Origin of the sequence: Kocuria cellulosilytica (assembly GCF_040981245.1) — a bacterium.
Taxonomy (GTDB): Bacteria; Actinomycetota; Actinomycetes; order Actinomycetales; family Micrococcaceae; genus Kocuria; species Kocuria cellulosilytica.
Genome location: NZ_JAVFWZ010000003.1, coordinates 115,344 through 523,513 on the forward strand (window position 1 = coordinate 115,344; position 408,170 = coordinate 523,513).

The 408,170-nt window shown below is 73.1% G+C and carries 388 protein-coding genes, 1 tRNA gene and 4 pseudogenes (1 of these 393 only partly in view); 206 read left to right on the top strand and 187 right to left on the bottom strand.

Going from position 1 to position 408,170, the window contains the following annotated elements; all coding sequences use genetic code 11:
* Positions 1-223, bottom strand: the start of a protein-coding gene (locus RCG67_RS05615) for an FAD-dependent monooxygenase (protein ID WP_368825201.1). Its footprint begins 983 nt before the window's first position; only the first 223 of its 1,206 coding nucleotides appear in the window; its start codon is at positions 221-223; its stop codon lies off the left edge, out of view.
* A 255-nt stretch (positions 224-478) separates the two neighbouring features.
* Here RCG67_RS05615 and RCG67_RS05620 point away from each other — a divergent pair, with 255 nt between their 5' ends.
* From RCG67_RS05620 to RCG67_RS05630, 3 genes are all read left to right on the top strand, one after another.
* Positions 479-1,654, top strand: a complete 1,176-nt coding sequence (locus RCG67_RS05620; protein WP_368825202.1) for a PucR family transcriptional regulator — start codon at positions 479-481, stop codon at positions 1,652-1,654.
* Between the two features lie 61 nt (positions 1,655-1,715).
* On the top strand, positions 1,716-2,327 hold the full coding sequence (locus tag RCG67_RS05625; protein WP_368825203.1) for a class I SAM-dependent methyltransferase: 612 nt from the start codon (positions 1,716-1,718) through the stop codon (positions 2,325-2,327).
* 123 nt (positions 2,328-2,450) lie between these two features.
* Positions 2,451-3,914 carry a protein adenylyltransferase SelO gene (locus tag RCG67_RS05630; protein WP_368825204.1) on the top strand — a complete coding sequence of 488 codons (1,464 nt, stop codon included), beginning with the start codon at positions 2,451-2,453 and terminating at the stop codon, positions 3,912-3,914.
* Between the two features lie 179 nt (positions 3,915-4,093).
* Here the strand turns inward: RCG67_RS05630 and RCG67_RS05635 are convergent, their stop codons facing one another.
* Positions 4,094-4,819 (bottom strand): hypothetical protein, encoded by a 726-nt coding sequence (locus RCG67_RS05635; protein ID WP_368825205.1) that lies wholly within the window; start codon positions 4,817-4,819, stop codon positions 4,094-4,096.
* Positions 4,820-4,995: 176 nt separating this feature from the next.
* Here RCG67_RS05635 and RCG67_RS05640 point away from each other — a divergent pair, with 176 nt between their 5' ends.
* On the top strand, positions 4,996-5,208 hold the full coding sequence (locus RCG67_RS05640) for a hypothetical protein (RefSeq protein ID WP_368825206.1): 213 nt from the start codon (positions 4,996-4,998) through the stop codon (positions 5,206-5,208).
* A gap of 142 nt (positions 5,209-5,350) precedes the next feature.
* Here the strand turns inward: RCG67_RS05640 and RCG67_RS05645 are convergent, their stop codons facing one another.
* Positions 5,351-6,457 (bottom strand): excalibur calcium-binding domain-containing protein, encoded by a 1,107-nt coding sequence (locus RCG67_RS05645; RefSeq protein WP_368825207.1) that lies wholly within the window; start codon positions 6,455-6,457, stop codon positions 5,351-5,353.
* Positions 6,458-6,755: 298 nt separating this feature from the next.
* Between RCG67_RS05645 and RCG67_RS05650 the strand changes: the two genes are divergently transcribed.
* On the top strand, positions 6,756-7,349 hold the full coding sequence (locus RCG67_RS05650; protein WP_368825208.1) for a hypothetical protein: 594 nt from the start codon (positions 6,756-6,758) through the stop codon (positions 7,347-7,349).
* Here the strand turns inward: RCG67_RS05650 and RCG67_RS05655 are convergent.
* The gene (locus RCG67_RS05655; protein WP_368825209.1) at positions 7,282-8,520 is read right to left on the bottom strand and encodes an FG-GAP repeat domain-containing protein; all 1,239 of its coding nucleotides are present in this window, start codon (positions 8,518-8,520) and stop codon (positions 7,282-7,284) included. The genes RCG67_RS05650 and RCG67_RS05655 overlap by 68 nt on opposite strands.
* Positions 8,521-8,988: 468 nt before the next feature.
* Here RCG67_RS05655 and RCG67_RS05660 point away from each other — a divergent pair, with 468 nt between their 5' ends.
* The 10 genes from RCG67_RS05660 (at position 8,989) to RCG67_RS05705 (ending at position 16,842) form a co-directional block, all read left to right on the top strand.
* Positions 8,989-10,113: a serine hydrolase domain-containing protein gene (locus tag RCG67_RS05660; RefSeq protein ID WP_368825210.1), complete on the top strand. Its 1,125-nt coding sequence runs from the start codon at positions 8,989-8,991 to the stop codon at positions 10,111-10,113.
* A gap of 149 nt (positions 10,114-10,262) precedes the next feature.
* A complete protein-coding gene (locus RCG67_RS05665; protein WP_368825211.1) occupies positions 10,263-10,640 on the top strand; it encodes a hypothetical protein in 378 nt (125 codons plus the stop codon).
* Positions 10,641-10,881: 241 nt separating this feature from the next.
* Positions 10,882-11,115 carry a hypothetical protein gene (locus RCG67_RS05670; RefSeq protein WP_058872715.1) on the top strand — a complete coding sequence of 78 codons (234 nt, stop codon included), beginning with the start codon at positions 10,882-10,884 and terminating at the stop codon, positions 11,113-11,115.
* Between the two features lie 67 nt (positions 11,116-11,182).
* Positions 11,183-12,466, top strand: coding sequence for a SufS family cysteine desulfurase (locus tag RCG67_RS05675; RefSeq protein WP_368825212.1), 1,284 nt, complete (start codon positions 11,183-11,185; stop codon positions 12,464-12,466).
* Positions 12,467-12,505: 39 nt separating this feature from the next.
* Positions 12,506-12,970 (top strand): Fe-S cluster assembly sulfur transfer protein SufU, encoded by a 465-nt coding sequence (gene sufU / locus RCG67_RS05680; protein WP_058872713.1) that lies wholly within the window; start codon positions 12,506-12,508, stop codon positions 12,968-12,970.
* Between the two features lie 66 nt (positions 12,971-13,036).
* The gene (locus RCG67_RS05685; RefSeq protein WP_368825213.1) at positions 13,037-14,044 is read left to right on the top strand and encodes an MsnO8 family LLM class oxidoreductase; all 1,008 of its coding nucleotides are present in this window, start codon (positions 13,037-13,039) and stop codon (positions 14,042-14,044) included.
* 118 nt (positions 14,045-14,162) lie between these two features.
* A complete protein-coding gene (locus RCG67_RS05690; protein ID WP_368825214.1) occupies positions 14,163-14,732 on the top strand; it encodes a nucleosidase in 570 nt (189 codons plus the stop codon).
* A 44-nt stretch (positions 14,733-14,776) separates the two neighbouring features.
* Entirely contained in the window at positions 14,777-15,493 is a 717-nt protein-coding gene (locus RCG67_RS05695; protein WP_368825215.1) for a lipoate--protein ligase family protein, read from the top strand.
* A 38-nt stretch (positions 15,494-15,531) separates the two neighbouring features.
* The gene (locus RCG67_RS05700; RefSeq protein ID WP_368825216.1) at positions 15,532-16,362 is read left to right on the top strand and encodes an SOS response-associated peptidase; all 831 of its coding nucleotides are present in this window, start codon (positions 15,532-15,534) and stop codon (positions 16,360-16,362) included.
* Positions 16,363-16,410: 48 nt separating this feature from the next.
* Positions 16,411-16,842, top strand: coding sequence for a pyridoxamine 5'-phosphate oxidase family protein (locus tag RCG67_RS05705; RefSeq protein WP_368825217.1), 432 nt, complete (start codon positions 16,411-16,413; stop codon positions 16,840-16,842).
* 232 nt (positions 16,843-17,074) lie between these two features.
* On the opposite strand, the gene RCG67_RS05710 is transcribed toward RCG67_RS05705, so the two are convergent.
* The gene (locus tag RCG67_RS05710) at positions 17,075-17,578 is read right to left on the bottom strand and encodes a GNAT family N-acetyltransferase (protein WP_368825218.1); all 504 of its coding nucleotides are present in this window, start codon (positions 17,576-17,578) and stop codon (positions 17,075-17,077) included.
* Positions 17,579-17,879: 301 nt separating this feature from the next.
* Here RCG67_RS05710 and RCG67_RS05715 point away from each other — a divergent pair, with 301 nt between their 5' ends.
* The 3 genes from RCG67_RS05715 to RCG67_RS05725 all read left to right on the top strand — a co-directional run bounded on the left by RCG67_RS05715 (position 17,880) and on the right by RCG67_RS05725 (position 20,293).
* The gene (locus RCG67_RS05715; RefSeq protein WP_368825219.1) at positions 17,880-18,203 is read left to right on the top strand and encodes a DUF6504 family protein; all 324 of its coding nucleotides are present in this window, start codon (positions 17,880-17,882) and stop codon (positions 18,201-18,203) included.
* Between the two features lie 60 nt (positions 18,204-18,263).
* Positions 18,264-19,103 (top strand): fumarylacetoacetate hydrolase family protein, encoded by an 840-nt coding sequence (locus RCG67_RS05720; RefSeq protein ID WP_368825220.1) that lies wholly within the window; start codon positions 18,264-18,266, stop codon positions 19,101-19,103.
* 221 nt (positions 19,104-19,324) lie between these two features.
* Positions 19,325-20,293 carry a TIGR03885 family FMN-dependent LLM class oxidoreductase gene (locus tag RCG67_RS05725; RefSeq protein ID WP_368825221.1) on the top strand — a complete coding sequence of 323 codons (969 nt, stop codon included), beginning with the start codon at positions 19,325-19,327 and terminating at the stop codon, positions 20,291-20,293.
* Positions 20,294-20,357: 64 nt separating this feature from the next.
* Here RCG67_RS05725 and RCG67_RS05730 read toward each other — a convergent pair whose 3' ends face one another.
* Entirely contained in the window at positions 20,358-20,930 is a 573-nt protein-coding gene (locus RCG67_RS05730; RefSeq protein WP_368825222.1) for an MOSC domain-containing protein, read from the bottom strand.
* 234 nt (positions 20,931-21,164) lie between these two features.
* On the opposite strand from RCG67_RS05730, the gene RCG67_RS05735 reads away from it, so the two are divergent.
* The 4 genes from RCG67_RS05735 to RCG67_RS05750 all read left to right on the top strand — a co-directional run bounded on the left by RCG67_RS05735 (position 21,165) and on the right by RCG67_RS05750 (position 28,697).
* Positions 21,165-24,635, top strand: coding sequence for a DNA polymerase III subunit alpha (locus RCG67_RS05735; protein WP_368825223.1), 3,471 nt, complete (start codon positions 21,165-21,167; stop codon positions 24,633-24,635).
* Between the two features lie 103 nt (positions 24,636-24,738).
* Complete coding sequence (locus RCG67_RS05740) at positions 24,739-25,716, top strand: DUF2382 domain-containing protein (RefSeq protein WP_368825224.1); 978 nt, start codon at positions 24,739-24,741, stop codon at positions 25,714-25,716.
* A gap of 288 nt (positions 25,717-26,004) precedes the next feature.
* On the top strand, positions 26,005-28,122 hold the full coding sequence (gene thrS, locus RCG67_RS05745) for a threonine--tRNA ligase (RefSeq protein WP_368825225.1): 2,118 nt from the start codon (positions 26,005-26,007) through the stop codon (positions 28,120-28,122).
* Positions 28,119-28,697: an HIT family protein gene (locus RCG67_RS05750; protein ID WP_368825226.1), complete on the top strand. Its 579-nt coding sequence runs from the start codon at positions 28,119-28,121 to the stop codon at positions 28,695-28,697. Before thrS ends, RCG67_RS05750 begins: the two co-directional genes overlap by 4 nt.
* A gap of 185 nt (positions 28,698-28,882) precedes the next feature.
* On the opposite strand, the gene RCG67_RS05755 is transcribed toward RCG67_RS05750, so the two are convergent.
* The 4 genes from RCG67_RS05755 to RCG67_RS05770 all read right to left on the bottom strand — a co-directional run bounded on the left by RCG67_RS05755 (position 28,883) and on the right by RCG67_RS05770 (position 35,662).
* On the bottom strand, positions 28,883-30,970 hold the full coding sequence (locus RCG67_RS05755; RefSeq protein WP_368825227.1) for a M3 family metallopeptidase: 2,088 nt from the start codon (positions 30,968-30,970) through the stop codon (positions 28,883-28,885).
* Positions 30,971-31,139: 169 nt separating this feature from the next.
* Entirely contained in the window at positions 31,140-32,237 is a 1,098-nt protein-coding gene (locus tag RCG67_RS05760) for a hypothetical protein (RefSeq protein ID WP_368825228.1), read from the bottom strand.
* Positions 32,238-32,241: 4 nt separating this feature from the next.
* Entirely contained in the window at positions 32,242-34,779 is a 2,538-nt protein-coding gene (locus tag RCG67_RS05765; RefSeq protein WP_368825229.1) for a PEP/pyruvate-binding domain-containing protein, read from the bottom strand.
* 160 nt (positions 34,780-34,939) lie between these two features.
* Complete coding sequence (locus tag RCG67_RS05770) at positions 34,940-35,662, bottom strand: LysE family translocator (RefSeq protein ID WP_368825230.1); 723 nt, start codon at positions 35,660-35,662, stop codon at positions 34,940-34,942.
* A 111-nt stretch (positions 35,663-35,773) separates the two neighbouring features.
* On the opposite strand from RCG67_RS05770, the gene RCG67_RS05775 reads away from it, so the two are divergent.
* Complete coding sequence (locus tag RCG67_RS05775) at positions 35,774-36,694, top strand: LysR family transcriptional regulator (protein ID WP_368825231.1); 921 nt, start codon at positions 35,774-35,776, stop codon at positions 36,692-36,694.
* Between the two features lie 81 nt (positions 36,695-36,775).
* Here RCG67_RS05775 and RCG67_RS05780 read toward each other — a convergent pair whose 3' ends face one another.
* The 4 genes from RCG67_RS05780 to RCG67_RS05795 form a co-directional block, all read right to left on the bottom strand.
* On the bottom strand, positions 36,776-37,267 hold the full coding sequence (locus tag RCG67_RS05780; protein WP_368825232.1) for an MmcQ/YjbR family DNA-binding protein: 492 nt from the start codon (positions 37,265-37,267) through the stop codon (positions 36,776-36,778).
* Positions 37,264-38,442: an MFS transporter gene (locus RCG67_RS05785; RefSeq protein ID WP_368825233.1), complete on the bottom strand. Its 1,179-nt coding sequence runs from the start codon at positions 38,440-38,442 to the stop codon at positions 37,264-37,266. The genes RCG67_RS05780 and RCG67_RS05785 overlap by 4 nt, the downstream gene beginning before the upstream one ends.
* A gap of 148 nt (positions 38,443-38,590) precedes the next feature.
* Positions 38,591-39,361 (bottom strand): VldE C-terminal domain-containing protein, encoded by a 771-nt coding sequence (locus RCG67_RS05790; RefSeq protein ID WP_368825234.1) that lies wholly within the window; start codon positions 39,359-39,361, stop codon positions 38,591-38,593.
* Between the two features lie 398 nt (positions 39,362-39,759).
* Entirely contained in the window at positions 39,760-40,407 is a 648-nt protein-coding gene (locus RCG67_RS05795) for a hypothetical protein (RefSeq protein WP_368825235.1), read from the bottom strand.
* A gap of 333 nt (positions 40,408-40,740) precedes the next feature.
* On the opposite strand from RCG67_RS05795, the gene RCG67_RS05800 reads away from it, so the two are divergent.
* Positions 40,741-41,529, top strand: coding sequence for a hypothetical protein (locus RCG67_RS05800; RefSeq protein ID WP_368825236.1), 789 nt, complete (start codon positions 40,741-40,743; stop codon positions 41,527-41,529).
* Between the two features lie 209 nt (positions 41,530-41,738).
* On the opposite strand, the gene RCG67_RS05805 is transcribed toward RCG67_RS05800, so the two are convergent.
* Positions 41,739-42,065 carry a hypothetical protein gene (locus tag RCG67_RS05805; protein ID WP_368825237.1) on the bottom strand — a complete coding sequence of 109 codons (327 nt, stop codon included), beginning with the start codon at positions 42,063-42,065 and terminating at the stop codon, positions 41,739-41,741.
* A gap of 164 nt (positions 42,066-42,229) precedes the next feature.
* On the opposite strand from RCG67_RS05805, the gene RCG67_RS05810 reads away from it, so the two are divergent.
* The 10 genes from RCG67_RS05810 to RCG67_RS05855 all read left to right on the top strand — a co-directional run bounded on the left by RCG67_RS05810 (position 42,230) and on the right by RCG67_RS05855 (position 53,806).
* Entirely contained in the window at positions 42,230-43,537 is a 1,308-nt protein-coding gene (locus RCG67_RS05810; RefSeq protein ID WP_368825238.1) for a Mur ligase family protein, read from the top strand.
* Between the two features lie 11 nt (positions 43,538-43,548).
* Positions 43,549-44,271: a type 1 glutamine amidotransferase gene (locus tag RCG67_RS05815; protein WP_197412616.1), complete on the top strand. Its 723-nt coding sequence runs from the start codon at positions 43,549-43,551 to the stop codon at positions 44,269-44,271.
* Positions 44,272-44,438: 167 nt separating this feature from the next.
* Positions 44,439-45,200 (top strand): YebC/PmpR family DNA-binding transcriptional regulator, encoded by a 762-nt coding sequence (locus tag RCG67_RS05820; RefSeq protein WP_058872693.1) that lies wholly within the window; start codon positions 44,439-44,441, stop codon positions 45,198-45,200.
* 26 nt (positions 45,201-45,226) lie between these two features.
* Positions 45,227-45,823 carry a crossover junction endodeoxyribonuclease RuvC gene (gene ruvC / locus RCG67_RS05825; protein ID WP_368825239.1) on the top strand — a complete coding sequence of 199 codons (597 nt, stop codon included), beginning with the start codon at positions 45,227-45,229 and terminating at the stop codon, positions 45,821-45,823.
* A gap of 90 nt (positions 45,824-45,913) precedes the next feature.
* On the top strand, positions 45,914-46,555 hold the full coding sequence (ruvA, locus tag RCG67_RS05830) for a Holliday junction branch migration protein RuvA (RefSeq protein ID WP_368825240.1): 642 nt from the start codon (positions 45,914-45,916) through the stop codon (positions 46,553-46,555).
* Between the two features lie 26 nt (positions 46,556-46,581).
* Positions 46,582-47,679: a Holliday junction branch migration DNA helicase RuvB gene (gene ruvB, locus RCG67_RS05835; protein WP_231738247.1), complete on the top strand. Its 1,098-nt coding sequence runs from the start codon at positions 46,582-46,584 to the stop codon at positions 47,677-47,679.
* A gap of 179 nt (positions 47,680-47,858) precedes the next feature.
* Positions 47,859-48,317, top strand: a complete 459-nt coding sequence (gene yajC / locus RCG67_RS05840; protein ID WP_368825241.1) for a preprotein translocase subunit YajC — start codon at positions 47,859-47,861, stop codon at positions 48,315-48,317.
* Between the two features lie 90 nt (positions 48,318-48,407).
* Complete coding sequence (gene secD, locus RCG67_RS05845; RefSeq protein WP_368825242.1) at positions 48,408-50,249, top strand: protein translocase subunit SecD; 1,842 nt, start codon at positions 48,408-48,410, stop codon at positions 50,247-50,249.
* Positions 50,249-51,268 carry a protein translocase subunit SecF gene (gene secF / locus RCG67_RS05850; protein ID WP_368825243.1) on the top strand — a complete coding sequence of 340 codons (1,020 nt, stop codon included), beginning with the start codon at positions 50,249-50,251 and terminating at the stop codon, positions 51,266-51,268. The genes secD and secF overlap by 1 nt, the downstream gene beginning before the upstream one ends.
* Before the next feature lie 213 nt (positions 51,269-51,481).
* Positions 51,482-53,806, top strand: coding sequence for a RelA/SpoT family protein (locus tag RCG67_RS05855; RefSeq protein WP_368825559.1), 2,325 nt, complete (start codon positions 51,482-51,484; stop codon positions 53,804-53,806).
* A 166-nt stretch (positions 53,807-53,972) separates the two neighbouring features.
* Here RCG67_RS05855 and RCG67_RS05860 read toward each other — a convergent pair whose 3' ends face one another.
* Together RCG67_RS05860 and RCG67_RS05865 are read right to left on the bottom strand one after the other, a co-directional pair.
* Positions 53,973-54,569, bottom strand: coding sequence for a type IV toxin-antitoxin system AbiEi family antitoxin (locus RCG67_RS05860; protein ID WP_058872687.1), 597 nt, complete (start codon positions 54,567-54,569; stop codon positions 53,973-53,975).
* Between the two features lie 91 nt (positions 54,570-54,660).
* Positions 54,661-56,097: a DUF349 domain-containing protein gene (locus RCG67_RS05865; protein ID WP_368825244.1), complete on the bottom strand. Its 1,437-nt coding sequence runs from the start codon at positions 56,095-56,097 to the stop codon at positions 54,661-54,663.
* A gap of 266 nt (positions 56,098-56,363) precedes the next feature.
* On the opposite strand from RCG67_RS05865, the gene hisS reads away from it, so the two are divergent.
* A complete protein-coding gene (gene hisS / locus RCG67_RS05870; RefSeq protein WP_368825245.1) occupies positions 56,364-57,719 on the top strand; it encodes a histidine--tRNA ligase in 1,356 nt (451 codons plus the stop codon).
* A gap of 335 nt (positions 57,720-58,054) precedes the next feature.
* Here the strand turns inward: hisS and RCG67_RS05875 are convergent, their stop codons facing one another.
* Entirely contained in the window at positions 58,055-59,359 is a 1,305-nt protein-coding gene (locus RCG67_RS05875; protein WP_368825246.1) for an APC family permease, read from the bottom strand.
* Positions 59,360-59,502: 143 nt separating this feature from the next.
* On the opposite strand from RCG67_RS05875, the gene aspS reads away from it, so the two are divergent.
* Complete coding sequence (aspS, locus tag RCG67_RS05880; protein WP_368825247.1) at positions 59,503-61,317, top strand: aspartate--tRNA ligase; 1,815 nt, start codon at positions 59,503-59,505, stop codon at positions 61,315-61,317.
* 213 nt (positions 61,318-61,530) lie between these two features.
* Here the strand turns inward: aspS and RCG67_RS05885 are convergent, their stop codons facing one another.
* The 3 genes from RCG67_RS05885 to RCG67_RS05895 are packed head-to-tail and all read right to left on the bottom strand — an operon-like array spanning position 61,531 to position 64,489.
* Complete coding sequence (locus RCG67_RS05885; protein ID WP_368825248.1) at positions 61,531-62,826, bottom strand: APC family permease; 1,296 nt, start codon at positions 62,824-62,826, stop codon at positions 61,531-61,533.
* Positions 62,823-64,061: a glutathionylspermidine synthase family protein gene (locus RCG67_RS05890; RefSeq protein ID WP_368825249.1), complete on the bottom strand. Its 1,239-nt coding sequence runs from the start codon at positions 64,059-64,061 to the stop codon at positions 62,823-62,825. The genes RCG67_RS05885 and RCG67_RS05890 overlap by 4 nt, the downstream gene beginning before the upstream one ends.
* Positions 64,061-64,489, bottom strand: coding sequence for a hypothetical protein (locus RCG67_RS05895; protein WP_368825250.1), 429 nt, complete (start codon positions 64,487-64,489; stop codon positions 64,061-64,063). The genes RCG67_RS05890 and RCG67_RS05895 overlap by 1 nt, the downstream gene beginning before the upstream one ends.
* 285 nt (positions 64,490-64,774) lie before the next feature.
* On the opposite strand from RCG67_RS05895, the gene RCG67_RS05900 reads away from it, so the two are divergent.
* Positions 64,775-65,401, top strand: coding sequence for a maleylpyruvate isomerase N-terminal domain-containing protein (locus RCG67_RS05900; RefSeq protein WP_368825251.1), 627 nt, complete (start codon positions 64,775-64,777; stop codon positions 65,399-65,401).
* A gap of 51 nt (positions 65,402-65,452) precedes the next feature.
* On the opposite strand, the gene RCG67_RS05905 is transcribed toward RCG67_RS05900, so the two are convergent.
* The gene (locus RCG67_RS05905; protein ID WP_368825252.1) at positions 65,453-66,064 is read right to left on the bottom strand and encodes a hypothetical protein; all 612 of its coding nucleotides are present in this window, start codon (positions 66,062-66,064) and stop codon (positions 65,453-65,455) included.
* A gap of 55 nt (positions 66,065-66,119) precedes the next feature.
* On the opposite strand from RCG67_RS05905, the gene dtd reads away from it, so the two are divergent.
* The gene (gene dtd / locus RCG67_RS05910; RefSeq protein WP_368825253.1) at positions 66,120-66,572 is read left to right on the top strand and encodes a D-aminoacyl-tRNA deacylase; all 453 of its coding nucleotides are present in this window, start codon (positions 66,120-66,122) and stop codon (positions 66,570-66,572) included.
* A gap of 56 nt (positions 66,573-66,628) precedes the next feature.
* On the opposite strand, the gene RCG67_RS05915 is transcribed toward dtd, so the two are convergent.
* A complete protein-coding gene (locus RCG67_RS05915) occupies positions 66,629-67,933 on the bottom strand; it encodes a cation:proton antiporter (RefSeq protein ID WP_368825254.1) in 1,305 nt (434 codons plus the stop codon).
* Positions 67,934-68,106: 173 nt separating this feature from the next.
* Between RCG67_RS05915 and RCG67_RS05920 the strand changes: the two genes are divergently transcribed.
* Positions 68,107-69,582, top strand: a complete 1,476-nt coding sequence (locus RCG67_RS05920; RefSeq protein ID WP_368825255.1) for a replication-associated recombination protein A — start codon at positions 68,107-68,109, stop codon at positions 69,580-69,582.
* A gap of 48 nt (positions 69,583-69,630) precedes the next feature.
* Here RCG67_RS05920 and RCG67_RS05925 read toward each other — a convergent pair whose 3' ends face one another.
* On the bottom strand, positions 69,631-70,608 hold the full coding sequence (locus RCG67_RS05925; RefSeq protein WP_368825256.1) for a sugar-binding transcriptional regulator: 978 nt from the start codon (positions 70,606-70,608) through the stop codon (positions 69,631-69,633).
* A gap of 98 nt (positions 70,609-70,706) precedes the next feature.
* Here RCG67_RS05925 and RCG67_RS05930 point away from each other — a divergent pair, with 98 nt between their 5' ends.
* The 32 genes and pseudogenes from RCG67_RS05930 to RCG67_RS06085 form a co-directional block, all read left to right on the top strand.
* Positions 70,707-72,455: a glycerol-3-phosphate dehydrogenase/oxidase gene (locus RCG67_RS05930; RefSeq protein WP_368825257.1), complete on the top strand. Its 1,749-nt coding sequence runs from the start codon at positions 70,707-70,709 to the stop codon at positions 72,453-72,455.
* A 120-nt stretch (positions 72,456-72,575) separates the two neighbouring features.
* A complete protein-coding gene (locus RCG67_RS05935) occupies positions 72,576-73,370 on the top strand; it encodes an MIP/aquaporin family protein (RefSeq protein ID WP_197412620.1) in 795 nt (264 codons plus the stop codon).
* A 59-nt stretch (positions 73,371-73,429) separates the two neighbouring features.
* Positions 73,430-74,953: a glycerol kinase GlpK gene (glpK, locus tag RCG67_RS05940; protein WP_368825258.1), complete on the top strand. Its 1,524-nt coding sequence runs from the start codon at positions 73,430-73,432 to the stop codon at positions 74,951-74,953.
* Between the two features lie 397 nt (positions 74,954-75,350).
* Positions 75,351-75,983: a 30S ribosomal protein S4 gene (gene rpsD, locus RCG67_RS05945; RefSeq protein WP_017832285.1), complete on the top strand. Its 633-nt coding sequence runs from the start codon at positions 75,351-75,353 to the stop codon at positions 75,981-75,983.
* Positions 75,984-76,178: 195 nt separating this feature from the next.
* Positions 76,179-76,607: a DUF948 domain-containing protein gene (locus RCG67_RS05950; RefSeq protein WP_058872674.1), complete on the top strand. Its 429-nt coding sequence runs from the start codon at positions 76,179-76,181 to the stop codon at positions 76,605-76,607.
* A complete protein-coding gene (locus RCG67_RS05955; RefSeq protein ID WP_368825259.1) occupies positions 76,604-76,987 on the top strand; it encodes a hypothetical protein in 384 nt (127 codons plus the stop codon). Before RCG67_RS05950 ends, RCG67_RS05955 begins: the two co-directional genes overlap by 4 nt.
* On the top strand, positions 76,987-79,683 hold the full coding sequence (gene alaS / locus RCG67_RS05960; RefSeq protein WP_368825260.1) for an alanine--tRNA ligase: 2,697 nt from the start codon (positions 76,987-76,989) through the stop codon (positions 79,681-79,683). The genes RCG67_RS05955 and alaS overlap by 1 nt, the downstream gene beginning before the upstream one ends.
* Positions 79,680-80,354: a Holliday junction resolvase RuvX gene (ruvX, locus tag RCG67_RS05965; protein WP_368825261.1), complete on the top strand. Its 675-nt coding sequence runs from the start codon at positions 79,680-79,682 to the stop codon at positions 80,352-80,354. Before alaS ends, ruvX begins: the two co-directional genes overlap by 4 nt.
* The gene (locus RCG67_RS05970) at positions 80,351-81,580 is read left to right on the top strand and encodes an endolytic transglycosylase MltG (protein ID WP_368825263.1); all 1,230 of its coding nucleotides are present in this window, start codon (positions 80,351-80,353) and stop codon (positions 81,578-81,580) included. The genes ruvX and RCG67_RS05970 overlap by 4 nt, the downstream gene beginning before the upstream one ends.
* Positions 81,550-82,464, top strand: a complete 915-nt coding sequence (locus RCG67_RS05975; protein ID WP_368825264.1) for a shikimate dehydrogenase — start codon at positions 81,550-81,552, stop codon at positions 82,462-82,464. The genes RCG67_RS05970 and RCG67_RS05975 overlap by 31 nt, the downstream gene beginning before the upstream one ends.
* A gap of 63 nt (positions 82,465-82,527) precedes the next feature.
* Positions 82,528-83,820, top strand: a complete 1,293-nt coding sequence (gene aroC / locus RCG67_RS05980; RefSeq protein WP_368825265.1) for a chorismate synthase — start codon at positions 82,528-82,530, stop codon at positions 83,818-83,820.
* The gene (locus tag RCG67_RS05985) at positions 83,817-84,428 is read left to right on the top strand and encodes a shikimate kinase (protein ID WP_368825266.1); all 612 of its coding nucleotides are present in this window, start codon (positions 83,817-83,819) and stop codon (positions 84,426-84,428) included. Before aroC ends, RCG67_RS05985 begins: the two co-directional genes overlap by 4 nt.
* Positions 84,425-85,540 carry a 3-dehydroquinate synthase gene (gene aroB / locus RCG67_RS05990; protein ID WP_058872666.1) on the top strand — a complete coding sequence of 372 codons (1,116 nt, stop codon included), beginning with the start codon at positions 84,425-84,427 and terminating at the stop codon, positions 85,538-85,540. Before RCG67_RS05985 ends, aroB begins: the two co-directional genes overlap by 4 nt.
* A gap of 76 nt (positions 85,541-85,616) precedes the next feature.
* Complete coding sequence (gene efp / locus RCG67_RS05995) at positions 85,617-86,180, top strand: elongation factor P (protein WP_058872665.1); 564 nt, start codon at positions 85,617-85,619, stop codon at positions 86,178-86,180.
* Positions 86,177-86,587, top strand: coding sequence for a transcription antitermination factor NusB (gene nusB / locus RCG67_RS06000; protein WP_368825268.1), 411 nt, complete (start codon positions 86,177-86,179; stop codon positions 86,585-86,587). The genes efp and nusB overlap by 4 nt, the downstream gene beginning before the upstream one ends.
* Before the next feature lie 113 nt (positions 86,588-86,700).
* Complete coding sequence (locus RCG67_RS06005; protein ID WP_368825269.1) at positions 86,701-87,579, top strand: ABC transporter ATP-binding protein; 879 nt, start codon at positions 86,701-86,703, stop codon at positions 87,577-87,579.
* Entirely contained in the window at positions 87,569-88,237 is a 669-nt protein-coding gene (locus tag RCG67_RS06010; RefSeq protein WP_368825270.1) for an ABC transporter permease, read from the top strand. The genes RCG67_RS06005 and RCG67_RS06010 overlap by 11 nt, the downstream gene beginning before the upstream one ends.
* Positions 88,238-88,272: 35 nt before the next feature.
* A complete protein-coding gene (pyrR, locus tag RCG67_RS06015) occupies positions 88,273-88,896 on the top strand; it encodes a bifunctional pyr operon transcriptional regulator/uracil phosphoribosyltransferase PyrR (protein WP_368825271.1) in 624 nt (207 codons plus the stop codon).
* Positions 88,893-89,900 carry an aspartate carbamoyltransferase catalytic subunit gene (locus RCG67_RS06020; protein WP_058872661.1) on the top strand — a complete coding sequence of 336 codons (1,008 nt, stop codon included), beginning with the start codon at positions 88,893-88,895 and terminating at the stop codon, positions 89,898-89,900. Before pyrR ends, RCG67_RS06020 begins: the two co-directional genes overlap by 4 nt.
* Positions 89,897-91,213 carry a dihydroorotase gene (locus RCG67_RS06025; protein WP_368825272.1) on the top strand — a complete coding sequence of 439 codons (1,317 nt, stop codon included), beginning with the start codon at positions 89,897-89,899 and terminating at the stop codon, positions 91,211-91,213. The genes RCG67_RS06020 and RCG67_RS06025 overlap by 4 nt, the downstream gene beginning before the upstream one ends.
* Before the next feature lie 40 nt (positions 91,214-91,253).
* Positions 91,254-91,757 carry a PH-like domain-containing protein gene (locus RCG67_RS06030; protein WP_368825273.1) on the top strand — a complete coding sequence of 168 codons (504 nt, stop codon included), beginning with the start codon at positions 91,254-91,256 and terminating at the stop codon, positions 91,755-91,757.
* Between the two features lie 78 nt (positions 91,758-91,835).
* Complete coding sequence (carA, locus tag RCG67_RS06035; RefSeq protein ID WP_368825274.1) at positions 91,836-93,083, top strand: glutamine-hydrolyzing carbamoyl-phosphate synthase small subunit; 1,248 nt, start codon at positions 91,836-91,838, stop codon at positions 93,081-93,083.
* A gap of 1 nt (position 93,084) precedes the next feature.
* The gene (gene carB, locus RCG67_RS06040; protein ID WP_368825275.1) at positions 93,085-96,411 is read left to right on the top strand and encodes a carbamoyl-phosphate synthase large subunit; all 3,327 of its coding nucleotides are present in this window, start codon (positions 93,085-93,087) and stop codon (positions 96,409-96,411) included.
* On the top strand, positions 96,404-97,318 hold the full coding sequence (gene pyrF / locus RCG67_RS06045; protein WP_368825276.1) for an orotidine-5'-phosphate decarboxylase: 915 nt from the start codon (positions 96,404-96,406) through the stop codon (positions 97,316-97,318). The genes carB and pyrF overlap by 8 nt, the downstream gene beginning before the upstream one ends.
* A 176-nt stretch (positions 97,319-97,494) precedes the next feature.
* Positions 97,495-97,809, top strand: coding sequence for an integration host factor, actinobacterial type (gene mihF / locus RCG67_RS06050; RefSeq protein ID WP_058872655.1), 315 nt, complete (start codon positions 97,495-97,497; stop codon positions 97,807-97,809).
* A gap of 67 nt (positions 97,810-97,876) precedes the next feature.
* Complete coding sequence (gmk, locus tag RCG67_RS06055; protein WP_368825277.1) at positions 97,877-98,476, top strand: guanylate kinase; 600 nt, start codon at positions 97,877-97,879, stop codon at positions 98,474-98,476.
* A gap of 29 nt (positions 98,477-98,505) precedes the next feature.
* A pseudogene (gene rpoZ / locus RCG67_RS06060) lies at positions 98,506-98,760 on the top strand (DNA-directed RNA polymerase subunit omega); the annotation flags it as partial.
* A 337-nt stretch (positions 98,761-99,097) separates the two neighbouring features.
* A complete protein-coding gene (gene coaBC / locus RCG67_RS06065; protein WP_368825278.1) occupies positions 99,098-100,324 on the top strand; it encodes a bifunctional phosphopantothenoylcysteine decarboxylase/phosphopantothenate--cysteine ligase CoaBC in 1,227 nt (408 codons plus the stop codon).
* A 74-nt stretch (positions 100,325-100,398) separates the two neighbouring features.
* On the top strand, positions 100,399-101,604 hold the full coding sequence (gene metK / locus RCG67_RS06070) for a methionine adenosyltransferase (protein ID WP_368825279.1): 1,206 nt from the start codon (positions 100,399-100,401) through the stop codon (positions 101,602-101,604).
* Between the two features lie 2 nt (positions 101,605-101,606).
* The gene (locus tag RCG67_RS06075; protein WP_368825280.1) at positions 101,607-103,721 is read left to right on the top strand and encodes a primosomal protein N' family DNA-binding protein; all 2,115 of its coding nucleotides are present in this window, start codon (positions 101,607-101,609) and stop codon (positions 103,719-103,721) included.
* 124 nt (positions 103,722-103,845) lie between these two features.
* A complete protein-coding gene (locus tag RCG67_RS06080; protein ID WP_368825281.1) occupies positions 103,846-105,327 on the top strand; it encodes a glutamate-cysteine ligase family protein in 1,482 nt (493 codons plus the stop codon).
* Positions 105,328-105,534: 207 nt separating this feature from the next.
* A pseudogene (locus RCG67_RS06085) lies at positions 105,535-105,898 on the top strand (helix-turn-helix domain-containing protein); the annotation flags it as partial.
* Positions 105,899-106,249: 351 nt separating this feature from the next.
* Here the strand turns inward: RCG67_RS06085 and RCG67_RS06090 are convergent.
* The 3 genes from RCG67_RS06090 to RCG67_RS06100 form a co-directional block, all read right to left on the bottom strand.
* Entirely contained in the window at positions 106,250-106,996 is a 747-nt protein-coding gene (locus RCG67_RS06090; RefSeq protein ID WP_368825282.1) for an SAM-dependent methyltransferase, read from the bottom strand.
* A 145-nt stretch (positions 106,997-107,141) separates the two neighbouring features.
* Positions 107,142-108,242 (bottom strand): alpha/beta fold hydrolase, encoded by a 1,101-nt coding sequence (locus RCG67_RS06095; protein WP_368825283.1) that lies wholly within the window; start codon positions 108,240-108,242, stop codon positions 107,142-107,144.
* Between the two features lie 412 nt (positions 108,243-108,654).
* A complete protein-coding gene (locus tag RCG67_RS06100; RefSeq protein WP_368825284.1) occupies positions 108,655-108,876 on the bottom strand; it encodes a hypothetical protein in 222 nt (73 codons plus the stop codon).
* A gap of 463 nt (positions 108,877-109,339) precedes the next feature.
* Between RCG67_RS06100 and RCG67_RS06105 the strand changes: the two genes are divergently transcribed.
* Both RCG67_RS06105 and RCG67_RS06110 read left to right on the top strand, forming a co-directional pair.
* Positions 109,340-109,876, top strand: a complete 537-nt coding sequence (locus RCG67_RS06105; protein ID WP_368825285.1) for a flavodoxin domain-containing protein — start codon at positions 109,340-109,342, stop codon at positions 109,874-109,876.
* Positions 109,876-110,853 (top strand): hypothetical protein, encoded by a 978-nt coding sequence (locus RCG67_RS06110; RefSeq protein WP_368825286.1) that lies wholly within the window; start codon positions 109,876-109,878, stop codon positions 110,851-110,853. Before RCG67_RS06105 ends, RCG67_RS06110 begins: the two co-directional genes overlap by 1 nt.
* Positions 110,854-111,301: 448 nt before the next feature.
* Here RCG67_RS06110 and RCG67_RS06115 read toward each other — a convergent pair whose 3' ends face one another.
* From RCG67_RS06115 to RCG67_RS06150, 8 genes are all read right to left on the bottom strand, one after another.
* On the bottom strand, positions 111,302-112,141 hold the full coding sequence (locus RCG67_RS06115) for a CPBP family intramembrane glutamic endopeptidase (RefSeq protein WP_368825287.1): 840 nt from the start codon (positions 112,139-112,141) through the stop codon (positions 111,302-111,304).
* A gap of 351 nt (positions 112,142-112,492) precedes the next feature.
* Positions 112,493-112,852 (bottom strand): hypothetical protein, encoded by a 360-nt coding sequence (locus RCG67_RS06120; RefSeq protein ID WP_368825288.1) that lies wholly within the window; start codon positions 112,850-112,852, stop codon positions 112,493-112,495.
* A gap of 416 nt (positions 112,853-113,268) precedes the next feature.
* Complete coding sequence (locus RCG67_RS06125; protein ID WP_368825289.1) at positions 113,269-115,116, bottom strand: MBL fold metallo-hydrolase; 1,848 nt, start codon at positions 115,114-115,116, stop codon at positions 113,269-113,271.
* Positions 115,113-115,661, bottom strand: coding sequence for a flavodoxin domain-containing protein (locus RCG67_RS06130; RefSeq protein ID WP_368825290.1), 549 nt, complete (start codon positions 115,659-115,661; stop codon positions 115,113-115,115). The genes RCG67_RS06125 and RCG67_RS06130 overlap by 4 nt, the downstream gene beginning before the upstream one ends.
* A complete protein-coding gene (locus RCG67_RS06135) occupies positions 115,661-116,410 on the bottom strand; it encodes a hypothetical protein (RefSeq protein WP_368825291.1) in 750 nt (249 codons plus the stop codon). Before RCG67_RS06135 ends, RCG67_RS06130 begins: the two co-directional genes overlap by 1 nt.
* A gap of 424 nt (positions 116,411-116,834) precedes the next feature.
* Positions 116,835-118,064, bottom strand: coding sequence for an FG-GAP repeat domain-containing protein (locus RCG67_RS06140; protein ID WP_368825292.1), 1,230 nt, complete (start codon positions 118,062-118,064; stop codon positions 116,835-116,837).
* Positions 118,065-118,495: 431 nt separating this feature from the next.
* The gene (locus RCG67_RS06145; RefSeq protein WP_368825293.1) at positions 118,496-119,614 is read right to left on the bottom strand and encodes a glycosyltransferase; all 1,119 of its coding nucleotides are present in this window, start codon (positions 119,612-119,614) and stop codon (positions 118,496-118,498) included.
* Positions 119,611-120,750 (bottom strand): alpha/beta fold hydrolase, encoded by a 1,140-nt coding sequence (locus RCG67_RS06150; protein ID WP_368825294.1) that lies wholly within the window; start codon positions 120,748-120,750, stop codon positions 119,611-119,613. Before RCG67_RS06150 ends, RCG67_RS06145 begins: the two co-directional genes overlap by 4 nt.
* A 221-nt stretch (positions 120,751-120,971) precedes the next feature.
* On the opposite strand from RCG67_RS06150, the gene leuS reads away from it, so the two are divergent.
* The 3 genes from leuS to RCG67_RS06165 all read left to right on the top strand — a co-directional run bounded on the left by leuS (position 120,972) and on the right by RCG67_RS06165 (position 127,465).
* Positions 120,972-123,464 (top strand): leucine--tRNA ligase, encoded by a 2,493-nt coding sequence (gene leuS / locus RCG67_RS06155; protein WP_368825295.1) that lies wholly within the window; start codon positions 120,972-120,974, stop codon positions 123,462-123,464.
* A gap of 438 nt (positions 123,465-123,902) precedes the next feature.
* Positions 123,903-124,895, top strand: a complete 993-nt coding sequence (locus tag RCG67_RS06160) for a ComEA family DNA-binding protein (RefSeq protein WP_368825296.1) — start codon at positions 123,903-123,905, stop codon at positions 124,893-124,895.
* Complete coding sequence (locus tag RCG67_RS06165; RefSeq protein ID WP_368825297.1) at positions 124,892-127,465, top strand: ComEC/Rec2 family competence protein; 2,574 nt, start codon at positions 124,892-124,894, stop codon at positions 127,463-127,465. The genes RCG67_RS06160 and RCG67_RS06165 overlap by 4 nt, the downstream gene beginning before the upstream one ends.
* A gap of 29 nt (positions 127,466-127,494) precedes the next feature.
* On the opposite strand, the gene RCG67_RS06170 is transcribed toward RCG67_RS06165, so the two are convergent.
* Together RCG67_RS06170 and RCG67_RS06175 are read right to left on the bottom strand one after the other, a co-directional pair.
* On the bottom strand, positions 127,495-130,209 hold the full coding sequence (locus RCG67_RS06170) for a cation-translocating P-type ATPase (RefSeq protein WP_368825298.1): 2,715 nt from the start codon (positions 130,207-130,209) through the stop codon (positions 127,495-127,497).
* A gap of 106 nt (positions 130,210-130,315) precedes the next feature.
* Positions 130,316-130,639 carry a hypothetical protein gene (locus tag RCG67_RS06175; RefSeq protein ID WP_368825299.1) on the bottom strand — a complete coding sequence of 108 codons (324 nt, stop codon included), beginning with the start codon at positions 130,637-130,639 and terminating at the stop codon, positions 130,316-130,318.
* Between the two features lie 213 nt (positions 130,640-130,852).
* Here RCG67_RS06175 and holA point away from each other — a divergent pair, with 213 nt between their 5' ends.
* Positions 130,853-131,854, top strand: a complete 1,002-nt coding sequence (holA, locus tag RCG67_RS06180) for a DNA polymerase III subunit delta (protein ID WP_368825300.1) — start codon at positions 130,853-130,855, stop codon at positions 131,852-131,854.
* Positions 131,855-131,951: 97 nt separating this feature from the next.
* Here the strand turns inward: holA and rpsT are convergent, their stop codons facing one another.
* The 3 genes from rpsT to RCG67_RS06195 form a co-directional block, all read right to left on the bottom strand.
* Entirely contained in the window at positions 131,952-132,212 is a 261-nt protein-coding gene (rpsT, locus tag RCG67_RS06185) for a 30S ribosomal protein S20 (protein ID WP_058873591.1), read from the bottom strand.
* A 203-nt stretch (positions 132,213-132,415) separates the two neighbouring features.
* Positions 132,416-132,973 carry a type II toxin-antitoxin system PemK/MazF family toxin gene (locus tag RCG67_RS06190; RefSeq protein WP_368825301.1) on the bottom strand — a complete coding sequence of 186 codons (558 nt, stop codon included), beginning with the start codon at positions 132,971-132,973 and terminating at the stop codon, positions 132,416-132,418.
* 9 nt (positions 132,974-132,982) lie between these two features.
* The gene (locus RCG67_RS06195) at positions 132,983-133,852 is read right to left on the bottom strand and encodes a methyltransferase domain-containing protein (protein WP_368825302.1); all 870 of its coding nucleotides are present in this window, start codon (positions 133,850-133,852) and stop codon (positions 132,983-132,985) included.
* A gap of 258 nt (positions 133,853-134,110) precedes the next feature.
* Here RCG67_RS06195 and lepA point away from each other — a divergent pair, with 258 nt between their 5' ends.
* Both lepA and hemW read left to right on the top strand, forming a co-directional pair.
* Positions 134,111-135,967, top strand: coding sequence for a translation elongation factor 4 (gene lepA, locus RCG67_RS06200; RefSeq protein WP_058873593.1), 1,857 nt, complete (start codon positions 134,111-134,113; stop codon positions 135,965-135,967).
* On the top strand, positions 135,967-137,211 hold the full coding sequence (gene hemW / locus RCG67_RS06205; protein ID WP_368825303.1) for a radical SAM family heme chaperone HemW: 1,245 nt from the start codon (positions 135,967-135,969) through the stop codon (positions 137,209-137,211). The genes lepA and hemW overlap by 1 nt, the downstream gene beginning before the upstream one ends.
* Before the next feature lie 73 nt (positions 137,212-137,284).
* On the opposite strand, the gene RCG67_RS06210 is transcribed toward hemW, so the two are convergent.
* Both RCG67_RS06210 and RCG67_RS06215 read right to left on the bottom strand, forming a co-directional pair.
* The gene (locus RCG67_RS06210; protein WP_368825304.1) at positions 137,285-137,749 is read right to left on the bottom strand and encodes a DUF4870 domain-containing protein; all 465 of its coding nucleotides are present in this window, start codon (positions 137,747-137,749) and stop codon (positions 137,285-137,287) included.
* Positions 137,750-137,915: 166 nt separating this feature from the next.
* Complete coding sequence (locus RCG67_RS06215) at positions 137,916-138,779, bottom strand: DUF3097 domain-containing protein (protein WP_368825305.1); 864 nt, start codon at positions 138,777-138,779, stop codon at positions 137,916-137,918.
* 175 nt (positions 138,780-138,954) lie between these two features.
* On the opposite strand from RCG67_RS06215, the gene hrcA reads away from it, so the two are divergent.
* The 3 genes from hrcA (at position 138,955) to RCG67_RS06230 (ending at position 141,961) form a co-directional block, all read left to right on the top strand.
* A complete protein-coding gene (gene hrcA / locus RCG67_RS06220) occupies positions 138,955-139,962 on the top strand; it encodes a heat-inducible transcriptional repressor HrcA (RefSeq protein ID WP_368825306.1) in 1,008 nt (335 codons plus the stop codon).
* A gap of 71 nt (positions 139,963-140,033) precedes the next feature.
* A complete protein-coding gene (gene dnaJ, locus RCG67_RS06225) occupies positions 140,034-141,185 on the top strand; it encodes a molecular chaperone DnaJ (RefSeq protein ID WP_368825307.1) in 1,152 nt (383 codons plus the stop codon).
* On the top strand, positions 141,182-141,961 hold the full coding sequence (locus RCG67_RS06230; RefSeq protein WP_368825308.1) for a 16S rRNA (uracil(1498)-N(3))-methyltransferase: 780 nt from the start codon (positions 141,182-141,184) through the stop codon (positions 141,959-141,961). The genes dnaJ and RCG67_RS06230 overlap by 4 nt, the downstream gene beginning before the upstream one ends.
* A 16-nt stretch (positions 141,962-141,977) precedes the next feature.
* Here the strand turns inward: RCG67_RS06230 and RCG67_RS06235 are convergent, their stop codons facing one another.
* On the bottom strand, positions 141,978-142,904 hold the full coding sequence (locus RCG67_RS06235) for a GerMN domain-containing protein (protein ID WP_368825309.1): 927 nt from the start codon (positions 142,902-142,904) through the stop codon (positions 141,978-141,980).
* A gap of 292 nt (positions 142,905-143,196) precedes the next feature.
* On the opposite strand from RCG67_RS06235, the gene RCG67_RS06240 reads away from it, so the two are divergent.
* The 8 genes from RCG67_RS06240 (at position 143,197) to RCG67_RS06275 (ending at position 152,357) form a co-directional block, all read left to right on the top strand.
* Positions 143,197-144,273 (top strand): PhoH family protein, encoded by a 1,077-nt coding sequence (locus tag RCG67_RS06240; protein WP_368825310.1) that lies wholly within the window; start codon positions 143,197-143,199, stop codon positions 144,271-144,273.
* Positions 144,273-144,779, top strand: a complete 507-nt coding sequence (gene ybeY, locus RCG67_RS06245; protein ID WP_368825311.1) for an rRNA maturation RNase YbeY — start codon at positions 144,273-144,275, stop codon at positions 144,777-144,779. Before RCG67_RS06240 ends, ybeY begins: the two co-directional genes overlap by 1 nt.
* 9 nt (positions 144,780-144,788) lie before the next feature.
* Positions 144,789-146,117, top strand: a complete 1,329-nt coding sequence (locus tag RCG67_RS06250; protein WP_408669412.1) for a hemolysin family protein — start codon at positions 144,789-144,791, stop codon at positions 146,115-146,117.
* Positions 146,110-147,180: a GTPase Era gene (locus tag RCG67_RS06255; protein ID WP_368825312.1), complete on the top strand. Its 1,071-nt coding sequence runs from the start codon at positions 146,110-146,112 to the stop codon at positions 147,178-147,180. The genes RCG67_RS06250 and RCG67_RS06255 overlap by 8 nt, the downstream gene beginning before the upstream one ends.
* Before the next feature lie 138 nt (positions 147,181-147,318).
* Positions 147,319-148,788, top strand: a complete 1,470-nt coding sequence (locus RCG67_RS06260) for an LCP family protein (protein ID WP_368825313.1) — start codon at positions 147,319-147,321, stop codon at positions 148,786-148,788.
* 178 nt (positions 148,789-148,966) lie between these two features.
* Positions 148,967-150,712, top strand: a complete 1,746-nt coding sequence (leuA, locus tag RCG67_RS06265) for a 2-isopropylmalate synthase (RefSeq protein ID WP_368825314.1) — start codon at positions 148,967-148,969, stop codon at positions 150,710-150,712.
* A 95-nt stretch (positions 150,713-150,807) separates the two neighbouring features.
* Positions 150,808-151,560 (top strand): DNA repair protein RecO, encoded by a 753-nt coding sequence (gene recO, locus RCG67_RS06270; protein WP_368825315.1) that lies wholly within the window; start codon positions 150,808-150,810, stop codon positions 151,558-151,560.
* A 2-nt stretch (positions 151,561-151,562) separates the two neighbouring features.
* Entirely contained in the window at positions 151,563-152,357 is a 795-nt protein-coding gene (locus RCG67_RS06275) for an isoprenyl transferase (RefSeq protein WP_368825316.1), read from the top strand.
* Here RCG67_RS06275 and RCG67_RS06280 read toward each other — a convergent pair.
* Positions 152,309-153,367, bottom strand: a complete 1,059-nt coding sequence (locus RCG67_RS06280; protein WP_368825317.1) for an alpha/beta hydrolase — start codon at positions 153,365-153,367, stop codon at positions 152,309-152,311. The two genes, RCG67_RS06275 and RCG67_RS06280, sit on opposite strands and share 49 nt — an antisense overlap.
* A gap of 94 nt (positions 153,368-153,461) precedes the next feature.
* On the opposite strand from RCG67_RS06280, the gene RCG67_RS06285 reads away from it, so the two are divergent.
* Positions 153,462-154,547, top strand: a complete 1,086-nt coding sequence (locus RCG67_RS06285; protein ID WP_368825318.1) for a quinone-dependent dihydroorotate dehydrogenase — start codon at positions 153,462-153,464, stop codon at positions 154,545-154,547.
* A gap of 97 nt (positions 154,548-154,644) precedes the next feature.
* Here RCG67_RS06285 and RCG67_RS06290 read toward each other — a convergent pair whose 3' ends face one another.
* The gene (locus RCG67_RS06290; protein ID WP_368825319.1) at positions 154,645-155,250 is read right to left on the bottom strand and encodes a DUF3043 domain-containing protein; all 606 of its coding nucleotides are present in this window, start codon (positions 155,248-155,250) and stop codon (positions 154,645-154,647) included.
* A gap of 62 nt (positions 155,251-155,312) precedes the next feature.
* Here RCG67_RS06290 and RCG67_RS06295 point away from each other — a divergent pair, with 62 nt between their 5' ends.
* The 5 genes from RCG67_RS06295 to RCG67_RS06315 all read left to right on the top strand — a co-directional run bounded on the left by RCG67_RS06295 (position 155,313) and on the right by RCG67_RS06315 (position 160,447).
* On the top strand, positions 155,313-156,728 hold the full coding sequence (locus RCG67_RS06295) for a dipeptidase (RefSeq protein WP_368825320.1): 1,416 nt from the start codon (positions 155,313-155,315) through the stop codon (positions 156,726-156,728).
* An 84-nt stretch (positions 156,729-156,812) separates the two neighbouring features.
* Complete coding sequence (locus RCG67_RS06300) at positions 156,813-157,184, top strand: HesB/IscA family protein (RefSeq protein ID WP_368825321.1); 372 nt, start codon at positions 156,813-156,815, stop codon at positions 157,182-157,184.
* A gap of 249 nt (positions 157,185-157,433) precedes the next feature.
* On the top strand, positions 157,434-158,318 hold the full coding sequence (gene ctaC / locus RCG67_RS06305; RefSeq protein WP_368825322.1) for an aa3-type cytochrome oxidase subunit II: 885 nt from the start codon (positions 157,434-157,436) through the stop codon (positions 158,316-158,318).
* 9 nt (positions 158,319-158,327) lie between these two features.
* Complete coding sequence (gene ctaD, locus RCG67_RS06310; protein ID WP_368825323.1) at positions 158,328-160,040, top strand: aa3-type cytochrome oxidase subunit I; 1,713 nt, start codon at positions 158,328-158,330, stop codon at positions 160,038-160,040.
* 2 nt (positions 160,041-160,042) lie between these two features.
* Positions 160,043-160,447: a cytochrome c oxidase subunit 4 gene (locus tag RCG67_RS06315; RefSeq protein ID WP_368825324.1), complete on the top strand. Its 405-nt coding sequence runs from the start codon at positions 160,043-160,045 to the stop codon at positions 160,445-160,447.
* 287 nt (positions 160,448-160,734) lie between these two features.
* Here the strand turns inward: RCG67_RS06315 and RCG67_RS06320 are convergent, their stop codons facing one another.
* From RCG67_RS06320 to ctaE, 7 genes are all read right to left on the bottom strand, one after another.
* Complete coding sequence (locus RCG67_RS06320) at positions 160,735-160,932, bottom strand: hypothetical protein (RefSeq protein ID WP_368825325.1); 198 nt, start codon at positions 160,930-160,932, stop codon at positions 160,735-160,737.
* 527 nt (positions 160,933-161,459) lie between these two features.
* On the bottom strand, positions 161,460-162,263 hold the full coding sequence (locus RCG67_RS06325; RefSeq protein WP_368825326.1) for an ATP-binding protein: 804 nt from the start codon (positions 162,261-162,263) through the stop codon (positions 161,460-161,462).
* Positions 162,260-163,867 (bottom strand): IS21 family transposase, encoded by a 1,608-nt coding sequence (gene istA / locus RCG67_RS06330; protein ID WP_368825327.1) that lies wholly within the window; start codon positions 163,865-163,867, stop codon positions 162,260-162,262. Before istA ends, RCG67_RS06325 begins: the two co-directional genes overlap by 4 nt.
* A gap of 787 nt (positions 163,868-164,654) precedes the next feature.
* Positions 164,655-166,313: a cytochrome bc1 complex cytochrome b subunit gene (qcrB, locus tag RCG67_RS06335; RefSeq protein WP_368825328.1), complete on the bottom strand. Its 1,659-nt coding sequence runs from the start codon at positions 166,311-166,313 to the stop codon at positions 164,655-164,657.
* Positions 166,313-167,407 (bottom strand): cytochrome bc1 complex Rieske iron-sulfur subunit, encoded by a 1,095-nt coding sequence (gene qcrA, locus RCG67_RS06340; protein ID WP_368825329.1) that lies wholly within the window; start codon positions 167,405-167,407, stop codon positions 166,313-166,315. The genes qcrB and qcrA overlap by 1 nt, the downstream gene beginning before the upstream one ends.
* A 73-nt stretch (positions 167,408-167,480) precedes the next feature.
* Positions 167,481-168,272, bottom strand: a complete 792-nt coding sequence (gene qcrC / locus RCG67_RS06345; protein ID WP_368825330.1) for a cytochrome bc1 complex diheme cytochrome c subunit — start codon at positions 168,270-168,272, stop codon at positions 167,481-167,483.
* Between the two features lie 59 nt (positions 168,273-168,331).
* Entirely contained in the window at positions 168,332-168,970 is a 639-nt protein-coding gene (gene ctaE / locus RCG67_RS06350; protein WP_368825331.1) for an aa3-type cytochrome oxidase subunit III, read from the bottom strand.
* Positions 168,971-169,220: 250 nt separating this feature from the next.
* Here ctaE and trpD point away from each other — a divergent pair, with 250 nt between their 5' ends.
* The gene (gene trpD, locus RCG67_RS06355; protein ID WP_368825332.1) at positions 169,221-170,279 is read left to right on the top strand and encodes an anthranilate phosphoribosyltransferase; all 1,059 of its coding nucleotides are present in this window, start codon (positions 169,221-169,223) and stop codon (positions 170,277-170,279) included.
* 102 nt (positions 170,280-170,381) lie between these two features.
* Here the strand turns inward: trpD and RCG67_RS06360 are convergent, their stop codons facing one another.
* Positions 170,382-170,660 (bottom strand): Lrp/AsnC family transcriptional regulator, encoded by a 279-nt coding sequence (locus tag RCG67_RS06360; RefSeq protein WP_017833527.1) that lies wholly within the window; start codon positions 170,658-170,660, stop codon positions 170,382-170,384.
* A gap of 51 nt (positions 170,661-170,711) precedes the next feature.
* Complete coding sequence (locus tag RCG67_RS06365) at positions 170,712-171,128, bottom strand: DUF3054 domain-containing protein (RefSeq protein WP_368825333.1); 417 nt, start codon at positions 171,126-171,128, stop codon at positions 170,712-170,714.
* 852 nt (positions 171,129-171,980) lie between these two features.
* Between RCG67_RS06365 and RCG67_RS06370 the strand changes: the two genes are divergently transcribed.
* Complete coding sequence (locus RCG67_RS06370) at positions 171,981-173,375, top strand: alanine racemase (RefSeq protein WP_368825334.1); 1,395 nt, start codon at positions 171,981-171,983, stop codon at positions 173,373-173,375.
* A 10-nt stretch (positions 173,376-173,385) separates the two neighbouring features.
* Here RCG67_RS06370 and RCG67_RS06375 read toward each other — a convergent pair whose 3' ends face one another.
* Complete coding sequence (locus RCG67_RS06375; RefSeq protein WP_368825335.1) at positions 173,386-173,760, bottom strand: hypothetical protein; 375 nt, start codon at positions 173,758-173,760, stop codon at positions 173,386-173,388.
* 258 nt (positions 173,761-174,018) lie between these two features.
* On the opposite strand from RCG67_RS06375, the gene RCG67_RS06380 reads away from it, so the two are divergent.
* The 3 genes from RCG67_RS06380 (at position 174,019) to RCG67_RS06390 (ending at position 176,270) form a co-directional block, all read left to right on the top strand.
* Complete coding sequence (locus RCG67_RS06380; protein ID WP_368825336.1) at positions 174,019-174,510, top strand: NfeD family protein; 492 nt, start codon at positions 174,019-174,021, stop codon at positions 174,508-174,510.
* A 64-nt stretch (positions 174,511-174,574) separates the two neighbouring features.
* Complete coding sequence (locus tag RCG67_RS06385; protein ID WP_368825337.1) at positions 174,575-175,699, top strand: SPFH domain-containing protein; 1,125 nt, start codon at positions 174,575-174,577, stop codon at positions 175,697-175,699.
* 235 nt (positions 175,700-175,934) lie between these two features.
* Complete coding sequence (locus RCG67_RS06390) at positions 175,935-176,270, top strand: RNA polymerase-binding protein RbpA (protein ID WP_058874915.1); 336 nt, start codon at positions 175,935-175,937, stop codon at positions 176,268-176,270.
* An 84-nt stretch (positions 176,271-176,354) separates the two neighbouring features.
* Here the strand turns inward: RCG67_RS06390 and RCG67_RS06395 are convergent, their stop codons facing one another.
* From RCG67_RS06395 to RCG67_RS06470, 16 genes are all read right to left on the bottom strand, one after another.
* Complete coding sequence (locus RCG67_RS06395) at positions 176,355-177,092, bottom strand: polyprenol monophosphomannose synthase (RefSeq protein WP_368825338.1); 738 nt, start codon at positions 177,090-177,092, stop codon at positions 176,355-176,357.
* A gap of 197 nt (positions 177,093-177,289) precedes the next feature.
* The gene (locus RCG67_RS06400) at positions 177,290-178,978 is read right to left on the bottom strand and encodes an amidohydrolase (protein WP_368825339.1); all 1,689 of its coding nucleotides are present in this window, start codon (positions 178,976-178,978) and stop codon (positions 177,290-177,292) included.
* 58 nt (positions 178,979-179,036) lie between these two features.
* Positions 179,037-181,874, bottom strand: a complete 2,838-nt coding sequence (locus tag RCG67_RS06405; protein WP_368825340.1) for a DEAD/DEAH box helicase — start codon at positions 181,872-181,874, stop codon at positions 179,037-179,039.
* A gap of 71 nt (positions 181,875-181,945) precedes the next feature.
* On the bottom strand, positions 181,946-182,839 hold the full coding sequence (gene tatC / locus RCG67_RS06410; protein WP_368825341.1) for a twin-arginine translocase subunit TatC: 894 nt from the start codon (positions 182,837-182,839) through the stop codon (positions 181,946-181,948).
* Between the two features lie 135 nt (positions 182,840-182,974).
* Complete coding sequence (gene tatA, locus RCG67_RS06415; RefSeq protein WP_368825342.1) at positions 182,975-183,271, bottom strand: Sec-independent protein translocase subunit TatA; 297 nt, start codon at positions 183,269-183,271, stop codon at positions 182,975-182,977.
* Positions 183,264-183,632 (bottom strand): hypothetical protein, encoded by a 369-nt coding sequence (locus RCG67_RS06420; protein ID WP_368825343.1) that lies wholly within the window; start codon positions 183,630-183,632, stop codon positions 183,264-183,266. The genes tatA and RCG67_RS06420 overlap by 8 nt, the downstream gene beginning before the upstream one ends.
* Positions 183,633-183,655: 23 nt before the next feature.
* Positions 183,656-185,731 carry a WYL domain-containing transcriptional regulator gene (locus RCG67_RS06425; protein ID WP_368825344.1) on the bottom strand — a complete coding sequence of 692 codons (2,076 nt, stop codon included), beginning with the start codon at positions 185,729-185,731 and terminating at the stop codon, positions 183,656-183,658.
* An 11-nt stretch (positions 185,732-185,742) separates the two neighbouring features.
* A complete protein-coding gene (locus RCG67_RS06430; protein ID WP_058874923.1) occupies positions 185,743-186,138 on the bottom strand; it encodes an FKBP-type peptidyl-prolyl cis-trans isomerase in 396 nt (131 codons plus the stop codon).
* A gap of 108 nt (positions 186,139-186,246) precedes the next feature.
* Positions 186,247-187,206 carry an FKBP-type peptidyl-prolyl cis-trans isomerase gene (locus RCG67_RS06435; protein ID WP_368825345.1) on the bottom strand — a complete coding sequence of 320 codons (960 nt, stop codon included), beginning with the start codon at positions 187,204-187,206 and terminating at the stop codon, positions 186,247-186,249.
* Between the two features lie 129 nt (positions 187,207-187,335).
* Entirely contained in the window at positions 187,336-188,781 is a 1,446-nt protein-coding gene (gene pafA / locus RCG67_RS06440) for a Pup--protein ligase (protein WP_368825346.1), read from the bottom strand.
* A 5-nt stretch (positions 188,782-188,786) separates the two neighbouring features.
* On the bottom strand, positions 188,787-188,996 hold the full coding sequence (locus RCG67_RS06445; RefSeq protein WP_058874926.1) for a ubiquitin-like protein Pup: 210 nt from the start codon (positions 188,994-188,996) through the stop codon (positions 188,787-188,789).
* A 35-nt stretch (positions 188,997-189,031) separates the two neighbouring features.
* Positions 189,032-190,669, bottom strand: coding sequence for a depupylase/deamidase Dop (gene dop / locus RCG67_RS06450; RefSeq protein ID WP_368825347.1), 1,638 nt, complete (start codon positions 190,667-190,669; stop codon positions 189,032-189,034).
* The gene (gene arc / locus RCG67_RS06455) at positions 190,666-192,456 is read right to left on the bottom strand and encodes a proteasome ATPase (protein WP_438612641.1); all 1,791 of its coding nucleotides are present in this window, start codon (positions 192,454-192,456) and stop codon (positions 190,666-190,668) included. The genes dop and arc overlap by 4 nt, the downstream gene beginning before the upstream one ends.
* Positions 192,453-193,622: a tRNA (adenine-N1)-methyltransferase gene (locus RCG67_RS06460; RefSeq protein WP_368825348.1), complete on the bottom strand. Its 1,170-nt coding sequence runs from the start codon at positions 193,620-193,622 to the stop codon at positions 192,453-192,455. The genes arc and RCG67_RS06460 overlap by 4 nt, the downstream gene beginning before the upstream one ends.
* Before the next feature lie 120 nt (positions 193,623-193,742).
* Positions 193,743-194,876 carry a site-2 protease family protein gene (locus RCG67_RS06465; protein ID WP_368825349.1) on the bottom strand — a complete coding sequence of 378 codons (1,134 nt, stop codon included), beginning with the start codon at positions 194,874-194,876 and terminating at the stop codon, positions 193,743-193,745.
* Positions 194,873-195,583, bottom strand: a complete 711-nt coding sequence (locus RCG67_RS06470) for an HAD family hydrolase (protein WP_368825350.1) — start codon at positions 195,581-195,583, stop codon at positions 194,873-194,875. The genes RCG67_RS06465 and RCG67_RS06470 overlap by 4 nt, the downstream gene beginning before the upstream one ends.
* A 75-nt stretch (positions 195,584-195,658) precedes the next feature.
* Here RCG67_RS06470 and RCG67_RS06475 point away from each other — a divergent pair, with 75 nt between their 5' ends.
* Positions 195,659-196,567: a PAC2 family protein gene (locus RCG67_RS06475; protein WP_368825351.1), complete on the top strand. Its 909-nt coding sequence runs from the start codon at positions 195,659-195,661 to the stop codon at positions 196,565-196,567.
* A gap of 94 nt (positions 196,568-196,661) precedes the next feature.
* On the opposite strand, the gene mshC is transcribed toward RCG67_RS06475, so the two are convergent.
* From mshC to RCG67_RS06490, 3 genes are all read right to left on the bottom strand, one after another.
* The gene (gene mshC, locus RCG67_RS06480; protein WP_368825352.1) at positions 196,662-197,945 is read right to left on the bottom strand and encodes a cysteine--1-D-myo-inosityl 2-amino-2-deoxy-alpha-D-glucopyranoside ligase; all 1,284 of its coding nucleotides are present in this window, start codon (positions 197,943-197,945) and stop codon (positions 196,662-196,664) included.
* A 100-nt stretch (positions 197,946-198,045) separates the two neighbouring features.
* Positions 198,046-198,876, bottom strand: a complete 831-nt coding sequence (locus RCG67_RS06485) for an undecaprenyl-diphosphate phosphatase (protein WP_058874933.1) — start codon at positions 198,874-198,876, stop codon at positions 198,046-198,048.
* Positions 198,877-198,971: 95 nt separating this feature from the next.
* Positions 198,972-199,322, bottom strand: a complete 351-nt coding sequence (locus RCG67_RS06490) for a primosomal protein (protein ID WP_368825353.1) — start codon at positions 199,320-199,322, stop codon at positions 198,972-198,974.
* Between the two features lie 40 nt (positions 199,323-199,362).
* Between RCG67_RS06490 and RCG67_RS06495 the strand changes: the two genes are divergently transcribed.
* The gene (locus RCG67_RS06495) at positions 199,363-199,596 is read left to right on the top strand and encodes a DUF5703 family protein (protein ID WP_368825354.1); all 234 of its coding nucleotides are present in this window, start codon (positions 199,363-199,365) and stop codon (positions 199,594-199,596) included.
* 28 nt (positions 199,597-199,624) lie between these two features.
* On the opposite strand, the gene RCG67_RS06500 is transcribed toward RCG67_RS06495, so the two are convergent.
* From RCG67_RS06500 to RCG67_RS06510, 3 genes are all read right to left on the bottom strand, one after another.
* Positions 199,625-200,851 carry an acyl-CoA dehydrogenase family protein gene (locus RCG67_RS06500; RefSeq protein WP_368825355.1) on the bottom strand — a complete coding sequence of 409 codons (1,227 nt, stop codon included), beginning with the start codon at positions 200,849-200,851 and terminating at the stop codon, positions 199,625-199,627.
* 78 nt (positions 200,852-200,929) lie between these two features.
* Positions 200,930-202,264 carry a M20/M25/M40 family metallo-hydrolase gene (locus tag RCG67_RS06505; protein WP_058874936.1) on the bottom strand — a complete coding sequence of 445 codons (1,335 nt, stop codon included), beginning with the start codon at positions 202,262-202,264 and terminating at the stop codon, positions 200,930-200,932.
* A gap of 50 nt (positions 202,265-202,314) precedes the next feature.
* On the bottom strand, positions 202,315-202,743 hold the full coding sequence (locus RCG67_RS06510; RefSeq protein ID WP_368825356.1) for a hypothetical protein: 429 nt from the start codon (positions 202,741-202,743) through the stop codon (positions 202,315-202,317).
* Between the two features lie 418 nt (positions 202,744-203,161).
* Between RCG67_RS06510 and RCG67_RS06515 the strand changes: the two genes are divergently transcribed.
* Entirely contained in the window at positions 203,162-204,337 is a 1,176-nt protein-coding gene (locus RCG67_RS06515; protein ID WP_368825357.1) for a CAP domain-containing protein, read from the top strand.
* Positions 204,338-204,386: 49 nt separating this feature from the next.
* On the opposite strand, the gene RCG67_RS06520 is transcribed toward RCG67_RS06515, so the two are convergent.
* Both RCG67_RS06520 and RCG67_RS06525 read right to left on the bottom strand, forming a co-directional pair.
* Positions 204,387-205,394: a zinc-dependent alcohol dehydrogenase family protein gene (locus tag RCG67_RS06520; RefSeq protein ID WP_368825358.1), complete on the bottom strand. Its 1,008-nt coding sequence runs from the start codon at positions 205,392-205,394 to the stop codon at positions 204,387-204,389.
* 113 nt (positions 205,395-205,507) lie between these two features.
* On the bottom strand, positions 205,508-206,251 hold the full coding sequence (locus RCG67_RS06525) for an MBL fold metallo-hydrolase (protein WP_368825359.1): 744 nt from the start codon (positions 206,249-206,251) through the stop codon (positions 205,508-205,510).
* Between the two features lie 234 nt (positions 206,252-206,485).
* On the opposite strand from RCG67_RS06525, the gene RCG67_RS06530 reads away from it, so the two are divergent.
* Complete coding sequence (locus RCG67_RS06530) at positions 206,486-206,689, top strand: hypothetical protein (RefSeq protein WP_368825360.1); 204 nt, start codon at positions 206,486-206,488, stop codon at positions 206,687-206,689.
* An 85-nt stretch (positions 206,690-206,774) separates the two neighbouring features.
* Here RCG67_RS06530 and RCG67_RS06535 read toward each other — a convergent pair whose 3' ends face one another.
* Positions 206,775-207,473 (bottom strand): type 1 glutamine amidotransferase domain-containing protein, encoded by a 699-nt coding sequence (locus RCG67_RS06535; protein WP_058874942.1) that lies wholly within the window; start codon positions 207,471-207,473, stop codon positions 206,775-206,777.
* Between the two features lie 72 nt (positions 207,474-207,545).
* Complete coding sequence (locus RCG67_RS06540) at positions 207,546-208,418, bottom strand: aldo/keto reductase (RefSeq protein WP_058874943.1); 873 nt, start codon at positions 208,416-208,418, stop codon at positions 207,546-207,548.
* A 96-nt stretch (positions 208,419-208,514) separates the two neighbouring features.
* Between RCG67_RS06540 and RCG67_RS06545 the strand changes: the two genes are divergently transcribed.
* Positions 208,515-209,405: an SDR family NAD(P)-dependent oxidoreductase gene (locus tag RCG67_RS06545; protein WP_368825361.1), complete on the top strand. Its 891-nt coding sequence runs from the start codon at positions 208,515-208,517 to the stop codon at positions 209,403-209,405.
* Here the strand turns inward: RCG67_RS06545 and RCG67_RS06550 are convergent.
* Positions 209,380-209,991 (bottom strand): deoxynucleotide monophosphate kinase family protein, encoded by a 612-nt coding sequence (locus RCG67_RS06550; protein WP_368825362.1) that lies wholly within the window; start codon positions 209,989-209,991, stop codon positions 209,380-209,382. The two genes, RCG67_RS06545 and RCG67_RS06550, sit on opposite strands and share 26 nt — an antisense overlap.
* 567 nt (positions 209,992-210,558) lie before the next feature.
* Between RCG67_RS06550 and RCG67_RS06555 the strand changes: the two genes are divergently transcribed.
* Positions 210,559-211,056, top strand: a complete 498-nt coding sequence (locus tag RCG67_RS06555) for a hypothetical protein (protein ID WP_368825363.1) — start codon at positions 210,559-210,561, stop codon at positions 211,054-211,056.
* A 27-nt stretch (positions 211,057-211,083) separates the two neighbouring features.
* Here the strand turns inward: RCG67_RS06555 and RCG67_RS06560 are convergent, their stop codons facing one another.
* A complete protein-coding gene (locus tag RCG67_RS06560; RefSeq protein WP_368825364.1) occupies positions 211,084-211,674 on the bottom strand; it encodes a thymidine kinase in 591 nt (196 codons plus the stop codon).
* 165 nt (positions 211,675-211,839) lie between these two features.
* On the opposite strand from RCG67_RS06560, the gene RCG67_RS06565 reads away from it, so the two are divergent.
* Complete coding sequence (locus RCG67_RS06565) at positions 211,840-212,571, top strand: DUF72 domain-containing protein (RefSeq protein ID WP_368825365.1); 732 nt, start codon at positions 211,840-211,842, stop codon at positions 212,569-212,571.
* A 37-nt stretch (positions 212,572-212,608) separates the two neighbouring features.
* Here RCG67_RS06565 and RCG67_RS06570 read toward each other — a convergent pair whose 3' ends face one another.
* Entirely contained in the window at positions 212,609-212,905 is a 297-nt protein-coding gene (locus RCG67_RS06570) for a hypothetical protein (RefSeq protein ID WP_368825366.1), read from the bottom strand.
* Positions 212,906-213,180: 275 nt separating this feature from the next.
* Here RCG67_RS06570 and RCG67_RS06575 point away from each other — a divergent pair, with 275 nt between their 5' ends.
* Positions 213,181-213,384 (top strand): hypothetical protein, encoded by a 204-nt coding sequence (locus tag RCG67_RS06575; protein ID WP_368825367.1) that lies wholly within the window; start codon positions 213,181-213,183, stop codon positions 213,382-213,384.
* A 187-nt stretch (positions 213,385-213,571) separates the two neighbouring features.
* On the opposite strand, the gene RCG67_RS06580 is transcribed toward RCG67_RS06575, so the two are convergent.
* The 5 genes from RCG67_RS06580 to RCG67_RS06600 all read right to left on the bottom strand — a co-directional run bounded on the left by RCG67_RS06580 (position 213,572) and on the right by RCG67_RS06600 (position 216,669).
* Entirely contained in the window at positions 213,572-213,871 is a 300-nt protein-coding gene (locus RCG67_RS06580; RefSeq protein WP_368825368.1) for a hypothetical protein, read from the bottom strand.
* A gap of 241 nt (positions 213,872-214,112) precedes the next feature.
* Positions 214,113-214,496 (bottom strand): winged helix-turn-helix domain-containing protein, encoded by a 384-nt coding sequence (locus RCG67_RS06585; protein ID WP_438612642.1) that lies wholly within the window; start codon positions 214,494-214,496, stop codon positions 214,113-214,115.
* A 67-nt stretch (positions 214,497-214,563) separates the two neighbouring features.
* Positions 214,564-215,052 (bottom strand): hypothetical protein, encoded by a 489-nt coding sequence (locus RCG67_RS06590; RefSeq protein ID WP_368825369.1) that lies wholly within the window; start codon positions 215,050-215,052, stop codon positions 214,564-214,566.
* Entirely contained in the window at positions 215,049-216,125 is a 1,077-nt protein-coding gene (locus RCG67_RS06595) for a TerC family protein (protein ID WP_368825370.1), read from the bottom strand. Before RCG67_RS06595 ends, RCG67_RS06590 begins: the two co-directional genes overlap by 4 nt.
* A 331-nt stretch (positions 216,126-216,456) precedes the next feature.
* Entirely contained in the window at positions 216,457-216,669 is a 213-nt protein-coding gene (locus tag RCG67_RS06600; protein ID WP_368825371.1) for a hypothetical protein, read from the bottom strand.
* Positions 216,670-217,113: 444 nt separating this feature from the next.
* Between RCG67_RS06600 and RCG67_RS06605 the strand changes: the two genes are divergently transcribed.
* The 3 genes from RCG67_RS06605 (at position 217,114) to RCG67_RS06615 (ending at position 219,007) form a co-directional block, all read left to right on the top strand.
* On the top strand, positions 217,114-217,887 hold the full coding sequence (locus RCG67_RS06605) for a hypothetical protein (protein WP_368825372.1): 774 nt from the start codon (positions 217,114-217,116) through the stop codon (positions 217,885-217,887).
* 143 nt (positions 217,888-218,030) lie between these two features.
* Positions 218,031-218,435, top strand: a complete 405-nt coding sequence (locus RCG67_RS06610) for a hypothetical protein (protein WP_368825373.1) — start codon at positions 218,031-218,033, stop codon at positions 218,433-218,435.
* A gap of 221 nt (positions 218,436-218,656) precedes the next feature.
* Positions 218,657-219,007, top strand: coding sequence for a hypothetical protein (locus RCG67_RS06615; protein ID WP_368825374.1), 351 nt, complete (start codon positions 218,657-218,659; stop codon positions 219,005-219,007).
* 151 nt (positions 219,008-219,158) lie between these two features.
* Here RCG67_RS06615 and RCG67_RS06620 read toward each other — a convergent pair whose 3' ends face one another.
* On the bottom strand, positions 219,159-219,353 hold the full coding sequence (locus RCG67_RS06620) for a hypothetical protein (RefSeq protein WP_368825375.1): 195 nt from the start codon (positions 219,351-219,353) through the stop codon (positions 219,159-219,161).
* 200 nt (positions 219,354-219,553) lie between these two features.
* Here RCG67_RS06620 and RCG67_RS06625 point away from each other — a divergent pair, with 200 nt between their 5' ends.
* From RCG67_RS06625 to RCG67_RS06650, 6 genes are all read left to right on the top strand, one after another.
* Complete coding sequence (locus tag RCG67_RS06625; RefSeq protein ID WP_368825376.1) at positions 219,554-220,111, top strand: GNAT family N-acetyltransferase; 558 nt, start codon at positions 219,554-219,556, stop codon at positions 220,109-220,111.
* Between the two features lie 277 nt (positions 220,112-220,388).
* The gene (locus RCG67_RS06630) at positions 220,389-220,673 is read left to right on the top strand and encodes a hypothetical protein (protein WP_368825377.1); all 285 of its coding nucleotides are present in this window, start codon (positions 220,389-220,391) and stop codon (positions 220,671-220,673) included.
* A gap of 26 nt (positions 220,674-220,699) precedes the next feature.
* Positions 220,700-220,960 carry a hypothetical protein gene (locus RCG67_RS06635; protein WP_368825378.1) on the top strand — a complete coding sequence of 87 codons (261 nt, stop codon included), beginning with the start codon at positions 220,700-220,702 and terminating at the stop codon, positions 220,958-220,960.
* 60 nt (positions 220,961-221,020) lie between these two features.
* A complete protein-coding gene (locus RCG67_RS06640; protein ID WP_368825379.1) occupies positions 221,021-221,170 on the top strand; it encodes a hypothetical protein in 150 nt (49 codons plus the stop codon).
* Between the two features lie 103 nt (positions 221,171-221,273).
* Entirely contained in the window at positions 221,274-221,669 is a 396-nt protein-coding gene (locus RCG67_RS06645) for a hypothetical protein (protein ID WP_368825380.1), read from the top strand.
* 415 nt (positions 221,670-222,084) lie between these two features.
* On the top strand, positions 222,085-222,939 hold the full coding sequence (locus RCG67_RS06650) for a hypothetical protein (protein ID WP_368825381.1): 855 nt from the start codon (positions 222,085-222,087) through the stop codon (positions 222,937-222,939).
* Positions 222,940-223,874: 935 nt separating this feature from the next.
* On the opposite strand, the gene RCG67_RS06655 is transcribed toward RCG67_RS06650, so the two are convergent.
* Positions 223,875-224,087 carry a ferredoxin gene (locus RCG67_RS06655; RefSeq protein WP_368825382.1) on the bottom strand — a complete coding sequence of 71 codons (213 nt, stop codon included), beginning with the start codon at positions 224,085-224,087 and terminating at the stop codon, positions 223,875-223,877.
* A 205-nt stretch (positions 224,088-224,292) separates the two neighbouring features.
* Here RCG67_RS06655 and RCG67_RS06660 point away from each other — a divergent pair, with 205 nt between their 5' ends.
* Together RCG67_RS06660 and RCG67_RS06665 are read left to right on the top strand one after the other, a co-directional pair.
* Positions 224,293-225,483: a cytochrome P450 gene (locus RCG67_RS06660; protein ID WP_368825383.1), complete on the top strand. Its 1,191-nt coding sequence runs from the start codon at positions 224,293-224,295 to the stop codon at positions 225,481-225,483.
* Between the two features lie 207 nt (positions 225,484-225,690).
* Complete coding sequence (locus tag RCG67_RS06665) at positions 225,691-225,993, top strand: hypothetical protein (RefSeq protein ID WP_368825384.1); 303 nt, start codon at positions 225,691-225,693, stop codon at positions 225,991-225,993.
* Between the two features lie 202 nt (positions 225,994-226,195).
* On the opposite strand, the gene RCG67_RS06670 is transcribed toward RCG67_RS06665, so the two are convergent.
* The 4 genes from RCG67_RS06670 to RCG67_RS06685 form a co-directional block, all read right to left on the bottom strand.
* Positions 226,196-226,885, bottom strand: coding sequence for a hypothetical protein (locus RCG67_RS06670; protein ID WP_368825385.1), 690 nt, complete (start codon positions 226,883-226,885; stop codon positions 226,196-226,198).
* Positions 226,886-227,152: 267 nt separating this feature from the next.
* Positions 227,153-227,617, bottom strand: a complete 465-nt coding sequence (locus RCG67_RS06675; protein WP_368825386.1) for an ester cyclase — start codon at positions 227,615-227,617, stop codon at positions 227,153-227,155.
* A gap of 538 nt (positions 227,618-228,155) precedes the next feature.
* Positions 228,156-228,401: a hypothetical protein gene (locus RCG67_RS06680; protein WP_368825387.1), complete on the bottom strand. Its 246-nt coding sequence runs from the start codon at positions 228,399-228,401 to the stop codon at positions 228,156-228,158.
* Positions 228,398-228,589: a hypothetical protein gene (locus RCG67_RS06685; RefSeq protein WP_368825388.1), complete on the bottom strand. Its 192-nt coding sequence runs from the start codon at positions 228,587-228,589 to the stop codon at positions 228,398-228,400. The genes RCG67_RS06680 and RCG67_RS06685 overlap by 4 nt, the downstream gene beginning before the upstream one ends.
* A 178-nt stretch (positions 228,590-228,767) precedes the next feature.
* Here RCG67_RS06685 and RCG67_RS06690 point away from each other — a divergent pair, with 178 nt between their 5' ends.
* The 4 genes from RCG67_RS06690 (at position 228,768) to RCG67_RS06705 (ending at position 231,377) form a co-directional block, all read left to right on the top strand.
* Positions 228,768-229,250 (top strand): hypothetical protein, encoded by a 483-nt coding sequence (locus RCG67_RS06690; protein WP_368825389.1) that lies wholly within the window; start codon positions 228,768-228,770, stop codon positions 229,248-229,250.
* 484 nt (positions 229,251-229,734) lie between these two features.
* Positions 229,735-229,956: a hypothetical protein gene (locus tag RCG67_RS06695; RefSeq protein ID WP_368825390.1), complete on the top strand. Its 222-nt coding sequence runs from the start codon at positions 229,735-229,737 to the stop codon at positions 229,954-229,956.
* A gap of 396 nt (positions 229,957-230,352) precedes the next feature.
* A complete protein-coding gene (locus RCG67_RS06700; RefSeq protein WP_368825391.1) occupies positions 230,353-230,922 on the top strand; it encodes a hypothetical protein in 570 nt (189 codons plus the stop codon).
* Complete coding sequence (locus tag RCG67_RS06705; protein WP_368825392.1) at positions 230,919-231,377, top strand: helix-turn-helix domain-containing protein; 459 nt, start codon at positions 230,919-230,921, stop codon at positions 231,375-231,377. Before RCG67_RS06700 ends, RCG67_RS06705 begins: the two co-directional genes overlap by 4 nt.
* Before the next feature lie 281 nt (positions 231,378-231,658).
* Here the strand turns inward: RCG67_RS06705 and RCG67_RS06710 are convergent, their stop codons facing one another.
* The gene (locus RCG67_RS06710; protein WP_368825393.1) at positions 231,659-232,135 is read right to left on the bottom strand and encodes a hypothetical protein; all 477 of its coding nucleotides are present in this window, start codon (positions 232,133-232,135) and stop codon (positions 231,659-231,661) included.
* A 171-nt stretch (positions 232,136-232,306) separates the two neighbouring features.
* Positions 232,307-232,945 carry an Ltp family lipoprotein gene (locus tag RCG67_RS06715; protein ID WP_368825394.1) on the bottom strand — a complete coding sequence of 213 codons (639 nt, stop codon included), beginning with the start codon at positions 232,943-232,945 and terminating at the stop codon, positions 232,307-232,309.
* 163 nt (positions 232,946-233,108) lie between these two features.
* Here RCG67_RS06715 and RCG67_RS06720 point away from each other — a divergent pair.
* The 7 genes and pseudogenes from RCG67_RS06720 to RCG67_RS06750 form a co-directional block, all read left to right on the top strand.
* Positions 233,109-233,225, top strand: a pseudogene (locus tag RCG67_RS06720) (hypothetical protein); the annotation flags it as partial.
* A 374-nt stretch (positions 233,226-233,599) separates the two neighbouring features.
* Positions 233,600-233,938 carry a hypothetical protein gene (locus RCG67_RS06725; RefSeq protein ID WP_368825395.1) on the top strand — a complete coding sequence of 113 codons (339 nt, stop codon included), beginning with the start codon at positions 233,600-233,602 and terminating at the stop codon, positions 233,936-233,938.
* A 10-nt stretch (positions 233,939-233,948) separates the two neighbouring features.
* A complete protein-coding gene (locus RCG67_RS06730) occupies positions 233,949-234,257 on the top strand; it encodes a hypothetical protein (RefSeq protein ID WP_368825396.1) in 309 nt (102 codons plus the stop codon).
* A gap of 15 nt (positions 234,258-234,272) precedes the next feature.
* On the top strand, positions 234,273-234,599 hold the full coding sequence (locus RCG67_RS06735; protein ID WP_368825397.1) for a hypothetical protein: 327 nt from the start codon (positions 234,273-234,275) through the stop codon (positions 234,597-234,599).
* Between the two features lie 121 nt (positions 234,600-234,720).
* The gene (locus RCG67_RS06740; RefSeq protein WP_368825398.1) at positions 234,721-234,873 is read left to right on the top strand and encodes a hypothetical protein; all 153 of its coding nucleotides are present in this window, start codon (positions 234,721-234,723) and stop codon (positions 234,871-234,873) included.
* Positions 234,860-235,273: a hypothetical protein gene (locus tag RCG67_RS06745; RefSeq protein WP_368825399.1), complete on the top strand. Its 414-nt coding sequence runs from the start codon at positions 234,860-234,862 to the stop codon at positions 235,271-235,273. The genes RCG67_RS06740 and RCG67_RS06745 overlap by 14 nt, the downstream gene beginning before the upstream one ends.
* On the top strand, positions 235,270-236,067 hold the full coding sequence (locus RCG67_RS06750; protein WP_368825400.1) for a hypothetical protein: 798 nt from the start codon (positions 235,270-235,272) through the stop codon (positions 236,065-236,067). The genes RCG67_RS06745 and RCG67_RS06750 overlap by 4 nt, the downstream gene beginning before the upstream one ends.
* Here RCG67_RS06750 and RCG67_RS06755 read toward each other — a convergent pair.
* The 3 genes from RCG67_RS06755 to glgA all read right to left on the bottom strand — a co-directional run bounded on the left by RCG67_RS06755 (position 236,054) and on the right by glgA (position 238,638).
* A complete protein-coding gene (locus tag RCG67_RS06755) occupies positions 236,054-236,815 on the bottom strand; it encodes a site-specific integrase (RefSeq protein WP_368825401.1) in 762 nt (253 codons plus the stop codon). The two genes, RCG67_RS06750 and RCG67_RS06755, sit on opposite strands and share 14 nt — an antisense overlap.
* Positions 236,816-236,917: 102 nt before the next feature.
* Positions 236,918-237,003, bottom strand: a tRNA-Leu gene (locus tag RCG67_RS06760).
* Positions 237,004-237,444: 441 nt separating this feature from the next.
* The gene (gene glgA, locus RCG67_RS06765; RefSeq protein ID WP_058874990.1) at positions 237,445-238,638 is read right to left on the bottom strand and encodes a glycogen synthase; all 1,194 of its coding nucleotides are present in this window, start codon (positions 238,636-238,638) and stop codon (positions 237,445-237,447) included.
* Between the two features lie 212 nt (positions 238,639-238,850).
* On the opposite strand from glgA, the gene glgC reads away from it, so the two are divergent.
* From glgC to RCG67_RS06780, 3 genes are all read left to right on the top strand, one after another.
* On the top strand, positions 238,851-240,095 hold the full coding sequence (gene glgC, locus RCG67_RS06770) for a glucose-1-phosphate adenylyltransferase (protein ID WP_368825402.1): 1,245 nt from the start codon (positions 238,851-238,853) through the stop codon (positions 240,093-240,095).
* Between the two features lie 357 nt (positions 240,096-240,452).
* Entirely contained in the window at positions 240,453-241,805 is a 1,353-nt protein-coding gene (locus RCG67_RS06775; RefSeq protein WP_368825403.1) for a hypothetical protein, read from the top strand.
* Positions 241,806-241,922: 117 nt separating this feature from the next.
* Positions 241,923-242,624: a class E sortase gene (locus RCG67_RS06780; protein ID WP_368825562.1), complete on the top strand. Its 702-nt coding sequence runs from the start codon at positions 241,923-241,925 to the stop codon at positions 242,622-242,624.
* Here RCG67_RS06780 and RCG67_RS06785 read toward each other — a convergent pair.
* The 3 genes from RCG67_RS06785 to RCG67_RS06795 are packed head-to-tail and all read right to left on the bottom strand — an operon-like array spanning position 242,608 to position 246,043.
* On the bottom strand, positions 242,608-243,462 hold the full coding sequence (locus tag RCG67_RS06785; RefSeq protein WP_368825404.1) for a transglutaminase family protein: 855 nt from the start codon (positions 243,460-243,462) through the stop codon (positions 242,608-242,610). The genes RCG67_RS06780 and RCG67_RS06785 overlap by 17 nt on opposite strands.
* On the bottom strand, positions 243,459-244,385 hold the full coding sequence (locus RCG67_RS06790) for an alpha-E domain-containing protein (RefSeq protein WP_058874995.1): 927 nt from the start codon (positions 244,383-244,385) through the stop codon (positions 243,459-243,461). The genes RCG67_RS06785 and RCG67_RS06790 overlap by 4 nt, the downstream gene beginning before the upstream one ends.
* Positions 244,379-246,043 (bottom strand): circularly permuted type 2 ATP-grasp protein, encoded by a 1,665-nt coding sequence (locus tag RCG67_RS06795; RefSeq protein WP_368825405.1) that lies wholly within the window; start codon positions 246,041-246,043, stop codon positions 244,379-244,381. Before RCG67_RS06795 ends, RCG67_RS06790 begins: the two co-directional genes overlap by 7 nt.
* Positions 246,044-246,289: 246 nt before the next feature.
* Here RCG67_RS06795 and RCG67_RS06800 point away from each other — a divergent pair, with 246 nt between their 5' ends.
* Both RCG67_RS06800 and RCG67_RS06805 read left to right on the top strand, forming a co-directional pair.
* Positions 246,290-247,174 (top strand): glycosyltransferase family 2 protein, encoded by an 885-nt coding sequence (locus RCG67_RS06800; RefSeq protein WP_368825406.1) that lies wholly within the window; start codon positions 246,290-246,292, stop codon positions 247,172-247,174.
* The gene (locus tag RCG67_RS06805) at positions 247,171-248,097 is read left to right on the top strand and encodes a glycosyltransferase family 2 protein (RefSeq protein WP_368825407.1); all 927 of its coding nucleotides are present in this window, start codon (positions 247,171-247,173) and stop codon (positions 248,095-248,097) included. Before RCG67_RS06800 ends, RCG67_RS06805 begins: the two co-directional genes overlap by 4 nt.
* Before the next feature lie 29 nt (positions 248,098-248,126).
* Here RCG67_RS06805 and RCG67_RS06810 read toward each other — a convergent pair whose 3' ends face one another.
* The 10 genes and pseudogenes from RCG67_RS06810 to RCG67_RS06850 form a co-directional block, all read right to left on the bottom strand.
* Entirely contained in the window at positions 248,127-249,143 is a 1,017-nt protein-coding gene (locus RCG67_RS06810) for a UDP-glucuronic acid decarboxylase family protein (RefSeq protein ID WP_058874998.1), read from the bottom strand.
* 82 nt (positions 249,144-249,225) lie between these two features.
* Positions 249,226-250,248 (bottom strand): glycosyltransferase family 9 protein, encoded by a 1,023-nt coding sequence (locus RCG67_RS06815; RefSeq protein ID WP_368825408.1) that lies wholly within the window; start codon positions 250,246-250,248, stop codon positions 249,226-249,228.
* Complete coding sequence (locus tag RCG67_RS06820; protein WP_368825409.1) at positions 250,238-251,644, bottom strand: PfkB family carbohydrate kinase; 1,407 nt, start codon at positions 251,642-251,644, stop codon at positions 250,238-250,240. The genes RCG67_RS06815 and RCG67_RS06820 overlap by 11 nt, the downstream gene beginning before the upstream one ends.
* Positions 251,641-252,201 (bottom strand): D-sedoheptulose-7-phosphate isomerase, encoded by a 561-nt coding sequence (locus tag RCG67_RS17615; RefSeq protein WP_438612647.1) that lies wholly within the window; start codon positions 252,199-252,201, stop codon positions 251,641-251,643. Before RCG67_RS17615 ends, RCG67_RS06820 begins: the two co-directional genes overlap by 4 nt.
* A 111-nt stretch (positions 252,202-252,312) precedes the next feature.
* Positions 252,313-253,491 (bottom strand): annotated as a pseudogene (locus RCG67_RS17620) (glycosyltransferase); the annotation flags it as partial.
* Positions 253,488-254,447, bottom strand: coding sequence for a glycosyltransferase (locus RCG67_RS06830; protein WP_368825411.1), 960 nt, complete (start codon positions 254,445-254,447; stop codon positions 253,488-253,490). The pseudogene RCG67_RS17620 and the gene RCG67_RS06830, both read right to left, overlap by 4 nt.
* The gene (locus RCG67_RS06835; RefSeq protein WP_368825412.1) at positions 254,435-255,538 is read right to left on the bottom strand and encodes a glycosyltransferase family 9 protein; all 1,104 of its coding nucleotides are present in this window, start codon (positions 255,536-255,538) and stop codon (positions 254,435-254,437) included. The genes RCG67_RS06830 and RCG67_RS06835 overlap by 13 nt, the downstream gene beginning before the upstream one ends.
* A gap of 2 nt (positions 255,539-255,540) precedes the next feature.
* Positions 255,541-257,193 carry an HAD-IIIA family hydrolase gene (locus RCG67_RS06840; protein WP_368825413.1) on the bottom strand — a complete coding sequence of 551 codons (1,653 nt, stop codon included), beginning with the start codon at positions 257,191-257,193 and terminating at the stop codon, positions 255,541-255,543.
* On the bottom strand, positions 257,190-258,827 hold the full coding sequence (locus RCG67_RS06845; RefSeq protein WP_368825414.1) for a carbamoyltransferase family protein: 1,638 nt from the start codon (positions 258,825-258,827) through the stop codon (positions 257,190-257,192). Before RCG67_RS06845 ends, RCG67_RS06840 begins: the two co-directional genes overlap by 4 nt.
* Positions 258,828-258,876: 49 nt before the next feature.
* On the bottom strand, positions 258,877-259,860 hold the full coding sequence (locus RCG67_RS06850; protein WP_368825415.1) for a polysaccharide pyruvyl transferase family protein: 984 nt from the start codon (positions 259,858-259,860) through the stop codon (positions 258,877-258,879).
* Positions 259,861-260,036: 176 nt separating this feature from the next.
* Here RCG67_RS06850 and RCG67_RS06855 point away from each other — a divergent pair, with 176 nt between their 5' ends.
* Together RCG67_RS06855 and RCG67_RS06860 are read left to right on the top strand one after the other, a co-directional pair.
* Positions 260,037-260,408 carry a hypothetical protein gene (locus RCG67_RS06855; protein ID WP_368825416.1) on the top strand — a complete coding sequence of 124 codons (372 nt, stop codon included), beginning with the start codon at positions 260,037-260,039 and terminating at the stop codon, positions 260,406-260,408.
* Positions 260,405-260,677, top strand: a complete 273-nt coding sequence (locus tag RCG67_RS06860; protein ID WP_058875005.1) for a hypothetical protein — start codon at positions 260,405-260,407, stop codon at positions 260,675-260,677. Before RCG67_RS06855 ends, RCG67_RS06860 begins: the two co-directional genes overlap by 4 nt.
* A 12-nt stretch (positions 260,678-260,689) precedes the next feature.
* Here the strand turns inward: RCG67_RS06860 and RCG67_RS06865 are convergent, their stop codons facing one another.
* Together RCG67_RS06865 and RCG67_RS06870 are read right to left on the bottom strand one after the other, a co-directional pair.
* Positions 260,690-261,475 (bottom strand): cytochrome c oxidase assembly protein, encoded by a 786-nt coding sequence (locus tag RCG67_RS06865; protein ID WP_368825417.1) that lies wholly within the window; start codon positions 261,473-261,475, stop codon positions 260,690-260,692.
* Positions 261,472-261,930, bottom strand: a complete 459-nt coding sequence (locus tag RCG67_RS06870; protein ID WP_368825418.1) for a DUF2243 domain-containing protein — start codon at positions 261,928-261,930, stop codon at positions 261,472-261,474. Before RCG67_RS06870 ends, RCG67_RS06865 begins: the two co-directional genes overlap by 4 nt.
* 102 nt (positions 261,931-262,032) lie before the next feature.
* On the opposite strand from RCG67_RS06870, the gene pepN reads away from it, so the two are divergent.
* Entirely contained in the window at positions 262,033-264,657 is a 2,625-nt protein-coding gene (gene pepN / locus RCG67_RS06875) for an aminopeptidase N (RefSeq protein ID WP_368825419.1), read from the top strand.
* A gap of 112 nt (positions 264,658-264,769) precedes the next feature.
* On the opposite strand, the gene RCG67_RS06880 is transcribed toward pepN, so the two are convergent.
* Both RCG67_RS06880 and RCG67_RS06885 read right to left on the bottom strand, forming a co-directional pair.
* Positions 264,770-264,973 (bottom strand): hypothetical protein, encoded by a 204-nt coding sequence (locus tag RCG67_RS06880; RefSeq protein ID WP_058875007.1) that lies wholly within the window; start codon positions 264,971-264,973, stop codon positions 264,770-264,772.
* Between the two features lie 66 nt (positions 264,974-265,039).
* Positions 265,040-266,464, bottom strand: coding sequence for a hypothetical protein (locus RCG67_RS06885; protein WP_368825420.1), 1,425 nt, complete (start codon positions 266,462-266,464; stop codon positions 265,040-265,042).
* A gap of 192 nt (positions 266,465-266,656) precedes the next feature.
* On the opposite strand from RCG67_RS06885, the gene RCG67_RS06890 reads away from it, so the two are divergent.
* The 4 genes from RCG67_RS06890 (at position 266,657) to RCG67_RS06905 (ending at position 271,623) form a co-directional block, all read left to right on the top strand.
* Complete coding sequence (locus RCG67_RS06890) at positions 266,657-267,811, top strand: hypothetical protein (RefSeq protein WP_368825421.1); 1,155 nt, start codon at positions 266,657-266,659, stop codon at positions 267,809-267,811.
* The gene (locus RCG67_RS06895) at positions 267,808-269,490 is read left to right on the top strand and encodes an ABC1 kinase family protein (protein WP_368825422.1); all 1,683 of its coding nucleotides are present in this window, start codon (positions 267,808-267,810) and stop codon (positions 269,488-269,490) included. The genes RCG67_RS06890 and RCG67_RS06895 overlap by 4 nt, the downstream gene beginning before the upstream one ends.
* A gap of 305 nt (positions 269,491-269,795) precedes the next feature.
* Positions 269,796-270,746 (top strand): PLL family lectin, encoded by a 951-nt coding sequence (locus RCG67_RS06900; protein WP_368825423.1) that lies wholly within the window; start codon positions 269,796-269,798, stop codon positions 270,744-270,746.
* Positions 270,747-270,915: 169 nt separating this feature from the next.
* Positions 270,916-271,623: an AfsR/SARP family transcriptional regulator gene (locus RCG67_RS06905; RefSeq protein WP_368825424.1), complete on the top strand. Its 708-nt coding sequence runs from the start codon at positions 270,916-270,918 to the stop codon at positions 271,621-271,623.
* 36 nt (positions 271,624-271,659) lie between these two features.
* On the opposite strand, the gene RCG67_RS06910 is transcribed toward RCG67_RS06905, so the two are convergent.
* Positions 271,660-273,054: an aldehyde dehydrogenase family protein gene (locus RCG67_RS06910; RefSeq protein ID WP_368825426.1), complete on the bottom strand. Its 1,395-nt coding sequence runs from the start codon at positions 273,052-273,054 to the stop codon at positions 271,660-271,662.
* Positions 273,055-273,262: 208 nt separating this feature from the next.
* Here RCG67_RS06910 and RCG67_RS06915 point away from each other — a divergent pair, with 208 nt between their 5' ends.
* Positions 273,263-273,964 carry an SDR family oxidoreductase gene (locus RCG67_RS06915; RefSeq protein ID WP_368825427.1) on the top strand — a complete coding sequence of 234 codons (702 nt, stop codon included), beginning with the start codon at positions 273,263-273,265 and terminating at the stop codon, positions 273,962-273,964.
* 173 nt (positions 273,965-274,137) lie between these two features.
* Positions 274,138-274,812, top strand: coding sequence for a hypothetical protein (locus RCG67_RS06920; protein ID WP_368825428.1), 675 nt, complete (start codon positions 274,138-274,140; stop codon positions 274,810-274,812).
* 111 nt (positions 274,813-274,923) lie between these two features.
* Here RCG67_RS06920 and RCG67_RS06925 read toward each other — a convergent pair whose 3' ends face one another.
* From RCG67_RS06925 to RCG67_RS06960, 8 genes are all read right to left on the bottom strand, one after another.
* A complete protein-coding gene (locus RCG67_RS06925) occupies positions 274,924-276,693 on the bottom strand; it encodes a glycosyltransferase (RefSeq protein WP_368825429.1) in 1,770 nt (589 codons plus the stop codon).
* Between the two features lie 100 nt (positions 276,694-276,793).
* Positions 276,794-277,888 (bottom strand): LCP family protein, encoded by a 1,095-nt coding sequence (locus RCG67_RS06930; RefSeq protein ID WP_368825430.1) that lies wholly within the window; start codon positions 277,886-277,888, stop codon positions 276,794-276,796.
* A gap of 73 nt (positions 277,889-277,961) precedes the next feature.
* Entirely contained in the window at positions 277,962-279,026 is a 1,065-nt protein-coding gene (gene lplAB / locus RCG67_RS06935) for a lipoate-protein ligase LplAB (RefSeq protein ID WP_368825431.1), read from the bottom strand.
* A gap of 144 nt (positions 279,027-279,170) precedes the next feature.
* Positions 279,171-279,431: a type B 50S ribosomal protein L31 gene (locus RCG67_RS06940; RefSeq protein ID WP_058875018.1), complete on the bottom strand. Its 261-nt coding sequence runs from the start codon at positions 279,429-279,431 to the stop codon at positions 279,171-279,173.
* A 227-nt stretch (positions 279,432-279,658) separates the two neighbouring features.
* Positions 279,659-280,204, bottom strand: a complete 546-nt coding sequence (locus RCG67_RS06945) for an AMIN-like domain-containing (lipo)protein (RefSeq protein WP_368825432.1) — start codon at positions 280,202-280,204, stop codon at positions 279,659-279,661.
* 199 nt (positions 280,205-280,403) lie between these two features.
* On the bottom strand, positions 280,404-281,225 hold the full coding sequence (locus RCG67_RS06950) for a TrmH family RNA methyltransferase (protein WP_368825433.1): 822 nt from the start codon (positions 281,223-281,225) through the stop codon (positions 280,404-280,406).
* Positions 281,226-281,390: 165 nt separating this feature from the next.
* Entirely contained in the window at positions 281,391-282,227 is an 837-nt protein-coding gene (locus tag RCG67_RS06955; RefSeq protein ID WP_368825563.1) for a sulfite exporter TauE/SafE family protein, read from the bottom strand.
* 116 nt (positions 282,228-282,343) lie between these two features.
* A complete protein-coding gene (locus RCG67_RS06960; RefSeq protein ID WP_058875021.1) occupies positions 282,344-283,129 on the bottom strand; it encodes an ABC transporter ATP-binding protein in 786 nt (261 codons plus the stop codon).
* Between the two features lie 91 nt (positions 283,130-283,220).
* Between RCG67_RS06960 and serB the strand changes: the two genes are divergently transcribed.
* The 5 genes from serB to RCG67_RS06985 all read left to right on the top strand — a co-directional run bounded on the left by serB (position 283,221) and on the right by RCG67_RS06985 (position 287,933).
* Entirely contained in the window at positions 283,221-284,150 is a 930-nt protein-coding gene (gene serB, locus RCG67_RS06965) for a phosphoserine phosphatase SerB (protein WP_368825434.1), read from the top strand.
* 151 nt (positions 284,151-284,301) lie between these two features.
* The gene (locus tag RCG67_RS06970; protein WP_368825435.1) at positions 284,302-286,095 is read left to right on the top strand and encodes a sensor histidine kinase; all 1,794 of its coding nucleotides are present in this window, start codon (positions 284,302-284,304) and stop codon (positions 286,093-286,095) included.
* Positions 286,092-286,757 carry a response regulator gene (locus tag RCG67_RS06975; protein WP_058875023.1) on the top strand — a complete coding sequence of 222 codons (666 nt, stop codon included), beginning with the start codon at positions 286,092-286,094 and terminating at the stop codon, positions 286,755-286,757. Before RCG67_RS06970 ends, RCG67_RS06975 begins: the two co-directional genes overlap by 4 nt.
* A 42-nt stretch (positions 286,758-286,799) precedes the next feature.
* Entirely contained in the window at positions 286,800-287,075 is a 276-nt protein-coding gene (locus RCG67_RS06980) for a helix-turn-helix domain-containing protein (RefSeq protein ID WP_157571450.1), read from the top strand.
* Between the two features lie 39 nt (positions 287,076-287,114).
* A complete protein-coding gene (locus tag RCG67_RS06985; RefSeq protein WP_368825436.1) occupies positions 287,115-287,933 on the top strand; it encodes an amidohydrolase family protein in 819 nt (272 codons plus the stop codon).
* 36 nt (positions 287,934-287,969) lie between these two features.
* Here the strand turns inward: RCG67_RS06985 and RCG67_RS06990 are convergent, their stop codons facing one another.
* Together RCG67_RS06990 and RCG67_RS06995 are read right to left on the bottom strand one after the other, a co-directional pair.
* Positions 287,970-289,394, bottom strand: a complete 1,425-nt coding sequence (locus tag RCG67_RS06990) for an FAD-binding oxidoreductase (protein WP_368825437.1) — start codon at positions 289,392-289,394, stop codon at positions 287,970-287,972.
* A gap of 111 nt (positions 289,395-289,505) precedes the next feature.
* Positions 289,506-290,060 carry a dihydrofolate reductase family protein gene (locus RCG67_RS06995; protein WP_368825438.1) on the bottom strand — a complete coding sequence of 185 codons (555 nt, stop codon included), beginning with the start codon at positions 290,058-290,060 and terminating at the stop codon, positions 289,506-289,508.
* Between the two features lie 106 nt (positions 290,061-290,166).
* On the opposite strand from RCG67_RS06995, the gene RCG67_RS07000 reads away from it, so the two are divergent.
* Together RCG67_RS07000 and RCG67_RS07005 are read left to right on the top strand one after the other, a co-directional pair.
* Complete coding sequence (locus RCG67_RS07000; protein ID WP_368825439.1) at positions 290,167-290,583, top strand: VOC family protein; 417 nt, start codon at positions 290,167-290,169, stop codon at positions 290,581-290,583.
* 32 nt (positions 290,584-290,615) lie between these two features.
* Positions 290,616-291,008: a VOC family protein gene (locus RCG67_RS07005; RefSeq protein WP_368825440.1), complete on the top strand. Its 393-nt coding sequence runs from the start codon at positions 290,616-290,618 to the stop codon at positions 291,006-291,008.
* 57 nt (positions 291,009-291,065) lie between these two features.
* Here the strand turns inward: RCG67_RS07005 and RCG67_RS07010 are convergent, their stop codons facing one another.
* From RCG67_RS07010 to RCG67_RS07020, 3 genes are all read right to left on the bottom strand, one after another.
* Positions 291,066-291,575, bottom strand: a complete 510-nt coding sequence (locus tag RCG67_RS07010) for an SRPBCC domain-containing protein (RefSeq protein ID WP_368825441.1) — start codon at positions 291,573-291,575, stop codon at positions 291,066-291,068.
* Positions 291,576-291,908: 333 nt separating this feature from the next.
* On the bottom strand, positions 291,909-292,667 hold the full coding sequence (locus RCG67_RS07015; RefSeq protein WP_368825442.1) for an SDR family oxidoreductase: 759 nt from the start codon (positions 292,665-292,667) through the stop codon (positions 291,909-291,911).
* A 44-nt stretch (positions 292,668-292,711) separates the two neighbouring features.
* Positions 292,712-293,440 carry a beta-ketoacyl-ACP reductase gene (locus RCG67_RS07020; RefSeq protein ID WP_368825443.1) on the bottom strand — a complete coding sequence of 243 codons (729 nt, stop codon included), beginning with the start codon at positions 293,438-293,440 and terminating at the stop codon, positions 292,712-292,714.
* Positions 293,441-293,604: 164 nt separating this feature from the next.
* Here RCG67_RS07020 and RCG67_RS07025 point away from each other — a divergent pair, with 164 nt between their 5' ends.
* From RCG67_RS07025 to RCG67_RS07035, 3 genes are read left to right on the top strand one after another with little or no spacing between them, the layout of a single operon-like run.
* Positions 293,605-294,099 carry a DUF3099 domain-containing protein gene (locus tag RCG67_RS07025; protein WP_368825444.1) on the top strand — a complete coding sequence of 165 codons (495 nt, stop codon included), beginning with the start codon at positions 293,605-293,607 and terminating at the stop codon, positions 294,097-294,099.
* A 56-nt stretch (positions 294,100-294,155) separates the two neighbouring features.
* Positions 294,156-294,434, top strand: coding sequence for a hypothetical protein (locus RCG67_RS07030; RefSeq protein WP_368825445.1), 279 nt, complete (start codon positions 294,156-294,158; stop codon positions 294,432-294,434).
* Positions 294,431-295,417 (top strand): SURF1 family cytochrome oxidase biogenesis protein, encoded by a 987-nt coding sequence (locus RCG67_RS07035; protein ID WP_368825446.1) that lies wholly within the window; start codon positions 294,431-294,433, stop codon positions 295,415-295,417. Before RCG67_RS07030 ends, RCG67_RS07035 begins: the two co-directional genes overlap by 4 nt.
* Positions 295,418-295,438: 21 nt before the next feature.
* Here the strand turns inward: RCG67_RS07035 and abc-f are convergent, their stop codons facing one another.
* Together abc-f and RCG67_RS07045 are read right to left on the bottom strand one after the other, a co-directional pair.
* Complete coding sequence (gene abc-f / locus RCG67_RS07040; protein WP_368825447.1) at positions 295,439-297,037, bottom strand: ribosomal protection-like ABC-F family protein; 1,599 nt, start codon at positions 297,035-297,037, stop codon at positions 295,439-295,441.
* 99 nt (positions 297,038-297,136) lie between these two features.
* Complete coding sequence (locus tag RCG67_RS07045; RefSeq protein WP_368825448.1) at positions 297,137-297,847, bottom strand: histidine phosphatase family protein; 711 nt, start codon at positions 297,845-297,847, stop codon at positions 297,137-297,139.
* Positions 297,848-298,004: 157 nt separating this feature from the next.
* Here RCG67_RS07045 and RCG67_RS07050 point away from each other — a divergent pair, with 157 nt between their 5' ends.
* From RCG67_RS07050 to RCG67_RS07095, 10 genes are all read left to right on the top strand, one after another.
* Positions 298,005-298,970, top strand: coding sequence for a glucosyl-3-phosphoglycerate synthase (locus tag RCG67_RS07050; RefSeq protein ID WP_368825449.1), 966 nt, complete (start codon positions 298,005-298,007; stop codon positions 298,968-298,970).
* Positions 298,967-300,106, top strand: a complete 1,140-nt coding sequence (locus RCG67_RS07055; protein WP_368825450.1) for a glycosyltransferase — start codon at positions 298,967-298,969, stop codon at positions 300,104-300,106. The genes RCG67_RS07050 and RCG67_RS07055 overlap by 4 nt, the downstream gene beginning before the upstream one ends.
* A complete protein-coding gene (locus RCG67_RS07060; RefSeq protein ID WP_368825451.1) occupies positions 300,103-301,080 on the top strand; it encodes a Gfo/Idh/MocA family protein in 978 nt (325 codons plus the stop codon). The genes RCG67_RS07055 and RCG67_RS07060 overlap by 4 nt, the downstream gene beginning before the upstream one ends.
* Positions 301,077-302,171 (top strand): zinc-dependent alcohol dehydrogenase, encoded by a 1,095-nt coding sequence (locus RCG67_RS07065; RefSeq protein ID WP_368825452.1) that lies wholly within the window; start codon positions 301,077-301,079, stop codon positions 302,169-302,171. Before RCG67_RS07060 ends, RCG67_RS07065 begins: the two co-directional genes overlap by 4 nt.
* Before the next feature lie 130 nt (positions 302,172-302,301).
* Positions 302,302-303,747, top strand: a complete 1,446-nt coding sequence (locus RCG67_RS07070; RefSeq protein ID WP_368825453.1) for an AI-2E family transporter — start codon at positions 302,302-302,304, stop codon at positions 303,745-303,747.
* Between the two features lie 10 nt (positions 303,748-303,757).
* The gene (locus tag RCG67_RS07075; protein ID WP_368825454.1) at positions 303,758-304,381 is read left to right on the top strand and encodes a biotin transporter BioY; all 624 of its coding nucleotides are present in this window, start codon (positions 303,758-303,760) and stop codon (positions 304,379-304,381) included.
* Positions 304,382-304,384: 3 nt separating this feature from the next.
* Positions 304,385-305,122 (top strand): energy-coupling factor ABC transporter ATP-binding protein, encoded by a 738-nt coding sequence (locus RCG67_RS07080; protein ID WP_368825455.1) that lies wholly within the window; start codon positions 304,385-304,387, stop codon positions 305,120-305,122.
* A complete protein-coding gene (locus tag RCG67_RS07085) occupies positions 305,119-305,730 on the top strand; it encodes an energy-coupling factor transporter transmembrane component T family protein (protein ID WP_368825456.1) in 612 nt (203 codons plus the stop codon). The genes RCG67_RS07080 and RCG67_RS07085 overlap by 4 nt, the downstream gene beginning before the upstream one ends.
* A gap of 42 nt (positions 305,731-305,772) precedes the next feature.
* A complete protein-coding gene (ypfJ, locus tag RCG67_RS07090; RefSeq protein WP_368825457.1) occupies positions 305,773-306,687 on the top strand; it encodes a KPN_02809 family neutral zinc metallopeptidase in 915 nt (304 codons plus the stop codon).
* 225 nt (positions 306,688-306,912) lie between these two features.
* On the top strand, positions 306,913-308,319 hold the full coding sequence (locus tag RCG67_RS07095) for a recombinase family protein (RefSeq protein ID WP_368825458.1): 1,407 nt from the start codon (positions 306,913-306,915) through the stop codon (positions 308,317-308,319).
* A 190-nt stretch (positions 308,320-308,509) separates the two neighbouring features.
* Here the strand turns inward: RCG67_RS07095 and RCG67_RS07100 are convergent, their stop codons facing one another.
* The 10 genes from RCG67_RS07100 to RCG67_RS07140 all read right to left on the bottom strand — a co-directional run bounded on the left by RCG67_RS07100 (position 308,510) and on the right by RCG67_RS07140 (position 317,849).
* Positions 308,510-308,824, bottom strand: coding sequence for a hypothetical protein (locus RCG67_RS07100; RefSeq protein ID WP_368825459.1), 315 nt, complete (start codon positions 308,822-308,824; stop codon positions 308,510-308,512).
* Positions 308,772-309,332: a rolling circle replication-associated protein gene (locus RCG67_RS17625; RefSeq protein WP_438612648.1), complete on the bottom strand. Its 561-nt coding sequence runs from the start codon at positions 309,330-309,332 to the stop codon at positions 308,772-308,774. Before RCG67_RS17625 ends, RCG67_RS07100 begins: the two co-directional genes overlap by 53 nt.
* A gap of 231 nt (positions 309,333-309,563) precedes the next feature.
* Positions 309,564-310,484, bottom strand: coding sequence for a hypothetical protein (locus RCG67_RS07105; RefSeq protein ID WP_368825461.1), 921 nt, complete (start codon positions 310,482-310,484; stop codon positions 309,564-309,566).
* A gap of 731 nt (positions 310,485-311,215) precedes the next feature.
* The gene (locus RCG67_RS07110; protein ID WP_368825462.1) at positions 311,216-311,938 is read right to left on the bottom strand and encodes an NYN domain-containing protein; all 723 of its coding nucleotides are present in this window, start codon (positions 311,936-311,938) and stop codon (positions 311,216-311,218) included.
* Positions 311,939-312,078: 140 nt separating this feature from the next.
* Positions 312,079-312,870 (bottom strand): ZIP family metal transporter, encoded by a 792-nt coding sequence (locus tag RCG67_RS07115; RefSeq protein WP_368825463.1) that lies wholly within the window; start codon positions 312,868-312,870, stop codon positions 312,079-312,081.
* 163 nt (positions 312,871-313,033) lie between these two features.
* A complete protein-coding gene (locus RCG67_RS07120) occupies positions 313,034-313,390 on the bottom strand; it encodes a metal-sulfur cluster assembly factor (protein ID WP_058874544.1) in 357 nt (118 codons plus the stop codon).
* A gap of 38 nt (positions 313,391-313,428) precedes the next feature.
* Positions 313,429-314,190: a Fe-S cluster assembly ATPase SufC gene (sufC, locus tag RCG67_RS07125; RefSeq protein WP_368825464.1), complete on the bottom strand. Its 762-nt coding sequence runs from the start codon at positions 314,188-314,190 to the stop codon at positions 313,429-313,431.
* Positions 314,191-314,250: 60 nt separating this feature from the next.
* A complete protein-coding gene (sufD, locus tag RCG67_RS07130) occupies positions 314,251-315,450 on the bottom strand; it encodes a Fe-S cluster assembly protein SufD (protein WP_368825564.1) in 1,200 nt (399 codons plus the stop codon).
* 166 nt (positions 315,451-315,616) lie between these two features.
* Positions 315,617-317,071 (bottom strand): Fe-S cluster assembly protein SufB, encoded by a 1,455-nt coding sequence (sufB, locus tag RCG67_RS07135; protein ID WP_368825465.1) that lies wholly within the window; start codon positions 317,069-317,071, stop codon positions 315,617-315,619.
* A complete protein-coding gene (locus RCG67_RS07140; protein ID WP_368825466.1) occupies positions 317,064-317,849 on the bottom strand; it encodes a helix-turn-helix transcriptional regulator in 786 nt (261 codons plus the stop codon). Before RCG67_RS07140 ends, sufB begins: the two co-directional genes overlap by 8 nt.
* Positions 317,850-318,108: 259 nt before the next feature.
* On the opposite strand from RCG67_RS07140, the gene RCG67_RS07145 reads away from it, so the two are divergent.
* From RCG67_RS07145 to RCG67_RS07155, 3 genes are all read left to right on the top strand, one after another.
* On the top strand, positions 318,109-319,116 hold the full coding sequence (locus RCG67_RS07145) for an ABC transporter ATP-binding protein (RefSeq protein WP_368825467.1): 1,008 nt from the start codon (positions 318,109-318,111) through the stop codon (positions 319,114-319,116).
* Positions 319,113-319,895, top strand: a complete 783-nt coding sequence (locus RCG67_RS07150) for an ABC transporter permease (protein ID WP_368825468.1) — start codon at positions 319,113-319,115, stop codon at positions 319,893-319,895. The genes RCG67_RS07145 and RCG67_RS07150 overlap by 4 nt, the downstream gene beginning before the upstream one ends.
* A 113-nt stretch (positions 319,896-320,008) precedes the next feature.
* Complete coding sequence (locus RCG67_RS07155) at positions 320,009-321,034, top strand: COX15/CtaA family protein (protein WP_368825469.1); 1,026 nt, start codon at positions 320,009-320,011, stop codon at positions 321,032-321,034.
* Between the two features lie 6 nt (positions 321,035-321,040).
* Here RCG67_RS07155 and RCG67_RS07160 read toward each other — a convergent pair whose 3' ends face one another.
* Both RCG67_RS07160 and RCG67_RS07165 read right to left on the bottom strand, forming a co-directional pair.
* Positions 321,041-321,958: a dihydrodipicolinate synthase family protein gene (locus tag RCG67_RS07160; protein WP_368825470.1), complete on the bottom strand. Its 918-nt coding sequence runs from the start codon at positions 321,956-321,958 to the stop codon at positions 321,041-321,043.
* A gap of 71 nt (positions 321,959-322,029) precedes the next feature.
* On the bottom strand, positions 322,030-322,926 hold the full coding sequence (locus tag RCG67_RS07165) for a heme o synthase (protein WP_368825565.1): 897 nt from the start codon (positions 322,924-322,926) through the stop codon (positions 322,030-322,032).
* Positions 322,927-323,336: 410 nt separating this feature from the next.
* Between RCG67_RS07165 and tkt the strand changes: the two genes are divergently transcribed.
* The 6 genes from tkt (at position 323,337) to pgl (ending at position 331,843) form a co-directional block, all read left to right on the top strand.
* On the top strand, positions 323,337-325,472 hold the full coding sequence (gene tkt / locus RCG67_RS07170) for a transketolase (RefSeq protein WP_368825471.1): 2,136 nt from the start codon (positions 323,337-323,339) through the stop codon (positions 325,470-325,472).
* 55 nt (positions 325,473-325,527) lie between these two features.
* Entirely contained in the window at positions 325,528-326,634 is a 1,107-nt protein-coding gene (gene tal, locus RCG67_RS07175) for a transaldolase (protein ID WP_368825472.1), read from the top strand.
* Positions 326,635-326,690: 56 nt separating this feature from the next.
* A complete protein-coding gene (locus RCG67_RS07180; RefSeq protein ID WP_368825473.1) occupies positions 326,691-328,307 on the top strand; it encodes a phosphoglucose isomerase-related protein in 1,617 nt (538 codons plus the stop codon).
* A gap of 160 nt (positions 328,308-328,467) precedes the next feature.
* A complete protein-coding gene (gene zwf, locus RCG67_RS07185; RefSeq protein ID WP_058874553.1) occupies positions 328,468-329,979 on the top strand; it encodes a glucose-6-phosphate dehydrogenase in 1,512 nt (503 codons plus the stop codon).
* Positions 329,976-331,097: a glucose-6-phosphate dehydrogenase assembly protein OpcA gene (locus RCG67_RS07190; RefSeq protein WP_368825474.1), complete on the top strand. Its 1,122-nt coding sequence runs from the start codon at positions 329,976-329,978 to the stop codon at positions 331,095-331,097. Before zwf ends, RCG67_RS07190 begins: the two co-directional genes overlap by 4 nt.
* Positions 331,094-331,843: a 6-phosphogluconolactonase gene (pgl, locus tag RCG67_RS07195; protein ID WP_368825475.1), complete on the top strand. Its 750-nt coding sequence runs from the start codon at positions 331,094-331,096 to the stop codon at positions 331,841-331,843. Before RCG67_RS07190 ends, pgl begins: the two co-directional genes overlap by 4 nt.
* Before the next feature lie 118 nt (positions 331,844-331,961).
* On the opposite strand, the gene secG is transcribed toward pgl, so the two are convergent.
* The 12 genes from secG to RCG67_RS07255 form a co-directional block, all read right to left on the bottom strand.
* Positions 331,962-332,216, bottom strand: coding sequence for a preprotein translocase subunit SecG (gene secG / locus RCG67_RS07200; protein ID WP_058874531.1), 255 nt, complete (start codon positions 332,214-332,216; stop codon positions 331,962-331,964).
* 69 nt (positions 332,217-332,285) lie between these two features.
* Positions 332,286-333,101, bottom strand: coding sequence for a triose-phosphate isomerase (gene tpiA, locus RCG67_RS07205; RefSeq protein WP_368825476.1), 816 nt, complete (start codon positions 333,099-333,101; stop codon positions 332,286-332,288).
* Positions 333,102-333,227: 126 nt separating this feature from the next.
* Positions 333,228-334,451, bottom strand: coding sequence for a phosphoglycerate kinase (locus RCG67_RS07210; RefSeq protein WP_368825477.1), 1,224 nt, complete (start codon positions 334,449-334,451; stop codon positions 333,228-333,230).
* A 40-nt stretch (positions 334,452-334,491) separates the two neighbouring features.
* Positions 334,492-335,496: a type I glyceraldehyde-3-phosphate dehydrogenase gene (gap, locus tag RCG67_RS07215; RefSeq protein ID WP_368825479.1), complete on the bottom strand. Its 1,005-nt coding sequence runs from the start codon at positions 335,494-335,496 to the stop codon at positions 334,492-334,494.
* Positions 335,497-335,717: 221 nt separating this feature from the next.
* A complete protein-coding gene (whiA, locus tag RCG67_RS07220) occupies positions 335,718-336,698 on the bottom strand; it encodes a DNA-binding protein WhiA (RefSeq protein ID WP_368825480.1) in 981 nt (326 codons plus the stop codon).
* A gap of 49 nt (positions 336,699-336,747) precedes the next feature.
* Positions 336,748-337,815 (bottom strand): gluconeogenesis factor YvcK family protein, encoded by a 1,068-nt coding sequence (locus RCG67_RS07225; RefSeq protein WP_368825481.1) that lies wholly within the window; start codon positions 337,813-337,815, stop codon positions 336,748-336,750.
* A gap of 31 nt (positions 337,816-337,846) precedes the next feature.
* On the bottom strand, positions 337,847-338,773 hold the full coding sequence (rapZ, locus tag RCG67_RS07230) for an RNase adapter RapZ (RefSeq protein ID WP_368825482.1): 927 nt from the start codon (positions 338,771-338,773) through the stop codon (positions 337,847-337,849).
* 166 nt (positions 338,774-338,939) lie between these two features.
* Entirely contained in the window at positions 338,940-340,988 is a 2,049-nt protein-coding gene (gene uvrC, locus RCG67_RS07235; protein ID WP_368825483.1) for an excinuclease ABC subunit UvrC, read from the bottom strand.
* A gap of 8 nt (positions 340,989-340,996) precedes the next feature.
* Complete coding sequence (locus RCG67_RS07240) at positions 340,997-341,692, bottom strand: HAD hydrolase-like protein (RefSeq protein ID WP_368825484.1); 696 nt, start codon at positions 341,690-341,692, stop codon at positions 340,997-340,999.
* Positions 341,689-344,652, bottom strand: a complete 2,964-nt coding sequence (uvrA, locus tag RCG67_RS07245; RefSeq protein ID WP_231738401.1) for an excinuclease ABC subunit UvrA — start codon at positions 344,650-344,652, stop codon at positions 341,689-341,691. The genes RCG67_RS07240 and uvrA overlap by 4 nt, the downstream gene beginning before the upstream one ends.
* An 86-nt stretch (positions 344,653-344,738) precedes the next feature.
* Positions 344,739-346,490: an MDR family MFS transporter gene (locus tag RCG67_RS07250; protein WP_368825485.1), complete on the bottom strand. Its 1,752-nt coding sequence runs from the start codon at positions 346,488-346,490 to the stop codon at positions 344,739-344,741.
* Positions 346,487-347,050: a MarR family winged helix-turn-helix transcriptional regulator gene (locus RCG67_RS07255; RefSeq protein WP_368825486.1), complete on the bottom strand. Its 564-nt coding sequence runs from the start codon at positions 347,048-347,050 to the stop codon at positions 346,487-346,489. Before RCG67_RS07255 ends, RCG67_RS07250 begins: the two co-directional genes overlap by 4 nt.
* A gap of 331 nt (positions 347,051-347,381) precedes the next feature.
* On the opposite strand from RCG67_RS07255, the gene RCG67_RS07260 reads away from it, so the two are divergent.
* From RCG67_RS07260 to RCG67_RS07270, 3 genes are read left to right on the top strand one after another with little or no spacing between them, the layout of a single operon-like run.
* The gene (locus RCG67_RS07260; RefSeq protein ID WP_368825487.1) at positions 347,382-348,041 is read left to right on the top strand and encodes an MBL fold metallo-hydrolase; all 660 of its coding nucleotides are present in this window, start codon (positions 347,382-347,384) and stop codon (positions 348,039-348,041) included.
* Entirely contained in the window at positions 348,035-349,003 is a 969-nt protein-coding gene (locus RCG67_RS07265) for a bile acid:sodium symporter family protein (RefSeq protein WP_368825488.1), read from the top strand. The genes RCG67_RS07260 and RCG67_RS07265 overlap by 7 nt, the downstream gene beginning before the upstream one ends.
* Before the next feature lie 59 nt (positions 349,004-349,062).
* Positions 349,063-352,563, top strand: a complete 3,501-nt coding sequence (locus RCG67_RS07270; RefSeq protein ID WP_368825489.1) for a DUF3376 domain-containing protein — start codon at positions 349,063-349,065, stop codon at positions 352,561-352,563.
* Positions 352,564-352,708: 145 nt separating this feature from the next.
* Here the strand turns inward: RCG67_RS07270 and RCG67_RS07275 are convergent, their stop codons facing one another.
* Positions 352,709-354,445, bottom strand: coding sequence for a formate--tetrahydrofolate ligase (locus RCG67_RS07275; RefSeq protein WP_368825490.1), 1,737 nt, complete (start codon positions 354,443-354,445; stop codon positions 352,709-352,711).
* Between the two features lie 173 nt (positions 354,446-354,618).
* Here RCG67_RS07275 and RCG67_RS07280 point away from each other — a divergent pair, with 173 nt between their 5' ends.
* A complete protein-coding gene (locus tag RCG67_RS07280; RefSeq protein WP_368825491.1) occupies positions 354,619-357,231 on the top strand; it encodes a DEAD/DEAH box helicase in 2,613 nt (870 codons plus the stop codon).
* Positions 357,232-357,353: 122 nt separating this feature from the next.
* Here the strand turns inward: RCG67_RS07280 and RCG67_RS07285 are convergent, their stop codons facing one another.
* Positions 357,354-358,682: a TerC family protein gene (locus RCG67_RS07285; protein ID WP_368825492.1), complete on the bottom strand. Its 1,329-nt coding sequence runs from the start codon at positions 358,680-358,682 to the stop codon at positions 357,354-357,356.
* A 225-nt stretch (positions 358,683-358,907) separates the two neighbouring features.
* Complete coding sequence (gene uvrB / locus RCG67_RS07290) at positions 358,908-361,028, bottom strand: excinuclease ABC subunit UvrB (protein ID WP_368825493.1); 2,121 nt, start codon at positions 361,026-361,028, stop codon at positions 358,908-358,910.
* A 158-nt stretch (positions 361,029-361,186) separates the two neighbouring features.
* On the opposite strand from uvrB, the gene RCG67_RS07295 reads away from it, so the two are divergent.
* Both RCG67_RS07295 and RCG67_RS07300 read left to right on the top strand, forming a co-directional pair.
* A complete protein-coding gene (locus RCG67_RS07295; RefSeq protein ID WP_368825494.1) occupies positions 361,187-361,996 on the top strand; it encodes a phosphatase PAP2 family protein in 810 nt (269 codons plus the stop codon).
* A gap of 201 nt (positions 361,997-362,197) precedes the next feature.
* A complete protein-coding gene (locus RCG67_RS07300) occupies positions 362,198-363,052 on the top strand; it encodes an SDR family oxidoreductase (RefSeq protein WP_368825495.1) in 855 nt (284 codons plus the stop codon).
* Between the two features lie 33 nt (positions 363,053-363,085).
* Here the strand turns inward: RCG67_RS07300 and RCG67_RS07305 are convergent, their stop codons facing one another.
* Both RCG67_RS07305 and RCG67_RS07310 read right to left on the bottom strand, forming a co-directional pair.
* The gene (locus RCG67_RS07305) at positions 363,086-363,358 is read right to left on the bottom strand and encodes a hypothetical protein (RefSeq protein ID WP_368825496.1); all 273 of its coding nucleotides are present in this window, start codon (positions 363,356-363,358) and stop codon (positions 363,086-363,088) included.
* 113 nt (positions 363,359-363,471) lie between these two features.
* Positions 363,472-364,299, bottom strand: coding sequence for a DUF1206 domain-containing protein (locus RCG67_RS07310; RefSeq protein ID WP_368825497.1), 828 nt, complete (start codon positions 364,297-364,299; stop codon positions 363,472-363,474).
* A 165-nt stretch (positions 364,300-364,464) separates the two neighbouring features.
* Here RCG67_RS07310 and RCG67_RS07315 point away from each other — a divergent pair, with 165 nt between their 5' ends.
* Positions 364,465-365,241 (top strand): GAF and ANTAR domain-containing protein, encoded by a 777-nt coding sequence (locus RCG67_RS07315; RefSeq protein WP_368825499.1) that lies wholly within the window; start codon positions 364,465-364,467, stop codon positions 365,239-365,241.
* A 21-nt stretch (positions 365,242-365,262) separates the two neighbouring features.
* On the opposite strand, the gene RCG67_RS07320 is transcribed toward RCG67_RS07315, so the two are convergent.
* From RCG67_RS07320 to RCG67_RS07335, 4 genes are all read right to left on the bottom strand, one after another.
* Entirely contained in the window at positions 365,263-366,408 is a 1,146-nt protein-coding gene (locus RCG67_RS07320) for an RNA polymerase sigma factor (protein WP_368825500.1), read from the bottom strand.
* 6 nt (positions 366,409-366,414) lie between these two features.
* A complete protein-coding gene (locus RCG67_RS07325) occupies positions 366,415-366,822 on the bottom strand; it encodes a YciI family protein (RefSeq protein ID WP_368825502.1) in 408 nt (135 codons plus the stop codon).
* Positions 366,823-366,987: 165 nt separating this feature from the next.
* Positions 366,988-367,842, bottom strand: a complete 855-nt coding sequence (locus tag RCG67_RS07330) for a PhzF family phenazine biosynthesis protein (protein ID WP_368825503.1) — start codon at positions 367,840-367,842, stop codon at positions 366,988-366,990.
* A gap of 54 nt (positions 367,843-367,896) precedes the next feature.
* On the bottom strand, positions 367,897-368,433 hold the full coding sequence (locus tag RCG67_RS07335; RefSeq protein WP_368825504.1) for an Lrp/AsnC family transcriptional regulator: 537 nt from the start codon (positions 368,431-368,433) through the stop codon (positions 367,897-367,899).
* Positions 368,434-368,586: 153 nt separating this feature from the next.
* Here RCG67_RS07335 and RCG67_RS07340 point away from each other — a divergent pair, with 153 nt between their 5' ends.
* From RCG67_RS07340 to RCG67_RS07355, 4 genes are all read left to right on the top strand, one after another.
* Positions 368,587-368,970, top strand: a complete 384-nt coding sequence (locus tag RCG67_RS07340) for a Rid family detoxifying hydrolase (protein WP_368825505.1) — start codon at positions 368,587-368,589, stop codon at positions 368,968-368,970.
* 186 nt (positions 368,971-369,156) lie between these two features.
* Entirely contained in the window at positions 369,157-369,804 is a 648-nt protein-coding gene (locus RCG67_RS07345) for a dihydrofolate reductase family protein (RefSeq protein ID WP_368825506.1), read from the top strand.
* 237 nt (positions 369,805-370,041) lie between these two features.
* Entirely contained in the window at positions 370,042-370,380 is a 339-nt protein-coding gene (locus tag RCG67_RS07350; RefSeq protein ID WP_368825566.1) for a VOC family protein, read from the top strand.
* A complete protein-coding gene (locus RCG67_RS07355; RefSeq protein ID WP_368825507.1) occupies positions 370,310-370,468 on the top strand; it encodes a VOC family protein in 159 nt (52 codons plus the stop codon). Before RCG67_RS07350 ends, RCG67_RS07355 begins: the two co-directional genes overlap by 71 nt.
* Positions 370,469-370,893: 425 nt before the next feature.
* Here the strand turns inward: RCG67_RS07355 and RCG67_RS07360 are convergent, their stop codons facing one another.
* A complete protein-coding gene (locus RCG67_RS07360) occupies positions 370,894-372,048 on the bottom strand; it encodes an AI-2E family transporter (protein ID WP_368825508.1) in 1,155 nt (384 codons plus the stop codon).
* Positions 372,049-372,106: 58 nt separating this feature from the next.
* Between RCG67_RS07360 and RCG67_RS07365 the strand changes: the two genes are divergently transcribed.
* The 4 genes from RCG67_RS07365 to RCG67_RS07380 all read left to right on the top strand — a co-directional run bounded on the left by RCG67_RS07365 (position 372,107) and on the right by RCG67_RS07380 (position 376,466).
* Positions 372,107-372,604, top strand: a complete 498-nt coding sequence (locus tag RCG67_RS07365; RefSeq protein ID WP_368825509.1) for a hypothetical protein — start codon at positions 372,107-372,109, stop codon at positions 372,602-372,604.
* 610 nt (positions 372,605-373,214) lie between these two features.
* Entirely contained in the window at positions 373,215-374,246 is a 1,032-nt protein-coding gene (locus RCG67_RS07370; protein ID WP_368825510.1) for an NAD(P)-dependent alcohol dehydrogenase, read from the top strand.
* Positions 374,247-374,581: 335 nt separating this feature from the next.
* Positions 374,582-375,904: a serine hydrolase domain-containing protein gene (locus RCG67_RS07375; RefSeq protein ID WP_368825511.1), complete on the top strand. Its 1,323-nt coding sequence runs from the start codon at positions 374,582-374,584 to the stop codon at positions 375,902-375,904.
* Positions 375,905-376,274: 370 nt separating this feature from the next.
* On the top strand, positions 376,275-376,466 hold the full coding sequence (locus tag RCG67_RS07380; RefSeq protein WP_368825512.1) for a CsbD family protein: 192 nt from the start codon (positions 376,275-376,277) through the stop codon (positions 376,464-376,466).
* Positions 376,467-376,670: 204 nt separating this feature from the next.
* Here the strand turns inward: RCG67_RS07380 and RCG67_RS07385 are convergent, their stop codons facing one another.
* Complete coding sequence (locus RCG67_RS07385; protein ID WP_368825513.1) at positions 376,671-376,931, bottom strand: phospholipase D-like domain-containing protein; 261 nt, start codon at positions 376,929-376,931, stop codon at positions 376,671-376,673.
* Positions 376,932-377,247: 316 nt separating this feature from the next.
* On the opposite strand from RCG67_RS07385, the gene RCG67_RS07390 reads away from it, so the two are divergent.
* Together RCG67_RS07390 and RCG67_RS07395 are read left to right on the top strand one after the other, a co-directional pair.
* Positions 377,248-379,713: a molybdopterin oxidoreductase family protein gene (locus RCG67_RS07390; RefSeq protein WP_368825514.1), complete on the top strand. Its 2,466-nt coding sequence runs from the start codon at positions 377,248-377,250 to the stop codon at positions 379,711-379,713.
* Positions 379,710-380,192, top strand: a complete 483-nt coding sequence (locus RCG67_RS07395) for a hypothetical protein (protein ID WP_368825515.1) — start codon at positions 379,710-379,712, stop codon at positions 380,190-380,192. The genes RCG67_RS07390 and RCG67_RS07395 overlap by 4 nt, the downstream gene beginning before the upstream one ends.
* Positions 380,193-380,403: 211 nt before the next feature.
* Here the strand turns inward: RCG67_RS07395 and RCG67_RS07400 are convergent, their stop codons facing one another.
* The 3 genes from RCG67_RS07400 to RCG67_RS07410 all read right to left on the bottom strand — a co-directional run bounded on the left by RCG67_RS07400 (position 380,404) and on the right by RCG67_RS07410 (position 382,718).
* Entirely contained in the window at positions 380,404-381,585 is a 1,182-nt protein-coding gene (locus RCG67_RS07400; RefSeq protein WP_368825516.1) for an alpha/beta hydrolase, read from the bottom strand.
* A 292-nt stretch (positions 381,586-381,877) separates the two neighbouring features.
* Positions 381,878-382,276 carry a DinB family protein gene (locus RCG67_RS07405; RefSeq protein ID WP_368825517.1) on the bottom strand — a complete coding sequence of 133 codons (399 nt, stop codon included), beginning with the start codon at positions 382,274-382,276 and terminating at the stop codon, positions 381,878-381,880.
* Positions 382,277-382,346: 70 nt separating this feature from the next.
* A complete protein-coding gene (locus RCG67_RS07410) occupies positions 382,347-382,718 on the bottom strand; it encodes an ArsR/SmtB family transcription factor (RefSeq protein ID WP_368825519.1) in 372 nt (123 codons plus the stop codon).
* A gap of 84 nt (positions 382,719-382,802) precedes the next feature.
* Here RCG67_RS07410 and arsB point away from each other — a divergent pair, with 84 nt between their 5' ends.
* The 6 genes from arsB to RCG67_RS07440 all read left to right on the top strand — a co-directional run bounded on the left by arsB (position 382,803) and on the right by RCG67_RS07440 (position 388,237).
* Positions 382,803-383,897 (top strand): ACR3 family arsenite efflux transporter, encoded by a 1,095-nt coding sequence (arsB, locus tag RCG67_RS07415; RefSeq protein ID WP_368825520.1) that lies wholly within the window; start codon positions 382,803-382,805, stop codon positions 383,895-383,897.
* A 52-nt stretch (positions 383,898-383,949) separates the two neighbouring features.
* Complete coding sequence (locus RCG67_RS07420) at positions 383,950-384,381, top strand: arsenate-mycothiol transferase ArsC (protein WP_368825521.1); 432 nt, start codon at positions 383,950-383,952, stop codon at positions 384,379-384,381.
* 57 nt (positions 384,382-384,438) lie between these two features.
* Positions 384,439-384,921 (top strand): arsenate reductase ArsC, encoded by a 483-nt coding sequence (locus tag RCG67_RS07425; protein WP_368825523.1) that lies wholly within the window; start codon positions 384,439-384,441, stop codon positions 384,919-384,921.
* Between the two features lie 36 nt (positions 384,922-384,957).
* Positions 384,958-386,397, top strand: coding sequence for an NAD(P)-binding domain-containing protein (locus RCG67_RS07430; protein WP_368825524.1), 1,440 nt, complete (start codon positions 384,958-384,960; stop codon positions 386,395-386,397).
* Positions 386,398-386,427: 30 nt separating this feature from the next.
* Complete coding sequence (locus RCG67_RS07435) at positions 386,428-387,063, top strand: arsenate reductase ArsC (protein ID WP_368825525.1); 636 nt, start codon at positions 386,428-386,430, stop codon at positions 387,061-387,063.
* Between the two features lie 88 nt (positions 387,064-387,151).
* Positions 387,152-388,237 carry an ArsO family NAD(P)H-dependent flavin-containing monooxygenase gene (locus tag RCG67_RS07440; protein WP_368825527.1) on the top strand — a complete coding sequence of 362 codons (1,086 nt, stop codon included), beginning with the start codon at positions 387,152-387,154 and terminating at the stop codon, positions 388,235-388,237.
* Positions 388,238-388,324: 87 nt separating this feature from the next.
* Here the strand turns inward: RCG67_RS07440 and RCG67_RS07445 are convergent, their stop codons facing one another.
* Entirely contained in the window at positions 388,325-388,693 is a 369-nt protein-coding gene (locus RCG67_RS07445) for a metalloregulator ArsR/SmtB family transcription factor (protein ID WP_368825528.1), read from the bottom strand.
* Positions 388,694-388,792: 99 nt separating this feature from the next.
* Between RCG67_RS07445 and RCG67_RS07450 the strand changes: the two genes are divergently transcribed.
* Positions 388,793-389,293 (top strand): ArsI/CadI family heavy metal resistance metalloenzyme, encoded by a 501-nt coding sequence (locus RCG67_RS07450; RefSeq protein ID WP_368825529.1) that lies wholly within the window; start codon positions 388,793-388,795, stop codon positions 389,291-389,293.
* A gap of 47 nt (positions 389,294-389,340) precedes the next feature.
* Here RCG67_RS07450 and RCG67_RS07455 read toward each other — a convergent pair whose 3' ends face one another.
* The 4 genes from RCG67_RS07455 to RCG67_RS07470 all read right to left on the bottom strand — a co-directional run bounded on the left by RCG67_RS07455 (position 389,341) and on the right by RCG67_RS07470 (position 393,036).
* Complete coding sequence (locus RCG67_RS07455) at positions 389,341-390,819, bottom strand: glutamine synthetase beta-grasp domain-containing protein (RefSeq protein WP_368825530.1); 1,479 nt, start codon at positions 390,817-390,819, stop codon at positions 389,341-389,343.
* A gap of 270 nt (positions 390,820-391,089) precedes the next feature.
* Positions 391,090-392,055 carry an NAD(P)-dependent alcohol dehydrogenase gene (locus RCG67_RS07460; RefSeq protein ID WP_368825531.1) on the bottom strand — a complete coding sequence of 322 codons (966 nt, stop codon included), beginning with the start codon at positions 392,053-392,055 and terminating at the stop codon, positions 391,090-391,092.
* A complete protein-coding gene (locus tag RCG67_RS07465) occupies positions 392,052-392,246 on the bottom strand; it encodes a hypothetical protein (protein WP_368825532.1) in 195 nt (64 codons plus the stop codon). Before RCG67_RS07465 ends, RCG67_RS07460 begins: the two co-directional genes overlap by 4 nt.
* Before the next feature lie 70 nt (positions 392,247-392,316).
* Positions 392,317-393,036, bottom strand: coding sequence for a TetR/AcrR family transcriptional regulator C-terminal domain-containing protein (locus tag RCG67_RS07470; protein WP_368825533.1), 720 nt, complete (start codon positions 393,034-393,036; stop codon positions 392,317-392,319).
* 123 nt (positions 393,037-393,159) lie between these two features.
* Between RCG67_RS07470 and RCG67_RS07475 the strand changes: the two genes are divergently transcribed.
* The 3 genes from RCG67_RS07475 (at position 393,160) to RCG67_RS07485 (ending at position 394,917) form a co-directional block, all read left to right on the top strand.
* A complete protein-coding gene (locus tag RCG67_RS07475; RefSeq protein ID WP_368825534.1) occupies positions 393,160-393,654 on the top strand; it encodes a DUF6326 family protein in 495 nt (164 codons plus the stop codon).
* Positions 393,655-393,940: 286 nt separating this feature from the next.
* The gene (locus RCG67_RS07480) at positions 393,941-394,261 is read left to right on the top strand and encodes a hypothetical protein (RefSeq protein ID WP_368825535.1); all 321 of its coding nucleotides are present in this window, start codon (positions 393,941-393,943) and stop codon (positions 394,259-394,261) included.
* Between the two features lie 23 nt (positions 394,262-394,284).
* Positions 394,285-394,917, top strand: coding sequence for a zinc-binding dehydrogenase (locus RCG67_RS07485; protein WP_368825536.1), 633 nt, complete (start codon positions 394,285-394,287; stop codon positions 394,915-394,917).
* 156 nt (positions 394,918-395,073) lie between these two features.
* Here RCG67_RS07485 and RCG67_RS07490 read toward each other — a convergent pair whose 3' ends face one another.
* Entirely contained in the window at positions 395,074-395,259 is a 186-nt protein-coding gene (locus tag RCG67_RS07490; RefSeq protein WP_058874486.1) for a hypothetical protein, read from the bottom strand.
* Between the two features lie 375 nt (positions 395,260-395,634).
* On the opposite strand from RCG67_RS07490, the gene RCG67_RS07495 reads away from it, so the two are divergent.
* Together RCG67_RS07495 and RCG67_RS07500 are read left to right on the top strand one after the other, a co-directional pair.
* Positions 395,635-395,802, top strand: coding sequence for a hypothetical protein (locus RCG67_RS07495; RefSeq protein ID WP_368825537.1), 168 nt, complete (start codon positions 395,635-395,637; stop codon positions 395,800-395,802).
* 66 nt (positions 395,803-395,868) lie between these two features.
* Positions 395,869-396,378, top strand: a complete 510-nt coding sequence (locus RCG67_RS07500) for a hypothetical protein (RefSeq protein WP_368825538.1) — start codon at positions 395,869-395,871, stop codon at positions 396,376-396,378.
* 424 nt (positions 396,379-396,802) lie between these two features.
* Here the strand turns inward: RCG67_RS07500 and RCG67_RS07505 are convergent, their stop codons facing one another.
* The 8 genes from RCG67_RS07505 to RCG67_RS07540 form a co-directional block, all read right to left on the bottom strand.
* Positions 396,803-398,308: an L-lactate permease gene (locus tag RCG67_RS07505; RefSeq protein ID WP_368825539.1), complete on the bottom strand. Its 1,506-nt coding sequence runs from the start codon at positions 398,306-398,308 to the stop codon at positions 396,803-396,805.
* Positions 398,309-398,981: 673 nt separating this feature from the next.
* Positions 398,982-399,611 carry a DUF305 domain-containing protein gene (locus RCG67_RS07510; RefSeq protein ID WP_368825540.1) on the bottom strand — a complete coding sequence of 210 codons (630 nt, stop codon included), beginning with the start codon at positions 399,609-399,611 and terminating at the stop codon, positions 398,982-398,984.
* A 278-nt stretch (positions 399,612-399,889) separates the two neighbouring features.
* On the bottom strand, positions 399,890-400,216 hold the full coding sequence (locus RCG67_RS07515) for a hypothetical protein (RefSeq protein WP_368825541.1): 327 nt from the start codon (positions 400,214-400,216) through the stop codon (positions 399,890-399,892).
* A gap of 52 nt (positions 400,217-400,268) precedes the next feature.
* Positions 400,269-400,511, bottom strand: coding sequence for a hypothetical protein (locus tag RCG67_RS07520; protein ID WP_368825542.1), 243 nt, complete (start codon positions 400,509-400,511; stop codon positions 400,269-400,271).
* A gap of 297 nt (positions 400,512-400,808) precedes the next feature.
* Positions 400,809-402,107, bottom strand: a complete 1,299-nt coding sequence (locus tag RCG67_RS07525) for an AI-2E family transporter (RefSeq protein WP_368825544.1) — start codon at positions 402,105-402,107, stop codon at positions 400,809-400,811.
* A gap of 144 nt (positions 402,108-402,251) precedes the next feature.
* Entirely contained in the window at positions 402,252-402,785 is a 534-nt protein-coding gene (locus RCG67_RS07530) for a hypothetical protein (protein WP_368825545.1), read from the bottom strand.
* A 617-nt stretch (positions 402,786-403,402) separates the two neighbouring features.
* On the bottom strand, positions 403,403-403,735 hold the full coding sequence (locus tag RCG67_RS07535) for a hypothetical protein (RefSeq protein ID WP_368825546.1): 333 nt from the start codon (positions 403,733-403,735) through the stop codon (positions 403,403-403,405).
* Between the two features lie 218 nt (positions 403,736-403,953).
* Entirely contained in the window at positions 403,954-404,376 is a 423-nt protein-coding gene (locus RCG67_RS07540) for a PepSY domain-containing protein (protein ID WP_368825547.1), read from the bottom strand.
* A gap of 483 nt (positions 404,377-404,859) precedes the next feature.
* Here RCG67_RS07540 and RCG67_RS07545 point away from each other — a divergent pair, with 483 nt between their 5' ends.
* Both RCG67_RS07545 and RCG67_RS07550 read left to right on the top strand, forming a co-directional pair.
* Positions 404,860-405,267 (top strand): four-helix bundle copper-binding protein, encoded by a 408-nt coding sequence (locus tag RCG67_RS07545; protein ID WP_368825549.1) that lies wholly within the window; start codon positions 404,860-404,862, stop codon positions 405,265-405,267.
* Positions 405,268-405,407: 140 nt separating this feature from the next.
* Positions 405,408-405,917 (top strand): hypothetical protein, encoded by a 510-nt coding sequence (locus RCG67_RS07550; protein WP_368825550.1) that lies wholly within the window; start codon positions 405,408-405,410, stop codon positions 405,915-405,917.
* Positions 405,918-405,944: 27 nt separating this feature from the next.
* Here the strand turns inward: RCG67_RS07550 and RCG67_RS07555 are convergent, their stop codons facing one another.
* Entirely contained in the window at positions 405,945-406,889 is a 945-nt protein-coding gene (locus RCG67_RS07555; RefSeq protein WP_368825551.1) for a metallophosphoesterase, read from the bottom strand.
* Positions 406,890-407,191: 302 nt separating this feature from the next.
* On the opposite strand from RCG67_RS07555, the gene RCG67_RS07560 reads away from it, so the two are divergent.
* The gene (locus RCG67_RS07560) at positions 407,192-407,617 is read left to right on the top strand and encodes a hypothetical protein (RefSeq protein WP_368825552.1); all 426 of its coding nucleotides are present in this window, start codon (positions 407,192-407,194) and stop codon (positions 407,615-407,617) included.
* A 127-nt stretch (positions 407,618-407,744) separates the two neighbouring features.
* On the opposite strand, the gene RCG67_RS07565 is transcribed toward RCG67_RS07560, so the two are convergent.
* On the bottom strand, positions 407,745-408,170 hold a 426-nt coding region (locus RCG67_RS07565), incomplete at its 5' end, for a hypothetical protein (RefSeq protein ID WP_368825553.1).

Sequence of the window (408,170 nt, forward strand, 5' to 3'; positions counted from 1 at the left end):
CGACCTCCGCCCACCGGGCGCTCAGCCGCTCCTCCAGGCCGAACCGCTCCAGGAAGAAGCGGGTCGCGTTGGCGGACAGCGCCACGGCGGCCCCCACCTCGCGCAGCTCGCCGGCCGCCTCGTACACCTCGACCTCGAGGCCGCGGCGGCGCAGCTCGATGGCCAGCGTCAGCCCGCCGATGCCCGCGCCGACGACGGCGATGCGCCTCCCGGTGGTCGTCATGCGTGATCCTCTCCTCGTGCTCAGCCGTTCCTGCCGCGGAGCTCATGCCGCGGAGCTCGTGCTCCACCTCTCTCGCTCCGCTTCTCGGGGTGTCCTGCTCCGACCGTAGCCAGTGCGCGCCGTCACCCTCTTCGGACAACTGTGGGAAGATCGTGGCGATTCGTCGGACACCGTGTCCGACGGGCGGTCGGGCCCTCCCGCGGCGCGCGACCGTCCGCCCACCGCCCACCGCACCCGAGGAGCCACCGACCACCCGTGGACCGGACCCCCGACCTGGACGACCTGCTCCAGGACCTCTCCGAACGAGCCGGCCGCCGGCTGATCGTCCTCGACTCCGCGATGCGCGTGGTCGCCTGGTCGATCCACGAGTCCGACGAGGATCGGCGCCGGCTCTCCGCCGCGCTCGCCCACAGCGACTCGTGGGACGTTCCCGCCACCGGTCCCGAGGGCTTCGCCGTCGAGGACGTCCCGGAGCTGGGCCGGTGCCTGGTCATCGCGCTGCACGACCACCGCCACCGGGTCGGGCTCCTGCTCACCGTCCTGGAGGGTCCGCGGTCGCCGTCCGCCCACGCGGTCCGGGTGCTGGTCGGCGAGGCGCCCGTCCTCGGCGTGCTGCTGTCCCTGCGGACGCTCTACGCGGCGCGGGACCGGGACCGGGCACGGACCCTGCTCACCGCCCTCGTCGCCGGCGATCCGGCGCGCCGGCCGGGAGCCGCCGAGGCCCTCGTGGGGGAGGGCCTCCTGGGCGCGTCGCGGCAGTACTGCGCCGTGGTCCTCGGCACGGACCCGCTCGCGGCCGCACCGGACGAGACGGGCCGGACCGTGCTGGCCGTGCACCGGACCCTCGACTTCGTGACCAGGAGCTCGACCGCGTCGGTGGTGGGCACGACCTTCGACGACGGCACCGGCGTCCTCGTCTTCCCCCGGCCCGTGGTCGTCCCCCGCCTGGCGCGCATCCTCGCCCGGCCGGACGTGGCCACGGTGCGCGCCGGCATCGGCCCCGTGGTCGACAGCCTGCTGGACGTGCACCGCTCGTACCGTCTCGCGCGCCGCACGTGGCGCACGCTGTGGCTGGATCCCCTCGCCCACGGGCCGGTCAGCACCTGGGACGACGCCGGGCTGGACGGGCTGCTGGCGATGCTGCCGCTCGAGCAGCTGACGGCCGACGACCTGCCGCGGCAGGTGCGCCGGGTCCTCGCCGCCGGTCTGCGCCCCGAGCTGCTGCGGACGCTGGAGACCTACCTCGACTGCGGGGCCGACGCGCAGCGGACCGCCGCCGCGCTGCACATCCACCGGTCGACGTTCTACTACCGGCTGGACCGGCTCAAGGAGCGCCTCGACCTGGACCTCGACGACGGGCGGACCCGCAGCGAGCTCCACGTCGGGCTCCGCGTGGCCCGGCTCGCACGCCTGCGGCCGTCCGAACCGTGATGCGCATCCACCCGTCCGGCGACGCGGCCGGGCACCACCCGGCGGGCGGTACCCTGGCGGGGTGGTGGAACAGAGCATGTGGATGCAGAAGGTGCGCGCGGATCCTGGGCACTCCTCGTGGTACGTCGAGCGATTCCGGGCCATGGCCGCCGCCGGCGCCGACATCGTGGGGGAGGCCCGGCTGGTCGAGGCCATGGTCCCGCCCGGCTCGCGGATCCTCGACGCCGGATGCGGGCCCGGCCGGCTGGGCGGCCACCTGCACCGCAGCGGGCACACCGTCGTGGGGATCGACGTCGACCCCGCCCTGGTCGCCGCCGCGCAGGAGGACCACCCCGGTCCCCGGTGGTTCGTCGGGGACCTCGCGGAGCTGGACCTGCCGGCCCGCGGCGTGCCCGAGCCCTTCGACGCCGTGGTGTGCGCCGGCAACGTGATGGCCTTCCTGGCCCCCAGCACGCGCACCGAGGTGCTGCGACGCTTCCGCCGCCACCTGACCGCCGACGGACGGGCCGCCGTGGGCTTCGGGGCGGGGCGCGGCTACCCGTTCGCGGAGTTCCTGCGGGACGCCGAGCGGGCCGGGCTCGAGCCCGACCTGCTGCTCTCGACCTGGGACCTGCGCCCGTTCCGGGAGGACAGCGACTTCCTGGTGGCCGTGCTGCGGCCCGCGCGGTCCTGATCCGAGGGCGGCACCGGCCCCGCGGTGCGGCCCGCATCCCGCGGTGCGTTCTCGGCCCCGCGGTGCGGCCCGGACTGCGCCGGCCCCTCGGCAGCGCCCGGTCCGCCGGGTAGCGTGGACGGTGTGAGCACCCAACCCCTGTCCGCCGTCGTCCTCGAGAGCCGCTTCGCCCAGGAGCTGGGGGAGCTGTCCGTGCCGTGGCGGGCCGACGACGTCGCCGACCCCCGGCTGCTGGTCCTCAACGAGCCCCTGGCCGCCGAACTGGGCCTGGACCCGGAGTGGCTGCAGAGCGCGGAGGGCGTCCGCCTGCTGATCGGCAACCTGGTGCCGCAGGGGGCCGTGCCGGTCGCGCAGGCCTATTCCGGGCACCAGTTCGGCTGGTACGCCCCGAGCCTCGGCGACGGGCGCGCCCTCCTGCTGGGCGAGCTGGTGGACGCCGGTGGCCGGCGCCGCGACCTGCACCTCAAAGGCATCGGGCGGACTCCCTTCGCCCGCGGGGCCGACGGTCTCGCGGCGGTCGGTCCGATGCTGCGCGAGTACGTGCTGAGCGAGGCGATGCACGCCCTCGGCGTGCCCACGACCCGGTCCCTCGCCGTGGTGGCCACGGGACGGCAGGTGCGCCGCGAGAGCCTGCTGCCGGGAGCCGTGCTCGCCCGGGTGGCGAGCAGCCACCTGCGTGTGGGCACCTTCCAGTACGCCCGGGCCACGGGCGACATCGACCTCCTGCGCCGGCTCGCCGACCACGCCGTCGCCCGCCACCACCCCGGCGCCGCCGGTGCCGAGCACCCGCACCTGGCGCTGTTCGAGGCGGTGGTGGCCGCCCAGGCGTCGCTGGTGGCCCGCTGGATGCTCCTCGGGTTCGTGCACGGGGTGATGAACACCGACAACACGACCGTCTCGGGGGAGACCATCGACTACGGGCCGTGCGCGTTCCTGGACGCCTTCGACCCGGCCGCGGTCTACAGTTCGGTCGACCGCGGCGGGCGCTACGCCTTCCGCAACCAGCCGGTGGCCGCGCAGTGGAACCTCGCCCGGCTCGCCGAGGCCATGCTGCCGCTGCTCCACGAGGACCAGGACCGGGCGGTGTCCCTGGCGGAGGAAGCGCTCGAGGCGTTCCCGCGGCAGTACAGCGCGGCGTGGTCGGCGGGAATGCGGGCGAAGCTCGGGCTGCCCCAGGACCTCGACGACGACGTCGCCTCGTCCCTGGTCGACGACCTGCTCGTGCTGCTCCAGCAGGACCGCGTCGACTGGACCGCGTTCTTCCGCGCCCTGGGCGGGACAGCCCGCACCGGCGCGCACGCCGCGCGGGACCTGCTCCTCGACCGGCGGGGGTTCGACACGTGGGCCGAGCGCTGGCGGGCCGTGGGCCCCGACCCCGAGGCGATGGACCGGGTGAACCCCGTCTACATCCCCCGCAACCACCTGGTGGAGGAGGCCCTCTCCGCGGCCGTCGAGGGCGACCTCGACCCCTTGGGGCGGCTCCTGGAGGCGGTGACCGCTCCCTACGACGAACGTCCCGGCCTGGAGCGCTGTGCCGCCGGGCCCCCGGAGGACTTCGGCCCCTACACGACCTACTGCGGGACCTGAGGCGCCCGGGCCACCTCCTGCCGGGCCTGCGCGCCTCGCTCCCGGACGGCTTCGGCCCCTGCACGACCTGCTGCGGGACCTGAACCGCCCGGGCCACCTCCTGCCGGGCCTGCGCGCCTCGCCCCCGGCGCCCGCCCCCTGCGGAGCTGCCGGGTCCGGGCGCACGGGCCGGCGGGCGGTCAGCCGCCGATGTACTCCCCGGTCACGCTGTCCACGGTGCCGTTCTCGATGCCCGTGCACTGCGCGACGCCGGCCTCCGTCACCGGGTCGTAGTTGACGCAGAAGGCGTCGTAGTAGGGCACGCCGCTCCGCCACGCGGCCAGGGCCTCGTCGTAGCTGAACTTCTCCGGGAACGGCACCGCTCCCACGTCGGTGTTCACCTGCACCTGGCAGCTCCCGGGGCCGCCCGGGGCGAAGGCCAGGAGCTGGCCGACCGTGTCGACGACGTCGATCCGGTCCTGGCCGGTGCCCATCGCGGACTGGTAGGCACCGCAGATCTCGACGGCGACGGCGCGGTCGTTCGTGTCCGCGGTGAGACGGTGCGCGAGTCCGCCGCCCTGGACCGCCTGCTGCTCGACCCTGGTCACGGTCCCGGTGTACGGCTGTCCCTCGGGGGTCGCGGCGAACGCGGCCCACGGATCGGCGGGACCGGGTTCCCCGGCCGCCGGGGGAGCGTCCTCGGGCTGCGGCCCGGAGTCCTCGTCCGGCTCCGAGGCCGGGTCGGGGTCCGGCTCAGTGGCCGACTCGGGGGTCGGCTCCGGCGTTGTCCCCCGAACGGTGTCCGAGGGAGAGGGCGAGGTCCGGGCGGCAGGAGTGCTCTCCTCGGCCGGGGGATCGCCGGCGCAGCCGGCCAGGGCGAGACCGGTGGCGATGAACAGACTGGTGACGACGGCCTTCGTGCTCATGAGGTGCCTCTGCTTCGCTGGGGGGCGGGATCTCCACTGTAGGCGGCCCGCCCGGCGAACTCCGGTTGCCACCCGGTGGCCCGCCCGGATCTGCCCACCCAAGAGGGGTCAGACGGGGCGGGGAGCGCCGTGCCACGATGCGGAGGGCATGCCGTAGGACACTGAAGGGGGCCGCTGTGCCGCACCAGATGACGCTGATGTTCGCCAACATCGTGCTGACCCTCGTCCTCGTCACGGCGTGCTATCTGCACCTGGACGGCGGGCGGTGGTGGTTCCCCTGCCTGTGGTTCGTGGGCATGGCCGCAGGGTCCCTGTGGGACGCGCTGCCGCACCGCCGCGCGGCGGAGTTCGCCCGCGCCAGCGGTGGGCGGGCCGCCTGGCAGTCCTGAGCGCGGGGGGACGCCCTCAGGGCCGGCCGGCACCGACCGGGCCCAGCCGGCGGCCCCGGACGACGACGCCGGCGCGGGCCGGGACGCCGAACGGTCCCGGAGCGGGGGTCACCGGCACCGCCGTCCTCCTTCCCCTGTCGCACTACTCGCACGCGACGCCGTCGCCGTCACGGTCCATGGCGCTGCGGTAGCCGGGCTCCCCCCGCAGCAGCGGGGCGGCGCCGGCCTCCCGGGCGGCCGTGCAGTTGGCGTAGTGGACGTCCGCCGGGGCGGCCGGAGCCTCCTCGACCACGACGGGGTCCGGCTCCGGAGCGGTCCCGGCGCCGGTGGGGATGTCGCCGAACGGAGCGCCGGCGGGCAGCTGCTGGTCGGGGCACTCGGCGAGCACCTCGGCCATGGCGTCCTTCTCGGGGGCCGTGACCCACAGGCCGTAGCGGGACTTCACCGCGATCTGGATCGCCACCATGTCGCAGGCGAAGGCCCGGTTCGGGGGCAGCCACCCGGCGGCGTCCTGGTCGGACTTCGACCCGTTGGCCGGGCCGTCGACCGCCAGCAGGTTCAGCGGGTCGTTGGCGAGGGCCACGCGGTCGGCCGGGGAGAGCCGGCGCGCCCCGGTGACCCAGGCGTTGCCGAGCGAGACGACGTGGTCCACCTGGACGTCACCGGAGGTCGCGACCCCCCGCACGAAGTCGATGCTCGCCCCGGTGTAGGGGTCGGCGAGGGTGCCGGTGTCGACCCTGCACCCGTCGGCGGAGGCGATGCCCGTCAGGTCGCGGGCCAGCACCTCGTTGCGGGAGTCCTCGCAGTCGCCGTCGGCGTCGACCCATCCGCCGAACAGGGCCTCGCGGTCGTAGTCGGACATCGTCCCGGCGGCGGCGACCGCCAGGTCCTCCAGGGCCAGGAACGCCCCCGAGGGCGGGGCGACGGCGCGGACGGGGGTCTCCGCCGGCTCCGGGGACGGGGCGACCGTGGTGACCGAGCCCGGTGTCCTCGAGGCGGTGGGCGAGGGAGCCCCGCTCGGCACGGCGCTCGGGGACGGAGCGGCGGGCACCGTCGTCACGGTTCCCGGAACGGGGCCGGGCTCGGCGGCCGGGTCGGTGGACGCGGTGCTGGACGCGCAGCCGGCGATCAGCCCGATCGCCAGGGTGAGGTGCAGCGGCACCGCCACGATCCACCGGCCCGCGGCGGGACCGCGGCGGGACGTCAGGACCGTTCCCGGGGCAGGGGAGGGGGAGGGGGCGTTGCTCATGGTGCTCCTGGGGGGAAGAGGCGAAGCGTGCCTGGTGGGGGGTGCGCGTGGGGGAGCGCGCGCGGCACCCTCCAGTTCTACGTCCGCTGCCCGGCCGTCACCGCGCGGCGCGCCGCAGATGACGGCCACCGGCGCGAGTGTGACGCCGGCGCGTGCTCGGCCGGCCGGGGAGGCCTGCTCCGCGGCTCGTGCCGGAGGTCCCGCCGCCCCCGCCATCCCCGGATGAGGGGTCAGACGCGCGGGCGCACCGGGTGCGAGGATGCGGTCACGGGGATCGTCGGACGGAGGGGAGGGGCTCGTGCTGGCCGTGCGCGACAAGCTGCTCCTGGGGCTCTGGCTCCTGCCGGTGGCACTCGGTCTCGTGGTGGGACTGCGCGTCGGGGACGACGACGGCTCCGTCATGCTGTTCGTCACCGGCATCGTGGCGGCGCTCTACGTCGTCGTGCTGGTCAGCACGGTGCACTCGGCGCGACGCCGCCGGGCCGAGCCGCCCGCCGCCGCGCCGGGCCCCGTCGAGCCCGAGCCCGGCCCGGGCGCCGAGCCCGGTGCCGCGGGACCGCCCGGTGAGGACGGCCGTGCGCTCGCGGTCTCACGCGCCCTGCAGCTGGTCCTGATCGTCTCCGCCGCCGTCTACGTGGTCGTCGCGGAGGGCGGCTGGACCTTCGTGGTCGTCGTCGCGCAGCTCGTCACCGTGATCACCATGGCCGCCTACGTCCACGAGCGGGGAGCGGCGCCGGTTCCGGTGACCTGGCACGGCGCCGCCCCCGTCCGCGCGGACGGGGGCGGGGCCGTGACCGGACCGCGACGGAGCACGGCCGGCGGGCTCACGACAGCTGCACGTACGTGGCCGAGTGCCCGAAGCCCACGACGTCGTCGCGACCGTCGCCGTTGACGTCACCGAGCAGACGCGGATACCGCTCCTCGGTCCACCCGTCCGCCCAGCCGAAGGCGGCGGTCTTCAGGTACACCGGGCCGAAGGTGCTGTCCGCCCGGCCGTGCGCCACGTAGACCCCGGCGTTGCCGAAGCCCACGATGTCCTGGATGCCGTCGACGTTGATGTCCGCGTGGGTCCGCGGATGACGGTCGCCCCGCCACCCCTGGGCCTGGCCGAAGTCGTTCACCCGCACGGCCACACCGGTGTAGTTCCCCCCGTTGAGGGAGTGGGCGACGGAGACCCCGGAGTAGCCGAAGCCGATGATGTCCGCCGCGGCGCTGCCGGCGGGGTTGATGTTGACGTCGGCCAGCATCCGCGGGTGCTGGTCCACGCGCCATCCCTGGGCGTAGCCGAAGTTGCGGATCTCCAGCGCGGGCTGGGTGAACGTGTCCCCCAGCGCCGAGAAGTAGGAGACGTACGTGCCGGCGTCGCCGAAGCCCACGATGTCGGCGGTGCTGTTGCCGTCGACGTCCGCGAGCATCCGCGGGTTCTTGTCGACCCGCCAGCCCCGGTTCCAGCCGAAGCTGTCGATGCGCTTGCCGGTGCCCGTGAAGGTCCGGTCGGACAGGGCGTGGGAGATGGTGACGCCGGAGTACCCGAAGCCCACGATGTCGGCGGTCAGGTTGCCGTTGAGGTCGGCGAGCTCGCGCGGGTGCCTGTCGACGCGCCAGCCCTGGTTCCAGCCGAAGTCGCGGACCTTGAGCTGCGGCGCGGTGAAGCTGCCGTCGCCCTGCGAGTAGGCCACGTAGACCCCGGCGTCGCCGAAGCCCACGATGTCGTCGCGGCGGTCGCCGTCGACGTCCGCGAGCGTGCGCACGTGCCGTGCGTTGGACCAGCCCTGGGCGGTGCCGAAGTCCCGCACGCTGAACCTCGGGGTGCCGAAGGTGCCGTCGGCCCGGCCGAAGGAGACCTGGACGCCGGCGTTGCCGAAGCCGACGACGTCGGCGCGGCCGTCACCGTTGACGTCCGCGAGCTCGCGCACGTGCTGGTCCACGCGCCAGCCCTGGGCGTAGGAGTACACGGGCTGCGCGGTCGCGGCGTGGGCCGGTGCGGCCACGGCGAGCCCTGCGGTCGCCAGGGCGGTGGCGGACGCGCCGGTGAGCACGCGCGAGAGGAGTGGGTGTTTCATGGTGGGTCCCCGAGGTGGTGAGGTGGATCGTTCGGCACGGGCGCGGGTGGCACGTGCCGGAGACGTCGGTCGACCCCCGGTCGACCGGGAGATGTCCCCCGGGGCGCGGCGCGCCTTCCGGGGAACCGGTGGCTCCGGGAACGTCGTCCCGGTGCCGAGGCGCAACAGCTGAGGGCCCCAGTTTACTCCTGCAATGATCTCCGTCACCAGAGGTGTTCCCGATCGTGACCTCCTGCCGCGAGCGGGCCGGGCTCCGGCGCGGCGCCGGGGGTGCAGCACGAGCCGTCGCCGCCCACCGCGGAGAGCTCCCGGCCGGTCCGTCCCTCGAGGTCGGGCCGGGCGTCGGCGGTCCATATGTCTCTTGGCCGGCCCGCAGGTCCGGGCGCGTCCTTGACGGACCGGGAGTCCGGCCGCACCGTGGTCCTGTCGGGCGGCGGTGACCTCCGCGGCCCGCCCCCGGAGGTTCCCATGCACAGCTCCCCGCCCGGTGACCGCGCCTCCGCGCCTGCCCCGGGGCCCCTGCCGGCCGAGCTGCAGGACGCGGTGGCGGCGATGCTGCGCGCCGGGCACGTCCCGGGGCTCTCCCTCGCGGTGGCCGACCGGGACGGACTGCTCTGCGCGGCAGGCTTCGGACTGGCCGACCTGGCCGGTCGTGTCCCCGCGACGCCGGGCACGGCCTACCCGTGGTTCTCCATGACCAAGCCCATCACCGCCACCGCCGTCATGGCCCTCGCCGAGGCCGGCCGGCTGGACCTCCAGGCGCCCGTCGACGAGCACCTGGACTTCCCGCCGGCCCCCGGAGGCGCCCGGCCGACGGTGGAGCAGCTGCTCACCCACACCGCGGGCCTGTCCAATCCGCTGCCGATCCGGTGGGTCCACCCGGCCGGGGCGCCGCCGCCGCCGGCGGGCGACCTGCTGCGCCGGCTGATGCGCCGCCGGCGGGCGTACCGGTATCCGGTGGGGGAGCGGGCCCGGTACTCCAACGTGGGCTATCTCGCCCTGGGCGAGGTCGTCGAGGCGGTGACCGGGACGTCCTTCGAGTCCTCCCTGCGCGAGACGGTGCTGGGCCCGGCGGGCATGACCCGCACCGGGTTCGCCCGTCCGCAGGGCGCCGTGGCGGCGACCGGCTATCTGCGTGCCCCGCGGCTCGCCGATCCGCTGCTGCGCCTCCTGCTGCCCCGTGGGGTGGCCGGTTCCCGGACGGGGGCGCACCTGGGCCTGCGCCCCTTCCACGTCGACGGTCCCGCGTTCGGGGGCCTGATGGGCGACGTGCTCGACGCCGCCCGGTTCCTGCGCCTGCACCTGGGGGAGGGGCAGATCGACGGCCGCCGGGTGCTGTCCGCGGACGCCGCCCGGTCCATGCGGACGATCGCCCACCCGGGACGGCCGTTCGACCACGGCATCGGCTGGTTCCGCCGCCCTGCCCCGGGGGCCCACGAGTGGGTCGAGCACTACGGGACGGGCGCCGGCTTCTGGAACGTCATGCGCCTCTGTCCGGACCGCGGCCTGGGCATCGTCATGATGACCAACAGCACCACCGCCTACGACTTCGGGCCGGTCTTCACCCGCCTGGTGGCGGCGCCCTGGGCCTGACGCCCACCGGTCCGGAACATGCGGCGCCGGGGCAGGAGGCGGGGCGGGAGCCGGAGCGGAGCACGAAGCAGGGCGACGGGACCGGGACGGCCGTGCCCCGCCGTCCGGGACGGACCGTCCCCGGCGGACGGGGCGATAGGCTCGCCTCCGTGACCGAGCTCAGCGAGATGGCCCGCACCGGGGTGGTGAGCGCCGCGTGCCTCACGGCGGGGTGGGCCCTGCTGGTGGCCGCGCTGCTCGTCCGGTGCCTGTACGCCTGGTGGGTCAGGACCTCGGCCGTGCACCTGGTCGAGGACGGCCGGCACCGGCTGCGCTGGCACACCACCCGGTACGAGATCCACGAGGAGCCCTGGCCGCACCCTCCGTCCCCCGCGCCCGAGGCCGGGGCGGAGGTCACGGTCTACTACCACGCCCGCCACCCCTGGCGCTGGGCCCTCGTCGCGCCGTACCGCTGGCTGTGGCTCCTCACCGCGTCCGGCGCGGTGCTGGTCGGAGCCGGACTGCTGATCCGCCTCGTGCGCGGGTGACCCCCTGGTGAGCTCCCCGGCACCGGTCCGGGCCGGTCCGCGCCCCGGACCCCGCCGACGGCGTCCCCTCGCGGTCCGCGCCGGTTTCTCCTCCCGCCGCCGGGCGGGAGATCATGGGAGCAGGACCCCCGTGGGCGTCGTCCGTCCCACAGGCGTCGCGGCACGCCCGCACCGGACCCCCGGTGCGGAGCAGCGCGCGGACCGGCACCGACGGCCCCGACCCAGCACCCGGAAGGACAGCATGCGCAAGCACCAGCACTCCGACGACGAGCCCGCCCGGCCCAGGCGCAGCCTGTTCCGGCGCTTCGACGACTTCACCATGCGGTTCTACGGGCCCGCCGTGCGCAGCCCCCGGGACCTCAGGGGCGCCGAGGCCAGTGCGCAGACGCAGCAGTGGTACCAGGACCTGCAGGAGGAGTTCGTGGTCGAGAAGGACGCGAACGGCAACACCTACCTGCGGCCCCGCCATCGCTGACCGGCCCGTGACGCCGCGAGGCGCCCGGCCGTCCGGTGCCCCGGCCCGGGACGTACAGTGTCGGAGCATGGAAGGAAACCACGTGCTGCCCCTGACCGATCCCGAGGTGCGTGCGCTCCGGGAGGACTTCCCCCTGCTGGCCGGCACACCGACGGTCTACCTGGACTCGGGGGCCACCTCCCAGAAGCCCCTGGCCGTCCTGGACGCCGAGCGGGACTTCTACGTGCACCGCAACGCCGCGGTCCACCGCGGGGCCCACGCGCTGGCCGTGGAGGCCACCGACGCCTACGAGGAGGCCCGCCGGGTCGTGGCCGGCTTCGTGGGCGGCACCGAGCGGGAGCTGGTGTGGACCTCCAACGCCACCGAGGCGATCAACCTGCTCGCCTACTCGTTCTCCAACGCCACGGCCGGGCGCGGGGGCCAGGAGGCCGAGCGCTTCCGGCTCGGCCCGGGCGACGAGATCGTGACCACCGAGCTCGAGCACCACGCCAACCTCATCCCGTGGCAGGAGCTGGCGGCCCGCACCGGGGCCGTGCTGCGCTGGGTCCCGGTCGGCGACGACGGCGCCCTCGACCTCGGGGCCGCCGCCGGGATCATCGGCGAGCGCACCCGGGTGGTGGCGTTCAGCCACGTCTCCAACGTCACCGGTGCGGTCACCGACGTCGAGGCCCTGGCGGGCCTGGCCCGGGCGGCCGGGGCGCTGAGCGTGCTGGACGCGTGCCAGTCGGTGCCGCACCTGCCGGTGGACCTGCCCGCCCTGGGCGTGGACTTCGCGGTGTTCTCCGGGCACAAGATGCTCGGGCCCACCGGCATCGGGGCGCTGTGGGGGCGGGCCGAGCTGCTGGACGCGATGCCTCCCTTCCTCACGGGCGGGTCCATGATCACGAAGGTCACGATGGAGGGCGCCCGGTACCTGCCCGCCCCGACCCGCTTCGAGGCCGGCACCCAGCGCGTGGCCCAGGCCGTGGCGCTGGCCGAGGCCGTGCGCTACCTGCAGGGCATCGGGATGGAGCGGATCGCCGCCCACGAGCACGAGCTGGGACAGCGGCTCGCGAGCGGGCTCACGGAGCTCGAGGGGATCCGGCTGATCGGCCCGGCCCCGGGTGCGGACCGCGTGGGACTGGCGGCGGTGGTCGTGGCGGGCGTGCACGCCCACGACGTCGGCCAGGTCCTCGACGTGGCCGGGGTGGCCGTGCGGGTGGGCCACCACTGCGCCCAGCCGCTGCACCGCCGGCTGGGGCTGACCGCGTCCACCCGGGCGAGCGCCTACCTCTACAACACCACCGAGGACGTCGACCGGTTCCTGGCCGAACTGGCCGGGGTCCGCGCCTACTTCCGCGTGGCCGGCTGAGCCCGTGCGCACCGATCCGGACCGACCGAGGAGACGACGATGAGCGCGCTGGACGGCATGTACCAGGAGGTCATCCTCGACCACGCCAAGCGGCGGTCCGGGGAGGGGCTGGCCACCCCGGACCCCGGGCACGGGAGCGGGGAGTCCCACCAGTACAACCCGACGTGCGGGGACGAGATCACCGTCCGCGTCGAGCTCGTGCCTGCCGCCGAGGGCGCGGAGCCGGTGGTCGAGCGGCTCAGCTGGGAGGGCGAGGGCTGCTCGATCTCCATGGCCGCGGCCTCCGTGCTGGCCGAGACCGCCCCCGGGATGACACGGGCCGAGCTGGCGGAGCTGATCGGGGCGTTCCGGGACCTGCTGCGCTCCCGGGGCACCGTGGTCCCGGACGAGGAGGTCCTCGGCGACGCCGCCGCCTTCGCCGGGGTGTCCCGGTTCGTGGCCCGCGTCAAGTGCGCCATGCTCGGCTGGGTCGCCGCCGAGGAGGCCCTCGGCCGCGCCGGCTGAGCAGCTCCCGGACCCGCAGGGCCTGCGGCCCGGAATGCTTCCGGCGCCGTCCCGGTTGTGCGCACCATGCCCCTCTCCGACGTTCCGCTCTCCCTCCTCGACCGCGCCGGCACCCGGGACGGCTCCACGGAGGCCGAGGACCTCGTCCGCGTCCTGGAGCGGGCCGAGCGCGCGGAGGAGCTGGGCTACCACCGGTTCTGGGTGGCCGAGCACCACGGGGTTCCCGGGATCGCCGGGTCCGCGCCGGCGGTGCTGATGGCCGCCCTGGCCGCCCGGACCCGCCGCCTCAGGATCGGCTCCGGCGGGATCATGCTTCCCAACCACCAGCCCCTCGTGGTCGCCGAGCAGGCCGCCACCCTCGAGGTCCTGCACCCCGGCCGGATCGACCTCGGCGTGGGCCGCTCCCTCGGGTTCACCGCCGCCGTCCGGGACGCGCTGCGCACCGGGAAGGAGGCCGCGGACCGTTTCGAGGCCGACCTCACGGAGCTGCTCGCCCACCTCTCCGGCGCGGCCCCCGTGACCGCCCGGCCCCGGAACCACGCCGCGACACCGGTCTTCGTCCTGGCGACCGGCGCCGGGGTGGAGACCGCCGCCCGGGCGGGACTCGCCGTGGTGCTCGGCGGCCCGGCGCTCTTCCGCGAGGGCCCCGGCGGCGGCGCCGCGGTGCTCGAGCGGTACCGCGCGCAGTTCCGCCCGTCGTCGTGGTGGCCGGCCCCGCACGTGGTCGTCTCGGCGAACGTCGCGGTGGCGCGCACCCGCGCGGCCGCCCGTGAGCTGCTGCTGCCCGAGGCCCGCGCACTGGCCGCCTCCCGCACCCGGGGGGAGTTCTCGCCCCTGGCGCCCGCACGGTCGCCGGATGCCGACGGGCTCCCGGACCGGGAGCGGGCCCTCGTGGAGGAGGCCCTCACGGGCTCGGTCCACGGCACGGCCCCGGAGGTCCGGGCGCAGCTGGAGCGGCTGCTCGCGCGGACCGGGGCGGACGAGCTGCTCGTGACGGGCGGCGCGTACGACCTCGACGCCCAGGCGGAGTCCGACCGGCGGCTCGCCGCGCTGTTCGCCGCCCGCCCGGCCTGACGTCCCATCCCCGGGCGCCGTCCCGCCGCGTCCCCAGGTGGGGGACGCCGCGGCGGGGGCGGCCGGGCACGGGGGCTCGGCGGCAGAGGCAGCAGGAGAGGGCGGATAGAGTGACGGGGTGCCACAGCTGCTCGTTCTCGCCGCCCACCCCCTGGAGACCAAGTACTTCCCGGAGGGCATCGACCTGGTCCTGACGGGCGTCGGGATGTCGGCCGCGGCCATGCGCACCACAGAGGCAGTGCTGACCCGCTGCCCGGATCCCGCGCGACGGGCGGAGCTGACGGTGCTCAACATCGGCAGCGCCGGCGCCCTGAGGCACGGGCTGACCGGGGTGCTCGAGCCCTCCCGGATCATCAACCGGGACGTGGACGAGGAGCTGCTGCGCGCGGCCGGGATCCCCGTGGACAACGTCATCGAGCTCGGCGGCGACGGGCCCGTGCTCGCCACCGGCGACTCCTTCGTGGCCGGCGGGCCCGCCCGGGACGCCCTCGCCGCGCGGGCGGACCTCGTGGACATGGAGGGCTGGGCGGTCGCGGTGGCCTGCCGGCACCTGGGCGTGCCGCTGCGGATGGTCAAGCACGTCTCCGACGCCGCCGACGAGGAGGCGGTCGCGTGGGCCGAGAAGGTGGAGATCAGCGCCCTGGCCCTGGGGCAGTGGTTCCGCGGCAGCGGGATCGCCCGGCCGTGACCCGCCGCAGGACCGTCCGGATCCGCCACTAGACTGGGACCAGCATGAAAATTCTCCGCCAGCGCGAGTCCCTGGGCGCCCAGCAGGACTACGAGAGCGCCATGACCCTCCTCGCCGACGTGCGCCGCAGCGGGCCCGTCCTGCGCCTCTACGAACCGGCCCCCACGGTCGCCTTCGGCCGCCGGGACGAGCTGCGCCCGGGCTTCGCCGACGCCGCCCGGGCCGCCCGCGGGAGCGGGTTCGAGCCCCTGGTCCGCAAGGTCGGGGGGCGGGCCGCCGCCTACCACGGCGGGTGCCTGATCATCGACCACCTCGAGTCCGCCGTGGACCCCACCTCGGGCATCCAGGACCGCTACCGCCTCTTCGGCGACATGATCGTGGCCGCCCTGGAGGAGCTCGAGGTCGAGGCCGACGTCGGCGAGATCCCGGGCGAGTACTGCGCCGGCGAGCACAGTGTGCACGGGACGCACCCGGCGGCGTCGTCGACCCCGGGCCGGAAGGTGAAGCTGGCCGGGACCGCCCAGCGGGTGGTCGCCGGCGCCTGGTACTTCTCCACGGTGCTGGTCGTCGAGCAGTCCGAGCCCATCCGCTCGGTGCTCACCGACGTCTACGCCGCCCTCGACCTGGACTGGGACCCCACCACCGCGGGGGCCGTGGACGACCTGCGGCCGGGCACCACCGTGGCCGACGTCGAGCGCGGGATCCGCAAGGTGTACGGCATGTACTCCGAGTACCTGGGGTACGGGCAGCTCACCGACTGAGCCCCGGCCGCGGGCCGGGCAGACCGAGGAGGCAGCAGATGTGCGGACGCTACGTCATCGCCCGGGCCGTGGGCGACCTCGTGGCCGAGACCGGGGCCGTCCCGGACGAGAGCCTCGGCGGCGACGCCGACCAGGAGCGGCTGCGGGCCAACTGGAACACCGCGCCCACCACCGACGTGCCGATCGTCCTCGAACGCCTGACGGGCGGGGAGGGCGGCGGTGAGCTGGTCCGCGAGCTCCACGTGGCCCGCTGGGGACTGGTCCCGGGCTGGGCCAAGGACCCGGCGGTCGGGTCGAAGATGTTCAACGCCCGGTCGGAGACCGTCCTCGAGAAGCCGTCCTTCCGCAAGGCGGTCCGTGCCCGCCGCTGCGCCGTCCCGGCCAACGGCTACTACGAGTGGAAGAAGGAGCCCGGGGCCGGGCGGGGCGGGCGCAAGCAGCCCTACTACGTCCACCCGGCCGACCCGGAGGAGACCATCTGGTTCGCCGGGATCTACGAGTGGTGGCGGGTGCCCGAGGGCACGGAGCTGCGCTCCGCGGCCCTGCAGCCCGGCCGGGACGGCGCGGGAAGCACGTGGCTGCTGTCCTGCTCCGTCCTCACCACCGACTCCCCGGAGCCCTCCGCCGAGTACCCGGTGCTCACGGAGCTGCACGGCCTGCACGACCGGATGCCGATCCCGCTGGCGCCCGAGCACGTGGGGGACTGGCTGCGCCCGGGGGAGGAGGACGCCCCGCAGCTCGTGGACCTGGTGCGGGCCGAGGCGCACCGGACGGCGGCCCGCTGGGTGCTCGACCCGGTGGACCCCGCGGTCGGGAACGTGCGCAACAACTCCCCGGAGCTCGTGGTGCCGCAGCCCGCCCTGTTCTGAGCGCGTACCGTGGGGCCTGACCTGTCCCCGTCCCCAAGGAGCACCTCCATGACCTCTGCCTCACCGGACGCCGTCGGCCGCATCGTGGACTTCGTCCGCGCCCACGGCGGTGGCGTCGTGGCGACCAACAGCGACGAGGGACACCCCGAGTCCGCCTGGGTCAACCTCGTGGCGGACGACGACGGTCGCCTGGTCTTCGGCACGAACATCGCGAGCCGCAAGTTCTCCAACATCGGCGCCGACCCGAGGGTCTCCCTGGTGCTGGTCTCCGGAACGGGCCAGGAGTTCCAGCTCGAGGGCGACGCCGCGGTGCTCGAGGGCGACGCGGCGCAGGAGGCCGGGCAGCGGCTGGAGGCCCGCCACCCGGGCTCCGGCGGCCACGAGCCCGAGTCCACCCGGCTCGTCGAGGTGGGCCTGCGCTGGGCGCGGTTCGTCGACGTCGCCGTCGAGCCCCCGGTCCGGGAGGAGTTCGCGCTCTGACCCGGCCACGGAAAAGGCCCGGGGTCCGCTGCTGCGGACCCCGGGCCTTCCCCGTGGCATCTCTGCCGGTGTCTCCGTCCGGCGTCTCTCCGGTGATTCCTGGGGTGCTGATTCCTGAGGCGGTGGCTCCTGGGTGCTTCCTGAGGCGGTGATTCCTGATGCGGTGACTCCCGGGGGCGGTGACTCCCGGGGCGCCGTCCGCGCGCCCCCGGCTCCGGAGCGCCGGCCGGGCTCAGACGTAGTCCGTCTCGGGGACCCAGCGGTTGAAGTCGAGCGTGAGATAGAGCGCGAGCGCCGCCGCGTTGTCCTCGGCGATCCGCAGGCAGACCTGGTCGTGGCCGTTGTCGTAGAGGGTGCTCATGGCGCAGCGCACGAGCTGCTCGGCGAGGCCCTGCCGCCGGCGGGAGGCCGCCGTGAACAGCTCGAAGATGTAGGGGACCTCGGGGAGGTCCTCCCCGACCCGCCGGGCCAGCACGAGCGCTGCGGCCACCACGGTCCCGTCGTCGTCGACCACCACCGGCGAGGCCTCGGGGAGGAAGGGCCCGTACTCCCCGTCGAAGACCCCCCGGATCACCTCGCGGGCCTCCTCCAGGCTGGAGACCCCGCCCTGCTCGTAGGAGGAGTAGTAGAGCTGGGCGAGGCTCTCGGCGTCCTCCGGGGCGGCCGGACGCAGGGTCACCGCAGGGGTCCTGGTGTTCTGCGCGGTGTGGGCGATCAGCGTGATGGTTCCGGTCATGGGAGGCCTCCGTGAGGTCGACGCCGGCGGATGCCGGCGGGGCGGACGAGGGACAAGGGACGTCCGGGCGGGTCGCGCAGGGCACGCCCTCCGTGCTCTCAGCGTATCCATTTCGCTGGGCTTGTCCATGCTCCCCGCCCTTGAATTGCGAATGCGAACGACTGCCACGAACAGTGCACCGCAGGGAACATCTGTTCCCTTGCTGTGCTCTCCGGGGTTAGCGTGTCGTACAGGTGTTCTAGCTTCCAGGGAACAGGGCGCACCGCGGGACGGGCGCCGGCCGAGGAAGAGAGGAGCCGTCGTGGGTTTCCTGACGGAGAGCGTGGACGTGGACTGCGACACGGACGGGGTGCCGGTGGGCGTGCGGTGGCGCGGGCGGAGCTACCTGGTGGCGCAGGACCCCGTCCGCTGGTACGAGCGCCGCGCCTGGTGGTCCGAGGACGCGCGGCTGCCCCAGGACCGCGGGATCGGGGCGGTGGACCAGCAGATGTGGCGGGTCCAGGTCCAGCTGAACGCCCGCTCCGAGCTGCTGACCCTCGAGCTCGTCCACACCCTCGACACCGGCCGCTGGCGGCTGCTCGCGGCCACGAGCGCCTCGGGGGCGCAGGTGGTGCGCTGTGCATAGGCGCACCGGGGGTGCATAGGATCGGACGGAGACCGCACCGCAGAACGTGAGGGAGCATCCGTGAGACTCGGCACCGTGCGACGCGACGGCACCACCCAGGCCTTCCGGCAGGAGGACGGGCGGACCGTCTACCTCCCCGTTCCCGACGTCGGGGCCCTCCTGGCCGGGGGCGACCTGCACCTGCCGGGGGAGCCGGGTCCCGCGCCGGCCCCGGCGGACCTGGCGACCCCCGTCCTGCGCCCGGGCAAGATCCTGTGCGCCGGCCTGAACTTCTACGACCACGCGGAGGAGGTCGGCCAGGAGATCCCGAAGCACCCCACGATCTTCGCGAAGTACGCCACCGCGCTCATCGGCCCCACCGACCCCATCGCCATGCCGGAGGAGTCCGAGAAGATCGACTGGGAGGCCGAGCTCACCGTGGTGATCGGCTCGTCCCTGCGCCACGCCACGCTCGACCGGGCGCGGGCCGCGATCGCCGGGTACACCGTCATGAACGACATCTCGGTGCGGGACTGGCAGGGCCGGACCTCCGAGTGGTTCCAGGGCAAGAACTTCGACCGCACCACCCCGGTGGGTCCCGTGGTCGTCACCCCCGACGAGGTCGACCCCGAGGCGGGACTGGCGATCCGCTGCACCGTGGACGGCGTGCTGCACCAGGACTCCGGCACCGACCGGATGATCTTCTCCGCCGTGGAGCTGGTCGAGTACCTCAGCCGGTTCCTGACCCTCGAGCCCGGGGACCTCGTGGCCTGCGGCACTCCCGCCGGCGTGGGCCTGGCCAAGAAGCCCCGCCGGATCTGGCTGCGCGACGGCCAGGAGGTCGTCACCGAGATCGAGGGGATCGGCGAGCTGCGCAACGTCTGCACCCCCGCCGAGGACCTCCGGGCCGCGGCCGGCTGATCCGGTACCCGGCCCTCCCGGTTCTGCCCTGTTCCTGCCCTCGTCTGTCCCGAGCTCACTCGTCCTAGGCTCGTCCGTTCCGAGCTCACCTGTCCTGAGCCCATCCGTCTTGAGCTCACCTGTCCCGGGCTCATCCGTCCCGAGCTCACTCGTCCCGGGCTCATCCGTCCCGAGCTCACCCGTTCCCACTTCTCTGTTCCCGCCTTCGACCGGAGGACCCCATGGCGACGATCGGCTTCCACGCCTCCCACGAGCAGATCCCTCCCGAGCAGCTGCTGCTCGACGTCGGGCACGCCCAGCAGGCCGGCTTCGGCGCGGCCATGTGCTCCGACCACCTCGAGCCGTGGTCACCGCGCCAGGGCCACTCCGGGTTCGCGCTGTCCTGGTTGGGCGCGGCCCTGGCCACCACGGACCTGACGTTCGGGTTCGTGCACGCCCCGGGCCGGCGCTACCACCCGGTGGTCACCGCCCAGGCCACGGCCACCCTCGCCCGCATGTTCCCCGGCCGGGTCTGGACCGCCCTGGGCAGCGGGCAGAAGCTCAACGAGCGGGCCGTCACCCCGGACTGGCCGGCCAAGGAGCAGCGGCAGCGGTTCCTCGAGGGCAGCTTCGACGTCGTCCGCCGGCTGCACGCCGGCGAGGAGGTGTCCTGCCACGAACCCTTCCACGCCGACCGCGCCCGAGTCTGGGACCCGCCGGAGGTCCCGCCCGCCCTGCTCGTCGCCGCGCTCACTCCGACGACGGTCCGCCGCTTCGCCCCCGTGGCCGACGGGTTCATCACGGTCCAGCAGCCCCTGGAGGACCTGCGCCGGATGCTCGACGCCTGGCGCGAGGCCGGCGGCACCGGCCGTGCCGCGCTCCAGGTGCACCTGAGCTGGGCGGCCACTCAGGAGCAGGCCCGGGCGATCGCCCTCGACCAGTGGCGCACCAACGTCTTCGACCCCGTGACCATGGCCGAGCTCGCCTCGCCCCAGGACTACCTGCGCAAGGCGGTCCAGGAGGACGTCGGGGACGAACAGGTCGCCGGGGCGGTCAACGTCTCCGCCGACCTCGGCCGGCACGCCCAGTGGCTGTACGAGTACGCCGAGCTGGGCTTCGACGAGATCTACCTGCACCACGTGGGGCAGGAGCAGGGCCCCTTCCTCGACGCCTTCGGGGAGGCGGTGCTGCCCCAGCTCGCGCAGGCCTGAGCCTCCCCGGGGCCGTCCCGGCCGCCGGGCACGGAGGGGGACGGGGCCGGGCGTCCCGTGGGCGCTACGGCAACCGGGACGGCCGCCGCAGGACCGCCGCCCCGGCCTCCTCCGGATCGAGCGGGACCGGGCTGTGCAGCACGGCCGGTCCGCGGTGCAGGGCACCGCTGGACAGCGGCCGGCAGCGCAGGCCTCCTCGTCCCCGCATGGCGGCGTGCGCGCCCGGGGCGAGCACCCGGTCCATCCAGGCGCACGGGTGGGCCGGCCGGCCGCCGCGGAGCCGCAGGATGTCGCCCCGGGACTCCAGTGCGAACTCCTCGCCCAGCAGCGGGGCCAGCTGGGCGCCCCGGAGGACCACGTTGCGCCGGGTCAGGAGCGGGTCGAACGGGGGTGCGCCCAGGTCCTCGGCCATGGCCTCGAGCGCCTCGACGGCCAGCAGGGTGACGGCGGCGTCCAGGTGCGCGGCCTTGCCGAAGAACCGGTCGCCGACGACGCCCTTGCCGGCCACCAGCTCGGCCCGGTCGGCGTCGGTGCTGGGGACGTCCGCGGCGCCGTCCCGGGCGCGGCCGAAGTAGGCGTGGGCCGGGGACACGAGCAGGTGCAGGACCTCCACGTCGTACCGGTAGCTCTCCGCCATGCCGTGCACCCCTCCGTCGTGACGAGGGCCGCTGCCGCTCTGCCGTGCGGCCGTCCGATCGCAGCAGCCGTCCGAGCCCAGCATAGGGCCGGGGAGCGCGGCGGGCCCGGCGAGAGCTGTTCCGCCCGTCGTCCTCGGGACGCTCGTGCGGCGATTCCTCCTCCCGGGGGCCCGGCGGTCCTCCCGGCGGTTTGCAATTGACTTAATATTCGAACACGTATTCGAATGGGGGGCGTGAGCTTTCCGCACCTGCACGTCGCCACCGCCTTCAGCGCCCACTTCGGGGTCAGCCGGCCCGCCGCCCTGGCGGCGGCCGCCGCGGCGGACGGCGCGGACGTGCTCGCCTGCACCGACCGGGACGGGCTCTACGGGGCGATCAAGCACCTGGGCGCGTGCCGGGAGCACGGCCTCGACCCGGTCCTGGGGGTCGACCTCGCCCTGCTGGCCCCCGGCCGCGAGCGCGTCCTCGGCCGCGTGGTGGTCCTCGCGGCCGGCCACACCGCCGGCGCGGGCTACGCCGCCCTGTGCCGGCTCGTCTCCACCGCCCACGCCGCGGAGGGCCCGCCCGGGGCGACCGCCGCCGAGATCGCGGCCGCCGCCGTCCCGCCCCGGCACGAGGAGCCGGTCCTGACCGTGCTGCTCGGACCCGTCTCCGACGTCGGGCAGGAGCTCGCGGCCCGCCGCTACCGCACCGGGCGCGCTGCCCTGGCCAGGTGGCGGTCCCTGCTCCCCGCGCCGGCGCTCGCCGTGGAGGTGGTCTCGCACCTGGCCGCCCCCGGCACCGCGTGCAGCACCTCCCACGCGGCCCGGATGCTGCGGGCCGCCCTCGAGGCAGGACTGACCCCCGTGCTGACCAACGCGGTGCGCTACGCCACCCCCGCCGAGGCCGCCACCGCCGACGTCCTCGACGCCGCCCGCGCCCTCACCCCGCTCGAGACCCTCGGGGCTCGGGCCGGCCTCGTCCCCGGCGGCAGGGGAGGAGGCACCGGGCGGGCCGGTGGGTCCCGGCGGACCGCGGCGCCGGAGCCGCTGCAGCCCAACGGCCAGGGCTGGCTCAAGTCCGCCCGGCGGATGCGCGCGCTCGCCGCGGAGATCGCCCGGGCCGCGGACCTCGGCGCCGCCGGGGCCGCGGCCCTGCTGGCCGGCACCCAGCGGGTCGCCGACCGGTGCCGGCTGGACCCGGTCGCCGACTGCGGCTGGGGGCGCCCGGTGGTGCCGGAGGCCTCCGTGCTGGACCTGGAACGGCCGGCGCCCGCGGAGCTGCGGGCCCGGTGCGAGGCCGGCCTGGGGCGCCGCTACCCGGGCCGCCGCGCCACACGGACCGTGCGGGACCGGCTGGAGCGGGAGCTGAGGGTGATCGAGGACCTCGGCTTCGCCTCCTACTTCCTCACCGTGGCCGAGGTCTCCGCGATGATCGAGGAGATGGGCGTCCGCCACGCCGCCCGCGGCTCGGGGGTGTCCTCGCTCGTCAACCACCTGCTCGACGTCTCCCCGGTGGATCCGCTCGAGCACGAGCTGCTCTTCGAGCGCTTCCTCTCCACCGACCGCTCGACGCTCCCGGACATCGACATCGACGTCGAGTCGGCCCAGCGCCACCGCGTCTACCGGCGGATCTTCGAGCGCTTCGGCCCCGAGCGGGTGAGCCTCATGAGCATGCAGAACGCCTACCGCGCCCGCGGCGCCGTCCGGGACGCCGGGCTGGCCCTCGGGATCGACCCCGAGACCGTGGACAGCGCCGCCAAGCAGCTGTGGAACCTGCCGGCCTCGGCGCTGCGGGAGACCATCGCCCGCCGGCCGGAGCTGCGGGACTTCGCCGAGCAGGTGGCCCAGGAGAAGCAGCTCGACCTCCTCGTGGACCTCACCGAGCGCCTGGACCGGCTGCCCCGGCACATCTCCATGCACCCGTGCGGGGTGATCCTGGGGGACCTGAGCCTCCTGGACCGCACCCCGGTGCAGCCGAGCGGGACCGGGATGCCCATGAGCCAGTTCGACAAGCACGACATGGACCCCATGGGCATGCTCAAGCTCGACATCCTCGGCGTGCGGATGCAGTCGGCGCTCGCCCACGCCGTCGACGAGGTGGCCCGCGTTCATCCGGACCGGCCCCGCCTGGACCTCGAGGCGATCCCCGTGGACGACGGGAGGACGTTCGAGCTCATCCGCTCGACCCACACCCTGGGCTGCTTCCAGATCGAGTCCCCGGGCCAGCGCGAGCTCATCGGCAAGATGGCGCCCACGAGCTTCCGGGACCTCATCGTGGACATCTCCCTGTTCCGCCCCGGGCCCATGCACTCGGACATGGTCCGTCCCTATCTGGAGCACCGCCACGGCTGGTCCGCGCCCGTCTCGATCCACCCGGCCCTCGACCCGATCCTCGCCGAGACCCACGGCGTGACCGTCTTCCACGAGCAGGTCCTGCGCATCCTGGACACCTTCACCGGGTGCGGTCTCGCCCGGGCCGACGAGCTGCGCCGGCTGCTGGGCTCGGAGCGCCGGCTCGAGGTGGAGGAGTTCTTCCGGGAGCGGGCCCGCGCACGGGACTACCCCCTCGACGTCGTGGACCGGGTCTGGGAGATCCTGGTGGCGTTCGGCTCGTTCGGCTTCTGCAAGGCCCACGGCGCGGCGTTCGCCGTGCCCACCTACCAGTCCGCGTGGCTGAAGGCCCACCACCCGGAGGCCTTCCTCGCGGGGCTGTGGGAGCACGACCCCGGGATGTACCCCAAGCGCCTGCTCGTGGGGGAGGCGCGGCGGATGGGCATCCCCGTCCTGCCCGTGGACGTCAACCGCTCCGACGAGCACTACCGCGTGGAGCGCCTCGAGGAGGACTCCGCCCGCCTGGGCGTGCGCCTGGCCCTCACCGGGATCCACGGGGTCTCCCGGGCCGAGGTCCGCCGGATCGTGGCCGGGCAGCCCTACGCCTCGCTCGCCGACCTGCGGCAGCGGGCCCGTCCCGCCCGGCGCACCCTCGAGCGTCTCGCGGCCGTCGGGGCCTTCGACGGCCTGCTGCGCCGGTCCGGCGGCGCCGCCTCCCGCGCCGACCTCGTGCACGCCCTGCGGGCCCGGGCGGACAGCGGCCGGCCGCCCCGGCCCGCCGGGGAGGTCGAGGGGCAGCTGGCCCTTCCGCTCGAGGACCTCGAGCTGCGCGCCCTGCCCGCGGAGCGCCCCGAGCCCACCCTGGCGGAGAAGGTCCGCACCGAGCTGGACCTGCTCGCGGTGGACGTCTCGGCGCACCTGCTGGAGAGCTGGGCGCCCGTGCTGCGCGAGCTCGGGGTCACGCCCGCGGAGCGGCTGCTGGAGCTGCGCAACCGCTCCGAGGTGCTCGTGGCAGGGGTGCGGGTCTCCACCATGACCCCTCCTGTGCGCAGCGGCCGCCGGGTGGTCTTCGTCAGCCTCGACGACGGCACGGGCACGGTGGACTGCGCCTTCTTCGCCGACGCCCAGGACCGGTCGGGGCAGCACCTGTTCGGCACGCGGATGCTGCTGGTGCGGGGGCGGACGCGGCGCACCGGGCCCCGGGGGATCAGCCTCAGCGCGGAGCAGGCCTGGGACCTCGCCGACCCGGGAACACCGGCGGCCGTGCGCGCCGCCGCCCCGCCGGGCCTCCCGGGAAGGAGCCCAGGATGGGCCGGGGAACCGCGCGGTTCCAGGAGTTTCACTCTTGGTGAAGCCATTGGCCAGGGCATTGATTGCCAGTATGGTTACTAATGACAGCGGACGAGCTGCACCCCGCCCCCCGGGCGGAGATCGTCCGTGGCGAGCCCCCCGTCCAGGGGAGCCCGTTGCCTCGCAGAATAGAGAAGGAGTTCTCATGGCTACGTACGACGTCAACGCACTGCTCTCGGCCACCGCCTACGGCTCGGACGGCGACAAGATCGGCAAGGTCGAGCAGGTCTTCCTGGACGACAACACCGAAGAGGTCACCTTCGTGACCGTCAACACCGGTCTTTTCGGCGCCAAGGAGAGCTTCGTCCCGGTCGACGGCGCCCAGCAGGACGGCGACCGCCTCGTCCTCCCCTACACCAAGGACGTGGTCAAGGACGCCCCGAACGTGGACGCGGACCAGCACCTCTCCCCGGCCGAGGAGGAGGAGATCTACCGCTACTACAAGATGAACTACTCCGGCGCCGACGGCGGTGACCGCGATCGTGACCTCACCGACCGCGACCGCACCGCCGGTGTGGCCGGTGCCGCAGGCACCGCGGATGTCGCCGACCGCGACGACCGCTACGCCGCGGACACCGACCGCAACGCCGTCCCGGCGACCGGCACGGGCGACACCGCCGGCTACGCCGAGGTCGACCGCGACACCACGGACCGCAACAGCACCGCCGGGATCGCCGACGTCGACCGGGGCCTCGCCGACCGCGACCGCGACCTCACCGACCGTGCCGACAACGGCGTGGTCCGGCACGAGGAGCAGCTGCATGTCGGCAAGGAGCAGCGCGAGACCGGCCGTGCCCGTCTGCGCAAGTACGTGGTCACCGACCACGAGACCGTGGACGTGCCCCTCGAGCGCGAGGAGGTCCGTGTCGAGCGCACCCCGTTGAACGGCGACGAGGCCACCACCGGCACCATCGGCGAGGAGGACGTGGAGGTGAGCCTCCACGAGGAGCGCCCCGTCGTCGCCAAGGAGACCGTGGGCGTCGAGAAGGTCGGCCTCGAGAAGGAGACCGTCCGCGACACCGAGCGCGTCGACGCCGACGTCCGCAAGGAGCAGGTCGACGTCGAGAACGACGCCGAGCGCGGCGCCGGCCTCACCGACGACGATCGCCGCGACCGCATCTGATCGCGCCCGATCCCCCAGGGGCCCCCGTCACCGATCGCGTGGCGGGGGCCCCGTCGTCGTGCCGGGTGGACGGGCCCCGTCCTCGTGCCGGGTATGAGCACGCGCTCTTCCGCCGGCCCCGCGCGGCGGGCACGGCCGCGCGGCGGACCGGGCCCGGCGCCACCGGCCCCGCCGCTGGCCGCCCCGGCCGACAGGTACCATCGATGCAGTGCGCGCCGCCCGCGGTGCCGCTGCCACGCGCCCCCCGTACCGGTGCGTGCCGATGCCGACCCGAGGAGCACCTTTCCCATGACCACCGTGCCCGAGCACCAGCCCGAGTCCGCCCCCCTCACGATCACCGTCGACGGCGAGCAGCGGACGGTGGGGACCGGGACCTCCGCCGCGGACCTCTACCGCGAGGACCGCTCCGTGGTGGTGGCCCGGGTCAACGGGGTGCTCAAGGACCTGGCCACCGAGCTGGCCGACGGGGACGACGTGCAGCGGGTGCTGGTCTCCGAGCCGGAGGGCCTCGAGGTGCTCCGCCACTCCGCCGCCCACGTCATGGCCCAGGCCGTGCAGCAGCTGCACGAGGACGCGAAGCTCGGCATCGGCCCCTACATCACCGACGGCTTCTACTTCGACTTCGACGTCGAGCAGGCGTTCACGCCCGAGGACCTCAAGGCCATCGAGAAGCGCATGCAGCGGATCGTGAACTCCACCCAGTCCTTCCGCCGCCGCGCGGTGAGCGAGGAGGAGGCGCGGGCCGAGATGGCGGACGAGCCGTACAAGCTCGAGCTGATCGGCCTGTCCCAGGGCCCCGGCTCCGGCGGGGACGTGGACGCCGCCGCGGAGGGCGCCTCCGTGGAGGTCGGCGCCGGCGAGCTGACGATCTACGACAACGTGGACCGCAAGACCGGGGAGACGGTCTGGAAGGACCTGTGCCGGGGCCCCCACCTGCCGGACACCAAGCTGATCGGCAACGGCTACGCCCTCACGCGCTCGGCCGCCGCCTACTGGCGCGGCTCCGAGAAGAACAAGCAGCTGCAGCGCATCTACGGCACGGCGTGGCCGACCAAGGAGGACCTCAAGGCCTACAAGGACCGCCTCGCCGAGGCGGAGCGGCGCGACCACCGCCGGCTCGGCTCGGAGATGGACCTGTTCTCCTTCCCCGACGAGCTCGGCTCCGGCCTGCCGGTGTTCCACCCCAAGGGCGGGATCATCCGCAGGACCATGGAGGACTACTCCCGGGAGCGGCACACGGAGGCCGGCTACGAGTTCGTCTACACCCCGCACATCACCAAGGGGCACCTCTACGAGGTCTCCGGCCACCTCGACTGGTACCGCGAGGGCATGTTCCCCGCGATGCACGTGGACGAGGAACGGGACCCGCGGACCGGGGAGCTCACCAAGCAGGGCCAGGACTACTACCTGAAGCCCATGAACTGCCCGATGCACAACCTCATCTTTCGGTCCCGCGGCCGCTCCTACCGCGAGCTGCCGCTGCGCCTGTTCGAGTTCGGGCAGGTCTACCGGTACGAGAAGTCCGGCGTGGTCCACGGCCTGACCCGGGTCCGGGGCATGACCCAGGACGACGCCCACATCTACTGCACCCGGGACCAGATGAAGGCGGAGCTGACCACCACGCTCACCTTCGTGCTCGACCTCCTGAAGGACTACGGGCTGGACGACTTCTACCTCGAGCTCTCCACCAAGGACCCCGAGAAGTTCGTGGGCTCGGACGAGCTCTGGGAGGAGGCCACGAACACCCTCGCCGAGGTCGCGGCCGAGTCCGGGCTGGACCTGGTCCCGGACGCCGGGGGCGCCGCGTTCTACGGCCCGAAGATCTCGGTGCAGGCCAAGGACGCGATCGGGCGGACCTGGCAGATGTCCACCATCCAGCTCGACTTCAACCTGCCGGAGCGCTTCGACCTCGAGTACCAGGCCGCCGACGGCACCCGGCAGCGGCCCGTGATGATCCACCGCGCCCTGTTCGGGTCCGTGGAACGGTTCATGGGGGTGCTCGTGGAGCACTACGCCGGGGCGTTCCCCGCGTGGCTGGCCCCCGTGCAGGTCGTGGCGATCCCGGTGGCCGAGGCCTTCAACGACTACCTGCAGGGCGTGGTGGACACCCTCCGGGCCCGCGGCGTGCGCGTGGAGCTGGACGCGGGCTCGGACCGGTTCCCGAAGAAGATCCGCACCGCCTCCAAGGAGAAGGTGCCGTTCGTGCTCATCGCGGGCGGGGAGGACGCCGAGGCGAACGCCGTGTCCTTCCGCTTCCGCGACGGCTCGCAGGACAACGGCGTCCCGGTCGGCGAGGCCGTCGAGCGGATCGTGGCGCACGTCCAGCGCCGCGTGAACCAGGAGCCGACGGCCGCCCTGCCCCAGGACCCCCTGGCCGCCGCGGAGACGGCGGGGGTGGGGCAGTGACCGGGACGGCGCAGGACGCAGGCCCCCCGCACCACTGGATCCGCCAGGACGAGTTTGAGATCCCGGGGGTGCCCGACAGCTTCCAGCGGCTGTGGACCCCGCACCGGCTCGCCTACGTGCGCGGGGAGGACCCGTCCGTGCGGGAGGACCCCGGGTGCCCGTTCTGCAACGGCCCGCACCGTGCGGACGAGGAGTCGCTGATCGTCCACCGCGGCGAGCACTGCTTCGTGATCCTCAACCTGTTCCCCTACAACCCCGGGCACCTCATGGTCTGCCCGTACCGGCACGTGGCGGACCTGACGGAGCTCGAGACGGAGGAGCTGCGGGAGCTGACGGACCTGACCCGCACCGCGGTCGCCACGATCCGCGGCGTCGCGTCCCCGCACGCCTTCAACGTGGGCATCAACCTGGGGGCCGCGGCCGGCGGCTCCCTCTCGGGGCACCTGCACCAGCACGTGGTGCCGCGCTGGAACGGGGACGCCAACTTCATGCCCGTCCTCGCGGGCACCAAGGCGATCATGCAGACCCTCGGGGACACCCGCCAGGACATCGCCGACGCCTGGCCCGTGGACTGAGCTCGACGGCCCGGGCTTCCCGGCCCGCGCTCTCCGGCGTGCTCTACCCGCCCGGCCGGGCCCCGGGCCGGTCCTCCGGCTCGATCGTGCGCTCCGGCCGCCCGGCCGGGTCCCGGTCGTCCGGCCCGGTCATGGGGCCCGACGCCGGGGCCGGGCCCCTGCACCCGGTCCGGGAGCCGTGCCGCTCAGCCGCGGGCGTCCGGGGCGGGCGCCCCGCGCTGCCGGTGGACGAACTCCTCGCGCTGCTGGAGCCCGCGCCGCTCCAGCAGCGCGCCGAGGTGCGGGCGGCGGCCCAGCAGGGCCTCGAAGGACTCCATCGGAGCGGTCTCGTTGCCCCGGGAGAGCACCTCGGCGGCGAAGCGCCGGCCGTTCTCCCGGGTCGGCCCGCCGCGGTCCGTGAACCACTGCGCCGTGTCGGCGTCGAGGATCTCGGACCAGATGTAGGACCAGTAGCCCGCGGAGTAGCCGCCCGCGAAGACGTGCTTGAAGTACCCCGTCCGGTAGCGCGGGTCGATGCCGGGCACGTCCACCCCGGCGCGGACGAGCGCCTCCCGCTCCACGGTCCGCGGGTCCGCCGGCTCGGCCGGGTCCTCGATCCCGTGCCAGGCGAGGTCGAGCCAGGTCGAGGCGAGGTACGCCACGGTCCGGAAGCCCTGCCCGTGGGCGGAGGCCTCCCGCAGCCCGCTCAGGGTCTGCTCGGGGATCGGCTCGCCCGTGCGGTGGTGGCGGGCGTAGTGCCGGAGCACGTCCGGGTGCAGCACCCACATCTCGTGCACCTGGGAGGGGTACTCCACGAAGTCCCGCGGCACCTTCGTCCCGGAGAACGAGGGCAGGTGCACGTCGGACAGCAGCCCGTGCAGGGCGTGGCCGAACTCGTGGAAGACCGTCACGACCTCGTCCAGGGTCAGCAGCTTGGGCCTGCCCGCGGGCGGTCGCGTGAAGTTCGCGTTGTTGACGACGACGGGGCGCTGGCCGGTCAGCCGGTTCTGGTGCACGAGCGAGCCCATCCAGGCCCCGCCCTGCTTGGTGGGGCGCGTGAACCAGTCGCCCAGGAACAGGCCCACGCCGCGGCCCTGCTCGTCGGTGACCTCCCACACCCGGACCTGGGGCAGGTAGCCGTACAGGTCGGGGCGCTCGGTGAAGACCAGCCCGTAGAGCTCCCGGGCGGTGCGGAAGATGCCGTGCTCCAGCACGGACTCCAGCTCGAAGTGCTCCCGCAGCGCCGCGGCGTCCACGTGGTAGCGCTCCCGGCGCAGCCGCTCCGCCCAGAACGGCCAGTCCCACGCCTCGATCGGGTGGCCGGCCAGCTCCTCGAGCTCGGCCCGCTCCTCGAGCGCGTTGCGCACGGCCGGGCCGGTGACACGCTCCAGCATCTCCAGCACCGCCTCCAGGGACGGCGCCGTGCTCCCGGCCAGGACGTGGTCGGCGTGGCTGCGGTAGCCCAGCAGCCGGGCCTGCTCCGAGCGCAGCCGGGCGATCCGCGCGGCCACGGGCAGCAGGTCCGTGCGGCTCTGCGAGCCCGCACCGCCGTGCTCGCCGGTGCCGCGGTTCACGGCGGCGAGGTGGATCCGCCGGCGCAGCGCGCGGTCCGTGAGCACCGAGAGCACCGGCTGGACGGTGAACAGCGAGGGCGTGAGGAGGTAGCGTCCCGGCAGGCCGTTCTCGGCGGCCGCGGAGGCGGCCGCCTCGATGTCGGCGGCGGACAGCCCGTCCAGCTCCGCGGGGTCGTCGACGACCACGGCCGAGGCGTTGACCTCCCGGATGAGGTCGTTGCCGTAGCGGATGCTCAGCTCCGAGAGCTCGTCGTTGATCGCCCGGAGCCGCTGCTGGTCGTCCAGGCTGAGCTCGGCGCCCGAGTTCGCGAACCAGGAGACGTACTCGTCCAGCACGCGCAGCTGCCACGGCTCCAGATCCTCGCGGTCGACCCGGCGGACCCGGGCGTAGAGCGCCTTGTTGAGGGTGAAGTCCGCCTTGTGCTCCGAGAGCCGCGGCGCGAGCTCCTGGTAGATCCGCTGGATGCCCTCGGTGTTGTGGGCGGCCGTCAGGGTGAAGAAGACCGACTCGACGCGGTCCAGGGGCAGCCCGCCGCGTTCGAGGGCCTCGACGGTGTTCGCGAAGGTGGGCGGGTCCGGGTCCGCCAGGATCGCCTGCACGCACTCGAGGTCCTGGGCCATCGCGGCCTCGAAGGCCGGCAGGAAGTGCTCCTCCTTGATCCGCCCGAAGTCGGGCAGCTCGTAGGGGAGGTCGCTGGGGCGCAGGAGTGGGTTGTCCAAGGGCCGGCTTCTGTCGTGGTGGGCGGACGGGTGCGCTCAAGACTAGCCGCCCCGTGTGACGGTGGTGATTCCACGCCGCGCCGGTCGGCCACGCGACGCGGACGTCGACGACGTCTCGGCAGAACGGCCGGGGAGTCCGTGCCGTCCACCGCGGTGCCCACCCTCGATGTCACTCGGGGCGATTGAGCAGGTCGCCGTCCCGGGTGAGGTCGGCGTCGGTGTGAATGGACAGCACCTCGAGCCCCGGGGTCTCCATGAGCTCGCGCACGAGCGCCCTGGTCCCGGCTACGAGCGTCGAGTCGAAGTCGATCTCCGTGGCGAGCACCCAGGCGTGGTCGTCCGGCCACAGGATGCTGGGCGAGTGTGCCCACACGACGTCGTCGACCCAGGGCGCGCGGGCAGGCCACGCGGCATCCGCGAAGTCGGCGGCACCCGCCTCGAACAGGACGTAGCGCCGCCCGGTGTCCCCGTGCAGCTCGAACCGCGGCCCGGTGGCGATCCTCCGGGAGAGCAGTCCGGAGCCCGGTTCCGGGTCGTTGCGGGCAGCCCTGGGACGAGCCGTCAGCACCGCCTGCGCTCCGGCGAGCCCCGCCCGCCCGGCCGCAGCGAGCCGGTCCCGGAGCGACGGGGCGGCGCCGCGCCCGGTGTCCTCGTCGGTGTCCTCGTCGGTGTCCTCGTCGGTGTCCTCGTCGGCGTTCTCGTCGGCGTGCCGCGCGTGCCGGGTGGGCCGCCTCCCGCTCGGCTCGGGCACGAAGTGCGCAACCCCTGCCGAACTCAGCAGACCGCCCCAGCCCTCCCAGACCGCGGCGACGCCGGCGTCCGGGGTCGTGGTGTGTCGGGCCAGCACCGCGGAGGCCGCGGCCAGCGACGCGGCGTCGAGGCAGCCCTCGGACGTGTCGCCGTACCGCCAGCCGTCGGCGGCGATCGCCCCGTCGACTTCGCCGTCGTCACGCCGCACGAGCCGTGCGTACTGTGCCTGGGCGTGCATGGTCGTGCCGAACGACGCCGCGGCCTGCGCCCACGTGGTGCGCTCGATCTCGAGCGACGCCTCGATGTCGTCGACACCCTCGAAGTACGTCGTCTCGTCGAGGCCCTGCCAGGTCCTCGTCCTCCGCGGACGGTCGCGCTCGACCGGATGGAGCACGCGCGCGTACGCCTCGAAGCCGCGCGGCACCACCGACAGGATGCTCTCCGGAGGCTCAGCTTCCATCGGGCGCAGCCACTCGCCCCGCTCGAGGTCGGGCACCCATGCGAATCGTTCTGACATGCGCCTATTCTCCTGGTGCGGCCCGGCCCGGCTCACCGGCCCGATGTTCGCGGGCGCCCGGGGCCCCCAGGCGCTGCGTCTCGCCGTCCGTCTCGTGCAGGTGGATCAGCCCCGTGGCGCCGTCGATGGTGACCGCCTGGCCCTCGGTCAGCCGGGTGGTGGCGTCGGGCACGCAGATGACGGCCGGGATGCCGTACTCGCGGGCCACCGTCGGGCCGTGGGCGATCGTGGAGCCGGTCTCCGTGACGAGTCCGCCGAGGGTCAGGAACAGCGGGGTCCAGCCCGGATCGGTGGTGGGCGCGACGAGGATGTCACCGGGCTGCAGCCTCGCCTCGGACGGATGGTGGACGATGCGCACCGGCCCGGTCGCGACCCCGGTGGCCGCCGCCTGGCCGACCAGCACGTCCGGCCCGTGCTCGGCCGCGGTGTCGTCCTGCAGGGCCTGGGGATTCGTGCCGTCGGACAGCAGCAGGCCCGGGACCTGCCGCCGTCGGGCCTCGCGGTGGTGCTCCGCACGCCGGCCGGTCACCACCGCGCGCAGGTCCGTGCCGTGCGAGGCGTCGAGAGCCTCGTCCAGGGTCAGGAACATGATGTCCTCCGGCTGCTCCAGCAGGCCGCGCCCGGTGAGCTCGGCCCCCGCGGCGAGCAGCTGCCGGCGCACCTCGGCCAGCGGGGTCAGCCACAGGAACTTGGGCAGCTCGCGCAGACCGGCCAGCTCCCGGCTGCGGCGCAGCATGGCACCGGCGAGGCGGGCCCGCAGCGGCCGGGTGCGCCGCGCGCGGTCGACGAGCTCTGCCAGGGCGGCCTCGGCCTCGACGGCGGCGCGGGCGAACCGGGCGGGCGGGGCCTGGTCCGGGTCGGCCACCTGCAGGTACCCGGCCAGGGCCGCGAACACGGGGGTGGAGTCGTCGGCCCACCGGGGGGAGCCGACGTCGATCTCGGCGCTGCCGCGGATCCCGTACTCCTCCAGGAAGGCCGTCAGGCCGAACTCGGGGAGCTCGCCGCGCGAGAAGCGTGCGGCGAGCTCGTCCGGGGCGGTGCCGACCAGGAGATCGCGGTGCGGACGCGCGGCAACGGCCACGGACCAGAGCTCCAGGTCCATCTGGGTGGTGACGTTGTGGGGCATGCCGCGCAGGGTCGCGTTCAGCTCACCGGGCCGCAGGACGCCCCGCAGGAGCCCGCCGGCCACCCCCTGGGCGATGAGCGCTGCCCACAGCGGTGGCAGGGAGCGCATCATCGGTCCGGTCATCGTCGCGTCCTGCAGGCCGGCGGCGCAGCGGATCCGGCTCGCCGTGTCCGCCGGCTCGGTCCGGGGCTGCCGGCGGACCTGTTCGAGTTCCTGGAACGCGCGCTCGCGGGCGGCCGCGGGCCGTGCCAGGGCCCGCAGCGCGCCGAGCAACGAGGCCGGCACGACGGTCAGGAGCAGCCGCGCGATCGCACCGGCGGAGAGCGCGCGCCGACCGGGTGGAGCGGGACGGGCCGCGTAGCGGGGGTCGTCCACGACGCGCCGCATCCCCCGCGCCACGGCCGGACCGTAGACCTGCAGCAGCTCGGGGACCCGGGAGTGCAGGCGCGGGCTGCGGACGAAGCCGGTGAGGTCGGTGAACAGCCTGCCACCGATGTCGACGAGGTACTGATCGGCCACGGTGTCGTCGACGCCGATGATCTGCAGCCAGCGGCGGGTCGTCTCCCGCAGCACGGACACGCCCATGGGGGTGACCGGGCGCCGCAGGCCCTGCATGTGGCCGATCTCCAGGTAGACGCGCGGGTCGCCCTGCACCGGGTCGGTCCCGGGCGGGAGCGGGAAGAGCGTGGTGATGGCCCGGGACTGCAGCAGCCAGAGCGTGCCCTCCGCGTCGTAGGCGAACTCGACGTCCTGCGGGCTGCCGAGGGCGCGCTGCACCCGCTGCCCGGCCTGCTGGAGCTCGCGGAGCTGACCGGGCGAGAGGCAGCCGTGGTCCTGCTGCCCGGGGAGCGGGCCGTGCCCGGGCAGGACGTAGTGGTCGGTGTCCACGGTGCCGTCCACGACGCCGGTGCCGAGCCCCGGGACCGCGTCGACGACGGTCTCCGTGCGGGTACCGGTCAGCGGGTTGGCCGTGAACATCACCCCGGCGGCCGTCGGGTCGATCATGCGCTGCACGACGACAGCCATCGCCGGGTCGTCGGCCTCCAGTCCCTGCTCGGCCCGGTAGGCGACGGCGCGCTCGCTGTCCACGGAGTCCCAGCACTGCCGGATCGCCTCGAGCAGCGCGGTCCCGCCCTCGACGTCGAGGACGGTGTCGTGCTGGCCGGCGAAGCTGGCGCCCGGCAGGTCCTCGGCCGCAGCGCTGGAGCGGACGGCGACGGGCCCACCACCGAGACGTTCGTAGGCCGTCAGGACCGCCTGCTCGGGAACGGCGCCCGAGCGGTGGGCCTCGGTGGTCAAACAGAACCCGTCCGGCACCCGCTCGCCCGCGGACAGGAGGGCCCCGAGGCCGAGGGCCTTGCCGCCGACGAGCCCGATCGTCCCCGGGGTGATGCGGGCCAGATCGATCACGTCCATGGGATGCCTCTCGGTTGCCCCCGGACCGACGGGGGATGAGAACCGGGCCGTGCCACGGGGTGTCCGGCACCCCGTTCGTAGCCGATGATCCAGTCCGGCCGGTGGCAGGTCAACCTCCCCGTGCCCCGGGGCACCCGCGTCCCTGCGGGGCCGGGGCCGTTCAGATCCAAGAGGTGAGCACGGGCACCGTGGTCGTCAGTCCCAGCGCCACGAAGACCGCTCCGGAGGTGAGCTCGATCCTGCGGTGCACGGCGGGGCGGTTGAGCCAGGTGCCGGCGGTGTGGGCGACCAGGGCCACGAGGAACAGGTAGATCCCGATGGCTGCCGCCACCGTCCCGCCCATCACCACCACGACGAACAGCGCCCCGGCCCCGGGCGGGGTGAACTGGGGCAGCAGGGCCAGGAAGAACAGCCCGGTCTTCGGATTGGTCAGACAGCACACCAGCCCTGCCGCGAAAGCCGATCGCGCCCTCCGCCGGGACGGCTCCGGGCGGACCGGGGCGGCGGTGACGGCCGTCCCCGCGGTCCGTGCGACGCCGACGGCCGACCCCGCGGTCCGTCCGACGCCGACGGCCGTCGGCACCGCGGTGGCCGGGGCAGGAGCGCGGTGGGTGAGCGCTCGGTAGCCCAGGAAGAACAGGTAGACGCCCCCGAGAACCCGCAGCGCCTGGAAGGCGGCCGGGGAGTCGTCCAGGAAGGCGGCCACGCCCACCGCCACCAGCCCGGCCCAGGCGAAGACCCCCAGCGCGGAACCGGCCGCGGCCAGCATCCCGGCCCGCCGCTCGCGCAGGGCATGGCCCAGGGTCAGGACGGTGTCGGGTCCCGGAGTGAGGGCCAGGACCACAGCCACTCCCAGCAGGGCCAGATAGCTCGAGGTGTCCACGGCAGCTCCTTGTCGGTCAGTGCTCAGCAGTCTCCACCGTGCCACCGCACCAGCCTTCGGAACCAGCAATGATTTCTGTGCCATTGGCAGGTGGAAACGTACGATCGGGGCATGCTCGATCCGCACCGGCTCGCCATCCTGCGCGCGGTCATCGCCGCCGGCTCGATCCACGCCGCCGCCCGGAACCTCCATCTGGCCCCGGCCACGGTCAGCCAGCACCTCCGCGCCCTGGCCCGGCAGACCGGGCTGGTGCTGTTCGAGAAGAACGGCCGGGGCATCGAGGCCACCCCGGCCGCCCGGCACCTGTGCGAGGCCAGCGCGGACACCCTCAACAGCCTGGAACGCCTCGAGCGCACCGTGGAGGATCTGCGGCAGGGCCGGGCCGAGCAGATCGCCGTCGCCTGCTTCGCGTCCGTGGCCCAGGCCTGGATGCCCGAGGTCGTGCTCGCCCTGCGCGCCCGGTCCCCGGACGTGGTGGTGGAGATCAGCATCAACGAACTGCATCCCACCGGAGGCCGCCGGGCCCCTGACATCGACGTGCGCAACGAATCCCTCGACGGGCCCCCCGTCCACCTGGAGGGATACCAGCGCCATGCCCTGCACGAGGAGGACTTCTGCGTGGTGCTGCCGGTCGGCCATTCCCTGGCCGCACATCCCGCGGTGACCATGGCCCAGCTGCGTGACGAGCCCTGGATCGACCACGACATCCACGACGGCCCCACCGGGCGCATCATCACCCGCGCCTGTCACGCCGCCGGCTACACCCCGCACTACGTCGCTCGTCTCGACGACCACCACGCGGCCACCGCTCTCGCCGCGGCCGGGCTGGGCGTCACGGTGCTGCCCCGGATCGCGCTCAACGGGCTGCCGGCGAACCTCACGGCGAGGCCGCTGGTGGACCCGGCCGTCCACCGGCGCATCGTCGCGCACACCCGCACCCACCCCACCCGGGCGCGGCTGATCCACACGACCCTGACGGCGCTGCGCCAGGCCGCTCATCGAAGCCGGCCGTCGACACCGGACGAGCACTGAGTCCGCGACGACGGGCCGCCCCGGTGAGGACGCCCACCACGACGGCGGATGTCCTCCGGACACGGGCAGCAGGACGTCCGCTCAGGGGTGCCCACCGGTGCGGTGGTGGCGCAGCACGGGGCGCTCGCTGCGGGGAAGTCCTTCGACGACGAGCTCGTAGGCGTTCAGCACCAGCTCACCGACGAGCTCCGGGGTGATGCCGGGGCCGGCGGCGAGGGAGATCCAGTGCTGCTTGTTCATGTGGTGGCCGGGCGTGATCGTGGGGAACTCCTGGCGCAGTGCCGCCGCGTGCGGGGGCTCGCACTTGAGCGTCACGATCGGCTCCCCGGGTGCTTCCGTGGTCAGCAGGAAGATCTTGCCCCCGACCTTGAACACGTCGTGCTCGGGGCCGAAGGGACAGGTGCAGGACACGGCCGGCAACCCGGCGGCGACCTGCACGGCGATCTGCTGGAGCCTCGTTCCGTCCACGACGCGTCTTCTCAGCTCGACCGTGGGGTCACCGGCCGCCTCGGACTCCGCGTGCGCGGCGGCCTCGGCGGGTGGACCGTCGTCGCGATCGCGGGGGGAGGTCACGGTGCTCCCCGCGGGGGTCTGCCGGCACGAGTACGACGCCCGGCCCGGGCCAGCGCGAGCGGCAGGGTCAGCAGGGAGATCGCTCCGGCCACCAGCAGCGCGGTGCTGAAGGAGGTCCCTGCGGCGACCATCCCCACCACGACCGCTCCGATGCCGGTCCCGGCGTCGAAGCCGATGTTCCACACCGCGCTGGCAGGACCGTAGTGCTGCCGGCTGACGGCCTGGAAGGTCACGACCAGGGTGAGGTTCTGCAGGCCGCCGTAGCTGATGCCCACCATCGCCGCGCCGACGAGCAGCGCCGGGGCCACGGTCGCGCGGGGGTCGTGGACCGCCCAGGCGAGCACCGCCATGCCCGCCGTGGTCAGCAGCACCAGCGGCGGGATGAACCGTCGCGGCCCGTGCCGGTCGGACCACGAGCCGATCCGCCAGCGCGCGAGCGCGGCGGCGACGTTCATCAGCAGCAGCGCCAGGGTGGTCAGCACGGCACTGCTGCTCATCTGGGCCATGAAGGTGATCAGCGCCCCGCCGGCCAGGGTGACGCCGAGCAGCAGTCCCATGGGAGGGAGGAGACTCAGATAGGGGGCCCGGGCGTCCACCGCCTCGGGGACGTGGTCCAGCATCCGGGCCAGGCCGACGGCGGGGACGACGGCCGCCGCGGGCAGGGACGCCAGGGCGAACACGACCCAGAAGCCGAGCTGCTCGGCGATCCAGGGTCCCGCCGACAGGAACAGCACCTGCGGTCCCGCGATCGCCAGGCCGTAGGCACCGATGGCCTTCCCGCGCCGCTGCGGCTCCACCAGCTCGGCCACGAGGGCGCTGCCGGTCACGGTCAGGACCCCGAAGCCGAGCCCGCGCACCGCGGACAGCGCCAGGGTCGGGCCGAGCGCCGCGCTGGCGCCGTGCGCCAGGGCGGGCAGGCCCAGCAGGAGCATGCCCGTCACGAGGACCGGTCCCCAGCCGAAGCGGCGCAGCGCCCGGGGGACGAACAGCTGCGTGAGCACGGTGAAGAGCATGAGCACGCCGTTCACCAGCCCGGCGCCGACGGCGTCGGCGCCGCCGCGCACCGCCCACAGCGGTGCGACCGCCAGCAGCGCGGCGTAGCCCGAGAAGCCCAGGGCGGTCATGGTCAGCAGCAGCGGCATCCCCGGCGCCCGCCAGACCGAGCCGTTCAGCACCGGCCGAGGTCCGTGACGAGGGCCCCGCCGCCGGGGCACGCGGAATCGGCGAGGGTGCTCGCGCCGCGGCCTCGCGGCACCGCGGGCGGCTGCTTCTTCCGGACATCGACGATCGGCATGATGACGCCAGCCTATGCCCGGCACCAGCTCAGCCGGCGCCTCCGCGCAGGACGTCCACGTGCACGTGGTCCAGGTGGCGGAGGATCTCGTTGCCGGGCTCGGGTGCGTCGTAGTCCCGCCACTGCCCCCGGGAGCTGTGGGCGCTCCAGAACCGGTCGTCGAAGATGACGTACTGGACGTCCAGGTCCTCGGCGTGCGCGACCAGCCAGTGGGCCAGCAGCCAGCCCGCCCGCCGGTTCTCCTCGGTCACCGGGCGGAAGAAGACGTCGACGGCCCGGCCGTCGTAGTGCGTCGACTCCGCCCCGTGGCCGTGGTCGACTCCGCCGGGTGCGAACCCGCCCAGGCTCTGCGCACCGAACACCTCGGTCATCGCCTCGCGCAGCCGCTCGGCGCGCGGGGTCAGGCCGGAGCCGGTCAGCTCCTGCTCCGGCAGACCACCGGCCGCCGAGCCCCGGCAGGAGAGGCTCGCGCCGGCGTCCCCGGGCGGCCCGTCGGCCAGCCGCTGCAGCACCGCCTCGTCGATGCCTGAGGTGTCGGGGGCCTCCGCGCCGCGGGCCGCGAGCGCCACCGCCGTGGTGGCCCGCTTCGCCTGCGCTCGGTCGAGCCCGATCTCTCCCTCGGCGGTCTCGACCGTGCACTCCGGGCCCCACGGCAGCCAGCTGTCCCCCGTGCGCAGTCCGCCGAGCAGAGCGGGCCCCAGGAGCCCCAGTGCGCCCGCGAGCACCCCCAGCACGAGGAGCAGACCCACGAGCGTGCGCACGGAGCCGGACCGGCGCCGATGCGTGTCCTCGCCCGCCATCACGACGGCGGACCGGCTGCGAGCACGGAGGCCTGCTGGACGCCGGCCGGCCGACGGGCCGGGGCGGGTCCGAGGCTCCCGGCGCCGCGCACAGCGGTTCTGCCCACGATCACGCACCTGCTCCCGCTCGTCGCCCGGGGATTCCGGCTACAGCAGAGCAGACGCACCTGACGGAAACCTCCACGCCGCGGCCGTGCGCTCCGGCCGGTCCCCGGCCGGAGCGCACGGCCGAGCCGAGCCGGCGCCGGGACGCTGCCACCGGCGCCGGGACGCTGTCACGGGCGCTCGCGACCGAGGGGTCCGAGCAGGCCGGCCGGGCCGGACCCACCGGGTCGGACTCACCGTCCGGGCCCACGCCCGGGTCCCCGCCCGGGCCCACGCCCGGGCCCACGCCCGGGTTACCGCTCGTCGTGCGGGGGAGGACGGTCCCGGCCCGCGAGCACGGACCCGGTGCTGGGCTCCGCCGGAGCATCGGAGGCGGTGCCGTGCAGAGGCGGGTCCGGATCGCGGTCCCGGTCGTCCTGGCGCTCGCGCTCGGCGCGGCCGGCGGCGATCTGGGCCGCCCAGCGCACCCGGAACGGCCGCGGGTCCTGCGCCGCGGTCCCCGGCGGATCCACGGCCGCGTCCGTCGCGCCGAGGTCCGTCCCGGGGCCCTCCTGCCGTGGCCGGCGGTCGGCGTGCCGTCGGGCGGCGGCGAGGGCCTCGGCCCGCCGCTGCTCGGCCTCGGCGGCGGCACGCTGGTCGGCGGAGCGCATCGGGGTGCCGTCCTGGTGGGTCCAGGTGCGCAGCCGGGCGGCGAACCAGGCCCCGGGGTTCTCGATCCCGGTCACCGAGTCGTGGGCGTAGCGCGCCCCCTGCGGAGTCCAGTCCAGGGCGTGCAGGACGTCGGCGACGGTCCACCCGGCGTCGAAGCAGGGCTCGGCAACGGCCACGACGGAGGCCGTGGTGATCCGGCGCAGCACCAGTGCGTGGTGCTGGATCTCCAGCCCGGCCAGCCGGCGGACCTGCCGCCGGTCCTGAGGGGTCGCTCCCGGTGCCGGCCGCACCGGTGCATGAGCCGGCCACAGCGGAGCCGTGCGCCGGCCCAGGGCGGCCCGGACCTCCTGCCGCTGGGCGTCGGCCCGGGCGGCGGGCCGCGTCCCCGCCGGAGCCGTCGGAGACGTCCCGTTCTGCGCGCGCGGGGCAGGGCACGGTCCCTCCGGGGGCACCGGACCGACCTGGACGTCCACCGGCATCGGCTCCTCTGCTGGTCCTGGGGCTTGCTGGTTCCTGGGGCATCTACCGCGGTCTCCGGCTGCGCCGGGCGCGTCCCGGCCCGCGCCGACAGTGTCGTGCCCGGCCGTGGTCCGACGATAGCGGGATGTGCTCTACTCGGTCGCATGACCGGCACCTCCCTGCCCGACACGCCCACGGCGGAGGACTTCCGCGCGCTGGCGCGCAGCTCGCCGTGGCGGTTCAGCACCTTGCACTTCACCCATCGGCAACAGGTGGACCGCGGGAGCACCGCGAGCGGCGAACCGGCCGAGGCCTGGCTCGACCGGCGCCTCGGTCGGCTCGTCGTCCGCTCCGCCGGTGAGGTCGAGGTCGCCGAGGGCCCGCCCTACGGCGAGGCCGTGAGCGCGGTGGCCTGCCGCGACGACGGCGTGGCGTGCGCCGGCCCGCCGTCATCGCCGACTCCGGCTCGAGAGCCGGAGCTGGTGCTGCGCCCCGACGGGCTGGTCGCCCGGCGCCCGGAGGACTGGCACTACGACCACGGTGATCCCCTGTGGCAGGACTACCGGTGGACGGCCATGCTCGACCCGGCCGAGCTCAGCCGCGGCGTGGACGTCAGCGACGTCCTGGCCACGACGCTGCGGGGACGTCCGACCTGGTCCGCCACCTGCCGGCCGCTGCTCGGTGACGGGGAGGAGTGGGAGAACGGCTACACGCCGCGGTGCGGATGCTGCCCGCTGCTGGAGAGCCGCGCCAGCCGGATCCTCGAGTACGGCCCCGAGGACCCGACCCTCACCAACGGTGACCTCGCCACGGTCTACCGCGTGCACCTCGACGTGCGGACGGGCGTCGTGGTGGACATCACCCCGCTGGACGGCGTCGAGGGCACGGCTCTCTCCAACGAGCTCCACGCCGTCGACGCACCGCTCGATCCACCCGTCGATCCACCGCTGTGAAGGGCCCGGCCGACCGGCCCGGCAACCCTCCGCCGACCGAGCACGCCAGGAGCGCCGTCACGTCCCGCCCTTCCGTCCGCGCACCCGCTCCAGGGCAGGACCGCCCGGGTCACCGGGGTCTCCCGCCGCCGCGGCACCGGGTGCGCGGTGGCCGTCGAGCTCGCCGCCCCGGGCGCGACCGTGTTCCTCCACCGCTGCGGCTGTGCTCCTCAGCGCCTCTGCGGCCGAGCAGGCCCGTCCGGGCGACGTCGCCGGCCCAGCAGCCAGCCGGCGCAGAAGGCCCACAGGACGAGACCCGCGGCCACGCCGGACCACCCCGCCGTGGCCTCCGGGGTCACCACGGTCATGGCCGGGAGCGTCTCACCGCTCGCAGGAAGGTCCCCGAACCACCCGAACGCCGCGTCGGCCGGATGCAGCAGCACCAGCAGCGCCCCGCCCAGCACCAGCACCGCGCCCAGCAGCGCCAGGACCACCCACCACAGGGGCGGCCTTCGCGGCGGGACGGACGGAGCAGTGGCGGGGCCGGCGGAGTCCATGGTCCGACCCTACGGGGGCGGCGCCCCACCTCGCACGGCACGCGGCGGCGGCATCGTGTCCTCCGTCGTCGTCCTCCGCGCCCCGCGCGGCCCCGGACGGACCAGGGGCCACGCTCCCCGGGAGGCACCCGGGTGCCCGCCGTCGCCGGGGCGCAGACCATAGGATGGAGCGCATGTCCAGACCCCACGTGCGCCTGCTCGGCCAAGGCATCCGGTACCTGACCACACTGCGCGGCGGAGGCTCCGCCTTCCCCGGCCTCGTGATGGAGCGGCTGCACCCCGGGTTCGTGGCCGAGGAGCTCGCGAAGCTCCCGCACGGCGTGGTGCTCGTCAGCGGCACCAACGGCAAGACGACCACCACCAAGATGGCCGTCCAGCTGCTGCGCTCGCAGGGGTTCAAGGTCTTCACCAACCGCACGGGGTCCAACTTCGTGCGCGGCGTGGCCGCGGCCCTGCTCGGGGAGATGAGCCTCACCGGCCGCCTCGACGCGGACGTCGCCGTGCTCGAGCTCGACGAGGCCCACGCCGTGCACTTCGTCAAGCAGGTCAAGCCCCGTCACGCGCTGCTGCTCAACGTCATGCGCGACCAGCTCGACCGCTTCGGCGAGATCGACACCACCCGGCGGATGCTGGCCCAGATCGCCGCGGCCACCACGGGCACCGTGGTGCTCAACCGCGAGGACCCCAGGATCGTCTCCCTGGCGGAGCACGTCCCGGAGGGCACGCAGACCCGATGGTTCGGCCTGTCCGCGCCGCTGCGGCCGATGTTCCCCTCCGACGACGACATGCGCTCGGCCGGCGGGCCCGACGCCGAGGACGACCACGAGAGCGACCTGGCGCCCCGGCCCGCCGCCGACGTGGAGCTGACGTCCTTCGAGGCGAACCGGGTCCGGCTCACGGTGGGCGGAGAGCCCGTCGAGACCACCGTGGAGCTCTACGGCGTCTACAACATGTACAACGCGGCGGCCGCCCTCGCCCTGGCCCTCGCGGTGGCCGGGCCCGACGCCGACCGCGCCGCGCTGGTGGACGAGCTCTCCCGGGTCACCCCCGCCTTCGGCCGCGGGGAGACCATCACCGTGGCCGGCCGGCCGCTGCAGCTGCTGCTCGTGAAGAACCCCGCCGGGTTCCGGCTCTCGCTGGCCTCGGCCCGGCCGGGCGACTACGCCACGATGATCGCCATCAACGACGAGTACGCCGACGGCCGCGACGTCTCCTGGCTGTGGGACGTCGACTTCCACTCCCTGCGCACCGGCGGCGTGGACGTGGTGGCCGGCACCCGCGCGTGGGACATGGCCCTGCGCCTGGACTACGACGAGGTCCCGGTGCGCGAGGTGGTCCCGGGGCTCGGCGACGCCCTGCGGAGCTTCGTCGCCGGGGCCGGCGAGCGGCCCATGCGCGTCTTCTGCACCTACACGTCCATGCTCGAGCTGCGCCGGGAGCTCTCCCGCGTGGCCGAGGTCGCCGAGATCTGAGCGGAGCCCCCGTGACCGACCGCACCGTCCACCTCGTCCAGCTCTACCCCCGGGACATGAACATCTACGGGGACTGGGGCAACACCCTCACCCTCAAGCGCCGGCTGGAGAAGTACGGCTACGCCGTGCGGCTGAGCGACCACAACCCCGGGGATCCGTTCCCGCCCGACGCGGACCTCCTGGTGGGGGGCGGCGGCCAGGACTCCGGGCAGTTCCGGGTCCAGGAGGACCTGCAGCGGATCGCCCCCGAGCTGCGGGCCATGGCCGCCGACGGCGTGCCGATGCTCGCGATCTGCGGTCTCTACCAGCTCTTCGGCCACGAGTTCCGCACCGGCGCCGGCGAGACGCTGCCCGGCATCGGCATCCTCGACCTGACCACCGTGGGCGGGCCGACGCGCCTGATCGGCAACATCGTGCTGGAGTCCCCGGAGTTCGGGACCGTCGTCGGCTACGAGAACCACTCCGGGGTCACCCGCCTCGGCCCCGGCCAGGCGCCGCTCGGGACGGTGCTCAAGGGCGCCGGCAACAACGGCGAGGACGGCACCGAGGGCGCGCGCGTGCACCACGTGGTCGGCTCCTACCTGCACGGGTCGATGCTGCCCAAGAACCCCGCCGTGGCCGACCACCTCATCCGCGCCGCCGTGGAGCGCCGGCTCGGGGCCTTCGACGCCGCGCCGCTGGACGACACCCTGGCCGAGCGGGCCCGCGAGGTCGCGCAGGCCCGGCCCCGCTAGACCCCCCGGTCCGGGGCGGGCGCACCCGGTAGAATGGGTCGGGACTTCTCCGGCCCGCCCCGGCGGTGGCCGGCACGGCCCGCCCCGGCCACCGCCGGGGCGGGCCGTGCCGGGACGACGACCGGCGCGTCCCGGCCGAGCACGAACGACTTCCCGAGGAGGGACGCATGTCAGGACACTCCAAGTGGGCCACGACCAAGCACAAGAAGGCCGCGATCGACGCCAAGCGCGCCAAGGCCTTCGCCAAGTACATCAAGGGCATCGAGGTGGCCGCGCGCATGGGCGGGCCCGACACCGCCGGCAACCCGGCGCTGGACCTCGCCGTGTCCAAGGCGAAGAAGAACTCGGTGCCGGTGGCGAACATCGACCGGGCGATCAAGCGCGGCGCGGGCCTGACCGGTGAGGTCGTCGACTACACCGAGATCCTCTACGAGGCCCGCGGCCCCCAGGGCACGGCGCTGTACATCGAGTGCCTCACCGACAACAAGAACCGCGCCGCCTCCGAGGTGCGCGTGGCCGTGACCCGCAACGGCGGCACCATGGCCGACTCCGGCTCCGTGGCGTTCCTCTTCGAGCGCAAGGGCGTCGTGGAGGTCACCCGCACCGACGGGCTGACCGAGGACGACGTGCTGATGGCCGTGCTGGACGCGGGCGCCGACGAGGTCGTGGAGCAGGAGGACGTCTTCGAGGTCGTCTCCGAGGCCACCGACCTGCCGGCGATCCGCACCGCCCTCGACGAGGCCGGGCTCGAGTACAACAACGACGACCCGCAGTTCCGCCCGAGCATGCTCGTGGAGCTGGACGCGGAGGGCGCCCGGAAGTTCCTGCGCCTGGTCGACGCCGTCGAGGAGCTCGACGACGTGCAGAACGTCTACTCGAACGCGGACATCCCCGCCGACGTCCTGGCCCAGCTCGACTCCGAGGACTGACCACGGCCACGCAGCGGATCCTCGGGGTGGACCCCGGACTGACGCGGTGCGGGTTCGGCCTGATCGACATGGCCGGCAACCGCACCGCGTCCTTCGTGGACGTCGGCGTGGCCGGCACGGACGCCGCCGACCCGCTCGACGTGCGCGTGCTGCGGATCTGGGAGGCCACCGAACGGTGGATCGAGCGGTACCGCCCGGACGCTCTCGCCCTGGAGCGCGTGTTCGCCCAGACCAACGTGAACACCGTCATCGGCACGGCCCACGCCTCGGGCGCCGTCATCGCCTCCGCGGCCCGCCACGGCGTGCCGGTCGCGTGGCACACCCCCTCCGAGGTCAAGGCCGCGGTGACGGGGGAGGGGCGGGCGGACAAGGCGTCCGTGGCCCGCATGGTGGTGCGCATCCTCCGGCTCGACGCGGCGCCCCGCCCCGCCGACGCCGCCGACGCCCTCGCCATCGCCATCTGCCACGGCTGGCGCGGCGGCGGCACGGGCGTGGACGCGACGGCAGGGACCGAGACGCACCAGGGCGCCCGCCCCCTGGCCGCCGCCCGCACCGGCATGACCCCCGCCCAGCGGGCCTGGGCCGAGGCCGAGCACCGCGCCCGACGGGGCCGGCGCGGCTGAGTCGGTGCCCACTGCTAGAGTGGTCGTCATTCGTAGATCTGTTCGATCGACCGTGCTCGGCCCCTGGCGGGCACGGGAAGGAGTTGCCCGGTGATCGCGTCCATCACGGGACAGGTCGAGCACGTCGGCCTCACCACCGCCGTCGTGGCCGTGGCCGGCTTCGGCGTCCAGGTCCAGGCGACGCCGGAGACCCTGGCCGGGCTGCGGATCGGCCGCGAGGTCCGCCTCGACACCGCCTACGTGGCGCGCAAGGACGAGTCCCCGCTGCTCTTCGGCTTCCGCAGCCCCGCCGAGCGCGAGGTCTTCGAGATCATGCTCGGGGTCAGCGGCGTGGGCCCCCGCACCGCCCTGGCCGTGCTCTCCGTGCTGGGCCCGGACGACGTGCACCGGGCGATCGCGCAGGGCGACGCCAAGGCGTTCACGACCGTCCCCGGCATCGGCCCCAAGGGCGCCCGCCGGATCGTGCTGGAGCTCGCCGACAAGCTCATCGTCCCGGACCGACCCGCCCAGCCCGCCGCCGCCCCGATGGAGCCGTGGCGGGCGCAGGTGCTCGAGGCGCTCGTGGGCCTGGGCTGGAGCGAGAAGGACGCCGCCCGCGGCATCGCCGACGCCCTCGCCGACCGGGAGGAGCTCGCCGCCTCCGGGGACGTCCCGACGATCCTGCGCACCGTGCTCGGGTGGCTCGGCGCCGCCAAGGCCGGCTCGCGGGCCGGCGCCGAGCGGGGGAGCTGAGCGTGGCCCGCGAGGACGGTGCCGCCGTGAACGCCCGGGACCGGCTGGTCTCGGCCGACGACGAGCCCGACGAGAAGCAGCTCGAGTCGGCCCTGCGGCCCGCGAACCTCGACGAGTTCGTGGGGCAGAAGCGGGTGCGCCAGCAGCTCTCCCTGGTGCTCGAGGCCTCCCGGCTGCGGGGCCGCTCCGCCGACCACGTCCTGCTCTCCGGCCCGCCCGGGCTCGGCAAGACGACCCTGGCCATGATCATCGCCGAGGAGATGGGCGCTCCTCTGCGGATCTCCTCCGGGCCGGCCATCCAGCACGCCGGCGACCTCGCCGCGATCCTCTCCTCCCTGACCGAGGGGGAGGTGCTGTTCCTCGACGAGATCCACCGCATGTCCCGGCCCGCCGAGGAGATGCTCTACATGGCCATGGAGGACTTCCGGGTGGACATCGTGGTGGGCAAGGGCGCCGGCGCCACGTCCATCCCGCTGGACCTGCCGCCCTTCACCCTGGTGGGCGCCACCACCCGCGCGGGCCTGCTGCCCGGCCCGCTGCGCGACCGCTTCGGCTTCACCGGCCACCTCGAGTTCTACTCCGTGGAGGAGCTCGAGCTCGTGCTGCGCCGCTCCGCCGGGCTCATGGACCTCGCGATGACCGCCGAGGGCTTCGCCGAGGTCGCCTCCCGGTCCCGGGGCACCCCGCGCATCGCCAACCGGCTGCTGCGCCGGGTGCGGGACTGGGCGCTCGTGCACGGCATCGAGCGGATCGACGCCCGCACCTCGTCCGCCGCCCTCGACATGTACGAGGTGGACACCCGCGGCCTCGACCGCCTGGACCGCTCGGTGCTCGAGGCGCTCGTGACGAAGTTCGGCGGCGGGCCGGTGGGCCTGTCCACCCTGGCGATCGCCGTGGGGGAGGAGACCGAGACGGTCGAGACCGTGGCCGAGCCCTACCTGGTCCGCGAGGGCCTGCTCGGCCGGACGCCCCGGGGCCGGATCGCGATGGCCGCGGCCTGGGACCACCTGGGCCTGCGCCCGCCCGAGCACGCCGCGTTCAAGGACCCCGGGCTGCGGGCCGCCTTCGGCGGGACCGCGCCGGCGCCGGCCGCCGAGGACGTCCCGCCCCTGTTCGAGGACTGAGGCCCGGGCTCCGAGGACCGAGCACCGGGGACCGAGCGCCGAGGACCGGGACCGAGCGCCGCGGGCCGCCCCGGGCCCGTCCGCGGAGCGGCGGCCGTCCACCGGGCGCCGTCCAGGACGCGGACAGGCTGGATCGCCTACCATGGTGAGGACACCCACCACCGATCGAACGGAAGTCCGTGAGCCCGCTCCTCACCACCCAGTCCCTCGCCGCCCAGGCCCCCCAGTCCACGGGAGGCGGCACCGCCTGGCTGCTGCCGCTGATGCTGGTGGCCATGGTGCTCCTGCTCTGGCTGCCCATGCGGCGGCAGAAGAAGGCCATGGCCCAGGTCAAGGAGAAGCAGGCGGCCATGGGCCCCGGCACGGAGGTCATGACGAACTACGGCCTCTACGGCACGGTGCGCTCGATCGACCGGGACACCAACAAGGTCGTCCTCGAGATCGCCCCCGGCACCGCCGTGACCGTGCACCTGCAGACCGTCACCACGGTCGTCGAGGACGAGACGGCACCCGCTCCGGCCCCCGTGACCGAGGCGGAACCGTCGGTGATCGAGCCCGACGCCCCCGGCACCGGGTCGACCCCCGTCGACCCCCTCGACGACGACACCCGGCGCGATCCCGGGCAGCGCAACGACTGACCCCCCACACGGGACGACGGGCCGACCACTGGTCGGCCCGTTCCCATGCACAGGCCCGGCAGCACCGGGCCGTCGTTCGTAAGGAAGACCATGGCACTGACCACACGCAAGACCCCCGGTGACCCCGGGGCCGCCGCACCGGACGGCACGCCCGGGCGGGGCGGCTCGACCGCGCCGGCACGCTCGGGGGTGCGGGCCGCCCTCTCGACCGCCCGGCGGTCCCTGATCGGGCTGCTGGTGCTGCTCGCCCTGCTGGGCGGGCTGCTGGCCTGGGGCGCGGGCACCGACCGCACCGGCTGGGGGCCCAAGCTGGCCCTCGACCTCGAGGGCGGCACCCAGATGATCCTCTCCCCGTCCCTGCAGGGGGAGGACGCCGGGGAGGAGGTCTCCCCGGAGCAGCTGGACCAGGCCGTGGAGATCATCCGCCAGCGCGTCGACGGCTCCGGCGTGGCCGAGGCGGAGATCGCCACCCAGTCCGGCGACAACATCGTGGTCTCCATGCCGGGCGTGCCCTCCGCCGAGACCCGCGAGCTCATCCAGACCTCGGCGCAGATGAACTTCCGGCCCGTGCTCACCACCGCCGCGGCGGAGCCGGTCCCCGAGGACCAGCGCGCCACCGACGAGGAGCTGCCCGAGCCCACCGCCGAGCCGACCGACGCCTCCGACCCGAACTGGATCACCCCGGAGCTGTTCCGGGAGTTCGAGGCGACCGACTGCACCGCGCCGCAGTCCCCCGAGGAGCGGGAGACCCAGGAGCCCGGCGAGCCGATCGTCGCGTGCGAGCCCGAGACCGGCACCAAGTACCTCCTGGGACCCGTGGAGATCCAGGGCACCGGGATCGAGGACGCCTCCTACGGCACCGCCCAGAACTCCCAGGGCGTGTCCCTCAACCAGTTCGCCGTGAACCTCCAGTTCGGCCCGGAGGCCACGGACACCTTCCGGCAGCTCTCCGAGCGGCTCTACGGGATCGGCACCGCCACGTCCGGCGACCCCCGCAGCCAGTTCGCGATCCTGCTGGACGGCCAGGTGGTCTCCGCCCCGTCGATGAACGCCGTGATCTCCGACGGCCAGGCCCAGATCACGGGCCAGTTCACCGAGGAAGAGGCGAAGTTCCTGGCCGAGCAGCTCAAGTACGGCGCGCTGCCGATGAGCTTCGACATCCAGTCCGAGCAGCAGATCTCCGCGACCCTGGGCGCCGACCAGCTGCGGATGGGCATCATCGCCGGGATCATCGGCCTGGTGCTCGTGTGCGTGTACTCGCTCTTCCAGTACCGGCTGCTGGGCCTCGTGACCATCAGCTCGCTCGTGGTCGCGGGCGTGCTCACCTGGCTCGCGATCACCCTGCTGGGCTGGTCCGCGAACTACCGCCTGTCCCTGGCCGGCGTGGCGGGCCTGATCGTGGCGATCGGCCAGACCGCGGACTCGTTCATCGTCTACTTCGAGCGCATCCGCGACGAGATCCGCAGCGGCCGCTCCATCCCGGCGGCCGTCGACCACGGCTGGCAGCGCGCCCGCCAGACCGTGCTCGCGTCCAAGGCCGTGAACCTGCTGGCCGCGGCCGTGCTGTACTTCGTGGCCGTGGGCAACGTGCGCGGCTTCGCCTTCACCCTCGGCCTGACCGCGATCGCCGACCTGCTCGTCGTCTTCCTCTTCACGCACCCGGTGATGGTCACGCTCGCCCGCACCCGCTACTTCGGCGGCGGCGGGAAGCACTCGGGGCTCAGCCCCGAGGCCCTCGACGCGGTGCCCCTGTACCGGGGCGCCGGCCGGCTGCGCGAGCCGCAGGCGGAGCACGACGGCCTGACCATCGCCGAACGGCGCCGCCGCGCGGCACGGACCGCGCCGGAGGACCCCCCGTCCGCGGCGGCTCCGGACGGCGCGCCGGTCGGCGCGTCGTCGTCCGCCGCCCGCACCCCCGAGGAGAACGCCTGATGTCCAAGTTCGCAGATTTCGGCAACGCCCTGCACAGCGGACGGACCTCCTACCCCTTCGTGGGCCGGGCCAAGCAGTGGCTCGCCGTCGTGGGCGTCCTCGTGCTGCTGTCCCTGCTCGTGCCCGTGGCCAAGGGCGGCTTCAACCTCGGCATCGACTTCACCGGCGGGTCCGAGTTCACCGTGTCCTCCGTGGCCGACCCCGACATCGAGACCGGCCGGGAGGCCGTCACCGAGTCCTCGGACGCCGCCGGCGTGGAGGTCACCAACATCGCCCCGGAGACCGTCCGGGTGCGCACGGAGCAGCTCGACGACGACCAGACCCTGGCCGTCAAGGACGCCCTGGTCGACGCCTACGGCGTGAGCGAGCAGGAGGTCACCTCCAACTTCGTGGGTCCCACCTGGGGCGCCGGCGTCACCACCCAGGCCCTGCAGGGCCTCGTGGTCTTCGTGGTCCTGGCCACCGCCCTGATGGCCCTGTACTTCCGCACCTGGAAGATGTCCGTCTCGGCGGTCGCCGGCATGCTCGCCTCGGTGGCGATCACCGCCGGGATCTACTCGCTCGTGGGCTTCGAGGTCACCCCGTCGGCGGTGATCGGCTTCCTCACGGTGCTCAGCTACTCGCTCTACGACTCCGTGGTGGTCTTCGACAAGGTCCGGGAGAACACGGAGGGGCTGCTCGACGGCACGGCCCCGCCGGAGCGGGCCGGCCGGAGGTTCTCCGACCAGGTGAACCTCGCGGTCAACCAGACGCTGGTGCGCTCCATCAACACCTCCGTGGTGGGCATCCTGCCGGTCGGCTCGATCCTGTTCATCGGCTGGCTCGTCCTGGGGGCGGGCACCCTCAAGGACCTCTCGCTGTCCCTGTTCGTCGGCATCATCGTGGGCACCGCGGCCACCCTGTTCGTGGCCGCGCCCCTCTACGCGCTGCTGCGCCGCGGCGAGCCCGCGGTCCAGGAGCAGGAGGCCCGCGCGGGGGCGCCCGTCGAGCGTGCCGCCGAGGAGGCCGCGGCGCACTAGACTGTAGCCACCGTAGGGCGGGCCGTGCAGGAGCGGCCCCCCGCACAGCAGCACACGTCGAACCCGAACCGGAGGCGACGACCGGGGCGGCGGCCGCACGGCCGCCGCCCCGCGTGCATCGATGGGAAGGAAGTCTCGGTCATGAGCTCGTCCGACGACGGGGCCGTCCCCGCGGACCAGGCCGCCGCACCGACCCCGCCGCGCCGGTCGGACATGGCCGGCACCCACTACGTGGTGCCCGCGTCCCGGCCGCTCCTGGGCCGCGCCGTGTTCCCGGGGCGCAGCGACCGCACCCGGTCGAGCCTGTCCTACCTGTCCGGGCGGCCCATGGACCACTCGCCGATCCTCGAGCCGCTGCTGCACACCGTGCGCGCCACCCACCCGGAGGAGGACCTCGAGGTCCTGCAGCGCGCCTTCAAGGTCGCCGAGAAGTGCCACGAGGGCCAGAAGCGCAAGAGCGGCGACCCGTACATCACCCACCCCGTGGCCGTGACCACGATCCTCGCCGAGCTCGGCATGACGGGCGCCACCCTCGTGGCCGCCCTGCTCCACGACACCGTGGAGGACACGGACTACACCCTCGACCAGCTGCGCGCCGAGTTCGGCGAGGAGGTCGCCGCCCTCGTGGACGGCGTGACGAAGCTGGACAAGGTCCAGTACGGGGACGCCGCGCAGGCCGAGACCGTGCGCAAGATGATCGTGGCGATGGCCAAGGACATCCGCGTGCTCGTCATCAAGCTCGCCGACCGGCTGCACAACGCCCGCACCTGGCGCTTCGTCTCGCAGACCTCGTCCTCGAAGAAGGCCCGCGAGACCCTCGAGATCTTCGCCCCGCTGGCCCACCGCCTCGGCATGAACACCATCAAGTGGGAGCTCGAGGACCTGGCCTTCGCGGCGCTCTACCCCAAGGTCTACGAGGAGATCGTGCGGATGGTGGGGGAGCGCCAGCCCCAGCGCGAGCGGTCCCTGGCCAAGATCCGGGAGCGGATCGCCCTGGACCTCTCCGAGGCGGGCATCGAGGCGACCATCACCGGCCGGCCCAAGCACTACTACTCGATCTACCAGAAGATGATCGTGCGGGGGAAGGACTTCGACGAGATCCAGGACCTGCAGGCGGTGCGGGTCCTGGTGAACACGGTGCGCGAGTGCTACGCGGCGCTGGGCGCCCTGCACGCGCGGTGGCGGCCGCTGCCGGGGCGGTTCAAGGACTACATCGCCATGCCGAAGTTCAACATGTACCAGTCCCTGCACACCACGGTCATCGGCCCGGACGGGCGGCCCGTGGAGATCCAGATCCGCACCCACGAGATGCACCGCCGGGCCGAGTACGGCGTGGCCGCGCACTGGAAGTACAAGGACCAGGCCAACCAGGCCAACTCGGCGACCCCGAAGGCCCAGGAGGGGGACCTCGCCTGGCTGAGCTCGCTCGTGTCCTGGCAGGAGGAGACCCAGGACTCCTCCGAGTTCCTCGACTCCCTGCGCTACCAGATCAACACGTCCGAGGTGTACGTGTTCACCCCCAAGGGCGAGGTCATGGCCCTGCCCGCCGGCTCCACGCCCGTGGACTTCGCCTACGCCGTGCACACCGAGGTGGGGCACAAGACCATCGGGGCCCGCGTCAACGGCAAGCTCGTGCCCCTGTCCTCGGAGCTCCAGCACGGGGACTGGGTGGAGGTGCTGACCTCCAAGTCGGAGCACGCCGGGCCCTCGCAGGACTGGCTGAAGTTCGTGCAGTCCCCGCGGGCCCGCAACAAGATCCGGCAGTGGTTCTCCAAGGAGCGCCGCGAGGAGGCGATCGAGAAGGGCAAGGACGCGCTCACCCGCGCGCTGCGCAAGCACCACCTCCCCCTGCAGCGCACGCTCACCCAGGAGTCCCTGCTCGCGGTGGCCCAGGACTTCCACCGCACCGACATCAGCTCCCTCTACGAGGCGATCGGCTCCGACGTGGTCAGCGCCCAGAGCGTGGTCGAGAAGATCGTGGGCGACCTCGGCGGGGCGGACGGGGCGGAGGAGGACTTCGCGGAGACCACCATCGCCACCCAGCCGGTGCGCCCGCGCGTGTCCGACTCCGGGGTGACGGTCCAGGGCGCCTCCGACGTCTACGTCAAGCTCGCCCGCTGCTGCACGCCGGTGCCGCCGGACGAGATCATGGGCTTCGTGACCCGCGGCGCCGGCATCTCCGTGCACCGCAAGGACTGCGCCAACATGCTCGCCCTGACGTCCACGGAGCGGGTGGTCGAGGTCGAGTGGGCGCCCACCCAGTCCAGCGTGTTCCTGGTCGAGATCCAGGTGGAGGCCCTCGACCGCAAGTCCCTGCTCTCGGACGTCACCCGGGTGCTCTCGGAGAACCACGTCAACATCCTCGCCGCCTCGGTGCACACCTCGAAGGCGCGGCTGGCGATCTCCCGCTTCGCCTTCGAGATGGGCGATCCGCGCTACCTGGACCACGTGCTCAACCAGGTCCGCCGCATCGACGGGGTCTACGACGTCTACCGCACCTCGGGCAACCGGCCCATCTCGGAGCCGTCCTCGCGCTGACGCGGTCGCTCCTGGAGCCGTCCTCGCGCTGACGCGGTCGCTCCTGGAGCCGTTCTCGCGCTGACGCGGTCGCTCCCGGGATCCGTCCTCGCACCGGCCTGGTCACTCGCGGAAGCCGTCCTCGCGCCGCCCCGGCCGCTCCCGGAGCCGTCCGCGCCCGCCGCCGTCAGCGCAGCGGGCGCCCGACGGCGCGGGCGGCACGGCGGACCCGCAGCAGCGCCGCCTGCCGGCCGGGCATCCGCTCGAAGCTCTCGAGCGCGGCCTGGACCAGCGGGGGCGGGCAGTGCAGGTGCGGGGCGTGCATGAGCTTCTCCAGGGCCGCGAGCCCCTCCCGCCCCGGCACGTGCAGGGCCAGGTCCACGGCGGTGCGCAGCGGCGTGGTGACGTGCACCGGCCCGGCGTCGTGGACGTCGTAGCCGCCCAGGGTGACCTGGTGCAGCGCCAAGCCCTCCGGCACCGGGGACATCGTGGTGCGGCGCAGCTTGTCCAGCAGCACCGGCAGGATGCTGGGGCGTCCGGCGCAGTCGTAGAACCACGCGGCGGAGAGCCGTCCGAGCACCCCGCGCCGCAGCAGGTGCGGGGGCAGCTGGGCCTCCAGGGCCGCGACCTTCACCGCCCGGGTCACGGGACGGCCGCGCAGCACGTGGGCCTCCAGCACCACGGGGACGAGCACCCCGTCCGTGACGAGGGCCGAGAGCTCGGTGCGCGAGAAGGGGCGCGCCGGCAGGAACAGGGTGTCGGGATGCCAGGGCGGGACGTCCATGGGGCCACTCTCGCCCACGGCCCCGGCACGGGAAAGGCCCCGCGGGGCGCTGTGGACAGCGCGGCCGCGGGGCCTTCCGGTGCGCCTGCGCTCAGCGCAGGTCCGCCGCGGAGCGGCGCAGGGTCTCCAGCCACTGGCGGCTGGTGGCGAGCTCGCCCTCCAGCTTGGCCGCGCGCTTGGTGTCCCCGGTGGACTGCGCCCGGGCCAGTGCCGCCTCCTGGTCCTCGATCTTCGACTCGAGCTGCGTGAGCATCGAGTTGGACCGGGCCTTGGTCTCGGGGTTGGAGCGCTGCCACTTCTCGTCCTCGGCCTGGCGCACGGCGTCCTCCACGGTGCGCAGCTCGGCCTCCACCCGGCGCATGTGGGCGCGCGGGACCTTCCCCGCCTGCTCCCACCGGTCCAGGATGTCGCCGAGCGCCCGCTTGGCGGCCTTGAGGTCCGTGATCGGCAGCAGGGCCTTCGCCTCGGCGAGCAACTGCTCCTTCACGGCGAGGTTGCCCTCGAACTCCTGGTCGATCCGGTCGTTGTCGGCCTTGCGCGCCGCGAAGAAGGTGTCCTGGGCGGCGCGGAACCGCGCCCACAGGGCGTCGTCGTCCTTCTTGGACGCGCGCTTGGACTCCTTCCACCGGTCCATCAGCCGGCGGTACTCGGCGGCCGTGGCGCCCCAGTCGGTGGAGCCGGACAGGGCCTCCGCCTCGGCGATGAGGGCCTCCTTGGCCTTCTTGGCCTCGGCGTTGTCGGCGTCCAGCTGCGAGAAGAACGCGCGGCGGTGCCGGTCGAACGTGGTGCGCGCGGTGCGGAACCGCTTCCACAGGGCGTCCTCGGCGGCCCGGCCCAGCCGGATGCCGGACTTCTGGTGGGTCTTCCACTGGTCGAACAGCTCGGCCATCCGGGCCGAGGACTGCTTCCACTGCGTGCGCTGGGGGTCCTGGGCGGCGATCTGCTCCGCCTCCGCGACGATCGCCTCCCGCGCCGCGACGTTCTGGGCGCGCTGGGCCTCGTGGGCGGCCCGCTCGGCGGCCTCGAGCTCCCGGATCGCCGGGCGCAGGGCCTCCAGGCGGGACTCGAGGCCCTTGACGTCCCCGAGCATCGTGCGCTGGCCGACCTGCTCGGTGAGGTGGTCCACCGTGCTGAGCATGTCCGCCGACGGCGCACCGGCGGCCACCCGCTGCTCCAGCAGGGCCACCTGCGCCTCGACGTCGTCGAACTTCCGGGCGAAGTAGCCCAGCGCCTCGTCCTCGGTGGCGTCCGGGAACTGCCCGCAGAGGACCTCCTCGCCGTCGACGACCACGTAGACGTGGCCGTCCTCGGTGACCCGGCCGAAGGCCCGGGCGCGCGCCACGGACTCCGGGGAGGCCAGCGCCGGGGCGGCCGGGGCCGCGGGCGTGGGCGCCGCCGCCGGGCCGGGGGAGGCCTGGGCGGGGGCCGCCGGGGCGCCCGGTCTCGGGGCCCCCGGCTTCGGCACGGGCCCCGGGGTGGGGGCGGGGCGGGGCGTGGGCTGGTCGTCGGATTCGAGACGTTCTGTCACCGCTGAAACTCTTTCGCTCTCGCCGGGGCTGCGGCACCGGGAACGTGCCCGGCGTCGTCGCCCGGCTCCGGACAATCGTCAGCCCCATACTACCGAGGACGCCTCATCCGGCCGCCGCGGGCCCGCGGTGCGTCCGGCGGCCGGGCGCACCGCGGTGCTTTGGGCGGTGCGCCCGGGGATCCCTAGGATGAGTGCGGAACCGTCGGGCCCGCCCGGGCCGACCGTCCACCCGCCCCGCCGTCGACCCACCCGAGGAGCACGTCCCCATGGCCCGCAAGACCTCCCTGTCCGGTTTCCCCGAATGGCTTCCGGAGGAGCGTCTGGTCGAGCTGCACGTCCTCGACGTCCTGCGGGAGACCTTCGAGCTGCACGGCTTCTCCTCGATCGAGACCCGCGCCGTCGAGACGGTCGGGCAGCTGCTGCGCAAGGGCGAGATCGACAAGGAGGTCTACGTCGTCTCCCGGCTGCAGGAGGACGAGGACGCCCCGGCCGAGCGCGGTGACGACCAGCTGGCCCTGCACTTCGACCTCACCGTGCCCTTCGCCCGGTACGTGGTGGAGAACGGCGGGCACCTCGCCTTCCCGTTCCGCCGCTACCAGATCCAGAAGGTGTGGCGCGGCGAGCGCCCCCAGGAGGGCCGCGCCCGTGAGTTCACCCAGGCCGACATCGACGTGGTGGGCGACGGCACGCTGCCGTTCCGCTACGACGTGGAGCTCGCGCTCGTGATGATCGACGCCCTGTCGAAGCTGCCCATCCCGCCGTTCGTGCTGCGCGTCAACAACCGCAAGCTCGCGGAGGGCTTCTACCAGGGCATCGGGCTGCAGGACACCGCCGGCGTGCTCCGCAACATCGACAAGCTCGAGAAGATCGGCCCCGAGCGGGTGGCCCAGGCACTGTGCGAGGAGGTCGGCGCGACCCCCGAGCAGGCGCAGGCCGCCCTGCAGCTCGCGGCGATCCGCACCGAGGACACCTCCTTCGTGGACCGGGTCCGCGCGCTCGGGGTGAACACCCAGCTGCTCGAGGAGGGCCTGCGCGAGCTGGCCGAGGTGGTCGGGGAGGCCTCGCGCCGCGCCCCCGGCACGGTGGTCGCCGACCTCTCGATCGCCCGCGGCCTCGACTACTACACCGGCACCGTCTACGAGACGGTGCTCGTGGGCCACGAGCAGCTGGGCTCCGTGTGCTCCGGCGGGCGCTACGAGTCCCTCGCCTCCACCGGCAAGAAGACCTACCCGGGCGTGGGACTGTCCGTGGGCGTGACCCGGCTCGTGTCCCGCATCCTCTCCCAGGGGATGGCCGCGCCCTCCCGCAAGGTCCCCACCGCGGTGCTGGTCTCCCTGGTGGACGAGGAGTCCTGGTCCTCGGCCCAGGACGTGGCGCAGCAGCTGCGCGAGCGCGGCGTCGCGTGCGAGGTCTCCGCGAGCGCGGCGAAGTTCGGCAAGCAGATCAAGTACGCCGAGCGCCGCGGCATCCCCTTCGTGTGGTTCACCGTGCGCGGTGAGGACGGCTCGCTCGCGCACGAGGTCAAGGACATCCGCTCCGGCGAGCAGGTCCGCGCCGACCCGGCCTCGTGGACGCCGCCGGCCGAGGACCTGCGCCCGGTCGTGCGGGCCGTCGGGTCCTGATCGCGCGGGCCCCCGCCGGCCCCGGCCGGCCCGAGCCGGCCCTCACCGCCGCCGAGCCCCCACTCTCCGGACGCCCGTTCCGCCGAGTCCCCAGTCGGGCCGCGATTCCCCAGTCCTTTTCCTGGGGAACTGCGACCCGAGTGGGGACTCGGCGCTGGAAGGGAGCGTGTCTTGGGGGGTCGGCGCGGGACGGTGGCTCGTGACCGGGGGCTCGGCGCTGGTGGGGAATGAACCGTGGGGATTCGGCGCGGGACGGTGGCGGGTGACCGGGGGCCCGGCGCGCGGTCGCGGCGAGAGGCCGGGGAACCGGTGCGGCGGGGCCCGGTGCTGCGGGATCAGCGTCGCCGGGCCAGGACCAGGGCGCGCCCGGCCAGGCCCACGGCGAAGACGCCGAGCATGGTGACCACGGACTGCCACGGCAGCGTGAACGCCAGGACCAGGCAGCCGGCCAGACCGAGCGCGTTGACCGCCCGCGGCGCCCACCGGGGGCGCTGCGTCAGCGTGAGCGCCGAGAGGTTGGCCAGCGCGTAGTAGACGAGCACCCCGAAGCTCGAGAACCCGATGACCGTGCGCACGTCGCCGACCAGCACGAGCACCACCACGACCCCGGCCACGGCCAGCTCGGCAGCCCACGGCACCCGGTGCCGCCGCGACACCGCGCTCAGCGGCCCGGGCAGGTCCCGCTCGCGGGCCATGGCCAGGGCCGTGCGGGAGATCCCGGCGACCAGCGCCAGCAGCGCTCCCAGCGTGGCCAGGGCGGCGGCCGCGGTGACCACGACGGCGCCCGCGGTCGCCGGTCCCGCCGCCCAGCCGGCGTCCCGGACCACGGCCAGCAGCGGGGCGGTCGACGCGGCCAGCCGGTCGACCCCGAGGAAGCGCAGCAGTCCGAGACCGAGCAGCCCGTAGAGCAGCAGGGTGAACGCCAGCGCCCCCAGCACGGCCCGCGGTATGGTCCGCGCCGGGTCCCGGACCTCCTCGCCCATCGTGGCCACGCGGGCGTACCCGGCGAAGGCGAAGAACAGGGTCCCCGCCGCCGGCAGCACGCCCCACGCGGTGCCGTCCCACCCCGCGCCGTCCCGGCCGTCGGACCCCGCCCCGCCCGCGGCCGGACCGGTGCCCGCGAACAGCAGGACGACCACCGCCAGCAGGACCACCAGCACCGGGAGGACCAGCAGCTGTGTCAGCCGGGCCGTGCGGGTGACCCCGCCCAGGTTCACCGCCGTGAGGCCGAGGACCGCGGCCACGGCGAGCAGCCGCGCCCCGGCGTCGTCGGCCCCCGTGAGCTCCGCCGTGTAGAGGCCGAACGTCAGGGCCATCGCGGCCGCGGACGCGGTCTTGCCGGTCACGAACCCCCAGCCGGCCACGAAGCCCGGCCACGGGCCCAGCTGGCGGTTCGCGTACAGGTAGGCGCCGCCGGAGGCGGGGTGGACGGCGGCCAGCTGGGCGGTGGAGCTCGCGTTGCACCACGCGACCACGGCAGCCAGCAGCAGGGCCAGCGGCAGCTGGGGACCGGCGAGCGCCGCGGCCGGGGCGAAGGCCACGAACACCCCGGCCCCGACCATCGAGCCCACGCCGATCACGGCCGCGTCGACGGTGCCGAGGCGGCGGGCGAGGGCGGGGTGGCCGGGGGAGGTGCTCATGGTCGTCCTGTCGTCGTCCTGGGGTCCGAGGGGCGGCCTGTAAACTCGTCCCGGAACGAGAGTAGGGGCACCGGGGAAACACCGGACCAACGCGCGATGAGCGCGGCCCCGTCCGCACCTCCCGAACAACGAAGGGTTTTTCAGTGCTGCGCACCCACAACCTCGGCGCCCTGCGCGCCGAGCACATCGGAGAGACCGTCACGCTGGCCGGCTGGGTCGGCCGGCGCCGCGACCACGGAGGAGTGGCCTTCCTGGACCTGCGCGACGCCTCCGGGGTCGCCCAGATCGTGGTGCGCGACGAGGCGGACTTCCACCACCTGCGCAACGAGTTCGTGCTGCAGGTCACCGGCACGGTGGAGCGCCGCCCCGAGGGCAACGAGAACCCGGCGCTGGCCACCGGCGAGGTCGAGGTCATGGCCGAGACCGTGACCGTGCTCAACACCGCCGCCGCCCTGCCCTTCCAGATCGACGAGCACGTGGAGGTCGGCGAGGACGCGCGGCTGCGGCACCGCTACCTGGACCTGCGCCGGCCCGAGCCGGCCCGGATCATGCGTCTGCGCTCCGACGCCAACCGGGTGGCCCGCGAGATGCTGCACGAGGACGGGTTCACCGAGGTCGAGACGCCCACGCTGACCCGCTCCACGCCCGAGGGCGCCCGCGACTTCCTGGTCCCGGCCCGTCTGGCCCCGGGCTCCTGGTACGCCCTGCCGCAGTCCCCGCAGCTGTTCAAGCAGCTGCTGCAGGTCGGCGGGATCGAGAAGTACTACCAGATCGCCCGCTGCTACCGGGACGAGGACTTCCGCGCCGACCGCCAGCCGGAGTTCACCCAGCTCGACATCGAGGCCTCCTTCGTGGAGCAGGACGACGTCATCGCCCTCGGCGAGCGCATCGTGGCCGCCCTGTGGAAGCTCATCGACGTGGAGATCCCCACCCCGATCCGCCGGATGACCTACGCCGAGGCGATGGCCAGGTACGGCTCCGACAAGCCGGACCTGCGCTTCGGCCTCGAGCTCACCGAGCTGACCGAGTACTTCCAGGACACCACCTTCCGCGTGTTCAAGGCCCCCTACGTGGGCGCCGTGGTCATGCCGGGCGGGGCCTCCCAGCCGCGCCGCACCCTGGACGCCTGGCAGGAGTGGGCCAAGCAGCGCGGGGCCAAGGGCCTGGCCTACGTGCTCGTCGGGGAGGACGGCACCCTGAGCGGGCCGGTGGCCAAGAACATCACCGAGGCCGAGCGCGAGGGCCTCGCCGCCGCGACCGGGGCGCAGCCCGGGGACTGCATCTTCTTCGCCGCCGGCGAGCGGAAGTCCTCCCGCGCCCTGCTGGGCGCGGCCCGCGTGGAGATCGGCCACCGCACCGGGCTGATCGACGAGGACGCCTGGGCGTTCGTGTGGATCGTGGACGCGCCCCTGTTCGAGTCCGCGGCCGAGGCCGTCGAGTCCGGCGACGTGGCCGTGGGCGCCGGCCAGTGGACCGCCGTGCACCACGCGTTCACCTCGCCCAAGCCCGAGTTCCTGGACACCTTCGACCAGGACCCCGAGCACGCGCTGGCCTACGCCTACGACATCGTCTGCAACGGCAACGAGATCGGCGGCGGATCCATCCGCATCCACCAGCAGGACGTGCAGCGGCGGGTCTTCGAGGTCATGGGCATCGGCCGCGAGGAGGCGGACGAGAAGTTCGGTTTCCTGCTCGAGGGCTTCCGGTACGGCGCGCCCCCGCACGGCGGCATCGCCTTCGGCTGGGACCGCGTGGTCGCCCTGCTGGCCGGCACGGACTCCATCCGCGAGGTCATCGCGTTCCCGAAGACCGGCAACGGCTACGACCCGCTGACCGCCGCACCGGCGCCGATCACCCCGCAGCAGCGCAAGGAGGCCGGGGTGGACGCCGAGCCCGAGGCCAAGTCCGGTGCCGGGGCGCAGCCCGGAGCCCGGGAGAAGAAGCCGGTCGACGCCTGAGCCGTCCACGGTGCCCATGGGGGCCGGGTCCGGTCGTGCACGACGACGACGGGCCCGGCCCCCGCGCATGCTGGCCCGGCAGCGCAGGTCGGGCCGTGCCGTCCCGGCCCGGCGGGCCCGGCTGCGCAGACCCGGCAGCGCAGACCCGGCAGCGCAGGCCCGGCCGAACCGGTGCGCGTGAGCTGCTGCGCCCGAGCCGGTCGGTGCGCGCAGTCAGTCGAGCAGGCTCTCCAGGTGCGGGGTGCGCTCGTGGGCGCCCGGCAGGGGGTCGCGGCCCCGGCCCAGGAGGTACCACAGCGGGACCACCAGCAGCCCGAGCAGCAGGCCCACCCACACCCACGAGGCGGTCAGCGCGTACTCCGCGGCCGTCAGCACGAGGGCGACGGCCATGAGCACCGTGCCCACCGCGCCGAGCGCCCTCGCCCCGGCGCTCCGGCCGAGCTTCACGACCGCCGCGCACGCCAGGCCGTAGTAGAGGGCCACGAGCACCGAGATGATCCCGATCGAGTCGTCGAACAGGGGCCCGGAGAAGGCCATCCACGCGGCCGCGAGGGCTGCGGTGGTCCACGTGGCGAAGGACAGGGACAGGAAGCGGCGCGGGAGGTGCCCGCCGCGGGCCATGGACATCAGGCCGCGGGAGGTGGGGATCATCGTGGTGCCGATGGAGGCGCCCGCGGAGACCGCCACGAGCGCGGCCAGCAGCGGGGAGGCCACCGAGGAGCCCGGGGCGTAGGCCCAGCCGATGGCGGCGTAGGCGGCGGCCACCACGCCCAGGGCGATCCACGCCGAGACCCGCGGCGCGCGCTGGGTGGTGGACTCCTCGGTCAGCGAGAACGTGGAGTCCCACCCCCAGTACAGGAACAGGGCCAGCAGCAGGGCCGCCGCCACGTCCCCGGCCGACACGCCGGCGCCGGTCGCGAGCTCCGCGGCCCCGTAGAACCCGGTCCACTCCCCGTCCTCGGCGCTCGTGCCGGGCGGGAGGGCCGGCGCGGTGCGCACGGCCCACACCAGCACGCCCACCCCGATCAGCTGCAGCACGGCCAGGACCCACTGCACGGCGGCCGAGACCCGGATCCCGGTCGAGGAGACCGCCGCGAAGGCCGCCATGAGCACGACGGCCACGGCGGTCGTGGTCCAGGGCCCGGCGCCGATCCCGAGGGCGAACAGGGCGGAGTCGGCCGTGACCCAGGCCAGGGAGGCGAGCACGAGGGTCGCCGAGAGCCACAGCCCCCAGCCGCCCAGGAACCCCGTGAACGCCCCGTAGGCCTCCCGGGCCCACCGGTAGACGGTGCCCTGGTCCTCGTAGAGCGCGTCCAGGCGGGCGAAGCACAGTGAGACGACCGCCATGGGGAGCACGGCGCCGACCAGGACCACGGGGGTCCAGGCGCCCACCAGGGCGTGGATCAGCCCCACCGTGACCACGGCCGAGTACAGCGGGGCGATCGAGGTGGACCCGATGACCGCCGAGGTCGTGGTGGAGATCGACCGGGGGAGCAGGTGGGTGGTCACAGCAGGCCCTTCTTGTCGATGATGTTCGGGACGAAGCGGCAGTAGTAGTCGGTGAGCGGGCCGTCGGACTCCCGGATCCCGATGCCGGCCGCGCCGGCCTCGCCCACCACCCAGGAGCCGATGACCGGGTGGTTCGGGGCGCCGTCGGAGCCCGGGAAGCTCCGGACGGGGGTGTAGGCCTGCCACACGTCCAGCGGCGAGTCGTGGGGGTGCTCCGCGCGGATCCGCACGTCGCGGGCGTGCACCTCGATGCCGTCGCCCTCGCGGCCGAACACGGGCTTGCGCACCCACTCCCGCAGCTCACCGGGCCCGTCCGGGTGGGCGGCCAGCAGGTTCTCGTGGCCGGGGAAGCACCGCCACAGGGCCACGAGCAGGAGCTTGTTGGACTGGAACATCTTCCACGGCGGCTCGTACCAGTGGTGCATCAGGGTGGGGTCCTCGAGCACGAACGCCCCGGGCACGTCGTCGACCATCTGCTCCCACGGGTGCAGGGCGAAGATCTCCTCGATGGGCCCCACCACCACGGGGTGGTCCACGTCCCCGGTGGCGTGCACCCAGCCGCGGGACCGGGTGTCGTAGCGGACGTCCTCGACGGGCAGCAGGACGGTCCGGTAGCCGGCCTCGGCGGCGGTGTTCGCCAGGACCGCGGCGTTGGCGGCGTCCTCCCCGGACTCCTCCGCACGGGTGTAGGCCACGTGCAGGGTCTTCGTGGCCGAGAACGGCAGCCGCTGCCGCCACCGCTCCACGAGCATGGGCCACAGCCCGTTGAGCTGGTCGAACTCCGGGTGCTCCTCGCCCAGGCCCGGGAACAGCGCCTCGACGCGGCTCCACTGGCAGATCGCCCCCTCCACCAGACCGGTGGGGGTGTCGCCGTTGAGCTCGAGCATCTTCGGCGGGCCCGTCCCGTCCCAGGCCAGGTCGAAGCGGCCGTAGATCGAGGGCTCCCGCAGCCGCAGGGAGTGCTGGGCGAGCTCGAAGGCCGCCTCGGACAGGCCCAGCGTGCCCAGGGCGCCGGTGGCCAGGTACCGGGCGGCCTCGGCGCACATCCGGTGCAGCTCGTCCGTGACGGACTCCAGCTCGTCCACCTCGTCGGGGGAGAAGACGTAGGCGGCCGTCTCGTTCCAGTAGGAGAAGCGCCGGCCGTCGGGGCGCTCGGTGAGGGCGTAGGTGAGTCCCTCGTCGCGCACGGTCCGCTCCCAGCCGGGGCGCGGGGCGAGGCCGTCGATGCGCCGCATCAGGAGCCCCAGCCGGTCTTCGAGCCGCCGAAGCCGCGCGAGACGCCGCTCTTGCCCACGGCGGTCCCGTCCCGGGGCAGCCCGCGGGCCACGGTGGCCGAGGCCGGCGGGCGGCCGGTGGTCCAGCCCGCCGAGGACGGCACGGGCGAGCCGACGGCGGGCACGGGCGCCGCGCGGGAGGAGCTCATGAGCACCCACATCGGGAAGAAGCCGCCGACCCGAGGGCCGCGGTCGTCCTCGCACTCGTCGTCGTCGACCCGGACGGGCTCCGCCCCGCCCTCCCCGTCCGGGTCCTCGACGCAGATGCGGGCGTAGTCGGAGTCCACCTCCTGGACGTCCTGGGTCTCCTGGCCGCAGCCGGTCAGGGCGATCGTCAGGGCGCCGATCGAGGCGGCGGCCATGGTCCGTGAGGAGGGGCGGGGCGGCATGCTGGACCTTCCGGGACGAGGACGGGACGAGGACGGGGCAGGAGCGGGCCGCCGGCGCGTGCGCCCGTGCGGACTCCCCCGAGCGTACGACGTCCCGGCCGCCGCCGGGCGTCCCGCGACCGTGCCGTGCCCGGACGGCGGGCACCACCGCGCGCCCGCGCCCGGGCCGAAGGGTGTGCGGGCGCAACCGGACGCAACATGGGTCCCGCCGCCGGTGCCCCGCAGTAGGCTTCCGTCACGTCCGGGGCCGTGTCCCGTCCCCGCCGCAGCACCCCAGGGGAGCCCATGAGCCGTGATCCCGCCGCCGCCCGCACCGCCCTGCTCGACGCCGGGGCCTGGTTCGCCGAGCTCGTCGAGGAGCTCCGCCCGCACCACTGGACGCGTCCGGGCCCGGGCGTCTGGGACGTCCGGGCGCTGGTGGGCCACACCCACCGCGCGCTCGTGACGCTCGGCAGCTACCTCACGGTCCCCGCCGAGGACGAGACCTGCACCGGGGTGGCCCAGTACTACGCGCTCGCCGCGGCGGCCGCGGACCCGGCCGACGTCGCGGCCCGGGGCGTCGCCGCCGGCCACGAGCTCGGCCGGCACCCGGCCGACACCGTCCGGGCGTCGCTGGACCGCGCCCGGGACGCCCTCGCGCAGGTGCCGCTCGACGAGGACCCCCTGATCCGCACCGTGGTGGGCGGCACCCGGCTGCGCGCCTACGTGCCCACCCGCACGTTCGAGCTGGCCGTGCACGGACTCGACGTGGCCCAGGCCTGCGGGCTGGACCGGACGCCCCCGGAGCACGTCCTGGCCGACGCCGGGCAGACCCTGCTGGAGATCGCCGCCGACGGCGGGCACCTGCCCGGGATCCTGCTGGCGCTCACGGGCCGGCGGCCGCTGCCGCCGGGGTTCTCGGTCCTGCCCTGAACAAGGCCCGTCCCGTCCCAGGGAGCCGCGCTGCACGGGCCCGGGCCTCCGTCAGAGCACCCTGCCGGCGGTGGCCGCGTAGCCCACCCCGATGAGCACCCCGATCAGCGCGCCGACGACCGTCTGCGCCGAGGTGTGGTCCCCGGTGCGCACCCGCGAGACGGCCACCGCGAACGGCACCGGCGCGGCGGCGAGCGCCGCCCACGGGGCGGCGAGGACACCGAGGGCCACGGCCCAGCACGCCGCCATCGCCACGTGGGCCGAGACCTTCCACCGCAGCGTCACGAGCAGCAGCACCAGGATGCCCAGCAGCACGAAGCCCGCGGTCACCGGCACGATGACGGGGGCGCCCAGCGCGAGCTCGGCCACCACCACGAGGGCCGTCAGCAGCCCCGTGGCGGCGTAGACCGGCAGCCGCTGCGCCCGGGAGCGCACGAAGTGCCCGTCCACCCGCCCCCGGCGGGCCAGCACCCGCAGCACGAGCATCGGCAGCGACGCCACGACCACCGCCGTGCCCAGGCCCCACACGGCCCCGGGCCACCCGGCTCCCGACCAGCCGGCGAGCACCAGCAGGGACAGCACCAGCGGGGCCGGCGCGAACACCTCCGCCACCACTTCCGCCGGCACGGTGCTCGGCCGGGACGTCGTGCGCGCTGCTGTCATGGGACGAGGCTAGCGGTGCTCCCGGTCCGCCCGCGCCTGTGGTGGACTGGGGCGCATGCGCATCGTTCTGCAGCGGGCGGCCCGGGCCGCCGTGACCGTCGGAGGAGACGTCGTGGGGGCCATCGAGGAGCCGGGCCTCGTCGCCCTCGTGGGGGTGACGCACGACGACGACGCCGCGACCGCCGCGAAGCTCGCCGAGAAGACCTGGACGCTGCGGCTGCTCGCGGGGGAGCGGTCCTGCGCCGACCTCGGCGCCCCGGTGCTGGCGATCAGCCAGTTCACCCTCTACGGCGACGCCCGCCGGGGCCGGCGCCCCTCGTGGTCGGCGGCCGCTCCCGGACCCGTCTCGGAGCCGGTGTTCGAGGCCTACGTACGGGCCCTGCGGGAGCTCGGCGCGCGCGTGCAGACCGGGCGCTTCGGGGCGGCGATGCAGGTCGAGCTCGTCAACGACGGCCCGTTCACCCTGGTCCTGGACAGCGCCGAGCTGGAACGGCCCCGGCGGGCCTGAGCCCGGGACCGCCGTGCCCGGCCTCGGCGCCGCTCGCCCCTGACTCGCGGGGGGCGTCAGATCGGGGTGCGGGAGGCGGCCTCCTCGGTCCCCGTCCCCTTCCGCGCCCTGTGCCTCCGGGCACGGTCGAGCCTCGTGATGACGGGACCCGCGGTCACTCCGTGCAGCACGATGGAGGAGACGACCACCAGCCCCACGATGCGCCACAGGGCCTGGTCCTCCGCCGCGAACTCGCCCTCGGACAGGGCGTAGCCGAGGTAGTAGACGGAGCCGATGCCGCGCACGCCGAAGAAGGCGATCACGCCGCGCTCCCACGGGCCCGTCCGGCCGCCGAGCAGACCGATCCACCCGGCGAGGGGACGGACCAGCAGGAGGAAGGCCGCCGTGACGAGGACCTCGCGCCAGGTGAGACCGCTGAGCAGGCCGCGGGCCACGGCACCGCCCAGGAGCACGAGCACCACGACGGTCAGCAGCCGCTCGAGCTGCTCGATGTAGCTGTGCAGCACGCCGTGCACACCGTGGACCCGCTCGACCGCGCGGATGGTCACCGCGCACACGAACACGGCGACGAAGCCGTAGCCCTCGACCATCTCGGCCAGGCCGTAGGTGAGGAAGGTCGCGGCCAGGGCCACGAATCCCTCGGAGTGCACGGTCGTGCGGACGCTCTCGAGCGCGGAGCGCAGGAAGATCCGGCCCAGGAGCCGGCCCACCAGGAAGCCGACGAGGCAGCCGAGGGCGATCCGCCAGGCCACGTCCACGGCGAGGAAGTGCGGCAACCACGCCGCGGGGTCGGTGCCCACGAGGCTGAGGGCGATGGCGAGGTAGACGAAGGGGAAGGCCAGGCCGTCGTTGAGCCCGGCCTCGGAGGTGAGCCCGAACCGGACCTCGTCCTCGCCCTCGAGGTCGTCCTGGGTCTCCGAGGGCTCCCCGACCTGGACCTCGGAGGCCAGCACCGGGTCCGTGGGGGCGAGCGCCGCGGCCACGAGCACGGCGCCGGCCGCGCTCAGGCCCAGCACCGACCACCCGAGCAGCGCCGCCCCGAGCAGGCTCAGCGGCATGGCGATCCCCAGCAGCCGCCAGGTCGTGGCCCACCGCCTGAGCCCCGGCGGGCGGTCCAGCGCCAGCCCGGCACCCATCAGCGAGACGATCACGCAGACCTCGCTGAGGTGCACGGTGACGTCGCTGTAGGCCACCGGGTCCGGATCGGGCAGCCTGTCGGCCAGCGAGAAGACCACCGCGCCCGCGGCCAGGAACACCATGGGCATCGACACGGGTGCCCGCACGAGCAGACGGGGCAGCAGGGCGGCCGCGAACACGGCCAGACCGGCGGCGGCGAAGACCAGACTGGGGGGTTCGAACACCGGTACCTCGTCCCTCGGACGGCCGGGCGGGCTCCCGGGTGGAGCCCGCTCCTGGTCGACCGTCGTCCTGCGCCGTCCGCCCACCGGGGGAACCGACGTGATCAGCGTGCTGATCGTACGCCGATCGTCTCTCGTCCGACAGGCACGACGGGGACAGCCGCTAGCCTGAGGGGGTGACCGGCTCCCTCTTCGACGACCTCGACGCCTCCGACGGCGACCGGCGCGACGCAGCCGCGCCGGCCCGCCCCGCCGGGCGGGGACGGCGCACCCGCTCCCGGGCACCGCTCGCGGTGCGGATGCGCCCGCGCCGCCTCGACGAGATCGTGGGCCAGCAGCACCTGCTGAAGCCCGGCTCGCCGCTGCAGGTGCTGGCGGGGGAGGACCGGGGGCCGGCGGGACCGTCGTCGATCATCCTGTGGGGCCCGCCCGGCACGGGCAAGACCACCCTGGCCCACGTGATCGCCCGCGGGGTGTCCCGGAAGTTCGTGGAGCTCTCCGCGATCACCGCCGGCGTCAAGGACGTCCGGAAGGTCATGGAGGAGGCGCTCACCGACCGGGACCTGCACGGGCGCACCACGGTGCTGTTCCTCGACGAGATCCACCGCTTCACCAAGGCCCAGCAGGACGCGCTGCTGCCGGGGGTGGAGAACCAGTGGGTGGTGCTCGTGGCGGCGACCACGGAGAACCCGTCCTTCTCGGTGATCTCGCCCCTGCTCTCGCGCTCGCTGCTGCTGACCCTCCAGCCGTTGGAGCGCGCCGACATCGGGGCGCTGGTGGACCGGGCCGTCGCCGACCCCCGGGGCCTGAACGGCGAGGTGGAGCTCTCCCCGGAGGCCCGCGAGCACCTGCTGGACCTGTGCGGTGGGGACGCCCGCAAGGCCCTGACCGCCCTGGAGGCCGCCGCCGGGGTCGCACTCTCCGAGCAGCCGGCGGCGGTGGACCGCACCGGGGAGGAGGACGGTGAGGAGGACGGCGGGGAGGCCGGTGCGGAGGAGGCCCGCGGGCGTCCGGTCCCCGTGATCACCCGGGAGCACGCCGAGGAGGCCCTCGACCGGGCGGCGGTGCGCTACGACCGGAACGGCGACCAGCACTACGACGTGGTCAGCGCGTTCATCAAGTCGATCCGCGGCTCGGACGTCGACGCCGCGATGCACTACCTCGCCCGGATGATCGAGGCGGGGGAGGACCCGCGGTTCATCGCCCGCCGGCTCATCATCTCCGCCTCGGAGGACATCGGCACCGCCGACCCGACCGCCCTGCAGACCGCGGTCGCGGCCGCCGACGCGGTCCAGCTCATCGGCATGCCCGAGGGGCGGATCCCGCTGGCCCAGGCCGTGGCGCACCTGGCGACCGCCCCGAAGTCCAACGCCGCCTACACCGCGATCAACGAGGCCGTCGCCGACGTCCGGGCGGGCCGGGCCGGGCCCGTCCCGCTCCACCTGCGCGACGCCCACTACCCCGGCGCGGGCCAGCTGGGCCACGGCCGCGGCTACGTCTACTCCCACGACGAGCCCAACGGCGTGGCCGCCCAGCAGTACCCTCCGGACGAGCTCGTCGGCACCGACTACTACCGGCCGACCGAGCACGGCCGCGAGCGCGAGATCGCCCACCGCCTGGAGATCCTGCGGGGCATCGTCCGGGGCCGGTGAGGCGGGGTGCGCACCGGCCGCGCACCGAGGGGCCGGTGACCGGCGGGCTCAGCGGCCGAACAGGTGGCGCACCACCGCCGCGGCCGTGCGCTCGTCGAGGAGCAGGTCCGTGACCACGCCCGCGCGCAGCGCGCCCACCACGCCCGGCACCTTGTGGTCCCCCGCGGCCACGCACAGCCGGCGCGGGATCCGCCGCAGCTCCATGGGCGTCGGCCCGCTCGCCCGGCGGTTGTAGTCGATGTCCGCGTAGGTGCCGTCCTCGCGGAGGAACACGGTGCACACGTCGCCGACCACGCGGTGGGCGGACAGCTCCCGCAGCGCGTCCTCCGGCAGGTAGCCGCTGCTGTACACCTGGGAGATCATCGGCCCCCGGAAGGCCCCCACGCTGAACACCGCCAGGTCCGCCGCATTGCGCACCGCGAGCACCCGGCGCACCGAGGACTCCTGCCACATCAGCCGGCGGGTCTCCTCCTGGTCGAAGAACGCCGGGGTGGGGAAGGGCACCAGCGCCGCCCCGAAGGCCGTCGACATCTGCCCCAGCAGCGCCGAGGACTGCGCCGCGCCCGGAGAGCGGACGCTCACCGCACCGTTCATCTGCACCACGACGGCGTCCCGCACGGCCTTGGGCTGCAGGTGCCCCGCGATCGCCGAGGTCGTGGTCCCCCACGCGACCGCCAGCGTCATCCCGTCCCCGAACCAGTCGCCGAGCAGCCCGGCCGCGGCGCGCGCCACCGACTCCAGCCGCTGCGGCTCCGTGGCCGTGCGGGGCGTGCCCGCCACGTGCACCTGGACCCCGAAGGCCTCCCGCAGCCGGTGGGACAGGTCGTGTCCCGCGTGCGGCGGAGCACTCAGGCTGATCCGCACGATGCCCCGCTCCCGGGCGGCCTGCAGCATCCGCGAGACCGTGGGGCGGGAGACGCCGAACCGGTCCGCGACCGCCTCCATCGTCATGCCCTGCACGTAGTAGAGCTCCGCCGCGTGGTGGAGCTCGGCATCACCGTGCACGGTGTCCTCCTCGTGCTGCACGTCCGTTCATTCTCTTTGAGCATAGGTGCAATCCGGGACAGAGTGTGATGCAGAGCACGTTTCCATCCGCAACGACCCGCCACGAGGAGATCCCCACCATGGCTCACCCCGCACTCTCCAGCACCCAGCGCGACCGGGCGCTCGCCGAGCTCTCCGGCGGTCCCGAGCTCGACGTCCTCGTGGTCGGCGGAGGCATCACCGGCGCCGGCATCGCCCTGGACGCCGTGACCCGGGGGCTGCGCACCGGGATCGTCGAGGCCCAGGACTGGGCCGGGGGCACCTCGCAGTGGTCCTCCAAGCTCGTCCACGGCGGCCTGCGCTACCTCCAGCAGCTCGACTTCAAGCTCGTCTCCGAGGCCCTGCGCGAGCGGGAGCTGCTGCTCGACTTCCTCGCCCCCCACCTCGTCAAGCCCGTGCCCTTCCTGTACCCGCTGACCCACCGCTTCTGGGAGCGGCCCTACGTCACGGCCGGCATCGGCCTCTACGACGCCCTGGCCCACCTTGGCGCCAAGGTCGCGACCCTGCCCTACCAGCGCCACTACGGCTTCAAGGGCGTCCAGCGGGTCTTCCCCGACGTGAAGCCCGGCTCCATGGTGGGCGCCGTCCAGTACTGGGACGGCCAGGTCGACGACGCCCGTCTCGTCCTGACCATCGTGCGCACCGCAGTGCGCTACGGCGCCCTCGCCGCCAACCGGACGCGGGCGGTGGACTTCCCGAAGGACGACTCCGGCCGCGTCGTGGGGGCCACCGTCCGGGACCTCGAGACGGGCCAGGAGCACACGGTCCGGGCGAGGACCGTCATCGCCGCCACCGGGGTGTGGACCGAGCAGACCCAGGACCTGGCCCACGCCGAGGGCGGGCTGAAGGTGCTCGCCTCCAAGGGGATCCACATCATCGTGCCCCGCGAGCGGATCCGCGGCGAGAAGGGGCTGATCCTGCAGACCGAGAAGTCCGTGCTGTTCATCATCCCGTGGGCGAGGTACTGGATCATCGGGACCACCGACACCCCGTACCACCAGGACCTCGTGAACCCGGTGGCCACCGCGGAGGACATCGACTACGTCATCGACCACGCCAACGTGGTCCTGGACCGGCCCCTCACCCGCGAGGACGTCATCGGCACGTACGCCGGGCTGCGGCCGCTGCTGCAGCCCGGGACGAAGAAGGACGACGGGGACGCGCAGTCCACGAAGATCTCCCGCGAGCACACCGTGACCGAGGTCGCCCCCGGCCTGATCACGATCGCCGGCGGCAAGCTCACCACCTACCGGGTGATGGCCCGGGACGCCGTGGACCTCGCCCTGGGCGAGGAGCGGGCCGAGGCCGTCCCCTCGGTCACCGACCGGACGCCGCTGCTGGGCGCCGAGGGCTACCTCGCGCTGAGCCGGCAGGCGGGGACCCTGGGCGCCCGGCACGACTGGGACGAGGAGCGGGTGCAGCACCTGCTCGGCCGCTACGGCTCGGCGATCACCGAGATCACCGAGCTCGTGGAGGAGCGCCCCGACCTGGGCCGCCCGCTGACGGGCGCCCCCGCCTACCTGCGGGCCGAGATCGTGCACGCCTGCACCCACGAGGGCGCGCTGCACCTCGAGGACCTCTACGACACCCGCACCCGGCTCACGTGGGAGCAGGCCCGCCACGGCCTCGACGCCGTGGAGGAGGTCGCGGACCTCGCGGCCGAGGCCCTCGGCTGGGACGGGCGGCGGCGCGAGGCCGAGGTCGAGGCCTACCGGCTCCGCTGCGCGGCGGAGGACGCCGCCGCCGGGACCGCGGACGACACCGCGGCGGCCTCCGCGCGCGCCGCCGCCCCCGACGTCCTGGAGCTCGTGCGCCCCACCGACGGCTGAGCGTCCCGCCGCCGCGCGTCCCACCGGACCCCGTCCCCCAGAAACCCACCCCACCGGCCGTCCCCGACGGACGACCGGTCCACCCAGTCCGCACCAACCGAGGAGTCGCAAGTGCTGTCGATGTCGAACGCAGTGGTCCAGGCCGTCGCGCCTGCCGTGCCGATCCCCCTGTCCACCGTCTTCTGGTCCGAGGTCGCGGGCACCGCGATGCTGCTGCTGCTCGGCTGCGGCGTCGTCGCCAACGCCGTGCTGCCGAAGACCAAGGGAGTCGGCGGCGGCTTCCTGATGATCAACTTCGGCTGGGGCCTGGCCGTGTTCGCCGGCGTGTACGTGGCCTACCAGTCCGGCGCCCACATCAACCCCGCCGTGACCGTGGGCCTGTGGGCCAGCGGGGCCGAGGAGTACGCCCCCGGCGTGGCCATCACCGCGGTCAGCACGCTCGTCTACTTCGCCGGCGAGCTCGTCGGCGGCATCCTCGGCGCCGTCGTGGCGTTCCTGGCCTACAAGAAGCACTTCGACGAGGAGATCGAGGAGGAGGTCCTCGGAGCGACCAAGCTCGCCGTGTTCTCGACCGGGCCGGCGGTGCGCTCCTACGGCTGGAACCTGGTCACCGAGATCGTCGGCACCTTCGTCCTCGTCGCGGTGATCCTGCTCTTCGGCAACACCCCGTCCCAGCTCGGCCCCCTGGCCGTGGCCCTGCTCGTGGTCGGCATCGGCGCGAGCCTCGGCGGACCCACGGGCTACGCCATCAACCCCGCCCGTGACCTCGGGCCCCGCATCGCCCACGCCCTGCTGCCCATCCGCGGCAAGGGCTCCAGCGACTGGGCCTACGCCTGGGTCCCGGTCCTCGGCCCGGTCCTCGGCGCGATGCTCGCCGGCGGCTTCTTCCAGCTCTACTCCAACCCGCCGGCCTGAGCCCGGCGGCCCGCACCCGTCCGACCCGCAGCACACCACAACGAAGTGAGGTACCACCCGTGAGCACCGAACCGCAGCACGTCATGGCCATCGACCAGGGCACCACCAGCACCCGGGCCATCATCTTCGACCACCGGGGCACGATCGTCAGCACCGGCCAGCTCGAGCACGAGCAGATCTTCCCGCGCGCCGGCTGGGTGGAGCACGACCCGATGGAGATCTGGCGCAACGTCCGCAAGGTCGTCGCGGACGCCGAGGCCTCCGCCGAGATCAACGCCCGGGACCTGGCCGCCGTGGGCATCACCAACCAGCGCGAGACCACCGTGGTCTGGGACCGCACCACCGGGGAGCCCGTCTACAACGCCATCGTCTGGCAGGACACCCGGACCCAGAAGATCGCCGAGGAGCTCGGCGGGGACGCCGGCCCGGACCGGTACAAGGACCGCGTGGGGCTGCCCCTGGCCAGCTACTTCTCGGGCCCCAAGGTCAAGTGGATCCTGGACAACGTGGACGGCGCCCGGGAGCGGGCCGAGCGGGGGGACCTGCTCATGGGCAACACCGACTCCTGGCTGGTGTGGAACATGACCGGCGGCGTGGACGGCGGGGTGCACGTCACCGACGTCACCAACGCCTCGCGCACCATGCTGATGAACCTGGCGACCCTCGACTGGAACGAGGAGATCTGCGCCGACATGGGCATCCCCACGTCGATGCTGCCCGAGATCCGCTCCTCCTCCGAGGTCTACGGCAAGGGCCGCACCCGCGGCTTCCTCAAGGACGTGCCGATCGCCGGGATCCTGGGCGACCAGCAGGCCGCGATGTTCGGCCAGGCCTGCTTCGAGAAGGGCATGGGCAAGAACACCTACGGCACGGGCAGCTTCGTGCTCATGAACGTGGGCACCGAGGTGGTGCACTCGCAGAACGGCCTGCTGAGCACCGTGTGCTACAAGATCGGCGACCAGGACGCCGTCTACGCCCTGGAGGGCTCGATCGCGGTGACCGGGTCCCTGGTCCAGTGGCTGCGCGACAACCTGGGTCTCATCTCCTCCGCGCCGCAGGTCGAGTCCCTGGCCGCGTCGGTCGAGGACAACGGCGGGGCCTACTTCGTCCCGGCCTTCAGCGGCCTGTTCGCCCCGTACTGGCGCTCGGACGCCCGCGGCGCCCTGGTGGGCCTGACCCGCTACGTCAACAAGGGCCACATCGCCCGCGCCGCCCTGGAGGCCACGGCCTACCAGTCCCGCGAGGTGGTCGAGGCGATGAACGCCGACGCCGGGGTGGACATCACCGAGCTGAAGGTGGACGGCGGGATGACCGCCAACGAGCTGCTCATGCAGTTCCAGGCGGACCAGCTGGGGGTGCCCGTGATCCGCCCGGAGGTCACCGAGACCACGGCCCTCGGCGCCGCCTACGCCGCGGGCATCGCCGTGGGCTTCTGGTCCGGGACGGAGGAGGTCACCGCCAACTGGGCCGAGGACAAGCGCTGGGAGCCGCAGATGGAGGACGCCCAGCGCGCCCGGCTGTTCCGCAACTGGCAGAAGGCCGTCACCAAGACCTTCGACTGGGTGGACGAGGACGTCGACTGACCGCGTCCGCGCCGCGGGCTCACCGCCGGAGCGCCGTCCGGGACTCCCGGGCGGCGCTCCGGCGCGCCGGGACCGGGGCGCGGGCCGGTCCGCATTCCGGGGGCCGGTCCGCATTGCCGGGGTCGGCCCGCACTGCGCGGGCCCGGGGCGCGCCACGGGCCCGCACACGCTATAGTGGGACGTCGGCCGGCAAGGCCCGTGCTCCCGCACGCCCGGCGCACCGCCTCAACCACGGTGCACGGCGAGCGGCCACGGCGCTTGTAGGACCGGAGGATTGCGGCTGATCCTCACCTCTCCGGCGGGACCGATCCCGTCCTCGGAGGCCGGACCGAACAGAACACGCTCCCCCCGCGCCGGGCACCGGACGGGGGAGGGCACCGCATTGTGAAAGGTAAACGTGGCTAACAACACGCGTGCGCGCCGCCAGGTGCGCAAGTCCCGCGCCCTCGGGATCGCCCTGACCCCGAAGGCCGAGAAGTACTTCGAGCGCCGTCCCTACGGCCCCGGCGAGCACGGCCGTGCCCGCCGGAAGGCCGACTCGGACTACGCCGTCCGGCTGCGCGAGAAGCAGCGTCTCCGGGCGCAGTACAACATCCGCGAGAAGCAGATGCACATCGCCTACGTCGAGGCCAAGCGCCAGGAGGGGCAGACCGGTGAGAACCTGGTCGCCCTGCTGGAGTCCCGCCTGGACGCCCTGGTCCTGCGCTCCGGCTTCGCCCGGACCATGGCCCAGGCCCGCCAGATGGTCGTGCACCGCCACATCCTGGTGGACGGCGAGCGGGTGGACCGCCCCTCCTACCAGGTCAAGGAGGGCCAGCTGATCCACGTGCACGCCAAGTCGGAGAAGATGGTGCCCTTCCAGGTCGCCGCCGCCGGCGCGCACCAGGCCGTGCTGCCCGACACCCCGGGCTACCTCGACGTGCAGATCGAGAAGCTGCAGGCCAAGCTGGTCCGCAAGCCCAAGCGCGCCGAGGTCCCCGTGACCTGCGAGGAGCAGCTCGTGGTGGAGTACTACGCCCGCATGGCCTGATCCTGCGGGCTCCTGCTCCCGGGACGCCCCGGGAGCAGGGCCTTCCCGGCGGAGAGCCCGCGGCGCCTGCGCCGCGGGCTCTCCCGTTCGGTACAGTTGGTCCCCGGGCACCGCACCGGTGCCCGTTCCCGCACGCCCGGGGCGGCCCCGCCGCCCCGGTCCCCTCGACCCGACCAGCAAGGAGCGCGCCGCCCCATGACCGGTGGAGAAATCGCAGGACTGCTCGCCGCGGGGGTGTTCGCCGTGCTGGTCCTCCTGCTCGCGGTGCCGATCCTCAAGCTCGGCAAGGTCTTCGACGAGCTGCGGCTGACGATCCGCTCGCTCAACAACGAGACCGTCCCCCTCATCGACGAGGTCACCCGCACCGTCTCGACCACCAACTCCCAGCTCGAGAAGGTGGACGGCATCACGACCAACGTCTCCGACGCCTCCGCGAACGTCTCCGCGCTGTCCTCCCTGGTGGCCTCCACCGTGGGCCAGCCGCTGATCAAGGTCGCCGCGTTCTCGCACGGTGTGCGCCGGGCGTTCACCGGCGACACCGCGACGGGGGGCGCCCACCGGGCCGACCGCTTCGGGACCGCCGACGAGCCGGTTCCGGGCGCTCCGGGGGAGGACCGGCCATGAGCTTCTGGGGCAGGCTCGCCCTCGTGGCCGCCGGCGGGGTGCTCGGCGCCGCCGCCACGCGGTTCGCCCGCTCGACCGGCCAGGACCTCGCCGTGCGGGAGGCCGCCGGTGCCGCGCGCACGCCCCGCGCCGGGGACTGGCGGTCCCGGCTCTACCGGTTCGCCGCGGCCGTGCGGGCGGGCATGGACGAGCGGGAGGCCGAGCTGCGCGAGTCCTTCGGCGTGGCCGCGCCCCGGCCTCCGGCCGCGCGCCTCGCCGCCCGCGACACCGCCCCGCCGGTGCTCGACGGCACCAGCGCCCCCCACGGGGCCGAGGCCTCGGCGGACCCCACCGACCCCTCGACACCCCCCTCGACCCACCGCGAAGGAAAGCACCGGTAATGCTGTCTCAGGAAATCACCAAGCGCTGGCTGGACTACTTCGAAGGCCAGGGCCACACCGTGGTGCCCTCCGCCTCGCTCATCTCCTCCCAGCCCGGTGCCATGTTCACGATCGCGGGCATGGTCCCGTTCATCCCGTACTTCCTCGGCCAGGAGACCGCGCCCTACCGGCGCGCCACGTCCATCCAGAAGTGCATCCGCACCCTCGACATCGACGAGGTGGGCAAGACCGCCCGGCACGGCACGTTCTTCCAGATGGCCGGCAACTTCTCCTTCGGGGACTACTTCAAGGAGCGGGCCATCCCCATGGCCTGGGAACTGCTCACCGGACCCGTGGACGAGGGCCGCTTCGGCCTGGACCCGGACCGGCTGTGGGTCACCGTCTACGAGGACGACGAGGAGTCCTACACGCTGTGGAAGGACACCGTGGGCGTGCCCGCCGAGCGGATCCAGCGGATGGGCCGGGACGAGAACTACTGGGACACCGGCCAGCCCGGCCCCGCGGGCCCCGACTCGGAGATCTTCTACGACCGCGGACCCCGGTACGGCCGGGAGGGCGGGCCGGCCGTCGACGACGACCGGTACATCGAGATCTGGAACCTCGTCTTCATGCAGTACCAGCGCGGCGAGGGCACGGGCAAGGACTACGAGATCCTCGGCGACCTGCCCGAGAAGAACATCGACACCGGCCTCGGCGTGGAGCGCCTGGCCATGCTCCTGCAGGGCGTGGAGAACTTCTACGAGACCGACCAGGTCCGGCCCGTCCTCGACCGGGCGGCCGAGCTCTCCGGGAAGCGCTACCGCGGCTCGGAGAAGCCGGGGGAGGAGGGCTACGAGGACGACGTGCGGATGCGCGTGGTCGCCGACCACGTCCGCTCCTCGCTGATGCTCATCGCCGACGGCGTCAGCCCATCCAACGAGGGCCGCGGGTACATCCTGCGCCGCCTGCTGCGCCGCGCGATCCGCGCGATGCGCCTGATGGGCGTCACCGAGCCCTGCCTGCCCGTGCTGCTGCCCGCCTCCCGGGACGCCATGCGCGGCGTCTACCCCTACGTGGCCGAGGACTTCGAGCGGATCTCCCGGATCGCCTACGCCGAGGAGCGGGCGTTCCTGAAGACCATCGAGTCCGGGACCACCCGGCTCAACGAGGCGGTGGCCGGCGCCCGGCAGCAGGGCCGGACCGTCTCGGGCGCGGAGGCTTTCGCCCTGCACGACACCTACGGCTTCCCGATCGATCTGACCCTGGAGATGGCCGCCGAGGCCGGGGTCGCGGTCGACGAGACGGCCTTCCGCGGTCTCATGGAGGAGCAGCGCCACCGCGCGCAGCAGGACGCCCGAGCCAAGAAGGGCGCCCACGCCGACCTCTCGGTGTTCCGCCGGCTCGTGGACGAGGGTGGCTCGGTGTTCACCGGCTACACGCGGCTGGGGCACGGGACGGTGCTGCGCGCCCTGCTGCAGGACGGCGTGAGCGTCCCCGCCGCGCCGGCCGGGGCGCACGTGGAGGTGGTCCTGGACGAGACGCCGTTCTACGCCGAGGCCGGCGGCCAGGCCGCCGACCGGGGCACGATCTCCGGCGACGGGTTCGTGCTCGAGGTCACCGACGTCCAGCAGCCGGTCAAGGGGCTGTCCGTGCACCAGGCGGTGGTGCGCGAGGGCGAGGCCCTCTCCGGCGCCACGGTGCACGCCCAGGTGGACGTCGCCCGGCGCCGTGCCGCCGAGGCCGCCCACACCGGCACCCACATCGTGCACGCGGCCCTGCACGACGTCCTCGGCCCCGAGGCCGTCCAGCGCGGCTCGTTCAACAAGGAGGGCTATCTGCGCTTCGACTTCGCGTGGGGCGAGGGCCTCGGCGAGGCCCAGCGCCAGGAGATCGAGGAGGTCTCCAACGCGGCGATCCACGCCAACCACGAGGTCGTGACCCAGGAGATGGCCCTCGCCGAGGCGAAGGCCATGGGGGCCATGTCCCTGTTCGGCGAGAAGTACGGGGACCGGGTGCGCGTGGTCGAGCTCAACGGCCCGTGGTCCCGTGAGCTGTGCGGCGGCACGCACGTGGGCGGCACCGCCCAGATCGGCTCGCTCACGCTGCTGACCGAGCAGTCCGTGGGCTCGGGCAACCGCCGCGTCGAGGCGCTCGTGGGGCTGGACTCGTTCCGGCACCTCGCCGCCGAGCGGACCCTCGTGCACCAGCTGACCGGCATGCTCAAGGCGCAGTCCTCCGCGGAGCTGCCCGAGCGCCTGGCGGGCACCCTCGAGAAGCTGAAGTCGGCCGAGAAGGAGCTCGCGGTGCTGCGCCGGGAGAAGCTGCAGGCGCAGGCGGGGTCCCTGCTCGACGGGGTGCGCCAGGTCGGCCCGGTCAAGGTCCTCGCCCACGACATGGGGGAGGTCTCCGGGGCCGACGACGTCCGCTCGCTCGCGCTCGACCTGCGCGGCCGGATGACGGCCGAGCCGTTCGTCGTGGCCGTCACGGGCACCGCCAAGGGCCGGCCCCTGGTTCTCGTGGCCACCACCGAGGGCGCCCGCGGCGCGGGCGTGCAGGCCGGCCGGCTCGTGCGCACCGCCGCCCAGGTCCTCGGCGGCGGCGGCGGCGGCAAGGACGACATCGCCCAGGGCGGCGGGCAGGACCCCGCCCAGGTCGGGGCCGCCCTGGACGCGGTGCTGGCCGACATCGCCCGGGCGACGGGCGGCGCCGCCGCGTGAGCGACGCCTTCGCCCGGGGACGGCGGATGGGGGTCGACGTCGGCCTCGTCCGCGTCGGGGTGGCCCTGTGCGACCCCGACGGCATCCTCGCCACGCCGCTCACCACGCTGCGGCGCGACCCCCGGAAGGGCTTCGACGTGAAGCTGCTGGCCGGCCTGGTCCAGGAGCACGACGTCGTCGCCGTCTACGTCGGCCTGCCCCGCAGCCTCGACGGCGGGGAGAACGCCTCCACCGCGATGGCCCGCGACTACGCGGAGGCCCTCGTGCGGCGGCTGCGCGTGAAGGGCCGCGAGGTGCCGGTGCGGCTGGTCGACGAGCGCCTCAGCACGGTGGACGCCCACCGGGCGCTCCTCGAGGCCGGGGTCTCCCGCCGGGACCACATGGACAAGGTCGACCAGGTGGCCGCGGCCACCATCCTGCAGAGCGCCGTGGACCGGGCCAGGGCGACCGGTGCGGAGCCCGGGGCGCCGGTGGACCCGCCGGCCCCTGCCGCCGCGGAACCTGCGGTCGCGCATAATGGGGGGGACCTCGACGGGCACGGTCCCGCCGGGGCGCAGGACGGGCAGCCGTCCCGCGAGGCCGGGAGCACGGCCGAGGACACCGCCGGAGCGCCCGACTGGGCGCGGACGGCGCCGTTGACGACCACCGATCCGGACGGAGAGCATTCGTGAGCGACGATCCGTACGACCAGTCGGCGTCCCGCCGACCCGAGGGAGCCCGCGAGTCCTCCGGAGGCGGCGGGGGTCTGGGCAGCCTCCTGGACGCGCCGTCCTCGCGGCAGCCCTCCACGGGCCTGCGCGGCGTCTTCGAGCACGAGGAGCTCACGCCGGAGCAGGTCAAGCGGCGGCAGCGCCGCGGCCGCGTGTCCCTCACCACGGCCATCGCCCTGTTCCTGCTCGCCGCGCTGATCACCGTGTCCGTGCTCGGCTCGACCTTCGGCTGGTTCGAGATCCGCGACTACCGCGGCGACGGCAAGGACCCCGTGACGTTCTCCGTGGCCCAGGGCGCCACCACCGGGCAGATCGCCGTGGCGCTCCAGGAGCAGGGGATCGTGGCGGACGCCGAGACGTTCGTCGAGACCTACCAGGAGGAGCACGCCGAGCAGTTCATCCAGCCGGGCGAGTACGAGCTGCGCACGGAGATGAGCTCCGAGGCCGCCGTGGACGCGCTCATGGAGGAGGACGAGGCCACCCACTACGCGGCGGTCAACCGGACCCTGCGCATGTCCGACGTCTTCGGGGTCCTCAGCGAGTCCACGGGCATCCCGGTCTCCGAGTTCGAGGCCTACGAGGAGGACACGGAGGCGTTCGGGATCCCCGGCCGCTTCCCGACCCTCGAGGGCTGGCTGCACCCGGGGGAGTACCGGTTCCCGCTGGACGCCACCGCGGAGCAGATCCTGCGCGACATGGTGGACCGCACCCGGGCGACCCTCGAGGACAACGGTGTCAGCGGCGAGGACAGGATCTTCGAGGTGCTCACCATCGGCTCGATCATCGAGTTCGAGGTCCAGCCCGAGCACTACGACGTGGTGGCGGGCGCGATCCAGAACCGCCTCGACAACCCCGACGGCGAGACCTCCGGGTTCATCCAGTCCGACGCGTCCGTGACCTACGGCCTCGACCGCAGGAGCTACGACTTCACGGAGGAGGAGCGCCGCGACGAGTCCAACCGGTACAACACCTTCGCCAACCCGGGGCTGCCGGTGGGCCCGATCGGCTCCCCGGGCGACGCCGCCATCGCGGCGGCCGCTGACCCGCAGGAGAACGACTACTACTTCTGGGTCACCGTGAACCTCGACACGGGCGAGACGAAGTTCTCCGAGACCTACGCGCAGCACCTCGAGTACGTGGAGGAGTACAACCAGTGGTGCAGCGAGAACGAGGGCCGGTGCGGGTGAGCCCCGCCCGCGCGGCCGTGGTGGGCCACCCCATCGGCCACTCGAGGTCCCCGGACCTGCACCGCGCCGCGTACGCGGTGCTGGGCGAGGACGTGGACTACGACGCCCACGACCTCGTCGAGGAGCAGCTCCCGCCGTTCGTCGACGCCCGCCGCGGCGACCCCGCCTGGCGCGGGCTGTCGGTGACGATGCCCCTCAAGTCGGTCGCCGCGGCGTGCGCCGACGAGCTGACGGGGCTGGGGGACGCGGTCGGCGCGGTCAACACCCTGCTCTTCCGCGCCGACGGGTCCGTCCTGGGCCACAACACCGACGTCGCGGGCATCGTGGGCGCGGTGCTCGCGGCGGGCACGGTCCCGGACCGACCCCGGGCCGCCGTGCTGGGCGGTGGCGGCACGGCCACGGCCGCGGTCGCCGCCGCGCAGCTGCTCGGGGCCCCCTCCGTGGACGTCCTCGTGCGCTCCGCGGCCCGCGCCGGGCGCGCCGCCGAGGCGGGGCGCCGGCTCGGGATCCCCGTGCACCTGCGGGCCTGGGAGGAGGCGCCGGACCGGCTGGCCGGCTACGACGTGGTCGTCTCGACCCTCCCGCCGCACGGCGCGGACGAGCTGGCGGCGCAGCTCGAGGCCGGTTCCCCGGCGACCACGGGCGTCCTGCTGGACGCCGCCTACGACCCGTGGCCGTCGGCGGTCGCCGGGGTCTGGGCCCGGGCCGGGGGAGCGGTGGCCCCGGGACTCGATATGCTGATCTTCCAGGCGGTGGACCAGATCCGCCTGTTCACCGGCCGCGATCCGGGCACACCCCTGCCCCGGGAACAGGACGTGATCGCGGCGATGTGCACGGCGGTGGGGCGGCCCATCCTCCCCGTCCCGTCCCTGCCCCGCACCTGAGACCCGTCGGCGGCCGCGCCCTGCGGACCCTGCCGACGAGACCCCGAAACGGAAAGAGTTGTTATGTTGCGTTGGCTCACGGCCGGCGAGTCGCACGGCGAGGCGCTCGTCGGGATCATCGAGGGCGTCCCCGCGGGGGTGAGCCTGACCAGCCAGGACGTCCGCGACGCCCTCGCCCGCCGGCGGCTCGGCTACGGGCGCGGCGCGCGGATGAAGTTCGAGCAGGACCAGGTGCGCCTGCTCGGCGGCGTGCGCCACGGCGTGACCCAGGGCGGGCCGGTGGCGATCGAGATCGCCAACACCGAGTGGCCCAAGTGGCGCGAGGTGATGTCCGCGGACCCCGTGGACGCGGAGGTGCTCGAGGGCCGTGCCCGCAACGCCCCCCTGACCCGCCCCCGCCCCGGCCACGCCGATCTGACCGGGATGCAGAAGTACGGCTTCGACGAGGCCCGCCCCGTGCTGGAGCGGGCCAGCGCCCGGGAGACCGCCACGCGCGTGGCCCTCGGCGCCGTCTCCGCGAAGATGCTCGAGGCCGTGGGCGTGCGCCTCGTCTCCCACACGACCGCCGTGGGCGCCGTGAGCGCGCCGGTCGACGCCCCGCGGCCGCTGCCCGAGGACGTGGCCGCCCTCGACGCCGACCCCCTGCGGTGCTTCGACCCCGCCACGGCGGAGGCCATGGTGGCGGCGGTGGACGCCGCGCACAAGGACGGGGAGACCCTCGGGGGCGTCGTGGAGGTCCTCGCCTACGGCCTGCCGCCGGGGCTCGGCTCCTACGTGCACTGGGACCGCCGGCTGGACTCCCGCCTCGCCGGGGCGCTGATGGGCATCCAGGCGATCAAGGGCGTCGAGGTCGGGGACGGCTTCCTGACCGCGTCCCGCCCCGGGTCCGAGGCCCACGACGAGATCGCCCGCGGCGCCGACGGCGCGGTGCGCCGCGTGAGCAACAGGGCCGGGGGGATCGAGGGCGGCATGTCCATCGGGGACGTCCTGCGCGTGCGCGCGGCCATGAAGCCCATCGCCACCGTGCCGAAGGCGCTGCGCACCGTCGACGTCGCCACCGGCGAGGCCGCCCGGGCCCACCACCAGCGCTCGGACGTGTGCGCCGTGCCCGCGGCCGGCGTGGTGGCCGAGGCGATGGTGGCCCTCGTGCTCGCCGACGCCGTGACGGAGAAGTTCGGCGGGGACTCGATCGCCGAGACCGCCCGCAACAAGGACGCCTACCTCGCCGCCGTCCCGGAGAACCTGCACTCCTCCGCCGGGCTCGGGCAGTTCGAGGGCGACGCCGCGGCGGCGCGCGACGACCACATGGGCGACCCGCTGGTGGCGCCCGCCGAGACGGGGGAGGGCCAGGCGTGAACGCGCAGTTCCCCGCCCCGGCCGACGGCACCGCGGTCCCGCAGCGGCCCGTGGTGCTCATCGGCCCCATGGCCGCCGGCAAGTCCTTCCTCGCCCTGCACATGTCCAAGTTCTACGGCTACGACTTCGTGGACGCCGACCAGGTGATCGTCTCCCGCTACGGCGTGATCTCGGGGATCTTCGCGGAGCACGGCGAGAAGTACTTCCGCGACCTCGAGGCGGACACCATCGCCGAGATCCTCCGGGACCCCGACCACGCCAACGCGATCTTCTCCGTGGGCGGCGGCGCCCCCATGACCCCGTCCACCCGGGAGCTGCTGCGCCACGAGCTCGTCGCCTACCTCGAGGTGGACGCCGAGACCGTGCTCCCCAGGATCAGCGGCAACCGCACCCGGCCCATGCTCCAGCCGGACCCGGAGCGGCGCTGGCAGGAGCTCTACGAGTCCCGGCGCGCCTGCTACGAGGAGCTCGCCGACATCACCCTCGACGGCACCCGCAACCGACCCGTCGCGGAGATCGGCGCCGACCTCGAGGCGGAGCTCGTCCGCCTGCGGTCCGCGCGGACCGCCGGCGGCACCACCGACAGCACCCAGGAGGTCCAGGCATGAGCGAGTCCGCTCCCCGCACCGTCACGACCATCCCCGTCACCGGGGACCGTCCGGCCGAGAACTACGACGTCCTCGTGGGCCACGGGCTGCTCGGGGAGGTCCCCCGCGTGCTCGGCGACCGGGTCCAGCGCGTGCTGGTCATCCACCCGAGGGCGCTGCGCAGCACCGGCGACGTGGTCATGGAGGAGCTGCGCGGCCAGGGCTACCAGGCGTTCACCGCCGAGATCCCGGACGCCGAGGAGGGCAAGCACGTCCAGGTGGCGTCCTTCTGCTGGCAGGTCCTGGGGCAGAACGACTTCACCCGCTCGGACGCGATCGTCTCCGTGGGCGGGGGAGCGGTCTCCGACCTCGCGGGCTTCGTGGCCGCCACCTGGCTGCGCGGGGTGCGGGTGGTGCACGTGCCCACGACCCTGCTCGGCATGGTGGACGCCGCCGTGGGCGGCAAGACCGGGATCAACACCGCGGAGGGCAAGAACCTCGTGGGCGCCTTCCACCCGCCCGCGGCCGTGCTGTGCGACCTCGACACGCTGCGGACGCTGCCCGAGAACGAGCTGCTCACCGGCATGGCGGAGGTCGTCAAGTGCGGCTTCATCGCCGACGAGCGGATCCTCGAGCTCATCGAGGGCCACCCGGAGGCGGTGCGGGACTCGCAGTCCGAGGTGGTGCGCGAGCTCGTGGAGCGCGGCATCCGGGTCAAGGCCGAGATCGTCTCCGGCGACCTGCGGGAGGCCGGGCGCCGGGAGGTGCTCAACTACGGGCACACGCTCGGCCACGCGATCGAGCACAACGAGCGCTACCAGTGGCGCCACGGCGCCGCGGTGGCCGTGGGGATGGTCTTCGCCGCGGAGCTCGCCCGCACCGCCGGCAGCCTGGCCGACGACGTCGTCGAGCGCCACCGCAGCGTGCTCACCGCCCTGGGGCTGCCCACCGCCTACCGGTGGGACCAGTGGCCCCGGCTGCTCGAGGTCATGAAGCGGGACAAGAAGACCCGCGGGAACCTGCTGCGCTTCGTCGTCCTCGACGCCGTCGGCAAGCCCCGCGTCCTCGAGGTCCCCGACCCCGCGATCCTCTTCGCGACCTACCAGGAGATCGCCGAGGGCGCGCCCCGCTAGACTGGTCCGCGGTCCGGGACGACACCGGCCGACCGCGCCGACCTGCCGACTTCGCAGACAGACAGAGAGAGAACCTGTGGCTACCACGAACGACATCAAGAACGGCACCGTCCTGAAGCTGGAGGGCAACCTCTGGAACGTCATCGAGTTCCAGCACGTCAAGCCGGGCAAGGGCGGGGCGTTCGTGCGCACCAAGATGCGCAACATCCGGTCCGGGAAGGTCGTCGACAAGACCTTCAACGCCGGCGCCAAGATCGAGACGGCCACCGTGGACCGCAGCGAGTACCAGTACCTGTACCAGGACGGCGCCGACTACGTCTTCATGGACAACAAGACCTACGACCAGATCACCGTCCCCGGTGAGGTGGTGGGCGACGCCGCCAACTTCATGCTCGAGAACCTCAACGCCACCATCGCGATGTACGAGGGCGCCCCGCTGTACATCGAGCTGCCCGCGTCCGTGGTGCTCGAGATCACCTACACCGAGCCGGGCCTGCAGGGCGACCGCTCCACCGGCGGCACCAAGCCCGCCACCGTGGAGACCGGCTACCAGATCCAGGTGCCGCTGTTCCTCGAGCAGGGCACCAAGGTCAAGGTCGACACCCGCACGGGTGACTACCTGGGCCGCGTCAACGAGTGAGCGCCCGGGGCAAGGCGCGCCGGCGCGCCGTGGAGATCCTCTTCGAGGCCGAGCAGCGCTCCGAGGACGCCCGCGAGGTCATGGAGCGGCGCCGGCTGCACAGCGACTCGCTGGTCTCCCCGTACGCCGAGGAGCTCGTGCTCGGCGTCACGATGCGCCGCGGTGAGCTCGACGAGTACCTCGAGACGTACTCCCAGGGCTGGACCCTCGAGCGGATGCCGGCCGTGGACCGCAACGTGCTGCGCGTGGGCGCCTGGGAGCTGCTGTTCAACGACGACGTCCCGGACGGGGTCGCCGTGGCCGAGGCCGTGTCCCTCGCCAAGGAGCTCGCGGGGGACGACTCCCCGCGCTTCGTCAACGGCCTCCTGGGCCGGCTGCAGAAGATGAAGCCGACCCTGCTGGGCTGATCGGCACGCCCGGAGCGCTACCGTGGCCGGGAGCACGGCCGGCCGCTCCCGGGGAGGTCCCCACGACAGCTCCCGCACTGCGCCTGCAGGGCGTCTCGAAGCACTACGGGACCGTGCGCGCGGTCGACCGCGTCGGCCTCGAGGTCGCCCCGGGGGAGATCTACGCGCTGCTGGGGCTCAACGGCGCCGGGAAGACCACGGTGATGCGGATGGTCCTCGGCATGGTCCGGCCCGCGGCCGGCTCCGTCACGGTGCTCGGCCGCGGCCGGGGCGAGCGGTCGGTGTGGGCGGAGGTCGGCTACCTCGTGGAGGCCGCCTCCGCCTACCCGGAGCTGACCGTGCGGGAGAACCTGGAGGTCGCCCGCCGGCTGCGGTCCCCGGCCGCGGTCGACGACGCCGTGGAGCTCCTCGGCCTGCGCGAGCACGCCGACCGCCGCGCCCGCGTCCTGTCCCGGGGCAACCTGCAGCGGCTGGCCCTGGCCCGGGCCGTGCTGCACCGCCCGTCCCTGCTGGTCCTCGACGAGCCCGTCAACGGGCTGGACCCGGCCGGCGCGGTCGAGGTGCGCGCCCTGCTCGAGCGCCTCGCCCGCGAGCACGGCACCGCCGTGCTGCTCTCCAGCCACATCCTCGGCGAGGTCGCCCGCGTGGCCACCCGGATCGGGGTCCCGCACCGTGGCGCGCTGCTCGACGAGTTCGCCACCGCCGCCATGCCCGACCGGGTCCGCCGCCGGCTCGAGCTCGGCACGCGCGACGACGACCGGGCGGTGCGGGTCCTGGCCGCCGCCGGCTTCGCGGCCCGGCGCGGGCCCCGCGCGCTCGTGCTCGACGAGGACCGGGCCACGGACCGGCCGGACGACGTGGCCGCCGCCCTGGTGCTCGGCGGCGTGCCGCCCACGGGCCTGACCGTGGTCCGCGAGGACCTCGAGGCCTACTTCCTGCGCCTGGTGGGCGCGCAGGCCCCGGAGCGGCAGGAGGCCTCCGGTGCCCGCTGACCTGGTGGCCGCCCTGCACGCGGAGGCCCTGAAGCTGCGCCGCTCGCGCGTGCCGTGGGCCACCGCCGGGGCCGTCCTGCTCGCCGGGGCCGTGGGGGCGTTCTTCATGTTCGTGCTCCAGGACGTCGACCGCGCCCGGACCCTGGGGCTGCTGGGGACCAAGGCCCAGCTCACCGGGGGCACCGCGGACTGGGCGGGGTACTTCTCCCTCACCGCGCAGACCGTCTCGGTGGGCAGGCTCGTGATCTCCGGGAGCGCGGCGATCTGGCTCTTCGGCCGGGAGTTCTCCGACCGCACCGCCACGGACCTGCTGGCCCTGCCCACCTCCCGCACCGCCGTGGTCCTGGCGAAGCTGCTGCTGCTGCACCGTGCTCACGGCCCAGGTGCTCGCCGCCGTCGGCCACGGCGCGTGGTTCCCCTGGGCCGTGCCCGCCCTGCTGGCCGGGACCGCCGGCCCGGCCGCCGCGGACACCGGCTGGGCCGGGCCCCTGGGCGTCGGGCTCGTCGCCCTCGGCTCGTCCGCGGCCACCGCGGCCTGGTGGGAGCGGGCCGACCACAGCGCCTGACCGGGCCCGCACGGCCGGAGGAGGCGCAGGTCACTCCCGGCCCGGGGGGTGCGGGCCGCTGTGCTAGTTTGGGGCGAGCAAGCAACCTTTAAGTCCGTCCTGTGAGGCGGGGAAGGAGGCGGCACCCATGAACGACGACACCTCCACGGCCGGTCCCGCCACGGGACCCGCGGCCGCGCGCGTCATCCTCTCGGCAGCCGACATCGACCGCGCCCTGACGCGCATCGCCCACGAGATCCTCGAGGCCAACAAGGGCAGCTCGGACCTCGTGCTGCTCGGCATCCCGCGCCGCGGCTATCCGCTGGCCCAGCGGATCGCCGCCAAGATCGCCGCGACCGACCCCGGCTTCGACGCCGCCGCGAGCCTCGGCCAGCTCGACGTCACGATGTTCCGCGACGACCTGCGCAAGAACCCCGCCCGCGCCCCCCAGCCGACCCGCATCCCCGTGCAGGGCATCGACGGGCGCACCGTGGTCCTCGTCGACGACGTCCTGTACTCCGGGCGCACCGTGCGCGCCGCCCTCGACGCCCTCGTGGACGTCGGGCGCCCCCGCGTGGTCCGGCTCGCCGTGCTCGTCGACCGCGGCCACCGGGAGCTGCCCGTCCGCGCCGACCACGTGGGCAAGAACCTGCCCACGTCCTCCCAGGAGAAGGTCCGGGTCCGCCTGGCCGAGACCGACCCGGAGCCGCGCGCGGAGGAGAACGCGGACTGCGTGGTCATCGAGACCACCGTGCCGGGGGCCGGCGCGTGAGGCACCTGCTGTCCACGAAGGACCTCTCCTACGACGCCGCCCTGACGGTCCTGGACACCGCGGACCAGATGGCCGCCGTGGGTCAGCGCTCCGTCAAGAAGCTCCCCGCCCTGCGGGGCCGCACCGTGGTCAACCTCTTCTTCGAGGACTCCACCCGCACCCGCATCTCCTTCGAGACGGCGGCCAAGCGCCTGTCCGCGGACGTGCTGAACTTCTCCGCCAAGGGCTCCTCGGTCTCGAAGGGCGAGTCGCTCAAGGACACCGCCCAGACCCTCGCGGCGATGAGCGCCGACGCCGTGGTGATCCGGCACTCGGCCTCCGGCTCCCCGCAGCAGCTCGCCGAGTCGGACTGGATCGACGCGGCCGTGGTCAACGCCGGGGACGGCACCCACGAGCACCCCACCCAGGCGCTGCTCGACGCCATGACGCTGCGCCAGCACCGCGCCCGCACCGAGGGCCGGGAGAGCACCCGCGGACTCGACCTGGACGGCCTGCACGTGGTGATCGTCGGCGACGTCCTGCACTCCCGGGTGGCCCGCTCCGACCTGTGGCTGTTCACCACCCTGGGCGCCCGCGTGACCTTCGTGGCCCCGCCCACGCTGCTGCCGGTCGGCATCGCGGACTGGCCGTGCCGGGTGGTCTTCTCGCTCGACGAGGCGCTGGACCCGGCCCCGGACGCCGTGATGATGCTGCGCGTGCAGCGCGAGCGGATGCACGCGGCGTTCTTCCCGACCGCCCAGGAGTACGCCCGGGAGTGGGGGCTGACCCCCGAGCGGGTCGCGGCCCTCGACGCCGCCGGGGCCTCCACGGCGATCATGCACCCGGGACCCATGAACCGGGGCCTGGAGATCTCCTCGGCCGCGGCGGACTCCCCGCGCTCCACGGTCCTGGACCAGGTGCGCAACGGCGTCTCCGTGCGGATGTCGGTGCTCTACCTGCTGCTGTCCGGCGACGACCTCGACCCCACCTCCACCCCGCACCCCAGGAGCGCTGACCTCTCGTGACCTCGTACCTCATCCAGGGCGCCCGGCCGTACGGCGAGCAGGCCGCCGACATCCTCGTCGAGGACGGCGTGGTCCGGCGCATCGGCCCCGACCTCGCCGGGGCCGCGGGCGGCGCGCGCGTCGTCGACGCCGCCGGGCTCGTGGCCCTGCCCGGGCTCGTGGACATCCACACCCACCTGCGCGAGCCGGGCCGGGAGGACGCCGAGACCGTCGAGACGGGCACCCGCGCGGCCGCCCTCGGCGGCTACACCGCCGTCTTCGCCATGGCGAACTCCGATCCCGTGGCGGACACGGCCGGCGTCGTCGAGCAGGTCCACGAGCTGGGCCGCTCCGCCGGCTGGGTCGAGGTCCGGCCCGTGGGCGCCGTGACCGTGGGCCTGAAGGGGGAACGGCTGTCCGAGATCATGGCGATGGCCGAGTCCCGCGCCGGGGTGCGGATGTTCTCCGACGACGGCATGTGCGTGCACGACCCGGTGCTGATGCGCCGGGCGCTCGAGTACGTCAAGGGCTTCGACGGCGTCGTGGCCCAGCACGCCCAGGAACCGCGCCTGACCGAGGGCGCCCAGATGAACGAGGGCTCCGTCTCCGCCGAGCTCGGGCTCACCGGCTGGCCCGCCGTCGCGGAGGAGGCGATCATCGCCCGCGACGTGCTGCTCGCCGAGCACGTCGGCTCCCGCGTGCACATCTGCCACCTCTCCACGAAGGGCTCCGTGGACATCGTCCGCTGGGCCAAGCGGCGCGGCATCGATGTCACCGCGGAGGCCACCCCGCACCACCTGCTGCTCACCGACGAGCGGGTCCGCAGCTTCGACCCGGTGTTCAAGGTCAATCCGCCGCTGCGCACGGACGAGGACGTGCACGCCCTGCGCGAGGCCGTGGCCGACGGCACCATCGACGTGATCGGCACCGACCACGCGCCGCACCCCGCCGAGGACAAGGAGTGCGAGTGGTCCTGCGCGGCCAACGGGATGACCGGCCTCGAGACCGCGCTGTCCGTGGTCCAGCTCAGCCTCGTGGACACCGGCCTCCTGACGTGGCGCGACGTCGCCCGGATCACCTCGGCGACCCCCGCCCGGATCGGCCGCCTGGCCGGCCAGGGCCGGCCGCTCGCGGAGGGCGAGCCGGCGAACATCACCCTGTGGGACCCGGCGGCCACCACCGTGGTGGACCCCGCCCGGCACGCGTCCAAGGGCCGCAACAGCCCGTACCGCGGCATGGAGCTGCCCGGCGCGGTCCGGGCCACCTTCTTCCGCGGCCACCCCACCGTCCTGGACGGGGCGCTCAGCACCCCCGCCCCGGTGCCCGCCGCCTGACCGCTCCGCCCCTCTTCCACCGCCCGGAGGCCCCCGTCCCATGGACCAGCTCCCCACCGTGCTCGTCACGGTCCTCGTCCTCGCCGTGCTCTTCGCCCTGCTCCGCCGGGGCTGGTCCACGCGTGTGCGACGCCAGTCCGGGATCCCCGCGCCGGCCGCGCCGCCCGCGGGCCTCGAGGAGCGCGAGCCCCGGCTCGTGGTCCCGGGCATGTACGTGAGCACCACGGAGGCCGGCGCCCCGCTCGAGCGGATCGCCGCCCACGGACTGGGCGTGCGCGCCCGGGCGAGGGCGCTGGTCCTCGAGGACGGCGTGCTCCTCGACCGGCAGGGCGCCCCGGCCCTGTTCGTCCCCGCCGCCGACCTCGTGGCCGTGGGCACCAGCTCCGGCATGGTCGGGAAGTTCGTGGAGCGGGACGGGCTCGCCGTGCTCACCTGGAGGCTCGGCCCCACCGTGGTGGACACCGGCTTCCGCACCCAGCGGGCCGAGGACAAGCAGCGGCTCCTCGCCGCCGTGGAGGCGATCGTCCCGGCACCGCACTCCTGACCCGCCGGCGGCACCCCGCCGCCCCGCCGCAACGACCCCCAGACCTGACGACCCACAGACCTGAACGTGAGGACGACCTTGAGCTCGATCACCACTGAACCCGCCGTGCTCGTGCTGGAGGACGGCCGCGTCTTCCGCGGCCGCGCCTACGGCGCGCTCGGCACCGCCCTCGGCGAGGCCGTGTTCTCCACCGGCATGACCGGCTACCAGGAGACCATCACCGACCCCTCCTACGCCGGCCAGCTCGTCGTGCAGACCGCCCCGCACATCGGCAACACCGGCGTCAACGCCGCCGACGCCGAGTCCCGGCGGATCTGGGTGTCCGGCTACGTCGTGCGCGACGCGGCCCGCCGCCCGTCCAACTGGCGCTCCGAGGGCTCCCTCGACGAGGAGCTGGCCGCGCAGGGCGTCGTCGGCATCCAGGACGTCGACACCCGGGCGATCACCCGTCACCTGCGGGACCGCGGCGCGATGCGCGGCGGGATCTTCTCCGGGGACGCCGCGCTGCGCCCGGACGCCGAGCTCGTGGCCGAGGTCGGCACCGCCGAGCGGATGGAGGGCCGCCGGCTCGCCGAGACGGTCACGGCGCCGGAGGCCTACGTCGTCGAGCCCGTCGAGCACGGCTGGACCGGCGAGGTGCTGCACGAGCTCGTGGCGGTGGACCTGGGGATCAAGTCGATGACCCCCCACCGCTTCGCCGAGCGCGGCGTGCGCGTGCACGTCGTGCCCGCCGGCACGGACTTCGAGCAGATCCGGGCCCTGGACCCGCGCGGGGTGTTCTTCTCCAACGGCCCCGGCGACCCCGCCACCGCCGAGCGGCAGATCGAGACGCTGCGGGAGGTGCTCCGCGCCGGCATCCCGTTCTTCGGCATCTGCTTCGGCAACCAGCTGCTGGGCCGTGCCCTGGGCTTCGGCACCTACAAGCTCGTCTTCGGCCACCGGGGGATCAACCAGCCGGTCCTGGACCGGAGGACCGGGCGCGTGGAGATCACCGCCCACAACCACGGCTTCGCCGTGGACGCCCCCCTGGACGGCCCGGTTGAGGCGCCCCTCGGCGAGTTCGGACGCGTCGAGGTCAGCCACGTGTGCCTCAACGACGACGTGGTGGAGGGGCTCAACTGCCTCGACCTGCCCGCGTTCTCGGTGCAGTACCACCCGGAGGCCGCCGCCGGCCCGCACGACGCCTCCTACCTCTTCGGCCGGTTCATCGAGCTGATGGACAGCCACCGGGACGGCCGCGCCGACCCGACCATCGACAACGCCGTCCCCGGCGGCGCCCAGGGCGCGCAGGAGTCCCGGGACGCAGACACGGAAGGGCAGAACTGACATGCCGCGCAGGACAGACCTCAACAGCGTTCTGGTCATCGGCTCCGGGCCGATCGTCATCGGCCAGGCCGCGGAGTTCGACTACTCGGGCACGCAGGCCCTGCGGGTGCTCAAGGAGGAGGGCCTGCGGGTCATCCTCGTGAACTCCAACCCCGCGACCATCATGACCGACCCGGAGTTCGCCGACGCGACCTACGTGGAGCCCATCACCCCCGAGGTGGTCGAGAAGATCATCGCCAAGGAGCGGCCCGACGCGCTGCTGCCGACCCTGGGCGGGCAGACGGCCCTCACCGCGGCCATCGCCCTCGACGCGAACGGCGTGCTCGAGAAGTACGGTGTGGAGCTCATCGGGGCGGACGTCGAGGCGATCAACCTCGCCGAGGACCGGGAGGCGTTCAAGGGCGTGGTGGAGCGCTGCGGCGCCGAGTCCGCCCGCTCCGTGATCGTGCACTCCATGCCCGAGGCCCTCGCCGCCGCCGAGCAGCTGGGCTACCCCATGGTGGTGCGTCCGTCCTTCACGATGGGCGGCCTGGGCTCGGGCATGGCCTACGACGAGGAGGACCTGCACCGCATCGCCGGCGCCGGCATCCAGTACAGCCCGACCTCCGAGGTGCTCCTCGAGGAGTCGATCCTCGGCTGGAAGGAGTACGAGCTGGAGATGATGCGCGACAAGCACGACAACGTCGTGGTCGTGTGCTCCATCGAGAACCTCGACCCCGTCGGGGTGCACACCGGGGACTCGATCACCGTGGCCCCGGCCATGACCCTGACCGACCGCGAGTACCAGAAGCTGCGCGACATCGCGATCGCCGTGATCCGCGAGGTGGGGGTGGACACCGGCGGGTGCAACGTCCAGTTCGCGGTCGAGCCGGACACCGGCCGCGTCGTCGTCATCGAGATGAACCCGCGGGTCTCCCGGTCCTCGGCGCTGGCCTCCAAGGCCACCGGCTTCCCGATCGCCAAGATCGCCACGAAGCTGTCGCTCGGCTACACCCTCGACGAGATCCCCAACGACATCACGCAGAAGACCCCGGCGTCCTTCGAGCCGGCGCTGGACTACGTCGTCGTGAAGATCCCGCGCTTCGCGTTCGAGAAGTTCCCGGCCGCGGACCCCACGCTGACCACCACCATGAAGTCGGTCGGCGAGGCCATGGCCATCGGGCGCAACTTCACCGAGGCGCTGCAGAAGGCCATGCGCTCCCTCGAGCAGAAGGGCTCCAGCTTCTCGTTCGTGCGCGCCGAGCTCCACGACGACGCCCTGGCGCGGCTCGTCGACGCCACGCGGACGCCCACCACGGAGCGCCTCCAGCAGGTCCAGCAGGCCCTGCTGGCCGGCGCGTCCGTGGAGCGGCTCTACGAGGCCACCGGCATCGACCCCTGGTTCCTCGACCAGCTGGTGCTGCTCAACGAGGTCGCGGACGCCGTGCGGGAGGACGGCGACCTCACGGTCCGCACCCTGCGCCTGGCCAAGCGGCACGGCTTCTCCGACGCCCAGATCGGCGAGCTCGCCCACCTGTCCGAGGACGTGGTCCGCGGAGTGCGCCACGCGCTGGGCATCCGGCCCGTGTTCAAGACCGTGGACACGTGCGCGGCGGAGTTCGAGGCGTTCACCCCCTACCACTACTCCTCCTACGACGAGGAGAGCGAGGTGGGCCGGCACGAGCGCCCCTCGATCATGATCCTGGGCTCGGGGCCGAACCGGATCGGGCAGGGCATCGAGTTCGACTACTCGTGCGTGCACGCGTCCATGGTGCTGCGCGAGGCCGGGCACGAGACCGTCATGGTCAACTGCAACCCGGAGACCGTCTCCACCGACTACGACATCTCGACGCGGCTGTACTTCGAGCCGCTGACCTTCGAGGACGTCATGGAGGTCGTCGAGACCGAGCGGCGCTCCGGCGGGCTGCTCGGGGTGTTCGTGCAGCTGGGCGGGCAGACCCCGCTCAAGCTTGCCGCCCAGCTCAAGGCCGCGGGGGTGCCGATCCTCGGCACCACGCCGGAGGCCATCGACCTCGCCGAGGACCGCGGGGAGTTCGCCCGCGTGCTCGGCGAGGCCGGCCTGCGCCAGCCCAAGAACGGCACGGCGTCCACCTTCGCGGACGCGAAGCGGATCGCGGACGACATCGGCTACCCCGTGCTCGTGCGCCCCTCGTACGTGCTCGGCGGCCGCGGCATGGAGATCGTCTACGACGAGCCGGCCCTGGCCCGCTACCTGCAGAACGCCACGGAGGTCTCGGCCTCGCGGCCCGCGCTGATCGACAAGTTCCTCGAGGACGCCATCGAGATCGACGTGGACGCCCTCTACGACGGCCGGGAGCTCTACGTGGGCGGCGTCATGGAGCACCTCGAGGAGGCCGGCATCCACTCCGGCGACTCCGCGTGCACCCTGCCCTCCATCACCCTGGGCCCCGACGTGGTCGAGCGCGTGCGCGAGGCCACCCTGGCCATCGCCCGCGGCGTGGGCGTGTGCGGGCTGATCAACATCCAGTTCGCCGTGGCCTCCGACATCCTCTACGTCATCGAGGCGAACCCGCGGGCCTCCCGCACCGTGCCGTTCGTGTCCAAGGCCACGGGCGTGCAGCTGGCCAAGGCCGCCGCCCTCATCGGCACCGGCACGACCATCGCCCAGCTGCGGGCCCAGGGGCACCTGCCCCAGCGGATCGACGGCTCCACGCTGCCGGCCTCGGCCCCCGTGGCCGTGAAGGAGGCCGTGCTGCCGTTCGCGCGCTTCCGCACCGCCGAGGGGGCCGTGGTCGACTCCCTGCTGGGCCCGGAGATGCGCTCCACGGGGGAGGTCATGGGCCTGGACAAGTACTTCGACACGGCCTTCGCCAAGGCCCAGGCCGCCGCGAACGTCTCCCTGCCCACGTCCGGGCGGATGTTCGTCTCGGTGGCCAACAAGGACAAGCGCTCCTCGATCGCCTACGTGCGGATGTTCCGCGACCTCGGCTTCGAGATCCTCGCCACCGGCGGGACCGCGGACGTGCTGCGCCGCAACGGCATCGAGTCCACCGTGGTCCGCAAGATCCGGGAGACGGCACCCGGCGAGCGGACCATCGTGGACCTGATCGCGGACGGGGAGATCGACCTGATCTTCAACACCCCGGCCGGCGGCGCCGCCCGCGGCGACGGCTACGAGATCCGCGCCGCGGCCACCAGCGTGGGCGTGCCCCTGATGACCACGGTCTCCGTGCTGGGCGCCGCCCTGCAGGCCGTCACCGCGCTGCGCTCCTACTCGTGGGACGTCACGAGCCTGCAGGAGCACGAGCAGCGCCTGGAGGTCCTGCTCCGCGCCGAGGAGTCCGAGCCCGAGGCCGTGCGTGCCTGAGGGCGCGGCCCCGGTGCCCCCCGCCCCCGGCCGAGCGCCCTTCGGCGCCCGGCTGGGGGCGGCGATGGACGAGCACGGCCCCCTGTGCGTGGGCGTCGACCCGCACCCGGGCCTGCTGGACGCGTGGGACCTGCCCCGCTCCGCCGAGGGACTGCGCCGGTTCACCCTGACCGTCCTGGAGGCGGCCGCCGGCCGCGCCGCCGCCCTCAAGCCCCAGGTGGCGCTGTACGAGCCCTACGGCGCCGCCGGCTTCGCCGTGCTCGAGGAGCTGCTCGCCGAGGCCCGCTCGGCGGGCCTGCTGACCGTCGCCGACGCCAAGCGCGGCGACATCGGCTCCACGATGGAGGCCTACGCGGCCGCGTGGCTGGGGGAGGGGTCCCCGCTCGCGGCCGACGCCGTGACCCTGAGCCCGTACCTCGGCTTCGAGTCCCTGCGCCCGGCCCTGGACCTGGCCGCCCGGACCGGGCGCGGCACGTTCGTGCTGGCGCTCACCTCCAACCCCGAGGGCCGCTCCGTCCAGCACGCCGGGGGCCGCGAGTCGGTGGCGGGCGCGGTGTGCGCCGCGGCCGCGGCCGAGAACGCCCGGCTCCTCGCGTCCGCGGACGGGACCGCCGCCGGGGCGGCCCGGGACCGCCTGGGCTCCTGCGGGCTCGTGGTGGGCGCCACGGTCGGCGGCGCCCCCGCGGAGCTGGGCCTCGACCTGGCCGCCGTGCGCGGGCCGCTGCTCGCCCCGGGCTACGGCGCGCAGGGCGCCCGCGCCGAGGAGCTGCCGGGCGTGTTCGGCGCCGCGGCCGGCCAGGTGCTCGCGGCCTCGAGCCGGGCGATCCTGCGCCGCGGACCGGACGCCGCGGCGCTGCGGGAGGCGGTCGACCGCTCCGCCGGGGAGCTGGCGGCCGCGCTGGGCTGAGCCACCCGCCGGTCCCGGGACGCGCTGCGGCGGGGTCCCCGATGACGACACCCCTGGTCACGCCACGGTCGTGTTGCCGTGCAGAACATCGTTCTTCATGTAGTTTCTTTAGCAAACGGGCTGTCCGTCCCCCCGCGGGACGGGGGCTGCAGTCCGTGGCGACGAGGAGGAACCACATGGCACTGCGTCCGTTGACCGACGAGGAGCGCGCCGCCGCGCGGGAGAAGGCCACCCGAGCGCGGACCGCACGCGCCGACGTGAAGAAGGGGCTGCGCGAGCGCCGCCTGACGGTCGCCGAGATCCTCGAGCGGGCGGACCGGGACGAGGCCGTGAGCCGGCTGAAGGTCTCGGACCTGCTCGAGGCCACCCCCGGCATCGGCAAGGTCCGCTCGGCGGCCATCATGGACGAGATCGGCATCGCCCGCACCCGGCGGCTGCGCGGGCTCGGCGTGCACCAGCGCAGGGCGCTCATCGAGCACCTCGACCGCTGAGGCGGGCGGGGCGCGGGGGCCGGGGCGCGATCCGCTAGATTGGGGGAAACACCCCAGTCCCAGGAGGATGCCCGTGAGCCCCGACGCGCCCCGCGCCGCGCGCCCGCCCCTGACCGTGCTCGCCGGACCCACGGCCGTGGGCAAGGGCACGGTCTCGACCTACGTCCGGGACCACTACCCCCAGGTGTGGCTGTCCGTGTCCGCGACCACCCGGGCCCCCCGCCCGGGGGAGGTCGACGGCACGCACTACTTCTTCGTCTCCGACGAGGAGTTCGACGCGATGGCCCGGGACGGCCGGCTGCTCGAGTGGGCCGTGGTGCACAACTCGCACCGCTACGGCACGCTGCGCTCCTCCGTGGAGCAGGCCATCGAGCACGGGTACCGCGTCCTGCTCGAGATCGACCTGCAGGGCGCCCGGCAGGTCCGCGACACCATGCCGGACGCCAATTTCGTGTTCCTCGCCCCGCCCAGCTGGGACGAGATGGTCGCCCGGCTCGTCGGCCGGGGCACCGAGACGGCCGCGGAACAGCGGGTCCGGCTGGAAACCGCTAAACTGGAGCTCGCGGCAGAGCCGGAGTTCGACCACACCGTCGTCAACGACCGGGTCGAGCGCGCCGCCGCCGAACTCGTGCAGCTCATGGGGATCGACCCCGAGCAGGCATCCTGATACCCGTCCACCCCGTCTGGAGCAATCGCTTGTCTACCCACACCGAAGGCATCATCAACCCGCCGATCGACGCCCTGCTGAAGAAGTCCGACTCCAAGTACGGGCTCGTGATCTTCGGCGCCCGGCGGGCCCGGCAGATCAATGCCTACTACTCGCAGCTCCACGAGGGCCTGTTCGAGTACGTCGGTCCCCTCGTGGACACCCAGCTCAACGAGAAGCCGCTGTCGATCGCGTTCCGCGAGATCGACGAGGGCCTCATCGAGGGCCGCCCGGTGGAGCACGCCGGGTTCGCCGAGAACGGCCAGCTCACCACGGAGGCCGACCTCGCCGCCGACGTGTTCGGCGCCGACTTCTTCGCCCAGGGCACCGAGGAGAGCGCCGTGGACTTCTCCGCGGACGCCGCCTTCTCCGGCGGCACCTCGGTCGACTTCTCCTCCGGCGCCGAGACCCCGGCCGAGCCGCTGGGCGACCTGCCCGGCAGCGCCGCGGCCATCGCCGCCGACAGCGCCTCCGACGGCGCCGGCGACGCCGCGGACGCCGCTCCGGAGGAGCCGGGGCGGGAGCCCGGGGACCTCCAGGACCAGTGAGCCGCCCGGCACCCTCGCGCCGGGGCGCGGCGGCATGAGGATCGTCCTCGGCATCGGCGGGGGCATCGCCGCGTACAAGGCGGCGCTGCTCCTGCGCCTGTTCACCGAGGGCGGCCACACGGTGGTGCCCGTCCCCACCGAGGCCGCGCTGCGGTTCGTGGGCGCCCCCACGTGGGAGGCGCTCTCGGGCCAGCGGGTCAGCGCGGACGTCTTCGACCGGGTGGACGAGGTCAACCACGTCCACCAGGGCCAGGCCGCCGACCTCGTCGTCGTCGCCCCGGCGACCGCCGACCTGCTGGCGCGCGCCGCCCACGGGCACGCCGACGACCTGCTGACCACCACGCTGCTCGCCACCCGGGCCCCCGTGCTGTTCGCCCCGGCGATGCACACCGAGATGTGGCTCAACCCGGCCGTGCAGGCCAACGTCGCGACGCTGCGCGCCCACGGGCACACCGTCCTCGAGCCCGCCGACGGCCGGCTCACCGGTCCCGACTCCGGCCCCGGCCGGCTCCCCGAGCCCGAGGCCGTCCGCGACGCCGCCCTGGCCCTCGCCGGACGGGGCGACGCCCCCGACGGCCCGCTGGCCGGCACCCGGGTGCTCGTGAGCGCCGGCGGCACCCGCGAGCCCCTGGACCCCGTCCGGTACCTGGGCAACCGCTCGTCCGGCAAGCAGGGCGTGGCGATCGCCGCCGCCGCCCGGGACGCCGGCGCCGCGGTGACCCTCGTGGCCGCCCACCTGGAGACCCCGGTGCCCGCCGGCGTCGAGGTCGTGCACGCGGGCACCGCCGAGCAGCTGCGCCGCGCCTGCGTGCGCGCCGCGGCGCGGGCCGACGTCGTGGTGATGGCCGCCGCGGTGGCCGACTACCGCCCGGCCCGGGTCGCCGACGCGAAGCTGAAGAAGGCCGAGGACGGCTCCAACCCCGTGCTCGAGCTGGTGCGCAACCCCGACGTGCTGCGAGAGCTCGTGGACCTGCGCAACACCGCCCGGCGCCGCCAGCTCCTCGTGGGCTTCGCCGCCGAGACCGGGGACGCCGAGACCGACCCGCTGACGTTCGGGCGCCGGAAGCTCGTGCGCAAGGGCTGCGACCTGCTGGCCGTCAACCACGTGGGGGAGAACCTGGTGTTCGGCCAGGACAGCACGGTCCTGACCGTGCTCAGCGCCGCCGGCACCCCCGAGCAGGTCCTGGAGGGGTCCAAGGCGGACGTGGCCCGCGGGCTCGTGGCGCGGATCGCCGAGGAGCTGACCGCCGTCCGCGCCTGAGCCGGCCGCCCCGCTCCCTGCCGCCGGCGGGCGCGGCGCTGCGCCGTCCGGGGCGCCCGGTAGTGTGGTCTCCCGTGAGCGAGACGACCCAGCACCTGAGACTGTTCACCTCCGAGTCCGTCACGGAGGGACACCCCGACAAGATCTGCGACCAGATCAGCGACTCCATCCTGGACGACCTGCTGCGCCAGGACCCCGAGTCCTCCGTGGCGGTCGAGACCATGGTGACCACGGGGCTCGTCCACGTCGCCGGCGAGGTGAAGACCCGCGGATACGTGGAGATCCCCAACGTGGTGCGCAAGACGCTGCTCGACATCGGCTACAACTCCTCGGTGCACGGCTTCGACGGCGAGTTCTGCGGGGTGTCGATCAGCGTGGGGGAGCAGTCCCCGGAGATCTACGAGGGCGTGTTCCAGTCCCTCGAGGTCCGCGAGGGCACCGCCCGCGACGCCCGTGACGCCCAGGGCGCCGGGGACCAGGGCATCATGTTCGGCTACGCCTCCGACGAGACCGAGGTCCTGATGCCGGCGCCGATCTTCATCGCGCACCGGCTCTCCGAGCAGCTCACCCGGGTCCGGAAGACCGCCGTGCTGCCCGGGCTGCGCCCCGACGGCAAGACCCAGGTCACCCTCGGCTACGACGGCCACCGGCCGGTGGCCGTGGACACCGTGGTGGTCTCCGCCCAGCACGTCGAGGGCTACGACCTCGACCAGCTGGCCTCCGACCTGCGGCAGAGCGTGATCACCCCCGTGCTCGAGGAGACCGGGCTGGACCTGTCCGGGACCCAGGTCATCATCAACCCGGCCGGCAACTTCGTGCGCGGCGGTCCCGTGGGGGACGCCGGGCTGACCGGGCGCAAGATCATCGTGGACACCTACGGCGGGATGGCCCGCCACGGCGGGGGCGCCTTCTCCGGCAAGGACCCCTCGAAGGTCGACCGCTCCGCGGCCTACGCGATGCGCTGGGTGGCCAAGAACGTGGTGGCGGCCGGCCTGGCCCACCGCGTCGAGGTCCAGGTCGCCTACGCGATCGGTCGCGCCGCCCCCGTCGGCCTCTACGTGGAGACCTTCGGCACGGAGCAGGTCGACCCGGCCCGGATCGAGCGCGCCATCCGCGAGGTCTTCGACCTGCGTCCCCTGGCGATCATCGAGGACCTCGACCTCAAGCGCCCCATCTACGCGCGCACCGCCGCGCACGGGCACTTCGGCCGCTCCGAGCCCGAGTTCACCTGGGAGCGCACGGACCGCGTCGCGGACCTGCGGTCGGCCGCCGGGCTCTGACCGTGGACCCGGAGGACCCCGGGGCGGCCGCGGAGGGCCCGCGGCAGCTGTCGCTCCTCTCGGGCTTCCCGCCCCGGCCTCCGCGCGAGGACGCGAAGGGCGTGGGTGCCGTCCAGGCGGCGGAGCAGGACCCCGTGGCCCGGGTGCTGCTCGACACCCACGTCCCGCACCTGGACCGGCCGTTCGACTACCTCGTGCCCGCCGGGATGGCCGCGGCGGCGGTGCCGGGCGCGCGCGTCAAGGTCGGCTTCGGCGGCCAGGAGCTGACCGGCTACGTGCTCGAGCGCGCCGCCGGCTCCGAGGTCATGCACCGGATCCAGCCCCTGCGCCGGGTGCTGTCCCCGCTGCCCGTGCTCGCCCCCGAGATCGCCCGGCTGGCCGAGGACGTCGCCGCCCGCTCCGCCGGCACCGTCGCGGATGTCGTGCGGGTGGCCGTCCCGCCGCGGGTCGCCCGCGTCGAGAAGGAGATCGAGCAGCGGCTGGCCGAGGCCCCGGGCCACTCCACCGGGCTGTCCCCGCAGGCCCCCGGCCCCTCCCACGACGCCGCGCTGGCGGACTACGCCGGCGGTGCGGCGTTCCTGGCGGAGCTCGCGGCGGGGGCGTCCCCGCGGGCCGTCGTCGAGGTGCTCCCCGCCCATCCCGCCCACGACTGGACGGACGTGCTCGCCGCGGCGATCGGGGCGGCCTGGCGGGCCGGGCGCGGAGCGGTGGCGGTCGTCGCGGACCAGAAGGCGCTGGCGCGGCTGGAGCGCTCGGTGGTGGACGAGATCGGCGGGGAGCACCTCGTGCGCCTGCACGCCGAGGACGGGCCCACGCCCCGCTACCGGGCGTTCCTCGCCGCGGCCACCGGCCAGGTCCGGGTGGTCCTGGGCACCCGCTCCGCCGCCTACGCCCCCGTGGACGACCTCGGGCTCGTGGCCTGCTTCGACGACGGCGACGAGAACCTCGTGGAGCAGCGCGCCCCGTACCAGCACGTCCGGGACGTGCTGCTGCTGCGCGCCGGGCGCAGCGGGTGCGCGGCCCTGTTCGCCGGGCACGCCGTGAGCCCCGAGGCCCAGCGGCTCGTCGTCTCCGGGTGGGCCCGCCGGATCGCGCCGGCCCGGGACGTGCTGCGGGTCCACACGCCGCGGATCGTCTCCACGGCCGACTCCTTCCACGCCGCCCGGGACCCTCTCGCCTCCCGCGCCCGGCTGCCCGAGACGGCCTACCGCGCCGCCCGCGAGGGCCTCGAGCGGGGCCCCGTCCTGGTCCAGGTCGCCCGCGCCGGCTACGCCCCGCACCTCGCGTGCGAGCGCTGCCGCGAGCCCGCCCGCTGCACCGCCTGCGACGGCCCGCTCGGGGTCGTGTCCCGGCGCGGGGTCCCCCGGTGCGGGTGGTGCGGCCGCTCGGCGCACGCGTGGTCCTGCGCGGCGTGCGGGTCCCCGCGGATGCGCCTGGTCACCGTCGGCGCGCTCCGCACCGCCGAGGAGCTCGGGCGGGCGTTCCCGCGGGTGCCCGTCGTGGCGTCCTCGGGGGACGCGGTGCGCGCGGACGTCACCGGGGCCCCCGCCCTCGTCGTGGCCACCCCGGGCGCGGAGCCGGTCGCCGAGGGCGGCTACGCGGCGGCGCTGCTGCTCGACGGCAACCAGATGCTGATGCGCCCGGCCCTGCGCGCCGCGGAGCAGACGCTGCGCCGGTGGTTCAACGCGGCCGCACTCGTGCGCCGGGCCCGGGACGGCGGGATCGTGGTGGTCACCGCGGAGCACGAGGCCGCCGTGGGCGCGCTCGTGCGGTGGGACCCGGCCGGTCACGCCGAGCGCGAGCTCGTGGAGCGCCAGTCCCTGGGCCTGCCCCCGGCCGTGCGCTCGGCGGCGCTGACGGGCCCCGCCGCGGCGGTCGCCGCGTTCCTGGCCGACCTCGAGCTGCCGCCCGCGGTGCGGGTCATCGGGCCCACGCCCCTGGAGGACCACGAGCCCGGGCCGGAGGGGGAGCCGGCGCCGCACCGGGCGCTGCTGTTCTTCGGCTACGGCGTGGCCGGCGAGGTCACCCGCCGCCTGCGGGCCGTCCGGTCGAAGGCCTCCGCGCTGCGCAAGCACCCCCCGGTGCACGTGCGCTGCGACGTCACCGACCTCCTCTGAGCCCCGCCGGGCACCCGGGGGGACCCCGCCCGCGCCCCGGGCGGGCGCGGGTGTTGGCGCACGGGCCGCGGTGTGGTTGGTTGGAGTCGTGGGGCCGCGCCGCGGCCGGGATTTGGAGGCCACCGTGGGCGAAGAGGTCAGTTCCCGCAGCTACACGCGCGAGCAGCGCCAGCGCTACCGGGAGAAGGTCCGCGAGGACCTCGACGTGTTCGAGCAGATGCTCGCCCGCGCCTCGTTCGAGTTCGACCGTCCCATGACGGGCCTGGAGATCGAGCTCAACCTCGTGGACGGGCGGTTCGACCCGCACTTCCACAACGACGAGGTGCTCGCCGCGATCGCCGATCCCGGGTACCAGACCGAGCTGGCGCGGTACAACATCGAGCTCAACGTGCCCCCGCGGCCGCTGCCCGGGCGGGCCGCCCTCGACCTCGAGGAGGACCTGCGCGCCTCGCTCAACGCCGCCGACGCCGCGGCCCGCGGCGTCGGCTCGAGGATCGTGACGATCGGCATCCTGCCCACCCTGCGTCCCGAGCACTACGAGCAGGAGTGGATCAGCGACAACAACCGCTACACGGCGCTCAACGACTCGATCTTCGTGGCCCGCGGGGAGGACATCCGGCTCGAGATCGACGGGCCCGGCGGCGAGCGGATCTCCACCTACTGCGACTCGATCGCCCCCGAGTCGGCGTGCACGAGCGTGCAGCTGCACCTGCAGGTCGCCCCGGCCGAGTTCGCCGCGCACTGGAACGCCGCGCAGGCGCTGGCCGCCCCGCAGATCGCCCTCGGCGCGAACAGCCCGTACTTCTACGGCCGGCGGCTGCACGCCGAGACCCGGATCGCGCTGTTCGCCCAGGCCACGGACACCCGCCCCGTGGAGCTGAAGAACCAGGGGGTGCGCCCGCGGGTGTTCTTCGGCGAGCGCTGGATCACCTCGATCTTCGACCTGTTCGAGGAGAACGTGCGCTGGTTCCCGGCGCTGCTGGCCGAGTGCTCCGAGGAGGACCCGGCCGCGAAGCTGCGGGCCGGGCTGGCCCCGGACCTCTCGGAGCTGCGGCTGCACAACGGGACGGTCTACCGCTGGAACCGGCCGATCTACGACGTGGTCGGCGGGCGGCCGCACCTGCGGGTCGAGAACCGGGTGCTGCCCGCGGGCCCGACGATCGCCGACGTGATGGCCAACGCCGCGTTCTACTACGGGGCCACCCGGGTGCTGGCCCGGCAGGAGCGGCCGGTGTGGACCCGGATGAGCTTCCCCGCCTGCGCCGAGAACTTCTCCCGCGCCGCCCGCGACGGTCTCGACGCCCGGTTCTACTGGCCGGGCTTCGGGGAGGTCAGCGCGGACGAGCTCGTGCTGCGCCACCTGCTCCCGCTGGCCCACCAGGGCCTCGAGGAGTGGGGGGTGGCCCCGGAGGTGCGCGAGCGCTACCTGGGGATCATCGAGGGCCGGTGCGTCTCCGGGGTCAACGGCGCGGTGTGGCAGACCCGGGCGGTCGAGCACTTCGAGCGCCACGGCGCGGACCGGCCCACCGCCCTGCGCCGGATGCTGCAGGCCTACGCCGAGCACATGGACGAGAACGAGCCGGTGCACACCTGGCCGGTGCCGTAGGGCGGTCGAGCCCCTCGAACCCGGCCGGACCGCCGACAGGGTTCCCGGTAGGGCGACGCCGAGGCGGCTTCCCGGCTCCGTCGGACCATCGCCGCTTGCCGTCGCACGTCACAGAGGCGGCCACGACTCTCCCGGACGGGACGTTTCGCGACCGATGGGATGCGAGACGTCTCGTTGGGGAATTTTGCGCCCGCATGTTTCCGGGACAACATGCCGGCCTTCGCCGAGGCGCTGCGGGGCAGGGGTGCCGGGTTGCGGGTGCTGAACTTCGGTGGGGGAGACGTGGACACCGCGACCCCGATGGGGTCGACGGTGTTCACCGTCACGACCGCCCTGGCGTAGATGGAGCTGGACATCGAACGAGAACGGATCACCGACTCGGTGACCAAGCGCCGGGCCGCCGGCAAGGACCTCGGAGGGCGACGCCGGACCTGCACGGATTCTCAGATCCGCAACGCCCTGCGGCTCATCGAGGACGGGGAGCCGGCCACTCAGGGTCGCCCGGGATCCGGGGATGTCCCGGGCGACCCTGTACCGGCGGATCCGGGGACTTCCCGTACCGGTCGTCTGAGGGGCGCCCGTCGGCGAATCCGGAGCATGGCCGAGGCCGGGCCGATCGGGGGAGTGCACACCAGGACCTGGTCGACGGACTGCCGCCGGTGCTGGTGCAGCAGGGCGACCGCTGTCGCTGCAGGGTTTCGGCCCCGCCCCGGCAGCGGACATCTGCCGACGCCCGTCCGCGCGGGTCGTCTCGGTCCCGTCCGCCCACGCGCGTCGCAACCGACTCCCAGGCCCGCCGGCAGGCCAAGGCCTGGAGAGAGGGGGGTACGACTCACTCATGCTGCCGACGCCATGCCGCAGTGACGAGAGGTCCCGTGCGGGTCCCGAACGGTGTGGCGCCCGGGACCCGCACGGACGGTGGTCAGCGCTTCATGAGGGCGAAGACTCCCCAGCCGAGATACTCCCGCGTGGAGCGCGCGTAGCGGGCGGGCTCGGTGGTGAGTTCCTCCCGGACCTCGGTGGCCAGTTCGTCGTCCGGGTTCCGGTCGAGCCAGCGGCGCAGGTTGAGCCACTGGGCGGCGGCGTATCGGTCCCAGCTGTCCTGGTCGGCCAGCATCATCTCGACGACGTCGTACCCGAGCTCCTGGAAGTGCGCGATCAGTTCCGGGAGGAGCAGGAAATCGGCGATGCCGGTCGCGTGGCACGCCTGGGCAGTGTCCTCGTCCGGAGGGGTCCGCCGCCAGTAGGGCTCGCCGATCAGCATCAGCCCTCCGGTGTGGAGGCTGCGCTCGAGCAGCTCGGCGGTTCCGGCGACGCCGTTGCCGATCCACGTGGCGCCGAGGCAAGCGGCGAGGTCGACCGGCTGGTGTGCGACATAGCCGGCGGCGTCACCGTGGACGAATTCGACCCGGTCGGCGACGCCGAGGTCGGCGGCGCGGGCCTGGGCCTGCTCGGTGAAGACTGTGCTGATGTCCACCCCGGTGCCCGTGAAACCGAGGTCACGGGCCCAGGTGCACAGCATCTCGCCCGAGCCGCTGGCCAGGTCGAGCACCCGGGTTCCGGGGGCCAGGTGGAGCGCCTCGCCCAGGGCGGCCAGCTTGTCCGGGGTCAGCGGGTTGTGGATCCGGTGGGTGCTCTCACGGATGGTGAAGATGCGGGGAAAGTCCATGACCAGATTCTTTTCCGACATGCCGTGCGTTGGGAAGAGCGGGGACCTGCCGTGCCACCAGGTGACATCTGCTCCTGCTTCAGCACCCTTCCGCTTTGCATATGGCGGATTACAGGCCGGCCATTTGGCGGGTCCGAGGGGTCTCTCACGTTCGGTCGGCGAGACTCGTTGTGCCCCCCAGCACGTCGTCGCGCAGGATCTTCTGTGCCCGCTCGGGTTCCTCGAACAGTGGGCTGTGGGCGGACCGCTGGAAGGTGTAGAAGCCCTTGAGCGGTGCCTGCACCTTCTCGTAATACTTTCGTGCGAGGGGGTAGGAGCAGGTGTAGTCGTGGATCCCGTGCAGGAGGTAGAGCGGAATGGTCAGCTCGGTCACGGTCTCTCCCAGATCGGTCGCCAGGCTCTCGTCCCACAGGGCGCTGACGCCGGAAGAGAACTTGCCGCCCCATAGCCTGAGCTTCTCCGTGGGGGTGTACTGCGGGCTGCGCAGTGACGGCCAGAAAATACCCGAGAGCACCGAGTGCATGTCCCGGGCAGTGCCGACCCCCAACCGGTGCATCGCGGTGTCGCGGATCGCGAGATAGGCGCGCGGCGTTCCCCCCGTCACGGTCACCGGCGCCTTCCGGAGCCGCCGGATCATCCGCTGGTCGCCGAGTTCCTCGGACCGTCGCAGCATGTACTGGTAGGCCAGGACCTCCGACTGCAGTTGGTCGGCCATCTGCGCCATGCCGATGTAGGCGTGGTACCGTTCCGGTGCCCGGGCTGCGGCCTGCAGCCCGAAGAAGGTGCCGCCGGAATGCGCCATCAGGTAGATCTTGTCCGTGCCGAATCGCTGGCGCAGGTAGTCGGTCACGGTGAGCGTGTCAGCGATGAGCTGCTCCGAGGTGATGGCCTTGGAAGGGATGTCCGGACTGTAGGAGAGTCCCGTCCCGCGCTGTTCCCACCAGGCCACTGTGAAGTGGTGCTCCAGAACCGTCGGATACCTCTCGGTGAGGAAGTACTCCGGCATCCCTCCGTGCAGGAAGAGCAGAACCGGTCGCGCGGCATCGTGGCTGCGCAGGAACATGCCCTGTCGCACCCCGTTGACGTCCAGGTAGACCTTTTCTGCCAGACCTCCGGCTGCCGGGCAGCCGTCCGCACCGACGACCGGGAGGGGTTTGCCGTCGCTCCAGAGATGGGTACGGCGCAGCAGAGCACCGACGGCGAAAGCGGCGGCGGCGGCTGAGGTCAACCTGCGCAGGGCGGTCATGCGTGCTGCTCCTGACTGTCTCGCGGTGTGGTGACAAGGACCCGAATGGAGTAGCGCGGGACACGTTGTCCACCGGGGACAGGCCCCGGCGCTGAACCGGGGTGACACCTCCCTCGACCATCACGGCGCGACCGCCCCGGCGGAAGGCATCGTCGCCCGTGAAATGGATTCTACGATCGGCTTCGCGACGTCCGCGGGTGTGCCGAAGGCCGTTGGGTGCCCGGATTTTTCGGGGTCGCGCGGACGGCCGGCCCGTGTCGGCGCAGCTGCCGGACGAGGCAGGCCCCGTACGTCACGCAGATCAGGAGGACTACCGCGGAGACGTAGAACGCCTGTTGCAGGTCCGTGGTGGTGAGGTCGCCGCTGATGCTGATCAGGATGTGGAACACCACTCCGGGCAGGACGAACCCGGTCAGGGCCACCAGCAGTCCAGGACGCGACCGATCGCGACGGCGACGAGGATCTGGAGCAGCTGCTGCTCCCGGGTGTGGCCGCGGGCCAGGTTCACGATGTGGCCGATGTCGAGGGCGTCGAGCTGGTGGTCGAAGCCCTCGATGAGCTGCAGCAGGACCATGGCCGGCAGCGGCAGGAAGTACAGGGTGGCCCGGTAGCGGGGGCAGCGGGGCGCGCACACCGCAGTAGCCCAGCCACCCGTTGGCCTCCACGTACAGGACCAGCACCACGGACAGCACCACCAGGATCGGGGCGGTCACGGCGTTGGCCCGGCCCAGCTCCGCCGAGGTGGCGTCACCGATCCCGACCAGGACGATCAGCAGAATGATCCAGACCATGGCATGCCGGATCGGGCTCGCCGTGCGCAGCTTTTTCACGGGGATCACTTCTCCTCGCCGACGACGGTCCCGCGGGCAGGCCGTCGATCGAGCAGGGGTACCGCTCGGTGGGAATCAAGGGCGGAGCACTGTCGGTCTGCCGTTGTGGACGGCCGGGCCCATTCGCACCTTGCCACCTCCCTGACGTGAATTCACGGTGGTGAAGCCGGTGCCGGGGATCGAGCTGTCACATGTGGCCGGGAACCGCCACGCACTTCTCGCTCGGCCGCTCTCTTCCTAGGCTGAGGACGCCTAAGGAGGTGTCGGATGCGCATTCTGGTCGGTCATGCGAGCCGGCAGGGGCCCACCGTCGGGATCGCCCGGCGGAGCGCCGCCACGCCCGAGCGCGCCGTGGCCGCGGTGGAGGCGGCCCCGGTGGGGGAAGTGGGCGATCCTGCCGGCTACGACGCGGTGGTGCTGGACAGCGCAGTCCACAACCAGCCCTGGTCACCGGAGACCGCCGATGTCGCCCACCGCCACGCCGCGGTCCCGTCGTCCCGGCCGTTGTGGATGTTCGGCGTGGGCAGGTCCGACGGTCTGCCCCGGCCGCTGCGCCGGATGGCGGGCACCGCCCAGGACCAGCGGGTCGCGGCCGCCCTGCGCGAGGATGTGCAACCACGCGGCCATCGTGCGTTCTCAGGCGTGTGCCGGCCCGAACAGCTGCCCCGCTGGGTGGGAGTCACCTTCCGAGCTGTCGGCGCTCCCTTCGGGGACTACCGTGATCGGCCGGCGATCGAGGCCTGGTTCCAGCAGATCGCCCAGGAGCTGGACGTGCGATCGGTCGCCGAAGGCGCCGGAGGGTGATGCGCGCGAACCCCGGCCACCGCCACCCGCACGACGAGCGTCAGGTCCCTGGAGGGCCAGGGCGCCCGGTGCTGTGGTGGTGCGCTGTCATCGCGGTGCTGGCGGGCATCGCCGCCGCCACCGGTCTGCTGCAACAGGGCGGCCCAGGTCCTTTCGCGGTCGAGACGGTCCGGGGCCGGTCCGCCGAGATCTCCGGCTACGGGTTGTACCGCTACGACACCGTCTTCACCGCCGCCGGGAGTCAGGCCACCGATCTGGTGACCCTGATGATCGGGATCCCCCTGCTCCTGGGAGCCACAGTCGGGTGGTGGCGTGGCAGCACCCGGGCCGGGCTGGTGCTGCTGGGCACCCTGGGGTACTTCCTCTACGTCCACGCCGGCTACGCGCTGGGAGCGATCGCCTACAACGAGCTGTTCCTGCTCTACGTGGTGCTCTTCTCCGCAGCCTTGTATGCCTTCGTCCTGGTCTTCGCGGCCTTCTTCCGGCAGGACCCGGCCCGGCTGTTCTCACCCGGCACACCGCGGCGAGGACCGGCCGTGCTGATGTTCGCCAGCACCGTGGTGCTGCTGGTGGTGTGGGGGGTCCCGCTGGTGAGTGCTGCGCTCATGGGGGCGACCCCGGAGGGGCTGGGCCCGTATTCGACCGAGTTCACCGAGGCCCTGGATCTGGCGGTGATCACCCCGGCCACGGCCTGGGCCGGGGTGCTGATCCTGCGCCGGGACCCGCGGGGGTACCTGATCGCGGTCTCCTTGCTGGTGCTGGAGGTCCTGCTGGCGCCGTTGATCATCGCCCAGACGGTGATGCAACTGCGCGCCGGGGTGACCTTCACCCTGCCGGAGATCATCGGGCCCATGATCGGGTTCGTGCTCCTGGCCGTGGCGGCGGCCGCGGTGCTGTGGGTGATCCTGCGCTCGGTTTCCGCCGCGGCGACCCGGGCCGGAGGAGCACCGCGGGTACGAGCGGATGGGTCGCGGTGATCACGCCGCGGACCGAAGGCCCGGAACCACAGGGCCGTCATTCGGTCCCGTCGCTGACGGAACCGGTGAGGAAGTGGGGATCCTGGGCCTCCTGGACAGCCTTCCTGTCTGCGGTGGCCGACAGCGTGGCGCAGATCCTCTCGCCCCGCTGCTGCCTGTGCTGGCCTCCCCATGGAGCGACCTGCGGATCTTCACCTCGTCCCTGGTGCTGCTCCTGGCGCTGGTCGTGACCCTGAAGTGTCCGCATGAGCGCACTCCGGGTCAGCTGCGGGGCCACCCACCGCACGAGCGAGAGGACCACCATGACCGGGAAGAGGACGGGCCGGCACGTCCGGTGCTGGAGCGAATTCAGCTCCGGTCAGCAGACCGCGGTGCTGGTCCTGGCATCGATCCAGGCGTTCCTGGCCGTCACGGCCTGGACGCATCTGGCCTTCCGCCCCGCCCATGCTCACCGGGCTGTCTCCTGGCGCAGGTCGGTGTCCGTGCCGCGCGGGTGGCCGAGCCGTCCGCGGGTGGCGGCCAGCAGCAGCGCCGCACCGAGCACGTAGAGGGACAGGATGGTGAGGTCGACCGTGGCCGAGTCCGCGGTGAGCAGCAACGTGTCCTGGGCGGCGGTGAAGCCGCCGTGCAGCAGGATGCACAGCAGCACGCTGCCGGTGCGGTTGTAGAGCCAGGTGTAGAAGAACGCCAGCACCAGGGGCACGACGAATCCGGCCGGCCCGTACAGCGGCACGTGCCAGATGCCCCACGCCAACCCCAGCAGCAGCGTGGCCACCGCGGGTCGGTGCAGGTCCTGCAGCAGCGGCAGGGCGTAGCCCCGCCAGCCCGGTTCTTCCATGCCGCCGAACAGCACCGCCGTGATGACCAGTGACGCCGCGTAGCCGGGCAACCGGTCGGGAAGGGCGGCCCAGTCGACCTCTGCGCCGTTCACGGAGAGCACGATGTTGACACCCAGCTGCACGCACAGCGGCAGTAGCAGGGCGTAGGCGTAGAACGGCCACGGCACCCGCCAGGCCAGGATGCTCCGGCCCCAGTCCCGCAGCGATCGGCCGGTGAGCCTCAGCATCACCGCAGCCGCGGCGGGCGGGCCGAACCCGCCGACCACCACCAGCACGAACGCCCCGGCCCCGCCGATCAGCGACGCCAGCCCCCATGACGACCACGAGAACGCGTAGGCCAGCAGCAGGTACCCGATGACCGGATGGGTGCCTGCCCAATCCCGCGGCCCGGACGCGGCGGACCTGCCGGACCGGTGCGGTGGTCCCGCACTCTCCGAAGCACGTGTCATGATCCACCTCCGCAGCAGACGCGGCCGGTGCCCGCCCCCGGACGCCGGACCGGCCGGTGTGGGACGCCAGCATAGTGCCCCCGCCGTGGACGGCACGGTCCGTGACGCGACGGCCATCCGCACGGGAAGCTCGATGATCGTCCCACCTCCCACAGGTGGAAGTGACAGCAGCGGACGTCGGTCGGAGAGAGGTCGTGCCGCGATGTCGATTCCGGCCGGCAGCCCGCGCCAGGACGGCGGGGCTCAGGCTGTGGCCTGCAAACTTTGATCCCGTGCACTCCGGTCTCGCGAGCTGAGGGATTCCGACGCCCGCTGCGTGGAGTACCCTCGGCTGCGACCACTCGTGCGAGATCAACGCTGCCAGGACACCGAAGCGCGAGCACCGCGGCGGACGGCCTCGAACGCCACCGCCGAGACCGCGTTGGGAACCCAGTACGGCCACGGCAGAGCCGGCACCAAGCCCAGCACCCAGGCCTGTGCCCAGCGCAGGGCTCCGGAGATCCGGCGCAGACGCAGCAGCTGACAGCCCACAACGGCCTCGAACACGACGGTGGCGGTGACGACGGCCGGGGCAGCCGGTTCCATCGCGCCCAGCACCGACCGGTAGGGCGGCAACCAGGCACTGTCGTGGAACCAGCTCATCAACCGGTGGGAGTGGCGCACGGTGTACACCGCGTTCAGCGCCGCTGAGCCGGCGAAATAGATCCCCACCGCCCGGGTGGCCAGGGCCCACCCCCCACCCGTGTCCCGGCCCCGGTCGGCGCGCCGGCGCGCGGCACCAGCGCGGCGGTTTCGGTCTGCCCCAAAGCCCATGACAGTGTCCTCCCCTTCGTCCCCGGCCTGGTCATCGACGAACGCCCGCGGAGGTGCCCCCACATCGGGGGCGCAGTCGACGACCGGTGAGACGCATTCCACCACGGGCCTCGAACGTGCACCACCGCAGCCGCCACTGTGACGAGGAGGGCATCTTCGGGCCTCCAATGCTTCGGTGGGGAGCACTACCGGCCGTTCCTCACCGTTGATGAGAGATCCGGACCAGGGTCATCGTCATGCACGTTCCTCCACCGGTCCACGCGCAGAAACCGTGCTGTCCTTCGCCGGGACGTGCCGCTACCGACGGCGCCGGATCATGCCGTATCCGGGGCGGGGGCGAGGAGTACCAGGGTGCCCACGACGTCCCCGCTCTCCAGCATCGCGTGCGCCCGGGCCGCCTCGGACAGTGGGAGGCGGCCGGCGATCACCGGGCGGATGCGCCCGGCCTCGAGCAGCTCGTAGAGGGTGGCCCAGGCCGCCAGCAGCGGGCGGCGGTCCAGCCGCCACGACGTCGTCCCGTACAGACGGATCCTCCTGCCGCCCGGGAGCAGGCGGCGCCCGACCGCCCGGCCGATCAGGCGCAGGGTGGCGGGCGGGGTACCGGGGTTGGCGTAGGCCACGAGCACGCCCCCCGGATGCAGCACGGCCAGGCCCCGGTCCACCCAGGTCCCGCCCACCCCGTCCAGCACCGCGTCCACCCCGGCGGGGTCCAGACGCCGCAGAGCCTCGACGACGTCCTCCCCCGACACACCGAGGGGCACCACCCCGTGGTCAGCAAGCCACGGGTGCTTCGCGGCGGTATCCGCCCCGTACATCCTCAGCCCGAGCAGCTGTCCGAGCTGCACGATCGCCGTGCCGATCCCGCCGGCGGCCCCGGTGATCAGCACTGCCTGCCCCGGCCGGATCCGGGCGGTGCGGGAGAGCACCTGGTGGGCGACCAGGTAGTTCAGCGCCACGGCCACCACCTCACCCGCGTCCAGACCGGCCGGAACCCGCAGCAGCGGGTGGCGGTCCACGTAGACGTACTCGGCGTAGCCGCCCTTCTCGGTCATCACCACCACCCGGTCCCCGGGCGTCACGGCGGTGACCCGGTCCCCGACGGCGTCCACCGCCCGGACGACGGCGTAGCCGGGCACGAACGGAAACCGCGGCGGATACGTGGAGAGCCCCCGGCGGGCCTGCACGTCGACCGCGCTCACGCTGCAGGCCTCGACCCGCACCCGCACCTCGTCCTGGCGCGGCGTGCGCAGCCGGCGGGACACGACGTCGAGCACCTCCGGGCCGCCCGCCCGGGTGGCGACCACGGTCCGGTACTGCGCGGGCGCCGTCTGCTGCATCGTGGCCGGGACCGGACAGCGGGCGGCGAGGTCGGCCAGCTGCCGGGCGGCCTCGGGCCCCATGAGCGGGGGCCCGTGGCCGGTGCCCAGCACCTGCGGCCGCAGCCCGGCGAGCACGGCGATCGCCGCCTCCGCGGCCGGCCGGTCCCAGGTCGCGATCCACGGCGGCCCGCCGGCTCGCGGTGCGCGGGCCAGCAGCCCGCGCACTGAGTTCACATCCACGGTCAGGACCGCGTCCCCGGTCAGCAGCACCCCGTCCTCGGGCCGGTGGAGGGCGACGTGACCGGGGGTGTGCCCCGGAGTGGGCACCCACCGCCACCCGGGCAGCCCGGGCACGCCCCCGGCCGGGTCGAAAGGCCGCACGACGCCGGTCATGTCGGTCTCCTGGATCGTTCCCGGCGGCAAGAGCTTCAGCAAGGGCCGCATCAGCCAGCGGTCCAGCGGGTTGGCGTACTCGTCCAACAGCTTCCCTCGTGCCTGCAGGAGCTCGTCCGGGTGCACCCACACCGGTACCCCCCACCGGCGGGCCAGCTCCGGGGCCGCCCCGGAGTGATCGGGATGGATGTGCGTCAGCACGATCGCCGCCGGCTGGGCCCCGGTCCCGAACAACGACTCCGCCGCCGTCGCGATGAGCTCCTGATGGCCGGTCCACCCGGCGTCCACCAGCACCCACCCTGTCCCGGAGGTCACCAGGTAGACGTTGGAGGCCCACCGGCTGCGCCCGGTGGGCAGCTGGTGCACCCCGGTGGCGATCTCCACCGGTTCCGGGGTTCTCCGGCTCGCCTCCGTCCGCCCTCTGCGCCGCCGGGCCTCTGCGGTGGTCATCGGTGATCCGCTTCCCCCGAGGCGAGGTGCGTGGCGATCTGCGCGGCCCAGGCGTCGATCGCCGGCCAGTCGCGGAAGTCACCCGCCGGCGTGGCCTCCTGGGCTGCGGGCAGGTGGCGGGTCAGTCGCTCGGTGAGGCCGATCGGAGGGGCCTGGGGGTCGAAGGCCCCGTAGAAGATCTGCTCCCCGCGCGGGTGCAGCAGCTCGGTGAGTTCGTCGAACTCCTTGGGGCGGGCGGCCTGAAGGACGTCGGCGCCCTCGGCGTCGACCCGGTCGGTGCCCAGCGGGCCGCTGCTGAACAGCCAGACCGGTCGCTGGGAGAGCTCGTCTCGGTGGCAGTGGGCGAAGGCGGTGGCGTCCTTGAGCCAGTGGAACATGTAGGCCGCCCCACCCAGCACGACGGCGTCGTAGGGAGCCAGGTCGTGGACCTCGTCCACGGGCCGCGCTTCGGCGGACTGGCCCGCGGCACGCAGCGCGGCCGCGATCCGGTCGGCGATCCCGGCGGTGGCGCCGTGCCGGGTGGCATAGGCGACGAGAACCTTCATCACAGTTCCTCCCTGCTGTGTGGTTCTGCGGCGTGGGCGGGATCGCGCGTCGACGGGGCCGATGACGGCCCCGCCACGGCGTTCGGACCGGCGGAGGACCCGCGGCGCGCACCGAGTGCGCGCCACAGCAGCACGCCCCCAGCGAGGATCAAGCCCACGGGCCACAGGTAGTTGAACACCGCCCACAAGTCCGTGGCCTCCAAGGCACTGAGCACTCCCAGCACCGCCAGAACCGTCGCGGGAATCCACGCCCACCACCGCCGTCCTGACCCACCCGGCAGCACCGCCACCAGCGCGAAGGTCAGGGCCAGCCCGGCGAAGAACAAGGCCCCCTGCAGCGGCTCGGCCAGTCCGTCCTCGGTCAGGCCTGCCTGCACCGCCAGGGTCAGCAGCACCCCAGCAGGGATCACCGCCCACCAACGGTCCCGCTCGCGCAGGTACACCGCGGCGAACCCGGCTCCGATCCCGGCCAGGAACAGTACCCCGCCCCACCGGTCCTCACCGGCCACCTGCGCCTCATCGGCCAGCATCACCAGACCCAGCCCGGCCAGGGCCCCGCCGGGAATCGCCGCCCACCATGCCTGGCGATCGATGGCGAACCAGTACCAGAAGACGCCTGCGGCCGTCACGAACAGTGCCCCCCAGAACAGCCCCGAGGCGATCAGCACACCGAGCGCCTCGAGCAGCAACAGCACCCCAGTGGCCAGCAGGAGCGCGCCGAACACGGCCCCCACCATCGTGCGTGACATCGTGTCCACCTCCGGTTTCAGGGTAGGTCCGCCCCCGGTGTCTGAGGACGGGGTGCGACGATGTTTCGCCGTCCCGCACCCGGCCAGGTCCGGCTGCGCCTCGGCCGCAAGGCGTATACCAGGGTGGGTCACCCGTCGGCGGTACCGTCTGCAGTGCCCATCACCCGACAAATGGGGTGGCTCTGGAATGCCCGCTCACACCAGGGCCGAAGACCGGGAGAAACGGGTGGTGGCGTCGTTATCAAGCTTTGACGCCAATGATCAAAACCAGGGACAACGCCCTGAGGAGGACGAAGGAGAGGACGCCGGGCGGACCCTGCAGAGCGGTCATCGTGGCACCGCCCATGACCGCGTGCAACACCCCGGGACGTGCTCGCTCCAGATCCCGTGGTCGAAGGCCCGGCCCAGCCGCCGGTGCGATGGTTCAGGACAGGCGCACGCTCAGCTGGGAGTGGCCGAAGGCGACGATGTCGTCGCGGCCGTCGCCGTTGACGTCGCCGAGCAGCCGCGGGTACTTCTGCGGGGTCCAGCCGCTGGTGTACCCGAACTCGGGGGTCAGCAGCTGCGGTCCGGTCAGGGGAGCGGCACTGCCGTAGGAGACCCAGGTGCCGGCGTTGCCGAAGCCGACCACGTCCTCCACCCCGTCCCCGGTGAGGTCCGCCAGCAGTCGCGGGTGGCGGTCCACCCGCCAGCCCTGGGCCACCCCGAAGTCGGCGACCTCCAGGGCGGTCGGGTAGAAGTTGATGTTCCTCGGCAGCGTGGGGATGGACCGGGCCACGTGGATCCCGCGGTGTCCGAAGCCGACGATGTCGGCCCGCCCGTCACCGGTGACGTCTCCGACGGTGCGCGGGTGCTGGTCCACCTGCCAGCCCTGGGCCACCCCGAAGTCGCGGACCTCCAGCCCTGGGTCGGTGAAGGTGCTGTCGGTGCGGCCGTAGGAGATCCAGGTGCCGCCGTAGCCGAAGCCGACCACGTCGGCGGCCCCGTCGTCGTTGACATCGGTCAGCTGCCGCGGGTGCTGGTCCACGCGCCAGCCCTGATTCACCCCGAAGTCGCCGATCTTCAGGGCGGCGGGGGCGAAGGTGCTGTTCGCCCGGCCGTAGGCCACCCGGACCCCGGCGTCACCGAAGCCGACGATGTCCTCGATCCCGTCGCCGTTGACGTCGGCCACGTGGCGAGGGTGGCGTTCGACCGTCCAGCGCTGGGCCCAGCCGAAGTCGTCCACCGTCTGCGCCGCCGGGGTGAAGGATCCGTCCGGGCGGGCGTAGGAGACCTGCACGCCTTTGGTGCCGAAGCCGATCAGATCGGCCCGCCCGTCGCCGTTGACGTCGCCGGTGGTGCGCTGGGCCTCCTCCCAGGCCCAGCCCTGGTCGGTGCCGTAGTCGCGGATCGCCAGCACGGGGGCGGTGAAGGTGCCGTCGGCCCGGCCGTAGGCCACGAAGGTGCCGGGGTCCCCGAAGCCGACGACGTCGGCGCGGCCGTCGCCGTTGACGTCGGCCAGCTCCCGCACGTGCTCGTCGACCCGCCAGCCGTTGGTGTAGGTGAAGTACGGCTGGGCTGCGGCGTGAGCCGGGCCGGCCACCACGACTCCGGCGGCCACCACCCCGGCGCTCGACGCCCCTGTGACCAGCCTCGACGCCAGTGAATGGTTCATGCTTGCCCCCGGCCCCTGGATTCCCATGTCAGGACGAATTCTCCCCGTGACGTGGGACCAGTAGCGGGTGCGGAGAAATATGACTGTCAAATTCCTCACAGGTGGCTCATCACCGGCGCTCCGACCGGCCGCGTCGGGACAGGTCGAGAGAGCATGCCCCGTCCTGTCCACGCGCCGACGCACAGCACGAGTCGCGTGCACCCGGGGCAGTCCCGGCCGACGGTCCGACGTGGTCGGTGCTGGGGGCAGGAGAACACCGGACTGCTCCGCACGGGGCAGGGAGCGATGCCTGACCCGACCCCGACGGGCAGGTCGGGGCACCCCGGCCGGGTCCGCCTCGGGGGCGCAGAGGCGCACCACAAGCCCTCGCCGCCGCAGAGAGCGCGGCCACCGGAATCCCGTGGTGCGCTCGCCGGCCAGGCAGGAGCAGCTCAGGCGGGCCGGCGGGAGCGCCGCTCGTGCACCCCGCGGGCGATGGCCAGCAGCTCCCGCGCTGATTCCTCCCACGAGGAGGCTCGCGCCCGGTCGAGCCCGGCGAGGACCAGGGCGCGGGCGCGAACCGGGTCCTCGAGGGCGCGGACGGCGGCGGCGAACCCGGCGTCGTCGTCGGGGGCGGCGTAGGCGGCGGCGTCCCCGGCGACCTCCCGGAAGATCGGCAGGTCGCTGCACACCACGGGGGTGCCCGCCGCGAGCGCCTCCACGAGCGGCAGCCCGTAGCCCTCGGCCCGCGAGGCGTGCACCAGGGCGGCGGCCTCGGCGAGCAGGGCCGCGTACTCGTCCTCGTCCACCCCGTCGTGGAAGACGACCCGCGCTCCCTCGGGGACCAGGGCATCCAGCTGGGCCCGGCGGGCGGGGGAGATCCGCGAGAGCAGGTGCAGCTCGTGGTCCGGGAGCCGTCCGGCCGCCCGCAGCAGCGTCTCCACGTTCTTGTAGGGCAGGAAGGAGCCCATGTACAGCAGCTTCCGCCCGCGCCGGGGCAGCCGCTCGAGGGCGGTCCCGGGGGCGAGCACGGAGCCGGGCTGGGGGGCGTTGGGCACCACGTGCACGGGCCGGCGGGTGAGCCGGTGGGCGGCGATGAGCTCGCGGGTGGTGTGCGAGACGGTCACCACGGCGTCGGCGCGGTCCAGCAGGACCCGCTGGGGCCACCAGGCCCGGTGGTAGAGCCGCCAGGCCGCGCGCACGGCGGCGGGCAGGTCCGCGGGCGGCTGGGGGTGGTCGTAGTAGATGAGGTCGTGCACGGTGAGGACCAGCCCGTGCCGGCGGCCCGCGGAGCCCATGGTCTGCATGGGGGAGAACACGACGTCGGGCGCGTACCGGTTGAGCACCAGCGCCGTGGCGGCCTCGGCGGCCGAGACCGGGGAGGGACCGGTGACGTGCGGGAGGTCCGGCAGCATGGCGAGCTGGCGGGGGTCGCTGACGAGCAGCGCCACCTCCAGCCCGGGGATCCCGGAGGCGAGTCCTGCGACGGCCTGGGCCAGGCTCGCCCCGTAGCGGCTGATCCCGTCGTGGCGCTCGAGCCGGGTGTAGCGGGCGTCCAGGAGCAGCCTCACCGGCGACGTCCTCCCTGCTGTCCTCGGCGTCCGCGGGGTGCGCGGCGCACGATGCGCTGCAGCCCGGTGAACGGGGCGGTGTCCGGGGCCTCGGCGGGCGGTGCCTGCGCGTGCAGCGCGGGCGGTTCGCCCTCCGGCGCGGGGACCGGGTCCGGGGCGGGGGAGGAGAGGAAGTCGTGGACCAGCTCGGCGGTGCGCACGGGGGCCTCGTAGTGGATGAGGTGGCCCACGCCCTCGAGGACCTCGAGGCGGTGCCGGGGGATCCAGGACGCCATCGTCCGCTGCGCCGCGACCGAGCCCAGCTCGTCCTGCGCGCCCACGACGAGCAGGGTCGGCATGGACAGCTGCATCGCGACCTCCGCGACCGTGTGCGAGACCGAGGCCTCGTAGGCCTCCAGCAGCACGTCCCGGTCCGCGAAGGCCGAGAAGTACGCCCGGTGCTGATGGCGCACGTAGCTCCGCACCCGGGGGTCCCGCGACGTGGTCATGACCCCGCTCATCGCGTCCGTCACGAGCCAGCTGGAGAGCAGCCGGTGGCCCAGCCGCCGGGGCAGCGCCCGGCCCAGCCGGTAGTACGCCGCCGTCAGCCGGCTCAGCAGCGCCGGTCCGCCCTCGAGGGCGGGCTCGCAGATCGGGTTGACGAGCACCAGCCGCTCGACCATCGCCGGGTGGGCGGCGGCGAAGTGCGCGGCCACCACGGAGCCGAAGGAGTGGCCCAGGACGGCGACGCCGTGCCGGGCGCCGTCGTGCACCGCGCCGTCGGTGAGGGTCTCGACGAAGCCGCGCAGGAACTGCGCGTACCCGGCGATGTCGTGGGGGCGGTCGGGGAAGGGCTCGGAGCGGCCGAAGCCCGGCAGGTCGGGGACGACGACGTGGTAGCGCCCGCGCAGCCGGTCCGCGATCAGCTGCAGGCCGTGGTGGTCGCCGCGGAACCCGTGGACCAGCACGATCAGCGGCTTCGGGTCCGGGTCCACGTCGTAGAACCAGTAGCGCACCTTGTGCCCGTCCAGGACCATGCTGCGCCGCTCGGCCGAGGGGTTGCGCACCGCGCTGCCGGGGACCTCCGCGTGCGGGTCGTGGCCGGTGCGCCCGCCGCCGTCCGGGGCGCCGTGCCGTGCGCCGGCCGCTGCCGTCATGGTTCCTCCCTGCGGGTCCGCCGGACGCCCGGTGCGTCCCGGCCCGCTGTCGATGCTAACGGCTGCGGGCCGGGACGCCGGGCGGCCCTGGGCTAGGATGGGACGGATTCCACCACCGTCGGCGCACCGCCGGGCATCCGTGATGCCCGGCTGCCGCCCACGCGACCGCGCGCCGCCCGCTCCGAGGCCGGCGGCGGTCCACCACCGCGAAGGCGAGGACCGTGACCGAACAGCAGCACACGACCGAGAGCACCGGGTACGACTTCCGCGCCATCGAGGCGACGTGGCCGTCGTTCTGGGCGGAGCAGCAGGTCTACGCGCCCGTCGACGACGGCACGCGGGAGCGCCGCTACGTCCTCGACATGTTCCCGTACCCCTCGGGCGACCTGCACATGGGGCACGCGGAGGCGTTCGCGATGGGCGACGTGGTGGCCCGGTACTGGCGCCAGCGCGGCTACGACGTGCTGCACCCGATCGGCTGGGACTCCTTCGGGCTGCCCGCGGAGAACGCCGCGATCAAGCGCGACGCGCACCCGGCGGAGTGGACCTACGCCAACATCGAGACCCAGAAGGCCTCCTTCCAGCGCTACGCGATCAGCGCCGACTGGTCCCGGGAGATCCACACCTCCGATCCCGAGTACTACCGGTGGACCCAGTGGCTGTTCCTGCAGTTCCACGCCAAGGGACTCGCGTACCGGAAGAACTCGCCGGTCAACTGGTGCCCCAAGGACCAGACGGTGCTCGCCAACGAGCAGGTCGTCAACGGGGCGTGCGAGCGCTGCCACACCCCGGTGACCAAGAAGGCCCTGAACCAGTGGTACTTCAAGATCACCGACTACGCCGACCGGCTGCTCGAGGACATGGCCGCGCTCGAGGGGCACTGGCCCGAGCGGGTGCTGGCCATGCAGCGCAACTGGATCGGTCGCTCCGAGGGCGCCCACGTGCGCTTCGCCGTCGAGGGCGCCGGCGAGAACGGGACGGACCGCGACGTGACCGTGTTCACGACCCGCCCCGACACCCTCTACGGCGCCACGTTCTTCGTGGTCGCCGCGGACGCGGAGCTGGCCGGGGAGATCGTCGCCCCCGAGCACGCCGCGGAGCTGGCCGCCTACCGCGAGCAGGTCAAGGCCCTGTCCGACATCGAACGCCAGGCCACCGACCGGCAGAAGACCGGGGTGTTCCTGGGCCGCCACGCGGTCAACCCGCTCAACGGCGAGAAGCTGCCCGTATGGGCCGCGGACTACGTGCTGGCCGACTACGGCACGGGCGCGATCATGGCCGTGCCCGCCCACGACCAGCGCGACCTCGACTTCGCCCGCACCTTCGGCCTGCCCGTGCGCGCGGTGCTGGACACGGGGGAGGAAGATCCCGCCGAGACCGGGAACGCCACCACGGGCGAGGGCACCCTGATCAACTCGGGCGAGCTGTCCGGGCTGGAGAAGACCGAGGCCGTCGAGCGCGCCATCGGCTTGGTCGAGGCCGCCGGGACGGGCAACCGCCAGGTCAACTTCCGGCTGCGCGACTGGCTGCTGTCCCGCCAGCGCTTCTGGGGGGCGCCCATCCCCATCGTGCACTGCGGGGCCTGCGGCGAGGTGCCGGTGCCCGAGGACCAGCTGCCCGTGCGGCTGCCCGACGACCTGCGCGGCGAGCAGCTCGCGCCCAAGGGCCGGTCCCCGCTCGCGGCCGCCGAGTCCTGGGTGCACGTCGAGTGCCCCTCCTGCGGCGGTCCCGCCCTGCGGGACACCGACACCATGGACACCTTCGTGGACTCCTCCTGGTACTACCTGCGCTTCGCCTCCCCGAACGACGAGAACGCCGCGTTCGACCTCGAGGAGACCCGCAAGTGGCTGCCCGTGGACCAGTACGTGGGCGGCGTGGAGCACGCGATCCTGCACCTGCTCTACTCCCGGTTCTTCACCAAGGTGCTCTTCGACCTGGGGCTGGTGGACTTCACCGAGCCGTTCAAGGCGCTGCTGAACCAGGGCCAGGTGCTCAACGGGGGCCGGGCGATGTCCAAGTCCCTGGGCAACGGCGTGGACCTGGGCGAGCAGCTCGACCGGTTCGGCGTCGACGCCGTGCGCCTGACCATGGTCTTCGCCTCCCCGCCCGAGGACGACGTGGACTGGGCCGACGTGTCCCCGCAGGGCTCGCAGAAGTTCCTGGCCCGGGCCTGGCGGCTGGCCCAGGACGTGGCCTCCGCCCCGGGGACCGACCCGGCGGCCGGGGACCCCTCCGTGCGGCGGGCGACCCACCGGGCCGTCGACGACGCCGCCCAGCTGCTCGACGCCTCGAAGTTCAACGTGGTGATCGCCAAGACCATGGAGCTGGTCAACGTGGTCCGCAAGGCCATCGACTCCGGCTGCGGACCCGCGGACCCGGCCGTGCGCGAGGCCACGGAGGCCGTCGCGGTCCTGCTGTCGCTGGTCGCCCCGTACACGGCCGAGGACATGTGGCACGCGCTGGGCCACGAGGGCTCCGTCGTCGTCGCCGGCTGGCCCGAGGTCGACCCGGAGCTGCTGGTGGACGACACCGTCACCGCCGTGGTGCAGATCAAGGGCAAGGTCCGGGACCGGCTCGAGGTGCCCGCCGACATCGGCGAGGACGCGCTGCGCGAGCTGGCACTGGGCTCGGAGACGATCCGCCGCCAGCTGGGCGACGCCGAGATCCGCAAGGTCATCGTCCGCGCGCCCAAGCTCGTCAACATCGTGGCCTGATCCGGGGGCTCCGCGCGGGGAGCACGACGACGCCCCGCCCGGCCCCCGGTGCCGCGGTGCGGGCCCTGACGGTCCGGCCCGGTCCCTGAGACGGTCCGGCCCGGTCCCTGAAGGCCAGGCTCGGCCCCTGAAGGCCAGGGTCGGCCCCTGAAGGCCAGGGTCGGCCCCTGAGGGCCCGCCCCGGTGCCCGGGCTCCACAGGCGCCCTCCGGGCCCGTGCGCGTCCCCAGCCGGGCCCCGGGCGGCCCCCCGGTGTGTCCGGCCGGGATGAGCTGGGGACATGACCGGTACCGCACCGCGCGCCCGACGGCGAGCGGCCTCCACCCCGCCTGCGGCCGGCGCCCTGCCCGGCGCCCTGCCTGCGACTGGAGCCCTGCCCGGCGCCCTGCCTGCGACTGGAGCCCTGCCCGGCGCCCTGCCTGCGGCTATCGCCCTGCCCGTGCCTGACGCCCCGTCGACGCCCGCCCCGTCGGCCGTGGACCGTGCGGTGACCGGGAACCCGGCGCCCGAGGAGCGGCTGGCGGCGCTCCTGGCCGACGCCGGCGCCCGCCCCGCCGCCCGGGAACAGGCGGGCCCGGACGCGGGCCCGCCGCCGAGGCCGGTCCCCGGCCACCGCCGGAAGGTCGCGGCCAGGACCCGGGTCCCCGGCACCCTGCTGCTGCTCGCCCTGGCCGCGCTCGCCTGGCTCGCCTGGACCGTCCTGGGGCCCGGGCAGGGCACGGGCGAGGTCCCGGAGACCGCCGGCCGTCCCGTCCTCGCCGAGGCGGACCTGGAGGGCGCGGTGGAGCCCGCCGGCGAGCAGGGCGCCGGGCAGGAGCCGGGGCAGGGCCACGCGGCCGGAGCCGAGCCCGGTGCGGACCCCGGCGGCGGGGCCGGCGCGGAGACCGGGTCCGGGGCGGACCCGGCGGGACCTCCCGCCGCGCCGACGCCCTCGGCAGGATCGGTGCTCGTCGTCCACGTGACCGGGGAGGTGGCCCGTCCCGGCGTCGTGTCCGTCGCGGCCGGGGCGCGGGTCGTCGACGCCGTCGAGGCCGCCGGAGGCCTCACCGACGCCGCGGTGACGGACACCGTGAACCTGGCCGCCCCCGTCACGGACGGTCAGCAGGTGCTCGTCCCGGACCGCGACACCGCTCCCGCCCCGGGCACCGGGGGCCCGGCCCCGAATGCGCCCGCGGCCCCGGTCCCCGCGAACCCCGGAGCGCCGGCCGGGCCCGCGGGGGCGGGCGTCCCGGACCCGTCCGGGACGCTGGACCTCAACACGGCGACCGCGGCGGAGCTGGAGTCCCTGCCGCGGGTCGGCCCGGTGCTGGCCGCACGGATCGTGGAGTTCCGGCAGCAGCACGGCGGTTTCGCCGCCGTCGCCGACCTCGACGCCGTGCCGGGGATCGGTCCCACCCTGATGGAGGCCCTCGGCCCGCTGGTGAGCGTGTGAAGCACCCCGTCGCCTGGTGGGCCCGGGCCCTGGAGCACCAGGAGCACCGCGATGCCCGTGCCCCGGGACGCACCTGGGACCTGCGGCTCGTTCCCGCGGCCCTCGGCGCGTGGCTCACGGGACTGCTCGCCGTCCACCTGCCCCCGGACCGGGCCGCGGCCGGCGGGGCGCTGTACCTGGCGGCGCTGGTGCTCGGCCCCGTCCTGGTCCGCGCCGCGGCATCCCTCCTCCGGCGCGAGCACGTCCCGCGCGGGCGGCCCGCCGCCGGGGTGTGGCGGGCCGTGCCGTGGTCGGCCGTGGCCCTGAGCGCCCTCGCCGTCACGGCCGTGCTCCTGAGCAGCACGGCCGCCCGGCACGACACCTCCTCCGGCCCGTTCGGGGAAGCGCTCGCCGGGGGCGGGACGCTGGCCGTCACCGCCGAGGTGACCGGACCGCCCCGGCGGTGGGCCGCCCCCGCCGCCGGGGCCGCCCACGGGGGCGAGGACCGCACCGGAGTGGTCCTCGAGCTGCGCCTGGAGCACGTCGTCCACGGGGGCCGCGGCGGGCCGGTGGACGTCGCGGCCACCGTCTTCGCGGACGGACCCGCGTGGGCCGCTCTGGTCCCGGGCCGGCGGATCACCGCGGTGCTCACCGCCGGCCCGCCGTCCCCCGGCCCTCCGGTGCTGCGCGCCGCCGCGCCGCCCGCCGACCTCCCGGAGGAGCGGCCCGGCCCGCGCGAGCAGGTCCGGGAGCGCTTCGTGCTCGCCACCGCCGGCCTCGGCCCCGACGCCGCGGGGCTGCTCCCGGGGATGACCTTCGGCGAGCGCTCCGGGATCGGCCCGGAGCTCGAGCAGGCCATGCGGGACACCGGGCTCACCCACCTGACGGCCGTCTCCGGCGCCAACTGCGCCCTCGTCACGGCCCTGGCCGGGCACGCCGCCCTGTCCCTCGGCGCCGGACGGCGCACCTGCCTGACGGCCGGGCTCGGCGCCCTGGCGGCGTTCGTGCTCCTCGTCGGCCCCGATCCGTCCGTGCTGCGCGCCGCCGTGATGGGCGGGCTCGCCGCGCTCAGCCTCCTCACGGGCCGCACGGCCGTGTCCCTGGCCACCCTCTCGGGCGCCGTGATCGCCCTCGTCGTCGTCCGGCCCGCGCTCGCCGCCGAGTACGGCTTCGTCCTCTCCGTGCTGGCGACCGCGGGCATCGTGGTCAGCGGACGTCCCCTGACCCGGTGGCTGGGCGCCCGCGTCCCCGACGTGCTCGCCGTGGCGGTCGCGATCCCGGCGGCCGCCCAGCTGTGGTGCGCGCCCGTGCTGGTGCTCCTTCAGCCCGCCGTGCCCGTGTACTCCCTGCCGGCCAACGTGCTCGCCGCCCCGCTGGTGCCGGTGGTGACCGTCTGCGGGCTCGCCGGCCTGCTCCTGCTGAACCTCCCCGACCCTGCGGGAGCCGCGGCGGCCGTGCTGCCCCTGGGGGTCGGCTCGGCCGGGGCGGGTCTGCTCGCCGGGACCGCCCGGGCGCTGGCCGGTGCCCCCGGGGCGCTGGCCCCCTGGCCCGCGGGCCTGCCCGGTGTGCTCCTGATGGTCCTGGCGAGCTCCTCGGTGCTGGCCGCCGTGCACGCCCTCGACGTGCGCCGGCGACGTCCCGCACCGTGCGCCGGGACCCTGCGCACGGACCCCGCCCCGGCCCCGGTCCCGGAGGAGCGGTGGCGGGCGCAGGCCCGCCGGCGCCGCCGGCGACGCACGGCGGCCGCCGCGGCGGTGCTGCTCCTGGTGGTGCTGCTCGCCGTCCGCGCCGCCGTGGACGCCCGGCGTCCGCCGCCGGCGTGGGAGGCCGTGCTGTGCGACGTGGGCCAGGGCGATGCCGTGCTGCTGCGCACCGGGCCCGGCCGGGCCGTGCTCGTGGACACCGGGCCCGACCCCCGGGCCCTCGCACGGTGCCTGCGCCGCAGCGGGATCGAGCACCTGGACCTCGTGGTGCTCAGCCACGCCCACGCCGACCACACCGGCGGCCTGCCCGCCCTCGCGCGGCACGGCCGGGTCGGCGAGGTCTGGTACGCCACGGCGGCCGCCGCGCCGCCGGACGAGCTGACCCGGTCCCTGCCCGGCACCCCCGCCCACCGCCCGCACGCGGGGGAGACCCGCACGCTCGGCGGGCTGCGCCTGACCGTCCTCGCCCCCGGCCCCACCGCGCCGGGGCGCTGGAGCGACCCGTCGTCCTCCGACGAGAACAACGCCTCCCTCGTGCTGCGCGCCGAGCTCACCGGCGAGGACGGCAGGACCACCTCGTGGCTGCTCACCGGGGACCTCGAGGAGGAAGGCGCCCGGGCCCTCCTCCGCACCGCCGGCCCCCTCGTCGACGTCGACGTCCTCAAGGTCTCCCACCACGGCGCCCGCAACGGCGGCACCGCGATCATCGACGCCGCCGACCCCCGGCTGGCCGTCGTCTCCGTCGGCCGCGGCAACGACTACGGCCACCCCCACCCCCGGATCCTCGCCCACCTCCGGAGCCGCGGCGTCCCGCTCGTGCGCACCGACGAGCACGGCGGCGTGGCGCTCGTGCACCAGGAGCAGCGGCTGCTCGCCGTGCCCCTGTGATGACGGTGCTCGCCTGGCGGCACCGGCGTTCAGCGCCGGGGCCGCCCGGCGAGCTTGCGCAGCTCCTCGGCCCACAGGATCGTGGAACCGATCGTCACGGCCACGAGCCACTGGGCGCCGGTCAGCGCGGCGGTGTCGAACACGCCCTGCAGCACCGGGACCTGCACCACCGCGGCCTGCAGGACCACGACCGCGAGGAGGGCCACCCAGACGGCCCGGTTGGTGAACGTGCGCCGGCTGAACACGGTGCGGTTCTCCGAGCGGACGTTGAGCAGGTTGAAGACCTGGAAGAAGACGAAGGTCGTGAACGCCAGGGCCGTGGCCGCGGCCGCGGAGATGCCGGGGAACCACGTGTCGACCAGCAGCAGCACGGACAGGGTGCCCGCGGTCATCACGGTCGCGGCCAGCAGGATGCGCGCCACCCGTCCCCGGTTCAGCAGGGCCTCCCCGGGCGGGCGCGGGCGCCGGCGCATCACCTCGGGATCGGCGGGGTCCACCCCCAGGGCCAGGGCGGGGGGACCGTCCATGATGATGTTCACCCACAGGATCTGCAGGGCCGTGAACGGCGCCCCGCCGGCGAGCCCGGTCACCCCGCAGATCAGGAAGATCATGACGAAACCCCAGGTCGTGGAGAGCTGGAAGCGCACGAACTTGAGGATGTTGTCGTAGATGCCGCGTCCGCCCTCGACAGCGGCCACGATGGTGGCGAAGTTGTCGTCGGTGAGGATCATCCGGGCGGCGCCCTTGGCCACGTCGGTGCCGGTGATGCCCATGGCGATGCCGATGTCGGCCTGCTTCAGGGCGGGGGCGTCGTTGACCCCGTCGCCGGTCATCGCCACCACCTGCCCGTTGCTCTGCAGGGCCTTCACGAAGCGGATCTTGTGCTCGGGGGCGACCCGGGCCAGCACCCCGTAGCCGGACGCGCGGTCGGCCAGCTCGGAGTCGTCCATCGCGTCGAGGTCCGCTCCGGAGACGGCCCGTGCCGGGATCCCGAGGGACCGGGCAATGGCCGAGGCGGTGCGGAGGTGGTCGCCGGTGATCATGTGCACGGCGATGCCCGCGCCGTGGGCCGCGGCGATGGCGTCGGCGGCCTCCGGCCGCGGCGGGTCCATGATGCCCACGAGACCGTACAGGGTCAGGCCGGTCACGAGGTCCCGCAGCTGCGCTCCGTCGTCGGGCAGCGGACCCGCGCCGGGTCCGCCGCTGTCGAGGCGGCCGCCGGCGATCAGCAGGGTGCGCAGTCCCTGCCCGGCCAGCTCGTCGACGCCGGCGAGAATGCGGGCGGGGTCCTCGGCGGTGAGGGGCCGGGGGCCCTCGGCGGTGAGGACGGAGTCGGCCAGGTCCAGCAGCACCCCCGGAGCGCCCTTGACGAACATCTGGTAGCCGGCGGCCGCGGTGGTCCCGGGGACGGCGGTCCGTTCGTGGAAGGTGGCGTGGAACCTGTAGGCGGAGTCGAAGGGCACCTCCGCCACGCGCGGGTGCTCCTGGCGTGCCCCCTCGACGTCCACGCCGCCCTTGTGGGCCAGCACGACCAGCGCGCCCTCCGTGGGATCGCCCATCGTCTGCCCGTCGCGCACGGTGGCGTTGTTGCACAGCGCCATGGCGAGGTAGATCTCGGGCGCGGGCCGGGCCGGCACGTCGTCGGGACCGACGATGCGCCCGTCCGTGGAGTAGCCCTCGCCGGTGACGTGGTACGCGGAGCCGTCCAGGACCAGCCTCCGCACCGTCATCGCGTTGAGGGTGAGGGTCCCGGTCTTGTCCGTGGCGATGTGCGTGGTGGAGCCGAGGGTCTCCACCGCCGAGAGCTGCTTGACGATCACCCCGCGCCGGGCCAGCCGGTGGGCGCCCATCGCCAGGGTGAAGGCGACGACCGCGGGAAGCCCCTCCGGCATGGTGGCCACGGCCAGGGACACGGCCGTCAGCATGAGCTCCGTCCAGGGCTGCCCGCGGACCAGGCCGAGGACGACGACGACGCCCACGACCACGAAGGCGACGAGCGTCAGCAGACGGGCCAGGCGGTCGATCCGGCGCTGCAGCGGGGTCCGGGCCTCGCCGGCGGTCTCGAGCATCCCGGCGATCGATCCCATCTGCGTGGTCGTGCCGGTGCCGGTGACCACGGCGACGCCGCGCCCCCGGGTGACCTCGGTACCCATGAAGACCAGGTTGGACCGGTCTCCGAGCGGCACGTCCGGATCGGGGACCACGGCGGGGTTCTTGTCCACCGGCTGGGACTCCCCGGTCAGAGCCGCCTCGGCGACCTGCAGCTGGGCCGCCTCGAGCACCCGGGCGTCGGCGGGGACCAGGTCCCCGGCCTCCAGCAGCACGATGTCCCCGGGCACCAGCTCGGCCTGGTCCACCTCCACCTCGTGCCCGTCCCGGCGGACCCGTGCGGTGACCACGGACATCGTGCGCAGGGCCGCCAGGGAGGACTCGGCCCGCGCCTGCTGGACGTAGTTGAGCACCGTGTTGAAGCCGACCACGAGCAGGATCACCACCGGCGTCTTCCACTCCTGGGACACCAGCGCGGAGACGAGCGCCGCGACCAGCAGCACGATGGTCATCCGGTCCGAGAGGAGGCCCAGGACCTTGCGCCAGACCGGCACCCCGGCGGCCTCGGCCAGCACGTTGGGGCCGTGCCGCCGGGCTCGCTCGGCGACGTGCTCGCTCGACAGTCCCCGCGCCGGGTCCACGTCGAGTTGTGCCGTGACGGCCGCGGCAGGACTGGTGTGCCAGGAAGTACTCACGGAGGCCTCGATCGCTCGACAGTGCCCCCAGACTAGCGCCGGCGACCGGGCGCCCGAGCCTTTCTCCTCCGGGACCCGGGCCGCGAGGACCCGCCGGTGCGGGACGTCAGGGGAGACCGCCGCCGCGGCGCCGGGCGACGACGCCGGAGCCGATCACGGCCAGCACGCCCGCTCCGGCCACGGCGTAGCCCGGAGCGCCGGACGCGGCGGCGGGCGCGCTCTCGGCGACGGGCCCGGTGACGGACCCGCCGACGGACACCGTGTCGGACCCGGTGACGGACACCGCGTCGGGGCCGGTGACGGACACCGTGTCGGGCCCGGTGACGGACACCGTGTCGGGGCCGGTCCCGTCGGCCGCCGCGGGGGAGACGGTCATGCCCAGGACGCCCAGGACGAGGGCCGGGACGGCGAAGCGGCGGAGCACGGTCATGGGTCGTCCTTCGAGGGGTGACGGGGATCACGCATGCCGTTGCCGACGGTACAGGAGGCCGGCGGCCGGTTCCACCGTCCTCCGGCGCCGGCGAGTCCCCGAACCCCCTGCCGGGGCCAGCGCGCCACCGGATGTCGCCCGGACGTGGGAAGCTGGGACCCACCCCACCCCAGCACGCGGCCCGGACCGGCCGCCACACAGGAGGACGCGGCCATGACCCCACCGAGGCGCCCCGCACCCACCGCCGGACCCACCTGGCGCGACGTCGAGCCCACCCCGCTCATCCTGCTCACCGGCCCCGAGGACTACCTCGCCGCCCGCGCCCGCGACCGCGTCCGCACCGCCCTCAAGGACCAGCGCGGACCCGTGGAGCTCTCCACCGTCGACGCCGCCGCCTACGCCCCCGGACAGCTCGCCGCGCTCGCCAGCCCCTCCCTGTTCGACGACGCCAAGCTCATCCACGTCAGCAACCTCGCGGCCATGAACGACGACTGCCTCGCCGACGGCCTGGCCTACGTCCAGGCACCCGACCCGGACGTCGTCGTGCTGTGGGAGCACAGCGGCGGCAACCGCGGCAAGAAGCTCCTCGACGCCCTCAAGGCCGCCGGCGCCGCCGTCGTGGAGTGCAAGCCCCTCAAGAACGACCGCGACAAGACCGACTTCATCGTCACCGAGTTCCGCACCCACCGGCGCCGCATCGACCCGGACGCCGCCCGTGCCCTGGCGGCGGCCGTGGGCAGCAGCACGGCGGAGCTGGCCGCCGCGTGCGCCCAGCTGCTCTCCGACGGGCCCGAGAGCATCAGCTTCGACGACGTCGAGAAGTACTACGGCGGGCGCGTGGAGGCCACCGCGTTCAAGGTCGCGGACGCCGCCCTCGCCGGACGCGCCGAGAGCGCCCTCAAGCTGTGGCGCCAGGCTCTCGACACCGGGGTGGACCCCGTCCCGATGGTCGGGGCGCTGGCGGCCAAGCTGCGCACCATCGCCCAGGTGCACGGGACCCGGGGCGGCGCGGGACAGCTCGCCCAGCGCATCGGGGCGGCCCCGTGGCAGGTGGAGCGGGCGCAGGAGGAGTCGCGGCGCTTCTCCGAGGAGGACCTCGTGCGGGCGCTGCGGGCGCTGGCCGAGGCCGACGCGCAGGTCAAGGGCGAGGGCCGGGACCCGGCCTACGCGGTGGAGCGGGCCATCACGACGATCGCTCTGTCCGGGCGGCGCTGAGCCGGGGAGCGCGCACGACGGAGGCCCCGTCCCTGAGCGGGACGGGGCCTCCGTGCGGACCGCCGGTGCGGCGGTCGCGGCTCGCGGAGAACCGGGATCAGATCTTGGCGACCAGCTTGGCCAGACCGGACTTCTTGTTGGCCGCGTTGTTCTTGTGCAGGACGCCCTTGCTGACGGCCTTGTCGAGCTTGCGGGAGACGACGCGCAGGGCGTCCTGGGCGGTCTCCTTGTCGGAGGCGCCGACGGCCTCGTCGACGCGGCGGACCAGCGTCTTCAGCTCGGACTTGTACGCGTTGTTGCGCAGACGCGCCTTCTCGTTGGTGAGGTTGCGCTTCTTCTGGGACTTGATGTTGGCCACGTGTAACTCCTTGGCGATGGGTGCGGAATTCGGTCAGTGAGGGCAAACAGGACCGTCATGTGACTGAGTGGGAGTGGGGACGCCCGTGTGGCGACCGCCCTGCAGTGCCCGACGACCAGCGCGGACACACAGCAGAAAAGTCTAGCAGACCGCGCCCCGCCGCCGGGCGGCGGCGACACGCGGCACTCCGCGGGACGGCGCGCTCAGCCGCGGAGGCGGTGCAGCCGCCCGGCCACCCGGTCGAAGAGGTGCTCGGGCAGGACCGCGCCCTCCCGCCGGACGTCCGCGGGCAGCACCTGGACCACGCGGTCGAGCTTGACCTCGGACGGCCGGCCCCGGGGGTCCCACGGGCCCGTCCCCACGTCCACGTAGGCGGGGTCCTGCTCCAGCCCGTTGTTGCGGTCCCGGGAGGTGAGCATCAGGCACAGCAGGTGGTCCCCGGCCCGGTCCACGACGAGCACCGGGCGGTCCTTGCCGCGGCGGTGGTCCTCCTCGAAGGGCACCCAGGTCCACACGATCTCCCCGGGATCGGCCTCGCCGTCGGACAGCGGGCGGTAGACGGGCCGGACGGGGCCGGTCCAGTCCCCGGGGTAGGGACGGGACAGCCCCTCGGTGCGGCCGTCGCCGGCCCGGGACGGCACGGTGGGCCGGGCGGCGCGTCCGTGCGGCCGGCGGCGCTCCGGGCCGCGACCGCCGGCGCGCCGGTAGGCGTCCACGGCGCGGGCGGCGAGCCGGGCCAGGGTGCCGAGATCGAGTCTCATGCGTCCACTCTAGCCAGCGGCCGGTCCGCCGCGGCGGACTGGGGCGGCAGGGGTACCTACGGGGTCCCGGCCGCTGGTGCGGGGCTCCGGGCGGGCGGTGACGACGTGCCCCCGGATCGGCAGCTCCAGGCTTCCGTCACCGGTCCGGTACGGGCCGAGGGCGTCCCTCGCGCCCTCGAGGATCCGGGCGTAGGCCTCGTCCGTGAGGCGGCTGCGCAGGGGGGTGCCGCCGACCTCGGTCGCGACGAACCCGTCGACGGACGGGAAGGCGGCGGTGTCGGTGCGGGTCAGCGTGTCGACGGGCCGCAGCCCGGCCGCGGCGAGGCTGTCGCGCAGCCCCGCGAGGTCGCCCAGACGCCAGTAGGAACCGATCACGTCGACCGCGTCCGGGCCCGCGTGGCGCTCGACGACGTCGTAGAACGGCACCCAGGCCGTCTGAGCGGGCAGCTCGTCCCAGACCTGCACGGCGACCGTCCCCTCCGGGGCGGCCACACGGGCCATCTCCTGCAGGGCCCGCACCGGGTCCGCGACGAACATCAGGCCGGCCTGGCACAGCACCACGTCGAAGGACCCGTCCGGGAACGGCAGGTCGAGAGCGTCTGCCTCGACCCACTCGAGCGCGGGCGCGACGCGCCGGGCCACGGCGAGCATCCCGGCGTTCACATCCAGTCCCACGACGCGTCCGCTGCCCTGCAGGAGGCGCGCCGCCTCCCGGGCGACCACGCCGGTCCCGCAGGCGACGTCGAGCACGGACTGCCCGGGCCGAACGCCGCCGGCCCGCACCGTGTGCGGGGCCCAGCGGGCGAACAGGGCCGGCACGAACTGTGCCTCGTAGACCTCCGCGGCGTCCACGGAGAGCTGGAAGTCGTCACGGCCCATGGCTCTGCCCCCTGGGGTCGGTGGCGCCGCGCCGGGTGCTGCGCCGAACAGTGCCCATTGTCCCACCGGCCGGCCGATCCTCCCGGTCCGGACCCGTGCGCCGACCACCAGCGGTCCGCGCCGGCCACGGCGCAGCCGGTCAAATGGCCCCCCACCGCCAAACGTGGGAAACTGGACAGTTGAATCCCCGGCGCGATCCACCCGCCGGTAGCCCCAGGACCTGCCGGAAGCGACGATCTCCCGGAGAAAGGACCGCCCGTGTCACCGCTGGCCGTCAATGCCCCGGTTCCCGCCTCGACCGACCCGTCGATCCTCCGCAACTTCTGCATCATCGCCCACATCGACCACGGGAAGTCCACGCTCGCGGACCGGATGCTGCAGGCCACCGGCGTGGTGACGCCCCGGGAGATGAAGGCCCAGTACCTGGACCGGATGGACATCGAGCGCGAGCGCGGGATCACCATCAAGTCCCAGGCCGTGCGGATGCCGTGGAACGTGGCGGGCACGGACTACGCCCTGAACATGATCGACACCCCGGGCCACGTGGACTTCACCTACGAGGTCTCCCGCTCCCTGGCCGCGTGCGAGGGGGCCCTGCTGCTGGTGGACGCCGCCCAGGGCATCGAGGCGCAGACCCTGGCCAACCTCTACCTGGCCATGGAGAACGACCTCACGATCATCCCGGTGCTGAACAAGATCGACCTGCCCGCGGCCCAGCCGGAGAAGTACGCCCAGGAGCTGGGCAACCTCATCGGCGTGGACCCGGACGACGTGCTGCGGGTCTCGGGGAAGACCGGCGAGGGCGTGGAGGCGCTGCTGGACCGGATCGTCCGGGAGGTCCCGCCCCCGGAGGGCCGGGCCGACGCGCCGTCGCGGGCCATGATCTTCGACTCCGTCTACGACACCTACCGCGGCGTGGTCACCTACATCCGCGTGGTCGACGGCAAGCTGACCCCGCGCGAGCGGATCCGGATGATGTCCACCGGCGCCCAGCACGAGCTGCTGGAGATCGGGGTCATCTCGCCCGAGCCGAAGCCCACGGAGGGGCTCGGCGTGGGCGAGGTGGGCTATCTCATCACCGGGGTCAAGGACGTGCGCCAGTCCCGGGTGGGCGACACCGTGACCAACCACCAGCGGCCGGCGGCCGAGAACCTGGGCGGCTACGAGGACCCCAAGCCGATGGTCTTCTCCGGGCTCTTCCCCATCGACGGCTCCGACTACCCGGTGCTGCGCGACGCCCTCGACAAGCTCCAGCTCAACGACGCCGCCCTGGTCTACGAGCCCGAGAACTCCGCGGCCCTGGGCTTCGGGTTCCGCTGCGGGTTCCTGGGCCTGCTCCACCTGGAGATCACCCGGGACCGGCTGGAGCGGGAGTTCGACCTCGACCTGATCTCCACGGCGCCCTCCGTGAGCTACAACGTCACCCTCGAGGACCGCTCCGAGCGCGTGGTCACGAACCCGTCCGAGTTCCCCGAGGGGAAGATCGCCGAGATCCGCGAGCCCATGGTCGCCGCGACGGTGCTGGCGCCGTCCGAGTTCATCGGCGCGATCATGGAGCTGTGCCAGTCCAAGCGCGGTCAGCTCAAGGGCATGGACTACCTCTCCGAGGACCGGGTGGAGCTGCGCTACCGGCTGCCCCTCGCCGAGATCGTCTTCGACTTCTTCGACCAGCTGAAGTCGCGCACCAAGGGCTACGCGTCCCTGGACTGGAAGGCCGAGGGCGAGGAGGCCGCCGACCTCGTCAAGGTGGACATCCTCCTGCAGGGCGAGCCGGTGGACGCCTTCAGCGCGATCACCCACCGGGACAAGGCGTACGCCTACGGAGTGATGATGACCGGCAAGCTGCGCGAGCTCATCCCGCGCCAGCAGTTCGAGGTCCCCATCCAGGCGGCCATCGGCTCCCGGGTGATCGCCCGCGAGAACATCCGCGCGATCCGCAAGGACGTGCTCTCCAAGTGCTACGGCGGTGACATCTCGCGCAAGCGCAAGCTGCTCGAGAAGCAGAAGGAGGGCAAGAAGCGGATGAAGATGGTGGGCCGCGTGGAGGTCCCCCAGGAGGCGTTCGTCGCGGCGCTGTCCTCCGACGAGGCCGGGGCGAAGGACAAGAAGAAGTAGTGGCCCCCGCACAGCCGGAGGGCCTGCCCGGCCCGCTCGACGGTCTGCTGCCGGCCTCCGCCGCGGAGGGCTCCGCCGGGCGCACGCTCAGCCTCTACGTGCACGTGCCGTTCTGCGCGGTCCGGTGCGGGTACTGCGACTTCAACACCTACACGGCCGTGGAGCTCGGCGCCGGGGTGTCCCAGGACGCCTACGCCGGCGACGCCGCGGCGGAGGTCCGCTGGGCGCACCGGGTGCTGGCGGACTCCGGGGCCGCCCCCCGCCCGCTGCACAGCGTGTTCTTCGGCGGCGGGACCCCCACGCTGCTGCCCGCCGAGGACCTCGCGGCGATCCTGGCGCAGGCCCGGGAGAGCTTCGGGCTCGCCGAGGGCGCGGAGGTGACCACCGAGGCCAATCCGGACTCCGTGACGCCCGAGTCCCTCGCGGTGCTCGCGGCGGCCGGGGTGAACCGGGTGTCCTTCGGGATGCAGTCGGCCGTCCCCCACGTGCTCGCCGTCCTGGACCGCACGCACGACCCGGAGAACGTGCCCCGCGCCGTCCGGTGGGCGCGCGAGGCGGGCCTGGGCGTGAGCGTGGACCTCATCTACGGCACCCCCGGGGAGTCCCTGGCCGACTGGGAGCACTCGGTGCGCACGGCGGTGGGCTACGAGCCGGACCACGTCTCCGCGTACTCGCTGATCATCGAGGACGGCACGAAGCTCGCGGCGCGGATGCGGCGCGGGGAGGTCCCGCCCATCGACGAGGACGACCAGGCCGACAAGTACGAGCTCGCGGACCGGATCCTCGGGGACGCCGGCTTCGAGTGGTACGAGGTGAGCAACTGGGCCCGCCCCGCCGGCGGCGCGGACCCCGGGGCCCACCGCAGCCGGCACAACCTCGCGTACTGGCGCAACCAGGACTGGTGGGGCATCGGCCCCGGTGCGCACTCGCACGTGGGCGGGACGCGCTGGTGGAACCTCAAGCACCCCGTGCCCTACACCAACCGGGTGCGCGCGCAGCAGTCGCCCGCGGCCGGGCGCGAGATCCTCGACGCCGGGACCCGGCACCTCGAGCGTGTGATGCTGGAGGCCCGGATCCGTGACGGTCTGCCCACGACCGCCCTGACCGAGAGCGGGCGCGGTGCGGTCGCCGGGCTGATCGCCGACGGTCTCGTGGAGCCCGCGGCGGCGCTGCGCGGCTCGGTGGTGCTGACCCTGCGGGGCCGGCTCCTGGGCGACGCCGTGGTGCGGCGGCTGCTCGCCTGAGCGCGCGGATCCCTTCTGCCGCCCGAGGCGGGCGGGCCCGTCCGCGGGACGCCCCCGTGGACGGGGAGCGGTGTCAGCCGCGCTCGGTGCGCTCCCGGGACCGCTCGCGCAGCTTCTCGGCGAGCCGGTCGTAGAGCCGGGTGTTGAAGCGGTACTGGTGCGGCTCGCCCCGGTTGACGCGGACCCCGCCGATCAGGGACCCGACGGCCAGCAGCAGCCACGCTGCGGCGGCGGCGAGCGCGAAGAACCAGCCGATGAACGGCACCGGGGCCAGCAGGATGCCCGCCACCACCACGAGGGTCGGCAGCAGGGTGAAGTTCATGGCCTCCATGGACTCCTGCTCGGTGAACGGCCCCCGGCCGCGGAAGACGCGGTGGAGCAGGAACGAGGGGAGGAAGCCGATGACGCCGCCGAAGTGCGCGAGGGTCGCCCACTGGTGGTCCTCGGTGACGGTCAGGGGCTGGGCCACGGGGGAGAGGCCCTCGAACGGGGCCCCGGCGTTCTCGCGGCTCGATCGGGGGTCGGTCTGCACGGGCACGGAAGTCCTTCGGCGGTGGGACCGCGGCGGGACCGCGGCCGGTGGGTGGGACTCCACCATCCTACCGACCGGTCCGGACGGCGGCGGATCGCGGCCGTGCACGTGTGCCTTTGTGACGTCACGACCGGCTCCTCCCGGCCGCCGGAGGGTGCGGGAGCTGGCCGGATCAGGCCCCGGGCGCGGTGAGGAAGTCGATCAGCTCCTCGACGCGGCCCAGCAGGGACGGCTCCAGGTCGGCGTAGCTGTCCACGCGGGCGAGGATGTGCTGCCAGGCCCGTCCCAGGTCCCCGGGGGTCCGGTGCGGCCAGCCGAGGGCGGCGGCGGCACCGGTCTTCCAGTCGGTGCCGCGGGGCACCACGGGCCAGGCGTCGACACCGAGGGCGCGCGGCTTGACCGCCTGCCAGATGTCGACGTACGGGTGGCCCAGCACCAGGACGTTGCCCGCGGCGCCGGGCAGGCGCATGGTCTCGGCCGCGATCCGGGACTCCTTGGAGCCGGTCACGAGGTGGTCCACGAGGATCCCGAGCCGCCGCCCGGGACCCGGCCCGAACTCCCGCACGGCGGCGGGCAGGTCGTCGATGCCGTGCAGCGGCTCCACGACGATGCCCTCGACGGCCAGATCGTGGCCCCACACCTTCGCCACCAGCTCGGCGTCGTGGTAGCCCTCGACCCACACCCGGGAAGCCTTCGCGGTGCTCGCGCGCAGCCCCTCGACGGCCACGGACCCCGACCGCGTGCGGGCGGGCGTCCTCGCCGCCGGGGTCCGGCGGGGCTCGACGACGACCACTGGCTCGCCCTCGAGCAGGAACCCCGGTCCCAGCGGGAACGCCTTGACCCGGCCCCGGCGGTCCTCCAGTCCCAGCACGCGCATGCCGCCGATGGTCTCCAGGGACACGACGGCGCCGACCCAGCCGGTCGTCACGTCCTCCAGGAGCATGCCCGGCGCCACCGGGACCTCCGCGGACGCGGGCCGGCGGCGGGCGAGGGCGTCGTCGTCGAGGCTGCGCGGCCCCCAGCCGTGGTCGCTCATGGTCGTCCTCCCGGGTCGCGGTGCCGCGCGTCCGGCGCGGATCAGCCGGAAGCGTACCAAACCGGGGGCGGCGGCCCGGTGGTCGGACACGGGGGCTACACTGGACGGCGTTAGCACTGTGGCCACCCGAGTGCCAGGGCGGCCGGAGCACGAGCACGGACCGGGGAGGAGCGGCGTGAACCATCCGAGACGACTGCAGATCCTGCAGGCCATCGTGGAGGACTACGTGCACTTCCGCGAGCCCGTGGGCTCCAAGGCGCTCGTGGACCGGCACCGCCTCGGCGTCTCCTCGGCCACCGTGCGCAACGACATGGCCGCGCTCGAGGAGGAGGGCCTGATCGCGGCCCCCCACACGAGCTCCGGCCGGATTCCCACCGACAAGGGCTACCGCACGTTCGTGGACCAGATCGCGGCCGTCAAGCCGCTGTCCGGGCCGGAGCGGCGGGCCATCCAGCGGCTGCTGGACGACGCCGCGGACATCGACGACGTGATGGAGCGCACCGTGCGGCTGCTCGCGCAGCTCACCCAGCAGGTCGCGGTCGTGCAGTACCCGCACGCCTCCGGCGTGACCGTGCGCCACGTCGAGGTCGTGGACCTCGGGGCCGGGCGGGTGCTCGTGGTGCTCATCCCGACCAACGGGCGGGTGGCCCAGCGCGTGGCCGTGCTGCGGACGCCCCTCGAGGAGTCCCAGCTGCTCGAGCTGCGCGCCCGGGTGCTGGCCGCCGTGGTCGGGCGCTCCCTGACCGCGGTGCCGGACGCCCTCGCGGTGATGGCCGCGGGCACCGCCCCGCCGCTCCAGCCGGCCGCCGCGGCGGTGGGGGAGGCCGTCGCCGCCCTCGCGGCGGGCGGGGCCGAGCACCGCATGGTCATGGCCGGCACCGCCAACCTCGCCCGTGCCACGGGGGACTTCCACCTGAGCATCGGCCCGGTCCTCGAGGCCCTCGAGGAGCAGGTGGTGATGCTCCGGCTGCTCTCGGAGATGGAGCAGGACGCCCGCGGGGTCGCCGTGCGGATCGGCACGGAGAACGCCGAGGGCCCCCTGTCCGAGGCCGCCGTCGTGGCCACCGGCTACGGGCCGCAGTCGAAGGTGGGGGTCGTCGGTCCCATGCGCATGGACTACCCGTCCACGATGGCCGCCGTGCGCGCCGTCGCCCGCTACCTCTCCCGTATCCTCGGGGGCTGAGCCCCCGCGGGCCCCGCTCCCGGGGCCCTCCAGCGAAACCCACCACAGACCTCTCGACAGAACGGACCACGGTGAGCGATCACTACGAGACCCTGGGCGTGTCCCGGGACGCCAGCCAGGAAGAGATCAAGAAGGCCTACCGCAAGAAGGCCCGCCGGCTGCACCCCGACGTCAACCCCGGCCCCGAGGCCGCCGAGGACTTCAAGCGCCTCTCCCACGCCAACGACGTCCTCTCCGACCCCGAGAAGCGGAGGGTCTACGACGCGACCGGCAACGAGAACGGCACCGACACCGGTTTCGGCGGGGGCTTCCCCGGCTCGGGCTTCGGCTTCGCCGACATCTTCGACACCTTCTTCCAGGGCGCCGGGGGCGCCGGCTCCGGCCGGCGCGGCCCCGCGTCCCGCACCCGCCAGGGCCAGGACGCGCTGATCAACGTCCGCGTCTCCCTCAGGGACGCGGTCTTCGGCACGGAGAAGAAGATCACCGTGGACACCGCCGTGATCTGCCCCACCTGCAACGGCAGCTGCTGCCAGGAGGGCACCCAGCCCGAGACCTGCGAGGTCTGCCACGGGTCCGGCCAGGTCCAGCGCCAGGTCCAGTCCATCCTGGGCACCGTGGTCACCGCCGCCCCGTGCGCCACCTGCCAGGGCTTCGGCACCGTCATCAAGCACCCCTGCCACGAGTGCTACGGCGAGGGCCGCGTGCGCGACCGCCGCCCGCTGACCGTCAAGATCCCCGCCGGCGTCTCGACCGGCAACCGGATCCGCCTCTCGGGACAGGGCGAGGCCGGCACCGCCGGCGGCCCCAACGGGGACCTCTACGTCGAGCTCAAGGTCGACCCGGACCCCACGTTCGAGCGCCAGGGCGACGACCTGCACGCCCGCGTCCGGGTGCCCATGACCTCCGCGGCCCTCGGCACCACCGTGACCCTCGAGACCTTCGACGGCGAGCGCGAGGTCCCCGTGGCCCCCGGCACGCAGACCGGCCACACCGTGACCCTGCACGAGCTCGGGGCCACCCGGCTGCGCGGCGGCGGGCGCGGCGAGCTGTTCGTCCACCTCGAGGTCGAGACGCCCACGGCGCTCGACGACGAGCAGCGCGAGCTGCTCGAGCAGCTGTCCCGGCTGCGCGGCGAGGACCAGTCGACCGGCACGACCCTGAACTCCCCGGCCGGCTCCGGCGGCTTCTTCTCCCGGCTCAAGGACAGGTTCTCCGACCTGTGAGCCTGCCGGTCTTCAAGGTCGAGCCGGGCCGGCTCACCGGCCTCGGCCCCGGCGCGGCGCTCACGGTCACCGGCCCGGAGGCCCGGCACGCCGTCACCGTGCGCCGCCTCGCGCCCGGCGATCCCCTCGAGCTCGTCGACGGCGCGGGGGCCCGGGCCACCGGGGAGCTGCGCTCGGCCGACCGCGACAGCATGGAGGTCGTCGTCGTCTCGGTGACGACCGAGCCCGACCGCACGCCTCGGCTCGTCCTCGCCCAGGCCCTCGCGAAGGGCGACCGGGACCTGCTGGCCGCGGAGACGGCCACCGAGCTGGGCGTGGACGCCGTGGTGCCGTGGCAGGCCGACCGCTCGATCGTGCGGTGGAAGAAGGAGCGCGCCGCCAAGAGCCACGAGAAGTGGGTCCACACCGTCGCGGCCGCCGCCAAGCAGTCCCGCCGGGCGGCCTGGCCGGAGGTGCTGCCGCTGTGCACCACCCGGGAGCTCGCCCGCCTGCTCGGGGAGCCGGGGACGCGGGGCCTCGTGCTGCACGAGGAGGCCGGCGACTCCCTCGCCGAGCTGACCGCCGCCCCCGGGGCGCCGTGGGCGGGCTCGCAGCGGATCGTCCTGGTGGTGGGGCCCGAAGGGGGCATCGCCCCGGCGGAGCTCGACGCCCTGGCCGGTGCGGGAGCCCACGCGGTGCGGCTCGGCCACGAGGTGCTGCGCAGCTCGACCGCCGGACCCGCCGCGCTGGCGGTGCTCAGCGCCGCGCTCGGACGCTGGTCGTCCGCACCCCGCTGAGCCCGGCCGGACCGGATCAGCCCGGGAGGACCGCCACGTCCTTGTCGTCGCGCACGGTGTCGCCCTCCGCGTTCCGGCCGACGACCGTCACGACGTAGTCGCCGGGCTCCAGCTCGAGCTCCGCCCGGAACCCGGTGGTCCCGTCGGCGCGCGGGACGACGGCGGCCGCGCCGCTCGAGACGCGCCGCCCGTCCGGCTCGGCCACGGTCCAGCGGCCGCTCCGGACGCCGTCCAGCGCCCGGCCGGACACGGTCAGGGAGCCCTCGGCGCGGGCGTCCTGCCGGGGTTCGTCGAGCCAGATCGGCGCCTCGACGCTCTCGTCGGGCCGGAGGGGGGCGTCGAGGCGCACGGCGCCGAAGACCTCCTCGTCGGAACGGCCGTCCACGAGCACCTTCACCTCGGCCTCGGAGCCCTCGGGCAGCAGGCCCGCCGTTCCCGCGGCGGCCGTGACCGTGTGCGCGAGCTGCTGGAGGGCGAGCCGGGCCTCGCGCCCGTCCAGGTCCGCGCGGAAGGCCTCCGACGGCATGTCCACCGTGATGGTCCCCTCCGGGGACGTCGAGGCGCCCACCCGGTCCACCGGGGACCACAGCGTCCGGTAGTCCGGGTCCCGCGGGGTCGCCCCGGTCATCAGCGCGGCCGCCGCGGCGATGGGGTCCACGGCCGCGGCGGCCTCGGAGGCGTCCCGGAACTCCCGGAACAGCCGCTCCTCGCCGGCCGCGCGGCCCACCCAGTAGACGGGCAGCTTCGTGGTGGCCACCCTGACCTCGGCGGTGCCCGACGCAGCGGGCGCCGCCGGAACGGTGCCCGACCCGGGGACCGCGCCGTCGAGGGAGCTCCCTGGACCGGTGGCGCACGCGCCGAGGACGAGGACGCCCACCGCGGACAGCGCCGGCACGGGGAACCGGGCGCGGGCGGACGGGCGCCGGGAACGGGCAGTGGTCATGGGGGGACGCGCACCTCGGCTCTCCGGGATCTGCTGGGGGGGCGGTGCCGGCACCGGGGGGAGGCCGCACCCGTCCCCCTGCCGGAGGACCGCACCATTCCAGCACAGCGGCCGAGGGCGCCCCCAGCCGAGGAGCCCCTGCGGCCGTGACCGATACCAAATCGGAATGTGCGCCCCCGCGGCCTCCGGCGCCGGAGCCGCGCGGTACCCTGGAAGGAGGACGAGCGCCGTCCGCCGACCCATCCACGGCAACCCGATCGAGAGCGAGAGCACGGCCCGCGCGGCCGAACCCATGACTGAGACGCTGCCCGGCACCACGCACCCACTGACGGCCCGCACCGTCATCACCTTCCCCGACCGCGAGACGATGGTCCGCTGCCTCGGCTCCGGGGACGACACCCTGCGCCAGGTGGAGACCGCGTTCCCGGGCCTCGCGACCAGCCCGCGCGGACTCGAGCTCGGCATCGAGGGCCCGGGCGGGGCCGTGCAGATCGTCGCCACCCTGTTCGACGAGCTGAAGGTGCTGGCCGGCCGCGAGACCTCGATCACCCCCCAGGTCATCACCCAGCTGCTCGCGCTGATCGGCCGGGACCTCACCGCCCGGCCCAGCGGCGCCCTCACCCAGAACATCCTCTCGAGCCGCGGGCGCAAGATCCGCCCCAAGACGCTGCACCAGAAGGCCTACGTCGACGCCATCGACGAGCACACCGTGGTCTTCGGCATCGGCCCGGCCGGTACGGGCAAGACCTACCTGGCCATGGCCAAGGCGGTCCAGGCGCTGCAGGCCAAGGAGGTGTCCCGGATCATCCTCACCCGCCCGGCGGTGGAGGCGGGGGAGCGGCTCGGCTTCCTGCCCGGCACGCTCAGCGAGAAGATCGACCCGTACCTGCGCCCGCTCTACGACGCGCTGCACGACATGATGGACCCGGACTCGATCCCGCGGCTCATGGAGGCGGGCACCATCGAGGTGGCCCCGCTCGCGTACATGCGCGGCCGCACCCTCAACGACGCGTTCATCATCCTCGACGAGGCGCAGAACACCACGCCGGAGCAGATGAAGATGTTCCTCACCCGGCTCGGCTTCGGCTCCAAGATGGTCGTCACCGGGGACGTCACCCAGGTGGACCTGCCGGGGAGCACGTCCTCCGGGCTGCGCCAGGTCCAGCACGTGCTGGGCGGCGTCGAGGACGTCGCGTTCACGGAGATGACCGCGGAGGACGTGGTGCGCCACGAGCTGGTGAGCCGGATCGTCAGCGCCTACGACGCCTTCGACACGACCAACCGGCACCGCAACGAGCGGCGCCGCCGCAAGGACGAGACCCGCGCCGCCCGCGACGCCGCCCCGGCCGGGGACGGGGAGGAGGCCTGATGGCCGTCGAGTTCGACCTCCGGGCCGACCCGCAGGACGTCCCGGCGGCGGACCGCCCGGCCTGGTCCGCGGTCGACGTTGAGCTGCTGGGCCGGCTCGCGGACCACGTCCTGGAGCGGCTGCACGTGCACCCCGACGCGGAGCTGTCCGTCGCGGTCGTCGACGAGGACGAGATGGCGCGCCTGCACGTCGAGTGGATGGACCTGCCCGGCCCCACGGACGTCCTGTCCTTCCCCATGGACGAGCTGCGTCCGGGCACCCCGGAGGAGCCCGCGGAGGGAACGCTGGGCGACATCGTGCTGTGCCCCCCGGTGGCTCTCCGGCAGGCCGAGGCCGCGGGGCACTCCGTCGCGGACGAGCTGTGCCTGCTCACCACCCACGGCATCCTGCACCTGCTGGGGCACGACCACGCCGAGCCGGAGGAGCGGCGGGTCATGTTCGCCCTCCAGCGGGACCTGCTCACGGACTTCCTCGGCCGGCCCGCGCCGGTCGAGACCATGGAGTAGCGCCCCATGATGACCACTGCCGTCCTGGTCGTCGCGGCGATCGTGTTCCTGGGCACGGCCTTCGTCCTCACGGCCGCCGAGACCGGCCTCACCTACCTGCCCCGCGCGGACGCCGAGGCCATCACCCGCGACGCCCCCGAGTCCTCGGCCGCCAGGATCCTGGCCACGCCGACCGCGCACCTGCAGGCCCTGCGCTTCTGGAGCGTGTGGTTCGAGACGGCCTCCGCGGTGGCGGTCGCCCTCGCCATGTTCGACGGTCTCGACGACGTCTGGCTGGCCGGGCTGCTGGCCACCGTGGTCATGGCGGCCGTCGGCTTCGTCCTCACCGGCGTCTCGCCCCGCCAGGTCGGCCGGAGCAACGCCGCAGGCACCGTGCGGGCCACCGCGGGCCTCGTGCGCGTGCTGCGCACGGTGCTCGGCCCGGTCCCCGGGATGCTCGTGCGCCTGGGCTCGTCCGTCGCCCGGGACCCGGAGCGCACCGCCCCCGGCTACCTGACCGAGGAGGAGCTGCTCGAGTTCGTCGACCGCTCCACGGGCCAGGCCCTCATCGAGGACAACGAGGCGGAGCTGCTGCACTCGGTCTTCGACCTCGACGACACCAACGTCCGGGCGGTCATGGTGCCCCGCACCGACATGGTCTCCGTCGACGACGACGACACCGTGGACAACGCCCTGAACCTGTTCTTCCGCTCCGGCTACTCCCGCATCCCGGTGATCGGCGAGAGCGCCGACGACGTCCTCGGCATCCTGTACCAGAAGGACCTCGCGGAGCGGGTGCACCGCCTGGGCACCGGCCTGCGCCTCGGGGGGCTCTCCGAGCTCGCCCGGGAGGTGCGCTACGTGCCCGAGTCGAAGAAGGTCAACGAGCTGCTGCGCGAGATGCAGCTCGAGTCCATCCACGTGGCCGTCGTGGTCGACGAGTACGGCGGCACGGCCGGGCTCGTCACCCTGGAGGACCTCATCGAGGAGCTGCTCGGGGAGATCGTCGACGAGTACGACCGGGAGAAGCCCGAGGTCGCCGAGCTCGGCGGCGGACGCTACCGCGTCTCCGCCCGGCTCGGCGTCGAGGACCTGGGCGACCTGTTCGGCGTCGACCTCGAGGACGACGAGGTCGACACGGCCGGCGGCCTGCTCGCCAAGTCCATCGGCCGGGTGCCCATCGTGGGCTCCCGCGCCACCGTCGAGGGCATCGTGCTCGAGGCCGTCACCCTGGAGGGCCGGCGCAACCGGGTGGGCCAGCTCGAGGTCCGCCGGGACCCCGACTGGGTCCCTCCGGGGTCCACGGCCGTGGAGCCCGCCGCCCAGGAGTCCGAGGAGGAGTCCCACCACCATGTCTGAGCCCACACCCGCCGATCCCGCCGGTGAGCCCGCAGCCGGGGAGCACGCCCCGTTCCGCGCCGGCTTCGCCGTGCTGGTCGGCCGCCCCAACGCCGGGAAGTCCACGCTCACCAACGCCCTGGTCGGGCAGAAGGTCGCGATCACCTCGAGCCGGCCGCAGACCACGCGGCACACCATCCGGGGCATCGTGCACCGGCCCGAGGGCCAGCTCGTGCTCGTGGACACCCCGGGCCTGCACCGGCCGCGGACGCTGCTCGGCGAGCGGCTCAACGACCTCGTGGCCGACACCCTCGCCGAGGTCGACGTCATCGGCTTCTGCGTGCCCGCCGACGAGAAGATCGGTCCGGGGGACCGGTTCATCGCCCAGCAGCTCGCGGCCTCCGGGAACAAGCCGGTGGTGGCGATCGTGACCAAGACGGACACCGTCTCCCGCGCCGAGCTCACGGAGCAGCTGCTGGCGGTCACCGAGCTGGGCCGCACCGTCATGGAGGCCGAGCACCGGGTCCGCGCGGAGCGGGCCGAACGGGCCGCCCGCAAGCCCCGCCACCGTGCCGGAGCCGCGCACGCGCCCCGCCCGGACGCCGACGACCCGGGCTGGGCCGACGTCATCCCCGTCTCCGCCGTGGACGGCTTCCAGGTCGAGGCCCTCGCGGAGCTGCTCATCGCCAGGATGCCGGAGTCCCCGGCCCTGTACCCCGACGGCGAGCTGACCGACGAGCCCGAGATGACGATGGTCGCCGAGCTCGTCCGGGAGGCCGCGCTGGAGGGGGTGCGGGACGAGCTGCCGCATTCCCTCGCGGTCGTGGTCGAGGAGATGGTGCCCCGCGAGGACCGCCCCGCGGACCGTCCGCTGCTCGACGTGCGCGTCAACGTCTACGTCGAGCGGTCCTCACAGAAGGCCATCATCATCGGCAAGGGCGGCGCGCGGCTGCGCGAGATCGGCACCCGCTCCCGCACCGCCATCGAGGCCCTGCTGGGCACGAAGGTCTACCTCGACCTGCACGTGAAGGTCGCAAAGGAGTGGCAGCGCGACCCCAAGCAGCTCTCCCGGCTGGGCTTCTGAACCACGGCCGCGTCCCGGCCCCGCCGCGTCGCCCGCCCCGGCCACGGGGTCGGCGACTACCATGACACCCGGCGCCCCGGCCGGGCGCCGTCCCCCGACCCCGGGCCTCGTGCCCGGGGCCCCCAGGAGAAGAACACCGTGTCCTCATCGCCCCCCGACGCCCCCGCACGTCCGCGCGCCCGCCGGTGGTCCCGGAAGCGCTGGGCCGCCGTCGCGCTGGTCGCCGTGCTGCTCGCCGTCCTCGGGGCCGGCGTGGCCGCCACCTGGCGGCTGCAGTCCAACCTGGACACCTCCCCGCTCGACCTCGGCGACGGGTCCGGGCCCGAGGCCGGCCCCCTGGACATCCTCGTGATGGGCACGGACACCCGTGACGGCGAGGGCAACGAGCGCTACGGCGACGAGGACGACAGCTCCGGGTCCGGCCTGACCGACGTCATGATGCTGGTGCACGTGAACGAGGACCGCAGCGGCGTCACCGTCGTCTCCCTGCCCCGCGACCTGGTGGCCGACATCCCGCGCTGCACGGATCCCGAGACCGGCGAGGTCCACCCGGCCGAGGAGGACGCGATGCTGAACTCCGCGATCGCCAACGGCGGGCCCGGGTGCACGGTCGCGACCGTCAACGAGATGACCGGGCTCAAGATCGACCACTTCATGCTCGCCGACTTCAACGCGGTGAAGGAGCTCTCCTCGACCGTGGGCGGGGTCGAGGTGTGCGTCAACGAAGCCGTCGACGACCCGAAGTCCGGTCTCGAGCTGCCCGCCGGCGTGTCCTCCGTGGAGGGCGAGCAGGCCCTGGCGTTCCTGCGCAGCCGTGCCGCCTTCGGCGACGGCGGGGACACGAGCCGGATCCGGTCCCAGCAGTCCTTCCTCGCCTCCCTGGCCCGCAAGATCAAGGACGAGGGCACGCTGCGGGACCTGCCCAGGCTCTACGAGATCGCCGACGTCGCCACCCGCAACCTGCACGTCGACGAGGGACTGGGCTCCGTCCCCACCGTGGTGGGCCTCGCCACGGCCGTCCGGGGGATCGACCTCGGCGCCATGGTCTTCGTCACCGTGCCCACGGAGCCCTACGAGCCGGACCCCAACCGGCTCCAGCTCGACGAGGAGCCGGCCGAGCACCTCTTCGAGGCCCTGCGCGAGGACCGCCCGCTCACGTCGCCGTCCGCGGGTCCCACCGACGCCCCCACCTCCTCCGCGACCCCGTCGCCCGACGCCGCCACCCCGGCCCCCACGGTCGACCCCGCCACGGTCCCGCTCACGGTCGCGAACGTCTCCGGCGTCGACGGCCGGGACGCCGAGATCGCCGACGTGCTCGAGGACGAGGGGTACACCGCCGTCGAGTCCGGCCCGCAGGCCACCGAGCTGCCGGGCACGCAGGTCTTCTTCGGCGCGGGCTGGTACGAGGCGGCCGTCGAGGTCGCCGAGGTGCTGGGCGTGCCCTCCTCGCAGATCGTGCCCACGACCGACGTCACGGGGGTGTTCGTCTCGGTGGGCCAGGACTTCCGGGAGGGGGACCGGCTCGCCCTGGGCCCCGGGCTGCCCGGGGAGTTCAACGGACAGACCGCCGAGCAGCACACCTGCCAGGAGGCGGCCGGGGACTGGTGAGCGCGCGACCCGGCACGCCGGGCACCCCGTGATAAGTTGAACACATGCGGACCGGGACGCTCCTCCTCCTTACGTGCCGCAACGGGGCCTGACCCGTCGACAGCATGGCCGGCCTCCCGTTGCGGAGTTCCTGATGCCCGGCCACCCGCAGACGACTCGAGCAGAACAGGCCCACCCCATGCGCAACCACCAGCAGCCCTCCGGCATGCCGATCCACAAGTACGTCCCGTACCAGCAGCAGTTCCCCTTCGACCTCTCCGACCGCACCTGGCCGGACCAGGTCATCACCGAGGCGCCCCGCTGGTGCGCCGTGGACCTGCGCGACGGCAACCAGGCGCTCATCGACCCCATGAACTCCGACCGCAAGCTCAAGATGTTCGAGCTGCTCGTGCGGATGGGCTACAAGGAGATCGAGGTGGGGTTCCCCTCCGCCTCCCAGACCGACTTCGACTTCGTGCGCCGGCTCGTCGAGGAGGACCGGATCCCCGACGACGTCACGATCCAGGTCCTGACGCAGTCCCGCGAGCACCTCATCGAGCGCACCTACGAGGCCATCGACGGCGCCGACAAGGCGATCGTCCACCTCTACAACGCGACCTCCACGCTGCAGCGGCGCGTGGTCTTCGAGCAGGACATGGACGGGATCGTGGACATCGCCCTCACCGGGGCGCGGCTGTGCATGAAGCACGAGGAGCAGCTGAAGAACACGTCCGTGACCTACGAGTACTCCCCGGAGTCCTACACCGGCACGGAGCTCGAGTTCGCCGCGCGGATCTCCAACGCCGTGGCCGAGACCTTCGAGATCGGCGGGGACCGGGAGATGATCCTCAACCTGCCCGCGACCGTCGAGATGGCCACCCCCAACGTCTACGCGGACTCCATCGAGTGGATGTGCCGCAACCTCTACAACCGTGACGCCACCGTGGTCTCCCTGCACCCGCACAACGACCGCGGCACCGGGGTGGCCGCCGCCGAGCTGGGCTACCTCGCCGGCGCGGACCGGATCGAGGGCTGCCTGTTCGGCAACGGCGAGCGGACCGGCAACGTGGACCTCGTGACCCTGGGCCTGAACCTGCTGACCCAGGGCGTGGACCCGCAGATCGACTTCTCCGACATCGACGAGATCCGCCGGACCGTGGAGTACTGCAATCAGCTGCCCGTCCCCGAGCGGGCCCCCTACGGCGGGGACCTCGTGTTCACGGCCTTCTCCGGCTCCCACCAGGACGCCATCAAGAAGGGCTTCGACCGGATGACCCGGGACGCGCAGGAGCAGGGGAGGAGCGTCGACGAGCTGGCGTGGGCCGTGCCGTACCTGCCCATCGACCCCAAGGACCTGGGCCGCACCTACGAGGCGGTCATCCGCGTGAACTCGCAGTCCGGCAAGGGCGGGGTGGCCTACCTGCTCGCCAACGAGCACGGCCTGGACCTGCCGCGCCGGGCGCAGATCGAGTTCTCCCGCGTGGTGCAGGAGCACACCGACACCTCCGGCGGGGAGGTCTCCGGCGCGGAGCTGTGGAAGGTGTTCTCGGACGAGTACCTGCCCACCGCCCAGGACGGGGACGCCGCGCGCTGGGGCCGGTACCGGATCACCAACATCACCACGACCTCCGAGGAGGACGGGGAGAGCACCCTCGAGATCGGCCTGGACGTCGACGGCGTGCAGCACCACCGGACGGCGCAGGGCAACGGGCCCATCGAGGCGCTGCTGGCGATCTTCGCGTCCGAGGGCGTGGACGTGCGCGTGCTCGACTACAGCGAGCACGCCCTGTCGGCCGGCGGCGACGCCCAGGCCGCCAGCTACGTCGAGGCGGCCGTCGGGGACCGGGTGCTGTGGGGCGTCGGCATCGACGCGAACACCACCCGGGCCTCCCTCAAGGCCGTCGTCTCGGCGGTGAACCGGGCCGTGCGGGACGCCCAGGCCTGAGCGTCCCGGCCGGCACGGCGCGGCGGGCCCGTCGTCGTCGTGCCGGCCCCGGCACGCCCGCCTGCGCCGTCCGCCCGCCGTGGGACAATGGTCCGGTGGCCAGGACGACCTTCGCATCACGCAGCTACCGGGACGACGCCGTCGTGCTGCGCACCTACAAGCTCGGCGAGGCCGACCGGATCGTGGTGCTCCTGACCCGGGACCACGGGCAGGTCCGGGCCGTCGCCAAGGGCGTGCGGCGCACCACCTCCCGCTTCGGCTCCCGGCTCGAGCCGTTCAACGTCGCCGAACTGCAGCTCGTCACCGGCCGCAACCTCGACATCGTCTCCCAGGCCCTGGGCAAGCGCGGCTACGGGTCCGCCATCGCCGCGGACTACGCCAAGTACACCGCGGCCGCGGCCATGACCGAGGCCGCGGAGAAGTTCACGGAGAACGACGACGAGTCCGCGGCCCAGCACTACCGGCTGCTCGTCGGCGCCCTGTCCGCCCTGGCCCGCGGGCTGCACGACCCGGGGGCCGTCCTGGACTCCTACCTGCTGCGGGCCGTGTCCACGGCGGGGTGGGCCCCGAGCTTCACCGACTGCGCCCGGTGCGGCGCCCCCGGACCGCACGAGGCGTTCTCCGCCCAGCTCGGCGGCGCGGTCTGCCCCGCCTGCCGCCCGCCGGGGGCCGCCGCCCCCGACCCCGCCACCGTCGAGCACCTCTCCGCGCTGCTCACCGGGGAGTGGGAGCGGATCGACGCCGTGGAGCCCCGCACGGCCCGGGCCGCGGCCGGCATCGTCGCCGGCTACGTACAGTGGCACCTGGAGAGGGCCGTCCGGTCCCTGAACCTCGTGGAACGGAGCTGACCATGCCCGGCTTTGCCGCCCCGCCCGCCCATCCCAGCGGCGCCAGCGCCCCGCCGATCCCGCGGCAGTTCGTGCCCCGGCACGTGGCCGTGGTCATGGACGGGAACGGGCGCTGGGCGAACCAGCGCGGCCTGCCGCGCAACGAGGGGCACAAGGCGGGGGAGGCGGCCCTCATCGAGGTCATGGCCGGGGCCATCGAGATGGGCATCCCGTACGTGAGCGCCTACGCCTTCTCCACCGAGAACTGGAAGCGCTCACTGGACGAGGTCACGTTCCTGATGAACTACACCGCCGACGTCATGGAGCGCCAGCTGCCCACCTTCCAGGAGTGGGGCATCCGGATCCGGTGGGCCGGGCGCAAGCCGCGGCTGTGGCGCTCGGTCATCAGCCGCCTGGAGGAGGCGGAGCGGGAGACCCGCGACAACGACGTCGTGACCCTCACCATGTGCGTGAACTACGGCGGCCGCGCCGAGATCGCCGACGCCGCGGCGGCCATGGCCGCGGACGCCCGGGCGGGCACCCTGAACCCGCGCAGCATCGACGAGAAGACGGTCCAGCGCTATCTGGACGAGCCCGACCTGCCGGACGTCGACCTCTTCCTCCGCTCCTCCGGGGAGCAGCGCATCTCGAACTTCCTCCTGTGGCAGTCCGCCTACGCCGAGCTCGTCTTCCAGGACGTCCTCTGGCCGGACGTGGACCGCCGCACCCTGTGGGAAGCGGTCGAGGTCTACGCGCGGCGGGACCGGCGCTACGGCGGAGCGGTCGACCGCGTGGCCGGACCCGGCGCCTCCGCCTGAGGCCTGCGCCGCCGCAGGCCGCGCAGCCAGGACGAGAGGTCGCGCTGCGCGGCCCTCCGCACCGCCTGGCGGGAGAGGTGGACGTCGTGGACGGCGCCCTCGTAGGAGCGCACCGTCACGTCGGTGCCCAGGTCGGGCGCGTGCCGCCGGATCTGCCGGACGTCCAGCACGGTGTCGGCCGAGCGCATCTGCTCGCTCCACCAGGGCCGGATGCACGAGCGGGCGGAGGTCTGCACCAGCACTGGAAGTTGAAGGTTCAGTCCCTTCGCAACCTCACCCTGTGCCTGAAGGACAGCGTTGAGCCAGCCCGGGGTGATGTCGAAGCTCGTCTCGGGGCGCCAGCGCGGATCGATCGGCCACTCGCCCTCGGCCTGCTCGCTGATCACCCGGTAGTAGTGGCTGCGCAGCCGGGCCCGCACCGGGCGGTCGGGGCGCTGCTCGGCGAGCCTGGCCACCAGGGGGCGCAGGGCCGCGCCCACGGCGTCTGCGCCGTGGCTGCCGATCCAGGGGGCGTTCAGGGCCAGGCCGTCCAGGCGGTCGGGGTGCCGGGAGGCCCACAGCGCCGCGGTGAGGCCACCGGTGGAGTGGCCCATGAGCACGAGACGGCCGTCCGGGCCGGCAGCCCCGTCCTCGGCCATCACGTCGAGGGCGGCGGCGATGTCGTCGTCGTAGTCCGCGAGGTCCGTGGTGTGCCCCGGGCAGCCGTCCTCCTCGGCGAGCACCTCGTCGGTGAGGTTGCGCCCGTAGCCGTGCAGGTCCAGGGCGTAGAACGCGTACCCCGCGGCCGCGCACGTGCGGGCCAGCTCGGCGTTGAAGAAGTAGTCGGACCAGCCGTGCAGGTACAGCACCGCCCCGCGCAGACGGTCCGGCGCGAGCGGGACGTCACCGGGCCGGTAGCGGACCACCGTGGCGGTGGCGTGCGGGGCGGAGCCGGGGTCCAGGTCCACGGTCCGGGCGCGGAAGCCCGGCCCCAGCACGTCGGGGACCCACGGGTCCGGGGGAGCAGCCATGCCCTCTCCTCGCGAGGGCGGTCGTCGGGACGGCGGCCCGGGAGCCCCTCCGCGACCGCCCGGCCGGAGGGGAGCCCTGTGGAAGACTGGGCCCATGCGCTTCTACCCTACGTTCTTCACGGCCGTCTTCTCCCGGATGGACCCCGAACGGGCCCACCGGGCGGGGTTCCTCGGAATCCGGGCGGCCCGGGCCGCGCGGGTCAGCGCGGCCCTGCGGGTGTACACCCGTGCCGACCCCGCGCTCGAGGTGGAGGCGATGGGCCTGCGGTTCCCGTCCCCGTTCGGGCTCGCGGCGGGCTTCGACAAGGGGGCCGAGGGGGTCAGCGCCCTCACCGACCTCGGCTTCGGCCACGTCGAGATCGGCACCGTGACCGCCCAGGCGCAGCCGGGCAATCCCCGGCCACGGCTCTTCCGGCTCGTGCGGGACCGCGCGGTGGTCAACCGGATGGGCTTCAACAACGAGGGCGCGGAGGCCGTGGCACCGCGTCTGGCGCGGGCGCGCCGCGAGCTCGAGGCGGACCACCGGGGCCGGGCCCGTCCCGTGCTCGGGGTGAACATCGGCAAGACCAAGGCGGTGCCGCTGGAGGACGCGGTGGACGACTACCTGCAGAGCGCCCGGACCCTGGCCCCCCTGGCGGACTACCTGGTGGTCAACGTGTCCTCGCCCAACACCCCGGGGCTGCGGCAGCTGCAGGAGATCGAGAGCCTGCGCCCGCTCCTGAGCGCGGTGGGCCGCACCGCCGACGAGTCCGCGGACCGGCATGTGCCCCTGCTCGTGAAGATCGCGCCCGACCTGTCCGACGAGGACGTGCTGGCCGTCGCGGACCTGGCGCTCGACCTGGGGCTGGACGGCATCGTGGCCACCAACACGACGATCGCCCGCGACGGGCTGGGCCTGCTCTCCGACCCGTCCGAGGTCGAGGCGCACGGGACCGGCGGGCTCTCCGGCGCCCCGCTGCGCCGGCGCTCCCTCGAGGTGCTGCGCCTGCTGCGCGAGCGCGTGGGGGACCGGCTGACCCTGGTCTCCGTGGGCGGGGTGACCACGGCCGAGGATGTCCAGGAGCGCCTCGACGCCGGTGCCGCGCTCGTGCAGGGCTACACCGCGTTCCTCTACGAGGGCCCCTTCTGGGCCCGCCGCATCAACCAGGGCCTCGACCGGGCCCGGCGCGCCCGGCGCTGACGTCCCGGAGGCGGGAACAGCGCTGCCCCCGGACCGCTCGGTCCGGGGGCAGCGCTGCCGGGTCCGCGCCCCGCCGCGGGCGGCGGGGCCGGCGGGGTCAGGCGGGCCGCTCGCCGCGCGCGACCTGGGGCTTGGGCAGGCGCAGCCGGCGCATCGTGAAGGAGCGCATGGCCGCGTACCAGCGCACGCCCCGCTCCACGGTCCCGAACTTCGCCTGCATCGCCTTCTTCATCCGCGCCGTCGACAGGACGGCGTCCACGATGCCCAGGACCATCAGCGCCCAGATGAGGTAGACGCCGTAGGTGGCCACCTCCTGGACGGGGAAGAACAGGATGACGAGCGCGAGCAGCGCCACGACCATGAGGTACTCTCCGACGTTGATCCGCGAGTCGACCCAGTCCCGCGCGAACCGGCGCTGCGGGCCACGGTCCCGCGGACCGAGGAACCGCTCGTCCCCGGCGGCCATCCCCGCCTGCGCCCGCATCCGCTGCTCGCGGGCCGCGTCACGGGACTGCGCCTTCGCGGCCTTGCGGTCCTCCGGCACCAGGGGGCGGCGCCGGGCGGCCTCCTGCTGCCGGCGGCTGGGCGTGGGGCGGCCCTTGCCCTCCGTCCGCCGCGGGGCGGCTGCCGGGTCCGTGGGGGCGGGGGCAGCGGTCACCGACGTGGACCCTGCGCGCTCTGCTTCCTTCTTGCGTCCAAACACCCGTCAAGGATAGCCGACGGACCTGCCGGTCCCCGCCGGTCCCCGGACATAGGGTGGGCACCATGACCGAGCCCTGTGCCCCGACCGTTCCCGTCGACGCCGTGCGCGAGGCCGTGCGCGCGGACCTGCCACGGACGCTCGAGCAGCTCGTCGAGCTGGTCGCGATCCCGGGCATCGCCTGGGAGTCCTTCGACCCCGCGCAGCTCGAGCGCAGCGCGGAGGCCGTGGCCGGCGTCCTCTCGGACGCCGGGATGGACGAGGTGCAGATCCTGCGGGTGCCCCTCGGGGGCGGCCCGGGCCACCCCGCCGTCGTCGCCCACCGCCGCCCCGCGCCCGGTCGCCCGACCGTCCTGCTCTACGCCCACCACGACGTCCAGCCCCCCGGCCGGCGCGAGCTGTGGGACTCGGAGCCCTTCGCCGCCGAGGAGCGCGACGGCCGCCTCTACGGACGGGGCGCGGCCGACGACAAGGCCGGGATCATGGCCCACGTCGGTGCGCTGCGCGCCGCCGCCGCCCACCGCGGGGACGGCTTCGGCCTCGGCGTGACCGTCTTCGTGGAGGGCGAGGAGGAGGCCGGCTCCCCGTCCTTCCGGGACTTCCTCGAGGCCCACCGGGACCGGCTGGCCGCCGACGTCATCGTGATCGCGGACTCCTCCAACTGGGAGGTCGGCGTGCCCGCCCTGACCACGAGCCTGCGGGGCATGGTCGGCGCGGTCGTGGAGCTGTCGGTGCTCGAGCACGCCGTCCACTCCGGTCTGTACGGCGGACCGGTCCTGGACGCCCCCACGCTCCTGGCCCGCCTCATCGCCACCCTGCACGACGACGACGGCGCCGTGGCCGTCGAGGGGCTGCTCGCCGAGGACCGCACCGTCCTGGACTACGACGAGGAGCGGTTCCGGGCCGACGCCGCGGTCAAGGACGGTGTCCGGCTGGCCGGCCGCGGCTCGATCGCCTCGCGCCTGTGGACCCGGCCCGCCCTGTCCGTCACCGGCATGGACGTCACGCCCGTGGACGTCGCCGCCAACACCATCGCCCCCTCCGCCCGGGCGAAGCTGAGCCTGCGCACGGCCCCGGGCCAGGACCCCGCCGAGGCGGCGGAGGCGCTCCGGCGCCACGTCGAGGCCCACGCGCCGTTCGGGGCGCACGTGCGCTTCGAGCTCGAGGAGACGGGACAGCCGTTCCGCACCGACATGAGCTCGGAGGCCGCCCGGATCGCCCGGTGGGCGCTGGGGGAGTCGTGGGGCCGGCCCGCCGTGGAGACGGGCATCGGGGGCTCCATCCCCTTCACCGCGGACCTTACGGAGGTCTACCCGGAGGCGGCCATCCTGATCACGGGCGTCGAGGACCCCGACTCCCGCGCGCACAGCGCCAACGAGTCGCTGCACCTGGGGGAGTTCGAGCGCGCGGTGGTCGCCGAGACCCTCATGCTCCTCGCCCTCGACGACGCGGCCCGTCATCCCGAGCGGCCCCGGGAATGAACCGGAACGTCCATCCGTTGTTCCCCTGGTAGACCCGCCGCCGGCCCGACGCCGTGCGGCACCCCTCCACAGAAAGTGAGCATCATGAGCGTCACGACCGACAACGACGCCGCAGTGGACGGCCTCCCCACCCACGGCGTCGACCTGACCGATGTCGCGTCCCAGAAGGTCCGCGCCCTGCTCGAGCAGGAGGGCCGCACGGACCTGCGGCTGCGCGTGGCGGTGCAGCCCGGCGGCTGCTCCGGCCTCATCTACCAGCTGTACTTCGACGAGCGCATCCTGGACGGGGACTCCGTGCGCGACTTCGGCGGTGTCGAGGTCGTCGTGGACAAGATGAGCGTGCCCTACCTCGAGGGCTCGACCATCGACTTCGAGGACACGATCTCCAAGCAGGGGTTCTCGATCGACAACCCCAACGCGGGAGGATCCTGCGCCTGCGGCGACTCCTTCCACTGAGTCCGTCCGCTCGTCCCGAGAGGCCCGCCGTCCGCCCGGACGGCGGGCCTCTCCGCGTTCCGCGGGGCCCCGGAGGGCGTCCGCCGCGGGGCTCCCGAGCGCCGCGCGGAAGCTGACACTGTGTCACCAGATGTCAGCGACACGGGGTAAGCTCGGAGGGAAACATTCCACCTGACTGTGTCCGGGCTCTCGGAATCGGGGCCTCCGGCGCGCAGGCGACGAGCACGAGAAGAAGAGGAAGGGCCGTCTGTGAGTTCGCACACACGAACCGACAGCCTCCGGCGCCGCACGGCGAAGGTGTCTGCGGTAGCAGTCCTGGCAGCAACCGCGCTGACGGGTTGCTCGGAAGAGGCGAAGCTCGGCTGGATGCCCACCGAGCGGGGCACCACCGACAACGCCGACATGATCCTCGACCTGTGGATCGGGTCCTGGATCGCCGCCCTCGCCGTGGGACTGGTGACCTGGGGACTCATGCTCTGGTGCATGATCGCCTACCGCCGGCGCAAGTACGAGACGGGCTACCCGCGCCAGGTGGCGTACCACGCCCCCCTCGAGGTCTTCTACACGATCGTCCCGATCGCCCTGATCATGTCCCTCTTCTTCTTCACCGAGCGGACGCAGGCCGAGATCCTCGCCCAGCACGACAACCCGGACGTCACCGTCCAGGTCTACGGCAAGCAGTGGGCCTGGGACTTCAACTACCTGAGCGAGGACGTCTGGGACACCGGCATCCAGGGCCACCTGGACGGTGAGGAGGGCGTCCCCGAGCGGGTGCCCACCCTGTACCTGCCCGTCGACAGCGACGTCGAGCTGCAGGTCACCTCCCGTGACGTCATCCACTCCTTCTGGGTCCCCGCGTTCCTCGAGAAGGCGGACATGTTCCCGGGACGCACCAACAACATCAGCATCACCACCGGCCAGGAGGGCTCGTACTTCGGCAAGTGCGCCGAGTTCTGCGGGGAGTACCACTCCGAGATGCTGTTCAACGTCAACGTGGTCAGCCAGGCCGAGTACGACGACCACATCCAGTCCTTGCGCGACGCAGGCCAGACCGGTGCCCTGGGCGAGGAGTACAGCCGCGACTCCTACCCCGGCACGGACGACGTCCTGCCCGCCAATCCGCTCGAAAACTAAGGAGTACCGGTGTCCACACTCGAGTATTCACGGGACGAGGCAGCCACTGTCGCTCCGCGCGTGGTGCCCCGGTCCAAAGGCCGGATGGTCGTCAACTGGATCACGTCCACCGACCACAAGACGATCGGGTACATGTACCTGATCTCCTCCTTCGCCTTCTTCTGCATCGCCGGCGTCATGGCGCTGCTGATCCGTGCCGAGCTCTTCGAGCCGGGCATGCAGATCCTGGAGACCAAGGAGCAGTACAACCAGCTGTTCACCATGCACGGCACGCTGATGCTGCTGATGTTCGGCACCCCGCTGTTCGTCGGCTTCGCCAACGTCATCGTCCCGCTGCAGATCGGCGCCCCCGACGTCGCGTTCCCGCGGCTGAACGCCCTGGCCTTCTGGTTCTTCCTCTTCGGGTCCCTGATCGCCACCGCCGGGTTCCTCACCCCGCAGGGCGCGGCCTCCTTCGGGTGGTTCGCCTACACACCGCTGTCCAACTCCTCGTTCTCGCCCGGCGCCGGCGGTGACCTCTGGGTCTTCGGCTTGGCCCTCTCCGGCTTCGGCACGATCATGGGCGGCGTCAACTTCATCACCACGATCATCGCGATGCGCGCTCCCGGCATGACCGTGTGGCGGATGGGCCTGTTCACTTGGAACACCCTGATCACCTCGCTGCTCGTGATCATGGTCTTCCCGCCGCTGGCGGCGGCGCTGTTCGCGCTGGGCATGGACCGGACCCTGGGCGGGCACATCTTCGACCCGGCCAACGGGGGAGCGGTGCTGTGGCAGCACCTGTTCTGGTTCTTCGGCCACCCCGAGGTCTACGTGCTGGCCCTGCCGTTCTTCGGCATCGTCTCGGAGATCATCCCGGTGTTCTCCCGCAAGCCGCTGTTCGGCTACAAGGGCCTGGTCTTCGCGACCATCGCGATCGCGTCCCTCTCCGTCACCGTGTGGGCCCACCACATGTACGTCACCGGTGCGGTGATGCTGTCCTTCTTCGCGTTCATGACCATGATGATCGCGGTGCCCACCGGGGTGAAGTTCTTCAACTGGATCGGCACCATGTGGCAGGGCTCGATCACCTTCGAGACCCCCATGCTGTGGGTCCTGGGCTTCCTGTTCACGTTCCTGTTCGGCGGCCTGACCGGTGTCATCCTGGCCACCCCGCCGCTGGACTTCCACGTGTCCGACTCCTACTTCGTGGTCGCCCACTTCCACTACGTGATCTTCGGCACCGTGGTGTTCGGCATGTTCGCCGGGTTCTACTTCTGGTGGCCGAAGTTCACCGGGAAGATGCTCAACGAGCGGATCGGCAAGATCCACTTCTGGCTGCTGTTCCTGGGCTTCCACATGACCTTCCTGATCCAGCACTGGCTGGGCGTGGAGGGCATGCCGCGGCGCTACGCCGACTACCTGCCCGAGGACGACTTCACCTGGATGAACCAGATCTCCACCGTCGGGGCGATGCTCCTGGGCGTGTCCATGATCCCGTGGTTCTGGAACGTGTACACGACCTGGCGCAACGGCACGAAGGTCGAGGTCGACGACCCGTGGGGCTTCGGCGGCTCCCTGGAGTGGGCGACGTCCTGCCCGCCGCCGCGGCACAACTTCACCTCGCTGCCGCGGATCCGCTCCGAGCGCCCGGCGCTGGACCTGCACCACCCGGAGCTTGCCGCGGAGTCCCCGCAGCAATCCCCGGTCGACGACGGCGCCATCGCCACGCGGAAGGGCTGAGCATGAAACTCTCCATCAAACTGTTCATCATCCTCGGCCTCTTCAGCCTTCTCGCGGGTGTGGTCTACGGTTTCCTGACCCGCTTCGACGAGCTCGTCGGCTTCCCGGCGCTCCTGGCCGTCGGTGCCATGTCCTTCATGCTGGCGGTCTACCTGTGGCTGGTGGACCGCAACACCGGTGGTGTGCTGCCGGAGGACAAGCTCGACGGCGAGATCGTCGAGTCCGCCGGCGAGTACGGGCACTTCTCCCCGTGGAGCTGGTGGCCGCTCCTGCTCGGCATCGGTTGCGCCCTGGCATTCACGGCCCTGGCCATGGGCTGGTGGATCCTCGGCCTGGCGGCCCCGCTGGCGATCCTGGGTCTCGTGGGTCTGATCTTCGAGTACTCCACCGGCGACCACGCCCACTGACACGGGCGGCTTGAGGCCGGCCCTCGGAGAGGCCCCGGACACCCTGGTGTCCGGGGCCTCTCGCGTATCCGGGCCGGCCCAGCCCCGTCCGTCGTCCAGCCGGGTCGTCCCCGGGCATGGCCGGCACCGTCGTCCGCGACCTTGGTGCGCCCACCGCGTACGCCGCCTCGAGGCCGCTCGATCACTGCTCATCGGGCACCGGGGGACAACGGTCCCGTCCCTGACCCCCACATGTCGCAGAGCGCCGTCAGCGCCCCCGTGGCCCGGGGCAGCAGTCCGGGACGCGGTCAGCCGGCGGTGACCTCCAGTGCGACCAGCCCGGCCACGGTGACCGCGGCCAGGACGATCCCGGTCACGGCCCACGCCCGTGCCGAACCGCGCAGGCCGACAGCCCCGAGCAGGGGAGCGCCGATCACCCCGACGGGCAACCAGAGCATGCCGGCGACCCGGGCCCAGTGCGGCGGGTCGATCCCGGGTTGGCTCACCGCCCAGACCCACGCGAGGGCAGCGAGTCCGAGGGCGCCCAGGACGGCGCTCCAGACCCCCGCGGCTCGGCGCCGACCCCGCCTGGGCGGAGGATCGGCGGAAGGGTTCTGCTGGGGGGCTCCCGACGGGTTTCCGGTCGTCATGACGCACCTCCAGCGCCAGGATAATCCTCCTGCTCCGTATTCGTCCGACGTCGTGAAGCGGTGCGACTCCGGCGTCGTCCTTGTGGTGGCCGAAAATCTACACTGCCAACCACTGCCAACCACTGCCAACCACTGCCCGTCCCGGCCGCACCATCAGATGCCGGAAGGTAGGGTGACCGTGCGCAGAATCGCGGAATGGAGTGGATGTGCGGGCACGTGTTTTGTGGGCGCGGTGGCTGGTCGTCGCCGGCCTTGCCGCCATGATGTTGGGCGCCCTCGACCCCCTGGAGGGATCACAGGTGTCAACGGTCAGCGGGACTTCCCTGTGGGCGGTCAGGTGATCTCCCCGTCGGCGGACAGGTGATCTCCCTGTCCGCGGTCAGTTAATCTCCCTCCGGCGGTATCAGGTCAAGGGGACCACCCCGCGTCCGGCGGTGGCCTCGGTGAGCCGCAACGAGGTGCCCTCGGTGAGGGATGACGTGGGCGTGGTGCAGGAGCCGGTCCACGGCGGCGGTGGCCAGGGTCTTGGGCATGATGGTGTCGAACCCGGCCGGGTGGATGTTGCTGGTCACCGCGAGGCTGCGGCGTTCATAGGTCGCATCGACGAGGCGGTAGAAGGCCTCGGCGGCGGCTTGACCCGAAGGCAGCATCCCGATGTCGTCCACGACGATGAGCTCGGCCCGGGTGATGCGGGCGATAGTCTTGGCGATCGATCCGTCTACCCCGGCGCGGCCGATCGCGGCGGTCAGCGACTCGAGGGTGAACCAGGAGACCCGCATCCCGGCGTCGATGACCTGATGGGCCAGGGCCTCGAGGAAGTGCGTCTTGCCGGTGCCCGAGGGCCCCGAGATGGCGAGGTTCTCCGCCCGCCCCACCCACTCGAGGGTGGCCAGGGCGGACTGGGTGGGGGCCGGGATCGAGGAATCGGCTTCGCGCCAGGAGTCGAAGGTCTTCCCGGCGGGCAGTCCGGCGGCTTTGCGGCGGGCGGCTTTGGTGGCCTCATCACGCCCGCGCACCTCTTCGGCCAGCAGGACCCGCAGGACCTCGGTGGGGTCCCAGCGCTGGGAGCGGGCGGTGGCCAACACCTCGGGGGCGGCCGCGCGCAGGTAGGGCATCCGCATGCGCTTGAGCACTGCGGCGAGGTCTTCCGGTAGCGGCGGTGCCGTCGGGGTGGTGGCTGTGTTCATCGAGCGGTCTCCTCGGTCCTGTGGGTCGTGGTGGTTGTGCTGGTTGTCGGGGTGGTGCCGAAGTCGGCCCAGGAGGCGGTGCCGGGCTGGGCGGAGTGGGTCTCGTCGGCGGCCACGAGCCCGGCGGCGGTGGCCCCGGTGGCCTGGTGGTCGCAGATCGCGGTCAGATCGCCCTCGCCGAAGCGCCCGGCGGCCGCGGCGATCCCGAGGGCGGCGTCCACGGGCCCGTCCCCGATGAGGGCGGCGAGCTCCACCGCGGCGGCCATCTTCGCCCGGATCCGGGTGGCCCCAGCCGCGGAGGCCTCGATCAGCCAGGTGTGCGCCCCAGCACCCAGTCCCAGGAAGTCCTTCTCCGCCGCGCTGCGGGCCCGTGGCCGGGGCGGGCGTGGCGCACCGGTGGGGTCCTGCGGGTGGTCAGGGTAGTGGGCCAGGTCGATCCGCGGATTCCCCGGGGTCGACAGGCGGTGGCGGGCGACCTCGGCGAGCCCGGCGCGGCCAGCGGCCCAGCCCGGCATCGTGGGGAGCACGTCGAGGTCGGCGACGACCACCAGCTCCTCCCCGGCGACCCGCACCCACACCTCGGCCCCGACGAGTCCGGGCGGGGTGGAGTAGCGCACCGAGCCGAACCGGATGGTCTGGTCGGCGCCCACCGTGCGGGTCATCCCCAGGGCGGAGGTGTGCGGGGCGGTCGGCAGCACGTGCAACCGAGCCCGCTCGTCGACCAGCGCCTCGGCGGGCACCCGGTCCGACTCCCGGTGGGTGCGCCCGTTGACCTTGGCGCAGAACGCCGTACAGGCGGCCTCGAGTGCGGCGAACGAGGCGTAGACGGGGCGGAGGTTAGCGTCGGTGGGCACCAGATCGGCCTTGGCGATGCGCACCGTGGACTCCGACCCGCCCTTGGACTCGGGGTCATAGGGCACGCAGGTGTGCACCTGGGTGCCGTAGTGCCGGCCGGCTTCCACGATCTGCGGGTGGCGCACCGGCACCCCGGCCACGTGATCGACGGTCACGGTCCTGGGGTTGTCGGTGAGCACGTAGGTGGGCACCCCGCCGATGAGGGCCAGGGTCGCATCCAGGCACCCGATCAGCGTCGGCAGGGTCTGATCCCACACCGGGATCACGACCCGGTACCGTGACCACGCCAGCCAGGCGCAGAACAACCACGTGCGCCGCGGCGTGCCGTCGACCCCGGGAACCTTGGGGCCTTCGCCCCAGTCGAACTGCAACCACAGCCCCGGTTCGATGATCCAGGGCCGGTAGGTGCGCCGGTGCCCGGTGCGCCAGGCCGCCTTCACCTGCGCCACCGCCCGGCGGGTGGTCCGCTCCGTCCCCGAGAACCCCACCCCGACCAGGCGGGCGTGGACGACGTCGGCGCGGACCGTGCCCTGGCTGCGCTCGACCCACTCCTCGATCTTCGGCAGGTAGGCGTCGATCATCCGGGGCCGGCGGCCCGGCCCGGTCACCGGCCGGCCCGCGTCGCGGGCGGCGGCGTAGCGGCGCACCGTCTTCGGGTCCACCCCGGCCAGGGTCGCGGCCGAGTGCGCGGAACCGGTGGCGTCATAGGCTTCGGGAATTTCCATGATCTCCCTGTCAGACTTCTTCATGCGTCCCTCCGGCGGGTGATGGCTCAAGGTGGTCAGAGACCTCGAGCGAACCCCCGGAGGGACGTCTGCATGGGGACCGACACGAGCCCGATCCCATGGCCCAGGACAGGGAGATCAGCTGTCCGTCAGCAGGGAGATACGTGTCCGCCTACAGGGAGATTGGCATGTCCGCTAGCAACTGGTCATCGTGCCGGGCACGGGTCTGGCAGCCCTCGGGGCATTCCTCGGCCGGAGCCGGCGTCGGGTGTTCTCGTACTGGGCGCTGCTCCTGGTGGCCATCGGGGTCGCAGCAATGGTCGGCGTGAGCGCTGCCGGCGGTTTGGGAGAGGGGACCGGACGCTCCCTCCGGTGGGCAGTGCTCATCGTGGTGCCGTATGCCGCCGGCTGGCTGCTGGGGTGCATCGGCGCAGTCTCCGCAGCGCTCGAGTTCTTCCCCGCTTTCGTCCCAGGTCTCACGTTCGGCGAGACCGGTGAGTATTTGGCCCCCTTTTCAACCCGCCGCACTCGGGCGACATTCTTGCGGCCGGGCCGCCGGTCGTGCTGGGCGTGCTCGCGCCACGGTGTCGGCGGTCTGGTGCGGCCTGCGAGTTCGGCGTGCGTCCCGGCGGGCCTCTTGGGACGAGAGGGACAGGTCGAGCTTCCCGGTGCCGAGCAGCAGGACCCGAGCTGCTGCAAAAAGGAGCGGTGTACCCGGTAGCACGAACGGTTCCCCGTCGTAGACCATCCTGACGCGACAGGGCCCCGAGAGGAGTGATCCTCTCGGGGCCCTGTCAGAGGCGTCTGCCGCTCAGCGCACGAGCTCCCGGTCCTGGGAGCCCGTCGTCAGGGCTTCGGGCTCGTGGTGGTGCGCCGCCTCGAGCTCGGCGGGGGTGACGGGGGCGACACGGTCCTCGAAGAAGAAGCGGCTGATCCGCTCGCGCGTCTTCTCGGTGCGCGTGATCTTGCCCTTGGCGTTCGGCTCCGCCGGCTTCACCTCATAGTTGGGCATGTTCACCAAGCGGTAGCGCTTGTACTCGTCGAGCGGCTCGTGCACCTCGATGAACTCACCGTGGGGGAGCTGCTGCACCCGCCCGGTCTCGCGGCCGTGGAGGACGATTTCCCGATCCTTGCGCTGCAGCGCGAGGCAGACCCGCCGCGTGATGATGAAGGCCAGGATCGGCCCGAGGAAGTACAGGGCGCGCAGCCAGTACAGCACGTCGTTGACCGCCAGTTGGAAGTGCGTGGCGATGAGGTCACCAGCGCCCGTCACCAGCTGGACCGTGTAGAAGGTCACACCCGCCGCGCCCATCGCCGTGCGGAACGGCGCGTTGCGGGGACGGTCGAGAATGTGGTGCTCCCGGTCGTCCTTGGTCACCCACCGCTCGATCCAGGGCCACGCCGCCATCAGGCCGAAGAGCACCGCGAGGGGCATCATCGGCAGCAGCACGTTCATCGGGATCGCCATGCCCCAGAAGGTCCACTCCCAGTTGAACGGCCAGGTGCCGGGCATCAGACGGACGGCGCCGTCGGTGAAGCCCATGTACCAGTCGGGCTGGGAGCCGGCCTGCACGGGGGACGGGTCGTACGGTCCGTAGTTCCAGACCGCGTTGATGGTGGTCGTGGCCGCCATCAAGGCCATGATCCCGAACACGATGAAGAAGAACCCACCGGCCTTCGCCGCGTAGATCGGTCCCACGGGGAAGCCGACGACGTTGTTCTCGGTGCGGCCCGGACCGGGGAACTGGGTGTGCTTGTGCACCACGACCATGAAGAGGTGCACCACGATCAGCAGCAGGATGACGGCCGGGATGACGAGCACGTGAAGGATGTAGAGGCGAGCGATGATGTCGTGGCCGGGGAACTCGCCGCCGAACAGGAACATCGAGAGGTAGGCGCCCACGATGGGCATGGCTTTCAAGATCGCGTCGGCGATGCGCAGTCCGTTGCCGGAGAGCACGTCGTCGGGGAGGGAGTAGCCGGTGAAGCCGGCGACGATCGCGAGCAGGAACAGCGCGACGCCGACGAGCCAGTTCAGCTCGCGCGGCCGGCGGAAGGCACCCGTGAAGAACACACGGAGCATGTGCACGGACACGGCGGCCGCGAACACCAGCGCGGACCAGTGGTGGATCTGGCGCAGGAAGAGACCGCCGCGGATGTCGAACGAGATGTCGAGGGTGGACGCGTAGGCCGCGGACATCTCGACGCCCTGCATCGGCACGTAGGATCCCTCGTACTCCAGGGCCGCCATCGACGGCTCGAACCACAGAGCCAGGAACGTGCCGGAGAGCAGCAGGATGACGAAGGTGTACAGCGCCACCTCGCCGAACATGAAGGACCAGTGGTCGGGGAAGATCTTCCGCCCGAACTCCTTGACCATCGGCGACATGCCCATGCGGGTGTCGACGAAGTTGGCGATCCGGCCGGTGCCCGTCTGGGGCTTGTACTCGTAATCAGTGGACGTGGACATCAGTTCGCCTCACCCTGCATCTCTTCGACATGGGTACCGCGCTGCGAGTAGGTCGGACCGACCGGCTCCTGGAAATCGCTGCGAGCCACGAGGTAGCCCTCGTCGTCCACAGTGATCGGCAGCTGGGGAAGGGGCCGGGCGGCCGGCCCGAAGATGACCTCGCACTCGTTGGCGAGGTCGAACGTGGACTGGTGGCACGGGCACAGCAGGTGGTGCGTCTGCTGCTCGTAGAGCGCGACCGGGCAGCCGACGTGCGTGCAGACCTTCGAGTACGCGAAGATGCCGTCGACGTTCCAGTCGGCCTTCTCCGGGGACACGTTGACCGTCTCCGGGTCGAGGCGCATGAGCAGGACCACGGCCTTGGCCTTCTCGTCGAGGTAGCCCTCGTTGTGCCCGATGCCGCTCAGATTCTCGGGGAGCACGTGGAAGGTGGACCCCAGCGTGACGTCCGAGGCCTTGATGGGCGTGCCGGAGGGATCGCGCACCAGACGGATCCCTTCGTCCCAGAGGGTTTCCTTGAGGACGTCCAGGTTCGTCGGGCCGAGATCCCGGAGGAGGCCGACGAACGGCAGGGGAGCGAGCACCGCCGCACCGATGAGGGTGTTGCGCAGCAGGGGCCGGCGCTTGATCCCGGACTCGTCGTAGATCGTGGTCAGGATGCTCTGCGCCTCGGCGCGCTGCTCCTCCGTGCGCACCGCGTGCCGGCTCTCGACCAGCTCGTGGTCCGGCATGAGGGTGCGGGCCCAGTGCACGACGCCGAGGCCGATGCCGAACATGCCCAGCGCGATGCCCAGGCCGAGCAGCAGGTTCTGCAGCTGCAGCGCGCGCGTGGGCTCGGTGTTCGTGACGTCGTAGATGGGACCGTCGACGCGGATGCCGAAGTATCCGACGAAGAACAGGATCGATCCGACGATCGAGAGCAGGAACAGCAGGACGACCTGCCGTTCGGCGCGCTTGGCGGCCGAGGAGTCGATGTCCGTCAGGCGCGGGCTGTGCGGGGGCAGTCCGGGGTCGGGGAAACGCTCCATTGCCGTGGTGCCCGTGGTGGCAACGGTTCCCGACTGGTGGGGAGTGCCGTCACTGTGGCTTCCCATGTGGTCCCTCATTCTTCTCTTGGTGCAGTTGATCGTAGCTTCGGGGTCCGACATTCGCTGTCGGCACGGGGCGTCAGGCGGAACGCGAGGTGAGCCAGACGGTGAACCCGATGATGACGGCGAGCCCGATGGTCCAGACGAACAGGCCCTCCGAGACCGGGCCGAGGGCGCCGAGGCCGAAACCGCCCGGGTTCGGGCTGTCCTCGAGGGTCTTCAGGTAGGTGATGACGTCGCGCTTCTCCTCCGGGGTGATGTTCGCGTCGTTGAACACCGGCATGTTCTGCGGGCCGGTCTGCATGGCCTCGTAGATGTGCTTCTCCTCGACGTCCATCACGGAGGGTGCGTACTTGCCGCGGGTCAGCGCGCCACCGGCACCGGCGGCGTTGTGGCACATGGCGCAGTTCGCGAGGAAGACCTTCGCACCGTTGGCGGCGTTGCCCTGGGTGACGTCCAGGTACTGCTCCTCGGGAATCCCCGGGCCGGGTCCGAAGGTCGCGACGTAGGCGGCGAACTGGCGGACCTGCTCGTCGTTGAACTGGACCGCCTTGTCCGCGGCCTGCGGCCCGTTGGCCTGCATGGGCATGCGGCCGGTGCCGACCTGGAAGTCGACGGCGGCGGCACCGACGCCCACGAGCGACGGACCGGACGGCGTCCCGGCGCCGTCCAGGCCGTGGCAGGTCGAGCAGTTCGCGACGAACAGCTTCTCGCCCTCCTCGATGTCCTGCGCCGTGTAGGACTCGGTCTGGGCCTTGGCCTCGTTGGTGGTGGTGGCGACTGCGTAGAGCCCACCGCTGAGGAGCAGGGCCAGGACCATCAGTACGAGGACTGCAAGAGGGTGGCGCCGCTGCTGCGAAAGTGCCTTCACGTCAAACGTTCCTTTAACTCGGTGTTGGTTTGCTTGGTGCGTCCTCGGGACGGCGCGTCCTATTTGAGGAAGTAGACCACGAGGAACAGCACGATCCAGACGACGTCCACGAAGTGCCAGTAGTAGGACACGACGATCGCGGAGGTCGCCTCGAAGTGGCCGAAGCGCTTGGCGATGAAGGCGCGGCCCATGATGAACAGGAACGCGATGAGGCCGCCGGTCACGTGCAGCGCGTGGAAGCCCGTGGTGATGTAGAAGGCGGAGCCGTAGGAGTTGGCCGGGATGCTGATGCCGTGGGCGACCAGCTCGGCGTACTCGAAGGCCTGCACCGCCACGAAGACCGCGCCCATGATGAAGGTCAGGGCGAACCACTCGATCATTCCCCACCGGCGGACGTCGAAGACGCCGCCGGCGCGGCGGGGCTGGAGCCGTTCGGCCGCGAACACGCCGAACTGGCAGGTCACCGAGCTCAGCACCAGGACGATGGTGTTGGCCAGGGCCAGCGGGATGTTCAGCTTGGCGGACTCCTCGGCCCAGAGCTCCGGGGCGGTGGAGCGCAGGGTGAAGTACATGGCAAAGAGGCCGGCGAAGAACATCACCTCGGAAGAGAGCCACACGATGGTGCCCACTGAGGTCAGGTTGGGCCGATTGATCGACCCGCCTACCGGCTTGGCTGGGGTATGGGTTGCAGTCGTCACAGAGACATTATGTCGCCAAAACAGCCGGTGGACCAACCAGGAGGAGGTCGGGCGGTTCGCGTGTCCGGTGCCCGCCCCCGTCCGTGACCAGGTCGTGCGGCGTCCGCGCACCGCCGGGGCCCGCGCCGCCGGGGTTGTGCGCGCCGCCGCGACGGCACTGTGATCCCTGCCACACGGCCTCGGCGCGGGACGCCGAGGCGGCCGGGAGACCGTTCCGGCGGGTCCGGCGCCGGGCGATACGATCAGGAGCGTGAACACGACGACATCGACGACCGCACCGAACCTCGAGTGGCCGGACCTGATCACGGCGCTGATCTCCGGGGCCGACCTGACCCGCGACCAGGCCTACTGGGCCATGGACACGATCATGTCGGGCGAGGTGTCCGACGTCGTGATCGCCGGTTTCCTCGTGGCCCTGCGGGCGAAGGGGGAGACGGTCGAGGAGCTGACCGGACTGGCCGACGCGATGGTGGGCAACGCGCGGCCGGTCGACATCCCCGGTCCGGCCCTGGACATCGTCGGGACCGGCGGCGACCGGCTCTCCAGCGTGAACATCTCGACGATGTCGGCCCTCGTCTGCGCGGGCGCCGGTGCGAAGATCGTCAAGCACGGCAACCGCGCGTCGTCGTCGAAGTCCGGCTCCGCCGACGTCCTGGAGGCCCTCGGGGTCCGGCTGGACCTGCCGGTCGAGATGGTCGAGTCCGCGGCCGAGCACGTGGGCATCACCTTCCTCTTCGCGCAGACCTTCCACCCGTCGATGCGGTTCGCGGCGGCGGCCCGCGCGCAGCTGCGGGTGGCCACCGCCTTCAACTTCCTCGGACCCATGACGAACCCGGCGCGGGTCGAGGCCTCGGCCGTCGGCGTGGCCGATCCCGCGCTGGCGCCCCTGATCGCGGGTGTCTTCGCGGCCCGCGGCGACCGCGCCCTCGTCTTCCGGGGCGCCGACGGCCTCGACGAGCTCACCGTGACCGCGCCCTCCCAGGTGTGGGAGGTGCGCGGCGGGCGGATCGACCGGCACGACCTCGAGCCGCTCGACCTCGGCATGCCACGGGCCACCATCGAGGACCTGCGGGGCCAGGACGCGCGGTACAACGCGGGCGTCGTCGAGCAGGTCCTGGCGGGGGAGAAGGGGCACGTGCGCAACGCCGTGCTGCTCAACTCGGCCGCCGGGCTCGTGGCCTTCGACCCCACCGCGGAGGGGTCCTTCCAGGACCGGATGGCCGCGGCGGTCCGGCGTGCCGAGGAGTCCGTGGACAGCGGCGCGGCCCGCGCCGTGCTGGACCGCTGGATCGCCCACACCGCGCGCTGAGGCACTCCGCCGGCGGAGGGCCGACGACGAAGGCCGGTGAGGTGCTCCCTCACCGGCCTTCTGCTGTCCGCGCCCCCGCCGCCGGCACGGGCGCCGGCACGGTCAGTCGATGCCGAGGGAGAAGGCCGCCTCCAGGTCGTGCTTGCTGTAGGTCCGGAACGCGATGTTGGTGTTCGTGCCCACGACGCCCTCGACCTTGGAGAGGCGGTCCGCGATGACGTCGGCGAGGTCCTCGTGCCGGTGCACGCGCACCATCGCGATCAGGTCCCAGTCGCCCGTCACGGAGTACACCTCGCTGATGCCGGGGATGTCGGAGATCTGCTCGGCGACCTCGGGGATCCGGTCGGCGGAGGTCTTGATGAGGACGATGGCGGTGAGCATGGAGCACCTTTCTCGAGGACGGCGCCGGCGGGGCCGGCGGAACGGGGAGGATCAGTCCGGGCGGCGGGCACGGGCCCGGCGGAGCACGAGGACCAGGGCGCGGTGACCCAGCAGGAGGACGCCGAGCACCACGAGCGTGACCACGACGAAGCTCGCCGCCGTGCCCTCGCCGACGGCCAAGCGCAGGCCCATGCCCACGGCCACGGTCGTCAGCCACAGTGCGACGCCCCGGGGCCAGACGCCGAAGGGATTGCGGTGCACCTGCCACACGAGCCAGCCGAGCAGCAGTCCGGCCAGGAACGGCCACGCCGTGCTCAGCAGGCCGGCGGCGTCCAGGGCGTGCGTCCTGCGGCCCAGTCCCGCGAAGAGCAGCACGAGCAGCACGTCCGCCGCCAGCGCCCCGATCCATCGGCCCGGGACCGCGGCGCGCTGCTCGGGGAGGGCGGTGTGAGGAGCCGACGTGTGCATGCTCGCAGTCTAGTGCGGGCCCGGCAGGCCGCCGTCCATGCCCGTCATAGTCTCAGGTAGACGTTGAGACGTGAAGGATGCGCGCAGACAAAGTCTCAACCTTCGACCAGTGGTCGATCATCTCTGCGGAGCCCGGGCCGCAGCGCGGCCCGCCCGATCCGGAAGCCCCGGGGAGCCCATGTCCTTGCTCAGGGGTGACGCGCAGGAGCTGTGCCGGAGAGGGTCGGCTCCAGTGGCGGATCGGGCGCTCGGCCGGGTGTCGGCGGCGTCTCCACCGGGTCGTGCGCAGGGTGGTACAGAAGACCCCGGAATGCGCTGGAGGGGAGCGCTCGCTCCGCGCTACTTTACATAATGTCGATTATCGGCGTTACAGGAAGGGGTCGTCAGGAGGCGGCGCACCGTCGTCGTGCTGCCGATCCGGGCCGCCGTCGTTGCCGCACCGCACTCGGACGCCGTCGTGGACGGTTCCACTCGCTGGAGAAGCCCGGCCGCGACGCCGGGCGCCGCGCCGTCGGCGTCAGCGGCGGCAACGGGACCAGCTGCGCCGGAGCCGTCTGCGCCGAGGTGCTGTGCGGACGAACCGCACCGGATGCGCAACCAAGTGTGCCGCCTCGACGTCCGCGGTGCCGACGGAACGGTCCGGCTGCGGATCTCCCAATGTTGCGCCGTCGGACGCCGGGCTTGTGGCCACTTGTGGGGAAAAGCCGTTGGTGACCGGCCTCGGGCCGTCGCCGGCCGATACGCTCGCCGTGGCCGAGCTGGATTAGCGTCGGCAAACACATGCTCGAGGGAAGGACCTCTGTGGGACGACAGAACTGTGTGATCGCGCCGGACGGCAGGGGGCACCGACTGGTGACGTCCGTGCTGGCCCTGTCGGTGCTGGCCCTCGCGGGCTGCGCGCAGGACGCCGGTGCGGACGCGCCTCCCGCGGTTTCCTCCGGCTCGGTCGCCCTCTCCCCCTCGCACGGCGGGCTGCAGGGCGGGAACCTGGTCCTGGCGGACACCGGTGGGGACACCGACGGGCCGGTCACCGTCCGCTTCGGCGAGGAGGAGGTCGAGTGCGAGTTCGACGACCGCTCGTCCCGCCACGCCTGTGTGGCGCCGGCCCGCGGCACCCCGGGCACGGTCGAGGTCTCCTTCGCCGCCGGCGGGAGCGACGTCGGCGAGAAGACCGCCTACACCTACACGACGCAGGGCACGCAGGACATCCCCCTCCTGACCGTGGACACGGAGACGGTGCGGCGCAACGCCGAGGCGATCCGGGCGGACTTCCCGTCGGACGTCCAGCTGGGCGCGGTGCTCAAGAACGGTGAGCCCGTGGACGTGTTCGGGAAGGTCATCGAGGACGCGGCCGACGTCGACTACGTCTTCGTGCCCAAGCTCGACGACGCCATCGCCCTGCGCGAGGCCGGTGTCGAGGCGAAGATCGCCGTGCTCTACGTGGCGCAGGTCGAGGACATCCCGCTGCTGATGCACTACGACGTCGAGGTCGCCGCGACCGACCCCGCGTGGGTCGAGGCGGCGGAGCAGGTGCTCGCGACCACCGGCGGAGCGCTGAAGGTCCACCTGTGGGTCGACACCGGGATGGGGCGCGAGGGCGTGGTGCCCGAGGAGGCCCTCCCCCTGGCCCAGGCCATCGAGGACGCCCCGCACCTGGAGCTCGCCGGCATCGCCACGCACTTCTCCACCGTCACCGCGGACGACGGGGCCGCCATCGAGCGCAACGACACGGCCAACACCACGGTGGCCCAGAAGAACCGCTTCGACGGCGCGGTCGCCTCCATCCGGGACGCCGGTCTCGGGAAGGACGCCCTGATCCACGCCGGGGCCAGCGACGTGCTCGACCACGAGATCGACCCGCTCTACTACGACCTGCTGCGGATCGGCGGCATGTTCTTCGCGAGCAGCCCCCCGGAGGAGCGTCTCTACTCCTGGACCACGGAGCTCGCCCAGGTCAAGACGCTCCCGGCGGGCTGGTGCATCGACTACGGGTGCACCGAGCCCACCACTGCCCCCAAGAAGGTCGGCCTGATCAACCACATCCCGTCCCGCGAGAACGAGCTGACGTACACGGTCGGCGGCAAGCAGGTCCCGGTGCTGCTCGACCACGGCACGGTGCTGACCCTGGACCTGTCCGAGGTCCCGGACGCGGCCTCCGGGGACGAGGTCACCATCGACTTCAGCGCGGAGGCCTTCCACATGCTCGACGCCACGGCACCGCTGCCGGTGACGACCTCCGGCGGGTGACCCGCGCCGGTCAGGGGCGGCCGGGCGCGGGCCCGGCCTCGTGGTCCAGCACGAGGTCGGCGTGGAAGCTGCTCGCCAGTTCGCGGGTGCGGGCCGCCCGGCGGGCGGAGGCGCCCGGCGGAACGGTGAGGTCCACGTAGACGACGGGCCGGCCGTGGACGGCCTCCAGTCGGGCGCGCAGCGCCTCCGCCCGGTCGTCGCCGGGGGCGCAGCGCCCCGTGCCGAGCAGGACGAAGGCGCGCTCGAAGTCGGGCTCGGCGGCGAGTCCGCGGGTCAGCACGGCGGGCAGCCGCGACTGCAGCGCGGAGAGCCCGACCACGGCGGTCGCCGTGCCCGCGAGCCAGGCGCCGGCGGCGGAGACCGCCACCGAGGTGATGAGCTTCATGGTTCTCCTCCTCCCGCGTGCCCGGCGGGTGTCGGCCCGGCACCGGAACGGATGGACGGGCGGTGGCTGGCTGCGCCACCGAGGACTCCGGTGGCACCACCGTAGAGATCCCAACGCCGCCGGAACAGCGCCTATTCCGGGGACGCCCGCCGGTGCCCGGACGCCACGCCGGTCCGGCGCCGTGTCGGAGCCGTGGGGCACAATTGGAGCAACGGCGAGGTTGTCCTCGCGGAGGCGGACGAGAGGCCGGGAAAGATCATGTGGGAGTGGCTCGTCGAGAACGCGTGGGTCATGTGGCTGATCGCCGTGATCGCCCTGGCCGCCATCGAGATGCTCACCCTGGACTTCCTCTTCCTGATGATGTCCGCCGCCGCGCTGCTCGCCTTCGCGGTGAGCTGGGTGACGGACGACTTCGTGATTCAGGTGGTCACGTTCGCCCTGGCCTCGGTGCTGCTCATCTTCGTGGTGCGTCCGGTCGCCCTGCGCCGCGTCAACCGCTCCACGCCCGAGACCGTGTCCAACGCCGCCCGGCTCATCGGCCTGCCCTGCCAGGTGCTGGACCCCGTCACCGGTCGCAGCGGGCTCGTGCGGCTGGAGGGCGACACCTGGAGCGCCCGCTCGGTCACCGGCGAGCAGCTCCCGCCCGGCACCGACGTCTTCGTCCACGACATCGAGGGCGCCACCGTCCTCGTGGCCCCGTACCCCGCACCGGCCGCCGACGGCGGGCCGGCGCCGCGCCCGTCCTTCTGAGCCCACCGACCGCTCCGGCGCCGCCGCCGGGGCGGTCCCATCGAGACCCCTGAGAGAGGCACCCGTGGACCTAGCCGTCATCGTCCTGCTCGCCGTCCTGGTCGTCCTGGTCGTCATCATCCTGGTGAGGTCGGTGCGGATCATCCCGCAGGCGCGGGCCGGCATCGTCGAGCGCCTCGGCAAGTACCAGAGCACCCTCACGCCGGGGCTGCACTTCCTCATCCCGTTCGTGGACCGTCTGCTGCCCCTGATCGACCTGCGCGAACAGGTGCAGTCCTTCCCCGCGCAGTCCGTCATCACCGAGGACAACCTCGTGGTCGGCATCGACACGGTCGTCTACTTCCAGGTCATGGACCCGCGGGCCGCGACCTACGAGATCGTCGACTACATCCAGGCCGCCGACCAGCTGACCTCGGCGACCCTGCGCAACGTCGTGGGCGGGCTGAACCTCGAGGAGGCGCTGACCTCCCGCGACAAGATCAACGCCGAGCTGCGCGGGGTCCTGGACTCCACCACGGGGCGCTGGGGCATCCGGGTGTCGCGGGTGGACATCAAGGAGATCACTCCCCCGCCGTCGATCCAGGACTCGATGGAGAAGCAGATGCGCGCCGAGCGGGAGCGACGCGCGGTGATCCTCACGGCCGAGGGCGACAAGCAGTCGCGGATCCTCATGGCGGAGGGCCAGCGGCAGGCGGCCATCCTCTCGGCGGAGGGCGAGGCGAAGGCCGCGATCCTGCGCGCCGACGGCGAGGCGCAGGCCATCCGGAAGGTCTTCGACTCGATCCACCGGGCCCGCCCGACGCAGAAGCTGCTGGCCTACCAGTACATCCAGACCCTGCCGAAGGTCGCCGAGGGCAGCGCCAACAAGGTGTGGATGATCCCCGCCGAGCTCGGCGACGCCCTGCGCGGCGTGGGCGAGTTCCTCTCCCGGCCGGACGAGGACGGCCGTGGTCCCCACGGGAGCTGGTCGGACGACGACGAGCCGGAGCCCGGGCCGGAGCCCGCGGACGAGCCTCTCGTGACGCCCGACGCGGTCCGGGTCACGGAGGAGGATCTCCAGCCCAACCTCGAGCGCACCACGGTGGACCCGGACGAGTTCACCATCCCCCGCCCCTCGAGCATCGACCCGGAGGCCCCCGTGCGCCTCGACGACCCGACGCCCCCGCAGGACGGCCCGGCGTCCCGCTAACCCGGCGGACCGCTCCGGGTCGGACAGTCGCCCCGGGAGCAGCACGGGGCACACGCGCGGGGACATCACCGCGAACATCCCGGTGGACATGACGCCGGACATCGCACGGGAGATCCCGGGGAACATCCCCGGAGGCCCGTGCGTTGCACCCAACGGATCCCGGGTCCCGGACCCGCCGTCAGCCCGAGCGTGCGCCACTGCCGTGGCCACCGTCAGTTATGGAGGAACCACCACTATGAGCGACCGCAGCCTCAGGGGAATGCGTCTGGGCTCCCAGTCCATGGAGACGGAGGCCGGTGTCGAGCCGGCCCCGCGCCAGCGCGTCGAGTACCGCACCGCGGACGGCGAGAAGGTCACGGTGACGTTCGCGGCGGAGGCCGAGATCCCGCCGGTGTGGGTGTCGAAGACCGGCAAGGAAGCGATCATCGTCAACGGCGAGAAGCCGGAGAATCCCAACGAGAAGCACCAGCGCACGCACTGGGACATGCTCCTGGAGCGGCGCAGCGTGGACGAGCTGGAGGAGATCCTCGCCCAGCGCGTCGAGTTCTACCGGGAGAAGCACGCGCTCTGAGTTCCGTACGCGCCGGACGTGCGGAGGGCCCCACCCGTCGGGTGGGGCCCTCCGCACGTTCCGGGCGGTGCGCCGGCCGGGAGGTCAGCGCCGGGTGAGCTTGCCCGCGAGGGTCTTCGCGCGGGCGGTCAGACCCCACTGCGCGACGCGCACGACGGCCTCCCGGGTCACGTCCGGGCTCATCTTGGACTCCCCCTCGGCGCGCTCCACGAACGTGATGGGCACCTCGACGACGTTCAGCCCGGCCCGCTCGGTGCGCCAGCCGAGGTCGATCTGGAAGCAGTAGCCCTTGGAGTCCACGGTCTCGAGGCCGATCCGCTCGAGGGTCCCGCGGCGGAAGGCCCGGTAGCCGGCGGTGATGTCATGGATCCGGGAGCCCAGGAGGGTGCGGGCGTAGAGGTTGCCGCCGCGGGAGAGCAGCTGGCGCTGCAGGGGCCAGTTCACGGTGCGCCCGCCGGGCACGTAGCGGGAGCCGATGGCGAGGTCCGCGCCGCGCTCCACGGCGTCCAGCAGCAGCGGGAGCTGCTCGGGCTGGTGGGAGCAGTCGGCGTCCATCTCGACCAGGACGTCGTAGTCCCGGGCGAGGCCCCAGCGGAACCCGGCGATGTACGCGGCCCCGAGGCCTTCCTTGCTGGTGCGGTGCAGGACGTGGATGTTCGCGTCCGCGGCCGCCATCTCGTCGGCCAGGCGGCCGGTCCCGTCCGGGCTGTTGTCGTCCACCACCAGCACGTGCCCGTCCGGGACGGCCTGGCGGAGCCGGTCCATCACGGTCGGCAGGGACTCGTGTTCGTTGTAGGTGGGGATGACGGTCAGTACGCGCACCGGGGTCGTTCCTTTCGAGGGCTCACCTGCGACACCACAGGGCAGGCTCCCTCGCCTTCGGACCAGTCCGGCCCTGAGGGGATGCCGGCCTGTTTTCTAAGGACGAGCGAGCCCACCCGGCAGCAGTTGCCCAGCCTATCCTGCCCCGTGCCCGCGACCAACACGCCCCGGCCGCGTCCCGGCGGGCGCCGAGGGGCTCAGAAGCCGGCGGAGCGGTAGAGCTCCACGCCGTCGAGCACGGTCTGGCGGCACACGGGCAGGGACGTGCCGTCCAGCGCGGGCAGCAGCGGGGTGCGGGCGCGCGGGTCGGTGCTCCAGGCGGAGCCGGTCCCCTCGGCCTGCTGCACCATGAGGGCCTCGACGTCCCAGACGGCGAACGTGGCCGGGGTGCCCGGCGCGAGCTGGCCCTGCATGGGGTCGGGGTGCCGGGCGGCCCGCCACGCGCCCCGGGTGGAGGCGAGGAACGCGGCCCGGGCGGAGATCCGCTGCTCCGGGTCGTGGTGCTGGAGGCAGGCCCGGACGGTCTCCCACGGGGACAGCGGCACCACGGGGGCGTCGCTGCCGAGGGCCACGGGCACCCCGGCGCGGTAGAACGAGGCCATCGGGTTCATCGCGGCCGCCCGCGCGGCGCCGAGGCGCTGCTCGTAGAGCCCGCCCGGCCCGCCCCACGCGGCGTCGAAGCCGGGCTGCACGGAGACGGTCACCGCGTGGCGGGCGAGCCGCTCGATGCCCTCGGGGTCGATCATCTCGGCGTGCTCGAGGCGGTGGCCCGCGCTGCGCAACGCCCGCTCCCCCACGAGCTCCTCGGCGCGGTCGAGCCCGTCGAGGACGATGTCCATCCCGGCGTCCCCGATGACGTGGAACCCGCCCTGCAGGCCGGCCTCCGTGGTCGCGGCGAGGTGGGCGGACACGGCCTCGGCGTCGAGGTAGCGGTCGCCGCGGTCGTCCGGGGCGTCGGCGTAGGGAGCGCGCAGTGCCGCGGTGCGGGAGCCCAGGGCGCCGTCGACGCACAGGTCCCCGGCCAGGCCCACGAGCGACTCCCTCGGCTGCACGGCCCGGCCCAGCAGATCGGCCAGGGCGGTGTCGAAGCGCTCCGCCACCGCCCGCGCCTCCTGGGCCGTGGCCGCGAGCTCGCCCCGGTAGGGCAGCACCCGGGGCGTCGGGCCCTCGGCGCCGACCCCGTGGTTGGCGAGGGCCGTCAGCCGGACGAGGTCCTCGAACGGGGCGACCTGCTCGGCGTTGGCCTCCACCAGGGCCACGTAGCCCTGGGACGCGGCGTGCCGCAGCGCCAGCCGGTGCAGCTCGGCGCGGCGCCCGGCGTCGAAGCCGAGGGCCGCGGCGCGCACGCGGTCGTGGGCCCGGTTCTCGACCCGGCCGTCGCCGAGCCATCCCTCGACGCCGGCGAGGCCCAGCCGCCGGGCCAGGGACGAGGACACCACCCCGGAGTGGACGTCGATCCGCGTCAGGTAGACCTCGCGCCCCCCGGCGGCCCGGTCGAGCTCCTCGGCCGTCGGCGCCCGCCGCTCCGGCCACACGGACTCGTCCCACCCGGAGCCCAGGACCGGGCCGGCGCCCGTGCGCGCGGCACCGGCCACGGCCTCGAGCACCTCGTGCAGGGAACCGGCGGCCGCGAGGTCGAGGCTGGACAGCGCCAGCGCGGTCTCCGTCACGTGCACGTGGGAGTCCACGAAGCCGGGGGCCAGCAGCCGTCCGTCGAGGTCGACCACGTCCATCGAGGAGTCCTGCAGGGACCGCGCGGCCTCCTCGGAGCCCACCCAGGCGACGCGGGCGCCGTCGACCAGCAGGGCCGTGGCGAACGGGTCGGCCGGGCTGTAGACGGAGCCGTTGCGGTAGAGGACGGGACGGGCGGGGGCGGTGGTGCTCACGGGTCTCCTGTTCGGGGCGGCGGTGCAGGCGGAAGGGCGGGGCGAGGGACGGTGCCGCTCAGTCCTCGAACGCGGAGTGCGCCACGACGCCGCGGCGCACCAGAGCGATCGCGCGCTGGCACTGGGCGCGCGTGCCGGCGTCGAGGAGGTCGATGCCGGCGAGCTGGTCGAGCATGTCGATCACCTGCTTGGCCCAGCGCACGAAGTCGCCCGCGGCGAGCTCCGTGCCGGACAGCGCCGTGCTCAGGGTCGCGCCGCGGGCCCAGAGGTACATCGGTTCCACGAGCCCGAACTCGGGCTCCGCGGTGGCCGGCAGGTGGTGCTCCTGCTCGCGGTCGGTGAGCCGGGACCAGTTGCGCACCACGGTCTGCGCGGCGCGGTCCATGGCGGCGGACGGCAGGACGGGCTGGATCCCCTGCTCCTCGCGCTTGGCCTGGTAGACGAGCAGGGTCACGAGGCCCGCGGTGGCGGCGGGATCGAGGTTCTCGAGGAATCCTTCGCGCAGGCTCAGGGCCAGCAGCAGGTCCCGGTCGCCGTAGATCCGCCGCAGCTGCTCCCCGGCGTGCGTGGGCCGGACCTCTCCGTCCGGGAGGGTCTCGAGGTAGCCGAAGGAGTCCAGCACCTGGGAGACGCGGTCGAAGGTCTTGGCGATCGTGTTGGTGCGGCTCTCGATCTGCCGCAGCAGCCCGTCGGTGTCCCGGCGCAGGGTCCACCAGCGCTCGGCCCAGCGGGCGTGGCTCTCGCGGTCCGAGCAGCCGTGGCAGGGGTGGCCGCGCAGCGCCTTGCGGACCTCCGTGATGCGCCGCTCGGCCGCGCTGGTGCCGCGGTCGAACTGGATGGTGTGCCCCCGGCCGCCGCTCCGCGGGGGCCGGTGCTCGTGCAGGGCGTTGCGCACGGACGAGGCGAGGTCGCGCCGCTCCTTGGGGGTCCTGCCGCTGAAGTGCTTGGGGATCCGGATCCGGGACACCGGCTCGAGGGGGCCGTCAAGGTCCTGCGCCCCCACTCGGCGCAGCTGGTGGTCCAGGGTGAGGATCGAGGGGCGGGGGTCGTCCCGGTTGGGGTCGGTGGACAGGATCACGGCGTAGCCGGCGTTGCGCCCGCGGGGGATCTCCACGACGTCCCCGGGCAGCAGGTCGTGCAGCGAGGCGACGGCGTCCGAGCGGCGCCGCCGGGAGCCGGCCTTCTCCTCGGCGCGCTCGAGGTCCTTGAGCTCCCGGCGCAGGGCGGCGTACTCGGAGAAGTCCCCGAGGTGGCAGGTCATGGCCTCCTCGTAGCCCCTGAGGGACTCCTCCTGGGAACGGACCCGGCGGGCCAGGCCCACCACGGAGCGGTCGGCCTGGAACTGCGCGAAGGAGGACTCGAGGATCTTGCGGGAGCGGAAGGCGCCGAACTGGGCCACCAGGTTCACGGACATGTTGTACGTGGGCCGGAAGCTCGAGTTCAGCGGGTAGGTGCGCTTGGAGGCGAGACCGGCGACGGCGTGCGGGTCCATCCCGGGCTGCCACAGCACCACCGCGTGGCCCTCGACGTCGATCCCCCGGCGCCCGGCGCGGCCGGTGAGCTGGGTGTACTCCCCCGGCGTGATGTCCACCCGGGCCTCGCCGTTGAACTTGTCGAGCTTCTCGAGCACCACGGAGCGGGCGGGCATGTTGATCCCCAGCGCCAGGGTCTCCGTGGCGAAGACCGCCTTGACGAGCCCGTCGGCGAAGAGCTGCTCCACGAGCTCCTTGAACGCGGGCAGCATCCCCGCGTGGTGGGCGGCCACGCCGCGCAGCAGGCCGTCGCGCCACTCGTAGAAGCCGAGGACGTTGAGGTCCGCGGCCTCGAGCGAGGCCGCGGTCTCGGCCACCCGGGCGCGGATGGTCTGCTGCTCCTTCTCGTTGGTCAGCCGGATGTCGGCGGTGACGCACTGCTGCACGGCGGCGTCGCAGCCGGCGCGGGAGAAGATGAACGTGATGACGGGCAGCAGCCCCTCGGCGTCGAGCCGGCGGACGAGCTGCGGGCGGGACACCCGGCGGGTCTCGGGGTTCGGCCGGAACCCCTCGCCGCCGTTGCGCCGGGAGAACCGGTCGCGGGACCGGCCGCCGGGACCGCGCCCGCCCCGGCGCCCGCCGCGCGGGTGCTCGGCGCGGGCGAGCTGGAGCAGCTCGGGGTTGACCTCGGGCTCGTCCCGGCCGGGGCCCCCGAGCCGCTCGGCGGCCTCCTCGACCGTGGTGTCGTCCACGAACAGGTCGAGCAGCCGTCCGCCCACCTGGACGTGCTGCCACAGCGGGACGGGGCGGTGCTCGGAGACGACCACGTCCGTGTCCCCGCGCACGGTGTCCAGCCACGCCCCGAACTCCTCGGCGTTGGAGACGGTCGCGGACAGGGAGACCAGCTGGACGCTGTCCGGCAGGTGGATGATGACCTCCTCCCAGACGGCGCCCCGGAAGCGGTCGGCGAGGTAGTGCACCTCGTCCATGATCACGAAGCCCAGGTTCAGCAGGGTCGGCGAGTCCGCGTAGAGCATGTTCCGCAGGACCTCGGTGGTCATCACCACGACGTCCGCCTCGGAGTTCACGGAGGTGTCCCCGGTGAGCAGCCCGACCCGCTCGGCGCCGAAGGCGCGGGAGAACTCGTGGAACTTCTGGTTGCTGAGCGCCTTGATGGGGGTCGTGTAGAAGGCCTTCTGCCCGCGGGACAGGGCCAGGTGGACGGCGAACTCCCCCACCACGGTCTTGCCGGCGCCGGTCGGGGCGGCGACGAGCACACCCCGGCCCTCCTCGAGGGCCCCGCAGGCGGTCGCCTGGAAGTCGTCCATCTCGAACTCGAGCCGGTGCTGGAACGCGGCGAGCTCGGTCCTCGCGTGGGCGGCCCGCTGCTTGGCGGCCAGGTATCGGTCGGCGTAGGAGGACATGCGTCCACCCTACTGCGCGGTCCCGGCCCGGGAGGGCCCGCCGGCGGCCCGTTCGCGACGGGCCGAGCGGATCAGGCGCGGGACCCGTCCCCGGCGTCGCGGCCGAGGCGTCCGAGCTCGTCGGCGGGGGTCGCGACGTCGGCCGCGGCACCCGTGCCCGCCGCGAGCCGGGCCTCCTTCCGGGCCCGCCGGCGGTCCAGGAGCAGGCACAGCCCGACCGCCACGAAGAAGAGCGTGAGCAGCGGCACCGCGAGGTAGAACATCGTCATCGGGTCCGGTCCCGGGGCGGCCATCGCGGAGACCACCATCACCAGGACCACGACGATCCGCCAGCTCTTGAGCACCGTGCGCCCGGAGAGCACCCCGAGCATGTTCAGGCCCACCAGGAACACCGGCAGCACGAAGGCCACGCCGAAGGTGAGGATGAGCTGCAGGAAGAACCGCAGGTACACGTCCGCGGAGATGAAGTTGGTGCCGCCCGCCGGGGTGAACGCGGTCAGGGCGTAGACGGCCGTCGGCAGGGTGAGCACGGCGACCGCGACCCCGCCCAGGAAGAGCGGGACGGCCGCGGCCAGGAAGCCGACCGCGTAGCGGCGCTCGGTCCGGTGCAGGGCCGGTGTGACGAACGCCCAGAGCTGGTAGAGCCACACGGGGCTGGCCAGGACCAGGCCGAGCACCAGGGAGACCTCCACCATGATGTTGAAGGACGAGCCCACGGCCGAGTAGTTGATGGAGGCCTCGCTGCCCTCCGCCGAGGCCAGCCGCTGCAGGGGCTCGGTGATGTAGCCCATGAACGGGATGTACAGGAAGAACCCGCCGACCATGCCCAGGACGGTGGCCACCGCGGACTTGATCAGCCGGTTGCGCAGCTCCCGCAGGTGCTCGGCCAGGGCCATCTGCGCCTGCGGATTGGCCTTGCGCGCCGAGCGGCGCTTCTGGGGGCCGCGGGGGGACTGCGAGGACATGGGGACCTTCGGGACGTCGGGGCCGCACGGTGCGCCGGGGCCGGTCGGGCGGTCCGTCCCCGGCCGGGGACGCGGACCGCGGAGGCGGCGCGCACCGGCGCGGAGCGGGGAGCCGGAGGGGGACGGTGGGCCGGGTCAGGCCGGAGGGTGGCCGGGGCGCTGCTCCGGGTCGCGCGGGGCGTCCGTCCCGGGCGACCCGGGGGCACGGTCCGGGGTCACGTCCTGGCCTGACTCCACGGGCTTGCCGTCGATGACCACGTCCGAACCGCCCGGCTGGTCGTCCTTCTTCATCTCCTTCACCTCGGACTTGAAGATGCGCAGCGACTGGCCGAGGCTGCGGGCCATGCCCGGGAGCTTGGGCGCGCCGAACAGCAGCAGGATCACCAGCAGGATGATCAGGATCATGAAGGGGCTGTCGAAGAGCCTACCCATTGAACATTCCTTTCCGTTCAGCCCGGCGGATGTCGCTGATCCGCTGCGGCTGGCCCATGCGGTCCTTGCGCTCGATGCGGCGTCTCAGACGGGCGGTTTCTCGTTGGTCACGGCCGACCCGGTAGTCGGCCACGGCTTGCCCCACCGGCGTGAACAGGGCCGGGTCCGGCGCGGCCCGCACGGGGCGCTGCACGCCGGCGGCGGCGTCGTCCCAGCGCTGGGCGAACTCCCCGGCCACCGTCTCGGTGTCCCGGAGCAGGACGAGGAAGGTCCGGGCCAGCCGCCACAGCATCAGTCCGAGGAATGCCGCGCCGAGCAGGACGAGGACCGTCCACAGCAGGACCCAGGACCACCAGAGCATGTCCTCCAGTATAGGCGGGCGGCTCAGGCCGGCTCGGACGTCCCGTAGGCCCGGAGCGCAGAGTTCACCCAGAGTTCCACCTGCGCCACGACGTCGTCGGGCCCGGCCACGGAGAGCTGGCCGCCGTAGCGGGTGACGAGCGCGCACACGGCCTCGACCGTCTGGAACCCGATGAGCGCGGCCTCGTGGTCGGCGGCCGGTCCGGTGCGGGCGCCGCCGGGGAGCCGGACCACGGCCGTGCGGGAGGCGTGGTACTGGTCGGCGATCCACCGGCTGCGCCGGTCGGTGACGAGCACGACCTCCACCGTGTCCGGGGTGCCGGGGGCGGGCGGGGCCGCGGCGGCGGCCTCCTGGGCGGCCGGGCGCTCCCCCGCCGGCCCGGCGTCCTCGACGGCGGAGATCCGGTCCAGCCGGAAGTTGCGCATCCCCTCGGCGTCCAGGCACCAGGCGCGCACGTACCAGTGGGTGTTGGAGGAGAACACCTGGACCGGGTCGACGACCCGCTCCGTGAGCTCGTCGCGGGACGGGACCACGTAGCGGATCCGGATCCGGCGGCGCTGCTCCACGGCGCGGCGGACCGCTGCCATGACGTCGTCGAGGGCGGGCGCTGGGGTGTCCGTGATGGGCCGGGCGCCCACGGCGTTGGCGAGCACCCCGGCGTCCCCCGCCGCGCCGGCGACCTTCGCGATCGTGGAGGCCACCGCCTCGGAGTCCCCGCCGGGCACGGTGCGCAGCGTCTGCAGGCCCACGAGCAGCGCGGAGGCCTCGGGCTGGGTGAGGCGCACGGGGTCGGAGAGCTCGTCCGCGTTGGAGAGGTAGACGTGGCCGTCGTCCCAGGACGCGTCGATCAGCTGGTCCGGCATGTGCCCGGGCTTGCCGCACACGAACAGGGTGTTGAGGTCCGCGATGAGCTCCTGGTCGGTGATCCCGAAGCGGCGGGCGGTCTCCTCGAGCTCCGCGCCCTGGTGGGCGTAGACCCAGCGGACGATCTCGAGCAGCCGCGAGAGGTGGTCGGCGGTGGAGAGCTTGTTGCGCGTGCCCTTGCGGGACTTGAGGCTCCAGTCGACCGGCACCCCGCGGAACCGGGCCACGGCCGTCTCGGCGCTGCGCAGCCGGCGCACCACGGCGGCGCGCACCTCCGCCTGCATCGTGGGCGCGGTGCCGTCCCCGTCCCGGGGCACGACGACGCCGGGGCCGGCCGCGGCGATCTCCTCGGCGAGGATCTCGGTCTCCGCGAAGGGGATGTGCAGCCGGTCCCAGTGCTCGACGCCGTCCCCGGCGCCGACGCCCGCCTCCTGCCGGGAGGCCATGCGGCGCAGCATGTGCGCGTGGCCGGGCCGGGCGAGCACCTCCACGGTGCGCGCGGGGGCGTGGGAGACCATGTGGGAGAGTGCCTCGTTCATGGAGAAGTGCTCGGGCGGGTCGAACTCCTTGCGGGTCACCGTGACGTCGGACATGATCCGCGAGAGCCGGAACGTGCGCGAGTCCTTGCGGTCCAGGTCCCAGCCGACCACGTACCAGTTGCCGTAGCGGGAGCCGATCCCCCACGGCCTCAGCCGCCGGGTGGTGAGCTGGTCGGTGCTGCGGGCCAGGTAGTCGAAGCGCACCTCGCGGTGGCGCACCACGGCCGAGAGCAGCGGCTCGAAGGACGGCTCGTGGGCGGTGAGGGTGGGCTGCAGCAGCGGCGGGGCGTCGTCCTCCGGCAGTCCCCCGATGGCGGGCTCGAGCTTGCGCAGGGCGCGGTGGGCGAGCTCGCCGAGGGAGGCGTCCGTCCAGGCGTTGGCCGCCAGGGCCAGCACCGCGGACTCCTCGGCCGTGAACTGCAGGGGCGGGAGGGTGAAGGAGCCGCGCGGGATCCGGTAGCGGTGGCCGTGCGTGTCGTCGGGGAACAGAGGGTCCTCAGAGACCTCCTCGATGGGGTAGCCCAGATCGCGCAGCTCCGCCTTGTCGCGCTCGAACATGCGCTCGAACGCCTCGTCGGACGCGGACTCCGCGTACGACGGAACGGCCTCCCGGAGCTCGGCGCGGGTGTACCCGCGGTCGCGGGAGACCAGGGCGATGAGCAGGTTGAGAAGCCGCTCCGTCGATCGGGCTGCCATCGGCTGGGTCCTCAGCGCACGTCCAGGAGGTCCACCACGAAGATCAGCGCCTCGTCGGGTCCGATGACCCCGCCGGCTCCCCGGGAGCCGTAGGCCTGGTCCGAGGGGATCTCCAGGCGGCGGCGGCCGCCGACCTTCATCCCGAGCAGGCCCTTGTCCCAGCCCTCGATGACCTGGCCGATGCCCACGGTGAAGTCGAGGGGCTGGCCGCGGTTCCACGAGGCGTCGAACTCCTCGCCGGCGGAGAACGTCACGCCCACGTAGTGGCAGGAGATCTGCTTGCCGGGGGTCGCCTCAGCGCCGGTGCCCTCCACGAGGTCCGTGATGACGAGCTCGGTCGGCGCCTCCCCCTCGGGGAAGTCGATCTCGGGCTTGCTGCGGTCGAGCTTGCGCTCTCCGAAGGACATGGGTGCTCCTGTTCGTCGGGTCGTCGACGGTCGGTCGTCGGGAACGGCGGGGCACGAGGCCCCCCGGGGGGGCTCGCGCCCCACCGGGCCACCCTATCCGACTGGGGGCTACTCCCCGGTCGCGGAGGGCGACGGCGAGGCGGAGGGCTCCTCCTCGGCCGGTGCCTCGGGGGTGTCCACGGCCGCGAGGATGTCGACGACGAAGAGCAGGCTGCCGGCCGGGTAGTCCGAGTCCTCGCCCAGGTCCTTCTCCGTGCCGTAGGCCTGGCCGACGGGCACGGACAGGACCACGCGGGAGCCCTCCTTCTTGCCCTTCAGACCCTCCTGCCAGCCCTCGATGACGTTGGCGAGCGGGAAGGACGCGGGGGCGCCGTTCTCGTAGGAGGAGTCGAAGGTCTCGCCGTCGGACCACTTCACGCCCACGTAGTTCGCGATGACGGTGTCGCCCTCGGCGACCTCCTCGCCGTCGCCCTCGACGAGGTACTCGGAGACGAGCTTCTTCGGGGCCTTGCCCTCGGGCTTCGCCACGGACGGCACGCCCTCGTCGTTCTCGGTGATCTCCGGCAGGCCGCGGGGGCTGTCCTGCATCTCGCCCTCGATCTCGGTGGGGATCTTCCGGACGACCTCGTAGACCTCCACGGAGGTCGACTCGTCGCCGGCGGCCCCGGCGGTCTCCGGGGAGGAGTACGCGATGATCGCGCCCTCCTTGGCGCCCACCAGCGCGTCGTACATCTCCGGGATCTGGTCCTTGAGCTCCTGCTCGAGCTGGAGCACCTGGCCGGCGCCGCGGGAGTAGGTCTCGCCGATCGAGGTGCCGTCGGAGCCCTTGAACAGCGCCGCCTGCAGGAGGATGGTGTCGCCCTCGGCGATCTCCTCCCCCTCGCCCTCGCGCAGCTCCTTCGCGCCCGCCTCCTCGGCGTTGAGGGGGGTCTCGAAGGTGACCGACGGGGCCGTGCCCGGGTCCGGTTCGTTGCTGAGCTCGACGGAGTCGACGCCGGGCCCGGAGCAGCCCGCGAGGACGAGCGCCAGGGTCAGGGCGGCACCGGAGGTGGTCAGGGTCTTTCGCACGGGTAGCTTCCTCAAGGGGTCGGGCCGGGTGGGGGCACGCGGAACGGACGGCACGGGGCAGGACGGCGACCAGCCTAGTGCAGGGCGCTGGACGTTGACTGGACGGGGGCCACGGGGGCCCGCCGCGGCTCAGACCACGGGGGCGTCCCCGTGGGCGTCCCCCGCGGTGCCGGGCGCGGCGAGGCCGGCCACCAGGGCGTCGGCCTCGGGGTTGTCCACGGCGAACGGGTCCTTGCACAGCACCGTGCGCTGGGTGCGGTCGTTGACCTTCAGGTGCACCCAGTCGACGGTGTAGTTGTGCCCGGACGCGACGACCGCGTCGATGAACCGGCCGCGCACGGCGGCCCGGGTGGCGGGCGGGGTCCGGGCCGCCTCCCGGACCCGCTCGTCGGGGACGAAGGTCGCCGCGCGTCCCCGGCGCTGCAGGAGGTTGAACAGCCCCCGATCCGGGGCGGTGTCGTGGTAGGCCAGGTCCAGCTGCGCCATCCGGGGCGCCGAGAGGTCCAGGCCGTCGCGGGCGGCGTAGCCGTCGAGGAGCTTCTTCTTGATCGCCCAGTCGATCTCCGTGTCCACGGCGGAGGCGTCCTGGCGGTCCACGGCGTCCAGGGTCCGCTCCCACAGGTCCAGCACCCACGGCACCCGGTCGTGGTGGGCGCCCTCGCGGTCCACGAACCGGTGCACGGACTCCAGGTGCTCGCGCTGCAGGTCCAGGGCGGAGCGGCGGGTGCCGTCGGCCAGCGGCACCGGGCGGGTGCCGGTGAGGTCGTGGGAGACCTCCCGCAGGGACCGCACCGGGTCCGCCATGGTGCGGTCGGGCAGGATCTGCCCGGCCTCGATCATCCGCAGCACGAGGTCGGTCGTCCCGATCCGCAGCGCGGTGGTGGTCTGGGACATGGTCGAGTCCCCCACGATGACGTGCAGCCGGCGGTAGTGCTCGGCGTCGGCGTGCGGCTCGTCACGGGTGTTGATGAGGGGCCGGGAGCGCGTGGTGGCCGAGGACGAGCCCTCCCAGATGTGGTCGGCGCGCTGCGAGAAGGAGTAGCTGGGCGCCCCGGCGGCGTCCCCGACCCGCACGGCGCCGAAGTCCTCGGGTCCCGCGGGGTGCACCTTGCCGGCGCCGACGAGCAGCTGCCGGGTGACGAGGAACGGGATGAGGATCTGCACGAGCCGGGCGAACTCGGTGCGCCGGGCGATCAGGTAGTTCTCGTGCGAGCCGTACGAGTTGCCGCGCGAGTCCACGTTGTTCTTGAACAGGTACAGCTGCCCGGCCGTCCCCTGCTCCGCCAGGGCGTCCTGGGCCTGCCGCCGGAGGTCGTCGACGATCAGCTCGCCGGCCTTGTCCTGGGCCACGAGGTCCTCGAGCGTGGCGCACTCCGCGGTGGCGTACTCGGGGTGCGAGCCGACGTCGAGGTAGAGGCGTCCGCCGTTGGGCAGGAACACGTTCGAGGACCGGCCCCAGGCCACCACGGGCCGGAAGAGCGTGCGCGCGGCCTCCTCCGGGCTGAGCGGACGGGCGCCCGGGGCGCTGTGGGCGATGCCGAACTCGGTCTCGACCCCGTAGATCCTGCGGTCCATGGGGGCTACTGGCCGCCCTTCTGGACGAAGCCCTTCACGAACTCCTCGGCGTTGGACTCGAGCACGCCGTCGATCTCGGCGAGCAGGTCGTCGGTGCCGGCGGTGCCGGTCTGCGCCTGGGCGGCGGGGGTGCTGGGGGCGGGGGCGCCGGGCTCGGGGAGCTCGGTCTCCTCGCGGCGCTGGGCGCCGGTGCCGAAGATGCGTTCCTGGGCCATGACGGGGTTCCTCCTGGGGTCGGTGGTCGGGGTGCTCAGCCGAGGGAGCCGGTGTGCACGAGGGAAGGTCGGGCGGCGGCGAGGGCGCGGACGAGGTGCTCGGCGTCCGGTGCCGCGGACAGCAGGGGGCCGACGTCCTCGCGGGTCAGCTCGAGCGGCTCGGGCATCGTGATCCGCGCGCCGCGGCGGACGCCGGGCAGGGTCAGCGAGACCGAGTCCCAGTTGGCCGTGAGGACGTCGTCGGGGAACCGGGTGACCAGCCGGCCGCGCAGCCACGCCCGGGTGTCGGCGGGCGGCAGCTCCACCGCGCGCCGGAGCTCCTCCTCGCCGAAGAGGGTGCGCATCCGCCCGGCCGCGACCAGCCGGTGGTGGAGCCCCTTCTCCGGGCGCACGTCCGCGTACTGCAGGTCGATCAGCGTCAGGCGGGGATCGTCCCAGGCGAGGCCGTCGCGCTCGCGGTAGCCCAGCAGCAGGGCGTGCTTGGCGACCCAGTCCAGGCGGTCCGCCAGGGACAGGGGGTCGGTCTCGAGGGCGTCGAGGACCTCCTCCCACAGCTCGAGGACCTCGCGGGTGTCCGGGTCCGGGCCCCCGGCGGCCCGTTCGTGCGCCCGGGCGGCCTCGAGGTAGAGCCGCTGCAGCTGGACGCCCGTGAGCTCCCGGCCGTCCCGGAGCGGGACGGTGGTGGTCAGCCCCGGGTCGTGGCTGATCGCCTGCAGGGCGGCCACGGGGTCGACGAGCGCGGCGTCGGGGGCGGCGCCGGCCTCGATCAGGCCGAGGACCAGGGAGGTGGTCCCGAACTTGAGCAGGTTCGAGGTGTGCGAGAGGTTGGCGTCGCCGATGATGACGTGCAGACGCCGGTGGCGGGCGCGCTCGGCGTGCGGCTCGTCGCGGGTGTTGACGATGGGCCGGTGGACGGTGGTCTCGAGGCCGACCTCCCGCTCGAAGAAGTCGGCGCGCTGGCTGATCTGGAAGCCGGGGCGCCGGCCGCGGTCGCCGAGGCCCACCCGTCCGGCGCCGCACACGACCTGACGGGAGGCGAAGAAGGGCAGCAGGCCCGCGGCGAGGGCGTCGAAGGGCACGGAGCGGGGCACGAGGTAGTTCTCGTGGGCGCCGTAGGAGACGGACTTGTTGTCGGTGTTGTTCTTGTAGAGGTTCACGACGTCGAGGCCGGTGCCCGGGGCGCTGGCGGCGATCGCCCGGACCGCGTCGAGGGCGACGCGGTCCCCGGCGGCGTCCCACAGGACGGCGTCGCGGGGTGTGGTGACCTCCGGGGAGGAGTACTCGGGGTGGGAGTGGTCCACGTAGAGGCGGGCGCCGTTGGGCAGGACGGTGTTCATCACGACCTGGCGCCAGTCCAGGGTCTCGGCGTGGGGCCCGGTCTCGCGGAGGGCCTCGGCGGCGACCTCCTCGGCGGTGAGCACCGGGGCGACGTCGGTGAGCTGCGAGGGGTCGGCCTGCGCGCGGGGGACGGTGAAGCCACGGGCGTCCTCGAGGGGGGTCTCGCCGTGGTAGTCCCAGCCGGCCGTGGTGCGGGAGGCGCCGAGGCGGCGCCGCACGAGGGCCGCGTAGGTGGTGACCACCTGGGTGGAGAGCACGGTGGCGTTGGCCTGCGGGTTGCCGGTGGCGAGCACGCCGAACTCGGTCTCGGCGCCCATGACGCGGCGGACGCTCATGCGGGTCCCTCCCCCGGGACGGGACCGGCGGCGGGGGCGGCAGCGTGCTGAGCGCCCGGTCCGGCGGGATGCGGGTCGCGGTGCAGGACCACGCGCAGGTCGGTGATGGTGTCGCCGCGGCGCCCGGAGATGCGGGCCCAGTCCTCCGGGTTGGAGGTGTTGGGCAGGTCCTGCTGCTCGTGGAACTCCTCGTCCACGGCGCGCACCAGGTGCTCGCGGCCCAGGCCGCGGACCCCGGTGGTGAGCAGGTCCTTGATGGCCTGCTTCTTGGCCCGGTCCACCACGTTGCGGATGACCGCCCCGGAGGTGAAGTCGCTGAAGTAGAGGGTCTCCTCGGTGCCGTCCCGGTAGCTCAGGTGCAGGAACTGCGTGCCGGGGCTCTTCTCGTACATCCGGGCGACGGCGGCGTCGACGAGCGCGGTGACGGCCCCGGTGCGGGAGCCGGCGGCGTCGACCTCGTCCTGGCGCAGGGGCAGGTCCTCGGTGACGTAGAGCCGGAGGATCTCGGCGGCGCCTGTCGCGTCCGGGCGGTCGATGCGGATCTTGACGTCGAGCCGGCCCGGGCGCAGCACGGCGGGGTCGATCATGTCCTCGCGGTTGGTGGCGCCGATGACGATGACGTTGTCGAGGCGCTCCACGCCGTCGATCTCGGTGAGCAGCTGCGGGACGATCGTGGTCTCCACGTCCGAGGACAGCCCGGAGCCGCGGGTGCGGAACAGGGAGTCCATCTCGTCGAAGAACACGACCACGGGGATGCCGCGGGCCGCCTGCTCGCGGGCGCGCAGGAAGATGGAGCGGATCTGCCGCTCGGTCTCCCCCACGTACTTGTCCAGCAGCTCGGGGCCCTTGATGTTCAGGAAGTAGCCCAGGGCCTTGCCGCGCCCGGCGCGGTCGGCGGCGCGCTCGGCGAGGGAGCGGGCGACGGCCTTGGCGATGAGCGTCTTGCCGTTGCCGGGGGGCCCGTAGAGGAGGATGCCCTTGGGCGGGGTCAGCCCGTGCTCGCGGTAGAGCTCGGGGTGGACGAAGGGCAGCTCGACGGCGTCGCGGATCTGCTCGATCTGGGGCCCGAGGCCCCCAATGTCGTCGTAGGAGACGGCGGGGACCTCCTCGAGGACGAGCTGCTCGACGTCGGTGCGCTCGATGGGCTCGAGCGCGAAGCCGGTGCGGTGGTCGATGGACACGGCGTCGCCGATCTCCGGGCGGCTGCGGCGCAGCAGCCCGGAGAGCAGCAGGACGCGCTCCTCGTCGGAGCGCCCGACGGTGAGGACGCGGTCGTGGTCGACGATCTCCTTGACGGTCGCGATCTCGCCGGTCTGCTCGTAGTCGAGGACCGCGCCGACGGTGTAGTTCTGGTCGAGGAGGACCTGGCGGCCGGGCTCGCAGGCGGTGAAGCTCACGAGCGGGCTGAGTGCCACGCGCATGCGGCGGCCGGCGACGAGGACGTCGAGGGTGCGGTCGGTGACCGCGGGCCCGGTGCCCGTCTGCTCGCCCACGGGTGCCCGCCCGGGGTTGACCTGCAGGACGGTGCCCTGGCTCAGGGGCGGGACGAGGTCGTTCTCGAGGGCGCGCTTGAGCTGGGCGATCTCCGTGCGGGTCGCGTCGAGGAGCCGGACGAGCTTCTGGTTCTGGGTCCCGGCGGCGGCGAGCTGCTTGTCGAGGGCGCGCTTCTGGTCGCGGAGGATGTTGACCTGCCGCTGGGCGTTGACGAGGGCGCGGCGGGTCTGCTCGGCGTCGGCCGGTCCGGTGCCGGCCGCTCCGGTGGTCTGCTGCGGGGACGACTCGTTCACGGGCGCTCCTCGCGGGGCTGCTCGGTGCCGGGAGCCGGCGCGGCCGCCGGCGCCTCGGCGGGCTCGGGCGCGGCGTCCGGCGCGGTCTCCGCCGGAGCGGCCACCGGCGTCGTGGCCGGGGCGGGATCATCGGCGGGTGCGCTCCCGCGGGCGGCGCGCTCGGCCAGGCCGAGGGCCTCGCGGCCGGCGCGGCGCAGCTTCTTGTCGGTGACGTCCCGCTCGCCGAGGGCCACGGGGGTCCAGGCCTGCAGGTCGTCCTCGCTGTACTCGGACTTGGAGGCCCGCCGCTTGGGCGCCAGCCGCTCGGAGCCGTCGGCGAGCCGGCGGGCGGAGAGCAGGAACCCGGTGTGGGCGACCATGCGGTGGTCGGGGCGCACGGCCAGGCCCTCCACGTGCCAGCCGCGGACCATGGTCTCGGAGGCGTCCGGCTCGGTGTAGCGGCCGTCGGCGCGCATCGCCTCGGCGGTGCGGGAGAGCTGGGTGACGGTCGCGACGTAGCACATGACCACCCCGCCCGGGGCGAGGGCGGTGGCCACGGCGTCGAGGCACTCCCAGGGGGCGAGCATGTCGAGGACCACGCGGTCCACGGAGCCGGGCTCCTCGTGCTCGCCGAGCTCCTCGGCGAGGTCCCCGATGCTGATCCGCCACGCGGGGTGGGGACCGCCGAACATGGTCTCCACGTTGCCGCGGGCGATGTCGGCGAACTCCGCCCGCCGCTCGAAGGAGTGCAGGCTGCCCTCGTCGCCCACCGCGCGCAGCAGGGAGATGGACAGGGCGCCGGAGCCGACGCCGGCCTCGACCACGCGGGCGCCCGGGAAGATGTCGGCCATCGTGACGATCTGGCCGGCGTCCTTGGGGTAGACCACCGCGGCGCCGCGCGGCATGGACAGCACGAAGTCCTTGAGGAGCGGGCGCAGGGCCTGGTAGCGGAACCCGGCGGAGTTCTCGACCACGGTGCCCTCCGGGCGGCCGATGAGCTCGCCGTGGCCGAGCACCCCGCGGTGGGAGTGGAACGCGCCGTCCTCCGCGAGCGTGACCGTGTTCATCCGCCCGCGCTCGTCGGTCAGCTGCACGCGCTCCCCGGCCCGGAAGGGTCCGCGCCGGTTGGCGGCGCCCCGCGGGGACGCGGGCGAAGGGGCGGCGGTCTGGTCAGCGGTTCCGGTCATCGGCTCACTCTCGGGGCGGGGTCTGGTCGGTCGTGCGGGAGCCGGCGGGTGCGCCGCCGGCCCGGGGTCCTCCCCCATTGTGTCACCGCGGCGCGGGGTGCCGGGGCCGGGCGCCGGGGCTCAGCCGGCCAGCAGGCGTTCGAGGGCCGCGCTGCGCAGAACCCCCACGAGCGCGCCGCCGGGTCCCGTGACCACGTAGTGCGGGTACTCCCGGGCGGCGACCGCCCGCAGCAGCGACTCCTCGCGCAGCCCGGCGTCGAGCATGGCGTCGGCCGGCAGGTGCTGCAGGACGGACGTCAGGGGGGTCCCGGCACGCCGGTCCGCGGGCACCGCGTCCGCGGCGGCGGGCACGAGCAGACCCACCACCTGCCGGTCCGGGGAGACCGCCAGCACGTGCGGGACGGGTCCGCCCGGGACCGCGGCGTGGGCGAGGTGCTCGGTGACCACCCGGTCGGTGTGGGCGAGCGTGGCGCCCGCGGGGACCGCCACGGCGGGTTCGGCGAGCGCTGCGGCGCTGACGCCGTGCATGCGGGACAGGACGGCCGCGGAGCGCAGGGAGGCGCCGGCGCCCTGCCACATGAAGCCGGCGACGAGCACCACGAGCACGAGCGCGACGGGCTGGCGCCACAGGCCGGTGAGCGCGGTGGCGGCGACGATCCCCACGGCGAGCAGCCGGCCCGTCCAGGCCGCCACCACCGTGCCGTGCTGCTCCCGGCCCGTGGCCGCCCAGACGAGGGCCTCGACCACGCGCCCGCCGTCCAGCGGCAGGCCGGGCAGCACGTTGAAGACGCCCACGATGAGGTTGGCCCAGGTGGTGAGGTCGAGCAGCACCCAGCCGAGCGTGGGTGCGGGGTCCCCGGTGCGCAGCGCGGCCCAGCCGGCCAGGCCCAGGGCGAGGTTGACGGCCGGTCCGGCCAGCGAGACCACGGCGGAGGCCAGCGGGGTGCTGCGCACGTCGCCGAAGTGGGTGTGCCCGCCCAGCAGGCTCAGCACGATCCGGCCGGTGGGCCAGCCGAACGCGCGGCCGGTCCAGGCGTGGGCGAGTTCGTGCAGCAGCACGGACAGGGCCAGGGTCAGGGCGAAGCCGAGGGCGGCGGCGTAGTTGAGCGCCCCCAGCCGGGGGTACGCCTCCATGAGCACGGGGGTGTAGAGGAGCACGGTGACCGCGGCGATCACGAACCACGACCAGGACAGGGTCACGGGCACCCCGCCGATCCTGCCGAGGGGGACTCCCTCGGCGCGGGTGCGGTTCACGCGCGGGTCCCGGCCACGAGCCGTCCGAGGTCCTCGGGGCCCACGCCGGCGAGGCTGGGCAGCACGAGGTCGGCGCCGGCGTCGTCGAGCGGGACCATGTTGGGCACGCCCACGGTGAAGATCCCCGCGGCGACGGCCGAGCGGATGCCGGTGCGGGAGTCCTCGACGGCGACCATGCCGGCGGTCGCCGTCGGGCGGCGGGCGCGCTCGCAGAGCCCGGCGGCGCCGATCCGGTAGGGGTCGGGGGCCGGCTTGGCCGGGTGGCCGAGGTCGCCGGTGACGACGACGTCGAAGACGCCCGGGCCGCCGAAGGCGTCGAGGACGACCTCCGCGAGGGGGGTCTCGCTGCTGGTGACGAGGGCCAGGGGCACCCCGCGCTCGCGCAGGGCGGCGACCAGGTCCTGCGCCCCCTCCTTGTACACGACCCGTTCCCGGGTGCGGGCCGCGACCCGGGCGATGAGCCGGTCCACGATCTCGCGCACGCCCAGGCGCACGCCCTGGCGCTGGAACACGGCGGCGGCGTCCTCGAGCCCGGTGCCGACCATGGCCAGGGCGTCGGCCTCGGTCCAGTGCCCCCCGTGGGAGCGGACCAGCTCGATCTCGGCCTCGATCCAGTACGGCTCGGTGTCCACGAGCGTCCCGTCCATGTCGAACAGCACGGCGGTGGGCAGGAGGTCGTCGGGGGACGGGGACAGGTGGCGGGGCATGGCCTCCATCGTAGTGTCCGCAACACGGGTGCCCGCCTGCCGGGTGCTCTTGCCGTCGAAGTCCCTGCGCGTAGTGTGGGTGGCGTGAGCAACGACTTCGACGAGACGTTCCCCCGTCCCCAGGCCGGCCCGTTCGGCGTGGTCCGGGAGGACGGTGACCAGGAGCGCGTGACCGTGCTGGTGGCGGCGTTCGAGGGGTGGAACGACGCCGGGGACGCCGCCACGGACGCGGTGCAGTTCCTGGCCACCCACTACGGGGCGAAGGACGTCTTCGAGGTCACGTCGGACGACTACTACGACTACCAGTTCTCCCGCCCCATCGTGCGCCGCGCCGCGACCGGCGAGGTGAAGATCGTCTGGCCCACGACCCGGCTCTCGACCGCCACCGTGCCCGGCACCAATCTCGACCTCGTGCTGCTGCACGGCTGGGAGCCCTCCTACCGGTGGCGCTCCTTCACGGCCGAGCTGCTCGAGCAGGCGACCCTGCTGGACGTCGACTTCGTGGTGATGGTCGGGGCGCTGCTCGCCGACGTGCCGCACACCCGGCCCATCCCGGTGACCAAGACCTCCGACACCGCGGAGCTGCAGGAGGAGCTGGGCATCGACTCCTCCCAGTACGAGGGGCCCACCGGGATCGTGGGGCTGCTCTCCCACATGGCGTCCCTGGGCGGGTTCCCCACGGTCAGCCTGTGGGCGGCGGTGCCCCACTACGTCGCCCAGTCCCCCTCCCCGAAGGCGGAGCTGGCCCTGCTGCGGGAGCTGGAGGAGCTGCTCAGCATCACGCTGCCGCTGGACGCGATCGCGGAGGACGCCGAGGCGTGGGAGCGGGGGGTCAACGAGCTGGCCTCCGACGACCCCGAGATCGCCGCCTACGTCCAGCAGCTCGAGGAGGCCAAGGACACCACGGACCTGCCCGAGGCCACCGGGGACGCGATCGCCAAGGAGTTCGAGCGCTACCTGCGCCGCCGCCGCGACGAGAAGTGAGCGCGGCCGGCGCCCGGGCGCCGTGCGCCGAGGGGCGGCACCCGGAACGGGTGCCGCCCCTCGGCGCGTTCCGGGAGCCGGCCCGGGACCGGCTTCAGAGCTCGATGCCGAGCCGGGCGTCCACCAGGTCCCGGACCAGCCGGGCGTCCGCCCCGCCGGTCCCCGGGGTGCCGGCGGTCAGGGCGGCGGCGGCCCACTCGTCCAGGGCGGCCAGCGCCGCGGGGGCGTCCAGGTCGTCGGCCAGGGCGGCGCGCACGGTCGCCAGCAGCGGGGCCGCGCTGCCCTCGGGGGCCACGGCCAGGGCGCGGCGCCACGCGTCCACGCGGGCGACGGCGCCGGCGAGCACGAGGTCGGTCCAGTACCAGTCCTCGGTGTAGCGGTGGGCGAGGATCGCGGTGCGGATCACGGCCGGGTCCACGCCCTGGGCCCGCAGCGCGGAGACGAGCACGAGGTTGCCCTTGGACTTGGACATCTTCTCCCCGTCGAGCCCGACCATCCCGGTGTGCAGGAAGTGCCGGGCCATGGGCTTTCCGGTCAGGGCCCAGCAGTGGCCGGCGCCCATCTCGTGGTGCGGGAAGACCAGGTCCGAGCCGCCGCCCTGCACGGTGAACGGCGCGGGCAGGTACTCGAGGGCGATGAGCGAGCACTCGATGTGCCAGCCGGGGCGCCCCGACCCCAGGGACGCGCCGTCCCAGGCGGGCTCGCCGGGACGCTCCACGCGCCACAGCAGCGGATCCAGCCGGTGCCGCTTGCCCGGGCGCTCGGGGTCCCCGCCGCGCTCGGCGAACAGCGGCAGCATCTCCTCGGGCGAGAGGTGCGAGACGTCGCCGAGCACCCACGCGTCGGCGTCGTCGCCGGCCAGGGAGCCCACGGCCTCCACGTCGAAGTACACGTCGCCGTCCGGCTCCCCGTCCTGGCCGGGGACCCGGTAGGCGAGGCCGCGGTCCACGAGGCGCTCGACGGCGGGCACGATCCAGCCGACGGACTCGGTCGCGCCCACGTAGTGCTGGGGCGGGAGGACGTTGAGCGCGCTCATGTCGGTGCGGAACAGCTCGGTCTGCCCGGCGGCCAGCTCCCGCCAGTCCACGCCGGTGTCCCGGGCCCGCTCGAGCAGGGGGTCGTCCACGTCGGTGACGTTCTGGACGTAGTCCACCGGGGTCCCCGCGTCCAGCCAGGCGCGGTGCAGCAGGTCGAAGGCCACGTAGGTGGCGGCGTGGCCCATGTGGGTCGCGTCGTACGGGGTGATCCCGCACACGTAGAGGCTCGCCCGCTCCTGCCGGGGCAGCTCCACCCGCCGCCGCAGCCGGGTGTCCTGCACGGCGGGCAGGGGCGCCTCGCCGGGGAGGTCGGGGACGGGTCGGGCGGACCAGGCTTTCATGCTCACCTCGGGTGGTTCGGGGATCGGAGATCGGCGGCGCGGGGCCTCACCCAACCTACCGGACCGGCCGGCGCCCCCGGTCCGCCGGGTGACGCAGGGCTCAGGCGCTGATGACCCCGAGGCCCAGGAGCACGAAGATGGCCAGGCCCAGGGCGATGCGGTACCACACGAAGATCGTGTAGCTGCGGTTGGAGATGTAGTGCATGAACCAGCCGATGATCACGTACGCCACCGCGAAGGCGATGCCCGTGGCCACGAGCGTCTCCGTCATGCCGTAGGGCCCCGCCTGCGGCTGCCCCACCGTCTGGGCCAGCTTGTACAGCCCCGAGGCGAACACCGCCGGGATGGCGAGCAGGAACGCGTAGCGGGCGGCGGCCTCGCGGGTGTAGCCCATCAGCAGGCCCGCGGTGATCGTGCCCCCGGAGCGGGAGACCCCCGGGATCAGGGCCAGGGCCTGGGCCAGCCCGAAGAGCACGCCGTGCTTGACGGTGAGGTCGTCCAGGTGGCGGGCCTGGCGCCCCACCCGGTCCGCCACGGCCAGGAACACGCCGAAGACCACCAGCATCGTGGCCGTGATCCACAGGGACCGGAACTCCGTGTCGATGTAGTCCTCCAGCAGCAGCCCGAGCACGCCGATGGGCAGGGAGCCCAGGATGATCAGCCACCCCATCCGGGCGTCGGGGTCCGAGCGCTCCACCCTGCCCACCAGGGACAGGCTCCACTGCTTGAGGATGCGGACGATGTCCCGCCAGAAGTAGATGATCACCGCGGTCTCGGTGCCCAGCTGCGTGATGGCCGTGAACGCGGCGCCCGGGTCGGCGCTGTTGGGCAGGAGCTCGCCCACGATGCGCAGGTGCGCCGAGGAGGACACCGGGAGGAACTCGGTCAGGCCCTGGACGAGGCCCAGAATGATGGTTTCGATCCAATTCACCCGGCCACCCTACGGCACCCTCCGCGCCGTGGACGGCGGGACAGGCCCGGACACGGCAGAACGGCCCGCCGGCGGGCCGTTCCTGCCGGCGCGGCTCAGCGGCCGGTGCGCGCCCCGTCCGTGTCGTCGAGGTCCTCGTAGTCCTCCTCGTCGACGAGGTCCTCGTCGAGCATCTCGTTGTCCTCCAGGAGCTCCTCGTCGTCCTCGTCGTCCTCGTCGTCGTCCTCGTCGTCGGAGTCCTCCTCCTCCGCGAAGACGGTCAGCGGGGTGACCTCGTCGTAGGCGTCGTAGAGCGCCTCCTCGTAGGCGTCGAAGGCGTCGGCGATGGCGATGTACGCGCCGTCAACGGCGGGGTCGTCGTCGCTGCGCCGGTTGGACGCGGCGACGAGGTGCTCTTCGAAGGCGCTCACGAGAGCCTGCAGCGCGGCACGAGGATCATTGCTCATGGAGTAGACGTTAGCGCTATTCCGTGCAGAATGGGGACCGATGAGAGAACAAGTCCGGACCAGCACGGCGACCGTCACCAGGGACGCCGACCAGCGCTACGAGTACCTCCTGCTGACCGTGGCGCCGCACGAGCTGCTCAGCGACGCGCGGGCCCGGCTCAGCGAGCACGCCGAGTACGGCAAGTGGGAGCTGACCCGCTCCGTGCTGCTCTACGGCGGCACCCGCAAGTACTGGCTGCGCCGCCGGGTCATGCGGGTGGAGCGCACCGTCTGAGCCCGGAGCCCCTCCCGCGAAGGGGGTCTCAGCCGCCGACCGGGCCCAGCAGGGCCTTGGCCACGGCCGCGTGCACGGACTCGTTGTCGGAGGGGTGGTAGATCCCGGCGAGCACGTCCCGGTACAGCCGCTCCAGTTCCCGGCCCCGGGAGTACTGGGCCCCGCCGGCGGTGCGCACGGCCAGGTCCACGACCTGGCGGGCGGCCTCGGTGGCCCGGTGCTTGACCCCGGAGAACAGCAGGAACCAGCGCGCTCCGTGGTCCGGGGCGCCCGCGGTGCCGAGGGCGTCGACGTCCGCGGTGAGCCGGAGCAGCTGCAGCTCCACCCCGTCGCGCAGCAGCGCGGCCTCCGCGATCTGCCAGCGGACGTCGGGGTGCTCGGCGCGGGCCGGTCCCCCGCCCCGGGACCGCCGGGCGCCCGCGAGCTCCACGGCCAGCTCCACCGCCCGGTCCGCGATCCCGGTGTAGACCGCGGCCAGCAGCAGCTCGAAGCAGCCGAACACCCCCCACACCACCGGGTCCGGGTTCGGCCCCACGGGGGTGCGCGTGAGCACCTGCGCCGCCGGCATCGGCACCGAGCGCAGCACCGTGGTGCGGGACTGGGAGGCCCGCATGCCCATGGTGTCCCAGTCGTCGAGGACCTCGATGCCCTCCGCCGCCCGGTCGAGGAAGCCGAACACCAGCGGCGCGCCGGGCTCGGCGTCGTCGCGGGCGTGGACGATCAGCCGGGTCCACACGGGCGAGAGCGAGGTGAAGATCTTCGTGCCCGTGATCAGGTATCCGTCCTCGGCGGCCACGGCGGTGGTGTCGGAGTCGAAGAGCACGGAGTCGTTGCCGGCCTCGGAGATGCCGAAGGCGAAGATCTCCCCGGCCGCGGCCTGCTCGAAGATCCGCTCGGCCCGGGCGTCCCCGCGCAGGCGCAGGGTGTGCGCCACCCCGACCAGGACGTGGTGCATGTTGACGGCCAGCGCCGTGGCGGGGGCGGCCGTGGCGAGGCGCCGCTGCGCGGCGACCGCCTGCTGCAGCGTGAACCCGAGCCCGCCGTGTTCCCGCGGCACCAGCATGAGCGGATAGCCGATCCGCACCAGGTCCGCGAAGTCCTCGTCGCAGAACCGGTTCTCCCGGTCGTAGCCGGCGGCGCGCTCGCGGAACACCGCCAGCAGCTCGTCCGGCAGCAGCGTCTCGGGCACCAGGTCCGCGGGCGCTGGGGCCCGGGGCGGCGCGGTGGCGGGCTGCGGTCCGGTGGTGTGGTCCATCTCGCTCCTGTCGGCGGTGTCCTGCGGTGGTGGGCCCCGGCGACCGTGCCGGCCGGGGCGGAGGAGGCCGGTGCCGGGTCAGTACCGGGTCAGCAGCCGGTGCAGCACCCGGGAGCCGAACTCCAGGGAGTCCGTGGGCACGCGCTCGTCCACGCCGTGGAACATGGCCGGGAAGTCCAGCTCGTCGGGCAGGCGCAGCGGCACGAAGCCGTAGCCGGTGATCCCGAGCGGGTCCAGGGACTTGTTGTCCGTTCCCCCGGAGAGCATGTACGGCAGCACGACCGCCTCGGGGTCCTCGGCGTGCAGCGCGTCGACCATGGCGTCCACCACGGTGCCGGAGAACGGCACCTCGAGGGCGATGTCGTCGGACTCGAACTCGAAGGACACCCCGTCCCCGGCGAGCTCGGCGAGCTTCGCCAGGACGATCTCGCGCTGACCGGGCAGGTAGCGCACGTCCAGGCCGGCCTGCGCCGAGCCGGGGATCACGTTGACCTTGTAGCCGGCCTCGAGCATCGTCGGGTTCGCGGTGGTCTGCAGGGTCGCGCCCACGAACCGGGCCACGGAGCCGAGCTCGGCCAGCAGCCGCTGGGGGTTCTGCGGGTCGAACTCCACGCCGGTCAGCTCGGTGACGGAGTCGAGGAACGCCCGGGTGGTCTTGGTGAGCTCGATGGGCCACTGGTGCTCGCCGATGTTGGCCAGCGCTCGCGAGAGCCGGGTGACCGGGTTGTCGTCGTTGATCTGGGAGCCGTGCCCGGCCGTGCCCTGCGCGTTGAGGCGCAGCCACATGAGGCCCTTCTCCGCGGTCTGCAGCAGGTAGGCCCGCCGGCCGCCGATGGTGGCCGAGTACCCGCCGACCTCGCTGATGGCGTCCGTGACGCCGTCGAAGAGCCCGCGGTGGTGCTCGGCGATCCAGTGGGAGCCGTACACCATGCCGGCCTCCTCGTCGGCGAAGAAGCCGAAGACGATGTCCCGCCGCGGCCGCTGGCCGGTGCGCACCATGTGGCGCAGCACCGAGATCATCATGGCGTCCATGTCCTTCATGTCCACGGCGCCGCGGCCCCAGATCATGCCGTCCCGGAGCTCGCCCCCGAAGGGGTCCACCGACCAGTCGGCGGCGATCGCGGGCACCACGTCGAGGTGGCCGTGCACGAGCAGGGCGTCGGCGGAGGGGTCGGTGCCCTCGATCCGGGCGAAGACGTTGGCCCGGCCGGGCGCGGACTCCAGGACGGTCGTCGGGAGACCGACCTCCTCGATCAGCCCGGCCACGTACTCGGCGGCCCTGCGCTCCCCCTTGGCGTCGCCGCTGCCGTAGTTGGAGGTGTCGATGCGGATGAGGTTGCGGCAGATCTCGACGGTCTCGCCCTCGGGCGACGACGCGGCCGCCGCGGCGGGAACGGTCTGCGGGTCGGTCATGGCGGTCCTTCCTGGGGTGCCTGGTGGGCGGGGCCGTGCGCGGGTGGCGCTCAGCGGATGGCGGTGTCGCGGCCGGGGTAGCGCAGCAGCACGAGGCGTCCGGACTCCTCGACCACGAGGACCTCCTCCGTCTCCCCGGGCGAGTCCTCGGGGGCGACCTCGAGGCGGTGCCCGTCCGGGGTGTCGACGGCCTCGCCCTGGACGGCGAGCGTCTCGTAGCGGGACGTGTCCGGGTGCCAGCGCTCGAGGTAGACGGGGCAGTACTGGGAGTTGCCCTCCATGGCCCGGTGCACGAAGTCGTGGGACAGCAGCCCGCAGGCGCTGTCCCAGTCGCGCTGGGCCATCGCGTCGACGAAGGCGCGGGTGGTGCCCTCGGGGGTGCCGAGGTCCGGGCCGCACCCGGTGAGCCCCACGGCGAGGGTCAGGCACAGCCCCAGCCGGCTCCGGACGCCGGTGGCGCGGGTGGCGTGGACGGTCATCGGACTCCTCTCCGGGGGTGCGCCCTCAGCCTATCGTTCCCCGCCCCTCGGGCCGGCCGGGGCACGGCCGCCGCCGGCGCAGGGGCGCGGCGGGCGGACGTCGCGGTCGGTGGGCGGACCGGCCCGCGAGGGCACCCGGACGCCGTGGGCCTCCTGTCCGGAGGCACGAGAACCGCCCACTATAACCACGGGAAAAGGCTCTCCGCGGGATATTCCGTGATGTCGCCGTTATTGTTCCGTGATAGACGAAACAATTTCACACATTTCGTATTTGCAATCGAAATTCCCTAGCCTTTCCCTGGGCGACTTCCCCAGCCCAATCTGTCTCGTCGTCCGGCCGGACGACGATAGCCCCCCGCCGCGCGGAACCCCCCAATTCGTCCGTGCGCGCAGACAGACCCAGGAAGCAGAAGCACCCATGGCGAAACACCGCTGCGCCCCCGCGCGCCGTTCCGGCCGCATGGCCGCCCTGGCCCTCTCCGCCGGCATCGGCGTCACCACCCTCGCCGGCACGTCGCTGCTGGCCGGTCCGGCGGCCCACGCGGCCGCGCAGGACGTCGTCGCCGTCGACGCGGCCACCCGTCAGGCGGACGCCCAGCTGATCCTCGACGAGATCAACAGCTACCGCGCGTCCCTCGGCGTGAAGCCCCTCAAGTACTCCGCCACGCTGTCCCAGGTGGTGCAGAAGGAGTCCGACCGGCAGGTGGTCGAGGAGAAGTTCTCGCACAGCACCGCGTTCCTCACCGACCCCCGGACCGGGCCCTACACCAGCGCCAACGAGGTCATCGCCCTGGAGCACCACCGGGACGTGCGGGCACTCGTGAAGTGGTGGAAGTCCTCGGCGGCCCACGACAAGGCGATCAAGGACCCGCGCCACGAGGTGATCGGCATCGGCCTCACCTACGCGGACGGCCGGCTCGCGAACACCGGGCAGCCCTGGCAGGTGCTCTCCACCGTCAACCTCTACGGGTACGCCAACGGAGGCGCCCCCGCGGACGCGTCGGCGCGCGTGGACGGAGCGCCGGTGCACAGCTACGAGTCGGCGCCCGTCCAGACCCCGGCGGGCTACGGCGTGGCCGGCGCGATCGGCTCGAAGTACCACGCCCTGGGCGGCGCCCCGGTCCTGGGGCAGCCCGTGATGCCCGAGCGCGGCGGCCTGCGCGCCGGGGGCGCCTATCAGGAGTTCTCCCTGAACGGGCGCAAGACCACCCTGTACTGGAGCCCCGCCACGGGCGCCCACTGGGTCGAGAACCCCACGGCCATCGGGCAGAAGTTCGTGGCGGCCGGGCGGGAGAACGGCTACGGCTTCCCGACCACGGAGGAGCGCCGGCTGTCCGACGGCTCCTCCTACCAGGTCTTCTCCCGGGACGGCGTGCTCACCAAGGTGATGTGGACCCGGGCCCACGGGGCGCGCGCGGTCAACGAGACCGGCGCCATCGGCCGCGCCTGGAAGGCCGCGGGCTTCGAGCGGGGCTACGGCTACCCGGTCACCGATCCGATCCGCTACGGGGACACCGTGTACCAGCGCTTCTCCAACGGCTACCGGGTGAACTGGTCCTCGACCACCGGTCAGGTGTGGGTCACCGGGTGGTGACCCCGGCGTCCCGGGGCACGGTCCCCGGGACGCGGCCCGGGGACCGTGCTCAGTGCTCGAGCACGATCTTGCCGAAGTGCCGGGCGGACTCCATCTCCCGGAACGCGTCGGCGGCCTCCGCGAGGCCGTGCCGCCGGTCGATCACCGGGTGCAGGCCGGTCGCCTCGAGCGCCCGCACGAAGTCGGCCTGGTCCCGCCGGCTGCCCACCAGCAGCCCCTGGAGCCTCGCCTGACGGGCCATGAGCAGGGCCGTGGGGACGTCGCCCGCCGCGCCGGTGAGCACGCCGATCAGGGAGATGCGGCCGCCGACGCGCACGGCCCGGATGGACTGCGCGAGCGTGCCCGGCCCGCCGACCTCGACGACGTGGTCCGCGCCGCGGCCGTCCGTGAGCTCCTGGACGGCGCGTCCCCACTCCGGCGTCTCCCGGTAGTTGAGCACGTGGTCCGCGCCGAGCTGCCGGACGCGGTCGAGCTTGTCGTCGGACGAGGACGTGACCACGACGGTGGCGCCCATGGCCTTGGCGAGCTGCACGGCGAAGACCGAGACGCCGCCGGTGCCCAGGGCCAGGACCACGTCCCCGGCCCGGAGCCCGCCCTCCACCACGAGGGCGCGCCAGGCCGTGACGCCGGCCGTGGTGATGGTCGCGGCCTCGGCGTGCGACCAGCCCTGCGGGGCCCGGGTGAACCACGTGGCGGGCCGCACCACCGCCTCCCGGGCGTAGCCGTCGAGCCCGTCGCCGGGGACCCGCCGGAAGTCGCCGTCCACGGGAGGGCCGTCCTGCCACAGCGGGAAGAAGCAGGAGACCACGGCGTCGCCCTCCGCGAAGTCCTCGACGCCCTCCCCCACGGCCTCCACGACACCTGCCCCGTCGGCGAGGGGGATCCTCCCGTCCTCGGTGCGCGTCCCGCCCGAGACCACGAGGTAGTCGTGGTAGTTCAGGGAGCTCGCGTGCAGGCGGACGCGGACCTCACCGGGACCGGGCTCCCCGGGATCGGGCACGTCCTCGAGCGCGATCCGGTCGAGGCCGCCGGGGGCGGAGACGGTCAGCTGCTTCACGGGTGGTCCTCCAGGCGGGGCGGGGTCGTCGGTCGCCGCCCACGATAGCCGCCGTGCCCTGACCTGTCATCAGCACGCTTCCTGTTGTTCCGGCCGGCCCCCGGCGGTGCCGGTCAGTGGGCACCCACCGCACGGGCGTGCCGGGCGGCCGCCTCGGCGCCCTGCGTCCAGCGCTCCCCGTGCCCGGGCAGCACGGTGTGCGCCCCGGTGGCGGCCACCGCGTCGAGGGAGTCCAGGGCCACGGCGGAGTCCTTGGTCGCCGCGGCGGCGATGATCTGCGGGCCGCGCCGGCCGGTGTAGGGGTCCAGCGTCACGAGGGCGTCCCCGCTGAGGACGGCCCCCCGGTCGGGCAGGTCCAGGACGCAGTGCCCGTCCGTGTGGCCCGGGGTGTGCACCGCCACGGGCCGGCCGGGGACGGGCAGGGCCGTCCCGGTCTCGAGCGGTCGCAGCCCCCGGACGCCCTTGACCGCGAGGGCTCCGGCCGCCGCCATCCGCCCGAGCAGCGGCAGCGACCTCGGGTGCGTGACGGGGTAGAGGAACCGGTTGCGCTCGGGCCGGTACCGGTAGGGGTGGGCGGCCAGGTGTGCGTCTCCCGGATGGCCCAGGACGGGCAGCTGCCACTGCTCCTGGGCGCGGCGGGCGAAGCCCACGTGGTCGAAGTGCGCGTGCGTGAGGACCAGGGCCCTGACCTCGTCGGGGCGCCGGCCCCGCTCCTCGAGCGCCGCGAGCAGCATGGGCCACATGCTGGGCAGGCCGGCGTCCACGAGGGTGACGCCGTCCTCGTCCTCGACCAGGTAGCAGTTGACGTGGGCGTGGGTGATGCGGTGGATGCCGTCGGCCACCTCGGGGGTGAACATGGGTCTCCTCACTCGAACAGGTCATGGCGCAGGTCACACGATCAGTGTGCTGATCATACCTGGTGCTCCACGACACCGGTCGACAACACCGGTCCACGACACCGGCCCGGGAAGGCCGCCGCCGTACGGCGCACCCGGTAGCATGGGTCCCACCACGGCCACCGTCCACGGATCCCCCCGGTCCGTCCGGAACAGGCCCTGGCCCCCCCGGCCTGCCCCCCGAAAGGTCCCGCTGTGATCGACCAGCGTCCCGATGCCCTGCCCTCCGTGGAGATCGTCGCCGTCCCCTTCCACCGGTTCCGCCGGCACCGCTGGGCCATGACCTTCGTCCCGGCCGGCGGCGGCAGCCCCGTCCGCCGCACGTTCCCGGACTTCCGGGACGCCGTGGCCGCCGCCCGCGCCCTGGCGCTGGAGCACCGGGCGCCCGTCGGCGTCTGAGCTCCGCCCGGGCCGACCCCGGCAGACGCTGACCCGCCCGGCCCGCGCCGGGCGTCCGGGGCGTCCCCGGAGGCCCGGGCCGGCGTCACTCGGCGAGCGCCTCCACGAGGACGTCGGCGACGGCCTGGCTCGACTGGGGGTTCTGCCCGGTGATCAGGTTGGCGTCGCGGATGACGTGGCTGGACCACGCGGGTCCGGTCTCCACGACGGCTCCCTTCTCCCGCAGCACGGTCTCCAGGAACCAGGGGGTGTTCTCCCCGGTGCCGCCGCCCAGCTCCTCCTCGTTGGTGAAGGCGGTGAGCCGGCGGCCGGCGAAGAGGAACGTCCCGTCGTCCTGGGCGCTGAGCAGCGCTGCGGGGCCGTGGCAGAACGGGGCGATGATCCGGCCGGCGCGGTCCGAGGCGGCCAGGATCCGGCCGAGCGAGGGGTCGTGGACGAGGTCCGCCATCGGGCCGTGCCCGCCGGGCAGCACCACGGCGTCGTAGTCGCTCTCGTCGACGTCGGCCAGGACGCGGGGCGCGGAGAGCTCCGCGTCGATGTCCTCCAGATAGGCGCGGAGCTCGTCGGCCCGCTCCTGTCCCCCGGCCGAGTCCGGGTCCAGGCTGACCCGGTCCACGGTCGGGCGGCGCCCGCCCGGGGTGGCGAGGTCGACCGTGTGCCCGGCCGCCCGCAGGGTCCGGTGGGCGACGACGAGCTCCTCCGCCCAGAAGCCGGTGGGGTGCTCGGTGCCGTCCCGCATGGTGAGGGAGTCGGCCGCCGAGGCGATCAGCAGAACACGGGCCATGATGGGTTGCTCCTCAACTGGTGTCTGTCCGGGGCGAACCGGTGTCCGTCCGGGCGGTCGGGGCCGGGGCGGTCAGCCCGCGGCGGTGAGCTCCTCGTCCGTGGCGTCGTCGAGCTCGAGCTCCGCGGCCCCCATGTTCTCCTCGAGGTGCTCGAGGGAGGCGGTGCCGGGGATGGGCATCATCACCGGCGAGCGCCGGAGCAGCCAGGCGAGGGCGACCTGGGCGGTGCTGGCGCCGAGCCGCTGGGCGGCCCGGTCGACGGGCCCGCCCGGGCGGGCCAGTTCCCCGGCGGAGATCGGGGCCCAGGGGATGAAGCCGATGCCGTGCTCCGTGGCGTGGTCCAGGACGTCCTGGGAGGTGCGGTCGGTGAGGTTGTAGCGGTTCTGCACGGTGGAGACGGTGAAGTGCCGTCCGGCGCTCCGGAGCTGCTCCACGGTGACCTCGGACAGGCCCAGGGCCCTGACCTTGCCCTCCTGCTGGAGCTCCCGCAGGACGCCGAACTGCTCCTCGGCCGGGACGGCCGGGTCCACGCGGTGCAGCTGGAGCAGGTCGAGGGCGTCCGCCTTCAGCTTGCGCAGGCTCAGCTCGGTCTGCTGGCGGAGGTACTCGGGCCGCCCGAGCGGGGTCCACTGCCCGGGTCCGGTGCGGGCGAAGCCCACCTTGGTGGCGATGCGCACGCCCGGGGGGTAGGGGTGGAGGGCCTCGGCGATGATCTGCTCGCTGACGTCGGGGCCGTAGGCGTCGGCGGTGTCGATGAAGTCGACGCCGAGCTCCACGGCCCGGCGCACCAGGCGCACGGCGTTCGCGCGGTCGGCGGGCTCCCCCCACACGCCCTCCCCGACGATGCGCATGGCACCGAAGCCGAGCCGGTGGACGGTCCCGAGGTCCCGGAGCTCGATGGTGCGGGGCACGGTGCGGGCGGTGGTCCGGGTGTTTTCCGTCATGCGAGCCGCAACGAGTCCGCCCGCGGGCTTATTCCGCCCGGCGGCCCGGGGCGCCGATAGGCTGACGGGGATTCCGGCACGACCCAGGAGGCCTCCGTGGACCAGGACACCGGCGAGCACGACGGCGAGCGCGGCGAGCAGCGCTCCGGGCGGCGCACCGTGGTGATCACCGGGGCCAGCGACGGCATCGGTGCCGCCGCCGCCGGCGAGCTGACGCGGCGGGGGCACGACGTCGTCGTGGTCGGCCGCTCGGAGGAGAAGACCGCGGCGGTGGCCGGTCCGCTCGGGGCCCGCCGCTTCACCGCCGACTTCGCGCGGCTCGACGACGTGCGCCGGCTGGCCCGGGAGCTGCAGGAGTCCGTCCCGCGGATCGACGTGCTGGTCAACAACGCCGGGGGGATCTTCGACCGCCGCGAGCTGACGCCCGACGGGCACGAGCGGACGTGGCAGGTCAACCACCTGGGGCCCTACCTGCTCACCCGGCTGCTGCTGGACGGCCTCCTGGCGCACGGCGCGGCGGTGGTCAGCACCTCCAGCGTCGCGGCCCGGATCGGCCGGCTCTCGCCGGAGACCCTCGTGGACGGCCGGCGCTGGAGCCCGCAGCGGGCCTACGCGGACACCAAGCTCGCCAACCTCCTCTTCACCCGCGGACTCGACGGCCGGTACGGGGAGCAGGGGCTGGCCGCCGCGGCCTTCCACCCCGGCGGCGTGGCGACGAACTTCGCCTCGGGCACGAGCACCGCCCTGCGGTTCCTGTACCGCACCCGCCCGGGCCGCCGGCTCATGCGGACCCCCGAGCAGGGCGCGGAGACCCTCGTCTGGCTGGCCGACGGCACCGCCGGTCGGGACTGGCGCTCCGGGGGCTACTACGAGAACAGGAGACCGGCCCGTGTCCCGTCCCGGGCGGCCGACGACGCGCTCGCGGACGCCCTGTGGCAGCGCAGCGCCGAGCTCGTGGGGCTCACCCCGGGGCGTCCGGCCGGCTGAGCACCAGGGCGTCGACCTTCGCCCAGAGCTGCTCGACCGTCCCGTCGTTGACGAGGGTCGCGGTGATCCAGCGCGGGTCGATGCCGGCCTCCGACGGGTGCGGGTCCTCATCGGCGGCCGCCCCGGGGCGCACCACGTGCACCACCCGGCCGCCCTCGGCCGTGATGGCGGCGGCCTCGACGTCGAAGCGCACGTCCGTGAACACGACCGGCCCGGCCAGCCGCCGGGCCGTCTCCAGGCCGCGGTCCGCCCAGACCGTCTCCCCGAAGACGGCCTTGCCGGCCTCGTTGCCGACCTTCTGCAGCAGCGTCCGGATCTCCCGGTGCACCGGGTCCCGCGCCTCGTCCTTGAGCAGACCCCAGTCCCCGCCCGCCTCCGCCAGCACGGTGCCGAGCCGCAGCGGCCTGCCGTCCCGGACGCCCACGAGGGGGTCGAGCTCGGTGAGGAACAGCCGCAGCGGGTCGGCGAAGGCCACCCGGGCGTAGCCGTGGGCGGCCACGAGGCGGTCGCCGCACGTGTCCTTGCCCGACTGCTTGCGCCCGTGCAGCCCGATCAGCCGCGGACGCGGGTCCGGTTCCGGCGCCATGACGGGCCTCCTCCGCTCGTGCTCGCTCGCGTTCCAGCGTACGGACGGCGGGGCGGGCGCGCACCGGCGCCGCGTGCGCCGGTTCCCTCGCGCCCCGGGGGTCCGCGCGGGAACTGGCCGAAAGGCCATGTGCGATCGAGAACGCCCTCGATAGAGTGAGCCCCGGGCCGGGCACCCCCCGCCGGGCCCGGGCACCCACCCATCCCCCGGAAGGAACTGTCATGATCAGACTGGTCGGCGAGTTCGACGCGTTCTTCAACCCCAACTTCACGGCCATCCTCGGCATGTTCTTCGACCTGGTCCGCGCGGTGCTGCTCGGCGGCTGAGCCCCGGTCCACCACGCCCCGTCGGCGCCGCCGGAACTGCTCCGGCGGCGCCGGCGTCGTCCCGGGCCGGGCGACGTCGTCGGCCCTCGGCCGCGGCCGAGGCGGGCGGCGGTGGGACCGCCGGCCCGCGCCGTGGGACGGGCCCGGGAGTTCCCCGGGGTCTGCGCCGACTGCTACGTTCTGCGCACCAGGCACCCGGCGGAGCGGCCGCCACCGGTGCCCCGGCCCCGAGGAGGCTCCCGTGAGCCAGCACCACCACGTCGGCGGCGCCACCGGCATCGGCACCCGAGCCGTCGTCGTCCGCGGCGACCCGACCCTGCGCACCGAGCGGCGCACCGTCGTCGACGAGACCGACCGGACCGTCACGGTCGACGACGGGACCCGCTTCGCCAAGGCGACGGGTCTCGAACGTCGTGCCCCGGAGCCCGGTCCCGGTGAGCACGGGAGCGCGCCCGCTCCGACCCGCCTCGTCACCGAGGGACACCCCGAGTTCGAGCAGCTGTGGGCGGACGCGGGGCTCAGCGCCTTCACCGACTCCGACCACGCCGCCTACGTCGAGGGGCTGATCGCGTCCAACCGGCTGGCCCGGCGCGGCGACGTGCACGCCCACTACGACGTGGCCGCCATCATCGACGAGCTCGCCGCCCTGCACCCCGACCTCGAGGCCATCCCCGAGGACCTGTTCTGGGCGGTCGTCGACCGGCACGGCCGCGAGGAGGACCGGGACGTCGCCCCGTGACAGCGTCGCCGGGACCTCGCGCCCGGCTCAGCGCAGGCGCCCGCCGGAGCGGCGGAGGTAGCAGCCCGCGCACATCGACTCGTAGGAGACCGCGACCCCGTCGATGGCCACCTGGTCGCCCTCGAAGACGGGCTCCCCGTCCACGGTCCGGGCGTTGAACATCGCCTTGGACCCGCAGCGGCAGATCGTGCGCAGCTCCTCGACGGTGTGCGCCACGGCCAGCAGGCGGGCCGCGCCGGGGAACGCCTCCGTGCGGAAGTCCGTGCGCAGCCCGTAGGCGAGCACCGGCACGCCGTCCAGCACCGCGATGCGCAGCAGGTCGTCGACCTGCGCCGGGGTGAGGAACTGCGCCTCGTCGACCAGCAGGCAGTGCACCGGCCCCTGCTCCTGCACCGCGGCCCGGAAGCGCCCGCGCACGGCGTCGTCCGGAGCCAGGAGCAGGTCGACCCGCCGCGACTCCCCCAGCCGCGAGACCACGGTGTCCGCGCCCTTCGAGTCGACCGCCGGCTTGGCGACGAGCACCTTCTGGTCCCGCTCCTCGTAGTTGTGCGCGGCCTGGATCAGCACCGTGGACTTCCCGGAGTTCATCGCCCCGTGACGGAAGTAGAGCTTCGCCATCAGCGTGCTCCGGCGGGACGGGAGGCGGGGGTGGTCATGCGGGTGCTCCTGGGGTCGTGCCGGGTGTTCGGTGCACGGCGGGCGGCGCCGTGCGGGCCGGTGAACACCCTACGTCGGCACCGTGCGGTGGCCGGCACCGCCGGGGATCCCGCTAGCCTGGAGCACATGGGCTGGCACATCGGCACCTCCGGGTGGAGCTACGACCACTGGGAGCACGTCCTCTATCCCCCGGGCACTCCCCCGGCGAAGCGCCTGGAGCTCTACACCCGGGCCTTCACCACCGTGGAGCTCAACGCGAGCTTCTACCGGTGGCCGCGCAGCGCCACCTTCGCCGGCTGGAACCGGCGGCTGCCGGAGGGCTTCCGGATGACGGTCAAGGCTCCCCGCGGGCTCACGCACGCGAAGAAGCTCTACGCGCCCGAGACCTGGAGCCGGCGGATCGCGGAGTCCTGGCACGAGCTGCGGGACCGGCGCGGGGTGCTGCTCGTCCAGCTCCCGCCGGCGCAGGCCCGCGACGACGCACGGCTCGACTGGTTCCTGGCCGGTCTGCCCGGCTGGCTCCCGGTCGCGGTCGAGTTCCGCCACGACAGCTGGGTGCACCCGGAGGTGTTCGAGCTCCTGCGGCGCCACGGGGCGGCCTACTGCGTGCTGAGCGGGGCCGGTCTGCCCTGCGTCCTGGAGGCCACGGCCCCGTTCGTCTACGTCCGCCTCCACGGCCCGGACCACCACCACCTCTACGCGGGCTCCTACTCGGACGAGGACCTGGCGTGGTGGGCGGAGCGGATCCGGGAGTGGGACCGCGACGGCCGCGAGGTGTACGCGTACTTCAACAACGACGGCCACGGCCACGCCGTGCGCAACGCCCTGACGCTGCGCGGGCTGCTCGAAGGCGGCTGAGGAGCGGTCCGTGCCGGGTGCCCGGGCTGGAGCGCGGTCAGCGCCGGACGCCGGGCTTGCCCCAGGAGCAGGGGCCGAGGTGCTCGTCGGTGGGCCCCAGGTGCTCGACCTCGCCGAGGGGCAGCAGGGCACCGGGGCTGTGTCCGTCGGCCTCGCAGCGCACGACCACGACCATGTTCAGCTCGGCGGGCTCGTACGGTGCGCACAGGACGGTCTCGCCGGCCCGCAGGTCCAGGCCCGGCCGGTCCACCTGCATCCGGTAGCGGGACACGCGGGGCGGGGTGCTGGCGGGACGCCCGGGGACGGGGGCGGGGATCGGGCTGGAGACAGTCATGGGGACCTCCTGGTGGTCGGACGCACCGGGGTCGGGGGACTCCGGTGCCGGTGGGGGCTGCTCGACATCGTCGTCCGTCTCCAGGATAGAGCCCCTCAGGTGGCGCCGGAGCCGGATCGGCGGTGATCCGTGTCGCACCGCGTCCGCTCCCACCGGGGACGACGTGGCGGCCGGGCGGTTCGCGGGGTCCGGGGAGCATCCCACCGGAGTGCCCCGGCACCCGCCGGCCGGGCATAGGATCGGGCCATCACCGTCGAGCAGGACAGGAGCCGGGAATGGACCGCTACCAGGAGCCCGCGGACCGCAACGAGGCCTACGCGGAGACGAGCCAGGAGGGGCTGGGCGTCCGCGACGAGGACTGGCTGACCGCCACCACGGACGAGAACAACAGGCGCGAGGGCGCCCGGCCCCAGGACGCGGGGGACGACGTCGTGCCCCCGGAGGACCCGGAGGACGGTCGCCCCGAGGACGACCGGTAGCCGCCGTCCTGGCTTGCACTGCCCCGGCGACGTCTTCCACCATGGAAGGCCTGCCTCCGGCACCGGGAGGCGGAACGTGTTGGAGGCCCGGACCCTGCGCTCAGCGGAGGGGCCGGGCCTTCGCAGTGGTCGGGGCGTCCCGGGACCCGTCCCGCCCCGTGCGGAGCGGGCCGTGCCGGCTGCGCGGCTACGGCAGGTCGCTGTAGCCGACCTCGTACTCGGTCACGTCCAGGATGCGCGAGCCCGAGGTGGCTGCGGCACGCTCCCGGATCCGTTCCACGGTCTGCCGCGTGGCGGCCAGGGCCGCCGCGTCCGCCCAGAAGGTGATCGAGACGGACCGGCCGGTGGTCCGCTCCACCAGGCTCAGGGATCCTCGGTACCCGTGCAGCGCCTGGATGCCCGGAAGGACCTCGGAGCGCAGCGCGTCCAGGCCGGAGTCGTAGTCCTCCGGATAGGCGCCCTCGTAGGTGCTGACCCGTGCGTACATCGTCGGCCTCCTCCCGCCGGTGCGGACAGGATACGCACCGGGCAGGGCCGGGCACCACCGGTCCCCGGCACGGCTGGAGGCGGTGCCGGCCCCCAGCACGTACCGTCTCCGGCGCTCGTCCCGGTCCCGAACGCCGGCACGATCCGCGATGCTGCCCCGGCCCCGCAGGAGCACCCGCTCACCGGAGCCCGGCACGGGCGGCGTGGGCACGCGCCGGCGCTCCCGCGTCCTTTGCCTCGGCTCAGGCTCCGTCCGGTGTCCCGCGGGAGACGCCGGGGGCGAAGACGGCCAGCAGCTCCCCGACCTCGTGGGCGGCCGTGGCCGGGTGGCGGAAGTGCCGGTGGACGTCGAGGGTGTAGTGACTGCGCCGGCCCACCCTGTGCCGGGTGAGGTAGCCGGCGTCCTCCAGGTCCTTGAGGATGGTCAGGGTGGCCCGCGTGGTGATGCCCACCTGGGCGGCGATCTCGCTCACCCGCGCGTCCCGGGACTGGGCCACGGCCAGCAGGACGTGGCCGTGGTTGGTGAGGAACGTCCACGGCGGGCGCCCCGCCCCCGCTCCTCCGGACCGGTCCGGGGCGGGGGGCGGGCTCGCGGCCGCCCCAGGGTGGTGGGAGCTGGAGGGCACGGTCGTGGATCCTTCCCGTCGGGGTGCCGATTCTACGACCCGGACCGCCGGCGGGAGCGGATCCGGGTCAGAGCTCGGCCAGTCCGCGGGAGCGTGCCGGGCGGCGCACGGTGACCAGGGCCGCCGCGCCGGCCGCCACGAGCAGGACCTCGGCGCCGTGCCGGACCGTGGGCAGCGGCAGGCCCGCCGGGGTGACGACCACCGAGGCGCCGGCCCGGCCGGCCGCATGGGCCAGGGCGATGGCCCGCCCCTGACGGGCCCGGCGGGAGGCGCAGGACCGGTGCCACACGACCTGGACCCGGGCGGGGACCCCGGCGGCTTCCAGGGCCGGGCGGGTGCGGGCGGCGACGGCCTCGGCCTCGCGCAGCGCCTCCCGGTGCACCCGGGCGGCGATGACGGCGTCGGTGCTGAAGGCCGAGCGCAGCATCGGCACCAGCAGCAGCAGCGGGCGGCCCTGGTCGGCGGCGATCCTCGCGGCGCAGCGGGCCACCGGGACGGACTCGGGGCCGTCGGTGATCACCGCTGCCACGGGACGGCGGGGGGCATGGGCGGTCATCGGAGGTCTCCTTGGTGGCGGCGGGCGGGCTCGGGGTCGTCCCGGCGCCCGGTGGCGGTTCCCGGGCGGCGGGACGACCGCACCGGCTCCAGGGCGGCGTCCTCGGCCTCGGTGGCGACCCGGAACGGGGGCTCGGCCGGGGCCGGCAGCTCCCGGCGTCCCTGTCCCCGGGTGGCCCGCAGGCTGAGGACGATCGAGACGGTGATGATCGTGGCGACCACGGCCAGCGACACCGGGGTGGGGATGTAGAACACGTCGATCTTGAGCAGCATCTTGGTCCCCACCCAGATCAGGACCAGGGCCAGGCCGACCTTCAGGTACACGAAGCGGTGCATGAGGTCTGCCAGCAGGAAGTACATCGCCCGCAGCCCCAGGATCGCGAAGGCGTTGGCGGTGAAGACGAGGAACACCTCGTCGGTGACGGCGAAGATCGCCGGGATCGAGTCGACGGCGAAGACGACGTCGGTGGTCTCGATCAGCACCAGCACCGCCAGCAGCGGGGTCGCCAGCAGCACCCCGTCCTTCCGGACCAGCAGCTTCTGCCCGTGGTAGACGTCCGTCATCGGCACGAAGCGCCGGAAGCCGCGCAGCACCATCGACTGATCGGGATTCAGGTGCTCGTTGCGCTGACGGATCATCCGGTACCCGGTGTAGAGCAGGAACGCCGCGAAGACGTAGAGGATCCAGGAGAAGTTCTGGATCAGCACCGCCCCCGCGGCGATGAACACCCCGCGGAACACCAGGGCACCGAGCACACCGAGGAACAGCACCCGGTGCTGGAACTCGCGGGGAACGGCGAAGTAGCTGAAGACGATCGCCCAGACGAAGACGTTGTCCACCGCCAGGGACTTCTCGATGAGGTATCCGGCGAAGTACTGCTGGCCGAACTCCGCGCCCCACACCTGCCAGACCACGGCGCCGAAGCCCACACCGAAGGCCACCCACACCCCCGACCAGACGGCAGCCTCCCGCACGCCGATCACGTGGGCGCGGCGGTGGGCGAACAGGTCGACCGCCAGCATGACCACGATGAAGCCCAGCACAGCGGCCCAGATCCAGAACGGCACATCCATGACGAACAACCTTCCGATCGATCCGATCGGAGGTCTCTCCCGGCCCGGCACGGACCCGTTCCGCCGGACCCTCGGGGCCGTAGTGACGACGGAACGCTGGCGGGATACTCCCCTCCCTGTACAAACCAGTGAAGCACACTTCACCTTTTTGCGGCAAGGATCGCATCGGTGCCCGCTCCGTCGGCCAGGATCGGCCGGCCGGGCCCCGGAGGTCGGCGGGGCCCGTCCACGTCGTCGCCACCATGGTGCCGCGGAACGGCCGGGCCCGCTCTGCCGGTGGGCTTCGTGGGCCGCATGTCCCTCCGTCGAGACCGAGGGACATGCAGGAGGCTCAGAGCAGCGGCACCAGTCCGCTCCGCAGCAGGGGCAGCCCGCGCAGGCTGAGGTACCTCTCGATCGTGGTGACCGACGGCGCGGTCAGGTCCTCCTCGGCCTCCCACAGCGCGTCGCACTCGTCGCAGACCTGCACGACCTCTCCGGTGGCCTCCACCCGGTAGTGGGCCACCGTGCCGTACTCGCAGTCCGGGCACTCGTCGGGCTCCACGGCAGCTCCTCTCCTCACGCGCCCCGGCACGGCGCCGGGGCGCTCATCGGATCGACGCGAGGACCCCGCCGCGCTGGGGCCAGCGCTCACGAGGTCCTCGGGTGATCAGATTGTGCACCCGCAGGGCCGGTGCGCGGAAGGGCCGCCGCGCACGCGGGCACCGAGCAACCACCCGAGGACGCCCAGCGCCCGGGACGTCGGTGCGGTGGCCCCCGCGGTCGCCACGGCCAGTGCCCCGGCGTGCCGGACCTCCCTGCGCCGGAACGGACCCGAGGACCCGTCGTGGTGCACGGCGGTCCGTGAAGCCGGCCACCGTCGCCGCGGGGAAACCCGCTGCCCCGGCGGCTCCCGGGAGGAGCGGCCGGCGGCTGTTACGGTTCCACCAGCAGGCACCGGGCGAAGACGTCGCCCCCGCCACCGACGCCACGAGGAGCACCCCGGCTGATGGACGAACGGCGGAGACTCAACCAGGGCGGCGCCGTGTACACCGGCGCCCGGGCGGTGGTCGTCCCCGCCCGCACCGGAACCACCGGTGAACCCACCACCCGCCGTGTGGTCGTGGCCGCCGACCGGAAGAGCTTCACCCTCGACGACGGGCAGGTCTACGAACGGCTCTCCGGGGCACTGTGGTCCCAGCGCTACTCCCTGGACATCGGCACCCTGCTGGTCCGCCAGGCCTGCACCGAGGGTGCGGCCCTGTTCGACAGCCTCTGGCGCTCGGCCACGGACCCGTCGCCGCGCACCGCGGCCGAGATCGCCCGGGACCAGGACCAGGTCGTCCTCGAGGCACTGCGCGCCCGGCACCGGGTCCCGCCGTGGGCGAGGGCGGACTTCTACTACGACACGGCGCGGGCCCGGGACGCGCTGGCCGGGCTGAGTGCGGACTTCACCCGGATCCCCGACGAGAAGTTCTGGGCCGTGGTGGAGCACCACCGCCGCACCCCCGCCGAGATCGCCGGCCTCACCCGGCCGGTGGGCCCGGACTGCCTCACCGCCGAGCACGGCACCTGCCGGCGGTGCCGGCCCGTGCACGTGTGGGCCTGGGTCGCCGAGCGCCGCTGGAGCCACCACGGCGGGGACCCGGCGGTGACCTACGACGTCGGGGCGATCCTCACCGCGCTGGAGCGCATCGACCCCGGGTACCAGCACACCCCGGGCCGTGTCCTCGACCGCGTCCTCGACGAGCAGCACCGCGCGGAGCAGGGGAACCCCGGGTGAGCCCGGCACCGGCGGAGCGGCCCGCCGCGGCACGAGAACCAGCCGCCCGGAGCGGTCCGGCACATAGGATCGGGCCAGTGCCTGCACCTGCCCGTCCGGTGCTGCCTGCTCGGCACCCGGACCCATCGACGAGAGGACGTCCCATGCGCCGCCCCCTTCCTGCTCTCCTGGCTCTCTCCGCCCTGGTGCTGACCGGCTGCGGGCCGACCGCCGCGGACATCCAGGCGATGGTGGACGGCAACACCGCCTACGACGACGCGCTGGCGCTGCGCGAGGACGTCGTCGACGCCGGCGTCGAGTGCCCGGGCACGGACCAGCTGCGCGCCCCGGCCGATGCGTCGACCACCTTCCTCGACTGCGCCAACGGCGTCATGGCGATGGCGGTCGCGGGGTCCGAGGAGAGCATGGACCAGCTGCTGGGCCTCCTCCGGGACGAGCAGAACGCGTCGATCCTGCACGCGGGCAACTGGATCGTCATCTCGAGGGACGCCGCTCCGCTGGAGCAGCTGCAGGACGAGCTCGGCGGGCAGATCACCACGAACCCCTGAGCGCTCGCGGTGCCGGCCGGGGCAGCGGCAGCCGTCGAGGGACCGTGCGAGCGTTGTCGACCCGCACCCCGGACGGCCTGCCTCCGGCACCGGGAGGCAGAACGTGGAGGAGGTCCGGCCCCCTGGTCGCGGTCCGGGCCTCCACCGCCCCACCTCCGAAGCAGGGCATTCCCCTTCGCACATGGATCTGGTGGACTGGTCGCGGACGGCGACGCGACCGGATGGGGCCGGCAGGCCTGAAGGGCACGACGAAGCAGACGATCGGCACCGTGGTGCTGACCACGGGAGTCCTCACCGTGTTCAACTCCTTCGAGCTCCACACGGTGGGCCCGTTCTGGCTGGGCGGCTCGGTCACTGTCGCCGGCGTGCTGATCGCCGTGCTGGGGTGGAGGCTGATCTCCCGCGGGCGCGGTGACGTGGCCCTGGCGGACAGGCAGCGCAACGACGCCGAAGTCGCCCGGCACCAGGCGTACTCGGCCGGTGGGAGCGCACACGGCCAGGGGCAGGGTGACGAGGAGGCCGGATCCGCCGAGACGGACTCCTCGCTCGAGGAACCGCCGGAGTCCCGGTAGCGGCTCGGACCCGCTCGCCCTCCGGCCGGCGCACGACGGTCCGGGTCCCCGGCTCCGGTGCCTCCGTGCCCGTGCCCCGAAGTGGGACTGCGCGGCCGCCGGAGGGCTTCCGCGACGGGCCGCCACGGAGCCGTCCGCCGGCCTCCGGGGCTCAGTCCCCGGCCATCAGGAAGCCGCCGGCAGCCAGGAACAGCGCGGCCGAGACAGCCAAGAACCCGGCAGCGGCCCGGCGGTCCCGGCCCCGGGGCATCGTGCCCTTTCCTTCGACCAGCCCCCGGGCCAGGAAGGCCAGGCCGGCGAACAGGAACCCGAGGGCGACCAGGTTGAGCTTCAGCGACGTCGGCATCAGCGGACCACTGCTGTGGTCGCGCCTGTCTCCGCCATGTCGCCAGCGTAGCGAAACGCGAGCGCCGGTCCACTCAGCTCGTCAGGCGGTCTGTGCGTCAGGTGGGTTGCCGCAACACAGGCGCCTCTCCGACGGATCTGCCCGCCTGAGTTCCCCGAAGACCCCTCGGTCCCGCGGCGCACCGGCGCTACGCTCGTCCCATGTGCTCCCCCAGCATCACGATCCGGCCCGCCGCCTGCGACGACTGGGAAGCGGCCGCCGAGCTCAACCGGCAGGTCGCCCCGCACCGGGATCTCACCCGGAAGCAGTTCGAGCGGTGGCTGGGCACCACCACGGTCGCGGAGACCCGCCGGGGCGAGATCGTCGGGCTGTGCCACGGCAACCACTCCTCGGCCACCTGGCAGAGCTTCGTCGTGACGCCGGAGCCTCCCGCCGAGTGGCGGTGCAGCTACCTCGACACCCTCGTCGTCGCCCACCACCACCGCGACCGCGGCATCGGAGCCGCCCTGCTGGAACGCTTCCTGGACACCGCGCGGGCGGCGGGCAACACCTGGGTCGTGCTCCGCCCCGAATCCCCCGATCCGGTGCACGGGGCCGAGGAGCTGCTGGCCTTCTACGGGGCCGCCGGTTTCGTCCCGCTCCAGCACCGGCTCGCCCACGGTCTCACGCGGGCGCTCATGCTCGGCCGGGCCCTGGTCGAGCACCCCGACCACACCGTCGAGCCGCTGCAGGTCACCGCCACGGTCCCCGGCCGCTGACCCGGCAAGCATTCTCCGGAAGCCCCACCCCCGGCGGAGGACAAGGGGCGCCTCCGGAGTGCGAGGCCCACCGGCACACCGTGGCGGTCATCGAGGTGCCTGCGGGTCGTCGCCGACCAGGGGGAGAACGGGCGGGGGGCACTCACCACACCCTGCGAGCAGCACCCCGTCGTGACGCCGGACCCCCACCCTGTGCCCCGGACCGCCGTGACCGACAGCCCGGTCCCCCACGTCCGGCAGGACGCGCGCCGACATCGAGACCACCGAGTGGAACGCCGTGGGCGCCGAGGCCCCGGTCGTCAGGATCGTCCCGGGGGAGGCGGTGTCCTCCGTGGTGGCCTCCCACCCGGTCCTGCGCCGGATCGTCCTGACCGAGACGGCCCCGGTCCTGCACACCCTGTTCGAGCAGGACGGCCGCCGCCGGATCGCCGGCGTGCCCGTCGCCACGCACCAGGACCCCGCGGTCGACACCTGGATCGCCGAGCTCCGGAGGCACGGCGTGGCGCTGGTTCCCACATCGGTCCTCACCCTGGTGCAACGGGGCCGGTTTCCTGCACCCTGAAACCACGAGCCCTCGAAGGAGTCGACATGCTGCCCCTGATGCCCGCAGAAGCACTCGACAGCCCGCCCCCGTTCGGTCTCGTCCTGGGGATCCTCGGCCTGGCCGTCGCCGCGGCGTGCGTGGCTGCTCTCCTGCGTCTCTACCGTCCGAAGCACCTCGACCGGCGCACCGGCACTGACGGCGGAACGGCCGCTGGGGGCTCCACCGCGGGATTCTGGGGCTACGCCGGCGGGGATTCCGGAAGGGGATTCGACGGCGGCGGGGGTGTGGGCGGTGGCGAGTGCTGACGCCGACCCACCGAGAGGCTGCGCCTGAAAGTCGCCCTCACCGCTGTCGAGTGGCCGGCCGTGGCTGCCTCTCCGCCGGGCCCCACGACGCTGACGATCATCCAGCTCGTCGTCGGGACTCCGACCCTGCGGCGGGAACCCGTCACCGGCAGGCGGCGGAACGCCGCGACCGTGCTGCCGGTGCTGCGGGGTCACCTCGTCCACCGCTGATGCGATCGGCCCCTGCGGAGCCCCGGGAGAGGTTCTGCGGACGCGCGGACGGACCTACGATCTGTGCCACGGACACCGTCCCGGAGCTGAAGGAGGACTCATCATGCCCGCCCACGACGCCCTGCTGGCCTTCCTGCGCGAGCACCTGGAGCGCGACTGCGGCGGTGACGTCCACGTGCTGCGCAGCAGCGTGGCCGCCGCGATCGAGGAGCTCGAGGAGGGCACCGACACCCTCTACGCCCTGGTCGTGACGTGGGGTCAGGACGCCGGCCCAGGATACGAGGGCCCGACCCGCTGGAAGGTCGTGGAGAGCGAGACCGGTGACGGACCGGTCTTCGCCTCGGGCTCCGTCACGGGCTTCACCGGGGCCGACGACGGCCAAGCCAAGATCGTCCGGGCCGTCCGGGAGCACGGATTCGAACCGGTCGGGGCGTTCTTGTACGGCTTCGTCGCCGGCAGCAGCGTGGCGATGGTCCGCCGGCGTTCGCGCCCGAGCTGACACCGGTCCGGACATCCGGTCCCCCGCGCACCGCACCGCTGCCGCGCCGGCTCCTGCCGTCCCTGCCCGGAGTGACACGCACCCGGATCGCCATGGCCGTCGCCGTGGCGATCGACACGACACCCGGTCCTTCTGTTCCACCGAGACGCGGCATGTCGGCACCACGACGGACTCCTCGAGCATCACCCCTGGTGAGTCCGCTCTTTGCCATTGCCAACGCAGCGGGTGCGGATCTAGCGTGAGCGCACATCGACCTGCTGACCAGGACCCGGTTCTGCGTCGGACGATCGGCAGCACGAGCTCCCCTGGGGAATCCGCCACCGAGCGCGGATCGGAAGAGCCAGTACGCCCGTGCCGAGCACCGCGGCCCCGGGACACGCCCGGGCGGCGACAGGATTCCAGGAGAGGCACGGACATGGTTGCTGTGACGAAGTGGGTGACGGCCGGGTTCTCGGCCGCGGTACTGGCCGGTGGGCTGATGCTGGGCGGCCCGGCGGCGGTCGCCGCCACGGACGACCCGGCCTGCGTGCAGGCGTCAGGGCACTTCGCCGAGGTGCTGGGCGCCTACGGCATCACCGCGGCGTCGGTGGTGGAGCTGGAGGAGGCCGCCTCGGCCGCCGCGGACGCCCACGCCCGCTCGGAGGCGCTGCGGGAGGCGGCGGCCGGGGAGCTGTGGGCCCAGCTGAGGATCGTGGACCAAGCCGACGACGAAGCCCGACCCGCGCTGCTGGCGGCCGAGGAGGCGCTGCGGGTGGCGCAGGCCTCCGGGAACGCGACCGCGATCTCCTCCGCGGAAGAACAGCTCGCCGCCGCCCGGGCGGCGCTGGCTCCGATCGAGGCGCAGGCCGCTGAGCTCATGGACGCCCTGGGAGCCGCCCTGAGCGCTCCCGAGGTGGTCGCCTCCCAGTCCGCTCTCGACGCCGCCTACCAGGAGCTGGAGACGCTCCGCTCGGGCCTCGGTCTCGACGAGGCCTCCGCCCACCAGCTCGTGGGTCTGGCCGATCAGGTGCGCGACCTGTGCGGGGACCTCGCTGCCGGTCCGCCCGTCGTGGACGCAGGAGAACCTGTCGCAGCGCCGGAGCCGGTCCCGACTCCGCCCGCGTCCGACCCGGTGGCCGTCAATCCCGGGCTGAACATGGACACCGCGGTGTCGGCCGAAGCCGGCGGACCCTCAGGGGCGGCGACCGCGGGTCTTCCCGTCGTCCTGGCGATCGCCCTCATCGGCGGCGCCGCTGCCCGGAGGAGCCGTTCCGGCAGCGACCGGGCCTGACCCGATGGTCCGACCGGGGCCGAGCACGCGGCCCGCAGCGGCTGTCCGGCCGGAGCCGCCGCAACCGCAGGAGCTGCCGGGCTCGTGGTGGCGCAGCTCTGCCGGCCGGTCGCGCTGCGCTCGAGCGATGCCGGAGTCCTGCCCGGCACCGACCAGAGCCCCGTCGTCGACGGGGCGTTTGCTCCTGTCGAGGACGGGGCTTCCGTCTGCGGCCCGACCGGGCCGTCCACTGTGCGCGAGGGGGACTTGAGAACTGCCGCACGTCGGTTGTCGGGTACTGACATCACCCGGACAGCGATGCCCAAGACGAGCCTCAATGTGTCCCCTCCGGAACCCACTCCCCTACTGGCGACCGCCTGGTTCACCGCCCCTTCTACGCGCTGGTTGCAGTGTCGCTGCGAACAGAGATGCGTGGAGCATTCCGCCGCGGTCGCGGACAGCGAGCGGATCTTGTGGTGCGGGCGAGGGTGTTCAGCATGATAGGCACCCTTACATCACCTCGAGGGCGCAGCGACTTCCAGTCGGCGCAACCCCCCGTTTTCTTGGCTGACAGCGTTCCCGGCACGATCATCTCCGAGTCCACGCTGCGACAGAAGGCGACGGCGGGAGAGATCCTCCACCTCGGACCCACGAACTCGTGATGGTTCACCGTCGAGGACATCGATGAGCTCTTGAGCACCCTTCATCGACCTGTCCACAAGACGACAGCCATCGAAAACCTCGGGCATGGAGCGAGAGGAATCCATCCGTTCCGCACAACGACCGGATCGCGAACTGCGCATCGGACGCGCGTCCAAAGCGACAACGCATTCTCTCTTGTCGCGATGCCGGCGGGACGATTCCGGTGAGGATGGAGAGGTGTCAGTCGTCCGCCGGGTCCTTTGCACGGTCCGGAATCGACGGGTCCGAACAAGAAATCTGGCACCTCGCACTCCTTATCGGTCGAGCAGGATCGCGGCGGCCGGGCAGGCCAGCGCGGCCTCGCGGACCGCAGCGTGCGCGGCTTCTGGTGGTGCTGCATCGAGCAGGAGCACGACGCCGTCGTCGTCGCGCTGGTCGAACACCTCCGGTGCCAGGGCGGCGCACTGCCCGGAGCTGCAGCACCTGGTGCGATCCACACTGATCCGCATGTCCGTCTCCTCGTCCATGGCCGGCTCCGGGAAGGTGTCGGCGCCGTGTCGCGGGTGGATGGATCCCCGCCCTGCTGGAGGTAACAGCGGCGGCTGGAGAACTCTTCCCCCGGACATCCATCGTCGCTGGTCATGACGCATCTGGACGGGTTCCCGGCGGCTCGGTAGCGTGGATCCCCACGGAAGAAGTTGCGCCGTACGGTTACCAGGACTGAGGTGCACCATGACCTCCACCGACCCCGCCGCCCTGCCACTGACCCGGCCGTGCCCCGACGCCCCGCCGCCCGAGCACCTGCGGTTGCGCGAAGAGGCGCCCATCTCCCGGGTCACCCTGCCCTCCGGGATGACCGTGTGGGCGTTGACCCGCCACGAGGACATCCGGGCGATGCTGGCTGATCCGCGGTTCAGCTCCGACCGCAACCATCCCGGGTTCCCCGCCCCTACCCACGAAGCGATCCCGGTGTCCTTGAGCCTGCTCGGTATGGACCCGCCGGCGCACGGGCCGGCCCGCCGGGCGGTGATGGGAGAGTTCACCCTCAAACGGATCAGCGCACTCGGCCCGCGCATCCAGCAGATCGTGGACGAGCGCCTCGATGCCCTGCAGGCCGGACCCCGCCCGGCGGACCTGGTGCAGACGCTGTCCCTGCCGGTGCCCTCACTGGTGACCTGCGAACTGCTCGGGGTGCCCTACGCCGACCACGACTTCTTCCAGACCCGCTCGGCCACCCTGCTCTCCCGCAGCGTGGCGGTGCAGCGGATCCAGCAGGCACTGGGCGAACTGCTGTCCTACCTCGACCGGCTGATCAGCGCGAAGGAGCACGATCCCACCGACGACCTGCTGGGCCGCCAGATCCGCAAACAACAGGAGCAGGGCGGTGTGGACCATGAGGCCCTGGTCAGCCTGGCCTTCCTGCTGCTGGTGGCCGGTCATGAGACCACCGCGAACATGATCTCCCTGAGTGTCCTGGCACTGACCGAGCGCCCCGAGGATCTGGCCGTGATCCGCCAGGATCCCAGCAGGACCCCCGATGCCGTGGAGGAGCTGCTGCGCTGGTTCACGATCGCCGAACTGGGGACCTCACGGGTGGCCCGGGAGGACGTGGAGATCGGCGGGGCGCTCATCCGTGCCGGGGAAGGAGTCCTCGGGCTGTCCAACACCGCCAACCGGGATCCGGAGGCGTTCACCGACCCGGAGGCCTTCGACATCGACCGCGGCGGACGCCACCATCTCGCCTTCGGGTACGGCCCGCACCAGTGCTTGGGCCAGAACCTCGCCCGCCTGGAGCTGCGGATCGTCATCGACACCTTGTTCCGGCGCATCCCCGACCTCCGGTGCGCGGTTCCCGTCGACGAGTTGCCCTTCAAGAACGACTCCGACATCTACGGCCTCCACGAGCTGCCCGTCACCTGGTGACCACGGTCGTCCAGGCACGCTCGACGACCGTGACTTCCTGGCACGTGGCCGTCTCCTGTGCTCCTCGGGCCCCGGAGCGCATCGCCGAGTGCACCTGCTGCTCTGGTTTCCCGGCCCGGCACCGCTCCCGGCTCACCCATCACGCGGGCGCGGCGTCGTACTGCACCGCCTGCGAGGGCTGGGCTCTTGTCCGGACACATGGAGGGCATGGAAACGATCACGAGCGCACCCGCCGCAACGACTGTCCCCGACACTGTCGCCGCCGCCCTGGCCGCCGGCCACGTCCCGTCATCCCTGGCTGTCCACGTCGCGCAGCTGGGCCTGATGAAGCTGGAGAGACCGATGACGATCGCCGGGGCTGCCGCGGCCGCCGACGAGGACGGGTTCCTGACCGCGGCCGTGGAGGTCTCCCTCTACGCCTTGTCGGAGGGCCGGGCCATGCGGAGGCCGGGGAGGACCACCCGATCGCCCGTGCGATGGTTCAGGAGCGCTTCGAGCCGGCGCAGGTGACTACCAGGTCATCGGCGCGTCCCCGACCAGCATGCTCACCCCGGTCGCCCGCTTCGACCTGCGCGAGGCCGTGGTGTCCAGCTACGACCCCGTGGAGCTCGACGAGATGTCCGGCACCGAAGCCCGATCCGCCGGATGAGACGACGAACGCCCCGGTGCTCCGCTTCGGAGCCCGGGGCGTTCTCCTGGACGCGACGCAGCGTCAACCGGCCTGGTCCGATGGTTCCGGAAGATCGGGTTGCTCACCGGCGGCCGCTTGATCGAGCAGGTCGCAGACATCGAAGACGTACTCGGTGATGTTCTCCGTGATCTCCGCAGAAACCACCGCCGGGAACCCCGCCTCGTCCAGGGTCTCCGGGTCGAAGGTGACCGTGGCGGTGAATCGTCCGTCCAGGAAGAGGAAGTCCTCGGGCAGCCCGGCGCCGGCCGACAACGCGGCCGACTCCTCGGTCTCGGACATCAGCAGACCCGGCCCGAACTGGTCGAAGGTCACGGTGGTCCCGTCGGCGCTGATGGTCTGGAACGCGGCGCCGTCCAGTTCCACCTCGTCCAGGGTGGCCCCGTCGGAGGCGCGCATGAGGTCGAAGGAAGCCTTGCCGCGCAGCTCGATGACCGTGTCCCCGGTGTCGGTGACCCAGACCCGGTGCACGGTCTCGTCGTTCTCGCCGATGGACACCGTGACCTCCGTGCCGCATGCCGGGACGGTGATGGGCTGCAGGGCCTCTTCCGGCAGTGGCAGGAACTGCCCGTGCGTGTTCTCCGGGGGCCACGGGGCCTCCTCGACAGCCTCTTCCTCCGACGGGGTGGATTCCCGGGCGGTCGCGACGGCTGGCATGGCGACGGCCAGCAGTGCGGTGGATACCGCGGCGATGAGGCGGTGTGCAGTGTCCATGATCGGTCCTCGTGGCTGGGTGCCGAGGACGTGCCGGACGCTGTCCACGGCGAGTGCGGTGGATGGAGTCGATGCTGCGGGTGCCGGCTGCCCGGCTCCACGGCACCAGTGTCCTCACCCCGGCGAACCACAGGCGCAAGGGACGAGGGATGCTCTCGCGATCGTTACCGATCACCCCGCGGGGCTGTCACAAACACACCCACACCGGTGCGACAGCGAACGCACCGGTGTGGGATTCAGCAGCGGCAGGAGAAGCTGCTCAGGGCTTCACAGGAGGCCGAGCTGCTGGGCCATGGACATCATGTCGAGGTAGCGGTGCTCCACCTCGGTCGTCCCGCTCTCGTCGTGCCGGTTGAAGACGGCCATGGGGACGGACACCCGCCGGCCGGAGGGCTCGACCACCCCCAGGGGAGTCGTCAGCTGCCCTGTGTGGGTGCCCACGAACAGCAGCCGCATCGCTGCCGTGCGGCCATCGATCGCCACCTCCTCGATCTCCAGCTTCATGTCCGGCATCGCGGTGATCCACTGCTGGAAGTCCTGCTGGATGGCTGCTCGGCCACGCACGGGCTCAGGAGAGGCAGCCGTGTAGACGACGGCGTCCGGGGCGTAGGTGGATGCAGCCTCCGCGGCATCATGGGCGTTGAGAGACACGATGACGTGCTCGACCTGCTCCCGGCGGTCCATGCCCTCGCCCGGGACTGGTCCGACGACGGACGTGTGGGTGTCGCCCATGGTGATCTCCGCTTCTGGTGGACCCAGGCCCCACCCGCTCGGCAGGGTCGGCACTCGACGGTAGGCACCGGCTGACTGGGGCACCAAGAAGTCCGTCCGGATCGTCGCAGGCTCGTGACTCAGGGCGGACACATGACGCCTCCCATCCCGCTGACCATCGCTCTTGCGCCCCACCACGAGCCCGGGGCACTTGGTCGCGCCGGCGACCGGCGCCGGGCCCGCCGGTCCTGCTGGACGACCGAGGCGATGAGACAGGCGAAGGCGACAGCGGTGAACCATGCGCCCAGGGCTCCTTCGAGTCCCAACCAGAGGCACACAGCGAGCATCAGCCCCAGGAACGTCACGTACCCCCGACGCGCCTTCGACACGATCTACTCCTTCCGACGAGCTGCGCGGCCGGCCAAGGTGCTCACGGAGATGTTCAGCGAGCACAGACAGAAGAAAATCGCCCACCCCGCGGGCTCGCCGCTGCGCACCGCCCACCACAGCGTGGCCAACGCGCCCACGCCGAGGATCACCTGGAGCACCCGCCACGACATCACCTCCGACAGGACCTGCACCCGCCGGTCGCCGGCACGCTGCTGGGCCCGCCTGCGGATCCGCCCTGCCGCCGCTCGTGGACCGTCAGCGACACGGCGATCAGCACCGCGGCCATGGTGAGCCCGCTCAGAGCCCGCTCGAATGCGGTCAGCGGCGGCCACGTGCCCAACTGCGCCAGCACCAGGAGCGCCGCGCCGACGAGCATCGCGATCAGGTGCCCGTGCAGGGACCGGTCCGGTGTCATGGCCTCTCCTGTGGGCCGGTCTCTCCGCCGCGACGGGTGCCGGGAGACCAGAGGTTGCTCAGCAGCAGAGCGGCCACGCCGATCGCGGTCATCCACCAGTTCCACTCGCCCAGGACCAGACGCAGCCCCACGACGAGGGCCACGATGATCGCCGCTTGGATGAGCACCTGCTGCCATCGCCTCGACACGCTGCACTCCTTCTCGCCCATCGCCTTGCTTGCTCGCATCGTGCCACGAGGAAACCGGGGCTGTCTGACCCCTCAACGGCGAACCGTGGTGCAGCAAGCAGGGGCACGCCGCACTCGGCAGCAGGAGCAGGTCGCGGCCGCCGGGTCGGTGATGGTCTCGGGCGCAGAGGAGGTTGCCGTGAACCCGGTCGATGTGGAGCGGTTCTACGCCCACGTGCTCAAGGGCCCGACTCCCGATGCGTGCTGGTTGTGGCTGGGCGCGATCAGCGACGACGGGTACGGCCGGTCCTGGTTCAACACCCCGGCCGACCAGAAGGTCGTCTCCGCCCACCGCTTCGCCATGGCCACCGTCCACGGCGGACCGGAGGCGATCGAGGACCGGACCGCGCTGCACCGGTGCGACGTGCCGCTGTGCGTGCGCGCGTCGCTGCAGCCGACCACGCACCTGCTGCTGGGGACTGCCTCGGAGAACATGAAGGACCGGGCGCTCGAAGGACGGATGCCTTCGCCGAACGCCGCGTGGTGGCGCCGGCTCAGCCGAGCTGAACGTGCCGCCCGGTCCCGGCACCTGCGCGAGCAGCTCCAGCAGCACGGCTGGGACCAGGGCTTCATCCGCCAGCTGGTCCACGACGTCGGCCCGAACCACCCCCTGCTGTTCTGACAGCCCGAGCTCCTCATGCGCAGCCGGCGGCATCCCGCGGCGGGCGTCCATGGCTCGGGCGTGGGCGAGGCTCAAGTGCCCACCGGCGATGGCGGCCGTACCGAGGATCGGGCCGACGATGACCACCTCGTAGAACCCGACGACGGCCGAGATCGCCCCGCAAGCCCAGCAGAGAACCCCTGCGATCCAGCCCAACCAGAGGAAGGCCTTGGCCGACACCTCGTATTCGTAGGGCGGAGCCAGCGGCCCCGGGTCTCCTTCGAGCTCCAGCTTCCGGTGGCCCCGGCTGGCTCGGTGCAAGAAGTAGCCGCAGACGCCGGCGGCCGCGGCGCCCGAGTTCGTGGACGCGGCCGACGTGCTGTCCGATGACTACAGGGGCAAGCTCCTCGACGAGATCGCCACTGACGAGGAGAGCCCTGCCGTGGACGACGAGGAAGGGAGAGCGATAATGAGCGCGCGTACCTCTGGGAGGAGGAGCGAGACGATGACCGTTTCCGCTGAGCACATCGGGTCCACCGCGAAGGCCCTGAAGCTCGATCCGGACGTGCCGCGGAGGCTGACCGAGCCCTCGCAGCCCCGCACGGTCCCGGTCCGCCTGCACCTGCTGGGCAGCGAGCCGATCTACGTCTCGACGCAGGAGAGCGCCCGCGACCTGGAGCGCACCGACCGCGCCTACGACGCCGTCACGACGGTCACCGCCGCCTGACCGCCCACCGCCCCGCCGCCCACACCGGGCCGCGGGGCGGTGGACTTCCTCGGCACGACCCGCTTCGCCGCTGAGGCGAACATGCTCTCCGGGATGGGCCCGCTCCCGCTGGGCCGGCTCGGTTCCGACCTGGACGGCGAGGTTTGCCGTGGGCTGGCGGGCCCTGACGGCTTCAACGCCGAGGACGCGCTGAAGGTTCGCGCCTCCTATGGTTGCCCAGAACGTTTTGAGGCCATCGATCGGGCGATCCTCGGGCTCGAGCAACGAAGGCGGCCCGACGCGTCCCTGCTCCTGCAGGTTCTGTTGTCGCCGTTGGCACGCCTGCTACGGTGCGACCATCAGGCACCGGGCGAAGACGTCGCTCACCGCCTCCGACTCCCCGAGGAGCACCGTGCGATGAGCACCCCCACCTGGCAGACCCCCGAGATTCTCGCCGCCGCGGCCGGGCCCCAGGGCCCGCAGGTCCAGGCCGTCTTCGAGAAGGCGGCCGACATCGGGCTCGACGAGTCGCAGGCGCTGCGCAAGGCGTCCGAGCTCCACCAGAAGTTCGTCACCGACAACACCCCCGTCGAGGTCGACTACGACGCGCTCGGCCTGGCCGCGGTGAAGCTGGCCGTCAGCGCCGCGGCCGCCGCCGGACGCCAGAATCCTCTGGATCTCGTCCTGGGTTCTTGGCGGAACCTGTCCCAGGCGATCGCCACCGACCTGTTCCTGCAGATGCACCGGCACACCCGCCCCGATTCCACGCCGCCGTCCGGGGACGCCCTGGAGCACGCCGCCGCAGCCACCGCCACCAGCTTTCAGATGCCCGTGGCCCACGCCCTGATCGCCCTCGCCGCCCGGGACTTGATCGACGCCGACGGCTTCCCGCAGGACGCCTACGACTTCCTGACCACCCCGTGGAACTGGGCCTTCGGCGCCGCCCACCCCGACGACGACACCGGGGAGACGGTGAAGAGCTCATGAGCGAGGACCTGGCCGCCTGGGCGCAGACCCGTCCGCAGCCGCTCCCCGTGGTGCAGGTGCCGGCCGACGGGCGGATGACGCCGATCGAGCTGAGGGTCGTGCGCGAGGCCCTGGGCCTGTCGCGAGAGCAGCTCGCCGAGGCGCTGAACGTCGGTCTGCGCTCGGTCGACGACTGGGAGTCCGGCCGCCGGCCCATCCCCGACGGGGTGCGCGATGACGTCGAGCGGATCGAGGCGTACACCGCCGAGGTCGCCGACCAGCTGGCGGCTCACCTGCTCGAGCACGCCGGGCCCGACCCGGTTTTCGAGGTCTACGACCGCGACGCCGACATGCCGGGCCTCGACCTGCCGGGCGCACCCTTGCCGCCCACCGCCCGGTGGTGGCGGGCGGTCGCCTATCGGGTGGCCGAGGACGTGCCGGGCCTGCGGATCGTCGGGGCACCGAGGAGGACGTGATGGGCAAGCGCAAGGACTGATGGGCGCCGTGTGCGCTTCCCGGGCTCGCCCGCGCCCAGGCTCGGGCTGACGTGGGCGGTACGCGATAGCACGAACCGATCTTCCGATCCAGGCGCCACGACCCACGCCACCCGCAGATCTGGGAGAAGTACCTCGACTCGATGGTCCACATGTTCGAGATGCCTTGGGTGCAGAACTCCCCCCGCGAGGATCGGAGCACGGGCCGACGGCTCTGAAGCCTGTCCGTAGCATGTGACCCCCGAAGAACTCCGGGAACCTCGTCAGAGGCCCATTTCCACGAGCTTCCAAGCCCCCGCGACCACCACGCCGATGAACCAGTCGAGGGTCTCCTCGTCCGTCTCCAAACCGGCGAAGTGCATCTCGATCTGCGCCAGCGGCAGATCCGACAGGTCCATCAGCACCGCCACCGACGGCTCGTCGAGCTCCGGGCCCGGGGCGAAGACGATCACCTCGACCTCCACCGCCGGCGCCTCCAGCAGCCGATCCTCCCGCTTGGTCGCCTGAGCGAACGCACGCGCCTGCTCGTAGATCCGCGCCGGCAGCGCGAGGGTGTCGGAGTTCTCCGGCCAGCCGACGTAGAGGGTCGCCGCCCCCTCCCCCGTGTGCACCGCGCGCAACCGGTTCACGTCCGGGCGCCGGTCAGCCAGGTTCGACTTCTCGACGACCTCACCGGGCACCTGCAGCGCGTCCAGCACGTCGTCCGGATCGGGGTGCGGGTCGTGCTCGGAATCAGCCATGGTTCGAGTCTCCCCCGAAGACGACCCCGGCCGAGACCAGGGCTCTAGCCCTCGCCGAGGCTCGGATCGTCATCGAGCATCGATCATCACCTCGCCGTCGTGATGTCGCCAGCCGGCAGGTTGGTTGTCAGCGTCATCGCGCGGAGTGCCGGCACCCCGCAGGTCGGCGTCTCAGAGCCCGACCTGATCCACCCCGTACGTCGCCTGCTCGGCGGTGTACCCCTCGAACATCAGCTGCTCGATGAGGCCCCCGCGGGAGAAGCCGGAGAAGTCGAGGTAGTTCTGGGCGGCCTTCGCGGCCTGGGCGTTGTAGTCGATCGTGAGGCTGTCGACGGCCACGGTCGCGTCCTCGGTCGAGTAGTCCTCGAAGACCAGCTGATCGATGAGCCCGGACCGCGAGAACGCGGTGAAGTCGAGGTAGCTCTGGGCCGAGCGCACCGCGTTCTGCTGCGCCAGCGTCAACCCCGACTGGTCGGCCTTCGGCTCCGGAGCCGGCGGCTCCGGCTGCGCTGCCTCCTCGGCCTTCTCGGCGGCCTTGGCTTCCGCTTCGGCCTCTGCCGCTGCCTTGGCCTCGGCTTCCGCCTCCGCCTCCTCGGCGCGCTGCTCCGCTTCCGCGGCGCGCTCCTCGGCCTCCTGAGCCTTGGCCTCCGCATCGGCCACCCGTTGGTCCGCCTCGGAGGTGTCCTCGGTGACGGTGACTGTGGCCGTGGGGGTCGACGACGACGCCTCTTCGGCACCGCACCCGCTCAGCAGCAGCAGCGCGGCGAGGCCGCCCGAGGCCACCAGGGTCGGTGTGTTGATCTTCTGCATCGTGGATCTCCTTCTGGCGCACCCGAGGCTTTGGCGGGTCGACGTCAGGGCGTCGGCGGTGACGCCATCGACCACTCCCACGTGCGCGGTTCGCTTTCGTACATCGTCCCACAGGCTGCGTTCTCACGTCTCAGATGACCGACCGCACCACCCCCACCACCGCATCCAGTTCGACGCCGAGGGCTAGGCCGCCCGGCAGTACTTCCTCCAGCACATCAACGAGAACACCGTGTTCTTCCACGACCTGGAGGAGAAGCTCAATTACCTCGTCGACCACCGGATCCTCACCGGGCGACGCTCCGGCCGCCGGGTCGCTCTCGTCCACTCCCCCGGCGGCATGACGCAGAAGGTGGGTGACTTCCTGCCGATCGAGAAGCTGGAGGCCGAGTAGGAGTTCCTGGCCTACAACCACACCGACTACTGCTGCACCCTGCACTCCACCCACGCCGGCCCGCACCGCGGCTGCATCCTGCGCTGACCCGACCCTGTCCCCCGGGTTCTTCGGCCGGTTCTACACCGCCCAGGCCCGGACCCGGCCCTGAGCGCCTCGCCCGCATCACCCGGCTCGAAGCCCCAGTTCCCTCCTGAACGACCGCTCCACCGCTAGATTCTGATCAACAGCGCCTCTCCAGCGCACCCTGACCGGAAGGCCCCATGGGCGACAACGCGACCATCGAGACGATCTTCGAACTGATCTTCCTCCTCCCGTACCTGATCGGCCCCGCGCTGCTCGTCGCTCTGATCTCCGTCGCCGCCCCGGTCTTTCGTCGGCGGCAGCCGGTCAGCGCCGGGCGTCGGACCGCAGCGGTCATTTTCTCGCTGCTGTGCCTGTTCTGGGCGTTCCAGCTCATCGGCTGGGTCCTGGACCTCGGGGTCTACGGGATCGCGCTGATGACCGCATTGGTCGCCTCGGCGGCCGCTACCCTCATCCAGGTGGGCCGCGCACCTGCGGCCGGACCTCGCGGCAGCCTCCCGGCGCCCGGAGACGGGTAGGAGAGCCGCCATGGAACAGGAGACCGTCTGGGCGCTCGAGGCGCTGATGTTCGCCCTACCGCTGGTGGGCTACCCCGTGCTGATCATCGCCGCGCTCATCGTCGACGCCCCGATCCTGCGCCGGGAGGCGGTCACCGAACGCCGGCGGACCGCGGCGACCGTGCTGGCGATCCTCTCGCTCATCGCCGCGGCGCCGCTGCTGCTCATGGCCTGGTTCCTGGGCGTCTTCGGGCTGCTGCTGCTCGGCGGGCTGACCATCCCGGCAGTGCTCACTCTGGTGCGCCTGCGCCGGCTGCCCCACACACCTCCGACACCCTGACCGAAAGACCTCGTCGTGGAGAACATCCCCCTGATCCTGTTCGGCGCCGGCTACTTCATCATTGGTCTGGGCATCCCCGCCGGGATGATCGTGGCCCAGCTGACCCTCATCTGGCCGATCATGCGTGGGGTCCGCCCCGTAGACCCCGGCCGGCGCACCGCCGCCGGAGTGATCGCCCTGGTGTCCGTGCTCTCCGTCCTCCCGATGATCCCCGCCGCGCTGTCCGGCGCGCTCTTCGCCGTGGCGATCGTGGGGGTGCTCGCGGTCGTCTCCGCCTTCACCCTCTTCCAGCTGCACCGCACCAGCCCTGCGCTTCCTATGCGGGGCACCGGTGGATACTGACCCGCCGCTCGAAGCGTCCCCGCTGCTGGGACCGGGAATCCTCACGATCGTCCTGCTCTCTCTGGCCGGGACCGCGGGCCCGGTGCTGCGTGGACACGAGGTGCTCCCCTCCCGTATTCGGGTGGCACGACTCGTTTGGGTCGCAGTGCTCCTCGCCGCGGTGCCCGTCGTGCTCACCGAGACGGCCGGCGGCCTGCACGGGTTCATCATCGTCGTCGGCCTCGTCTTCGTGGCCGCTGCCACGCTTCTGCGAGCGCGTCGTGCAGCATTCTGAACAGCCGGAAGGGCGTGACCGCCGAAAGGTGGAGCGCGTTCCGCCGCCACCGGCCCGCCAGGACAGCGACAAGATCTTCGTCGTGTTCATCGTGGCGGTGCTGGCGCTGGTCACCATGGCCATGGTAGAGGTCCAATTCATTGCCCTGATCCACGAGGGTGCCACCAACGCCTGCGTCTCCCCTCCCGCCGGCTTCGGCACCCTGTATCCCACCGGCACCGCCGAGTTCTCGGTCCTTCCGCCACGCCTGATCTGTCACTACCGGGTGCGCGCCGACCCGGGGACCACGGTGGCGGACGACATGTACGGCGGTGGCACGACGGCTTTCTGGGTCTGCACCACGGTGCTCGTCGCGTGTGCTGCCAGCGGGTTCATCCTGCGCCGAGGTGCGAACCGATGACCCGTCGACGCATCTTCAAGGAGGACGCCTGGAGCTCCCTGGCCCCGCACCAGAAGGGCCTGCTCATCGGGCTCGGGATCGGTGTGGCCCTCTGGGCGTTCACCGGGACGCTGTCGTGGATCGCCGCCGGCGTCGGACTCGGTTCTGGCCTTGGACTTCTCCTGGGCCGGCGCCGGGCGCACAACCAGAGGCCGGCCCCCACGCCTGTCCTGAGACTGCCCACGACCCCACCGCCGCGTCGCACGCCCTCGCCCCGGGTGCTGACCGAGGACCAGCGCGAGTCCAGCCTGTACGCGGCCGCCTGGTTCAACGGCACCCGGATGGCCGAAGGCAGGACCGACCGCGCCGGGGCGCTGAAACACATGCGAGAGACCATCGGCGGCTTTCCGCCCGAGCGCTACGAGACCCAGCTGGACGCTACCCTGTCCGGCATCGAGGAGGCCAAGGCCAGGGTGGCCGCTCGCCGCGCCAAGGACATCGCCGAGGCCCGTCTGCTGGATGCGCTCAACGCCGTCTTCGAGCTGCACTACTTCAACTGCCGGTTCTCCGGCCACATCGGGGAGTACGGGCTGGGTCCGATCAACCTCTCTGAGGCGTTGGGAGACCTGTTCGACCGCGAGCAGATCGACGAGGCGGTCAAGCGCTCCGACGCCCTCATCGGAGAAGGCTGGAGCTGCGCGTACTACCCCGACGACAACGGCCGGCAGGTCCAGCAGCTGCGCGAGCACCACCCCGGCTTCACCGACGCCCACCTCCACCAGGCCGCCGACTGGGGCTACTTCATGAATCGATGACCCGGTCGCTCGCCGGGGCGCGTCCGCACACCTGGACGCCATGACGACCCGGACGCCCGCCGCGCCCGACTACCCGCTGATCCGCCCCGACCAGCTCGGCGACCCCGCCCGGGTCCTCTACTCCCAGCTGGGGCGTCCCGTATCCCGCCGCGCGGCACCGAGCTGCGCGGAGGACTACCCCGAACTCGTCACAGAGCTGGTCGACGCCGGCCTGGGCACCACCGACTGGCAGGGGCGCCTGGAGCACGTCGCGATCCACACGCACTGCACCCGTGCCACCGGCCCCGTGGACGTCCTGGTCGTCGTTCGCCAGGCCGACCTGTCCGACCCCGGCCACCGCGGCACCCTGATTGCAGCCATCGAAGGCGCGACCACGAGGTGGCGCACCGACCGCGCGGTGCCGGAACTGACGATCCGCGCACCACGCCACGGCCACCGACTCCTCCCACTCCACCTGCCAGCTGTTCACCGCCGACGTCGTGCTGCCGCAGCTGCTCGAGGCCCGCGACGCGACCTCCCTGTGGGGCGTGACGTGGCAGCGGGAACGCGGGGACTTCGGCGTGCCGATCTGCTCATCGTTGGCGGTCCGTTTCCACGCGCGGCTGATACGGAGAGTCGAGTGGTCGTCGGCTGTTGTGACATCGACTGGGCGCAGGGCCGTGGCTCCGGCGTAGCGCAGCCCCGAGTGGGCCAGCAGGTGGATCAAGCCTGACCAGCGCGGATCGATGCTCTCCGCGATGGTGCGCACCTCTTGCTTGCGATGGCGATGACAAGAGCCCCGCCGTCGACAGGATTCTTATTCCTGTCAACGACGGGGCTGCCGTCTTCGGCCTGACCGGGCCGTTCTCTGTGCGCGAGGGGGGACTTGAACCCCCACCCTCTAATACGAGGACTAGCACCTCAAGCTAGCGCGTCTGCCTATTCCGCCACCCGCGCGAGTGGATCCAGGTGGAACGTCGTGCCGTTTCCGGCCGCTCTCCCTGAACGCAACAGAAAATAAGTTACCACATGCGGGCCCGCGGTTCACATCGGCGCGGCTCCCGGGCCGCCGGCGGGGCGGCGCCGAAAAAAAAGATGAAAACTCGTCGGTAGGTGCGTTCCCGGCTTCCGCCACGACCCGGCATGCGGTTGAATGTGTCCTGAGCATCTCCTGGATTGTCCAGCTGACCTGGGACGATGCTCGCTCGGGAGAAGCGTCCGAGCCGCCGGGGTGCCCCCGTCCCCGCCGGCGACGCAGGCTCTCGGGGTGGCCGGGGACCCCCCTCACCTGTGCCGGCGGCGGCCGCCGCCGCCCCGTGCTCCCACGGGCCCACGGTGGCCGCCGCCTCTCCCGCGCGGCGCCGCCGGCCACGCTGGCCGCCGGTGCCGCGCGGGACTTCACAGCACGGAGCGGTAGACCTCCACGGTCCGCTCGGCGATGGACTCCCACGCGAAGTGCTCCTCGGCGCGGCGCCGGCCGGCGGCGCCCATCGCCCGGGCGCGCTCCGGGTCGGAGACCACCTCGGTCAGTGCGGCCGCGAAGTCGGCCACGAACTTCTCCGGGTCCACCGGAGTGCCGGTGCCGTCCTGGGCCTGCTCGATCTCGACCAGCCGCCCGGTCTCGCCGTCGACGACGACCTCGGGGATGCCGCCCGTGGCGGAGGCGACCACGGCGGTGCCGCAGGCCATGGCCTCGAGGTTGACGATCCCGAGCGGCTCGTAGACGGACGGGCAGGCGAACGCCGTGGCCCCGGAGAGGATCTGGACGATCTCGCGGCGCGGCAGCATCTTCTCGATGAGCACCACCCCGGACCGGGTGGCCCTGAGGTCGTCGATGAGCGCGTTGACCTCGGCGCCGAGCTCCGGGGTGTCGGCGGCGCCGGCACACAGCACCAGCTGCACGTCCTCGGGCAGCCGGGCCGCGGCGCGCAGCAGGAACGGCACGCCCTTCTGCCGGGTGACGCGGCCCACGAACGCCACGGAGGGCCTGGCGGGGTCGATGCCGTAGGACTCGAGCACGTCGGTGTTCTCATCGCGCACCCACTGGCTGACGTCGATGCCGTTGTGCACGGTCCGGACCCGGTCGGGATCGACGTCCGGGTAGGACCGCAGGATGTCCTGGCGCATCCCGTCGGAGACGGCGATGATCGCCGCGGCCGACTCGTAGGCGGTCTTCTCCACGAAGGAGGACACCGCGTACCCGCCGCCGAGCTGCTCGGCCTTCCAGGGCCGCAGGGGCTCCAGGGAGTGGGCGGAGAGCACGTGCGGGATGCCGTGCATCAGCGATGCGAGGTGCCCGGCCATGTTGGCGTACCAGGTGTGGGAGTGCACCAGGTCGGCGCCGGCGATGTCGCCGACCATGGCGAGGTCCACCCCCAGCGTCTGGATCGCCGCGTTGGCGTCGGCCAGTTCCGCGGGCACGGGGTACGCCTGGACCTCGACGCCGTTGACCCGTGGTTCACGCGGAGCGCCGAAGCACCGCACCCTCAGGTCGACGAGCGGGGCCAGGACCCGCGAGAGCTCGGACACGTGGACTCCGGCGCCGCCGTAGATCTCGGGCGGGAACTCCTTGGACAAGATATCTGCTCGCACGGTTCCGAGCGTACTGCAGGAACACCCCGCCGCCACGGGGAACCTGCCGCCGGGGACGCCACGCCGTGCGCGGGGTGACACATCCCGACTCCTGTGCGGTCGGTCACCCCCCTTCGCGGCTGTTAAGACACAATGAAGGCGCCTGTCGAGTGGTTCCGCGCCGCGAGGCGGAGTTGTTGCGCCCGATTGCCGAAGAAGTCAGAGAGGTTCCCATGCCGCACCGTAAGAAGGTACTCGCGATCGTCCTGGCCGGAGGCGAGGGCAAGCGCCTGATGCCGCTCACCGAGGACCGGGCCAAGCCCGCGGTGCCCTTCGCGGGCGGCTACCGGCTCATCGACTTCGCGCTGTCCAACATCGTGAACTCGGGCTACCTCCAGGTCGTGGTGCTCACCCAGTACAAGTCCCACTCCCTGGACCAGCACGTCTCGCAGACCTGGCGCCTGTCCACCCAGCTGGGCAACTACGTGGCGACCGTCCCGGCGCAGCAGCGACGGGGCAAGGAGTGGTTCCTGGGCTCCGCCAACGCCATCTTCCAGTCGATGAACCTCATCGACGACGCGAAGCCCGACATCGTGGTGGTGGTCGGCGCCGACCACGTGTACCGGATGGACTTCTCGGCGATGGTCGACTTCCACATCGAGTCCGGGGCCCGCGCCACCGTGGCCGGCGTGCGCCAGCCGATGGAGATGGTGACGTCCTTCGGCGTGATCGAGACGGACCCCGACGACGTCACCAGGATCACCCGGTTCGTCGAGAAGCCCGAGAGCACCGCGCCCCTCCCGGACGACCCCAACGCGTTCTTCGCGTCGATGGGCAACTACGTCTTCGACACCGACGCGCTCATCGAGGCCCTGCGGGCCGACGAGTCGAAGGAGGGCACCAGCCACGACATGGGCGGCGACATCATGCCCTGGTTCGCGGACCGCGGCGAGGCGGCCGTCTACGACTTCACGAACAACGACGTCCCGGGCTCCACCGAGCGGGACCGGCAGTACTGGCGGGACGTCGGCACCCTGGACTCGTACTACGACTCCCACATGGACCTGATCCGCCCGCTGCCGGTGTTCAACCTGTACAACTACGCCTGGCCGCTCTACACCCACGAGATCCAGGCGCCGCCGGCCAAGCTGGTGCGCGGCCCGCGGGGCGAGGGCGGGATCGCCACGGACTCCATCCTCTCTCGCGGCGTCCTCGTCACGGGCGGGCGCGTGAGCGAGTCGATCCTCTCCCCCAAGGTCCTCGTGCACAACGACGCCACCGTCAACCAGTCCATCCTGCTGCCCAACGTGGAGGTCGGCGAGGGCGCCGTCGTGGAGCGGTGCATCCTCGACAAGAACGTGGTGGTGCCCCCCGGTGTGAAGGTCGGGGTGGACGCGGAGCAGGACCGGGCCCGGGGCCTGACGGTGACGCCCTCCGGGCTCACGGTGGCCCCGAAGAACTTCCGCTTCGAGAGCTGACCGCTCCGGCCCCCGAAAGCCGGCGTTCGACGGCGTCACCGCACCGCGTCCCCCGTGGTGCGGTGACGCCGTCTCTTCGCGGCCCGTCACATCCCGGGCGCCGAGAGCACCGAGGCCGCACACTTCCGGGGACACGGCCCGCACCAGCGGACCAGAACGAGGGACAGGAATCGATCCCGGTCCGGGCACCCGAATTCACCGGAACGGCGTCCCCCCAGGTCAGAGGCACAGCATCCGCCATCGACAGCACGGGGGACAGCGCAGATCCGAGGCACTTCTGCCTACATGCAATGTCATGTGATTTCCCTACGGTGAGAACCGATCCAGAACACCGTCTCTCACCCCTCGGAGATCACCATGAACCCCTCCCTCCGCCGAGCGCTGCTCGTCGCCCCCACCGCCACCGCCCTGACCTTCTGCGGCTTCACGGGTGCTCTTGCCACCGATCTGGGCCCCGGACCCGGACAGCGGATCGTACCGGCCTCCGCCTCCGCAGCGCCGGCCCCGTGGACGACGACGGCTGCAGGCAACGGCACCCAGGGCAACGGCGGCCAGGGCTCCGACGGCGCCACTCCCGGCAACGGCCACAACGGCAACGGCACCCAGGGCAACGACGGCCAGGGCTCCGACGGCGCCACTCCCGGCAACGGCCACAACGGCAACGGCACCCAGGGCAACGACGGCCAGGGCTCCGACGGCGCCACTCCCGGCAACGGCCACAACGGCAACGGCACCCAGGGCAACGACGGCCAGGGCTCCGACGGCGCCACTCCCGGCAACGGCCACAACGGCAACGGCACCCAGGGCAACGGCGGCCAGGGCTCCGACGGCGCCACTCCCGGCAACGGCCACAACGGCAACGGCACCCAGGGCTCCGTCGGCACCGACCCCGGTGAGGGACACCACGGCACCGATGGGCACGATTCCGACGGCACGGCCCCCGGCACCGACCACGAGGGCTCCGACGGACAGGGCAACGACGGTCAGGACACCGGTGGAGCGACCCCTGACGACGGAGGCCACGGCAACAACGGCCAGGGCAACGACGGCGCCACTCCCGGCAACGGCCACAACGGCAACGGCACCCAAGGCTCCGACCGCACCCACCCCGGTGAGGGACACCACAGCACCCATGGGCACGATTCCGACGGCACTGCCCCCGGTACCGACCACGAGGGCTCCCACGGACAGGGCAACGACGGCCAGGGCAACGACGGCCAGGACGACGGTGGCCGGGGCTCAGAAGGTGCCACGCCCGGCAGCGGCACCAACGGACCCGTGTCTGCGCCCCTCCCGCCGGACCGGGATACCGTCCCTGCGCCGACCCCCCTCGCCCCGTTGCCGACCCCCACGTCTCCCGGCGTCGAGGACTCCGGCCCCCGGTCGCCGAGGCCGGTGCACCCTGTAGTGCCGGCGGACGCGGACCTGCGTCCGGCCGGCTCGGTCCGTGCCCACGTGGTCCCGCCGGCGCACCAGGAGACCGCCGATGACCGGCCCTCGGCCGCACCGGGCGTCCCGGTCGCAGCCACCGCCGCCACGAGCTCGCCGGCGACCGGTCTCGCGCTGTCCGTCTCCGACCCCGTCCGGGTTCCGGCTGCCCAGCCGGACTCCTTGGCCTACACGGGCGTGCCCGGCGGCGTGCTGCCGGCGGGTGGGCTCGGCGCGCTGCTCCTCGTGCTGGGTGCGGCCCTGCGCCGCAGGCGGGCCTGAGGCGGCACCGTGCCGTCGATCCCGGACACCGCCCTCCGCGGTCCGGACGCACGCGTCCGGACCGCAGGCCTCCGTGCCGCGGGAGGACGTCGCCGCGCCGTAGGACCGGTCGTGCTGATGGCCTTGGGGATGGCGCTGCTGCTCGTGCCGGTGTGGCATCTGTGGGGGACGGACCTCGTGGCCGCACAGGCCCAGGAACGGGCGGTGCTGGCGATGAGCGACCGGCTCGAGCAGGCGGGATCCGCCCCCGGGACGGAGGCCGGCGGCGGCGGAGCAGGGACGCCCCCGGTGACGGCGCGGCCACCGTACGGGCAGCTGATCGGCCTCGTCTACGTCCCGCGGTTCGGTGACGACTACGCCCGGCCCCTGGCGGAGGGAACGGACCCCGGCGTGCTCGACACCCTGGGACTGGGGCACTACCCGTCCACCGCGATGCCGGGCGAACCCGGCAACTTCGCGATCGCCGGCCACCGGCAGTCCAAGGGGAAGGCGCTCGACCTGGTGCACACCCTGCGGCCCGGCGACCGCATCCACGTGCGCACGGCCGAGGCCTACTACACGTACTCCTACCGGAGCGGCGAGGTGGTGGCCCCGGACGAGACACGTGTCCTGGCCCCCGCTGCCGGTGCCGGAAGCCGGATCCTCACGCTCACCACGTGCCACCCGCGCTGGGGAGCCACCGAGCGCTTCGTCGGCCGCGCCGAGCTGACGTCCTGGCGCCCGGCGTCCGCCGGCCCTCCGGCCGAGATCGCCGCGGCGGTGGCCGGGGACCGGGTCCGAGGGGAGCCCGCCGGGCACCGCGTCAGGCGGTCTGGGTGACCTCGACCTGGACCTGCAGCCCCGAGGTGCCCCCGCCCCCGGTGACCATGCCCTTCAGCGGGGTGACGTCGGTGTAGTCGCGGCCGCGGGCCACCGTGACGTGGAAGTCGGTGAGCTGCGTGTGGTTGGTCGGGTCGTAGGCGTACCAGCGGTCGTTCCACCACTCGACCCACGCGTGGGACTCCCCCGGCACGGTCGTGCCGATGCCCGCCTCGTAGTCCGGGTGCAGGTAGCCGGAGACGTAGCGGGCGGGGATGCCGATGTGCCGCATCATGCCGAGGGCCACGTGCGCGAGGTCTTGGCACACGCCCTTGGCCTCCCGCCAGGCGGCCTCCGCGTCCGTGTGGACGCCGGTGACCCCCGGGACGTACTGCATGTGCGTGGCGATGCCGCGGAAGATCGCGGCGGCCGCCGCCGCCGGATCGGCGGCCTCGCGGCGGATCTCCTCGGCGATCTTCTCGAGCTCGGGCCCCAGCCGGGTGAGCGGGGTCTGCGGCACGAAGTCGGAGACCGCGTCCAGGACCTCGGGGGTGGCCAGCTCCTCCCAGCTCAGCCCGTCCGCGACCTCGTCGCCGGGGCGCCGGTGCACCTCCACCGTGGCCGAGGAGCGGACCTCCAGGTGCCGGTGCCGGCCCTGGATGTCGAAGGCCGCGACCCGGGTGCCCCAGTAGTCCCGGTAGTTGCTGACCGTGGCGATCCCCGGGCTCAGCGTGAGCTCCGCCTCGAGCACGACCTGCTCGTCGTCCGTGAGGGGGGTCATCCGGGCCTCGTTGTAGGACTTGGAGACGTTGTCGTTGTAGTCGTAGCGGGTGACGTGGTCGATCTTGAGCCGGGTCACAGCATGCCTCCGAACCAGGACGCCTCGACGGCGTGCGAGAAGTACTTGGTGCTCACGGCCTCCGACGCGTTGGCGCACGCGGCCTGGACGTTGTTCAGGTGCTCGGGCAGCACCGCGATGAGGTCCAGCGCGTGGTGGAACTCCAGGGACGTGCGGGCCTCGCCGATGATGCGGCGGGCGTCGTCCTTGAAGCCGACCCGTTGCAGACCGGGCTCCAGGCCCACGAGGATCTCCTCCGCCGTGGTGAGGGCGTGCAGGATCGAGCGCGGGAAGAGCCGGTCCAGGAGCAGGAACTCGGTCGCGGACTCGTCGCTGAACGTGCCGTACCGGGTGCGCAGGAAGGCCTCGTACCCGCCGGCGCAGTGCAGGATCGACACCCACGACATGCCGGACGTGGACGTCGACCGGGTCCACAGCAGCCGGGACGTCATGTCGGCCCGCTCGATCGCCGCGCCCAGGGACAGGAACATCCAGGACTCGTCGTGGGACATGGTCATCTGGATCTGTCCCCGCACGGTCGCCATCCGCTCGATGGTCCAGTGGCAGACGCGGAAGGTGCCGACGACGTCGCGGCGGTGCTGGCCCAGTCCGTAGTAGGTGGAGTTCAGCGACTCCCACATGGCCGAGGACACGGTCTCCCGGGCGCGGCGGGCGTTCTCGCGGGCGGCGTGCAGGGAGCCCGAGATGGAGGTCAGGCAGTCCTTGTTCCACGCGAGCTCGTGGATCAGCGACCGGACGCTGTGGTCGCCGTCCCCGGGCTCCACGCCCATCACCGCCATGATGCGGCGCACCTCGGCCTCCTGCTCGCCCACGGGCAGCTGCGTGATGCGCTCCAGGTGCACGTCGAGGATCCGCGCGACCCCGTCGGCCCGTTCCACGTAGCGGCCGATCCAGAACAGGGACTCGGCAATACGGCTCAGCATGTGGGCCCCTCTCCGGTGCGGGTCGCGTCGGTGGTGGATGCGGTGGTGGACGGGGCCGTGCTCCCGGCGGCGCGGGGAGCAGTCACGGCCTGCTGCTGCTGCTGCTGCTGTCCGGTGTCGCCCTCGTCCTGCCAGGACGCGGAGACCGGCCACGTGTGCACCGAGGAGTCGACGTCCTGGGGCGGGGCCTGGCCGGGGTCGAGGTCCTGGGTCTGCGGCTGGCCGAGCACCCAGGTGTCCTTCGAGCCGCCGCCCTGCGAGGAGTTGACGATCAGCGATCCCTTCTGCATGGCCACGCGGGTCAGCCCGCCGGGCAGCACGTAGACCTCGTCGCCGCTGTTCACCGCGAAGGGCCGCAGGTCCACGTGCCGGGGGCTGAACCCGCCCTCCGCGAAGGTGGGCACCGTGGACAGCTGCAGCACCGGCTGGGCGATCCACCCGCGCGGGTCCGCGAGCACCTTCGCCCGCAGCTCCTGGAGCTCCGCCTCGGTGGCCTGGGGGCCGATCACCAGCCCCTTGCCGCCGGAGCCGTCCACGGGCTTGACCACGAGGTCCTCCAGGTGCTCGAGGACGTACGCCCGGGCGTCGTCCTCCTCGAGCCGGTAGGTGTCCACGTTGGGCAGCACCGGCTCCTCGTCGAGGTAGTACCGGATGAGGTCGGGGACGTAGGAGTAGGTGAGCTTGTCGTCGGCCACGCCGTTGCCGATCGCGTTGGCGATGGTCACGTTGCCGGCCCGTGCCGCGTTGACCAGCCCCGAGCAGCCCAGCGCGGAGTCCGAGCGGAAGTGCAGCGGGTCGACGAACTCGTCGTCGATGCGCTTGTAGATCACGTCCACGCGCTGCTCGCCGTCGGTGGTCCGCATGTAGACCTTGTCGCCGCGGACCACGAGGTCGCGGCCCTCCACGAGCTCCACCCCCATGAGCCCGGCCAGCAGGGTGTGCTCGAAGTAGGCCGAGTTGAACACCCCCGGGGTGAGGACCACCACCGTGGGGTCCTCCGCCGCCTCCGGGGCCGTCGCCCGCAGCGCCTTGTACAGGTGCCGGGGATAGGCCTCCACGGCGCGGATCGGCTGCGACATGAACGCCTCCGGCAGGCCCTTGGTCATGGCCCGCCGGTTCTCGATCACGTAGGAGACCCCGGAGGGCACGCGCACGTTGTCCTCGAGGACCCGGAACACGCCCGCCTGGTCCCGGACCACGTCGATGCCCGCCACGTGGATCCGCACCCCGCCCGGGGGCCGGAAGCCCCACACGGCCCGGTGGAAGTGGGCCGAGGAGGTGATCAGCGCCTTCGGCACGATCCCGTCGGCCACCACCCGCTGCTCCCCGTAGACGTCGTCGAGGAAGCACTCCAGGGCGCGGACCCGCTGCTTGACCCCGCGCTCGATGACGTCCCACTCACCGGCGGTGATCACCCGCGGCACGATGTCCAGCGGGAAGGGCCGCTCCTCCCCCGCGAAGTCGAAGGTCACCCCCCGGTCCAGGAAGGACCGGGCCATGGAGTCGGCGCGGGTGTTGACGTCGCTGAGCGAGAGGTCGTCCAGCACCCCGCCCACCTGGTCGTAGCCGGGCCGGATCCCCTGGTCCGCCGTGAACATCTCGTCGTAGGCCGCCGCCACGGCCATGTCGGTGGCGTAGTTCTCGAACAGGTCGGACATGTCGGGCGATCACAGGCCTTTCGGGGTCGTGACGGGCAGGACGTGCTGTACGTGCTGTACGTGCAGTGTGGACGCGCCGTGTTTCGCAGCGGTAACCCGGATGCCGAGGTCCCTCCCGATTGTGCCACGCGCGGTGCGCCGGACGGCGGGAGGACGTGCCCCTACGATGGGAGGGCGTGTCCGCCCGGAGGCGGGCACGCGGCCGCGTCCGCCACCTGGACACGGAGGATTCGACGGAAGGACGCGATGGACGCCCCGGACCCCCAGCACCGTGTCACGGTGGTCGTGGCCACCCGCAACCGCCGGGAGGAGCTCGTGGCGCACCTGGGCCGGCACGAGGGGCCCGTCATCGTCGTGGACAACGCCTCCACGGACGGCTCCGCGGAGGCGGTGCGCGCCGCCCACCCGCGGGTGCAGGTGGTCGAGCTGCCCCGCAACGTCGGGGCCGTGGCCCGGACCGTGGGCGTCCGGATCGCCCGCACGCCCTACGTGGCCTTCGCCGACGACGACTCGTGGTGGGCGCCCGGGGCGCTCGCCCGCGCCGCGGCCGTCTTCGACGCCCACCCCCGGCTGGGCCTGGTCGCCGGGTCCATCGCCGTGGGCCCCGAGGAGCGCCCGGATCCCCTCAACGCCGTGCTCGCGGCGTCCCCGCTGGGCATCCCGACCGGCTCGCCCGGCCCGGCGCTGCTCGGCTTCGTGGGCTGCGGGGCGATCGTGCGGCGCTCGGCGTTCCTGGCGGCCGGCGGCTTCGACGACGTCGTGCGCTTCCCCGGTGAGGAGGAGCGCCTCGCCCTCGACCTGTTCGACGCCGGGTGGCGGCTGTCCTACGTCCCGGAGATCCGCGCCCACCACCACCCCTCGCCGCGGCGGGGCTCGGACGGCCGCCGGCAGGCCGAGCTCGTCCGCAGCCGCCTGCTGACCGCGCTGATGCGCCGTCCCCTGCGGGTGGTGGCGCACGAGGCGCTGGGCGCCCTGCGCGGGGGCCGCACCGGGCGCCGCGGGCTGCTCGGCGCCCTCCCCCGCGTGCCGGCCGCGCTGCGCGCCCGGCACCGGGTGTCCCCGACCACGGAGGCCGCGCTCGCCCTGCTGCACGGCCCCACCGACCCGACCGCACCCGAGGAGAGCCCGTGACCGACACCGCTTCCACCCCCGCGCCCGCCCCCGACGAGCGCGTGGCGGTCGTGATGATCACCCACAACCGCCGGGACGAGGCCCTGCTGGCCCTGGCCCGGCTGCGGGAGCTCCCCGAACGACCGCACGTGGTGGTCGTCGACAACGGCTCCGAGGACGGCACCGCGGACGCGGTCCGGGCGCGCCACCCCTGGGCGGAGCTCGTCGCGAGCCCCGTCAACCTCGGCGCCGTGGGCCGCAACGTGGCCCTGGAGCGCGTGCACACACCGTTCGTGGCCTTCTGCGACGACGACACGTGGTGGGAGCCCGGGTCCCTGCGCCGGGCGGCCGACGCGCTGGAGGCCCACCCGCGGCTGGGCGTGGTCACGGGGAAGATCCTGGTGGAGCCCGGGTCCCGCGAGGACGCGATCAACGCGGAGCTGCTCCACTCGCCCGTCGAGGGCCCCACGTGGCTGCCCGGCCCCGCCCTGGGCAGCTTCCTGGCGGGGGCGTCCGTGGTCCGCCGGACGGCCTTCCTCGAGGTGGGCGGGTTCAGCGAGCGGCTGTGGCTCGGCGGCGAGGAGGAGCTGCTGGCCGCGGATCTCGCGACCGCGGGCTGGGAGCTCGTGCACCTGCCCGACGTGGTCGTCCACCACCAGGCCTCGACGGTCCGGGACCCGCACCTGCGGCGCCGCCACGGGCTGCGCAACACGCTGTGGTTCATCTGGCTGCGTCGGCCGCTGCGCGCGGCCCTGCGCCGAACCCGGGACGTCGTGGGCGCGGCCCCCCGGGACCGGGTCACGGCCCTGGCCCTGCTCGACGCCCTGCGCGGGGCGCCGTGGGTGCTGCGCGAGCGGCGCCCCCTGCCCGAGCGCGTCGAGCGGCGGTTCCTGGCCCTGGAGGAGTCGCAGCGCAGCAGCGCAGCCCGGCGCTACGTCAGCTGACCGGACCGCCGCGGCCGGCGGCGGGCCGGTCAGCGGGAGCGCACGGCGGCGCCCGGCTGGGGCAGGCCCGCCCCCTCGCGGAACCACTCGACCGTGTGCGCCAGCCCCTCCGTCCACGGGACCTCCGGGGCCCAGCCGAGGACCTCGGTCGCGAGCGTGGTGTCCGGGCGGCGCACCATGGGGTCGTCGACAGGACGCTCGACGAACTCCAGGCCCGAGGAGGAGCCGGTCGCCGCGATGACGTCGCGGGCGATCTGCAGCACGGACAGCTCGTGCGGGTTGCCGATGTTCATGGGGCCGCTGTGCCCGCTGCCGGCCAGGGCCAGAATGCCGCGGACGAGGTCGGAGACGTAGCAGACGGAGCGGGTCTGGGCGCCGTCCCCGGCCACGGTGAGCGGCTCCCCCGCCAGGGCCTGGCGGATGAACGTGGGGATCGCACGGCCGTCGAAGGGCCGCATCCGGGGGCCGAAGGTGTTGAAGATCCGCACGATCGCGGTGTCCACCCCGTGCTCGGCGCGGTAGGCGACGGTCAGGGCCTCGGCGAAGCGCTTGGCCTCGTCGTAGACCCCTCGCGGGCCCACCGGGTTGACGTGGCCCCAGTAGCTCTCGGGCTGCGGGTGGACCTGCGGGTCGCCGTACACCTCGGACGTTGAGGCCAGCACGAACCGGGCCCCCTTGTCCTTGGCGAGCCCCAGGGCGTGGTGGGTGCCGATCGAGCCGACCTTCAGGGTGTGGATGGGCAGCTTCAGGTAGTCGATCGGGGACGCCGGGGACGCGAAGTGCAGCACGAGGTCCACGTCCCCGGGGACGTGCACGTAGTCGGTGACGTCGCACTGGACGAGCCGGAACCCGGGATCCCCCACGAGGTGCTCGATGTTGGCCGCGGAGCCCGTGAGGAAGTTGTCGAGGCAGACCACCTCCACCTCCCGGCGGCGCAGCTCGGTGCACAGGTGGCTGCCCAGGAAGCCGGCCCCGCCGGTGACGACGGCGCGGCGGATCGGACGGGCGGCGCCCGCGGTGGCGGTCGCGTCGGTCGTGGGGTTCACGGTGCTCCTCTGGGTCGAAGGACGGGGATCGGTGGGCAGGTCTCGGGAGACCGGGAGGACGGGGTGGCCGGGCGGGCGGTCGTCAGGTGCGGGAGGCGCCCAGCTGGGCCCGGGCCGCGGTCAGCACCTCCGCCGGGGTGACGGCGGCGAGCCGGGCGTCGAGGCGGTCCGCGTGGGGGTCGCCCCACGACCGGGCGGCCGGGTCGCCGTGCCACAGCACGGTGTGCAGACCGGGGTCCACGGCGGGCCCCCACCACGCGGGCGGCGTGGGGCCGAAGAGCACCACGGAGCGCACGGCCAGGGCGGTGGCCACGTGGGCCACGCCGGTGTCGGCGCTGAGCACCACGGCGGCCGCACCGACGGTGCGGGCCAGGCCGTCCAGGTCCAGCGCACCGCACCGGTTCTCCGCGGCGTCGATCCCGGCGACGACGGCGGCGGCGAGCTCCGCCTCGGCCGGGGAGCCGGTCACCACGATCCGGTGCCCGTCCGCGGCCAGGGCCGCGGCGACCTCCCGCCAGCGCTCGGCGGGCCAGCGCCGTGCGGCGGAGGCGGCGCCCGGGTGGATCAGCACGGGAGCGTCCCCGGGGGCCGGTCGGTGGGGGCGCAGGCGCAGGTCCTCGGGGCCGCACGGGCCCCCGGCCCCGGTGACCAGGCGGCACCAGCGGTGCACCTCGTGCTCGTCCCGCCGCCACGCCGGGCCGTCGTGGCCGGCCTCCGGCGCGGCGAAGCCGACGAGCCGCTCGGGCCGGGAGGCCAGGAGCAGCTCGTGGCTGCGCGGCCCGCGCCCGTGCAGGTTCACGGCCACGTGGCCGCCGGCGGTGGGCGGCAGCGGCACGAGCCCGGGGACCGGGAGCACGCCGTCCACCACGCCGAGCCCGGCCAGCCACGCGCCCACCGCGGACGGCGCCGCGAGCACGAGCCGGTGCCCGGGCAGCATCCGGCGCACGCCCCGCAGCGGGGCCACGGCCGTCAGGGCGTCCCCGAGCCCGAGCGCCCGCAGCACGAGCACGTCGCCCGGGCCGACCGTCGCCGGGTCCACGGTCCACCGGCCCGGCTCCGTCCCGGCGGGAGGAGCGGCCGCGGCGGTGGCCGGCTCAGCGCTCACGGCCGGCCTTCTGCAGGATCGCGGTGGTCGAGCGCCCCGACAGGTAGGGCAGGACCGTGACGCGCCCGCCCCAGCCGCGCACGTCGACGGCCTCGGGCAGCTGCTCCGGGGTGTAGTCCCCGCCCTTGACCCACACGTCGGGGCGCAGGAGGTTGAGGGCCGCGCGGGGGTCGTCCTCGTCGAAGAGCACGACGGCGTCGACGCTGCGCAGGGCGCCCAGCACCCGGGCGCGGTCGGCCTCGCCGACCACGGGCCGGCCCGGGCCCTTGAGCCGGCGCACGGAGGCGTCCGAGTTCAGGAGCACCACGAGGGCGTCGCCGAGCCGCCGCGCGGCGTCGAGGGAGGCGATGTGCCCGGCGTGCAGGACGTCGAAGCACCCTCCGGTGGCCACCACGGTCCCGCCGCGGCCGCGCACCTCGCCCAGCAGCTCCTGCACCTCCCGGGGCAGCCGCTCGGCGCCCGGGTGCAGGGCCGGGCGGGCGTGCACGCCGGCGGCGCGGCGCGTGCGCCAGGTGGCCGCCCCGCCGGAGGCCACCCACTGTCCCGCGGCCTCGACGGCGGTCTCCACGGCGGCGGTCACGTCGGTGCCGCCGCCGAGAGCGAGGACCGCCGCGGAGGCGAACCGGTCCCCGGCGCCGCAGGGGTCGGTGTTCTGCACGGGCGCGGCGGGAACCCGCTCGGTGCCGGTGGTCGTGGCCAGGTAGGCGCCGTCCGCGCCGGCCGTGACGGCCACGGCCCGGGCGTCCCAGTGCCGGCGCAGCGCGCCGGCGAGCTCCCGGGGGGACGCGGGGCCCTCGAGGGCGGCCGCGGCCTCGGCGGCGTTCGGGGTGACGAGCGTGCACCCGGGCACCGGGGGCCCGCCGCGCGGGTGGGGATCCCACACCACCACACCGGTGCGGGCGTGCTCCTCGAGCGCGGCGCGCACGGCGGGATCGCGGGTGACGCCTCCCCCGTAGTCGGAGACCAGCACGGCGTCCGCGCCGGCGAGGACCGCGGCCACGTGCGCGGCCGAGACGCCCACCGGGGTGCCCGGCCCGCCCTCGTCCACGCGCACCAGGGTCTGGCCCGAGCTGCGGATCCGCGTCTTGGTGCGGGTCCCGCCCTCGTGCCCCAGCCGCTCCAGGGCGACCTCGCCGAGGGCGCCGGCCAGCTCCCGGCCGGCGTCGTCGTCCGCGGCGGGGGCCAGGAGGGTCACGGTGACCGCCGCCGGCCCGGCGCCGACGGACGGCGGGTCCGCGCACAGCAGCGCCGCCAGGCCCGCCCCGCCGGGGCTGGCGAACACGGCGTCGACGTCCACCACGGGCACCGGCGCGTCGGGGCTCAGGCGGGTCGAGGTGCCCGAGACGTCCCGGTCCAGCAGGGCGTCGCCGACCACGACGACGTGCGGGGCGCTCACGCGGCCCCCGCCCGGACGGCCGTGCGGACGGGCGTCCCGGCCTCGACGGGCGCCGCGGACCCGGCGGACGGGGCGAGCCGGGCGTCCACGGCGGCGCAGACCGCGTGCAGCAGCATGAGGTGGACCTCCTGGATCACCGAGGTGCTGGGCGCGGCCACGGTCAGGGACTCGTCCGCCCGCTCGGTCAGCGGATTGGGACCGGGACCGGTGAGCGCCCACACGTGCAGGCCGTGCTCCCGCGCCCGTTCCGCCGCGGCCAGGACGTTGGGGCTGCGCCCGCTGGTGGAGAGCACCACGAGCACGTCGCCGGCCCGGCCGTGGGCCTGGACCTGGCGGGCGAAGACCTCCTCCACGCCGTAGTCGTTGACGATGGCGGTCAGGCTCGAGGTCTCGGCGGACAGGCACACGGCGGACAGCGGCCGGCGGTCGTCGACGAAGCGGCCGACGAGCTCCGCGGTGAAGTGCTGGGCCTCCGCGGCGCTGCCGCCGTTGCCCACGGCGAGCACGCGCCCGCCGTCCGTGAGGAGCCCGGCGAGCCGGGCGCCCCACCGGTCCACGACGTCGGCGTGCTGGGCGGCGTCCCGGGCGGCGACGGCCAGCTCGTCCAGGTGGCTGCCGAGCCAGCGCTCGGTCTGCCCGAGCAGCGGCGGGTGCTCCCGGCGGTGCCGGGCGACGACGCGGGCGTAGGAGCGCTCCGTCTCCTGGGCCACGCGCCGCCAGCCGAAGAGCCGCTCCACGCGCTCGCGCCCGGCGCGACCCATGCGGGCCGCCAGCTCGGGGTCCCCGAGGAGGGTGCCGAGGGCGGCCGCCGTCGCCGGGACGTCCCGCGGGGGGACGTGCAGACCGGTCACGCCGTCCTCGATGCTGTCGAGCAGCCCGCCCACGGCGCTGCCCACCACGGGGCGGGCGCACGCCATCGCCTCGAGCGGGACCATGCCGAAGGGCTCGTACCAGGGGGTGCAGGCGACGACGTCCGCGGTGCCGAGCAGCGCGGCGGCGTCGTCGTGGTCGACCCGGCCGCGGAGCTCGACCCGGTCCGCGACCCCGAGCTCCCGGGCCAGCGCCCGCAGCCGCAGGGCCTCGGGGTCGCGGTCCAGCTCGGCGCGGTCGGGCCCGCCCGCCACGACGAGCTCCGCGTCCGGCAGCTCGGCCAGGGCGCGCACGACGACGTCCACGCCCTTGCGCTCCACCAGCCGGCCGAGCGCCACGATCCGGGGCCGCCGCCCGCCGGCGGCCGGCGGGGCGGGGACGAAGGCGTCGAGGTCCACGCCGCACGGGACCACGTCGATCCGCGAGGGATCGCCCCCGAGGGCGAGGAGCTCGGCCCGCTCGTCCCGGCACGTGGCCAGCACCAGGTCGGCCGCCGCGACCAGCTCGTTCTCGGCGGCGAGCCGGCCGGTGGGGCTGGTGTCGGCCGCGCCCTGGTGCCGGCGCTTGACGGCCCCGAGCGCGTGGAAGGTCTGCACCACCGGGATCTGCATCGTCCCGGCGGCCCGGCGGGCCGCGAGCCCGGACATCCAGAAGTGGGCGTGCACGAGGTCGGGGGCGCCGTCGCGCGCCCACTCGCGCGCGAGCCAGCGGCCGAACTCGTCCATGTACGGGGCGAGGTCGTCCTTGGGCAGGAGGCTCGGGGGTCCCGCGGGGACGTGGACCACCCGGGCCCCGGGGGCGAGCTCGACCACGTCGGGGAGCCCGGCGTCGTCGCGGCGGGTGTAGACCACCACGTCGTGGCCCAGCAGGGCGAGTCCCTCGGCCAGGGCGGCCACGTAGACGTTCTGTCCCCCGGCGTCGACCCCGCCGAGCGCGGCCAGGGGGCTGGCGTGCTCGGAGACCATTGCGATTCTCATGCTGTCACCTTCTCCAGGACGCGGTCCCACTCCGCGAGGAAGCGGTCCGCACCGTAGTGTCTCAGGGCGTGCTCACGGGCGGCGGTGCCCGCGGCGGACGCCGCGTCGGGGTCGTTCAGCCAGTGCCGGGCCCGGGCGGCGAGCTCCTCCGGATCGTTGGAGAGCAGCCCCGCCCCGGGCGGCACCGCCCGCGGCGCCTCGGTGGTGGAGAGCCCGAGCACCGGCATCCCGATGGTCATCGCCTCCAGCAGCGCGAGCCCCAGGCTCGTCCACCGGTAGGGGTGGAAGTAGGCCCGGTGCCCGCCGAGGGCCGCGTGCAGCTTCTCCTGAGGATAGTTCTCGTGCAACCGCCCGGCCATGTGGGGCGCGTGCTCGGCCAGCCGGTCCATCCCCATGCCGTAGACGTCCACGGGCAGCTCCTCGGCCAGGGCGGTCAGCAGGTCGGTGCCGGCGACGCGCCCGCGCCGCACGGGCTCGTTGACCACGGCGGCCAGGCTGGCGGTGCGCCCGGTGTAGAGCGGGCCGGGGTCCAGGACGCCGTGCTCCACGACCTCGGTGGGCGCGAGCCCGTTGTCCCACATCAGCCGGTTGAAGTGCGTCACGTGCACCACGGGCACGTCGGAGCGCTCGGCCAGGGGGTGGCGGGTGGCCACGGCGGGCCCGCGCGGGGTGTCGTGCTCCACGTAGACCGCCGGGACGTCGGTCCCCGCCCGGCGCCCGGTCCACCGCTCGAGCAGCTCGAGCTCGTGGGGGCGCTGGAGGAGGACCACGTCGAACTCTTCGTCCGCCAGCTCATCGGGCGTACGCTCCACGGCGGCGGCCGGCCAGTCCCAGGTCTCGGCGCGGCCCCGGCCGTCGGGGCCGCGGTCGGGCAGCACGGGCAGCAGGTAGGTGTGGGGACCGTGCACGAACGATGTCGTCCACGACCCGTGGACGTGCCAGGTCAGGATGCGCACCCGGGTCCTCCTTGCGGTTCGGGAACAGTGGCGGGGATGCCCCGTGCGCCGGCCGTCAGCTCCTCGACGGCGGCGAGGACCGCCGCCGGGGAGACGGAGCCCAGGCACGGGTGGCCGGGCACGGGGCAGTCGCGCGCGCGGGAGCCGCGGCACGCCGCGCCCTGGTCCCCGAGCAGCACGACGGGCACGCCGTAGGGCGCCCACCGCTCGGGCGGCACCACCGGGGAGAAGAGGGAGACGACCGGGGTGCCGACGGCGGCGGCGAGGTGCGCGGGACCGGTGTTGCCCACGACGACGCACGCGGCGGCGTCCAGCACGGCGGCCAGGCCCGGCAGGTCGGTCCGGCCGGCGAGGTCCAGCACCGTGCCCCCGGGCGCCGCGGCCCGTGCCGCGGCACTGGCCGCGGCGGTGAGCTCGCGCTCCCCCGGTCCGCCCGTGAGGACGACGGCGCGCCCGGCGTCCGCGAGTCCCGCCGCGAGGGACCCGGCGTGCTCGGCGGTGAGCCCGCGCGAGGGGACGGAGGCCCCCGGGTGCAGGACCACCCAGCCCGGTGGCAGCGCCGCCACCTCCGCGGGCACGGGCGGGAGCGGGCGGCGCACGGCCAGGCGCAGCTGCTGCTCCGCGGGCCGCGGGGCGCCGGCCGCGACCGCGACCTCCACGGCCGCCTCGACCTCGTGGCCGCCGCCGGGCGGGTCCGCGCGGCGGTGCCGGACGTCCAGCAGCGACCCGGGATAGTCCTCGCTGGTGGCCACGACCCGCTCGATCCCGGCGAGCCGGGCCAGCAGGGCCATGGGCAGGGAGCTCTGGTGGAAGGAGGTGAAGACCACGGCGAGGTCGTAGCCGCGGGCGGCGAGGTCGTCGACCAGGGCCGAGGTCGCCTCCCGGTCCACGGGCGGGGGGCGGAAGCCCGACCACGGCGCCGAGTACTCGAGGACCTCGGCCACGTCCGGCAGCAGCCGGGCGGCGGCGGCCCCCGCCGGGGAGGCCAGCAGGTCCACGGGGTTCCCCGTCCGGGCCAGGGCCCGGACCGCGGGCCCGGTCAGCAGGACGTCCCCGTCCGAGTCGAGGCGGACGGCCAGGGTGCGTCCCACGCTCAGCCCCGGGCCCCGGCCGCCGCGGCCGGTGCCGGGCGGGCGGCGGGGCGGGCCTCCGTCCCCGCACCGGCGCCGGGGGCCAGCACGGCGGCGACGGCCTCGCGCAGGGTCCCGGCCACGGCCGGGGCCGCCGCGACCTCCTCCTCGCGGGTCACCGGGGTGGGGACCAGGACGCTGCGCGCGCCGGCCGCCTGGGCGGCCTCGACGTCGGCGCCGATGTCGCCGATCAGCACGCACTCGGACGGGGCCACCCCGAGCTCCGCGGCGGCCGCGAGCACCATGCCGGGCCGGGGCTTGCGGCACGCGCAGTCCTGCTCGGGGGCGTGCGGGCACAGCTGCCAGGTGTCGAAGGGTCCGAGGAGCTCGGTCACCCGGGCGTTGACGGCGTCGACCTGCGCGCGGGTCAGCAGGCCGCGGCCGATCCCGGACTGGTTGGACACCACGCCCACCCGCAGGCCGGCCGCGCGCACGGCGTCGACGGCCTCCCGGGCCCCGGGGACGAGCTCGACCGCGTCCGGGTCGCCGTTGTAGGGGACGTCGTGGACCAGGGTGCCGTCCCGGTCGAAGAGCACCGCGCGCACCGGGACGGGCCAGGGCCCGGTGCCCCGGTGCCGCCACCAGCCCCGCGCCTTGTGCCGCACGGCGGCCACCGGGATGGCGACGCTGGTGCGGAGCATGCGGCCGAGCTCGGGCCGGAACTCGGGGTCGCCCGGGCGGGGACCCGGGACCGTGCGCAGCAGCACGAACCGCCCGGTCAGCCAGCCCCACGCCGCGGCCCCGGCACCGGCCGCGGCCAGCGCGGCGCGCCGGACGGACCGGTGGCCCAGGACCGTGGCGGTGAGCGCCGCGCCGGCACCCGCGCCCGCCGTGCCCAGGGCGGCGACCGTCGCGGCGTGCCACCGGAAGCCGCCCGGCGGGGCCTCCGCCGCGCGGCGCCAGTCCGGCCCGTGCAGGCGGCGCATCAGGGCGTCGTCGGCGTTGCCGGCCTGCACGCGCAGGCTCACGAGGTCGTCGGCGGGACGCACGGGGTGGGTGATCCGGCGCTGTCCGCGCACCAGCTGCCATCCGGCCCGGCGCACGCGCAGCGCGAGGTCGGCGTCCTCCCGGTAGGCCCGCGGGAAGCGCTCGTCGAAGCCGTCGACGGCCTCGAGGGCGGCGACACGGTAGGCCATGTCCGCCGTCGCCCAGTCGGCGTCCTCGAGGGACGCGGTGTTGCGCTCCCAGTCCGTGGGCCGGCGGTGGCCCGGCAGGGGGACCTCGATCCGGCCCTGGGTCGCGCCGACCTCGGGCCCGCAGGCGGCGAGGTCCCCGGCGAGGCGCTGGGCCCAGCCGGCGGGCAGCTCCACGTCGTCGTCGAGGAAGGCGATCCACTGCGCCCCGGAGCGGCGGGCGGCGCGCCAGCCGCGGTTGCGCGCGGCGGCCGGACCGCGGCCGTGGCCGCGGACGGTGCGCACGGTCCAGGCCACGGTGTCCGGCACGCTGGGCCGCAGGGGCTCCACGTCGCCGGGCCGGTCGTCGACCACGACGACCTCGAGCGGGCCGGGGTGGTCCGCGTCGACGTCCTGGGCGGAGAGCGTGTCCAGGAGCCACTGGAGGGTCGGCCGCCCCACCGAGGGGACGACGACGGCGTAGGTCCCGGGCGCGGCCGTCACTTGGCCTCCTGGAAGAAGGCGGCGCGGCGGACCAGGTGCGGGCCGAGCACGAGCGCGGCCACCGGGGCGGAGCCGAAGAGCTCGAGGGCGTCGCGCGGGTCGTCGACCATGGGCCGCCCGGCGGTGTTGAGGGAGGTGTTGACGACGACGGGCACGCCGGTGCGCTCGTCGAAGGCGCGCAGCAGCGCGGCGATCCCGGCGTTGTCCTCGTCGGTGACCGTCTGGATCCGGGCGGTGCCGTCCACGTGGGTCACGGTGGGGATCCGCTCGCGCCACTCGGGGGCCACGTCGTGCACGAAGAGCATGAAGGGACTGGGCAGGGGTCCGCCGCTGAAGATCTCCGCGGCGCGCTCCTCGAGGACCATGGGCGCCACCGGCCGGAACTGCTCGCGGCCCTTCACGTCGTTGAGCCGCTCGAGGTTCTCGGCGCGCATCGGGTTGGCGATCAGGGAGCGGCGGCCCAGGGCCCGGGGGCCGAACTCGCTGCGGCCGTCGAACCAGGCGATCACGCCGTCGTCCGCGAGGATGTCGGCGACCTCGCCGGCGAGGTCCTCCGGGGTGCTGAAGGGCACCTGCGCGGTCCTCAGCCACTGCGCGAGCTCCTCGCCGGACCAGCTCCGGCCGAGGGCCGCCGTGGGCTGGGGAGCGCCGAGGTCCCCGGCCTCCTGGGCCAGGTGCAGGGCGGCGCCGAGCGCGGTCCCGGAGTCCCCGGAGGCGGGCTGGACCCAGACCTCCTCGAAGGGCGTCTCGCGCCAGATCCTGGAGTTCGCCACGCAGTTCAGCGCCGTGCCTCCGGCCATCGTCAGGACCGTGTCCCCGGTCTGCTCGTGCAGCCAGGTGGCCAGGTCCACCAGGACCTCCTCGACCACGGCCTGGACCGAGGCGGCGAGGTCGGCGTGGTCGCCGCCCCACGTGCCGTCGTCGATCCGGCGGGGTGCGAAGCGGGTCCAGTCGGGCGCCTGGGCGCAGAAGCCGCCGTCGCCCTTGGCGCGGACGATCTCGCGCAGCTCGGGCAGGAAGCGGGGCTGCCCGTAGGAGGCCAGGGCCATGACCTTGAACTCGTCGCTCGAGCGCAGGAAGCCCAGGTGGTCGGTGAGGGACTCGTAGAGCAGGCCGAGGGACTCGGGCAGCGCCTGGCGGTGCAGGATCTCCAGCTCGCCGTCCCGGTACCGGCCGGCCAGGTGCGAGTGCGCCTCGCCGCGGCCGTCGACCACCAGGACGCTGCTCGTGCGCGCGGGGGCGGCGAGGCCGGCGGAGGCGGCGTGGGCCACGTGGTGCTCGACGAAGCGGACCTTCTCCCGGTCCAGCCCGGGCAGGGCCTCGGCGAGGAACCCGGGGGCCCGCCGGGCGTAGTCCACGCGCACCGGGTCGTACGGGTCGTCGGGCATCTCGGCGGCGATGGCGGGGTCGAAGGAGTAGCCCACGGCGTCGAGGTCGGCCGGCGTCAGCCCGGCCTCGGCGAGGCACCAGCGCATCGCCTGCTCGGGCAGCTCCCAGGCCGAGAACGGCACGGGACGCTTGCCGTGCTTGCGGCGGGAGAAGCGCTCCTCCTCCGCCGCTGCCACCACTCTGCCGTCCACGACGAGAGCCGCCGCGGGGTCGTGAAAAATCGCGTTGACGCCCAGGTAGTTCATGGATCGGAGTATGGCACAAAATGATCAGGCGGCTGACATAGGGCCTGCGTCAGCGCCGCTGCGAGCCCGCCGCCCCGACCGCCGGCAGCTCCGCGCCGAGCTCGCGGTCGAACTCGTCGTCGGCGTCCCGGCCCGGCTCCCCGGACAGGTCCGCGAGGAGGTCCCGGAGGAGCTCGTCGAGCTGCTCGAAACCGCTCGGGGTCATCGTGGCCCGCGCCCCGGCCTCCGAGCGCCCGGCCGGCGACAGGCACCAGTGCAGCTGCTCGTCGAGCCGGGCGGGGTCGAGCTCGTCGGCGCCGACCACGGCCGGCCAGTCCCAGGCCCGCGCCTGGGCCGTGACCTTCCCGCCGCCCGCGACGGGGTCGACGGCGAGCACGGGCACGCCGGCCCGCAGCGCCAGGACGAGGCCGTGCATGCGCATGGTCACCACGGTGTCCAGCCGGGCGATGACCGAGCCGGCCTGGGCGGCGGTGGCGGGCAGCCGCCAGTCCCGCGGGTCCAGCCGGGTGTCCAGCGGCAGCCGGGCGGCGTCGAGCCGACCCAGCCACTCCTCCAGCCCGGCCCGGACGTCGTCGTGCCGGCGGCGGGCACCGTACTCGTGCTGCCCGGAGGTGAGGTAGACGCCCAGGACGGGCACGAGCCCGGGCACGGCCCGTGCCGCCAGGTCCCGGCGGGCACCGGCACCGGGGCGGTCCCGGGCGATGACGCGGTGGAACCCGGCGGTCACGGGGTCCCGGGGGTCGAGGACGCTGACCCCGACCGCGATCCGGCGGCAGTGGGCGAAGCGCTCGTGCAGCCCGGCGATCGAGCGCCCGGTCGCGGGGCCGCACACGAACAGCAGGTGGGTGTAGTCGGCGGGGTCGGCGTCGTCGAGCCGCAGCCCGCCGGGCGGGCACATGACGGCGCTCCACGCGACGTCGTGCGGGACGCCCGCCGTGCCGAGGGCGTCGGCGACGGCGTCCATGGCGAGGACGTCGCCTGCCGTCGCCTCGCCGTGCAGGACGCTGGACCAACCGACCACGAGTGTGCGCATGGATCCGACGCTACCGGGCGCACCGGCGCCCGCGGTCCCCCAGCGGGCCGGCTGTGGGCACACTCACGTCCGTAACGACTCGGCACAGCGTCTGGTGACCCACGTCACGGGCATCTACCATCGACAGCACGGGTCGAGCAGCCGGCCGTGACGTCCTGTCGTGGAAGGACCCCTCCATGGACCACTCCCTGTCCGTCGTCGTGCAGATCGAGCTGGACACCCGGTGCGTGCGCCTGGTGGTCACCGGCGATCTCACCGAGCACAACCACCGCGCCCTGACCCCGCTGGTCGGCCGAGCCCGCGCGCTGTTCCCGGACGCGGCCGTCGCCGTGGACCTCACGGGAGCCCAGCACGTGGACCCGGAGGGCCTGGACCTCCTGCGGTGGTCCCTCGAGCAGGGCCCCGTGCCGGAGCCCGGAGGCTCCGTCCGGATCCTCACCCGGCCGGTGCCGTTCGGTCTCGCCGAGGCGTCCCGCCCGGCGGTCCGTGCGCACGTCCCGGCCCCCGCGCCGCGGCACGGCGCCGGGGCGGAGGGGGTGGCGGCATGAGCGGCGTCGACACCGTCCCGTCCCCGGCCGGCACCGGTGCCGGGAGGTCCCCGGACTGCGAGACGTGCCTGGGTCCGGACTGCGACTTCCCCGCGGAGCTCTCCGCGCTGCCCCTCGTGGAGCTGCAGGTCCTGCACAGCAGGGTCGTGTGCCAGCTCGAGCACGAGTACCTGGTCAACGCCGACGGCCCCCACCCCGTGACCCAGGACCGGCACGAGGAGCTCGTGGCGGAGCTCGAGGCGCGCCGGGACGCCGCGTCCGGGGCGTGACCCGCGGTCCGCTCAGGCGGACGACCGGGCGGGCCGGGCCCGCGGTCGGGCGGCCGCGTACCACTGCGCGCAGAGCACGACGACCAGCGCCACGTGCACCACGTCCCCGCCGTAGTACATGAGCTGCGCCCCCGCGCGGGCGTCCGGGGCCGCCACGCCCTCCGGGGGGTGGCCGTACAGGTGCTTGGCGAGCGCCGAGTGGAACGCCAGGAAGCCGATCAGCACCGCCGCGCGCAGCGGGAAGGAGCCCCGGTGCGGGTTCGGGTCCACCCCGACCACGGCCGCGGTGAAGACCCAGCCCGCGAGCAGGACGTGCAGGTGCACCGCCGCGTGCACGAGCGGCGAGGTGTGCATCAGCCCGTACAGCCCGGTCGTGTAGAGCAGCCACAGTCCGCCTGCGTCGAGCAGCCCGGCCACCACCGGATGGGTCACCGCGCGGACGGGCGGCGTGCGCAGGAGACGGGACACGGCCCGGGCCCGGGCCACGGGCAGCGCGCGCAGCGCCAGGGTCACGGGGGCGGCGAGCACGAGGAGCAGCGGGGCGGCCATCCCCAGCAGCAGGTGCCCGGCCATGTGGGCGGTGAAGCCGGTGCGGGCGGCGTCCGCGAGGGGGCCCACCAGCGCCGCTCCGGCGCAGAGCAGCCCCGCGCACCACAGCACGCTCCGGTGCGCCGGCCACGAGCCGCGGTGCCGTGCCGCCCACAGGCCCGCCGCCCAGTCCACGGCGCCGAGGGCGAGCAGGACGAGCACGGCCCCCTCCAGGAGGGTCCAGCCGGTGGCCCCGTGGTGGGGCGTCATCGTCCCGGGCGCCCGGCGCGGGCCGGCCGGGAGCGGCGGAGCAGGACCAGGCCCGCCGCGAGCGCGAGCACGGCCGTGCCGATCCACGTGGCGTCGTAGACCAGCAGGTCCACGCCGTAGCGGATCTGGTGGATCGCGAGCACCTTGTGCAGGACCACGCCGTCGAAGAGCTGGAACGCGCCGAGGCCCACCAGCAGGCCCCCGGTCCAGCGGCGCCAGGACACGCTGCCCCGGCGCCGGACGTCGGCGAGCAGGAAGAGGGAGCCCACGGTGGTGAACCAGCCGAAGGCGTGGAAGAGCCCGTCCGAGGCGAGGGCGACCCCGGTGGTGGACAGGTCGTAGAAGTGGTGCCAGTGCAGGAGGAGGTGGAAGACGGCGAGGTCCACCACGGAGGCGGCGATCCCCGCGCCCAGCAGGGTGCCCGCGAGCAGGGTCCGGCGGTCCTGGTCGGCCATGCGGATGTCCTCCTGTGCGCTCGGGCGGGCTCGGGGTCCAGCCTACGGCGGGCCGGTTCCCTGTCCAGGGCCCGGGGGCGGGGCGGGTGGTTCAATGGCACGGTGCGCAACGACAACCTGACCCGCAGCGAGACCGCCGACCGTTCCCAGCTCGTCGCCGTGGAGAGCTACGACGTCCTGCTGGACCTGTCCACCGCGCCGGACCCGGAGGCGGACTCGTTCCGGTCCGTGACCACCGTGCGCTTCGGCGCGGAGGAGGGCGCCCAGACGTTCCTGGACTTCATCGCCCACTCCGTGGAGTCGGTGACGGTCAACGGCCGGGAGCTGGACCCGGACGACGTCGTCGAGGGCGCGCGGATCCGCCTCCCGTCCCTCGAGACCAGCAACGAGGTCTCGGTGGCCGGGCGGGGCAGGTACTCCCGCTCCGGCGAGGGGATGCACCGGTTCGTGGATCCGGCCGACGGCCGGGTCTACCTGTACACCCAGTACGAGCCGGCGGACGCCCGCCGGGTCTTCGCGAACTTCGAGCAGCCGGACCTCAAGGCGTCGTTCCGGTTCACGGTCCTGGCCCCGGAGGGCTGGCAGGTCTCCTCCAACGGGGTGCGGATGGCGGTCTCCCCCGCCCCGGAGGCCGAGCGGGCCGGGTCCGTGCGCCACGAGTTCGCCCCCACGGAGCGGATCTCCACGTACATCACCACGGTGCTGGCCGGCCCGTACCACCGGGTCGCCGGCGAGTGGCGGCACTCCTTCGAGGACGGCAGCCGGATGTCCGTGCCGCTGGCCCTGTACTGCCGGGCCTCGCTGGCCGAGCACCTGGACGCGGCCACCGGCGCCCCCGAGCTGTTCGACCTCACCCGCCAGGGCCTGACGTTCTTCACCGAGCTGTTCGGCTACCCGTACCCGTTCGGGAAGTACGAGCAGGCGTTCGTGCCCGAGTACAACCTCGGGGCCATGGAGAACCCCGGGCTGGTGACCTTCACCGAGGAGTACCTGTTCCCGGACGGGGCCACCCGGGCCCAGTACCAGGGACGGGCCAACACCCTCATGCACGAGATGTCCCACATGTGGTTCGGGGACCTGGTGACCATGACGTGGTGGGACGACCTGTGGCTCAAGGAGTCCTTCGCGGAGTTCATGGGCGCCCACGCCTCCGTGCAGGCCACGGACTTCGAGGAGGCGTGGATCGCCTTCGCGGACCGCCGGAAGGCCTGGGCCTACCGGCAGGACCAGCTGCCCACCACCCACCCCGTGGTCGCCGACGTCCAGGACCTCGAGGCCGCCCGGCAGAACTTCGACGGCATCACCTACGCCAAGGGCGCCGCGGTGCTCAAGCAGCTCGTCGCGTTCGTGGGCTACGAGCCGTTCGTCGACGCGTGCCGCTCCTACTTCCGCCGGCACGCCTACGGCTCCACGACCCTCGAGGACTTCCTGGCCGTGCTCGAGGAGGCCTCCGGGCGGGACGTGCGCGGCTGGGCCGAGTCCTGGCTCGCCACCTCCGGCGTCTCCACGCTGACCCTGGACCTCGCCCGGGACGACGACGGCACCGTGACCTTCGCCGCGCTGCTCCAGGACCCCGGACCCGGGGTGCTGCGCCCGCACCGGCTGCTGCTCGGCGGCTACGAGCGCGGGCCCGGCGACGTCCTGGTGCGCACCGGCACGGTCAGCGTGGACCTGCCCGCCGAGGCGTCCGTGGAGGTCCCCGAGCTCGTGGGCTCCACCGCTCCCCTGCTGGTGGTCAACGACGAGGACCTCACCTACGCCAAGACACGCCTGGACCCGCTCTCGCTCACCACGGCCCTGAGCTCCCTGTCCTCCGTGGAGGACGACATGGCCCGCGCCCAGCTGTGGTCCGGGCTGTGGAACGCCACCCGGGACGCAGAGCTCGACCCCGGGGACTGGGTGGGCGCCGTCCTGGACCACGGCTTCGCCGAGCCGCGGACCGGGATGTTCAGCACCGCCGTGGACCACGCCGTGGAGGCCGTCGAGCGCTTCGCCCCCACCCCCCGGCGGGCCCGGCTGCGGGGGCGGCTGCTCGACGCCGCCGTCCGGGAGCTGCGCCGCGCCGACCCCGGCAGCGACCGGCAGCTGGCCCTCGCCCGGCTCACCGCCCGCACGGCCCGCCGCGACGGCAGCCACGCCGGCTGGCTGCGCGACCTCCTCGGCGGGCGGGACGCGCTGCCCGGGCTGCGGCTGGGCCCGGAGCTGCGCTGGGCGCTGTGGACGGCGCTCGCGGCCACCGGCCACGGCGAGGACCCGGAGCTGGAGGCCGCCCTGGAGCGGGAGCACGCCGGCGACCGGACCCGCACGGGGCAGGTCGGCTGGGCCCGCGCCCGGGCCGCCCGCCCGCTGCCCGGGGCCAAGGCCGCGGCCTGGGAGGCGATCACCGGTGACGAGCTGTCCAACGACCTGCTGACCGCCACGATCGAGGGCTTCCGGCTGGGCCCGGCCGAACTGGTGGAGCCGTACCGCGAGCGGTACTTCGGCATGCTGGAGGAGGTCTGGGCGCACCGGTCCATCGGGATGGCCACCCGCATCGTGGCCGGCCTCTACCCCGGCGGGGCCGACCTCGAACCGGGCCACGACCCCGGGCACCATCCCGTGCTCGCCCGCACGGAGCTGTGGCTGAACAGCCACGCCGGAGCGCCCGCGGCCCTGCGCCGGATCCTGGTCGAGGAGCGGGACCACCTGCTGCGGGCGCTGCGGGCGCAGGCGGCGGCGCGGCCCTGATCCCGCGCTGCCGCCCCCGCGCCCGCGCCGGACCCCGGGCAGCGGCGATCCCCCCGGTGGGCACCGGGGGGATCGCGAGGGTCGGGGCCCGGCGGTTCCGGGCGGGCCGGGATCAGGCGGCGGGGCGCCCCGAGCGGCGCAGCACGCGGTCGACGGCGCGCTGGGCGTCCTCGTTGGACTTGAAGACCCGCCGGTCGAGGCTCTGGCCGAGCGACATCGACGAGTTGCCCAGCTGCAGCAGGTTCACCTTGGAGTCGTTGCGGTGCTCGCGGCGCGGCTGGGGCGCCTGGGGACCGGTCCGGGCGTCATAGGCCATGGTGGATCCTTTCCGTGACTCCTCCAGTGTAGGAGGCCGCCGTCCCGCTGAACAGAGCGCCGCCGGTCATCGGCCGTGCCGCCGCGCCCGGGAGGTGTACCAGCCCCGGTCCACCGAGCGCCGCACCCACCAGGTGCGCGCCACGAGCACGAGCGAGAGCACGTGCAGCAGCACGAGCACCGCCCAGTACGCCGCGGCCGCCCCCGGGGTGAAGGGGACCGACGCGGCGCCGGCGAGCATCAGCATGACGAGGGCCTCCAGGTTCAGCGCGTAGCGCAGGGGGCGCATCACGCGCACGGAGACGTCGTGCTCCGGCTGCCGGTTGATCCAGGACAGCAGCACCGCCACCACGGACATCACGATCGACGCCGCCGCGGAGGGCACCTGCCAGCCGGGCCCCAGGACGTGCTCCCGCACGGTCGACACGAGCCCCACGAGCAGCAGGACCGCGGTGATGAGGCTGACCGCCACGGAGGCGAACGCCGTGATCCCCTGCCGCGCCGGCAGGATCACCATCTCGCAGAAGGCGTCGTCGAAGCGGGACGTGGGCCGCAGCGCCAGGTGGCCGCGCACCGCCCCGGGCCACCGCCGCACGGTGCGGTCCTCGGCGAGCACCCGGTCCACCGCCCGGTGCGATCCCCCCGCGCCGCCCGGGCGCCCGCCCTCGTGCGAGAGCACCGTGAACTCGTGCAGCCGGACCTCCGCGGGCACCGTGAGCTCCAGGTGGAAGCTGCGGCAGGACGCGAGGTCGTGCAGGCCGACCCGCCCCACCCACGGCATCCAGCAGTGCCGCAGCCGGTCCCGGGCGCGCGGCCTCCCGCCGGCGGCGTACTGCTCGTCCATCGAGTACTTGAGCACGAGCCGGCGTCCCGCGAACTCCTCGGGCAGCGCGAAGGTCAGCAGGAAGCCGCGGGCCAGCTGGTCGGCCACCGTGGTGAACAGCGCGAGGTCCGCGTCCCAGTGCTCGGCGTCCTCCGCCGGGAGCATCCCCCGGTCCACGAGCTCCTGCACGACCACCCGCAGGTGCTCGCAGTAGGCCCAGAACCCGTCGAGGGCGTCCTCCACGAGCAGCTCGGGGGCGTGCACGATCGCCGGGACGTGGTCGTGGGCCAGGACGGCCGCCTCGGCCGGCGGCAGCTGCTCCGGGATCAGCCCGCGCAGCAGCAGCTCGGCGAGCGCGCCGTTGTCCTCCGTGCCGAGGACCGGGACGGGGTCGCCCTGGCAGACGGCGTCGAAGTTGCGCAGGGGCTGCTTGGCCTGGATGGTCACGGGCACCAGCAGCCGTCCGGCGGCGTCGGCCGGCCAGGGGGCGCGCGCGGCGAGGTCCACGTCGAGGGAGACCTTCCGGCGGGTGACGCCGTCGGGGCTCATCAGCACGGACTCCACGCGGCGGTGGATCCAGTCGGCGGGGCTGAGGAACAGCGTGCGCAGCACGTCGACGTCCACCCCCGGGCGGCCGGGCTCGGGCGGGGGGACCTGGCCCTGGGGCATCCGTGCGCCTCCTCTGCGGCTCCCGGTCCGGCTCTCGTCCCGGGGCGGCCACCGGGGCCCGCCCGGTGTCCTGATCGGCCATCATTGCACCAGTCAGCGCGGACACCGTACGGGCGGGACAATGAACGGGGCGTCCCGGGAATCGTGAGATGCTGAGGTCGACTTGATGCCCCAGCTCCATCGAGGGAGACCATGACCGACTACGCGCTCAACGACCGCGGCTCTCTGGAGATCGTCACGGAGAACTTCTACGACACCGAGATCATGCGGGTGTTCGGCGGTCTGTCCTTCGGCAAGCTGCGCACCTGGACGGGCAACGCGGCGCTGGTCCCGGAACCGGACAACCCCTTCGACCCCCACACGGTCTCGGTGCGGATCGGGCCCAACAAGATCGGGCACCTCGCCCAGCAGGACGCGCAGCGGTACTGGCCCTACCTCGCGCGGGTCATCGCCTCCGGCTACACGCCGGTGGCGCCGCTGAAGCTCGAGGCCACGGTCCTGCGCCAGGACGGGCAGGCGGAGGTCGAGGCCACGGCGCGGCTGTCGATCGCCGCCCCGGACCTGCTGTTCCCGCTCAACACGCCCCCGACGCACGCGGCGGTGCTGCCGCAGGGCCCCTCCATCAAGGTCCTGGACGAGCAGGAGTTCGCCGAGTACCTGCACAGCGTCATCCCCCCGTCCGGGGAGGGCCGCGTGATGCTGACCCTCGAGACCAACAAGGTCCGCAACCACCACGGGCAGACCCTGGACATCGTCGACGTGCTCTACGAGCGCCGCCAGGTGGGCCGGCTCTCCACCCAGATGTCCCAGCAGTTCATCCCGATCATCGACCACGCCTTCCAGCGGGACCGGCTCACCGCGGTGTGGGGCACCATCCGGGGCTCGGCCTTCGAGGTCTCGATGACGCTCCAGGCCGCGCGCCCGGAGGACATCCCCGCCGAGTGGTTCGAGCGGCTGCCCAACGACGTCCCCGAGCTGCTGCCGCCCGCCGACAGCCATCCCGTCCCGGACGCCTACGTCCCGGCGGAGGCCGACCGCTCGCGCAACGCGAAGAAGTGGCGCAAGGGCCTGGCCGTGTCCGCGGCGGCCGGTGGCACCGACCGGCCGGCGCACGACGACGACGTGTCCGCCCAGCGGTCCTCCGCCGGCCCGGGGTCCGGCGTGCTCGGCCGGGTGCACGCGGCCGTCTGGGCGCTGCTCGCCATGACCGTGCTGCTGGGCGGGGTGGGCACGGTCTTCCTCGGCATCGAGCCGCTGGTGAGCGCGCTGTGCTTCATCGTGGCCGTCGCGACCGGGTTCATGTCCTTCTACCTGGCCCGGATGAGCACCGGAGCGGCCCGCCGATGATCAGCCGCCGGGAACGCTTCCTGCAGATCCTCGAGGTGCTCTCGAAGCACGGCTTCGGCTTCGCCCTCGGCGGGATCAAGGAGGAGTGGCGGGCACCGCTGGCGCGGGTCCGGCTCATCGACCCCGACAAGCTCTACAGCCAGCCCGTCCACCTGCGGCAGGCCCTCGAGGAGCTCGGGCCCACCTTCGTGAAGCTCGGCCAGGTCGTCTCGACCCGGCCGGACCTGCTGCCGCCGCGGTACGTGCAAGAGCTGACGCGGCTGCAGGACAACTCGCCCCCCGTTCCGCCGGAGCGGATCCGCGTGATGATCGAGTCGGAGCCGGACTCCGCGGCCGAGGAGATCCTCGCGCAGATCGACCCCGTGCCGCTCGCCACCGGCTCGATCGGCCAGGCGCACGCGGCCGTCTACAAGGGGGTCGACGTCATCGTGAAGGTGCGCCGCCCCGGCGTCGTCGAGGAGGTCAACCGGGACCTCGAGATCCTCTCCGAGCTGGCCAAGCTGCTGTCCACCTACTGGCCGGCGGTGGAGCACTTCGACCTGGAGGGTCTCGCGGACGAGTTCGCCCAGTCCCTGCGGGACGAGCTGGACTACCTCACGGAGGCCCGCAACGCCCAGCGGATGGCCGAGAACTTCATGGGCGACCCCCGCGTGCACATCCCGGAGATCTTCTGGGAGGCGTCGACCTCCCGGATCCTCACGATGGAGCGGATCCGGGGGATCAAGATCAACGACTACCCCGCGCTCGAGGAGGCCGGGCTCGACCGGCACCTGCTGGCCGTGGACTCGACCGAGGCCATCTGCCGGATGATCTTCGAGCACGGCTTCTTCCACGCGGACCCGCACCCCGGCAACCTCTTCGTGGAGACCGGCGGGCGGATCGGCATCATCGACTTCGGCATGATGGGCACCCTCACCGACGAGTTCCGGGACCACCTGGTGACCCTGATGCTCGGCGTGGTGCAGGAGAACCCGCGGCGGGTCGCCGCGGGGCTGCTCGGGCTGACCTCGCAGGAGCAGGACGTCAACAAGAAGACGCTCGAGCGGGACGTGGCGATCCTGCTGCGCCGCTACTCGAACAAGCCCCTGCACGAGGTGCGGGTGGGCCACCTGATGGGCGACCTCATCGGGATGCTGCGCCGCTACCGGATGCACCTGCCGCGCGAGTCCGCGCTGTTCCTGCGGATGCTCGTCACGGCTGAGTCCGTGGGCACCGGCCTGGACCCGGAGTTCGACCTCGTCTCGGTGCTCACGCCGTACGCGCAGCGCTTCGTGCTGCACCGGCTCTCCCCCGAGATCCTCGCCAAGCGGCTGCGCGACATCCTGCAGGACGCGGTGCAGATGGGCGTCGAGGCCCCCGAGTACCTCCGGCGGCTCATCGTGGTCCTGGAGCGCGGCGGCTTCGACGTCCACCTGCGCGCCGACGAGTTCGAGCCGCTGCTCAAGCGGGGCGAGAAGATCGGCCACCAGGTGGTGGCCGGCGCGGTGATCGCCGCCTCGATCAACGGCATGGCCCACATCCTCGCGTCCGACCCGGAGCGGTGGCGCAGGTTCCACGTGCCCCTCATCGCCGGCGGGGCGACCACCGTGGGCACCCTCACCGGCTACCTCGTGCTGTCCACCAACGTGCCCAAGGTGCGGCGGCTGGCCAACACCATCCGAGTCCGCCGCCGCTTCTGAGCCCGCCTCCGGGCGCCGCGGTCGGCGGCCCGGCCCGCGGCAGCACGACGCACCCCTGACCTGACCTGCCCCGACGTGCCCCGACATGCCCCGACATGCCCCGACATGCCCCGACATGCCCCGACGGTAGTCACGCCGGGATCACACCGCGGGCCGGACGATGTCCGTGCGACCGGGAGACCGCTCTGGGACCGTCCCGGCGGGCGGGGACGACGTCCACCGCCCGCTCCGGTCGCGACCACCGCATCCACCGTGGCGGAGGCACCGTCCCACCGGCCGGCCCCGCCCGCGTCGAGGAGCACGCCATGACCGCACAGGACCTCACCGACCACCGGACCACCGCCGCGCCCAGCGGGATGTCACGGAGAAATCTGCTCACGGCCGGGGCCGTGCTGGGCACGGGAGCCGCCCTCGCCTCGGCCCCCGCGGGCCTCGCCGCGCCCGTCACCACCACGGCCTGGTCCGGGTGGGAGGACCTGGGCGGCGACTGCCGGTACGGCACGGGCGTGTCCTCCTGGGCGCGGGGCCGGCTGGACACGTTCGTCATCGGCACCGACCGGGCCCTGTGGCACAAGTGGTACGCCCGCGGCTGGAGCGACTGGGAGAGCCTCGGGGGCCGGCTGAAGTCCAACCCCGCCGCCGTCTCCTGGGGCCGCGACCGGATCGACGTCTGCGGCATCGGCACGGACAACGCGCTGTGGCACAAGTGGTGGAACGGGCGCCGCTGGAGCGGCTGGGAGAGCCTCGGCGGCCGGTGCCGCGGGGGCGTCGGGATCTCGTCCTGGGACCGCAACCGCCTGGACTGCTTCGTGCTCGGCACCGACAACGCCCTGTGGCACAAGTGGTGGAACGGGCGCCGCTGGAGCCGCTGGGAGGGCCTGGGCGGCCGGTTGCGGCACGTCCCCTCCGCGGTCTCCTGGGACTACGGCCGGATCGACTGCTTCGGCATCGGCACGGACAACGCCCTGTGGCACAAGTGGTGGAACGGGCGCCGCTGGAGCGGCTGGGAGAGCCTCGGCGGCAACTGCCGGGGCGGCACCGGGGCCTCGTCCTGGGCGCCCGGCCGGCTCGACTGCTTCGTGCTCGGCACGGACCACGCCGTGTGGCACAAGTGGTACGACCAGGGCTGGAGCCAGTGGGAGAGCCTCGGCGGCTGGGTCCAGCACAACCCCTCGGCGGTCTCCTGGAGCAGCAACCGAGTGGACGTCTGCGGGATCGGCAGCGACAACCGCCTCTACCACAAGTGGTGGTCCTGACCGACGCCCGGCCGTCTCCGCCGGCCCGCGGCACGGTCCGGCGGGGACCGGGACGGTCGCACGCCCCGTGCGGCACGTCATGTCGTTGACTTCCCCCGCGCCGCGTCCCAGCATGGCGGTGAAGCGCGGGCGCTGACATCGCGCCTGGTCAGCCGGGGGGAGCAGGGTCATGGGCGACGGAGGGACGATCACGCTGCGACTGCTGGGAAGCTGGGACGCCGCCGTGCAGGGGGCCCGGGTGCAGACCGGGACCCGGCAGCAGCGGCTGCTGGCGGCGCTGGCGATCCACGGCCCCCGGTCCCGGCACTACCTCGCCGGGCTGCTGTGGCCGGAGTGCCCGGAGGACCACGCGCTCGGCAGCCTGCGCACCGCCGTCTTCACCCTGTCCCGGCGCGTGCCGGGGGCCGTGGAGTGCCGCGGCGGGGCCCTGGGGCTGTCCGGGGCCGTGGATGTGGACCTGCACCACCTGCTCGAGCTGCTCGTGCGCCCGGTGGCGTCCTGGTCCGCCGGGCGCGAGGACGCCTGGGTGCTGGACCGCCCCGGCGTGGCCCTGCTGCCGGGCTGGTACGACGACTGGGTGGTCGATGAGCAGGCCCGGCTGCAGGAGCTCTACGTCAACGCGGTCGAGGAACGGGCGGAGCTCTGCCTCGTCCACGGCGACGTCCACCACGCCCTGGCGCTGGCCCGGACGGTCCGCGACGCCGCTCCCCTGCGCGAGAGCACCGTGAGCCTGCTGGTCCGCGCGCACCTGCGCCTGGGCAACGAGGCCGAGGCGTGGCGGGCGTTCCAGGGCTACCGCGGCGAGCTGGCGCGGGAACTGGGCGAGCAGCCCTCGGACCGGGTCCGCGGGCTGCTCGAGCCCCTGCGCCGGCGGTGACGTCCCGGACCCGGATGCCGCCGGGCCGGCCGGCGCTCAGTCCGCCGCCGGCGGCATCTCGATGTGCACGACCTTGACCTGGGTCATCTCGTCCAGGAGCTCGGGCCCGTAGCCGAAGCCCGCGCCGGAGGCCCGGCGCGGCTGCGCGGCGCCACCGGGGGCGCCGCCGAAGACGTTGTTGACCTTCAGCGTGCCCACCGGCAGCTCGGCCACGGCGCGCTGGGCGTGGGCGATCCGCCCGGTGAGCACGGTCGCGGCCAGCCCGTAGCGGTCGGCCGCGGCCAGCCGCAGCCCCTCCTCGAAGCTGTCGACCACCTGCACCGGGGCCACGGGCCCGAACGTCTCCTCGGTCATCACGGTCATCCCGGGGGTGCACCCGCGCAGGACGGTGGCCGGGTAGAACGCCCCGGGACCCTCGGGCACCTGCGCGCCCTCGAGCACGACCGCTCCCCGGGCGACGCTGTCGGCGACCTGACGGTGGACCTCTCCGCGCATCCGCTCGTCGACCAGCGGAGCGAGCGTGCCCTCGGTGTTGCGCCGGCGCGCCTCCTCGGCCAGTGCCGCGAGGAACGGCTCGGCGACGCCGCGGTGGACGTAGATCCGCTCGACCGCCACGCAGATCTGGCCCGCGTTGGCGAACGCGCCGAGGGCGGCCTGGCCGGCGGCCCAGACGGGGTCCACGTCGTCGTCGACCACCAGTGCGTCGTTGCCGCCGTTCTCCCGGACCACGTGGGCGCCGGTGCCGACCGCCGCCCGGGCGATGGCCTCGCCGGCGGCGGTGGAGCCGACGTGGGCGAGGACGTCGACGCCGGGCAGCGCGGTGAGCAGCTCCCCGACCGCGGCGCCGCCGCTGACGGTGCCGAGCACCCCGGCGGGCAGGGCCTCGGCGAGGATCTCCCCGAGCCGCGCCCCGACGTGCGGGCAGCGCTCGCTGGGCTTGTGCACCACGGTGTTGCCGGTGACGACCGCGGCGCCGAGCAGGCCCGCGGCCACCGCCACGGGGTCGTTCCACGGCGTGAGGGCGACGACGACGCCGCGCGGCTCCGCGACGGTGTAGTCGGCCGCCAGCACGCTGCCGCGCAGGCTGTGCCCCCGGTGCACCGGTCCGAGCTCCGCGTACTGGTGGAGCGTGCCGACCCCGGCCATGACCCCGCCCAGGGACTCCTCGACGGGCTTGCCGGTCTCGCGGGCGTTGAGCTCGGCGAGCTCCTGCGCGTGCTCGGCCAGCCGGTCCGCGGCGGCGCGCAGGGCCTTCCCGCGCTCCTCGGGAGCCGTCCGGGCCCAGTCCCGGGCGGCCGCACGGGCGGCCGCGACGGCGGCGCGGACCTCCTCCTCCGTGGCCGCGGCCACGGTGCCGACCGTGGTTCCGTCCCGGGGGTCCAGCACGGTGAGCTCGGTCGTCGGGGCGGTGGCGGGTGCTGCGGTGGTCATGGAACTCCTTCTGCGTCGGGCGGGCGTGCGCGTGCGCACCTCGGGGGCCGTCCTGATGAGCTTACTTACGAACGGGCCGGGACCGGATACGGTAGCAGTGACCAGGCCGCTGCACCCGCGCGGCCTGACCCTGTTCCGACGTGGAGCAGCACACCCCGCCCGCGGCACCCGCCGCGGGCGGGGCCGTGCCCAGCAGAGAGGAAGTTGCATGAGTTTCCAGCCCACCAGCCCCGGCCGGGTGCTGATCACCGGCGGGGCCTCCGGACTCGGCGCCGCCGTGGTGGAGGCGGTCCGCGACAACGGTGGCACCCCCATCGTCCTGGACCGGGACATCAGCACGCTCACCGGCGTCACCGCCTACGAGGTCGACGTGGCGGACACCGCCGCGGTGACCGAGACGGTGCGCCGGGCCGTGGAGGCCGCCGGCGGCCTGGACGCGGTGGTCACCGCGGCCGGCATCGACCGCTGCGGCCGTCTCGAGGACGTGGCGGCCGCCGAGTGGGAGAAGGTCGTGCAGGTCAACCTGTTCGGCACCGTCTCGACGGTGCGCGCCGCGCTGCCCGCGCTGCGGGAGTCCCGGGGCCGCGTCATCACGGTGGCCTCCACCCTCGCGCTGAAGGGCGTCTCGGACGCGACGGCGTACTGCGCGTCCAAGTTCGGCGTGCTCGGCTTCAGCCAGGCCCTCGCCGCGGAGCTCAAGGGCGAGGTGGGCGTCACCCAGCTCATCCCCGGAGGCATGAAGACGCGCTTCTTCGACGACCGGGACGAGCAGTACAAGCCCCAGGACGACTCCCAGCTCAACGATCCCGAGAACGTGGCGAACGCCGTCCTGTTCGCCCTCGCCCAGCCCCGGGGGTGCGAGGTCCGCGAGCTGTTCATCGCCCACGCCGAGGAGGGCTCCTGGCCCTGATCGGTCCGGAGACGGCCGGCCCGGACGACGGAAACACCGTCCGGGCCGGCCGTCGCCCCTCGTGAGAGCGGACTTGTCCCCACAACGGGGGACGGCGCGCGCACGACCCGGACAATGCGTGCGCATCTATGATGGGGTCACTCCCCGTCCCCACAGGAAGGCTCGACGTCAGCGTGGACTCCCCCCTCGGCACCACGGTGGCACGCGTCCCGATCACGGTGCGCTGCCTCGACGCCCACGGCCGGCCCGTGAGCCTCTCGGCGCCCACGCTGGCCCGCGGCTCCACCGACCTGCAGGACCTGCTGCGCCGCGCCTACGCCGCCGTCCGGGGCGGCAGCCCCGCCGAGGCCGTCACCGTGTCCTTCCTGGAGGACTGCCGGGGCAAGCTGCAGCTGGAGTACCTGGTGGTCGACCGCGCGCGCCCGAGCCGCTGGCGCCGGCGCCGCGACCGGCGCCGTGCGGAGGCGATCCAGGCGGCGCTGACGGAGGCGACCATCGTGGTGACCCTCATGGTCGAGGTCACCGGCGCGATCGCCGCCGCGAGGACGGCCCGCTGGTCGGAGAGCGACACCCCCGACTTCGTCGACGTGGTGCTCGACGACGAGCGCACCGTCCGCGTGCCCGGCGCCGTGCGCGGCATGCTCCGCGACGGGACGGCGCTGGAGCTGCTGCGGGGGATCCTGGCGATGTTCCTGGAGGACGACGTCGAGCAGCTGGTCATCGGCAAGGACCCCGAGCTGCCGGGCCGCTACCAGGAGACCGTGGTGACCCGGTCGCCCGCGCTGGTGGACTTCCTCGAGGGCGCGCCCCTGGCCTCGCTGGTCACCGGGGGCCCGGAGCGGTCCTGACCGCGCTGCCCGCCCCTGGACCCGGTGCCGCCGCCGGGCCGCCGCGCCCCGTCCGCCGCCGTCGTGGACCGCGACGCCCAGGACCGGCCGGAGCTGCCGGGCCCACCGCCCTCAGGCGGACTCCTCCTCGGACCGGGCGCGTCCGGTCAGGTGGTCGTAGGCCTCCGCGGCGGCCGAGGCCACGCCGTGCCAGGTCCGCCCCGGCACGACGCGCCGCCGGCCCTCGACCCCGAGGCAGCGGCGCACGGCGGGGCACTCGAGCATCATCCGCAGGACCGTCGCGAGGGTCTCGGGCTCCTCCGGCGGCGTGAGCATGCCGGTGATGCCGTCGGTCACGGTCTCGGCGAGCACGGGCAGCCGGGTGGCGACCACGGGGGTCCCGGTGGCCAGGGCCTCCACGGACTCGGTCGGGGCCGCGGTGCGGGCGACCGGGCGGTCCTTGCGCGCGACCACGAACACGTCGAACGCCTGATGGTACTGCACGACCTGCTCGTCCGGGACCCGCCCCGCGAAGCGGACCCGCCCGCCCAGGCCGAGCCGCCCGGCCAGTTCTTCGAGCTCGGCCCGGGCCGGGCCGTCGCCCACGACCACCACGAGGAGCTCCGGCACGTCGGCGGCCACGAGGGCGGCGGCGCGCAGGAGGTCGTCGAGGCCCTCGTGCTCCACGAGGTCCGCGACCGCGCCCACCACCCGGGCCGTCTCCGGCAGTCCCAGGACCCGGCGGGCCTCCTGCAGGGGGCGGGGATCCGCCAGGTACGGGCCGTCCACGGCGGGGGGCGCCACGCGGACGGGCACCGGGCCGCCCGGAAGGGCCCGTGTGAGGGCCTGCACGCGCTCGCGCATGGCGCGGCTCGTGGTCACGACGTCGGCCGCGGCGGCCAGGACCTCGACCTCGCGGGCGCTCTCGAGCCGGTGCCGCTCGCTCGTGGCCGCCTCGGCGGGCCGGGAGGCCGCCCACCGGTCGGCGGGCAGCTCCCGCACCTCGTAGACCCACGGGATGCCCAGCGCCTCCGCCACCGCGCGGGTGACGAGGGCGTTGCCGGCGCGGCTCGTGGTGTGCAGCACCGCGGGCCGCGCACGCAGGGCGAGCTCGAGCAGGGCCTGCGCCTCCCGCTGCAGCCGCGCCGTGGGGGTCGGTGCCCGGCCGGCGGGCAGCAGCCGGTGGTAGGAGACGCCGTCGAGGACCTCGGCGTCCGCCCCGGGCGCCCTGCCGTCGGCGGCCGCGGGCCCGGTCCGTGTCACGGCGGTCACGGTCCAGCCCTGGGCCACGGTCGCGGAGAGCAGGGAGTGGGCGCGCGGGGCGCGCCGCCCCCGGGCGCGCGGCGGGGCCTCGGCGAGCACGTGCAGCACGGACGCGGGCTCCGGGCGGTAGCCCACCACCGGGGTGAGGGCCGGGCGCCAGCCGGAGAGCAGCCGCAGCTCGTCCTCGTAGTGGAGCAGCCGGCGCCGCTCCCCCTGTGTGGCCCGCCCGGCGGCCGCGGCACGCCGCAGCTCGACCACGGCCTCCGAGATCCGGCCGACGTGGCGGTGCCGGCGGGCTCTCGTGCCGGCGAGGTCCCTCGTGCCGGACGGCACCTGCGCCAGGAGCCGGTCCGCCTCGGCCACCCGGCCCGCGGACAGGGCCGCCTCGGCGAGCCGGCGGGCAGTGCGCGGCGCGGGGCTCCCGCGGCGGGCACGGCGGAGGCGTGCCTCGAGCCGCCGCTGCGCCGCGGCGTCCGGGCCCAGGGCGCGGGCCACGGCGGCACCGGCCTCGGGCCAGGGGCTGCGCAGCAGGGCGCGGGCGGCGGGCCGGGCCGCGCCGGTGGGGAGGACACGGGCCGCGGGCAGCCAGAAGGCCTGGGGCTCGTCGTCCGGACTGAAGGGGCGGGGGGTGTGCGGCATGGCCTTCTCGCGGAGGAAGAGGGGCCGTCCCGGTCGATCACGGGGCGTGCTGCGGGCGGGGGGAAGTCGGTCTGCGCCGGGCTCGGGCGCCGGCGGGGAGCTACTGATCGTCAGGGCTCAGCGTAGCAAGATATCCGCCCAGATCGCCCGACGAGATGGCCGCGCCGATCCCCGCCATCGCCTCGAGGTCGGGCACCACGACCGACTGCCCGTCCGGGGACACGCCCAGGCCGAGCTGCGGTGCCGTGGACAGGTGCAGGTCCCCGGCGGAGAGCCCGGCGAGGTCGGGGGCCAGTCCGGCGAGCCACGACGAGTCGAGCCCCTCGCTCACCGTCAGGTAGGGCGAGAACTCGATGACCACGGTGTGCATCCGCACGGGGTTGAGCAGCGTCTGCGGGCCGAGCAGGCGCTCCAGCGCGGCCCGGACGTAGCTGCGCTGGTTCTGCACGCGCTGGAAGTCCCCGCTCTCGAAGGCCTTGCGCTCCCGGACGAACTCGAGGGCCCGCTCCCCGTCCATGTGCTCCGGCCCGGCCTCGAAGGTCATCCCCTCGTTGGAGACGAAGTCCTGGGGCACGTCGATCGTCACCCCGCCCAGGGCGTCGGTGAGGGCCTGGAAGCCGGCGAAGTCCACCTCGGCGACCTGGTCCACCCGGGTGCCGACGAGCTCCTCGACGGTCCCGACCATCAGCGGGACGCCGCCGAGGTCGAGCGCGGCGTTGATCTTGGCCTCGCCCACGCCGGGGATCGGCACCCACGTGTCCCGCAGGACGGACAGCACGTAGGCCTCCCCGCCGTCCTCGGGCAGGTGCACCAGCATGATGGTGTCCGCCCGCTCCCCCACGACGCCCACGTCCGCCCGTCCGCCGGGCAGGCTGTCCGCCCCGAGCAGCAGCACGGTGGTGCCCCGGTCCTGGGCCGAGCCCGCGGCGGGCCGCCCGCCCTCCGGCGGGAACGCGTCCTCGATGACCTGCTTCCGGGCGTCGAAGGTCCGTCCCAGGTTCCACACGAACGCACCGGCCGCCAGGGCGAGGACCAGCACGAGGCCCAGCAGGACCCGGCGGACGGGGTGCCGCCGGTGCCGCGGCACGGCCACGCCGTCGGCGTCCCGGTCGGCGGGGTGGACGCCGCGGGCGGCGTCGCGGTCGTCGACGGACATGCTGTGCTCCCGGGTCGGTGGGCGGTCGGTGCCGCTCATGCTAGGCCCCCCGTGCTCGGAAGCGGCTGACAGGTGCCTGGGAGCACTCGACCGGCGAGGTGCCGCGGGCGGCTCAGGGCACCCGGGTGATCCACTCCGGGGTGGCGAACTTCTCGGCCACCAGCCGGCGGGCGGCGGCGAGCTCGGTCTCGCGGACGGCACCCTGCGCGGCCCCGTAGCGTCCCGCGAAGACCTCCATGAGCTTGTCCACGACGTCGGCCCGGGCCATGCCGGTCTGCCGGCGCAGCGGGTCCACGCGCTTCCGGGCCGAGCGGTGCCCCTTGTCGGAGAGCTTCTCCCGGCCGATCCGGAGGACCTCCGTCATCTTCCGGGCGTCGATGTCGTAGCTCATGGTCACGTGGTGGACCATGCCGCCGCCCGCGAAGCGCTTCTGGGCCGCGCCGCCGATCTTGCCGTGCTCCGTGGCGATGTCGTTGAGCGGGACGTAGAACGCCTCCAGCCCCATCTCCTGGAACGCCTGCATGACCCACCGGTCGAGGAACGGGTAGGACTCGGCGAAGCTGAGGCCGTCCACGAGGGTCTGGGGCAGGTACAGCGAGTACGTGATGCAGTTGCCGGCCTCCATGAACATGGCCCCGCCGCCGGAGACCCGGCGCACCACCGAGATGCCGTGCCGCCGGGCGCCCTCCGCGTCCACCTCGTTGCGCAGGGACTGGAAGGAGCCGATCACCACGGACGGCTCCTCCCAGTCCCACAGCCGCAGGGCGGGCGGGCGCCGGCCGGCGCCGACCTCGCGGGCGAGGACCTCGTCGAGCGCCAGGTTCTCCAGGGTGGGCCGGACCGTGGGCGGGATGACCTCCCACGCGTGGTCGTCCCACGTGGTGGCGTGGGCCAGGGCCCGGCGGACGGCGGTGGCGATCGCCTGCGGGGAGAAGCCGAACAGCACGACGTCGTCCGCGAGCGCCGCCTCGACGGCCCCGACGATCTCCTGCTGGGTGGCGTGCTCGCCGAGGCCGGTCAGCGCGGCGTTGATGTCCGCGAGGGCCTCGTCCGGCTCGAGGAAGAAGTCCCCGTTGACGGAGACGTCGACCAGCCGGCCGTCGGCCACGCCCAGGTCCACGACCACGAGCTTCCCGCCCTGCACCTTGAACTCCCCGTGCCGCCGCTCCTGCGTCATCCGCGCCTCCCCGCCGTCCTGTGCTGCCGTTCGATCCGTCCTGCTGGTGGTCCCGGGACAGCCTACGCCCGGGGACGACGCAGGCCCGGACCTGTGCGGTCCGGGCCTGGGCGGTGGTGCTGGGCCCCGCGAGCGGGACGAACGTCAGCTGCTGGACTTGCCGAAGTTCTTGAAGCGGGCGTTGAAGCGCTCCACGCGACCGGCGGAGTCCATGATGCGCTGCTTGCCGGTGTAGAACGGGTGGGACTCCGAGGAGATCTCGACCTCGATGATCGGGTACTCGTTGCCGTCCTCCCACGTCTCGGTCTTCTGCGAGGTGGCGGTGGACCGGGTCAGGATGGTCTTGCCGGAGGCCAGGTCGCGGAAGAGGACCGGGTGGTAGTCCGGGTGGATGTCAGTCTTCATGGGGTTCAAACCTTTTCGTTGGTGCCTGGATTTTGCCAGCCACGGTTTCGCTCGGTGGGCGGTGCGCCGTCGTCGTCCGTCCGCGCGGTTCGAGAAGGGCGGGGGCATCGGGCACCAGCGGTCCAGCGTACCGGATCCGCGGCGGGAATTCACGCCCGTTCCGGCCGCGCGAGGGGCCCGGCACGCACCGGACTCCTCGTGCGGCCGTGACCGGTGCCGGGACCGGCTCACCACCGGTGCGCGACGTCGACCACGAGCCGCGTCGTGTTCCCCGGGCCGTCCAGCACGAAGACCCGGTACGGGAGCCGGGCGCGGACGCCGAGGCCGATGGTGGTCTGCCCCTCGAAGCTGCCGGCCCAGGCCACCTGGCGGAACGTCCGGTACCCGCTGACGTCCACCACCTCCTGCCGGTTCTTCGGGAGGTAGGTGGCCCTGCCGTCCTCGTAGGCGGGTGCGTGGACGATGATCCGCAGATCGGCCGCTCCGCGCAGGGGGACCGCCCGGCCCGAACCCTGCTCGGTGACGGCCGTGTACGCCACGCGGTACCCCGGGACGTCGCCCCCGCGGAGGTCGACGACCAGACGGTCGAAGCACGCGTGCCGGCCGGATCGTACGCCGGTGATCACATCGCCCGTGTACTCCTCCGAGTACTCGGGGGTGGACCCCCACGTGATGCCGCAGTACGGCGCCGCGGCGGAGGCGCTGCCGGGGACGATCAGCCCCAGCCCCGTGGCCAGCACCAGGGCCGCCAGCCACGAGATCAGCTTTTTCATGACACACCTGCTGTTCCTCTGCGCCCGGACGCCGGCTGGTGCCGCGGTTTCTCGGACCGGGCCTCGCAGACCCTTCCAGAATAGTCTTCACGGATGCCAACAGCACTGGTCGGAGGGCGATCGACGGCTGAACCGTGACCCGCTGCGGCCGCCGGGGCCGTCGAGCACGACGAGCCGTGCCGAGGCCGCGGCCCGGTCGTCACCGGACGGGCCGGGTCTCCCAGAAGGCCACGGCCGAGGCGGCGGCCACGTTGAGGGAGTCCACGCCGTGGGACATCGGGATCCGGACGGTGAGATCCGCGTGGTGGACGGTGGCCGCGCTCAGCCCGTCCCCCTCGGTGCCGAGGACCAGCGCCAGCTTCTCGTCCCGGCGGGCGGACAGCTCCTGGAGGGTGAGCGAGTCGTCGCCGAGGGCGAGCGCCGCCGTGGTGAAGCCGGCGTCCTTGATCCGCTGCAGGTCGGCGGTCCAGTGCTGCAGCCGGGTCCACGGGACCTGGAAGACGGTGCCCATGGAGACCCGGATGGCCCGGCGGTACAGGGGGTCGGCACAGCGGGGGGTGACCAGCACGGCGTCGACGTCGAGCGCGGCGGCCGAGCGGAAGATCGCCCCGACGTTGGTGTGGTCCACGATGTCCTCGAGGACCGCGATCCGGCGCGACGACGCCAGGAGCTGCGCCAGCTCCACGGGCTCCGGGCGCTGCATGGCCGCGATCGCCCCGCGGTGCAGGTGGAAGCCCGTGATCTGCTCGAGCACCTCGTCCGGTCCGACGTACAGGGGCACGTGGGGGTGCTCCGCCAGCACGTCCGCGAGGTCCTCCAGCCACTTGTCCGCCATGAAGAAGGAGCGGGGCACGTGCCCTGCCGCGAGGGCCCGGCGGAGCACCTTGGAGGACTCGGCGATGTACATGCCGCGCTCGGGCTCGAGCCTGCGCCGCAGCTTGACGTCGGTCAGGCGGGCGTAGTCGGCGACCCGGGGGTCGTCGGCGCTCTCGAGGCGGATCAGGTGCGGGAAGTCGGTCACGGGGTCTCTTCGGGTCGGTGGGGCGCGGGCGTGGGACCCTGTGGCCGGGACGGTGACCGGGGCCGGGTCGCCCCGATCGTAGCCGGTGCCGTCCCCGGGACGTGCTCCCGCGCGGACGTGCGCGGCCGCGCGGGCTCCGCACGGTGCCCGGGCGCGCGGACGCCCTCAGATCAGCCGGGACACCAGGTTGACGAGGGCCACGACGCCCAGCACCACGATGACGGTGCGCAGCACCACCGGGGAGAGCCGGCGGCCGATCTTGGCACCGGCCCAGGAGCCCGCGGTGGAGCTCACGGCGATGAGCAGCACGACCCACCAGTTGATCCGGTCGAGGGCGAACAGGACGTAGGAGACCGCGGCCACGATGTTGACGAGGGCCACGAGCACCACCTTGACGGCGTTGGCGGCCTGCAGGGAGGCGAGCAGGAACACGCCGAGGATGCCGAGCAGGAGCACTCCCTGGGCGGCCACGAAGTAGCCGCCGTAGACGCCGGCCAGGAAGACCAGGGCGTACAGGGACGCCGGCTGCGGCGCCCGGTCCGGGTCGAGGGGCCGCGGGGTCTCCCCGCGCGCCCGCGCCGCCGCGGCGGCGGCCTCGGCCTGGTTGTCCTTGCGGCGGCGCACCAGCGCCTGGAGCCGCGGCTGGAAGATCACGAACAGGAGGGCGACGACGATCAGGGCCGGCGCCGCGTAGCCGAACACGGACTCGGGCAGGTGCAGCAGCAGCGCCGCCCCGATGACGCCGCCGGCCACCGAGAACGGAACGAGCTTCAGGAGGGTCCGTTCGACGCCCTTGAGCTCGTGGCGGTAGTGCCAGGCGCCCGTGAGGTTGCCGGCGATCAGGCCCATCGCGTTGGACATCGAGGCGGTCACCGGCGGCACGCCCATGGTGACCAGCACGGGGAAGGTCACGAGGGTCCCGGAGCCCACGATGGTGTTGATGAGTCCGGCCCACACCCCCGCGAGGAGGATCAGTCCCACCTGCCAACTCTCGAAGGGCAGGTCGGCGAGGAGGCCGGTGACGAGCTCGCCGGCGCTGCCCGCGGACCGGGGCACGAGCGGGGGCACGGACAGGGGCACGAGCGGGGGCACGGAGGGGAACGCGGCCACGGAGCCGGTCAGGACCGGGCGAACGCCGCGTAGCGGTTGCCGACCTGCACGAGCTTGAGGGGCAGCCCGAACGTCTCGGAGAGGTTCTTCTGCGTCATGACCTGCCGGACGGGCCCGGAGGCGACGACCCGTCCCTCGCGCAGCAGCAGCGCGTGGGTGAAGGCGTCGGGCACCTCCTCCAGGTGGTGGGTGACCATGACGACGGCCGGGGACGCCTCGTCCCGGGCCAGCTCGTCCAGCCGTGCCACCAGGTCCTCCCGGCCGCCCACGTCGAGGCCGGCCGCCGGCTCGTCCAGGAGCAGCAGCTCGGGGTCGGTCATCAGGGCCCGGGCGACGAGCACGCGCTTGCGCTCCCCCTCGGACAGGGACCCGAACCGGCGCTCGGCCAGGTGGTCGATGCCCCACGCTGCCATGAGCTCCTGCGCCTGTGCCTCGTCGGCGTCGTCGTAGCTCTCGATCCACCGCCCGGTCACGCCGTAGGCGGCCGTGACCACGCAGTTGCGCACGGTCTCGGCCTCGGGGATCTGGGCGGCGAGCACCGTGGAGCTCAGGCCGATCCGGGGGCGCAGCTCGAAGACGTCCACCGCGCCGAGGATCTCGTCGAGGATGTCCACCATGCCCCGGGTGGGGTGCAGCCGGGCGGCGGCGATGGACAGCAGCGTGGTCTTGCCGGCCCCGTTGGGGCCCAGCACGACCCACCGCTCGCCCTCGTTGACGACCCAGTCCACGGACTCCAGCAGCGTCTTCCGGCCCCGGACCACGCTGACGTCCACCATCTCCACCACAGCACTCATACCGGCCACTGTAGGGCACCGGCGGCGGCGGTTCCCGCCCCGGCGCCCGCCGCCGGGCCGGTGCGTCCGGGGGCCCGGATACACTGGCCGCATGACCACCCACCTCGCCGTGATCGCGTTCGCCCAGAATCCGGACCCGGAGGCCCGTGAGCGCATCCTCACCCTGGTGCAGGACGCCGGCGCCGAGGTCGAGCGGTTCTCCGGCGTGCGGGTCACCGGCCCCGGCTCCGCCGGGCACGACTCGGGGGTCCCCGGCTACAACGCCTTCACCGCCCACGTGGCCGGATCGGACGCCACCGCCCTGCTCGCGGCCCTGCGCCCGGACCCGCTGGAGCAGATGCTGCCGGGGGTGGACGTCAACGTGGTGCCGACCACCCTGTTCGACCCGGAGCGCAAGAAGCTGCTCGTCATGGACGTGGACTCCACCCTCATCCAGCAGGAGGTCGTCGACATGCTCGCGGCCCACGCGGGGCGCGAGGCCGAGGTCACCGCCGTGACCGAGGCGGCCATGCGCGGGGAGCTGGACTTCGCCCAGTCCCTGCACGCGCGGGTCGAGGCCCTCGCGGGGCTGCCCGTGTCCGTGCTCGACGAGGTCCTGGCCGCCGTGCGGCTCTCCCCCGGCGCGGACGTGCTCGTCAAGGCGTTCCTGCGGGAGGGGCACGCCGTGGCGGCCGTCTCGGGGGGCTTCCTGGAGGTCCTCACCCCGCTCGCGGAACGGCTGCGGCTCACCCGGCACACCGCCAACACCCTGGAGGTCGCCGACGGGAAGCTCACCGGCAGGGTGCTCGGCGAGGTCGTGGACCGCACCGTCAAGGAGCGCAGCCTGCGGACCTGGGCCGGGGAGCTGGACGTCGCCCCCGAGGACGTCATCGCCGTGGGCGACGGCGCCAATGACATCGACATGGTCACGGCCGCCGGACTCGGCGTGGCCTTCAACGCCAAGCCCGCCCTGCGCGCGGCCGCCGACGCCCAGATCAACCTGCCGAACCTGGACGCCGTCCGCTTCTTCGCGGACCTCTGACCCGCCGCGGCCCCCGTGCCCGGGGTCGCCGCCCGGTGCCGCCCAGGAGGACCGTCGGGGCCGGGACCCGGGCCGCAGCACGGCCCGTAGAGTGGGGTGCAGCACACGCGGCGGTCGCGCACGAGACCACGCCCGGCCACGAGGAGAGACAGTGACGGTACCCGGTGCGCTCCGGCAGCGCCCCGGCTTCCTGGTCCGGATGATGCTGCTGCACCTCGCCGTGGTGACGGTCGTGGTGGCCCTGTGCGGGGGCGTCTACGGCTGGCTGACCTACGAGCGCCTGGGCCGGGACGCCGAGCACCAGGCCCTGTCCATCGCCCGGGCCGTGGCCGCCACCGACGACGTCCGCGCGGGCGTGGCCGACCTGGCCCCGGCCGGCCCCGAGGACCTCGACCCGGACGCGCTGGCCCGGGGTTCCCTGCAGTCCTCCGCCGAGGAGGTCCGCCGCCGCACGGAGTCCCTCTTCGTGGTGATCACCGACGACAGCGGGCTCCGGCTCTCCCACCCCACCCCCGAGCTGCTGGGCCTGCCCGTGAGCACGGACCCCACCGAGCCGCTGGCCGGGCGGGAGGTCACCAGCCAGGAGCGCGGCACCCTGGGCCACTCGGCCCGGGCCAAGGTCCCGGTGTACGCCCCCGGCTCGGGCTCGGCGGTGGTGGGCGCGGTGAGCGTGGGCATCTCCCGCGAGGACGTGCTCGCCAGCCTCCGGCAGGACATCACCCCCGTGGCGGCCACCGCCCTCGGCGCCCTGGGCCTCGGTGCGGCCGCCTCCGCGGCGATCGCGCGCCGGCTCAAGCGGCTCACCCTCGGACTGGAGCCCGAGGAGATCGTCGCGCTCGCCCAGGACCAGGAGGCGGTGCTGCGCGGGGTCGACGAGGGCGTCATCGGCGTCTCGCCCGAGCACCGCATCACGGTGGTCAACGCCGAGGCGGCACGGCTGCTGGGCGTGGCGGAGCCCTCCCGGCTGGTGGGGACCCCGCTGGCCGAGGCGGGGCTGCCGGCGTCCTTCGCCGCCCTGCTCGCCGCGGCGACCCCCGCGTCCCCCGCGGTGGAGCAGGTCGTCGGCCGGCACGTGCTCATCCTCTCGGCCCGTGCCGTCCGGCCCGCCGGCCCGGGATCGCCCCCGCTCGGCTGGGTGGTGCTCGTCCGGGACCGCACCGAGCTGCAGTCCCTGACCCGCCAGCTCGACGCCGTCGGCGCCCTCAGCACCGCCCTGCGCGCCCAGCGCCACGAGTTCGCCAACCGGCTGCACACCATCTCCGGGCTGCTCGCGATCGGCGACGCCGAGGAGGCCCGCCGGTACGTGTCCGAGGTGACCGAGACCGGGCCCCTGAGCTATCCGGCCGAGCGGGCCGAGCTGCTGCGGGACCCGTACCTGCAGGCGTTCCTCGGGGCCAAGAGCGTCGAGGCGGCCGAGCGCGGCGTGAGCCTGCGCATCGGCGCGGACACCCTGGTCCGCGGCCGGATCACGGACCCGCAGGACGTCACCACGGTGATCGGCAGTCTCGTGGACAACGCCGTCCGCGCCGCGGTCCAGGGCGCGGCGGAGGACCGCTGGGTCGAGGTCGAGCTGCTCGACGACTGGACCGGCGGGGAGGGCACGCTGCACCTCGTGGTGGCCGACTCCGGCGACGGACTGCCCGTGCCGGACCCCGAGCCGATCTTCGCCCAGGGCTGGTCCACCGCCGTCCCGTCCGGCGGCTCCGGGGACGGCGGCGGACCGCGCTTCGACGTGCTGCCCGACGTCCACGGCCAGGGTTTCGGGCTGTCCCTGAGCCGTGAGCTGGCCCGCCGGCGCAGCGGGGACGTGTGGGTGGCCGATCCGGGCCGCCCCGGCGGACCGGGAGCCGTCTTCTGCGCCCGCCTGCCCGGTACCGTGGTCCGCGAGCCCGTGGCCGACGTCCGCGGGGAACCGACCGCCGGCGCAGCAGGAGGTGCAGGATGAGCGACGACCTGGTGGTCCTCGTGGTCGACGACGACTTCCACGTGGGCCGGCTGCACGCGGGCTTCGTGAACGCCGTGCCGGGCTTCACCGCGCTCACCCCCGTGGGCACGGCCGAGCAGGCCATGCGCACCGTCCACGCCCACCAGCCCGACCTCGTCCTGCTGGACGTCTACCTGCCCGACGCGCTCGGGCTGGACCTGCTCCGGGCCCTCGACGTCGACGTCATCATGCTCACCGCGGCGGCCGACCCCGCCTCCGTGCGGACCGCCGTCCGCCGCGGCGCCCTGGCCTATCTCATCAAGCCGTTCCCGAACGAGCGGCTGGCCCGCACCCTGCGGGCCTACGCCCGGTACCGCCGGCTGCTCACCGACCGGGACGCGCTGACGCAGGAGACCGTGGACCGCGCCCTGCACGCCCTGCACCCCGGCGAGACCTCCTCCCCCGGCGAGCGCACCCGGTCCGCGACGGAGGCCTCCGTGCTGGCGGCCCTGGAGCCCGGGGCGCCGCTCCCGGCCGCGGAGATCGCCCGCAAGGTCGGCATCTCCCGGGCCACCGCCCAGCGCTACCTCTCCGCCCTGGCCGAGGACGGCTCGGTCGAGATCCAGCTCCGCTACGGGAGCACCGGCCGCCCCGAGCACCGCTACGGGCCGCCCGCCCCCTGAGCACCAGGTTCATGCTCAGGGCCGGTCCCTAGACTGCAGGCCATGGCCAGCAGGGTACGACCGGAACCACAGGACCACTGCGTCTCCTGGCCGGACGAGATCTGCGACGACCCGGTGGCGGAACGGGCGAGGCTGTTCGCGGTGAACCTGCGGGCGGCCGTGGGCTCCCGGCCCCTGCGCGAGGTCGGGGCGCTCGCCGGCGTCGACCACACCGCGCTGTCGCGGATCCTGGACGGCCACGTCTGGCCGGACGGGTACACGGTCGCCCGTCTGGAGGTCCGGCTGGGGACCAGCCTGTGGCCCCCGTACGAGGAGTGACCGCACGGCCCGCCGCGCCCCCCGCGTAGAGTCGGTGCCGTGGCAGCAGCGCTCCGCTCCCGGCGGACGACCTTGCGGCGAGCCGAGGAGGACGACACCGTGATCGACGCCCACCTGCACGTGATCGACCCGCGGTTCCCCCTGGTGCCGAACCAGGGCTACGTGCCCCCGTGCTTCACGGCCGAGGACTACCGGCGGCGGGTCCGGGGACTGGGCGTGGTGGGCGGGGCGGTGGTGAGCGGCTCGTTCCAGGGCCACGACCAGGCCTTCCTCCGCGCGGCGCTGGCGGAACTCGGCCCGGGCTTCGCCGGGGTGACCCAGCTGCCGCCCGGCGTCACGGACGAGCAGGTGCGCGAGCTCCACCGGGCCGGGGTGCGGGCCGTGCGCTTCGCCCTCCGCCGCGGCACGGACGCGGACCCCGCCGGCATCGAGCGGCTGGCCCGGCGGGTGCACGAGCTCGCCGGGTGGCACGCCGAGTTCTACCTGGACGCCGCGGCCCTGGAGCACCTCGCCCCCCTGCTGCGGCGGCTGCCGCGGACGGTCGTGGACCACCTCGGCATGAGCGCGGCGGGGCTGCCCCTGCTGCTCGAGCTCGTCGGGCACGGGGTGAGGGTCAAGGCCACCGGCTTCGGCCGTGTCGACCTCGACGTGCCGGACGCGCTGCGCCGGATCCACGCCGCCGACCCGACGGCGCTGCTCTTCGGCACCGACCTGCCCAGCACCCGGGCGGAGCGCCCGTTCCGGGACGAGGACGTCGGGCTGGTCGTACAGACCCTGGGCGCGGACGCCGCGGCGTCCGTGCTGCACGACAACGCGGCCGCCTGGTACGGGCTGCCGCGCGCCTCCGCGGCGGTCTGACCGCCCGGCACCACGGGCCCCGGACCCCGGCCGGGATCAGCGGGACGGCGTCGGGGCGACGTTGTGGTTGCCGCGGAACACGTTGTCCGGGTCGTAGCGGTTCTTCAGCTCGACCAGCCGCTCGTGCTTGGCGCGCCCGTAGGCCTCCCGCGCCGCCGCCCCCGGGTCGCCGCCCTGCTCCGCCCCCAGGAAATTGACGTACTGGCCCTGCTCCGCGAACGGCCCCAGGGCCGCGTGCACCCGCCGGGCGTAGGCCGTGAGCCGGACGTCGTCGGCCGGGTCGCGCCAGAAGCCGAAGACGTTCAGCCAGAACCGTGCGGCGCGGCTGGGCCACGCCGTCGCGTCCTCGGGCACCCGGCCGAAGGCGCCGCGGAGACAGTGCAGGTTGATGCCGCTCCCCACCCAGGTGATCTCGGAGGCCACGGCCACGAGGGCGGCGACGACCTCCTCGTCCAGCCGGCTGAAGGCCACGTTCTTCCAGTATCCCCGGGAGCCCACCGGGAAGACCGGGTCCTTCCCGGTCTGCCAGGAGGTCCAGGGCACCGGGCCCACGGTCTCCAGATCGGGCGGCACCGCCGCGCGCAGCCGCTCGACGAGCTCCAGGCCGCGCCCGTGCTGCGGCGAGGCCCAGGCGAGACCGACGGTCATGAGCACCTCGTGCCCGAGCCCGTACTCCGGCGGGAGGACCACGAAGGACACGATGGTGTTCATCTCGTCCGGGAGCTCCCGCGTCCACTCCTCGAAGGCCGCGAGCGCCCGCTCCCACTTCGGGCGGCGGTAGACGAGGCCGCCCGCCAGGACGGGGGACGCCAGCGGGTGGGCCCGGAGCGCGAAGGAGGTGACCACGCCGAAGTTGCCGCCCCCGCCGCGCAGTCCCCAGAAGAGGTCCGGGTGCTCGGCCGCGTCGACGTGCAGGTGCTCCCCCGCGGCGGTGACGACCTCCGCGGAGACCAGGTTGTCGAGGGTCAGGCCGTGGGTGCGGGTCAGCCACCCGATGCCGCCGCCGAGCGTGAGCCCGGCGATCCCGGTGCCGCCGACCACGCCGAGCGGCACGGCGAGGCCGTGCGGGGCCGTCGCCCGGTCCACGTGGGCGAGGGTGGCCCCCGGCTGGGCGGTCACGAGGCGCGCGGCGGGATCCACGGCCACGCGGGTCAGGCCGCCGAGGTCCAGGACGAGGCCGTCCGCGACCGTGCTGTGCCCGGCGATGCTGTGCCCGCCGCCGCGCACGGCCAGCGGCAGGCCGCTGCGCCGGGCGGCGGCCAGGCAGGGGTCGACGTCGGCGACGGACCCGGCGCGGGCGACAGCGCGCGGACGGACGTCGACCATCCCGTTCCACAGCCGTCGCGCGTCGTCGTACCCGGGATCCTGTGGGCTGATGAGGACCCCGGTGAGGCGCTCCGCGAGCTCGCGCAGGGCTCGGTCGCGCGCGCGGTCACCGGTGACCGGGCGGTGGGTGCTCATGGCGGGTTCCTGCGACGAGGGACCCTCGGGCCCCGGTGGAGCGGCGGATCGGCCGCCGGTGCCGTGGCGGGAAGTGTAGTCCGGGCCGCCGGGACCGGCAAGGAGTCGCGCCTACTCGGGCCACACCTGCCGGTCCGGGCCCTGCAGCACGTAGCGCAGCTCCACGGCGCCGCCCTCGAAGTGGGTGGTGCGCTGCAGCCGCAGGTCGCGCGCGGCCTCGGTCGGCAGCACCGGGTGGCCTCCGCCGAGGACGACGGGCATGTACGTCAGCCACAGCTCGTCGAGCAGCCCGGCGTCCGCGAACTGGGCCGCGAGCCGGCCACCGCCCACCACCCACAGGTTCCGCCCGCCCGCGGAGGCCGTCAGCGCCTCGGCGTGCAGCGTCACGGGCCCGCTGACGAAGAGCAGGTTCGCGCCCTCGAGCCTCGGCAGCTCCCGGTGGGTGAACACCCACACCGGCAGGTCGCCGTAGGCCCAGTCCCCCTGGTCGAGCACGAACTCGTACGTGCTCGCTCCCATCGCGAGCGCCCCGACGTCGGCCAGGAAGGCGTCGTAGTGCTCCTGGTAGGCCTCGAAGCCGTACTGCAGCAACCAGTCGAGGTGGTTCTCCCGGTCGGCGATGTACCCGTCGGCGCTGGCCGCCACGTAGTACTGCGTTCTGCTCATGCGCACCAGGTTACGCACCCCGGCGGCGGCTTCCCAGGGACTCTTCCCCCGCGGCACGGACGGGGTCATCATGAGGACATCGACCGATCGACGCGGAGGCCGGACCATGCCCATGCTGCTCAATCCCTACCTCTCGTTCCGGGACACCGCCGAGGAGGCGATGACGTTCTACCGCTCCGTGTTCGGCGGGGAGCTGTCGCTGAGCCGCTTCAGCGAGTACGGGGCCAGCGACGACCCCGCGGAGCAGGACAAGGTCATGCACGCGATGCTCACCACGGACGCCGGCATGGTCCTGATGGCCTCCGACACCCCGGACAGCATGGCGCTGACGGTCGGGGACAACGTCGCGGTCTCCGTGAGCGGCGACGACGAGGCCCTGATGCGCGGCTGGTGGGAGACGCTGACCGCGGGCGGGACCGTCACGATGCCGCTCGAGGAGGCGCCCTGGGGCGGCCTGTTCGGGATGTGCACCGACCGCTTCGGCACCCACTGGATGTTCAGCGTCGGCGGCGCCGACTCCTGAACGACCCCGTCCGACCCGAGGAGGACCGTCCCATGCGGATCACCCACACCAGCGTCTTCGTCGACGACCAGCAGCAGGCCCTGCTGTTCTACACCGGCAAGCTCGGCTTCATGGTCAAGCACGACGTCCCCGCCGGCGGCGCCCGCTGGCTCACCGTGGTCTCGCCCCAGGCGCCCGAGGGCGTCGAGCTGGTCCTCGAGCCCTCGGAGCACCCCGCCGTGGGACCGTTCAAGGCCGCGCTCGTGGCCGACGGCATCCCGTTCACCAGCTTCGGCGTCAAGGACGTGCGGGCGGAGTACGAGCGCCTGCGCGAGCGCGGCGTGCACTTCGTCCAGGAGCCCACGGTCGCCGGTCCGTACACCACCGCGGTGCTCGACGACACGTGCGGCAACCTCATCCAGATCGCGAGCCCGACCCCCGGGTGAGGGACCCCGAGCGAGCGCGGGCCCCGGGCACGCCGCCGCGGGGCGGGGGCGCGGCGGTCAGGCCCGGGCCCGCAGCTGCTCGGCGAGCGGCCGGTAGTGCCCGGACATCGCGGGGTGGTAGTCGCGGGCGAAGTCGACGGCGTCCGGGCTGCCGCCGGTCTCGGCGGCGACCAGCCGGTCCAGGTAGTACTCCCAGCCGGGCCCGACCGACTCCACCTCGTCGGGATCGGGATACCGGTGGGTGAGCTGCAGGACGGTCGTCCCGCCGTAGTCCACGACGTCGAGGTCCACGCGCCAGGCGTCGGCCGCCGTGCCGAGCGTGAGCGCCAGGTGCTGCGGCGGCTCGCACCGGCGGATCAGCAGGGGCTCGGGCCGGTCCCAGTCCTCGGCGGTCATGAGCAGCTCGACCCGGCCGGAGGCCGGGTCCCCGCGCCACGTCCCGTACCAGCGGGCGAGCCGCTCGGCGTCCGTCACCGCGGCCCAGATCTCCTCGGCCGAGGCCCGGAACGTGCGGGCGAGCACGAGGTGGCCGCCCGGGTCGAGTCGTCCTGTGGGCCGTGGGGTCATGGTGGCTCCTCGCTCGGCTCCGCACCGCGCGGAGGTGCTCCTGGCCGAGGCGCCGACGGCCTCGCGCCGTGTGGTCCATCAATAGCACCCGCGGCCGGTGGGCGGCGTCACAATGCGGTCGGTTCCGCACCGGCGAGCAGGAGCCGGCACGGGATCCGGCCCCGCGGACCGGCCCCACGGACCGGCCCCACGGACCGGCCCTGCGGACCGGGCGTGCGCGCCGGCACGCCCGCCGCTCCACGGCGCCGCCGCCGGCCAGAAGCGGCGACGGCGGCAAGCGGCGACGGCGGGGCGGCCACCCCGGAAGGTGCCCGCCCCGCCGTCGTCGCCGGTCTACTTGCGCCCGGCCTTCGCCAGGAAGTCGTCGGCGCCGCCGACGAGCTCGACGTGCCCGGTGGGGACGTCCGCGGTGACCATCCGGGCGATCTCCTCGGCGAACTCCTGCACGGAGTAGAGCTTGCCGGCGGCCTCGCGCCGCTCCTCGAGCGCTCCCGGGCGGGCCCGGTTGAGCAGGGTCGCGGTCACGGTGCCCTCGATCATGTCGCCGGAGACCACCACGAAGGTGATGCCCTTCTCGGTCAGCTCGGGGATGCGCGCGGTGAGGGCGTCCTCGCCGGCGCGCTTGGACCGCGCGACCTCCACGTACTCCGGCATGGTCTCGACGTCGTTGATGAAGTGCGCCTGGTGGCTGGTCACGAAGACCACGCGCCCGCCCTCGGGCAGGTGCTCGAGGCCCGCGGTGAGGGTGTCCTCCTGCGCGTCCCGGTTGAGCTTGAGGGCGTAGTCCTCGCCGAGGTCCGTCTCCATGCCGCCGGAGGCGTTGAGCACGAGCACGTCCACCCCGCCGAAGGCCTCCACGGCCCGGGCGAAGAGGTTGCGGACGTCCTCGGGCTGCGTCATGTCGGCCTGCACGGCGACGGCCTTCCCGCCGGCCGCCTCGATCTCCTTGACGACCTTGTTGGCGCGGGGCGCCTTCTGCCGGTAGTTGACGACGACGTTGGCGCCCTGGGCGGCCAGCAGCTTGGCGGTGTCGGCGCCGACGCCGCGCGAGGACCCGGTGACGACCGCGGTCTTGCCTGCAAGTGAACTCATGGTGCTCCTTCGGTGGAACGTGCGGGGATCGTGGGTGGCGGGGCTCAGTGGCCCATGCCGAGGCCGCCGTCCACGGGGATGACGGCGCCGGAGATGTACTTCGCCTCGTCGGAGGCGATCCAGCGCACCACGGCGGCGACCTCCTCCGGCTCGGCGAAACGGCCGGCGGGGATGGAGGAGAGGTAGTCCTTCTGGGTGTCCTCGGGCAGGGCCGCGGTCATCTCGGTGTTGATGAACCCGGGGGCGACGACGTTGGCGGTCACGTTGCGCCCGCCCAGCTCGCGGGTGATGGAGCGGGCGATGCCGACCAGTCCGGCCTTGGACGCGGCGTAGTTGACCTGCCCGGGCGAGCCGTAGAGCCCGACCACGGAGGAGATGAGGACCACGCGCCCGCGCTTGAGGCGCATGAAGCCCTTGGCGGCGCGCTGCACCACGCGGAACGCCCCGGTGAGGTTGGTGTCCACGACGTCCTGGAAGTCCTGCTCCTTCATCCGCAGCAGCAGGGTGTCCCGGGTGATCCCGGCGTTGGCCACGACCACCTCGACCGGGCCGAACTCGGCCTCCACGGCCTTGTAGGCGGCGTCGATCGAGGCGGAGTCGGTGACGTCGGCCTGCACCGCGAAGAAGCCCTCGGGCGCCTCGCCGGAGCGGTAGGTGACGGCCACGTTGTCACCGGCGTCACGGAACGCCTGCGCGATGGCCCGTCCGATCCCGCGATTGCCGCCGGTCACGAGGACGGTGCGGGGTGCCGGGCTGCGCTGCTCGTCTGCCATGGGGAAGGGCCTTTCGGTCGTGGGTCACGGGACGGCGGCGGGCGACGATCGCGGGCCCGCGCGGAGATCCCCCAATGGTACCGGTCGGGGCGCCGGTGGCTCTCGGGGACGGTCTTCGCGATGTCGGACCCCGGTGAGACAATTGACCGTCTGTTGGGAGGACCATGAGCAAGCGCTATCTCACGACCGGCGAGACCGCCGGCCAGGACGACGTCCACTCCATCACCGCCACCGCCGAGCCGCACACCCAGGACATGGGCCACCGGATGAAGGTCTACAGCATCCAGATGGGCCTGCGCATCGTGTGCCTCGTCGTGTTCGTGGTGGTGGACAACATCTGGGTCCGCGGCATCGCGATCCTGGGCGTGGCGATCCTGCCCTGGATGGCGGTCCTGCTGGCCAACAGCAACGACCGCTCCACCCGGACCAGCCACTACTACGAGCCGCCGGGCGCGCCCGCGCTGGCGGCCGCCCCCGAACCGGCGCCGCCGGCGGAGCCGCTCGCGATCGGCTTCGTCCTGGAGGGCGAGTTCGTGCCCGGCCACGGGGAGGACGGCACCTCGCCGCCGGGCGCCGGGAGCACAGCGGCTCCCAGCGAGGACCCGGCTTCCTCCGCTACTGTCGAGGACGACACCACCCGGCGCCGCGGCGCGGCCTGAACCCGCCGCCGGCCGGCCCGGGACCCCGACCGCACACCCTGAGGAGCACGACCGCCGTGGAGTTCGACCTGCTCGGATCGCTGTCCCCGCGAGGCGCCGAGACTCCCCCGGCCGGGCCCGACACCCCCCAGTGCTCCCGCAAGGGCTGCCGCGCGGACGCCGCGTGGCAGATCCGGTGGAACAATCCGCGCCTGCACGCCCCGGAGCGGCGCAAGATCTGGCTCGCGTGCCCGGAGCACCGCGGCGACCTCGAGCAGTTCCTCGGCGCGCGCGGCTTCTGGAAGGACACCGTGCCGCTCGACGGCGCGGGCCCCGCGCAGGAGCCGCGGGGATGAACGACTACCGCTTCCTGCTCAGCGGCAAGTGGCTGGGCTTCCTCCTCCTCGCCTGCGCCGCCGCCGTGCTCTCCGTGTACCTGGGCGGCTGGCAGATGGACCGCAACGACCACCTGATCGGCGAGAACACCAAGGTCACGCAGAACTACCGCGCCGAGCCCCTGGCCGGCGCGGAGGCCGCCGCGCAGTTCGCCGCCCACGACGAGCGCCTCACCTGGCACCCCGTGCGGCTGACCGGCCGCTACCTGCCGGAGGACCAGGTCCTGGTCCGCAACCGGCCGCAGGACGGACGCGTCGGCTACGAGGTCCTCGTCCCGTTCCGCACGCAGGACGGGGACGTGGTGGTCCTCGACCGCGGCTGGATCCCCACGGGCGAGTCGGCCAACGGGATGCCGGACGCCGTGCCCGCCCCGCCCGCCGGCGAGGTGACGGTCACCGCCCGCCTCCAGCCCGGGGAGCCGGCCGTCAGCCGCGGCGCCCCGGCGGGGCAGATCGCCTCCATCGACCTCGAGGAGCTGCGCGAGCGCTGGGGCGTGCCGGTCGGCACGGAGGCCTACGGCGAGGTCTACGCCGAGGACCCGGCGCCCGCGGCGGCCCCGGCCCCGGCCCCCGAGCCGGAGATCGACTCCGGGCCGCACCTGTCCTACTCGCTGCAGTGGTACGCGTTCGCCGCCCTGTTCTTCGTGGCCTACGGCTACGCCGCCCGCCAGCAGGCCCGCAACGACGCGTGGGACCGCCAGTACGCCGAGGAGATGGAACGCCGGCTCTCGCGGTTCTACGACGAGGAGGGCAACTACATCGGCGAGGGCGACGAGGAGCTCGTGGTGCGCCGGATGGAGATGGCCGACGACATGCCGGCCCACCTCAAGTCGCTCATGCGGCCCAAGCCGCAGCGCAAGCGCTCCCGCCCCACGTGGGAGGACGAGGAGGACGCCCTCCTGGACGCCCTGGAGCGCGAGCGCACCACCGCCGCCCGCGACTGACCCCGGGCGCCGCCGCCCGGCTCAAGCCAGGGAGATGAGGTCCTGGTACTCCTGGCTCCACAGGTCCTCGGTGCCGTCGGGCAGGATCACCACGCGCTCGGGGTCCAGCGCCTCGACCGCGCCCTCGTCGTGGGAGACGAGCACGACCGCGCCCTCGTAGGTGCGCAGCGCGTTGAGGATCTCCCGGCGGGAGGCCGGGTCCAGGTTGTTGGTCGGCTCGTCGAGCAGCAGCACGTTGGCGGAGGAGGCCACGAGGGTCGCCAGCGCCAGACGGGTCTTCTCCCCGCCGGAAAGCACCCCGGCGGGCTTGGAGACGTCGTCGCCCTGGAACAGGAAGGAGCCCAGGACGTTGCGCACCTCCGTGTCGGCGAGGTCGGGGGCCGCGGTGCGCATGTTCTCCAGCACCGTCCGGTCCGGGTCCAGGGTGTCGTGCTCCTGGGCGAAGTAGCCGAGCTTGAGCCCGTGCCCGGGGACCACCTCGCCGGTGTCGGGCTGGGCCTCGCCCGCGAGCATCCGCAGCAGCGTGGTCTTGCCGGCGCCGTTGAACCCGAGGATGACCACCCGGGAGCCGCGGTCGATGGCCAGGTCCACGTCGTTGAAGATCTCGAGCGAGCCGTAGGACTTGGACAGGTCCCGGGCGGTCAGCGGGGTCTTGCCGCAGTCCGCGGGCTTCGGGAAGCGGATGTTGGCGACCTTGTCCGCCTGCCGCTCGCCCTCGAGCCCGTTCATGAGCCGCTCGGCGCGCTTGATCATCTGCTGGGCGGCCACGGCCTTGCTGGCCTTGGCGCGCATCTTGTTGGCCTGGTCCATCAGGGCGGTGGCCTTCTTCTCCGCGTTGGCGTACTCGCGCTTGCGGCGGTGGGCGTCCTGCTCGCGCTGGAGCAGGTAGTTCTTCCAGCCCATGTTGTACAGGTCGATGACGCAGCGGTTGGCGTCCAGGTACAGGACCTTGTTGACCACCATCTCCATCAGCTCCACGTCGTGGCTGATCACCAGCAGACCGCCCGCGAAGTTCTTCAGGAAGTCCCGCAGCCACACCACGGAGTCGGCGTCCAGGTGGTTGGTGGGCTCGTCGAGGAGCATGATGTCGGCGTCCGAGAACAGGATGCGCGCCAGCTCCACGCGGCGGCGCTGACCGCCGGAGAGCGTGCGCAGCGGCTGGCCGAGGATGCGCTCGGGCAGGTCCAGGTTGGACGTGATCGTCGCGGCCTCGGACTCCGCGGCGTAGCCGCCGCCGGCGAGGAACTCCGACTCGAGCCGGTCGTAGCCGCGCATGGCCTTGTTGCGCACGGTCTCGTCCTCGGAGGCCATGTCCTGCTCGGCCTGGCGCAGGCGGGCGACGACGCCCGCGAGGTTGCGGGCCGAGAGGATGCGGTCACGGGCCAGCTGGTCCATGTCCTCGACCTTCGGGTCCTGCGGGAGGTAGCCGATGGCCCCGGTGCGCGTGACCGTCCCCGCCGCGGGCAGGGTCTCCCCCGCGAGGACCTTGGTCATCGTCGTCTTGCCGGCGCCGTTGCGGCCGACGAGGCCGATCTTGTCCCCCCTGTCCACGCGGAAGTTGACCTCGTCCATGAGCAGCCGCGCACCGGCACGCAGTTCGAGGTTCTGGACAGTGATCACGGAGGAGGCCTTTCGGAGGGGAGTGCGGAGAGAGGTGTGGGCGCCCTGACCGGGCAACCTGTCCATCCTACCGGTCCGCGTTCGGCGGCGGCACCCCGATCAGCCGGCCGGTTCCGCGTTCTTGCTCACGTGGTGGACCGGCATCTCGTCCGCGAGCGCCGATGAGACGCCCGGGAGGGTGCGGGCGTTGTAGTCGGCGACCTGCCAGCCGCGGTGCGGGTGCTCCTGCAGCACGGTCCACGCGCAGTTGGCCATCCCGGCGAACATGTCCCGCAGCCGGGGCGGGACCCCCAGGAAGGCCGCCAGGCCGCTGCGCAGGGCCGCGCCGTGGCCCACCAGCACGCCGGTGCGGCCCTCGTCGAGCGCCGCGGCGGCGTCGGTGAGCACGGCGGTCATCCGCTCGTCGACCTCGGAGGGCAGCTCGGCGCCGGGCACCCGGTAGTCCTCCTGGGAGAAGAACCGGGCGTAGACCTCGGGGTGGCTCTCGCGGAACTCGGCGAAGGTGGTGCCCTGGCGGATGCCCACGTCGTACTCGCGCAGCCGGGCGTCCAGCCGCACCTCGAGCCCGGTCAGCGACGCGAGCTCCTGGGCGGTGTGCCGGGCCCGCTGCAGATCGCTCGACCACACGAACGCCGGCTCGAAGGAGGCCAGCGCCGGGGCGGCGGCCCGGGCCTGCCCGCGCCCGACGGGATCGAGCGGGATGTCGGCCTGTCCCTGGGCCCGGTTCTCGACGTTCCACGCCGTGCGCCCGTGGCGCCACAGCACCAGGCGGCGGCGCGCCGGTGTCCGGGAGCTCCCCTGCTGGTCCATCCCTGCCTCTCCTCGGCGTCGCGGCCGCCGGCCCGGCGGCCGCGACACATTCGACCGACTCCTCGCGATCTCTTCTCGACGGGCCCGCCGCTCGGTAGTGTCCGACGGCAACTGATCAGCCACCTTCCAGTATTCCTCATCCTCGGAAGCGAGCAGCATGCGACAGGACGTCCAGGAGTGGTTCGCCGCCCGCAGCTACCACGGCAGGCAGTGGTCCGCGGAGCAGCTGTGCCGCCGCAAGCGCGGGACCACGGTCAGCGTGGTGCTGCCCGCCCGCAACGAGGCCGAGACCGTGGGCCGGATCGTCGCCGCGCTGCGGCGCCAGCTCATGGAGGACGTGGCGCTGATCGACGAGCTGGTCGTCATCGACTCGGACTCGACGGACGGCACCGGGGCGGTCGCCGCGTCGGCCGGTGCCCGGGTCCACCGGCAGGACGAGATCCTGCCCGCCCACGGCAACGTCCCCGGCAAGGGCGAGGCGCTGTGGAAGTCCCTGGCCGTGACCACCGGGGACGTGCTCGCGTTCGTCGACGCGGATCTGCGGGAGTTCGACCCGCAGTTCGCCGTGGGGCTGCTGGGTCCCCTGCTGACCGAGCCCGGGGTGCAGTTCGTGAAGAGCTGCTACGACCGCCCGCTGCAGGACGGCACCACCGTCCTGCCCGCCGGCGGCGGGCGGGTCACGGAGCTCGTGGCCCGGCCGCTGCTCAACCTGTTCTGGCCGCAGCTGGCGGGCCTCGTCCAGCCGCTGGCCGGGGAGTACGCCGGGCGCCGGGAGCTGCTGGAACGGGTGCCCTTCGTCTCCGGGTACGGGGTGGAGATCGCGATGCTCATCGACGTCCTGCAGGCCGTGGGCCTGGACGCCATGGCCCAGGTGGACCTCGGCGTGCGCTCGCACCGCAACTCCCCGGACGCGGCCCTGGCCCGGATGGCCGCCCAGATCCAGCTCACGGTCCAGGCGCGGCTGCGCTGCGAGGCGCCGGTCGCCGGCGAGAGCGGGCACCTCACCCAGTTCCTGCGGCAGGGGGAACGCTTCCTGGCCGAGACCCACGAGATCAGCGTCCGCGAGCGCCCGCCGATGGCGGAGGTGCCCGAGTACCGGGCGCAGCCGGCCCGCGTCGCATGAGCGGGCTGCGGGTGCTCGTGAACGCGGGCCCCTGGCTGCCCGTGCCCCCGTCCGGCTACGGCGGGATCGAGACGGTGGTCGCCACCCTGGTGCCGGCGCTGCGACGGGCGGGGGCGCACGTCACGCTGGCCACCGTCGGGCCCAGCACCCTCGAGGCGGACGAGCACCTGCGGCCGCTGCCGGAGCCGGCGTTCCGTTCCATCGCGATGCCCTACAACCGGGTCTCGGGCATCGCCCACGCCCACATGCAGGGCCTCGTGGACGCGCTGCGGGACGGGGACCGCTGGGACGTGGTGCACGACCACCTGGAGGTCGTGGGCCCGTCCGTGCTCGGCGCCATGGGCACGGCCGCCCCGCCGACCCTGCAGACCCTGCACTGGGACCTGCGCAAGCACCCGGAGTTCTACTCCGCCTTCGACGGCCGCGGGCGCGTGCGCTTCGCCGCGGTCTCCGCCTCCCAGCTCGAGCGGGCTCCCGACGCTCTGCGCCGGCAGACGATGGGCGTCGTCCCGCTCGCGGCGCCGCCGCCGCTCGAGGTGGAGGCGGCCCCGGGCGAGCACCTGCTGGTCCTGGCGCGGATCACCGCCGACAAGGCGCAGGACGTGGCGGCCCGGGTCTGCCGCCGGGCGGGGGTGCCCCTCGTCCTGGCCGGCCCCGTCGCCGGGATCGACGACCCGCAGGAGCTGGAGCGCCGGCTCGCCGACGGCGACGAGGCGCTGCGCGCCCACCCGGACGTCCGGTACTGGCTCGAGGAGGTGCGGCCGCTGGTCGACGGCGCGGCGGTGACCTGGGTGGGCGGTGTGGCCGGCGAGCGCAAGGAACGGCTGCTGCGCTCGTCCCGGGCGCTGCTGTGCCCCATCCGCTGGGCCGAGCCGGGCGCCACCGGCGTCGTCGAGGCGCTGGCCCGCGGCGTGCCCGTCGTCGGGACGCCGCGCGGGGTGCTTCCCTCGCTCGTCGAGCACGGGCGGACCGGCTTCCTGGCCGCGGAAGAGGACGAGCTGGTCCGGCACCTGCACGAGCTGGACCGCCTGGACCCGCAGGCCTGCCGAGAAGCCGCCGAGCGGTGGACGCCGGCGGGCATGGCCCGGCGCTACCTGGACCTGTACCACCGGCTGCTGGAGGAGAACCCCGCATGACGCTCAGGATCGCCCTCGTGGGGGCCGGCTCCGTGGCCCGGCGCCACGTCGACGTGCTGCACCGGTTGGGCGGCGCCCGCGTGGTCAGCGTGACCGACGCGCACCGGCCCGCCGCCGAGGCCCTCGCCGCCGAGCTCGACATCCCGTGCTTCACCGACCCGGAGCAGGCCCTCGACGCGGTGGAGGCCGACGCCGTCTACGTCTGCGTGCCCCCGTTCGCCCACGGGCCCGCCGAGCACGCCGCCCTCGAGCGCGGCAGGGCGCTGTTCGTGGAGAAGCCCGTGGGGCTGGGCCTGGACGTCGCCGAGGGCATCGGCCGGCTGGTCGAGGAGTCCGGGGTCGTCACGGGCACCGGCTACCACTGGCGCTGCCTGGACACCGCCGTGCTCGCCCGGGACCTGCTCGCGGACGCCCCGCCGCTGCTGGCCAACGGCTACTGGCTGGACAAGCGCCCGCCGGTCCCGTGGTGGGCCCGCACGGACCGGTCGGGCGGGCAGGTCGTCGAGCAGCTGACGCACGTGCTGGACACCGCCCGGTTCCTGCTGGGCGAGGCCGTCGAGGTCTACGCCGCCGGGGTCCGCGGCACCCCGGACGGCACCGCGCCGGAGGACGGCGACGTGGACGACGCGACCGCCGCCACCGTGCGCTTCCGCTCCGGGGCCGTGGCAACGCTCGCGGCGACCTCCGCGCTGGCCGTCAAGCACCGCGCCGCGCTGCACACGGTCAGCCGCGGCCTGGTCCTCGAGCTCGCCGAGGAGGGGCTGACGGCCTTCTGGCCCGCGGAGCGCACCGAGCACGCCCCGGCCGAGGACCCGAGGATCGCGGTGGACCGCGAGTTCCTGGAGGCCGTGCGCGGTGAGCGGGAGGCCACCCGGGCGCCCTACGGCGAGGCGCTGCGCACCCACCGGCTCGCGTGCGCCATCGCGCAGTCGGCCCGGACGGGCCGGGCGGTCGCCCTGGAGGACCACGGATGAGCGTCCGGCGCAACCTCGTGGTCCCCGCGCGCGGCCGGATCGAGATCGCCGAGGAGGAGCTGCCGGAGGTGCCGGAGGGCGGGCTGCTCCTGGAGACCCTGGTCACCGGCCTGTCGGCGGGCACGGAGCTGGCCTTCGTCAAGGGGGACCACCCCGGGCTGCACTCCCGGCACGACACCGAGCTGGGCCTGTTCCGCTCCGGCGTCCCCGAGCAGGGCTATCCCGTGCGCCGCCTGGGCTACATGGAGGTCGCCCGGGTGGCGGAGTCCCGCACCCCCGCCTTCCGGGCGGGGGACGTCCTCGCCACCGCCTACGGCCACGCCACCGCCCACGTGGCCGACCCCCTGAGCGAGCACCTCGTACCGCTGCCCGCCGCGCTCGACCCGCTGCTGGGCGTCTTCGTGGCCCACTTCGGCCCCATCTGCGCCAACGGCCTGCTGCACGCGGCCGCCGACGCCGGGCCGGTGCGCGGGCTGGGCGACGGCGTGGCCGGACGGCTCGTCCTCGTCACCGGGGCCGGCCCCGTGGGCCTGGTCACCGGGCTGTTCGCCCGCGCCCTCGGGGCCCGGGAGGTGGCCGTGGCCGACTCCGACCCGCGCCGGCGGGCGGTCGCGGAACGCCTGGGCTTCCTCCCCCTGGACCTCGACGACGACCCGGGGCGGGTGCTCAAGATCCGCTGGCGCCACGGCCCGGGCGAGCACGGCGCGGACGTGGTGTTCCAGTGCCGCGGCAAGCCCGGGGCCCTGCACGCCGCGCTGCGGGCGGTCCGGCCCCAGGGCAGCGTGATCGACCTGGCGTTCTACACCGAGGGCGCCGACGCGGTGCGGCTGGGCGAGGAGTTCCACCACAACGGGCTGAGCCTGCGCTGCGCGCAGATCGGGCGGGTGCCGCGCGGCCTGGCCCACACCTGGGACCGCGCCCGGCTCTCCGCGGAGACGATCCGGCTCCTGGACGCCCACGCCGGGGAGGTCCGGGAGCACCTCGTCAGCGACGTCGTGGGCTTCGACGACGCCCCGGCGCTGATGCACGACGTCGCGGCCCGCCGCCGGCACGTCCTGACCGCCGTCTTCGAGGTGGACGGCCGCTCCTGACCGGCCCCGATGCGGCTCCGGGCTCCGCCGTCCGGTGGACACCCTTCCGACAGCCGCCTTAGGGTTGGGGCGAGCGCCGTCGTCGTCGCACGACCGCACCCCGACCGCCGCCTTCCCCGAGGAGCCCTGCATGGCCACGTCGTCCCGACCGGAACACCCTCCTCAGCACCCCGGCGGAGGCTCGTCGGCCGCCCCGCTGCACGCCGAGAGCGTCCTCGGCGGCAAGCTCGACCCCGGCACCAGTACGGTCCCCGCCACGGGCCCCGGGGTCGAGCCGGCCGGCTTCGAGGAGACCACCCAGGCGCTGGCCCCCGCGGTCGGGCCGTGGGCGGACTCGCTGGGCCGGGCCGGTTCCCGCGCCGCCCAGACGCTGCTCGTGGCCGCCGTGGTGGTCGGACTCGTCTGGATCCTGCTGCGGATCAAGGTCGTGGTCATCGCCGCCATGGTCGCCCTGATCCTCGCCTCCGCGGTGGGGCCGGTCGTGAAGTGGCTCGAGCGCAAGGGCTGGTCGAACCTGCTCGCGACGCTGACGGCCTTCCTCGGCATCCTGCTGCTGCTCGGCGGCGTGATCACGGGGATCGTGCTCACGGTGCGCAACCAGTGGGACACCCTGACCTCGCAGGCTTCGGAGGGCTGGAACGAGCTGCGCCGGCTCCTGGAGTCCACGCCGCTTCCCCTGGACACGGCCAGCATCGACTCCGCCGTGCGCCGGGCGACCGACTTCGTCACCAGCGGCAGCTTCGCCGGCAGTGCCCTGAGCGGGCTCTCCGCGGCCGCCTCGTTCGTCACCGGGCTCGTCCTGATGATCGTCATCCTCTTCTTCTTCCTCAAGGACGGGGAGAAGATGTGGAACTTCGCGCTGCGCTGGTTCCGCGGCGAGCGCCGGGCCAAGCTGGCCGAGTCCGTGGACCGCGGCGCGCAGGTCCTCGGCGGCTACGTCCGCGGCACCGCCTTCGTCGCCCTCGTCGACGCCGTGCTCATCGGCGCGTTCCTGCTGGTCTTCGGCGTGCCGCTGGCCGTGCCGCTGGCGGTGCTCGTGTTCGTCACGGCCTTCATCCCCGTGGTCGGGGCGACCGTCGCGGGGATCATCGCGGCCCTCGTCGCACTCGTGACCAACGGTCCGGTCATCGCCCTGGCCGTGGTCGGCTGGATCATCGTGGTGAACCAGATCGAGGGCAACATCCTCCAGCCCGTGGTCATGGGCCGCACGCTCAGCCTGCACGCGCTCATGGTGCTGCTCGCGCTGACCGTCGGCACCCTGGTCGGCGGCATCTTCGGCGCCATCCTGGCCGTGCCGTACACCGCCGTCGCCTGGGCCGTCATCCAGGTCTGGTCCAGCCGCTACCAGGTCGGCGACGACCCCGTGCTCGGACCGGACCCGGTGAACCCCGAGGACCGGGTCGAGTCCAAGGCCACGATGGCCGAGCGCTGGCGGTACCAGCGGATGCGCTACCAGCAGACCCTGGGCGGCCGCTTCGGGGCCACGGAGCGCGACGCCGCCCGGCAGGACGACGACGGCGACCGGCCCGCCGACGGAAAGGGCACCGGTTCCGCCGCCGGTGCCCGCAAGCCCTAGTCTGGGAGCCATGACCAACGTCGAACGCCGCCGCGCCATCACCGCCGAGGACCTCGCGAACATCGCCGTGTTCGCGGCGCTCACCGCCGCCCTGTCCGTGCTCCCCGGGATCCCGCTCGGCTCGGCCGGGGTGCCCCTGACCCTGCAGACCCTCGCCGTGTTCCTGACCGGCCTGGTCCTGGGCGGGACCCGCGGGCTGCTGGCGGTGGCGCTCTACGTCCTGGTCGGCCTCATCGGCGTCCCGGTCTTCGCGGGCTTCCGCGGCGGGCTCGGCGTGCTCGCCGGGCCCTCGGCGGGCTACATCCTGGCCTTCCCTCTCGCCGCGGCCGCGGCCGGCTACGTGGCCCAGTGGCTCATCCCGTCCCGCCGCGCCAACGACGGCGGCGCCACCAACGCCCGCTACGAGCGCACCGGCGTCTACACCCTCCGGCTCGTGGCCGCGGCCCTGGCCGGTTTCGTGGTGATCCGGATCGGCGGGATCCTCGGCCTGGTGGTCAACGCGCGCCTGCCCTTCCAGGACGCGTTCCTCGCCGACCTCGTGTTCTGGCCCGGCGACCTCGTCAAGGTCGTGCTCGCCGCGGTCATCGCCGTGGGCGTGCACAAGGCGTTCCCCCGGATCGCGGGCACGCGCTGACCCGTGCCCGGTACCCCCGGGGCCGCGCCCCTCGTGTGCTCCCGCGTCACCGTCACGGCACCCACCACCTTCGGTGAGCTGACCCTGCTGCGGGACCTGGACGTGCGCCTGGACGAGCAGCGGGTGGCCGTGGTCGGGCTCAACGGGTCCGGCAAGTCCACGCTCCTGCGGCTGTTCAACGGCCTGGCCCGCCCGTCGTCGGGCACGGTCACCGTGCACGGCACGGACGTGGCCCGGGACGTGCGCGCGGCCCGGCGGCAGGTGGGCTTCGTGTTCACCGACCCCCTCTCCCAGCTGGTGATGCCGACCCCGGTCGAGGACGTCGAGCTGTCCCTGCGCGGGGCCGGCGTGCCCCGGGGACGACGACGGGGCGCCGCGCTCGAGCTGCTCGAGCGCGTGGGCATCGGCCACCGCGCCGAGCACAGCATCTACGACCTCTCCGGCGGGGAGCGCCAGCTGGCGGCGTTCGCGGCGGTCCTGGCCGTCGAGCCCGCGGTGCTCGTCCTCGACGAGCCCACGACCCTGCTCGACCTGCGCAACCGGGGACGACTCATCCGGCTGCTCGACGGCCTCCCGCACCAGCTGGTCATCGCCACGCACGACCTCGGCCTGGCCGCGACCGCACCCCGCGTACTGGTGCTGCACGAGGGGGCCCTCGTCGCGGACGGTCCCCCCGAGGCGGTCCTGCCCGCCTACGAGCAGTGGTGCGCCCACGGCTTCCCGCAGGAGCTTCGCCCGTGAGCCGGGGGCCGGACCTCTTCGGCAGCTACTCCCCCGGCACGACCCTCCTGCACCGCGCCCCGCTGTGGGCGAAGGGCGTCGGCATCGTCGCCGTGACCCTGGCCGTGGTGCTGTCCCCCTCATGGCCGGTGCCGACCGCGCTGACCGTGCTCCTGCTGGTCGCGGGCTCCGCCGCGGGCATCGGCGCCCGGGAGTGGTGGCGCGGGCTCGCGCCCGCCCTGCCCGTGCTGGTCCTCCTGGCCGTCTACCACGTGCTCACCGCCGGGGCGGCCCAGGCCGCGGACGTGGTGCTGACCATCGTCGTCTTCCTCGTGGTCACTCGGGTGCTGATGCACACCACGCCCCTGCCGGAGCTGCTCGACGGCGTGGTGTGGCTGTGCTCGCCGGTGCGGCTGGTCGGGGCGGACCCGGAGCGCATCGGCCTGGCGATCTCCCTGATGCTGCGCTCGATCCCCTTCATCGTGGGGGCCGTGGGCGAGCTCCGGGACGCCGTGCGGGCCCGTGGCCTGCGCCCCAACCCCGTGCGGCTGGTCACCCCGGCGGTGATCGCCACGGTCGCCTACGCCGAGCGCACCGGCCAGGCCCTCGCCGCCCGCGGCTTCGACTGAACGCAGCGCCGCGACCATGATCAGACGGCTTACACTTCAGCCATGAGTTTCGACGACAGCTCCCAGCTGGACGCCTCACGCGTGGGCAGCGGCGGCGGGCGAGGACGCGGGATCGCCGTGGGCGGCGGGCTCGGCGGCGGCCTGCTGCTGCTCGTCGTGGGCCTGCTGTTCGGCCAGGACGGCATCGACGCCATCACCGGCGGGGGCGGGCAGGACACCGGGTCGCAGACGGCCGTGGAGCAGGAGCGGGCGGAGCGCTGCCAGACGGGTGCGGACGCGAACCAGTACACCGACTGCCGGATGATCGCCACCGCGCAGAGCCTCGACCAGTTCTGGGCGGACTACCTGCCGCAGGCCACGGGCGAGCAGTACGTGATGCCCGGCGTGCAGCTGTTCGAGGGACAGACCAACACGGGCTGCGGCGCCGCGACCTCGGCCGTGGGCCCGTTCTACTGCCCCGCCGACGAGACCGCCTACCTGGACATCGCGTTCTTCGACGAGCTGCAGACCCAGTTCGGCGCCGAGGGCGGCCCGCTGGCCGAGGAGTACGTGCTCGCCCACGAGTTCGGCCACCACATCCAGAACCAGATCGGCACGCTCGGCTACGCCCAGCAGGATCCGCAGGGCCCGGAGTCCGGGGCCGTGCGCGTCGAGCTGCAGGCCGACTGCCTCGCCGGGCTGTGGGCGGGCGGCGCCGCCGGGGACTCCTCCGGGGCCGTGGACCTGGGCGACATCTCCCAGCAGGAGCTCGACCAGGCCCTGGACGCCGCCTCCGCCATCGGTGACGACCGCATCCAGGAGACCACCCAGGGCCGGGTCAGCCCCGAGAACTTCACCCACGGCGCCTCCGCCCAGCGGCAGCTGTGGTTCTACGCGGGCTACCGCACCGGCGACCTCGACGCCTGCGACACCTTCGGCGCCCGGGACCTCAACGCCCCGCCGGCCCTCTCCCCCTGACCCTCGCTCACGCCCCAGCGCCTCCCTGCGCCGAGTCCTCACGCCGGTGCCGCGGGGAACGCCGAGCCCCCACCCCAACGCTCCCCTGGACGCCGAGTCCCCACGGGACTCGCAAATCCCCAACAATCCGCATGGGGAGATGCGAGTCCAGTGGGGACTCGGCGGCGGTCGGCGTAATGGCGGTCCACCCACCTCGGGTTAGCGACACATTGCTAACGTACCCCCATGACCCGAACACGCCACGCGGTGGCCATCTACGCCCGAATCTCCCAGGACCGCTCCGCCCAAGAGCTCGGGGTGACGCGGCAGGTTCAGGACTGCTACGCCGAAGCAAAGCGCCGAGGCTGGACGGTGGCCGATGAGTACGTCGACGACGACCTCTCGGCCTACTCGGGCAAGAAGCGCCCGCAGTATCAGCGGCTGCTGGAGGATGTGAGCCAGGGACGCCGGGACGCGGTGATTGTGTGGCGTCTGGACCGTCTGCACCGTCAGCCGAGGGAGCTGGAGCACTGCGTGGACGTGTGCACCCACGCCGGAGTCGGGGACGTGGTTTCCCTGGCCGGGGAATTCGACTTGGGCAAGAGCGAGGGCCTGTTCACCGCCCGCATCATGGGCGCGGTGGCAGCCGCCGAATCCCAGAGCAAAAGTGAGCGCATCCGGCGCAAGAGCCAGGAAATCGCTGAGGCCGGACGCCCGCACATGGGCGGGCCGCGCCCATTCGGCTTCGAAGCCGACAAGGTGACCCACAATCCGCAGGAGGCCGAGGTCATCCGGGAACTGGCCGCACGAGCGCTGGCCGGGGAAACGCTGACCTCACTGGCCACCTGGTTGCAGGAGACCGGTGTCAAGACCGTCGGCGGCAAGGAGTGGCGCACCACCACTGTCCGGGGTCTGCTGACCAACGGACGGATCTGGGGCATGCGCGCCCACCGCGGTCACATCCTCGGCCCCGGGGTCTGGGAGCCGATCATCAGCGCCGAGCAGGGCGAACGGCTGCGCCGGAAGCTGCTGGACCCGGCACGCCGGACCAATCACAGTGCCCGCCGCTATCTGCTGAGCGGACTCCTGATCTGCGGCAAGTGCGGGAACCGGTTGCACTCCACACCCCGGGGGAAGTACCGCCGCTATGGGTGCCGCAAAGGCGCAGACTCAGCCGGTTGCGGCGGGATCTTCATCTACGCCGACAAGCTCGAGCAGCGCGTGGCAGAGGCTGTGCTGCACCGGTTGGACTCCCCCGTTATGCACCAGGCACTGACCGAGGACGGCATCGACCAAGAACGCGCCCGCGAACTGGCCCAGCAAATCGACGAGGACAAGACCCGCCTGGCCGACCTGGCCACCATGTGGGCCGACGGCGATCTCTCACGCGAGGAATGGACCACGGCCCGGGACCGCGTGAAACCGCGCCTGGACGCGAATCGGCGGGAGTTCGACCGGCTCAACCATCGGGACTCAATAGCCGAGTACATCGGCCACAGCACCGAGCTTCGCACCCAATGGGCGACCCTGAACCTCTCCCGCCAGGTGGCGATCACCGAGGCCCTGCTGACCTCGATCAAGATCCTGCCCGCCACCACCTCAGGACGCCACGGAGTGGACCTGGACCGCGTCGAGCTGGAGTGGCGGCGGTAGGGGTGCCGTGCGGGGCGGTGCGTGCTCGGCGCCGGGGCGCCGTGCGCGCGCTACCGCTCCGCCCGACCTCCTAACAGCGCGCCCACTTCCCGCAGTGTCGTCGGATCAGTGATCTTCTCCGGGACTCCCTGGGCCTCGCAGCTGGCCCGGACCCACGCGACCAACGCCTCCCTGTCGATGTGCTCCGGCATCAGGCGTCCCACTGCGCCCAGATGGCCGGCGGGCCGACCCACGGGTCGACTTCGTCGGAGTTCCACCGCACCGCCGGCGGCGCCCCGAACATCGCGGAGGCTTGCTCAATCACCTCCCCCGGGCTTCTCCCATACAGACGTGTGACCTCCGGTTGAAAGCCCTGGGCGAGGTCGTACCGATGCATACCCGCCGCGCGAGTGGCCGGGTCGGTGAAAGACTTGGTGACGTACTTCGACAGGTAGCGAGCCGCCAGTCGTGCCTCACCCAGCGTCCCAGATCCGACCGGCAGGTCCCCCAGCAGCTTGATGTGCACGTCCCCGGCCCCAGGCCGACTCGATCAGTCGCCGGGGCACGTACCGGCCCACCGCAAAATGCACATGGAAATGCACCCCGTCCTTGTGCAACTCCGGCACCCAGGCATACGGCAGCGGATCACCGCCGAGCTTCTCGCGCATCTGTCGGAAGAACAGCCCGACATGAGCACGCACCAGCCCGGGATCTGAGCACCGTGGATGCCCGTAGGTCAGTGTCCCGAGACGGTTGAGACGATTGGCCGCGCAGTAACGCCGCAATTTCGCCCGGGCACGACGCGCTGCTTCTTCAGCGGCTCGCTCAGGATCGAGTCCATGCCCTGGAGCGACATACGAACGATCGGGTTCTTTGGAGGAGACGAAACAGCCACCGCCCTCCCCCGCTTGGGGGTACAGGGAGAGCGCCCAGGACGCTGGGGAGGAAGCCGTGACGGCAGTGGAGGTGGGGGATGTGGGCATGGGGTACTTCCGTGACAGGAGCCGCTGGGGCTCAGGAATGCCTGCACACATCGCGATTGAACCGAAGGCCACTGGAAACCGACGCAGCCATCACACCGACCGGTCCCTGCCTCAGGGCTGAACTACGGGGGGCGCCCTGATGCCTTCGGGCACGAAGATAGCATGCGAGTGCATCGAGCCAGCGCCGCAGCCCTCACCCACGCCCAACGAGTTACGTTGCTAATTCAAGTCAAGGGGTGGGCGGCTGCGCCGCCCACCAAACGAGCCACGTTCAGACCTCGATTAATCGCCTTTCCACCAAACCTTAACGTCAACTCTTTTGGCGAGAAACGCCAGAAAATTCATGGTGCTCTCATAACTACCCTTACTCGCACGTTCACGAGTGGCCCATATATCGGCTGAGTAATTCGCCAGCCTTTTAGGAAGAGGCCATGGGGCAAGAAGTACTCTTCCTGCACGAAACCCCATTTCGGTCGGTCTAACCTGGCGCTGGTGCTCGCCTTCGTTAATGACTGGCGCCACCTCCTCCACGAGACCGCGCTCGATTAATGCGTCGTCAGTAGGGCTATGAATAGCACCTTCATCCCGCATGGGAATAATGCCCAGGTTATGCACAAAAATGGATAATTCGTGATCCGAAAGTTCATTTAGTATTTCTAGACTGCTCGCCACCTCTTGCTCATCGCTTGGCCAAGATACTAAATCCTGCAGGACACCGCGAGATATACGCGCGACACTTCCCTCCCTGCTGCCGGACTCTCGGTCCAAACGATCACTGTCGGAAGCAACTCTTTCTACAGCTTCCTCAATCAGGCTCTGGCTGACCGGCTCTTCGCCATGCTCCGTGGAGTCTTTGGCATGGGCGGTGGCCGTTCTCAGTGTGGCTATGCGGATAAATTCTTTGTGTTGTGCGCTAACCAACTCGTTCGTACCAGCAATACGCGCACGAGCCTCCGCGAGCATGGATTCAGTGGCTGAGTTAAGTTCTCGCGCCTGCTCTAGCTGCCGGCTACCTTGCCAGGTTTGCACGGTATAAATAATCAGCTGACATACGAACGCAACGATAGCCAGAGACAGTGCTACGGTAGAAAGCCCGTCTGAGCTGGTTACAAACCCAACTACACCAACTGTCGCTAATAGTGCAAAATTTACACCCGCGCTTGTCAAGGCCAAGGTGCGCCATGATGCGCTAAATTGTTCCAACAATTGCCTCCTTATACGTATGCAACCGCGGATTATTTTAATCGCCAATTACAACCCTTAAATACCCGTGACATCGCACGCAACGTCTCGTCCCACGACTGTACTGCCTGAGCGATCGATTTACGGTCAACAAGGCCGACGCCGTATGGCTCTAGGTCCGGATGGCCGCGCATCAGCAGAGTGTCCGTCGACGAGGTCGAGTTGCTACGCAGCGCGCCTTTGGGACCTGCTCACCTGACGCAAAGAGAACGGAGAAGCTAAGTCGTATGTAGGCCTCAATGTAGATGGCTGTCGGCTGCATTAAGCCGCCGTGACGGTTGCTTAGGAACTCACAGGCTTGCCGAGGCCGATCACCCAGGACCGGACAGGACCAACATGCACTTGTTAGGTCTCGCGTCCAGCCAGGCGCGTACCGTCGGGCCCTGTCTCCCCCATGTCACGCAAGCTTTTGTCTATGAGGTTGTCGAGACGGTTTAACGCTTCGGTGTCATATCCACGAGCCTTCATTTCGGCTCTCAATGACTCCCGATCAAGCAGGCCCTGGTGCTGGAGGCCGCCAAGCATCCATCGGATACGTCCCTGAGCCTCGCGGTCACGCCAATCGCGTCCCCCAAACCTGTCTATGAAATCCAATGCACGCTGATAAGGATCCGCCATGAGGAAACCGTATCGCCCTCCTGACGGTGTCCTGGCATCTTGTCGGGTTGCCGAGACAGGTGCACCGTCGGGGGTCAGCGACGGCGACTGTCCCGGACCTGCACGGCCAGGTTCTGCCGACGGACGTCGAAGAGCCCGGTGGCCTCGATGAGGTCGCTGAGCTTGCGGTACCCGTAGTTGCGGGAGTCGAAGGAGGCCTGGTTGCCGATCTGCTGGCCGACCGCGCCGAGGTGCGCCCAGCCGTCGTCGCCGCTGGCGGCGTCCACCGCGCTGCGCAGCATCCGGACCAGCCGCGCGTCCCCGCGCAGCGCCTGCTGCGGGGCGGCCGCCGGCGCCTCCCCGGGCTTCTCCTCGGCGGGCTCCCCCAGGCTCTCCACGTAGGTGAACTGCGAGCAGGCGTTGATGAACGGTTCCGGGGTCTGCCGCTGGCCGAAGCCGTAGACCTTGTGCCCGTCCGTGAGGATCCGCATGACCAGCGGTGTGAAGTCGGCGTCGCTGGAGACGATCGCGAAGCCGTCGACCGATCCGGCGTAGAGGAGGTCCATGGCGTCGATCACCATGGCCATGTCCGAGGCGTTCTTGCCGGTGCTGTAGGCGAACTGCTGGATGGGGCGGATCGCGTACGCGTGCAGCACCGCCTCCCACTGCTGCAGGTGCGGGCTCTTCCAGTTGCCGTAGGCGCGCCGGACGTTCGCGGCGCCGTGGCGGGCCACCTCGGCGAGGACCACGTCGATCTTGGCCGCCGGGGCGTTGTCGGCGTCGATGAGCAGGGCGATGCGCTTTTCGTCGGTGTTCACGCCTCGACTCTGCCACGGACGGGGTCCAGGCGTCCCACGGGACGCGCGGCAGGGCGGGCTCGAGGAACCCGCACGGGGTGCTCCGGAGCAGCGTGCGCAGGACGGGGTGCTCCCGTGCAGGGCACTCAGGAGCGGGGTGCTCAGGCCAGCGAGAGGGCGAAGGACAGCGCGAAGCCCGAGGCGGTGCTCAGCGCCACGGCCGGGCCGCCGTGCTCGTACGCCTCCGGCATCAGGGTGTCGGCCAGGGACGCGATCACGGCGCCGGCGGCGAAGGCCAGCGGCAGGGAGATCGTCTCGGGGTCGCTGCCGGCCAGCGGGCCGGCCCCGACCAGCACGGCCAGCACCAGGAGCACGCCGCAGACCGTCCAGAGCAGCACTGCCTTGCTCCGGGACATGCCCTGTTCGCGCATCGAGGCGGCGCCGACCAGGGACTCGGGCAGGTTGGACACGAAGATGGCCGCGAGCAGCGCCAGCCCGCCCGTCCCCTCGGTGAGCGAGACGCCCAGGGCCACGTTCTCGGGCACGCCGTCGAGGGTGACGGCGGCCAGCAGGGCGAGCCCGGCCCCGCCGCTCGCGGAGGCGGCCGTCGGCGCCTTCCGGTCCGCGGCGGCGTCGGTGTCCAGCTTGGCGCTGCCCTCCTGCTTCTCGGCGTCCTCGGCCCGGGGACCCGGCTGCGCCCAGCGGTCCAGGAGGGCGCTCAGGGCCGTGAAGACCACGGCGCCGGCGAACAGCCCGACGACGGCCAGCGGCAGGCCGCCGCGCTCGTAGGCGTCCTCGAACAGCTCGAAGGCCAGCGCGGTGATGAGGGCGCCGGCGGCGAAGGACAGCAGGATGGCGAGCAGGCGCTTGGGCAGCTCGAAGCGCACCCCGACCAGCGCCCCGATGACGAGGGCGCTCGAGGCGACGATTCCGAAGAGCAGGGTCTGGCCCATGACGGCAGTGTAGGAGCGAGCCCCGGTTCTGCACCCACAATCCGGAAGGTTACTGATGGAGATGTCGGGGCACGGGAGCCGACAGGACCCGGCACGACGACGGCGGCCCGCCCGCCTCGGTGCGAGGTGGGCGGGCCGCCGTCGTGGTGCGGGGACGAGCCGCTCAGATGTTGAAGCCCAGGGCCCGCATCTGGTCGCGGCCGTCCTCGGTGATCCGCTCGGGACCCCACGGCGGCATCCAGACCCAGTTGACGCGCCACTCGTCCACCATCGGGTCGAGGTTCTGCGCGCACTGCTCCTCGATGACGTCCTGCAGCGGGCACGCGGCCGTGGTGAGGGTCATGTCGAGGATCAGGGCGCCGTCCTCGGCCCACTTGGAGCCGTAGAGCAGGCCCAGGTCCACGATGTTGACGCCGAGCTCGGGGTCGATGACGTTCTTGAGCGCCTCCTCGACCTCCTCGGCGGAGGGCCGGCCCGCGGCCGCGGGATCGGCGGTGGTCTCAGCAGGGGTGTCGGCCATCGCTGGCCTCCTTTCGAAAGCTGGTGGGTCGGCTCCGCCTACTTGGCCGGGGCCAGGTAGCGGTCGTAGCCCTCGTTCTCGAGCCGGTCGGCGAGTTCGGGACCGCCCTCGTCCACCACGCGGCCGTCGTGGAACACGTGCACGAACTGCGGCTTGATGTAGCGCAGGATGCGGGTGTAGTGGGTGATGAGCATGATGCCCATGTCGTTGGTCTCCAGGGCGCGGTTGACGCCCTCGGAGACGACCTTGAGCGCGTCCACGTCGAGGCCGGAGTCGGTCTCGTCCAGAAGGGCGATCTTCGGCTTGAGCAGCTCGAGCTGGAGGATCTCGTGGCGCTTCTTCTCGCCGCCGGAGAAGCCCTCGTTGACGTTGCGCTGGATCATGTCGGGGCTGATCTTCAGCTGCTCCATGGCCGCCTTGACGTCCTTGGTCCACGTGCGCAGGGAGGGGGCCTCCCCGTCGATCGCGGTCTTGGCCGTGCGCAGGAAGTTGGAGGTCGTCACGCCGGGGATCTCCACCGGGTACTGCATGGCCAGGAAGAGCCCGGCGCGGGCGCGCTCGTCCACGGACATCTCCAGGACGTTCTCACCGTCCAGGAGCACCTCGCCGGAGTCGACGACGTACTTGGGGTGGCCGGCGATGGTGGAGGCCAGGGTGGACTTGCCGGAGCCGTTGGGCCCCATGATGGCGTGCACCTCACCGGAGCGGATCGTGAGGTCCACGCCCTTGAGGATCGGCTTGGTGGTCTCGTCGTCGAGCACGACGGACGCGTGCAGGTCCTTGATCTCGAGAGTTGCCATGGATGGTTCTCCTGTGGTCGAAAAAAGTCTGTGGTCGAAAAGGGTGCGGTGCGGGAGGGGTCAGTAGTTCGCGGAGGCGAGCTCGTCCTGGACGGCCCCGCGCAGCCGCTCCTCGATGTCCGGGACACCGATCTGCTGGATGATCTCGAAGAGGAACCCGCGGACCACGAGCCGCCGCGCCTCGTCCTCGGGGATGCCCCGGGACATGAGGTAGTACAGGTGCTCGTCGTCCAGCTGCCCCGTGGTGGAGGCGTGGCCGGCACCGGCGATCAGGCCGGTCTCGATCTCCAGGTTCGGCACGGAGTCCATCCGCGGGCCGTCGTTGAGGATGAGGTTGCGGTTGAGCTCGTAGGTGTCGGTGCCCTCCGCGGTGGCGCGGATGAGGACGTCGCCGACCCACACGCCGTGCGCGTTCTCGCCCTGCAGCGCGGACTTGTAGGTCACCCGCGAGGTGCAGTTCGGCTGGGAGTGGTCCACGAACAGCCGGGACTCCAGGTGCTGGCCGGCGTCCACGAAGGTCAGCCCGTACATCTCCACGGACCCCCCCGGGGCGTCGAACCGGGTGGACGGGGTGACGCGCACGAGGTCGCCGCCCAGGGAGACGAGCACGTGCTTGAACGTGGCCGACTTCCCGAGGCGCGCCTGCTGGGAGGAGGCGTGCACGGCGTCGTCGTCCCACTCCTGGAGGGTCACCACGGTCAGGTTCGCGGAGTCGGCGACCCGGAACTCGACGTTCTGCGAGAGCACGGCGGTGCCGTGGTGGCGCAGGACCACGAGGGCCTTGGAGAAGGGCTGGGCGTCGATCACGAGGTGCTGGGCTGCCGGGGCGGCGTCGGTGCCGTGGATGTCGACGACGACCGGCTCGGTCACCTCGGCCTCCTGCGGCACGGTCAGCACGGTGGCCTCGGCGACGCTGCTCCACGCGTTGGCGGAGAGCCGGTCCTCGGGGACGCCGGCGCTGCCGACGCGGGCGTCGTCGCGCCCCACGGTCTCGACGCGCACGGTGTCCGAGTCGACGGTCACCGCGGGCGCCGGGCCGGTGAGGGCGTCGGCGTGCAGTCCCTTGAGGCGCTTCAGCGGGGTGAACCGGAAGTCCTCCTCCTTGCCCGTGAGCTTCGGGAAGTCGGCGACGTCGTAGGACGTGCGCCGCCCGGCACGGGAGGAGTCGGGCACGCCGGAGATGTCGCCGTGGGCGGTGTGCCGCACGAGCGTCTCGGTCTTCGAGTGCTCCGCGGAGAGCGTCTCGCCCTCCACGTCCATGCCCGGGATGGCGACGCGCGCGTCCCCGGTGGGGACCCCGTCGACCTTCTCGCCCAGGTTGTCGTAGGCGTCCTTGGCCGCGCCGACGGCCTTGTCGGCCACCGCGGTGGCCGCGGAGGCGGCGGCCTCCGTGGCGTTGCGAATCGTTTCGTTCAGCTTGGTCATGTCAGCCAACGGATCCTTCCATCTGCAGTTCGATGAGGCGGTTGAGTTCGAGCGCGTACTCCATGGGCAGTTCGCGGGCGATCGGCTCCACGAAGCCGCGCACGATCATCGCCATGGCCTCGTCCTCGGCCATCCCGCGCTGCATGAGGTAGAACAGCTGCTCCTCGGACACGCGCGAGACGGTGGCCTCGTGGCCCATGGTGACGTCGTCCTCGCGGATGTCGACGTACGGGTAGGTGTCGGAGCGGGAGATCGTGTCCACCAGCAGGGCGTCGCAGACCACGTTGGACTTCGAGCCCTTCGCGCCCTCGCGCACCTGCACGAGACCGCGGTAGGCGGCGCGGCCGCCGTTGCGGGCCACGGACTTCGAGACGATCGACGACGACGTGTTCGGCGCGATGTGCACCATCTTGGAGCCGGTGTCCTGGTGCTGTCCCTCGCCGGCGAACGCGATCGAGAGGGTCTCGCCGCGGGCGTGCTCCCCGGTCATGTAGACGGCCGGGTACTTCTGGGTGACCTTCGAGCCGATGTTGCCGTCGATCCACTCCATGGTGGCGCCCTCGTGGGCGATCGCGCGCTTGGTCACGAGGTTGTACACGTTGTTCGACCAGTTCTGGATGGTCGTGTAGCGCACCCGGGCGTTCTTCTTGACGATGATCTCCACCACGGCGGAGTGCAGCGAGTCGGTCTTGTAGATCGGCGCGGTGCAGCCCTCGATGTAGTGGACGTAGGAGTCCTCGTCCGCGATGATCAGCGTCCGCTCGAACTGGCCCATGTTCTCCGTGTTGATCCGGAAGTAGGCCTGCAGCGGGATCTCGACGTGCACGCCCTTGGGGACGTAGACGAAGGAGCCGCCGGACCACACGGCCGTGTTCAGGGACGCGAACTTGTTGTCGCCCACGGGGATGACCGTGCCGAAGTACTCGGCGAAGATCTCCGGGTGCTCCTTGAGCGCGGTGTCGGTGTCGAGGAAGATGACGCCCTGCTCCTCCAGGTCCTCGCGGATCTGGTGGTAGACGACCTCGGACTCGTACTGGGCGGCGACGCCGGAGACGAGCCGGCCGCGCTCGGCCTCGGGGATGCCGAGCTTCTCGTAGGTGTTGCGGATGTCCTCGGGCAGGTCCTCCCAGGTGGCGGCCTGCTTCTCCGTGGAGCGCACGAAGTACTTGATGTTGTCGAAGTCGATGCCGGACAGGTCCGCGCCCCAGGTGGGCATGGGCTTGCGGTCGAAGAACTTCAGGCCCTTCAGCCGCAGGTCGGTCATCCACTGCGGTTCGCTCTTCTTCGCGGAGATGTCCCGGACGACGTCCTCGTCGACCCCGCGGCGCGCGGAGGCGCCGGCGACGTCGGAGTCGGCCCAGCCGTACTCGTAGGTGCCGATGCCCTCGAGCTCCGGGTTCTTCTCCAGGATGTCGGCGATGACAGTGTCGTTGCCGCTGGCGATCTGTTCAGTCATGACGGCCTTCCTCTGTTGTCTGGTCTGTGGTCTGGCCTGTGGTCGGGTCCGCGGGCGCCGCGGCGGGGCGGGCGAGGGGCACGTGCGTGGTGCACACGTGCGCGCCGGCGGCCTGCGTGGAGAGCCGGCGCACGTCGGTGCCGAGCAGCCGGGCGATGAGCTCGGTCTCCAGCTCGCAGAACTGCGGGTAGCGGGCGGCCAGCTCCCGCACGGGGCAGTGCCCCTGGCACAGCTGCGCGGAGACGATGGTGCGGGACTCCCCGCGGCCGACGGCCACCTCGTTGGTGGAGGCCGCGAAGCCGTCCCGGCTGAGCAGCCGCACCAGGACGGGCAGGCGCTCGGCGACCTCGTCGCCGGCGGCCTCGACCTCGGGGCGGTAGGACGCCTCCAGCCGGTTCACCCGGTCCTGGATGAAGGAGCGCACGGCGTCCGGGCCCGCGATGCGGCGGATGGCCTCGAGCGCGTCGGTAGCGATCTCGAGGTAGTCGTCGCCGAGCTTGGCGTGGCCCTCGGGCGCGACGACGTAGCGGCGCGCCGGGCGCCCGGCGCCCCCGCTGGGGCGGCGGACCATGGTGACCTCGATGAAGTGCTGCTGCTCGAGGACGTCCAGGTGCCGGCGCACGGCGGCGGGGGTCAGTTCGAGCATCTCGCCGAGGTCGGCGGCCGAGACCGGGCCGTGCTCCAGGACGGCGCCGAGCACGCGCGAGCGGGTGTTCTCCTCCTGCTCCGCCCGCGGGCCGGAGCGGGGCCCGCTCCGGGTGTCCGTGGTCTGGGTCATGGGTGAACCGTTCGCTTCCTGATCAACGTGGAGTCATCGAGGTGGAGGATGCCGCAGTGGGAGTTCTCGTGGTGCAGCGTGCGACCCGGTCGGGGCGCTCTTAATACACAACCGGAGTATGTCCTAATTCATTCCGGCCTGACCAGTAAGTGGAGCCTTACCGGCCGGTCCGGCGAAATCACGACTTACTCATAATAACCTCCCGGAGCGGCGCGGCCAAGGGGGCGGGTCCGCGGGCGCGCCGCACTACACTGGTCCGGTGCCCGCCCAGAGTCCCCCCGCGCCCTCGCCCGCACTGGCGATCGAGCGCCTCGTCAAGGAGTTCCCCGTCCGCCGCCGCCGCTCCCGGCGCCCCGGCGGGCCGGGGGCCACCCGCGCCGACGTGGTGCACGCCGTCAACGACCTGTCCCTCACGGCGCGGCACGGCGAGATCACGGCGCTCCTCGGGCCCAACGGCGCGGGCAAGACCACCACCCTGGAGTGCGCCCAGGGGCTGCAGCGGCCCTCGGCGGGCTCGGTCCGGCTGCTGGGCCAGGACCCGTGGCGGGCCGGTCCCGCCCTGCGCGCCCGGGTGGGCGTGATGCTCCAGGACGGCGGGCTCCCCCAGGCGGTGCGCCCGCTGGAGCTGCTGCGGCACGTCGCGTCCCTGTACCGCAGTCCCCGGGACATGGACGAGCTCGTGGAGCTGCTCGGCATCAACGGCTTCGACCGCACCGTGGTCCGCCGGCTCTCCGGCGGCCAGCGCCAGCGCGTGGCACTGGCGGCGGCGCTGGCTGGGAACCCGGAGGTCCTCTTCCTCGACGAGCCCTCGGCGGGGATGGACCCGCAGTCCCGCAACATCGTCTTCGACCTCGTCCAGCAGCTGCGCCGCGAGGGCGTGTGCATCATCCTCACCACGCACCTCCTGGACGACGCCCAGCGCCTCGCCGACCAGGTCTACATCGTGGACCACGGCCGGGTCATGGCCCAGGGGTCCGTGGCGGAGCTGGTCGCCCCCGGCGCCGACGCCCCCGCCGTGCTCGTGCTGACGCTGGCCCCCGAGCAGCTCGGCGCGGGGCCGTTCCCGTGGAACGGCCCCGGCTTCGAGGACGTGCGCACGAGCCGCGCCGGCCGCACCGTGACGCTCACCGGCGCGCTCACTCCCCCGATGCTCGAGGCCGTGACCCGGTGGTTCACCGCCACCGGCACGATGCCCGAGTCCCTGTCCCTCCAGCCGCGCACCCTCGAGGACGTCTTCCTCGACATCTCCGGACGGGAGATCCGATGACCGCACCCGCCCCGCCGACCGCCGCGCACCCGGCCCCCGCCCCCCTGGCACGCCGGGTGGCCGCGCAGGCCCGCTACGAGACCCTGACGATGCTGCGCAACGGGGAGCAGCTGCTGCTGCTGCTGATCCTGCCGCTCATGGCGCTCGTGGCCCTGACGCTCACCGACCTGCTCGACGCCGCCGTCCCGGCCGGCGCGGCCCGCGTGGACGTCGCCGTGCCCGGGGTGCTGGCGCTGTGCGTGCTCTCCAACGCGTTCTCGGGGCAGGGCATCCAGACCGGCTTCGACCGCCGCTACGGGGTCCTGCGCTTCCTCTCCACCACACCCCTGGGCCGCGGCGGACTGATCGCCGGGAAGCTGCTGGCGATCGTCGCCGTGCTCGTGGTGCAGTACGTGCTGGTGGCCGCGCTCGGCGTGGCCCTCGGCTGGCGCCCGGACGCGGCCGCCGTGCTCCTCTCCGTGCCGGTCCTGCTCCTCGGCGCCGCGGCGTTCACCGGGCTCGGGCTGCTGCTCGCCGGGACGGTGCGCGCCGAGGCGACCCTCGCCGTGACCAACCTCGTGTGGGTGCTGCTCGCCGCCGTCGGCGGCACCCTCTTCCCCGCCGGCACGCTGCCGGCGGGGTTCTCCTGGGCGGTGGAGCTGCTGCCCTCGGGCGCGCTGGGCACCGCCCTGCGCGAGACTTTCCTCACCGGGACGCCCACGCCGCTGCCGGTGCTGGTGCTCGCCGTCTGGGCCGCCGCCGCCTGGGCCGGGGCGGTGCGCTGGTTCCGCTGGAGCTGAGCCGCCGGCACCGGGCCCCAGGCCCGGAGCAGGCGGCGGGACCCGGGGGTCCCGGGCCCGGATAAACTGGACGGGCAGATCCCACCGCACCGACCCCCTCCGGAAGTGAATTCATGAACCGCGCCAGCGACCCCAGCGACGTCGACGTCCGTGCGAGCGGCAGCGCCCTGCTGCCGACCCGGATCACCCCGTGGGTGCGGTGGCTCGCCGTCGCGTCGCTGCTCGCGAACTCCGTGCTCATCCTCACCGGAGGCCTCGTGCGGCTGACCGGGTCGGGGCTGGGCTGTCCCACCTGGCCCCGGTGCACGGACGAGTCGTGGACGAACACCCCCGAGATGGGCATGCACGGCCTCATCGAGTTCGGCAACCGGCTGCTGACGTTCCTGCTGGCCGCTGTGGCGGTGCTGACGTTCCTGGCCGTGCTCCGGCTGCGCCGCGAGCACCGCGACCTGTTCCGGATCGCCCTGCTGCTGGGGATCGGCATCCCGCTGCAGGCCGTGGTCGGCGGGATCACCGTGCTCACCGGGCTCAACCCCTGGATCGTGGGGATCCACTACCTGATCTCCGGGGCGATGATCGCCCTGGCCACCGTGCTGGTCAACCGCACCCGGCGGCGCTCGCTGCCCGCCGTGCGGGACGCGGAACGGCCCGGCCAGGCCTACGGGCAGCGCCGGACGGTGCGGGTGCTCATGGTGAGCCTGGCGGTGCTCACTGCGCTGATCCTCTACCTGGGCACGCTCGTCACGGGCACCGGCCCGCACGCCGGGGACGACTCCACCGCCCGGCACGCCTTCGACGCCTACCTCATCACCCGGGCCCACGCGGTGCCGGTGTACCTGATCGTGGCGGCCGTGGTGCTGGGCATGGTGCTCGCCCGCCGGCACCGGTGGCCCGTCCCCCTGGCCTCGGGCCTCAACGTCCTGCTGGCCGTCCTGGTCCTGCAGGCGCTCATCGGCTACTACCAGTACTTCAACGGCGTGCCGATCGTGCCGGTGGCGCTGCACCTGGTGGGCTCCGCGGCGCTGATCTGGGCCACCGCGCGCACCGTGGAGAAGGGCTTCGCGGTCACCCGCACCCCGGACCCGGTGCTGCGGGGCGCGGACTCCGCGCACGCCGCAGGGGCCCCGGCCCGGGGCTGAGGCCCGTCAGGCCCGCTCGTCGGGTGCCTCGTCGAGCAGCTCCTCGACCGCCTGGGCCAGGCGCTGCCGGCTGGCCGAGGGGATCGGCAGCAGGGGCCGCCGCGGCGGGGCCGTGGTGACGCCGCACACCTCGGCGAGGGCGTAGAGGGAGCTCAGCGGCCGCTCCTGCCGGAGGATCTCCATCAGCGGGGTCAGCGCCGCCTGCCACGTGCGCACCTCGCCGTCGTCGCCCGCGACGACGGCGGCGCGGAAGGCGGCGTACTGGCGCGGCAGGACCGCGGCGATCCCGGAGTGCCAGGCCGCGGCGTCCGGCGCCGCGTCGTGCAGCAGCCGCTCCCCGCTCACCCCGTGGGCCGTCCCGGGCTCCGCGAGCTCGGCGAACCGGCTGCGCCGGGCGGCGAGGTCCTGCGGGGAGTCCGCGGTGTCCTTGAACGCGTTGACGTTCTCCAGCCAGGACAGCTCCGCGGCGAGCTCCACGGGGTACGTGAAGCCCGTCGTCGTCGGGTTGTTGTAGATGCACAGCGGCAGGGACACGGACGCCGCCACCGTCTCGACCTGGTCCGCGATCTCCTGGGAGACGAGCGGGATGTACGACAGCGGGTTGAGCACGAGCCCGTCCGCGCCGCCGTTCTCGGCGGCGTAGGCCATCTCCAGGACCTCCCGGGTGGTCATCGCGGAGATCCCCGCCCCCACCGGCACCCCGGAGCCGCGGGCGGCCTCCACGGCGACGCCCACGACCTCGGCCCGCTCCTCCCCGGAGAGGTAGGCGAAGCTGCCCGAGCTGCCCAGGACCACCACGGCGTCCACGCCCGTGCGGACCAGCCGGCCGACATAGCGCTCGAAGGACTCCAGGTCCAGGCGGCCGCCCTGCTGGAACGGGGTGATGGGGTAGGCGACGAGCCCGGTGAAGGTCATGCTGAGCATGGAACCATCCTAGGTCCGGCGGGTCCCCGGGCCGGACGGGGCCGCCCCGGGCCCGTCCGGACCCGGCGGGCTCAGAGGACGGGACCGCCCACGAACGGATCCACGGCGAGGGCCAGGAACACGAAGGTGATGTAGGCGATGGAGCCGTGGAAGACGTACATGGCCTGCTTGTCCGTGGGCCGGCCGGCCACCGCGAGCGCGTGCAGCTTGTGGCTGTGCCCCACGAACCACGCGCCCGAGGCCAGCGCGGTCACCGCGTAGACCCAGCCGGCGCCGCCGACGGGGACGAGCAGCAGCGAGCAGACCACCGTGGCCCACGCGTAGAGGACCACCTGGCTGCCCACGGTGCGGGCCCCGGCCACGGCGCCCAGCATCGGGACCCCGGCGCGGGAGTAGTCGTCGGCGTACTTCATGGACAGCGGCCAGTAGTGCGGCGGGGTCCACAGGAAGATGAAGAGGAAAAGCACGAGCGCGGGCCAGTCGAGGCCGCCCGTGACCGCGGCCCACCCGATGAGCACCGGCATGCACCCCGCGACCCCGCCCCAGACGATGTTCTGGGCGGTGCGGCGCTTGAGCACGATGGAGTAGAAGACCGCGTAGAGGAAGATGGCCACCGCGCCCAGGACACCGGCGAGCACGTTGACGCCGAGGGTGAGCCAGGCGACGGACACGGCCGTGAGCGACCACGCGAAGACGAGGGCCTCGCGGTCGGTGACCTCCCCGGTGACCAGCGGGCGCTTGGCCGTGCGCTTCATCACCCGGTCCTCGTCCCGGTCGATGTAGCAGTTGAAGGCGCCGGCCGCGCCCGCCGCGAGCGTGCCGCCCACGAGGGTGTTGAGGATGAGCCACAGGTCGGGCATGCCCTGCTGGGCGAAGATCATGGTCGGCACGGTGGCCACGAGCAGGAGCTCGATGATGCGCGGCTTCATCAGGGCCACGTACGCCCGCAGCTTGCGGGAGGCCGTCATCCGTCCCTCGGGGCGGGGGTCCACCGCCACACCCGTGTGCCCGGTGCCGAGGACGGTTCGTCCTGCGGGTCCCGACGTCTCGAGTGAGTTCACAGAATCATTGCTCCCGGTTGCGGTGGTTCTCCCCCGGCTCCGTGCGCGAGGACGGCCCGGAGTCGGTGCGTCGCCGGCACGAGGGTGCGGTCGGCGCGGCAGCTCGCGGGCGCGGAAGAAGGTCCTATACAGCATAGCGCGTGGCGGCGCCCGTTCCCGCTCCGGACATGACGGGAAGGGCGCCCCGGGACCCCCGGGGCCGGTGCCGTCGGTCACACGGCCGAAATGCGCGTGACCTAAGCTGGACCCAAACCGCCGGCCGGCAACCGGCACCCGCTGCGCACGGCAGCGGTTCCCAGCAGAAAGGGCCCCGAACCTTGACGACCGAACTCGATCAGAAGCTGACCTGGACCGAGCAGGACCAGCGCGCCGTGGACACGGTGCGGGTGCTGGCCGCGGACGCGGTGGAGAAGGTGGGCAACGGCCACCCGGGCACGGCGATGTCCCTGGCCCCGGCCGCGTACCTGCTGTTCCAGAAGGTGATGCGCCACGACCCGCGTGATGACCGGTGGACGGGCCGGGACCGGTTCATCCTCTCCCCCGGGCACACCTCCCTGACCCTGTACCTGCAGCTCTTCCTCTCCGGCTACGGCATGGAGCTGGAGGACATCAAGTCCCTGCGCACCTGGGGGTCCAAGACCCCGGGCCACCCCGAGTACCGGCACACCACCGGGGTGGAGATCACCACCGGCCCGCTGGGTCAGGGCCTGGCCTCGGCGGTGGGCTTCGCCTACGCCCAGCGCTACACCCGCGGGATGTTCGACCCCGACGCTGCCGCCGGGGAGTCGGTCTTCGACCACATGGTCTACGTGATCGCCTCCGACGGCGACCTCCAGGAGGGGATCACCTCCGAGGCGTCCTCGCTGGCCGGGGTGCAGGAACTGGGCAACCTCGTGGTGATCTACGACCAGAACCACATCTCCATCGAGGACGACACCGACGTGGCCTTCACCGAGGACGTCGCGGCCCGCTACGAGGCCTACGGCTGGCACGTGGCCCGGGTGGACTGGACGAGGACCGGGGACTACGTCGAGGACGTCGAGGAGCTCTACGCGGCGATCCGGGCGGCCAAGGCCGAGACCACCAAGCCCTCGCTGATCGCCCTGCGCACCATCATCGGGTACCCCGCACCGAAGAAGCAGAACACCGGCGGGATCCACGGCTCCAAGCTCGGGGCCGAGGAGGTCGCCGAGACCAAGAAGATCCTCGGCTTCGACCCCGAGCAGACCTTCCAGGTGGAGGAGGAGGTCCTCGCCCACACCCGCTCCATTCAGGACACGATGGGCGAGGTCCGGGCGCAGTGGGAGCAGGACTTCGCCGCCTGGCGGGAGGCCAACCCGGAGCGGGCGGGGCTCTACGACCGGATCCGCGCCGAGGAGCTGCCCGAGAACTACGCGCAGGCGTTCCCGACCTTCGAGGCCGGTAAGGACGTGGCCACCCGGGCGGCGTCGGGCAAGGTGATCAACGCGATCGCGGCGACCTTCCCCGAACTGTGGGGCGGCTCCGCGGACCTGGCCGGCTCCAACAACACCACCATCGAGTCCGCGGCCTCCTTCATCCCCGAGGCCCGCTCCACCGAGAAGTGGACCGGCAACCCCTACGGGCGGGTGCTGCACTTCGGGATCCGCGAGCACGCCGCGGCGGCGATCGTCAACGGCATCACCATGTCCTCCCAGACCCGGGCGTTCTCCGGGACGTTCCTGATCTTCTCCGACTACCAGCGCCCGGCCGTGCGCCTGGGCGCGCTGATGAAGGTCCCCTCGATCTACGTGTGGACCCACGACTCCATCGGCCTCGGCGAGGACGGTCCCACCCACCAGCCGGTGGAGCAGCTGTCCTCCCTGCGCGCCATCCCGGGCCTGGACGTGGTGCGTCCGGCCGACGCCAACGAGACCGCCATCGCCTGGCGGACGATGCTGGAGAACCGGCACGGCCCGGCCGGGATCGCCCTGACCCGCCAGAACGTGCCCACTTTCGCCCGCACCGACCTGCACCCCGAGGCGGAGGGGGAAAAGTTCGCCTCCGCCGAGGGCACGGCCCGCGGCGGCTACGTCCTGGCCGACACCGAGTCCACCCCGGACGTGATCCTCATCGGCACCGGCTCCGAGGTCGCCCTGGCCGTGGAGGCCCGGAACCAGCTCGCCGCCCAGGGCGTGGCCGCCCGGGTCGTGTCCATGCCCTGCCGGGAGTGGTTCGACGCCCAGGACGCCGACTACCGCGAGTCCGTGCTCCCGGCGGCCGTGAAGGCCCGAGTGTCCGTGGAGGCCGGGATCGCCATGTCCTGGCGCGACCTGATCGGCGACGCCGGCCGCGCCGTGTCCCTGGAGCACTTCGGGGAGTCCGCCGACTACGAGACCCTCTACCGCGAGTTCGGCATCACCGCCGAGGCCGTCACCGCCGCCGCCCAGGACTCCCTCGCCGCGGCACGGACCTCCACCCCGGCGAACCGCTGAGCAGCGGCGCGCACCGACCGACCACCTGCCCCCGAGCACGAGGACTGACACGCACATGACCACTCCCACCCAGCAGCTCTCCGACGCCGGCGTCTCGATCTGGCTCGACGACCTCTCCCGCGAACGCCTGACCTCCGGCGGGCTGCAGCAGCTGATCGACGAGAAGAACGTCGTCGGCGTGACCACGAACCCCACGATCTTCGCCGCCGCCCTGGCCGCCCACGACGCCTACGAGGACCAGGTCCGCGAGCTCGCCGCCGCCGGCACCGACGTGGACGAGGCCGTGCTGGCCATCACCACCGACGACGTCCGCGCGGCCTGCGACCTCTTCGCCCCGATCGCCGAGACCACCCAGGGCGTGGACGGGCGGGTGTCCATCGAGGTGGACCCGCGCCTGGCCCAGGACGCCGACGCCACCTCCGCCATGGCCCAGCGCCTGTCCCAGACCATCGACCGGGACAACGCGCTGATCAAGATCCCCGCCACCGAGGCGGGCCTGCCCTCGATCACCGCGACCATCGCCGAGGGGATCTCCGTCAACGTGACGCTGATCTTCTCCCTCGAGCGCTACCGCGCGGTCATCAACGCCTACCAGCTGGGCCTGGAGCAGGCGCTGGAGAACGGCAAGGACCTGGCCGGGATCCACTCCGTGGCCTCCTTCTTCGTCTCACGGGTGGACTCCGAGGTCGACAAGCGCCTCGACGCGATCGGCACCGACGAGGCCAAGCAGCTCAAGAGCCAGGCCGGGCTGGCCAACGCCCGGCTCGCCTACCAGATCCACGAGCAGTCCCTGGACACCGAGCGCTGGGAGCGGCTGGCCGCGGCCGGGGCGAACCCGCAGCGCCCGCTGTGGGCCTCCACCGGGGTGAAGGACCCGTCCCTGCCCGACACCCTGTACGTGACCGGGCTGGTGGCCCCCAACACGGTCAACACCATGCCGGAGAAGACCCTCGAGGCCACCTTCGACCACGCCGAGGTCACCGGGGACACCGTCACCGGCACCTACGCGGAGTCCAACGAGCTCCTGGACCGGATCGCCGGCGTGGGGATCTCCTACGACGAGGTCGTCGAGAAGCTCGAGGCGGAGGGGCTCACCAAGTTCGAGGACTCCTGGGCGGAGCTGCTCGACACCGTGCGCGCCGCCCTCGACAACGCCCGCTGAGCCCGCACCGTCCCGATCCGAGTTCCGTCCGTGCTGCCCGACCCGAAGGAGAACCCATGAGCTCCCTGTCCGTCCAGACCTCCGGCGCGGCCCGCGAGGCCGTCGACCGGCACGTGCCCGCGCTGGTGGGCGACAGGTTCGCCTCGAAGCTCTTCGCCCAGGACCCCACCCTGTGGGGTGCCGCGGCCGAGGACGAGTCCGCCAAGCGGCTGGGCTGGGTGGAGGCGGCGGAGGTCTCGCGTCCGCTCGTCGCCGAGATCGCCGCGCTGCGCGAGGAGTTCGCGGCCGAGGGGGTGGACCGGTTCGTGCTCGCGGGCATGGGAGGCTCCTCCCTCGCCCCCGAGGTGATCACCCGCACCGCAGGCGTCGAGCTGTTCGTGCTCGACTCCACGGACCCGGAGATGGTGGCCGCGGCCCTCGCCGACCGCCTCGAGCGGACCGCGATCGTGGTCTCCTCCAAGTCCGGCTCCACCGTGGAGACCGACTCGGCGCGCCGGGTCTTCGCCCGGGCGTTCGAGGACGCGGGCATCGACGCCGCCTCGCGCATCGTGGTGGTGACGGACCCCGGCTCGCCCATGGAGGCGTCCGCCCGGGAGGCCGGCTACCGCCGCGTCTTCACCGCCGACCCGACCGTGGGCGGGCGCTTCTCCGCGCTCACCGCCTTCGGCCTGGTCCCCTCCGGCCTGGCCGGCGTGGACGTCGGGGCCCTGCTCGACGACGCCGACGAGGCCGGCGAGGTGCTGCGCGAGGACGCCGAGGACAACCCCGGCCTGCACCTGGGCGCGGCGCTCGGGGGGACGCAGCCCCTGCGGAACAAGCTCGTGTTCCGGGACCTGGGCTCCGGGATCGCCGGGTTCGCCGACTGGGCGGAGCAGCTGATCGCGGAGTCCACCGGCAAGGAGGGCAAGGGCGTGCTGCCCGTCGTCGTCGGCGCCGGGGACGCCCCCGAGGCCTCCGCGGGCGCGGCCGACGTCCTCGTCGTGGAGCTCGTGGGCGTCGACGAGGAGGACGCCCCGGAGGGCGACGTGGTGCGGGTGTCGGGCTCGCTCGGCGCCCAGCTCATGCTGTGGGAGGTCGCCACGGCGGCGGCCGGGCGGCTGCTCGGCATCAACCCCTACGACCAGCCCGACGTGGAGTCCGCCAAGAACGCCACTCGCGCCCTGCTCGAGGACAAGCCCCAGCCCACCGCCGCGGACCTCGTGGACGGGCCCGTGGAGATCCGCGGGGCGCAGGACCTGCTCGACGGCACGCGCACGGTGGAGGACGCCCTGGCCAAGCTGCTCGCGCAGCTCCCGGAGACCGGCTACCTGTCCGTCCAGGCGTACTTCGACCGGCTCGCGTGGGCGGACCTGGAGGGCATCCGCCCGGTCCTGGCCCGCGCCACCGGCCGGCCCGTGACGTTCGGCTGGGGCCCGCGGTTCCTGCACTCCACCGGCCAGTACCACAAGGGCGGGCCGGCGGAGGGCGTGTACCTCCAGATCACCGCCGCCTCGGAGACGGACCTCGACATCCCGGACAGCCCGTTCAGCTTCGGCGAGCTCATCTCGGCCCAGGCCGACGGGGACGCGCAGGTCCTCGCCGACCACGGTCGGCCCGTGCTGCGGCTGCGGCTCTCCGACCGCGCCGCCGGGGTGGCCCGGCTGCAGGAGGCCGTCGAGGCCCTCGGCCGCTGAACCGGTCGGGGCGACCCGACCGCTGTCCTAGAATGGGAGCACGCCACGGTCGGCGCGGGATCCCCCGCGCCGACCGTTGTGCGTGCAGGCCCCCGTGGGTGCCGCGGCCCCGCACGAACGTGAAGGAGTTCCGTTGCCAGACAACAACGCCCGCAATCCCCTGCGGGACCCGAGGGACAGGCGGCTCGTCCGGGTCGCCGCCCCGTCGGCGCTCGTGCTCTTCGGCGTGACGGGAGACCTCGCGAAGAAGAAGCTGCTGCCGGCGATGTACGACCTCGTCAACCGCGGTCTGCTGCCGCCGTCCTTCGCGCTCGTCGGCTTCGGCCGCCGCGACTGGTCGCACGAGCAGTTCCGGGAGGTGGTGCGCGAGTCCGTCGAGGCCCACGCCCGCACCCCGTTCCAGGAGGACGTGTGGCGCCAGTTCGCCTCCGGCGTCCGGTTCGTGCGCGGGGAGTTCGACGACGACAAGGCCTACGAGGCGCTCAAGTCGACGCTCAAGGAGCTCGACGTGCACTCGGGGACGCGCGGCAACCACGCGTTCTACCTCTCGATCCCGCCCAAGGCCTTCGAGACCGTCTGCCAGCAGCTCGCCGACCACGGCCTGGCCCAGCACGAGAACGCCTCGGGCTGGCGCCGCGTGGTCATCGAGAAGCCCTTCGGCCACGACCTCGAGTCCGCGGCGGAGCTCAACGCCATCGTCGAGCGGGTGTTCCCGGCGGACTCCGTCTTCCGGATCGACCACTACCTGGGCAAGGAGACGGTGCAGAACATCCTGGCGCTGCGCTTCGCGAACCAGATGTTCGAGCCCCTGTGGAACGCCCAGTTCGTGGACCACGTGCAGATCACCATGGCCGAGGACATCGGCATCGGTTCCCGCGCCGGCTACTACGACGGCGTGGGGGCGGCCCGCGACGTGATCCAGAACCACCTGCTGCAGCTGCTGGCCCTCACCGCCATGGAGGAGCCGCTGTCCTTCGAGGCCCACCACATGCGCGCGGAGAAGGCCAAGGTGCTGGCCTCCGTGGTCGTCCCCGAGGACCTGGCGGCGCACTCCTCGCTCGGCCAGTACGGGTCCGGGCTGCAGGGCGGCGAGCGGGTGCGCGCCTTCCTCGAGGAGCAGGACATCCCCGCCGACTCCCGGACGGAGACCTACGCGGCGCTGCGCCTGGACATCAACAACCGCCGGTGGGCGGGCGTGCCGTTCTACCTGCGGGCCGGCAAGCGCCTGGGTCGGCGGGTCACCGAGATCGCGGTGCAGTTCAAGAACTCGCCCAACCTGCTGTTCGGCGACAACGGCCACGAGGACCTCGGGCAGAACGTCATCGTGATCCGGATCCAGCCCGACGAGGGCGTGACCATCCGGCTGGGCTCCAAGGTGCCCGGGACGCAGTCGGAGATCCGGGACGTGACCATGGACTTCGGCTACGGACACTCGTTCACCGAGTCCAGCCCGGAGGCCTACGAGCGCCTGATCCTCGACGTGCTGCTCGGGGAGCCACCGCTGTTCCCGGACCACGAGGAGGTCGAGCTGTCCTGGCGGATCCTCGACCCCTTCGAGGAGTGCTGGGAGCAGCAGCAGATCATGCCGGAGCCGTACGCGCCGGGGTCCTGGGGACCCGCCGGCGCCGACGAGCTGCTGGCCCGCGACGGACGCGTCTGGAGGCGACCGTGATCGTTTCGATGGAGAACACCACCACCTCGGCCATCGACAAGAAGCTCAACCAGCTGCGGGACCAGCACGGCGTCGTGACGCTCGGCCGGGTCCTCACGCTGGTGATCCTCGCCCAGGCCGGGCACTCCGAGGCGGCGCTGGAGGCCGCGAACTTCGCGAGCCACGAGCACCCGTGCCGGATCCTCGTGCACGTCTCGCACTCCCAGGCCGAGAGCACCCGGCTCGACGCCCAGCTGCGCATGGGCGGTGACGCGGGCGCCTCCGAGGTCATCGTGCTGCACGGCTACGGCGAGCTCGCCGAGCCCACGGAGACCCTGTTCTCGGCGCTGCTGCTGCCGGACGCCCCGATCGTCGCGTGGTGGCCGCACGAGGTGCCGCCGCCCTCGCCGCACACCTCGTCGATCGCCCGGATCGCCCACCGGCGGATCACGGACGCCGCGCGCAGCGACGACGCCTTCGAGACGCTCGCGGAGCTCAGCGACCGCTACGTCCCCGGCGACACGGACCTCGCGTGGACGAGGGTGACCAACTGGCGGATCCAGCTGGCGGCGGTCCTGGACCAGGCGGAGCCCGCGCCCGTGCGCGAGGTCGTCGTCGAGGGCTCGGGCCGCTCCCCCAGCGTGGTGCTGCTCGGCATCTGGCTGGGCACCCGGCTCGACGCCGAGGTGACGTTCGTCAACAACGCCGGGCCGCGCCGCCTGGACCGGGTCACCCTGGTCCGGGACGACGGCGAGATCGTGCTCGAGCGCCCGGGGCGGACCGTGGCGATGCTGCGGCAGCCCGGCCAGCCGGACCAGCAGATCGCCATGCCCGTGCGGGACCTCAACGCCTGCGTCGCCGAGGAGCTCCGCCGGCTGGACCCGGACGAGGTCTACGGCGAGGTCATCACCAGCGGGCTGCGGGACGTGCGCGTCGCACAGGTGGTCGACACCACCGGTGAGCACACCCCCGGCGCCGCACGGTTCCTGGCCGCCCACGGCGGAGGCCGCCAGGCCCTCGACCGGCCGCAGCCGCCGGCGCTCGAGGACGCCGCCGGCACGGTCGCCGAGCTGACCGGGGCCGCCGAGGCCCCGCCGGCCGACCCGTCCGTCCCGGCCCCCGGGGAGGAGCGCGCATGAGCGCCGAAGTGGAGACCGTCGCCCACCCGGACAAGGAGTCGCTCGCCGCGGACACCGCGGAGCGGGTCCTCGACGTGCTGGTCGAGGCGCAGGAGGAGCGGGGCGAGGCGGGTCTCGTGCTCACCGGGGGCAGCATGGGCGGCGCGGTGCTCGCGGCCCTCGCCGCCTCCCCGCGCCGGGGCGAGGTCGACTGGTCGCGCGTCGACGTGTGGTGGTCCGACGAGCGCTTCGTGGCCGAGGACAGCCCGGAGCGCAACTTCGTGCAGGCCGTCGAGGCCGTGGGCGGGGCGCTGGGCCTGAACCCGGACCGGGTGCACCCCGTGGGCAGCACGGACGACTTCGGCACCGCCGAGGACGCCGCGTTCGACTACCGGCGGGAACTCGCGGCCGCGGCCGACGCGCAGCACCGGACGGAGGCCTTCCCGCGCTTCGACCTCTCCCTGCTGGGCCTGGGCCCCGACGGCCACGTGGCCTCCCTGTTCCCGGGGTTGCCGCACGTGCACGAGCAGGACGCCACCGTGCTGGGGGTGCACGACTCCCCCAAGCCCCCGCCGGAGCGGGTGACCATGACGCTGCCGATGATCAACGCCGCGCAGCGGGTCTGGTTCCTCGTGGCCGGCGCGGACAAGGCCGCGGCGGTCGCGGCCGTCCGCGGCGGCGCCCCGCTCGAGCGCACGCCCGGCGCCGGGGTGCGCGGGACCGAGGAGACGCTGCTGCTCGTCACGCGGGACGCCCTCGACGGCTGACCGGGCCGGATCCGGTCGGGGGCCGCCGAGGGGCCGCCCTCCGACGCGGACGACCCCGGGCTCCCCAGGAGGCCGTGGCCTCCGGGAGGAACCCGGGGTCGTCCGGTGACGCGGTGGGTCAGACGGCCGTCTCGGCGAAGCGCATGGTCAGGGCGTAGGCCGCGATGCACAGGGCCCACACCACGGCCGTGGCAGTGGTGAGGCGGACGAGGTTCTTCTGCGCCACCCCGGAGGTGTTGAGGGACTGGGTCATGCCGCCGCCGAACATGTCGGAGAGTCCTCCGCCCTTGCCCTTGTTGAGGAGCACGAGCAGGACGGCCAGCAGGCTCGTGAGCACGATGACGGCCAGGAGCACGTTCTGCAGAATTTCCACTGGGGCCTTCCCTCGAGGTGTCCGTCGAGCAGCCGCGCCCGGACGGCGCGGACGGTCAGGGGGTCGTGATCAGTCGGTCACGAGGTGCTGCTCGAACCTGGCAATGCTAGCAAACTCCTCGGCGTCGAGGCTGGCGCCGCCGACGAGCACGCCGTCGACGTCCTTGCCCTTGAGGATCGACCCGGCGTTGGCCGCCTTCGCGGAGCCGCCGTAGAGGATGCGGGTCTTCGCCGCGGTGTCGGCGTCGTAGAGCCCGGCGAGCTCGGCGCGGATGGCGGCCGCCATCTCCTGCGCGTCCTCGGGGCCGGCGACCTCGCCGGTGCCGATCGCCCAGACGGGCTCGTAGGCCACCACGAGCTCGGCCACCCGGTCCGCCTCGAGGCCGGCGATGGAACCGCGCAGCTGCTCGAGGGTGAACGCGACGTGCTCGCCGGCCTGCCGGACGTCGAGTCCCTCGCCGACGCACAGCACCGGGACCAGCCCGTGGCGGTGGGCGGCCGCGATCTTCGCGTTGCACAGCTCGTCGGACTCGCCGTGGACGGTGCGGCGCTCGGAGTGCCCCACCAGCACGTAGGTGCAGCCGAGCTTGGCCAGGAACTGCCCGGAGATGTCGCCGGTGTAGGCGCCCGAGTCCTGGTCGGAGAGGTCCTGGGCGCCGTAGACCACGCGCAGGTCGTCACCGTCCACGAGGCTCTGCACGGAGCGCAGGTCGGTGAACGGCGGGAAGACGGCCACCTCGGCGCGGGAATAGTCGTGCTTGGCGTCGTCCAGGGTCCACGCGAGCTTCTGCACCAGCGTGATCGCCTGGGCGTGGTCCATGTTCATCTTCCAGTTGCCGGCGATCAGCGGCGTGCGGTCGAACTCTCCGTTGGTCTGCGAGGTCATCAGGAACTCCTGTCCGCGGCGGGTGCGCCGCTCGTCGTGCGTTTCGGCAGTGCTGCGCTGGGCGTCGGGGGCGCCCCGGGGCGTGCGGCTCCGGGGCGCCCCCGGCCCAGTGGTGGCGGGTTCGGGTCAGGCGCCCAGGGCCACGACCCCGGGCAGCTCCTTGCCCTCGATGAACTCGAGGGAGGCGCCGCCGCCGGTGGAGATGTGCCCGAACTGGTCGTCCCGGAAGCCCAGGTTGCGCACGGCCGAGGCGGAGTCGCCGCCGCCGATGACGCTCATGGCGTCCGAGGCGACGATGGCCTCGGCCACCGCCCGGGTGCCTCCGGCGAAGGCCTCCATCTCGAACACGCCGGCGGGGCCGTTCCAGAACACGGTCTTCGCGCCACGGATCCGCTCGGCGAACAGCTTGGCGGACTCGGGGCCGATGTCCAGGCCGAGGCCCGAGGAGCCGATCTCGCCGTCCTCGATGGCGTCGACCGGGCGCACCTCGTGCGCGGCGTCCGCGGCGAACTCCGCGGCGTAGACGACGTCCACGGGCAGGACGATCTCGGTGCCGGCCGCGGCGGCCTTCTCGAGGTAGTCCTTGACCGTGCCGATCTGCTCCTTCTCCAGGAGGGACCCGCCCACGGAGTGCCCCTGGGCGGCGAGGAACGTGAAGACCATGCCGCCGCCGATGAGCAGCGAGTCGGCCTTGCCGATGAGGTTCTCGATGACCGCGAGCTTGTCGGAGACCTTGGAGCCCCCCATGACGACCACGAAGGGTCGCTCGGGGTCCTGGACGACCTTCGTAAGCACGTCCAGCTCCCGCTTGACCAGGTCGCCCAGGTAGGCCGGGAGCCGGTGGGCGATGTCGAACACGGAGGCGTGCTTGCGGTGCACCGCCCCGAAGGCGTCGTCGACGTAGGCCCCGTTCTCGCCCGTGAGGGCGGCGAGCTCGTCGGCGAAGGCGCCGCGCTCGGCGTCGTCCTTCGCGGTCTCGCGGGGGTCGAAGCGCACGTTCTCGAGCACGAGCACCTCGCCGTCGGAGAGGGCCTCGGCCTTGGCCCGCGCGTCCTCCCCGACGACGTCGGTGGCGACCACCACGGGGAAGTCGGCCAGCTCGGCCAGTCTCCGCGCGGCGGGCGCGATCGAGTACTTCGGGTCGACCTGCCCCTTGGGCCGGCCGAGGTGCGCCATCACGATGACGCGGGCCCCGGCCTCGGCCAGCTTCCCCAGGACCGGCAGGGACGCGCGGACGCGCCCGTCGTCGGTCACGGTGGAGCCGTCCAGGGGGACGTTCAGGTCGGAGCGGACCAGGACGCGGCGCCCGGCGACGCCGTCGGCGATCAGTTCGTCAAGTGCATGAGCCATGTCACTCACCCTACCCCGGCGGCGGTGCGGGGCCGGGGCCTCAGAGCTGCGCGCCGACGTGGGAGACGACGTTGACGAGCCGGGAGGTGTAGCCCCACTCGTTGTCGTACCAGGCGATGACCTTGACCTGGTTGCCGATGACCTTCGTCAGCGGGGCGTCGAAGATCGTGGAGATGCTGTCGCCCTGGATGTCCGAGGAGACGATGGGGTCCTCGGTGTACTTGACGATGCCCTTCATGGGGCCCTCGGCGGCCTCCTTCATGGCGGCGTTGACCGACTCGACGGTGACCTCCTGCTGGGCGTCGAAGGTGAGGTCCACGACGGAGCCGGTGGGCACGGGCACGCGCACGGCGAAGCCGTCCAGCTTGCCCTTGAGCTCGGGCAGGACGAGGCCCACGGCGGCGGCGGCACCGGTGGTGGTCGGCACCATGTTGAGGGCGGCGGCGCGGGCGCGGCGCAGGTCCTTGTGCGGGCCGTCCTGCAGGTTCTGGTCCGCGGTGTAGGCGTGGATGGTCGTCATCAGGCCGCGCTCGATGCCGAACGCGTCGTTGAGGACCTTCGCCATGGGCGCGAGGCAGTTGGTGGTGCAGGAGGCCGCGGAGACGATGTTCATCGACGCGGCGTCGTAGCTGTCGAGGTTGACGCCGGGCACGAACGTGCCGTCGATCTCCTTGCCGGGGGCGGACAGGACGACCTTCTTGGCGCCGCCGTCCAGGTGGGCCTTGGCCTTGGAGCCGTTGGTGAAGCGGCCGGTCGACTCGACCACGACGTCCACGCCGAGCTCGCCCCAGGGCAGCTTGGCGGGGTCGGGCTCGGCGAGGAACTTGACCTCGTGGCCGTCCACGCGCATGGTGTCGCCGTCGAGGGTCACCTCGCCGGGGAACCGGCCCATGATGGAGTCGTACTTGAAGAGGTGGACCAGGGCCTCCGGGTCCGTGAGGTCGTTCACGGCCACGACCTCGATGTTCTCGCCCTGCTCGCGCGCCGCGCGGAGGAAGTTGCGTCCGATGCGTCCGAAACCGTTGATGCCCACTCGAATGGTCACTGGGTTCTCCTGTGTTGGTCGGGGTCTGGATCGTTGAACCACATCCCATTCTACGTGGTTATCCCTGGGATGTCTTGGGGTCATGAAAGATTCACCCCCAATTCATCGCCAAACCCACACAAACCAACATCGGTGGGCACGGAACCCCGGAAACCCACGGACCGGGTCGTGGCTTTCCGGGGGAGCCCCGAGGCGCCGCGGCGGGCGCCTCGGGGACCGGCTCAGGAGGGCAGGGTCTCCGCGGCGACCCCGGCGTCGGTGCCGGGGAGGTCCAGCTCCTCCGCCCGGCGGTCCGCCATGGCCAGCAGCCGGCGGATCCGGCCGGCCACGGCGTCCTTGGTGAGCGGGGGGTCCGCGAGCCGGCCGAGCTCGTCGAGGCTGGCCTGCTTGTTGGCCAGGCGCAGCTCCCCCGCCTGCCGCAGGTGCTCCGGGACGTCGTCGCCGAGGATCTCCAGGGCGCGCTCGACCCGGGCGCCGGCGGCCACCGCGGCCTGCGCGGAGCGGCGGAGGTTGGCGTCGTCGAAGTTGGCGAGGCGGTTGGCGGTGGCACGCACCTCCTTGCGCATCCGCCGGTCCTCCCACTGCAGGAGCGTGCGGTGGGCGCCCATCCGGGTGAGCAGGGCGGCGATCGCGTCCCCGTCCCGCACCACCACGCGGTCCACGCCGCGCACCTCGCGGGCCTTCGCGAGCACGCCGAGCCGTCGGGCCGCGCCCACCAGTGCGAGCGCGGCCTCGGGGCCGGGGCAGGTGAACTCCATCGCGGCGGAGCGGCCGGGCTCGGTGAGGGAGCCGTGGGCGAGGAAGGCCCCGCGCAGCACGGCCTCGGCGTCGGCCACGGCCCCGTTGACCACGGCCGGCGGGAGCCCGCGCACGGGGCGCCCGCGCGAGTCGAGCAGGCCCGTGCGGCGGGCGAGGGCCTCGCCGTCCTCGACGACGCGCACCACGTAGGTGCTGCCGCGGCGCAGTCCCCCGCCGGAGACCACCACGATCTCGCTCTCGTGGCCGAAGACCTCGTGCACGGCGCGGCGCACCCGGTGCGCCGTGGCGCCGAGGTCCACCTCCGCCTCGACGACGATGCGTCCCGAGACGATGTGGAGCCCGCCCGCGAAGCGCAGCAGGGCGGAGAGCTCCGCGCGCCGCTCCGAGGACCTCTTGATCTCGAGACGGGACAGTTCTTCCTTGACCGATGACGTCAGGGCCACGCGGTTCCTTTCCTGGGGATGTCGGGGGGGGTCGGTGTGGGTGCGGAGCTCAGCGGTGGCGCTCGAAGATCTCCTGATAGGCGGCCGCGAGCCGGAGCGTGTTGTGCACGGCGGTGCCGGGGTGGGCCCGGACGTCGGCGTAGAAGACCTCGGCGCCCAGACCGCGGGCGACCTCCTCGAGGTCGGCGCCGTCCTCGGTGGCCGTGGGGTCGGCGAGGACGACGTCAAGGGTGAGCTCGGGGCAGTAGGCGTGCAGGACCCGCAGGTGGTCGGCGGCCGTCTTGCCGCGGGTCTCGGTGTCCGGCGAGAGGTTCAGGGTGACGCAGCGCCGTGCCCGGGACCCGCAGATCGCCTCGCGCAGCTCGGGCAGCAGCAGGTGCGGCAGCACGGAGGTGTGCCAGGAGCCCGGCCCCATGATCACCCAGTCCGCGAGCCCGACCGCCTCGACCGCCTGCGGGCACGCCGGGGCGTCGGGGGGCACGAGCCGGACGTTGCACACGTCGGCCTGCTTGGCCAGGAGTGCCTGGCCGGTGATGGTGCGCCCCGCCCCGGGCGTGCCCGGGGCGCAGCCGCCGCCGGACGGGGGGACGTCGCCCGCGATGACCAGCGGCTCCGTGGACATCGGCAGCACCCGGCCGCGGGCGCCCAGCAGGGCGCCCGCCCACTCCAGGCCCGCCACGGGGTCCCCGAGCAGCTCCCACAGCGTGACGATCAGCAGGTTGCCCAGCGCGTGGTTGTCGAGGGTCGTGGCGCGGCCGTCCGAGGAGCTGAACCGGTGCTGCATGACGTCCCGCCACGTCCGGCCCCACTCGGAGTCGTCGCACAGCGCGGCCAGCGCCATCCGCAGGTCCCCGGGGGGCAGGACGCCGAGCTCGTCGCGCAGCCGGCCGGAGGAGCCGCCGTCGTCGGCCACCGTCACGACCGCCGTGAGCAGCGGGGTGATCCGGCGCAGGGCGGCGAGGTTCGCCGCGAGCCCGTGCCCGCCGCCGAGGGCGGCCACGGACGGGCTGTCCCCGCCGGGCCGCCGGTGGGAGGGGTCCGGGGAGTGGTGCGGGTCGACGTCGGCGCCGCTGCTGAGGGGCAGCCGGGGGAAGGCGCCGGTGGGAGGAAGGGTCATCGGGGGTCCAATGCGGGTGAGGGCGAGCCGGTCACTCCCGGCCCATGTCCCGGTGCTGGATGCTGACGGTCACGAGCGGCAGCTTGGCGAGCCTGCGGGCCACCTCCTCGCTCATGGCCACGGAGCGGTGCTTCCCGCCCGTGCAGCCGATCGCGATGGTGGCGTAGTGCTTGTTCTCCGTACGGTATCCCGCGAAGACGGGTTCGAGCATGGCGACGAACCGGTCCACGAACTGCCGGGGGCCCTCGTCCTGGAAGACGTAGTCCCGGACCTCGTCGTCCTTGCCGGTGCGGGGGCGCAGCGACGGCACCCAGTGCGGGTTGGGGATGAACCGGACGTCGGCCACGTAGTTCGCGTCCGCGGGGACGCCGTACTTGAAGCCGAAGCTGAGCACGGTCAGGCGCAGGACCACGGGCCCGTTCGTGGAGAACAGGTCGGCCACGGCGCGGGACAGCGCGTGCACGTTGAAGCCGGAGGTGTCCAGGACCACGTCGGCGGAATCCCGCAGGTCCGTCAGCAGGGCGCGCTCGGCGCGGATGCCGTCGAGGATCCGTCCGCCGGCCTGCAGCGGGTGGGGCCGGCGCTGGTGCTCGTAGCGGGAGACCAGGACCTCGTCGGCGGCGTCCAGGAAGAGCACCGAGAAGTCGACGTCGGACGCCTCGAGGGCGGCCAGGGTCTCCTTCATGTCGTTGAACAGCGCCTTGCCGCGCACGTCGATGACGACCGCCAGCTTGGGCAGCGCCTGCGGGGTGCGGGAGACGAGGTCCGCGAGGGTGTGCAGCATCTGCGGGGGCAGGTTGTCGACCACGTACCAGCCGAGGTCCTCGAGGGCGTTCGCGGCCGTGCTGCGCCCGGCCCCGGACATGCCCGTGACGACGAGCAGCTCCGAGCTCGTCGGCTTCGCGTGGTCCGTCCCGGCGGCCGTGCCGACGTCCGCTCCGGCGGTGTGCTCGCTCATGTCCGCTCCGTCTCCCGTCGTCCTGCCCTGCGCCTGGCGTGCCGTGCCCGCTGCGGCGGATCCGCGTCGACCGGTGCACCGGTCGCGGCGGGGCCCGCGCGGCGGTCCCGCCCCAGCCTAACGAAGTCCGCGGGGTGCCGCCGCGCGGCGGGACGCGGCCCCGCGCTCAGGAGAGCACCTCGCCGGTGGTCATGTTGACCGCCGGGGCGGCGGTGTCGTCGGCGGACTGCAGCGCGGCGGCCACCTTCTCGGCCAGGGTGCGCCCGAAACCGGGGACCTGCTCGATCTCCTCCACCCGGGCGGCCCGGAGCTTCTTGACGGAGCCGAAGTGCTTGAGCAGCGCCTTCTGCTTGGCGGGGCCGACCCCGGGCAGCTCGTCGAGCACGGAGACCGTCATGGCGGAGGAGCGCTTCTTGCGGTGGAAGGTGATGGCGAAGCGGTGGGCCTCGTCGCGGATCCGCTGGAGCAGGTACAGCCCCTGGCTGGCGCGCGGCAGGATGACGGGGAACTCGTCGTCCGGCACCCAGACCTCCTCGAGCCGCTTGGCCAGGCCGACCACGTGCACGTCCTCGATCCCGAGGTCCTGCAGCGCCCGGGCGGCGGCGGCGACCTGCGGGGGCCCGCCGTCGACCACCACGAGGCTGGGCGGATAGGCGAAGCGGGCCCGCTCGGGGGCCTCGGCCCCCGCGTCCACCTCGCCGGTGCGCGGCCCGGCGGCCTCCCGCTCGGCCTGCTCCTCGAGGTGGCGGCGGAAGCGCCGGGAGATGACGTCGTACATGGACGCGGTGTCGTCCCGCGCGGCCTCGCCCGTGACGGAGAACTTCCGGTAGTCCGACTTCTTGGGCAGCCCGTCCTCGAAGACCACCATGGAGGCGACGACGTTGGTGCCCTGCACGTGGGAGATGTCGTAGCACTCGATGCGCATCAGCGGCACGGGGATGTCCAGCGCCTCCTGCAGCTCCTGCAGGGACGCGGAGCGGGTGGTGATGTCGCCGGCCCGCCGGGACTTGTGCAGCTTGAGGGCCTGCCGGGCGTTCTCCTGGACCGTCTCCATCAGGTGCGCCTTCTCCCCGCGCTGCGGGACGGCGATCGACACGCGGGACCCGCGCAGGCCCGAGAGCCACTCCTCGAGCCGGTCGGCGCTGTCGGCGGGCTCGGAGAGCAGCACGGTGCGCGGGATGGCGTCCTCGCGGTAGGCGGCCTCCGCGGCGGGCCGGTGCTTGGACCCGCCCGGGGACGGGGGCGCGGCGGCCTGGGCGCTCTCGGCGGCGTCCGCGGCGGTCTCGCCGTAGACCTGCTCGAGCAGCTGCTCGAGCAGGCGTCCGCCGTCGGCCTCCTCGACCTTCTCGGTGACCCAGCCGCGCTGGCCGCGGATCCGGCCGCCCCGGACGTGGAAGACCTGGACCGCGGCCTCCAGCTCGTCCTCGGCGAGGGCGAAGAAGTCGGCGTCGGTGCTGTCGGAGAGCACCACGGCGTTGCGCTCGAAGGCCTTCTCCAGGGCGGCGATGTCGTCCCGGCGCGCGGCGGCGGTCTCGAAGTCCATGGCCGCGGCGGCCTCCTGCATCTGCCGCTCGAGCTCCTTGATGAACGGCGTCGCGTGCCCGGCCATGAACCGGCACAGGTCCTCCGCGAGGGCGTAGTGGTCCTCCGCGGAGATCCGCCCGACACAGGGGGCGGAGCACTTGTCGATGTAGCCCAGCAGGCACGGGCGCCCGGACTGCTCGGCGCGCCGGTAGACGCCCTTGGAGCACGTGCGGACGGGGAAGACGCGCAGCAGCGCGTCGAGGGTCTCGCGGATCGCCCAGGCCTGGGAGTAGGGGCCGAAGTACCGGTTGCCCTTCTTCTTCTCCCCGCGCACCACCTGGGCCCGGGGCACGGACTCGGCCATGGTCACCGCGAGGTAGGGGTAGGACTTGTCGTCCCGGTAGGCGATGTTGAACCGGGGCTTGAACTCCTTGATCCACGTGTACTCGAGCTGCAGGGACTCCAGCTCGCTGCCCACCACCGTCCACTCGACGCCGGCCGCGGTGGTGACCATGGCGCGGGTCTTGGGGCTCAGGGCGTGCAGGGGCGCGAAGTAGGAGCTCAGCCGGTTGCGCAGGTTCTTCGCCTTGCCCACGTAGACCACGCGCCCGTACTCGTCGCGGAAGCGGTAGACCCCGGGGGCGGTCGGGATGTCCTGGCGGGCGGGGCGGTAGCTCTCGGGGTCGGCCACGGTCCTCCTCAGCGGCCGGTCGGGGCCGGGGAGGTGTACCGGGCCAGCAGCTCCCCGAGCTCGGCGGCGTCCTCGGCCACGGCGGCGAAGCCGGTGCCCAGCTCGTCCTCGTCGGCGAAGCCCCACGCGACGCCGAGGCAGTCGATGCCGTGGGCGAGTGCGCCCTCGGCGTCGTAGCGGCGGTCCCCGATCATCACCGTGCGCGCGGGGTCCGGGGCGTCCACGCCGAGCCGGCGCAGCGCCTCGCCGATGATCGCCGGCTTGTCGTGGGCCTGTCCGTCGCGCGGGGCGGCCGCGGCGTCGTCGGCGGCCCCCGAGACGGTCTCGAACCAGCGGCTCAGCCCGAACCGTGCCACGGCGAGCTCGGCCGTGGGCTCCGGCTTCTGCGTGGCCACAGCCATCCGCGCCCCGGCGCCGTGCAGGCGCTCCAGGAGCTCCTCCACCCCCGGGTAGATCCGGGTCTGCGCCAGTCCCTCGGTGCGGTAGCGGGCCCGGTAGGAGGCGACCACCGCGGGGATCTCGTCCTCCGGGACGTCGGTGAAGGTCCGCAGGGAGAAGCCCACGGGCGGCCCCACGAATCGGCGCAGGTCCTCGGGCACGGCGTGGCCGTGCTCGGCCAGAGCGCGGGCGATGCCCCCGGTGATGGCCCCGGCCGGGTCGAGGAGGGTGCCGTCCAGGTCCCAGAGCACCACGGGGGCGCTCATCGGCCGGCCCCCGCGGGGGCGGGGCGCTCGGCGAGCACCTCGGCGAGGAACCGGCCGGTGTGGCTGTCCGTGTTCCGGGCCACCTGCTCCGGGGTGCCCTCGGCCACGACCTGGCCGCCGCCCGAGCCGCCGTCCGGGCCGAGGTCCACGATCCAGTCGGCGGACTTGATGACGTCCAGGTTGTGCTCGATGGTCATCACGGTGTTGCCCTTGTCCACGAGCCCCTGCAGCACGAGCAGCAGCTTGCGGATGTCCTCGAAGTGCAGCCCGGTGGTCGGCTCGTCCAGCACGTAGATGGAGCGGCCGTTGGAGCGCTTCTGCAGCTCCGCGCCGAGCTTCACGCGCTGGGCCTCGCCGCCGGACAGGGTCGTGGCGGGCTGGCCGAGCCGCACGTACCCCAGACCGACGTCCACGAGGGTGTTCAGGTGCCGGGCGATCGGGCCGAACGCCTTGAAGAACTCGGCGGCCTCCTCGATGGGCATCGCCAGCACCTCGGCGATGGTCTTCCCCTTGTAGTGCACCTCGAGGGTCTCCCGGTTGTACCGGGCCCCCTTGCACACCTCGCACGGGACGTAGACGTCCGGCAGGAAGTTCATCTCGATCTTGATCGTGCCGTCGCCCGAGCACGCCTCGCAGCGCCCGCCCTTGACGTTGAAGGAGAACCGGCCGGCCTGGTAGCCGCGCACCTTGGCCTCCGGGGTCTCGGCGAAGAGCTTGCGGATGTGGTCGAACACCCCCGTGTACGTGGCGGGGTTGGAGCGCGGGGTCCGGCCGATCGGGCTCTGGTCCACGTGCACCACCTTGTCCAGCTGGTCCACGCCGTCGATCCGCTTGTGCCGGCCGGGGACCTGCTTGGCCCCGTTGAGGGTGTTGGCCAGCGACGTGTAGAGGATGTCGTTGACCAGCGTGGACTTCCCGGACCCGGAGACCCCGGTCACGGCGGTCAGCACCCCCAGCGGGAAGGAGACGTCGATGCCGCGCAGGTTGTTCTCCCGGGCGCCCACGACCTTGAGCATCCGCTTGCGGTCGATCGCGCGCCGCTGCGCGGGCACCCGGATGGCCCGGCGGCCGGAGAGGTAGTCCGCGGTGATGGACCCCTCGTTGGCGAGCAGCTCCTCGTAGGTTCCGGAGTGCACCACGCGCCCGCCGCGCTCGCCGGCGCCGGGGCCGACGTCCACGATCCAGTCGGCCTCGCGGATGGTGTCCTCGTCGTGCTCGACCACGATCAGGGTGTTGCCCATGTCCCGCAGCTTGGTGAGGGTCTCGATGAGCCGGCGGTTGTCCCGCTGGTGCAGGCCGATGGACGGCTCGTCCAGGACGTAGAGCACCCCCACGAGCCCGGCCCCGATCTGGGTGGCCAGGCGGATGCGCTGGGCCTCGCCGCCGGACAGCGTCGCGGCGGCGCGCTCGAGGTTGAGGTAGTCCAGGCCCACGTCCACGAGGAACGTCAAACGGGACTGGATCTCCTTGAGCACCTGCTCGCCGATCTTCGCCTCGCGGGTGCTGAGCTCGAGGTCCCGGAAGAAGGCGTGCGCCTCGCGCATGGGCATGCGGGTGGTCTCGGCGATGTTCTTCCCGCCCACGGTCACGGCGAGCATGGTGGGGTTCAGCCGCGCGCCGTCGCAGGCCGGGCAGGCCACCTGGCGCATGTACTGCTCGTAGCGGTCCTTGGCGTTGTCCGACTCCGTCTCGGCGTGCTTGCGCTTGATGTAGCCGATCACGCCCTCGAAGCCCTGGGTGTAGCGGCGCTCCCGGCCGAACCGGTTCCGGTAGGCCACGGTGACCTGGTAGTCCTTGCCCTCGAGGATCGCCTTGCGCGCCTTGGCGGGCAGCTTGCCCCACGGGGTGACGAGGTCGAAGCCGAGCTCCTGGCCCAGCCCGGCGAGCAGGCGGTTCCAGTACTCGCTGGTGGCCTTGCCGAGCGACCACGGGGCGATCGCGCCCTCCACGAGGGAGAGGTCCGGGTTGGGGACCACGAGCTCCTCGTCGACCTCGAGCCGGGAGCCGATGCCGTCGCACTCCGGGCACGCGCCGAACGGGGCGTTGAAGGAGAAGGACCGGGGCTCGATCTCGTCGGCCTGGAGGGGGTGCTCGTTGGGGCACGCGAGGTTCTCGGAGAACGGGCGGCGCAGCTCCAGCGGGTGGGCGATCTCCTCGTCCGTGCGGGGCACCAGTTCGACGACGACGCGGCCCTCGGCGAGGCCCAGCGCCGTCTCGACGGAGTCGGTCAGGCGCTGGCGGATGCCCTCCTTGACCACGAGCCGGTCCACGACCACCTCGATGGTGTGCTTGTACTGCTTCTTGAGCTTGGGCGGGTCCGAGAGCTGGACCGTCTCGCCGTCCACGGTGGCGCGGGAGAAGCCCTTCGCGGTGAGCTCCTGGAAGAGGTCCACGAACTCGCCCTTGCGCTCGCGCACCACGGGCGCGAGCACCTGGAAGCGGGTCTTCTCCGGCATCTCGAGGAGCTGGTCCACGATCTGCTGCGGGGTCTGCTTCTCGATCGCCTCGCCGCACTCGGGGCAGTGCGGGTGGCCGACGCGCGCCCACAGCAGGCGCATGTAGTCGTAGATCTCCGTGATGGTGCCCACGGTGGAGCGCGGGTTGCGGGAGGTGGACTTCTGGTCGATCGACACCGCCGGGGACAGGCCCTCGATGAAGTCGACGTCCGGCTTGTCGACCCGGCCCAGGAACATCCGGGCGTAGGAGGACAGGGACTCGACGTAGCGGCGCTGGCCCTCGGCGAAGATCGTGTCGAACGCCAGCGACGACTTCCCGGAGCCGGACAGCCCCGTGAACACGACCATGGCGTCCCGGGGCACGGTCAGCGAGACGTTGTCGAGGTTGTGCTCGCGCGCGCCCTGCACCACGATCTCGGTGAGGTCGGACCGGCGGGCGGTCCGGGCGGCGGCGGTGGTCACGGGACCGTCGAGGGCTTCGGAGGGCTCGGTCGACGGGCTCATGACCAGGGTGGACGTGGGGATCGGCTCAGACACGCCCTCCACTCTAGTACCGGGCCCGGACATCGGGACCGGGTCCGTGGGCGGGTTCACACCCGGTCCACGGGGCCGGTGGAGGTGTCCTCGCGGACCCGCTCCCCCGCCGCGCCCCCGGCGGAGGAGCCGCCCGGCGAGCCGGTGGCGCCGTCCTCGGCCGTCCCGGGATCCCGGCCGGCCTCCTCTTCCTGCTGCCGGCGCCGGATCTCGCGGGCGTCGAGGGTGCGGGTGACGACCTTGAGCCGGCCCGTGGCGGGGTCCACCTCGACGATGTCCACGGTGCGGCGCAGCGGGACCTCCTTGATGAGGAGCACCGCGAGCAGGGTCACCAGGGACGCGGCGGCGGCGACCAGGAAGACGAGGCCGGTGCCCGTGCCGTAGGCCTCGCGCACCACGCCCTCGACGGAGGCGGGCAGCGACTCCAGGTCCATGGTGGGGCTGTCCACGGCGGCGGGGTCCCCGCCGCGGGCCCGGGTGCTCTCGGCCAGCTGCCCGGCGAGGTGGGCGCTCATGAGGGCGCCGAACACGGCGACCGCCACGGCGCCGCCCATGGTGCGGAAGAAGGCGACCGAGGAGGACGCCGCGCCCATGTCCTTGAGCCCCACGGTGTTCTGCACGGCCAGGACCAGGTTCTGGTTCAGCGCGCCGATGCCCAGGCCCACGAGGAAGATGAACACGCTCACGGCCCACAGCGCGGTGTCGTGCGTGAGCGTCGCGGCGAGGAACAGGCCCGTGGACATGAGCACCGCGGCGACCACCAGGATGATCTTCCACCGCCCGTAGCGGGTGATCAGCTGCCCGGCGACCGTGGCGCCCACGAGGGAGCCGAACACCTGCGGGAGCATCAGCATCCCGGCCATGGTCGGGCTGAAGCCCTGGCCGAGCTGGAAGTACTGGCCCAGGTAGGTGGTCGAGGCGAACATGGCCCCGCCGGTGGCGATGGCCGCCAGGATGGCCAGGGCGGTGGTGCGCTCGGTGACCACCCGGATGGGCAGCACGGGCTCGGCGGCGCGCTGCTCCACGAGCACGAACAGCACGGTGCCCACGAGCGCGGTGGCCACGAGGGCCGCCGAGGTCGGCGAGACCCACTCGAACATGCCCGGCTGCCCGGCCAGGGAGACCCACAGCAGCAGCGCGGAGGCGGAGACGATCAGCAGGGCGATGCCGAGCCAGTCGATGCTCACCTTCCGGGGCGCCTGCGGCGGGATGTGCAGGGTGCGGTGGACGAGCACCGCCGCCAGGACGGCCAGCGGGGCGGGGATGAGGAACACCCAGCGCCAGCCGAAGAGGTCCACGATGAGCCCGCCGAGCAGCGGGCCGGCGGACGTGGCCACGGCCATCACGGCGCCCATGTAGCCGGCGTAGCGGCCCCGCTCCCGGGGTGGGATGATCGTGCCCATGATCGTCATGGCCAGGGCCATGATCCCGCCCATGGCCACGCCCTGGACCACGCGGGCCAGCACGAGGAACTCCACGGTCGGGGCCAGCCCGGCCATGCCGGAGCCGAGCACGAAGATCACGATGGACAGCTGCAGCAGCTTCTTCTTGTCGAAGAGGTCGGCGAGCTTGCCCCACACGGGGGTGGTCGCGGCGTTGGCGAGCAGGGTGCCGGTGACCGTCCAGGACAGCGAGGTCTGGTCCCCGCCGAGGTCGGCCATGATCACCGGCAGGGCCGTGCCGATGATGGTGAGGGTGACCATCGCCATGAAGAACACGGAGAGGATCCCGGTGAGCGCCCGCAGCACGTCCTGGTGCGAGGCGCCGGTCCCCCCGCCCGGTGCGGCGGTCGGTTGCTGTGACGTCATCGTGCGGTCGGCTCCTCGTGCTCTCGGATTGCGTGCTCCTGGCCGGCGTCGTCCGCGCCGGGCACCGCCCCGGGGCGGTCCTGCTCCTGCGGGCCCCGGCAGGACGTGGTGCGCTCCACGCCGAGGGAGGTCAGGAAGACGGTGGTGATCTCGTTGATGGCGCCCCGGCTGGTGCGGGCCTGCTCCTCGTCCCAGCCCTCGAGCCGCGCGGCGAGACGCTGGGCGTCCTCCTCCAGCACGGCACGGACCTGGTCCCGGCCCCGCTCCGTGATGGCCACGAGGGCGGCGCGACCGTCGTCGGGGTCGGGGGTGCGCTCCACGTAGCCCTCGTCCTCGAGGACGGCCAGCTGGCGGCTCAGCCCCGAGGGGCCCAGCCCGGTCTCGGAGGCCATGACCGTGGCCCGGCGCGGCCCGTTGCCGTCGAGGTAGTAGAGCAGGGCGATGGCCGTGGGGTTGAGCCGGCGCCCGCCGGAGTCGGTCTTGGTCACGCGCTTCATGACGCGCTGCAGCTCGAGCAGGTCGCGCACCAGCTCCACGGCGGTGTCGTGGGAGACGGGCAACAGGGGCTCCTCCGGGATCGGGACGGTTCGGGACGACAACGACGACGGGGCACCCGGTCCGCACTCCCCCGCGGGTCGCGGGAGCCGCGTCGACGACGACGCAGGCGTGGTGCCACCGGATGCCCGAATAATTTGTTGCCGCACGCAACTGTATCCGGGTGCGGCGCCGAGGACAACCGCAGATCCCGTGCCGTCGGACACAGCGGGCGGCCCGTTACCGGGCGGCCGGAGCCCCTTGAAGGCGGCCCGCGGAGCCGATCGTGCCCACCGGCCGGACCGTGCCGGTCCCCGCGATTGGCCAGCACCGGGGCACGGGAGTACCTTCGTGCTCATGATCGCAACGAAGACGGAGGTCACCGACCTCGCCGAGGTCACGATTCGCCGGATCTCCGTGAGCGAGATGGACAACAACGTCTACCTCCTCACGTCCAAGGACGAGGGCACGCAGGTCCTCATCGACGCGGCCGACGACGCCCGCGCGATCGCCGGTCTCGTGGGCGCCGGCAACGGCGACTGCTCGAACGCCTACGGCAACCTGCAGCTCATCATCACCACCCACTCGCACTGGGACCACGTCCGCGCCCTCGAGGAGGTCCGCTCCCGCTCCGAGGCCATGACGGCGTGCGGCGCCGACGACGAGTCCGACATCGCGGTGCCCATGGACCTGACCTTCGAGGACGGCGACACCGCCGAGTTCGACGGCTTCGACCTCGAGGTCATCGGCCTGCGCGGGCACACCCCGGGCTCGATCGCCCTGGTCTACCGCGACCCCGAGGGCCCGGCGCACATCTTCTCCGGCGACTCCCTCTTCCCCGGCGGCGTGGGCAAGACCGACAGCCCCGAGGACTTCCGGCAGCTGATCGACGACGTCACCGAGCGCGTCTTCGAGCGCTTCGACGACGACACCGTGGTCCACCCCGGCCACGGCAAGCCCACCACGCTGGGAGCGGAGCGACCGCACCTCGACGAGTGGCGGGCCCGCGGATGGTGAACGCCGGTCCCGCGACCGGGACCACCGCCCCCGAACGGAGCGCCTACACCGCCGTCCTGATCTTCCCTGTCCTCGTGATCGTGGGCGGGCTCGTGGGGTTCCTGGCCCCCGGCGCCGTGGGCGGACTGACCGGGTGGATCAACCCCCTGCTCGGGGTGGTCATGTTCGGCATGGGCCTGACCCTGAGGCCCGTGGACTTCTCGCTCGTGGCCAGGCGGCCGCTGCCGGTGCTGCTCGGCGTCGCGGCGCAGTACGTGGTGATGCCTCTCGTGGCGCTGCTCGTGGTGTTCCTGCTCCGGCTGCCGCCGGAGCTCGCCGCGGGCGTGATCCTGGTGGGCTGCGCGCCCGGCGGCACGGCCTCCAACGTCGTCGCCTACCTCGCCCGCGGCGACGTGGCGCTGTCGGTCGCCATGACCTCGCTCTCCACGCTGCTCGCCCCGCTGCTCACTCCCCTGCTCACGCTCTGGCTGGCCGGGCAGTACCTGCCGGTGGACGGCGGGGCCATGGCCTGGTCGATCACCAAGATCGTGCTCCTGCCCGTCGTCGCGGGCCTGGCCGTGCGCCTGCTCGCGCCGCGCCTGGTCGAGCGCGCCCTGCCCGTCCTGCCGTGGGTGTCGGTCGCGGCCATCGCCCTGATCGTGGCGATCGTGGTCTCGGGCAGCGCCGACCGGATCGTGGAGGCCGGCCTGCTCGTGCTCGCGGCCGTGGTCCTGCACAACGTCCTGGGTCTGGCCCTGGGCCACCTCGTGGGCGCGGTGACGCGGCAGCCGATCGCCGTGCGCCGCACCACCGCGGTGGAGGTCGGCATGCAGAACTCCGGCCTGGCCGCCGCGCTCGCCGCCCAGTACATGAACCCGCTCGCGGCCCTGCCCGCCGCGGTGTTCTCGGTCTGGCACAACCTCTCCGGCGCGCTGTTCGCCGTGCTCTGCCGCCGTGCCGACGCCCGCCGCATCAGCGCTTGAGCCGTCCTCGACCTGGGCACCGGGCGGACGCCCCGGCGGCGGACCGGCTCCCGCCGACCGTGACGGCCCCGCCGGCGAGCGCGGATCCGGAGGACGTCGTCGTTGATCTGCCGGTCACGCTGGTACCGCCCTCGCAGTCGCTCGACGAAGTGAGCGCGGGCCGGGAACCGGCGTTCGGCCGGACCCTCCGGCTCGCCCTGGCCATGCGCGGCGGCGTGAGCCTCGCCGTGTGGATCGGCGGCGCGGTGGCCGAGCTCGACGTGCTGCGCCGGATCCGCCTTCTCCGCGACGGCGCGGGCCGGCTGCACGCGGTGCTCCTGCACCCCGCGGAGGAGGCCGATCCCCGGCTGGCCGAGCGCGCGGCGGTGTACGCCCGGCTGCTCGCGGACGCCGGCTACGACCGGGTGGAGCTCGACCTCCTCGCCGGGGCCAGCGCCGGCGGGCTCAACGGCGTGGTGCACGCGGTGGCCCAGCGCGCCGGCACCGACCTGGACGCCCTCGGCCGGATCTGGGCGGAGCACGGCGCCCTGGACCGCCTGCTGCGCCCGCTCGGCCGGCGCCCCGTGGACTCGATGCTGCGCGGGGACGACTACCTGTGGCCGCGGCTGCTCGAGGCGCTCCGGTCCCTCCACGGCAGCGCGGAGCACCACCCGGACCTGGTCGCGGAGCACGTCACGGTGGAGCTCTCGGCCACGGTCCTGGACAGCGACCCCTCCCCCTACAGCGCGACGGCGGAGGGGCGCGGCGACTTCCACTTCGCGTCGCGGGAGCCCGGCGTCCCCGTCCCTCTCCTGGACAACGACATCCCGGCGCGGGACACCGCGCCCGGGGAGGCCGCCGCGGCCCTCTCCCGGCTGGCCTACGCGGCCCGGGCGACGGCATCCTTCCCCGGCGCCTTCGAACCGGCCTCGGTGTGGTCCGCCCCGACCCCGGGCCCCCGGGGGGCACCGGGCCCGGCCGACGGGCGCCCCGACCTGAGCCACGCGTTCGGCGCGCACCGGGAGCCCGCGGAGCTTCCCTACCACGTGGTCGACGGCGGCGTGTTCGACAACATCCCCATCGACCGGGCCCTGGAGGCCGCTCGCACCAGGACGTCCCTGCGGCACGCCGACCGGGGCCTGCTGTACCTCGACCCGGACCCGCCCCACCACGAGCCGCGCGTGCCCTTCGAGCGCGACCTCCCGCGCCTGGTGGGCACGCTCGCCGCGACGGCCGCCCGGCTGCCCCGGCGGGAGTCGGACGACGACGAGGTGCTGGCCCTGTCCGACTACCTGGACGCCCAGCTCGTGGCCCGGGGCCGCCTGCACCCGCTCGCGGCCCTGATCGACTCCTGGGACCGGGCCGCGCTCGAGGAGCGCCGCCGGGGCTATCTCCGCTACCGGGCCCGGGCCGACGCCGACCTGCTGTCCCGCCTCCTGACCCGCCCCGCGGAGTGGCAGCTCACCTCGACCACGGCCCGGCGCGACGCCCTGCGGGCCCGGCCGCCCCGCGCGCTCGAGCCCTTGCGGACGGAGCTGCTCCGGCGCTACGACGCGCTCTCCCGGGGCCCGCTCGAGGAGCCCTCCGCCGCGGCGGTGCTGCGGGGAGCGCAGGCGCTGTTCGACGCCGCGTCCTGCGTGCTGTCCTGGGTGCGCGTCCTGGAGGAACTGGGCCTCGCCGGCCTGCCGGGCCCGGCCGGGGACTTCGACGCGGCCGGGGCCCGGGAGCGCGCCTACCGGGTGCTGACGGCCGCCCGCCACCAGCGCGACCGGCGGTTCCACGCCGTGCTCGCCGCCCTCGCGGACCCCGCCGCCGCACCGGCGGCGGCCGTCGGCCCCTGGCTGGGCGCGGCCGCCGCCGGCTCGGCGGCGGGCTCCTGGGCGGAGCTCGACGCGGTCGTGGACGGGCTGCGGCGCCTGCACCCCGCGGTGGCGCAGCAGCTGGACGCCGACGGCCCGGAACGGGCGGGGCGGCGGGAGGTCTGGGCGGCGTCACCCTGGTCGAGGATCCCCGCCGGGGACGCGGCGCTGGGCGCCGTGGATTTGCCCCCGCTCCTGGCCGCGGCCGGGATCCCCGCCGCAGTGTCCCCCGTGGCCTACGGCGAGATCCGCGGGGACCAGGCCCCCGCGGAGCCCGCCGCGCACGCCGCCCTCCGGGACTCGCTCGTGCGCGACCGCCTCCAGCAGGCCCTCGACGCGCGGGGCGCGGGGCCGCGGGAGCTCGCGCGACTGCTCACGGCCGACGACGACCGGATACCGGCCGGCGCCAAGCTGGCCGGTGCCGGGCTGCTGAACTTCCGGGGGTTCCTGGCCGGGGACTGGCGGGCCAACGACTGGTGGTGGGGCCGCCTCGACGCGGCGGCCGGCGTCGCCGAATTCCTGCGCGGCCTGCCGGCGCCCGGCGCCGCCCCGGCGACCGGTGCGGCGGCCGGCGCGGCCGGCGGACCTCGCGGCACGAGCTCGACGACGGACGCCCCCGCCGTCGCCCGCCTGCAGACCAGCCTGCTGCGGGACCTCGGCGACGGCTCCGCCGCACGGGGCCGGGCGGCGGTCGGCGCGGGCGCCGACGGGCTGGACCGGCTGGCCCCGGGCCACCGCCTCTCACTGGCCTCTCGCGGGGTGCGCGTGCTCGGCCGCGCCCTGGCCGGCACCCCGGACCTGCCCCGGCCCGCCTGGGAGGTGGTGCTGCTGGTGCTGCAGCCCCTGCTCGTGCTCCTGCCCGCGGTGGTCGTCCCGGTGCGCACCGCGCTGGTCGCCGTGGTGCTGGCCGCCGGGCTGTGGCCGGCCACGGGCCCGGTCGCCGGCGCCGGTCCGGCCTGGTCCTGGCCGGGCACCGTGCTGCTCGCCGCAGCGTCCGCCGCGCTGGTGCTGTCCCTCGTCCGGACAAGACGGCGCGCGCTGCGGCGGTGGGCGGCCGTCCGGGACGCCACCGGGGTCCGGCCGCCCCCGCGCACCGGGCCCGCGGGGACCGCGGTCCCGGCCGTCACGGCGGACGACGTGGCCACGGCCCGCCGCCGCGCGCTGCGGCGGGCCGCCCTGCTGGGGGCGGCCGCGCTGTCCCTGCTGCTCCCGCTCTGGGCGGCCGTGCCGTCCCGGCGCGCCGCCGCGGCCCTGCTCCTGGTGCTCGCCGCGCTCGGCCTGGAGCGCCTGGCCGCCGTCCTGGCGGTGCGGGTGCCGGGCCGCGGGGGCGTGGACGAGGTCGGGCGCGCGGCCCTCGTGGTGCTCTCGGCGGTGGCCGTGTGGGCCGGCGCCGCCATGACGGGACTCGTGGACCGGGTGCCGGCCGGGGCCGGACCGCGGGCCGGCCTGCTCGCCCTGGCCCTGTTCGTGGCGGGCGCGCTGCTGCTCGCGGGATGGGTGCGGCCCGTTCCGGCCCTGGCCGTCGCGGCGGCCGCAGCGGCCCTCGGGGGCGCCGCGGCCTGGCTGCTGTGGACCTGGGCGGGCGGGCCCGGGACGCTCCGGGCCGATCTCCCGGCCGTGGCCGGGGCGGTGCTCGGCTGGGCGGCCGTGCTGTGGTGGGCGCCCGGTGAGGCCGTGCTGCGGCGGTTCGGCCCCGGTGAGGAGCTGCTGCCGAGCCGGTGAGCCGACCAGTGGTGCGGGCCGGGGGAAGCGCTCACCGGAAACGGCGTGCGCCGGACCAGGGGCACACCAGGACCGGCGTGCGCCGGACCAGGGGGGACCTGGACAGAGATGCCCCGGGAACGGGGTGCGCCGGTGGTCGAGGACGTCAGAAGAGGCCGGTGACGCGCCCGTCGTCGTCGATCCCGATCCGCTCGGCCGCCGGGGAGGTGCCCAGGCCGGGCATGGTGCGCATCGTGCCGCAGATCGCGTAGAGGTACCCGGCGCCCACGGCGGCGCGCAGCTCCCGGACCGGCAGGGACCAGCCGGTGGGGGCCCCCTTGAGGGCCGGGTCCGCGGTGGTGGACAGGTGGGTCTTGGCCACGACGACCGGCAGCCCGCCGAAGCCCAGCTCCTCGTAGCGCTCCAGCTGGCGCTCCGCGGCCGGGGAGATCTCGAGGCCGTCGGCGCCGTAGACACGGGTGGCGACCGCGGTGAGCTTGTCCTCGAGCGACTCGGTGAGCCCGTAGGTCGGGGTGTAGCCGGCCGGGTGCTCGCACGCGGCGGCCACGGCGTCGGCGAGCTCGGCCGCCCCCGCCCCGCCGTCGGCGACCGACGTGCACACGGCCACCTCGGCCCCGGCCGCCCGGGCGATCCGGCGGATCGCCTCGTGCTCCGAGGGGTGGTCCCCGGGGAACGCGTTGATCGCCACCACCGGGGAGACCCCGAAGGACCGGGCGATGGCCAGGTGGTGGAGCAGGTTGACGGCCCCCGCCTCGACGTCCCCGGGGTTCTCCTGGAGCATCTCGGCGGGCAGCGCCCGGCCCGGCCGCACGGAGTAGCGGCCCGAGTGGGCCTTCAGCGCCCGCACCGTGGTGACGAGCACGGCCGCGTCCGGGGTCAGGCCGGAGACCCTGGCCTTGACGTTGACCAGGCGCTCCAGGCCCATGTCCGCGCCGAACCCGGCCTCGGTGATGACGTAGTCGGCGTGCGCCATGGCCACGTAGTCGGCGACCACGGAGGAGTTGCCGGTCGCGATGTTGCCGAACGGCCCGGCGTGGACCAGGGCCGGGGTCGCCTCAAGGGTCTGCAGCAGGTTCGGCTGGAAGGCGTCCTGCAGCATCACCGCCATGGAGCCGGCGGCCCTGAGGTCCTCGGCGGAGACGGGCTCGCCGTCGTGCGTGTAGCCCACCACGATCCGTCCCAGGCGGCGGCGGAGGTCGGCGAAGGACGTGGCGAGCGAGAGGATCACCATCACCTCGGACGCGGCCGTGATGTCGAAGCCCGTCTGCCGGGGCACGCCGTCCTGGTGGTCGCCGAGGCCCACCACCACGGTGCGCAGGGCCCGGTCGTTGACGTCGAGGACCCGCCGCCACGTGATCGAGCGGACGTCCAGGCCCAGTGCGTTGCCGTGGTGCAGGTGGTTGTCGATCATCGCCGCCAGCAGGTTGTGCGCGGCGGTCACGGCGTGGAAGTCCCCGGTCAGGTGCAGGTTGAGCTTGTCCATCGGCAGCAGCTGGGCGTAGCCCGCCCCCGCGGCGCCGCCCTTGATGCCGAACGTGGGGCCCATGGAGGGCTGGCGCAGGGTCAGGGCGGCGGAGCGCCCGGTGGCCGCCATCCCCTGGGCCAGGCCCACCGCGGTGGCCGTCTTGCCCTCGCCCAGCGGCGTGGGCGTCAGGGCCGTGACCACCACGTACCGCACGCCGCGGGCGTGCTTGCGGCCGGTGGCCTCCTCGGGGGTGGTCACCTCGTCCGGTCGCGGGTCGACCTTCGCGACGAACCGTCCGTAGGGCTCCAGGCGGTCGGGGGCGATGCCGGCCGCGGCCGCGATCTCGGTCACGGGGCGGGGCCGGGCGGCCTGGGCGATCTCCAGGTCCGAGGGCAGCGGGGCGGTGCCGTGCGTCATGGGCCCAGTCTGGTGGATCGGGGCCCGCTCCGGCGAGTGCCCCGCCGTCGTCCTGCCGTCCTCGTGCCGGTTCCGGAACGCCGCAGCGCGCAACGGGCACGATCCCCGGTGCCCCGGAACCGGCGCGGGCCCGCGGCACCGTCCCGATACAGTGCCCGATACAGTGGAGGACGATGAAACTCCTCGAAGCCCTCTCCCCCGAGCTCGGTGCCCCGGGCCACCCGTACTACCGCGGCGACTTCGCCACCAACGCCCTGTCCGGGGACGAGGTCTACGAGGGGTTCCTCGGCTGGATCGCCTCCCGGGACATGGAGCTCTACCCCGCCCAGGACGAGGCCGTGCTCGAGTTCGCGAGCGGGTCCAACGTGATCCTCGCGACCCCGACCGGGTCCGGGAAGTCCACCGTGGCGGTCGCGGCGCACTTCGCGGGCCTCGCCGCCGGGCAGCGCTCCTACTACACCGCCCCGATCAAGGCGCTCGTGTCCGAGAAGTTCTTCTCCCTCGTGGAGATCTTCGGCGCGGAGAACGTCGGCATGGTCACCGGTGACTCCGCGGTCAACGCCGCCGCCCCGATCATCTGCTGCACCGCCGAGATCCTCGCCAACGTCGCCCTGCGCGAGGGCCGGGACGCGGACGTGGGGCCCGTGGTGATGGACGAGTTCCACTTCTACTCCGATCCCCAGCGCGGCTGGGCGTGGCAGGTGCCGCTGCTGGAGCTGCCCCAGGCGCAGTTCCTGCTCATGAGCGCCACGCTCGGGGACGTCTCCCGCTTCGAGGAGGGGATCACGGAGCTCACCGGGCGCCCGACCACCACGGTCTCCTCCGCGGAGCGGCCCATCCCCCTGCACCACTACTGGTCCGAGGACCCCATCCACGAGGCCCTCGAGGAGCTGCTGAGCACCAACCAGGCCCCCGTCTACGTGGTGCACTTCTCCCAGCTGCAGGCCATGGACCAGGCGCAGAACCTGATGTCCGTGAACGTGCTGACCAAGGAGGAGAAGGAGCGCATCGGCGAGCTGATCGCCGGGTTCCGCTTCTCCGCCGGCTTCGGCAAGACCCTCAACCGCCTGGTCCGCCACGGCATCGGCGTCCACCACGCCGGGATGCTGCCCAAGTACCGCCGGCTCGTGGAGCAGCTCGCCCAGACCGGGCTGCTCAAGGTCATCTGCGGCACCGACACCCTGGGGGTGGGCATCAACGTGCCCATCCGCACCGTGGTGATCACGGCGCTGTCCAAGTTCGACGGCGAGCGCACCCGCCGGCTCAACGCCCGCGAGTTCCACCAGATCGCCGGGCGGGCGGGACGGGCCGGCTACGACACCGCGGGCACCGTGGTGGTCCAGGCCCCCGAGCACGTCATCGAGAACAACAAGGCCATGAAGAAGGCCCACGCCAAGTTCGGCGACGACCAGAAGAAGCTGCGGCAGGTGGTGCGGAAGAAGCCGCCGCAGGGCTTCGTGTCCTGGGGGAAGCCCACCTTCGAGACCCTGGTGGCCTCCGAGCCGGAGCCGCTGACCTCCTCCTTCACGGTGACCCACTCGATGCTGCTCAACCTCCTGCAGCGCCCCGGGGACCCGGTGATGGCGGCGTGGCACCTGCTGACCCACAACCACGAGACGCGGCAGCGCCAGCGCGTCCTGCTCCGGCAGGCCATCGGCATCCTCAAGGAGCTGCGTGCCGCCGGCGTGGTGGAGAAGCTCGACACCCCGGACGAGGAGGGCCGCACCTGGCGGCTCACCGTGGAGCTGCAGGAGAACTTCGCCCTCAACCAGCCGCTGTCCCCGTTCGCCCTCGCCGCCCTCACCCTCCTGGACCGCGAGGACCCGGGCTACGCCCTGGACGTCGTCTCCGTCATCGAGGCCACCCTGGAGAAGCCCCGCCAGGTGCTCAACATGCAGGAGAAGAAGGCCCGCGGGGAGGCCGTGGCGTCGATGAAGGCGGAGGGCCTCGACTACGACGAGCGGATGAAGGAGCTCGAGGACGTCAGCTACGCCAAGCCCCTCGAGGAGCTGCTGACCCAGGCGTTCGAGACCTACCGCACCGGCGCCCCGTGGGTGGCGCAGTTCGAGCTGACACCGAAGTCCGTGGTGCGGGACATGTACGAGCGCGCCATGACGTTCGGCGACTACGTGCAGTTCTACGGGCTGGCCCGCTCCGAGGGCATCCTGCTGCGCTACCTCTCCGACGCCTACAAGGCGCTGCGGCAGACCGTGCCGCTGGACCTGCTCCGGGAGGACCTCGAGGACCTCGTCGAGTGGCTGGGCGAGCTCATCCGGCAGACCGACAACTCGCTGCTCGACGAGTGGGAGAAGCTGGCCGCCGGCGAGGAGTCCCCCATGGGCACCTCCGCGGACTCCCTCGAGGAGCTCATCGACGAGCAGCCGCCCGCGATCACGTCCAACCTCCGGGCGTTCCGGGTGATGGTCCGCAACGCCCTGTTCCAGCGCGTGGAGCTGTTCGCGGACGAGAAGGACAAGGTCCTGGGCGCCCTCGACGGGGAGCACGGCTGGGACCGGGACCGGTGGGCGGACGCCATGGACGCCTACTTCGCCGAGCACGAGGACATCTACACGGATCCCCAGTCGAGGGGGCCGGGACTGATCCGGATCGACGAGCAGCCCGAGGGCCTGCCCGGGTACTGGACCGTGGTGCAGGTCTTCGACGACCCGGACGGCCACCACGACTGGGGCATCAACGCCCGCATCGACCTGCGGGTCTCGGACGAGGACGGCTTCCCGGCCGTGGTCGTGGACAACGTGGGACCCATCACCGAGACGGGGCGCTGAGCCGGACCGCTCCGCGCCGCGGCGCCTCCCCGCCCCGCCCCGGGACGACGACGGAGCCCCCGGTGCGCACCTGCTCGGTGCGCGCCGGGGGCTCCTGCTTCCGGTGCACGGGGCGCCGGGGCTCAGACGGCGGAGCTGCCGCCGCCGCGGGGATGGTCCGGGGTCGTGGTCCCGGTCGCGTCCTGCGTCTCGGCCCGGGCGCCGGAGAGCGCCTCGGCCTCCGGGTCCGGCACGGCGTCCGGCTCGGGGCCCACGCCGGTGCTCTCGAACTCGTCGTGCTTGCCGCGGGCACGGTCCAGCAGCTCGTGGAAGTGCTTCTCGGACTCGAGCAGCTCCTCGCGGTGCTTGTCGGAGATCTTCGGCATCTGCTGCTGGTACCTGGCGGCCTTGTCGGCCAGCTTCCGGCGCTCCTCGGCCGGGGCGTCCTGCGGCAGGGTCACGTACTTCTCGGCCACGGTCTGCAGGCCGTTGAGCACCCGCAGAGCCCGGCCCTTGGGGCTGAACAGGGAGGCCAGGACAGTGATCGCCAGGACGCCCACGATGACGGTCAGCGACAGGCCGATGCCGACCTCCACGACCTCCACGTGCTCGCCGTTGTTGATGAAGCCCAGGTTGTTCTCGTGCAGCGCGTGCAGGATCAGCTTGATCCCGATGAAGCCCAGGATGATGGCCAGGCCCCAGGAGAGGTAGATGAGCCGGTCCAGCAGCCCATCGATGAGGAAGTACAGCTGGCGCAGGCCCATCAGCGAGAACGCCACGGCGGTGAACACCAGATAGGTCTGCTGGGTGAGGCCGAAGATCGCGGGGATCGAGTCCAGGGCGAAGAGGACGTCCGTGCCGCCGATGGCCACCATGACCAGCAGCATCGGCGTCATGACCTTCTTGCCGTTCTCGATCGTGAACAGCTTGTCGCCGTCGTACTCGTCCGAGGTGTGCATGAAGCGCTTGGCCGTGCGGATGATGAAGTTGTCGGCCTCGTCGTGCGCGGAGTCCGAGAGCTCGCCCTTGATCAGGGAGCCGGCCGTCAGCAGCAGGATCAGGCCGAACAGGTAGAAAACCCACGCGAACTGGTTGATCAGCCCCGCGCCCACGAAGATCAGGGCGGTCCGGGCGATCAGGGCGAAGGTGATGCCGAACAGCAGCACCTTCTGCTGGTCCGCGCGCGGAACCTTGAAGGACGCCATGATGATGAGGAACACGAAGAGGTTGTCGACCGACAGGGCCTTCTCGGTGATGTACCCCGCGTAGTATTCGCCGGCATACCGGCCTCCCCACTGGACGAGCACATACAGGCCGAACACGAGGGCAATGCCCACGTAGATCGCCGACCAGATCGCGGCTTCCTTCAGCTGGGGCTCGTGCGCCTTGCGCACGTGGAACACGTAGTCGAACAGGAGCAGGCCGACGATGGCCGCGACCGTGACGATCCAGACGGTGAGTGAGACTTCCATGGTTCTGCTTTCGGGGTCGAGTACGGGGCAGCCGTAAGTCTCTCCGCCGGCCGTGCGGGACCGTTCCGGTCCGTCGTGCTGGGCTCGGCCGCTGCGTCCGGCCGGGCTGAGGCACCCGACGTGCTGACGTCCACAGCGCTGAGGGATACTCCCCTAGGCTGGGGACAGTCTATACGGGCCCCGCGCGCCGTCCGCGCAGGCCCGGGGCGGGCCGCCCCGGCGGGCTCAGGCGTGCCCGGCCTGCTGCATCTGCCGCAGCTCCTTCTTCAGGTCCGAGAGCTCGTCCCGGATCCGCGCGGCGAGCTCGAACTGCAGCTCCTGGGCCGCGGCCTGCATCTGCTCCGTCATCTGCGCGATGAGGTCCACGAGGTCCTCCGCCGGGGCGGCCGTGAACCCGTCCTGGCGCAGCTTGTCCTCCGCGGCCGCGGCGGCGTCCCGTCCGCCCTTCCCCCCGGTCGGGGCGGTCTTCTTGCCGGCGGCGGCCCGCCGGGCGAGCAGCTCCCGGGTGTCCTCCTCCTCGCGCTGGAGCTGGTCGGTGATGTCGGCGATCTTCTTCCGCAGCGGCTGCGGGTCGATCCCGTGCTCCGTGTTGTAGGCGACCTGGATCTCCCGGCGCCGGTTCGTCTCCTCGATCGCCGTGGCCATCGAGTCGGTGATCCGGTCGGCGTACATGTGCACCTGCCCGGAGACGTTGCGGGCGGCGCGGCCGATCGTCTGGATCAGGGACGTCGTCGAGCGCAGGAAGCCCTCCTTGTCCGCGTCGAGGATCGCCACGAGGGACACCTCGGGCAGGTCCAGCCCCTCCCGGAGCAGGTTGATGCCGACGAGGACGTCGAACGAGCCCATCCGCAGCTCGCGCAGCAGCTCCACGCGGCGCAGCGTGTCGACGTCGGAGTGCAGGTACTGGACCCGGACCCCGTGCTCCATGAGGTATTCGGTGAGGTCCTCGGCCATCCGCTTGGTGAGGGTGGTGACGAGCACGCGCTCGTCCCGCTCGACCCGCAGGTTGATCTCGTCGAGGAGGTCGTCGATCTGCCCCTTGGTGGGCTTGACGATCACCTCGGGGTCCACCAGACCCGTGGGCCGGATGATCTGCTCCACGTAGCCGTCCGCCCGGGACAGCTCGTACTTGCCCGGGGTCGCGGAGAGGTAGACGGTCTGGCCGATCCGCTCCAGGAACTCGTCCCACTTCAGCGGGCGGTTGTCCATCGCGGAGGGCAGCCGGAAGCCGTGCTCCACCAGGGTGCGCTTGCGGGACATGTCGCCCTCGTACATGCCGCCGATCTGCGGGATGGTCACGTGGGACTCGTCGACCACCAGCAGGAAGTCGTCGGGGAAGTAGTCGATGAGGCAGTGCGGTGCGGAGCCGCGGGGGCGGCCGTCGATGTGCAGCGAGTAGTTCTCGATGCCGTTGCAGTAGCCCATCTGCTCCATCATCTCGAGGTCGTACGTGGTGCGCATCCGCAGCCGCTGGGCCTCGACGAGCTTGTTCTGCGACTCCAGCTCCTCGAGCCGCGCGGCGAGCTCGTCCTCGACGGCCTTCACCGCCCGGGCCATCCGGTCCGCACCCGCCACGTAGTGGGAGGCGGGGAAGACGTACATCTCGGTCTCCTCCCGGATGATCTCCCCGGTGAGCGGGTGGAGGGTGTAGATGGACTCGATCTCGTCGCCGAAGAACTCCACGCGGATCGCGTGCTCCTCGTACATCGGGATGATCTCCACGGTGTCCCCGCGCACGCGGAACGTGCCGCGGTGGAAGTCGACGTCGTTGCGGGCGTACTGCATGTTCACGAACCGGCGCAGCAGCTCGTCGCGGTCCATCTCCTGGCCCCGGCGCAGGGTGACCATCTGCGCCACGTACTCCTCGGGGGTGCCCAGGCCGTAGATGCAGGAGACGGTGGCGACGACGACGACGTCGCGCCGGGTGAGCAGCGCGTTGGTCGCCGAGTGCCGCAGCCGCTCGACCTCCTCGTTGATGGAGGAGTCCTTCTCGATGAAGGTGTCCGTCTGCGGGACGTAGGCCTCGGGCTGGTAGTAGTCGTAGTAGGACACGAAGTACTCGACGGCGTTGTTCGGCAGCAGCTCGCGCAGCTCGTTCGCGAGCTGCGCGGCGAGCGTCTTGTTCTGCACCATGACGAGGGTCGGCCGCTGGACGCGCTCGATGAGCCACGCGGCGGTCGCGGACTTGCCGGTGCCGGTGGCGCCGAGCAGCACGACGTCCTTCTCCCCCGCCTCGATCCTCGTGGCGAGCTCCTCGATGGCCCGGGGCTGGTCGCCCGCGGGCACGTAGTCGGAGATGACCTCGAAGGGCGCGACGACACGGTTGATCTTCTGGGCGAGGCTCATGGCACCAGGCTACGCGCCGCCCCGGACACGGAACCCGGGTTCCTCCGGAGGCGATCGGCCGGTGCGCGGAACGCCGTAGGCTCGTCCCACGAGGCGCTCCGGGAGGCTCCGTGCCGCCGCCGGCGCCGGAACCGGTGGCAGGACGACAGGAGGACGGGGTGGCGGACGGACGACGGCGGACCGGCAGCCACGAGGACCGCTCCGTGGGCGGGCAGGACCTCACGGCCTGGCCCACTCGCCTCGGGCAGCTCCTGGTCCGGTGCGTCCGGTGGCTGGCCCGGCGACTCGGGCCCCACGCGGCGGTCCTCGTCCCGCTCGGGCTCGGCCTGGGCGTCGCGGTGACCATGACGGTCGCCACGGCGGAGGTCTACGAGTCCGTCATGGACCAGGACGACGCCGCGGCGCTGGACGAGCCGCTGCTCGAGGCGGCGATGGCCGTGCGCTCGCCCGCCCTGGACGCTCTCGTGACGGCCTACACGCACGTGGGCGGGCCGGTCGGCATGACGGTCCTGACGGTGGCCGTCATGGCGGCGCTGGCCCTGGCGCGGCGGTCCTGGACCCCGGTCGTGCTCATCACGGCGGCCGCTGCGGGCTCCCTGCTCATGACCGTCGCCGGGAAGCCGCTGATCGGCCGGTCCCGGCCGGACCTCGAGGACGCCGTCCCGCCCTACGAGTACTCGGCGTCCTTCCCCAGCGGCCACTCCCTGAACGCCTTCGTCATCGCGGGTGTCGTGGCCTACCTGCTGGTCCTGCGGCAGCGCGCCCGTCCGGTCCGGGTCCTGACGATCGCCGCCGCGGCGGCCTTCGCGATCACCATGGCGCTGAGCCGGGTGTACCTGGGCCACCACTGGTTCACCGACGTGCTGGTCGCGCAGACCCTCGGGGCGGCGTGGCTGGCGGTGGTCATCACGACGCACCGGCTGCACCTCACCGTCCGGCACCGGGGTGCCGGCGGCGCCCGCCCCTGACCGGCCGGCTCCCGTCCCGCCCACCGCACCGGGATCCCGGTGGAGGCCGTCGGCCCCCGGCGGACGGCGACCGCCGGGGCCGGGGACGGGCACCCGGGACGGACGGGAAATACGCCGCGGGCCCCGCCGGTTGCACAGGGCACACCGCCGCGCCCGGCGGGCCGCCACCGGAGCCCGCGGGCCACCGTCGAGAGGAACACCGTGTCCATCGTCATCACCGGCGCCACCGGCCAGTTGGGCCGCCACGTCATCAGCTCGCTCCTGCGCCTGGACGTGCAGCTGCCGGACCTCGTGGCCGCCGGCCGCAACGAGGACAAGCTCGGGGCCCTCCGGGAGCTGGGCCTGACCACGGTCCGGGTCGACTACACCGAACCCGCGACCCTGGACGAGGCCTTCGCCGGGGCCGGCACGGTGCTGCTGATCTCCAGCAGCGAGATGGGCCGGCGGGTGCCCCAGCACCGGAACGCGGTCGACGCCGCCGTCCGGGCCGGGGTCTCCCGCCTCGTCTACACCAGCGCCCTCGGCGCCGACCGCGGGAAGCTGCTGCTCGCGGACGAGCACCTGGCCACGGAGCAGGCCATCGCCGAGTCCGGGCTCCCGTACACGATCCTGCGCAACGGCTGGTACACCGAGAACTTCGAGCCGGCCCTGCGGCACGCGGAGCGCACCGGCGTGGTCCTGGCCAGTGCCGGGGACGGCCGGGTGGCCAGCGCCACGCGCGAGGACTACGCGGAGGCGATCGCCGCGGTCCTCGCCCAGGACGGCCACTCGGGGCAGACCTACGAGCTCTCCGGGGACGTGGCGTGGAGCTTCGACGAGCTCGCCGCGGCGCTCACCGAGGTGCTGGACCGGGAGGTGACCTACCGGCGCCTGACCCCCGAGCAGCACCTGGCCGAACTGGAGCGGACCGGTGTGGACGAGAGCACCGCGCGCTTCCTGGTGGCCCTGGACGCCAACATCGAGGACGGCGCCCTGGACCTCGTCACCGGGGACCTGTCCCGGCTGCTCGGCCGGCACACGACCCCGCTGGTCGACGCGCTGCACGAGATGCGCTGATCCCCGCTCCGCCGGCGCCCGGGGGCCGGGTCGTCAGTTGCGGGAGGTCCCGGCCCGCGGGCCGCCGCGGGAGTCGTCACGGTGGTACAGGTACTCGTTGCCGTGCTCGTCCCGCTCGATCACGAAGTGCTTCTGGCACTCCTCGTACCAGGCGTGGGCCCGTTCGCTCTCCTCGGCGCCGTGGGTCTCCGGCGGCACGCGATCAGCGGCCCCGTAGACCTTGAGGGCGATCTGGTTCAGCCGGTCCAGCAGGCGGTAGCCCGACGACGGTGAGTCCTCGTTGACGGTGTGCTGGTCTTCGGTCATGGCGTCCCCCCGTTGACCGCGATGCGGATGGGACCATTCTAGGCCTCCTGCCGCGCCCGGCGAAGGCCGGACAGGAACTCCGGACGCGCCCGTGACGCCTCCCGGGCGCCCCGTCACATCCGCTGGTACTTGGCCCGGACCACCATGAACGCCCCGTAGCAGATGAGCCCCAGGGCGACGGCCCCGAGGATCCACGCCCCGAAGGGCTGCTCCTGGAGGGACTTGAGGGCCCCGTCCAGACCCGTCGACTGCTCCGGGTCGTGCTGCACCGTGGCCACGACGAAGAGCACGCCGAGCACGCCCAGGGCCACGCCCTTCGCGACGTACCCGGCCGCGCCCAGCCCCACCACGGCCGAACCGGCCCGGTCGGGCGGCAGGCTCTTCAGGTTCTCCCGGAAGGACCGCGTCACACCGCGGTGGACGAAGAAGACACCGGCGACGACGAGACCCAGGCCCACGGCGATCAGCAGCACCGTGCCGGCCGGATGCGCCATCAGCCGGGTGCTCAGCGACTGCGTCGACCGGCTGCTGTCGCTCGAGCCCCCGAGGGCGTAGACCCCGAACACCGCGCCGATCGCGCCGTAGACGACCGCCTGGCCGCCCATCTTGGCCCGGTGCTTGAGCCGCTCCCGGTCCGAGCGCTGCGTCGCGCCGAAGAACACCTCGCTGAACAGGAACACGGCGAGCGCCGCGCAGCCCAGGAAGCACGCCCACAGCAGGACCGTGCCGCCGGGGCTGCCGGCGAGCGCGGCGACCGCGCCGGACTGGTCGGCGGAGCCCGAGCCGCCCGTGGCGACGCGCAGCGCGATGACGCCGATCATGACGTGCAGCAGTCCCGCAGCCACGTATCCGGCGCGCGCCGCGAGGCGGAACCCCCGGGAGTCCGTCGCGTCGTCCGCGGCGTCGGCCGCCCTCGTGGCCTGCCGGCCGACCTCGCCCATGGCTCCTCCTGCGGTGTGGGACTCCATCGTGCGCCTGCGGACCGCCGGTGTCCACGACGCCCTTCGGCTGACACCGTGCGGCAGCCGCGTCCGGCCGAGCTTCCCGGCAGCAACGGGTTTCCCGGGACGGGTGCTCCCCGCCGGTGCGGGGAGGAGACTGGGAGCATGAGCACAGATTCCGGACGAAGGACCACGACGGCCTCCGGCGGCACCGAGACGGGATCCGTGGACGGGGACCTGGCCCGGCGGCTCGGCGGCCTGGCCCGCGACCTGCAGGTGGCGGAGGACGTCCAGGGCACGCTCGAGGCCATGGTGCACGCCGCGCTGGAGCTCGTCCCCGGAGCGGTGGCGGCCTCGATCTCGGTGGCCCGGCGGCGGCACGGGATCGAGTCCCGGGCCGCGTCCGGGGAGCTGCCCCGCAGGGTGGACCAGCTGCAGGCGGACACCGGTGAGGGACCGTGCATGGACGCGGCCTTCGAGCAGCGGATCGTGCGCGTGCCCGACTTCCGCCACGAGGACCGGTGGCCGCGGTTCGCCCCGGCCGCCCTGGAGGCCGGGGCCACGTCCATGCTCGCCTTCCAGCTCTACACCGACGGCGACGTCCTCGGGGCGCTCAACGTCTACGGAGCCGGCTTCGGCGCCTTCACCGAGGAGTCCGAGGAGATCGGCCTGCTGGTGGCGGCCCACGCCGCGGTGGCCCTGGCCGCCGCCCAGCAGGTCAGCCACCTGCACGAGGCACTGGCCACCCGTGACCTCATCGGGCAGGCGAAGGGCGTGCTCATGGAACGGTTCAGGATCACGCCGCACGAGGCGTTCGTCCTCCTGACCACCGCCAGCTCCCAGACGAACACCAAGCTGCGGGACGTGGCCGAGCGGCTGGCCACCACCGGCGTCCTCACCGGCGAACCGCCCGCGGGAGCGGCCGGCCCGCAGGACTCCTGATCGTGCTCCGGTCCCGGTCGCTCAGCCGCCGAGCCCTGCGTTGAGCCGCGCGGCCTGTCGCACGAGGTGGTCGCGTTCGGGGGCGCTGAGCGCCGACCGGGCGGCCTCGGCGTAGAGCCGTGCCGCAGTCACGGGGTCGCCGTCGCGCTCGTGGAGGTACGCCGCGACGGCGGTGTACCGGGGCAGGGCGGGGTCGAGGTCGGCGAGGGCGGCGAGACCGGCCCGGGCGCCCTCGGCCTCCCCGAGGGCGACGGCGCGGTTGAGGCGGGCAACGGGGCTGCCGGTGAGCCGCACGAGCTCGTCGTACCACTCGACGATCTGCGGCCAGTCGGTCTCCCCGGCGGTGCGGGCGTCGGCGTGGAGCGCGGCGACGGCGGCCTGGGCCTGGTACTCGCCCAGGCGGTCCCGGCGCAGGGCTCTCTGGAGCACGTCGACGCCCTCGGCGATCAGGCGGGTGTCCCACAGGCCGCGGTCCTGCTCCGCGAGGGGCACGAGGCTGCCGTCGGCCCGGGTCCGGGCGGGGCGCCGTGCGTGGTGGAGCAGCATGAGCGCCAGCAGTCCCGCCACCTCCTCGTGCTCGATCCCGGCCGCCAGCTGACGGGTGAGCCGGATCGCCTCGGCGGCGAGGTCCACGTCCCCGGAGTAGCCCTCGTTGAAGACCAGGTAGAGCACGCGCAGCACCGTGGCCGGGTCCCCGGGCCGGTCGAGCCGGACGCCCGAGACGGTCCGCTTGGCCCGGCTGATCCGCTGCGCCATGGTGGGCTCGGGCACGAGGTAGGCGCGGGCGATCTGGCGCGTGGTCAGTCCGCCGACCGCTCGCAGGGTGAGCGCGACCGCCGAGGCCGGTGTCAGGGACGGGTGCGCGCACAGGAAGTACAGCTGCAGCGTGTCGTCGGCCGTCGTCCCCGGTCCGGGCACGGGCTCGTCCTCCACCCGGAGCTCACGCCGCCGCCTGGAGGTGTCGGCGCGCGAGGAGTCGAGGAAGCGGCGCCAGGCCACGGCGACCAGCCACGCCCTCGGGTTCCGGGGCGGGTTCCCCGGCCACACGCGCACCGCCTCGACCAGGGCGTCCTGCACGGCGTCCTCGGCCGCCGCGAAGCCGGCTCCGCGGCGGACGAGGACCCCGATCACGGTGGGGATGAGGGTCCGCAGCAGGGCCTCGTCCACCGTGGATCACTCCGTGACGGTCGGCGGCGCGCCCAGGAACGGACGCACCTCGAGCCACTCGTGGATGGGCCTGCCGCCCGCGCCGGGCGCCGCGGACAGTTCCCCGGCCAGCTCGAGCGCCCGCTCCCAGGAGTCGACGTCGATCACCATCCAGCCGGCGATCAGGTCCTTGGTCTCCGCGAACGGGCCGTCGGTGACCGGTGGGCGCCCCTCGCCGTCGTGGCGGACGAACGTGCCCTCCGGGGACAGCGCCTGCGCGTCGACGAACTCCCCGGTGCCCTTGAGCCGGTCGGCGAAGTCCTCCATGTAGCGCACGTGCGCCGAGACCTCCTCGGGCGTCCACCGGTCCATCGGCACGTCGTTGACCGCGGCCGGTGCGCCTCGGTAGTGCTTGAGCAACAGGTACTTGGCCATGATGTCCTCCTCGCTGGGATACGGCCCATTGTGGCCGCATGCACCCCGGGGACGGAGCCGCGGACAGGTTTTCGACATCCCACCGGGACGATGTCCGGCGTGCTCCGGTCACGCCCCGGCCGGGAGGCGGGCGTGCGGCCTCGGTGCCCGGACCCGCGGGGGCGTTCAGGGGGCGGGAATGGGGGCGGCGTGGCCGCTGACGCCGGCAGTGCGGGCGTGCAGGGTGACCTGCAGGGTGCTGGGGCGGCCCATCTCGGCGCCCTGTCGGATGACGAACTCGTCCCCGGGCACGAGTCGTCCGAGGGAGGCGAGGTAGCCGGCGAAGGCGGCCGCGGCGGCCCCGGTGGCCGGATCCTCCACGACCCCGCCCCACGGGAACGGGTCGCGGGCCTGCCACTGTCCCGGCCCGACGGCAGCGACGAGCTGCACGGTGATCCAGTCGTGCTCCCGGCACAGGGCCTGCAGGACCTCGAAGTCGTAGTCGAGGGTGCGCAGCCGCTCAAGGTTCCGCACGACGAGCACCGGGTGCTGGTTGCCGCCGAAGCCGACGGCCGGCGGGTAGCCGGGGTCGAGGTCGTCGGCCGACCAGCCCAGGGCCTGCAGCAGGGCCTCCAGGTGCGCGGCCTCCAGGGGCAGGCAGTCGAGCGGGGGGCTCTCCAGCGTTCCGGTGGCTCCGGCGTCGTCGCGGTCGGCGGCGATCCGGACGTCCCCGACCTTGGTGGCCAGCTGGTAGTCCCCGTAGCCGGCCGTCTCGCCCAGGGCCACGGCGGTGGCGATCGTGGCGTGCCCGCAGAAGTCCACCTCGCCCTCGGGGGCGAAGTACCGGACCGGGATGGGCGTCTCAGCGGTGATCGGCCCGGTCAGGAACGCGGTCTCGCTGTAGCCGACCTGAGCGGCGATCTGCTGCATCTGCTCCTCGTTCAGGTCGGCGGCCTCCAGGACGACCCCGGCGGGGTTCCCACCGGTGGGAGTGGTGCTGAACGCGGCGTAGCGGCGGATCTGCGGTGCGGACGAGGTCATGGGAACTCCTGGTGCTCAGGGTGGCGGGACCGGCCGGGATCGGACGGGACTGGGTCAGGGACCGGCGGGGCCGGGCGGGTCGAGCTGGTCGATGAGGTTCCCGGCGAAGTCCGGGACGCTCTCGGTGGCCACCGCCAGGGTGGTCTCGACCTTTTGGATGCCCTCGATGGGCCAGACGTGCTCCACGAGCAGGCGGTGCAGGTCGGTCAGGTCCGCGATCCGCGCCCGCACGAGCAGATCGGTGGACCCGGTGACGATCGAGACCTCCTCCACGAAGGGGATCGTGTGCAGCTCCGCGACGATGCGGGCGATCTCGCGCGTCTTGTCCGTCAGCAGCGCGATGTGGGCCAGGGTCGGCATCCCCAGGCGGGCCCAGTCGATGTCCACGCCGAAGCCGCGGATCACACCGCGTTCGCTCAGCCTCGCCACCCGGTCGGCCACCGCCGGCCCGGACAGGCCCACCTGGCCACCGAGGCCGCGCAGGGACGCCCTCCCATCGGCGGCCAGCAGCTTCAGCAGCCGGATGTCGATCTCGTCCAGCCGCTCGGCAGGGGCCCGGCCGTGGGCTGGTCGGGGCGCGTTCTGGTCCATGGATGCTCCTGGGGGACGGCAGGCGCCCCGCCGGGACGGCCGGGGCGCCGACAACCCATCCGCGGTTCGAGGGTTTTCGCTGGGCTCTGCCTTCGATTGTACAGCCGACAATGCCTACTGCCATCGAAACGAAGATTCGGATAGGGTGCGAGCATGACTCGTGAGACTGTTCATGCTCCCGGTGCCCCGGCCGCGGTGGGCCCGTACTCCCACGCCGTGCGCGACGGGGACCGTCTGTACCTGTCCGGGCAGGCGCCCTTCCACCCGGAGACCGGGCAGGTCGTCGAGGGCGGGATCGAGGCCCAGGCCCGTCAGGTGTTCGCCAACCTGGCGGCGGTGCTGGACGCGGCCGGCTCCTCCTTCGCCGACGTGCTGAAGGTCAACGTGTACCTGACCGATCTGGCGGATTTCCAGACCGTCAACGCGATCTACGCCGAGGCCTTCACCGAGCCCTTCCCAGCACGCACCACGATCGGGGTGGCCGGGCTGCCCCTGGGCGCAGCCGTGGAGATCGAACTGATCGCCCGCGCCCGCTGAACCCCTCCGGCGCCGCAGTCAGCCGGTGCGTCCTCACGTCGTAGGACCACGGCCCGGACGGGACTACGCTCGGTCTCGACGGAGGCCGCAGAGGACGTGTGCACCGGTGCGGCGCATGGATCCGGCAGTCGCCCGGGGCGTCAGCGATTCCCTGCGCACTTCCGGCCGAGCGAACGGAGCGACCCGATGACACGGACCCGCATTCACAACCTCTCCATCTCGCTGGACGGCTTCGCGACCGGCGACGGCCAGTCGTCCGAGGCGCCCATGGGACACGCCGGCCAACGGCTGCACGAGTGGATGATCGCCACCCGCTTCGGCGCACCGATCTTGGGGCGCCGGGGCGGCACGGCCGGGGTGGACGACGCGTTCGCCCAGCAGCACGAGCCGGGCATCGGCGCCGAGATCATGGGCGCCGGCAAGTTCGGCCCACCGGGCTGGCAGGACGACGCCGACTGGACCGGGTGGTGGGGCCCCAACCCCCCGTTCCGCACGCCGGCCTTCGTGCTGACCCACCGCCCGCGGCCCTCGATCGAGATGGAGGGCGGGACCACCTTCCACTTCCTCGACGCCGCACCGGCCGAGGCGCTCCACGCCGCCCGTGCGGCCGCCGGCGGACTGGACGTGCGCATCGGCGGTGGCCCGACCGTCGTGCGGGACTTCCTCGCCGCGGGCCTGGTCGACCACATGCACCTGGTCCAGGTGCCGATCGTGCTCGGCCGCGGCGTCCGGGTGTGGGACGGGCTGGAGGCGCTGGAGCAGGACTACGACGTCGAGGTCGTCTCGGCGCCCAGCAGGGTCACCCACCTGACCTTCGACCGCAGGACCGCGTGACGGGGTCATCTTCCGGGCTCGTGGTGACCACCGCGGTGGAGCGGCGAGCGTGCGGGCAGATGGCGTGCAGCGGTGGGGGTGCCCCCGGGCTGTGACCGCCCGGGGCCGGCCCGCGGCACGCAACCCGTTCCCCGGTGTCGAGAACGAGGTGCCGGCTCCGTCCCGGATGCACGGGTGGCCACGACCGGCCGCACCCGGAAGTCACGACGCAAGGAGAAGATCATGTCGATCCAGCGGATGGACCACGTGGGCGTCGTCGTCGGCGACCTCGAAGCCGCTGTGGCGTTCTTCCTCGACCTCGGCATGGAGCTGGAGGGCCGGGCGCCGATCGAGGGACAGTGGGTGGACCGTGTCTCGGGGCTCGAGGGGCGTGCGGGTCGACGTCGCCATGCTGCGGACCCCCGACGGCCACGGCCGCCTCGAACTGACGACGTTCCACAGCCCCGGAGCGGTCAGCGCTGCGCCGCAGAACGCCCCGGGGAACACGCTGGGGCTGCGCAGCATCATGTTCGCCGTCGACGACATCGACGCCACCATCGCGGCGCTGCAGTCCCGCGGCGCGGACCTCGTCGGTGACGTGGTGCAGTACCAGGACAGCTACCGGCTCTGCTACGTCCGCGGCCCCGAGGGGATCATCGTCGCGCTGGCCGAGCAGCTGAGCTGAGCGCCCGCCACGCCGTTGCCGGTCCTGACTCGTGGCCACGACGGGCCGGCCACGGGAGCGGACCTCACCCGGGACGGCGCCGGACGGTGAACCCGTCGCGGACCGCGGCGACCACCTTTTCGCGGCGGGCGCCCGGGACTCGGGCCGCCCGGCCGTCGGCACGGGTTCGGCGCCATCCTGAGCGTGCTCTCGACCAGCTGCCGCAACAGTTCGCGCTCGGTGCCGAACGCCGCCTATGACGTCGCTCCACACCCGCACCAGGACGGGCGACACCGCCGGGGACGCGCCCGTCCGGAGGCTGATCCTGCACGCTGGAGGTGCGAGCCGGCGGGGCGTGCACGGCCTCGACGTCCGGCAGACCGAGGAGGACGCCGAGCGCTCCTTCGCCGAGCGCACGGCACCGGCCCAGCGGCGTGGCGACGCCCTCAAGCACCGGGGGGTGCAGCCGGGTCGGGTGGGTCCGGCAGCCCGGCACGGGGGCGCACCGGTCCTCGAGTGAGCGCCTCCGGGTTCCCGGGATCCGGGAACCAGATCTGGACCAGGGCCCACCCCACGGCGGTCAGCGGCACGGCCAGCACGGCGCCGACGACACCGGAGAGGATCCCTCCGGCAGCCAGGGCGAGCAGCACCACCAGCGGGTGCAGGCTCAGGGCCCGGCCCAGCACCATCGGCTGGAGCACCCGGCCGTCGAGCTGGTTGATGGCCACCACCACCGCCACCACCACCAGCGCCACCACGGGCCCGTTGGCCACCAGGGCCACCAAGGCCGCGACACCCCCGATCAGGGCCGCTCCCACGATGGGGACGAATCCGCCCAGGAAGATCAGCACGGACAGGGGCAGAGCCAGAGGCACCCGCAGCACCAACAGGGTGACTCCGACGACCACCGCCTCCAGCAGCGCCACCACGGCGGTGCCGCGCACATAGCCTCCCAGCACGTGCAGGGCCGTGGTGCCCGACACGAGCAGCTTCGCCAGGGTCTCACCGTGGAAACGGCGCAGGAAGAACGCCCAGATCCTGGCCCCGTCCTGGAGGAAGAAGTAGAGGATCACGGCCACCAGCACCGCTCCGGTGATCACCTGGGTGGCCGCGGAGATCCCCAGGAGCGCCCCGGCGCCGAACCGGGGGCCGGCCGTGAAGTCCACGACGGCCGTGATGGCCTCGTCCAAGCCCTGCTGACCGACAGGAACCGGACCGGCCACGATGAACTCCCGCAGCCGTTCCAGCCCGCCCACTGCGGAGGCCACCAGCTCCGCCCACTCGCTGCGCACCGCGAACACCATCCCGGTGACCACCCCGCCCAGGACCACGATCGCGGCCAGGAACACGATCCAGGTCGCCAGCGCCCCCGGCACGCCCCGCCGGCGCAGAAAGGCGACCAGAGGGTTCAGCGCCGCGGCCAGGATCAAGGCGATCAGCAACGGGATCACCACCAGCTTGAGCTGGATCAGCCCGTAGACCACCACCGCCCCCGCGCTCAGCAGCACCAGCCCCTGCAGCGCCCGGGTGGTCGCCCGCCCCAGCGGATCCGCCCACAGGTCAAGGGTGTGCGAGACGCTGCGATGCCGTGGGCGCGTCATCGGAATCCGCCTCCCCCGTCCCGCCGCCGACCTGGGTTCAGGATGCGCCCACGGGCCCGTGGATGCCAAGACCCGGGACAGTGCCCGACGACGGCGCCGCCCCCGGTCCCGGGCCCGGTGCCCCGACGCGGCGACCCACGCGCCGGCCGGCGGCCTGCTCCAGGCCGCCGGATGGGCTTTCGATCAGGCCGAGGACCTCACCTGGCGGGACCTCGGGATCCTGGTGACCGGACCTTCCGTGCTCGCCCAGTTGAGCCATCTGCAACGGCTGAGAGCCCGCGGGGTGCGCGTCGGCACCGCCGAACAGGCCACCCGGGCCCGGTCCTTCCACGGCATCGTGATCGCGTACTGCCCCGACCGCGCCGTGCTCACCGCCGCTGAGGCCCTGCCGGACGCCCGAGGTGTGGCGGCGGTGGCTCTGCCCAACGACGCGTTGTCGGAGTGGGTCGCCGCCTGCGCCCCGCAGCATCTGGGCGGGCACGCCCTGCCGGTCCCCGCCGGGACCAGCGCACCAGCGCCTCCACGTTCCGCGCAGCCTCTTCAGCCCAGCCCCTGACCGGCCGGCACCGGTGCCACGCGCCGGGGCCACCGCGCTTCCCACGACGGACAGTGCCGGCGGGACCGTGCCCGAGGTCCGGGCGAGGCATCTCATGGGCAGCAGCCACAGATCGCAGCGCGTCCGGGCGACGAAGACCCGCCTCGGCCGGGCAGCGCACTTAATAAGCGGGCAGCGCACTTAATAAAGGGGCCGTCCCGGTGCGGAGTCGGCCATCAGGCGGATCATGGGAACCCAGCTCGAGCCGACCGCTCCGCCCGTCGGCATCGGGCGGTTGCCTCGGCGACGTGGTGGAGAGAGCACCGGCAGAGCCCGAACCGTCCCCGGCGCCCTGGCCTTCGCCGTCGCGGCCGCGGTGCAGTCGGTGATCGGGTTCCTGCGCTGGGTGTTCGTGGTCTCCCCTGGCCGCCATCCGCGCTTCGGGGGATGCAGCCACCGGGACCGCGGTGGCGGCCGCCTGGACTGCCCGGCACCAGTTCGGCGGGGCCCTGCTGGGCGAGCACCTGGGTCAGGTCCTCGTCCTGGGCCCGGCGGGGAGACCTGTCCACAGATGCGCCCCCGGGTTCCCTCCCGGGGACCGACCGGACCCCGTCCGGAGAGGAGCACCATCATGGCCGCTGAAGAACCCCGCACCGAGGGCCGGGGCACGACCGGTCCCACCCCGGACAACACGATGCGCGCGGTGGTGCGCGACAGGTACGGCCCTGCCGAGGTACTGCACCTGGCACGGATCCCGGTGCCCGAGCCCGGCAAGAAGGACGTGCTCCTGCGCGTGCGCGCAGCCGGTCTGGACCGGGGCACCTGGCACCTGATGACGGGCCGCCCCTACCTGCTGCGCCTGGGCTTCGGGCTCCGGGCACCGAGGAACCCGGTGGCCGGGATGGAAGTGACCGGCACGGTCGTGGCCCTCGGCGCCGCTGTCACCGGCATCTCCGTCGGGCAGGAGGTGTACGGGGTGGCCCGCGGTTCCTTCGCCGAGTACGCCGTGGCCCGGGCCGACCAGGTCGCCCCCGCACCGGGGAACCTGACCGCCGAGCAGGCTGCGGTGGTGCCGATCTCCGCAGCCACCGCCCTGCACGCCCTGGAGCGGGCCGGACACCTGCAGGCAGGGCAGACGGTGCTGATCACCGGGGCCTCCGGCGGAGTGGGGTCCTACGCCGTGCAACTGGCCAAGGCCTTCGGGGCGGACGTCACCGCCGTGACCAGCACCGCCACGGTCGACCACGTCCGCTCCCTGGGCGCGGACCACGTCATCGACCGCACCCGCGAGGACTTCGCCGATGGAACCCACCACTACGACCTCGTCCTGGACCTGGCCGGCAACCCACCGCTGTCCCGGCTGCGCCGGGCCCTGGCACCGACCGGAACGGCCGTGCTCGTGGGCGGGGAGGAGGGCGACCGCCTCACCGGTGGCATGGGACGGACCCTGCGCGCAGCAGCTCTCTCCCCGTTCGTGGGCCAGCGGTTCACCAACGTCGTGTCCACCACCCGCACCGCAGGCCTCCAACGGCTCACCGAGCTCATCGAGGCCGGTCGAGTGACCCCGCACGTCGACGGCACCTACCCGCTGGAACAGGCTGCTGAGGCGATGGCACGGCTCGAGGCCGGTCGAGTGCGAGGAAAGATCGCCATCATCGTCTGAGCACACTGGGACCCGGCCAGCTGCGAGGCGGTGTCATCTTCAGTGGTTGGGTAACGATCCGGGGCAGGTCAGCGGGCCGCTCCGGAAGGCCGTCCTACGCTGGGGACACGGACCGGCCCAGGCGTTCTCCCGACCTGGTGCGCGGTCCGGGGCCGTGGATCGGCCCGTCATCCCTTCGATTCGTCGGCCTGTGCGTACTGCGAGGATGTGCTGTCGCGGTGAAGCGGGGCCCAGGGGTCGACATCGTCGTCCATGACGACTGACCCCGAAGCACCGTTCTCCGGGTGCAGGGACCTCACCGGAGGTGGCCTGCGCCGGCCGAGAGGGAGACGACAATGTCATCACCGGCACGATCCGCTCGTCACACGTTCACCGCCGCCACGGCGGCGGTGCTCCTCCTCGGGACCGGCGGGGCAACGGCCACCCCGCCCTCCCCCGCCGGACCGGCGGACGCCCCGGCCGCTTCGGCGACACCGTCGGCCACGGGCTCCGACGTCTGTGTCACCGACGTCGACGACGTCGTCACCCGGGAACCTTCCGCGCAGACGGCCGAGCCCCTGCCCGAGGAGCTGGCGACGACGTTGGATGCCGCCGCCCGGGCCTCGTTCGGCCAGGCGTCTGCGCCCGGTGCGGTGGTGGGGGTCTCCTCCCCCGAGGGCACCTGGACGGCCGCCTACGGGATGGCCGACCCAGCCACCGGGGAGCCCATGGAGGTGGGCGTGCACACCCGCATCGGGTCGGTCACCAAGCCCTTCACCGCCACCTTGATCCTGCAGCTGGCGGAGGAGGGCCAGCTCTCCCTGGAGGACCCCATCGCCGACTACATCGAAGGCATCCCCAACGGGGAGCAGATCACCCTGCGGCAGCTCGCGAACATGACCAGCGGTGTGGCCAGCTACACCCGCAGCACTCAGTTCACGGACCGCTTCTTCGCGGATCCGCAGCAGGTCTTCACCCCCGAGGAACTGGTCGCCGTCGGCGTCTCGGAATCTCCTCTGTTCGCCCCGGGTGAGCAGTTCGACTACTCCAACACCAACTACATCCTGCTGGGCCTGGTGGTCGAGCAGGTCACCGGCCAGCCGGTCGGGGAGGTCCTGGAGGAGCGGATCTTCGATCCTCTGGAGCTCGACGAGACCACCTGGCCCGGGGACTCCACCGAGCTGCCGGAACCCTCCGCGCGGGGCTTCACGCTCCAGGGCGACACCGCGACCCCGGAAGCACCGGCCGATGCCACCCACTGGAATCCCTCGTGGGGAGACACCGCCGGGGCCCTGATCTCGGACGTGGAGGACCTGCTGGTCTACGGCCGGGCCATGGGCACCGGGCACGGACTGCTGGAACCGGAGGCCCAGCGGGAGCGCCTCACCTCGTTCCAGCCACCCGAGTCCGGCTACGGGCTGGGCTTCGGATGCATCGACGGCTGGGTCGGGCACACCGGGACACAGCCCGGCTACAACACCACCGTCTACTACGACACCACCACCGACACCACCGTGGTGGTGCAGGCCACCAGTGACATTGCCTCCGGGGACTGCCCGGAGTCCCCGGTGCTGGCCGACGATCCCAGGACCCTGCCCTGCGCCACTCCGGCCACACGGATCTTCGCCGGGCTCTCCACCGCCCTGGGCCACACCTTCACCCCCAACCCGGAACGCTGACCATCCGCAGCACCGGATCGGTCGAACACCGACCCGGCGCGCGGGATCATCCGGTGGTCCTGCCCGACGGGGCTGTTCCCCCGTCCTCGGGACCACCTCTCGACGCCCCGGGCCGGAGGACGTCGATGATGGGCAGAAGGCTCCGCTCGCCCCTGTCGGGATTCCCACTGCCTGCGCCCACCTCGTGCTCCCCGCTCCGCGTCCCGAAACGGACGTCCCGGCGCCGGTCGTGGTGCCCCCAGCCGGTGACGACACCGGTACTGCCCCAAGTGCCGCGGCGGCGCGCTGGAAGGCCCGATGGTATGTCGTCTAATCTGGATCACCGGTCCAACAGAGGGCTCTTTCGTTCACCACTTCGGAGGAGAAACCGATGGGACTCGCAGACCGGATCAGCGCCACAGCCGACCGGGTCGTGGGCGCGGCCAAGGACAGGCTCGGCGCCGTCACCGGCAACGCGGAGCTGCAGGCCCAGGGGCTCGCGCAGAACGCCGTGGGCCGGGCCGAAGGCGACGGCGAGGACGTCGAGGACACCGCACGGGACATCGTCGAGGACGAGACATAGTCCGATCCATCCCACCCCGGCCTGCCGGTGGCGGGCCAAAGCAGGCGAAGGGCCGGCTCTCGAAGCCGCACCTGACCACCAGGCGGCGGCCCGACACGGACAAGACTCTCGGAACGGATGTTGCCGCCGGGGAGACGATGAGCCCGATGGCGCCTGGCCGGTCGGGGCGGCTCAGCACGCGGGCACCGCGGGGTCGCCGGCCTGCTATTGCAGGGCGGAGGTGAGCCGGGCGACGTTGTCCAGGTATTCCTGGTGCCGGGGCCGGGCCGGCCAGGAGTTCGGATCCAGTTCATGGCTGTCCTCGTGGTAGCTCTGCACCACGTCCTGCCTGCCAGTGCGGAAGCCTGGGTCGACGACCATGAGGTGGACCCCGTGGTCCAGGGCGAAGGAGCGGATGTCCGTGTTGGAGGAGCCCACCACCGCGACGTCCTCATCGGCCGGCACGAACTCGGCGTGCAGCAGCACCCAGGAGCGGGGTGGAGGACGACCCTGATCCCTGCGCGGATCAGCTTCTCGTCGTACGAGCGCTGGGCGTGATGGGTCGCCGCCGCCGGGACCCGCCGGCTCCTGGACGAGGATCTCCTGCTCGCCCCGTACCCGCGAGACCGGTTGCGCGTGGGGCACGGGACGAGGGCATCGACGATGCCGCGGCTCCGCTCTGCCGTTTTCGTCAGCACCCTTGTTGGCCTTCCTGGGGCGTGCGTAGAGTCGGAGCAGTCCGGGCGCGGACACCGTGCCGGAGCAGGCCTGAGCAGGCCGAGGCAGGACCGGAGGGGACTCGATGACGAGCAAGGACCGGATCGCTGAACCGTGGGGCACCCGAACCCCCTACGCCGCCGGGGAGGACTGGCCGGTGCGGGTCGACACGCACCTGGCCGAGGGGCTCGGTCCCGAGGACATGGACCGATGGGTGCAGACCGCCTCGATCCTGCACTCCAACGGTGATGCTCTCGACATCGGAGTCAAGGACGGAAAGATCGCCGGGGTCCGGGGCCGGGCCGTGGACCGGGTCAACCACGGGCGCCTGGGAGTGAAGGATCTCTACGGCTGGCGGGCCAACGCCTCCCCCGACCGGTTGACCAGGCCGTTGATCCGACGGGGCGGCAAGCTCGTGGAGACCGACTGGGACACCGCCATGGATCGGATCGTGGGACGCACCCAGGACCTGCTGGAGGAACAGGGTGCCAGCGCGATCGGCTTCTACACCACCGGCCAGCTCTTCGCCGAGGAATACTACACCTTGGGCGTCCTCGCCCACGGCGGACTGGGCACCAACCACGTGGACGGCAACACCCGGCTGTGCACTGCCACCGCCGCCGCCGCGTTGAAGGAGTCCTTCGCCTCCGACGGCCAGCCCGGCTCCTACACCGACATCGATCACGCCGACGTCATCGCCCTGTACGGGCACAACATGGCCGAGACCCAGTCCGTGCTGTGGATGCGCGTGCTGGACCGCCTGGCCGGGACCAATCCACCGCAGGTCATCTGCGTGGATCCCCGGCCCACCCCGGTCGCCCGGCACGCCACCGTGCACCTGGCTCCGCGCCCGGGCACCAACGTCGCCCTGATGAACGGGCTGCTGCACGAGATCATCACCCACGACCGGGTCGACCACGACTACATCGACGCCCACGCCGTGGGCTACCCCGAGCTCGAGAAGAGGGTGCAGGAGTACACCCCGGAGGCCGTGGCCACGATCTGTGACGTGCCCGCCGAGCAGATCCGGGAAGCCGCCCGCATCATCGGCGGTGCCCAGCGGTTGCTGTCCACCGTGCTGCAGGGCTTCTACCAGTCCCACCAGGCCACCGCCGCAGCGGTGCAGGTCAACAACATCAACATCATCCGCGGCATGCTCGGCAGACCCGGTTGCGGGATCCTGCAGATGAACGGCCAACCCACCGCCCAGAACACCCGCGAATGCGGCGGCGACGGCGACCTCCCCGCATTCCGCAACTGGTCCAACGACGCCCACGTCGCCGATCTCGCCAAGGTGTGGAACGTCGAACCGTTCCAGATCCCGCACTACTCCCCGCCCACCCACGTGATGCAGATGATGCGCTACGTCGAGGACGGCTCCATCCGCATGCTCTGGGTCAGCGGCACCAACCCTGCCGTGTCCTTGCCGGAGCTGGCCCGGATCCGTTCGATCCTGCAGCAGAAGCGGCTGTTCCTGGTGGTCCAGGACATCTTCCTGTCCGAGACCGCTCGGCTGGCCGACGTGGTGCTGCCGGCAGCCACCTGGGGTGAGAAGACCGGGACCTTCACCAACGTGGACCGCACCGTGCACCTGTCGGAGAAAGCCGTGGACCCGCCCGGGGAGGCGAAACCGGACCTCGACATCTTCCTCGACTACGCCCACCGCCTCGGCCTGAAGGACAAGGACGGGGACCCGCTGATCAAGTGGCACGACCCCGAATCGGCCTTCGAGGCCTGGAAGGAGTGCACCCGTGGCCGGCCCTGCGACTACACCGGTCTCAGCTACGACAAGCTGCGCGGTGGCTCCGGCATCCAGTGGCCCTGCAACGACGAGCACCCCGATGGTTCTGAACACATCTACGTCGACGGGGCGTTCTGGTCCGACCCGGAGTACTGCGAGAGCTACGGCCGTGACCTGGTGACCGGCGCGCCGCTGGAGCCGGCCGAGTACAAAGCGCTGAACCCGTCGGGCAAGGCGATCCTCAAGGCCGCCCAGTACCTGCCGCCCCACGAGATGCCCAGTGAGGAGTTCCCGTTGCAGCTGATCACCGGGCGCACCCTCTACCACTTCCACACCCGCACCAAGACCGCCCGCGCTCCGCAGCTGCAGGACGCCGCCCCGGAAGTGTGGGTGGAGCTCTCCGCCGGTGACGCCGCCGCCACCGGGATCAGCGAGGGCGACCTGACCCGGATCAGCACCCCGCGGGGATCGGTGCAGGCCAAGGCGCGGATCACCGAGATCCGCACCGGGGTGCTGTTCCTGCCCTTCCACTACGGGTACTGGGACACCAAGAAAGGACACGAGCCCGGCAAGGCCGGGCGGGCGGCCAACGAGCTGACGATCACCGATTGGGACGCGGCCTCCAAGCAGCCGATCTTCAAGACCGCCGCCGCCAGGATCACCAAGATCGCCGCGGCCAAGGGCCCCTCCCGGGCCCCGACCACCACGGCCTCGGCCCCGGTGGCCGACGTCGGTCACCGCACCACCGGTAGCCCGTCGGCAGCAGCCGATGAGAATGTCCACGACACCACCGCGGAGGCACTGCGATGAAGATCGGCCTGGTCCTGCACGAACTCCACCGCTCCGAGAACGACCTGGCCCAGAAGCTGCTGCACGTCTCCGAACGCCACAAGGTCGACCACGAGATCTACCACCTGGCCCGCGACCTCGCCCGCTGGTCCCAGCACCACGTCCGGGAGATCGCCGAGATCGGCCGGCACTACGACCAGGACCTCGACCCGGAACCCGAAGGCGAGCACCGCCTCACGGAGAAGCTGCGGGAGAAGGGCAGCGAGCTCATCGGCCGGCGCAGTCACGCCGCGCTGCTGATGCTGGTCGACCTGCGGGAGGTCTACACCATGGCCTCCGGGGTCTCGGCCGACTGGGAGATGCTCGCGCAGGCCGCCCAGGGCATCAAGCACCACGACCTGCTCGACGTCACCCAGCGCTGCCACCCCGACACCCTGCGCCAGGTCCGCTGGGCCAACGCCATGCTCAAGGTCAACTCCACCCAGATCCTCATCAGCTGACTGCATCTGTCCCTCCCGCTCACGTCGAGCCCACCGCGGCGGCGTCGTCCCGCCCGGCCCGCTCCGGGTCGGCAGCGCTGCGCGCGGTGTTCCACAGGCCGTCGTGGCGGCCACCGCGCTGGACGAGACCGGCAGCCGGCCAGCGCGGTCACCCATCCCAGGCCACGGGCACCCCTGGTCGGGGCTGTGTCCTCGATGTGGTGTCGATGCGCTATGCAGCCGGATCGAATCGCGGCTCGGACACGTTGGCGTTCGCCTCGGCGTTGCGCAACCAGGTGGTGAGCACCTGGCAGGCGAGCTCGAGGTTGCCCATCTGGCAGTGCTGATCGGCGTGCTCCGCTCGGGTGAACATGCGCGTCGTGACGCTGCGAGCGCCCGTGAGCGCCTGAGCCTGGGCGCGTGCCAGTGCCGGCGGCTGGAAGGCGTCGTGCTCCCCGCACATCAGCAGGACGTCCTGGCGCACCCGCCCGCTGTCCAGGTGTCCGGCGTTCATGGCCAGGAACCACTCGGCGACATCGGCCGGGTCGTCGCTGTCGAGCATGTAGAGCACCTGGTCGACCACGGCACGCAGGGTCGGCGACAACCGGGAACGGGTGCGCACGCTCCAGCGCATGAAGCGCCGGTACCGCACCATCGTGCGGACCGGGGTCCGCAGCACCGGTGGAAGCCTGTGCAACCAGTCGTAGACCGGCGGCCAGGCCACGACTCCGTGGATGCGGGACTCGCGCCCTGCCGCACGCAGCGCCCAGTACCCGCCCATCGAGATGCCGACCAGAGCGGCCCGGTCGAGCCGGAAGTGGTCCAGCACCGCCGCGACCGGTTTCTCCCAGTCGTGGTCGAAGGTGAGCCCGTGCACCGTCCGCGCGCCACCTTGTCCAGGTCCCTCGAAGGCGATCACGTCGAAGCCGGCGGCAGCGACCCGCTGGCAGACGGGAAAGAACTCCTCGATCAAGGAGTCGAATCCACCGTGCAGCAGCACGGTGCCGCCCGTCGCCGATCCGCCCGCCGGAAGCGCACAGACCGGCAGCGCCGCTCCGGCATAGGGCACCTCGTGGCGGGCGATGTGGGCATCAGCGAACGCGGTGTCGAAGAGCTCGAGATACCGGCGGTAGCGATCCGCCTTCTGCGCCGTCCGCGGCGGCGTGAAGAACTCCGCGATCCGCGCATAACCTGTCGCATGCCGGTACCGGCCCTCAGCGGCAGCCTGGCTCGACAAGGTCGCGAACACGGGAGCGCAGTCGTCCATCGACCCCAGGTGCGCCGCGGCGTCGAACAGCTCCCGGCGGTCGGCGAAGCCCAGTGCATGGGCCCGGTTCAGTTGATAGTTGATGAAGTCCCGTCGGTGAAAACGTTCGAATCCCACCGGCAGAGCAACGAGCTCAGGATTGCCCACACCGCCAGCGTACGCCCGGCGTGGCAGGCGCTCGGAACTCTCTGCGCCCCAGCGTCCCGCCTCACCACGCTGATTTGTTCCGGGCAGGAATGCTCTGCTGAACCGTCGCCCTCACAGGACGCGACCGGTGGCCGGCCGCATGCAGAGCGGAGGGGATGGATTTCTCGTTCACCCCTCGCCCATGGCCCCATCGACTTCAGCGGGGTCGATCCTGAACCGGCGATCCCGCCTAGAACCCAGGACGCCGACGAGGCCACCTCCACCGCAGTGCCGAGCTCGTGAGGGGACCTCTTCACGATGGCCGGCCGAGGGTCAGCTGCTGTCGGTGGTGGTCGTAGTGCCGGGTGCCGTAGTGGTAGATCTCGGCCAGGCTCATCCAGTCGCGGAAGTACGGGTCCCAGGAGACCGGCATGGGCATTCCGCGGGCCAGTGCGGCCGCGGGCTCGGCCTCGAGCTGGGCCTGCAGGACGTCGAGGGTGCGGTCCAACCACCGGAGCAGCCGCGGACCGTGGACCATCCGCGCGGCCCCACGGTCGCTCTGGTAGTCGATGAGGTGGAAGGGACGAGTGCCCGACGACGGCCGGCGCAGCTCCGCCGGCGTCGCCGCGGCTACGAGGGCGTGGAAGTCCGCCCGAACCCGTTCGAGCTCGTCGTGGATCCCCTGGCGGGTGGACGAGGTATCGCTGCTCATCGTGGTCATCCCCTCGTGCGGTGTGCTGGTTGAGACCGGGCCCGGGCTCGACGAGTCCGGCGACGGCGCGTCAACGCAGGTCGAGGAAGGAGCGGAGCTCGGCGAAGGCTTCGGGCACCACGGAGTAGTGGGCCCACTTGCCCCGCTGCTCCCGGGTGAGCAGCCCGGCGTCGACGAGCTTCTTCATGTGGTGGCTCACGGTGGGCTGGCTGATGTCCACCACCGCGGTCAGGTCGCACACGCAGACCGCGCCGCAGCCTTGGGCGGCCACGTGCGAGAGCAGCCGCAGACGAGTGGGGTCGGACAGGGCCTTGAGCCGGCCGGCGATCCGCTGGGCGTCATCGGCGGTCATGGGCCCGCTCGACAGCGAGCAGCACTCCGTGTCCGTGGTGCTGGGGGCGCACTGATCGGCGGCGGCCTGGAGGTCCGGTGCGAGAGTCATCACCCCATCCTACATTGACCAATGTCGATGTGACCCCTAGTGTTTCCGATAGATCGTCGTCGATACGAAGGGCTGCCCCTGATCATGAGCACCACCACCACCGCCCCCGCCACCTCGCAGGGGGTGATGAAGGACCTGTCCTTCCTCGACCGCTGGCTGCCCGCCTGGATCATCGCCGCGATGCTCGCCGGTCTGCTGCTCGGCCGCTTCGTCCCGGGGCTGGACACCGCCCTGGATGCCGTGCGGATCGGGGAAGTGTCCCTTCCGATCGCGATCGGGCTGCTGGTGATGATGTACCCGGTGCTGGCCAAGGTCCGCTACGACGAGACCCACCGCGTGGCCGGCGACCGGCGGTTGATGGGCGCGTCCCTGGTGCTGAACTGGATCGTGGGCCCGGCCCTGATGTTCGCCCTGGCCTGGATCTTCCTCCCCGACCTGCCCGAGTACCGAACCGGGCTGATCATCGTGGGCCTCGCCCGCTGCATCGCCATGGTCCTGATCTGGAACGACCTGGCCTGCGGGGACCGCGAGGCGGCGGCCGTGCTGGTGGCGATCAACTCGGTGTTCCAGGTCATCGCCTTCGGCGCCCTGGGCTGGTTCTACCTCCAGGTCCTTCCGTCCTGGCTGGGCCTGCCCACGACGTCGGCGGAGTTCTCCGTGTGGTCCATCGTCGTCTCCGTGCTCGTGTTCCTCGGGATCCCGCTGGTGGCCGGGTTCCTCACCCGCACCCTCGGCGAGAAGGCCAAGGGCCGCGACTGGTACGAGGGCACGTTCCTGCCCAAGCTCGGCCCCTGGGCTCTGTACGGGTTGTTGTTCACCATCGTGCTGCTCTTCGCCCTGCAGGGGGACGCGATCACCTCGAACCCCTGGGACGTGGTGCGCATCGCCTGGCCGCTGCTGGTCTACTTCTTCCTCATGTTCGGCATCGGCCTGCTCGCCTCCCGCGCCCTGGGCCTGGACTACGCGAAGTCCACGACGGTGGCCTTCACGGCCGCCGGCAACAACTTCGAGCTGGCCATCGCCGTGGCCATCGGCACCTTCGGGGTCACCTCCGGCCAGGCCCTGGCCGGCGTGGTCGGCCCCCTCATCGAGGTCCCTGTGCTGGTGGCTCTGGTCTATGTGTCCCTGTGGGCGGGCCGGAAGCTCTTCCCCGGGGATGCCACCGTCCCCACCCGCTGACCCCGCCACGTCCCGCGAAACCTCTGACCCCGCGAATCTCCAGGAGTATCCGTTGAGCGACACCCGACCCTCCGTCCTGTTCGTCTGCGCCAAGAACGGCGGCAAGTCCCAGATGGCCGCCGCCCTCATGGACAAGCGCGCCGCAGGTGCCGTGGAGGTCCACTCCGCCGGCACCGCACCGGGCACCAAGATCAATGCGCTCTCCGCCGAGGTGATCGCCGAGGTCGGAGCCGACATGTCGACCGGCTTCCCCAAGCCCATCGACACCGAGCTGCTGCGCCGGGTCGACCGGGTCGTGGTCCTGGGTGACGAGGCGAAGGTCGAGCCCGTCGAAGGCATGGCCGGGACCATCGAGACCTGGCACACCGACGAGCCCTCGGAACGCGGCATCGAGGGCGCGGAGCGGATGCGCCTGGTCCGCGACGACATCGACACCCGGGTGCAGCAGCTGCTCACCGAGCTCACCGACGGCAGCCCCTCCTGAGCGCCGCCCCTTCCCCTTCCCTCCCCTTTTTTCGTTGCGACAGAACGGATGATCCGGATGACTGCTGAGACCACCCCCGAGACCACCTCGATGACCCCGGCCGAGACCACGGACAAGCCCTCCGTCCTGTTCGTGTGCGTGCACAACGCGGGCCGCTCCCAGATGGCCGCCGCCTACCTCACCCACCTCTCCGGCGGGCGCATCGAGGTGCGCTCGGCCGGCTCCGCCCCGGCCGACGCGGTGAACCCGGCCGCCGTGCAGGCCATGGCCGAGGAGGGCATCGACATGAGCGCGCAGACCCCGAAGATCCTCACCGACGAGGCGGTGCAGGACTCCGACGTGGTGATCACCATGGGCTGCGGGGACGCCTGCCCGTTCTACCCCGGCAAGCGCTACGAGGACTGGAAGCTGGAGGACCCGGCCGGCCAGGGCGTGGAGGCCGTGCGCCCGATCCGCGATGAGATCAAGGCCCGGATCCAGGCTCTGCTCTCCGAGCTGTTGCCGGCCGAGACCACCAAGCAAGGGCAGGAGCCGTCATGACCACACCCGCCACCGCTCTCGTGGAGGAGGCCACCCATGCCTGACGCCACCACCACCGATACTGCTGTTCTGCCGGTCGTCGTGATCGGGGCCGGGCCCGTGGGCCTGGCCGCCGCCGCGCACCTGCTCGAGCGTGGATTGACCCCCTTGGCTCTGGAGGCCGGCGAGACGATCGGCGCGGCCATCCGACAGTGGGGCCACACCCGCCTGTTCTCCCCGTGGCGCTACGACGTCGACGACGCCGCCGCCCGCCTGCTGGAGACCCACGGCTGGACCGCACCCGACCCCGAGGACCTGCCCACCGGGGCTGAGCTGGTGGAGCGCTACCTGCAACCCCTCGCCGCTCTCCTGGCCGGGCGGATTCGCACCGGCACCCGTGTGGTGGCCGTCTCCCGGGCCGGCATGGACAAGACCCGCACCGGCAACCGGGAGACCACCGCGTTCCTGGTGCGCATCCAGCACACCGACGGTGCCTTGGAGGACCTCGAGGCATCGGCGGTGATCGACGCCTCCGGGACCTGGTCGACGCCGAACCCGCTGGGCCGGGCGGGGCTGCCGGCCCCTGGGGAGGCCGAGGCCATTGCCGCCGGGCGCGTCACCGCGCCGCTGCCCGATGTCACCGGCCGTGACCGGGGGCGCTTCGCCGGCCGCCACGTGCTCGTGGTCGGGGCCGGGCACTCCGCGGCCAACACCCTGCTCGAGCTCGGCGCCCTGGCCGAGCAGGAGCCGGGCACCCGGATCTCCTGGGCCGTGCGCTCCGCTGGTGTCAGCCGGGTCTACGGCGGGGAGGACCGCGACGAACTGGCCGCCCGGGGCGCACTGGGCACCCGGCTGCGCCGGCTCGTGGAATCCGGGGTGATCGACGTGCACACCTCCTTCACCATCACCGGCTTCAGCACGACCGCCGACCGGCTGGCCGTGCGGGCCACCACCCCCTCCGGGGACGAAGAACTCAGCGTGGATCTGCTGGTGCCGGCCACCGGGTTCCGCCCCGACCTGGGAATGCTGGCGGAGCTGCGCCTGGACCTGGACCCGGCCGTCGACGCCCCGCGCCGGCTGGGGCCGCTGATCGACCCGGAGTTCCACTCCTGCGGCTCCGTCACCCCGCACGGGGAGAAGATGCTGGCCCACCCCGAGACCGGGTTCTACATCGTGGGCATGAAGTCCTACGGGCGCGCCCCGACCTTCCTGATGGCCACCGGCTACGAGCAGGTCCGCTCCATCGCTGCCGCCCTGGCCGGGGACCGGGCCGCGGCCGACGACGTGCAGCTCGTGCTGCCGGAGACCGGGGTGTGCTCCACCGACCTGGGCGGCTCCTGCGACCTGCCCGCCCCGAGGTCTGCTGACAACAGCACCGAGGATCAGGGCTGCTGCGCCCCGGCCGTGGCGGAGGTGCCGGCCGATGCCTGCTGCCCCGGGCCCCAGCTGGTCACCATCGGGGCCACGCCGGTCTCTGTCCGCTCGTCTGGCTGCTGATCCACCTACCGCACGGAACCAGGAGTCGCCATGACCGAATCCACCTCCACCTCCCAGCTGGACACCCACGTCCTGTCCCGCACCGCCGCCCACCTGGCCGAGCGCTACGCGGGGATCTTCTCCCCGGAAACGGTTGAGCGCTACGTCTTCGAGTCCTACGCGACGCTCTCGCGCACCGCGCGCGTCCGCACGTACCTGGCGGCCACCGCGGGGCACTTCGCTGATGACCGGCTGCGGGCGCTGGCCCAGTCCCAGGGCAAGATCGACAAGCCGGTGGCCCAGGTGCTGTTCGTGTGCGTGCACAACATCGGCCGCTCCCAGATCGCCGCGACCCTGCTGGCCCACCACGCCGGGAACGGGGTGGAGGTCCGCTCCGCCGGGTCCCTGCCCGGGGCCGAGGTGCACCCGCTGGTGGTCGAGGCCCTCAAGGAGCGCGGGATCGACCTGACGGGGGCCTACCCGAAGCCGTTGACCGACGACGTGGTGCGGGCGGCGGACTACGTGATCACGATGGGCTGCGGGGACGCCTGCCCGGTGTACCCGGGCAAGCGCTACCTGGACTGGGGCATCGCCGACCCCTCCCAGGAGACCTTGGAGGGCGTGCGGGAGATCGTCGAGGCCATCGACACCCGGGTCCAGGCCCTGTGGGACCAGATCCGCAACTGATCACACCACCCACGGGTTCGGCCCCGCCCCGGCCCGTCGGGGCGGGGCCGAACCCGTGGGTGGGCCGAGGCATGGGAGGCTGAACATCATGGGACACCAGGTGGACGTGGTGATCATCGGCGGCGGTCAGGCCGGGCTGGCCGTGGGGTGGTATCTGCGCCGCCGCACGGACCTGTCCTTCGTGATCCTCGACGACCAGGAGACCGCCGGCGGGGCCTGGCGGCACACCTGGGACTCACTGCGGCTGTTCTCCCCCTCCTCGTATTCCTCCCTGCCCGGGAGGCTCATGCCTCCCACCGGGGCGGACAACCCGGATGCGGCCCATGTCATCGACTACCTCACCGACTACGAGACCCGCTACGACCTGCCGGTCCGCCGGCCGGTGCACGTGAGCGCCGTGCACCGTGACGACGAGGGGTTCCGCGTGCAGACCACCACCGGAGACGCCTGGTTCGCCCGGTCGGTGGTCAGTGCGACCGGCACCTGGTCCCAGCCCTTCTGGCCCACCGTCCCCGGCCGACGAGCGTTCACCGGGACCCAGGTGCACAGCGCCCACTACGGTGGCCCCGCCTCCTATGCGGGAAAGCGGGTGGTCGTGGTGGGCGGGGCGAACTCCGGGGCCCAGATCGCCGCCGAGATCGCCGAGGTCGCGGACCTGACCTGGTGCCTCAAGGGCGAGCCGCACTGGTTGCCTGACGAAGTCGACGGCCGGGAGCTCTTCCGCGTGGCCACCGAACGATCCCGGGCCCTGGCCGCCGGGCTCCCGGACCCCGGCGGGGTCGGGGCGCTGGGCAACATCGTCGTGCTGCCCCCGGTCAAGCACGCCCGGGACGCCGGACTGCTGCACCCGGAACCGATGTTCGATCGCTTCACCTCCACCGGGATCGCCTGGGCCGACGGACGGGAACAGCAGGTGGACGCGGTGATCTGGTGCACCGGTTTCCGCCCCGCCCTGCGCCATCTGCGGCCCCTGCACGTGCGCGAGGCCGATGGGACGATCCGCACCGACGGGACCGCCTCGGTACAGGTTCCGGGGCTGTACCTGGTGGGCTACGGGGACTGGACCGGGCCCGGCTCGGCCACCCTCATCGGGGTCGGCCCCACCGCCAAGGCCACCGCCGCAGCCCTCCAACGCCAGCTGGCCACCCCGACGCCCATTCTTCCGACCCGCTGACCCCGGCATGCCCGTCGAGCGACAAGGGCGGGTTCAGGTGCCGACCCGCCGGACGCACCGCACGGTCCGCGGGTGGGGGTGTGCTGGTCATGCGGTGGCCGCCGCGGGGGCGAACAACGTCCCCAGCGCCTCCAGCGCCGCCGCTTGAGCCCTGTAGTACACCCACACTCCACGCTTGTCCCGCTCCAGCAGCCCAGCCTCGCGCAGGACCTTCAGGTGGTGGCTGATCGTGGGCTGGGACAACTCGAACGCCGGCAGCAGGTCGCACACACACGCCTCCCCACCGGGGTGGGCCAGCACCATCGACAGCAGCTGCAACCGCACCGGATCCGCCAAGGCTTTCAACAGCGCAGCGATCTCCTCCGCCCGCTCCCGCCCCAGCGGTTCCCGCGCCAGCGGAGCGCAACAGACCAAAGCAGTGGAGACAGCGACGGAATCGTCACCAGAAATAGACATATATCTATATTGACCTTCCTCGATGCCAGTGGCAACATCAGGATATTGACGGCGATCTATATCCAATGGTGAGTCGTCATCTCAGGAAAGGAATCAGCCATGTCCAGAGTCCAGCTCGCCCTGCGTGTTGCCGACCTCGAGGCCTCCATCGCGTTCTACTCGACACTGTTCAACACCACCCCGGCCAAGCGCCGGCCCGGCTACGCCAACTTCGCCATCCGCGAGCCCGCCCTCAAGCTCGTCCTGCTCGAGGGCGAACCCGGGGAGGACACCCGGATGGACCACCTCGGGGTGGAGGTCGAGTCCACCGAGCTCGTCAACGCCGCCGCAGACCGTCTGGCCGACGCGGGGCTGACCACCCGCCCCGAGGAGGAGACCACCTGCTGCTACGCCGTCCAGGACAAGGTCTGGGTCACCGGCCCCGGTCAGGAACCCTGGGAGGTCTACACCGTCAAAGCCGACGCCCGCCCCGATCTGGAAGGCAAGACCGATCCCGAGCAGTCCGACGTGGCCGGCGACGGCACCTGCTGCACCACCGACGACCGGTCCGCCCCGGCCGACGCCGGCGAGCAGACCACCAAGCAGCCCAGCTGCTGCTGAGATACCCCGGCGGGGTCGAGCCGCCTTCGCCCGAAGGCCGGCCGAGTTCAGCCGACGTGCCAGTGACGGCGAATGAGCTCCTTCCGAGCGGCCTCGTCTTCTGCGAGCTTCCCGACCGGCGTGGCGTCGTCGGCGTCGCGCAAGCCCACGAGCAAGGCGTCGATGAGCACACCGGGGAAGACGCCGTCGGCCTCGAAGATCTCGCGCTCGGCCTCGAGCATGTCGGCCGACTCCGCGCACGAGCGGGGCAAGCGCTCGACGTCGTCGTGGTCGGCGGTGCTGAGCTGCTCCGCCAGCTCCAAGCTCGCGGGATCACTCAGCCCGCGCTTCGCCGCGACGGCCATGCCGGCCAGGAGCAGGTGCACGTCGGCCGAGCCGTCGGCGAGCCGGAGCTCGACGGTCTGCGGGTGCGTGGCGGGTTCGGGGACGGGCTCGGCGCTGTCAGGATTGGCGTGGGCGACCATGCCGGCCAGCACGTCCCCGCCCCACGCCAGTGGCACCCGGACGAGACCGCTGCGGTTCTTCTGACCCCAGCAGATGCTCTCGGGCGACTCCTCACCGTCGGTGAATCGCAGGTAGGACGTGGGGACCGTGTTGCCGAACGCGGTCAGCGCCCTGGCCGCCGAGAGGTAGCCGGCGATCAGCCGACGCCCGGTGTCGTTGATCCCCTTCTTGCCGACGATGGTGCTGACGCCGTTGCGCACCAGCCGGCTGTGGATGTGCAGGCCGTTTCCTGCGCCCTGGTCGCTCACCGAGGGAGCGAAGGTCACCTCGACACCATGGGCGTGGGCGACCTCGCGCACCACCCACTTCGCCAGAACGAGGTTGTCGGCCGCCTGCTCCAAGGGCACGGGTTGGAGCTCGATCTCGTCCTGCACCAGCTGCCGGCCGTCCTCGACGATGTTGCCGACCTCGCCGTGGGCGTACTTCAACGGGACCCCCATGGCGCAGAGGTGACCCAGCACCTGTTCCCGAACCTGCTGGCCCTTCGAGAAGGGCCTCGACTCCTGATAGCCGCGCTCCTCCTCGACGGGATAGATCTGCTCGGGCTCGCCGACGAGGTAGTACTCCAGCTCGCCGAAGGCTTCCAGCGTCATGCCGGTCTCCTGCGTCAGCACCTCGGCCGCGCGGCGCACCACCTGCTCGCGCGCGTAGGACAGCGGCTTGCCGAGCTCGTCGTAGAAGGAGCACAGCACGTCGAGCGAGCACCGCTGGCCGAAGGTGTTGAGGAAGGCCGTGCGGTGACGCGGAACGATGTAGACGTCGCTGTTGTCGGTATCGGTGCCAGCGAAGACACTCGATCCGTCCACACGCTCGCCCCGCGTCAGCACCTCGATGAGGTGGTCGCGCGAATTGATCGGGAAGGCCACGGTTTTCAGACGCCCGTCGCCGCCGACGTAGCGCAGGTTCACCTGGTGCAGCCCCAGCTGTTCGATCGCGCGCACGAGGTCGCCGCCGGTGAAGTCGGCCGAGGGCTTGCCGAGCAGGCGGACGATCGGGTGGGGCTCGAAGGCGTCGATGGCCATGCTCCGTTCTACCAGCGTCAAAGTGCGTTCTACCAGCGTCAGAACGCCAGGGCCCTACCGAGAGCTGCCGGTCCGGTGAAAGGTGCTGGCCACGTGTCGAGCTGGTGACACCCCGGATGTGGCCGGACTGGACTGACTTGACCCAGGGGGCAGCCTGCGGTGGGGCGCGACTCCATGTCCAAAATCTGTGTCTCTGTGTGGCCGCGACGGTCGTGAATGCCCTGCTCCTCGAGACGTCGAGACCGACCCTCTCGTAGGTTCGCGCGGTCTTCAGTCGGCACCTGCCCGCGCCTCGACCACCACTTTGCCGAGCGCGTGGCCGTCGCCGACGTAGGCGAGCGCTTCGGGCACCTGTTCGAGGGGGAACACACGGTCGATGTGAATACGGACATCTCCTGCGATGCATCGGTCGGCCAGAGGCGTGAAGTGCGCCGGACCCGGCTTGACGGCGAGAACCCCCAAGCGCCGACCCGTCATCGTGCCGATCAGTGCGCCTACCGTCACCACTCGCAGCAGGGCGCGCGTCGTCCCGCCGACGATCAGGTAGGTGCCACCGGGGGCGAGCGCACGGCGATACGCGAACACCGACCGCCGGGCGGCGAGGTCGATGATGAGGTCGTACGGACCGGTGCAGGTGAAGTCGTGGGCGCGATAGTCGATGACCTCGGCGGCCCCCAGGGATCGCATGAAGTCGAGCTTGCCGGCGTTGTCCACGCCGGTGACACGGATGCCGGAAGCAGCGGCGAGCTGGAGCGCGAACGCCCCAGTTCCTCCGCCGGCGCCGTTGATCAGCATCCGCTCACGGGGCTTCGCGCGCGCAACTGCTTGCACCGCGATCGCCCCCGACTGCGGCAGTGTCGACGCCTGGGCGAACGACAGTACGGCCGGCTTGAGCGCGAGAGCGTGCGCGGGCGCCACGGCGTACTCCGCGAAACCGCCTTTCAGAGTGAGATTGTCGCCGTAGACATCGTCACCGGGCCGGAACAGCGTGACCCCGGCGCCCACTGCCTCGACCACTCCCGCGATGTCCGAACCGAGCGTGCGGCGGGCGGGTCTGAACAGGCCGCCGAATCGGGCATAGGCGGGCGACCCGTGCAGCCCCTCCCAATCGCTCAGATTGACCGAGGTCGCGATCACCCGCACGAGCACCTGACCTCTTCCCGGTGTCGGCGTCGCGATGTCGTCGAGCCGCAGCACATCGGGCGACCCGTAGCGGTCAGAGACGACCGCTCTCATGCCCGCACGACCATCGTCTCGTAGATCGTGGGCCCCTCGACCATGAGCGACATGGCGCGCGCTCGCGCGTCGAGCTCGCGGTGCAGCGACTCGGCGATGCGCATGCAGCTGCCACCGCCCTGTTCCCAGGGCACAAGTTCGATCTTGAGGTCGACCGAGACGTTCATCCAATGCACGAAGCGCGCGAGCACGATACCTCCTCGGCACCATCAATCCGCGGTCGGCGGAGCCGACACCAGTCGCGCCCGCCGGGGCGCACCATCACGCGCCGTTCGGTGAAGACGTCCGCCCACCTGCTGGCGGACAGCGTACTCGCGCGCCCTTCCGCGCGGAGCTCTCGTCGGCGACCCGACGCTCCAGGCCCTCCAGCAGCAGCTCCAGCCCGTAGTCGAACTCGTCCGCGAACGCGTAGACGCCGTTGCCCAGCAGCTCGGCGCGCGAGCGCGCAATGTGCGGATACAGCTCCGCCGACGCCGCGACCTTGTTGGCGAACGCTTCCTCGGCGCCGTCCCCCGGTTCGAACGGCAGGCTCGTCCAGGTCAGCGCGAACCCGTACACGTAGGCGTCGATCGCGGAGAACGCGTGTGTCGCCAGCGCGGCGCTGAAGCCCTCGGACATCAGCACGCCGAGGAGACGGTCGTGGTGCTGCAGCAGCGCTGGGCCGGGGTTGGGACGCGATTCCATCATCCCGAGCGCCCACGGATGAGCGGTGAGCACCGACCGTGCCGATCGCGCCCGGCCGGTCAGCGCCTCCCGCCAGGTAGCGCCGACCTGGGGCAGTTCGATTCTCTGGAACACCCAGTCGGCGAGGTCGTCGAGCAGCGCCTCCTTGCTGGGGACGTGATGGTAGAGCGACATCGCCTCGACGCCGAGCGCCTTCGCGACGCTGCGCATGCTCACGGCGGCGACGCCCGCGCGGTCGGCGACTGCGGCGGCGGCGTCGATGATCCTCTCCCTGCTCAGTGGTGTGCGTCGCGTCATTTTCTCATCCTTGCGCACTTACACCCGTAAGTCTACGTTGGTGATCACCCCTTACAGCCGTAAGTCGAACGTTCGACGAAACCCGAGGACCTAGCGATCCTCACCACCACAACGGAGCCCACGATGAGAGCACGTCAACGCACCACCACGCTGGAGAACCTGCGGATCCCGGTGCCGGCCAAGCTCGCGGCAACCTGGACCAGCTTGATGTTCTTCTACATCTACATCGACTACTTCCACCTCTACCAGCCCGGCGCCATCGACCAGATCCGGGGTGGCGGCATATTCGAGTTCGACATCACCCCTACGTTGATGACCATCTTCGTCGTGGTCATCGGGTTCCCGGCCCTGATGGTGATGCTCTCCATGACGCTGCCCGCCCGTGTGAACCGCGCCACGAACCTCGTCGTGGCATCGCTCTACCTCCCTGTCACGGTGTTCAACGCGGTCGGGACGTCATGGGACTGGGCCTTCTACTACGGCTTCCACATCACCATCGAGGTGCTGCTCCTGGCCTTCATCCTGCGCTCCGCCTGGACCTGGCCCCGCACCTCACCGCCGGTGACCATGGCGACCGGCCCGGACCGTGAAGCCGTTCGCGCCCAGCTGCAAGCGTGAACCCGAGAGCAGTCCCCGTCCTGTTCGGAGCCATCTGCCTCGGTGCCGCGGTGCGGGCCTCCTGGCGGTGGGACATCAACTACCACTGAGACACCGCGTGGGGGGCCTTCCAAGGCCCCCCACCGGCAGGCCAGGTCATCGGATGCGCACACAGATCCACCGCATCCTCGACACCGACCCCAAGAACGGCAACGTCGTCGTCCGCCGCACCGACCCGCCACGACGGGCACGCCGAGCCCCAGTACCGGATCCGCCGGTCCCACCATCATCCCGGAAGGTCCCGGTCATGAGGGTCGACGATCTCGCGCTGGCCCCGGGCATCGAGCAGATGCACGGCGCCGAAGTCATCTTCAGCGGCTTCCACTTCGGGATGCCGACCATCGCCGTCCTGGGTGCCCTGCTCATCACCGGCGAATACGCCACCGGCATGATCCGCTCCACGTTCGCGGCAGTCCCGGCCCGGATCCCCGGCCTTCGCGCCAAGGAGATCGTCCTGGTCGTGCTGCTCGCGCTCGTCATCGTGCACCCGGTGCGGTGGCAGAGGGAGCCGGTCACGGCTCGCTCATCACTGGGACTGCACCCTCGAACCCTCCGGCGATGCCCATGAACCGACTGAGACAGGAGAACACCATGGACTCACGCCCTCAGCATCCGCGCGGAACGATGAGGGCCATCACCCAACTGGGATACGGCGGGACCGAGGTGCTCTCGCTCGCCGAGGTCGAGACGCCGGTGACCGGCGACGACGAGGTGCAGGAACGGTTCGTCGCGCTGCGGCCGACGACCGTGGACGCCGTTCATGCCTCGTCCGTGCCGGTCTCGGGGACCACCGCGCTCCAAGGACTCCGGCTGGCAGGCGTCGCGCCCGGGCAGAACGTGCTCGTGAACGGCGCCTCCGGCGGCGTCGGCGGAGGTCGCTACGACGTGCTCTTCGACCTCGTCGCCGACCACCCCCTCGGACGCGTGCGTCGCTCGCTCACGCGGCATGGAACGCTCCTGGTCGCCGCGGGAAAGGGAGGGAAGGTGCTCGGCCCGGTCGGTCGCATCGTCCGTGCATCGACCATGTCGTTGTTCGTGCCGCAGCGGCTGCGTCCGCCGGCCGCCAGGAGGAACGGCGGCGACCTCGCCGAGCTGACGCGGCGCATCGATGCGGGCGAGGTCGTGCCCGTCGTCGACGAGGTGTTCCCACGCGAGCGCGCCGCCGAGGCGATCACCCGACTCGACTCGGGTGAGGTGCGGGGCAAGGTGGTCATCACGGTCTGAGCACACGTCAGCGAAGGACCCGTTGGACTCGACCGCCCGCCCTGACCCTCGTGCGCCGAGTCCTGGACCGGCGCACCCACACCATCCTCGAAGCAATGAAGACCACCGGGGCTGACAACTGCACGACCACCCGGATGTGGAACGCCGAACGCGCCGTCAGCCGCGTGGACGGTTCCTGTCGCTGCCGGACCGTCCGGGCGTGAGCATTCCGAGCTCATTCACCAGTAGCGCACCTCCTGCCGCAGGCAGGAACAGCAAGGCGGGCATCCACTCAGTCACGGCGAACAGGCCCAGTGCGAGGAGGAGAACGACGATCGCTGCGACTCGAACCTTGGTGTGCATGACATCACTTCCGTTGCGTTCGTGAAGACTAGCATCCGCCTCCGCGGCAGCTCTGCGCCGTCCGCCTCAGCGTGCGGATTCCTGGTGGAAGCAGGAACCTCATCCGCATCACCGACGATTTCTCCGGCTGATCCGCCCTGTCCGGGCACCGTACCTGCGGGAGCACTCATCACGGCCGTCGTTGACACCGTGAGAAGCACGAACACCCCTCGAGCCCGCCTTCCTGCCCCTCCACCGCAGGCCGACGCCACCACGACGACCGCAGTCCGCACGCACGGCCGAGCGCCGGCATTCCGACACGCACGGTCCGGGCGAGGTGCCGAGGACGGATCCATTCCTCTGTAGCGTGGAACGATCTACTCCAGGAGGTCTCTCATGATGGACGTCGCCGGCGTCGGAGCGTTTCTCGGACTGTTCATCTGGTTGCTCATGGTCGCCATCACCTTGTGGCTGCTCTATTGGGTGGTGCGCAAGGGCGTCACCGCCGGCATCAGGGACTACGTGCACCAGCACGGCGACCGTGCCGGCAGCTTGCGGCCATAGACCATCCCCGGCACCGCCCCGGCCGGGCGCTGGGAAACCATCCGCGATGCGCCAAGGAGCCCCGCTGTGCAGCAATCAGTCCGTGTCCTCAGCGTCGCCGCTGCCGCTCTCACATCGCTGGGCCTCACCGGGTGCGAGGACAACCTGCTGCTCCAGGACAGACCGACCACCCCCTCCCAGGTCACGCCCACCGCGATCACCCCGGATCCCGGGTGCACCATCTCAGAAGCCGGCAAGGACCCAGGACAGACCGAGGATCTCACCACAGCACCCGACAACTTGAAGCTGAGCTGCGACGACCGGACCCTCATCCTGGCCGGTGACTACACCAACAGGACCGCCAACAGCTTCTTCCCGGACCACACCGCCATCAAGGCTGCCATCGTCGTCGACGGCGAAGCCCGCATCTGGCACCTCCTCGGCCCCCACGGCGAGGACGAGGGATGCCTGACCATTCAGCGTCTCGACGAGACCAGCGCCTCCCGCGACGAGTGCGACGCCGATCGGCTCGACCAGTGGCAGAACAGCGACCCCGCCGCAGAAACCCGCGACACCCCCGCGGCCCAGATCCTCTAGGACCTGCCCTACAGGACAAACGCCGACTCAGACGGAACCTCAGCTACAAAGCGGCCGTCGTCGTCCGGTAGCCGGCCATATATGAAGTCACCACGGGTCGGGCATGGGACTGGTCGGCGGTCGGGGGCAGTGCGTCCCCGGCTGGTGTGGGCCGGCATCTGCATCAGGGGACCTGGGGGCTCACGACAGCCTCGAGAGTGGAACCACGGTGTCGGTGGAACGGGAGGTTTCGAGGGCCGGAGATTTCCGACAGACACGTTCTACCTCGGCCGCCGGGCGCATCCAGCTCAGCGCTGACCACGGCTTCACCCCGTCCATGGCCCTGAGCGGCGAGAACCATCACTCCTGAGATCCTGTCCGAGCCGCTGGTCCGATCCCGTCCTCGAGGCCCGTTCGGCGCCGGAGGAAAGGCAGGGCCCAGGGTCTAGCCTGCTGTCGGCATCCAGAGCATGTTCCCCACGCCCCACAGCACCAAGCAGACCAGCACGAACGGCAGGGTCCTGGCGGCCAGGGCTCCGCGGGTGAAGGCGGGCCCCGGGGTGTCCTTCCGGTGCAGCGGACCGGCGATCCGGTAGGCGAGCTCGATGCGCGCCGGGCTGGCCAGGCAGGCCAGCCCGGCCGCCACGTTCTGTGAGGCCATCATCCACAGGGGGTCCATGCCCAGGGCGTGCGCGGCCGCGTCCTGGGTGCCCCCGAACATGGCATTGGCGCCCGTGCCCGAGGCCGTGATGTAACCGCCCAGGCCACCGAGCAGCGGGACCAGGAACAGGTAGCCCTGCCCCAGCCCGGTCAGCGCCGTGGCCAGGGCCTCGGCCAGCCCGCCCCCGGAGATCGCGGTGCCCAGCACCAGGTACAGGCCGGTCGGCACCGCCACCTGGAGCCACATCCGGGCGCTCTCCCGGGGAAGCCGTCGGCGGTGGCCCCTGGCCATGGAGAGCACGACGATCCCGACCAGGGCACCGGTGCTGGACCACAGGGCCGGCGAGCCCAGCACCGCGCCGAACCCACCGGGCGGCAGCCGGTCTTCGAGAAGCTGCCCGACGATGGTGCCGCCCAGCAGCACCAGGTACGGCACCAGAGCGCGGCCCGGGACGGGCCCCAGACGTCCCCGACTGATCACCCCGGCCCAGCCCGCGGACATCAGGAGGGTCGCCACCGCACCGGCCACGGCCGTGCCGAACACCAGATTCGCGGCAAGGACCAGAACGGACAGCACCGCTCCCGACGCCAGCCCCGTGCCGATCCAGGCCCCGTAGTCAGCAGGCCGGGGCCGGCCGTCGGACGCGGGCAGCCCCCGGCCGGCGATGACCGCGGCCACGGCACCGGAGCCCCAGAAGGCGATGACGTTCAGGACCCCGGAAGCCACCCCGAGGTCGTGCAGGGTGACGCCGGCGATCTGGGAGCCCAGCAGAGTACCGGGGCCCATGGAACCCCACGGGCCCACCATGAGCCCGACCAGCGAGAGGGAGGCCGCCCGCAGCGGCGTGAACCCCAGGGACAGCAGCAGCGGCAACCCGATGATCACGGAGACGCCGAACCCGGTGACGGTCTCCAGGAACGGCACCACCCCGTGCACCATGAGCAGCGCCGAGACCACCGTGGGGCCGCCCCCGGACGAGAGCCACCGGGCCAGGCTCTCCTGAGCACCGGTCCGGTCCATGACCCGTGCGAGCAGGATCCCGCCGGCAATGATCGCCAGCACCTCGACCAGGGTCCAGAAGCTCTCGCCGAAGGCCGAGGCCACCCCGGACACAGGGGTGTCGAACCAGGCCAAGCCGATCAGCACGGCTGAGGCCAGTCCGGCCCCGGGAGCCACCCACGAAGGCGCCGGCACGAGCAGCAGCACCAAGGTCAGCACAATGGGCAGGGCCGCCATGAGCACGTCCAACGGCGGCCCACCTCCACACTTCTCCTGTCGGGTCTCTGACACCGGCAGATGCTACGCCCCGACGGCGTCAGGGTGGTCACCGAGGCGGAGGGCACCTCCTGCTGCACCGCCGATTCTCGAGTCGGGCCGGGAGCCCCACCATAGGCAGGGCGGGGTGCAATGGCGTGATCCTACGGGTGGCCGGCAACTGATCATCGACCGTAAGAGCCGTTGCCACGGCATCCTCGGCATGGCCCGCTGCGGGGCCATGGATCCCACCGAACCGGGCCCCGCACCGCACGATCCGCGACGAGGCAGCCACCACCGGCCAGCGGCATGACCAGGGCACCTCGGACGACCTGACAAGAATGCCGATCGCACCCCGGCCACCGAACCGGTGAAGCCGCTGGGGGCAGGGCCCACTCCAGGTGGTGATCCGCTGGAGCGAGGTTCAGTGGGACGGGCAATGCCACGGGAACTGGGCGCTCTTCTCAACGTGGCCTGGATTGAGATCCGGGCCGGTGCCGGCCCCGGTCGATGTTCTGATTCCCATGACATGGACTGCTACGGCACCACAGGGACCGTGACCCGGGAGCACGGTCCCAGTAGGGGGACGCCTCCACCCTGTGGAGACGTCCCCCTTCACCGACGAACACGTGTAGACGTCAAAGTCCTGGGCGCTGTGAGCACGGCCTGGGCTCGGAGGACAGACGCACTGCGGGAACGCTGACCCCGATCATTCTCCTGGGCACTGGCGTCGAGCGGAGACCTGGTAGTCGGGAACCGGCCGGTCCTGGGCCTCCTGTGCGGTGGCGGCCACGCCGTTGCGCTCGATGTCCTCGATCAGCCAGTCCATCTCATCGATCTCCCGCCGCTGGGCCTCGCTGATCTCCACCGCCAGTTCGCACACCCGCACATCCGCTAGTTCCGCGCGTTCGGACCGGGTGATGGCCAACGAGTGGTGCGGGATCATCGAGCTCATGTACGCGGTGTCCTGCACCGTGGTCTGGCTGCGGTCCAGGAACGCCCCGCCGCCCAGCAGCAGGAGGCTGACCGCGACCACGGCCACGTTGGCCTTGGTGTTCTTGTACATGTTCAGCATCCAGGCGAGCATGACCAGGCCCATGGTCCCGCCCATGGTCAGGGTCATGAACAGCCGGTTCTCGCTCCAGCGCACGTGGCTCCACTCCCAGGAGCCGATGAACATGGCGGCGTACATCACCACCATGGCCGTGAGGATCATCGCCGCGAAGCGCCAGTACATCTTCAGGCCCCCGTGGGACTGGTGCTCGCCCTGCTGATCGCCACCGTGCTGGTTCTGATCCTTCTGGTGCTCGTGGTTCTGGTCGTTGCTGGTGCTGGGCACGGGTCCCCTCCGTTCTGTTGATGCTCGGCCGGGCGCAACAACGGGTGGCTGCCGACCATGAATTACAACCGACAGTAGACTGCTAATCACTCCTGCTGGGCTGGAAGCTATGAAGATTCAGCGAAGATCCACGTTCCCGCACACAGTGAACCGACAATCGGGGTGCGCCTGGCCTGTCATGGTCCAGGCAGGCCCTGTCTGATGCGAGCAATGTCCTCTGCGGTGTAGGTCTCTGCGATCTGCACACCGTTGCCCCCCGCCCAGGACATTGCGGAATTTCAGGCCCCGCAGCCGCGCCCCGGGCACGGGCCGGTAGGTGGTCCGCCCGCCGGAGACCGGCGGATGCCCACCCCATCGTGCACGGTGAGCGCGTGCAGCCACACACCATCGGCCGTCGGGGCGCACCCCGTGAAGCCGGTCCCCGCTTCCTCCGGGTGGGACCGGTGGACCCCGAGCAGGTCGGCGAGCCAGGTCTTGCCGTAGAGCACGTCGTCGGCGGCGATCACCAGCGGCACCCGGTGGTGCTCGACCGAGCAGACGTAGGGGTAGTACTTCTGGTGCGGGCCCCGGTCCCGGGTGAGCCGGATCTCCAGGCCCCGGTCCACCAGTGCCGCCAGTGGTTCGGGTGGGTCGGCGACGGTCTGGGCGTCTGTCCAGTCACAGGATCAGCCGTTGCGGGCGCACGGACCCCCGCCCGATGGCCTCCACGACCCAGTGCACGGTGCGGATCCGGTCCCCGTAGGAGGTCAGGCTCACGACCACCGGGGCGTCGTCGGTCACCGGGCCGGTGGCGAAGCGATTGCGGCAGGCACAGAAGAGCGCGCCGGGGCCGGCCACGGCCGCCTGCACCCACCCGCGCGCGAGCTGCCGCCCCCACGGCCACCGCACCAGGTGACGCATCCTCCGGCCTAGGACTCGCACCGGCACACGCGGCGACGACTGAAGCACAGACACCCTCCCCCAGGGCTGACAACAGGATCAGGTCAGCCCAGCCATGACTGCTCATCGGGCTGCTCCGGTGTCCCGGCCGGCCCTTGTGCCCCTGCGGCGCGAGAACATCCGTGGACGTCTCAAAGACTGACGCCGGCTGCGACGGGACCGTGCACTGCCGTGTCTCACACACCGTTGGTCCGACGGACCCGGGGTGGCCGGTCGTGGCTCGGGCGCCCGGCGAGCCTCCTGCACCATGCCCATGCGCTATCGCTCGGCGTTCCGGCCCTCACTGTGAGCGCGGGTGCGTCGACGGTCCAGTGTCCGGCCCCGGTGGAAGCGCTCCAGCTGTGCCAGGACCTGATCCCGGGTAGCCCCGCTCCGGGCGTGGCGGCGGATTTCCCAGGGGTAGTAGTAGGGCTGGGAGGCGATCTGCTCGTCGGTGCGCCAGGTGCCGTCGATGAGGTAGCGCACCACCGTGTTGGCGAACGCCATGACCGGCACCGCGAACAGCGCCCCGGCGATGCCGTAGAGGATCGACCCGGTGGCCACGGCCAGGAACACGGCCAGCGGGTGCAGGGACACGGCCTTGCCCAGGATCAGCGGCTGCAGCACGTTGCCCTCCAGCTGCTGGACGAGGATCACCACGCCCAGCATCAGCAGCGCGTTCGTCGTGCCGTTGGCCACCAGCGCGACCAGCACCGCGACCGCCCCGGTGGCCACCGCCCCCACGATGGGGATGAAGGAGCCCAGGAACACGAGGATGCCGATCGGCAGGGCCAGCGGCACCCCGAGCAGGGCAGCCCCGGTGCCGATGCCCACCGCGTCGATGGCGGCCACCAGCCCCTGGGCGCGGGCGTACTGGACCAGGGCCTCCCAGCCGTGCCGGCCCGCGCCGTTGACCGCCCGGCGGGCCTCCACCGGGAAGAGCCCGACGACGAAGAGCCAGATCCTCTCCCCGTCGGCCAGGAAGAACAGCAGGGTGAAGAGCAGGATGAGGATGCCGGTGAGCAGGTGCCCGGCCGTGGCCCCGAAGGACAGCGCCCCGTCGAGCAGGGCCTGGCTGTTGTCCTGGACGGTGGCCCCGAAGTCGGTGACCCAGTCCTCCAGGTCCGCGGTGCCGAAGTTCAACGGCGTGTCCTGCAGCCGGTCCAGCAGTTCCCCGGCACCGACCACCACGCTGCCGGAGAGCTCGGCGAAGCCGACCACGATCTGCTGCCCGGCCAGCACGAGCAGCCCCACGACGACGCCGACCAGCCCCAGCACGGTGGCCCCGGCGGCCGCCCCGGCCGGCACCCGGTGGCTGCGCGCCCACTTCGTCAGGGGAAAGAGCAGACCGGCCAGCAGGCCCGCCAGCAGCACCGGGACGACCACCACCGTGACCGTGGAGAGCAGGTAGCCCAGCACCCCCACGGCCGAGGCCACGACCAGCAGCCGCCAGGACCAGGCCGCAGCCACCCGCACCGCCACAGGCACCCCTGCCGCGGCACTGCCGTGGGCCGAGGCCGGCTCACGATCGGGTCCCGGATCGGTGAGGCGCGGTACGCCGTGGGCTGTCGAGGCCATGGTGGGATCCTCCCACGATCACCGGTCAGCACGCCGAGGGGTGCTCATCTTCCAGGACGGGAGAATGTCGGGGGTGACCCTCCACCGGACGTGCATCCGGCACAAGGTCGCCCCCGCCGTGACACCCTCCGGGCATGCCGGAACTCACTCCTCCTCGAGGATCTCCCCGGTGGTGGCCATGATGTACGGCTCGCCCACGTAGTCGGCGTAGAGCTCGTCCTCCAGGTCGATGCCGAGCTCCTCCTCGGTGGCGGCGATGTCGAAGTCCTGGGCGACCGTGCCGGTCACCTCCACCACCTGCCCGTCGTCGAGCGGAGGGATCTCCTGCTCCTCGACGATCAGCAGCGGATCCACCGCGGTCCCGGCGGCACCGGCGATCACGAACGTGTCGGTCGACAGCGTCTCGGTCACCTCCGCGGAGACGGTGACCTCCTGGCCGGCGTAGGTTTCGCTCTCGTCGTAGAAGGCCTGGTCGTAAGGGCCGACGTAGCCCGCGCCCGCTCCGGTTTCACCGTCCTGCGGCGCCGGGGACGATTCCAGGACCTCGCCCTCGGAGATGTCCTCGACGTCCGTGCCCTCCTCGGGGCCCTCGGTGTTGCACCCGGCCAGTCCGAGGCCGGCCACAGCGACGATGCCGGCGGCCATCGCCCGTGTGCTGCGTCGATCTCGTGTCCTCATGATGTGCCTCCTGAGTTGCGATCGTTCTCGCCGAGGGGCTGGTCGATCAGCGCCCCGGCCTGATGCCCATCGACCCTGAGCAAGCTGTCCATCCCGATGCAAGGAACACCCCACCCTTCCCCGCGTCTTCCGACCGCACCGTGAGGAAATCGTTATGCCTTATCAGGGGCAGTTGAGCCCGTGAAAGCCACTGTTCTGGCCTGAATCTGATCGCACTTAAGCAGTTCTCCCGGGTCACTTCGACCGGTGAAGACGACGATGTCACCGGCGGCCGCACAGCAGCCGAGATCGTCGTGACCGAAGGAGCCCACGCACCTCGGTCCGCGTCCCGGCCCGCGGGTGTGGCGCACGAACCGCGCACTCGTCCGCTCCAGGTCCGTGCCGGTGACCGTGCCCATGATCTGCCACGTTCGCTGGTACACCTGCGGGTGCACGGCCTCGAAGTAGGCACGGTGGGTCCAGGCTGGCGGGATGGGCGTCCTGGGGGGGCGCAGCCCGACGACGCGGCCGCCCCAGCCGACGCGTCGAGTCCTATCGGAGTGGGGCTCGACCGCGTGATCGGTGCGGAACAGGTTCTCGTTGATCCCGGGCCGCTTTCGGGGCAGGTCTCGGGCGGGTCATTCCTCGGGTACAGCTTGGACGTCGTCGGCGACCACACCGAGGTCGAGCTCGCGTTCGACGAGGTAGTTGTTCTCGTCCTGGTCGAAGTCGAACCCGCCCCAGGCCTCCACGTCGGTGAGCAGGATCTGGCGCACGGTGCCGGTGACCTCCACCCGGTCCCCGTCCTCGAGGCCGGCGGCGGCGGCGTCGAAGCCCACCACGGGGGTGTCCTCATCCCCGACGGTGAAGAGGTTGGGGCCGTGGACCTCGGTGACCTCGTTCTCGAAGGTCACCGTTTCGTTGAGCATGGCCGCGGCGGTCTCGGTGCCTTCGTCCTGGGCTTCCTGCACCGGAGTCTCTTCGGCGCATCCCATCATCAGCACGGAGGCGACGGCGGCGGCCGCCGGCCACGTTGCCAGTTTCTGTCCTCGGGTCCGCATCATGTGCTCCTTCGATCAATTCGTTGCCTGGCTCCGCGACGTCGTCGCGGTTCTCGTGTCCGCACACCCCCGGACGGTTACCGGGGCCCAGTCAGCGTCGTGACCGGGGGCCAGTTGGCCTGCCTGGCTCAGCTGCCGACGCCGGTGACCGATCCGTCCTCAGCGTTGATCCCGACGTCGAGGACCTCGCCGGTGCCGGTCTCGTTGATCTGCACCACCCAGGTCAGCAGGCCGTTGATCTCTCCGAGGTCCCCGGCGCGGGCCAGGGTTCCATCGACCTCGCCGAAGGCGGTCTCCACGGCTTCGGTGAGGGTGACGGTGGCCCGGTCCAGTTCGGCGATCTTGTCGTCGGTCAGGGCGACCTCCTCGCCCTGCTCGAGGACTTCCTCGCCGTCGGCCGAGACGGTGACCTCGTGGCGGGTCTGCCCGGAGGCCACGCCCACGATCCAGCTCTCGCCCTCGGCCTCGCGGTCCAGCTGCACGGCCCTACCGTTCTCCACCGCGCCTTCGGCGGTGGCGATGGCGGTGGCCGCACCGGCAGCACCAGCCACCGGATCAGCGTCGGCTGACGCGGAACCGGTGGCCGTAGCGGCATCGGTGGCCGTGGGGGTCGCCGTCGAAGTGGGGGACATGCCCCCCTCGGGCGTACTGGTTCCGGTGGCGGTGGCGACAGGGCCCACGACCTCGGCCGTGGTGTCCTCTTCGCCGCATCCGGTCAGGGCCAGAGCAGACACGGCCAGGACGGTCAGGACGGGACGTCGATAATCAGTAAGCTTCATCTTTCCCATGCTTGCCCATGTCAGCGGGCATTTCAAGACATCGTCCTGCATCGTGCGGCGCGGTCGCCCGCAACCTCGGCCTCCCATACGCCAGGCTGCTGGGCAGTGCCTGTCAGTCTCCGGAATCCGATCCACAGCGGTTCCCCCACCCTGGCGCAACCGGCTACGGTCGAATCCTTGAGGGGCACCGGGTTCACCGGCTCAGACCCGGGTATTGCACCCACACCCACTGTGTCCGGACGAAGGAGCGAGACCATGATGCACGTGCCATCGATGCTCAAGTCCTACCCGAAGGACCTCGGGACGGTGGACGAGGTGAAGCTGGCCGCCTGCATCGCCGCCTGCTTCGAGTGTGCCCAGACCTGCACAGCGTGTGCCGACGCGTGCCTGTCCGAGGACACGGTCGGGGAGCTGACCCAGTGCGTGCGCACCAACCTGGACTGTGCGGATCTGTGCGCGGCCACCGGCAACGTGCTCTCCCGGCACACCGGCTACGACGTCAACATCAACCTGGCCGCGCTGCGGGCCTGCTGGATGGTGGCCAAGGCCTGCGCCGAGGAGTGCGAAGCCCACGCGGACCGGCACGACCACTGCCGCATCTGCGCCGAGGCCTGCCGCCGGTGCGAGGTCGCCTGCATGGACCTGATCACCGCGCTGGGCTGACCAGAGGCCCAACTACCACTGCCCCGGGGGAACCGGCCCATGGTTCGGTCCGCACCCGCCGGCCCAGCAGCAGACCACCCGGAAAGGGCAGCCCCTCGGCCAGCACCCAGTGCACCGCTTCGACAACGAAAAGGACCACCATGAACACCACCCACCACCGTCATCGCGTGCGGAAGCTGGCCGGCGCCCTGGTCCTGGCCACCACCGCCGCGGTGAGCACCGGCTGCGGCACCAGCAGCACCCCAGAACCCGCCCCGGAGACCGAGACCACCCCGGCCCAGCCCGAGCAGACCCCTGGCGAGCAGACCACCGTCGCCTACAGCGGGCCCTACGACGAGGAGTTCCGTGCGGACGTGTCCTCCTACGCCGGTCAGCAGGTGACCCTCACCGGCGAGGTGGCCGACCTGGTCCCCTCCCGCTCCGCGATGGTCCTCACCGACCCCGAGAACCCGGACCTGGATCCGCTGCTGGTCAGCGCCCAGTACGCCTTCCCCGACGCCGAGGAGGGCGCGATCGTGGACGTCACCGGCACCCTCCAGACGAACTTCCAGGCCCGGGTCGACCAGGACGACGTGGACAACGACGCCGGCTTCTACGACCGCCACATCGGCCACCCCTACCTGGACCAGGCCGGCCTCGGCACCGAGTAGTCCGGTACGGGCGGTGACCGGGCCGCCTCAGCCCCGGTGCAGCTCGATGCTCAGCAGCTGGGGCGGGGCGTTGATCCGCACCGGCAGCAGACTGAACCCGATCCCGCAGGTCACGAACATCTCGTTGCCCTCGGCCCCGTAGCCGTCCGGGGCGAAGCCGTCGGCCACGAGCTCCTCCTCCTCGGTCAGTCCCAGGTAGGACCACCGGGACAGCAGGGGCAGGGCGATCTGGCCGCAGTGGGTGTGCCCGGCCACCGCCATCGGGGCGGTGCCGGCGGGCAGCTCCGGGAACGTGGTCGGGTTGTGCATCATCACCAGCCGGGGTGCGGCCTCCGGTAGGTCCTCAAGGGCTTCCTGAGGGTCAGCTGCCCCGACCGAGGAGGGCCCCACCCCGACCAGGAACAGTCCCGGTCCGGGGCCGCCGCCGGGGGCGGGCACCAGGACGGCCTCGTCGGCCAGGACCTCGATCCCGCGCTCCTCGAAGGCGGTGGTGAGCTCCTCGACGGCTCCGACGGCGTAGTCGTGGTTGCCCATCACCGCGTACACCGGGATCTCGGCTGCGGTCAGGGGTTCCAGCAACTCGGTCACGTGCTGGATTCGTTCCTGGATGCTGGTCTCGCTCTGGTAGAGGAAGTCCCCGGGCAGCAGCACGGCCGCCGGATCGGCGGCCACGGCCTGCTCCACCACGCGCTCGATCATCGAGGTGTTGTCCCACCACATCCCCACCTGCAGATCGGAGAACACCAGCACCTGGGCCCCCTCCCAGTCCGGGCCCAGTCCGGGGATGCGGGCCTGGATGCGTTCCTCGTTCAGGATCAGCCGCGGTTCGATCGCCACTCCGTAGCCGGTCACGAGCAGGCCCAGGGCGACCAACCCCGCCACGACGCCCGTGAGCCAGGACCGGACACGACCACGCCGGCGAGCTCGGCGCCCCGGCTCGGAACCGTCGTGCCGGGCAGCTGAAGAGTTCATTCCAGTCCTCTCGTGGGCGGGTGCGGTATCCCGGTACGGGTTCCCCCGGTGGCGCCTGCGGGCCCGGTGCACCGGCCCTCCACCCTAGCGACCCCGGTCCGGATCCTGTGACGGGCTCCAACCCCCGGATCAGGGCAGGCCTCAATGGTGGTGCGACGCGCACCCAAGCGGTCTTCGCTGCGTCGCTGGGCACCCCATCGCTCCCACCCGCTGAGCAGCTCTGATGACTAGGGTAGGACGACACAGGTCGACGACAGGCCACCCTTGCACACCCCGTCACCGGAGCACCGAGGAGCACGCTGATGACCCACCGCACCTTGACCCACCGCGCACCGATCCTGGCCGCGGCCGGCCTGACCGGGGCGCTGTTGCTGACCGGGTGCCAGGACGAGACGAGGCTGACCCAGCTGGACCAGTCCGGGGTCTCCAACGAGGAAATCGTCGGGGAAGAGATCATCCTCAGCAATGACGTGGAGGGCATCTACGGGGACGAGTTCCTGACCATGGGAGATGAACAGACCGTCGTCTTCGTGACGGACATGCCGGCCGATCTGCGCCCCGGTGACGAGGTCGAGGCCACCGGCACCGTGGCCGCCGGTGATCTGTTCAGCGATCCCGGGGACCGGGAGCGGCTGTACCAGCTCACCGATGAGGGAAACGCCAACTACCTGGTCAATCGGGAGTCCGAGCTCTACCTCACCGAGGCCACCGTCACCGTCGTCGAATAGGCACCCCGGTCTCTGGGCCGTCGCCCTCCAGTTGCCCTGCGGCTGGAGGGCGACGGGAACATGAGCGAAGGGAGCCCCTCTCACCGCCTCAGCGGTGAGAGGGGCTCCCCGGTCGTTCGGGTGACGTCTAGTCCTGCTCGATGACCTGGGCGTCGTCGGCGACCACGCCGAGGTCGAGCTCGCGCTCGATGAGGTAGGACGTCTCGTCGTCGTCGAAGTCGACTCCCCAGCCGCTCTCGATGTCGGTCTCCACGATCTGGCGGACGGTGCCGGTGACCTGGACCATGTCCCCGTCCTGGATGTCCTGGGCGGACGCGTCCACCCCCACCACCGGGGTGTCGTCCTCACCGACGGTGAACAGGTTCGGGCCCACGATCTCGGTGACCTCGTTCTGCATCGTGACCGTCTCGTTGAGGATCGCCGCCGTCGCCGAGGCGTCCCCCTCCTGCGCCTCCTGGACCGGGGTCTCCTCAGCACAGCCCACCATCAGGGCCGAGGCGAAGGCGGCCGCGGCCGGCAGAGCAAACATCCTCTTCTTCGAGCTGGTCGACAT

Excerpts from the sequence above, each read along its gene's own strand:
- RCG67_RS07160 (WP_368825470.1), bottom strand. The coding sequence starts at position 321,958 with ATGCTCAGCATGACCTTCACCGGGCTCGTCGCCTACCCCATCACCCCG.
- aroB (WP_058872666.1), top strand. The coding sequence starts at position 84,425 with ATGAGCGAGTCCGCTCCCCGCACCGTCACGACCATCCCCGTCACCGGG.
- RCG67_RS06560 (WP_368825364.1), bottom strand. The coding sequence starts at position 211,674 with ATGGCGAAGCTCTACTTCCGTCACGGGGCGATGAACTCCGGGAAGTCC.
- RCG67_RS06680 (WP_368825387.1), bottom strand. The coding sequence starts at position 228,401 with ATGACACCGGACCGGTCCCTGCACGGGCACCTGATCGCGATGCTCGTC.
- RCG67_RS06360 (WP_017833527.1), bottom strand. The coding sequence starts at position 170,660 with ATGCTCACCGCCATCGTCCTCATCAAGACCTCCGCCGACCGGATCCCC.
- RCG67_RS05855 (WP_368825559.1), top strand. The coding sequence starts at position 51,482 with ATGGCCGGCACCCACTACGTGGTGCCCGCGTCCCGGCCGCTCCTGGGC.
- RCG67_RS06960 (WP_058875021.1), bottom strand. The coding sequence starts at position 283,129 with ATGAGTGCTGTGGTGGAGATGGTGGACGTCAGCGTGGTCCGGGGCCGG.
- RCG67_RS06195 (WP_368825302.1), bottom strand. The coding sequence starts at position 133,852 with ATGGGCCGTGACGACTTCCAGCTCTCCGTGGACGCCGCGGAGGTCTAC.
- RCG67_RS07335 (WP_368825504.1), bottom strand. The coding sequence starts at position 368,433 with ATGGACCAGAACGCGCCCCGACCAGCCCACGGCCGGGCCCCTGCCGAG.
- RCG67_RS05935 (WP_197412620.1), top strand. The coding sequence starts at position 72,576 with ATGTCGAACGCAGTGGTCCAGGCCGTCGCGCCTGCCGTGCCGATCCCC.
- RCG67_RS06620 (WP_368825375.1), bottom strand. The coding sequence starts at position 219,353 with ATGCCGACGTCGCTGAAGCTCAACCTGGTCGCCCTCGGGTTCCTGTTC.
- RCG67_RS07485 (WP_368825536.1), top strand. The coding sequence starts at position 394,285 with ATGGACTCACGCCCTCAGCATCCGCGCGGAACGATGAGGGCCATCACC.
- RCG67_RS06615 (WP_368825374.1), top strand. The coding sequence starts at position 218,657 with ATGGGGCCGGCAGGCCTGAAGGGCACGACGAAGCAGACGATCGGCACC.
- RCG67_RS07435 (WP_368825525.1), top strand. The coding sequence starts at position 386,428 with ATGACCGAATCCACCTCCACCTCCCAGCTGGACACCCACGTCCTGTCC.
- RCG67_RS05930 (WP_368825257.1), top strand. The coding sequence starts at position 70,707 with ATGGCTCACCCCGCACTCTCCAGCACCCAGCGCGACCGGGCGCTCGCC.
- RCG67_RS05810 (WP_368825238.1), top strand. The coding sequence starts at position 42,230 with ATGGAGCGCATGTCCAGACCCCACGTGCGCCTGCTCGGCCAAGGCATC.
- RCG67_RS05895 (WP_368825250.1), bottom strand. The coding sequence starts at position 64,489 with ATGCCGCCCCGCCCCTCCTCACGGACCATGGCCGCCGCCTCGATCGGC.
- RCG67_RS07035 (WP_368825446.1), top strand. The coding sequence starts at position 294,431 with ATGAACGACTACCGCTTCCTGCTCAGCGGCAAGTGGCTGGGCTTCCTC.
- dtd (WP_368825253.1), top strand. The coding sequence starts at position 66,120 with ATGCGCATCGTTCTGCAGCGGGCGGCCCGGGCCGCCGTGACCGTCGGA.
- RCG67_RS05905 (WP_368825252.1), bottom strand. The coding sequence starts at position 66,064 with ATGACAGCAGCGCGCACGACGTCCCGGCCGAGCACCGTGCCGGCGGAA.
- istA (WP_368825327.1), bottom strand. The coding sequence starts at position 163,867 with ATGAAGAAGTCTGACAGGGAGATCATGGAAATTCCCGAAGCCTATGAC.
- RCG67_RS05890 (WP_368825249.1), bottom strand. The coding sequence starts at position 64,061 with ATGCGGCGCATCGACGGCCTCGCCCCGCGCCCCGGCTGGGAGCGGACC.
- RCG67_RS07155 (WP_368825469.1), top strand. The coding sequence starts at position 320,009 with ATGAACCGCGCCAGCGACCCCAGCGACGTCGACGTCCGTGCGAGCGGC.
- RCG67_RS07545 (WP_368825549.1), top strand. The coding sequence starts at position 404,860 with ATGATGCACGTGCCATCGATGCTCAAGTCCTACCCGAAGGACCTCGGG.
- secF (WP_368825243.1), top strand. The coding sequence starts at position 50,249 with ATGTCCAAGTTCGCAGATTTCGGCAACGCCCTGCACAGCGGACGGACC.
- RCG67_RS06255 (WP_368825312.1), top strand. The coding sequence starts at position 146,110 with ATGTCTGAGCCCACACCCGCCGATCCCGCCGGTGAGCCCGCAGCCGGG.
- RCG67_RS05860 (WP_058872687.1), bottom strand. The coding sequence starts at position 54,569 with ATGGACGTCCCGCCCTGGCATCCCGACACCCTGTTCCTGCCGGCGCGC.
- alaS (WP_368825260.1), top strand. The coding sequence starts at position 76,987 with ATGCTGTCTCAGGAAATCACCAAGCGCTGGCTGGACTACTTCGAAGGC.
- RCG67_RS07410 (WP_368825519.1), bottom strand. The coding sequence starts at position 382,718 with ATGACTCTCGCACCGGACCTCCAGGCCGCCGCCGATCAGTGCGCCCCC.
- RCG67_RS06280 (WP_368825317.1), bottom strand. The coding sequence starts at position 153,367 with ATGGCTGCTCCCCCGGACCCGTGGGTCCCCGACGTGCTGGGGCCGGGC.
- RCG67_RS06730 (WP_368825396.1), top strand. The coding sequence starts at position 233,949 with ATGGAACAGGAGACCGTCTGGGCGCTCGAGGCGCTGATGTTCGCCCTA.
- RCG67_RS07305 (WP_368825496.1), bottom strand. The coding sequence starts at position 363,358 with ATGACCGAAGACCAGCACACCGTCAACGAGGACTCACCGTCGTCGGGC.
- RCG67_RS06945 (WP_368825432.1), bottom strand. The coding sequence starts at position 280,204 with ATGAAAAAGCTGATCTCGTGGCTGGCGGCCCTGGTGCTGGCCACGGGG.
- RCG67_RS07150 (WP_368825468.1), top strand. The coding sequence starts at position 319,113 with ATGACCGCACCCGCCCCGCCGACCGCCGCGCACCCGGCCCCCGCCCCC.
- RCG67_RS06780 (WP_368825562.1), top strand. The coding sequence starts at position 241,923 with ATGGCCTTGGGGATGGCGCTGCTGCTCGTGCCGGTGTGGCATCTGTGG.
- RCG67_RS06990 (WP_368825437.1), bottom strand. The coding sequence starts at position 289,394 with ATGAGCACCCACCGCCCGGTCACCGGTGACCGCGCGCGCGACCGAGCC.
- RCG67_RS07010 (WP_368825441.1), bottom strand. The coding sequence starts at position 291,575 with ATGACCCCACGGCCCACAGGACGACTCGACCCGGGCGGCCACCTCGTG.
- RCG67_RS07445 (WP_368825528.1), bottom strand. The coding sequence starts at position 388,693 with ATGTCTATTTCTGGTGACGATTCCGTCGCTGTCTCCACTGCTTTGGTC.
- RCG67_RS05705 (WP_368825217.1), top strand. The coding sequence starts at position 16,411 with ATGACCTCTGCCTCACCGGACGCCGTCGGCCGCATCGTGGACTTCGTC.
- RCG67_RS05760 (WP_368825228.1), bottom strand. The coding sequence starts at position 32,237 with ATGTCAGAACGATTCGCATGGGTGCCCGACCTCGAGCGGGGCGAGTGG.
- gmk (WP_368825277.1), top strand. The coding sequence starts at position 97,877 with ATGCCCGTGAGCCCCGACGCGCCCCGCGCCGCGCGCCCGCCCCTGACC.
- RCG67_RS06570 (WP_368825366.1), bottom strand. The coding sequence starts at position 212,905 with ATGACTGTCTCCAGCCCGATCCCCGCCCCCGTCCCCGGGCGTCCCGCC.
- aroC (WP_368825265.1), top strand. The coding sequence starts at position 82,528 with ATGTTGCGTTGGCTCACGGCCGGCGAGTCGCACGGCGAGGCGCTCGTC.
- RCG67_RS06235 (WP_368825309.1), bottom strand. The coding sequence starts at position 142,904 with ATGACCACTGCCCGTTCCCGGCGCCCGTCCGCCCGCGCCCGGTTCCCC.
- RCG67_RS07020 (WP_368825443.1), bottom strand. The coding sequence starts at position 293,440 with ATGGCAGACGAGCAGCGCAGCCCGGCACCCCGCACCGTCCTCGTGACC.
- RCG67_RS06505 (WP_058874936.1), bottom strand. The coding sequence starts at position 202,264 with ATGACCGACCCGCAGACCGTTCCCGCCGCGGCGGCCGCGTCGTCGCCC.
- RCG67_RS07275 (WP_368825490.1), bottom strand. The coding sequence starts at position 354,445 with ATGACGCACGGCACCGCCCCGCTGCCCTCGGACCTGGAGATCGCCCAG.
- uvrA (WP_231738401.1), bottom strand. The coding sequence starts at position 344,652 with ATGAGCCCGTCGACCGAGCCCTCCGAAGCCCTCGACGGTCCCGTGACC.
- RCG67_RS06105 (WP_368825285.1), top strand. The coding sequence starts at position 109,340 with ATGCGCATTCTGGTCGGTCATGCGAGCCGGCAGGGGCCCACCGTCGGG.
- RCG67_RS05695 (WP_368825215.1), top strand. The coding sequence starts at position 14,777 with ATGAAAATTCTCCGCCAGCGCGAGTCCCTGGGCGCCCAGCAGGACTAC.
- RCG67_RS07060 (WP_368825451.1), top strand. The coding sequence starts at position 300,103 with ATGACGCTCAGGATCGCCCTCGTGGGGGCCGGCTCCGTGGCCCGGCGC.
- RCG67_RS06275 (WP_368825316.1), top strand. The coding sequence starts at position 151,563 with ATGCCCGGCTTTGCCGCCCCGCCCGCCCATCCCAGCGGCGCCAGCGCC.
- RCG67_RS06130 (WP_368825290.1), bottom strand. The coding sequence starts at position 115,661 with ATGAAGGTTCTCGTCGCCTATGCCACCCGGCACGGCGCCACCGCCGGG.
- RCG67_RS06750 (WP_368825400.1), top strand. The coding sequence starts at position 235,270 with ATGACCCGTCGACGCATCTTCAAGGAGGACGCCTGGAGCTCCCTGGCC.
- RCG67_RS07340 (WP_368825505.1), top strand. The coding sequence starts at position 368,587 with ATGACTCGTGAGACTGTTCATGCTCCCGGTGCCCCGGCCGCGGTGGGC.
- coaBC (WP_368825278.1), top strand. The coding sequence starts at position 99,098 with ATGAGGATCGTCCTCGGCATCGGCGGGGGCATCGCCGCGTACAAGGCG.
- RCG67_RS07015 (WP_368825442.1), bottom strand. The coding sequence starts at position 292,667 with ATGAGTTCACTTGCAGGCAAGACCGCGGTCGTCACCGGGTCCTCGCGC.
- RCG67_RS05820 (WP_058872693.1), top strand. The coding sequence starts at position 44,439 with ATGTCAGGACACTCCAAGTGGGCCACGACCAAGCACAAGAAGGCCGCG.
- RCG67_RS07380 (WP_368825512.1), top strand. The coding sequence starts at position 376,275 with ATGGGACTCGCAGACCGGATCAGCGCCACAGCCGACCGGGTCGTGGGC.
- RCG67_RS07180 (WP_368825473.1), top strand. The coding sequence starts at position 326,691 with ATGAGCTCCCTGTCCGTCCAGACCTCCGGCGCGGCCCGCGAGGCCGTC.
- sufC (WP_368825464.1), bottom strand. The coding sequence starts at position 314,190 with ATGGCAACTCTCGAGATCAAGGACCTGCACGCGTCCGTCGTGCTCGAC.
- secD (WP_368825242.1), top strand. The coding sequence starts at position 48,408 with ATGGCACTGACCACACGCAAGACCCCCGGTGACCCCGGGGCCGCCGCA.
- RCG67_RS06540 (WP_058874943.1), bottom strand. The coding sequence starts at position 208,418 with ATGACGGAAAACACCCGGACCACCGCCCGCACCGTGCCCCGCACCATC.
- RCG67_RS07280 (WP_368825491.1), top strand. The coding sequence starts at position 354,619 with ATGAAACTCCTCGAAGCCCTCTCCCCCGAGCTCGGTGCCCCGGGCCAC.
- RCG67_RS06390 (WP_058874915.1), top strand. The coding sequence starts at position 175,935 with ATGAGCGACCGCAGCCTCAGGGGAATGCGTCTGGGCTCCCAGTCCATG.
- glgC (WP_368825402.1), top strand. The coding sequence starts at position 238,851 with ATGCCGCACCGTAAGAAGGTACTCGCGATCGTCCTGGCCGGAGGCGAG.
- RCG67_RS06855 (WP_368825416.1), top strand. The coding sequence starts at position 260,037 with ATGGACCACTCCCTGTCCGTCGTCGTGCAGATCGAGCTGGACACCCGG.
- RCG67_RS06030 (WP_368825273.1), top strand. The coding sequence starts at position 91,254 with ATGGACCAGCTCCCCACCGTGCTCGTCACGGTCCTCGTCCTCGCCGTG.
- leuA (WP_368825314.1), top strand. The coding sequence starts at position 148,967 with ATGCGCAACCACCAGCAGCCCTCCGGCATGCCGATCCACAAGTACGTC.
- RCG67_RS06905 (WP_368825424.1), top strand. The coding sequence starts at position 270,916 with ATGGGCGACGGAGGGACGATCACGCTGCGACTGCTGGGAAGCTGGGAC.
- RCG67_RS05765 (WP_368825229.1), bottom strand. The coding sequence starts at position 34,779 with ATGGACGTGATCGATCTGGCCCGCATCACCCCGGGGACGATCGGGCTC.
- RCG67_RS06605 (WP_368825372.1), top strand. The coding sequence starts at position 217,114 with ATGGACGAACGGCGGAGACTCAACCAGGGCGGCGCCGTGTACACCGGC.
- RCG67_RS06895 (WP_368825422.1), top strand. The coding sequence starts at position 267,808 with ATGATCAGCCGCCGGGAACGCTTCCTGCAGATCCTCGAGGTGCTCTCG.
- RCG67_RS06115 (WP_368825287.1), bottom strand. The coding sequence starts at position 112,141 with ATGACACGTGCTTCGGAGAGTGCGGGACCACCGCACCGGTCCGGCAGG.
- RCG67_RS05700 (WP_368825216.1), top strand. The coding sequence starts at position 15,532 with ATGTGCGGACGCTACGTCATCGCCCGGGCCGTGGGCGACCTCGTGGCC.
- RCG67_RS07240 (WP_368825484.1), bottom strand. The coding sequence starts at position 341,692 with ATGAGCGCCCCCGTGGTGCTCTGGGACCTGGACGGCACCCTCCTCGAC.
- RCG67_RS06365 (WP_368825333.1), bottom strand. The coding sequence starts at position 171,128 with ATGCACACGTCGGCTCCTCACACCGCCCTCCCCGAGCAGCGCGCCGCG.
- RCG67_RS06500 (WP_368825355.1), bottom strand. The coding sequence starts at position 200,851 with ATGGACCACACCACCGGACCGCAGCCCGCCACCGCGCCGCCCCGGGCC.
- RCG67_RS06150 (WP_368825294.1), bottom strand. The coding sequence starts at position 120,750 with ATGACGGCAGCGGCCGGCGCACGGCACGGCGCCCCGGACGGCGGCGGG.
- RCG67_RS07055 (WP_368825450.1), top strand. The coding sequence starts at position 298,967 with ATGAGCGGGCTGCGGGTGCTCGTGAACGCGGGCCCCTGGCTGCCCGTG.
- RCG67_RS06710 (WP_368825393.1), bottom strand. The coding sequence starts at position 232,135 with ATGGCTGATTCCGAGCACGACCCGCACCCCGATCCGGACGACGTGCTG.
- RCG67_RS06660 (WP_368825383.1), top strand. The coding sequence starts at position 224,293 with ATGACCTCCACCGACCCCGCCGCCCTGCCACTGACCCGGCCGTGCCCC.
- RCG67_RS07430 (WP_368825524.1), top strand. The coding sequence starts at position 384,958 with ATGCCTGACGCCACCACCACCGATACTGCTGTTCTGCCGGTCGTCGTG.
- RCG67_RS06535 (WP_058874942.1), bottom strand. The coding sequence starts at position 207,473 with ATGGCCCGTGTTCTGCTGATCGCCTCGGCGGCCGACTCCCTCACCATG.
- mshC (WP_368825352.1), bottom strand. The coding sequence starts at position 197,945 with ATGAAAGCCTGGTCCGCCCGACCCGTCCCCGACCTCCCCGGCGAGGCG.
- RCG67_RS07550 (WP_368825550.1), top strand. The coding sequence starts at position 405,408 with ATGAACACCACCCACCACCGTCATCGCGTGCGGAAGCTGGCCGGCGCC.
- RCG67_RS07045 (WP_368825448.1), bottom strand. The coding sequence starts at position 297,847 with ATGGACCAGCAGGGGAGCTCCCGGACACCGGCGCGCCGCCGCCTGGTG.
- RCG67_RS06915 (WP_368825427.1), top strand. The coding sequence starts at position 273,263 with ATGAGTTTCCAGCCCACCAGCCCCGGCCGGGTGCTGATCACCGGCGGG.
- RCG67_RS06865 (WP_368825417.1), bottom strand. The coding sequence starts at position 261,475 with ATGACGCCCCACCACGGGGCCACCGGCTGGACCCTCCTGGAGGGGGCC.
- RCG67_RS05740 (WP_368825224.1), top strand. The coding sequence starts at position 24,739 with ATGGCTACGTACGACGTCAACGCACTGCTCTCGGCCACCGCCTACGGC.
- RCG67_RS05655 (WP_368825209.1), bottom strand. The coding sequence starts at position 8,520 with ATGAAACACCCACTCCTCTCGCGCGTGCTCACCGGCGCGTCCGCCACC.
- RCG67_RS07115 (WP_368825463.1), bottom strand. The coding sequence starts at position 312,870 with ATGGGCCAGACCCTGCTCTTCGGAATCGTCGCCTCGAGCGCCCTCGTC.
- RCG67_RS07425 (WP_368825523.1), top strand. The coding sequence starts at position 384,439 with ATGACTGCTGAGACCACCCCCGAGACCACCTCGATGACCCCGGCCGAG.
- RCG67_RS07560 (WP_368825552.1), top strand. The coding sequence starts at position 407,192 with ATGACCCACCGCACCTTGACCCACCGCGCACCGATCCTGGCCGCGGCC.
- RCG67_RS06625 (WP_368825376.1), top strand. The coding sequence starts at position 219,554 with ATGTGCTCCCCCAGCATCACGATCCGGCCCGCCGCCTGCGACGACTGG.
- RCG67_RS07450 (WP_368825529.1), top strand. The coding sequence starts at position 388,793 with ATGTCCAGAGTCCAGCTCGCCCTGCGTGTTGCCGACCTCGAGGCCTCC.
- RCG67_RS06700 (WP_368825391.1), top strand. The coding sequence starts at position 230,353 with ATGAGCACCCCCACCTGGCAGACCCCCGAGATTCTCGCCGCCGCGGCC.
- RCG67_RS07325 (WP_368825502.1), bottom strand. The coding sequence starts at position 366,822 with ATGGCCAAGTACCTGTTGCTCAAGCACTACCGAGGCGCACCGGCCGCG.
- RCG67_RS06240 (WP_368825310.1), top strand. The coding sequence starts at position 143,197 with ATGACTGAGACGCTGCCCGGCACCACGCACCCACTGACGGCCCGCACC.
- qcrA (WP_368825329.1), bottom strand. The coding sequence starts at position 167,407 with ATGGGAAGCCACAGTGACGGCACTCCCCACCAGTCGGGAACCGTTGCC.
- RCG67_RS07140 (WP_368825466.1), bottom strand. The coding sequence starts at position 317,849 with ATGACCCAGACCACGGACACCCGGAGCGGGCCCCGCTCCGGCCCGCGG.
- RCG67_RS06790 (WP_058874995.1), bottom strand. The coding sequence starts at position 244,385 with ATGCTGAGCCGTATTGCCGAGTCCCTGTTCTGGATCGGCCGCTACGTG.
- RCG67_RS06860 (WP_058875005.1), top strand. The coding sequence starts at position 260,405 with ATGAGCGGCGTCGACACCGTCCCGTCCCCGGCCGGCACCGGTGCCGGG.
- RCG67_RS06575 (WP_368825367.1), top strand. The coding sequence starts at position 213,181 with ATGGACCGCTACCAGGAGCCCGCGGACCGCAACGAGGCCTACGCGGAG.
- RCG67_RS06110 (WP_368825286.1), top strand. The coding sequence starts at position 109,876 with ATGCGCGCGAACCCCGGCCACCGCCACCCGCACGACGAGCGTCAGGTC.
- qcrB (WP_368825328.1), bottom strand. The coding sequence starts at position 166,313 with ATGTCCACGTCCACTGATTACGAGTACAAGCCCCAGACGGGCACCGGC.
- serB (WP_368825434.1), top strand. The coding sequence starts at position 283,221 with ATGACCACCCACCTCGCCGTGATCGCGTTCGCCCAGAATCCGGACCCG.
- RCG67_RS07440 (WP_368825527.1), top strand. The coding sequence starts at position 387,152 with ATGGGACACCAGGTGGACGTGGTGATCATCGGCGGCGGTCAGGCCGGG.
- rapZ (WP_368825482.1), bottom strand. The coding sequence starts at position 338,773 with ATGAGCGAGCACACCGCCGGAGCGGACGTCGGCACGGCCGCCGGGACG.
- RCG67_RS06590 (WP_368825369.1), bottom strand. The coding sequence starts at position 215,052 with ATGACCGCCCATGCCCCCCGCCGTCCCGTGGCAGCGGTGATCACCGAC.
- RCG67_RS07495 (WP_368825537.1), top strand. The coding sequence starts at position 395,635 with ATGATGGACGTCGCCGGCGTCGGAGCGTTTCTCGGACTGTTCATCTGG.
- RCG67_RS06300 (WP_368825321.1), top strand. The coding sequence starts at position 156,813 with ATGAGCGTCACGACCGACAACGACGCCGCAGTGGACGGCCTCCCCACC.
- holA (WP_368825300.1), top strand. The coding sequence starts at position 130,853 with ATGACCCCACCGAGGCGCCCCGCACCCACCGCCGGACCCACCTGGCGC.
- RCG67_RS06565 (WP_368825365.1), top strand. The coding sequence starts at position 211,840 with ATGGGCTGGCACATCGGCACCTCCGGGTGGAGCTACGACCACTGGGAG.
- RCG67_RS07005 (WP_368825440.1), top strand. The coding sequence starts at position 290,616 with ATGCGGATCACCCACACCAGCGTCTTCGTCGACGACCAGCAGCAGGCC.
- RCG67_RS07285 (WP_368825492.1), bottom strand. The coding sequence starts at position 358,682 with ATGGAAGTCTCACTCACCGTCTGGATCGTCACGGTCGCGGCCATCGTC.
- RCG67_RS05800 (WP_368825236.1), top strand. The coding sequence starts at position 40,741 with ATGACCGGCACCTCCCTGCCCGACACGCCCACGGCGGAGGACTTCCGC.
- RCG67_RS05675 (WP_368825212.1), top strand. The coding sequence starts at position 11,183 with ATGGAAGGAAACCACGTGCTGCCCCTGACCGATCCCGAGGTGCGTGCG.
- RCG67_RS06420 (WP_368825343.1), bottom strand. The coding sequence starts at position 183,632 with ATGCTCTGGTGGTCCTGGGTCCTGCTGTGGACGGTCCTCGTCCTGCTC.
- RCG67_RS06665 (WP_368825384.1), top strand. The coding sequence starts at position 225,691 with ATGGAAACGATCACGAGCGCACCCGCCGCAACGACTGTCCCCGACACT.
- RCG67_RS06975 (WP_058875023.1), top strand. The coding sequence starts at position 286,092 with ATGAGCGACGACCTGGTGGTCCTCGTGGTCGACGACGACTTCCACGTG.
- RCG67_RS06550 (WP_368825362.1), bottom strand. The coding sequence starts at position 209,991 with ATGGCGCCGGAACCGGACCCGCGTCCGCGGCTGATCGGGCTGCACGGG.
- pyrR (WP_368825271.1), top strand. The coding sequence starts at position 88,273 with ATGAACGACGACACCTCCACGGCCGGTCCCGCCACGGGACCCGCGGCC.
- RCG67_RS06125 (WP_368825289.1), bottom strand. The coding sequence starts at position 115,116 with ATGACCACCGCAGAGGCCCGGCGGCGCAGAGGGCGGACGGAGGCGAGC.
- RCG67_RS07095 (WP_368825458.1), top strand. The coding sequence starts at position 306,913 with ATGACCCGAACACGCCACGCGGTGGCCATCTACGCCCGAATCTCCCAG.
- RCG67_RS06870 (WP_368825418.1), bottom strand. The coding sequence starts at position 261,930 with ATGGCCGACCAGGACCGCCGGACCCTGCTCGCGGGCACCCTGCTGGGC.
- RCG67_RS06445 (WP_058874926.1), bottom strand. The coding sequence starts at position 188,996 with ATGGCCCAGGAACGCATCTTCGGCACCGGCGCCCAGCGCCGCGAGGAG.
- RCG67_RS06645 (WP_368825380.1), top strand. The coding sequence starts at position 221,274 with ATGCCCGCCCACGACGCCCTGCTGGCCTTCCTGCGCGAGCACCTGGAG.
- RCG67_RS05710 (WP_368825218.1), bottom strand. The coding sequence starts at position 17,578 with ATGACCGGAACCATCACGCTGATCGCCCACACCGCGCAGAACACCAGG.
- RCG67_RS06885 (WP_368825420.1), bottom strand. The coding sequence starts at position 266,464 with ATGCCCCAGGGCCAGGTCCCCCCGCCCGAGCCCGGCCGCCCGGGGGTG.
- RCG67_RS06470 (WP_368825350.1), bottom strand. The coding sequence starts at position 195,583 with ATGCCCCGCCACCTGTCCCCGTCCCCCGACGACCTCCTGCCCACCGCC.
- RCG67_RS07345 (WP_368825506.1), top strand. The coding sequence starts at position 369,157 with ATGACACGGACCCGCATTCACAACCTCTCCATCTCGCTGGACGGCTTC.
- RCG67_RS07455 (WP_368825530.1), bottom strand. The coding sequence starts at position 390,819 with ATGGCCATCGACGCCTTCGAGCCCCACCCGATCGTCCGCCTGCTCGGC.
- sufB (WP_368825465.1), bottom strand. The coding sequence starts at position 317,071 with ATGACTGAACAGATCGCCAGCGGCAACGACACTGTCATCGCCGACATC.
- RCG67_RS06380 (WP_368825336.1), top strand. The coding sequence starts at position 174,019 with ATGTGGGAGTGGCTCGTCGAGAACGCGTGGGTCATGTGGCTGATCGCC.
- RCG67_RS06715 (WP_368825394.1), bottom strand. The coding sequence starts at position 232,945 with ATGCAGAAGATCAACACACCGACCCTGGTGGCCTCGGGCGGCCTCGCC.
- RCG67_RS07475 (WP_368825534.1), top strand. The coding sequence starts at position 393,160 with ATGAGAGCACGTCAACGCACCACCACGCTGGAGAACCTGCGGATCCCG.
- sufD (WP_368825564.1), bottom strand. The coding sequence starts at position 315,450 with ATGGACGTGGAGGGCGAGACGCTCTCCGCGGAGCACTCGAAGACCGAG.
- RCG67_RS06910 (WP_368825426.1), bottom strand. The coding sequence starts at position 273,054 with ATGACCACCGCAGCACCCGCCACCGCCCCGACGACCGAGCTCACCGTG.
- RCG67_RS06650 (WP_368825381.1), top strand. The coding sequence starts at position 222,085 with ATGGTTGCTGTGACGAAGTGGGTGACGGCCGGGTTCTCGGCCGCGGTA.
- sufU (WP_058872713.1), top strand. The coding sequence starts at position 12,506 with ATGAGCGCGCTGGACGGCATGTACCAGGAGGTCATCCTCGACCACGCC.
- RCG67_RS06215 (WP_368825305.1), bottom strand. The coding sequence starts at position 138,779 with ATGAGCGACCACGGCTGGGGGCCGCGCAGCCTCGACGACGACGCCCTC.
- RCG67_RS07025 (WP_368825444.1), top strand. The coding sequence starts at position 293,605 with ATGAGCAAGCGCTATCTCACGACCGGCGAGACCGCCGGCCAGGACGAC.
- RCG67_RS06315 (WP_368825324.1), top strand. The coding sequence starts at position 160,043 with ATGAAACTCTCCATCAAACTGTTCATCATCCTCGGCCTCTTCAGCCTT.
- RCG67_RS07525 (WP_368825544.1), bottom strand. The coding sequence starts at position 402,107 with ATGGCCTCGACAGCCCACGGCGTACCGCGCCTCACCGATCCGGGACCC.
- ybeY (WP_368825311.1), top strand. The coding sequence starts at position 144,273 with ATGGCCGTCGAGTTCGACCTCCGGGCCGACCCGCAGGACGTCCCGGCG.
- RCG67_RS06510 (WP_368825356.1), bottom strand. The coding sequence starts at position 202,743 with ATGACCGTCCACGCCACCCGCGCCACCGGCGTCCGGAGCCGGCTGGGG.
- RCG67_RS06580 (WP_368825368.1), bottom strand. The coding sequence starts at position 213,871 with ATGTACGCACGGGTCAGCACCTACGAGGGCGCCTATCCGGAGGACTAC.
- RCG67_RS06795 (WP_368825405.1), bottom strand. The coding sequence starts at position 246,043 with ATGTCCGACCTGTTCGAGAACTACGCCACCGACATGGCCGTGGCGGCG.
- RCG67_RS06670 (WP_368825385.1), bottom strand. The coding sequence starts at position 226,885 with ATGGACACTGCACACCGCCTCATCGCCGCGGTATCCACCGCACTGCTG.
- mihF (WP_058872655.1), top strand. The coding sequence starts at position 97,495 with ATGGCACTGCGTCCGTTGACCGACGAGGAGCGCGCCGCCGCGCGGGAG.
- RCG67_RS06635 (WP_368825378.1), top strand. The coding sequence starts at position 220,700 with ATGCTGCCCCTGATGCCCGCAGAAGCACTCGACAGCCCGCCCCCGTTC.
- RCG67_RS06880 (WP_058875007.1), bottom strand. The coding sequence starts at position 264,973 with ATGGCCTATGACGCCCGGACCGGTCCCCAGGCGCCCCAGCCGCGCCGC.
- RCG67_RS06285 (WP_368825318.1), top strand. The coding sequence starts at position 153,462 with ATGCGCTTCTACCCTACGTTCTTCACGGCCGTCTTCTCCCGGATGGAC.
- RCG67_RS06430 (WP_058874923.1), bottom strand. The coding sequence starts at position 186,138 with ATGTCCTTCGGAGAGCGCAAGCTCGACCGCAGCAAGCCCGAGATCGAC.
- RCG67_RS06250 (WP_408669412.1), top strand. The coding sequence starts at position 144,789 with ATGACCACTGCCGTCCTGGTCGTCGCGGCGATCGTGTTCCTGGGCACG.
- RCG67_RS06850 (WP_368825415.1), bottom strand. The coding sequence starts at position 259,860 with ATGCGCACACTCGTGGTCGGTTGGTCCAGCGTCCTGCACGGCGAGGCG.
- RCG67_RS06460 (WP_368825348.1), bottom strand. The coding sequence starts at position 193,622 with ATGACCGGAACCGCTGACCAGACCGCCGCCCCTTCGCCCGCGTCCCCG.
- RCG67_RS06375 (WP_368825335.1), bottom strand. The coding sequence starts at position 173,760 with ATGAAGCTCATCACCTCGGTGGCGGTCTCCGCCGCCGGCGCCTGGCTC.
- uvrB (WP_368825493.1), bottom strand. The coding sequence starts at position 361,028 with ATGAGCCTCGCCCAGAAGATCAACCGTGTCGTCGCGCCCTTCGAGGTC.
- RCG67_RS05670 (WP_058872715.1), top strand. The coding sequence starts at position 10,882 with ATGCGCAAGCACCAGCACTCCGACGACGAGCCCGCCCGGCCCAGGCGC.
- RCG67_RS06140 (WP_368825292.1), bottom strand. The coding sequence starts at position 118,064 with ATGAACCATTCACTGGCGTCGAGGCTGGTCACAGGGGCGTCGAGCGCC.
- RCG67_RS05645 (WP_368825207.1), bottom strand. The coding sequence starts at position 6,457 with ATGAGCAACGCCCCCTCCCCCTCCCCTGCCCCGGGAACGGTCCTGACG.
- RCG67_RS07165 (WP_368825565.1), bottom strand. The coding sequence starts at position 322,926 with ATGACGGCCTCCCGCAAGCTGCGGGCGTACGTGGCCCTGATGAAGCCG.
- RCG67_RS06425 (WP_368825344.1), bottom strand. The coding sequence starts at position 185,731 with ATGGCAGCCCGATCGACGGAGCGGCTTCTCAACCTGCTCATCGCCCTG.
- RCG67_RS07210 (WP_368825477.1), bottom strand. The coding sequence starts at position 334,451 with ATGGCTCATGCACTTGACGAACTGATCGCCGACGGCGTCGCCGGGCGC.
- RCG67_RS06725 (WP_368825395.1), top strand. The coding sequence starts at position 233,600 with ATGGGCGACAACGCGACCATCGAGACGATCTTCGAACTGATCTTCCTC.
- RCG67_RS07350 (WP_368825566.1), top strand. The coding sequence starts at position 370,042 with ATGGACCACGTGGGCGTCGTCGTCGGCGACCTCGAAGCCGCTGTGGCG.
- RCG67_RS05775 (WP_368825231.1), top strand. The coding sequence starts at position 35,774 with ATGCTCGATCCGCACCGGCTCGCCATCCTGCGCGCGGTCATCGCCGCC.
- dop (WP_368825347.1), bottom strand. The coding sequence starts at position 190,669 with ATGAGCGTCCGCCGCGTCATGGGCGCCGAGACCGAGTTCGGCGTGCTC.
- RCG67_RS06595 (WP_368825370.1), bottom strand. The coding sequence starts at position 216,125 with ATGGATGTGCCGTTCTGGATCTGGGCCGCTGTGCTGGGCTTCATCGTG.
- RCG67_RS07375 (WP_368825511.1), top strand. The coding sequence starts at position 374,582 with ATGTCATCACCGGCACGATCCGCTCGTCACACGTTCACCGCCGCCACG.
- RCG67_RS06940 (WP_058875018.1), bottom strand. The coding sequence starts at position 279,431 with ATGAAGACTGACATCCACCCGGACTACCACCCGGTCCTCTTCCGCGAC.
- RCG67_RS06095 (WP_368825283.1), bottom strand. The coding sequence starts at position 108,242 with ATGACCGCCCTGCGCAGGTTGACCTCAGCCGCCGCCGCCGCTTTCGCC.
- RCG67_RS07370 (WP_368825510.1), top strand. The coding sequence starts at position 373,215 with ATGGCCGCTGAAGAACCCCGCACCGAGGGCCGGGGCACGACCGGTCCC.
- RCG67_RS06675 (WP_368825386.1), bottom strand. The coding sequence starts at position 227,617 with ATGGGCGACACCCACACGTCCGTCGTCGGACCAGTCCCGGGCGAGGGC.
- RCG67_RS07120 (WP_058874544.1), bottom strand. The coding sequence starts at position 313,390 with ATGGCCGACACCCCTGCTGAGACCACCGCCGATCCCGCGGCCGCGGGC.
- RCG67_RS07530 (WP_368825545.1), bottom strand. The coding sequence starts at position 402,785 with ATGAGGACACGAGATCGACGCAGCACACGGGCGATGGCCGCCGGCATC.
- RCG67_RS07395 (WP_368825515.1), top strand. The coding sequence starts at position 379,710 with ATGAAGATCGGCCTGGTCCTGCACGAACTCCACCGCTCCGAGAACGAC.
- RCG67_RS06135 (WP_368825291.1), bottom strand. The coding sequence starts at position 116,410 with ATGTCACGCACGATGGTGGGGGCCGTGTTCGGCGCGCTCCTGCTGGCC.
- RCG67_RS06995 (WP_368825438.1), bottom strand. The coding sequence starts at position 290,060 with ATGAGCAGAACGCAGTACTACGTGGCGGCCAGCGCCGACGGGTACATC.
- RCG67_RS05875 (WP_368825246.1), bottom strand. The coding sequence starts at position 59,359 with ATGAGCACCTCCCCCGGCCACCCCGCCCTCGCCCGCCGCCTCGGCACC.
- RCG67_RS06490 (WP_368825353.1), bottom strand. The coding sequence starts at position 199,322 with ATGAGCAATGATCCTCGTGCCGCGCTGCAGGCTCTCGTGAGCGCCTTC.
- RCG67_RS07330 (WP_368825503.1), bottom strand. The coding sequence starts at position 367,842 with ATGACCTCGTCCGCACCGCAGATCCGCCGCTACGCCGCGTTCAGCACC.
- RCG67_RS07480 (WP_368825535.1), top strand. The coding sequence starts at position 393,941 with ATGAGGGTCGACGATCTCGCGCTGGCCCCGGGCATCGAGCAGATGCAC.
- RCG67_RS06295 (WP_368825320.1), top strand. The coding sequence starts at position 155,313 with ATGACCGAGCCCTGTGCCCCGACCGTTCCCGTCGACGCCGTGCGCGAG.
- RCG67_RS07315 (WP_368825499.1), top strand. The coding sequence starts at position 364,465 with ATGAGCACAGATTCCGGACGAAGGACCACGACGGCCTCCGGCGGCACC.
- ypfJ (WP_368825457.1), top strand. The coding sequence starts at position 305,773 with ATGAGTTTCGACGACAGCTCCCAGCTGGACGCCTCACGCGTGGGCAGC.
- tatC (WP_368825341.1), bottom strand. The coding sequence starts at position 182,839 with ATGTCCTCGCAGTCCCCCCGCGGCCCCCAGAAGCGCCGCTCGGCGCGC.
- RCG67_RS05805 (WP_368825237.1), bottom strand. The coding sequence starts at position 42,065 with ATGGACTCCGCCGGCCCCGCCACTGCTCCGTCCGTCCCGCCGCGAAGG.
- RCG67_RS05635 (WP_368825205.1), bottom strand. The coding sequence starts at position 4,819 with ATGAGCACGAAGGCCGTCGTCACCAGTCTGTTCATCGCCACCGGTCTC.
- RCG67_RS06495 (WP_368825354.1), top strand. The coding sequence starts at position 199,363 with ATGAGAGAACAAGTCCGGACCAGCACGGCGACCGTCACCAGGGACGCC.
- RCG67_RS07070 (WP_368825453.1), top strand. The coding sequence starts at position 302,302 with ATGGCCACGTCGTCCCGACCGGAACACCCTCCTCAGCACCCCGGCGGA.
- RCG67_RS06930 (WP_368825430.1), bottom strand. The coding sequence starts at position 277,888 with ATGAGCGGCACCGACCGCCCACCGACCCGGGAGCACAGCATGTCCGTC.
- RCG67_RS05730 (WP_368825222.1), bottom strand. The coding sequence starts at position 20,930 with ATGGCGGAGAGCTACCGGTACGACGTGGAGGTCCTGCACCTGCTCGTG.
- tal (WP_368825472.1), top strand. The coding sequence starts at position 325,528 with ATGACCACTCCCACCCAGCAGCTCTCCGACGCCGGCGTCTCGATCTGG.
- RCG67_RS07555 (WP_368825551.1), bottom strand. The coding sequence starts at position 406,889 with ATGAACTCTTCAGCTGCCCGGCACGACGGTTCCGAGCCGGGGCGCCGA.
- RCG67_RS06705 (WP_368825392.1), top strand. The coding sequence starts at position 230,919 with ATGAGCGAGGACCTGGCCGCCTGGGCGCAGACCCGTCCGCAGCCGCTC.
- RCG67_RS06175 (WP_368825299.1), bottom strand. The coding sequence starts at position 130,639 with ATGACCGTGCTCCGCCGCTTCGCCGTCCCGGCCCTCGTCCTGGGCGTC.
- RCG67_RS07000 (WP_368825439.1), top strand. The coding sequence starts at position 290,167 with ATGCCCATGCTGCTCAATCCCTACCTCTCGTTCCGGGACACCGCCGAG.
- RCG67_RS06980 (WP_157571450.1), top strand. The coding sequence starts at position 286,800 with ATGGCCAGCAGGGTACGACCGGAACCACAGGACCACTGCGTCTCCTGG.
- RCG67_RS06890 (WP_368825421.1), top strand. The coding sequence starts at position 266,657 with ATGACCGACTACGCGCTCAACGACCGCGGCTCTCTGGAGATCGTCACG.
- RCG67_RS05900 (WP_368825251.1), top strand. The coding sequence starts at position 64,775 with ATGAGCCGTGATCCCGCCGCCGCCCGCACCGCCCTGCTCGACGCCGGG.
- RCG67_RS06525 (WP_368825359.1), bottom strand. The coding sequence starts at position 206,251 with ATGTTCACCCCCGAGGTGGCCGACGGCATCCACCGCATCACCCACGCC.
- RCG67_RS06610 (WP_368825373.1), top strand. The coding sequence starts at position 218,031 with ATGCGCCGCCCCCTTCCTGCTCTCCTGGCTCTCTCCGCCCTGGTGCTG.
- RCG67_RS06775 (WP_368825403.1), top strand. The coding sequence starts at position 240,453 with ATGAACCCCTCCCTCCGCCGAGCGCTGCTCGTCGCCCCCACCGCCACC.
- pafA (WP_368825346.1), bottom strand. The coding sequence starts at position 188,781 with ATGGACCGCAGGATCTACGGGGTCGAGACCGAGTTCGGCATCGCCCAC.
- RCG67_RS06090 (WP_368825282.1), bottom strand. The coding sequence starts at position 106,996 with ATGGACTTTCCCCGCATCTTCACCATCCGTGAGAGCACCCACCGGATC.
- RCG67_RS05660 (WP_368825210.1), top strand. The coding sequence starts at position 8,989 with ATGCACAGCTCCCCGCCCGGTGACCGCGCCTCCGCGCCTGCCCCGGGG.
- RCG67_RS07520 (WP_368825542.1), bottom strand. The coding sequence starts at position 400,511 with ATGCGTCACCTGGTGCGGTGGCCGTGGGGGCGGCAGCTCGCGCGCGGG.
- RCG67_RS06655 (WP_368825382.1), bottom strand. The coding sequence starts at position 224,087 with ATGGACGAGGAGACGGACATGCGGATCAGTGTGGATCGCACCAGGTGC.
- tpiA (WP_368825476.1), bottom strand. The coding sequence starts at position 333,101 with ATGACCTCGCAGACCAACGGAGAGTTCGACCGCACGCCGCTGATCGCC.
- RCG67_RS07460 (WP_368825531.1), bottom strand. The coding sequence starts at position 392,055 with ATGAGAGCGGTCGTCTCTGACCGCTACGGGTCGCCCGATGTGCTGCGG.
- RCG67_RS06515 (WP_368825357.1), top strand. The coding sequence starts at position 203,162 with ATGGCGAAACACCGCTGCGCCCCCGCGCGCCGTTCCGGCCGCATGGCC.
- RCG67_RS07225 (WP_368825481.1), bottom strand. The coding sequence starts at position 337,815 with ATGACCCTTCCTCCCACCGGCGCCTTCCCCCGGCTGCCCCTCAGCAGC.
- RCG67_RS07050 (WP_368825449.1), top strand. The coding sequence starts at position 298,005 with ATGCGACAGGACGTCCAGGAGTGGTTCGCCGCCCGCAGCTACCACGGC.
- RCG67_RS07260 (WP_368825487.1), top strand. The coding sequence starts at position 347,382 with ATGATCGCAACGAAGACGGAGGTCACCGACCTCGCCGAGGTCACGATT.
- RCG67_RS06800 (WP_368825406.1), top strand. The coding sequence starts at position 246,290 with ATGGACGCCCCGGACCCCCAGCACCGTGTCACGGTGGTCGTGGCCACC.
- RCG67_RS07310 (WP_368825497.1), bottom strand. The coding sequence starts at position 364,299 with ATGGGCGAGGTCGGCCGGCAGGCCACGAGGGCGGCCGACGCCGCGGAC.
- RCG67_RS06695 (WP_368825390.1), top strand. The coding sequence starts at position 229,735 with ATGACCGTTTCCGCTGAGCACATCGGGTCCACCGCGAAGGCCCTGAAG.
- RCG67_RS07250 (WP_368825485.1), bottom strand. The coding sequence starts at position 346,490 with ATGACGTCACAGCAACCGACCGCCGCACCGGGCGGGGGGACCGGCGCC.
- RCG67_RS07360 (WP_368825508.1), bottom strand. The coding sequence starts at position 372,048 with ATGACGCGCCCACGGCATCGCAGCGTCTCGCACACCCTTGACCTGTGG.
- RCG67_RS05790 (WP_368825234.1), bottom strand. The coding sequence starts at position 39,361 with ATGGCGGGCGAGGACACGCATCGGCGCCGGTCCGGCTCCGTGCGCACG.
- tatA (WP_368825342.1), bottom strand. The coding sequence starts at position 183,271 with ATGGGTAGGCTCTTCGACAGCCCCTTCATGATCCTGATCATCCTGCTG.
- RCG67_RS07390 (WP_368825514.1), top strand. The coding sequence starts at position 377,248 with ATGACGAGCAAGGACCGGATCGCTGAACCGTGGGGCACCCGAACCCCC.
- arsB (WP_368825520.1), top strand. The coding sequence starts at position 382,803 with ATGAGCACCACCACCACCGCCCCCGCCACCTCGCAGGGGGTGATGAAG.
- RCG67_RS07265 (WP_368825488.1), top strand. The coding sequence starts at position 348,035 with ATGGTGAACGCCGGTCCCGCGACCGGGACCACCGCCCCCGAACGGAGC.
- RCG67_RS07065 (WP_368825452.1), top strand. The coding sequence starts at position 301,077 with ATGAGCGTCCGGCGCAACCTCGTGGTCCCCGCGCGCGGCCGGATCGAG.
- thrS (WP_368825225.1), top strand. The coding sequence starts at position 26,005 with ATGACCACCGTGCCCGAGCACCAGCCCGAGTCCGCCCCCCTCACGATC.
- RCG67_RS06405 (WP_368825340.1), bottom strand. The coding sequence starts at position 181,874 with ATGTCCTCCTACGCCGACCGATACCTGGCCGCCAAGCAGCGGGCCGCC.
- RCG67_RS06325 (WP_368825326.1), bottom strand. The coding sequence starts at position 162,263 with ATGAACACAGCCACCACCCCGACGGCACCGCCGCTACCGGAAGACCTC.
- hisS (WP_368825245.1), top strand. The coding sequence starts at position 56,364 with ATGGCCCGCAAGACCTCCCTGTCCGGTTTCCCCGAATGGCTTCCGGAG.
- RCG67_RS05685 (WP_368825213.1), top strand. The coding sequence starts at position 13,037 with ATGCCCCTCTCCGACGTTCCGCTCTCCCTCCTCGACCGCGCCGGCACC.
- RCG67_RS05950 (WP_058872674.1), top strand. The coding sequence starts at position 76,179 with ATGACCGGTGGAGAAATCGCAGGACTGCTCGCCGCGGGGGTGTTCGCC.
- RCG67_RS06190 (WP_368825301.1), bottom strand. The coding sequence starts at position 132,973 with ATGAGACTCGATCTCGGCACCCTGGCCCGGCTCGCCGCCCGCGCCGTG.
- RCG67_RS06900 (WP_368825423.1), top strand. The coding sequence starts at position 269,796 with ATGACCGCACAGGACCTCACCGACCACCGGACCACCGCCGCGCCCAGC.
- RCG67_RS05725 (WP_368825221.1), top strand. The coding sequence starts at position 19,325 with ATGGCGACGATCGGCTTCCACGCCTCCCACGAGCAGATCCCTCCCGAG.
- RCG67_RS07075 (WP_368825454.1), top strand. The coding sequence starts at position 303,758 with ATGACCAACGTCGAACGCCGCCGCGCCATCACCGCCGAGGACCTCGCG.
- pgl (WP_368825475.1), top strand. The coding sequence starts at position 331,094 with ATGAGCGCCGAAGTGGAGACCGTCGCCCACCCGGACAAGGAGTCGCTC.
- RCG67_RS17625 (WP_438612648.1), bottom strand. The coding sequence starts at position 309,332 with ATGTGTGCAGGCATTCCTGAGCCCCAGCGGCTCCTGTCACGGAAGTAC.
- lplAB (WP_368825431.1), bottom strand. The coding sequence starts at position 279,026 with ATGACGCAGGAGCGGCGGCACGGGGAGTTCAAGGTGCAGGGCGGGAAG.
- RCG67_RS06845 (WP_368825414.1), bottom strand. The coding sequence starts at position 258,827 with ATGAACTACCTGGGCGTCAACGCGATTTTTCACGACCCCGCGGCGGCT.
- RCG67_RS07405 (WP_368825517.1), bottom strand. The coding sequence starts at position 382,276 with ATGAGCAGCGATACCTCGTCCACCCGCCAGGGGATCCACGACGAGCTC.
- RCG67_RS07490 (WP_058874486.1), bottom strand. The coding sequence starts at position 395,259 with ATGCACACCAAGGTTCGAGTCGCAGCGATCGTCGTTCTCCTCCTCGCA.
- RCG67_RS07470 (WP_368825533.1), bottom strand. The coding sequence starts at position 393,036 with ATGACGCGACGCACACCACTGAGCAGGGAGAGGATCATCGACGCCGCC.
- RCG67_RS06925 (WP_368825429.1), bottom strand. The coding sequence starts at position 276,693 with ATGCCGCACACCCCCCGCCCCTTCAGTCCGGACGACGAGCCCCAGGCC.
- RCG67_RS05955 (WP_368825259.1), top strand. The coding sequence starts at position 76,604 with ATGAGCTTCTGGGGCAGGCTCGCCCTCGTGGCCGCCGGCGGGGTGCTC.
- RCG67_RS07355 (WP_368825507.1), top strand. The coding sequence starts at position 370,310 with ATGTTCGCCGTCGACGACATCGACGCCACCATCGCGGCGCTGCAGTCC.
- carB (WP_368825275.1), top strand. The coding sequence starts at position 93,085 with ATGCCGCGCAGGACAGACCTCAACAGCGTTCTGGTCATCGGCTCCGGG.